The organism is Halovenus carboxidivorans, from assembly GCF_009831575.1.
In the GTDB taxonomy this organism is placed as follows: Archaea; Halobacteriota; Halobacteria; order Halobacteriales; family Haloarculaceae; genus Halovenus; species Halovenus carboxidivorans.
The window spans coordinates 113642-505147 of record NZ_WUUT01000003.1; the positions used below are offsets into that span (position 1 = coordinate 113642).

General features: G+C 65.1%; 390 protein-coding genes, 8 tRNA genes, 3 rRNA genes, 1 other RNA gene and 3 pseudogenes. 207 read left to right on the forward strand and 198 right to left on the reverse strand.

Annotation, left to right across the window (positions count from 1 at the left end; all coding sequences use genetic code 11):
• Positions 1-67: 67 nt before the first annotated feature.
• From GRX03_RS08565 to GRX03_RS08575, 3 genes are all read right to left on the reverse strand, one after another.
• Complete coding sequence (locus GRX03_RS08565) at positions 68-1033, reverse strand: NADPH:quinone reductase (RefSeq protein WP_159763798.1); 966 nt, start codon at positions 1031-1033, stop codon at positions 68-70.
• A gap of 57 nt (positions 1034-1090) precedes the next feature.
• Positions 1091-2239, reverse strand: coding sequence for a sensor histidine kinase (locus GRX03_RS08570; RefSeq protein ID WP_159763799.1), 1149 nt, complete (start codon positions 2237-2239; stop codon positions 1091-1093).
• Between the two features lie 210 nt (positions 2240-2449).
• Positions 2450-3040, reverse strand: a complete 591-nt coding sequence (locus GRX03_RS08575) for an alpha/beta hydrolase (RefSeq protein ID WP_159763800.1) — start codon at positions 3038-3040, stop codon at positions 2450-2452.
• Between the two features lie 56 nt (positions 3041-3096).
• Between GRX03_RS08575 and GRX03_RS08580 the strand changes: the two genes are divergently transcribed.
• Positions 3097-3903 (forward strand): PspA/IM30 family protein, encoded by an 807-nt coding sequence (locus GRX03_RS08580; protein ID WP_159763801.1) that lies wholly within the window; start codon positions 3097-3099, stop codon positions 3901-3903.
• Between the two features lie 65 nt (positions 3904-3968).
• Here the strand turns inward: GRX03_RS08580 and GRX03_RS08585 are convergent, their stop codons facing one another.
• Entirely contained in the window at positions 3969-4700 is a 732-nt protein-coding gene (locus GRX03_RS08585) for a ParA family protein (RefSeq protein ID WP_159763802.1), read from the reverse strand.
• 57 nt (positions 4701-4757) lie between these two features.
• Complete coding sequence (locus GRX03_RS08590; protein WP_159763803.1) at positions 4758-5183, reverse strand: HIT family protein; 426 nt, start codon at positions 5181-5183, stop codon at positions 4758-4760.
• A gap of 112 nt (positions 5184-5295) precedes the next feature.
• Between GRX03_RS08590 and GRX03_RS08595 the strand changes: the two genes are divergently transcribed.
• From GRX03_RS08595 to GRX03_RS08610, 4 genes are read left to right on the forward strand one after another with little or no spacing between them, the layout of a single operon-like run.
• A complete protein-coding gene (locus GRX03_RS08595; protein WP_159763804.1) occupies positions 5296-6045 on the forward strand; it encodes a DUF429 domain-containing protein in 750 nt (249 codons plus the stop codon).
• Between the two features lie 40 nt (positions 6046-6085).
• Positions 6086-6469, forward strand: coding sequence for a fluoride efflux transporter FluC (locus GRX03_RS08600; protein WP_159763805.1), 384 nt, complete (start codon positions 6086-6088; stop codon positions 6467-6469).
• The gene (gene crcB / locus GRX03_RS08605; protein WP_159763806.1) at positions 6466-6825 is read left to right on the forward strand and encodes a fluoride efflux transporter CrcB; all 360 of its coding nucleotides are present in this window, start codon (positions 6466-6468) and stop codon (positions 6823-6825) included. Before GRX03_RS08600 ends, crcB begins: the two co-directional genes overlap by 4 nt.
• 50 nt (positions 6826-6875) lie before the next feature.
• Positions 6876-7571 (forward strand): SDR family NAD(P)-dependent oxidoreductase, encoded by a 696-nt coding sequence (locus GRX03_RS08610; protein WP_159763807.1) that lies wholly within the window; start codon positions 6876-6878, stop codon positions 7569-7571.
• On the opposite strand, the gene GRX03_RS08615 is transcribed toward GRX03_RS08610, so the two are convergent.
• Positions 7568-7978 carry a CoA-binding protein gene (locus GRX03_RS08615; RefSeq protein ID WP_159763808.1) on the reverse strand — a complete coding sequence of 137 codons (411 nt, stop codon included), beginning with the start codon at positions 7976-7978 and terminating at the stop codon, positions 7568-7570. The two genes, GRX03_RS08610 and GRX03_RS08615, sit on opposite strands and share 4 nt — an antisense overlap.
• A gap of 435 nt (positions 7979-8413) precedes the next feature.
• On the opposite strand from GRX03_RS08615, the gene GRX03_RS08620 reads away from it, so the two are divergent.
• The gene (locus GRX03_RS08620) at positions 8414-9934 is read left to right on the forward strand and encodes a phosphoenolpyruvate carboxykinase (ATP) (RefSeq protein ID WP_159763809.1); all 1521 of its coding nucleotides are present in this window, start codon (positions 8414-8416) and stop codon (positions 9932-9934) included.
• Positions 9935-9946: 12 nt separating this feature from the next.
• Here the strand turns inward: GRX03_RS08620 and GRX03_RS08625 are convergent, their stop codons facing one another.
• From GRX03_RS08625 to GRX03_RS08635, 3 genes are read right to left on the reverse strand one after another with little or no spacing between them, the layout of a single operon-like run.
• Positions 9947-10228, reverse strand: coding sequence for a ubiquitin-like small modifier protein 1 (locus GRX03_RS08625; protein ID WP_159763810.1), 282 nt, complete (start codon positions 10226-10228; stop codon positions 9947-9949).
• 44 nt (positions 10229-10272) lie between these two features.
• Positions 10273-12441: a TrkA C-terminal domain-containing protein gene (locus GRX03_RS16750; protein ID WP_159763811.1), complete on the reverse strand. Its 2169-nt coding sequence runs from the start codon at positions 12439-12441 to the stop codon at positions 10273-10275.
• A gap of 46 nt (positions 12442-12487) precedes the next feature.
• Positions 12488-13726, reverse strand: coding sequence for a potassium channel family protein (locus GRX03_RS08635; protein ID WP_159763812.1), 1239 nt, complete (start codon positions 13724-13726; stop codon positions 12488-12490).
• Positions 13727-13963: 237 nt separating this feature from the next.
• Here GRX03_RS08635 and GRX03_RS16545 point away from each other — a divergent pair, with 237 nt between their 5' ends.
• Positions 13964-14140: a hypothetical protein gene (locus tag GRX03_RS16545; RefSeq protein ID WP_201289207.1), complete on the forward strand. Its 177-nt coding sequence runs from the start codon at positions 13964-13966 to the stop codon at positions 14138-14140.
• Here GRX03_RS16545 and uvrA read toward each other — a convergent pair whose 3' ends face one another.
• Positions 14141-17134 (reverse strand): excinuclease ABC subunit UvrA, encoded by a 2994-nt coding sequence (gene uvrA, locus GRX03_RS08640; protein WP_159763813.1) that lies wholly within the window; start codon positions 17132-17134, stop codon positions 14141-14143.
• Positions 17135-17427: 293 nt separating this feature from the next.
• Here uvrA and GRX03_RS08645 point away from each other — a divergent pair, with 293 nt between their 5' ends.
• Entirely contained in the window at positions 17428-18327 is a 900-nt protein-coding gene (locus GRX03_RS08645; RefSeq protein ID WP_159763814.1) for an acyltransferase, read from the forward strand.
• Here GRX03_RS08645 and GRX03_RS08650 read toward each other — a convergent pair.
• Positions 18324-18911: a hypothetical protein gene (locus GRX03_RS08650; RefSeq protein ID WP_159763815.1), complete on the reverse strand. Its 588-nt coding sequence runs from the start codon at positions 18909-18911 to the stop codon at positions 18324-18326. The genes GRX03_RS08645 and GRX03_RS08650 overlap by 4 nt on opposite strands.
• 248 nt (positions 18912-19159) lie before the next feature.
• Here GRX03_RS08650 and GRX03_RS08655 point away from each other — a divergent pair, with 248 nt between their 5' ends.
• The 4 genes from GRX03_RS08655 (at position 19160) to GRX03_RS08670 (ending at position 23224) form a co-directional block, all read left to right on the forward strand.
• Entirely contained in the window at positions 19160-19579 is a 420-nt protein-coding gene (locus tag GRX03_RS08655) for a universal stress protein (RefSeq protein WP_159763816.1), read from the forward strand.
• Between the two features lie 60 nt (positions 19580-19639).
• Positions 19640-21571: a heme-binding protein gene (locus GRX03_RS08660; RefSeq protein WP_159763817.1), complete on the forward strand. Its 1932-nt coding sequence runs from the start codon at positions 19640-19642 to the stop codon at positions 21569-21571.
• 210 nt (positions 21572-21781) lie between these two features.
• Positions 21782-22828 carry a DNA repair and recombination protein RadA gene (radA, locus tag GRX03_RS08665; protein WP_159763818.1) on the forward strand — a complete coding sequence of 349 codons (1047 nt, stop codon included), beginning with the start codon at positions 21782-21784 and terminating at the stop codon, positions 22826-22828.
• A gap of 240 nt (positions 22829-23068) precedes the next feature.
• The gene (locus GRX03_RS08670) at positions 23069-23224 is read left to right on the forward strand and encodes a hypothetical protein (RefSeq protein ID WP_159763819.1); all 156 of its coding nucleotides are present in this window, start codon (positions 23069-23071) and stop codon (positions 23222-23224) included.
• Positions 23225-23230: 6 nt separating this feature from the next.
• On the opposite strand, the gene thrC is transcribed toward GRX03_RS08670, so the two are convergent.
• From thrC to GRX03_RS08685, 3 genes are read right to left on the reverse strand one after another with little or no spacing between them, the layout of a single operon-like run.
• Positions 23231-24490, reverse strand: coding sequence for a threonine synthase (gene thrC / locus GRX03_RS08675; RefSeq protein WP_159763820.1), 1260 nt, complete (start codon positions 24488-24490; stop codon positions 23231-23233).
• A 54-nt stretch (positions 24491-24544) separates the two neighbouring features.
• Entirely contained in the window at positions 24545-24931 is a 387-nt protein-coding gene (locus tag GRX03_RS08680; protein WP_159763821.1) for a helix-turn-helix domain-containing protein, read from the reverse strand.
• Between the two features lie 48 nt (positions 24932-24979).
• Positions 24980-25222, reverse strand: a complete 243-nt coding sequence (locus GRX03_RS08685; protein WP_159763822.1) for a hypothetical protein — start codon at positions 25220-25222, stop codon at positions 24980-24982.
• An 88-nt stretch (positions 25223-25310) separates the two neighbouring features.
• On the opposite strand from GRX03_RS08685, the gene GRX03_RS08690 reads away from it, so the two are divergent.
• Positions 25311-25940: a histidine phosphatase family protein gene (locus GRX03_RS08690; protein ID WP_368278221.1), complete on the forward strand. Its 630-nt coding sequence runs from the start codon at positions 25311-25313 to the stop codon at positions 25938-25940.
• Here the strand turns inward: GRX03_RS08690 and larE are convergent.
• Together larE and GRX03_RS08700 are read right to left on the reverse strand one after the other, a co-directional pair.
• Entirely contained in the window at positions 25937-26791 is an 855-nt protein-coding gene (gene larE / locus GRX03_RS08695; protein WP_159763824.1) for an ATP-dependent sacrificial sulfur transferase LarE, read from the reverse strand. The genes GRX03_RS08690 and larE overlap by 4 nt on opposite strands.
• Before the next feature lie 53 nt (positions 26792-26844).
• The gene (locus GRX03_RS08700) at positions 26845-27444 is read right to left on the reverse strand and encodes an IMP cyclohydrolase (RefSeq protein WP_159763825.1); all 600 of its coding nucleotides are present in this window, start codon (positions 27442-27444) and stop codon (positions 26845-26847) included.
• A 107-nt stretch (positions 27445-27551) separates the two neighbouring features.
• On the opposite strand from GRX03_RS08700, the gene GRX03_RS08705 reads away from it, so the two are divergent.
• A tRNA-Gln gene (locus GRX03_RS08705) sits at positions 27552-27624 on the forward strand.
• Between the two features lie 293 nt (positions 27625-27917).
• On the opposite strand, the gene GRX03_RS08710 is transcribed toward GRX03_RS08705, so the two are convergent.
• Both GRX03_RS08710 and GRX03_RS08715 read right to left on the reverse strand, forming a co-directional pair.
• Entirely contained in the window at positions 27918-28763 is an 846-nt protein-coding gene (locus GRX03_RS08710; RefSeq protein WP_201289208.1) for a mechanosensitive ion channel family protein, read from the reverse strand.
• The gene (locus GRX03_RS08715) at positions 28763-29719 is read right to left on the reverse strand and encodes a hypothetical protein (RefSeq protein WP_159763826.1); all 957 of its coding nucleotides are present in this window, start codon (positions 29717-29719) and stop codon (positions 28763-28765) included. Before GRX03_RS08715 ends, GRX03_RS08710 begins: the two co-directional genes overlap by 1 nt.
• An 80-nt stretch (positions 29720-29799) precedes the next feature.
• On the opposite strand from GRX03_RS08715, the gene GRX03_RS08720 reads away from it, so the two are divergent.
• From GRX03_RS08720 to GRX03_RS08770, 12 genes are all read left to right on the forward strand, one after another.
• Positions 29800-30396 (forward strand): class I SAM-dependent methyltransferase, encoded by a 597-nt coding sequence (locus GRX03_RS08720; protein ID WP_159763827.1) that lies wholly within the window; start codon positions 29800-29802, stop codon positions 30394-30396.
• Positions 30397-30518: 122 nt separating this feature from the next.
• Entirely contained in the window at positions 30519-30695 is a 177-nt protein-coding gene (locus GRX03_RS08725) for a hypothetical protein (RefSeq protein ID WP_159763828.1), read from the forward strand.
• 92 nt (positions 30696-30787) lie between these two features.
• Positions 30788-31097, forward strand: an RNA gene (ffs, locus tag GRX03_RS08730) — signal recognition particle sRNA.
• Between the two features lie 154 nt (positions 31098-31251).
• Complete coding sequence (locus GRX03_RS08735; RefSeq protein WP_159763829.1) at positions 31252-31728, forward strand: ferritin-like domain-containing protein; 477 nt, start codon at positions 31252-31254, stop codon at positions 31726-31728.
• A 76-nt stretch (positions 31729-31804) separates the two neighbouring features.
• Positions 31805-32230, forward strand: coding sequence for a metal-dependent transcriptional regulator (locus tag GRX03_RS08740; protein ID WP_159763830.1), 426 nt, complete (start codon positions 31805-31807; stop codon positions 32228-32230).
• On the forward strand, positions 32230-32355 hold the full coding sequence (locus GRX03_RS16895) for a hypothetical protein (RefSeq protein WP_267902771.1): 126 nt from the start codon (positions 32230-32232) through the stop codon (positions 32353-32355). Before GRX03_RS08740 ends, GRX03_RS16895 begins: the two co-directional genes overlap by 1 nt.
• A gap of 324 nt (positions 32356-32679) precedes the next feature.
• Positions 32680-33915 (forward strand): diaminopimelate decarboxylase, encoded by a 1236-nt coding sequence (lysA, locus tag GRX03_RS08745; RefSeq protein WP_159763831.1) that lies wholly within the window; start codon positions 32680-32682, stop codon positions 33913-33915.
• 42 nt (positions 33916-33957) lie between these two features.
• Entirely contained in the window at positions 33958-34101 is a 144-nt protein-coding gene (locus GRX03_RS08750) for a hypothetical protein (RefSeq protein WP_159763832.1), read from the forward strand.
• A gap of 13 nt (positions 34102-34114) precedes the next feature.
• Positions 34115-35179, forward strand: coding sequence for a M20 family metallopeptidase (locus GRX03_RS08755; protein ID WP_159763833.1), 1065 nt, complete (start codon positions 34115-34117; stop codon positions 35177-35179).
• Between the two features lie 39 nt (positions 35180-35218).
• A complete protein-coding gene (locus GRX03_RS08760; RefSeq protein WP_159763834.1) occupies positions 35219-35578 on the forward strand; it encodes a hypothetical protein in 360 nt (119 codons plus the stop codon).
• A 60-nt stretch (positions 35579-35638) separates the two neighbouring features.
• Positions 35639-37747, forward strand: coding sequence for a methionine--tRNA ligase (gene metG / locus GRX03_RS08765; protein ID WP_159763835.1), 2109 nt, complete (start codon positions 35639-35641; stop codon positions 37745-37747).
• A 39-nt stretch (positions 37748-37786) separates the two neighbouring features.
• Entirely contained in the window at positions 37787-38032 is a 246-nt protein-coding gene (locus GRX03_RS08770; protein ID WP_159763836.1) for a DUF7312 domain-containing protein, read from the forward strand.
• Here GRX03_RS08770 and GRX03_RS08775 read toward each other — a convergent pair.
• Positions 38029-38559 carry a type II toxin-antitoxin system RatA family toxin gene (locus tag GRX03_RS08775; protein ID WP_368278226.1) on the reverse strand — a complete coding sequence of 177 codons (531 nt, stop codon included), beginning with the start codon at positions 38557-38559 and terminating at the stop codon, positions 38029-38031. The genes GRX03_RS08770 and GRX03_RS08775 overlap by 4 nt on opposite strands.
• Positions 38560-38626: 67 nt before the next feature.
• On the opposite strand from GRX03_RS08775, the gene GRX03_RS08780 reads away from it, so the two are divergent.
• From GRX03_RS08780 to GRX03_RS17055, 3 genes are all read left to right on the forward strand, one after another.
• Entirely contained in the window at positions 38627-39358 is a 732-nt protein-coding gene (locus GRX03_RS08780) for an NAD(P)/FAD-dependent oxidoreductase (RefSeq protein WP_159763837.1), read from the forward strand.
• A 75-nt stretch (positions 39359-39433) separates the two neighbouring features.
• Positions 39434-40321 (forward strand): hypothetical protein, encoded by an 888-nt coding sequence (locus GRX03_RS08785; protein ID WP_159763838.1) that lies wholly within the window; start codon positions 39434-39436, stop codon positions 40319-40321.
• A 55-nt stretch (positions 40322-40376) separates the two neighbouring features.
• Positions 40377-40502 carry a PGF-CTERM sorting domain-containing protein gene (locus tag GRX03_RS17055; protein ID WP_159764165.1) on the forward strand — a complete coding sequence of 42 codons (126 nt, stop codon included), beginning with the start codon at positions 40377-40379 and terminating at the stop codon, positions 40500-40502.
• Between the two features lie 116 nt (positions 40503-40618).
• Here the strand turns inward: GRX03_RS17055 and GRX03_RS08795 are convergent, their stop codons facing one another.
• Positions 40619-42808, reverse strand: a complete 2190-nt coding sequence (locus tag GRX03_RS08795) for an elongation factor EF-2 (RefSeq protein WP_159763839.1) — start codon at positions 42806-42808, stop codon at positions 40619-40621.
• Between the two features lie 439 nt (positions 42809-43247).
• On the opposite strand from GRX03_RS08795, the gene GRX03_RS08800 reads away from it, so the two are divergent.
• From GRX03_RS08800 to GRX03_RS08820, 5 genes are all read left to right on the forward strand, one after another.
• Entirely contained in the window at positions 43248-44234 is a 987-nt protein-coding gene (locus GRX03_RS08800; RefSeq protein ID WP_159763840.1) for a spondin domain-containing protein, read from the forward strand.
• 3 nt (positions 44235-44237) lie between these two features.
• Positions 44238-45713, forward strand: coding sequence for a molybdopterin-dependent oxidoreductase (locus tag GRX03_RS08805; protein WP_159763841.1), 1476 nt, complete (start codon positions 44238-44240; stop codon positions 45711-45713).
• Positions 45714-45761: 48 nt separating this feature from the next.
• Entirely contained in the window at positions 45762-46037 is a 276-nt protein-coding gene (locus GRX03_RS08810) for a winged helix-turn-helix domain-containing protein (RefSeq protein ID WP_159763842.1), read from the forward strand.
• Positions 46038-46044: 7 nt separating this feature from the next.
• Complete coding sequence (locus GRX03_RS08815; protein WP_159764166.1) at positions 46045-46338, forward strand: hypothetical protein; 294 nt, start codon at positions 46045-46047, stop codon at positions 46336-46338.
• Positions 46339-46403: 65 nt separating this feature from the next.
• Positions 46404-47171, forward strand: a complete 768-nt coding sequence (locus GRX03_RS08820; protein ID WP_159763843.1) for a DUF5781 family protein — start codon at positions 46404-46406, stop codon at positions 47169-47171.
• Here GRX03_RS08820 and rad50 read toward each other — a convergent pair.
• The 8 genes from rad50 to GRX03_RS08860 form a co-directional block, all read right to left on the reverse strand.
• Entirely contained in the window at positions 47168-49852 is a 2685-nt protein-coding gene (gene rad50 / locus GRX03_RS08825; protein WP_368278229.1) for a DNA double-strand break repair ATPase Rad50, read from the reverse strand. The genes GRX03_RS08820 and rad50 overlap by 4 nt on opposite strands.
• A complete protein-coding gene (gene mre11, locus GRX03_RS08830; protein WP_159763844.1) occupies positions 49849-51093 on the reverse strand; it encodes a DNA double-strand break repair protein Mre11 in 1245 nt (414 codons plus the stop codon). The genes rad50 and mre11 overlap by 4 nt, the downstream gene beginning before the upstream one ends.
• 75 nt (positions 51094-51168) lie before the next feature.
• On the reverse strand, positions 51169-52941 hold the full coding sequence (locus tag GRX03_RS08835; protein WP_159763845.1) for a PAS domain S-box protein: 1773 nt from the start codon (positions 52939-52941) through the stop codon (positions 51169-51171).
• A 141-nt stretch (positions 52942-53082) separates the two neighbouring features.
• Positions 53083-54549, reverse strand: coding sequence for an ATPase domain-containing protein (locus GRX03_RS08840; RefSeq protein ID WP_159763846.1), 1467 nt, complete (start codon positions 54547-54549; stop codon positions 53083-53085).
• Positions 54550-54688: 139 nt separating this feature from the next.
• Positions 54689-56482, reverse strand: a complete 1794-nt coding sequence (locus GRX03_RS08845; RefSeq protein WP_159763847.1) for a PAS domain-containing sensor histidine kinase — start codon at positions 56480-56482, stop codon at positions 54689-54691.
• A 401-nt stretch (positions 56483-56883) separates the two neighbouring features.
• Positions 56884-57945 (reverse strand): glycosyltransferase, encoded by a 1062-nt coding sequence (locus GRX03_RS08850; protein ID WP_159764168.1) that lies wholly within the window; start codon positions 57943-57945, stop codon positions 56884-56886.
• Between the two features lie 8 nt (positions 57946-57953).
• On the reverse strand, positions 57954-58928 hold the full coding sequence (locus GRX03_RS08855) for a glycosyltransferase family 4 protein (RefSeq protein ID WP_159763848.1): 975 nt from the start codon (positions 58926-58928) through the stop codon (positions 57954-57956).
• A 21-nt stretch (positions 58929-58949) separates the two neighbouring features.
• Positions 58950-59807 carry a hypothetical protein gene (locus tag GRX03_RS08860; RefSeq protein ID WP_159763849.1) on the reverse strand — a complete coding sequence of 286 codons (858 nt, stop codon included), beginning with the start codon at positions 59805-59807 and terminating at the stop codon, positions 58950-58952.
• A gap of 364 nt (positions 59808-60171) precedes the next feature.
• On the opposite strand from GRX03_RS08860, the gene GRX03_RS08865 reads away from it, so the two are divergent.
• From GRX03_RS08865 to GRX03_RS08880, 4 genes are all read left to right on the forward strand, one after another.
• Positions 60172-61176 (forward strand): lysylphosphatidylglycerol synthase transmembrane domain-containing protein, encoded by a 1005-nt coding sequence (locus GRX03_RS08865; protein ID WP_159763850.1) that lies wholly within the window; start codon positions 60172-60174, stop codon positions 61174-61176.
• A gap of 135 nt (positions 61177-61311) precedes the next feature.
• Positions 61312-62481 carry an NAD-dependent epimerase/dehydratase family protein gene (locus tag GRX03_RS08870; protein ID WP_159763851.1) on the forward strand — a complete coding sequence of 390 codons (1170 nt, stop codon included), beginning with the start codon at positions 61312-61314 and terminating at the stop codon, positions 62479-62481.
• A 2-nt stretch (positions 62482-62483) separates the two neighbouring features.
• Complete coding sequence (locus GRX03_RS08875; protein ID WP_159763852.1) at positions 62484-63434, forward strand: NAD-dependent epimerase/dehydratase family protein; 951 nt, start codon at positions 62484-62486, stop codon at positions 63432-63434.
• Positions 63431-64417: an NAD-dependent epimerase/dehydratase family protein gene (locus GRX03_RS08880; protein WP_159763853.1), complete on the forward strand. Its 987-nt coding sequence runs from the start codon at positions 63431-63433 to the stop codon at positions 64415-64417. Before GRX03_RS08875 ends, GRX03_RS08880 begins: the two co-directional genes overlap by 4 nt.
• 6 nt (positions 64418-64423) lie before the next feature.
• On the opposite strand, the gene GRX03_RS08885 is transcribed toward GRX03_RS08880, so the two are convergent.
• From GRX03_RS08885 to GRX03_RS08910, 6 genes are all read right to left on the reverse strand, one after another.
• The gene (locus GRX03_RS08885; RefSeq protein ID WP_159763854.1) at positions 64424-65287 is read right to left on the reverse strand and encodes a TrmB family transcriptional regulator; all 864 of its coding nucleotides are present in this window, start codon (positions 65285-65287) and stop codon (positions 64424-64426) included.
• A gap of 31 nt (positions 65288-65318) precedes the next feature.
• Positions 65319-67145: a glycosyltransferase family 39 protein gene (locus GRX03_RS08890; protein WP_159763855.1), complete on the reverse strand. Its 1827-nt coding sequence runs from the start codon at positions 67143-67145 to the stop codon at positions 65319-65321.
• A gap of 108 nt (positions 67146-67253) precedes the next feature.
• Positions 67254-68294 carry a YbhN family protein gene (locus GRX03_RS08895; RefSeq protein WP_368278234.1) on the reverse strand — a complete coding sequence of 347 codons (1041 nt, stop codon included), beginning with the start codon at positions 68292-68294 and terminating at the stop codon, positions 67254-67256.
• Positions 68291-69124, reverse strand: a complete 834-nt coding sequence (locus GRX03_RS08900) for a polysaccharide deacetylase family protein (RefSeq protein WP_159763856.1) — start codon at positions 69122-69124, stop codon at positions 68291-68293. The genes GRX03_RS08895 and GRX03_RS08900 overlap by 4 nt, the downstream gene beginning before the upstream one ends.
• On the reverse strand, positions 69117-69470 hold the full coding sequence (locus tag GRX03_RS08905) for a DUF2304 domain-containing protein (RefSeq protein WP_159763857.1): 354 nt from the start codon (positions 69468-69470) through the stop codon (positions 69117-69119). Before GRX03_RS08905 ends, GRX03_RS08900 begins: the two co-directional genes overlap by 8 nt.
• A gap of 2 nt (positions 69471-69472) precedes the next feature.
• Entirely contained in the window at positions 69473-70147 is a 675-nt protein-coding gene (locus tag GRX03_RS08910) for a glycosyltransferase family 2 protein (protein WP_159763858.1), read from the reverse strand.
• A gap of 180 nt (positions 70148-70327) precedes the next feature.
• Between GRX03_RS08910 and GRX03_RS08915 the strand changes: the two genes are divergently transcribed.
• The gene (locus GRX03_RS08915; RefSeq protein WP_159763859.1) at positions 70328-71872 is read left to right on the forward strand and encodes an alkaline phosphatase family protein; all 1545 of its coding nucleotides are present in this window, start codon (positions 70328-70330) and stop codon (positions 71870-71872) included.
• Here GRX03_RS08915 and GRX03_RS08920 read toward each other — a convergent pair.
• Genes GRX03_RS08920 through GRX03_RS08930 form a run of 3 tightly spaced genes read right to left on the reverse strand, consistent with a single transcriptional unit; the run spans position 71860 to position 74535 of the window.
• Positions 71860-73269, reverse strand: a complete 1410-nt coding sequence (locus tag GRX03_RS08920) for a DolP-mannose mannosyltransferase (protein ID WP_159763860.1) — start codon at positions 73267-73269, stop codon at positions 71860-71862. The genes GRX03_RS08915 and GRX03_RS08920 overlap by 13 nt on opposite strands.
• 56 nt (positions 73270-73325) lie before the next feature.
• On the reverse strand, positions 73326-73775 hold the full coding sequence (locus GRX03_RS08925; protein WP_159763861.1) for a GtrA family protein: 450 nt from the start codon (positions 73773-73775) through the stop codon (positions 73326-73328).
• Complete coding sequence (locus GRX03_RS08930) at positions 73765-74535, reverse strand: glycosyltransferase (protein ID WP_159763862.1); 771 nt, start codon at positions 74533-74535, stop codon at positions 73765-73767. Before GRX03_RS08930 ends, GRX03_RS08925 begins: the two co-directional genes overlap by 11 nt.
• Before the next feature lie 225 nt (positions 74536-74760).
• Here GRX03_RS08930 and GRX03_RS08935 point away from each other — a divergent pair, with 225 nt between their 5' ends.
• The 4 genes from GRX03_RS08935 (at position 74761) to rnhB (ending at position 77169) form a co-directional block, all read left to right on the forward strand.
• A complete protein-coding gene (locus GRX03_RS08935; protein ID WP_368278314.1) occupies positions 74761-75717 on the forward strand; it encodes an alpha/beta hydrolase in 957 nt (318 codons plus the stop codon).
• 57 nt (positions 75718-75774) lie between these two features.
• Positions 75775-75942: a hypothetical protein gene (locus GRX03_RS08940; RefSeq protein WP_159763864.1), complete on the forward strand. Its 168-nt coding sequence runs from the start codon at positions 75775-75777 to the stop codon at positions 75940-75942.
• A 321-nt stretch (positions 75943-76263) separates the two neighbouring features.
• Positions 76264-76482, forward strand: coding sequence for a YgaP family membrane protein (locus GRX03_RS08945; protein ID WP_159763865.1), 219 nt, complete (start codon positions 76264-76266; stop codon positions 76480-76482).
• 54 nt (positions 76483-76536) lie between these two features.
• Positions 76537-77169, forward strand: a complete 633-nt coding sequence (gene rnhB, locus GRX03_RS08950; RefSeq protein ID WP_159763866.1) for a ribonuclease HII — start codon at positions 76537-76539, stop codon at positions 77167-77169.
• A 22-nt stretch (positions 77170-77191) separates the two neighbouring features.
• Here the strand turns inward: rnhB and GRX03_RS08955 are convergent, their stop codons facing one another.
• From GRX03_RS08955 to GRX03_RS08970, 4 genes are all read right to left on the reverse strand, one after another.
• Positions 77192-77944: an IclR family transcriptional regulator gene (locus GRX03_RS08955; RefSeq protein WP_159763867.1), complete on the reverse strand. Its 753-nt coding sequence runs from the start codon at positions 77942-77944 to the stop codon at positions 77192-77194.
• A gap of 434 nt (positions 77945-78378) precedes the next feature.
• Positions 78379-80583, reverse strand: coding sequence for an LUD domain-containing protein (locus tag GRX03_RS08960; RefSeq protein WP_159763868.1), 2205 nt, complete (start codon positions 80581-80583; stop codon positions 78379-78381).
• Positions 80580-81080 carry a LutC/YkgG family protein gene (locus GRX03_RS08965; RefSeq protein ID WP_159763869.1) on the reverse strand — a complete coding sequence of 167 codons (501 nt, stop codon included), beginning with the start codon at positions 81078-81080 and terminating at the stop codon, positions 80580-80582. Before GRX03_RS08965 ends, GRX03_RS08960 begins: the two co-directional genes overlap by 4 nt.
• A gap of 112 nt (positions 81081-81192) precedes the next feature.
• Complete coding sequence (locus GRX03_RS08970; RefSeq protein WP_159763870.1) at positions 81193-81639, reverse strand: universal stress protein; 447 nt, start codon at positions 81637-81639, stop codon at positions 81193-81195.
• Positions 81640-81730: 91 nt separating this feature from the next.
• Between GRX03_RS08970 and GRX03_RS08975 the strand changes: the two genes are divergently transcribed.
• From GRX03_RS08975 to GRX03_RS08990, 4 genes are all read left to right on the forward strand, one after another.
• Positions 81731-81931, forward strand: coding sequence for a VNG_1110C family protein (locus GRX03_RS08975; RefSeq protein WP_159763871.1), 201 nt, complete (start codon positions 81731-81733; stop codon positions 81929-81931).
• Between the two features lie 148 nt (positions 81932-82079).
• Complete coding sequence (locus tag GRX03_RS08980) at positions 82080-82568, forward strand: 50S ribosomal protein L11 (RefSeq protein WP_159763872.1); 489 nt, start codon at positions 82080-82082, stop codon at positions 82566-82568.
• A gap of 83 nt (positions 82569-82651) precedes the next feature.
• On the forward strand, positions 82652-83893 hold the full coding sequence (locus tag GRX03_RS08985) for a carboxylate--amine ligase (RefSeq protein ID WP_159763873.1): 1242 nt from the start codon (positions 82652-82654) through the stop codon (positions 83891-83893).
• A 40-nt stretch (positions 83894-83933) separates the two neighbouring features.
• Entirely contained in the window at positions 83934-85274 is a 1341-nt protein-coding gene (locus GRX03_RS08990) for an LLM class flavin-dependent oxidoreductase (RefSeq protein WP_159763874.1), read from the forward strand.
• Between the two features lie 65 nt (positions 85275-85339).
• Here the strand turns inward: GRX03_RS08990 and GRX03_RS08995 are convergent, their stop codons facing one another.
• Together GRX03_RS08995 and GRX03_RS09000 are read right to left on the reverse strand one after the other, a co-directional pair.
• Positions 85340-86032: a carbonic anhydrase gene (locus tag GRX03_RS08995; protein WP_368278238.1), complete on the reverse strand. Its 693-nt coding sequence runs from the start codon at positions 86030-86032 to the stop codon at positions 85340-85342.
• 229 nt (positions 86033-86261) lie between these two features.
• Positions 86262-86417, reverse strand: coding sequence for a hypothetical protein (locus tag GRX03_RS09000; protein ID WP_159763875.1), 156 nt, complete (start codon positions 86415-86417; stop codon positions 86262-86264).
• Positions 86418-86568: 151 nt separating this feature from the next.
• Here GRX03_RS09000 and GRX03_RS09005 point away from each other — a divergent pair, with 151 nt between their 5' ends.
• Together GRX03_RS09005 and GRX03_RS09010 are read left to right on the forward strand one after the other, a co-directional pair.
• A complete protein-coding gene (locus tag GRX03_RS09005) occupies positions 86569-87852 on the forward strand; it encodes an MFS transporter (protein WP_159763876.1) in 1284 nt (427 codons plus the stop codon).
• Positions 87853-87899: 47 nt separating this feature from the next.
• On the forward strand, positions 87900-88919 hold the full coding sequence (locus GRX03_RS09010) for an NADP-dependent oxidoreductase (RefSeq protein WP_159763877.1): 1020 nt from the start codon (positions 87900-87902) through the stop codon (positions 88917-88919).
• A gap of 3 nt (positions 88920-88922) precedes the next feature.
• Here the strand turns inward: GRX03_RS09010 and GRX03_RS09015 are convergent, their stop codons facing one another.
• The 3 genes from GRX03_RS09015 to GRX03_RS09025 are packed head-to-tail and all read right to left on the reverse strand — an operon-like array spanning position 88923 to position 91355.
• Positions 88923-89903, reverse strand: a complete 981-nt coding sequence (locus tag GRX03_RS09015; protein WP_159763878.1) for a phosphotransferase family protein — start codon at positions 89901-89903, stop codon at positions 88923-88925.
• A complete protein-coding gene (locus GRX03_RS09020) occupies positions 89900-90568 on the reverse strand; it encodes an HAD family hydrolase (protein WP_368278239.1) in 669 nt (222 codons plus the stop codon). The genes GRX03_RS09015 and GRX03_RS09020 overlap by 4 nt, the downstream gene beginning before the upstream one ends.
• Positions 90569-90608: 40 nt before the next feature.
• Complete coding sequence (locus GRX03_RS09025; protein WP_159763879.1) at positions 90609-91355, reverse strand: hypothetical protein; 747 nt, start codon at positions 91353-91355, stop codon at positions 90609-90611.
• Positions 91356-91452: 97 nt separating this feature from the next.
• Between GRX03_RS09025 and GRX03_RS09030 the strand changes: the two genes are divergently transcribed.
• Together GRX03_RS09030 and GRX03_RS09035 are read left to right on the forward strand one after the other, a co-directional pair.
• The gene (locus tag GRX03_RS09030) at positions 91453-93621 is read left to right on the forward strand and encodes an N-6 DNA methylase (protein ID WP_159763880.1); all 2169 of its coding nucleotides are present in this window, start codon (positions 91453-91455) and stop codon (positions 93619-93621) included.
• 45 nt (positions 93622-93666) lie between these two features.
• A complete protein-coding gene (locus GRX03_RS09035) occupies positions 93667-94683 on the forward strand; it encodes an ArsA family ATPase (RefSeq protein WP_159763881.1) in 1017 nt (338 codons plus the stop codon).
• Between the two features lie 8 nt (positions 94684-94691).
• Here GRX03_RS09035 and GRX03_RS09040 read toward each other — a convergent pair whose 3' ends face one another.
• Complete coding sequence (locus GRX03_RS09040) at positions 94692-95696, reverse strand: alcohol dehydrogenase (RefSeq protein ID WP_159764171.1); 1005 nt, start codon at positions 95694-95696, stop codon at positions 94692-94694.
• A gap of 76 nt (positions 95697-95772) precedes the next feature.
• Positions 95773-97038, reverse strand: coding sequence for a TiaS agmantine-binding domain-containing protein (locus GRX03_RS09045; RefSeq protein WP_368278241.1), 1266 nt, complete (start codon positions 97036-97038; stop codon positions 95773-95775).
• A gap of 200 nt (positions 97039-97238) precedes the next feature.
• Here GRX03_RS09045 and GRX03_RS09050 point away from each other — a divergent pair, with 200 nt between their 5' ends.
• The 9 genes from GRX03_RS09050 (at position 97239) to GRX03_RS09090 (ending at position 107632) form a co-directional block, all read left to right on the forward strand.
• The gene (locus GRX03_RS09050) at positions 97239-100262 is read left to right on the forward strand and encodes a GLUG motif-containing protein (RefSeq protein ID WP_159763882.1); all 3024 of its coding nucleotides are present in this window, start codon (positions 97239-97241) and stop codon (positions 100260-100262) included.
• Positions 100263-100338: 76 nt separating this feature from the next.
• A complete protein-coding gene (locus GRX03_RS09055; protein ID WP_159763883.1) occupies positions 100339-101304 on the forward strand; it encodes a transcriptional regulator in 966 nt (321 codons plus the stop codon).
• Between the two features lie 136 nt (positions 101305-101440).
• Positions 101441-101629, forward strand: coding sequence for a hypothetical protein (locus GRX03_RS09060; protein WP_159763884.1), 189 nt, complete (start codon positions 101441-101443; stop codon positions 101627-101629).
• Between the two features lie 86 nt (positions 101630-101715).
• Positions 101716-104097, forward strand: a complete 2382-nt coding sequence (locus GRX03_RS09065) for a DEAD/DEAH box helicase (RefSeq protein WP_368278315.1) — start codon at positions 101716-101718, stop codon at positions 104095-104097.
• Between the two features lie 201 nt (positions 104098-104298).
• Positions 104299-104532 (forward strand): hypothetical protein, encoded by a 234-nt coding sequence (locus tag GRX03_RS09070; protein WP_159763885.1) that lies wholly within the window; start codon positions 104299-104301, stop codon positions 104530-104532.
• Between the two features lie 232 nt (positions 104533-104764).
• The gene (locus GRX03_RS09075; protein ID WP_159763886.1) at positions 104765-105355 is read left to right on the forward strand and encodes a 5' nucleotidase, NT5C type; all 591 of its coding nucleotides are present in this window, start codon (positions 104765-104767) and stop codon (positions 105353-105355) included.
• Positions 105356-105385: 30 nt separating this feature from the next.
• Positions 105386-105901 (forward strand): AAA family ATPase, encoded by a 516-nt coding sequence (locus GRX03_RS09080; RefSeq protein WP_201289209.1) that lies wholly within the window; start codon positions 105386-105388, stop codon positions 105899-105901.
• Positions 105902-106042: 141 nt separating this feature from the next.
• Positions 106043-106444: a hypothetical protein gene (locus GRX03_RS09085; RefSeq protein ID WP_159763888.1), complete on the forward strand. Its 402-nt coding sequence runs from the start codon at positions 106043-106045 to the stop codon at positions 106442-106444.
• Positions 106445-106486: 42 nt separating this feature from the next.
• A complete protein-coding gene (locus GRX03_RS09090; RefSeq protein ID WP_159763889.1) occupies positions 106487-107632 on the forward strand; it encodes an acyl-CoA dehydrogenase family protein in 1146 nt (381 codons plus the stop codon).
• Between the two features lie 4 nt (positions 107633-107636).
• On the opposite strand, the gene GRX03_RS09095 is transcribed toward GRX03_RS09090, so the two are convergent.
• The 3 genes from GRX03_RS09095 to GRX03_RS09105 all read right to left on the reverse strand — a co-directional run bounded on the left by GRX03_RS09095 (position 107637) and on the right by GRX03_RS09105 (position 109956).
• A complete protein-coding gene (locus tag GRX03_RS09095) occupies positions 107637-107993 on the reverse strand; it encodes a DsrE family protein (protein ID WP_159763890.1) in 357 nt (118 codons plus the stop codon).
• 154 nt (positions 107994-108147) lie between these two features.
• A complete protein-coding gene (locus GRX03_RS09100; RefSeq protein ID WP_159764174.1) occupies positions 108148-108453 on the reverse strand; it encodes a putative quinol monooxygenase in 306 nt (101 codons plus the stop codon).
• A gap of 81 nt (positions 108454-108534) precedes the next feature.
• Positions 108535-109956: a dihydrolipoyl dehydrogenase gene (locus GRX03_RS09105; RefSeq protein WP_159763891.1), complete on the reverse strand. Its 1422-nt coding sequence runs from the start codon at positions 109954-109956 to the stop codon at positions 108535-108537.
• Between the two features lie 92 nt (positions 109957-110048).
• Between GRX03_RS09105 and GRX03_RS09110 the strand changes: the two genes are divergently transcribed.
• Positions 110049-111062, forward strand: a complete 1014-nt coding sequence (locus tag GRX03_RS09110; RefSeq protein WP_159763892.1) for an alcohol dehydrogenase catalytic domain-containing protein — start codon at positions 110049-110051, stop codon at positions 111060-111062.
• A 13-nt stretch (positions 111063-111075) separates the two neighbouring features.
• Here the strand turns inward: GRX03_RS09110 and GRX03_RS09115 are convergent, their stop codons facing one another.
• The 4 genes from GRX03_RS09115 to GRX03_RS09130 all read right to left on the reverse strand — a co-directional run bounded on the left by GRX03_RS09115 (position 111076) and on the right by GRX03_RS09130 (position 113499).
• Positions 111076-111558 carry a redoxin domain-containing protein gene (locus GRX03_RS09115; protein WP_159763893.1) on the reverse strand — a complete coding sequence of 161 codons (483 nt, stop codon included), beginning with the start codon at positions 111556-111558 and terminating at the stop codon, positions 111076-111078.
• A gap of 60 nt (positions 111559-111618) precedes the next feature.
• Positions 111619-112203 carry an NAD(P)/FAD-dependent oxidoreductase gene (locus GRX03_RS09120; protein ID WP_159763894.1) on the reverse strand — a complete coding sequence of 195 codons (585 nt, stop codon included), beginning with the start codon at positions 112201-112203 and terminating at the stop codon, positions 111619-111621.
• An 83-nt stretch (positions 112204-112286) separates the two neighbouring features.
• Positions 112287-112754, reverse strand: coding sequence for a cupin domain-containing protein (locus GRX03_RS09125; protein WP_159763895.1), 468 nt, complete (start codon positions 112752-112754; stop codon positions 112287-112289).
• A 61-nt stretch (positions 112755-112815) separates the two neighbouring features.
• A complete protein-coding gene (locus GRX03_RS09130; RefSeq protein WP_159763896.1) occupies positions 112816-113499 on the reverse strand; it encodes a haloacid dehalogenase type II in 684 nt (227 codons plus the stop codon).
• Positions 113500-113621: 122 nt separating this feature from the next.
• Between GRX03_RS09130 and GRX03_RS09135 the strand changes: the two genes are divergently transcribed.
• Both GRX03_RS09135 and GRX03_RS09140 read left to right on the forward strand, forming a co-directional pair.
• On the forward strand, positions 113622-113873 hold the full coding sequence (locus tag GRX03_RS09135; protein ID WP_159763897.1) for a helix-turn-helix domain-containing protein: 252 nt from the start codon (positions 113622-113624) through the stop codon (positions 113871-113873).
• Between the two features lie 55 nt (positions 113874-113928).
• Positions 113929-115353: an FAD-dependent oxidoreductase gene (locus tag GRX03_RS09140; RefSeq protein ID WP_159763898.1), complete on the forward strand. Its 1425-nt coding sequence runs from the start codon at positions 113929-113931 to the stop codon at positions 115351-115353.
• Positions 115354-115365: 12 nt separating this feature from the next.
• On the opposite strand, the gene GRX03_RS09145 is transcribed toward GRX03_RS09140, so the two are convergent.
• Positions 115366-117051 carry an ATP-binding protein gene (locus tag GRX03_RS09145; protein ID WP_159763899.1) on the reverse strand — a complete coding sequence of 562 codons (1686 nt, stop codon included), beginning with the start codon at positions 117049-117051 and terminating at the stop codon, positions 115366-115368.
• Between the two features lie 49 nt (positions 117052-117100).
• Positions 117101-119125 (reverse strand): hypothetical protein, encoded by a 2025-nt coding sequence (locus tag GRX03_RS09150; RefSeq protein WP_159763900.1) that lies wholly within the window; start codon positions 119123-119125, stop codon positions 117101-117103.
• A gap of 395 nt (positions 119126-119520) precedes the next feature.
• Between GRX03_RS09150 and GRX03_RS09155 the strand changes: the two genes are divergently transcribed.
• From GRX03_RS09155 to GRX03_RS09165, 3 genes are read left to right on the forward strand one after another with little or no spacing between them, the layout of a single operon-like run.
• The gene (locus GRX03_RS09155) at positions 119521-119802 is read left to right on the forward strand and encodes an AbrB/MazE/SpoVT family DNA-binding domain-containing protein (protein ID WP_159763901.1); all 282 of its coding nucleotides are present in this window, start codon (positions 119521-119523) and stop codon (positions 119800-119802) included.
• Positions 119799-120200 carry a hypothetical protein gene (locus GRX03_RS09160; RefSeq protein WP_159763902.1) on the forward strand — a complete coding sequence of 134 codons (402 nt, stop codon included), beginning with the start codon at positions 119799-119801 and terminating at the stop codon, positions 120198-120200. Before GRX03_RS09155 ends, GRX03_RS09160 begins: the two co-directional genes overlap by 4 nt.
• 39 nt (positions 120201-120239) lie before the next feature.
• Positions 120240-120962: an endonuclease NucS domain-containing protein gene (locus GRX03_RS09165; protein WP_159763903.1), complete on the forward strand. Its 723-nt coding sequence runs from the start codon at positions 120240-120242 to the stop codon at positions 120960-120962.
• Positions 120963-120978: 16 nt separating this feature from the next.
• Here the strand turns inward: GRX03_RS09165 and GRX03_RS09170 are convergent, their stop codons facing one another.
• Positions 120979-121398 (reverse strand): universal stress protein, encoded by a 420-nt coding sequence (locus GRX03_RS09170; RefSeq protein WP_159763904.1) that lies wholly within the window; start codon positions 121396-121398, stop codon positions 120979-120981.
• 158 nt (positions 121399-121556) lie between these two features.
• Between GRX03_RS09170 and GRX03_RS09175 the strand changes: the two genes are divergently transcribed.
• The gene (locus GRX03_RS09175; protein WP_159763905.1) at positions 121557-121799 is read left to right on the forward strand and encodes a ferredoxin; all 243 of its coding nucleotides are present in this window, start codon (positions 121557-121559) and stop codon (positions 121797-121799) included.
• Here the strand turns inward: GRX03_RS09175 and GRX03_RS09180 are convergent, their stop codons facing one another.
• Positions 121800-122237 (reverse strand): CBS domain-containing protein, encoded by a 438-nt coding sequence (locus tag GRX03_RS09180; RefSeq protein ID WP_159763906.1) that lies wholly within the window; start codon positions 122235-122237, stop codon positions 121800-121802.
• 62 nt (positions 122238-122299) lie between these two features.
• Positions 122300-122680: a universal stress protein gene (locus tag GRX03_RS09185; RefSeq protein ID WP_159763907.1), complete on the reverse strand. Its 381-nt coding sequence runs from the start codon at positions 122678-122680 to the stop codon at positions 122300-122302.
• A gap of 84 nt (positions 122681-122764) precedes the next feature.
• Between GRX03_RS09185 and GRX03_RS09190 the strand changes: the two genes are divergently transcribed.
• A complete protein-coding gene (locus GRX03_RS09190; RefSeq protein ID WP_159763908.1) occupies positions 122765-123247 on the forward strand; it encodes a DUF4385 family protein in 483 nt (160 codons plus the stop codon).
• 1 nt (position 123248) lies between these two features.
• On the opposite strand, the gene GRX03_RS09195 is transcribed toward GRX03_RS09190, so the two are convergent.
• The 4 genes from GRX03_RS09195 to gpmI form a co-directional block, all read right to left on the reverse strand.
• Positions 123249-124151, reverse strand: coding sequence for an ABC transporter permease (locus GRX03_RS09195; RefSeq protein WP_159763909.1), 903 nt, complete (start codon positions 124149-124151; stop codon positions 123249-123251).
• Positions 124148-125077, reverse strand: a complete 930-nt coding sequence (locus GRX03_RS09200; RefSeq protein WP_159763910.1) for an ABC transporter ATP-binding protein — start codon at positions 125075-125077, stop codon at positions 124148-124150. The genes GRX03_RS09195 and GRX03_RS09200 overlap by 4 nt, the downstream gene beginning before the upstream one ends.
• 71 nt (positions 125078-125148) lie before the next feature.
• Positions 125149-125340 (reverse strand): hypothetical protein, encoded by a 192-nt coding sequence (locus GRX03_RS09205; RefSeq protein ID WP_159763911.1) that lies wholly within the window; start codon positions 125338-125340, stop codon positions 125149-125151.
• 65 nt (positions 125341-125405) lie between these two features.
• The gene (gpmI, locus tag GRX03_RS09210; protein WP_159763912.1) at positions 125406-126962 is read right to left on the reverse strand and encodes a 2,3-bisphosphoglycerate-independent phosphoglycerate mutase; all 1557 of its coding nucleotides are present in this window, start codon (positions 126960-126962) and stop codon (positions 125406-125408) included.
• 115 nt (positions 126963-127077) lie between these two features.
• On the opposite strand from gpmI, the gene GRX03_RS09215 reads away from it, so the two are divergent.
• The 6 genes from GRX03_RS09215 (at position 127078) to GRX03_RS09240 (ending at position 133344) form a co-directional block, all read left to right on the forward strand.
• Complete coding sequence (locus GRX03_RS09215) at positions 127078-127473, forward strand: DUF7522 family protein (RefSeq protein ID WP_159763913.1); 396 nt, start codon at positions 127078-127080, stop codon at positions 127471-127473.
• A 151-nt stretch (positions 127474-127624) separates the two neighbouring features.
• Positions 127625-128623 (forward strand): DUF5784 family protein, encoded by a 999-nt coding sequence (locus GRX03_RS09220; RefSeq protein ID WP_368278247.1) that lies wholly within the window; start codon positions 127625-127627, stop codon positions 128621-128623.
• A gap of 50 nt (positions 128624-128673) precedes the next feature.
• On the forward strand, positions 128674-130332 hold the full coding sequence (locus GRX03_RS09225; RefSeq protein WP_159763914.1) for a sensor histidine kinase: 1659 nt from the start codon (positions 128674-128676) through the stop codon (positions 130330-130332).
• An 80-nt stretch (positions 130333-130412) separates the two neighbouring features.
• On the forward strand, positions 130413-131585 hold the full coding sequence (locus GRX03_RS09230; RefSeq protein ID WP_159763915.1) for a thiolase domain-containing protein: 1173 nt from the start codon (positions 130413-130415) through the stop codon (positions 131583-131585).
• Positions 131582-132997: a zinc ribbon domain-containing protein gene (locus GRX03_RS09235; RefSeq protein WP_159763916.1), complete on the forward strand. Its 1416-nt coding sequence runs from the start codon at positions 131582-131584 to the stop codon at positions 132995-132997. Before GRX03_RS09230 ends, GRX03_RS09235 begins: the two co-directional genes overlap by 4 nt.
• A 71-nt stretch (positions 132998-133068) precedes the next feature.
• Positions 133069-133344, forward strand: a complete 276-nt coding sequence (locus GRX03_RS09240; RefSeq protein WP_159763917.1) for an amphi-Trp domain-containing protein — start codon at positions 133069-133071, stop codon at positions 133342-133344.
• On the opposite strand, the gene GRX03_RS09245 is transcribed toward GRX03_RS09240, so the two are convergent.
• Genes GRX03_RS09245 through GRX03_RS09260 form a run of 4 tightly spaced genes read right to left on the reverse strand, consistent with a single transcriptional unit; the run spans position 133329 to position 138566 of the window.
• Positions 133329-134660 carry an oxidoreductase gene (locus GRX03_RS09245; RefSeq protein ID WP_159763918.1) on the reverse strand — a complete coding sequence of 444 codons (1332 nt, stop codon included), beginning with the start codon at positions 134658-134660 and terminating at the stop codon, positions 133329-133331. The two genes, GRX03_RS09240 and GRX03_RS09245, sit on opposite strands and share 16 nt — an antisense overlap.
• A 5-nt stretch (positions 134661-134665) precedes the next feature.
• Positions 134666-135211, reverse strand: coding sequence for a KEOPS complex subunit Cgi121 (gene cgi121 / locus GRX03_RS09250; RefSeq protein ID WP_159763919.1), 546 nt, complete (start codon positions 135209-135211; stop codon positions 134666-134668).
• Entirely contained in the window at positions 135211-137460 is a 2250-nt protein-coding gene (locus tag GRX03_RS09255) for an ATP-dependent DNA helicase (RefSeq protein WP_159763920.1), read from the reverse strand. Before GRX03_RS09255 ends, cgi121 begins: the two co-directional genes overlap by 1 nt.
• A gap of 41 nt (positions 137461-137501) precedes the next feature.
• Positions 137502-138566: an SPFH domain-containing protein gene (locus tag GRX03_RS09260; RefSeq protein ID WP_159763921.1), complete on the reverse strand. Its 1065-nt coding sequence runs from the start codon at positions 138564-138566 to the stop codon at positions 137502-137504.
• Positions 138567-138670: 104 nt separating this feature from the next.
• Between GRX03_RS09260 and pheA the strand changes: the two genes are divergently transcribed.
• Positions 138671-139492: a prephenate dehydratase gene (gene pheA / locus GRX03_RS09265; RefSeq protein ID WP_159763922.1), complete on the forward strand. Its 822-nt coding sequence runs from the start codon at positions 138671-138673 to the stop codon at positions 139490-139492.
• A 7-nt stretch (positions 139493-139499) separates the two neighbouring features.
• On the opposite strand, the gene GRX03_RS09270 is transcribed toward pheA, so the two are convergent.
• Positions 139500-141380 carry a cation:proton antiporter domain-containing protein gene (locus GRX03_RS09270; protein ID WP_368278250.1) on the reverse strand — a complete coding sequence of 627 codons (1881 nt, stop codon included), beginning with the start codon at positions 141378-141380 and terminating at the stop codon, positions 139500-139502.
• A gap of 112 nt (positions 141381-141492) precedes the next feature.
• On the opposite strand from GRX03_RS09270, the gene GRX03_RS09275 reads away from it, so the two are divergent.
• The 3 genes from GRX03_RS09275 (at position 141493) to thsA (ending at position 145971) form a co-directional block, all read left to right on the forward strand.
• Positions 141493-143085: an acyl-CoA carboxylase subunit beta gene (locus GRX03_RS09275; RefSeq protein ID WP_201289210.1), complete on the forward strand. Its 1593-nt coding sequence runs from the start codon at positions 141493-141495 to the stop codon at positions 143083-143085.
• Positions 143086-143168: 83 nt separating this feature from the next.
• A complete protein-coding gene (locus tag GRX03_RS09280; protein ID WP_159763924.1) occupies positions 143169-144152 on the forward strand; it encodes a hypothetical protein in 984 nt (327 codons plus the stop codon).
• 145 nt (positions 144153-144297) lie between these two features.
• Entirely contained in the window at positions 144298-145971 is a 1674-nt protein-coding gene (gene thsA, locus GRX03_RS09285) for a thermosome subunit alpha (protein WP_159763925.1), read from the forward strand.
• A 146-nt stretch (positions 145972-146117) separates the two neighbouring features.
• Here the strand turns inward: thsA and GRX03_RS09290 are convergent, their stop codons facing one another.
• Entirely contained in the window at positions 146118-147620 is a 1503-nt protein-coding gene (locus GRX03_RS09290; RefSeq protein WP_159763926.1) for a hypothetical protein, read from the reverse strand.
• 31 nt (positions 147621-147651) lie between these two features.
• Positions 147652-148107: an HTH-type transcriptional regulator Lrp gene (gene lrp, locus GRX03_RS09295; protein WP_159763927.1), complete on the reverse strand. Its 456-nt coding sequence runs from the start codon at positions 148105-148107 to the stop codon at positions 147652-147654.
• A 125-nt stretch (positions 148108-148232) separates the two neighbouring features.
• On the opposite strand from lrp, the gene glnA (GRX03_RS09300) reads away from it, so the two are divergent.
• Positions 148233-149588, forward strand: a complete 1356-nt coding sequence (gene glnA / locus GRX03_RS09300; RefSeq protein ID WP_159763928.1) for a type I glutamate--ammonia ligase — start codon at positions 148233-148235, stop codon at positions 149586-149588.
• Between the two features lie 115 nt (positions 149589-149703).
• Positions 149704-151059: a type I glutamate--ammonia ligase gene (gene glnA / locus GRX03_RS09305; RefSeq protein ID WP_159763929.1), complete on the forward strand. Its 1356-nt coding sequence runs from the start codon at positions 149704-149706 to the stop codon at positions 151057-151059.
• Positions 151060-151084: 25 nt separating this feature from the next.
• On the opposite strand, the gene GRX03_RS09310 is transcribed toward glnA (GRX03_RS09305), so the two are convergent.
• Complete coding sequence (locus tag GRX03_RS09310; protein ID WP_159763930.1) at positions 151085-152044, reverse strand: hypothetical protein; 960 nt, start codon at positions 152042-152044, stop codon at positions 151085-151087.
• Positions 152045-152102: 58 nt separating this feature from the next.
• The gene (locus GRX03_RS09315; RefSeq protein ID WP_159763931.1) at positions 152103-152903 is read right to left on the reverse strand and encodes a helix-turn-helix transcriptional regulator; all 801 of its coding nucleotides are present in this window, start codon (positions 152901-152903) and stop codon (positions 152103-152105) included.
• A gap of 163 nt (positions 152904-153066) precedes the next feature.
• Here GRX03_RS09315 and GRX03_RS09320 point away from each other — a divergent pair, with 163 nt between their 5' ends.
• The 3 genes from GRX03_RS09320 to GRX03_RS09330 all read left to right on the forward strand — a co-directional run bounded on the left by GRX03_RS09320 (position 153067) and on the right by GRX03_RS09330 (position 154836).
• Positions 153067-154020 carry a WD40/YVTN/BNR-like repeat-containing protein gene (locus GRX03_RS09320; protein WP_159763932.1) on the forward strand — a complete coding sequence of 318 codons (954 nt, stop codon included), beginning with the start codon at positions 153067-153069 and terminating at the stop codon, positions 154018-154020.
• Positions 154021-154102: 82 nt separating this feature from the next.
• Positions 154103-154288: a DUF7554 family protein gene (locus tag GRX03_RS09325; RefSeq protein WP_159763933.1), complete on the forward strand. Its 186-nt coding sequence runs from the start codon at positions 154103-154105 to the stop codon at positions 154286-154288.
• Positions 154289-154326: 38 nt separating this feature from the next.
• Entirely contained in the window at positions 154327-154836 is a 510-nt protein-coding gene (locus GRX03_RS09330) for a 2'-5' RNA ligase family protein (protein ID WP_368278253.1), read from the forward strand.
• On the opposite strand, the gene hisA is transcribed toward GRX03_RS09330, so the two are convergent.
• Genes hisA through srp19 form a run of 3 tightly spaced genes read right to left on the reverse strand, consistent with a single transcriptional unit; the run spans position 154833 to position 156102 of the window.
• Positions 154833-155558 carry a 1-(5-phosphoribosyl)-5-[(5-phosphoribosylamino)methylideneamino]imidazole-4-carboxamide isomerase gene (gene hisA / locus GRX03_RS09335; protein WP_159763934.1) on the reverse strand — a complete coding sequence of 242 codons (726 nt, stop codon included), beginning with the start codon at positions 155556-155558 and terminating at the stop codon, positions 154833-154835. The two genes, GRX03_RS09330 and hisA, sit on opposite strands and share 4 nt — an antisense overlap.
• A 41-nt stretch (positions 155559-155599) precedes the next feature.
• Positions 155600-155800: an H/ACA ribonucleoprotein complex subunit GAR1 gene (locus GRX03_RS09340; RefSeq protein WP_394351728.1), complete on the reverse strand. Its 201-nt coding sequence runs from the start codon at positions 155798-155800 to the stop codon at positions 155600-155602.
• A 23-nt stretch (positions 155801-155823) separates the two neighbouring features.
• Positions 155824-156102: a signal recognition particle subunit SRP19 gene (srp19, locus tag GRX03_RS09345; protein ID WP_159763936.1), complete on the reverse strand. Its 279-nt coding sequence runs from the start codon at positions 156100-156102 to the stop codon at positions 155824-155826.
• A gap of 169 nt (positions 156103-156271) precedes the next feature.
• Here srp19 and GRX03_RS09350 point away from each other — a divergent pair, with 169 nt between their 5' ends.
• On the forward strand, positions 156272-156634 hold the full coding sequence (locus tag GRX03_RS09350) for a hypothetical protein (protein ID WP_159763937.1): 363 nt from the start codon (positions 156272-156274) through the stop codon (positions 156632-156634).
• Positions 156635-156815: 181 nt separating this feature from the next.
• On the forward strand, positions 156816-157181 hold the full coding sequence (locus GRX03_RS09355) for a hypothetical protein (protein ID WP_159763938.1): 366 nt from the start codon (positions 156816-156818) through the stop codon (positions 157179-157181).
• Between the two features lie 59 nt (positions 157182-157240).
• On the opposite strand, the gene GRX03_RS09360 is transcribed toward GRX03_RS09355, so the two are convergent.
• Together GRX03_RS09360 and hisB are read right to left on the reverse strand one after the other, a co-directional pair.
• Positions 157241-157744 (reverse strand): amino acid-binding protein, encoded by a 504-nt coding sequence (locus tag GRX03_RS09360; RefSeq protein WP_159763939.1) that lies wholly within the window; start codon positions 157742-157744, stop codon positions 157241-157243.
• A 98-nt stretch (positions 157745-157842) separates the two neighbouring features.
• Complete coding sequence (hisB, locus tag GRX03_RS09365) at positions 157843-158430, reverse strand: imidazoleglycerol-phosphate dehydratase HisB (RefSeq protein ID WP_159763940.1); 588 nt, start codon at positions 158428-158430, stop codon at positions 157843-157845.
• A 203-nt stretch (positions 158431-158633) separates the two neighbouring features.
• Between hisB and GRX03_RS09370 the strand changes: the two genes are divergently transcribed.
• Both GRX03_RS09370 and GRX03_RS09375 read left to right on the forward strand, forming a co-directional pair.
• On the forward strand, positions 158634-159623 hold the full coding sequence (locus GRX03_RS09370; RefSeq protein WP_159763941.1) for an MBL fold metallo-hydrolase: 990 nt from the start codon (positions 158634-158636) through the stop codon (positions 159621-159623).
• Between the two features lie 44 nt (positions 159624-159667).
• A complete protein-coding gene (locus GRX03_RS09375) occupies positions 159668-160927 on the forward strand; it encodes a DUF7405 family protein (protein ID WP_159763942.1) in 1260 nt (419 codons plus the stop codon).
• A gap of 1 nt (position 160928) precedes the next feature.
• Here GRX03_RS09375 and GRX03_RS09380 read toward each other — a convergent pair whose 3' ends face one another.
• From GRX03_RS09380 to GRX03_RS09390, 3 genes are read right to left on the reverse strand one after another with little or no spacing between them, the layout of a single operon-like run.
• Positions 160929-161966, reverse strand: a complete 1038-nt coding sequence (locus GRX03_RS09380; protein ID WP_159763943.1) for an iron transporter — start codon at positions 161964-161966, stop codon at positions 160929-160931.
• A 56-nt stretch (positions 161967-162022) separates the two neighbouring features.
• Complete coding sequence (locus tag GRX03_RS09385) at positions 162023-162790, reverse strand: ribonuclease H-like domain-containing protein (protein ID WP_368278255.1); 768 nt, start codon at positions 162788-162790, stop codon at positions 162023-162025.
• A gap of 49 nt (positions 162791-162839) precedes the next feature.
• Positions 162840-163712 carry a CheF family chemotaxis protein gene (locus GRX03_RS09390; protein ID WP_159763944.1) on the reverse strand — a complete coding sequence of 291 codons (873 nt, stop codon included), beginning with the start codon at positions 163710-163712 and terminating at the stop codon, positions 162840-162842.
• A 321-nt stretch (positions 163713-164033) separates the two neighbouring features.
• On the opposite strand from GRX03_RS09390, the gene GRX03_RS09395 reads away from it, so the two are divergent.
• The 3 genes from GRX03_RS09395 (at position 164034) to GRX03_RS09405 (ending at position 166322) form a co-directional block, all read left to right on the forward strand.
• Complete coding sequence (locus GRX03_RS09395; RefSeq protein WP_159763945.1) at positions 164034-164981, forward strand: isocitrate lyase/PEP mutase family protein; 948 nt, start codon at positions 164034-164036, stop codon at positions 164979-164981.
• A 69-nt stretch (positions 164982-165050) separates the two neighbouring features.
• On the forward strand, positions 165051-166043 hold the full coding sequence (locus GRX03_RS09400) for a radical SAM protein (RefSeq protein ID WP_159763946.1): 993 nt from the start codon (positions 165051-165053) through the stop codon (positions 166041-166043).
• A 27-nt stretch (positions 166044-166070) separates the two neighbouring features.
• The gene (locus tag GRX03_RS09405) at positions 166071-166322 is read left to right on the forward strand and encodes a hypothetical protein (RefSeq protein ID WP_201289211.1); all 252 of its coding nucleotides are present in this window, start codon (positions 166071-166073) and stop codon (positions 166320-166322) included.
• On the opposite strand, the gene GRX03_RS09410 is transcribed toward GRX03_RS09405, so the two are convergent.
• A complete protein-coding gene (locus GRX03_RS09410) occupies positions 166319-167950 on the reverse strand; it encodes a M48 family metalloprotease (RefSeq protein ID WP_159763948.1) in 1632 nt (543 codons plus the stop codon). The genes GRX03_RS09405 and GRX03_RS09410 overlap by 4 nt on opposite strands.
• A gap of 210 nt (positions 167951-168160) precedes the next feature.
• Entirely contained in the window at positions 168161-169936 is a 1776-nt protein-coding gene (locus GRX03_RS09415) for a site-2 protease family protein (RefSeq protein WP_159763949.1), read from the reverse strand.
• A 98-nt stretch (positions 169937-170034) separates the two neighbouring features.
• On the opposite strand from GRX03_RS09415, the gene GRX03_RS09420 reads away from it, so the two are divergent.
• Complete coding sequence (locus GRX03_RS09420) at positions 170035-170436, forward strand: pyridoxamine 5'-phosphate oxidase family protein (RefSeq protein ID WP_159763950.1); 402 nt, start codon at positions 170035-170037, stop codon at positions 170434-170436.
• A 4-nt stretch (positions 170437-170440) separates the two neighbouring features.
• On the opposite strand, the gene lysS is transcribed toward GRX03_RS09420, so the two are convergent.
• Together lysS and pyrH are read right to left on the reverse strand one after the other, a co-directional pair.
• Positions 170441-172081, reverse strand: coding sequence for a lysine--tRNA ligase (gene lysS, locus GRX03_RS09425; RefSeq protein WP_159763951.1), 1641 nt, complete (start codon positions 172079-172081; stop codon positions 170441-170443).
• Positions 172078-172767 (reverse strand): UMP kinase, encoded by a 690-nt coding sequence (gene pyrH, locus GRX03_RS09430; protein WP_159763952.1) that lies wholly within the window; start codon positions 172765-172767, stop codon positions 172078-172080. Before pyrH ends, lysS begins: the two co-directional genes overlap by 4 nt.
• 335 nt (positions 172768-173102) lie before the next feature.
• On the opposite strand from pyrH, the gene GRX03_RS09435 reads away from it, so the two are divergent.
• Together GRX03_RS09435 and GRX03_RS09440 are read left to right on the forward strand one after the other, a co-directional pair.
• Positions 173103-173345: a DUF7123 family protein gene (locus GRX03_RS09435; RefSeq protein ID WP_159763953.1), complete on the forward strand. Its 243-nt coding sequence runs from the start codon at positions 173103-173105 to the stop codon at positions 173343-173345.
• Between the two features lie 92 nt (positions 173346-173437).
• Positions 173438-174580, forward strand: a complete 1143-nt coding sequence (locus GRX03_RS09440; protein ID WP_159763954.1) for a site-2 protease family protein — start codon at positions 173438-173440, stop codon at positions 174578-174580.
• Positions 174581-174599: 19 nt separating this feature from the next.
• Here the strand turns inward: GRX03_RS09440 and thiL are convergent, their stop codons facing one another.
• Positions 174600-175469, reverse strand: a complete 870-nt coding sequence (gene thiL / locus GRX03_RS09445; RefSeq protein WP_159763955.1) for a thiamine-phosphate kinase — start codon at positions 175467-175469, stop codon at positions 174600-174602.
• A 147-nt stretch (positions 175470-175616) separates the two neighbouring features.
• Between thiL and GRX03_RS09450 the strand changes: the two genes are divergently transcribed.
• Both GRX03_RS09450 and GRX03_RS09455 read left to right on the forward strand, forming a co-directional pair.
• Positions 175617-176681, forward strand: a complete 1065-nt coding sequence (locus GRX03_RS09450) for a sensor histidine kinase (RefSeq protein ID WP_159763956.1) — start codon at positions 175617-175619, stop codon at positions 176679-176681.
• A gap of 65 nt (positions 176682-176746) precedes the next feature.
• Entirely contained in the window at positions 176747-177208 is a 462-nt protein-coding gene (locus GRX03_RS09455) for a 30S ribosomal protein S19e (RefSeq protein WP_159763957.1), read from the forward strand.
• A 59-nt stretch (positions 177209-177267) separates the two neighbouring features.
• Here GRX03_RS09455 and GRX03_RS09460 read toward each other — a convergent pair whose 3' ends face one another.
• The gene (locus GRX03_RS09460; RefSeq protein WP_159763958.1) at positions 177268-177711 is read right to left on the reverse strand and encodes a universal stress protein; all 444 of its coding nucleotides are present in this window, start codon (positions 177709-177711) and stop codon (positions 177268-177270) included.
• A 64-nt stretch (positions 177712-177775) separates the two neighbouring features.
• Positions 177776-178822: a glutamine-hydrolyzing carbamoyl-phosphate synthase small subunit gene (gene carA / locus GRX03_RS09465; RefSeq protein ID WP_159763959.1), complete on the reverse strand. Its 1047-nt coding sequence runs from the start codon at positions 178820-178822 to the stop codon at positions 177776-177778.
• A 102-nt stretch (positions 178823-178924) separates the two neighbouring features.
• Here carA and GRX03_RS09470 point away from each other — a divergent pair, with 102 nt between their 5' ends.
• Positions 178925-179338, forward strand: a complete 414-nt coding sequence (locus GRX03_RS09470; RefSeq protein ID WP_159763960.1) for an Lrp/AsnC family transcriptional regulator — start codon at positions 178925-178927, stop codon at positions 179336-179338.
• Here GRX03_RS09470 and GRX03_RS09475 read toward each other — a convergent pair.
• A complete protein-coding gene (locus tag GRX03_RS09475) occupies positions 179335-179661 on the reverse strand; it encodes a DUF3784 domain-containing protein (RefSeq protein ID WP_159763961.1) in 327 nt (108 codons plus the stop codon). The genes GRX03_RS09470 and GRX03_RS09475 overlap by 4 nt on opposite strands.
• A gap of 63 nt (positions 179662-179724) precedes the next feature.
• The gene (locus GRX03_RS09480; protein WP_159763962.1) at positions 179725-180369 is read right to left on the reverse strand and encodes a type 1 glutamine amidotransferase; all 645 of its coding nucleotides are present in this window, start codon (positions 180367-180369) and stop codon (positions 179725-179727) included.
• A 110-nt stretch (positions 180370-180479) separates the two neighbouring features.
• Here GRX03_RS09480 and GRX03_RS09485 point away from each other — a divergent pair, with 110 nt between their 5' ends.
• Positions 180480-180752, forward strand: a complete 273-nt coding sequence (locus tag GRX03_RS09485) for a thioredoxin family protein (RefSeq protein WP_159763963.1) — start codon at positions 180480-180482, stop codon at positions 180750-180752.
• Between the two features lie 36 nt (positions 180753-180788).
• Here the strand turns inward: GRX03_RS09485 and GRX03_RS09490 are convergent, their stop codons facing one another.
• Positions 180789-181853, reverse strand: a complete 1065-nt coding sequence (locus GRX03_RS09490) for a polyprenyl synthetase family protein (RefSeq protein ID WP_159763964.1) — start codon at positions 181851-181853, stop codon at positions 180789-180791.
• A gap of 232 nt (positions 181854-182085) precedes the next feature.
• Here GRX03_RS09490 and GRX03_RS09495 point away from each other — a divergent pair, with 232 nt between their 5' ends.
• Entirely contained in the window at positions 182086-182634 is a 549-nt protein-coding gene (locus GRX03_RS09495; RefSeq protein WP_159763965.1) for a hypothetical protein, read from the forward strand.
• Between the two features lie 144 nt (positions 182635-182778).
• Here GRX03_RS09495 and GRX03_RS09500 read toward each other — a convergent pair whose 3' ends face one another.
• Genes GRX03_RS09500 through GRX03_RS09510 form a run of 3 tightly spaced genes read right to left on the reverse strand, consistent with a single transcriptional unit; the run spans position 182779 to position 185440 of the window.
• Positions 182779-184179: an FAD-dependent oxidoreductase gene (locus tag GRX03_RS09500; RefSeq protein ID WP_159763966.1), complete on the reverse strand. Its 1401-nt coding sequence runs from the start codon at positions 184177-184179 to the stop codon at positions 182779-182781.
• A 60-nt stretch (positions 184180-184239) separates the two neighbouring features.
• Entirely contained in the window at positions 184240-184818 is a 579-nt protein-coding gene (locus GRX03_RS09505) for a response regulator (protein WP_394351730.1), read from the reverse strand.
• 43 nt (positions 184819-184861) lie between these two features.
• Entirely contained in the window at positions 184862-185440 is a 579-nt protein-coding gene (locus GRX03_RS09510) for a response regulator (RefSeq protein WP_368278260.1), read from the reverse strand.
• 127 nt (positions 185441-185567) lie between these two features.
• Here GRX03_RS09510 and GRX03_RS09515 point away from each other — a divergent pair, with 127 nt between their 5' ends.
• Both GRX03_RS09515 and GRX03_RS09520 read left to right on the forward strand, forming a co-directional pair.
• A complete protein-coding gene (locus GRX03_RS09515) occupies positions 185568-186659 on the forward strand; it encodes a KaiC domain-containing protein (protein ID WP_159763968.1) in 1092 nt (363 codons plus the stop codon).
• Positions 186660-186696: 37 nt separating this feature from the next.
• Entirely contained in the window at positions 186697-187008 is a 312-nt protein-coding gene (locus GRX03_RS09520) for a hypothetical protein (RefSeq protein ID WP_159763969.1), read from the forward strand.
• A gap of 5 nt (positions 187009-187013) precedes the next feature.
• Here the strand turns inward: GRX03_RS09520 and GRX03_RS09525 are convergent, their stop codons facing one another.
• Complete coding sequence (locus tag GRX03_RS09525) at positions 187014-187406, reverse strand: DUF5611 family protein (RefSeq protein WP_159763970.1); 393 nt, start codon at positions 187404-187406, stop codon at positions 187014-187016.
• Positions 187407-187459: 53 nt separating this feature from the next.
• Entirely contained in the window at positions 187460-188200 is a 741-nt protein-coding gene (locus GRX03_RS09530; RefSeq protein ID WP_159763971.1) for a DUF7093 family protein, read from the reverse strand.
• A 116-nt stretch (positions 188201-188316) separates the two neighbouring features.
• Here GRX03_RS09530 and GRX03_RS09535 point away from each other — a divergent pair, with 116 nt between their 5' ends.
• From GRX03_RS09535 to cofG, 6 genes are all read left to right on the forward strand, one after another.
• Positions 188317-189324, forward strand: a complete 1008-nt coding sequence (locus GRX03_RS09535; RefSeq protein ID WP_159763972.1) for a sodium:calcium antiporter — start codon at positions 188317-188319, stop codon at positions 189322-189324.
• 34 nt (positions 189325-189358) lie between these two features.
• The gene (locus GRX03_RS09540; protein WP_159763973.1) at positions 189359-190243 is read left to right on the forward strand and encodes a complex I NDUFA9 subunit family protein; all 885 of its coding nucleotides are present in this window, start codon (positions 189359-189361) and stop codon (positions 190241-190243) included.
• Between the two features lie 153 nt (positions 190244-190396).
• The gene (locus GRX03_RS09545) at positions 190397-191566 is read left to right on the forward strand and encodes a tubulin/FtsZ family protein (protein WP_159763974.1); all 1170 of its coding nucleotides are present in this window, start codon (positions 190397-190399) and stop codon (positions 191564-191566) included.
• A 37-nt stretch (positions 191567-191603) separates the two neighbouring features.
• Positions 191604-192278 carry a hypothetical protein gene (locus GRX03_RS09550; protein WP_159763975.1) on the forward strand — a complete coding sequence of 225 codons (675 nt, stop codon included), beginning with the start codon at positions 191604-191606 and terminating at the stop codon, positions 192276-192278.
• A 3-nt stretch (positions 192279-192281) separates the two neighbouring features.
• Positions 192282-192902 (forward strand): 2-phospho-L-lactate guanylyltransferase, encoded by a 621-nt coding sequence (cofC, locus tag GRX03_RS09555; protein ID WP_159763976.1) that lies wholly within the window; start codon positions 192282-192284, stop codon positions 192900-192902.
• 204 nt (positions 192903-193106) lie between these two features.
• Positions 193107-194234: a 7,8-didemethyl-8-hydroxy-5-deazariboflavin synthase subunit CofG gene (cofG, locus tag GRX03_RS09560; RefSeq protein WP_368278261.1), complete on the forward strand. Its 1128-nt coding sequence runs from the start codon at positions 193107-193109 to the stop codon at positions 194232-194234.
• Here the strand turns inward: cofG and GRX03_RS09565 are convergent.
• Positions 194231-195034 carry an N-acyl homoserine lactonase family protein gene (locus GRX03_RS09565; protein WP_159763977.1) on the reverse strand — a complete coding sequence of 268 codons (804 nt, stop codon included), beginning with the start codon at positions 195032-195034 and terminating at the stop codon, positions 194231-194233. The two genes, cofG and GRX03_RS09565, sit on opposite strands and share 4 nt — an antisense overlap.
• Before the next feature lie 166 nt (positions 195035-195200).
• Between GRX03_RS09565 and GRX03_RS09570 the strand changes: the two genes are divergently transcribed.
• The gene (locus GRX03_RS09570; protein WP_159763978.1) at positions 195201-196865 is read left to right on the forward strand and encodes an acyl-CoA synthetase; all 1665 of its coding nucleotides are present in this window, start codon (positions 195201-195203) and stop codon (positions 196863-196865) included.
• 32 nt (positions 196866-196897) lie between these two features.
• Here GRX03_RS09570 and GRX03_RS09575 read toward each other — a convergent pair whose 3' ends face one another.
• On the reverse strand, positions 196898-197557 hold the full coding sequence (locus GRX03_RS09575) for a helix-turn-helix domain-containing protein (protein ID WP_159763979.1): 660 nt from the start codon (positions 197555-197557) through the stop codon (positions 196898-196900).
• Between the two features lie 191 nt (positions 197558-197748).
• Here GRX03_RS09575 and GRX03_RS09580 point away from each other — a divergent pair.
• Positions 197749-198696: pseudogene (locus tag GRX03_RS09580) on the forward strand (WD40/YVTN/BNR-like repeat-containing protein); the annotation flags it as partial.
• Positions 198697-199318: 622 nt separating this feature from the next.
• Here GRX03_RS09580 and GRX03_RS09585 read toward each other — a convergent pair.
• The 4 genes from GRX03_RS09585 to GRX03_RS09600 form a co-directional block, all read right to left on the reverse strand.
• The gene (locus GRX03_RS09585) at positions 199319-199660 is read right to left on the reverse strand and encodes a hypothetical protein (protein ID WP_159763980.1); all 342 of its coding nucleotides are present in this window, start codon (positions 199658-199660) and stop codon (positions 199319-199321) included.
• A gap of 86 nt (positions 199661-199746) precedes the next feature.
• Positions 199747-201099 (reverse strand): 7,8-didemethyl-8-hydroxy-5-deazariboflavin synthase subunit CofH, encoded by a 1353-nt coding sequence (cofH, locus tag GRX03_RS09590; RefSeq protein ID WP_159763981.1) that lies wholly within the window; start codon positions 201097-201099, stop codon positions 199747-199749.
• A 77-nt stretch (positions 201100-201176) separates the two neighbouring features.
• Positions 201177-202358: a chemotaxis protein CheW gene (locus tag GRX03_RS09595; RefSeq protein ID WP_159763982.1), complete on the reverse strand. Its 1182-nt coding sequence runs from the start codon at positions 202356-202358 to the stop codon at positions 201177-201179.
• On the reverse strand, positions 202355-203248 hold the full coding sequence (locus GRX03_RS09600; RefSeq protein ID WP_159763983.1) for a ParA family protein: 894 nt from the start codon (positions 203246-203248) through the stop codon (positions 202355-202357). The genes GRX03_RS09595 and GRX03_RS09600 overlap by 4 nt, the downstream gene beginning before the upstream one ends.
• A 163-nt stretch (positions 203249-203411) precedes the next feature.
• Here GRX03_RS09600 and GRX03_RS09605 point away from each other — a divergent pair, with 163 nt between their 5' ends.
• Entirely contained in the window at positions 203412-203897 is a 486-nt protein-coding gene (locus GRX03_RS09605) for a FlaD/FlaE family flagellar protein (protein ID WP_159763984.1), read from the forward strand.
• Between the two features lie 19 nt (positions 203898-203916).
• Here GRX03_RS09605 and GRX03_RS09610 read toward each other — a convergent pair whose 3' ends face one another.
• Positions 203917-204720: an ABC transporter ATP-binding protein gene (locus GRX03_RS09610; protein ID WP_159763985.1), complete on the reverse strand. Its 804-nt coding sequence runs from the start codon at positions 204718-204720 to the stop codon at positions 203917-203919.
• On the reverse strand, positions 204720-205787 hold the full coding sequence (locus tag GRX03_RS09615) for an ABC transporter permease (RefSeq protein WP_159763986.1): 1068 nt from the start codon (positions 205785-205787) through the stop codon (positions 204720-204722). The genes GRX03_RS09610 and GRX03_RS09615 overlap by 1 nt, the downstream gene beginning before the upstream one ends.
• A 159-nt stretch (positions 205788-205946) precedes the next feature.
• Here GRX03_RS09615 and GRX03_RS09620 point away from each other — a divergent pair, with 159 nt between their 5' ends.
• The 6 genes from GRX03_RS09620 (at position 205947) to GRX03_RS09645 (ending at position 208713) form a co-directional block, all read left to right on the forward strand.
• Positions 205947-206249, forward strand: a complete 303-nt coding sequence (locus GRX03_RS09620) for a DUF5785 family protein (RefSeq protein ID WP_159763987.1) — start codon at positions 205947-205949, stop codon at positions 206247-206249.
• Positions 206250-206330: 81 nt separating this feature from the next.
• The gene (locus GRX03_RS09625) at positions 206331-206669 is read left to right on the forward strand and encodes a DUF7344 domain-containing protein (RefSeq protein WP_159763988.1); all 339 of its coding nucleotides are present in this window, start codon (positions 206331-206333) and stop codon (positions 206667-206669) included.
• A gap of 134 nt (positions 206670-206803) precedes the next feature.
• Positions 206804-207382: a CBS domain-containing protein gene (locus tag GRX03_RS09630; protein WP_159763989.1), complete on the forward strand. Its 579-nt coding sequence runs from the start codon at positions 206804-206806 to the stop codon at positions 207380-207382.
• Positions 207382-207843, forward strand: a complete 462-nt coding sequence (locus tag GRX03_RS09635; protein WP_159763990.1) for a GNAT family N-acetyltransferase — start codon at positions 207382-207384, stop codon at positions 207841-207843. The genes GRX03_RS09630 and GRX03_RS09635 overlap by 1 nt, the downstream gene beginning before the upstream one ends.
• Before the next feature lie 55 nt (positions 207844-207898).
• Positions 207899-207972: transfer RNA gene (locus GRX03_RS09640), tRNA-Thr, on the forward strand.
• A 105-nt stretch (positions 207973-208077) separates the two neighbouring features.
• The gene (locus GRX03_RS09645; RefSeq protein ID WP_159763991.1) at positions 208078-208713 is read left to right on the forward strand and encodes a hypothetical protein; all 636 of its coding nucleotides are present in this window, start codon (positions 208078-208080) and stop codon (positions 208711-208713) included.
• Between the two features lie 10 nt (positions 208714-208723).
• Here GRX03_RS09645 and GRX03_RS09650 read toward each other — a convergent pair whose 3' ends face one another.
• On the reverse strand, positions 208724-209491 hold the full coding sequence (locus GRX03_RS09650; protein ID WP_159763992.1) for an MBL fold metallo-hydrolase: 768 nt from the start codon (positions 209489-209491) through the stop codon (positions 208724-208726).
• 83 nt (positions 209492-209574) lie between these two features.
• A complete protein-coding gene (locus GRX03_RS09655; RefSeq protein ID WP_159763993.1) occupies positions 209575-210486 on the reverse strand; it encodes a PLP-dependent cysteine synthase family protein in 912 nt (303 codons plus the stop codon).
• Positions 210487-210599: 113 nt separating this feature from the next.
• On the opposite strand from GRX03_RS09655, the gene GRX03_RS09660 reads away from it, so the two are divergent.
• Positions 210600-210974, forward strand: a complete 375-nt coding sequence (locus GRX03_RS09660; protein ID WP_159763994.1) for a thioredoxin domain-containing protein — start codon at positions 210600-210602, stop codon at positions 210972-210974.
• On the opposite strand, the gene GRX03_RS09665 is transcribed toward GRX03_RS09660, so the two are convergent.
• The 16 genes from GRX03_RS09665 to GRX03_RS09740 all read right to left on the reverse strand — a co-directional run bounded on the left by GRX03_RS09665 (position 210975) and on the right by GRX03_RS09740 (position 227629).
• Complete coding sequence (locus GRX03_RS09665) at positions 210975-213092, reverse strand: thioredoxin domain-containing protein (RefSeq protein WP_159763995.1); 2118 nt, start codon at positions 213090-213092, stop codon at positions 210975-210977.
• Positions 213093-213131: 39 nt separating this feature from the next.
• Positions 213132-213806 (reverse strand): helix-turn-helix domain-containing protein, encoded by a 675-nt coding sequence (locus GRX03_RS09670; protein ID WP_159763996.1) that lies wholly within the window; start codon positions 213804-213806, stop codon positions 213132-213134.
• Between the two features lie 375 nt (positions 213807-214181).
• The gene (lpdA, locus tag GRX03_RS09675) at positions 214182-215594 is read right to left on the reverse strand and encodes a dihydrolipoyl dehydrogenase (protein WP_159763997.1); all 1413 of its coding nucleotides are present in this window, start codon (positions 215592-215594) and stop codon (positions 214182-214184) included.
• 36 nt (positions 215595-215630) lie between these two features.
• The gene (locus GRX03_RS09680) at positions 215631-217247 is read right to left on the reverse strand and encodes a dihydrolipoamide acetyltransferase family protein (RefSeq protein WP_159763998.1); all 1617 of its coding nucleotides are present in this window, start codon (positions 217245-217247) and stop codon (positions 215631-215633) included.
• A gap of 3 nt (positions 217248-217250) precedes the next feature.
• The gene (locus GRX03_RS09685; RefSeq protein ID WP_159763999.1) at positions 217251-218246 is read right to left on the reverse strand and encodes an alpha-ketoacid dehydrogenase subunit beta; all 996 of its coding nucleotides are present in this window, start codon (positions 218244-218246) and stop codon (positions 217251-217253) included.
• On the reverse strand, positions 218243-219367 hold the full coding sequence (pdhA, locus tag GRX03_RS09690) for a pyruvate dehydrogenase (acetyl-transferring) E1 component subunit alpha (RefSeq protein WP_368278266.1): 1125 nt from the start codon (positions 219365-219367) through the stop codon (positions 218243-218245). Before pdhA ends, GRX03_RS09685 begins: the two co-directional genes overlap by 4 nt.
• 143 nt (positions 219368-219510) lie before the next feature.
• On the reverse strand, positions 219511-220305 hold the full coding sequence (locus GRX03_RS09695) for a DUF7260 family protein (RefSeq protein WP_159764000.1): 795 nt from the start codon (positions 220303-220305) through the stop codon (positions 219511-219513).
• On the reverse strand, positions 220302-221201 hold the full coding sequence (locus GRX03_RS09700; protein ID WP_159764001.1) for a DUF7551 domain-containing protein: 900 nt from the start codon (positions 221199-221201) through the stop codon (positions 220302-220304). The genes GRX03_RS09695 and GRX03_RS09700 overlap by 4 nt, the downstream gene beginning before the upstream one ends.
• Positions 221198-221437, reverse strand: a complete 240-nt coding sequence (locus tag GRX03_RS09705; RefSeq protein WP_159764002.1) for a hypothetical protein — start codon at positions 221435-221437, stop codon at positions 221198-221200. The genes GRX03_RS09700 and GRX03_RS09705 overlap by 4 nt, the downstream gene beginning before the upstream one ends.
• A gap of 1 nt (position 221438) precedes the next feature.
• Positions 221439-222614 (reverse strand): ABC transporter substrate-binding protein, encoded by a 1176-nt coding sequence (locus GRX03_RS09710; RefSeq protein ID WP_159764003.1) that lies wholly within the window; start codon positions 222612-222614, stop codon positions 221439-221441.
• Between the two features lie 65 nt (positions 222615-222679).
• On the reverse strand, positions 222680-223543 hold the full coding sequence (locus GRX03_RS09715; RefSeq protein ID WP_159764004.1) for an ABC transporter ATP-binding protein: 864 nt from the start codon (positions 223541-223543) through the stop codon (positions 222680-222682).
• On the reverse strand, positions 223543-224928 hold the full coding sequence (locus GRX03_RS09720; protein WP_159764005.1) for a FecCD family ABC transporter permease: 1386 nt from the start codon (positions 224926-224928) through the stop codon (positions 223543-223545). Before GRX03_RS09720 ends, GRX03_RS09715 begins: the two co-directional genes overlap by 1 nt.
• Entirely contained in the window at positions 224925-225872 is a 948-nt protein-coding gene (locus GRX03_RS09725; protein ID WP_159764006.1) for an NAD(P)/FAD-dependent oxidoreductase, read from the reverse strand. Before GRX03_RS09725 ends, GRX03_RS09720 begins: the two co-directional genes overlap by 4 nt.
• Positions 225873-226138: 266 nt before the next feature.
• Complete coding sequence (locus tag GRX03_RS09730; RefSeq protein WP_159764007.1) at positions 226139-226387, reverse strand: hypothetical protein; 249 nt, start codon at positions 226385-226387, stop codon at positions 226139-226141.
• 53 nt (positions 226388-226440) lie between these two features.
• On the reverse strand, positions 226441-227367 hold the full coding sequence (lipA, locus tag GRX03_RS09735) for a lipoyl synthase (protein ID WP_159764008.1): 927 nt from the start codon (positions 227365-227367) through the stop codon (positions 226441-226443).
• 40 nt (positions 227368-227407) lie between these two features.
• The gene (locus GRX03_RS09740) at positions 227408-227629 is read right to left on the reverse strand and encodes a hypothetical protein (protein ID WP_159764009.1); all 222 of its coding nucleotides are present in this window, start codon (positions 227627-227629) and stop codon (positions 227408-227410) included.
• A gap of 60 nt (positions 227630-227689) precedes the next feature.
• Between GRX03_RS09740 and GRX03_RS09745 the strand changes: the two genes are divergently transcribed.
• Positions 227690-228406 (forward strand): hypothetical protein, encoded by a 717-nt coding sequence (locus tag GRX03_RS09745; protein ID WP_159764010.1) that lies wholly within the window; start codon positions 227690-227692, stop codon positions 228404-228406.
• A 67-nt stretch (positions 228407-228473) separates the two neighbouring features.
• Positions 228474-228557: transfer RNA gene (locus GRX03_RS09750), tRNA-Ser, on the forward strand.
• A 173-nt stretch (positions 228558-228730) separates the two neighbouring features.
• Here GRX03_RS09750 and GRX03_RS09755 read toward each other — a convergent pair.
• Positions 228731-229240 (reverse strand): MOSC domain-containing protein, encoded by a 510-nt coding sequence (locus tag GRX03_RS09755; RefSeq protein WP_159764011.1) that lies wholly within the window; start codon positions 229238-229240, stop codon positions 228731-228733.
• A 192-nt stretch (positions 229241-229432) separates the two neighbouring features.
• Here GRX03_RS09755 and GRX03_RS09760 point away from each other — a divergent pair, with 192 nt between their 5' ends.
• Both GRX03_RS09760 and GRX03_RS09765 read left to right on the forward strand, forming a co-directional pair.
• Positions 229433-231703: a methyl-accepting chemotaxis protein gene (locus tag GRX03_RS09760; RefSeq protein WP_159764012.1), complete on the forward strand. Its 2271-nt coding sequence runs from the start codon at positions 229433-229435 to the stop codon at positions 231701-231703.
• 153 nt (positions 231704-231856) lie between these two features.
• The gene (locus GRX03_RS09765) at positions 231857-232828 is read left to right on the forward strand and encodes a quinone oxidoreductase family protein (RefSeq protein ID WP_159764013.1); all 972 of its coding nucleotides are present in this window, start codon (positions 231857-231859) and stop codon (positions 232826-232828) included.
• An 18-nt stretch (positions 232829-232846) separates the two neighbouring features.
• On the opposite strand, the gene GRX03_RS09770 is transcribed toward GRX03_RS09765, so the two are convergent.
• Positions 232847-234037 (reverse strand): twin-arginine translocation signal domain-containing protein, encoded by a 1191-nt coding sequence (locus tag GRX03_RS09770; protein WP_159764014.1) that lies wholly within the window; start codon positions 234035-234037, stop codon positions 232847-232849.
• 28 nt (positions 234038-234065) lie between these two features.
• Positions 234066-234686, reverse strand: a complete 621-nt coding sequence (locus tag GRX03_RS09775) for a hypothetical protein (protein ID WP_159764015.1) — start codon at positions 234684-234686, stop codon at positions 234066-234068.
• 323 nt (positions 234687-235009) lie between these two features.
• Between GRX03_RS09775 and GRX03_RS09780 the strand changes: the two genes are divergently transcribed.
• Positions 235010-236092 carry a molybdopterin-dependent oxidoreductase gene (locus tag GRX03_RS09780; RefSeq protein ID WP_159764016.1) on the forward strand — a complete coding sequence of 361 codons (1083 nt, stop codon included), beginning with the start codon at positions 235010-235012 and terminating at the stop codon, positions 236090-236092.
• On the opposite strand, the gene GRX03_RS09785 is transcribed toward GRX03_RS09780, so the two are convergent.
• On the reverse strand, positions 236089-237315 hold the full coding sequence (locus tag GRX03_RS09785; RefSeq protein ID WP_159764179.1) for a phosphoglycerate kinase: 1227 nt from the start codon (positions 237313-237315) through the stop codon (positions 236089-236091). The genes GRX03_RS09780 and GRX03_RS09785 overlap by 4 nt on opposite strands.
• 145 nt (positions 237316-237460) lie before the next feature.
• Here GRX03_RS09785 and GRX03_RS09790 point away from each other — a divergent pair, with 145 nt between their 5' ends.
• Positions 237461-237886 (forward strand): DUF5790 family protein, encoded by a 426-nt coding sequence (locus GRX03_RS09790; protein WP_159764017.1) that lies wholly within the window; start codon positions 237461-237463, stop codon positions 237884-237886.
• Here the strand turns inward: GRX03_RS09790 and GRX03_RS09795 are convergent.
• Entirely contained in the window at positions 237883-238623 is a 741-nt protein-coding gene (locus GRX03_RS09795; protein ID WP_159764018.1) for a creatininase family protein, read from the reverse strand. The genes GRX03_RS09790 and GRX03_RS09795 overlap by 4 nt on opposite strands.
• Before the next feature lie 210 nt (positions 238624-238833).
• Between GRX03_RS09795 and coxB the strand changes: the two genes are divergently transcribed.
• The 4 genes from coxB to GRX03_RS09815 all read left to right on the forward strand — a co-directional run bounded on the left by coxB (position 238834) and on the right by GRX03_RS09815 (position 243504).
• Positions 238834-239646 carry a cytochrome c oxidase subunit II gene (coxB, locus tag GRX03_RS09800; RefSeq protein ID WP_201289213.1) on the forward strand — a complete coding sequence of 271 codons (813 nt, stop codon included), beginning with the start codon at positions 238834-238836 and terminating at the stop codon, positions 239644-239646.
• Positions 239646-242282, forward strand: a complete 2637-nt coding sequence (locus GRX03_RS09805; RefSeq protein ID WP_159764020.1) for a cbb3-type cytochrome c oxidase subunit I — start codon at positions 239646-239648, stop codon at positions 242280-242282. Before coxB ends, GRX03_RS09805 begins: the two co-directional genes overlap by 1 nt.
• A gap of 11 nt (positions 242283-242293) precedes the next feature.
• A complete protein-coding gene (locus GRX03_RS09810; RefSeq protein ID WP_159764021.1) occupies positions 242294-242560 on the forward strand; it encodes a cytochrome C oxidase subunit IV family protein in 267 nt (88 codons plus the stop codon).
• A 68-nt stretch (positions 242561-242628) separates the two neighbouring features.
• Positions 242629-243504, forward strand: a complete 876-nt coding sequence (locus GRX03_RS09815) for a homoserine kinase (RefSeq protein WP_159764022.1) — start codon at positions 242629-242631, stop codon at positions 243502-243504.
• A 44-nt stretch (positions 243505-243548) separates the two neighbouring features.
• Here GRX03_RS09815 and GRX03_RS09820 read toward each other — a convergent pair whose 3' ends face one another.
• Positions 243549-244820, reverse strand: coding sequence for a mechanosensitive ion channel family protein (locus GRX03_RS09820; RefSeq protein ID WP_159764023.1), 1272 nt, complete (start codon positions 244818-244820; stop codon positions 243549-243551).
• Between the two features lie 46 nt (positions 244821-244866).
• Between GRX03_RS09820 and GRX03_RS09825 the strand changes: the two genes are divergently transcribed.
• On the forward strand, positions 244867-245511 hold the full coding sequence (locus GRX03_RS09825) for a halocyanin domain-containing protein (protein WP_159764024.1): 645 nt from the start codon (positions 244867-244869) through the stop codon (positions 245509-245511).
• 7 nt (positions 245512-245518) lie between these two features.
• On the opposite strand, the gene pdxS is transcribed toward GRX03_RS09825, so the two are convergent.
• The 4 genes from pdxS to coaBC all read right to left on the reverse strand — a co-directional run bounded on the left by pdxS (position 245519) and on the right by coaBC (position 248983).
• Positions 245519-246427, reverse strand: coding sequence for a pyridoxal 5'-phosphate synthase lyase subunit PdxS (gene pdxS, locus GRX03_RS09830; protein ID WP_159764025.1), 909 nt, complete (start codon positions 246425-246427; stop codon positions 245519-245521).
• A 50-nt stretch (positions 246428-246477) separates the two neighbouring features.
• Entirely contained in the window at positions 246478-247047 is a 570-nt protein-coding gene (gene hpt, locus GRX03_RS09835) for a hypoxanthine/guanine phosphoribosyltransferase (protein WP_159764026.1), read from the reverse strand.
• Between the two features lie 179 nt (positions 247048-247226).
• On the reverse strand, positions 247227-247700 hold the full coding sequence (locus tag GRX03_RS09840) for a type IV pilin (protein WP_159764027.1): 474 nt from the start codon (positions 247698-247700) through the stop codon (positions 247227-247229).
• A gap of 125 nt (positions 247701-247825) precedes the next feature.
• Positions 247826-248983 carry a bifunctional phosphopantothenoylcysteine decarboxylase/phosphopantothenate--cysteine ligase CoaBC gene (gene coaBC / locus GRX03_RS09845; RefSeq protein ID WP_159764028.1) on the reverse strand — a complete coding sequence of 386 codons (1158 nt, stop codon included), beginning with the start codon at positions 248981-248983 and terminating at the stop codon, positions 247826-247828.
• Between the two features lie 80 nt (positions 248984-249063).
• Between coaBC and GRX03_RS09850 the strand changes: the two genes are divergently transcribed.
• The gene (locus tag GRX03_RS09850) at positions 249064-249612 is read left to right on the forward strand and encodes a hypothetical protein (RefSeq protein WP_159764029.1); all 549 of its coding nucleotides are present in this window, start codon (positions 249064-249066) and stop codon (positions 249610-249612) included.
• The gene (locus GRX03_RS09855; protein ID WP_159764030.1) at positions 249612-249845 is read left to right on the forward strand and encodes a hypothetical protein; all 234 of its coding nucleotides are present in this window, start codon (positions 249612-249614) and stop codon (positions 249843-249845) included. Before GRX03_RS09850 ends, GRX03_RS09855 begins: the two co-directional genes overlap by 1 nt.
• Positions 249846-249917: 72 nt before the next feature.
• On the opposite strand, the gene GRX03_RS09860 is transcribed toward GRX03_RS09855, so the two are convergent.
• Both GRX03_RS09860 and GRX03_RS09865 read right to left on the reverse strand, forming a co-directional pair.
• The gene (locus tag GRX03_RS09860) at positions 249918-251150 is read right to left on the reverse strand and encodes a mandelate racemase/muconate lactonizing enzyme family protein (RefSeq protein ID WP_159764031.1); all 1233 of its coding nucleotides are present in this window, start codon (positions 251148-251150) and stop codon (positions 249918-249920) included.
• A gap of 51 nt (positions 251151-251201) precedes the next feature.
• Positions 251202-252116: a dihydrodipicolinate synthase family protein gene (locus tag GRX03_RS09865; RefSeq protein WP_159764032.1), complete on the reverse strand. Its 915-nt coding sequence runs from the start codon at positions 252114-252116 to the stop codon at positions 251202-251204.
• Between the two features lie 80 nt (positions 252117-252196).
• Between GRX03_RS09865 and GRX03_RS09870 the strand changes: the two genes are divergently transcribed.
• Positions 252197-253255: a glucose 1-dehydrogenase gene (locus GRX03_RS09870; protein ID WP_159764033.1), complete on the forward strand. Its 1059-nt coding sequence runs from the start codon at positions 252197-252199 to the stop codon at positions 253253-253255.
• Here GRX03_RS09870 and GRX03_RS09875 read toward each other — a convergent pair.
• Together GRX03_RS09875 and GRX03_RS09880 are read right to left on the reverse strand one after the other, a co-directional pair.
• Entirely contained in the window at positions 253252-253689 is a 438-nt protein-coding gene (locus GRX03_RS09875) for a universal stress protein (protein ID WP_159764034.1), read from the reverse strand. The two genes, GRX03_RS09870 and GRX03_RS09875, sit on opposite strands and share 4 nt — an antisense overlap.
• Positions 253690-253732: 43 nt before the next feature.
• Positions 253733-255400, reverse strand: a complete 1668-nt coding sequence (locus tag GRX03_RS09880; RefSeq protein WP_159764035.1) for a tRNA uridine(34) 5-carboxymethylaminomethyl modification radical SAM/GNAT enzyme Elp3 — start codon at positions 255398-255400, stop codon at positions 253733-253735.
• A 115-nt stretch (positions 255401-255515) separates the two neighbouring features.
• Here GRX03_RS09880 and GRX03_RS09885 point away from each other — a divergent pair, with 115 nt between their 5' ends.
• On the forward strand, positions 255516-255746 hold the full coding sequence (locus GRX03_RS09885) for a hypothetical protein (protein WP_159764036.1): 231 nt from the start codon (positions 255516-255518) through the stop codon (positions 255744-255746).
• A gap of 71 nt (positions 255747-255817) precedes the next feature.
• Positions 255818-257158 carry a sulfatase gene (locus GRX03_RS09890; protein ID WP_159764037.1) on the forward strand — a complete coding sequence of 447 codons (1341 nt, stop codon included), beginning with the start codon at positions 255818-255820 and terminating at the stop codon, positions 257156-257158.
• Here GRX03_RS09890 and GRX03_RS09895 read toward each other — a convergent pair.
• Complete coding sequence (locus GRX03_RS09895; RefSeq protein ID WP_159764038.1) at positions 257126-258175, reverse strand: quinone-dependent dihydroorotate dehydrogenase; 1050 nt, start codon at positions 258173-258175, stop codon at positions 257126-257128. The genes GRX03_RS09890 and GRX03_RS09895 overlap by 33 nt on opposite strands.
• Positions 258176-258179: 4 nt before the next feature.
• Positions 258180-258377, reverse strand: a complete 198-nt coding sequence (locus tag GRX03_RS09900) for a hypothetical protein (protein WP_049995293.1) — start codon at positions 258375-258377, stop codon at positions 258180-258182.
• A 233-nt stretch (positions 258378-258610) separates the two neighbouring features.
• On the opposite strand from GRX03_RS09900, the gene GRX03_RS09905 reads away from it, so the two are divergent.
• The 6 genes from GRX03_RS09905 to GRX03_RS09930 all read left to right on the forward strand — a co-directional run bounded on the left by GRX03_RS09905 (position 258611) and on the right by GRX03_RS09930 (position 267161).
• A complete protein-coding gene (locus tag GRX03_RS09905) occupies positions 258611-258922 on the forward strand; it encodes a non-histone chromosomal MC1 family protein (protein WP_159764039.1) in 312 nt (103 codons plus the stop codon).
• A 965-nt stretch (positions 258923-259887) separates the two neighbouring features.
• A 16S ribosomal RNA gene (locus tag GRX03_RS09910) occupies positions 259888-261359 on the forward strand.
• Positions 261360-261485: 126 nt separating this feature from the next.
• Positions 261486-261557, forward strand: a tRNA-Ala gene (locus GRX03_RS09915).
• 190 nt (positions 261558-261747) lie between these two features.
• Positions 261748-264667: ribosomal RNA gene (locus GRX03_RS09920) — 23S ribosomal RNA — on the forward strand.
• Positions 264668-264790: 123 nt separating this feature from the next.
• A 5S ribosomal RNA gene (gene rrf, locus GRX03_RS09925) occupies positions 264791-264912 on the forward strand.
• Together the 16S, 23S and 5S rRNA genes with 1 tRNA gene alongside form the textbook arrangement of a ribosomal RNA operon.
• Before the next feature lie 134 nt (positions 264913-265046).
• Positions 265047-267161 carry a hypothetical protein gene (locus GRX03_RS09930; RefSeq protein WP_159764040.1) on the forward strand — a complete coding sequence of 705 codons (2115 nt, stop codon included), beginning with the start codon at positions 265047-265049 and terminating at the stop codon, positions 267159-267161.
• A gap of 20 nt (positions 267162-267181) precedes the next feature.
• Here GRX03_RS09930 and GRX03_RS17135 read toward each other — a convergent pair whose 3' ends face one another.
• Positions 267182-267316, reverse strand: coding sequence for a DUF7503 family protein (locus GRX03_RS17135; protein ID WP_449271935.1), 135 nt, complete (start codon positions 267314-267316; stop codon positions 267182-267184).
• A 318-nt stretch (positions 267317-267634) separates the two neighbouring features.
• Between GRX03_RS17135 and GRX03_RS09935 the strand changes: the two genes are divergently transcribed.
• Positions 267635-268555 carry a response regulator gene (locus GRX03_RS09935; RefSeq protein ID WP_159764041.1) on the forward strand — a complete coding sequence of 307 codons (921 nt, stop codon included), beginning with the start codon at positions 267635-267637 and terminating at the stop codon, positions 268553-268555.
• A 35-nt stretch (positions 268556-268590) separates the two neighbouring features.
• Here GRX03_RS09935 and GRX03_RS09940 read toward each other — a convergent pair whose 3' ends face one another.
• Positions 268591-268914 (reverse strand): hypothetical protein, encoded by a 324-nt coding sequence (locus tag GRX03_RS09940; protein WP_159764042.1) that lies wholly within the window; start codon positions 268912-268914, stop codon positions 268591-268593.
• Between the two features lie 568 nt (positions 268915-269482).
• Here GRX03_RS09940 and GRX03_RS09945 point away from each other — a divergent pair.
• Positions 269483-269558 (forward strand) — tRNA-Cys (locus tag GRX03_RS09945).
• Positions 269559-269719: 161 nt separating this feature from the next.
• Positions 269720-270553: a phosphatase PAP2 family protein gene (locus tag GRX03_RS09950; RefSeq protein WP_159764043.1), complete on the forward strand. Its 834-nt coding sequence runs from the start codon at positions 269720-269722 to the stop codon at positions 270551-270553.
• Here GRX03_RS09950 and GRX03_RS09955 read toward each other — a convergent pair.
• Both GRX03_RS09955 and GRX03_RS09960 read right to left on the reverse strand, forming a co-directional pair.
• The gene (locus tag GRX03_RS09955; protein WP_159764044.1) at positions 270550-270870 is read right to left on the reverse strand and encodes a hypothetical protein; all 321 of its coding nucleotides are present in this window, start codon (positions 270868-270870) and stop codon (positions 270550-270552) included. The two genes, GRX03_RS09950 and GRX03_RS09955, sit on opposite strands and share 4 nt — an antisense overlap.
• Before the next feature lie 130 nt (positions 270871-271000).
• Positions 271001-271447, reverse strand: a complete 447-nt coding sequence (locus GRX03_RS09960) for a MaoC family dehydratase (protein ID WP_159764045.1) — start codon at positions 271445-271447, stop codon at positions 271001-271003.
• Positions 271448-271557: 110 nt separating this feature from the next.
• Between GRX03_RS09960 and GRX03_RS09965 the strand changes: the two genes are divergently transcribed.
• The 3 genes from GRX03_RS09965 to GRX03_RS09975 all read left to right on the forward strand — a co-directional run bounded on the left by GRX03_RS09965 (position 271558) and on the right by GRX03_RS09975 (position 275503).
• Complete coding sequence (locus GRX03_RS09965; protein WP_159764046.1) at positions 271558-272757, forward strand: acyl-CoA dehydrogenase family protein; 1200 nt, start codon at positions 271558-271560, stop codon at positions 272755-272757.
• 179 nt (positions 272758-272936) lie between these two features.
• Positions 272937-273530 (forward strand): rod-determining factor RdfA, encoded by a 594-nt coding sequence (gene rdfA, locus GRX03_RS09970; protein WP_159764047.1) that lies wholly within the window; start codon positions 272937-272939, stop codon positions 273528-273530.
• Between the two features lie 50 nt (positions 273531-273580).
• Positions 273581-275503, forward strand: coding sequence for an archaea-specific SMC-related protein (locus tag GRX03_RS09975; protein ID WP_159764048.1), 1923 nt, complete (start codon positions 273581-273583; stop codon positions 275501-275503).
• Between the two features lie 228 nt (positions 275504-275731).
• Here the strand turns inward: GRX03_RS09975 and GRX03_RS09980 are convergent, their stop codons facing one another.
• Together GRX03_RS09980 and GRX03_RS09985 are read right to left on the reverse strand one after the other, a co-directional pair.
• Positions 275732-276490, reverse strand: a complete 759-nt coding sequence (locus tag GRX03_RS09980; RefSeq protein WP_159764049.1) for an IclR family transcriptional regulator — start codon at positions 276488-276490, stop codon at positions 275732-275734.
• Positions 276491-276799: 309 nt separating this feature from the next.
• Positions 276800-277963 carry an acyl-CoA dehydrogenase family protein gene (locus GRX03_RS09985; RefSeq protein WP_159764050.1) on the reverse strand — a complete coding sequence of 388 codons (1164 nt, stop codon included), beginning with the start codon at positions 277961-277963 and terminating at the stop codon, positions 276800-276802.
• A 182-nt stretch (positions 277964-278145) separates the two neighbouring features.
• Here GRX03_RS09985 and GRX03_RS09990 point away from each other — a divergent pair, with 182 nt between their 5' ends.
• The 3 genes from GRX03_RS09990 to GRX03_RS10000 all read left to right on the forward strand — a co-directional run bounded on the left by GRX03_RS09990 (position 278146) and on the right by GRX03_RS10000 (position 283095).
• A complete protein-coding gene (locus GRX03_RS09990) occupies positions 278146-279231 on the forward strand; it encodes a TAXI family TRAP transporter solute-binding subunit (RefSeq protein WP_159764051.1) in 1086 nt (361 codons plus the stop codon).
• A gap of 2 nt (positions 279232-279233) precedes the next feature.
• Positions 279234-281471 carry a TRAP transporter permease gene (locus GRX03_RS09995; protein WP_159764052.1) on the forward strand — a complete coding sequence of 746 codons (2238 nt, stop codon included), beginning with the start codon at positions 279234-279236 and terminating at the stop codon, positions 281469-281471.
• Between the two features lie 61 nt (positions 281472-281532).
• On the forward strand, positions 281533-283095 hold the full coding sequence (locus GRX03_RS10000) for a long-chain-fatty-acid--CoA ligase (protein ID WP_159764053.1): 1563 nt from the start codon (positions 281533-281535) through the stop codon (positions 283093-283095).
• Positions 283096-283125: 30 nt separating this feature from the next.
• Here GRX03_RS10000 and GRX03_RS10005 read toward each other — a convergent pair whose 3' ends face one another.
• The 3 genes from GRX03_RS10005 to GRX03_RS10015 form a co-directional block, all read right to left on the reverse strand.
• Entirely contained in the window at positions 283126-284982 is a 1857-nt protein-coding gene (locus GRX03_RS10005; RefSeq protein WP_159764054.1) for a methyl-accepting chemotaxis protein, read from the reverse strand.
• A gap of 74 nt (positions 284983-285056) precedes the next feature.
• The gene (locus GRX03_RS10010; RefSeq protein WP_159764055.1) at positions 285057-286190 is read right to left on the reverse strand and encodes a thiolase family protein; all 1134 of its coding nucleotides are present in this window, start codon (positions 286188-286190) and stop codon (positions 285057-285059) included.
• Between the two features lie 59 nt (positions 286191-286249).
• Positions 286250-287311 carry a BMP family ABC transporter substrate-binding protein gene (locus GRX03_RS10015; protein ID WP_159764056.1) on the reverse strand — a complete coding sequence of 354 codons (1062 nt, stop codon included), beginning with the start codon at positions 287309-287311 and terminating at the stop codon, positions 286250-286252.
• Between the two features lie 277 nt (positions 287312-287588).
• Between GRX03_RS10015 and GRX03_RS10020 the strand changes: the two genes are divergently transcribed.
• Genes GRX03_RS10020 through GRX03_RS10030 form a run of 3 tightly spaced genes read left to right on the forward strand, consistent with a single transcriptional unit; the run spans position 287589 to position 291318 of the window.
• A complete protein-coding gene (locus tag GRX03_RS10020; protein WP_394351731.1) occupies positions 287589-289232 on the forward strand; it encodes an ABC transporter ATP-binding protein in 1644 nt (547 codons plus the stop codon).
• Entirely contained in the window at positions 289232-290326 is a 1095-nt protein-coding gene (locus GRX03_RS10025) for an ABC transporter permease (protein ID WP_159764058.1), read from the forward strand. The genes GRX03_RS10020 and GRX03_RS10025 overlap by 1 nt, the downstream gene beginning before the upstream one ends.
• Positions 290326-291318 (forward strand): ABC transporter permease, encoded by a 993-nt coding sequence (locus GRX03_RS10030; RefSeq protein WP_159764059.1) that lies wholly within the window; start codon positions 290326-290328, stop codon positions 291316-291318. Before GRX03_RS10025 ends, GRX03_RS10030 begins: the two co-directional genes overlap by 1 nt.
• 6 nt (positions 291319-291324) lie before the next feature.
• Here the strand turns inward: GRX03_RS10030 and hpt (GRX03_RS10035) are convergent, their stop codons facing one another.
• Entirely contained in the window at positions 291325-291897 is a 573-nt protein-coding gene (gene hpt, locus GRX03_RS10035; RefSeq protein WP_159764060.1) for a hypoxanthine/guanine phosphoribosyltransferase, read from the reverse strand.
• A 95-nt stretch (positions 291898-291992) separates the two neighbouring features.
• On the opposite strand from hpt (GRX03_RS10035), the gene GRX03_RS10040 reads away from it, so the two are divergent.
• Entirely contained in the window at positions 291993-293327 is a 1335-nt protein-coding gene (locus tag GRX03_RS10040; RefSeq protein ID WP_159764061.1) for a 5'-deoxyadenosine deaminase, read from the forward strand.
• 145 nt (positions 293328-293472) lie between these two features.
• Positions 293473-293913, forward strand: coding sequence for a universal stress protein (locus GRX03_RS10045; RefSeq protein WP_159764062.1), 441 nt, complete (start codon positions 293473-293475; stop codon positions 293911-293913).
• Positions 293914-294046: 133 nt separating this feature from the next.
• On the opposite strand, the gene GRX03_RS10050 is transcribed toward GRX03_RS10045, so the two are convergent.
• Positions 294047-295042 (reverse strand): NAD(P)/FAD-dependent oxidoreductase, encoded by a 996-nt coding sequence (locus tag GRX03_RS10050; RefSeq protein WP_159764063.1) that lies wholly within the window; start codon positions 295040-295042, stop codon positions 294047-294049.
• 152 nt (positions 295043-295194) lie between these two features.
• On the reverse strand, positions 295195-296103 hold the full coding sequence (locus GRX03_RS10055; RefSeq protein ID WP_159764064.1) for a serine/threonine-protein kinase RIO2: 909 nt from the start codon (positions 296101-296103) through the stop codon (positions 295195-295197).
• A gap of 165 nt (positions 296104-296268) precedes the next feature.
• On the opposite strand from GRX03_RS10055, the gene GRX03_RS16550 reads away from it, so the two are divergent.
• Together GRX03_RS16550 and corA are read left to right on the forward strand one after the other, a co-directional pair.
• Positions 296269-296436: a hypothetical protein gene (locus GRX03_RS16550; protein WP_201289214.1), complete on the forward strand. Its 168-nt coding sequence runs from the start codon at positions 296269-296271 to the stop codon at positions 296434-296436.
• Complete coding sequence (gene corA / locus GRX03_RS10060; RefSeq protein ID WP_159764065.1) at positions 296433-297419, forward strand: magnesium/cobalt transporter CorA; 987 nt, start codon at positions 296433-296435, stop codon at positions 297417-297419. Before GRX03_RS16550 ends, corA begins: the two co-directional genes overlap by 4 nt.
• An 82-nt stretch (positions 297420-297501) precedes the next feature.
• On the opposite strand, the gene pan2 is transcribed toward corA, so the two are convergent.
• The gene (gene pan2, locus GRX03_RS10065; protein WP_159764066.1) at positions 297502-298722 is read right to left on the reverse strand and encodes a proteasome-activating nucleotidase Pan2; all 1221 of its coding nucleotides are present in this window, start codon (positions 298720-298722) and stop codon (positions 297502-297504) included.
• A gap of 107 nt (positions 298723-298829) precedes the next feature.
• On the opposite strand from pan2, the gene GRX03_RS10070 reads away from it, so the two are divergent.
• Both GRX03_RS10070 and GRX03_RS10075 read left to right on the forward strand, forming a co-directional pair.
• The gene (locus tag GRX03_RS10070) at positions 298830-299501 is read left to right on the forward strand and encodes a lipoate--protein ligase family protein (protein WP_159764067.1); all 672 of its coding nucleotides are present in this window, start codon (positions 298830-298832) and stop codon (positions 299499-299501) included.
• Positions 299502-299558: 57 nt separating this feature from the next.
• Entirely contained in the window at positions 299559-300845 is a 1287-nt protein-coding gene (locus GRX03_RS10075; RefSeq protein ID WP_159764068.1) for a dihydroorotase, read from the forward strand.
• Positions 300846-300847: 2 nt separating this feature from the next.
• Here the strand turns inward: GRX03_RS10075 and GRX03_RS10080 are convergent, their stop codons facing one another.
• On the reverse strand, positions 300848-301276 hold the full coding sequence (locus GRX03_RS10080; RefSeq protein WP_159764069.1) for a nucleoside 2-deoxyribosyltransferase: 429 nt from the start codon (positions 301274-301276) through the stop codon (positions 300848-300850).
• 90 nt (positions 301277-301366) lie between these two features.
• Here GRX03_RS10080 and GRX03_RS10085 point away from each other — a divergent pair, with 90 nt between their 5' ends.
• From GRX03_RS10085 to GRX03_RS16755, 3 genes are all read left to right on the forward strand, one after another.
• Positions 301367-302101 (forward strand): hypothetical protein, encoded by a 735-nt coding sequence (locus GRX03_RS10085; RefSeq protein WP_159764070.1) that lies wholly within the window; start codon positions 301367-301369, stop codon positions 302099-302101.
• 262 nt (positions 302102-302363) lie between these two features.
• A complete protein-coding gene (locus GRX03_RS10090) occupies positions 302364-302987 on the forward strand; it encodes a PH domain-containing protein (protein ID WP_159764071.1) in 624 nt (207 codons plus the stop codon).
• 412 nt (positions 302988-303399) lie between these two features.
• Positions 303400-303900 carry a type IV pilin gene (locus tag GRX03_RS16755; protein ID WP_233739907.1) on the forward strand — a complete coding sequence of 167 codons (501 nt, stop codon included), beginning with the start codon at positions 303400-303402 and terminating at the stop codon, positions 303898-303900.
• Between the two features lie 137 nt (positions 303901-304037).
• Here the strand turns inward: GRX03_RS16755 and GRX03_RS10100 are convergent.
• The 7 genes from GRX03_RS10100 to pyk all read right to left on the reverse strand — a co-directional run bounded on the left by GRX03_RS10100 (position 304038) and on the right by pyk (position 311113).
• A tRNA-Pro gene (locus tag GRX03_RS10100) sits at positions 304038-304110 on the reverse strand.
• A gap of 54 nt (positions 304111-304164) precedes the next feature.
• On the reverse strand, positions 304165-304746 hold the full coding sequence (gene trmY / locus GRX03_RS10105; RefSeq protein WP_159764072.1) for a tRNA (pseudouridine(54)-N(1))-methyltransferase TrmY: 582 nt from the start codon (positions 304744-304746) through the stop codon (positions 304165-304167).
• A 37-nt stretch (positions 304747-304783) separates the two neighbouring features.
• Positions 304784-305818: a methylmalonyl Co-A mutase-associated GTPase MeaB gene (gene meaB, locus GRX03_RS10110; protein ID WP_159764073.1), complete on the reverse strand. Its 1035-nt coding sequence runs from the start codon at positions 305816-305818 to the stop codon at positions 304784-304786.
• A 10-nt stretch (positions 305819-305828) separates the two neighbouring features.
• Positions 305829-306248, reverse strand: coding sequence for a cobalamin B12-binding domain-containing protein (locus GRX03_RS10115; protein ID WP_159764074.1), 420 nt, complete (start codon positions 306246-306248; stop codon positions 305829-305831).
• Between the two features lie 44 nt (positions 306249-306292).
• Positions 306293-307528 (reverse strand): glycerol-3-phosphate dehydrogenase subunit GlpB, encoded by a 1236-nt coding sequence (gene glpB / locus GRX03_RS10120; protein WP_159764075.1) that lies wholly within the window; start codon positions 307526-307528, stop codon positions 306293-306295.
• Positions 307525-309318, reverse strand: a complete 1794-nt coding sequence (locus tag GRX03_RS10125) for an FAD-dependent oxidoreductase (RefSeq protein ID WP_159764076.1) — start codon at positions 309316-309318, stop codon at positions 307525-307527. Before GRX03_RS10125 ends, glpB begins: the two co-directional genes overlap by 4 nt.
• 49 nt (positions 309319-309367) lie before the next feature.
• On the reverse strand, positions 309368-311113 hold the full coding sequence (gene pyk / locus GRX03_RS10130) for a pyruvate kinase (RefSeq protein ID WP_159764077.1): 1746 nt from the start codon (positions 311111-311113) through the stop codon (positions 309368-309370).
• Positions 311114-311342: 229 nt separating this feature from the next.
• Here pyk and GRX03_RS10135 point away from each other — a divergent pair, with 229 nt between their 5' ends.
• The 4 genes from GRX03_RS10135 to GRX03_RS10150 all read left to right on the forward strand — a co-directional run bounded on the left by GRX03_RS10135 (position 311343) and on the right by GRX03_RS10150 (position 316511).
• Positions 311343-313199, forward strand: a complete 1857-nt coding sequence (locus tag GRX03_RS10135) for a HAMP domain-containing protein (RefSeq protein WP_159764078.1) — start codon at positions 311343-311345, stop codon at positions 313197-313199.
• Between the two features lie 114 nt (positions 313200-313313).
• Positions 313314-313700, forward strand: coding sequence for a winged helix-turn-helix domain-containing protein (locus tag GRX03_RS10140; protein ID WP_159764079.1), 387 nt, complete (start codon positions 313314-313316; stop codon positions 313698-313700).
• A gap of 121 nt (positions 313701-313821) precedes the next feature.
• Positions 313822-314853, forward strand: a complete 1032-nt coding sequence (locus tag GRX03_RS10145; protein WP_159764080.1) for a Brp/Blh family beta-carotene 15,15'-dioxygenase — start codon at positions 313822-313824, stop codon at positions 314851-314853.
• Between the two features lie 125 nt (positions 314854-314978).
• Positions 314979-316511 (forward strand): phytoene desaturase family protein, encoded by a 1533-nt coding sequence (locus GRX03_RS10150; RefSeq protein WP_159764081.1) that lies wholly within the window; start codon positions 314979-314981, stop codon positions 316509-316511.
• Here GRX03_RS10150 and GRX03_RS10155 read toward each other — a convergent pair whose 3' ends face one another.
• The 8 genes from GRX03_RS10155 to GRX03_RS10190 all read right to left on the reverse strand — a co-directional run bounded on the left by GRX03_RS10155 (position 316512) and on the right by GRX03_RS10190 (position 325021).
• A complete protein-coding gene (locus GRX03_RS10155) occupies positions 316512-316709 on the reverse strand; it encodes a hypothetical protein (RefSeq protein ID WP_159764082.1) in 198 nt (65 codons plus the stop codon). It abuts the gene before it with no gap.
• Position 316710: 1 nt separating this feature from the next.
• Positions 316711-317148: an SRPBCC family protein gene (locus GRX03_RS10160; RefSeq protein ID WP_159764083.1), complete on the reverse strand. Its 438-nt coding sequence runs from the start codon at positions 317146-317148 to the stop codon at positions 316711-316713.
• A gap of 34 nt (positions 317149-317182) precedes the next feature.
• Entirely contained in the window at positions 317183-318937 is a 1755-nt protein-coding gene (locus tag GRX03_RS10165) for a MutS-related protein (protein ID WP_159764084.1), read from the reverse strand.
• A gap of 39 nt (positions 318938-318976) precedes the next feature.
• Positions 318977-319495, reverse strand: coding sequence for a DUF7283 family protein (locus GRX03_RS10170; RefSeq protein WP_159764085.1), 519 nt, complete (start codon positions 319493-319495; stop codon positions 318977-318979).
• Positions 319492-323073 (reverse strand): DUF7286 family protein, encoded by a 3582-nt coding sequence (locus GRX03_RS10175; RefSeq protein ID WP_159764086.1) that lies wholly within the window; start codon positions 323071-323073, stop codon positions 319492-319494. Before GRX03_RS10175 ends, GRX03_RS10170 begins: the two co-directional genes overlap by 4 nt.
• Positions 323070-323981 (reverse strand): DUF7284 family protein, encoded by a 912-nt coding sequence (locus GRX03_RS10180; RefSeq protein WP_159764087.1) that lies wholly within the window; start codon positions 323979-323981, stop codon positions 323070-323072. The genes GRX03_RS10175 and GRX03_RS10180 overlap by 4 nt, the downstream gene beginning before the upstream one ends.
• Positions 323978-324454, reverse strand: coding sequence for a DUF7285 family protein (locus tag GRX03_RS10185; protein ID WP_159764088.1), 477 nt, complete (start codon positions 324452-324454; stop codon positions 323978-323980). Before GRX03_RS10185 ends, GRX03_RS10180 begins: the two co-directional genes overlap by 4 nt.
• Before the next feature lie 108 nt (positions 324455-324562).
• The gene (locus GRX03_RS10190) at positions 324563-325021 is read right to left on the reverse strand and encodes a DUF7311 family protein (RefSeq protein ID WP_159764089.1); all 459 of its coding nucleotides are present in this window, start codon (positions 325019-325021) and stop codon (positions 324563-324565) included.
• A gap of 112 nt (positions 325022-325133) precedes the next feature.
• Here GRX03_RS10190 and GRX03_RS10195 point away from each other — a divergent pair, with 112 nt between their 5' ends.
• Positions 325134-325616, forward strand: coding sequence for a hypothetical protein (locus GRX03_RS10195; protein ID WP_159764090.1), 483 nt, complete (start codon positions 325134-325136; stop codon positions 325614-325616).
• Positions 325617-325627: 11 nt separating this feature from the next.
• Here GRX03_RS10195 and GRX03_RS10200 read toward each other — a convergent pair whose 3' ends face one another.
• From GRX03_RS10200 to GRX03_RS10210, 3 genes are all read right to left on the reverse strand, one after another.
• Positions 325628-327301 carry a histidine kinase N-terminal 7TM domain-containing protein gene (locus GRX03_RS10200; protein ID WP_159764091.1) on the reverse strand — a complete coding sequence of 558 codons (1674 nt, stop codon included), beginning with the start codon at positions 327299-327301 and terminating at the stop codon, positions 325628-325630.
• A 66-nt stretch (positions 327302-327367) separates the two neighbouring features.
• A complete protein-coding gene (locus tag GRX03_RS10205) occupies positions 327368-327706 on the reverse strand; it encodes a hypothetical protein (protein WP_159764092.1) in 339 nt (112 codons plus the stop codon).
• Complete coding sequence (locus GRX03_RS10210) at positions 327696-328742, reverse strand: zinc-binding dehydrogenase (RefSeq protein ID WP_159764093.1); 1047 nt, start codon at positions 328740-328742, stop codon at positions 327696-327698. Before GRX03_RS10210 ends, GRX03_RS10205 begins: the two co-directional genes overlap by 11 nt.
• Before the next feature lie 117 nt (positions 328743-328859).
• On the opposite strand from GRX03_RS10210, the gene GRX03_RS10215 reads away from it, so the two are divergent.
• The 5 genes from GRX03_RS10215 (at position 328860) to GRX03_RS10230 (ending at position 331687) form a co-directional block, all read left to right on the forward strand.
• Positions 328860-329486, forward strand: coding sequence for a MogA/MoaB family molybdenum cofactor biosynthesis protein (locus GRX03_RS10215; RefSeq protein WP_159764094.1), 627 nt, complete (start codon positions 328860-328862; stop codon positions 329484-329486).
• Between the two features lie 276 nt (positions 329487-329762).
• Positions 329763-330716, forward strand: coding sequence for a WD40/YVTN/BNR-like repeat-containing protein (locus tag GRX03_RS10220; RefSeq protein WP_159764095.1), 954 nt, complete (start codon positions 329763-329765; stop codon positions 330714-330716).
• Between the two features lie 142 nt (positions 330717-330858).
• Positions 330859-330943, forward strand: a tRNA-Leu gene (locus GRX03_RS10225).
• 203 nt (positions 330944-331146) lie between these two features.
• Entirely contained in the window at positions 331147-331305 is a 159-nt protein-coding gene (locus GRX03_RS16555; protein ID WP_201289215.1) for a DUF7838 family putative zinc beta-ribbon protein, read from the forward strand.
• A 1-nt stretch (position 331306) separates the two neighbouring features.
• Positions 331307-331687 carry a response regulator gene (locus GRX03_RS10230; RefSeq protein WP_159764096.1) on the forward strand — a complete coding sequence of 127 codons (381 nt, stop codon included), beginning with the start codon at positions 331307-331309 and terminating at the stop codon, positions 331685-331687.
• Positions 331688-331700: 13 nt separating this feature from the next.
• Here the strand turns inward: GRX03_RS10230 and gcvPB are convergent, their stop codons facing one another.
• Positions 331701-333137 (reverse strand): aminomethyl-transferring glycine dehydrogenase subunit GcvPB, encoded by a 1437-nt coding sequence (gene gcvPB / locus GRX03_RS10235; protein WP_159764097.1) that lies wholly within the window; start codon positions 333135-333137, stop codon positions 331701-331703.
• Between the two features lie 55 nt (positions 333138-333192).
• Positions 333193-334527, reverse strand: coding sequence for an aminomethyl-transferring glycine dehydrogenase subunit GcvPA (gene gcvPA, locus GRX03_RS10240; protein WP_159764098.1), 1335 nt, complete (start codon positions 334525-334527; stop codon positions 333193-333195).
• A 121-nt stretch (positions 334528-334648) separates the two neighbouring features.
• On the opposite strand from gcvPA, the gene GRX03_RS10245 reads away from it, so the two are divergent.
• A complete protein-coding gene (locus tag GRX03_RS10245; RefSeq protein WP_159764099.1) occupies positions 334649-334846 on the forward strand; it encodes a XapX domain-containing protein in 198 nt (65 codons plus the stop codon).
• A gap of 8 nt (positions 334847-334854) precedes the next feature.
• On the opposite strand, the gene GRX03_RS10250 is transcribed toward GRX03_RS10245, so the two are convergent.
• The 5 genes from GRX03_RS10250 to GRX03_RS10270 all read right to left on the reverse strand — a co-directional run bounded on the left by GRX03_RS10250 (position 334855) and on the right by GRX03_RS10270 (position 338646).
• Positions 334855-335226, reverse strand: coding sequence for a hypothetical protein (locus GRX03_RS10250; protein WP_159764100.1), 372 nt, complete (start codon positions 335224-335226; stop codon positions 334855-334857).
• A gap of 63 nt (positions 335227-335289) precedes the next feature.
• Complete coding sequence (locus GRX03_RS10255) at positions 335290-336126, reverse strand: 2,3,4,5-tetrahydropyridine-2,6-dicarboxylate N-succinyltransferase (protein WP_159764101.1); 837 nt, start codon at positions 336124-336126, stop codon at positions 335290-335292.
• Between the two features lie 151 nt (positions 336127-336277).
• The gene (dapB, locus tag GRX03_RS10260) at positions 336278-337030 is read right to left on the reverse strand and encodes a 4-hydroxy-tetrahydrodipicolinate reductase (RefSeq protein WP_159764102.1); all 753 of its coding nucleotides are present in this window, start codon (positions 337028-337030) and stop codon (positions 336278-336280) included.
• The gene (gene dapA, locus GRX03_RS10265) at positions 337027-337947 is read right to left on the reverse strand and encodes a 4-hydroxy-tetrahydrodipicolinate synthase (protein WP_159764103.1); all 921 of its coding nucleotides are present in this window, start codon (positions 337945-337947) and stop codon (positions 337027-337029) included. Before dapA ends, dapB begins: the two co-directional genes overlap by 4 nt.
• Before the next feature lie 249 nt (positions 337948-338196).
• Positions 338197-338646, reverse strand: a complete 450-nt coding sequence (locus tag GRX03_RS10270) for a DoxX family protein (RefSeq protein WP_159764104.1) — start codon at positions 338644-338646, stop codon at positions 338197-338199.
• Between the two features lie 809 nt (positions 338647-339455).
• Between GRX03_RS10270 and GRX03_RS10275 the strand changes: the two genes are divergently transcribed.
• Positions 339456-340409 (forward strand): ferritin-like domain-containing protein, encoded by a 954-nt coding sequence (locus GRX03_RS10275; protein WP_368278295.1) that lies wholly within the window; start codon positions 339456-339458, stop codon positions 340407-340409.
• A 297-nt stretch (positions 340410-340706) separates the two neighbouring features.
• Here the strand turns inward: GRX03_RS10275 and GRX03_RS10280 are convergent.
• A tRNA-Asp gene (locus GRX03_RS10280) sits at positions 340707-340779 on the reverse strand.
• A gap of 238 nt (positions 340780-341017) precedes the next feature.
• Between GRX03_RS10280 and GRX03_RS10285 the strand changes: the two genes are divergently transcribed.
• From GRX03_RS10285 to GRX03_RS10315, 7 genes are all read left to right on the forward strand, one after another.
• On the forward strand, positions 341018-341245 hold the full coding sequence (locus GRX03_RS10285) for a DNA-directed RNA polymerase subunit H (protein ID WP_159764105.1): 228 nt from the start codon (positions 341018-341020) through the stop codon (positions 341243-341245).
• On the forward strand, positions 341245-342807 hold the full coding sequence (locus GRX03_RS10290) for a DNA-directed RNA polymerase subunit B'' (protein ID WP_159764106.1): 1563 nt from the start codon (positions 341245-341247) through the stop codon (positions 342805-342807). Before GRX03_RS10285 ends, GRX03_RS10290 begins: the two co-directional genes overlap by 1 nt.
• A gap of 1 nt (position 342808) precedes the next feature.
• Positions 342809-344638: a DNA-directed RNA polymerase subunit B gene (gene rpoB, locus GRX03_RS10295; RefSeq protein ID WP_159764107.1), complete on the forward strand. Its 1830-nt coding sequence runs from the start codon at positions 342809-342811 to the stop codon at positions 344636-344638.
• Positions 344639-347548: a DNA-directed RNA polymerase subunit A' gene (locus GRX03_RS10300; protein WP_159764108.1), complete on the forward strand. Its 2910-nt coding sequence runs from the start codon at positions 344639-344641 to the stop codon at positions 347546-347548.
• A gap of 12 nt (positions 347549-347560) precedes the next feature.
• Positions 347561-348760 (forward strand): DNA-directed RNA polymerase subunit A'', encoded by a 1200-nt coding sequence (gene rpoA2, locus GRX03_RS10305; RefSeq protein WP_159764109.1) that lies wholly within the window; start codon positions 347561-347563, stop codon positions 348758-348760.
• Between the two features lies 1 nt (position 348761).
• Positions 348762-349187 carry a NusA-like transcription termination signal-binding factor gene (locus GRX03_RS10310; RefSeq protein ID WP_159764110.1) on the forward strand — a complete coding sequence of 142 codons (426 nt, stop codon included), beginning with the start codon at positions 348762-348764 and terminating at the stop codon, positions 349185-349187.
• A gap of 428 nt (positions 349188-349615) precedes the next feature.
• The gene (locus GRX03_RS10315) at positions 349616-350647 is read left to right on the forward strand and encodes a sensor histidine kinase (RefSeq protein ID WP_159764111.1); all 1032 of its coding nucleotides are present in this window, start codon (positions 349616-349618) and stop codon (positions 350645-350647) included.
• 89 nt (positions 350648-350736) lie between these two features.
• Here GRX03_RS10315 and GRX03_RS10320 read toward each other — a convergent pair whose 3' ends face one another.
• A complete protein-coding gene (locus GRX03_RS10320) occupies positions 350737-351960 on the reverse strand; it encodes a CaiB/BaiF CoA transferase family protein (protein WP_159764112.1) in 1224 nt (407 codons plus the stop codon).
• A gap of 97 nt (positions 351961-352057) precedes the next feature.
• Between GRX03_RS10320 and arsN2 the strand changes: the two genes are divergently transcribed.
• The 5 genes from arsN2 (at position 352058) to GRX03_RS10345 (ending at position 358955) form a co-directional block, all read left to right on the forward strand.
• Entirely contained in the window at positions 352058-352501 is a 444-nt protein-coding gene (gene arsN2 / locus GRX03_RS10325; RefSeq protein ID WP_159764113.1) for an arsenic resistance N-acetyltransferase ArsN2, read from the forward strand.
• 101 nt (positions 352502-352602) lie between these two features.
• Entirely contained in the window at positions 352603-353256 is a 654-nt protein-coding gene (locus GRX03_RS10330) for a lactate utilization protein (RefSeq protein ID WP_159764114.1), read from the forward strand.
• A gap of 108 nt (positions 353257-353364) precedes the next feature.
• Positions 353365-355020: a thiamine pyrophosphate-binding protein gene (locus GRX03_RS10335; protein WP_159764115.1), complete on the forward strand. Its 1656-nt coding sequence runs from the start codon at positions 353365-353367 to the stop codon at positions 355018-355020.
• Positions 355021-355123: 103 nt separating this feature from the next.
• Positions 355124-356551 carry a ribonuclease H-like domain-containing protein gene (locus GRX03_RS10340; protein WP_159764116.1) on the forward strand — a complete coding sequence of 476 codons (1428 nt, stop codon included), beginning with the start codon at positions 355124-355126 and terminating at the stop codon, positions 356549-356551.
• A 1-nt stretch (position 356552) separates the two neighbouring features.
• Positions 356553-358955, forward strand: coding sequence for a DEAD/DEAH box helicase (locus tag GRX03_RS10345; RefSeq protein ID WP_159764117.1), 2403 nt, complete (start codon positions 356553-356555; stop codon positions 358953-358955).
• A gap of 11 nt (positions 358956-358966) precedes the next feature.
• Here GRX03_RS10345 and GRX03_RS10350 read toward each other — a convergent pair whose 3' ends face one another.
• Together GRX03_RS10350 and GRX03_RS10355 are read right to left on the reverse strand one after the other, a co-directional pair.
• Positions 358967-360436: an HPP family protein gene (locus GRX03_RS10350; RefSeq protein WP_159764118.1), complete on the reverse strand. Its 1470-nt coding sequence runs from the start codon at positions 360434-360436 to the stop codon at positions 358967-358969.
• A 91-nt stretch (positions 360437-360527) separates the two neighbouring features.
• Positions 360528-361229 (reverse strand): 5-formyltetrahydrofolate cyclo-ligase, encoded by a 702-nt coding sequence (locus GRX03_RS10355; RefSeq protein WP_159764119.1) that lies wholly within the window; start codon positions 361227-361229, stop codon positions 360528-360530.
• 128 nt (positions 361230-361357) lie between these two features.
• On the opposite strand from GRX03_RS10355, the gene GRX03_RS10360 reads away from it, so the two are divergent.
• Both GRX03_RS10360 and metX read left to right on the forward strand, forming a co-directional pair.
• Positions 361358-362665, forward strand: a complete 1308-nt coding sequence (locus GRX03_RS10360) for an O-acetylhomoserine aminocarboxypropyltransferase/cysteine synthase family protein (protein WP_159764120.1) — start codon at positions 361358-361360, stop codon at positions 362663-362665.
• Complete coding sequence (gene metX / locus GRX03_RS10365; RefSeq protein WP_159764121.1) at positions 362662-363867, forward strand: homoserine O-acetyltransferase MetX; 1206 nt, start codon at positions 362662-362664, stop codon at positions 363865-363867. The genes GRX03_RS10360 and metX overlap by 4 nt, the downstream gene beginning before the upstream one ends.
• Positions 363868-363899: 32 nt before the next feature.
• Here the strand turns inward: metX and GRX03_RS10370 are convergent, their stop codons facing one another.
• A complete protein-coding gene (locus tag GRX03_RS10370) occupies positions 363900-364448 on the reverse strand; it encodes a phosphohydrolase (protein WP_159764122.1) in 549 nt (182 codons plus the stop codon).
• A 43-nt stretch (positions 364449-364491) separates the two neighbouring features.
• Positions 364492-365670, reverse strand: coding sequence for an HD domain-containing protein (locus tag GRX03_RS10375; protein ID WP_159764123.1), 1179 nt, complete (start codon positions 365668-365670; stop codon positions 364492-364494).
• An 88-nt stretch (positions 365671-365758) separates the two neighbouring features.
• Between GRX03_RS10375 and GRX03_RS10380 the strand changes: the two genes are divergently transcribed.
• The 3 genes from GRX03_RS10380 (at position 365759) to GRX03_RS10390 (ending at position 368076) form a co-directional block, all read left to right on the forward strand.
• Complete coding sequence (locus tag GRX03_RS10380) at positions 365759-366250, forward strand: metallophosphoesterase family protein (RefSeq protein ID WP_159764124.1); 492 nt, start codon at positions 365759-365761, stop codon at positions 366248-366250.
• Positions 366251-366317: 67 nt separating this feature from the next.
• Positions 366318-367073, forward strand: a complete 756-nt coding sequence (locus GRX03_RS10385; RefSeq protein WP_159764125.1) for a coenzyme F420-0:L-glutamate ligase — start codon at positions 366318-366320, stop codon at positions 367071-367073.
• Positions 367060-368076 (forward strand): 5,10-methylenetetrahydromethanopterin reductase, encoded by a 1017-nt coding sequence (locus tag GRX03_RS10390; RefSeq protein WP_159764126.1) that lies wholly within the window; start codon positions 367060-367062, stop codon positions 368074-368076. Before GRX03_RS10385 ends, GRX03_RS10390 begins: the two co-directional genes overlap by 14 nt.
• A gap of 14 nt (positions 368077-368090) precedes the next feature.
• On the opposite strand, the gene GRX03_RS10395 is transcribed toward GRX03_RS10390, so the two are convergent.
• Both GRX03_RS10395 and GRX03_RS10400 read right to left on the reverse strand, forming a co-directional pair.
• Positions 368091-368363, reverse strand: coding sequence for a hypothetical protein (locus GRX03_RS10395; RefSeq protein ID WP_159764127.1), 273 nt, complete (start codon positions 368361-368363; stop codon positions 368091-368093).
• 111 nt (positions 368364-368474) lie between these two features.
• Positions 368475-368687 carry a hypothetical protein gene (locus tag GRX03_RS10400; protein WP_159764128.1) on the reverse strand — a complete coding sequence of 71 codons (213 nt, stop codon included), beginning with the start codon at positions 368685-368687 and terminating at the stop codon, positions 368475-368477.
• An 81-nt stretch (positions 368688-368768) separates the two neighbouring features.
• On the opposite strand from GRX03_RS10400, the gene GRX03_RS10405 reads away from it, so the two are divergent.
• From GRX03_RS10405 to GRX03_RS10415, 3 genes are all read left to right on the forward strand, one after another.
• Positions 368769-368996, forward strand: coding sequence for a DUF7573 domain-containing protein (locus GRX03_RS10405; protein WP_159764129.1), 228 nt, complete (start codon positions 368769-368771; stop codon positions 368994-368996).
• Between the two features lie 41 nt (positions 368997-369037).
• Positions 369038-369547: a macro domain-containing protein gene (locus tag GRX03_RS10410; RefSeq protein WP_159764130.1), complete on the forward strand. Its 510-nt coding sequence runs from the start codon at positions 369038-369040 to the stop codon at positions 369545-369547.
• A gap of 68 nt (positions 369548-369615) precedes the next feature.
• Entirely contained in the window at positions 369616-370671 is a 1056-nt protein-coding gene (locus GRX03_RS10415; protein ID WP_159764131.1) for a S66 family peptidase, read from the forward strand.
• Positions 370672-370691: 20 nt separating this feature from the next.
• Here GRX03_RS10415 and GRX03_RS10420 read toward each other — a convergent pair whose 3' ends face one another.
• The gene (locus GRX03_RS10420) at positions 370692-371666 is read right to left on the reverse strand and encodes an aldo/keto reductase (RefSeq protein ID WP_159764132.1); all 975 of its coding nucleotides are present in this window, start codon (positions 371664-371666) and stop codon (positions 370692-370694) included.
• Positions 371667-371728: 62 nt separating this feature from the next.
• Complete coding sequence (locus tag GRX03_RS10425) at positions 371729-372172, reverse strand: molybdopterin-dependent oxidoreductase (protein ID WP_159764133.1); 444 nt, start codon at positions 372170-372172, stop codon at positions 371729-371731.
• A gap of 104 nt (positions 372173-372276) precedes the next feature.
• Here GRX03_RS10425 and GRX03_RS10430 point away from each other — a divergent pair, with 104 nt between their 5' ends.
• A complete protein-coding gene (locus GRX03_RS10430) occupies positions 372277-372876 on the forward strand; it encodes a YigZ family protein (protein WP_368278306.1) in 600 nt (199 codons plus the stop codon).
• A gap of 1 nt (position 372877) precedes the next feature.
• Here the strand turns inward: GRX03_RS10430 and upp are convergent, their stop codons facing one another.
• Entirely contained in the window at positions 372878-373555 is a 678-nt protein-coding gene (gene upp / locus GRX03_RS10435; RefSeq protein WP_159764134.1) for a uracil phosphoribosyltransferase, read from the reverse strand.
• Between the two features lie 146 nt (positions 373556-373701).
• Between upp and GRX03_RS10440 the strand changes: the two genes are divergently transcribed.
• Both GRX03_RS10440 and GRX03_RS10445 read left to right on the forward strand, forming a co-directional pair.
• Positions 373702-374445, forward strand: a complete 744-nt coding sequence (locus GRX03_RS10440; RefSeq protein WP_159764135.1) for an SDR family NAD(P)-dependent oxidoreductase — start codon at positions 373702-373704, stop codon at positions 374443-374445.
• Between the two features lie 69 nt (positions 374446-374514).
• Positions 374515-375108 carry a metal-dependent hydrolase gene (locus GRX03_RS10445; RefSeq protein ID WP_159764136.1) on the forward strand — a complete coding sequence of 198 codons (594 nt, stop codon included), beginning with the start codon at positions 374515-374517 and terminating at the stop codon, positions 375106-375108.
• A 2-nt stretch (positions 375109-375110) separates the two neighbouring features.
• Here GRX03_RS10445 and GRX03_RS10450 read toward each other — a convergent pair whose 3' ends face one another.
• The 3 genes from GRX03_RS10450 to GRX03_RS10460 form a co-directional block, all read right to left on the reverse strand.
• Positions 375111-375701 (reverse strand): DUF7411 family protein, encoded by a 591-nt coding sequence (locus GRX03_RS10450; protein ID WP_159764137.1) that lies wholly within the window; start codon positions 375699-375701, stop codon positions 375111-375113.
• Position 375702: 1 nt separating this feature from the next.
• Complete coding sequence (locus tag GRX03_RS10455; RefSeq protein WP_159764138.1) at positions 375703-376050, reverse strand: DNA-binding protein; 348 nt, start codon at positions 376048-376050, stop codon at positions 375703-375705.
• A gap of 80 nt (positions 376051-376130) precedes the next feature.
• Positions 376131-376859 (reverse strand): hypothetical protein, encoded by a 729-nt coding sequence (locus GRX03_RS10460; protein WP_159764139.1) that lies wholly within the window; start codon positions 376857-376859, stop codon positions 376131-376133.
• Positions 376860-377064: 205 nt separating this feature from the next.
• On the opposite strand from GRX03_RS10460, the gene GRX03_RS10465 reads away from it, so the two are divergent.
• The 4 genes from GRX03_RS10465 (at position 377065) to GRX03_RS10480 (ending at position 379530) form a co-directional block, all read left to right on the forward strand.
• Positions 377065-377703 carry a 50S ribosomal protein L1 gene (locus GRX03_RS10465; protein WP_159764140.1) on the forward strand — a complete coding sequence of 213 codons (639 nt, stop codon included), beginning with the start codon at positions 377065-377067 and terminating at the stop codon, positions 377701-377703.
• Position 377704: 1 nt separating this feature from the next.
• Positions 377705-378748, forward strand: coding sequence for a 50S ribosomal protein L10 (locus GRX03_RS10470; protein ID WP_159764141.1), 1044 nt, complete (start codon positions 377705-377707; stop codon positions 378746-378748).
• Positions 378749-378757: 9 nt separating this feature from the next.
• Positions 378758-379114, forward strand: a complete 357-nt coding sequence (rpl12p, locus tag GRX03_RS10475) for a 50S ribosomal protein P1 (protein ID WP_159764142.1) — start codon at positions 378758-378760, stop codon at positions 379112-379114.
• A gap of 110 nt (positions 379115-379224) precedes the next feature.
• A complete protein-coding gene (locus tag GRX03_RS10480; protein ID WP_159764143.1) occupies positions 379225-379530 on the forward strand; it encodes a hypothetical protein in 306 nt (101 codons plus the stop codon).
• A 26-nt stretch (positions 379531-379556) separates the two neighbouring features.
• On the opposite strand, the gene GRX03_RS10485 is transcribed toward GRX03_RS10480, so the two are convergent.
• Positions 379557-380294: a proteasome assembly chaperone family protein gene (locus GRX03_RS10485; protein WP_159764144.1), complete on the reverse strand. Its 738-nt coding sequence runs from the start codon at positions 380292-380294 to the stop codon at positions 379557-379559.
• A gap of 190 nt (positions 380295-380484) precedes the next feature.
• Between GRX03_RS10485 and GRX03_RS10490 the strand changes: the two genes are divergently transcribed.
• Positions 380485-381660: a glutathione-independent formaldehyde dehydrogenase gene (locus GRX03_RS10490; RefSeq protein WP_159764181.1), complete on the forward strand. Its 1176-nt coding sequence runs from the start codon at positions 380485-380487 to the stop codon at positions 381658-381660.
• A gap of 33 nt (positions 381661-381693) precedes the next feature.
• Positions 381694-382782, forward strand: coding sequence for a CobW family GTP-binding protein (locus GRX03_RS10495; protein WP_159764145.1), 1089 nt, complete (start codon positions 381694-381696; stop codon positions 382780-382782).
• Here the strand turns inward: GRX03_RS10495 and GRX03_RS16560 are convergent.
• Positions 382776-382925 (reverse strand): hypothetical protein, encoded by a 150-nt coding sequence (locus tag GRX03_RS16560; RefSeq protein WP_201289217.1) that lies wholly within the window; start codon positions 382923-382925, stop codon positions 382776-382778. The two genes, GRX03_RS10495 and GRX03_RS16560, sit on opposite strands and share 7 nt — an antisense overlap.
• A gap of 107 nt (positions 382926-383032) precedes the next feature.
• Here GRX03_RS16560 and GRX03_RS16565 point away from each other — a divergent pair, with 107 nt between their 5' ends.
• The 4 genes from GRX03_RS16565 (at position 383033) to GRX03_RS10510 (ending at position 385550) form a co-directional block, all read left to right on the forward strand.
• A complete protein-coding gene (locus GRX03_RS16565; protein ID WP_201289218.1) occupies positions 383033-383188 on the forward strand; it encodes a hypothetical protein in 156 nt (51 codons plus the stop codon).
• A 90-nt stretch (positions 383189-383278) separates the two neighbouring features.
• A complete protein-coding gene (locus GRX03_RS10500) occupies positions 383279-384046 on the forward strand; it encodes a DUF1405 domain-containing protein (protein WP_159764146.1) in 768 nt (255 codons plus the stop codon).
• A gap of 81 nt (positions 384047-384127) precedes the next feature.
• Positions 384128-384796 carry a potassium channel family protein gene (locus tag GRX03_RS10505; RefSeq protein ID WP_159764147.1) on the forward strand — a complete coding sequence of 223 codons (669 nt, stop codon included), beginning with the start codon at positions 384128-384130 and terminating at the stop codon, positions 384794-384796.
• Positions 384797-385082: 286 nt separating this feature from the next.
• Positions 385083-385550, forward strand: coding sequence for a DUF7384 family protein (locus GRX03_RS10510; protein ID WP_159764148.1), 468 nt, complete (start codon positions 385083-385085; stop codon positions 385548-385550).
• Here GRX03_RS10510 and GRX03_RS10515 read toward each other — a convergent pair.
• Positions 385547-386194, reverse strand: a complete 648-nt coding sequence (locus GRX03_RS10515) for a non-canonical purine NTP pyrophosphatase (protein ID WP_159764149.1) — start codon at positions 386192-386194, stop codon at positions 385547-385549. The two genes, GRX03_RS10510 and GRX03_RS10515, sit on opposite strands and share 4 nt — an antisense overlap.
• A gap of 38 nt (positions 386195-386232) precedes the next feature.
• A complete protein-coding gene (locus GRX03_RS10520; protein WP_159764150.1) occupies positions 386233-386517 on the reverse strand; it encodes a DUF5808 domain-containing protein in 285 nt (94 codons plus the stop codon).
• A 293-nt stretch (positions 386518-386810) separates the two neighbouring features.
• On the opposite strand from GRX03_RS10520, the gene GRX03_RS10525 reads away from it, so the two are divergent.
• The 3 genes from GRX03_RS10525 (at position 386811) to truA (ending at position 388873) form a co-directional block, all read left to right on the forward strand.
• Positions 386811-387620, forward strand: a complete 810-nt coding sequence (locus GRX03_RS10525) for a TrmB family transcriptional regulator (RefSeq protein WP_159764151.1) — start codon at positions 386811-386813, stop codon at positions 387618-387620.
• An 83-nt stretch (positions 387621-387703) separates the two neighbouring features.
• The gene (locus GRX03_RS10530) at positions 387704-388045 is read left to right on the forward strand and encodes a cupin domain-containing protein (protein WP_159764152.1); all 342 of its coding nucleotides are present in this window, start codon (positions 387704-387706) and stop codon (positions 388043-388045) included.
• A 15-nt stretch (positions 388046-388060) separates the two neighbouring features.
• Positions 388061-388873 carry a tRNA pseudouridine(38-40) synthase TruA gene (gene truA / locus GRX03_RS10535; RefSeq protein ID WP_368278313.1) on the forward strand — a complete coding sequence of 271 codons (813 nt, stop codon included), beginning with the start codon at positions 388061-388063 and terminating at the stop codon, positions 388871-388873.
• A gap of 18 nt (positions 388874-388891) precedes the next feature.
• Here the strand turns inward: truA and GRX03_RS10540 are convergent, their stop codons facing one another.
• From GRX03_RS10540 to GRX03_RS10550, 3 genes and pseudogenes are all read right to left on the reverse strand, one after another.
• The gene (locus GRX03_RS10540; RefSeq protein ID WP_159764153.1) at positions 388892-389755 is read right to left on the reverse strand and encodes a 2-oxoacid:ferredoxin oxidoreductase subunit beta; all 864 of its coding nucleotides are present in this window, start codon (positions 389753-389755) and stop codon (positions 388892-388894) included.
• A pseudogene (gene sufB, locus GRX03_RS10545) lies at positions 389756-391054 on the reverse strand (Fe-S cluster assembly protein SufB); the annotation flags it as partial.
• A gap of 100 nt (positions 391055-391154) precedes the next feature.
• Positions 391155-391496, reverse strand: a pseudogene (locus tag GRX03_RS10550) (nitrite reductase); the annotation flags it as partial.
• Between the last annotated feature and the right edge of the window lie 10 nt (positions 391497-391506).

The following is a 391506-nucleotide window of genomic DNA, read 5'->3' on the forward strand; positions in this document are numbered from 1 at the left end:
GTTACGACTGCAGTTCAGACTGAACGCTACCGCACCCCACACAGGGTTTGTGAGGAAGTGGCCGTCGTCAGGGAACGATGACGAGTTTCCCGAGGAAACTGTCCTCCATCACCGCTCGCTGCGCCTCGGCGGCCTCGTCGAGGCCGTAGGTTTCGGCTACCTCGACGGTGAGATCCCCGGTATCGAGCAGGTGGGCGACCCCCCGAAGCGGTACTCGAAGGTCGGGCGTGTTGAACATGCTCATCAGTTGGTATCTAACGTCTTTCCCGCGGGCACCGGGACTGTTCGAGAAGCCGGGGTCGGGGCTGTTCTCCCCGATGCCGACGACTCGGGCCCCGGTCGCGGCCACGTCGGCGTCGAACTGGAGGTAGTCGTCCATCCGGTGATCGAGCACGACATCGACGCCGCCGACGGCGGCGTCGATGACCGCCTCGGCCAGATCGTCTCGGCCGTACTCCAGGACCGTCTCTGCGCCGAGATCGGTGAGCCTGTCGTGGTACTCCGGGGCGGCGGTCGTGTGCACGCGAGCGCTGACCGCGTCGGCAATCTGGACGGCAGCGTGGCCGACGCCGCCCGAGCCGCCGTGGATGAGACAGTGCTCGGCCGGATCGAGGTTGGCGTGATCGACCAGCGCTCGCCAGGCGGTCACGGCCGCGACGCCCGCCGCGCCCGCCTCGGTGAGGTCGGCACCGCCGGGGAGCGTAACGACGCGATCCTCCGGAACCGTCGCGTACTCGGCGTAGCTTCCCTGGAACTCCCCGTTGCCGATGCCGGTTCCGAAAACGCGGTCGCCCTCCTCGAACCCCTCGACGAACTCCCCGGTCGCCGCGACGGTGCCGGCGAAATCCACACCGGGCGTGAACGGGAGTCCAACCGGCGTGTACGACCCGTCCCTGAAGTACGTATCGACCGGGTTGACCCCTGCGGCGGCGATTTCGACGATGATCTCGTGACCGCCCGGAGTCGGCCGGTCCACGTCGTCGACAGTCAGTACCCCTGTTCCACCGTGTTCTGAGAGCCGAACGGCGCGCATACTCGATATATACGCGACAGCCATTTAACCGTATCCAGACCAGCGAGGCTGCTCCGCCTACGCTTCCCTCGGCTGTACGGCCGGTGCCCCGTCGCTGATCCCTGAGACAACGAACGTCGTCCCGTCGTCGACCTCGACCCGGCCTTCCCAGCCGTGGCCGGAGACGACCCGCTCGATAATCAACAGCCCCAATCCGAGTCGATTCGGTTCGAGTTCGCCGCCGAACAGCGAGGCCGCGATCTCCTCCGGCAGTCCCGGCCCGTCGTCGGCGACGATGAATCCGTCCTCGGTCCCGCGCACCGTGACGGTCACGTCCTCGCCGCAGTGTTCCTCGACGTTCCGAAACAGGTTCTCGAACAGCTGCTGAAGTCGTGACCGATCCGCCGTGAGCGTTCGGTCAGTCTCCACCACGAGCGTCGCGTTCGCCGGTTCGACTGTCCCCCAGGCCTGCCGGCTGACCGCTCCCAACTCGACCCGTTCCCGCTGGCCGACATCCTCTCCCTCCCGGGCCAGCGACAGCGTCTCAGCGACCAGTTGCTCCATCCGGTCGAGCGAATCGAGCGCAGTCTCCAGATACTCCGATTCCGGCTCCGAAGCCGTCTCGGCGGCCAACTCCACGTAACCGCGCGCCGACGTGAGCGGATTCCGGAGGTCGTGTGCCAACACGCCGGCAAACTCGTCGAGGCGTTCGTTCTGTGCGTCCAGCGTTCGGTGGTGGTGTTCGCGTTCGAGTTCGTAGCCGATCCACCGGCTCAGCAGTCGGACGAACCGCCGTTCGTCCTCTCCGAACGGCTCTTCGCGCGGCTGTTCACCCGAGTAGCAGAGCGTCCCGTAGGTCTCCCCGTCGACGACGATCGGAGCGCCGATGTAACACTGGAGCCCCGTCGCCTCCCGAGCGATATCCGTGCTGTACTCCGACTCTCCGGCGTCGGAGATAGCCAGCGGTTCGTCGTCCTCGACGACGTGACGACACCAGGTCGTCTCCAGGTCGTGGGTGGTGCCGGCCTCGAACTCCCCGCTGGTGATCGTCGAGTCGATGATTTCGTACTCACCGTTTCCCGTGTACGAGAGGACGCCGTACTGCACGTCGAGTCTGTCCCGGCCGACCTCGATTGCCTGTGCAATCTTCTCGTCGAGGGGGATCGACGGATCGGCCCCGAGTTCGTAGAGGTCCCGGAAGTAGTCCGTCGTGTCGGGAGTAGTCATAGGCTACCTTCCGTACCGACAGTGAAAAACCTGCTACTCGTTTCCTGTGTTGAACCCCGTCCGCTCCGTCGCGCCCCAGCTATCGACGCCTCTGAGGTGTTCGTGGAGGCCGTGCCAGGCGACGACGGTCTGCTACTGCGGACCGATTTCTCGGGTATCCTGACGACGAACGGCCGAGGTGCTTCTCCGCGTTTCGGGGCCGTCTGTGACTTACGAGTGCGTCCCCGCGATGAACTCCCCGACCAGTTCGCCGACCCGGCCCTGCTGTGAGACGAAGAAGTGATCCGCCGGCATCGACTCGACCGTCCAGCCCAACTGTTCGGCTCGGTCGACGACCGGCTTCCAGTCCGCGGTGTCGTCGCGCTCGCCGTAGACGATCTGTGCCGGACACGAGACGTCGTCGAGATCGGCGGGGTCGAACCCCGCGACGCTGTCTGCCGCCGGTGCCAGCGCCGAGAGCGCCGCGAGCCCCTCCGCCTCGATGCCTGCCGCGAGGGCGACCGCGCCGCCGAAACTGTAGCCGAAGAGGGCGACGGTCTCGTATCGCTCGTCGGCCCACTCGATCGCGGTGAGCGCGTCGGACCGCTCGCCGCGACCCTCGTCCCAGGCCCCGTAATCGATCCGCAGACAGTCCCACTCCCGATCGCGGAGCGCGTCGCTGACCGCCCGCAACCGGCCGTCGTGTCTGTCCCCGCCGAACTGCGGATGCGGCGGACAGGCGACGACGACGCCGTCGTTGTCGTCGCCGTCGAGTGTCGTCCGGATGTCGCGCGGACCGGGCAATCGGTTGGGATCACGCATGCTGCGTGCTAAACAGATGTAAGAATTTTAAGTTTGGTGCGCTCCTGAGTGTGGGTATGGGAATCCTTTCGCGCACCTCACAGGTAATCAGATCGAAGCTCAACTCCCTGCTGGACCGGGCGGAAGATCCGGGTCAGCAACTCGACTACTCCTACGAACAACTCCAGGACGAACTCCAGAACGTCAAACAGGGGATCGCCGACCTCACCACCCAGAAGAAGCGCCTGGAGATCCAGAAACGCCGCCTCGAAGAGAACGTCGAGAAACACAACGAGCAGGCGCGTGAAGCCGTCGAACAGGACCGCGACGACCTCGCCCGGAAGGCCCTGGAGAAGAAAAAACAGAAGATGCGCCAGATCGACGACCTGGAGCGACAGATTGCCGACCTCGAACAGAAACAGGACAACCTCGTCCAGCAGAAAGACCAACTGCAGCGCCAGATCGAGGAGTTCCGCACTAAAAAGGAGACGATGAAGGCCCGCTACGAGGCCGCGGAGGCGAGCGCCCGGGTCAACGAGGCGATGACCGGGGCCGGCGAGGAGATGGAAGATGTCTCGCGGACGATCGAGCGCGCCCAGCAGAAGACCGAGGACATGGAGGCGCGCGCGGCGGCGCTCGACGAACTCCGCGAGACCGGCGCGCTGGAGAACAAGATCTCGGACAAGAGCGATCTGGACCGCGAACTGGATCAACTGGCGACCGACGGGGCCGTCGACCGCGAACTCGAAACGCTGAAATCCGAAGTGGGCGCGACCGAGGAGACAGACAGCGACGACGCCGTCGAGACGGATCTCGACGCCGAGACCGACGTGTCCGACGAAGAGATCGAATCCGAACTCGAAGATCTCAAAGAAAACGAGTAGCGCCGGGTGACTGGTGCGCGAGCGAGTTCACCTGTTTTTCTGCGGGCTCCAGTTACGCGGGGACACTACTGCAACAGCCCCGAGAAGCGACCGGAGTCGGGCAGTTCGATGTCAGGTTCGACGCCGAGCAGCGCCTCGACCAGCCCCATGATCGCGGGTGTGAACTCGTCGTCGGGCGGGAGGCAGGCCGGGGCCGACCGGGGAGCGGTCTCGGGGGCTTCCGGCACGTGCACGTCGGCATCGAGTACCGCCTCCGTCGACCGGTTCGCGACGACCGCGTCCGACGCGAGGCCGATGTCTGCCAGCCGTTCCCGCGTGAGTGCAACCCCGTCGCGTCCCCGGAGCGTGTCGGGGGCGACGACGCCGATCCGGTCGGCCGCGTTGACTCCGGCAATCGCCTGGTTGCCGCCGATCGGTGGCGTATCGACTAACACCGCGTCGTGGGACAGCGCCGCCGCGGCGAGTTGCTGCTCGAAGCGGTTGGCGGCCCCCGCCGTCTTCGCCCGTGAGAGCCGCTCGAAGGGACACCACGCCGGACAGAGGTTGACGACGCCCGGCAGGTCGAGATCCATCTCGTACAGCGTCTCGTCGAGGTCCGCTTCCTCCGTCAACAGCGCCGTGAGGTCGTCTTCGATACGCTGCTCGGTGTACGCCGCCAACCCCTGCGTCTGGACCGCGGCGTCGAACACGGCGACTGACCGCCCGGTCGCGGCGAGCAGCGCCGCCGATTCGATTGTCAGTCTGGTCGTCCCTGCGCCGCCGGTGGCACCGACGACGGCGGCGATTCGCGTCGACATAGCTGTTGCTGGCTCGCTCCCGTATATAAATATGCGTATCCCTTCGTCCTGACGCCGTCACCGATTCGCGCGGATCTCGGCGGCGATCTCCTCCATCTCGTCGTCGTCGAGGTCGGCGCCGTCGAACAGCCGGTGGATCGGGCCGACGCTGTCGTCGGCGAACCGCGGGATGATGTGCCAGTGGACGTGTGGCACCTCCTGGCCGGCCTCCTCGCCGTTGTTCACCGCGACGGTGCTGGCGTCTGCGCCGACGGCGGCCTCGACTGCGGGCGCCAGTTCGCTGATGACCCCGAACACGTCGCCGGCCTCGTCGGCGGGCATGTCGTTGAGTCGCTCGTAGGGGTGTTTCGGGATCACGAGCGTGTGGCCCGGGGCCAGCGGATTCGCGTCGAGAAACGCGTACGTGGTCTCGTCCTCGTAGACGGTGAAACTCGGAATCTCCCCGTCGACGATCTGCTCGAAGATGGTCTTGTCATCGCTCATATCTGAACGTTACCCGCCTGGCAAATCAATATTACCCACCGTCTCGCCGCGATCCGTTCCAAACGCCTACGCGACGCCTGAGGTTTTTATTCGCAGGCGCGAATCCTGAGACATGGCAGCGATGTTTGTCGGCGTCGACTGGAGCAGTGAGGGGTGGCTCGCGGTCGCGTTCGACGACGAGGGCTACGACCACACCGAGGTGTTCGACGAAATCGGCGAACTCTGGCAGTCATACGAGGAATCCGAACCTCGGATCCTTATCAACATCCCGATCGGACTGATCGAGAGCGGCCGCGCCGAACGGCCCTGTGACGAACTCGCCCGCTCGGTGCTCGGTCCGCGGCGGTCGGCGGTGCTCACGCCGCCGGTCAGAGAGGCCACCCGGAAACGACGGTATCCGGCGGCGAAGCGGGTCAACGAGCGCAAAAGCGGGAGTTCGCTCTCGAAGTCGGCGTTCGCGATCAGCGACAAGATCGCCGCTGTCGACGACCTCCTCCGGAACGTCCCGGAAGCACGAAGCGCCTTCCGGGAGTCACACTCGGAGGTGTGTTTCCGGGCGCTGGCCGGTGAACCGCTGCAGCACTCGAAACGGAAGGCCGGCGGCTACGCGGAGCGGATGCGTATCCTCGCGAGCCACGACCCCGACGCCCCACCGGTCGTCCAGGCCGTCGCGGAGGCGACCGGCGGCGCGGATGTCGCTATCGACGACGTGATCGACGCCGTCGTGCTCGCGTACACCGCGCGGCCGGCGAGCGCACCGCTGCGCTCGCTCCCCCCGGACCCGCCGACCGACGACAAGGGGCTGCCGATGGAGATTGTCTATCGCGCCCCCGACCCGCTGACGACGGAACCGGAGGCGTAATCACTCCGGCCGACATCACTGCAGACGTTCCCGTCTCTCGATGACACAGACACGCACTGCGCGCCTCGAACCGATCCTGCTCGTCGCAATCGGCGGCTTCGCCGGTGCGAACCTCCGGTATCTCGTCGACACGCTCGTCCCCGCGAGCCTGCTCGCTACGGCGACGGTCAACGTCTTCGGTTCGTTCGCGCTCGGTGTCGTCTTCTACGAAGACCGGTTCTCCGGCCGAATCTCGGCCCCAACCCGGCGGATCGTCGCGACCGGATTTCTGTCGTCGTTTACCACCTACAGCACGTTCGTCGTCGGTGCCGTGACAGCCACGCCGGTGATCGGACTCTGTTACGTCGCCGGCAGTTACGCGCTCGGCTTTCTCGGTGTTCTCGTCGGACGAGCACTCGTTCGGCCGGAAGGGGGTGGCCGATGAGGATCCCGCCGGCGCAGTTGGTCGGCGCTGGCGGCGCAATCGGAGCCGTCCTCCGGTATCTCGTCGGGCAGTACGTCCCGAGTGAGCGGTTCCCGTTCGCAACGCTTCTCATCAACGTCGTCGGGTCGTTCGCACTCGGTCTCGTCATGTTCGTCCCCGTCCCCACCGATACTGCCCTCTTCGTCGGGGTCGGTGCCTGTGGCGCCTTCACGACGTACTCGTCGTTTTCGGTCGAAACCGTTCGGCTGTGGGAGTCCGGGAGCCCGATCCGAGCGGGGCTGTACGCGGCCGGCACGTTCCTCTCGTGTGCGCTCGCGGTCGGAGTGGCCTGGGCGCTGGCGGCGGTAATCTGGTGAGCGAGGCGTTCGCCCCGAGAGTTATGGTCGCCGCATCCCCAGCCATAGGCATGACACAGACAGCAGTCATCGCTGGTGTCGGGCCGGGACTCGGAGAATCACTCGCGCGGAAGTTCATCGAGGAGGGCTGTCAGGTCGGGCTGTTCGCCCGTTCGACCGGCTATCTCGCCGAACTCTCGGAGGAACTCGGCGAGCAGGCCGTCGGGGTTCCGACCGACATCACCGACGAGGACCGCGTCGAGGAAGCCTTCGAGGAGGTTCGGGAGAGCTTCGGTTCGGTCGATATTCTGGTCAATCACGCCAGCGGTGCGGCCTGGAAAGGCGCACGCGAGATCTCCCCGGACGAGTTCGAGCAGGCCTGGCGCGTGTCCGCCCGCGGCGCCCTGCTGTGCTCACAGCAAGCGATTGCCGACATGGACGACGGCGGAACGATCATCTTCACCGGCGCGACCTCCGCGGTCAGGGGGCGTGACGGGGCCGTCGGGTTCAGCGCCGCGAAGTTCGCCGTCCGGGGGATGGCGGAGTCGATGGCCAGAGAACTCGGTCCCGACGGAATTCACGTCGCACACGTCGTCATCGACGGCCAGATCGACACGCCGGCGCTTCGCCGGAACGACCCCAACCGCGACGAGAACTCACTGCTCGACCCCGACGAGATCGCCGAATCGTACTGGCATCTCGTCGAACAGGACGAGACCGCCTGGACGCTCGAACTGGATCTACGGCCCTCGGTCGAAGAGTTCTAAGCCATGAGCCGCTGGTGCTCGGGCTTCATACACCGGTCCTGGACGACGCGTTTGCCGGCCTGTTCGGCCCGTTCGACCGCCTCGTCGTCGTGGATCCCCAACTGGAGCCAGATCACGCCCGCGTCCTCGCGGTCGAGCGCGCTGTCGACGATGCCGCTGACCTCCTCGCTCGGCCGGAACACCTCGACGATATCGATCTCGCCGGGGACCTCCTCGAGGGAGTCGTAGGCCTTCTTGCCGAAGATTTCGTCCGCGTACGGATTCACCGGCACGATATCGTAGCCGTGTCGGTCGAGATAGCTCGGGATGTCGTGGGCGTCTTTGCCGGGCGTGCTCGAACACCCGACAACGGCAACGCGGTCGTACTCCAGGATTGAACGGAGTTCGTCGTCGTCGGTGACTGGCATACGTCGGTAACATAGCCGGAGAGTCACAAAGATGTTGTGCCGTGGTGATCCACCACAAACGAGCCGTCGACACCGCCGCCTGTCGTCTAGGCCCCTGTCTTCCGTGTTACCGACTGCTCGTTCAAAAAATAAGAACTCGAATCTGACTCAACATTTGGAATTATCTGATACGATACAGTATTGTGATACTGTTATGTGTCTCATGTTCACGTAGACCGCCACACAGCTGCCGCTGAAAGATATTACACTATTTCCGTAAACGGGGGAATAATTGAAAATGCAAATATTAAATCCCAGATAACCTAATATACGGGCGACGACTGGATCGCGAGCGCGCGCCGAAAACTGTGGGTCAGTATATCCCAATTGTTACAGTATCGCAAGTTGTAGCGATTTCCAATACTTTATGCCCTGGGCAACCGACGTATGAACTACATGAGTCAAAGGGTGGAACGATCCCGTCTCCAGGAGGAGTTCCCGGATCCCGAGGTCGCCGACAACGTCGTGTACAATCCGACATTCGAGCAGTTGCGGGAGTTTGCGAGCCACGACGAGCGGACGACCGAGTACGGAAGTCCCCGGTACGTGAGCGAGCAGAAATCCCGGAGTGCGGACCAGACGAAAAACCTGATCGACGACGAGTTCGTCGACGACGACTGGGAGGCGATCACCGACGCGCTCGATTCGCTCGAGGACCGCGAACTGGTCTGTCTGGACCGACGCGTCGGTAGACACGAACAGACGGCCTTTACCTGCCGGCTGTTCGTCCCCAAGCCGTACGCCCGGATCGCGCTGGCGTGGGGGAAACTTCTCGAACCGGCCGACGGCGAGCCGGATTTCCAGACGCTGCAACTCCCGGAGTGGGACGAACAGGACGGCCGACAGCGCCGCATCCGAGTGCTGCCCGACGAGGGGCTGACGTTCGTTCTGGGCAGTGATTACACGGGTGAGGCCAAGAAGTCGTTCCTGCGGCTGTTCATGCGGCGGGCCAAAGAGCTTGGGGGGCTCGGCATCCACGCCGGCAGCAAACGGGTCACCATCGAAGCCGACGGCGAGCACAAGACCGTCGGACAGGCCTTCCTCGGCCTGAGCGCGACGGGGAAATCGACGCTGACCGGTCACGGCTGTTGGCTCGACGAGCCAGAGGGGGCAGAGATGCTCCAGGACGACGTCTGTGCGCTGCTGCCGGACGGACAGGTCACCGGTAGCGAGGGCAACGGACTGTACATCAAAACCGACGGCCTCGACGCCGAGGAACAGCCAGCCCTGTACGACGCCGCGACTCACGAAGAAGCCGTCTTCGAGAACGTCTGGGTCGACGAGGACGGGACAGTCGATTTCGACAACACCGACCTGACCGCCAACGGACGCGCGGTGATCCGCCGGGAGGATCTCTCCTCGGCCTCGGAGGATATCGACATGACCGAGGGCGTCGACCAGATTTTCTTCATCACTCGGAACCCGATCATGCCGCCGGTGGCCCGACTCGACGACCGACAGGCCGCCGTTGCCTTCATGCTCGGTGAATCGATCCAGACCAGCGCCGGCGACCCCGACGCGGCGGGCGAATCCATCCGCGTCGTCGGGACGAATCCCTTCATCATCGGCCCGGAAGGCGAGGAGGGCAACCGCTTCCGCGAACTGATCGCCGAAAACGACGTCGAGTGTTTCGTCATCAACACCGGCCACGTCGGCCCGGGTAAGGCCGATATCGGCGTCCGCGAGTCGGTAAACATCCTCGTCGGCGCCGCCCGCAACGAGATCGAGTGGCGCGAAGACGACACCTTCGGCTTCGAGGTGCCCGAGGACGTGCCCGGTATCGATGTCGAACCGTTCTATCCCCCGACTCACTACGAGAACTTCGAGGAGGAACTCGACTCGCTCCGCGCGGAGCGTCGCTCCTATCTCGAACAGTTCGAGAGCCTCTCCGAGGATATCATCGACGCCGTCTACTGAGGTCGGCTCTTTTCACCCGCCGGTGACCGGCGGAAACATCGCGAGTTCTTCGACGTCTCCGAGATCCGTCTCCCAGCCCTCTGCCGAGTGGAACGGATCTTCGCCGTCACAGAGCAGGCGGAGGTGGTCCTGCAACGCTCCCTCCTCGTCGAGCACCTGCGATTCGAGTTCCGGATGCGCCGCGAGCAGCGCATCGAAGGCGTCACGAAGCGTCGGTTCCTCGGCGTCGACGCTCACTTCGAGCACGTTGTCGCCGACGGTCTCCGAGAGCGTCGCGAACAGTTTCCATCGCATGGTCGATACTCGCGCGTCCAGCGCAAAGAGAATTACTCGTCGTGTCACTCGTCGAGGCGCATATCCCCGCCGGGACTGTCGGAGACGTCGTCCTCCCAGTCGGCCTCGCCGGACTCGAACTCCTCTTTCAGTTGGGCGAAGGAGGTTCCGCCGCCGCTGCTGTCCTCGTCGTCATCGTCCCCTTCCTCGTCGTCCGCGCTCTCCTCCTCGTCTTTGCCCCCATCGTCGGCATCGGAGTCAGACTCTTCCTCGACATCGGAGAACAGCCCCTCCTCCTCCGACAGATCCAGTTCCGACACGTCCTCGCCTGATTCCTCCTCGAATTCGAGGTCACCGATGTCGTCGGAGATGCTGTCGCCGTCCTCGCCCTGCAGGTCGTCGTCGATGTCGACTCCGCCGAGTCCGCTCTCGCTGTCGTCGTCCTCGAAACTGATTTCGGCCTCGTCGAGACCGACGAGTTCGCCGTCCCCGCCGTCGTCCTCGCGTTCATCGCTCTCGCTGTCGTCGTCCTCGAAACTGATTTCGGCCTCGTCGAGGCCGACGAGTTCGTCGTCCGTCTGCTCGTCTCCGGTCTTGTCGTCGCCGTCCTCGGCGAAGGCAATCTCGATATCGTCCGAGTCGGGCAGGTCATCTTCCTCGTCGGTCGCGTCTGTCTGCGGCTGCTGTTTCTGGGCGTCGTCCTCCCAGTCGGCCTCGCCGGACTCGAACTCCGATTTCAGTTCGTCGAAGGAGGTGCTGTCGCCGTCCGCGGATTCAGATGTCGACCCCTCGGCGGTCTCGGCTGTCGCCTCGGTGGTGTCGCCCGGATCGGTCTCCTCGAAGTTGGCCTTGATTTCCTTGAAGGAGTCCGACCCCGCTTTCCCCGCAATCGGTTCCTCACTCGACTCGTCTGGATCGCTCGCCGTCGGCTCCCGCTCGCTCGTCTCTCCGGGGGCCTGCTCGTCGCTGGCGGGGAGTCCGTCCGCTCCCGTCGGTTCCTCCCGGGCGGTCGCCGTCGGCTCTCCGGTCTGGATCCCTTCCTCGGGCGGGGCCTGGTCGCTGTCGAGCGCTTCGCTGCTGGCAATCGACGGATCGAGCGCCGTCGCGCCCGCCTCGAGTCGCCGGAGTTCGCCCGGCGTCGCGATCACGAACAGCAGATCGCCCGGAGCGAGGCGGTACTCGTCGCCGGGGAACGGCACCGGGTCGCCGTCGTCGGGACGGATCGCCGTGATCGTCAGCGCAATCGCACCGACCGCCATCCCGTGGAGCGGGCTCCCGGCCTCGACTGTCACGGTGCTGAACGTCTCCTCGGCCGCTCGCAACAGCGAGGCGAACTCCCGATCCGGGCGGTCGTTGACTGGCAGCGTCACCAGCCGATACCGTCGCGTGGGGTCGACTCTCGGCGTGTCCGCGGCGTCGATTGCGATTGTCACCACCTCCCCGGCGGTTCCCCGTAGCTCTCCGGTACAGACACGCTCCATCGACTCCGGCTCCCACACCTGGACGATATCGCCCGTGCTGGCCGAGAAGCCGGGGTCGGCCCGAACCGCGACCGCGTTCGTCGCCGGCGGCAGCGTCGCGCCGATTCCCGCCGCACGCGTCCCGACAGCCAGCGACTCGACATCACCGTACTCGTCGAAACTGATGTCGGCGACGCCGATCCCGTAATCAGACCGGAGCTGTTCGGTGAGTCGCTCCTCCAGTTCGTCGACGGTCAGCCCGCGCGGGAACACGAACTGCGAGCCGCCGAGATCCTCCTTGACCCGTCGCGGAACCGGATCGTAGCCGGGCGCGTCCTCGACTGTCGGCGGCAGCGAGACGGTCGTCACCTGCCCGACGGTCTGTGCGAGTTGGCTCACCCCGTCGGCGCTCTCCTGGGTCGGCGACCAGACGAGCACCTCGACGCCGAAGAGATCACCGACCGCGCGGCCGAGCGCCGCGCCGCCGACGGCCAGCCCCAGCGCGCCGATGTCGAACAGCGCCGCCGCCAACTGCGACGGGTCGGTCTCCTCCAGCAGCACTTCGAGCGCCGGAGCGGTCCCGAGATACAGCGCGACGACCGACACGCCGACGGCGACCGCAAGCCACGCGGGGATGCGATCCTCCGCCGTCGAGCGATAGACCAGCGCGGCCACGGCCGCCGGCAGCGTCGCCATCGCACCGATCCCGAGCAACTGCGTCGTGATCGAGGCGGCGCTCTCGACGGTCGAGACCGTCGTCAGTGCGACGCTCACCCGCTCTCACCCCCGACTCTCCCGTCGCAGGTCTCCCGATCCCACATCAGACACCACCCGACTCGAAGGCCGTGAGATTCTCCCGCGTCCCCGCGGCGAACAGTTCGTCGCCGGTCTCCAGTCGCGTCTCGCCGTCCGGCGCGATCAGCCAGCCGTTCTCCTTCCGGACCGCGAGCACGGCCACGTCGTGTTCCTCTCGGAGATCCGTCCGGCCGAGCACCGTCCCAGCGAGGCGGCTCCCCGGACGGACGGCGATGCGCTTGATCTGGTGGCCCGCTCGCCGGAGCATCGAGACGACCTCGTACTCCCGGTCGAGTTCCCGGGACTCGACGACGATTTTCGTCTCCGAGGCCCGCAGCAGGGGCTGTACGTCCGTCCGCGTGACGGCGACGGTCACCTGTCCCTCCCCGCCGTCGGTCGTCGGCGTCCTGACCTGTCGGGGCACCTCCTCGCCGTCCGCGGGGTCGTCGTCCGACCGTGGCTCGATGTCCTGTCGCGGCGTTTGTCCGTCGCCTGACCCCGCCGACCGGGCGCTGATGACCGTTCCGCGGACCTGTGCGCCGGGCGTGATCACCGTCACTTCGTCGCCGCGGGCGATTCCCGTCGGGACGAGCCCGGAGACGGTGACGGCGTGGCGGCCGCCGCCGACCCGTTTTGAGAGCCCCGAGAAAGGCGGTGCGGCGGCGACCTGCGCCCGACCGCGCTCGTCGATGTCGACCTCGGCGGTCGCGAGGTCGTAGGTCGTTTCGAGTCGGTCCGCGACCCGACGCTCTAGCTCGGAGAGGCGGAGATCGGCGGGCAACTCGAACTCGGCGTTTGCGATCTCTGCGCGCAGTTCCTCCGGTAGTGCCGGGTAACCATCTACGTCCGTGACAGCGCCGACGACCCGAATACGGACCTCCGCGCCGTCGTCGATCAACTCCGCTCGGTCGGTCGCGATTCCCTGTCCGGTGAACTCCGTGAGCGAGAGCCGTCGCGGAAACTCCTCGGCCGTCGTGTCTCCCTTGCTGTGGGCGTACAGCGAGGCGGCGACGACGACACCGACCGCGAGCGCGAGTCGGAGCGGGCCGGCGGCGGCGAGCACCGGTTCGTCGACGACGACGAGCACCGCGGCGTTCGCCGCCGCGACGACGAGACCGATTCCGACCGCACCGGCCCGGGGAAGCGATAGTCCCTCCCGATATCGAAAGCCGAAACTGGCCGCCCAGACCCCGAGCGCCGGGCAAACCCCGACGAGGGCACCGAGATAGAGCCCGAGCAGTACGTCGACGGGCAGGGATACCATACATGAACTGCAAACAGGCACGTTGAAATAACTTTCTGCGCTCGTATCAGCGGCTGAAAACAGTTCCGCAGTCGCGGTGTCGACGTTTTCCCGTGGTCCTCGGAGCGCCCAGTCTGTTTCCCTCCGACCGACAGTGCCGAGTCGATACTTCAGATCGACCCGAGATCATCGCTTTCGGGCGAACTGCGTGTACAGCCCCGCGGTAGCTATTTGGACGCCAGGGCCGTAGCCGCGCGTATGGGGCTCAAATACGACCTCACGAACGGCATCATCTCGCTGGTTATCGGCGTCGCGATCACGAAACTGACCGCGGACGAGGAGGAGGGACCGTACGACCTCTCGGAGCTTCTCCTGTCGGTCGCCGTCGCCTCCTTCTTCTCGGGATTTTTCACGAGTTACTTCGTCGGTGAGTGATCAGTCGTCGTCCGCCGCGGTCTGGTCGCCGTCGTCTCCTCCCACCGCGGCGGTTTCGGGCGTCGGCAGTTCGCGGTCCGAGCGCGGTCCGGTCAACTCCACGTCCGGCAGCAGGTCGCGCAGATACCGGCCGGTGTGTGACTCCTCCGTCCGGGCGACCGCTTCCGGCGTCCCCGCGGCGACGACCTGCCCGCCGGCCTCCCCGCCCTCCGGGCCGAGGTCGACGATGTGGTCGGCGTTTTTCACCAGGTCGAGTTCGTGTTCGATCACGACGACGGTGTTCCCCTCGTCGGTCAGGCGGTGGAGCACGTCGATCAGTTTCCGCTCGTCCTCGGGGTGGAGACCGGTCGTCGGTTCGTCCAGCAGGTACAGCGTCTCCCCGGTGTCCTTTTTGCCGAGTTCCTCGGCGAGTTTGACGCGCTGTGCCTCGCCGCCCGAGAGGGTCGTCGACGGCTGGCCGAGACGCATGTAACCGAGGCCGACATCCTTCAGCAGTTTGAGCCGACGGCGCAGTTGGCTGTGGCTCTCGAAGAAGTCGTAGGCCTCGTCGACGCTCATGTCGAGCACGTCCGCGATTGTCTTGCCCTTGAAGGTGACCTCGAGGGTTTCGTCGTTGTACCGCGCGCCGCCACACTCCTCACAGGGGACCGTCACGTCCGAGAGGAAGTTCATATCGATCTTGACCGTCCCCTGGCCGCCGCAGGCCTCGCACCGACCGCCCTTGACGTTGAAGGAGAACCGGCCTTTCTCGTAGCCGCGGCGGTTGGCCACGTCGGTCTGGGCGAACAGTTCGCGGACGTGATCGAAGACGTTCGTGTACGTTGCGGGATTCGAGCGCGGCGTCCGGCCGATGGGTGACTGGTCGATCAGCCGGACGGTCTCGACGTTGTCCAGCCCCTCGATGGCGTCGTGTTCGCCCGGGTCGACGCTCGTGTTGTCGTTCATCTCGCGGGCGAGTCCCTTGTAGAGCACGTCGTGCATCAGCGTCGACTTCCCGGAGCCGGAGACGCCGGTGATCGCGGTGAAACAGCCGACCGGTAGCTCCACGTCGAGGTCCTTGAGGTTGTGCTGGCGCGCGCCGCGGATCGTGATCGTCTCCTCGGAGTCACGCCGCTCGTCCGGCACCGGGATGACCTTCTCGCCGGAGAGATACTCCCCGGTGGCGCTGTCCTCGCAATCGAGCACCTCCTCGTAGCTGCCGTTGACGACGATTTCGCCGCCGCGCTTGCCCGGCCCCGGTCCCATGTCGATGATGTTGTCCGCCCGCCGCATCGTCTCCGTGTCGTGTTCGACCACGAGCAGGGTGTTGCCCAGGTCGCGCAGTTCTTCGAGGGTGTTCAGCAGACGGTCGTTGTCCCGCTGGTGCAGGCCGATCGACGGCTCGTCGAGGACGTACAGCACGCCGACGAGGCCGCTGCCGATCTGCGTGGCGAGGCGGATCCGCTGGCTCTCCCCGCCCGACAGCGTCGACGCCTCCCGATCCAGGGTGAGATACTCCAGCCCGACCTCGGTCATGAAACCGAGCCGCGCCCGGATCTCCTTGAGAATCTCCTCGGCGATCTTCCGGTCGCGGTCGCTCAGGTGCTCCTCCATCCCCTCGAAGTGCTCCAGAGCGTCACCGATGGACATCCGGTTGACCTCGGTGATGGAGGTCCCGTCGACGAGCACGGCCCGGGACTCCGCCTTCAGGCGGGTTCCCTCACACTCGGGGCAGGTGGTGACGGCCATGAACTCCTCGATGTGCTCGCGTGCCCGGTCGCTGTCCGTCTCGACGTGTCGCCGCTCCAGGTTCGGGATGACGCCCTCGAAGCGCTCGGTCTTCTCGCGGGTGCCGTTTTTCGTCGTCCACTCGAAGTGGACGCGGTCGTCGGTGCCGTAGAGGAACTGTCGCTGGATCTCCTCGTCCAGTTCCTCGAAGGGCGTCTCCAGCGAGACGCCGAAGTGCTCGGCGACGTTGTCGAGTTGGCGGGAGTAGTAGGTGCGGTTGTAGCTCCAGGGCTCGAAGACGTGTTTCAGCGGCTTCGAGGGGTCCTGGATCACCAGATCCTCGCTGACCTCCTTGGTCGAGCCGATCCCCTCACACTCCGGACAGGCGCCGTGGGGGCTGTTGAAGGAAAACGAGCGGGTCTCGATCTCGCTGATGTCGATGTGACAGTGGCTACAGGCCAGAGCCTCGGAGAACTCGACGACCCGCCGATCCTCGGCCTCGTCGTCGGCCAGATCGCCGGTCGACCGGGCGCTCGCGCCGCCCACGTCGAGGTCCTCGGGCGGGTCGGGGAAGATCACCTTGAGCACGCCGTCGGCCTCCTCCAGGGCGGTTTCGACGGAGTCGGTGACGCGGGACCGCTCGCCCGCGCCGAGTTTCACGCGGTCGACGACCACGTCGATCGTGTGATCGTAGTTCTTGTCGAGATCCGGCGTCTCGACGGTCAGATCGAACCGTTCGCCGTCGACCTCGACCCGGGTGTAGCCCTCGCTGACGAGGTCGTCGAACAGCTCCTCGAACTCGCCTTTCTGGTCGCGGACGACCGGCGCACAGATCTTCGCTCGCGTCCCCTCGGGCGCGTCGAGCAGGCGTCGAACCATCTGCTGTGCGCTCTGTTCGTCGACCTCGCGGCCGCACTCCGGACAGTGCGGCGTCCCGACCCGAGCGTACAGCAGTCGGAGGTAGTCGTGCAGTTCGGTGACGGTCCCGACCGTCGAGCGGGGGTTGTTCGCGGCGTTTTTTTGGTCGATCGAGATCGCCGGCGACAGCCCCTCGACGTTCTCGACCTGCGGTTTGTCCATCTGCCCCAGGAAGTTCCGGGCGTACGCCGACAGCGACTCGATGTATCGGCGCTGGCCCTCGGCGTAGATCGTCTCGAAGGCCAGCGAGGACTTCCCCGAGCCCGACAGCCCCGTGACGACGGTCAGTTCCTCCCGTGGAATCTCCACGTCAACGTCCTTGAGGTTGTTCTCTGCTGCCCCACGGACCTCGATAGTGTCGCGGCTCATTCGTTACCCAACCCACGGACTGGGCTCCCGAAACGCTGTCGGTTCTCCCGTCTGCCCGGCCTGAACGGCCGTCTGTCCTACTCATCTTGGAAAATATGTCTGCGATTAACTATTTATTCGAAAAAATTGGATGTATATGGGGCAAAAACTTTGAATACCAGTCGGATGGGCGCCACTTGGGCAAACATTTAGTGATATTAGAACAATGGTTCCACAGTGACTCAGTTCACGCGAGCGACGACTGCAGAGCGTGTGACGGGACAATCGAGTACCGCCTCGGTTCCAGCACAGCCATGACGAAACGCCAGGTCGACGTTCCGCCGGCGGTACGAGCGAATATCGAGCGGACGGTCGAAGATATCGACACCCGCCTCGCTGAGGAAGAGACGGCAGTCGTCGTCGGGGAGGTGCTCGCCGATCTGTTCGGCGATTCCGAGGAGTACGGCCGCTACCAGCGGGGAGAGTCCCTGCCGCCGATGACACGGATGCGGGTCGGAAGTTACGATCCCCGAAACGTTCTCATCGAGACCGAGCACTGGGCCGAGCAAGAGCTCTCGAAGCTCCAGGAAAGCAAGTGCCTCCGGTATCTCTGGGCTGGGTTCGACCGATCGCCGCTATCGAACAACATCGCCTTCGCACTTCCGTTCCGCCAGATGCTTGCGGATCATCTCTTTGCCGAGGCTGGTGAGGGGCTTCGGCTGTTCGGTGGGATCAAGATTCAGTGCGGCCACAACGTTAGGATGGGTGACAATGTCGTCGTCCACAACGACGTCTTGCTGGACGACCGCGGCGAACTGACGATCGGCGATCGGGTATCGGTTGCTGACAACGCGCACATTCACACCCACGCTCACGATACGGTCGACCAGACTGAGGTGACGACATACGAGACGATTCTCGAAGACGATGTCCGGTTAGGCTACGGTTCGATGGTCAGTGCCGGCTGTCGGGTTGGCGAGAACGCTATGGTCGGTTCGGGCGCGAAAACACTGGGGGACGTACCAGCACATCACATCGTTGCCGGATCGCCCGCGAAAAGTGTCAAGATCAAGCCGGGTTGGGAGTCGGTCGCGGCGGATCTCGGCCCCCTCGAAGACAATCGGGAGCAGCGCCGTCTCGACCGGGAGTTCCCCGAACCGTTCGAGGAGTTCGACGAGTTCGGCCGTGACCTCTCACCGCCTGGAGCAGGCTAGTTCTCGCCGTTTCCCGATTCTCCGGATCCGGAGTCAATCCGATCTACAGTGTCGCCGCGCCAGGTGTACACGCTGGCTTCGCTATCGCCCGAGATCGGTGACGGATCGTCCGGGCGGCGGTCGTCGATATACGAGACGATGTCGTCGAGTCGACGTTCACTCGTCGCTCGTTCGGCCCAGCAGTGATACCCCTTTGCCGGAGTCCGGAGTTCGAGTCGATTCGAGAAGAAGCCGGTGTGATACGCGACCCACGCGACAGCGTCGTGCGGGATGCTGTAGCTCTCGTCCCCGTCTTCCTGCCCGACGAGACAGACCGTCCGTCGCCCCGTGACCATGATCACCGTCCCTCGGTCCCCGTCCGGGGTGACCGTGTTCGATTTCGTCCCGAGGCCAACCCCTTTCTTCCGGTTCGTTAGCACGTAAGCGGGGCTCTCACTCTCCGCTAGATACGCGATTGGCGGCTCTTCGGACAGGCGCCCGTCGGTGAACTGACGCTCCTCGTCAGCGAGGAGGTCGGTCGTCACCGAGTCGTCCGAGACCATCTGTGCGATGAGGTTGGCACGGGAGATCGTCGAATCAGTCATACCATCTGTATCCGTCACCCCCAGAACTGGGCCGACCCGTCCGGAGGCTCTGTATCTGCCGGAGGATCGGGACGCGGCCGCTTGAACGCTACCCTTATATTATTGCCCACATTACAATGTGTATAATCGCTTCTGTTCGGAAAATAACTACATTTTGGCTATAATCCGGTCTATATGTGGGTGTTTGTTTATCTCCCGTTTCGCATCATACCGTCAGGGCTACCACCACGCCCGACGTGTTGGCGAGTATGTACGACCGGATCCTCGTCGCAGTCGACGGAAGCGACCACGCGAGCAGCGCCGTGACCCACGCGCTCGATCTGGCGGCCCGGCACGACGCCGTGCTACACGCCCTGTACGTCGTCGAGACCCGGACCGCGTACGACAACGCGATCATCGATCCCGAACGGCGCCGCGAGACGCTCCGCGAGGCCGGCGAACGCGAACTCACGGAGGTGCAGGACCGGGCCGAAACCGAGGGTGTCGAGGTCCGAACCGACATCGAGGAAGGGGCCCCTCCCGAGGAGATTCTCGCCTACATCGAGGATCACGATATCGACGCGGTCTGTATGGGCGAGCGCGGGCAGTCCGATTTCAAGACAGTGCTGCTGGGCAGCGCGACGGAGACGGTCATCCACGAGACGGAGGTTCCGGTCGTCGTCGTCTGACCCGTCGCCGTCTCGGGACCAAACGAAACCATTCTTGTCCGCGCGAGCGTACGCGTACGTATGCCTGAAGCGCGCGACCCGCCGCCGACGGACGAAGGCTGGTATGCACTGCACGACTACCGGACGATCGACTGGGACGCGTGGCGTGACGCGACAGAGCGCGAGCGCGAGCGCGCCCTGGCGGAGGTGACCGATCACCTCGACGCCCGTCTCGCCGTCGAGGACGCCGAGGAGGGCGACTCTGCGCTGTACTCGATTCTCGGTCACAAGGCCGACATTCTGCTCTTGCATCTCAGGCCGACCAGCGCACACATCGGCGCGCTCGAACGCCAGTTCGAGCAGACGGAGTTCGCGCGGTTCACCGAACGCGAAACGTCGTTCGTCTCGGTGACCGAAGCGTCGGGCTACTCCGAGGACGCCCGGGACTACTTCGAGGGCGAACTCGACGAGAACTCGGGGCTGTACAACTACATCCAGACTCGACTCAAGCCGACGATTCCCGACGCCACCCACGTCTGTTTCTATCCGATGGACAAGCGCCGCCAACCCGGACAGAACTGGTACGACCTGGACTTCGAGGAGCGGGCCGAGCACATGGAAGCCCACGGCGACATCGGTCGGGACTACGGCGGCAAGGTCGTCCAGATGATTACCGGCGCCATCGCCCTGGACGACTGGGAGTGGGGCGTGACGCTGTGGGGCGACGACCTCGTCGACATGAAGGATCTGCTCTACGAGATGCGTTTCGATCCCTCGACTTCCCAGTTCGCGGAGTTCGGCCCGTTCTACGTCGGCCGGCGGATCGCCCCCGACGACCTCCCCGCGCTGATGGCCGGCGAGGTGGTCACCGCCGACGGCGATATCGAGACGGATCTCGACACCGCGGGACCGATCCACCCGGGGCAGGCGACAGCAGACGCCGGCCACGGTGCGAGCGAGAGTGACTCGGCACGCGCCGGTGACGAACACGCCGCCGACGACGGCGACCACGACGACAGCGGCGCCCCGCCGATGGGCGGCGGCGAGAGCGTCACAGAACAGACCGACGACCTCGCCGGTCGACTCGGGACGCTCGGGATCCAGGCCGGCGAGGAGTACGACGAGGGTGATTTCGGTCTCCTGCTGTACTCTGACGCCGACGCTCAGGAGATCGAATCGGAACTCGGCGGCCTCCGGGAGAACTTCGAGCACTACGACACCCACGTCACCAGCGTCGTCCGGGCACAGAGCGGCCGGTCGGCAATCGTGAGCATCTGGGACAACGAACGGGCGGCCGACACCGCCGAAGGGTTCCTGACCGACCTCCCCGGCGTCGAGGACGGCTATCGCGGCCCGCTCGGTGACAGCGATCCGCAGGACGACGGCGACCACGGCGCTGGTGACGAGTCGCCCCACGCCGGCGGCGACGCCGACAGCATCCGGGACGAACTCGCTGATCTCGACGTGTACGCCGGCCAGCCACACGGCGAGGACATCTACGCGCTCGTGCTCTACTCCGAGGCCCCGCTGTCCGAACTGACCGAGGAGGTCGCGGAGCTGAGCGACGGCTTCGACCGCTACGACACCCACGAGGGCACCGCGGTCTACGACGACCCGGACAGCGACAAGGCGGCGGTGGTCAGTCGCTGGGAGACCGCCGACGCCGCGAACACCGCCAGCGAGTATCTGAGCGATCTGCCCGGAATCGTCGGCTGGGCCGACGAGGGCGAGGGCTTCGAGACGATGGGGATGTTCTACACGGTCAAACCCGACTACCGTGACACCTTCGTCGAGCGGTTCGCGGACGTGGGCGAACTCCTCAACGAGATGGAGGGCCACCGCTCGACGGCCCTTCTGGAGAACGTCGACAACGAGAACGACATGTTCATCGCGAGCCGCTGGGACTCGAAAGACGACGCGATGGAGTTTTTCCGCTCGGAGGAGTTCACCGACACCGTCGACTGGGGTCGAGAGGTACTCGCCGATCAGCCTCGGCACGTGTTCCTGGCCTGATCCCTGCCGGCCGTGGCTCTCCCTTCGCTCGCAGACACGGACGGTTAGCAACGCAGACCGGGTTCGACGTGGCCGCACACGCCCGCGTCTCCCCGTCATCGTGTCTAAAGCTCCGGGTCGTGACAGCTATCACCACGGCACCGTCCGCCAGTTTCACTTTCACTCTGCTGTTAACGGGGCTTTATGTACGAGGGGGCACAACCGACGCGTATGGCAACACAGGAAGATCTCGAAGAACTGCCGGGAGTCGGTCCGGCGACAGCGGAGAAACTCAAAGAGAACGGATTCGACGGATTCCAGGGGATCGCGGTCGCCAGTCCCGGCGAACTCTCGAACACGGCGGATATCGGTGAATCGAGCGCGGCTGACATCATCCAGGCCGCCCGGGAGGCCGCCGACATCGGCGGCTTCGAGAGCGGCGCGACGGTACTGGAGCGGCGCCAACAGATCGGGAAGCTCACCTGGGGGGTCGACGAGGTCGACGAACTGCTCGGCGGCGGTGTCGAGACCCAGTCGATCACCGAGGTCTACGGTGAGTTCGGCTCCGGCAAGTCCCAGGTGACCCACCAGCTCTCGGTCAACGTCCAACTCCCGGCCGAACACGGCGGCCTCGAAGGCAGCGCCATCTTCATGGACAGCGAGGACACGTTCCGCCCCGAGCGGATCGACGACATGGTCCGCGGTCATCCCGACGAGGTCATCGAGGACACGATGGTCCTCCACGGCGTCGCCGAGGAGGACGAAGCAGACGCCGAGGACGAGGATCTGATGGAGGATCTGGTCGAGTCGGTACTCGACAAGATCCACGTCGCGAAAGCGTTCAACTCCAACCACCAGATTCTCCTCGCCGAGAAGGCCCAGGACATCGCCAGCGAGAGCCAGGACGACGAGTTCCCGGTTCGACTGCTCTGTGTCGACTCGCTGACCGCGCACTTCCGAGCGGAGTACGTCGGCCGTGGCGAACTCGCAGAGCGCCAGCAGAAACTGAACAAACACCTCCACGACCTGATGCGCGTCGGCGACCTGAACAACACCGCCGTCGTCGTCACCAATCAAGTCGCGTCCAACCCCGACTCATTTTTCGGGGACCCCACACAGCCCATCGGTGGCAACATCCTCGGCCACACCTCCACGTTCCGTATCTACCTCCGCAAATCGAAGAACAACAAACGGATCGTCCGCCTGGTCGACGCGCCGAACCTCGCAGACGGCGAATCCGTGATGCGGGTCTCCGGCGACGGCCTCGTCGAGGAGTAACTGTCTGACCCGCTACCATTGTCTGACGGGTCGGAGTGAAAGTAAAACACGCGGGAACGAACCACGAGACGGGACTGGAGTTCGATCCGAAACGAGGGGGTTGTTGAACACTCACATCCGTCGCCACAGGTCGCCTTCGGTATCTATCCTCTACCTGAAATTTCGCCACGGCGTCCTGCGGCCGGAGTAACCGCCTTCTCCCTGCCAGCACTTATGAGGCCACTCTGTCAACTGTGCTGTATGACCGACGGCTATCTCGCTCGCCTCAAGCGAGCGCTCCAGAGTGCATTTCTCACCCACGTCCCGGACCACCCCGCCAACGGCGGCAACACCGGTGACAGGGAGTGGCCCGAAAGCGACGAATCAGAGCCTTCGCAGGGAGACAGTTCCGAGTAACGCGGCTCAGTTCGCTTCAAGGTACTCGAGGACGCCCGCGGTCGTGCCGGGGACCGGTTCGGGATCGGCACCGGCCTCGGCGGCCGCTTCGGGGTCTTTCAGCAGGTGGCCGGTGGTGAGACAGACGACCTCCTCGTCGTCGTCGACGACGCCCTCGGCGCGGAGCTTTCGGAGTCCGGCAATCGACGCCGCCGACGCCGGTTCGACGCCGACGCCCTCGCCGGCGAGGTCGCGCTGTGCCTCGGTGATCTTCTCGTCAGAGACCGCCGTTGCGGTCCCGCCCGTCTCGCGGATGCCGGGCAGCGCCTTGGGCGCGTTGACGGGGTTGCCGATTCGGATGGCCGTCGCGCGGGTCTCGACCTCGTCCCAGCGCTGGTGTTCCTCCCAGCCGTGTTCGATTGCCTCGGCCATCGGGGCCGCGCCCGCCGCCTGCACGCCGGTCAACTTCGGCACCTCGCTCTCGTCGATGGCACCGCTTTCGACGAGTTCGCGGAAACACTTGTACAGCGCGGCGGTGTTGCCGGCGTTGCCGACCGGTAGCACGATCCGGTCGGGATAGGAGCCTTCCTCGTCGCGGAACTGCTCCATGATCTCCAGCCCAATCGTCTTCTGGCCCTCCAGCCGGAACGGGTTCAGCGAGTTGAGCAGATACACCTCGCCCCGCATCGCCATGTCCTGAACGATGTCGAGGCAGGTGTCGAAGTTCCCGTCGACTTCGAGGATGCGAGCGCCGTGGAGACTCGCCTGTGCGACTTTCCCCGCGGCGACTTTCCCCGCCGGGAGGAGCACGAGCGTCTCCATCCCGCCCCGTGCGCCGTAGGCGGCGAGTGCGGCGCTGGTGTTACCGGTCGAGGCACAGGCCAGCCGTTCGACGCCGACCTTCTGTGCGACGCGCGTCCCGACGGTCATGCCCCGATCTTTGAAACTCCCCGTTGGGTTCATCCCCTCGTGTTTGACGCGCAGGCGCTCGACTCCGATTTCCGCTTCGAGACCTGGCACGTCGTGTAGCTGTGTCCCGCCCTCCGGCAGACTGACGCCGTCGTCGACCGGCAGCGCGGCCTCGTAGCGCCAGACGTTTCGTTCCCCCTCGAAGTCGTCCCACGTCGGGAGGTCCGCGTACCGGACTTCGAGTAGCCCGTCACAGGAGTCACAGGTGTACCGAACGTCGGAAAACGGCGCGAACGTCTCCGAACACTCGATACAGCTCAGCCAGACGCCATCCTCCGCGCAGGGCGGTTCCTCCGCGGTCAGTTCGAGGTTCGCCATTATACAGGTCTTGTCCCCGTACCTCAAAAGTTGGGCGGTTGAATTGTGGGGGGATTATTCCCGCTCCCCGAACTCGTCGATACGGTTGTGGACGTACTCGGCCCAGGCGTCGAGGGTCTCGTGCATCAGTTCGCGGGCCTCCGGCAGCGGCGTCGGCGAGTACTGGTAGACGTGGCCGCCGCCGTCGAGCAGCCGTCGCTCGCGCGTGGCCAGGCCCTTCTCCCGCAGCGTCGACAGCGAGCGGTTGACGTTGCTCCGGTCCCGGTCGAGTTCGGCCGCCAACTCCTCGACGGTACTGCCCGGAAACTCCAGCAGCGTCTCGTAGGTTTTGGCCTCGTGGCGCTGGATGTTGAACACGCACGCGAGCACCTCGCGGAGATCCGGCTCCTCGTCGAGCATCAACTCACGGAACTTCGCCGGGGACGGTTCGGCATCGACCATACCCCTGGTAACGGCTCCGACCGAATAAAGCCCACAGGTGCCGCCCGCCTACGTCTCGTCCGTGCCGTACCCCTGGTTTCTGAGACAGCTCCGCATCTCCTCCGCGGAGTCGTGTTTGTGCAACCGGGCCGGCGTGTCACAGTAGTACGTCTCGCCGCTGTACCGAAGCGTCACCTCGTGCTCGGAGCCGAGAAACTCCGTCCGCACGACCACCCGTTGCCCGTCTTCGAGCGCCGCCATGATCTCCTCGACGGTCCGTTCGCCGGCCTCGATCACGAGCGGTTCGTCCATAGACGCCCTTCGAGTACCGACCATTTCAGTGGTCCGTTTCCGGCACCGAGTCAGAGGAGTCAAATCGCTCCCGGCCTACCTATCGGCTGTGACGGCCGAGACCGTACTGCTGGTACGCCACGGGGAAACGGACTGGAACCGCGAGGGACGACTTCAGGGCTGGGCGCCGACGCCGCTGAACGAACGGGGACGCGAACAGGCGCGCCGACTCGGTGTCGAACTCGCCGAGACGTACGATATCGACCGTGTCGTCGCCTCCGATAGCCTCAGAACCCGGGAGACCACCGCCGGCATCCGTGACGCCGCTATCGATCCGGAACCGGAGTTCGACTCCGCGTGGCGCGAACGCGGACTCGGCGTCTGGCAGGGCTTCACGTGGGGTGAACTGGAGAGCCGCTTCCCCGCCTTCGAGTACGACAACGGCCTGCTCGCGCTGGAAGAACGGCCGGAGGGCGGCGAGACGCTGGTCGACATGTACGAGCGCGTGCTCGGGGCGTGGACCGATCTCCAGTCGGCGTCGGCCGAGACGACGCTCGTCGTCACCCACGGCGGACCGATTACGGTCGTCCTCGCGCGTCTCAACGACCTCGACATTCCGGCCGCAATCCGGCGCTACAGCATCAACAACTGCGCCGTGACCGAGATCGATCTCGCCCGCGACGAGACCGTACGGGAGAACGAACTGCTCTTCGAGCCCGTTCCGCCGCGAGAGCCCTAATCAGTCGGGTACTCGGCTTCCAGGGGGTCGGGTTCGTCGTCGAGGTCCTCGCCCGCCGGGCTGACGCTTCCGGTCCGGTAGCCGTGTAGATCCAGGGTCACGTGCTCGAAGCCGAGGTCGGTGATGTGATCGCGCGCCGCCCGGACGAAATCCGGATCGAGCGCCACGTCGAGTTCGTCCTCGGAGACCTCGATCCGTGCGAGACCGTCGTGATCGCGCACCCGGAACTGGTCGAACCCCCAGGTCCGCAGGAGCCGTTCGGCCTTCTCGATGCGTGTCAGTCGCGTTTCGGTCACCTCCAGCCCCGTCGGGATCCGCGAGGAGAGACAGGCCATCGACGGCTTGTCGGCGACGGAGAGCCCGTACCGTTCCGCGATCTCTCGGACCTCCTCCTTGGTGATCTCGTGGGCCAGAAGCGGCGAGTACGCGTCGAGTTCGTCGACGGCCTGCAGACCCGGACGGTGCCCCTCACCGGGGTCCGAAGCGTTGGTGCCGTCACAGACCACGTCGATGCCGAGTTCCTCGGCGCGGTCGAACATCGCGCTCAGCCGCATCGTCCGGCAGTGATAGCAGCGCTGTTCGTCGTTGGCGACGAAGGCCTCGCTGTCGAGTTCGCTGAACTCGACGATTTCGTGGCGAATACCGATCTCCTCGGCGACGCGTTTCGCGTCGTCGAGTTCTGCCTCGGGGAGCGTCTCGCTGCGGGCCGTGCAGGCGACGGCATCGCCGCCCAGCGCGTCGTGGGCAATCGCGGCGACGACGCTCGAATCGACTCCGCCGGAGAAGGCGACGAGCACGCCGTCGCGCTCGGCGAGATCCGCTCGGGCGGCGTCGAGTTTCGCTTCGACCATAGCTGCCTTTCTCGTTCACGGCGCAAAAACGCGTCGCACCGCTCTCCGACGGTCTACTCGTTGACAATCGCGGTCTCGAATCCGTCTTCGGTGTACTCGACGCCGGCGGCACAGACCCGGTGCTCGAACTCGTGGTCGTACAGTTCCCGGGCCGCCCCGGCGGCGTCGGTCGCGTCCAGATCGAAGGGGGTCGGGCTGTCCTCCTCGTAGGTCGCGACGAGTGTCGGTTCGGTGACCTCCTCGACGAGCAGCGCGTCCCGTCGAACCGTGCCGACGTACCCCGCCGGCTCCGCGTTCGCGGAGGGGTCGTCAGTCAGCCCGACGATGCCGGCGATGCGGGGCGTGTCGTAGTCATCCTTCTCGAAGTCCAGCGCCAGCAACGGCTCGGCCAGCGCGTCCTTCGCGGGATACCCGAGCGCGAGTTTCTCGGCGATCGGATCGACGTGCGAGCCGTTGCCGATCACCGCGCCGCGGTCGGTCAGTTGCACGCAGTTGTACGAGATGTAGGGGTTGTCGGTCTCCTCGGCCGCCTCGGTGGGACCGACGGTGATGGTCCCGTCGCGGTCGAGTGTCTGCCTGTTCGGGAACGACCGGGAGGAGACGCGGTATGCGCCGACCTCCGGGCCGACGACGACGAATCGTCCGACGTACATACGTCCTTGTGCTGACCGCGCCGGCATGTAGGTATCGGAACCGGCCTGGTGGCCGTCGACCGCTTACGACACGTATAAGTGCGATCATCGATTACGTGCGAGTGCACAGTCCATTGGGGTAGTGGCCAATCCTGAAGCCTTCTGGGGGCTTCGACCCTGGTTCGAATCCAGGATGGACTACTCTTCTCTCGACTCCGACTGTCGGTAGTCGATACTGTCGTCAGTCGACACGCCACAGAGAACGTCGTCGAAAAATCGGTACCGCGTCACAACGGCGAGAACCGGTGTACCTCCCGTGCGTGATTGAGGAGTTCCTCGGTGCTGTCGAAGGTTTCGCCACATGCACACCGATGCGCCGCCGGTTCAGTCGACCGTTGTGTCGACATACACACACCCACGTGCTCCAAATTCATAATAGTTGTTCATGTTTGGTGGTGTGTCACAGATTTTCGGTTTTCCGGTCGAACGCTCGGCTACTCGGGGTCGTACCGGGCCGGCAGTTCGGGCGTCTCGATGTCTCGGCGCTCGAACGCGGCGCGCGCTCGGCGGGTCACGTCGGAGGCAAACGCCAGTTCGTCGCGGTGGTCGCCGACGTAGGCGCGGCCCCGGATCCGCTGGTGGGTGACCTCGTCGGCGACCCGGACCCGGACCGGATGGTCGTCGCTGACGTGGACGTACTGCGAGGTAATTAGTGCCTCCCTGAGCACTGCCATCGCCTCGTCGGTGTCGGCTTCCGAGGCAATCGCAACGTCGACGGTGACGAGCATCTCCGGGTCGCCGGCGTTCGCGTTGACGATACTCGCCTGGAACAGCTGGTCGTTCTGGACGACGACGGTGGAGTCACCGGGTGTCTGGACTGATGTCGAGCGGAGACCGATATCGACGACCTCGCCGTACTGGCCGTCGATCGTGATCTTATCCCCGACCTGGTATGGTCGCTCCGTGATCAGGATCAGGCCGCCGAACACGCCCGAGACGAGGTCCTGGAGGCCGAACCCGATGGCCGCGCCGACGAGCCCCGAGACGGCGAACAGCTGCGCCGCGGTCAGATCGAGGACCGGAATGAGGATGAGATACAGCGCGACCGCGTAGACGATCACCTTGACAATCGGGACGAACATCTTGATCGTGATCCGCCGAGAGGGACTGCGCTCGGCGGCCACCGAGAGTCCGAACGCGAGCAGTTTCGCCCCCACGTAGGCCCCGACCAGGACGACCACCGCCCCGAGCACCGTCGAGGCGTCGACGGTGGCCCCGAGCCCCTCGGGAGTGAGATTCAGCGCCCGACCGGCCCGTACTGCCGTGCTCCCGGCGGTCATCAGAGGATCCGCCTCCGTTCGGTCCGCTCGACTGCCGTCGGAACCCCGACTGGGGTGAGTATCACCGAATCGCCGTCACGGCTCGTGATCCCGGCGCGGTCGAGGCGGCCGAGCAGGCGGCCGTACCGCTCGCCGACGCGGTCGGCGAGGATCTCGCTGTCGCTCCGCTCGCCCGCGAGCAGCAGCCGGAGGAGGAAGTCCCCGGTCTCGTCGAGGTCGACGGCGGGCGTTTCGAGATCACTCGGCGAGACGCCGTCACGGCTCGCCCGGTCGAAGACGGCGAGTGCCACGCCGGGATTGCCCCGCGACAGCGCACAGAGCCGGCTGAAAAACGACTTCGTCGGCTCCGGCGTCGGCCAGATCTGGTCGTTGAGCACGCCGAAATCGAGGCTCGGCACCGAGATCCCTCTCCAGGTGCGGTCGTCCGTCGAGACGATCGAATCCCCGAGGTTGTCCCCTTCGATCTCCGGAACCTCTCGGCGGTCCCGGACGTACGCTTCGAGTTCGTCCGGGCTGAACTGCCGGATAGAAAACGACTCCGCGAACACCTCTCCGACGGATTCGACCTGATCGAGATACGCCCAGGCGCGGTCGTTCCAGCCGGTGACGACCGCGTGGTCGGCGTCGCTGAGCGCGGTGAGCACGTCTCGAAGGAGATCGAAGCCACCGATCCGCCGCGTGTACAACTGCTGACAGTCGTCGACGACCAGCGGCCCGCCCCCGATTTCTGCCCGTATCCGCCCTGGATCCGTCGGGTCGAGGCGGACTCGCTCGGCACCGAGCGCGTCGGCGGCGTGAGACAACAGGGCTCCGCGGCCGGCGTACGGTTCACCCGCCACCGCGATGGTCCGGTCTGCCGCCAGCGCCTCCTCGAACGCCTCGAACTCCGAGAGTAGCCGCTCCGGTGTCGGCGGGGTCGATGGCGGCGGAACGTCTGCTGACGAGTCGACGGCCATACTCCGGCATGCGGCCGCGATCAGATAAACGTTCAGCCCCGTCGGGACCGGGTTTATCCGGATCGAAGCCAACTACACGTATGGATCGATCCGAACTCCGCGAGGCGTGGGACGGCGTCGCCGAGACGTACGCCCGCCGCCGCGATCCCTCTGGCTCCGACGCAGACCTGATCGACGACCTGCTGGCGGAACTGCCAGCCGACCCGGACGTTCTCGACATCGGACCCTGTGACGGCGCACGAACGCTCGCGAACCTCCCCGCCGGAAGCGTCGGCGTCGACATCTCTCGGGATGCGCTGGAGTTGGCACGCGAGACCGTTCCGGAGTCGACGCTCGTCCAGGGAGATATGGCGGTCCTCCCGATTGCTGGAGACTCGATGGACGGGATCACTGCCTACCACGCCGTCTTTCATCTCCCCCGGGAGGAACACCCGACGGTCTACGAGGAGTTCGCCCGCGTCCTCCGTCCGGACGGACGGCTCCTGATGACGCTGCCGAGCGGTCGATTCGAGACGACCCGCCGCGGCTGGATGGGCGGGTCGATGTTCTTCTCGGCCCCGGGTCGACAGCGGACGCTCGATCAACTGCGCTCGGCCGGCTTCACGGACGTGCGAACGGAGACGGCGAACGATCCGCTGGGGAGCAGTACGGAGTTCGTCTTTGCGACCCGGGAGTGAGGCGGCCTGAAGCGTGCTCGGCAATCTCTTCGCCCTTGCCCTCCCGAATGCGCGTCTCGATCCGAGCTGAATCGGTAGGATCGATACAACATATTAAGTCGTCGTTGGCGAACAATACTCGCATGTCGCCAGATGACACGCGACGGCGGGATATCCTTCGGATGTTGATCGCGCTCCCTTTCTTCATGCTCGGGACGGCGGGTAGCGGATCGACGCTGGTGATGCTTCCCGGCATCGTCATCACAATCGTGGTGGCCTCGGCGGAGGCCGGTCGGATTCTGACCGGCGCTCAGTTCTGAGCCACTCGCGCCGTGAGCCGGTCCGCTCGGGCAGTTTCCACGCCGGGACACCCAGCTATCGAAAGGTCCTTATGACAACCCGTGGTAGGTTCAGATGGACTAGGTCGGGCGGTTAGGCCCCGCTCCTCGCCACGTGTGGCCTCAAGTGGGACCGAACGCCGGGGGCGTGCGGTCAGACGGCCGCGGGCCCCGCAAGCCAACGTCGAAGCCTCGTCCTGCGGGGACGGAGGTCCGGATGGCTGTGTCTGCAGGGACACAGGCGTCCGGTTAACCGGTGCCAGTCCGTCAGGCGCGGAAGCGAGCAGCGGAGCACTGGACATCTGTCGCTCGTAGGGTCGCGGGGTGGAGGAGGCACGCGGGACTACCCGCGGTCAGACGCCGCGCAATCCTGGCCGTCCACTTCCACATTCTGAGCGAACCGAAGGCGTCGAGCCGCGGCTCTCTCCCGGACAGGTCGGCTCCGACGCGGTGAATCAGAGAGGGAACCGCTTAAGTCGTCGTGTACCACAACTACGAGTATGCAACGGCGACGTATCCGGCCGCCGGAGGGATCCGTATGAGCCTCCAGTCGCCGGTCGGATCGGATCACCAACTCGCGCGCCTGCTCCAGATAGGGGCCGTCCTCGAGGAGGTCGTCGAGGCCCGGGCGACCAAACACTGCGAGTCCGACGCCATCGACGACGACGTCCGCGGCATGCTCGAGGCGGCCGCCGCCGAGTCCCAGCGCCACCGCGAACGGGTCGACGACCTGATCGACGAACTCGACGCGGACACGATCCCGTTCGACGAGATCCAGCCGCTGGTCGAACAGCAGTACGAGGCCGATCAGGACTTCGACGGCGTGCTCTACGACCAACTCTGTAACGAAGAGACGGCCTACAAGTTCTACGACGATCTGATCCAGGCGGTTGAGCAGTCCGACGCCACCTTCAGTATCGACCGCGACCGTCTGCTCTCCATTCTCCGGGAGATTCGCGCAGAGGAGGAGGCGGGCGTCGAAGAAGTCACCGAACTGATGGAACGAGGGATATGAGCGACCGAGCCACGACAGCCGACGCGCGCGCCTCGGCGGTAGCGGTCCGTCCCACGCAGTCACTCGGGGGTAACCAATGAACACGGCAAACCAGTATCTCAAGGCGATTTACCTTGTCCAGGAGATCGAAAACGGCCCGGCATCGACGGGTTCGATCGCGGAGATGCTCGACGTCAGCCCGGCCAGCGCGAACGAGATGATCGGCAAACTCGAAGACGAGAGTCTCTGCTCGCACGAGAAGTACAAGGGCGTCGAACTCACCGACGAGGGGATCGTGCGAGCGCGGGACGCGCTGCAGAACTACTGCATCATCGAGCGGTTTCTCGTCGAGGTGCTCGAAGTCGAGGACTTCCGCACGGAGGCCCGACAGCTCGAACCGGTCATTGACGAGACGGTCGCAGAGCGCCTCGACACGATCATCGACCGCGCCCCGCAGTGTCCCGACTGTTTCGACGCCGACTCCGACGTCTGTGAGCTTCTCGAATGTGACCCCGCCGACTGATGGTTGATGCTGTCGTCGACGCGGTCGGTCCGTTTCTCATCCCCGTCGTGCTGTTTGGACTCGGCGTGATCGGCTACGCCGTTCTCCTCATCCTGACGCGCTGGGGCATCCTCAGCGAGGACTAACTAAGCGTTCCTTTCAGAACTGAAGGCGCGTAAGCGACAGTATTCGGGCGTCCGAACGCCGCACCGAGGTGCATCCACGTGAACGAGATCGCGCTCGCGGCAGGGTTGGCCGCACCGCTGGTCTTTCCGCTGCCCGCGTATCGTGTGGGTAGCGGGTCGGGCTCGTCGTTCCGACCGACCAGAGCCGCCGGAGATGAACCGACCCAGCCGGACCGTTCCCGGCCGGAGCTCCGACGACTGATCCCGGTCGACGCTGTGGGTCCGGTTCCGGAGGCTGTCCGCGCAATCGAAGGATTCAATCGCCCGAGTACCGACGAACGAACAATGACAGCCTCTTCGCCGCCGATTCGTCGCCTGGCCGACTGGGATCACCGTCGGCTCGAACGGCTGGCCGACGAACACGGCACGCCACTGTACGTCCTCGACCCACAGCGGGTCCGCGAGAACTACCAGCGGTTCGCGTCGGCGTTTCCCGACGCGCACGTGATGTACGCCGCCAAGGCCCACACCGGTCGTGCGGTGCTTTCGACGCTTCTCGACGCCGGTGCGGACATCGAGTGTGCGGCACGAGGGGAACTCGAACGGGCGATTGCGGCCGGAGCGGATCCGAACACGCTGCAGTACACGGCGGTCAACCCTCCACAGGCGGACGTGGAGTACGCCGCCGAGTTGGGCGCTGAGCACCCGGGACTGACGATCACCGCCGGCGCGCGAGACACCTTCAACCGGCTGGAAGCCGCCGGCTACGACGGGCGCGTCGCGATCCGGATCAACCCCGGTATCGGGACCGGTCACCACGAGAAGGTGGCGACCGGCAAGGACGCGAAGTTCGGGATTCCGAAAGCGGAGGTGCCCGAACTGGCCGCCGAGTTGCGCGAGCGGTTCGATCTGGTCGGCCTGCACGCACACGTGGGAAGCGGCGTCCTCCAGGACGACCTCGACGACCACTGCCGAGCCATCGAGACCGTCGCTGACGTCGCCCGGGCGGTCGGCGACCTCGAATTTCTGGATATCGGCGGCGGCTTCGGCGTGCCGTACCGCGAGGAGGACGACCCGCTGGACGTGTCGGTCGTCGGCCGGCGCGTCCGGGAGGCGGTCGGTGACCTCGACGCGCAGTTGGCGCTGGAACCGGGCCGATACGTCGTCGCCGACGCCGAACTCATCCTGACTCGGGTGAACACGATCAAAGAGACCGACGCGGCGACCGTCGTCGGCGTCGACGCCTCGCTGGCGACGCTGATCCGACCGGCGATGTTCGACTCCTATCACCCGATCCGCAACGTCAGCGCCCCCGACCGCGAACCCGAACCCGTCTCCGTCGGGGGGCCGTGCTGTACGAGCGCGGACGTCTTCTGCACTGACCGTCCGATTGCCCGGCCCCGGCGGGAGGATCTGCTCGCCATCGGCAACGCCGGCGCGTACGGCTACGAACTCGCCAACCAGTTCCACTCACAGCCCCGCCCCGCCGAGGTCGCACTCGACGACGACGGCGCTCGGGTCGTCCGCGAGCGCGAGACGCTTGCCGACGTGACCCGGGTCGAGACCGGCTTCGACTCGTAGGAGTTCGTTCGGATTTTTATACCCGGGGGGCCAAGCCCGACTATGAGCCGTCTCCCCGACATCGTCCTGATGCCAGTCGACGACGACAGTGAGTACGTCAAACACGTCTACGCGATCGTCCTCTTCTGGACCGCGCTCGTGATCATCGCGGGCATCGGACTCGCAATGGTCGCACTCCTCACCTGAGAGCCCTTCGGAAATGAGCTTTCGACTCCCGGCGTTTCACGAGCAAGCGGTCTCGACGCCGTCGCACGAGGACGTTACGGCGATGCGTGATCTCCTCGTCGAGACACTCGCATCCGCCGGTGTCGATCCCGAAATCGACGAAGCGGGCAACGTCCTCGCCCACAGAGGGACGGGCGACCAACTCGTTTTGAACACCCACATCGACACCGTTCCGCCGCATGTCCCCTACGAACGCGAGGGTGATCTCGTCCGCGGACGCGGTGCCTGTGACGCCAAGGGACCGCTCGCGGCCTTTGTCGACGCCTTCCTGCACGCGGAGATCGACGGCCGACTCACGCTGGCGGTGACCACCAACGAGGAGACGACACAGACCGGCGGCGCACACCTCGGCGAGACGCTCGACGCGGACGGCTACATCGTCGGTGAGCCGACCGATCTCGACGTGTGTATCGCCGCCCGCGGGCAGTTCGAGGGCGAGGTGCGGATCCGCGGCGAGAGCGGCCACGCCAGCGATCCCGCGAACGGCGAGAACGCGATCCGGACGGCCGCGCCGATCCTCCAGGCGCTCGAGTCCTACGACGAAACCCGCGGACCGGGCGCACACGACCTGCTCGGCCGACCGACGCTGACTCCCTCGGTCATCGAGGGGGGCGAGGCGATCAACCAGATCCCCGGGGAGTGCACGATCCAGTTCGACCGCCGGACGGTCCCCCCCGAGACGGTCGAGGAGTTCTTTGCTGATCTTCGCGAGCATCTCGACGGCTGGCTCACGGACGGGTACGACCTGGAGGTCGGGTTGATTCGGCCCGACATGCCCGCACCCGAGGCCTTCGCGACCGACTCCGACGCGTCGCTGGTCGAGGCGCTGGCGACGGCAAGCGGCGGTCAACGGCGCCCGTTCGGGGCCGCAACCGAGGCCTCGTACTTCGCCGACGACGCGCCCGTCGTCGTCTTCGGCCCCGGCGTGCTCGCCGACGAGGAGGGTCCTGTCGCTCACGCCGACCGCGAGTACGTCCGGCTGTCAGATGTCGAGGCGGCGGCGGAGGCGGTGCGAACCGCCGTCGAGCAGTTGCTCTGACACGGACAGGTTCAGGTGGCTGGCGGCCGTATACCGGCTATGACTGATCTTCGCCAGTTCGTCAAGCAGGTGGCGGTGTTACTGCTGGTCGCGTTCGCTCTCGGTGCGGTCCTGACGCCTCCGAACCCGACGACGCAACTCTCCTTCGCCGCCGGCGCGATTCCGGTCGTGTTCGCAACGGCGTACGTTCTCGCCTCGCGAACCGACGGTGAGCAGTTCCCGCAGTTTCTCGGCGTCTCGGTGGCCGGGACGGTTCTCATCTGGTTCGTCGGCTCTTTCCTCTCGCCGTCCGGCATCGGGATCGGCTCCGGATGGATCGCCCTCGCGGCCGCGTTCGTCGTCGCGTACGCGGTCGTCTATCACGACGAGCGAGCGATCCGCGGCCCGAGTCTGGAGTGAGTCTCGAACGTGCCGTGACAAACCGGCCGGCTTTTTATGCCGCACGTCCCAGAAGAGACCATGAGCCACGACCAACTACCGACGGACCAGCCAGCGGTGGTCACCTGCGGGTTGCCTTACGCCAACGGCAACCTCCACGTGGGCCACCTGCGCAGTTACGTCGCTGGTGACCTGTTCAGTCGGGCGTTGCGGCGTGTCGGCCAACAGACAGCGTTCGTCTGTGGCTCCGATATGCACGGGACGCCCGTCGCGGTCAACGCCGCGGAGGAGGGGGTCGAACCGCGGGAGTTCGCACTCGAGTACCACGAACAGTACGAGAAACGGTTTCCCCAGTTCAACGTCGAGTTCGACAACTACGGCCACACCGACGACGAGACCAACACGGAACTGACCCAGGAGTTCGTCCGCTCGTGGATCGACAACGACCACGTCCACGAGAAGGAGATCCAGGTGGCGTACGATCCCGACGCCGACCAGTGGCTGCCGGACCGGTACGTCGAGGGAACCTGTCCGTACTGCGGGGAGCGAGCGCGAGGCGACGAGTGTGACGAGGGCTGTCAGCGCCACCTCGAACCCGGCGAGGTCGAGGAGCCGACGAGCACGCTCACCGGCAACCCCGCGGAGTACCGCGAACGGGACCACAAGTTCCTCCGTCTCTCGGACTTCCAGGAGTATCTCCAGGGCTTTCTCGACCGTCTCGAAGGCACCGAGCGCGCCCAGAGCCAGCCGCGGGAGTGGATCGAGGGCGAACTCGAAGACCTCTGTATCACCCGCGATATGGACTGGGGGATCGATTATCCCGGAGATGGAGAGGAGGATCTCGTGCTCTACGTCTGGGTCGACGCACCGATCGAGTACGTCTCCTCGACCAAACAGTACACCGAACGCGTCGGTGCCGATACCTTCGACTGGGAGCAGGCCTGGAAGATCGACGGCGAGGAACGCCACGGCACCGAGTGGGACGAGGCGTGGACCGACGACTCCGGTGAGATCATTCACCTGATCGGTCCCGACATTATCCAACATCACTGCGTCTTCTGGCCGGCTATGCTCCGGGGCGCGGGCTACAACGAACCCCGGGCGGTCCTCGCTACGGGCTTTGTCGGCATCGACGGCAAGTCGCTCTCGACCTCGCGGGGCCGGGCCGTCTGGGCCTCGGAGTATCTCGACGAGGGGTTCCACCCGGATCTGTTCCGCTACTACACCGCGACCGGCAGCGGGCTGGAAAACGACGTGGACTTCTCCTGGGATCGGTTCCAGCAGCGGGTCAACGGCGAACTCGTCGGCAACCTCGGCAACTTCTGTTACCGCGGCCTGCTCTTTGCCCACCGCAACTACGACGGCACGCCGGAGGCCGATCCGAGCGAGGCGGTCGTCGAGCGGATCGAGGCCGCAATCGACGAGTTCGAGACCGCAGTCGCCGAGTACGACGTGCGGACGCTCGGCCAGGTCGCCGTCGACCTCGCGGATTTCGGCAACGAGTACATCCAGCAGAACGAGCCGTGGAACCTCGTCGACGACGACCCCGAAGAGGCCGCACAGGTGATCCGCGACTGCGTCCAACTCGCCAAAGCCTGTGCGCTGTTGATGCAGCCAGTCATGCCCGAGAAGGCCGAGAATCTGTGGGCCCAACTTGGCGAGGACGGATCGGTTCACGATCCGGAACTGTCGGCCGCCCTCGAAGAACCGCCCGAACAGTTCGGCGAACCCGAGGAACTGTTCACACAGGTCGAAGACGAGACCATCGAGGCCCTCAACGAGAAGCTTCGCGACCGGGTCGCCGAGTCCGACGACTCCGACGACGACAGCGACGAGTCCGAGGAGGCCGCCGATCTACCCGCGCTCGAAGACGAACGGATTAGCTTCGAGCAGTTTCAGGACATCGACATGCGCGTCGGTGAAATCACCGCGGCCGAACCCATCGACGGCGCCGACGAACTGGTTCGGCTGGAGGTCGACATCGGCGTCGAGACCCGGCAGGTCGTCGCCGGCCTGAAACAACTGCACGATACCGACGACCTCCCCGGTACGCGGGTCGTCCTGCTGGCGAACATGGAGAAAGCCGAACTGTTCGGCTACGAGTCCAACGGGATGGTGCTCGCGGCGGGCGAGCAGGCGGACCTGCTCACCACCCACGAGGACGCACCGCTAGGCACCCGGATTCGGTAGCGAGGCAGACTTTTCCTTCTCGATGTCGTAGGACGGCGTATGGCAGCACCGCCAGGCGAGATCGATGACGACGACAGCGACGACGAGTGGCGATTCTCGGTCGAGGACGTGAGCGCCGAGGAGACGACCGGCGAGAGCGACGGCTCGGGCGGTAACATCGCGGGAACGCTCGACCGGAACCAGCCGCTCGAACCGGGAGAGATCGACCCGGAAAACGCCGTCTTCGTGGTGCTCGGCGTCCTGATCGTCGTCGTCCTGATCGCCGCGGCAATCCTCGGCTTCTAAACGGAGTCCGGCGTCTCGTGGATTTCGAGGGGCACGTCTCGCCGCCGCCCTTCGAGGTCGCGGACGATCCGCCGGACGATCTGTTCGGCCTCGGTACGGATCTTCGGCGTCACCTTCCGGACGACCCAATCGACGGAGGTCAGCGCGGGGAGATCGATCGCTCCAGCACTCGCCGAGTCGGGATCGAACTCGACGTAGAACCTGACGCGGGAGGCGGTCGACTCCTCCTCTGGTGCCGATTCGGGTTCGGGTTCGATCTGCCAGTAACCGCTGGCGTCGAGATCCTTGATCAGTTCCCAGTCGATCCGGTTCGGCGGGTCGATGTCGGTGACCTTCGACCGGGCGGTGTAGCTGAGCTTCCACCACGCGAAGGTCAGATCGTACTCCGTCTCCGGGCGGCCGTCTCCGTATCGGCGGATCTCGTCGAGATACTCCGAGTACTTCGCGTACCGCGGGAAATCGACGAGAAAGTCGTAGATCTCCGGCGGCGGCAAGTACACCAGCGTACTGACTTCGAGACGGTCCACACCCACAGTAAGGGCGTCTGCGGACTAAAATGACCGGGCACATATGGACCCGGTTCGAACGCCGCGTATGAGCACGACCCCAGCCGTAACGATCATCGGTGCCGGCCCCGCGGGCCTGACCGCAGGCATCTACACCGCCCGCGCCGGACTCGATACGACGGTGTTGCAGGGCGGGCAGTCGATCCTGAACCGCAACGCACACCTGGAAAACGTCCCCGGGTTCCCCGCCGGGATCAACGCCCGCCGGTATCTCGAGTTGACTCGCGATCAGGCCCGGCGCAACGACTGCACGATCCGAGAGGGGACCGTCCGGGCGGTGCGACCGACCGAGGACGGGTTTCTGGTCGAGACCGAGGACGACCGCTACCGGAGCGAGTACGTCATCTGCGCCTCGTGGGCGGACACGAGCTATCTCGACGACATCGACGGCATCGGGATCATCAGCCGCGGATCGAAGGCGTACATCGACGTCGAAGACGACGGCGCTACCGGCGTCGACGGACTGTACGCCGCCGGTCGGATCGCCGGCGAACCCCACCAGACCGTCGTCAGCGCCGGTCACGGCGCGAAAGTCGCGCTCTCGGTGATCCACGACTCGGAGGTGCCGTTCTACCACGACTGGGTCGCCCCCGAGGGGTATTTCACCGACCGCGGCCGCGACGTCCCTCCGGGCTGTGAAGAGATCACCGACGAGGAGCGAGCGCGCCGCGAGGAAGAGACGCTCGCCGTCATGCAGGAGTACTTCGCCGACCGCCATCCCGAGGGTCCGACACAGCACCCGAGCGTCCGCGACGAGTAACTCTAATTATCACTGTTGATACTCACGGGGCAAGATTAGCATACGCCGCTGTGTGAATACGAACCATAGGGGAGCATGTCCAGTCGCTCGAACCCGGGACGCCTGTACAATCGACGGGTCACGAGACACATCAAGTCGCTGCTCCCGGAGCGGGTCAGCCCGGGCGACGACTTCACCTTCGGGGGGAAAGCGATCGTCGACCGCGAGAACAACCCCGGCAAACCCGCCGGCGGCACCTGCGAGATCAAGTGCTACGTCGGTGAGGACGGCCAACTCGCCGTGTTGGAGAAGTCCGAACTCGCCTTCCGCGGCGAGGTCGTCTGGGCCTGCTGGAACCGCATCCGGCGGACACACACGGTCGACGCTCCGGATCTCCCGCCGTTTCGGTATCACGTCCAGACCCAGATTCTGGACCGGGGCAACCGCAAGCGCGACGAGACGATCGTCAGTCTCGCGGGCCTCGAAGAGATGCCGGTCTACGGCGGCCGAGAGGCGCAGGCGGCACTGCTTCTGGCGGAGAGTCTCGCCGTCGAGAAGGCTGTCGCGCCCGAACAGCGTTCGGACGTCTGTTGCTCGCTCCACCGGCTCCCGTCGCTTCCGCGGTTGGTCGACAGAGGTGAGATCATCAGGCTCAGTTGGCGGGAACTCGACGAACTGGTCGGGCCGGACGCCGAGATGATCGCCGCCAACGCCAGCGTCGAACGCGTCCCGGACGAGGAACGCGAGGAAGCCGTCGCCAAAGGCGTCAAAATCTTCACCGACGAGGACTCCGATGTCGAGGACGAGCAGTTCACCGAAGGCCGCACCCGCCGTCGGACCGAGACGCCGGACGAACACGAGCGCCGCGAGCGCGACGCCCGCTCGCTCCCGGACGACATGAGTCCCGAGGAGGCCGAGGAGAAACTGATCGAGATGGCCGAGGAAATCTACGAGATGCGGGCCGGTGAGGAAGGCTCCGAGTGAGCGGGCAACCGGGTCCGCGTTCCGCCGATAGCGGTAATCTGGCACGAGCGGCAATCTGCTCGCCGTCGACGGTTCCGACGGCTCGGAGAGCGACGACGGCTCCGGCCCCGGGTTCGGGCCGGCGACGACCGTCGCCGCTCTCGCGGGCGTCGGCTATCTACTCCGACGCCGACAGCACTGAGTTCGGTGTCGGTACTCTGCGAGCGGACCCCGTGACACAGATTGTCGTGCTGTCTGCGAGTCAGCAACTGCTCTGTTACCTCGACAGCGGAGAACGGAAAGATAGAGCCGGCGTCGTTAGAAGTAGTCGATCGACTCGGGCAGTTCGGTCTTCATCCCCTTGCGCTCGCGGATCTCCTTGATCGTCTCCGGCTGGAGGTTGTCGGCCATGACCTGGAAGCCGGCGTTTTCGGTGTTCCAGGAGGCACGACCCTCGGTCGCGGAGCGGATGTCCGAGGAGAAGCCGATCATCTCCTCGACGGGGGCGACGCCCTCGACGACCATCAGATCGCCTTCCTGGTACATGTCGTCGACGCGGCCACGACGGCCCTGGATCTCGCCGGACGCGGCGCCCATGTGGTCGTTGGGCACGTCGATACGAACCTCCTGAATCGGTTCGAGTAGCTTGATCTCGGCGTCGATCAAGGCGTTGTGCAGCGCCTCGCGAACTGCGGGGATGACCTGTGCCGGGCCGCGGTGGATGGCGTCCTCGTGCAGGCGGGCGTCGTGCAGGCGAATCAGCGAGCCCTGGACCGGTTCGGCGGCCAGCGGCCCGTCGTTGAGCGCCTCCTCGAACCCTTCGATCACCAGCTCCATCGTCTCGTTGAGGTGCTGGATCCCCTTCGTGTCGTCGATGATGATGTTCGTGCCGTGGATGTGCTCGACGTTCTGGGAGGTGTCCTTGTCGAGGCCGGCCTCCTGCAGCGCCTCTCGGCGTTCGAGTTCGGGCATGTCCATCGACGCTTTGCCCTGCTTGATCGCCTCGACGATGTCGTCGTCGAGCGGCGTCACCGAGATGTAGAAGCGGTTGTGGCGGTTCGGGGAGATGCCCTCGACCTCGCGGCTCTCGGTCTGTGGCGCCTCGCGGAAGACGACGATCGGTTCACCGGTCGTCACCGGGATACCCTGGTTGCGCTCGATACGCTGGGTGACGACTTCGAGGTGGAGTTCGCCCTGTCCGGAGATCAGGTGCTCGCCGGTGTCTTCGTTGATCTCGATGTCGATGGTCGGGTCCTCCTTGGCGACCTGCTGGAGCGTCTCGATGAGTTTCGGCAGGTCGTCCATGTTCTTCGCCTCGACGGACTTCGTGATGACCGGCTCGGAGATGTGCTCGATGGACTCGAACGGCGTCATCTCGACACTGGAGACCGTCGAACCGGCGATGGCGTCCTGCAGACCGGTCACGGCTGCGACGTTGCCTGCGGGGACCTGTTCGACCTCCTCGCGTTCGCCGCCCATGAAGATCCCGACGCTCTGGAGGCGGTTCTTGCCGACCGTCCCGGAGACGTACAGCTCCTGGCCCTTTTCGAGCGTGCCGGAGAAGACCCGACCCGTCGCGATTTCGCCCGCGTGGGGGTCCATCGAGATGTCGGTGACCATGAAGACGACCTCGCCGTCCTCGTCGACCAGGCGCATGCCCTCCGCGAGATCGGAGTCGGCGTCGCCGCGCCAGATCCGCGGGATACGACGGGGCTGTGCGTCGACGGGGTTCGGGAAGTGCTCACAGACCATGTCGAGCACGACGTCCGACAGCGGCGTTCGCTCGGCCAGTTCCTGCCGTTTGTCGTTTCGTTCGAGTTCGATGATGTCACCGAAGTCCATCCCGGTCCGCTGCATCGACGGCAGCGAGACACCCCACTTGTAGAGCGCGGAGCCGAAGCCGACGGTGCCGTCCTCGACGGAGACGGTCCAGTCGTCGTCGATGTCGTCCATCTCCTCGGTCATCCCGCGGATGAGGTCGTTCACGTCCCGGATGACGGCGGTCATCCGTTCCTGCATCTCCTCGGGGCCCTCCTGGAGTTCCGAGATGAGTCGGTCGACCTTGTTGATGAACAGGGTCGGCTTGACGCCCTCTCGGAGCGCCTGTCGTAGCACCGTCTCGGTCTGCGGCATCGCCCCCTCGACGGCGTCGACGACCACGAGCGCGCCGTCGACGGCACGCATCGCGCGTGTCACGTCGCCGCCGAAGTCCACGTGGCCCGGGGTGTCGATCAGGTTGATGAGGTGGTTAGTGCCCTCGTACTCGTGGGTCATCGAAACGTTCGCCGCGTCGATGGTGATCCCACGTTCCTGTTCGTCCTCCTCGGTGTCCATCGCGAGCTGTTCGCCCGCGGTCTCGTCGGAGATCATCCCCGCCCCCGCGAGCAGGTTATCGGTCAGCGTCGTCTTCCCGTGATCAACGTGTGCCGCAATGGCAATGTTCCGGATATTCTCCGGTGTATTCATCAGCGTCTCGCATTCCTCTACGATTTTCTTTCGTCGGCCCATTATTACAGAGGCATACCGGTAGGAGAGGCAAAAGGATAGTGTTTCGTGGTCGCTGTCAAAGCGAACACGAAGCCCGACACGAGTGTCGGCGTTTCGCAGTCGGGACCAACGGAAGCGACTGCGAGGCTCATCGCGACCGGAGGGAGCGATGGTGTTTCGTGCTCGCGCTGTTTGCGAACTCGAAGCTTGCCACGAGGGGAAGTGACGGCGTTTCGAGTTCGTGATCCGATCGAACTCGAAGCTCGCCCCGAAGTTCGACGCTTGATTCCCGAAGTACCAGGAACATGTCACAGATTTTCCGCCGACGTGGAAAAGTCGAAAAGGCAAGACGGAACCGAGAACTTGAACGGAATTTGGAGAGATGTGCAACCGAATTCGAGCGGAATTTATCCCGTTGTTGAAAAATCGTTTTAGTGGGTTCTCCCGTCGTCACGAGTGCATGAGTTCAGATCCAACCCGGCGGCGGTTCCTGCTCGGCGGCGGGACCGTTGCAGCGCTCGCACTCGCTGGCTGTGTCGGCGACGACACGAACAGCGGCGACAACAGCACCGACAACACAGACGAGACGATGGACAACAGCTCCATGGAAGATGACGACGACTCCATGGAAGATGAGGGCTCCATGGACGACGGGACGATGGAGTCGGTCACGATGACCGTCCGGATCGAGAACGTGGCGCCGACGGACTTCTACCCGTCCGACGCCTCGACGGGCGGTCAGATCTGGATCACCCCGGGCGCGTACGCAGTACACACCGGCACGAATCCGATCTACACCGAGGGAGAGTCCGCGACGATCGGTCTCGAAGCGCTCGCTGAGGCCGGTCCGCCGACGGGTTTCGAGGGCGAACCCGGACTGGTCGACGAATTGACCGAGATGGCTAACATGGGGATGGACAACGAGATGGAGGGAGACGACTCGATGGATGACGATTCCACGGACGATGACTCCATGGACGGTTCGATGGAGGAATCAGCGGTCCTGCACGCGGGAGCGTACACGCCCGAGAATACCGTCGCTGATCCGAACGATCCGATGGGATCGGTGCCGGGTGCGCCCCCGATTGCCCCCGGCGGGGCGTTCGAGTTCGAGATCGAGGCCGAACCGGGACAGCGTCTCTCCTTCGCGTCGATGTTTGTTCCCTCGAACGACCTCTTCTTCTCGCCGTCACCGGAGGGGATCGCCCTCTGGCCAGCAGACGGTGAGCCGGTTGCGGGCGACGTGACCGACGCCATCGGCCTCTACGATGCCGGCACCGAACCGAACGGCGAGCCGGGGTTCGATCCCGACCAGGCGCCGGCACAGAACAGCCCCGACCAGGGCGACGACGAGGGCGGTGTCGTGCGACCGCTGCGTGAGGTTGCTGACGGCTTCGAGTACCCCGCCGTCGAGGACGCAATTCAAGTGACGGTAGCCCCTCAATAACGTATGATCGACCGCCCAGACAGAGAGGAAACACTCACTGCCGCGCTGTCCGCCGTCACGGCGGTTGCCGGTTCGTTCGTCGCGGTCGGCTGGTCGCGCCAGTTCGTCGTCGCGCCGGTCGATCAACAGATCGTCAACCTCACTCCGGGGCCGATCGTCACCTTCATGATCGAAAACGTCGGTGAGGCGGGCCATCTGGTTCACATCGGACTGGCGCTCGGCGCGGTCGTCGGGCTGTTCGGCCTCGTCTCGCTTGCCGGCGTCCGTCTCGGCACGCGCACGGAGCGACCACTCGTCGGCGGCCTCGCCGCTGGGGTCGGTGTCTGGTTGCTCTCTGCCGCGTTGACGCGCGAACCGCTCCTCGCGTTAGCACCCGCGGGACCGATGGCCGTCTTCACTGCGGTCGGCGGCGTTCAGACCGCAGCGGGTTCGGTCGACCGGTCCCGGCGCCGGACGCTCGGTACCCTCGCCGCTGCGCTCGGATTCGCCGGCACGGCAGCCGTCACCGGCCGCCTGCTACACGGCGACGCTCCGCTCGACGCGGCCCCGAACGCCGAGGGCGCGGACGAACGCCTGTCGGAAGCCGAGGCGAACCGACTCGACACCGCCAGCGACGACCTTCCGGGTCTGGTCAGCGACATCGACGGCTTCTACAACGTCGACATCGCGGAGTTCGATCCCGAAGTGACGAGCGAGGAGTGGTCGCTGACGTTCACCGGCGACGTCGGCCGGGAACTGACGGTGGAGTTCGACGACCTGATCGAACGGGACGTCGAGAACCGGTTCGTCACGCTCCGCTGTGTCGGTGAGGACCTCAACGGCAAGAAACTCGACACCGCGGTCTGGACGGGAACGCCGCTCGGTCCGCTGCTCGACGCCGTCGACCCACAGAGTGACTGTGACTGTGCAATGTTGCGCGGCGACGACGGCTACTACGTCCAGTTTCCGACCGACGTGCTCCGGAACGGCTTTCTCGCCTGGGGGATGAACGGCAAGGAACTCCCCCAGAGTCACGGCCACCCGGTCCGGGTGCTGATCCCCGGCCACTGGGGCGAGACGAACGTCAAGTGGCTCACCGAGATCGAACTGCTGAACACGGAGACCGATGGCTACTGGGAGGAGCGCGGCTGGGAGGGAACCGGCGAGGTCAAGACCGTCGCCAAACTCTGGGACGAGGGGATCACCGAACTCGACGACGGCCGGATCGAACTCGCAGGACACGCCTACGCCGGCACGCGTGGGATCAGCCGCGTCGAGGTCTCTACCGACGGCGGCGATTCGTGGGCCGACGCCGACCTCTCGGACCCGCTTCCGGACGGAGATGTCTGGCGACAGTGGCGACACACCTTCGATCCAGACGGGAGCCACGACGTGGTGGTTCGCGCCACCGACGGCAACGGGACCCTCCAGACCGAGGAGGAGACCAGTTCCTCGCCCGACGGTGCGGCCGGGTGGGTCGAACGGACGGTCACCGCGTAGTCGTGTCGAAACGTCTATGCGTACCCCGTTTACACCAATAGACAGTCTATGGAGAAAGCCCTGTGGTATCTCTTCGCCGGCACTCGCGGTGGAGTTAACAGGGTCAGAATCGTTCGGAATCTCCGAGACCGCCCCCGTAACGCGAACGAACTCGCAGAGGAACTGGACGTCGATTACAACACGATCACACACCACCTGGACATGTTAGAGGAACACGATGTCGTCGAACCGAGCGATCACAACTACGGGAAACTGTACTTCCTGACCGACCAGTTCGAGCGACACGCGGAGACGTTCGAGGACATCGCGGAGGAGGTGAACTGACGTGGCCATGGACGCTCCGACGATTGCCGGCATCGCGCTCACCGCCGTCAACAGCGTCTTGCTCGCGTCGCTTGCGGTCGTCTGGTTCCGGAACTACCAGCGGTTCCGCTCGACGATGGTTCTCGGCCTGCTGGCGTTTAGCGTCGTCTGGCTGATCGAGAATCTCGTCGCCATCGCCTTCTTTTTCAGTAGCATGTCGATGCTGTACTCGACGGATCCGCTCGTCGGCCAGGTCGTGCTGGGGATGCGGATCCTGGAACTGATCGCCGTCGGGTTTCTCTCGTACGTGACGCTGAAGTGACTCCGTGTGTCGTGGTCACATCCCCGCAACAGTAATACGGCCCCACGCCATACGTCAGGGCGTCTATGGACGTACAGGTCGAGGGTTCTGGCCCGGTCGAGCCGTTTTTTGCCGCGCGGGATCTCTTCGAGCGCGAGGCGACACTCGACGACCCGGTGACCGTCCGGATCGTCGAGGATCCCGACGAACGGACGCGTGTCAAGCACACCGCCGACGGACACACGCTGACGATCTCACAGCAGGCCGCGACGAGCGCGATGGCCCGCGAACTCGCCTTGCACGAGTTCGCACACATGCACCACCACGAGCGCGGCCACCCCTCACACACGCAGTCGATGGAGGAAGTGATCTTTCTCGCGCTGGCCGGCCGCACTGTCGAGCGACGGAAACTCACACACTGCCGACAGATCGCGAACCACATGAAGGATATCTACGCCGACGACCTCTGGCTGTCGGTCGCGCCGGCGGGCAAACTCGTCGATTTCCTCGAATCCAGCGTCGCGAGCGCGCTCGCGGATCAGCCGTCCGCCCCGGCGTGGGATCGGTTCGGACACGAGGCCGCGAGAACCAGCGCCGCCAGCGACCCCGAGATTACGGCGGTCAACGCCGCCTTCGCGCTGGGGCTGGTCGAGCGACACAACCTCGTCGAACCGGACCACCGGCTGTACGACCTGGCCCACGCCGCCGCCGCGGACGCACCGGAGATCGACTTCGAGCGGTTCAAAGGCTGGTTCCGCTCGCTGTCGGCCGACCCGGACGAGAGCGAGTACCGGAAGACGCTGGTCGACGCGACCCGCGAGTACGCCGGCGGCAACGGTCCCGCCGCGGACTAGATTTCGAGCACCTGCTCGCCGAGTCGCCCGCGTTCGACCGTCGAGCGGTTCGTCGTCGAGTCCTTCGTGACCGTGATCAGTTCGTCCGCCGCGTCGACCAGTTCGTCGTCGTGGCTGACGACCAGGATCTGCTCGACGCCGCGGTCGCGCATCGACTCGATCAGTTCGACGAGTTGGGTGACGTGTCCCGAGTCCAGGAAGACCGTCGGCTCGTCGAGAATCAGCGGTGGCATCGGCGCGGTCCCCTCGATTCCCTCGGCGAGCAGCCGGTAGATCGCACAGCGCAGGCTGAGGTTGAACAGCGCCCGCTCGCCGCCCGAGAGCTGATCGGGATCGAGCGCCTCGCCGTCTTTCTGGTAGATCGTCAGGTGGTACTCGCCGTCGAGTTCGATCCGCGAGTAGGTGTCGTTCTCGTAGACTAACTCGAAGGTCTCGTTGAGCATCCGTTCGAGCGTGTCGACGTTCTTGCGCCGCAGTTGTGCACGGAGCCGGCCGTACATCTCCTCTAGTTCCGCGGCCTCGTCGTGCAACGACTCCAGGCGCTCGACGGTTTCGGCCAGTTCGGCCCGCCGCTCGCGTAGCTCTTCTAACTGGTCGAGTTCGTTCTCGATGCCGCCGAGCTGTTCCTGGCGCTCCGACCGCTCTGTTTCGAGTTCTTCCAGCGCGTCCGTGACCTTCTCGATGTGTTCGGCGGCCCTGTCGCGCTCGCTACGTGCCTTCTCGATCCGGTCGTCGTCGACCTCCTCTCGGAGTTCGTTCCGGCGCTCGCGTTTCTCCGCCAGGCGCTCGCGGCGTTCGTCGTTCAGCGACTCCTTCTGCTCGCGGCGCTCGCGGAGGCGCTCGATCTCCTCACCCAGCGAGTCGATCCGGTCGAGCACGTCCGACAGCTCTTCGAGGCGGTCGCGGTTCTCCGCGAGCGTCGCCTTCTCGCGGTTGTACGACGCGATCTGTTCCTGGTGGTCGGTAGCGCGCTGTTCGGCCTCCTGAGCGGCCGACCGCTTCTGTTCGGCCTCTGTAGCCGCCTCCTCGGCCTGTTCGCGGAGCTGTTCGATTCGGTCGCGCTTCTCCGCGACGGCGTCCTCGCGCTGGTCGAGTAGCTGCCGGAGATTCTCCCGGTTGTTTTCGAGTTCCTCGACGCGCTGTTCGCGCTCGCGGAGTTGTTCGGCCGTCTCCCGTTGTGATTCGAGGGTCTCGATGCGCTCGCTTAGCTCCGTCAACTCACTCTCTAGCTCCTCGACACGCTCGCGGTACTCGTCGATTGTCTCGACGTGCGGCGAGTTCTCGACCGGTTGGCCGCACTCCGGACACTTGCCGGCCTCACGTAGCTGTTCGGCCTCTTCGAGGCGCTCGCGTTCGTTTTCGAGCGTCGCTTCCAGTTCGGCTCGTCTCTCTCGACACTCCCCGAGGTCGTCGCTGACCGACTCGTAGTACGCCTCGGCCTCACCGAACTCGACGGGTTCGTCCGCGAAGGTGTCGCGGAGTCGGTCGATCTCCTCGTCCATCTCCGCAATCTCCGCCCGTGTCGATTCGATCCGTTCCTCGGCCTCCTCCCGCTCCGCGTCGAGGTCCGTGGCCTCCTCGCGGGCCTCTGCGGCGTCGGCCTCCAACTGCTCGGCCTGCTCGCGGAGGGTCTCGGCTTCGCTGTCGGCCTCCTGTTTCTCGACGCTGGCTTCCCGGATCTTCTCGGTGAGGTCGTCGATCTCTTCGGTCACCGCCGCGAGCGCGTCGTCGATGTCGTCGCCGCCGAGGCTCTCGGGATCGGCATCGAGGCCGTCGGCCGCCGCGAGCAACTCGTCGCGGCTCTGCTCGGCCTCCTCTCGGGCCGTTCGCTTCTCGTCGATCCGGTCGGCGAGATCTGCCCGGGTGCGTTCGGTCGACTGGATCTCCTCTCTGAGTTCGCCGATCTCCTCGTCTAGCTCGCTCAGTTCGGCCCGCTTCTCCTCGTACTCCTCGATGATCGATTCGGCCTGTTCCTGTGTCTTCTCCGCTTTCCGCTTCCCGCTCTCGTACTCCTCGATCTTCTCGTCGATCTCCGCCAGCCGCGTTTCGAGTTCGGTCCGCCGCCCGTGGAGGTCTTTGGACTCTTTCTGTTCGATCTGGTCGTCGATCTCCGCGAGCGCGCCCTGTTTGTCGTCCCGAACGCGACCGACGCCGACGCGGGCGTCGCTCGCCCGCTCGCGGTACTCCTCCAGTTTCCCGAGTTGCAGCAGGTCGTCGATCATGTCCTGACGCACCGACGGGGAGGCGTTGATCAGTTTGTTCACCTCCCCCTGCCGGACGTACGCGCAGTTGACGAAGGCGTCGGTGTCCATTCGCAGGAGCCCGGCGATTCGCTCGCGCACGTCGGTCGCCCCTTCGGTCGTCCCCCCCGGCCCCTCCAGCACGCACTCCGCGGTCCGGGCGTCACCGCTGCTGACCCGGATCCGCCGCCGGATGTGATAGCCCTCGCCGCCGTGGGTAAAGTCGAGTTCGACGACGGTCTCCTCGGCGCCGATGGTGACGATCTCGTCGAGGGTCTTGTCGAGGGCCTTCGCCCCGTACAGCGCGAAAAAGCAGGCTTCGAGCAGCGAGGACTTCCCGCTGCCGTTGAGGCCGTGGATAACTGTCACGCCGGGATCGAGCCGTACGTCGGTCTGCTCGTAACACTTGAAGTTCTCCAGTCGAATCCGGTCGAATCTCACAGGTAATCCTCCATTGTCACTTGACCGTCACTTTCGGAATCGCCGCCGCCGTCCGCGGCCCGCTCGTCCATCTCCGCGGTCGCTGTCCCGTTCTGATCGTCGGCGTCTGCTTTCGCCCCCTCGTCGGCGCTGGTGAACGCTTCGGCGTCGGCCTCGGCGACGAACTCCTCGACGCGGCGCTGGACCTCGTCGGCGACGTTGGAGTCGGCGACTTTGCTCGCGCGGATCGTCTCGTCGAGATCCCGGGCGGCAGGACTCAATCCGAGTTCCGAGATCCGCCGCTGGACGGCCTCGTCGGGGTCCGCGAAGGAGACCTCTACGTCGGTCTCCTCGTCGAGTTCGCGCTGGTCGTTGACCCGCGTCGCGAGCGCGCCCTGATCGTCTGCGTACTCCTCGATCCCGGCGGGCATGACCTGTTCGCCCTCGCCCGTGAGCCGAACGATGACGACGGCATCCTCTACCTCGTGTTGGTCGATCCGCTCGCGGACCCGTTCGCTGCCCTCGCCGGGACGGAGTTCGATATCCAGAAAGACGAACTCGCGGGTGTCGAGGCCGCGACGGCGGATGTCGACGGTCTCCTCGAAACTGACGAGGTTGTAGCCGCGGTCCTCGCGCTCGCTCGCACTCGCACGCTCGGTCGACCCGCAGTAGGTGATCCAGGTGTCGTCCGGCAACTGCTTGGTCTTCGCCTCGTGGTCGTCACCGACCAGCATGGCGTCGAACTCGACGGTCGCCTCCCGACTGATCTCGGCGGCGTCCCACTCGCCGTGTTCGAACGGCTCGAAGAGGCCGTGCGAGACCAGAGCGGCGTACTCCGCGTCGTGGGGAGCGAACTCGTAGTCGAGCTCGTCGCGCTTCGAGCGCGGGACGAAATCCAGTCCGTAGAAGGCAGCGTCCCCGACCCGCACTGGCTCGCTGCCGAGCCGCGTCGCCAGCCCCATCGACTCGAACAGATCCAGCCACTGCTGGGAGCGTTTGCCCTCGTGGTTACCGACGACGGCGAGAAACGGAATCCCCGCGCCGTCGAGGTCCCGAAGCACCGAGAGTGCGCCCATGATATCACTCAGTCTGGGTTTGCGGTCGTGAAAGAGATCACCGGCGTGAACGACGGCGTCGACCCCCTCGTCGACCGCGTCCGCAGCCACCTGCTCGAACGCCCGCTGGAAGTCCTCGCGGCGCTCGGGCAGGTGGTACTGCTGATAGCCGAGGTGGGTGTCGCCCGTGTGTAGAACCCGCGTCATACCTGCGCCCTACGGCGGGGCCCGGTAAATGCGTTGCCAGAGCGCACTGAAAGTGAAACGCGTCGGACGCCGACCCTACTGCAACGGGAGTTCGACGGAGACGCTCGTCCCCTGCCCGTCGACTCGGATGTCGATCCCGCCGCCAACGTAGTGGACGAGCCAGTACGCGAGCCACAGACCGAGGCCGGAGCCGTGCTGGAGCGGCCGTTCCGCGCCCTGTTCGAGCGCACGCCGTTCCTGCTCCGGGATCCCGGGGCCGTTATCGCTGATCGTCACGATCCCTTTTTGCTGGTCTGTCGTGAGCGAGATCACCACGCGTGACTCCGGCCCGTCGGAGTGCTCTACGGCGTTTTCGATGAGTTCCTCGAGGGCGGGCCTGACTCTCCCGTCGACGGTAAGATCGGCCTGGGGGGCGATGTCCAGATCGAGTGTCGCGTCCGGATAGGACGACCGGAACTGCCCTGCTGTCTGCTTCAAGAAAGAGCCGAGGTCACAGTCCGTCTGTGGCTCTGCTGCCTCCGTGACAACCTGCCGGACGTGCCGAGCCTTCTCGCTGAGGTCCATCAGGGACTGGACGTGTTCCTGTATCGTCTCGGCCTGTGCACGCGCGGTCTCGTCTTCAAGTTCGGCCGCGAGCATGCTGGCGTTTCCCATGATGACGGTCCCCTTGTTGCGCAGATTGTGACGGAGAACGCGATGAAACACTTCCAGTTGTTGTTCTCTGAGCCGGCGGTCCGTTATCTCGTCTTGGATGCCGACGAAGCCATCGATGTCACCGTCGCTGTCTCTGATCGGGGCGATTGTCTGGAGGGCGACGAACCGCTCGCCGGATTTACGCTCGTTGACGATTTCGGTGTTCCAGACTCTCCCATCGAGTATCGTCTCCCAGAGACGGCTGTACAGCTCCTCGCCGTGCTCGCCGGATTTGAGAATGCGCGGCGTCAACCCGACAGCCTCCTCGGCGGAGTAGCCGGTAATCTCCTCGAAGGCGGGGTTGACGTACTCGATGACTCCTCGTTCGTCCGTGACGATGATCGCGTGGCCAGCCTGCTCGACAGCGTTTTTGAACTGACGGAGTTCGCGTTCGCGCTGCTTGCGCTCGGTCACGTCCTGAAACGACAGCAGCGACGCGGGCTCGCCTTCGTACTCGATGCGGGACGAACGCAGGTCGATGTGCTTTCGCTCTCCGCTCGGTGTCCGAACGGTGAGCTCGTGCTGTGTCGGCGATTCGCCGGACTCCGGCCGGTGCTCGCGACACCGTTCGAGGAGGCTGCTGTCGGCCTCGGAGAGAACCCTCTCAAGCGGCGAGTTACGAAGCGTCTCCGCGCCCCGGTCGAGGATCTCGGTCAATCGCTCGTTGACGAACACGAGTTCCCCCGCTTGGACGACCGCGATTCCGTTGTCGCTCTGCTCGACGAGCGTCTGATACTTCTGGTGTTCGGCTTCGAGCTGTGCCGTCCGTTCGCGCAGATCCGCGATAAGTCTCTCTGTCTGCTCCCGTCGAGCGAGCAGGTTCTCGAGCGTCCGGAACAACGCCCGCTCTCTCACGGGTGCCCGGACGACATCGTCGACGAGTAGCGGGCGATCCCGGTCGGTCATATCCTGTAGATCGACCGACACCGCGGTCTGTTCCCGCCGGACGAGGACGACCGGGCAGAAGATCGGCTCCACCGCTTGTTTGTGCGTTTCGAGCCCCTCCCGATACTCCGGAAAGATTGCCTCGTCGACGATGTATAGATCCGCCGCTCTGAGCTGATCGTCGGTCACCAGTGTGTGTCGCTGTTCGACGATCGATTCCATCGCAGCGCGGTTACCCTCGTCAGCGAACAGGAGCTGGATCGTCGCCATATTACGTGACACCGCCGTTGCCAGTGTTTTCCCCTCGAGTACCGCCATCGTGTGATATCGTGACACCGATACCCCAACCGCGTGTGTTGTGACTGTCTCGGTCCTGCGCCAACACCTGGAGGTCAGCCATGGTTTGTCCGATCACCACGCTCTGTCCGTTCGGTCTGGAACGCCGTCGAGGATACCGTGCATCCCGGTCAGCGGTGCTCCGACCTCTAGGCCGTCGGCTGTGACTCGGAACTGCCGAGGCGTCGTCTCGAAGTCACCGACACGCTTTTTCAACACGCCCACGACGCGTTCGAGTTCACCATCGAGTTCGATGTAGTTCTGAAAGACGATGTTATCGGCAACGTAGCTGACGTTCGTGCTGGTCGCCTGCGGGAGTCCAGTCACCTCGCTTTGCTGGTCGATCACGATCACCGACGTGTCGGTGTTCGTCAGGTGCTGTGTGAGGGCGTGGAGCCGACGACGGAGGTCGACCGTCGAAGCGCTCCCTTTGATCGCGGTTCTGTACCCGGAAACTCCGTCGATGACGACCAGTTCGGGCGACTGCCTCCGGACACGTGTCTGGACCTGTCGGGCGAACTCCTCGGCGGACAGCGTCAGCGGATCGACCTCGTCGACTGTTAGGGTCCCGTCTGCCTGAAGACCGGTGATGTCGATCCCGAACGTCTCTGCCCGGTATCTGAACGTCTCGAACGACTCCTCGAAGAGATATCCTACCGCCCCGTCGCCGCTGGTCGCTGCCGAGTGGAGAAACTCCGTGGCCATCGTCGTCTTTCCGGTGCCGGAGGGTCCGCTGATGATCGTGATCGTCCCGCGTTCGAGCCCCCCGCCGAGCAGCGTATCCAGGTTGTCGACGCCGGAGGGCAACTGTGTCGGCTCGAACGGGCGGGTGGATTGATCTGTCGAGAGCGCCGGATAGACTTCGGCACCGCCCTCACGGATTTCGAGCCCGTGGGTTCCGTCTCGCTGTCCGACACCGCGGTGTTTCGGCACACTGATTCGCCGGCCTGCCTCCTCCTCGTACGCGAGGCTCACCACACCGTCGCTGAGTGATCGCAACTGGGTGTCCATCTGTCCGCTGGGGGTCTTCGTTGCGAGTACCGTCGTCCCGCGGCCTTTGAGAAAGCGCGCAAAGGAGATGATGCGCTTCCGGAACTGGTACTCGTTCGGTTCGACGTACTGAAACTGTGTGACGGGGTCGATGAGGACGCGGTCGGGATCTAGCTCTTCGATTGCGGTCCGTACGTCGGAGATGAGCGTGTCGTCGGCAACGTCCTGTGGGCGGACAACGTCATAGGAGCGTGAGCCGTTGAAAAACTCTGATTCCGGCCCGATGTCGAGAAACGACGCGTCAGAAATATCGATCCCGAGCGCGGCCGCGTTCGCACACAGATCGGCCTTCGACTCCTCGCCGTGGATGAACAGGACCGTCTCGCCGGCGTCGAGACCCGCCTGCAGAAATTCCACGCCGAGGGTCGTCTTCCCGGTTCCAGGTGGACCGATGACGAGATAGAGGCGTCCGTCGATAAACCCACCGTTGAGGAGGGTGTCGAGACCCGACACCCCACTCGAAAGTTGCGTCAGTCGAGGGTTGTCTGTCATCGGCATGGGTTCAGATGAGCAGAGCTATGTATACTGTGTCGGTTCCCACGACGGTGAGAGTCCGTCCGAACGGCGGTCGTCACGGGGTACGAACAGATCGGCGGTCGACTCGGAGGGGGGCCTCTTTCTGAGGAGACACTCACTGGTTCACGGACTGGGATTCACTGCACCGAATCTCGAAACGAGCACCCCCGTCGGCGCCGTCGGTGATCTCGATCGCCCAGTCGTGTGCTTCGACGATTTGACTGACGATCGTCAGGCCGAATCCCGTCCCGTCTTTCGAGGTAGTGAACCCGGAGGTGAGGACATCGTCACGGACAGCAGGCGGAATCCCGGGGCCGTCGTCCTCGACGTAGAACCCGTCGTCGAGCGCACCGACGCGGACGGTCGCGTCGGGGCCAGCGTGTTCACGAGCGTTTCGGAACAGGTTCGCAAACAGCTCCTGCACCCGTGACCGGTCCATCTCGAGCGTCCGGTCGCTGTCGACAGCGAGTGTCATCACCTGCGTATCGACGGTCTCCCACGCCGCCCGGGCGACGGCTTCGAGAGAGGCCTGTTCGGCGTCGAGAACGCTTTTGCCCTGTTTGGCGAGTGCCAGCAGTTCGTCGATCAGCGCCTCCATACGGTCGATCGCCTCCTGCATACGCGCGTGGGCCTGGCTCGGATCGTCGGCAGTACGGGCAACGTCGAGGTTGGCGTCCATGATGTTGAGCGGGTTGCGCAGATCGTGTGCGACCGTCCGCCCGAAGTTCTCTAGGCGGTCGTTCTGGCGACGAAGCTCTCGTTGCTGTTCTTTGAGTTCGGTGATGTCGCGGTTGATCGCGACGAAGCCGGTGATCTCCCCGTCGTCGGTGAGCGGCGCGATGGTCTGATCGATGACGTACTGTCTGCCGTCCTTGCGCTCGTTGACGATTTCGCCCGTCCATACCTCGCCGTCGAGGATCGTCTCCCAGAGGGTCCGGTAAAACTCCCGGTCGTGTTCGCCGGATTTGAGCATCGCTGGCGTGTTGCCGAGTGCCTCCTCCCGGTCGTAGCCGGTCATCTCCTCGAAGGCGGGGTTGACGTATTCGATCGTCGCGTCGACATCGGTCACTAACACGCCGTGACCCGCCTGTTCGACAGCCTTCCGAAACGTCTGTAGATCGCGCTCGCGCTCCTTCCGTTCGGTGATATCCTGGATCGTCCCGACGTGATACTCCTCGCCGTCGATGGTGACGTGTGTCGTGACCGTATCGACCGGAAACGCCTCGCCGGTGTCGAGGCGACGGTTGAGCGTCTCCCGACGGCGGATCTCTCCGTCCTCGAACGAATCCCAGTACTCGTCGAATCTGTTGGCGTCGAGTTCGGGATTGACGAGCGTGATCGAATCCCCTCGCAGGCTCTCGGGGGTTGCCCCGAGCATGCCGGCGTAGGTGGGATTGGTGTACGTGATCGTGCCGTCGCTGTCGTAGGCGGCGATCCCGGTGCCGATCTGTTCGACCGCGCGCTCGAAAAACATCCGCCGACGCTGACGCGTCTTCTGCTCGGTGATCTCCCGGTTGATCGCGACGAAGCCGGTGACCTCGCCGTTTTCGGTGACCGGCGAGATCGTCTGGTCGATGACGTATCGCTCGCCGTTTTTCCGCTCGTTGATGACTTCCCCCTGCCAGACCTCGCCGTCGAGGATCGTCTCCCAGAGTTGGCTGTAAAACTCCTCGTCGTGTTCGCCGGATTTGAGGATCGCGGGCGTCGATCCAACGAGCTCTGCGCGGTCGTACCCCGAGATCTCCTCCATCGTCGGATTGGCGTACGTGATAACGCCGTCGGCGTCGGTCACGAGCATCGCGTGCCCGGCGTTTTCGATCGCCGAGTAGATGTCCGTCGTCGCGACGCTGTCAGCGGTCGTCTGGAGATCCTGTGCGGTCCGGTCGGTCTGGTTCGTGTTTGCTGTCATCTGTATATAACGACATGGTTCGTGTGTCGGCCGAGCAACGGCTCTCGTCTCACTGGCGCTGGCTCGACTGTGATGTGAGTGTCTCCCGTCACGGCTTCGTCGAGTCCGCGCCGCCTCCTTCCAGAACGTGCCACGCCCACCCCGGACCGGTTGCGTATCACCCCCCAACCGGTCTCCGATGTTCGGATACCGTACGCGCCCCCGCCGGGCGACGCTCGGTCCGGGACGGTCGTGGTCTGCATATCCACTCTTACCATAATTCGATACATAAACACGGGGATAGAATCCCTGCACACTGAAAACGGCGAGTGGACTTTTCCGTCCCACTTCAGGTGGCCCTCTGCAGAACGAGCCACGACACGGCCGTCAATGGGACACCGACACCGGTAGTATACCGGCGCTCAGTCCAGTTCCACTTCCTCGACGCGCCCGTCCCGCAACCCCTCGTAGAGCGTTTCGAGCTGGTCGATCGTCCGGTCGACGCTGTACTGCTCGACCGCCCCCCTCGTATCTCGGTCCGTCCGGAGACACTCCTCGACGGCCTGTGTCGCCGCCTCGACGTTGCCGGGTTCGTACCGGCGGCCGTTGTTGACGCCGATGGTCCTGTCGAACGGCGGGGCGTCGGCGGCGACGACCGGCGTGCCGCAGGCGTTGGCTTCGAGGGTCGACAGCCCCAGCGTGTCCGCCGTCGAGGCGGTGATGAACACGTCGATCGAGGAGTAGAAGATCGGGAGTTCCTCCCGGGGGAGAAAGTCCCGGAGGGTGACGTTGTCGGGTTTGTTCGCCCGCAGTGCCTCCCGACGCGGCCCCTCGCCGACGATGACGAACTGGTACTCGGGAAGCTCCCGGGCGACCTCTAACACCTCGGCGAGGTTCTTCTCGCTGCTGAGTCGACCGCTGTAGCCGATTACTGTCTCGTCTTCGTACCACCGCTGTTCGGTCGGCTGGAAGAACTCCATGTTGACGCCGACGGGCAACTGGACGTGATCGACGTCGCGGTTGATCCGGCTCGTCGAGGCCGTCACCACGTCGAATAGCTGCATATACTTGCTCTCGATAGCCGGGTATCGCTTCTGGAGGGCGCTCGCAAGCCGCTCCCAGGGCAGTCCCTGGTGGAAGTACTCCTCGATGGGCGTGTGGTGGGTGTAGACGAGGGGAACGTCGTACTTCTGTGCGTACCGCAGGCCGAGCCAGCCGACCGGCCCGGGGCCGTGGCAGTGGACAAGATCGAGATCCGGAAGCGTCGACGGCCGCCGGTAGGTCGGGGCGCGATACCCCGGATAGAACGGATTGGGCAGCGACGGGACCGGGTGTTCGCCCTCGCCGGGTTCGTAGTCGCCGTCCGGATAGATGATGTCGGTCTCGTGACCGCGTTCGCTGAGCCGGTCACACCACAACTGCAGCGTGTAGGTCACGCCGTCGATTTCCGGGAAGTAGCTGTCCGTGAAGAAGCCGACCCGCATTCCGTCCGTCATCGTCCACACACCTCCTCGTACAGTCGCTCGTACTCCTCGGCGACCGCGTCGAGATGGTACGGCTCGCTTCGCTCCCGTGCGGTCTCCCCGAGACGCGCCCGCTCGTCGGCGTCCCGTAACTGCCGGATCGCGTCGACGAATCCGGCGTCCCCGTCGACTTTGATCGCGTCCTCGCCGTCGGTCAACCACGAGAACGTCTCGATGTCGCGAACGACCGGCGGCTTGCCTGCCGCCATCGCTTCGAGCAGCGCGATGCCCTCGTTTTCCTCGTGGGTCGGGAAGAAGAAGATATCTCCGGCGGCGTAGGCCCCCCGAATGTCGTCGACGAAGCCGGTGAAGGTACAGTTCTGTGGGGAGTCGTCGATCAGCCGCTTCGTCGACCGACCTTTCAGTTCCCTGTCCAGCGGGCCGAACCACGCGAAGTCGATCTCCGGAAGCTTTCGGGCCGTCTCGACGAACGTCTCTAGCCCCTTTCGCTTGATCACGTGACCGACCAGAAAGACCACCGGCGGCGAGAGGTCGTACCGCCGTAGATACTCCTCGCGCAGGTCCTCGAAGCCCGCCAGTTTCTCCGTGTCGACGCCGTTGGTGATGACTCGCGTCGGTGTGTCGGTGTAGCTGTCGATCACTCCCTGGTTGTACTCCGAGGGGCAGACGAGCGCGTCCGCGAGGCCGTATGCGCGTTTCAGATACGGCCGCAGCGGGTACGACAGCGCGTTCGTAAACCGGAAGCTCTCTCCGAAGTCCTCGGCGGTCACGTGGGTGTGTGCGACGACTGGACAGTCCGCGCGACTGGCGTAGTAGACCGACCGCGGCCCCATCACGTTGCAGTGCAACACGTCGGCGTCGAGTACGGGCTCGGTCGTGTACGCGATTCCGCGCTTTTCGAGCATCTTGCGCTGGTGGGCGACGGACTCGCTGATGCCGCCCGTCACGCGGTCCTCGAACTCGAAGTAGTGGCTTACGAACATGGCGAACTGATTACCGGCAGATCACGCAACGCCGTCGACCTCCAGCCACGGCACCTCGATCAGCGGCGGAATGTGGGTCTCGATGTGATGCTCCCAGACGCCCTGTTCACCGAAGGCCTCCCCGTGGTCCGCGGTGACGACGATATCGCCGTCGAGGTCGTCGATCAGGTCGACGATCTCTTCGAGCGCGATCCGGAGGTTCTGCTCGTGGTACTCCATCGCGGTCTGTCGGGTGCCGCCGCGGACGAGTTCGACCGGGTCCATCTCCAGCCACAGGCCGGCCTTCTGCGCGAGCGAACTGCCCTCTAAGGACTGTTCGAGTTTCGGTCGCACGGTGTCGCCGATCTTCGAGACGACGCCCCCGTCGCCGTCGGACTCGGCCTGGCGGTTGATCCCCTCTTTGATCTGGCCGAGTTTGCCGCCCTGGCCGCGGCTGAGATACGGCGCGTGTGGCTGCATGTAATGGAGGACGGTCCGCTCGGCCTCCTCGACTGCGTCCTGGTGGTTCTCGAATCCCTCGGTCATGTTCTCGGGGGGGACGGTCCCCAACTCGTCGTCCCAGCCCTCCCGCCAGATGTCGATGACGTTCGAGATGTGGTCGGTCGCAGTCCAGTCGTAATCGCAACTGGCGCCCCACTTCAGTTCCGAGAGCGGGATGCCGAGGCTGTTGATAAACGGATTTCCGGAGAAGTACGCGATATCGTGGCTCCCGGTGAAAGTGCGGTACGCCCACTCCGGCGTCGAGGAGCCGATACTCTCCCGTCGTTCGAGCGAGCCGTCGAGGTACTCGTCGTACACCGACTCGAACACGTCGTAGCGACACGAGTCGAGGACCAGACAGTAGTCCCACTCGGATTCGAGAAACTGCTGGGATCGCATTCTATTGTTCTACCCAATCAGGCCGGTAATGGTATTTCTAACGGTTCACGCTTGATGGGGGAACAACCGCTGTACCGACCGAATGACGCCGGCTCTGGCCACCTCCGGCCGTTGCGCCTCGTCTCTCGCCCCTCTTGTCACCCGGTCTACAGCACGTCGGAGCGTGACACCGAGATCGCCGGAGCCGCCTGTGAACACTTGCCGCACATCGAGGCCGAGATGCCGGGAGATCTCGAATCCCTGTAGCTGCCCGCTGACAGTCGGGATTCCGGGAGATGACGGATACGTCCACGGGACTTGTTCGGCGACAGAGACGCTGCAAAAAGATCGAACAGTTGAAGACAGTTACAGTGGGAATAGGGGTATGGACCGGCGTCGGGCACTCCTCATCAGCGCGAGCGGCACGGCGGTTATCTTCGCGGTGTTGCTGTTCGTCGTCGGGGGGCGGAAGGTGTTGACCGCTCTCCGGAGTGCCGATCCACAGCTGGTCGGCCTCGTGGTCGTCGCCGGGGCGGGCTGGCTGAGCTGTTGGGGGCTCATGCTCCGGAGTATTCTCGGCACCCTCGGCACTCCGATCACCGTACTCCGTTCGCTGCAGATCTACGTCGCCGTGGCGTTTGCCAACAACGTCACTCCCTTCGGGCAGGCAGGCGGCGAACCGGTCGCCGCGTTTCTCATCTCGAAGGTGACCGACGAGCCCTACGAGACCGGACTCGCCGGGATCAGTGCCGTCGACGTCCTCAACGTCGTCTCGTCGGTGACGCTCATCCTGGTCAGCGTCAGCTACTACGCCACCACGACGACGGTCGCGGAGGCCGTCGAGGACGCCGTGCTCTCGGCGATCGGGATCATCGTCGGCGTCGGTATCGTCCTCGGGGTCGGCTGGCGGTACCGCTGGTCGCTCGTCAGCGCCGCGAGCCGCGTCGCCGCCTTTACCGCCTCTCGCCTCGTCCCCTCGTCCGGCCTCGACCTCCAGATCCAGGACCGCGCCGCCCGATTTTTCAACCACGTGGAGACGATCGCGACCAGCCCCTCACGCCTCGCGCTCGTCCTGGGTCTCTCGCTGGCCGGATGGGTTCTCCAGGGCGTCGCGCTGTTTATCGCCTTTCAGGCGGTCGGCCAGACCGTCCCAGTCGCGGTCGTCCTCTTCGCCGTCCCGCTTGGCAACCTCGCCGGGGCCGCGCCGCTTCCCGGGGGACTCGGCGGGATCGAAGCCGCCTTCGTCGCGATTCTCGTCCCGACGACCGGCATTCCGGCGGCGACGGTCACCGCGGCGGTCCTCATCCACCGCGGCGTGGTCTACTGGCTGCCGGTACTGGTCGGCGGAACGGTCGCGGCCAGATTCGGGATGAGCCTCGGCCGGACCTGACATTCTGATCCGATGGAGCCGACTGCGGCCCGCAGTGACGACGCCTCGTCTGGACGAACGCGACGACCCTGTCAACCGGTCTGGCCGGCGGTCGGACACACAAGAGCTATGTAGTTACTCACGTTTCGAGTAACTATGAGCGTCATCGTAACCGGCGGCGACGGCTATCTCGGCTGGCCGACCGCACTCAGAATCGCCACGCGAACGGACGACCGCGTCGTCCTCGTCGACAACTTCGCCCGGCGGGAGTGGGTCGAGGAGGTCGGCAGCGTCAGCGCGACACCGATTGCGGACATCGACGACCGCCTCGCCGCCGCCGTGGAGGTCCACGGCCTCGACAACCTCTCGTTCGTGGAGGCCGACCTCACCGACCGCGCCGAGGTGGACAAACTGCTCCAGATCCACGAACCGGGGACGATCATCCACACGGCCGCACAGCCGTCCGCCCCCTACTCGCAGATCAACGGCGAACGCGCCAACTACACCCAGCACAACAACCTCCAGGCGACCCGTAACCTCCTGTTCGGCCTGCACGAGAACGACATGACGGAGACGCACTTCGTCGAGACGACCACCACCGGCGTCTACGGCGCACCGGAGTTCCCCATCCCCGAGGGCGGGGCGACGATGGAGAACGACGGCGAGCGCGACGAGGTGCCGTTCCCGGCGATGGCTGGCTCGTGGTACCACCTCACGAAGAGCCACGACGCCGCCAACATGCGCCTGGCCCACCAGCAGTTCGACATCCCGATCAGCGACGTTCGGACCGCCATCGTCTACGGGACCGAGACCGAGGAGACCCGCGCCGACGACCGCCTGAACACCCGTTTTGACTTCGACTACTACTTCGGAACCGTGACCCACCGCTTCTGCGCGCAGGCGGTCGCGGGCTATCCTGTGACAGTCTACGGGAAAGGCGAACAGCGAAAGCCGTTCGTCTCGCTGGAAGACGCCGTCGAAGGGCTCGCACAACTCGCACTCACCGACCCCGACGAGCGGCCCGACGACCACGTCGTTTACAACCAGGTCACGCGCGCGATCAGTATCGTCGAGATTGCGAACACCATCTCCGAGGTCGGTGAAGCGTACGACCTCGACGTGGCGGTCGAACACTTCGAGAACCCCCGCGACGAGGACGAGACGCACAAGATGGAGATCGAAAACGACCGGTACGCGGATCTGATCGGCGGCCAGTCCCAGACCTTCGAGGAGGCTGTCGACGACATCCTCGACACGCTGATCCAGTACGACGACCGAGTGAAAGCACACGAGGACCGCTTCCTGCCCGGTGTCCTCGAAGAGTGACGATGAGCGACCGGACCGTCCTCGTCACCGGCGGGTGTGGATACATCGGCAGCGCGCTCGTCCCGGAGCTCCAGCGGGCCGAGGAGACGGACAACGTCGTCGTCTTCGACTCGCTTGCCGGCGGCTCACCCGCGAACCTCATGGACGCGGATGTCGGCAACGGGTTCGAGTTCAGACAGGGCGACGTTCGGAACTACGGGGAGGTCGAGAGCGCGATGCGAGGCGTCGACGCGGTGATCCATCTCGCCGCGGTCACGGGCGCCGCGAGCACCCACGACCGCCGCGAGGAGACCTTCGCGGTCAACCTCGACGGCACCCGTAACGTCCTGAACGCGGCCGAAAAGCTCGGCGTCGAGACCGTCACCTTCGCCTCCTCGTGTAACAACTACGGCCGCGCGCCCCACGAGAACGTCGACGAGACGACAGATCCCCGGCCGATCAACCCCTACGCCGAGTCGAAACTCGCCGCCGAGGAACTTCTCGCGGAGTTCGACGGCGACGCCACCGCCCTCCGACTCAGCACCAACTACGGCCACGCTCCCGGAATTCGGTTCAACCTCGTCGTGAACACGTTCGTGTTCCGCGCGCTCACCGGCCGACCGCTGACCGTCTACGGCGACGGCTCGAACTGGCGGCCGTTCATCCACGTCTCCGACGCCGCCCGGGCGTTCGCGCGGGCGACGCTGGAACCGGACTCCTGGCCCGAGCTAGTGTACAACGTCGGCGCGAACAGCGAGAACTACCGCATCAGCGACATCGCCGAAATCGTCCACGACGAGGTCGGTACCGGCGTCGACATCACGTATCTCGAAGACGAACACCCCGGGCCGTCCTACCACGTCAACTTCGACCGCGTCGAGGAGACCGGCTACGAACCGGAGTACACGCTCCGGGAGGGGGTCCGCGAACTCGCAACGGCATTCACGAACGACGCGTTCACAGCACACACATGAGCACACCGAACCCATCACCGACAGTCGCCGTCACGGGCGCTGCGGGATACATCGGCAGTCGTGTCGTCAGCCAGATACAGCGAGAACACCCCGACTGGGAGATCATCGCGGTCGATAACTTCTATCTCGGGACGATCCGTGAGATCGGTGACGTGACCGTCCAGCACGTCGACATCCGCAACCGAGAGCGACTCGAAGCGGTGCTCGACGGCGCGGACATCGTCCTGCACCTGGCGGCGATCAGCGGCGTCGACGACTGCGACGAGAAGCCGGATCTCGCCTTCGAGGTCAACGTTCAGGGAACCGAAAACGTCGCCTGGTTCTGCCGGAAGAGCGGTGCCGGACTGGCCTTTCCCTTCAGCATGGCCGTGCTGGGCGATCCGGCGGAGTTCCCGATCACCGTCGACCTCCCCCGCGATCCGATGAACTGGTACGGTCGGACGAAACTCCTCGGCGAGCAGTCGATCAGGACCTACGCCGACGGTTCGTTCCCGGCACACCTCTTTCTCATCTCGAATCTCTACGGCGAACACCGTATCGCCGGCCAGCGGGTGAGCAAGGGGACGGTGATCAACTTCTTCGTCGACCGGGTCTTCTCCGACCAGCCCCTCACCGTGTACGAACCCGGTACGCAGTCCCGCAACTACATCCACGTCACCGATGTCGCAAACGCCTACCTCCGCAGCGCGGAGGAACTGCTCGCACAGCTCGACCGCGACGAGACGGGGGCCCGCGCCTACGAGATTGCCAGCGACGAGGATCCAAGCGTCCAGACTGTCGCAGAACTCGTCCGGCGGATCGCCAGCGAGGAGGCAGATATCGACACCGAGGTGAGTCTCGTCGAGAACCCGCGAAGCGGCGAAACCCTCGTCGACCAGTTCGCCGTCGACACCAGCAGAACCCGGTCGGAACTGGGCTGGGAGCCCGAACACACCGTCGAGGAGACGGTCCGCGAACTCGTCCGCGAGCGCAGCGGGGAGTAGCGGCGCTCACAGCGTCTCGATTGCGTCGGAGCCGACGCTCTCGTACTCCCAGATCAACTCGAAATACCGATTCAGCCCGGCGACGAAGGAGCCGTTCTCGGTCACCGCGGCCTGTCGCAGGTGAAGCGGGATGTCCTTCTCCTCGACGAGGATGATCGCGATACCCGTCTCGTAGTCCATGCTGGGGTCGGCAAGCGTCCCCCGCCAGGGTAGCGGCTTCTCGCTGAACCGGAGGTCGAGCGACGGGAACTCCGCGGCGAGTTCGCCGGCAATCTCGGCCTGGATCTCGCTGTTGTGCTCGGAGAGGTGTTCCGGGTGGACGAAGAGCACGTCGATCTCCACGCCGCGGTCGACCGCCGTTTCCAGTGCGGGACGGACCCGCTCGAAGTACTCGAAGCTCTTGGTCATGATCCGGAGGGTCCGCTCGGCGTCGCGGTAGATCGACCGGGTCTCCGATTCGCTCGGTTTGCCCACGTCGACGACGTGAAACAGCTCCTCGGCCGGGGAGCGGTCCTCGCTCGCTCGCTGGTAGCGGGGCTGGTAGGTCTCCAGAAACGGCTCGCGGAGCTCGTCGAGTTCGGCGCGGAATGACTCGAAGGCCTGCTGGCGGTTCTCGACCGCCCGGTCGAGGATCTCCGCGGGCGGTTTCGGCTGGAACTCCTTGGGGCGGCCGGGGATCACCTCGACGAACCCCCGGTCGGCGAGTTCGTCGAGTACGCCGTAGATCCGGGCGTTGGGAATTCCGGTCGCTTCCGCGAGGTTGGGTGCCGTCGACCGCCCGTGCGTGAGCAGCCCCTTGAGTGCCGTCGTCTCGTACTCACCGAGGTCGAGACGGTCGAACAGTGCGTCGGCATCCGGCTGGTCGTCCATACCTCGCGTGACGGGCCGACGGGAGTTAAAGCTACCACGGCGGGGTGCGGTCGGCGACGCAGCTCCCGCTGTGCTCCAGAATCGCGACGTACTGGTTCACCCTGAGTTCCTGTTCGTCGCCGTACTGGTCGCTGTGCGGGTTGATTCCCAGTGGAACGAGGTCGCGAAGTGACCCCGGTTCGGCCCTGCTCGGGACGAAATTCGGCGGCCGGTCGCCGAACTCCGCGACAATCTCGTAGTTGTACTCGCTGTCCAGCAGCGCGCGGATGTACCGCGCCCGCTCGTCGACGCGGGAGTCGATGTCGTAGCCGCGCTGGTCGTCCGGGATGTCCTGGAGATAGAGTAGTTCCTTGTATCCCACCTGTATGTAGGTCGGACAGGCCTCGACGGCGGGGTCGTCCATCCCTCGCCAGATCGGGTTGATCCGCATGTCGTGCGGGATCGCGTTCTCCAGAAAGCCGTGGTAATAGGTCTCCATCGTGGCGTCCTCGTCGGCGTTCTCCGACAGCCACTCCGTGGCCTCGTCTCGCGGCATCGACGCGTACATGCCGACGCCGACGCCGGCGTACAGCGCCGAACTCACCACCAGCCCGGCGGTGAGAACGCGGCCGACCTGTCGTCGCCGGTCCCGCAGCAGCCACAGCCAGTCGGCGAGCAACACCATCAACACCGGCACGGTCGGGAGCAGGTGATGCACCCGGAAGTCGTGAAACGTCGAGAACAACAGCCAGAAACAGCCCAGCACCGCCACCAGCAACAGTCGCTCGTCGAACTCCGGAGCCGGCGTGCGAAGCGTCTCCGGGGCCAACCGCCGCAGCGTCGCGACGGCCCCGACGACGCCGCCGGCGGTCCCGACGAGCAGCGGCCAGCCGAAGGCGCTGACGTAGGTGCGCAGAAACCACCACCACAGCGGGGCCGTCGGGCCGACGGCAGTCCCGGTTCGCCCCGCACCGCCGCCGATGCGGATCGCCACGAGGTCGATGTGACCGACGAGCGCGGTCGGGAATCCCAGCAGGATCGTCACGGCACCGATGCCGGCGCCTTTCAGCAGAAACCGCGGCTCCCAGAGCACTTCCCGCCAGGTGCCTTCCTCGGTCCGGGCCGACAGCGCGAAGGCGAGCACGAAGAGCAACACCAGCGGCGCGACCGTGAGTTTGAACGCGATCGCCACGCCGCCAGCGACGCTGGCGAGGTAGAACTGCCGGCGGTGTCCGGTCCGGAGGTACCGCAGGAGATACAGCAGCGTGAGCACGAGACACATCGTCGCAGGGATGTCCTCGCCGCCCTCCTTCGCGAGTTTGAGAAAGCCGAAGGTGACGGTCAGAAGCACCGCGGCGACGCGGCCGGTCCAGCGGTTCCGGAGTTCGGTGCCGAGCCGATAGACCAGATAGACGGTCACGGCCGCGAAGAGCACGTTCGTCAGTCGGACAAACAGGAGGCTCCAGGTCCAGACCCACTCCGGCGTCGACGCCCAGACCGGGTAGTGTGCGTAGGTGTCGGCGGGAAAGCCGATTCCGGTGATCGCCTCCACGTTACCGGACAGCACCGCCGCGAGCACGACCGGCAACACGGCGATGGCGTAGACGTAAAACGTCGCCCCGAACGGGGCTCGTCCCCAGGAGACGCCCTCGTGGATCCCGACGGGAGTGGGGTTCGAGAGCACCGAACTGTACGCGACCAGCGGATCGAGAACCCGGTTGTGTTCGTCCCAGGTCGCGAAGTTCGGAATCCGATGCCAGAAGTAGAAGCCGGCGAGCAGGACCACCGCGAGCAGGATGTATTTCAGGTACCGATCGGTCCGCAGATCCGAGAGCAACCGTCTCGTCGCCGCGCTGGCCGCGCCACGCAACCGGCTCATCGGGTACAGGTGACACGAACGGACGAATAAGCATTGTGGTCTCCCGAGGTCGGCCGGATCCGTCACGCCGTCCGGTTTCGGAGTCGACGCCGACCGGCTTTCCGGGACTCACTCCCCGGCGTCCGCGTCGGTCGATAGCTCCGAGAGGTCGAGTTGGAGCGAGGGGTACCAGCCGCCCAGCGCCGGGAGATAGACGCCGAGGAACCTGTCGACGAAAATGACTGGGACGATGACTGCGTTCGGGACGCCCAGCGCGACGAACACGAGCGTCGCCGTCGCCTCGGTCACGCCGATGCCGCCGGGCGTGAGCGGCAGCAGCGTGACGCTGTAGGCCATCACGAGCACGAGCGGTAACAACACTGCCGGTCGGAAGGGAACGCCGAAAGCCTCCAACAGGAGCCAGACCCGGGCGGCCGGTGCGAGCGCGAGCGCGAGCGCCCACCCGGCGGCGTAGCCGAGCCAGACGGCCGGGGAACCGGCGAGCCCCCGGAAGGCGGCCGTCGAGGCCGCGGTGAAATCGACGGCGTCGTCGATCCTCTCGACCACGGTCTCTCCGATTCGGGGCAGCCGACTCAGCGGCCCTTCGAGGGCGGCGATCAGGCGGTCGAGCAGCGTCAGGTTCACGCCCGCCAGCAGCACGACCGCGCCGGCGGCGAGATACAGCCCGGTCGACAGCGCGACTACCAGGAGGATCTCGGTCGACAGCGCGGTCGCGGTGGCGAGCAGTCCGGCCGTCGCGACCAGCCCGTAGACGACGGCGTAGATCCCCGTGTGGACGCCCGACGCGGCGACGGCGTCCGGATAGGAGAGCCCGGTCCTGCTCCGGAGGACGAAGGGGGCGGCGACCCGCCCCGAGAGCCGCGACGGGAGCAGTTGGTTGATGAAGTTGACCATCAGATCAGTGCTCGCCGCGGCCCGGAAAGAGACCGGCTGAAGGCGGTTCAGGACGACGTGCCAGGTGTAAAACCGGCCACAGAGCCCGATCACGCTCACCGCGAGCACGAGCGCGACCGTGAGGGCGTCGAGGTCGCCGAGCAGCGCCGCCACCCGCCCGAACTGGACCTGCGTGAGCAGCCACCCGAGCGCGACCAGTCCGACGCCGTACTGGACGGTGCTGACCAGCACGCTCCGCGGTGACGGTCGGTTCACGCCCGATCCCCGAGTCCGTGCTCGGCGATCACGTTCCGTACCGTCGTGAACTCGAAGGGCTGATCGAGGATGTACTCGACGGCTCGGCGCATCCACGACCCGGTGCGGACGTACACGCGTTTCGGAACGCCGTCGACGGCCGGCAGATCGACCAACTCCCACGGGTGGACGTACAGCACCGGCGCGATTCCTCGCCTGGCGAGGAGCTTCATTCCGGCGACCGTGTACCGCGGGCCGAAAAACCGGAGCCACGTGCCGGTCAACGGCAGCCGCACACCCGGACAGACGCTGGTCGGCACCTCGGTGATCTCCGTCGGCGCGGCCGAATCGACCGCCGTCGCCCGCGACGGCCGGTGGAGGTCGTACTCGCCGCCGTACCAGCCGGGGATGCGACGGCTCGCGACGACGCTCGAATCGTACTCGTACCCCGTCTCGGCGAGCAACTCGAAGTGGTCGTCGGTGATGTCGAACGCCGGCGCGCGGAACCCGGAGACGGTCTCGCCCGTGACCGATTCGAGCGTCTCCCGGGAGTCGGCCAGTTCCGCCCGGCGCTGCTCGGCGCTGAGGTCGGTGAGCAGCCTGTGTGTCTGGGTGTGTGAAGCGATCTCGTGGCCCGCGTCTGCCAGCGCCCTCACCGCCTCTGGATGTCGCTTCGCAACGTCTCCGACCACGAAACAGGTCGCGGTCGCGTCGTTGTTCGCCAGCACGGTCCGCAGAAACTCGCCGGCGCCCAACCCGACCGGTCCGTCGCAGGTGCCGGCCGCGCTACGGTAGGCCGGGGTGTGTTCGAACAGCTCGAAGTCGATCGAGAAGACGGCGCGGTCAGTCATCCATTTCCTCGAGTTCGTTCCGGAGGAGGCTGACCTGCTCGTTGAGCCGCGAGACCTTGTCGTAGAGTCTGCCGATCCGGTTCAGCAGGTAGGTCACGACCACGAACAGCGTCAAATTCGAGATGACGAGAATCGCCCGTGCTTTCAGTTCGAGGCCGAGCAGCGTCGCGACGAACTGGAAGAGGTCCGGATAGATGCCGACGACGATGAGACCCGTCCCCACGATCAGCGACATGGTGAACAGAAAGACCGCTTCCCGGCCCTGTCGAACCAGATAGAGGCCGTTTCCGAGAAAGACGAGTCCGACCAGCACCGCGATGACGTTGACGGTGGTGTACTCGACCATGGTTATCGGAAGGCGAGTACGCGGAGGATCACGTTGAGCATCCGGAAGGGGTAGAGGACGAACGTATCGAGCGTGAACTGTGACTCGCCCTCCTCTCTGGTCGGCATCTCGATGGATACCTCCGTGATCCGCTGGTTCTTCTTGGCGGCCTCCAGGGTCTGCTCGACCGCCCAGTGTTTGTCCGAGCGGTGCAGAATCTCCTCGAGCGCCGAGACGCGGTACACCCTGAATCCGCTCGTCACGTCCGTGATATCGACGCCGCCGAGCACGTTGACGGTCTTCGTGAAGAAGGTGATCCCGAGCTTTCGGACGAGCGAGTACTCCTGGAAGCTCTCGTTGAGATACCGGCTGGCGATGACCATGTCGTTGTCCTCGGCCTCCGCCAGCAGCGCCGGGATATACTCGGGGTCGTGTTGGCCGTCGCCGTCGATCTGTAACACGAAGTCGTAGTCGTGCTGGATGGCGTACTGGTAGCCGGTCCGGACCGCCCCGCCGACGCCGGTGTTGAAGACGTGTTCGACGACGGTGGCTCCGTGTTCCCGGGCAATCGCCGCGGTCCCGTCGCTCGACCCGTCGTCGACGACGACGACCCTGTCGACGTGGTCCCGTGTCTCGGCGATCACCTCACCGATGGTATCGGACTCGTTGTACGCGGGGATGACGGCGACGACTCGCATCGCGTAGGTGTCGTGGGAGCGTGTATTTATTCTTTATTCTTGCAGTCGTCGCCGATCTCTGGGCCGTTTTCTGGACTGTCGGGCCGTCTGGCCCTCTCCGTCCGCCGTTCGGTCGCGACACTGATCGCTGTACTGACCAGAGCGAAACGTACTAGTACGTTGGTCGGTTTCCACAGACCGATGACCAAGACCATCGTCGTGGGACTGGACGGTGCCAGTTGGGACCTGCTGGATCCGTGGCTGGCCGAGGGGGCCCTCCCGAACCTGTCCGCACTCCGGGAGTCGAGTTCCTGGGCCGAGACCGAGAGCTGTCTCCCGCCGGTCACCTTCCCCAACTGGAAGTGTTACTCCTCGGGGAAGAACCCCGGCGGGTTCGGCGTCTACTGGTTCGAGCGGGTCGATCTGGCGGCCGGAGAGATCGAGGTCACCAACGGCAGTGACTTCGAGACTGCCGAACTCTGGGATTATCTCAACGACGACGGCCAGCGCACGGGTGTCGTCAACATGCCGACGATGTATCCGCCCCGGGAGATCGACGGTCCGATCGTCTGCGGCGGTCCCGACGCCGTTGAGGGGGAGTACCGCTCTATCGACGGCGGCTACGCGACTCCGGAGGGGCTCGTCGAGGAACTCGAAGACCGCTTCGATTACCGCGTCCATCCGGAACCGCTTCTCTCCTCCAACGAGGAACGCGGCGAGGAGGTCGACGAGATTCTCGACCTCCTCGACCTCCGGTTCGAGGTCGCATTGACCCTGCTGGAGGAGCGGGATCTCGACTTCGTCCACGTCACGCTCTTTTATCTGAACGTCTTGCAGCATTTCTTCTGGAACGACGAGCCGACCCGACGGGCCTGGACACTGATCGACGAGTGGATCGGGCGACTCGACGACCGCGAGGATCTGAATCTCGTCTTGATGTCCGACCACGGCTGTGGCGCGACGACCACCGAGTTCTACANCAACGAGTGGCTGGTCGAGAACGGCTACCAGCAGCGGGAGACCAGCATCGACAACGTCTTCCAGCGCGCCGGACTCGACCGGGAGAACGTCCTCTCGGTCGCGAAACGGCTCGGCGTGGTCGACCTGCTCGCGGAAGTCGTCCCCGAGCGTATCCAGCAGATGGTCCCCCAGCGGGCGGGGCTGAAACGCGACCGAAAGCTCGAAGCTATCGACCTCTCGGCCACGAAGGCGGTCGCGAGCGCCCAGGGGCCGATCTACCTCAACCCCGCCTTCGACACCGAAGCGGTCCGCGAGGAACTGATCGCCGACCTCCGGGCGGTCGAGGACGAGGACGGCCCGCTGTTCGAGAACGTCTACAAAGGCGAGGAGATCTACAGCGGCCCCTACGCCGACGCCGCGCCGGAGGTCGTCGTCGACCAGCGCGTCGGCGTCCACGTCAACGACGGCGTCGGCGGGGGAGAAGTGACCGCCGCTCCGGACCGCTGGGCGGCCGAGAACACGCTCAACGGCATCTTCGTCGCGAGCGGCCCGGACTTCCGGGACGAGGGCCAACTCGATCAGATCAGCATCCTCGATATGGCACCGACGCTGCTGACCGCCCACGGCTGTCCGATCCCGACCGACATGGAGGGAGAGCCGCTCGATATCGTCGCCGGCGATCCGGAACCCGCGAGCCGCGAACCGATCTCACTGGCCGACGCCGACCGACAGGACGACACCGCGGCGGTCGAGGACCGTCTCAAAAACCTCGGCTACATGGAGTGACCGACCGGGGCGGCCGGGAGCCCCGACCAGGGCGTGACGAGATCACCGAACCACTGCAGCGGCGGCTGATCGTACGGCCACTGTCCGCAGGTCGATTTGTACAGCGTGCCGCCGGTCTCCTGCTCGAAGTACTTCTGTTTGTTTCCGAGCCGGTAGTGACACTGGTCCGGCTGGAGTTTCTCCCAGTAGATGGTCTCCATGGAGGGCCAGCCCTCGGGGTCTGCCGGTAGCGAGTCGTAGGCGGGGACCTCCCGCTGGTCGTACTCGTTTTCGACCGCGCTCTGTAAGGGCGCGTTCGGCCCGTTCAACTCCGCGGTCATATGCCAGCCGCCGCTGGTTACGACGAGGACGAGGACGACCCCCGCGAGCAGCGAGCGCTCGGAGGGGACCGACCTGTGGGCCACGGCCAGCCCGGCACCGAGCGAGAGGAACACGAATGTGATGACGAGATCGATCGCGCCCTGGAATTCGAGAAACATCTGCAACAGGTAGATCGCACCGCCCGCCGCGACCCACCAGTACCTGCGGTAATCCTCCGCGACCCCGAGGCTCCAGCCGTACACCGCAATCGGGACGATCAACACGCCGTAACCGATCTCGATAACGAACTTGAGCAGTCGGCCGACCAGACTGTATCCCTCGACGCCGTAGACCGGCGCGATCACGGCCTCGACGAACAGCGGTACGGTGTGACCCTGGAGCACGAACGGGGCGACAGTGAATACCGCGGCGGCCACTCCGCCGGCGACGGTCCGCAACAGCCCCTCTTTGCCCGTTCGCTGGAGGCCGATTCCGACGACCAGAAACGCGACCGGACCGCCGAGTTGCCAGAAGCCGGCACCCATCGCTCCGACCGCCCCGGCGGAGAACGGCCGGTCGTCGATGGCGAGAATCAACGCACCGACGGCACAGAGGAACGCGAAGTATTTCGGTCTGATCCCGGCGTACGGAAACGAGTAGATCGACGTGAGCACGAACATCGCCAGGCCCGCGACGACGCTCGCGAAGCCGTCGCCCGTCAGTCGGTGCGTGAGCACGCCCAGTAGCGTTACACCGGCCGTGACGGTCCCCACGGCGACGATCACGCTGAGGACGTGCAACACCGCCATGTTGCCGAACGACAGCGCGGCCAGAATCGTCGTCACGAAGTAGATCAGCGGCGGTTTCAGATCCCAGATGTCGACGTAGAGATCCTCGCCGTTGAGAATCGACCAGCCGGCGTGCTGAAACAGTGCGGAGTCGATGTGGATATAAAATGGCGAGCGGGCGAACTGAACGAGCGTCGCCAGCGTGATGATCAGTCCCGATCCGACGAGCAACACCCAAAACCAGTGCGTGTCGATCTGTTCGTAAAACTCCGTCTTACTCTGTGGGATCTGCCCAGCGCTCACTCCCATTCTCTGTCTGTGCTTTCGGGGACCATTATTAAAGGGTTACGTTCGGGGCGTTGACATCAGGCGACCTGCCAGGTGTAGAGGCTCTCGGCGACGTAGTTGAACACCATCCCGATACCGATACCGATGCCGTTCGCGACGACCGGCCAGAAGTCGACGCCGCGGATCAGAAGCTCAAAGTCCGGGATCCGAACCAGCAGAATGAGCACGACGAACCCGACGGTGAGTCCGACCGCTCGGACGAGGTGTGACTTCCCCCACCGGCCGACGACGGCCCGAAACGAGAGCGCCCCGCTGGCAGCGAAGGTCCACCGGTCGTTGATCAGAAACATCGTCGAGATCGAAAGCTCCGCGCCGACGGCCTTGGCAGGGACCGCGCCGACCCCAAACAGCGTCGTCAACACCGCGACGACGACCGTCTCGATGCTCGCCCCGACGACGCCGACCGAGACGAACTTCTTGAACCGGCCGAGATGCAGCAGTGACTCGACCCGCGAGTCACCGCTCATCGTTTTCCGGATGATAGACCGCCGAGGAGGTCGTTTCCTCTCGATCACGGACGCCGGCGTCGCGCTTGCTGACGTTCGAGCGATACCAGATCTTCCCGACTGCGCCCGCGAGTTCGACGGTCGTCCAGAACGGGTGGACCGTCGAATCGGGGCGGTCGTCCCACTCGACGGGCACCTCCGAGATGCCGTATCCGAGCGATCCGGCGACCGACACGAACTCCAGATCCCACGCGAACCCCTCCTCGTGGCAGTGCTCGCGGATCTCCGCCCACGCGTCGGCGCGGACCGCCTTCGCGCCACACTGGTAGTCGTAACAGGCCGTCGTGAGCAGATTCCGCGCCACGAACGCGAAGGCGTCGCCGAGCATCCGCCGACCGATCGTCTGGTGGCTGTGAATCTGTGCGTCCGGGTGCCGGCGGGAGCCGATACTCACTGCCGCCGTCCCCTCCTGGACCCGGTCGACGACGGTCTTCATCGACCGGGCGGGCACCGAACCATCGGCGTCGGCAAAGGCGAGTACGTCCGTCGAGAGCGCGTCGAATCCGTCGGTGATCGCCCGTCCCTTCCCGCGTCGCCGCTGGCTGGCGTTGACCTCGTCGGCGACGGAACTGATCTGTGCGACCGTCGAATCAGCAGGGGCGTCGATTTCGACGCGCACGGTCGCAGGCGAGAGCAGATCCCGAACGTCCTCGATGTACGCCGTCAAAAGCTCCACGTCGGGGCGATATGCCGGAATAACGAATCCAAGCGACCCACTCATGGTACAGTGAACCGCTCGTCCGACTGATTCGCACACAGGCGATACATAGCTGTGACTGGCGGAATGAGTCCCTCAGTGTTAGTTTTGTCGTCTGGCGGTTCTCGCCGGGAGTCCCCGTCGACGCCACAATTTCGGAGTCGAGAACCGACCGACGCGACGACGGCCATCTCTACCGCTGCACGGAGATTTATACCACGGACGGATGTATGAGAGACGATGACAGCGATCACTGCCGAACGCAGCCCCGAACCGGATCCGCAGGTCGAGCAGTTCCTCCAGTTGTACGACTCGATGGACGTGCCGGAGTTGCACGAACTCTCGCCGCCGGAGGCCCGGGAGGTCCAGGAACAGCTCTCGCAGGCCGACCCCGACATCGACCTCCCGACGGTCGAAGACCGGACTATCGACGGGCCGGACGGTGAAATTCCGATCCGGCTGTACGATCCCCGGACGGAGGAGACGGAGACGCCGCTGATCCTCTTCTATCACGGCGGCGGGTTCGTCGTCGGCAGCCTGGACACCCACGACGGCCCGTGCCGGAAACTCGCCGCAGAGACGGGCTACCCCGTCGTCAGCGTGGACTATCGCCTCGCCCCGGAGCATCCGTTCCCGGCCGGGCTGAACGACTGCTACGCGGCACTCGAGTGGGCCAGCGAGACCGACGAACTGGGGATCGACTCCGGGCAGATCGTCGTCGCCGGCGACAGTGCCGGGGGGAACTTCGCCGCCGCCGTCTCCCTGCTCTCCCGGGACCGCGACGGTCCGGAAATCGCCGCGCAGGTGCTCGTCTATCCCGTCACCGGCGACGCCGCGGAGACCGACTCCTACGACCAGAACGGCGAGGGGTATTTCCTGACCACCGAGACCATGGAGTGGTTCCACGACCAGTATCTCGACGACCCGATCGACGAGGGCAACATCTACGTCGCGCCCCGCCTGGCGGCCGATCTCTCCGATCTGCCGCCCGCGACGGTCGTCACGGCGGGGTACGACCCGCTCCGGGACGACGGCGCGCTGTACGCCGAGCGACTGCGCGACGCCGGCGTCGAGGTCAGCCATCACAACTTCGGCGGGATGATCCACGGCTTTTTCAACATGATCGCCGATCCGGTAGACATCGACGCTGCACACGAGGCATACGACGCCGTCGTCGCTGACCTCGACGGGATGCTCGACGACTGACCTCCCGGAGGTGCATATTTATCCCAGTAGTCCTAACCGAGTGGTAGTCGCTGTCAGATGTCGCTCATTCCACCACAGACCGAAGAGATCGAACGGGCACTCGAACAGGGGAACCGTCGGCTGCTGCACTGTCTGAACTGCGGCGGCCAGATCGTCGCTATCCGCCACGGCGGGTCCTGTCTCCGGTGTAGCTCCGAGGCAGTCATCGTCGAGCGGTACGACTGACCGGCTCGCACCCCGCACGTACTCTGCCTCGTTCCGACATGCTCGCGTTGCTGTCTCGCACGCAGTCGTGGCGGCCGTATTTATCGGAGCCGTTCGCATAGACGAATGGGTGGTCTCCGATTCCGTTCATCTCGCCACAGACCGACGCGATCCGGGCGGCGCTCGAACGGCCCGACCGCACGCTGTTGCACTGTCTCAACTGCGGCGGGCAGGTAGTTGCAACCGACCACGACGACGGCTGTCGCATCTGTGGTTCTCGCGCGGTCGTGATCGAGCAGACCGACTGAAAGCTACAAGTTCGTTGCACGCTAACAGTCTGGTATGCCAACCGAACGAAACGTCGGCGGCACAGATCGGATCGTTCGCGCAGTACTCGCGGCCGTCTGTACGGTCCTGGCTGTCTCGGCGCTACGGGCGGGACGGCGCTCGCTCGGGACGGTCGCGGCGCTGGCGGCAGTCGGACTCGGCTTTAATACCGTCACCTGTTTCTGCGGGCTGAACAAGGCGCTGGGGATCGACACCACCGGCGACGGCGAGTGACCCGCCGTCCGGCGAGATCACAAGAAAATTACCACCACGTCTCCCACTCGCGGTATGGAGTTCGGTGTCGACGAGGCCGGCAAGGGTCCGGTTCTCGGTTCGATGTTCGTCGCCGCGGTTCGGGCCGACCCCGACCGACTGCCGGCGGATGTCGGTGACTCGAAGGGGATCGACGCCCAGCGACGCCAGGAACTCGCAGCGTCGATCCGCGAGGTTGCGACCGCCGAAGTCGTCGAAATCCCCGTCGAACGGATCGACGATCCCGACACCGACATGAACTCGCTGACGGTCGCCGGTCACGGCGAGGCGCTGGCGGGCGTCGTCGAAGAGGGTCTCTCCGGCTACGCCGATGCCGGCGACACGAACGCCGTCCGCTTCGAGCGCCGCGTCGCCGGCGAACTGGAGTGCTCGGTCGATTTGCGTGCCGAGCACGGTGCCGACGAGCAGTACCCGATCGTCGGTGCGGCGAGCATCCTCGCCAAGGTCGCCAGGGAGCGCCACGTCGACCAGTTGGCGGCGGAGTACGGCGCCGTCGGCAGCGGCTATCCGAGCGACCCGACCACCCGGGAGTTTCTGGAGTCGTTCGTCCGCGAACACGGCGAACTGCCCGACTGCGCCCGGGCGTGTTGGCAGACCAGCCAGGACGTGCTCCAGGCGCTGGATCAGGCCTCGCTGTCGGATTTCTGAGTGCGTTTCCTCATTGCGAACGCTACCCCTTGAGGTTCAGTTCGATGACGTTGCCGGCCTGATCGAGGTAGGTCCTGAGTTGCTGTTCGGTCTCGCCGGTCATCACCCGACTGGCGGGGCCGGTGACGCTGATCGCGGCCGGTCGGGGGCCGGGAACCGACAGCGGACGGGCCAGACAGGCCATCCCCTCAACGGACTCCTCGCGGTCGTACGCGATCCCCTCGCGGCGGATCTGCTCGATCTCGTCGAAGAGCCGTCCGCTGTCGGTGATCGTGTGGTCGGTGGCCGCCGGGAGACCGTGGGTGTCGATGATCTCCTCGATTCGCTCGTCCGGTAGCGTCGAGAGAATCGCCTTTCCGATCCCGGTCGCGTGGAGGTAGACCCGCCGGCCGGTCTGCGTGTTGATGTCGACCGCTTTCGGGCCTTCTGCGGTGTAGACGTAGACCCCCTTGCCGCCCTCCTCGAACATCAGATTCGCGAGCTCGCCGGAGTCTTCGGCTAGCTGTCTGACCTCCGGATAGGCGGTGTCGTAGACGCCGTCGTATCGCTGTGCGTAGCCGCCGAACTCGAGCGCGCGCAGTCCGATCCGGTAGCGGTCGTCGGTCTCGACGACCAGCCCGTTGGATTCGAGCGTGTTCAGATGTTTGAAGATCGTACTCTTCGCGACGGAGAGATGGCCCGCGAGTTCGGTGATTCCGGCCTCCCCGTCGAGTTCGACGATAGCCTCCAGGATCCGTATCGACGTTTCGGTCGCGCGGACCCGATCGTCCGACATGCCTGCCCGTACGCCACCGCCGGTGATAAGCGTGTCCGGAGACCCGGAGTTCACGATGAGGAAACGACGCGTCTGACCGGCGTCGCCGCGCGAAGTCGCGGTCGCCTCTAATACGGGTAATTCAGGCCTTCTACCGTGTTATCGCAGCGATCAGGCTCCCGAAACACGCTTCGGGCCCGTTTCGCGTGAGAAAACATAGAAAATACGACATACATTTAGGTGTCCGGGGCCTAGCGAGGAGTGATGACAGAACAGAAGTCCCCGTCCACGGACGCACGAATCGCCCTCAAAGACACGCCGAACAGCTCGGATCTCGACGAAGCGACGAGTCCGGTTGAGTACCTGATCGAGAAGCTCCTGTAGTCTGAAATACAGTTATTATTTTTTATACGTTCGACGAGCACACCCGGTAGTCGCTTCGCCGCGACCGGGCGTTACCGCGGATCGAGCAGTTCGACCGGGTGCGGCACCGGCCGGTCGTAGAGGAGATCGAGTTGGGTCTGACAGGAGGTGCCGCTGGCGGCGATGCGCTCGCCGCTGACCTCGCCGAGGTCGTCCCGGAGATGCTCCCCGACCGCCCGTGCCACGTCGGCGTACTCCTCCTTGTAGCCGAAACTGCCGGCCATCCCGCAGCACTCGACGTCCGAGGTCCGGACGTCGTAGCCGGCGCGGTCGAGCAGTTCCTCGGTGTACGCCGCCAGTTCGAGCGTGCGCTGCTGGCAGTGGCTGTGATACGCCACGGAGACGCCCTCGGCGGTCGACAGCGCGTCGACCTCGCGGCCGTTCTCCAGCAGTCCGTAGACGAACTCACAGATCTCGTAGCTGTGCCCGGCGAGTCGGTCGGCGGACTGCTCGGGGAGTAGTTTCTCGTAATCGTCGCGGAACATCGCCGCGTCGCTCGGTTCGATGACCACGACGTCCCGACCCCGGTCGATGTGGGTGACGAGCGTGCCGTAGACGAATTCGGCCTGGCTGCGAGCGGTCTCGATCATCCCCTGCGAGAGCGGTGCTCGACCGCTCTCCGCGACCGCCGGGATGTGGACTCGCACGTCGAGGGCCTCGAGCACGCGCACGGCCGCCTTCCCGCGCTCGGGATCGAAGTAGTCGGTGTATAGATCCGGGTAGAGGACCACGTCGCGGTCGGGGTCGACGACCTGTGGTCCCCGGTTCATGTACCACTCCCTGAGCGTCTCGTCTGCCAGGTCCGGGAGAGTCCGGTCGGTGTCCACGCCGAACACCGAGGCGAGCAGTCGCTTCCCGGGGCCGGAGTTTTTGACGGCGTTGGCCAACCTGGGCGTCTTGCTGCCGATCTTTGCGAGCGTCTCGACGTTGCCGAACAGCCACTTCTGGCGGTCCAGTCCTCCCGTCTCTTCGTCGGGGTGTAGCCCCTCGACCAGATACTCGAAGTCGTCGGCGTCGACCTCGCGGTTCAGCCGGTTGCGGACGACGGTGTTTATCCACGGGATGTCGATATCGACCGGACACTTCGGCTCGCAGCGCGAACAGCCCGTACAGAGGTCGTTCATCTCGCTGGCGCTCTCGATGCCGTGGACACCGGCCTCCCAACCGGTGCCGATCCCCCCGGTGTAGGTCTCTCCGCCGAAGCCGTGGCCGCCGACCGCCTGGAAGTTCGAGCAGGCGTTCGAGCAGGCCCCACACCGGATGCAGTACAGCGTCTCCCGCAGTTGCTCGTCCTCGCGCATCCCCATCCGACCGTTGTCAAGCAGGATGAGGTGAAAGTCCCGGTCGTCGCTGTCCCGGAACTCGTCGGCCTCGAAATCCGGCACTGGCGTGTCGACCCGCGGGGTCAGAAGCGAGACGTAGGAGGTGATGTCCTGGCCCGTTCCGGTCCGGGCGATCAGTTCCGTGAACGGCTGGAGGTCGACCAGCGAAGGGACGAGTTTCTCCACGCCCGCGACGGCGATGTGCGTGTCCGGGGTCACCGCGGTCTTGCGGGCGTTGCCCTCGTTGGTGACGAGCATGAGCGTCCCCGTCTCGGCGACGACGAAGTTCGCTCCCGTCATCCCCACGTCGGCCTCTCTGATCCGTTCGCCGACCTTCTGGCGGGCGAACTCGGTTAGCTCCTGTGGGTTCTCGCTCAGCGCGTCCTCGCCGGTGAGACCGAACTCCCGGTTGAACAGTTCGGCGATCTCTCCGGGGGACTTGTGCATCGCCGGTCCGATCAGGTGCGAGGGTTTCTCGTCGGCGAGTTGGATGACGTACTCCCCGAGATCGGTCTCGATGACATCGTACCCCGCGGATTCGAGGTGTTCGTTGACCTCGATCTCCTCGGTGGTCATCGACTTGCTTTTGGCCAGGGTCTGGGCGTCCTGTTCGGCCATGATCTCCTCGACGATCCGGTTGGCGTCGGCGGCGGTCTGGGCGACGTGGACCTCGCCGCCGTTCGCCTCGACGGCCTCGTCGACCTCTCCGATCAGCGCCGGTAGCTCCTCGATGGCCTGCTCTTTGATCTCGCGGGCCGCCCCGCGTAGCTCCTCGTAGCTGTCGAACCGTTCGAGCGCGTAGTCCGAAAGTTGGTTGACCGTTCGGGTGTTCTGGCCGACGGCGTCCCCCTCCGTCTCGATCAACCGACGAAACTCCGAGGCCGTCCCCTCGCGGTCGCCGCGTTTCGAGCTCATCGGTCCTCCAGCACGAGAATGTGGACCTCGTGCGGCCCGTGCACGCCCTCGATCAGCGTCCCCATGTCGGCGGTGGCGCTCGGTCCCGTCGCCAGCACCTGACTGTCGGCTCCCCCGGCGAACTCCTCGCTGAGGCGCTCGTAGGCCGCCTTCATGTCGGGTTCGATCGCACTCGCCGCCAGCACGGCGACGTGTCGTGGCGTGTAGAGGCTGACGAGTTCGCTCCCCGCGCCGTCGCTCGGCAGCGTCACGGTCCCGTACTCCCCGATTCCGACCCGTGCCGGCGTGACACCCGTCTCGGCCGACTGTAGCTCCTCGGGCGAAAACTCGGTCTCGACGGGGCTCTCGTCGAGCGACACGCCCTCGAACGGCAGTGGTGTCCCGACGGCGGGCTTCTCGATAGCCGATTCCAGCGTCTCGGCGAACTCCTCGGCCGTCGTCTCGTGGACGGTCGCCGTCCCCGCGGCCGATTCCCGAAACGTCTCTTCGGAACTCATGTTCTGCGATAACTACTCCCAGCCCCCTAACCTTTTCCCGGCGCTCGATTCGGCCCGTCGCTCGCCCGGGTCGACGTTCCCACGCGACCGACGCGGCCCGGTGTCAGATCGGTCACTCTTCGCCGCTCCGCTCTCTGGCGACGGTGACGGGCACTGGTGACCGTCGAACGACGGTCTCTGCGACGCTGCCGAGCAGGATCCGGGAGACGCCCTGCCGACCGTGGCTCCCCATGACGATGTGGTCGATATCGTTCTCCCCGGCGACCTCGACGATCGTGGCCGCGGGCTTGCCCGTCTCGATGAGATGCTCGATGTCGAGCCCGTGTGACTCCACGACCGAGTCGAGATCTTCGAACCGCTCCTCGGCGCGTCTGCGCTGGTTTTCGTACCAGTCTTCGGGGATGTTCGGCACGGAGGTTTCGGCGCTGAAGCTCGCCTCGGCCGGGTCGATGACGTGTAAAAACAGGATCGTTCCCGAATCGAACAGCTCGACGGCGAGTTCGCAGGCGGTTCGGGCGTGATCAGAGCGGTCGACCGGTAGGAGGATCCGAGTGCTCATACGGGAAGTCTCGCTGCCGCTCAGTTGAACATTTCGGGCGGCCCGGCACGCTTTCGACACACTAATACGAGGATAGTCAGTAGTACGCACAATGACAGAAGTAGCTCGTCTGCGTGACAGCACGCAGATACTGCTGCCACAGGGCTCGCTGTCGGGGATCGAGGGGGAACTGGAGGAGCGGTTCACGGTGACCGTCCGTGCCGAGGACGGCCAAGTACGGATCATCGGCAGTCCCGTCGAGATCAAAAGCGTCAGCGATTACCTCGCGCGCAACGGCGTTACCGTCGCGTAGTGTCGCCGGCTGTAGACTCCCGAGAGATTCGCCGTTGGGGGGCGGCGAACCCTTCGATTTCGCACAGCCGGCGCCACGAGCTCTGGGGGGAGTTCACACCGCGGCGAGAAAAAGGAATTCTTAAACCCACGCCGACGGAGTTTCGTGTATGGCTGATACGATTGAGGTACTCGTCCCCGGGGGACAGGTCGATCCCGGACCGCCGCTCGGCCCGGAACTCGGCCCGACGCCCGTGGACGTGCAGGCTGTCGTACAGGAGATCAACGACCAGACGGAGGCCTTCGACGGCACCGAGGTCCCCGTCACCGTCGAGTACGAGGAGGACGGCTCCTTCGAGATCGAGGTCGGTGTCCCGCCGACGGCCGAACTGATCAAAGACGAGGCCGGCTTCGAGACCGGCAGCGGCGAACCCCACGAGGAGTTCGTCGCGGATCTCTCCGTCGACCAGATCAAACAGATCGCCGAGCAGAAACACCCGGACCTGCTCTCGTACGATCTCAAAAACGCCGCCAAGGAGGTCGTGGGTACCTGCGTCTCCCTGGGTGTCACCATCGAGGGCAACGACCCCCGCGAGTTCAAACAGCGCATCGACGAGGGCGAGTACGACGACCAGTTCGCGGACGAAGCCGCGGCGTAAACTTCCGGGTTCTCCGCGTTCGCTTCGAGTGACCAGCGCCGCGACCCGGATGATTTTCGGGTCCCGATCCAGTAGGGTGGGTAATGACAGCCTTCCGTACCCACGACGAGTTAGTCGACGCCGTGAGCGAGGCGACCTTCGACCGGCCGCCCGCCGTCGTCGCTAACGCACACATCACCGGCCTCGGAGTCGCGCGGGCACTCGCCGCTCACGACGTGCCCGTGATCGCCGTCGACCGCAGCGGTGATGGGGCCGCACCGCCCTCCGCCGCCGTCGCGTTCGCGGGCGAAGTGACCTATCCACTGGACGACCAGGCAGGGTTCCGCGAGGATGTCGAGGCCCTTGCCGCGGCCGCGGGAACCGATCTCGTCGCCTTCGGCTGTATGGACGAGTGGGTCCACGCCTTCGCCGACACCGACCCCGAGGGCGTTCGACTCCCCTTCGCCGACCGGGAGATCATCGACGACGTGCTCGACAAGTCCTCGCTGTACCGTCTCGCCGAGCGACTCGACGTGCCCTATCCGGAGACGGTGTTTCTCGACGACGGTACCGTCGAGGAGCGTGTCGACCGGGCGACGGACCGACTCGGACTGCCGCTGGTCGTCAAGCCGGCGTTCAAGCGGGAGTTCGAGGAGGCGGTCGGGACGAACGTCCTCGAAGTCGAGACGGCCGAGGAGTTGCGCGACATCCTGACCCGCGCCCGGGCGGCGGGCATCGAGGTGATGGCCCAGCGCAAAATCGACTCGGTGCGCGGCCAGGATCACTCCCTGGCGTCGTACGTCGGCCCCGACGGTGATGTGCTCTCGCTGGTCGGGAACGCCCGCGTGCGGAACCCGCTCGATTTCGGCACCTCCTGTCTCGTCGAGCGCGCCGAGAAGCCGGTGATCGAACAGCGCGCGCTCGACGTGCTCCGGGAGACCGACTACTACGGAATCAGCGAGGCCGAGTTCGTCTACTGTCCGGACCGGGAGGAGTATCTCCTGCTGGATATCAACACCCGGCCCTGGAAGTGGATCGGTCTGCCGGTGGCCGCGGGGGCGAACCTGCCGATGGCCGCCTACGCCAGCGTGACCGAGGCGACCTACGAGAGTCCGGGACTCACGGACACCCGGTGGGTCTACCTCCCGGATTACGTCGAACTGCTCGCGACCAACAGCGGCGTCCGTGATCGGCTCACGCCGACCGATTGGCGGGCAATTCTCTCGGGCGATATCCAGAGCTACGCCGACCTCACGACGGGCGTGTACCGCCCCTCCGATCCGGACCCGGCCTACCAGGTGCTCCAGTCGACGCTCGGCGTGACCGACTACTACTGTTCCTGCTGATTCCGGTCCGTATTTCCTCGTGGAATCCCGGAGAAGTGATATGGCCGATCACCTCCACCTCAATCTCTTCACGATGAATTCGGTCGAACACGTCACCGTCGGCTCCTGGCGGTATCCGGGAGACCAGTCCCACCGGTACCGCGACCGGGAGTACTGGACGGAGGTCGCCCGAACCGCCGAACGCGGCGGCTTCGATGCGATCTTTTTCGCCGACGTGCGGGGCATCTACGACGTGTACGACGACGACCGCGATCCGGCGGTCGAGCGGGCGGTCCAGACGCCGTCGAACGATCCCGCCTATCTCGTTCCGGCGATGGCCGAGGTGACCGACGACCTCGGATTCGCGGTCACGAAATCGACCTCCTACAACCATCCCTACCAACTCGCCCGCGAGTTCTCGACGCTCGATCACCTGACCGACGGCCGTATCGCGTTCAATATCGTCACTTCCTACCTGGAATCGGCTGCGACGAATCTCGGCCTGGACGGGCGGATCGACCACGACGAACGGTACGACCGCGCCGACGAGTTCATGGAGGTCTGCTACGCCCTCTGGGAGGACTCCTGGGAGGACGACGCCGTCCGGCGGGACCGCGCGGCCGGCCAGTTCACCGATCCGGAGAAGGTCCACGAGATCGACCACGAGGGGCAGTACTTCGACGTGCCCGGGCCACACGGGTGTGAGCCCTCGCCCCAGCGGACACCCGTGCTCTACCAGGCCGGCTCCTCGGACCGCGGTCGGGAGTTCGCCGCCCGCCACGCCGAGGCGGTCTTCGTCAGTCAGCCCAACGAGGACGCCGTTCGTGAGTACATGGCCGACCTCGAATCGCGAGCCGAAAACCACGGCAGAGACCCGGACAGTATCGTCTTCTTCCCCGGACTGGTGCCGATTGTCGGTGAGACGGAGGAGTTGGCACAGGCGAAATACGAGAGCTATCTCGACGCCATCGACGTGGAGGGCGTGCTCGCCCTGCTGTCCGGGTTCGTCGACATGGATCTCTCCGAACTCGACCCGGACCAGCGCCTCGAACACATCGAGACCGAGGCCATCCAGGGGGTCATCAACGCCTTCACGACGAACGACGACCGCGAGTGGACGGTCAGGGAAGTCGCCGAGTTCGCCGGACTCGGCACCACCTCGCCCGTCGTCGTCGGAACGCCCGAGGAGGTCGCCGACGAGTTCGAGTACTGGTACCGCGAGGTCGGCGTCGACGGCATCAACGTCAAGGAGGTGATCCGACCGGACACGCTGACGGACTTCGTCGATCTGGTCGTGCCGGAACTGCGCGACCGGGGCGTCCTCGCGGACCTCTCGGGCGAGACGCTCCGCGAGCGAACGACCGGCAGACGCGGTTTGCCGGAGGGCCACCCGGGCCGGTAAGAACCTTCGAGCAACGGAGCCGTCCAGACCCGTCGGGCACTCTCGACGGTTAGTTCGCGTGCGAGTCAGAGGAGCCGTCTGACGTGTGAGCGGTACTCCTCCGGGACCAGCCCTTCGAGGGCGGTCGTGTCCGTCTCGCCGTCGACGTTGACCAGATACGCCCGACCGGGCACGTCGCCGTAGACGCCCTGGAAGTCGTAGACGAAGCCGAACACCGAGATGTCGTCGGGGACGTCCTCGCTCTCTTCGAGAAACCGGATCTGCCAGTCGACGTTGTACTCGACCAACTGATCGACGAGGCCGACGTCCCGGTCCACGTCGATCCGGTCGTCGTCCAGCCCGCTCTCGATGACCGGCGCGAGCAGGTCGACCCACTTGGTGACGCCGCTCGGCGTCCCGCCGCTGGGGCCGGACCGAACGACATCGAGCGCGGCGGAGATCGCTCCGCAACCGGTGTGGCCGACGACGAGCATCACGTCGGTCCCCGCGTAGGTCACCGGATAGAGCACGCTCCCGTCGACGACCTGTTCGCCGCCGTGGCGGTCCCAGACCTGATTGCCGATGGTGCTCGGCGTGAACAGCCAGCCGGGCTCCTGCACGTCCCACATCGCCTCCTGGGAGACCCGCGAGTCCGAACAACAGACCGAGACCGCCGCCGGCTCCTGGCTGGTCTCGACGCCCTCGAAGAACGCGGCCGGCATCGAGTCAGTGTGGCTGGCGTTGCGTTCGAGCAGTTCCGCGAGCGTGGTCTCTGGCACACGGTGACGTTCCGCACAGGTGCAGTAAGTTCTATCGGAGGTGTTCGGGAACTGCTGTTCGTCGGCTACTGCCGTCCAGACCTGATACACTCTCGTCGGGATCCGAACGGGGTTCTATCGTGCTGATTGCCTGCAATTCTATCTGCTCTTAGCGCCGTGTCCATATTCTAAAACGACTATAAACGCGGTCGTTTCGTGGCCAGCGACCGAGCGACGACTGGGAGAGCCGTTACGGCTCGTGGCCCATCGTCACGTCACCGAGGCCGCTGTGACACTCCGCACACCGGTATCGCCGCACGAGTCCGTCCGCGAGTTCTTCGACCGAATCGCCCCCGCAGTCACAACTGTTGATCTGCGAGGGTGCCTGAGTTCTCGTCCACTCCATACCACCAACCCGACCCCGAGCCACTAAACAGTGTTGTGTGTATCGTTGACACCATTTCCACTGGAAGCCCGCGCGCCGCGGAATCTATCATTGATAATAATTATACTTGGGGATAGAAACCTTTTCAGCCCGACCCCGAGGAGTAAGCGCCATGAGCTACTGGTCGTCGGCGACGTCGCGGCGTTGGCTGCTGTGGGGGCTGCTCGCGGCCTCGTATCTCCTGGTCAACACGTATCGGCTGTCGACGGCGGTCGTCGCCGAGCAGTTGATGGACGCCTTCGCGATTGCTGGGGCGCAGTTGGGAACGCTACACGCCAGTTTCTTCCTGATCTACGCGGTGATGCAGATCCCGACGGGGGTGCTCGTCGACTCCGTAGGGCCGCGCCGGACGGCCGCAGTCGGCGGACTCGGAACGAACGTCGGCGCGGTCGTGTTCGCGCTCGCGCCGACGTATCCGGTGGCGTTCGCGGGCCGGTTCCTGATCGGACTCAGCGGCAGCGTGATCTTCGTCTCGATGCTGCGGTTCTGTGCGAACTGGTACACTGCGGAGGAGTTCGGCACGATGAACGGCGTGAGCTTCGCCGTCGCGGGGATGGGCGGCATCGTCGCGACGACGCCGTTCGCGCTGCTGGTCGGCGCGGCGGGCTGGCGGTCGTCGGTGATCCTCCTCGCGTCGGCCGGGTTCGGCTTCGCGGTACTCGTCTACCTGTTCGTCCGGGACTCGCCCGAGCGAGCGGGTCTCGACCCCATCGAAGGCGTCCCCGAACCGCCGCGTCCCTCCGGGGCCGAGAGCTGGGCCTTTCTGAAGCAGGTGGTCCGCGACCGCCTGACCTGGGCCGTCTTCGTGATCCTCTTCTGTGCCGGCGGAGTGAACCTCACGCTCTTCGGGCTGTGGGGGATTCCGTACATCCGGCAGGTCTACGGGACGACCGTCACCACGGCCTCGCTGTTCACGCTTCTGGGTGGCATCGGCGCGGTCGTCGGCCCGCCGTTTTTCGGCTGGCTCTCGGATCAAACCGGACTGCGAACCGAAATCGTCGTCGCCGGCGGCGTCCTCTACACGACCGTCCTCACGATCATCGCCGTCTTCGGTGACCCGCCGCTGGCGGTCGTCGGCGTCGCCTTCTTTCTGACGGGTGGGTTGCTCGGTGCGTTCGTGCTCACCTATCCGCTGATCAAGGAGCGCAACCCGGACCGCGCGAGCGGCATCGCGCTCGGGACGATCAACGGTGCTTCCTTCCTCGGTGCGGCCGTCTTCCCGTCGGCGATGGGGCTCATTCTGGACTCGTACTGGACGGGCGAACTCTCCGGCGGCGCCCGCGTCTACACGACGACGGGCTACCGGGTGGCGTTCGGACTGGCCGCCGTCGCCGCGCTGCTCGCGCTGTGTTGTGCCCTATGGCTCCACCGCCACGACGACGGGGCCGTCGCGTGAACGAGGGGGATCCAAACTGACTTGCCAGTGCCGAGTGAATGCGGGGTATGGCAGAGACACACCACGTCTACAAGCTCGCGAAGCGACCGACGGGAACGCCGACCGAAGAGGCCTTCGACTACGTCGAGGAGGAGATTCCCGAACCGGGGCCGGGCGAGGCGCTCGTCCGGACGATCTACATGTCCGTCGACCCGTACATGCGCGACCGGATGCGGGCCGGCGAATCCTACGCCGAACCGTGGGATGTCGGCGAGCCGCTGAAGTGTGCGGTCGTCGGCGAGGTCGTCGAGAGCAACGGTGCGGGCTACGAGGCCGGCGATGTCGTCACCGGCGAGATGCACTGGGCGGAGTACGCGACCGCTCCCGCGTCCGCTCTCACCCAGATCGACCCGGACCGCGGCCCGCTGTCGGCGTATCTCGGCGTGCTCGGTATGCCCGGTAACACGGCCTACTTCGGCGTCAACGAGGTCGCCAAGCCGCGGGCCGGCGAGACCTTCGTCGTCACCGGCGCGGCCGGCGCAGTCGGCTCGGTTGCGGGACAGATCGCGAAGCTCAACGGCGCGCGAGTGATCGGCTTCGCCGGCTCCGACCGGAAGGTGGAGTTCCTCGAAGACGACCTCGGCTTCGACGTTGGAATCAACTACAAGAAGGTCGACGACTACGGCGCAGCGCTCGCGGAGGCGGCCCCGGACGGCGTCGACTCGTATTTCGACAACGTCGGCGGTCCGATCACCGACGCCGTCTTCAACCAGCTCAACGTCGACGCCCGCGTCGCCGTCTGCGGTCAGATCTCGCTGTACAACGCGACGGAGGTGCCGACGGGGCCGCGAAAACTGCTCACCCTCATCCAGAGCCGCGCGACCGTCGAGGGCTTTCTGGTCAGCGACTTCAGCGAACGCTTCGACCAGTCGGCCCGCCAGCTCGGCCAGTGGGTCGCCGACGGCACGATCCAGTACCGCGAGACGGTCACCGAGGGGCTGGAGAACGCACCCGAGGCCTTCCTCGGCCTGTTCGAGGGCGACAACATCGGCAAACAGCTCGTCCAGGTCAACGAGTACGAGGGCTGACGCTCACAGCGCCCGCCGGAGCGACTCACGGTGGAACTGCACTGCCGCCTCCCGGTCGACCGGCGGATATCCCGGATTCGTGACGACCCCTCGGGAGTCGACCGCCGTGCTCGCGATGGCCGCGACGCGGTGTGCGGACTCGACCGCCGGCGGCGCTCGAACGGATTCGTAGCCGCGACGAAAGGCCGACCGAAGCGTCTCGGCGCGCTCGCGGGAGACGTACCAGTCGGCGACGAGATACTCGGCTTTTGCGTAGGACAGCGCCGGAGCGGCGGCCAGCGGCCCCTCCCAGTCGACGATTGCGGCCAGCTCCCCGTCGTCGACGAGCGCGTTGCCCGGTCGGAAGTCCCACGGGAACAGCCGCGGCGTCGACGAGTCGGCGGGCGAACCCGCCACGACGGACCGAAGCTCCGGTTTCAGCCCGTCGAACTCAGACGGCAGCCGTCCGATAGCGGCCTCGCCGTAGGTCGTGAGGTACCGCCCGCCGTCTCCGGGCGGTGTCGACCCGTTGGTCGCGAGTTCGAGTCCGCCGGCGACGACCTCCCGCTCGGCTGAATCCACTCGAAGCGTTCCGTCCGCGGCCGAGACGGGCCCCCAGCCGTCGAACTCGAAGGCCTCGTGAACCTCCGCGAGCGAGCGACCGAACCGCTCGACGATCCGTCGCCGGTCGCCGGACGCGAGTTCGGTGAACTCCTCGTGGAGGTCCGCCCCCGAGATTAGCGGCGTCACGAGCCAGCCGTCGCCGCTGTGCAGTGGCCGCGGGACGGGTACGTCGGTCCGCTCGGCGAGCGCGTCGAGCAGTCGACCCTCCGTCCGGATCGCGGCGTGATCGGCGGATCGCTGCACGACGACTGGGTCTGCGTCGACGAATCGGACGACCGTCGTCTGCTTGCGGTTGCCGCGGTCGAGCCGTTCCGTCTCCGTCACCGTCGCTCCTGGTCGAACCGTGTCGAGAATCCCGTCCAGCTCAGGTGTGTCGATCATTCGTCGAGAACCTCGTCGAGTTCTGTTAGCGAGTCGATGACATACTCCGGATGGTAGTCGCCGGCGTCATCGTCTCCGCGCAGCCACGCGACCGCCAGCCCGGCGTTCTGTGCGCCGGCGACGTCGTACCCGAGTGAATCGCCGACGTACAGCGCCTTCTCCGCAGGGACGCCGAGCGCGGACAACATCGCGTCGAACGGCTCTCTGTGGGGTTTCCGTCGCGAGAGGTCGCCCGCGTAGACGATTTCGTCGACGCGGTCGTGCAGGCCGAGCGCCCGGATCTTCGGCTCCTGGCGGCGCCGTGGCCCGTTCGTGAGCACGCCCACCCGGCCGACTGCTCGCGCCCGGTCGAGCGCGCGCTCCGCTCCCGGCAGAAACTCCACCTGGGAGTGATCGATCGTTTCGGCGAGGGCCTCTGCCAGCGCGATCGGGTCGATATCGGTCTGGCCGTACTTGGCGGCCAGCCGGGCGAATCCGGCGCCGAAGTAGCTGACTGAATCGTCCGGGTCCGGCGGGCCGTCCAGCGCCGCCCACAGCTCTTCCGGTCGGCCGAAGGGTTCGACACCGACACGCTCGAACGCTCGGTCGTACAGCGCTCCCGTATCGTGGCTGTTCCGACAGAGCGTGTTATCGAGATCAAAGACGACGGCGTCGAACCGAGACACGGGTAGACGTTGGCCGGAAGGCCCAAATCGGTTGCGGCTGTCACTCCTCGTTCGAGCCGCGCAGCATCTCCCAGAGCGCGACCAGCCCCTCCTCGCGGCTCGCACCCTTCGAGATCATCACCCCATCGAAGGTCTCTATCGTCTCGGTCGGCGGCGGAGCGAGATGATCCATGTGGTAGATGAGCCGTGTCAGCCAGCCGAGCACCGCCGTCTGTCCGACGAAGACGGCGGCGGTGACGAGCGTCCCCGGCGCGACGATGCCGACGACGAGGCCGACCCCGATGTAGGCGAAGGCGACGATCACGAGCAGCACCGTCACCGTCGCGAGGATGTCGTTGACGGCGGTCATCCGGGCGTTGTACTCGATCCACTGGGCGTAGCTGCGGAGCAGTTGCTCCCTGAAATCTCGGGTGTGCTCGCCGTACTCGGCGGCGATTGCCCGCTCGATGTCCTGGGCATCGAGGCCGCCGCGGAGGTTCGAGGAGGTGTACGTGATGCCGGCGAGCGCGGTCGAGAGGAGCAACAGTCCCACCCCGACGAGGATGAACACGTTCAGGAACGGTTCGATGGTGATCGCCGTCTGGACGAAGATCGATCCGCCGGTGACGACCAGCCCGAACAGCAACAGGTTCGCTTTCAGAATCTCGATCGCCTTGGCGTCGATCTCACGGAGGCGCTGGACCTGGTACTCGAAGGTGCGCTGTAACTCCTCGCGCGCCAACTCGAAGGTGTCCTGGCTGATTCCGGCCGGCGATGTCGAGGTCTCCGCCGGTTCGCCGTCGTCCATAGCCCCCGATTCAGGCAGTCGGGGCCTAAAACTGACGGTCCCACCGGGGGGCGACCCGACAGCTACATTCCGGCGGAACCGTACGAACCAGTTGCGAATGACGACCGGGATCGACATCGCGACCCTCGACCGCCGGAGCGAGCGATACCGGCGGTTCGTCGACCGCGCCCGCGACCTGCTCGGGACGGACCGGAGGTTTCAGCGCGCCCACGCTCAGTGGCTTCGCTCGCTCGAAGCGAGCCACGGACGGATCTTCGAGGAGGTCTCCGGCGCGGCACCCGAGCGGGAGCTGTTCGTCGAGTCGCTGTATTTCGATTTTACCGTCAGCGGGCTTCTCGAACGTCTCGAAAGCACCCTCGGGGTGACCGTCACCACTCCCGACTCGGGGGGCCGTTCGGTCGCGCTCGAACCGCTCCACGAACGGATCGTCGCCAGTAGCGGCCTCGATCCGGTCGGCGACTCGATCACGGACTCGGCGCTCCGTGCCATCGATGTCGGGACTCTCCGAACGCTGTACGAGCGGATCGTCTCTCGGGAGACGCGGCTGGCGCTCGGGGAGTACTACACCCCGCGCGGCGTCGCCGAACTCGCGGTCGACTCGCTTCAGATCGACGATCCGGCCTCGGCCACGATGCTCGATCCCGGGTGTGGCTCCGGCGTCTTTCTGTCGGTCTGTATCGACCGGAAACTCGCCGCGCTGGCCGACCGGCCGCCGGCCGAAACAGTCGAGACTGTCACCTCCTCGGTCTTCGGGATCGATCTGAACCCGGTCGCGGTCAAGACGAGCACGCTCGCGTACCTCATCGCGCTGTGTCCGGTCCTCGACGCGGAGGCCGTCGAGACCGTCGCGCCGCCGGTGTTCCACGCGGACGCGCTCGGGCTGACGGGGACATCGGCCGTCCCGGCGGAGCTTTTCGCCGGGGTCGACTACCTCCTCGGAAACCCGCCGTGGATCACGTGGGATCGACTGAGCGAGCGCGTCAAAACTCGTCTCCGCGAGCGATACGTCGACGAACTCGGGCTGTTGCCCCACGGCGGGGCGGCCGCCCGACTCGGCCACAGCAACGACGACATCTCGATCCCGTTCGTCTGGATCTGTCTCGACCGGTATCTCCGCGCGGGCGGGGCGGTGAGCGTCGTGTTGAAACGCGATCTGCTGACGGGTCCGGCCGGAGCGATTCTCCGGAAACTCCAGGTCGGTGATCGCTCGCTCTCGATGAGTCACGTCCACGATTTCGCCGGCCTCGCCCCCTTCGGCAGCCAGGTCGGGGCCGACGCCGCCCTCTACACGATGTGGGCAGACACCGACCCGTCGTTTCCGGCGGAACTGACGGCGTGGACGGGTGAGTCCGTCGATTTCTCGACGCGGGCGGCGCTCGCGGAGACCGCCGACCGGACCGAAACTACCGTCGCGCCGCTCGACCCGGACGACCCCACCTCCGCGTGGATCCGGGCGGACGCCGAACGCGGGGCGCTCGGTCCCTGCGCCCACGAGATCCGCCACGGAACCAAAGACGACGCCGAGGCGGTCTTCTCGGTCGACAGGGATCTCCTCGACCGGATCGAGCCCGATCTGGTCTACCCTTACATCAAGTCCCGCCACGTCGTGAAATACGGCCTGTTCGGTCACGAACTCCGGTTAGTTCCCGTCAAGAAGGCGAACCAGGACAACGAGGCAGAACTGCGCGAGCGGTATCCGGAGACGTATCGCTACCTCGCCGACCGCCGCGAGCAACTGACAGACCGGGCCTCATCTTGGCTCGACGACGGCCCCTTTTACAACGTCTTCGGCGTCGGCGAGTACACCTGGTCCCCCTACAAGGTCGTCTGGTGTCGACTGGGGTTCAACCCACACTTCGCGGTCGTCTCGACGGTCGAGGACCCCGACCTGGGCGAGAAACTGGTCGTTCCCGGCGACCACTACATGTTCATCGGGGCCGACGACGAGCAGGAGGCACACGCCCTCTGTGCGCTGTTGAACTCGGCGGTCTATCAGAAATCGCTGCGAGATATCGCCAGCGCGGGCAAATCGAGCCTCTCGAAGGCCGTCGTCTCCGAACTCGCGCTCCCGCGGTTCGAGGATCTGCCACACGGGGACCGACTCGCGGAGCTGTCGATGCAGGCACACGACATCGTTCCGGGGTACACGGACCGGAGCAAGCGGGCGTACAACCAGCTCACCATCGAGGAACTCCAGCCCGTTCAGGCCGAAATCGATCGACTCGTCGAGGAGAGCGTCGCCCGCGGCGGCGCGGTCGAGCGCTGAGTCGGGACCGACGGGTACACAATCCGTCGGGATCTACGGCCGCGTATGAACGTGGATGTCGAGCCGGTCGAGGACGTGCCAGTCGAGGAAGACGCCGTCCCGACCGGTATCGATGCCCCGGAGTACGTCCTCTACGGGGGGAAAGGCGGGGTCGGCAAGACGACGATGGCAGCCGCCACCGCGCTCGCGAGCGCACGCGGCGAGACGCCGACGCTCGTGGTCTCGACCGACCCGGCACACTCGCTGTCGGACACGCTCGACGCCGCCGTCCCGGACGAACCGACACGGATCCGGGATGACATCCCCCTGTTCGCCGCCGAAATCGATCCCGAGGCCGCCCTCGCGGAAAGCCCCTTCGGCGGGGAGTCGAACCCGCTGGCCGGGATGATGGGCGATGGCCCCGATCCGCTCGGCGGGTCGATGCCCGGTTCGGACGAGGCAGCGGCGATCCGGCTGCTGCTCGAGTATCTCGACGATCCGCGCTTCGACCGCGTCGTCGTCGATACCGCTCCGACGGGGCACACTCTCCGGCTGCTCGAACTGCCCGAGATGCTCGATTCGATGGTCGGGAAGATGCTCGCGCTTCGCGAGCGGATGAGCGGTATGCTCGGTGGACTGTTCGGTGACGACGACCAGGAAGCACAGGCGGGTGTCGACGACCTCCGGGAGTTCTCCGAGCGCATCGAACGGCTCCGCGACCTGCTCCGGGATCCGGCCCGGACGGACTTTCGAGTGGTAATGGTGCCCGAGGAACTGAGCGTCCGGGAGTCCGAACGGCTACTCGACCGCCTCGACGGCTTCGGTATCCCGGTCGGAACGATCGTCGTCAACCGCGTGATGCAGGACCCGACGGAGGTGGCCGATATCGATCCGGACTGGGTCGTCGCTCCCAACCACACCGACTGTTCGTTCTGTGCCCGCCGCTGGGAGGTCCAGCAGGAGGCGCTAGCTCGCTCCCAGGAGCTGTTTCGCGGACACACCGTCCGCCGCGTGCCGCTTCTCGCCGAAGAAGTGCAGGGAGAGCGTCTGTTACGCGTCGTCGCGGCCTGTCTCTCTGAGTGAAGCGACCGTCACGGCTCCAAGACGACCCGGAACCGCGCCTCGTTTTCGAGCATCCGTTCGTAGGCAGTCTCGACCTCGGTGAGCGGGTATGTCTCGATTTCCGGGGTGATGTCCCGGAGCGAACTGAACTCCAGGGTGTCCTGTGAGTCCCGGGCGTGGCCGGATGCCCACCCTTCGACCCCGCCGCGGGTCCCGACCAGTGTCTGTCCGTCGACGGCGATCGGTTCGCCGGGTACCCCGACGACGACGACGCGCCCGTCGATACCGAGTCCTCCGAGGACGGACTCGATCGCATCACTTGCGGGTGCCGTGGCGAGCACCACGTCCGCGCCGCCGAGTTCCTGGAGCCGTTCGGCGGGGTCCGTCTCGGTGGTGTCCACGAAGTGATCCGCGCCCAACTCCTTCGCTAGCTCGGCCTTGTCGGGACTTCTCGAGAGCGCGACGGTCTCGAAGCCGGCGGCGTGGGCGTACTGGATGCCGAGATGACCCAGCCCGCCGACCCCCTGCACCGCGACGAGGTCGCCCGGGTCGGCGTGGCTGTTTCGGAGCGCGTTGTAGGTGGTGACGCCGGCACACAGAAGCGGGGCGGCGTCGGCGGCGTCGAGCGCGTCCGGCACTGCAGCGGCGGCCTCGGCGGGGACGGTCGCGTACTCGGCGTAGCCGCCGTCGTACGTGAGCCCCGTCACGTCGCCGTTCTCACACTGGAGGAAGTTCCCTCGTCGACACGGTTCACAGGTGAAACAGTGGCCGCCGTGCCAGCCGACGCCGACGCGGTCGCCCGCCTCCCAGGTCGACACCCCCTCGCCGACGGCGTCGACCCGGCCGGTGATCTCGTGGCCCGGCACCCGGGGGTAGGAGACGCCGGGGTAGGTTCCCTCCTTCACGTACGCGTCGCTGCGACAGATTCCACAGGCCTCGACCGCGATGCGAACCTCGCCCGGATCGGGCTCCGGGATCTCTCGGTCGACGACCTGGAACTCGCCACCCGCTTCCTCGACCACGACTGCTTGCATCGTTTCGGACATGTTGAACGTATTCGTCCTCCAGCGAAATAATCCACACGCACGCCCTCCGTCCGCCACCGAACGATCATCGCTCGGGGTGTGTCGGGGCGTCGAAGCCGCCACGAATCAGTGGTTTAGCGATGTGGCGGCGAGCGACCGGCGGCACCTCGTACCAGCCCTCCTCGATGTCGCGGTCGAGCGGCCGTTCGACCTTCCCCGGTGCGGCCGTCGAACAGTCCCGGCAGCGATAGCCCGCGTCCGCGCCGGCCGACTCCATCGACCGCCCGCACTCCGGACAGTCCGGCGTCGCCGGCTCGGTCTCGACACGCTCGCGCAGCGCGAACTTCTCCAGTTTGAGCGTCCCGTCTGCAACCTCGCCGCAGGCGGTGATCCGATCTCCCGGGTACAGCGCCCGGACGCGGTTGCGAAACCGTTTCGTCGGCTCGAACGCCGCCGCTGAGATCCGGTCACCGCCGTCGGTAAGCGTCAGGAAGACGTGACCCCCCTCTCTCGTCTCCGGGCCGTCGGCGACCGTCGCAGTGACGCGGTACGCGCGGCCATCGCGGAGTTGGCCGACCGTCCCGCGCTGGAGGTGTGCGTCGGTCCCCTGATTCGTGACGAACACCTGCCGCGACGCGACGGGTTCGCTGTCGATCCGCTCGGCGGTTTCCCTGACCGCTGTAGGGTCGTCGCCGCGGATCCCGTGGAGGATCGGGCAGGGGGTTCGCGGGACGCAGACGGCCGTCTCTTCCTCGCGGTCGACGGTGTCCCAGACCGTCGGATAGCCCGCGTCGGCCGCCGCGACGACCGACTCGTACGCGACCGAGCGCTCGCTGCCCCACCGCTCGCGCTCGCGGTAGCTGATACACTCGTAGGTCCACCCCTCGAAGGCCGCCCACGCACCGACGGCCGCCAACGCGCCGATCCGGCCCCGACCGATCCCCCGCGTCACCGAGCGGTAGCCGGCCTCGTCGATCAGTCGCCGGGCCGTCTCGATGTCGTGATGGCTCCGGACGGCCTCGCGAGCGAACTCGGCCACGGCCCTGGGGACCGCTTCCGGATCGCAGTCGCCAACGACTGCCCCGGGATTGGTCGCGTCGTCGTCGGTCGCGGCGCGGTCGAGCAGGTCGTCGACGATTTCGAGCGCGTCCGCCGCTGGGAGGTCACAGTGGACGGCGACGGCGGCGTTCCCGCGGGTCTTGTGCTCGACGGCGGGGTTCAGCCGAACCAGAAGCGTCCGCTGGACGGCCCCGCCGGCGGCCTCGATTCGGTCGCCGAGGCGCGCCCCGAGATAGGTCGTACACATCCCCAGCGTCCGGGAGTCGGTGTCGTCGATGCCGATGACCGTCACGGCCGGGGATAGCTCCGGCGACCTGAAACGGGTTTCGGAGCCGATCACCCGCCTGGTCCGCCGGCGGAAGATTCAGCCCGGCGGCCGTTTGGTTTATATATCATTCCGTGAGAATAATTCCGTATGTATTTGCCCTCCACTCGGTCACGACGACGCGCAGACCGACCGTTGGCCGTCCCCTCCGGCGGTCGGTGACTCCTATGGCCGAACAGACAGCGCCGCGCTCGTCGGCGGTCTCGACCGGTCGGCGGCAGTTTCTCCGCGCAGCGACGGCCACCGGCCTCGCGTCCGTCGCCGGGGTCGGTGCCGCACAGGACGGGCCGACCGAGATCACGGACTGGCACGACCTCGACGCGGTCCGCGACGCCCCGGATCGGGAGTACGTCCTCGGCGCCGACCTCGGCCCGGAGACGGCCGGCTACGACGAACACGTTCGCAACCGATCAGGCGGCTGGAACCCGATCGGTGAAGAGGGCGAGGAGTTCGCCGGCACGCTCGACGGCACCGGCTACGAGATCCGCGGGCTGACGGTCGACCGGCCCGATACCGAGTACGTCGGGCTGTTCGGGGGTCTCTCCGGCACCCTCCGGAACGTCACGCTCGTCGACGTCGCGGTCACCGGCGGCGATCACGTCGGCGGGCTGGTCGGGGACAACGACGGCCAGGTCCGCGCCCCGACGGTCGACGGCGAGGTGACCGGAGCGGAGATGGTCGGCGGCGTCGCCGGGGAGAATCCGGGGCTCGTCACGGAAGCGACGTCGACTGCGGCCGTCACGGGCGAGAAATACGTCGGCGGCGTAGTCGGGTACGTCGGCGGTGACGTCCGCCAGTCGACGGCCAGCGGGGCCGTCACCGGGGGCGAGGACGTCGGCGGGCTGGTCGGCTACAACTCCATCTCCGGCCTCGCCGACCGCGGCGGCGATATCGTCGGCTCGACGGCGAGCAACGACGTCTCCGGCAACCGCCACGTCGGCGGGCTGGTCGGCCGAAATAGCGGTCTGGGAGTGGTTCGGGGATCGACGGCGACTGGCACTGTGTCCGGTGACCGCGGCCTCGGCGGCCTCGTAGGGGTGAACGACGGGGAGATCCAGAACAGTTTCTACGACATCGAGACGGTCCAGATCAACGGTGAGTCCGCGCTCACAGTCGGGGGGCTGTTCCCCGATCAGTACGAGCAGTGGCAGGCGACCGACGGCGAGCTATCGCCCGAGGAGTACGACTCCCTGACGGTCGACGGAAACGTGATCGAACTCGCCGACGCGCAGGGAGTCCGCGACGCGCTCGCGTTCGTCCACGACTCGGCGTTCGGCTGGCGGTTGACCGCCGACATCGATCTCACCGGTGAGGACGCCGGGCTGTATTTCCCGTTCGTCGCTGGCCTGTTCGACGGCAACGGCCACACGATCACACTCGATGTCGACCTGCCGGCGGTGAGCCGCGTCGGCGCAATTGGGGCGAGTCTCGACGAGATCGTCGACCTCTCAGTCGAGGGGTCGGTCACCGGTGCCGACCGGGTCGGCGGCCTCGTCGGACTGAATCAGTCCCGGGAAGTCGCCGACGTGACGACCGACGTGGACGTGACCGGCGTAGCGGCCGTCGGCGGGCTCGCCGGGGAGAACGCCGACCGCGAGGACTTCACCCGAGACGAGGACGAGCGGGGTCGCATCCTCGATTCGACGGCGAGCGGAACGGTCGAGGGCGACGAGCAGGTTGGCGGACTCGTCGGCGAGAACAGTGGAAGCGTCGTCACCTCCACGGCTGAGGTGGCGGTGACCGGCGGGCAGTCGGTCGGCGGTCTCGCCGGAACGAACTCCGGCGGGATCGAGGGGTCAACCGCCACCGGATCCGTCACCGGCGACGGCGGCATCGCCGGTCTCGTCGGTGGCTCTCCCGGAGACATCTCGAATAGTCACTACAATATCGAGGAGCTATCGCTCAACGGCGAGACCGCCCTCACGGCCGGTGGACTGTTCGCCGAGCAGTACGAGGACTGGGAGGCAAACGACAGGGAACTCGACCTCGAAGCGTACGACTCGTTGACCGTCTCCGACGATCGCGTCGAGATCGCCGACGAACGGGGCGTGCGGGACGCACTGGGCTTCATCGACGACAGGCAGTTCGACTGGCGGCTGACCGACGACATCGATCTCACCGGCGAGGCTGCCGGGCTGTACCTTCCGTATCTCGTCGGCGAGTTCGACGGCGACGGCCACACGATCAGGCTCGATGTCGACCTGCCGGCGGCGAGCCAGGTCGGTGCCATCGGATACGCCGAGGAGACCGTCGAGGGTCTCACGGTCGAGGGGTCGGTCACTGGGGCGAACGAGGTCGGCGGCCTCGTCGGCTACATGCCCGAGGGCAGTATTCTGGATTCGACGGTCGACTGCGACGTGACCGGAGAGGAGTTGGTCGGCGGCGTCGTCGGCCGTATCGGCAGCAGCCACGTCGAACGGTCGACCGCGAGCGGGGACGTGACCGGCGAGACATACGTCGGCGGCGTGGTCGGCCGGAACGGATCCGGGAAGATCCGCGCCCTGACCGTCGACGGGGCAGTAACTGCCTCGGAAGAGGTCGGCGGGATCGTCGGTCTCAACGGCGGGAGGATCCTGCGCTCGACCCTCTCGGGGCGCGTCTCCGGCGAACGGACCGTCGGCGGCGTCGCTGGCATCCACTACAGGGGAGCTATCGAGAACTCTCGGGTCCTCGGAAGCGTAAGTGGCGGGACGCGCGTCGGAGGTCTGGCCGGCACGTTCGGGACCGGACGAATCGTCACCTCGCTCGTCTCTGGTCCAATCGACGGCGAGGAGGCGGTCGGCGCGCTCGTCGGATACAACGACCGGGGATTCAACCACTTCTCGGGGACGGTGACGGACTCGTACTGGGACGCCGAAACGACCGGCCAGCAGAGCGCCCTCGGCGACGGCGTCGAGATCACCGGTACCGTTCGCGGCCTCTCGACCGACCAGATGCAGGGGGAAGACGCCGCCGAGCATATGTCGGCGCTGGATTTCGAGGGGATCTGGGCGACGACGACCGATCCGGCGGGCTATCCGACTCCGAACCAGAGGGAATCACGGGACCAGTCCGACCCGGCTGATTCGACGGACGAATCCGGGCCGGGATTCGGCCTCACCGGGGTCGTCGGGGGTCTCGGCGGCGTCGTCTACCTCCTCTCGCGTCGGGGCAACGATACCGGCTCGAACGGGGGAAGACCCGGCCAGTGAGAGCCAACCGCCGGAGTTAGTGGCGATGTTTGCCACAACTCATATAAGGGGTGGCTAATTACCTTCGGGTAGTACTATGTCCCGGTCAGCACTGGTCGGAAACGTCACAGCGATGCTCGAAGACGCTGGCTTCCTCGTCAGCGACCGCTGTGCGATCCGACCGAAGAGCTTCGATGTCGCGGCACGCCGGGGCGAAGACGTGTTGCTGGTGAAGATTCTCGGCAATATCGACGCCTTCGACGCCCGGACCGGCGCGGAGATGCGCCGGCTGGGCACCTATCTCAACGCGACGCCGATCGTGATCGGTCTGCGGACCCGCGACGAGGAACTCGATCCCGGCGTCGTCTACTTCCGTAACGGCGTTCCGGTGCTCTCCCCGGATACGGCGATGGATCTGTTCGTCGAGGAAGTTCCGCCGCTGATCTACGCCGCGCCCGGCGGCCTCTACGTCAACATCGACAGCGAAGTGCTGCAAGACGCCCGCCAGGAACGCGACTGGTCGCTCGGCCGACTCGCGAAGGAACTCGGCGTCTCCCGCCGGACCGTCTCGAAGTACGAGGACGGGATGGACGCGAGCGTCGAGGTCGCGGCCGAACTCGAAGAGCTGTTCGACGCGCCGCTGACTTCGCCGGTGTCGGTGCTCGAAGACGGCGGCGAGTCGGTCCGTGAGCCGGAGGATCCGCCGGAGGGACCGGACGTCGACAAGGAAGACGAGCCGATCGTGACGGTGCTCACCCGCGTGGGCTACGAGGTTCACCCGACCGACCGCGCCCCGTTCAAGACCGTCAGCGAGGACGAGGGCGAGCAACAGCAGATGCTCACCGGTCACTCCGAGTTCACCAAGACCGCACAGAAGCGCGCGAAGATCATGTCCTCGGTCAGCCGCGTGACCCGGACGCACTCGGTGTACGTCGTCGACCGCGCCCGCACGGAGGCGGTCGACGGTACGGCGATCATCGAGCAAGACGAGATGGAGCAGATCGAAGACCGGTCGGAACTGCGCAATCTGATCGCGGATCGGATCGAAGAAGAGCCGGCCTGACGGTGTGAAATCGGTTTCACAAAATGATTATTTTCATCCTCTCCACATTTCCCTCTGTGTTCACTGATTACCAGTACCCCTGGGCCCCACAGCACCGCACGGACGAACGCAGTGGATCGAACGCGGGGGACCGGCGATGACTGCCCGACACACTGACAGCCGCCTCCTGCGGGCCGTCGGCGCTGGCGTGTTCGCCGTCGCCGTCGTCGGCGGCGTGGCGTTCGGCTGGGATTTCAGCGGGTCGACCGGCACGATACCGGCCGCCATCGCGGTCGCTGCTGCGGCAGTTGCGACCGCCGTCGGCTATCTGAGTCGGTCCGGCTGACGCTGTCGCCGTGCTGGGACAGAAACGCCTATTGTCGCTGGTCCCCGTCTCCCGATGTGACACGCAGTGCCGACGCCGAGACGGAAATTCCCGTCTCGGATGTCCTGCCGTCGTTTACCGAGGCGTTCCCCTTCGAGCGGTTCAACCGGATGCAGTCGGAGACGCTGCCGGCGCTTCTGGACACCGACGAGAACGTCGTCGTCAGCGCCCCCACCGCGAGCGGGAAGACCGCCGTCGCGGAGGTGGCCATCTGCCGGACGCTCGATGCCGGCGGGACCGCACTGTTTCTCGCTCCCCTCCGGGCGCTCACCAACGAGAAAGAACGCGAGTGGGAGCGCTTCGAGGACCTCGGCTACTCGGTGTACGTCGTCACGGGCGAACGCGACCTGAATCCTCGCAAGGCCGAGCGCGCGGACGTGCTCGTGATGACCCCGGAGAAGGCCGACTCCGCGACCCGGAAACACGACTCCCGCCGGTACTCCTTCGTGACCGACATCGACTGCTGTATCATCGACGAGGTGCATCTGCTCGACTCCGAGCAGCGCGGGAGCGTCCTCGAGGTGACCATCTCCCGCCTTCGACGGCTCTGTGATCCCCGCGTCGTCGCGCTGTCGGCGACGATGCCCAACGTCGAGGACGTCGCGGCGTGGCTCGACGCCCCCGAGGAGTGTACCTTCTCCTTCGGCGAGGAGTACCGCCCCGTCCCGCTGGAGGCGGACGTGACCACCTACACGCACGGCGAGAACGCCTTCGCCGACAAGTACCGGCGCCTGTACCGCGCGCTGGACCGGGCGGAGCCGCACATCCGCGAGGACGGGCAGGCGCTCGTGTTCGTCGCCTCCCGCCAGGACACCGTCCAGGCCGCGAAGAAGGCCCGGGACGAACTCGTCGAGCGGGACATCCCGATGGGGGCTCGCGGCGACTACGACTTCCACACCGACGCCGAACAGTTGAGCGACGACACGCTCCGGCAGTCCGTCCTCGACGGCGTCGGCTTTCACCACGCCGGCCTCGCCCGCGAGGACAAGACCCTCGTCGAGCAGTGGTTCCGCGAGGGGAAGATTCAACTGCTCTTTTCGACCTCGACGCTGGCGTGGGGGGTCAACCTCCCGGCGCGGTGTGTCGTGATCCGCGATACGAAACACCACGACCCCCTGAAGGGGGAAGTGGAGATGAGCCCGCTTGATGTCCTGCAGATGCTCGGCCGGGCGGGGCGGCCGGGCTACGACGACAAGGGCTACGCCTGGGTGGTCTGTGACGGCGACTCGGTGCGCCGGTACCGCGAGTTGCTCTCGGAGGGCAAACGCATCGAGTCGCGGCTGGCGGACCGGACCGGTTCGGACGAACAGGTCGACGGCGAACCGCCGGCCAGCGATCTGGCGGTCCACCTCAACGCCGAAATCGCACTCGGGACTGTCCAGGATATCGACGACGCGATGGACTGGCTGGAAACCACCTTCTACTACGTCCGGGCGAAACGCGGCTCGGAGTACGTCGCCGGCGACGAGCTTCGAAACCGGGTCAGCGAGACCCTGGAGTGGCTCGTCGACCGCGGATTCGTCGAGATGGACGGCCTCTCGGTCGAGCCCACGGCACTCGGGCGGCTCACCTCGAAGTTCTACCTCGAACTCTCGACTGCGCGGCATTTCGCCACCCTCGCGGACCGGACCGATCTCACCGAACTGGAGGTGCTGACCGCCGTCGCGACGGCCGGCGAGTTCGATAGCGTCAGCGCCCGCTCGGACGAAGAAGGTGCCGTCGAGGCGGTGCTCGGCGACCGGGCGACGAGTCTCGACCCCGGGAGCCGGAAGGTGCTCGCGATCCTGAAGTCGGCGATGGACGGCACTACGCCGGCCGCGCTGCGCAGCGACGCCTGGGTGATCAGACAGAACGCCCTGCGGCTGCTCGCCTCGCTCCGGGCTATCGTCGACCGGTTCGGGACGGCAACACAGGCGAATCTCGTCTGCCGGATCGAAGCCCGGGTCGAGACCGGTGTCAGCGACGACGCGGTCGGCCTGACCGCAATCGACGGCGTGGGATCGACCCGAGCGGGAACTCTCGCCGCCGCCGGCTACGACTCTCCGGCCGCCGTCGCGGCGGCGACTCCCCCGGAACTGTCCGCCGCTGGCCTCTCCGGTGGCGTCGCCGAACAGATCGTCGACAGCGCCGCTGATCTCCCTGCCATCGCCGTCGACTGGGGGGAGTTCCCCGAGTCGATCCCACGCGGCGAGCGCGACCTGCGGGAGGTCACCGTCCGCTCGACGGCCGGCAGCGCCCGCGCGACGGTCACGGTCCGGGTCAACGGCGTCGAGATGACGGAAAAGAGCACCTACCTCGGCGAGGCCACTCTCCCCGTCGGCGTCTTCGGCGGCGACACCGACGAACTCGACTTCGAGATCCGCGTCGTCTTCCCCGAACTGCCGATCCGACCGATCACCCGCTCGCGGACGGTCCGCGTCCGACGGTAGTCCCTCACCGGCCCGATCGCTGAAACGGCCTCAGAAATCGAAGTAAAAATTCTGACGCTCTCTCGTGGCGTCTTAAAACGAATTGGATCGTCTGAACGGCGATAATTTATGTTGGAGCGGCTGAAAATGAGGTGAAATCTCTCTAGCCGTCTCCCCTTTATATTGGGGGATAGTCCGTATAGAGGAGTACAGAGAGGACCCATGTCAAGTGCATTCCCCTCCGACTCGACCGCAGGCGCGGACCGCGGCATCAGTCTCCGAACCGCAGTCAAATACCCCCTCCGAGCGCTCGGATTCTGGGCCGCAGTCGTCCTCCCGTTCGTACTGCTCTGGCTGATCGTCTCCGGCATCGCCCAGCAGTCGCCCACCATCCTGACCGGAGTCGTCAGCGCGAACGTCGCCGCCCTCGTGCTCGGCAGAGAGTACAAGCGCTGACCCGCGCCGGCGGCCGGGTGGGTCCTCTCTGCCACCCCTGTGGTTCCCGTTGACGCCCCCTCTACTCCGTTTTCGGACAACACGCGTGCGCTCCGACACGGTCTCACTCTCGTAACCGACCGGTATCACCCGGCCACTCGCCCCGTGCTGTACGGCTGGAAACCCGGTACTGCGGGCGGCCCAACCCATTGGAGATGGATGTCCATTTACCCACGCAGCTCCAACCTCTGGTATGAGCGAGACGGCGGACGAGCGGCTGTTGGTCGATGTCGACGGGACGCTCTGTCGAAATATGCCGCGGCTCTGTGAGTATCTCGAACTCGAGTACGGGCTCGACGTAACGCCAGCGGAGATCACCGACTGGAGCTACCAGTTCGAGTCGGTGGGGCTGGGCATCAGCGAGGTAATCACGGAACTGTTCGAGCGCCGCCCCGAGTGGTTTCTCGCCGACCTCGATCCGGTCTCGGGGAGCGAGGCGGCGCTGGAGACGCTGTCGGACGCCGGCTACGAGATCTGGATCGTCACCCACCGGCCATCTGACACGCACGATCTCACCCGGGAGTGGCTGGCCGAACAGGGGATGACCTACGATCACTACGTCTCCGACGTGCCGGAGAGCAAAGCCGAGGTGTCCGGGGACGTCCTGATCGACGACTACCACGGCAACGTGACCGACGCGGTCCGGGCGGGGATGACCGGACTGGCGTTCGACCGCCCGTACACCGAGCGGATCGATCACGACCGCGCGTACCGCGTTCAGACGTGGGAAGACGTACTCGACCTGTTAGTTTTCGATACCGAAGTGCCGGGCGAAGCCGGATGACATATGTGCCCGCACGCGAGAACTGGGAGTGTGAGCGGACCACTGCTGATCGTCTACTGCGGGCTTCCGGGCGTCGGGAAATCGACCGTCTCGGCGTACACCGCCGACCAGCTCTCGGCCGTTCGACTCCGGAGCGACGAGGTGCGCTACGATCTCTTCGACGAACCGGAGTACACGGCCGAGGAGATGCGCCGAACGTACGACGAACTGCTCGACCGCGCCCGCCAGCGCCTGGCGGCGGGCGAGGACGTGGTCGTCGACGGGACGTTCAAGGAGGCGGACAAGCGCGAGCAGGCCGCCGCTATCGCTGCCGAGACCGATGCGACGGTCTACTTCGTTCGCGTCACCTGTCCGCCGGACACCGTCCGGGAACGACTCGAAGCGCGGACTGACGACGCGAGCGACGCCGACCTCTCGGTCTACCAGAAACACCGCGAACAGTTCGAGGCCATCGACCGCGAGCACGTCGTCATCGACAACGGCGGTTCGCTCCCGACGACGCGCAGTCGAGTCGACCGGAAACTGTTGGGGACGATTCGGGAGTAACGCCCGACTTCCCCCGTTAGAAGCCATCTAACTCACGAGATATCCGACCTCGGCGGGCACCCCGGGTCGCGCTCGTACGCCGACTGCCCCCCTGAGTGCCGCCGAGAGACATTTATCGCCGCTGTGAGAACAACCATGTGTATGATTCGCACACTCCTGATCCTGTTCGGCCTGGTCGAAATCGTCGCCCCGAAACCGATCATCGAGGCCTGCGAGCGGATCGGTCTCGAAAACCCCGACCACGCCCAACTCCGCCCCCGGGCCGCCCTGCTAGCCAGACTCGAAGGCGCACTGTTCGTCTGGGTGCTCGTACGCGGTCGCGACCAGTCACCGCTGACGAGTCGACTCCTCGGCGCGACCGGCGCGTTAGCGGTGGTGTATCCGACGCCGCTGATCCGGTTCAGCCAGTCCTTCGCCTACGAGAACTCGAGCGACCTCGAACTCCGTCCGTGGGTGCGCCCGGCCGCGCGGTTGCTCGGGGCGCTGTATCTCGCCGTCGTCGCGCTCTCGGGTGCGTCGACAGACGAGAGCGGACCCGCGTGAACGGGCATCACGCTTTTTCGGGTCCGTCCCGTCCCGAATCGTATGAGCAGCCAGTTCAGTCTGACAGACGAACAGCAGTTGATCCGCGAGACGGTCCGGGAGTTCGGGGACAACGAGATTCGGCCGGTCGCCGCGGAGTACGAAGCCGAACAGCGGTACCCGACCGACCTGCTCTCGGCCGCGGGTGATCTCGACCTGGTCGCGCCGAACGTTCCCGAGGAGTACGGCGGTGCGGGGATGGGCCACCTCTCGGAACTGATCGTCACCGAGGAGTTGTGGCGCGCCGACCCCGGTATCGGAGGCTCGATCGCCGCCGCCCGCTTCGGCACCGAGATGCTGCTGGAGTACGGTGACGAGTGGATGTGCGAACAGTGGCTCCCGAAGATCACCGCCGGCGAGACGCCCATCGCCACCGGGATCAGCGAGGCGGCCCACGGCTCGAACGTCGCGGGGATGGAAACCCGGGCTGAACGGGATGGCGACGAGTACGTCATCAACGGCGACAAGATGTGGATCACCAACGGCACCGTCGCCGACGTGGCGATCATCATGGCGAAGACGACGCCGGAGGCCGGCCACGAGGGGATCACCGCCTTCCTGACGCCGACCGACGTCGACGGCTACGACGCCACCCGGATCACGAACAAACTCGGCATCCACGCTCAGGACACCGCCGAAATCGTCATCGACGACCTGCGAGTCCCCGCCGAGAACGTCGTCGGCGAGGTCGATCAGGGATTTTACCAGTTGATGGAGTTTTTCGCGCCCGCCCGTGCGGACGTAGCCGCCCAGTCGACCGGCGTCGCACAGGCCGCCCTCGACGCGGCCGTCGAGTACGCCCGCGAGCGCGAGCAGGGCGGTCAACCGATCGCGGAGTACCAGGCCATCCAGCACAAACTCGCGGAGATGGCGACCGCCGTGGAGGCGGCGCGGTCGATGACCTACCGGGCGGCCGCGGCGCTGGAATCCGACGATCCCTCCCGCGTGACTCGCTTCGCCAGCATGGCGAAGCTATTCGCGAGCGAACACGCCGTCGACGTGACCGACGAGGCGTTACAGGTCTTCGGCGGGGCGGGCTACGTCTCCGACCATCCGGTCGAACGGTTCTACCGCGACGCCCGCATCACGAAGATCTACGACGGCACCAGCGAGATTCAGAAAAACATCATCGCCGGCGAACTGCTGTGACCCCTCAGAATGTGATGATCTCGTAGTCGTCGTCGACCAGCGATCGGATGCTCGGGTGACCGTCGTGGTCGTCGAGAGTGACGACGCCGGCGTCGGCGACGGCGTCCTCGACGCCGAACGCTCCAGCACAGTAGTCACAGGCGGCCGCCTGATCCTGTACCGTCGCGTAGAGGTCGTGATAGTCGTGCTCCTCGTCTTCGAGTTCGGGGATCCACTGCGTCCCCGCGCCGTCGAAGATGAGTTCGACCTCGTCGCCGTCGGTTTCGGCGAACTCCCGCGCCGTTTCGAGACCGTTGACGACTCGACCCATGTTCTCGTGTCCGTCCGTGCCTGCCAGAATGACGACTGCTGCGTTTGCCATTGCGCCCGATCATACGGCACCCGTATATAACTCGGTTGGGTGGGCTGGCGTCTTCGATGCGTTCGCGACGAACGCTTATTACCGGTGGCTCATCGACACGGTTGAACACGTCGGTTCGTGCCGAGACGTCTCTGGGAAAGAACAGAACCCGGACTTACAGTTCGAGTTCCTCCGCGTTCTCCACGTCGTACCGCATCACTTCGGGTTCGCCGGCGAGTACGTCGGGGAGCATCCGCTCGAACTCGGCGAAGTGGTCGGTCTGGGTGTGCGCGCCGAGGGCTTGCTCGTCCTCGTAGCGCTCGGTGAAGCGGATCACGTTGGGGTCGTCGATGTCGGTGGAGGCGACGTACTCGATGACGCCGTCCTCCTGGCGGGTCTTCGCTTCGAGTTCCTCGATGTGTTCGATCACACGGTCTCGCTCGTCCGGGTCGATCGGAAATGTCGCGTGGACTACGATCATTACGCTCTCTTCGAGTGGTGCCTCCGCCATATAACTACGGCCGACGTGTGTGCCCTCCGGTCAGCCGGCGAGTCCGGCCGGTCAGTGCGAGTGGCCGCCGCGGCTGAACTGTCCCGAGAAGCCCCGCTGGACGACCTCCGACAGAGCGGGGTGGATGTGTACGGACTCGCGAATATCCTGTACTGTACCGGATCCGGCCGTCATCGCCACGACGACCTCCTGGATCAGCGTCGAGGCGTCGGGGCCGATGATGTGACAGCCCAGAATCTCGCCGTCGAGGTCGATGATCGCCTTCAGGAAACCGTCGGCGTGCATCGCGTCTCCGCGGGCGGTCTGGTCGAACTCGTAGGTTCGGGTGGCGTACTCGCGGCCCGCTTCCCGCAGTTCGGCTTCGGTCGCGCCGACGCCGGCGACTTCTGGTGAGGCGAACACAGCCCACGGCATCACGCTGTACTCCACCGGCGTCAGATCGTCGCGGAACAGATTGCGAACGACGGTCTGGGCCTCGTGGTTGGCGTTGTGTTTCAGCAGATACTCCCCGACGATATCGCCCAGCGCCCACACGCCCTCCGCGGTCGTCCGCAGATACTCGTCAGTCTCGATGAAGCCGCGGTCGTCGGTCTCGACGCCGGTCGCGTCGAGATTCAGCGTGTCGGAGTTCGGGCGACGCCCCGCCGCGACGAGCAGTTCGTCGCCGGTCACGCTGACGCCCTCGTCGTCGACAGTTCCAGCGTCGTCGCCGTACTCGTAGGGCTTGGCCTCGACGGTGATTTCGTCGCCGTCCTGCGAGACGGCCGTGGCGGCGTGGCCGGTGTGGACGGTGTACCGGTCGGCGTATCGCTCCGTAACGGCCTCGGCGACCTCCTCGTCGGCATCGGGAAGCAGATTCGGCCGCCGGCCGATGATCGTCACCTCGCTGCCGAAGGTGCCGAAGAAGTGGCCGAGTTCGGCGGCGATGTAGCCGCCGCCGACGATGACGAGACGCTCCGGCGGTGATTCTAGCTGGAGCGCTTCGGTGCTCGTGAGATAGTCGGTGTCCTCGATACCCTCGATGTCGGGAATCGTCGGCCGCGTACCCGCGGCGATGAGTACGGTCTCGGCCCGCATTCGTGCGCCGTCGTCTTCCCCGCCGGAAATCTCGACCGTTCGCTCGTCGATGAACCGGGCCTCGCCGTCGTAGAGGTCGTGATCCGGCGACGAGGACAGCCCCCGTCGGATCGAGTCAGAATCCGCCGAGACCTCCTCGTTGACCTCCCGGACGATCCGCGAAAAGTCCACGTCGGTCACTTCGGCGTCGATGTGATACTCCTCGGCGCGTTCGATCGTTTCGAGCACGTCGGCGTGATACAACAGGTGTTTCGAGGGGATACAGCCGCGGTTCAGGCAGGTGCCGCCGAGCGGCCCCTTCTCGACGACGGCGACCGACTGCCCCTGGTTCACCGCCGCGTTCGCCACGTCCAGCCCCGATCCCGAGCCGATCACGAGAAAGTCGTACTCGTCCATGGGGTGAACTCCGGCGGCGACGCTGAAGAAAGTCCGGCCCGGCCGTTGGGGGCACCCGTACGGTTTAACCGACAGACGCCGGAACTGTGTGTATGCGCGCTGCAGCCTTCACCGAACTGATCGGTCCGGACGGCGTCTCGATCATCGACCAACCGACACCCGAACCCGAGCGCGGAGAGGCGGTCGTCGACGTCCGCGCGTGTGCGATCAACCACCACGACCTCTGGATTCTCGACGGCGACTCAGCGATGGTCGACGGCGACAACCTCCCGTTCGTCAGCGGCCTCGATGTCGCCGGCGAGGTCCGGGCGGTCGGCGGGGACGTACGGGGCGTCGAACCGGGCGATCGGGTGCTCCTGTGCCCGAACGAGACCTGCGGGAGCTGTCGGTTCTGCCGGGAGGGGCCGGAGAACCTCTGTGAGTCCTTCTCGCTGTTCCACGGCGGCCTCGCCGAGTCCGCGGCGGTCAGCGCCGACCGACTGCTTCAGTTACCCGAATCGGTCGAGTTCACGACCGCCGCTGCGGTTCCGACCGCCTACATGACCGCCTACCACATGCTCCGCCGGGCGGAGGTGGGCCCGACGGATCTGGTCTTCGTTCCCGGCGCGACCGGCGGCGTCGGCGTCGCCTGCGTCCAGCTCGCGGACGTGCTCGGCGCCGAGACGGTCGGCACCTCCTCCTCGGCGAGCAAGCTCTCGACCGTCGAATCGCTGGGGCTCGACCACGCGATCGAGGGGACAGATCCCGAACAGATCCGCCCCGCGGTCGAGGAGATCGGGAAGCCAGACGCCGTGATGAACCACCTCGGCGGCGAGTACACCGATCTCGGACTCTCCGTACTGCGTCGCGGCGGCCGGATGGCCGTCTGTGGTCGCACTGCCGGTGGTCGATCCGAGTTCGATGTCGCGGGACTGTTCCTCGGCCACAAGCGGATCATCGGCAGTACGATGGGGACCCAGGACGACCTCAGACGGCTCGTCGATCTCGTCGCGTCGGGCGATCTCGACCCGGAGATCGACGAGACGTACCCGCTCGAAGAGACTGCGGAGGCGTTCAGGGCGATGAAAAACCGAGATAGCGTCGGGAAGCTAGTCGTGACGCCGTAGCGACGGACGCCTCTCAGGTCGCGGCGTCTGCGGCGTCGAGAACCTCGTCGTAATCGGGCTCGGTCGTCGTGTCGTCTCGAACCCACGAGTAGGTCACCTCGCCGTCGCTGCCGACGACGAAGACGGCACGCTTGGAGAACTCTCGAAGGCCGTACTCCTCCCAGTCCATCGACACGCCGAACGCGTCGATTATCTCCCGGTTCGCGTCGCTCACCAGCGCGTAGTCGAGACCGAGTTGATCCCGAAAGGCGCTCAGCGCGAACGGCGAGTCGACGCTGACGCCGTAGATTGTCGCGCCGGCGTCCTCGAACTCGGAGAGGCGCGTCTGGAACGCGTCCATCTCGTGCGAACACGTCGGCGTGAACGCCCCCGGAAAGAACGCGAGCACCAGCGGCCCGTCCGATAATCGCTCCGACAGCGCGAACGTGCCGACTTCGTCGTCGCCGTATGCGAGCGGTGCGGTGAACTCCGGGGCCGTCTCTCCTGCTGTGATCATACCCCGGTATTGCGCGGGTGACGGCAAAAGAATTTAGCAGGGTCGGCCGACGCTACCGCGTTACTCCTCGGTGAGCGAACCGAACAGTTCCTCGGCGTCTGCCGGCACGTCGAAGTCGTGGTAGTGTTCGCCTTTCTCCTCGCTGAGGATGTTGAGCGCGGCGGCGGCGCCGTCGCCGGCGGAGATGACCGCCTGCCACTCCTCGGCGCGGACCATCGCACCCGTCGCGTACGCGCCCTCGACGGAGGTCTCCATCGACACGTCGACGTCGACGGTCTCCTCGTCGGTGAACTCACAGCCGAGTTCCTCCGCGAGGTCGCGGTTGGCCCCGGTCGCGAGGACGACGTAATCGGCCTCGTGGTCGCCCTCCTCGGTCGTGACGGTGAAGCCGTCTCCGTTCGATTCGACGCCGGTCACTTCGGTTCCCTGTTCGCGCTCGACGCCGAAGTCGTCGACCTGATCGCGCAGCGTCTCGATGTACACGGAACCGTCGACCGAGCCGATTCCGGGGTAGTTGAACAGGTGTGCCTTGTGCATCCACGTGCCGTCCGTGTCGAAGACGGTCGTTTCGAGGCCGTTCTTTGCGGTGAACAGTGCAGCGCTGAGGCCGGCGGGACCACCGCCGACGATTACAACAGAACTCATACTCGAACGTTGGAGCGAGTCCGTGATAAATACCGGAGTAACACCCGTGAAACTTCCTGACGGATGCGGCGGGGACCTGCCGGTCACTCGAAGTACCCGGTCTCCGTCCCACACGCCAGACATCTCGTGATCTTCCCCTCCCGATCCGCCGCTAACTCGACGGTCGTCGGCGTTCGGTCGCCACACTCCGGACACTCCCGCAGAATCTCGACGTCACCGCCGTCCTGCGGCGCACCGACCGCCAGCAACACGGCACGCTCCGATCCGGTGTTGACCCCGCGCTGGTACTCTCCCGGACCGAACCGGATCGCCTCGCCGCCTTCGAGCACGACCTCCCCCGCTTCCGTCTCGAAGGTCATCTCCCCCTGTTGCAGATAGAAGACTTCCTCCTGGCGCTCGTGTTTGTGATAACCGTACGCAGGGCTGTCCCCGGGCGCGAGTTCGTAGTAGTTCAACGCGAGATCACTCGCGCCGAGCGCCTTCGTCAGCGGCCGCTGGTCGGTCGAAACGTCGATCCGCCGGTCGATCTCGTCGATCCGGACCTTCTCCATACCGGCCCATCGACCGACCGACCGATGAATCTACCGGCCGGCCGTGCTCCGGACCGGTCCGCTACACGCCTAACTCCTCGGCGACGTCGTGAATCGAGTCGACGACCAGCGAGGGATCGCCCGCGAACGGCTCCCACGGGCGGGATTTCCGGTTGAGCCAGACGCCCTGCATCCCGGCGTGTTCCGCCCCCACTACGTCGAAGAAGCCGGCGGTCACGTGTGCCACCTCTTCGATCGGCGTGCCGGTCCGGGCCGCGCCGTGGCGGTATATCTCGGCGGCGGGTTTGAACGTCTCGACCTCGTCGGCGCTGATCGTGTCGGTGAGCAGATCACCGATGTCGGCGTGATCGACCATCGAGGCCAGCATCTCCGGGTTCCCGTTCGAGATCACGTAGCAGTCGTATCCCCCCTCGACGAGCCGCGAGATGCCCTCACGAACGTCGTCGAAGACATCGAGTTCGTGATAGACCGCGAGGATCTCGTCGCGCTCCTCGGTGGTGATGTCCACCCCGTAGGCGTCGAGCGCGTACTGCAACGCGTCGCGGTTCATCTCGTAAAACGGCTGGTAGGCGTCGACCTGGTTGGCGATGAAGGTGTACGCCAGCGAGCGCGAGCGCCAGAGCCGCGAGACGGGTTCGGGGTCAGGCACCCGCTCGGCCAGCGCCGTCTCCGCGGCGTCGACATCGACCAGTGTGCTGTACGAGTCGAACGTGACGGTGCTCACGCGATCTGCGTCGAATCCCATGCGCTCGTTACACTGCCGATCCTGTTAAACGTCGCCCCCGCGCTCGGTACACCTCGATGGCTCTGTGACTGGCCAGCACATCACCGGGAAAGCTTCTTGTGTGATCCGACACAGTAAGACGTATGACATCCCAGTCGCATCCCGACGACGCGACTGACTCCCTCTCGGAGATGCCGCCCAGTGCGAAACTCGTCGTCAAAACGCTGGAACACGAGGGCGAACTAACCCAGCCGCAACTGGCCGAGCAGACGCTGCTCGCCGGCCGCACGGTCCGCTCCGCGCTGTCGACGCTCGAAGACGCCGACCTCGTCACCTCCCGGGGTTCGGTCGTCGACGCGCGCAAGACGCTGTACTCACTCACAGGGGAGGACTGATCCGGTAACCAGCCGCTCACCAACACTTACTACCGGTGGGGGCAGAGAACGACGTATGAGCGACCCGTTTGTCGTCGTCGGCGGCGACGCCGCCGGACTCAGCGCGGCCAGCAAGTGCAAACGCGAGGACCCAGACCGCGATGTCATCGTCTACGAAAAAAGCGAGTGGATCTCATACGCCCACTGCGGTATGCCCTACTACGTCAAGGGGGAGGTGGACTCTATCGGTGACCTGCTCTCGTTGTCGCCCGCGGAGGTCCGCGAGCGCGGCGTCGACCTCCACCGCAACCACGAGGTTGTCGAGGTCGATCCGGAGCGACAGACGGTCTCGGTGGAGGGCGCCGACGGCACGTTCGAGCAACCGTACGACGACCTCCTGATCGCCACGGGAGCGCGCGCGGTGACAGAACCCATCGACGGCACCGATCTCGACGACGTGTTCACGATGCATCACATGCACTCGGCGGCGGCGCTGCGGGCGCTTCTGACACCTCCCGAGGAGGCCGACGACGCGATGTTCGACGCGGGCTACGTCGACCTCAGCGAGCTGTCCGAGTACGTCGAGCGCGACCCGCCGGAGACGGTCGCCGTCGTCGGCGGTGGCTACGTGGGGGTCGAGATGGCCGAGGCCTTCCGCGGCCGCGACCTCGACACGCATCTCTACCAGCGCTCGGATCGGCCCGCCCCGCCCTTCGGCGAGGCGGTCGGTGACGAGATCACCGCGTATCTGGACGACGCGGGCGTCGACCTCCACCTGAACACCGAGGTCGAAGCGCTCGCGGGCGACGGCAGCGTCGAGCGGGTCGTCGCCGACGACGGGGCCGTCGAGGTCGATCTGGTCGTGGTCGGAATCGGCATCCGCCCGAACGCCGAACTCGTGGCGGAAACCGGCGTCGAACTCGGGGGCTCCGGCGCGATTGTCACCGACGAGTACGGCCGGACGGCGGTCGAGGGGATCTACGCCGCCGGTGACTGCGCGGAGAACCGCCACACGGTCACCGGCGAGAACGACTGGGTTCCGCTCGGTCTGACGGCGAACCGGGCGGGCCGCGCCATCGGACAGACGGTTGCGGGCGAGCCCGCGCCGGTGGGTGAGATCGCCGGAACGGCCGTGTTGAAAGCCTTCGACCTGGAATGCGGACGTACCGGTATCATCGACCACGACCGCGCGGAGGCGGCGGGCTTCGATCCCGTCTCGGAGACGATCACCGCCGGTTCGCGGTCGGGCTATTACCCCGGCAACGCCGAGACGACAGTGACGCTGACCGCCGACCGCGAGAGCGGCCGTCTGCTCGGCGGGACCATCGCCGGGGAGGACCGCGCGGCGATCCGGATCGACACCCTGGCGACGGCGCTGCACGAGGCCACTACCGTCGAGGAACTGGAGCGGTTCGACCTCGCGTACGCCCCGCCGTTCAGCCCGGTCTGGGACCCGATCCTCGTGGCGGCGAAAGTGCTCGACGGCACGCTCTCCGCGTGACCGCAGGTGCGTTCAGACCTCGTCGTCTCTCCGCTCCGGCCGCGGCAGCCAGACGCGGACGAATCCACCGTCCCAGTCGCCGTCGAACCGCAACTCGCCGTCCGATTTCGTCACTGCCCAGTACGCGAGCCAGAGACCGATCCCGCTCCCGTGTTCGAGGGAGGTTTCCTCGCTCTCTTCGAGTACGTCGCGCTCGTGGGGCGGGATGCCGGGGCCGTTGTCCCGGATCTCGACCAGCACGCGGTCGTCGACCGCGATACTGACCCACACCGCCGGGCTGTCGCTGGTGTTGTGCTCGAAGGCGTTCTCGACGAGGCTCTCGATCCCGAACTCCACGCCGGAGACCGCGCTCACCACCGCCCGGTCCGGGAACGAGGTGTGGACGGTGTGTTCGGGATACTCCGCCTGATACTCCGCGACGATATCCCGCACCCGCGGAACGAGATCGATCTCGTTCGGTCCCTCCGCGGCGTTGTCCATGATGGTCTCCAGCCGACGGGCCTTCTTCCCGTGGTCGACGAGTCCCTGGGACTTCTCGATGATCTTCGCCGAGGCACGCTCGATCTGCTGTGGGTCCGCTTCCGGGAGGATCTCGGCGTACCCCTGAATGACGTTCATGTCGTTCTGGAGGTTGTGCCTGAGCACGCGGTTCAGTACGCTCAGCCGCCGCTCGCGCTCCCTGATCTCCCGCTCGCGTTCTCTGAGCTGTCGTTCGCGTTCGGCCAGGCTGTCGGCCATCTCGTTGAAGCCGTCGCCGATCTGTCGCCACTCCGTGGCGGCGGTCAGTTCGAGCGTGTGCTCGAAGTTCCCGTCGGTCAACTCCCCGAACCCGTCGAGCAACCGCCTGGTCTGTCGCAGGTTCGTCCGGTACTCGTAGACGCCGAGTCCGAGCACCGAGACGATGACGACGAACAGGCTGCCGAACTGGATGGTCTGCAGGAGGGTCAGCCGGTCGAGGAGGTCGCTACGGTCGCGCTCGATTTCGACGATCCAGCCGCTCTCTTCGGAGCGTGCGCGGCTGGTGAGACTGCGCTGGAACTCCGTGGTGGGACCGGCCATGACAACCTCGCCGCTCTCGGTCGGTTGGATCACCCTGGCGGACTGGTCGGTCGTGTTCAGCGGTGCGAGCGCGCTGAACAGTTGTGCCTCCGTCTCGACGGCGGGATCGTAGACGGTGATCGCGGCCGCCAGCACCCCTGCCTGTGTCCCGTTCTGGACGACCCGAGCAGCCATGACGAGCGTGACCCGGCCGTCCGATTCGACCTCCGGGTCCGCGATGTGGCTCCCCTCGGCCAGGCTCGTCTGGAAGTACGGCTCGTCGGACTCGTCGGTTCCGACGATATCTCCGCGGGATAGCTCGCTCTGCTGGCTGATCCCCCTGATATCTCTGATCGTCCCGTTCGCATCGATAAACAGGGCGGTATCGAACGCGGTGTCGTCGATGACTGACTGGAGATACGGGCCGGAATCGGCGGTGAGATTCGCGGGCGGGACGGAGCTTCTGCTGACCAGCCGGTCCAGTTCACGGTTCAGCGACTCGTCGATCTGGTCGGCCGCCAGTTCCGCCGTCTCGTCGACATCGCGCTGCTCGCGGCTCTCGGTCTGTTGCTGGAAGAGTTCCGTCCCGCCGACGACCGTGACACCGAGGATCAGTGACACGCCGACGAGCACCAGCAGATATCGTGTCAGCAGGCGCATGTCCGAAGATCACGCTCGGCGCTCGTCGCGCCCGTCTTTCCTTCGGCGCTCATGACCGTCGCCGTGCCGCGAGCGCGGTCACGAGGACGGCGGTCACGCCGGCGAGGACGCCGAATCCGGGACCGAGCCCGTCACTGCTCGCCGTGCCGTCCCCTCCGTCGGTCCCGTTCGTCTCCGTGTCCTCTGTCTCGGCGCTCCCTCCGTCGGTGCCGCCCTCGCCGTCTGTCCCGGAGTCGCCGTCGGTCGCGGACCCGTCGCCGGGGTCGGTCTCGGTCCCGCCGGCCTCGGTCACCTCGATTTCGGTGATCCGCTGGTCGTTGACCTGCACCTCGTAGGTGCCGGGCTGGTCGAACGACCGCTCGAAGTCGAACAGCGCCTCGCCGCCTTTGGCGATGACGGACTCTTTGCTGTCGACGACCTCGCCGTTGAGCAGTAGATCCGCCACGTACGTTCCCTCGGTTCCGCCGGTGTTCTCGACGAACACGTTGATAGTGACCGTCTCCTCGACCGTCGCGACGTCGACGTTGACGTTCGAGTCGGTGATCTCGAACTCGGGGCGGGCCGCCGCCGCGGTCCACTCCGAGGCGTGATCGGCGATGGCTCGAACCTGAATCGTCTCCTCCGTCCTGTCGATCACTTCGGTCCGCTGTGGCCGCCAGCGATCCTGTGACTCGTTGAACCGATACATCGTGACGTTGCCCGGGTCCGTGTCTAACTCCTCCAGGCGGCTCCTGTTGATTCGGGTGGTGATCTCGACCCGTTCGGTCTCGTCGGGGCTGAGGTTCGTCTCGACGCTGATGTTTCCGAGTTGTGCGGCGTTCGGCGTGAAGCCAGCGTCGGTCTCCGGCGTGTCCTCGAGCGACTGGTTGCTCGTCTCGATATCGACCGTCACGTCGGTGTTCTCTGCCGGCGTGATGCCGAACTCCTCCGTCTCGAACTCGTCGTCCTCATCGGTATCGGTGTCGTCCGGGACCGCGATGTTGATCGACTCGTTTGCCCGTGCATCCTGCACCGACGCGTCGACCCGGGTGCGGTTCTCCTCGACGGTCACCTCCGCCTCGACTCTGCCGCTGGCGACCGGAACTGTCTCTCTCACCGACGGGTTCTCACCGACGAGCAGCAGCGTCGTCGTCCGAACGCCCGGCCGCTCGGGCGCGAACGTGACCGTCAGCTCTCGCTGTTCGCCGGGAGCGAGTTCGATCGGTAGCTCCGCCCCGACGCGTAACTCCCCGGGCCACTGGCGCAGTTCGGCCCGCCGCAACCGGAGCGGTTCGCCGCCCTCGTTCGCTATCGTTACGGTCCGGGTTGCCGTCTCCCCTTCGGTGATGCTCTCGAACTCGACGGATTCGGGCGTGACGGACAGCTCCGCCGGCTCGGTCTCCTCCTCGCTCTCGTTGCTCCCCGGCGTCTCGATATTGAACGGCGCTCTGATGCTGTTTTCGCCGGGTTCGGTCGCCGGGAGGCCGAGTCGCTCGTCGATCACCTCCGTCCCGGTCTCGTTGACAGTGAACGTGTCGTCGGCGACGACCGCTCGCCCGCCGTCTTCGGTGAGATCCGTCTCGCTGCGCTCGCTTTCGGCGACGAGCCTGAACCGGAACTGATCGCCGGTCAACCCGACCGAGACGAGCAGTTCCCCTTCGAGGGTGAACCTGTCGTTTTCGGGGTCGTACTCACCTTCGAGGCCGTTCGGTGCCGTTATTTCGGCGCCGATGCTCCCGCCGACACCGCTGAAGTCGACATCGGTCGATTCCCAGGTGCCGTCGCTGGCCTCGCCCTCGATGACGATATCGCCCGGTTCGATGTCGATTGTCTGGCCGTCGTCGCCGCCGATCCGAAGCTCTCCGCTTCCGCTCGTCGCGTTGAACTCGGTTGTCCCGTCCTGCTGCGCGGCGGTAGCCTGCGTAGCCTCTGCCGTCGCTACCGGAACCGTTGCCAGCAGACCGACGACGAGCACCGCCGCTGCCGCCGCCCACCAGAACCGCCCCAGGTCGCTCGTGCGCTTTCCCGCTGCCCCGGCGACGCGGCCGTCGTCGCCGGGCACTGGCTGGCCGCTTGTTTGCCGTGTGCTCCCCATTATCCGTGTCTCTGTACTATTTTTGTGCCAACACTTAGTTACTTCGTCGACTTTCCCAAGATATACTGATCGTCTACATTCGGCGCTACCCCCGTTCCGGTCTGAGAGTGGCCACCGGGCTATGCTCCGCCGGCCTCGCCTCCCGCACGGATCTACACAACGTGCTGTAGCGGCCGCCGAGGTTTATTACAGATCCCGCGACCAGCCACCCTGTGTCCGAAACCGCTCACATCGCCACTGGCCGCTCTACGACCGTCTTCGAGGGATCGAGAGCGCAGAAGCGCCACGGCGACATGGTCGTCCCCGTCAAGCCCGACAGCACTAGCTAACTACTAGTGGGTCGGATCTAGACGCCCGGAGCAAATACTTAGGTACTACCACGTGTAGTACTACATATGAGCACGGAGAACGATGTCGACGGGGAGACGACTCGTATCACGCGGAAAGGACAGGTCACCATTCCGAAGAAGTTGCGTGAGGAGTTCGGTCTCGAGGAAGGGGACGAACTGCTTTGGCAAAAAACTGAGGAGGGTATCAAGGTCAGGAAGACGACTCGTTCGGCCGGGCGCGGGATGCTCGTCGACGATGACGTCTCGGCGGAGAAACGAGAAGAGATGGCCGAGGAGATGGAGGCGGAAATACGTTCGAACAGGGAGACGGAGTGGACGCCCGAATGACGCGGTACACTGTCGACGGCGTGGCGATGGCTCGCTATCTCGTCGACCGACTGCCGCCAGCCGCAGACGATGTCTTCCGACGGGCCGAAAAGGGAGTGGATGTGATCGAAGCGCCGACTGTGACTGTGAGCGAGGCGATCTGGACGGCAGTCAACAAGGGAGCGATTGCGGATGTCGAAGTCGACACGACACCGAACGCGGTACTGCGAGGACTCGTAAACGACGGGCCGGTACAGATTGCGCCGACTGACGAACACGATTTGGCAGTCTACGGGAGTCTCATCGACCACCACACGCTCCACGACGCGCTGGTTATTGCGAACCACCGCGTGCGGGGAACGGAAGCAATTGTCACGAGTGACGAAGGATTCGCTGCTGAGGAAACGATCTGGAAATAGAGCTAACCATTTATATCCAATCACGGAACCACACCCCCCATGCCCGAACAGGCCCACGTCATCGCTGGCCGCTGTACGACTATCTTCGAGGGAACGCGCGAACAGGAGCAACACGGCGATGTGCTCGTGCTCGTCAAGCCCGACAACACCGTCTTGGTCCACGACGCCGACGGCTACCAACCGGTCGCGTGGCTCACCAGACCCGATTCTGTCACCGTGACGGGCGACACCGTCGCCGCTCGTGACGGCGACCAGTCGCTCACCGTTACCGTCCACGACGCCCACAGTCACGGCCAACACGACGTGGGCGACGCGGGCCTGCCGGTCGGTCACTGTCCCGACTGCGACGACACACTGCTCCGGTCCGACGGTACCATCTCCTGTCTCGACTGCGAATCCGCCTACCCGATCCCTCGGGATGCCACCGTCCTCGACGAGCAGTGTACCGACTGCGGTCTCCCACAGGTCCAGGTACAACGCGGCTGTTCGCTGGTCTGCTGTCCCGACTGCGATTCGCTGACCGACCGTGTTCGCCGGGCGTTCGACCGCCGGTGGGACTGCCCGGATTGTGAGGGGTCGCTGCGCGTGCTCTACCGCGGCGGGATACTGCTCGGATGCGATCGCTATCCCGACTGCGAGGTCGTGTACTCGTTCCCGACCGGGACACACGACGGGACCTGCGACTGCGGACTCCCCGCGTTCGAGACGCCGACCGGTCGCCGCTGTCTCGACAGCGACTGCCGCGCCGGGGCTACAGACTGACTCCCACGACAGGATCTCAGTCCCGATCCCGGACCGTGAACACGGGCACGTCTGCCGTCCGGACGACCTTCTCCGTGACGCTCCCGAGGAGATACCGGTCGATCCCGCTTCGCCCTCGCGTCCCCATGACGATCATATCCGTCTCGTCGGCGTACTCCAGGATCCTCTTGTGCGGATCTCCCTCCTCGACGTGTGTCTCGGTCACGACGGCGGCGTCGCTGGCCGCCGACTCGATCTCCTCGACCACCGCTCGCCCGCTCTCTCGGAGATCGTCGACCGAGCGCGAACCCGTCGCCCCCAGGTCCTGATAGTTCGTGTTCGCGACAAACAGCACGTGTAACGTCGAATCGAAGGCCTCGGCCTGATTTATGGCGTGCTCGAAGGCGGACTCGGCGGCCTCGCTCCCGTCGGTCGGAAACAGGATGTCGTCGTACATAGGGATCTGGATCCGCCACGGACACTAAAATCTGTCCACTATTACAGAATTTACGGAAACAATTGTATTGGTGTGAGTGGAATAGTTGTGTAATCGGACGGTATGGGTGTCACGGCGGTATCCACCACCTCTATGCCCGTCGGCCGCAAACTTCGGGTATGCGAATCGAATTCGACCGCGACACCTGCATCGGGATGTTCCAGTGCACCGCGGAGTGGGAGGCGTTCGAGCGCGACGAGGACGACGGCAAGGCGGACTTGGCAGACAGCGAGGAGGCGAGCGAGGATCTCTTCGTCCGAGAGGTGCCCGATGGTGAGGAACTGGACGCGAAATTCGCCGCCCGGAGCTGTCCGGTCGACGCGATCGCCGTCTACGACGACGACGGCGAGCAGATCGTCTGATTACTCGAACTCGCCTTCGCGCACGTCGCGCTCGGGCCGGGAAGCCATCGTGATCCGGTTGCGCGGGAAGAAATGCGCGAGGTCGGTCGTCGTCACGATGCCGACCGGCTCGCCGTCTTCGGTCACCGGGAGCTTCTTGACGGCGTTGTGGCCCATCCGCTCGCCGGCGACGTAGACGGGTTCGTTCGGCCGGACCGTCACCACGGGATCCGTCATGATCTCCTCGACGGCCGTCGAGTCGAGGTCGAGTCCCTCACTGACTGCTCCGACGACGTCGGTCTCCGTAACGATCCCCTCGATAATCTCGTCGCCGACGACCAGCGAACCGATGCTCTTCTCCCGAAGCACCTGTGCGGCCTCGGTGATCGTCGTGTCGCTGGTGACTGTCGCGACGGGTGAACTCATGATCTCCTCGACCGGAGTCTCTTTCTCCGACATAGCTGACCTTTCGGCGCGATCCATCTTTAATTCCGGTGCCCCTCCTCGACCCCGGCCCGAGATCAGACCCGGACCACGACCACCGGGCGGTCGGCCGCGGCGAGCAGCTCCCGGACGGTCGATCCGGGCGGGTCGCCGGCGGTCTCGGGATCGCCGCGGTTGGCGCCGACGACGATCTCGTCGACATCGTACTCCTCGGCGGCGTCTCTGAGGACAGCGCTAACAGAGGTGCCGTCCCCGTTCTGCTCTATGATTTCGACGGTTGGCTCGACGAGTCGCGTCCGCGCGACGTTTCCGGCGTCGCCCGCGTCCCGTTCGGAGACCGGTCCCTCCGGTACCGCGCAGATGAGGACGGTATCACCGGTGTCGAGGCGCGGGCCGAGATAATCGCAGGCCGCCGCCGTCGTGTGTACCGAGTCCGTCCCGACGAGGACTGTCGTCATAGCTCGGGATCAGGCGGCCGCGACAATATAGCTGCGGTCCGCACCGGCGTAACGTCGATGAACGCGCGGTCCTGACACCCGACGATGAGCGATCCCGTCCGCGGCGACGTGCCCGAGGTCGAAGACGGCCCGGAGTACGACCTGAACTTCCGGGCGAACCCCGAGCGATACCGCTACACCAGCGACGAGCGCGGCGCGTTCAAGATCGAACCGTACAAGAGTGAACTGTTCCCCGAGTGGACGATCAGCGACCTCGACAGCGCGAACTCCGGCGCGGAGGCGATCTACGACCGCTACTGCGAGTACCGCGAGGCCGAGGATTTCGTCGGGATGGACATGGCCCGGAAGTATCTCCAGATGGGCTGGACCCGAGCGATGCGGTACGCGAAGTATCCGGGCGGACGGAAGTACGAAGACGACGACGGCGACCGCGTCGAACGCGACCCCCAGCGGTGGTACGACGAGGAGAAACGCGAGATCGCGCTCATCTACAAGGAGTATCTCGACAGCGTCCGCGAGGACGACGCCTACGGGCGGGCGAAAACTCACCTGCGCCGCGAGGAGTGAGTCAGTCGACGATGCCGTATCCGCGCCGGAACAGCCAGACGTCGAGCGCGATCACGAACGCCGTGAAGCCGCTCAGCACCGCAAGCGCCATCGTCGGCCCCACGTCGGAGTACCCGAGGAAGCCGTACCGAACGCCGTTGACCATGTAGACCATCGGGTTCGTCAGCGAGAGCGCCCGATAGATCGTCGGCAACACGTCGAGCGAGTAGAAGACCCCGCCGAAGAAGACCAGCGGCCGGACGATGAACTGGTTCATCACCGTCAGGTAGTCGAAATCCCGCGCCCACAGGCCGCCGATGATGCCGAGGCCGGCAAACAGCGTCGAGATGACGAGCATGAAGGCGACGAGATACAGCGGCTCCGCGATCGCAATCGAGCGGTCAGTCACCGTCACGAAGACCAGTCCGATCGCCGCGATGATCGACCCGACCAGCACGCCCCGGATCGCGGAGGCGATGACGTAGGCCGCGACGAACATCCAGTTCGACAGCGGCGAGATGATGACCGTCTCGATGTACTCGTTCCAGCGGCCGTGAAAGATCGAAAACGAGGCGTTCTCGAAGGCGTTCGAGATCGTACCGAGCACGATCAGCCCCGGCAGCAGGAAGACGATGTAATCGAAGCCGGCGATCTGATCGATCCGGCCCCCGAGGATGACGCCGAACACCGCGAAGTACAGCACGTTCGTGATCATCGGCGGGAGGAAGGTGTTTCGCGGGCGACGGATAAAGCGGAGCACTTCCCGGCGGAGCAGGGCCCGGAACCCGGTCAGCCCCCCCGCTCGATCGCCGGTCTCGGCGGCCGTCGTCGCCTCGGTCCCGAGCAGTTCGATCCCGTCAGCCCGGCCGGTCCCGCCGTCTGTCCGCGTCGAATCGCCAGCACTGTCCGTCTCGTGGTCGCTCATGCCTGTCCCTCCGCGGTCCGTGTCATGTCGACGAAGACCTCTTCGAGCGATGCCCGACGGATGTCGAGATCCGTCACCGTGTACCCCTCCGCTTCCAGTTCTCGAAGCACGTCCGGAACGAGCCCGCTGCCACCGCGTGCGGTCACCAGCAGGCGGTCGCCGTCCATGCGTGCGGAGACGACCCCGTCCCGGTCGATCTGTGGCGCGGTCGCCGGCGGATCGCCGAGTCCGATATCCAGCGTGTCGGTGCCGCGCTGGGTGAGTTCGTCCGGCGTCGCCACCTCGACTTTCCGCCCCTGGTCGAGAATCGCGACCCGGTCACAGAGCCGTTCGGCCTCCTCGATGTAGTGGGTCGTGAGCAGGATGGTCGTCCCGGCGGCGTTCATCTTCTCGATGATCTCCCAGAGGTCGTGCCGGAGTTGCACGTCGACTCCGGCTGTCGGCTCGTCGAGGATGAGCAGTTCCGGCCCGGAGACCAGCGCACGGGCGAGCATGAACCGGCGTTTCATCCCGCCGGATAGCTGGTGGAACCGAGCGTCGGCCTTGTCGGCGATGTCGACCATCTCAAGCGCCTCGCGAGCCCGCTCCCGTGCGGTCGCGCGGTCGAAGCCGTGATAGCCGGCCTTGTGTTCGAGCACCTCCTGAATCGGGAAAAAGCGGTCGACGTTGTACTCCTGTGGCGCCAGCCCGATCCGGTCCCGGACCTCGCGGTAGTCCTCGACCACGTCGTAGCCGAACACAGATGCTTCGCCGCCGCTCGCGCGGACCAGCCCGACCAGCACGTTGATGAAGGTGGTCTTGCCAGCGCCGTTCGGCCCGAGCAGACCGAAGAACTCGCCTTCCTCGACCGACAGCGAGAGGCCATCCAGCGCCTGCACGTCGCCGTACGACTTCTCTAATCCCCGTACGTCGATGGCCGCAGTCATTACCCGAAAGGAGACGGTTCGTGCGGTTAAGGGCGTTGCACTGGGCCGAAAATGGTCGGTCGTGCGAACGGTTACTCGGCGTCGCCGGTCAGAATCTCGACGTCGCCCTCGCGCTCGTCGTTCAGGAACTCGGGGTCACCCCCGCGAGACTGGATATCGACGGCCGCGCCCACCGCACTCGCGTACGCATCGTCGATTGTCTCGGCGGCGTCACTGTCGTCGAGATCCAACAGCTCCCGGGCAATCGCGTCCTTCGTTTCCATCTGTGAGTGACACAGGGGCTGCATGGTCTCTCGTTCGGCTTCCAGACCCCTATTGGTTGCGCCGCTCACTCCAGCAGGGTCTCCCCGGTCATCTCCGCGGGTTTCTCGACGCCGAGCAGGCGAAGGATCGTCGGCGCGAGGTCGGCGAGGGTGCCGTCGCCCCGGATCTGCTCGCCGCCGTCGGTGCCGTCTGGGGCCCGGTAGAACACGGGGACGGGGTTGGTGGTGTGTGCGGTGTGGGGTTCCTCCGCCGTGCCCATCTCGTCGGCGTTGCCGTGGTCGGCCGTGACGAGGGCGTGAGCGCCCGCCTCGGAGACGGCGTCGAGCAACCGCGAGAGATTCGCGTCGACGGCCTCAACCGCGGCGACGGCGGCCTCGAAGTCGCCGGTGTGGCCGACCATATCCGGGTTAGCGTAGTTGAGCACGACCACGTCCGGGTCCTCGGTCTCGATGTACGAGACGGCCTGATCGGTCACCGCCTCGGCGCTCATCTCCGGTTGTTGATCGTACGTAGCCACGTCGGGGCTGGGAACGATCTCCCGGAGTTCGCCGTCGAACTCGACCTCCCGGCCGCCGTTGAGGAAGTAGGTGACGTGGGGGTACTTCTCGGTTTCCGCGATCCGGAGTTGTGTGAGACCGTGCTCGGCAAGCACCGCGCCGAGGGTGTTCTCGGGGCGGGTCGGCGGGAAAGCGACGGGGAGATCGAACGTCTCGTCGTACTGGGTCATCGTCACCAGTTCGATCTCCGGCGGCGTCGTCTCGAAGGGCCACTCGGGGTCGATATCGGCGAGCATCCGCGTCAACTGCCGCGCGCGGTCCGACCGGAAGTTGACGAAGACGGCGGCGTCGCCGTCACTCAGCGCCGGGCCGCCGTCGATCAGCGTCGGTTCGATGAACTCGTCTGTCGTTTCGCGGTCGTACGACTCGGTCGCCGCGGCGGGCGCGGACGCGGCGCTGTACTCGGCCTCCCGAGAGACGATAGCGTCGTAGGCCCGCTTCGTGCGCTCCCAGTTCTCGTCGCGATCCATCGCGTAGTACCGCCCGGAGACGGTGGCGACGTGGCCGGTCCCCTGTTCTGCGGCGTGTGCCTCGAGCGTTTCGAGATAGCCCTTCCCGGATTTCGGGGCGGTATCGCGGCCGTCGGTGAACGCGTGGGTGACGGCCTCGACCCCCCGGTCGGCGGCGAGTTCGATCAGCGCGTGGAGGTGTGACTGGTAGGAGTGGACGCCGCCGTCGCTGACGAGTCCGAGCAGGTGGAGCCGACCGCCGGACTGCTCGACGTGATCGAGCGCGCCGGCAATCGCGTCGTTGTCGTCCAGCGGCGGGTCCGCGGGCTCGTCGAACGCGGTCTCCTCGCCGCGCCAGCGGTCGATTGCGTCGGTGATCCGGGCCGACTCCTGGACGAGCACCCGGCCCGCGCCGATGTTGAGGTGGCCGACCTCGCTGTTGCCCATCTGTCCCTCGGGGAGACCGACCCGACGGCCGGAGGTTTCGAGCGTTCCGCTCGCGGCCCGCTCGCCCAGTCGGTCGACGGTCGGCGTCTCCGCCGCGGCGACGGCGTCGCGGGCCTGCTCGTCCGGGTTCAGCCCCCAGCCGTCGAGAATCACGAGTCCAACCTTCATACAGGTCGCTCGGGACGGCCGCCTACGACGTTTTCGGAACGCGTCCGTCCCGTTCGCGGGGCTGCCTGTCGGACTGAACACCGGAGTTATGTACTCGCGGTGAGTGGACTCGCATATGTCATCGCAACTGCTCTCCGAGGACTTCGCAGAGAACATCGTCACGACCGCACGGACGGCGACGGGCGATAGCCTCCGCTCTGTGACCTACTTCACCCGCTCGGATTTCGATCAGTTGTATCTGCGCGATGATCTCGAACAGGACGCCGATCTGAACACCTTCGTCGGCCACGAGTGGCGCGGCTACCGCGAGACCCAGAACGCCTACCAGGAATCCGAACTCGGCCAGTGCAAGTTCACCGTCCGTTCCTTCGAGAACGGCTACCTGCTCAGAGTCGCCGAGGACCGCCGGGGCGTCTTGATAACCACCGACGGTCTCTCGATGCAGAGCTACGAGGAGATTGCGGAGGCACTGAAACGGATGCTGCAGGACGCCGACGACGAAGAGGCGTAACCGCACTCCCCGACCGGCGTTTTGGCGCTTCTGAAGGCAGACCTGCGTCGACGTTCGCGTACTCGGTTCGTCCCGCCCGCACGCGCTGACTCCTTCGACCGTTCCACCCAGATGCCAAGAGGTTTACTGACACTCTCCGTAGGAGTAGATAGTGGCACAGCCCCTCCGATTCCGGTACTCGCCTCACGCCTGGAGCGACTCGCAGGTCCGTTCCGAGATCCTGCAGCCGCTCCGCTCGAACATCGGCGCGCGGTCGGTCTCGCCGCGGTTCGACATCAACGGGCCGTGGGAGACATATCGCTTCGAGATGGACAACGGCGACCTCGCGCTGTTCGCGACCGACGAGGAGGCGTACTGGATGGGTAACACCGAGACGCCGCAATCGCTGTGGCGGACTGACAAGATCGACTGGGAGGCCGCTCCCTATCCGGTCGCGCGGTGGGCACAGCGCGAACTGCTGGATACGCTGCACGAGCGGGACCCGTGGCTCGAATCCTACCCGTATCTCTCCTGGTTTTTCCTCCCGGTTTTCATGTCGAAAGACGGGCGCGGGTCGACCCAGGGGTTCTTCCGAAAGCACGCCGCCGGGTTTCCCGAGACGGGATGGCGAGAGGCGCTGGCGTTTTTCGAGGAGTTTCTCTCGACGGGCGTCCTCGACGAGTACCGCTATCTGATGGCGGGCAAACTCGGCACCAGCCCGGAGGTCGATCACACTCGGATGGCCGCGGCGATGGCCGAGTTCATCGCCGCGAAACTGCTGACGGAGGCGGGCTACGAGATCACCCCCGAGATCGAGGTGACGACCGGGCACTCGCTGGATTTCCGGGCGACGGACGAGACGACGAACGTGCTCGTCGAGGTGACCCGACCGGTCAGCCCCGAGGACCGGCAGGCGGCGGCCGTCGCGGCGGTCCGCGAGACGGCCGCGACGAAAACCAGCGGCCAACTCGCGGAACACGGCGGCGGCGCCGTCCTGTTCGTCGACTGCTCGAACTTCCGTCGGGTACAGTGGGAACGCGTCCGAGAGGAACAACCCTCTGTCGGCCACCGCCCGGCGGTCGTCTACCGTGCCCGCCCCTCCGGACACGTCGAGGGATACGCCGAGGGGCGGCTTCCGCTCGAACTCGACGACGCGATGGAGTTCCGCTGAGAGAGAGCGAGCGAAACCATCTTGGGCTCGCTGTCGCATTCGTATGACAGATGGTCTCCGCGATAGCCGCGTTGCTCTGGGTGATGATCGCCAGCGGCGGGGCGCTCTGTGCGCTCGGCTACGCCAGCGTCCGGTGGTGGGACGAACCGGGATCGACCCTGTTTGGCCTGTACGTCGGCCTGTGGGGTGCGCTGCCGATCATCGACAGCGGGGCCAACGCGCTGTTCGGCGTGGCGGGCCTCTCGGGGCTGCTGTGGGTCGTGACGGTCGTCCCGTGGTTCCTGTTCACCCTGCAGTACACGGGCCGGCAGTTCGGCCGGCGTAGCTGGGCGGCCCTGCTCGTCCCCGCGGTCGGGATCGGGCCGTGGCTCTGGTCGCTATCGGTCGCGTCGCCTGTCCCGGCCTTCGAGGCCGTCGGCATCCTCGTCTTCGTCTACTACGCCGCGGTGGCGACCGTCGGCGCGTTGCTCGTGCTCCAGGCGGCCAACAGGTACGGACATCTCTCGCTGTCACAGGGGGCGCTGCTGGCCCTGGTCGGCGTGATCCCGACCGTGACGATGAACACCTTCGGCGTCCTGGCCCGGCAGTTCGGCGACGCGGTCCTCTTTTCGATCTACGCCGGCGGCCTGCTCAGTAGCTGTCTCGCCGCGGGACTCGCGCTGTTCTGGGACGACGTCTTCGACTCGACGCCGGCGGCGGGGACGGTCGGCGAGCGGGCGGTCATCCGCGAGACTGACGACCTCGTCCTCATCACCGACGACGAGGGCGACCTGGTCGTCCACAACGAGGCCGCAGCGTCGGTCCTGCCGGCGATCGACGCGGCGGCGGTCGGACGCCCCGTCGAGAACGCACTCGGTATCGCCGTCGAGGAACTGGCGGCGGCCGAGACCGTCGAACTGCAGACGACAGCGGGCCGTCGCCAGTTCGACCCGCAGGTGACGGGCCTGACCGACCAGCACGACCGCCGGATCGGATCGATGCTCAGCCTGCGCGATATCACCGACCGGGAGATCCGCCGCCAGCGACTCGCGGTCCTGAACCGCATCGTCCGCCACAACCTCCGCAACCAGGCGAGTGTCATCAAGGCGAACACCGAGGCAGTCGCGGACGAACTGACCGAGGACCGACTCCTCGACCGACTCGACACCGCGGCCGACTCCGTGGACTCGCTGACCGCGCTCAGCCGCAAGGCCAAGACGGTCGAGGCGGTGCTCAGCGAGGGCGGCGAGACGACGGCCGTCGAACTCCGGGCGCTGCTCGCGGACATCGTCGCCGACAGCGCCCGGCGGTGGCCGGAGGCGACGGTCACCGTCGAGGAGTGTCCGGAGGGGGTCGTCGAGACCGACCGCCGGGCGCTGGAGTTCGTGCTCGCGAATCTCGTCGAGAACGCCGTCGAACACGCCGATACCGACTCCCCGACCGTCGAGTTGCGCGCCGAGATCGACCCCGAAGCGTCGTATCCGGTCGAGATCACTGTCGCTGACGACGGTCCCGGGATTCCCGATCAAGAGGTCGATGTCCTCGAAGCGGGGACGGAAACACAGCTCAAACACGGGACCGGGATCGGTCTCTGGGTGACGAACTGGACGGTCAGGGAACTCGGCGGCGAACTCTCCTTTCCCCGGCGTGGACCGGACGGGAGTACGGTCGCGGTTCGGTTGCCGGACCGGCCGACTTCGACGACGGCGCAGGCGGGTTCGGAGGCGTGATTCGCGGTCCGGCGACCACCTAAAAAACCGCCGTAAGCGCAGTCCGCGGAATTATGTACCGGCTCGAACAAAGCCCGGGTATGCGAGACGTATATCTCGTCGGGGCAGGACAGACCCCGTTCGGCTCGTTCCCCGAACGGAGCTACCGCGACCTGTTCGCGGAAGCGTACCAGAACGCACGGGAGAGCGTCGACAGCCCGCCGGACCCGGAGGAGATCGACGAGGCAGTCGTCGGTTCGCTGGGCGTCGGCGGCCGGCAACTCGGCCTGTCGGGACCGGCAGTCACCGAACACGTCGGCCTGCACAACGTCACCTGCTCGCGGATCGAAAACGCCTGTGCGGCGGGCGGGTTCGCCGTTCGACAGGCGATTCAGGCGGTCAAAAGCGGCATGGCCGATGTCGTCCTCGCGGGCGGCTACGAGGTGATGACCGACATGTCCAGCGACGCGACGAAGTACTGGCTCGGCGTCAGCGGGGAAACCGAGTGGGAACGACTCACCGGCACCACCTTCGCGGGCGTGTACGCACAGATGGCCAGCGCCTACCTCGACCAGTACGAGGCGACGACGGAGGATCTCTCCCGCGTCGCGGTGAAAAACCACGGCAACGGCGCGAAGAACCCGAAGGCCCACCTCGGGTTCTCCTGCTCGCTCGAGGACGCGGTCAACGCGCCCGACGTGGCCGCGCCGCTGAACCTCTATCACTGCTGTCCGACCTCCGACGGCGCGGCGGCGGCGCTGTTCGTCAGCGAGGATGTCGTCGACCAGTACAGCGACGAACGAATCCGCGTCGCCGGCTCCGGCGGCGCGAGCGACCACGTCGGCCTCGCCGAGCGGGACAGCTACACCTCGCTGTCGGCGACGAAAGCCGCCGCCGAGTCCGCCTACGAGGGGGCGGCGGTCGGTCCCGACGACCTGGATTTCGCCGAGGTACACGACTGTTTCGCAATCGCCGAGCTGGTCGCCTACGAGGATCTCGGCTTCTGTGAGGAGGGGCAGGCCCACACGCTGCTCCGGGAGGGGCGAACCGACCCGGACGGCGATCTGCCGGTCAACACCTCCGGCGGACTGAAATCGAAGGGCCATCCCATCGGCGCGACCGGGACCGGCCAGGTCGTCGAGGTGTTCGACCAACTCACCGGCAACGCCGGCGAGCGACAACTGGACGATCCGACGCTCGGGTTGACCCACAACGTCGGCGGGAGCGGCGGGGCGACAGCGATCCACATCTTCGAGCAGGAGGTGGCGCGATGACGGGCATCGACCAGATCGGGACCTACGTCCCGCGGTACGCGCTGGCCGCCGAGGCCGTCGAGGAGGCCTGGGGACAGTTCCACGGCGCGGGGATCGAACACACGGCCGTCCCCGGCGGCGACGAGGACACGCTGACGATGGCCTACGAGGCCGCGACGAACGCCATCGAGGCTGGCGACCTCGACCACACCGCGTTCGAGAGCCTGCTCGTTGCGACGACGACCCCGCCGCTGGAGGAGGAACCGATGGGCGCTCGGCTCCGGAGCACGCTCGGTCTCGACGACTCGATCCGGACGCGACAGCTCACCGGGAGCACGCGTGCGGGTGTCGAGGCGCTCGTGACCGCCGCGGAACGGTCCGGGCCGACCCTGGTCGTCGCCAGCGACAGCCCCCGCGGTGCGCCCGACAGCGACCTCGAACAGGCCGGCGGGGCGGGTGCGGTCGCTCTCGTCGTCACCGACGACGGCACCGCCGAGATGACCGACCACGCGGCCCGCGTCGACGCCGTTCCGGGGACGCGGTTCCGGCCCGCCGGATCGGACGAGAGCGACGGCCTCGGAATCGCGACCTACGACCGAAACGCCTACACCTCGGCGGTCGGCGGCGTCGCTGCCGATCTCGATACCGATCCCAGTGAGTTCGCGGCCGTCGCGTTGCAGGCCCCGAACGGCAAACTCCCGTACCGGGCGGCCGGCGCTCTCGGCGTCGAGACGGAGACCATCGCGGCGGGAACCAACGTCTCCGAGATCGGTGACACCGGCGCTGCGAGTCCGCTGTTCGGGCTGGCGACGGCACAGTCGGCGGCCTCGACGCTCGTCGTCGGGTACGGCTCCGGTGACGCCGCTGCCGTCGCAATCGAGGGGTCGATCCCGGTTGCGACGAATCCACACGACGGGATCGTTCCCGAGGACCGACGCTCGCTGAACTACGGCGAGTACCTCCGAATGCGCGGGGAGATCACGACGGGCGAACCCGAGGGGGGCGGTGCATACGTCAGCGTCCCGAGCTGGAAACGCACCATGCCCCAGCGCCACCGACTCGTCGCCGGCCGGTGCACAGAGTGTGGCACGCTCGCCTTCCCGCCGGAGGGTGCCTGTACCGACTGCGGGACTTTCGAGTCCTACGAGTCGGTCGAACTGCCGGGGACGGGGACGGTCGAGGCGGCGACGGAGATCGGTGCCGGCGGCGCGCCCCCGGAGTTCGTCGAACAGCAGGCCAAAAGCGGTGCCTACACCAGCGCCGTCGTCGCGCTTGACGGTCCCGACGGGGGATCGGTCTCGATTCCGGCACAGGTCCTCGGCGACGGGGAGACGACCGTCGGCGACCGCGTGACCGCGACGATTCGGCGGATCTACACCCAAGAGGACGTGATCCGCTACGGCTTCAAGATGCGACCGCTGGCGGAGGACTGACCGCTCGGGTCGTTCCGGCTCGCTGGTCGCTTTTCGAACTGATTTTGTCCGCCAGCACCGTACCAGCGGGTATGGCAGAATCAACCGAACTCGAAACCGAGACGGAGCACACGCCCGAAGAGGCCGCGGAGCTGTTCCGCGATCTCGCCGACGAGATCGAATCCGGTGAAGACATCACCGTCACCGGGAACAACGCCGAGATCACCGTTCCCGGAACCGTCGAGAAGATCGACTCCGAACTCGAAGTCGAACACGAGATCCGCGGCGAGTACGACCAGGTGATGCTCGAACTCGAACTCGACTGGACGATCATTCCCGACGAAGACGACGATCACTCCGAGGAGTAAGCGCCCTCCCGTTCGAGCCGCGCCCGCCGGCGGACGATCCGCGGCGTGTGACAGCGGCCCGGTTCGCCGGTCGCCTGCGGGACTGTACAGTTGTTACAGCTCTCACAGAGTGCTCGCTTCCCCGCCAACAGTCGCGCGGGCAGGCGTGGTTCGGCGTAGAATGGCCGCCCGAGACCGACGAGGTCGGCGGCTGGCTCCGGACCACCCAACACTGCCTCGCAGTGCTCGCGCTCGCGGAGCCCACCCTCACAGAGCACCGGCACGTCGACTCGCTCCCGCACCCGCCGACAGAGGTCGGCGTTCCAGCCCGGTTCGGCCGGAAACTGTCGGGCCTGCAGGCGGTTGAGAAGCGAGACCGCCCGCGCCCGCAGTCGACTCCCGAAGACGGCGGCGTACTCCGACCGGAGTTCCTCGGCGGCCCACGCCCGGTCCGGGTAGGCTCCGCGGATGAGGCTCATATCCCAGTAGACCGAACACTCGACGGGGACGAGCGCGTCGTAGCCGGCCTCTGCGAGTCGCTCGGCAATCGTCACCGCGTCGTCGCGGTCGAGTCGGGTCCGGACGAACGGCGGGGCCGCCGTCTCGGCCGGGACTTTCGTCACGAGCGGAATCGCCCCGGCGTGTTCGCGGACCGCGTCCCGGACCGCGAGCAGGAAGCGAACGCCGTCGGCGAACTCGTCGTCGCGGTCGTTGTAGTACGGGGAGAGAAACTGCTGGATGATTCCCATGTTCGCCCCCGAGAGGTGGATCCCGTCGTACCCCGCGTCGGCGGCGTAGCCCGCCGCACGGCCGAACGCCTCCGCGAGGTCGTACACCTCCGCCGTCGAGAGCACGTCCGGGTCGAGGTCGATCAGCCCCGCCCGGTCCGCGGCCCGGAGTTGTACCGGCGGCTCCGAGACGGCGAGTTGGCCCTCCTCGGGGTTCCGTGTCCGGTACTCGCTGTGCCAGAGGCTCATACTCCGCAGTCCCCCGTGGGCCAACTGGATGAAGATCCGCGAGCCGTGGTCGTGAATCCGGTCGGTCAGCGCCGAGAGCCGGTCGACGAACGCGGGGTCGTGGACCCGCGTCATGTTCGGTGCGGCACAGCCACCGCTTTCGGTGACGATACTCGCGCCCTGGAATATCAGCCCCGCACCCGACTCGGCGGCCGGTTCGAGTTCGTCGATGTACGTCTCGACGGCGTCCGGCCCGTTGCCGGCGCATTCGAGCAACGGGGCGCGATACAGCCGGTTTCGCAGTTCGACACCGCCGATCTCGATTGGCTCCGTCAGCGTCGCGTCCGCTGGATCGGTGGCACGTTTCTCCCTCCCTGTCATGGCGATCACCGCTCGACGACGAGTAGTGTGACGCGTTCGCGTATCAGGTCGCTGATCGTCCCGTCGGTCGCGGCCAGTTCCCGCTCGGTGACGTCGAAATACGAGCGCAACTGCTCGTCAGCGGCCGAACCGAGCGTCACTCCCGGTTCGAGTTCGCCCCGAAGCGCCTCGGCAGCGGCCCGCTCGGCGTCGGTTTCGGGGCGATCGTCGCTCCCGGTCGCGTCGCCGCGCCACTCGTGGCTGTCGAGGTCGACGACGACTGCCGCGAGTGGGCAGTCGCCGGCCGAGACGCCCATCTCCAGCGCCCGGTTGATCTGGCGACGACCCGCCGCGTACAGCAGGATTTCGACGCCGGGATCGTCCGCAATCGTCTCGCCGCGTTCGATGGCCCGGGCCGCGTGATCGACGGCCCGGCGGAGGTGGGCGGCGTCGGCGACGTAGCGGGCGTCGAACCCCTGTACGACGACGCCGTGCTCGTCACCGATCTCACCGATTCGTTCGACGAACTCCTCGACGGCCTCGATGTTTGCGTGGCCTTCGACGATCTGCATCAGAAATCACCCAGATTCGCCTGGTCGTCCGAGTCCGCGCTCCCGTCGCCGCCGTCGGTCGTCGTGACCTCTGCGGAGCCGACATCGGGGTCCGGTTCGACTCCGTCCATCGACGGATCGCGGTGGCCAGCGTTTTCGAGGATGTTTTCGGCGGTTTTCTCCCGACCGCGCAGCGCGGCCAGCACCGTCGACTTGTCGGCCTCCCGCAACGCCGCTCGGTCCTCGATCCCGGCGTCGTAGAGCCGCCGTGCTCGCTTGCGGCCGACGCCGCGAACGCCCGCCAGATCGACCAACTCGGCGCGGACGCCGTGTTCGACCCGAAGGCGGGCCTCGCGGATCTCCCCGCCGAGGCCGAGTCCGAGTTCGCTCGACAGCGACTCTGCCGCGCCGAGCAGCCACTGTGCGGTGTCGACTTTCCCGCGGATGTCTCCCGGTCCGATGCCGTACCGCTCGGTGATCTCGGACTCGTCGAGTTCGCTCGCCCAGTCCTCCAGCAGGCGGGCGGTCTTCAGCGCCGACAGCCAGTCCTCGAACTCGTCGTTGAACTCCGAGGGAGCCCGCCCGAGCAGTTCGCTCTCGCGCTCGTGAGCGAGCATCGTGTACTCCTCCTCGTCGCCCGACCGGAGGTAGAGTTCGTACATATCCGGCGTCCGGCAGACCAGGTGGTAGAGTCCGAGCGGCGTCGGATCGCCGTCTTCGAGACCGTCGATGATCTCCGCGGCGCTCATCGGGTCGAGATAGAGCCGCGAGACGGTGTGGCCGAGATTCGTCGCCGCCAGGCCGTCCCCGTCGCGCTCGAGGAAGTCGTTGACCTCCAGGTACGCGATCACGTCGTCGACGACCTGTTCGAGGCGGGCGCGGTCGGCCGTCTGTGCGGCGTACAGCGTTCCGTCGAGAAAGTCGAGCAGCCCCTCGCGCGAGCGGGCGAACCCGGAGGCCACGGTCGCGAGAATGTGCGTCCGGAGGGCGGGTTCGGCGGCGAGTTTCGACCGGACCGGCTCGGGGTCGGCCCAGACGTACCGCTCGAACAATTCGTCGAGTTCGTCGTGCCCCGAGGCCAGCAGCACGGCCTCGCCGTAGGGATCCCGGCCCGGCCTGCCCGCTCGGCCCATCATCTGGTGGACCTCCAGCACGGACAGCGGCTGCATCCCGCCCGCCGTGCCGTCGTATCGCCGCCAGTCCCGGACGACGACCCGCCGCGAAGGGGTGTTGACACCGGCCGCCAGCGTCGGCGTCGCCGAGACGACCTTGACGAGGCGGTCGCGGAAGGCGTCCTCGACGAGCGTGCGGTGATCCCGGGAGAGGCCGGCGTGGTGGAAAGCCGCTCCCTTCTCGACGGCCTCGGCCAGATCCTCGCTCGTGTCGGTATCGCTCACGCCGCGGATCTCCTCCGCAATCTCGGCCAGTTCGGCTCGCTCCTCGTCGGTCAGCGCGTCGTCGGTCGTCGTCGCGAGCCGACGAGCCGAGGCCTCGGCGTTTCGCCGCGAGTTGACGAACACGAGCGTCGACCCGTCGTCTTCCAGCGTGTCCCGCACGATTGCGGCGGTCTGTTCCTCGCTGTTTCGCACGGGCAACCGCTGTTGGCTCCCGTCTTCGAGATGTAACGCCTCGCCGTAGTGGACGCCTTTCTTGAGTTCGATCGGCCGCCACTCCGAGTCGACCAGTTCGGCGTCGAGCCAGCCGGCGAGTTCGTCGGCGTTGCCGATGGTCGCGGACAGCGCGACCGTCTGGAGGTCGGGGTTCAGCGACCGGAGTTTGGCCAGCGTCACTTCGAGCGTGGGGCCGCGCTCGCCGTCGTCGACCAGATGCACCTCGTCGGTGACGACACAGGAGAGGTCGTCGAGCCACTTGGCGTCGTTGCGAACGAGCGAGTCGACCTTCTCGCTGGTGGCGACGATGATATCCTTCCCCGACAGCCAGCCCCCGTCGGACTCGTAGTTACCGGTCGTGACGCCGACGTCGAGACCGTACTGCTCGAACTCGGCGAACTCCTCGTGTTTCTCGCTCGCGAGCGCGCGCAAGGGAACGATGTACAGCGCCGTCCCGCCGCGGTCGACCGCGGCGGCCATCGCCAGCGTCGCGATCAGCGTCTTCCCGCTCGCAGTCGGAATCGAGGCGACGAGATTCTCGCCCTCGGTGACACCGGCGTCGACGGCCTCGGCCTGCGGAGGGTACAGCGACTCGATCCCGTCGGCTTCGAGGTGGTCGCGGAGCCAGGACGGGATCGACGGAATCTCCGAAGTATCCATTACCGGTATCTGGGGCGTGCTCGGCTTTTAAGCTTCGCGTCTCAGTTCATCTCGTCGTCGAAGGTCCCCTCCTTGACCTCCTTGGCCGCCCGCTCCATCTCTTCGAGGTCCACGTCGGCTTCCTTGTCGATCTCGCCCAGAATCTCCTCGATGTCGTCCAGTCCGAGCAGCGTCCGGGTCTCCTCGTCGAAGTCGCCGCTGTCGAGGACGTGGCCGTTCTCCTTGGCGTCACTGCCCTGGAGGTGTCTGCCGTAACGGCCGACCATCGAGGTGAGTTCCTGCGGGAGGACGAACTTCGTCGACTCTCCCTTGCCGATCTCTTCGAGCGCCTCCATCCCGCGTTCGATGACGGCGCGTTCGCCCATCGACTCGGCCGATTTCGCCCGCAGGACCGTCGAGATGGCGTCCCCCTGAGCTTCGAGGATCTGGCTCTGTTTCTCACCCTGGGCGCGGATGATGTTCGACTGCTTGTCACCCTGGGCTGCCTCGATGGAACTGCGGCGTTCGCCCTGCGCTTCGAGAATCATCGCGCGGCGGCGACGTTCCGCGGAGGTCTGCTGTTCCATCGCCTTCTGCACTTCGGGGCTCGGGTTGACCTCGCGGACCTCGACGCTCTCGACCCGAACGCCCCACTCGTCGGTCGGCGCGTCCAGTTCCCGGCGGATGCGGTTGTTGATCTCCGACCGCTTCGAGAGCGTGTCGTCCAGTTCCATGTCCCCCAGCACCGCCCGTAGCGTGGTCTGGGCGAGATTCGAGACGGCCCGGCGGTAGTCGTCGACTTCGAGAAACGCTCGTTCGGCGTCCATCACACGGATGTAGACGACGGCGTCGGCGGTCACCGGGGAGTTGTCCCGCGTGATCGCTTCCTGCTGGGGCACGTCCATCGTCTCCGTCCGCATGTCGAAAGTGTAGGTATCGGAGATGAACGGGACGACGAGGTTGATCCCGGGGTCGAGCAGGCGGCGGTACTTCCCGAAGACGGTGAGCGCCTTCTTCTCGTAGGCGTTGACGATCACGACGGACTTGTAGGCCGTGATCACGGCGAACACGAGCAGTATGCCGGCCAACAGCAGGACCGACGGGCCGGTCTGCAGGGGAATACTCATACCATTGATTTGTCGCGGAAACGTAAATAGGGGGTGTTTACTCGGATCGTGATACGACCCCGGGGACCACCGTGTTTTTATCCGTCTGTCCAGTACCGGCGGGTATGAGTACGCAGGCGCTCACGCTGGGGCCGGCCGGGACCTACTCGCACCGAGCGGCCCGGGCCGTCGCTGACGACGAGGAGATCACCTTCACCGAGTCGGTGACGACGATCATCGAATCGGTCGCCGACGGCGAGTACGGCCGCGGGGTCGTCCCCGTCGAGAACTCCATCGAGGGGTCGGTCACGGAATCGCTCGACGCGCTGGCCGACCACGACGTAGCGGTCGTCCGAGAGGTTATCACCCCCATCAGACACGCGCTCATCGCGCAGGGGGAGGAGTTCTCGACGGTCGCGAGCCACGCGCAGGCGCTCGCGCAGTGTCGCTCATACCTCGAAGAGCAGTATCCCGAGGTCGAACTCGAAGCCGTCGCCAGCACCGCCCGCGGCGTCCAGCGCGCACACGACGACCCGGCCGTCGCGGCAATCGGCCACCCCGCCAACGCCGAGGAGGACGACTCCCTTGTCGTTCTCGCCGAGGACATTCAGGACCGCAGTTCGAACGCGACCCGGTTTCTGGTCGTCGCCCCCGAGACGGAGCGTACCGAAGCCGGAAGCAAGACCTCGTTTATCGTCTACCCGAACGTCGACTACCCGGGGCTGTTGCTCGAACTGCTCGAACCGTTCGCGGACCGGGACATCAACCTGACGCGAGTCGAGTCCCGACCCAGCGGCGAGCGCCTCGGTGATTACGTCTTCCACATCGACATCGCCGCGGGGCTGTACGAACAGCGGACGAAAGACGCGCTGGCGGTCATCGAAGAGATCGCAGCGGACGGCTGGGTCCGTCGGCTCGGCTCCTACGACAGCGAGACTGTCGTCTGAGGCGCCGTCAGTTCGGATCGACCAGTTTCATCCCGTCTCGAACCGTGTCGTGTCGACCCATCAGGGTGATGTGATCGCCCTCCTCGATGACGGTATCCGCAGTCGGGACCTGTCCCGACTCGCGGCCGTCCTTGCTGAGGAGCGCGATCAGACAGCCGTCCGGCAACATCGGACCGACCTCCCGAACCTTCTTGTCGAAAAACTGCTCGTTCGTGACTTCGATCTCCTGGATGTCACCGGTCTTGCCGACGTTGGTCATCCAGTGAGCGATTGCGGGGCGCTCGATCTCGTTGTCGATTGCCCACGCGGCGGCCATCGCGGAGGAGATCGTATTCACGCCCAGTTCCTCGAACGCCTCGACGTTCTCCGAGTTGTTCGCCCGGGCGATGACGTTGCCGACGCTGAACTTCGATTTCGCGAGCTGTGAGACCAGCAGATTCGCGTCGTCGTCGCCGGTCGCGGCGACGACAATCTTCGCGTTATCCGCCCCGGCCTCACGTAACGTCTCCGTGTCGGTGCCGTCACCGATGACGGTGGCGTAGCCGGCGTTTCTGAGCAGTTCGATGGTCGGTTCGTCCTCTTCGATGATGACGACGTTCTCCCCACGGTCTTCGAGGCGTTCGGCGAGCGCACGGCCCACCTGTCCGCCTCCGACGATGATGACTCTCATTGGTATCACGTTCAGGTATTGTGCGATGTAACGCGCCAGTCCGCCCTCGACGATAGCGGTGGCGAAGATGACCAGAAAGACGGTCCCGAGCAGCAGGTCAGCCTGGTGTGCCAGCGCGGGGTTGCCGAGTTCTTCCGCGGCCGTCCGGAGTTCGATTGCGAACAGCGTCGCGACCGACGCCGGAATGATCCCCCGCGGCCCGACTGCGCTGATAAACAACTTCTCCGGCAGCGTGAACCGATCACCGACCGTCGAGACGAAGACGAGCAACGGCCGGATGACGAGGGCAACGGCGAGTACGACGCCGATCCCGCCGAGTCCGACCTCCAGAATCGCCTCGGGCGGCAACTGCGCGGCGAGGGCGATAAACACGAAGGATAACACGAGCAGCGTGATGTCGCCCTTGAAGTCGGTGATCTCCGACTTGTACGGCACGTCGAGGTTGCCGAGGATGATGCCGGCGGTGGCAGCGGCGGCGACGCCGGCCTCGCTGGCGAGCTGGTTCGCCCCCGCGAAGGAGACGAGCGCACCGGCGAGGACGAGCAACCGCGCGTTTCGCGGTGCGGCCCCCGGCGAGAGATCGACGTACCGTAGCAGGTAATAGAGGACCGCAGCGACGACTGCCCCGACGAGCAGCCCCTCGCCGAGACGGAGCGCGAACCCCTGGACGATCCCCTCGCCGGAAGCGGTGGGATTCGCGACCTCGAAAATGACGACCGCGGTGATCGCGGCGGTCACGTCGTTGACGATTCCCTCGGTTTCGAGCACCGCGGCGACCCGATCCCGGACCGGTACGACGTCGAGAATCGGCGTGACGACCGTCGGGCCGGTCGCGACCAGCAGCGCGCCGACGACGAACGACAACTCCCAGGGGAGGCCAACGAAAAACCGGACAGCCACGGCCGTCCCGACGAACGCGATTGCCGCGCCGATCGTCACGAGTCGAAGCGCCGCCCCCGGGGCCTCGCGGATGCGGTCGAACTCCAGGTGGAACGCGCCCTCGAAGACGATGATCGCGACGGCGATCCCGACGATTGCCGGCAGCGCCGTTCCGAAACTGTCGTTCGTTACCAGCCCGAGTCCCGGCCGTCCGATCACGACGCCGACGAACAGGAAAAAGATGATACTCGGGACCTGGAGGCGCGCGGCGACGAGTTGCGCGAGCACCCCAAGCGCGATGATACCGGCGACCAACGGGATGAGAATGTCTCCTGCCACACTTGATCGGTCGTGCAATCTACCAATCGACGCGTTAGGATAAAAAAGGGTTGATAATCGCCTTTCCAAGAGGACCCGTAGCTTCTTGGGACCGTTCGACCTTGACGGTGGTATGACACACCGCGAGGACCGCGACCTCGAGGAGTTGATCGAGCAGATGCGCGAAGCGAAGCGTGCGGTCGAGGACGAGGGCCGCCCCGAAGCGGTCCAGAGCCAACACAGCCACGGCAAACTGACCGCGCGTGAACGCGTCGACTACCTCTACGACGACGGTACGTTCGACGAAATCGGCCAACTCGCCGCTCCGGCCCCCACGACGCCGGAGACACAGAACTGGGAGCGCGAGGACGCCCCCGCGGACGGCGTCGTCACCGGCATCGGCGAGGTCGACGGCCGACCGGTCGCGACGATTGCCACCGACTTCACGGTCAAGGGCGGGTCGATCGGACACACCGGCGGCCGAAAGATGAACCGCGTGACGGATCTCGCCCTGGAACGCGGCATCCCGCTGGTGATGTTGCACGACGGCGGCGGCCACCGGATCCAGGAGGGACTCGACGCCCGCCCGTTCGCCCGCGGCGACAACGGTTTCGCGAACAGACAGGAGACGATGTCCGGGTGGATTCCGATGGTCTCGGCGATGATGGGCCCCGGATTCGCCGCGGCGACGAACTTCGCCGCGCTCTGTGATTTCGTCCCGATGGTCGAAGGCACGTCCACGATGGGCGTCGCCGGGCCGAAACTCGTCGAGGCCGCCCTCGGCGTCGATATGACCAAACAGGAACTCGGCGGCGCACAGTTCCAGGCCGCGGAGACCGGGATGGCTGATCTCGTCTGTCCCGACGACGAGGCCTGTCTCGACGCGATCACTGAGTATCTCTCCTATCTTCCGCGCAACGCCAGCCACGACCCGCCGCGAGTCGACGACTGGGAGGCCCCCTCCGAGGAGCAGGTCGCGGAGATGCAGGAGGTCATGCCCGCCGACCCGACGAAGGGGTACGACATCTACACGATCATCGAGGGACTCGTCGATCAGGACTCCTTTTTCGAGAAGAAACCGGAGTACGCCAGAAATCTCGTCACGGGATTTGCCCGTCTCCGCGGTCGCCCCGTCGGCATCGTCGCGAACAATCCGCGGATGAAAGCCGGAACCATCGACACGGCGGCCTCGGACAAGGGCAGTCACTTCCTGAGCATCTGTGACGCCTTCGGCGTTCCTATCATCAGCCTCGCCGACGTGCCGGGTATCCTGCCGGGGCCGGACTCCGAACGGGAGGGCATCGCTCGCCACTCCGCGAAGATTCCCTTCGAGTTGAACCGTGCGACGGTGCCGAAACTGAGCGTCGTCCTGCGGCGGGGATACGGCTTCGGATACGTGGCCATGGGTGCTGGCCGGTCGACGGACACGGATCTGACCGTCGTCTGGCCGGTCGCGGAGATTGCCGCGATGGGGATCGAAGGGGCGGTTGATATCGCCTACGGCGACCAGATCGAGGCCGCAGACGACCCCGAGGCCGCCCGAGCGGAGATGATCGACGAGTTCACCGAACGGACGAACGCCGTTCGGGCCGCCGAACACATCGGCATCGACGGCGTCGTCGAACCGGGCGAGACCCGGGCGCTGCTCTGTCGCACCCTCGACCGCGCGGAGCAGACCGGTGAGGAGGACTGGCCGCCGAAGAAACACTCGATCAACCCGATCTGATCGCGCTTGCTGCCGGATTGTTACATATGAAATTAATAAACTTTATTTAATGTCGTCGTGGACTCACTTCTGTTCGCAAAAACATGTCAGGGAACGATCGTAGACAGGGCCGCGGAGGCGGACAGCAACCATCACAAGGTGGACAACGACGGGGCGATCAACAGGGCGGCCAGCGCGGCGGTCAACAGGGCGGACGCGGCCAGCGTGGGAACCGCCAGCAGGGCCGCGGCCAGCGCGGCCAGCCGCCACAGGGCAGCCCGCCGCCGCAGGGCGGTGGTGGCGGAAGCGGGTCCAGCGGCGGAGGCGTTGATACAGACGGGGTCAAGGATATTCTCGTATGGGGCATCGCCGCTTTCACCATCGCCGGACTCGTTCTCGGACTGGTGCCGTTCCTGTTCGGATTTGCCGGGAACGCGAACGATACGACCCAGTCCGTCAGTGCGAACTCGACGCTCGCACAGGAGCGGGCACAGGAGGAAGCGGTCGCGAATCAGATCGTCTCGGATAGTCTCTCGGACGATAACTCCAGTGCCGCTGCGGCCTACGAGCAGATGCGCTCGCAGAACAACGTCGTCGCCAGCGTGATCGCACTCGCTCCGTATCTCGCAATCCTGTTCGCGGTCGTGATCGCGCTGGTGACCGGAGTCAGAAGTTCCGCAGACGAGAGGACACTCGCCGCCGGCGTCGCCGTCGCGACGGTGGTCGGCCTCGTCCTGTTCGTCGTCCTGAGTACGGCGATTGCAGGGTTCCAGTACAACAGCATGTCCCAGGACGACTGGCGCAACCAGTACAATACCGATCCGGCAGACTGGGGTCCGTATCCCGCCAGCGACTTTCCCGATGACGCACAACAGCAGTATATCGACGAATACCAAAACCAGTACAACGGACAGCCGGAGCGTGGACTCACACAGGCAGCGAGCGTTCCGTCGGTGGATACGATCAGAGGGCTGAGCATCAACTACACCACGGTCGGTATCAACGCCCTGCTGTTCGGCATCGTCTCCGCGCTCGGTGGTGGCGGCATCGCTGTCGCCAGTAACCGGTTCTCGACGACCATCGAGTAGCGCGGCCGCATCTTAAAAACCGCTGGCTCCGAACTTGATAGACAATAACACGGCTCTCCCAGCGAGGTAGAGCGGTCGTCGCTGCGCGACACCAAAGGTTTTATATAGAATCACATTCAATCATCGATTGATTATGGCTCAGCAGATGGGTAACCAGCCGCTTATTGTACTTTCGGAGGAAAGCCAGCGTACGTCCGGAAAGGACGCTCAGTCGATGAATATCACGGCCGGGAAGGCCGTCGCGGAGTCCGTCCGGACGACACTCGGTCCGAAGGGGATGGACAAGATGCTCGTCGATTCCGGGGGAAGCGTCGTCGTCACGAACGACGGCGTCACAATCCTCGACGAGATGGACATCGAGCACCCGGCGGCCAACATGGTCGTCGAGGTCGCTCAGACCCAGGAAGACGAGGTCGGCGACGGCACGACGACGGCCGTCGTCATCGCGGGTGAACTCCTCTCGAAGGCAGAGGAACTGCTCGATCAGGACATCCACGCGACGATTCTGGCGCAGGGATACCGCCAGGCCGCCGAGCACGCCAAGGAGGCCCTCGAAGAGGCCGCGACCGACGTCGACGAGGACGACACCGAGGCCCTCGAGAGCGTCGCCCGGACGGCGATGACCGGCAAGGGCGCAGAGAGCGCCAAGGACCACCTCGCCGAACTCATCGTCCGCGCGGCCCAGAGCGTGGCCGACGAGGAGGGCGTCGACGCCGACAACGTCAAAATCGAGACGGTCGTCGGCGGCTCCATCGACGAGTCCGAACTCGTCGAGGGCGTCATCATCGACAAGTCCCGCGTCCACGACAACATGCCCCAGATCAAGGAGGACGCCAACGTCGCCCTCCTCGATACGGCCATCGAGGTCCCCGAGACCGAACTCGACGCCGAGGTCAACGTCTCCGACCCCGAACAGCTCCAGGAGTTCCTCGACCAGGAAGAGGAACAGCTCAAGGAGTACGTCGACGCCATCGCCGACGCCGGCGCAGACGTCGTCTTCGCCCAGAAGGGCATCGACGACATGGCACAGCACTACCTCGCGGAGGAAGGCATCCTCGCCGTCCGCCGGGCCAAGAAGTCCGACATCGCCGCGCTCTCCCGTGCGACGGGCGCGTCCACGGTCTCGAACATCGAGGACATCTCCGCCGAAGACCTCGGTCAGGCCGGCTCCGTGACCGAACAGGAACTCGCCGGCGACGAGAAGATCTTCGTCGAAGAGGTCGACGACGCCCGTGCAGTCACGCTCATCCTCCGCGGCGGCACCGAGCACGTCGTCGACGAGGTCGAGCGCGCAATCGAGGACGCGCTCGGCGTCGTCGCCGCGACCATCGAGGACGGCAAGGTCCTCGTCGGTGGCGGTGCGCCCGAGACCGCGCTCTCGCTGGGACTCCGTGACTTCGCCGACTCCGTCGGCGGCCGCGAACAGCTCGCCATCGAAGCCTTCGCTGACGCCATCGAAGTCATCCCGCGCACGCTCGCGGAGAACGCCGGGATGGACCCCATCGACTCGCTGGTCGAACTCCGAAGCCAGCACGACGGCGGCAACAGCACGGTCGGACTCGACGCCGAGGCCGGCGAGGTCGCCGACGTCGAAGGTCAGGCCGTCGAGCCGCTCCGTGTCAAGACCCAGGCCGTCGAAAGCGCCACCGAGGCTGCCGTGATGCTGCTGCGCATCGACGACGTGATCGCCGCTGGCGACCTGAAGGGTGGCCAGGGCGACGATGACGACGAAGACGACGCGCCCGGCGGCCCAGGCGGTGGCATGGGCGGCGGCATGGGCGGCATGGGCGGTATGGGCGGCATGGGCGGCGCTATGTGAAATCGGTAGAAACCGACGTTTCGCCCGCCGAGTCCGCCCCGTCCGCTCGGCACCCATCGCAGCCAGTTCGTTCAGCATAGACCCCGTCGCCGCGCGTAACCGGCGACGAGCACAGCGTTTTCCTCCCGAACCCCCGTCGCCGCCACTTACAGCTCTGTGTCGCAGAGCCGGCGGATCTCCCGATAGAGCGCCGTCGCGTTCTCGTAGCGGAACAACTTCTGTCTGGCCGTCGCTTTGGCGATGATCTCGTCGACCTGTTCCGGGAGGTTGGGGGTCAGCTCTGTCGGCGGTGTCGGCCCCGTCGAGCGGATCTGCTCACGAACCGCCTCGGGCTCGCCCTCGTACGGCGGTTGGCCGGTCAGCGCCCGGTACAGCACCGCTCCCAGCTGATACACGTCAGTCGCTCCGTCGATACTCCCCTGGTCGTCGAACTGTTCCGGGGCGGCGTATCGGACGTCGAGCACCCGACCGATATCGGCCCACCGCCGGTAGACGGAGACGAGACCGATCATATCGAGCATCGGATCCGCCGCTCCGTCGAAGGTGTCCGGGGGGTAGCCGACCGCGTGCGGGTCGATCCCCCCGTGGACGATACCGTGCTGGTGGACGGCCACGAGCGCACGGCTCAGCGTCCGCGCGAGTTCGAGTCCGTCACGGCGAGGGAGTTGCGACCGCGTCGAGAGCGTCTCTTCGACGACATCGACGGCCGCCCAGGGACGGGGGGAGTCCCCCCAGTCGACGACGGCCACCACGTCCTCGGTATCGACTCTCTCCCACGCCCGGAGCCGGTCCGTGAGTAGCTGTCTGAACTCCGGTTCGTCGATCTGGTAAAACAGCAGCAGCGTCAGGCCGTACTCCTCCGCGCCGATCCGCCCTCTCGTCCGAATCGCCTTGCCGAAGCGGTGGCTCCGGACCCGCGACAGCACTTCGAGGTCGTCGAAGCGGCTTGCGGCTTCGATCACCTGGAAGACCCGGGAGTTCGCGATCCGTTCGAGCCGTCGGTGGCGGCGTCTGACCGACCGCGGCCGGGACTGTTCGCGGGCGGCCGCGAGTTCGACCTCCTCCTGGCTGGCTGACTCGCCTTCCTCACCGGGCATCTCCTGGATGAACCGCGTCCACACGTCGCTGTCCAGCGGGTCGCGGTTCTCCTCTTCGAGTTCGACCAGCCGCATCACCGCGCTCACGAAGGAGTACTCGGCCTCCGGACCCTCCGGCACGTCGGTATCGACCGCCGAAAGCTCCCAGGGATCGGCGTGTTCGATCAGGCCGTAAATGCGGCGGGCGTCGCTGTACCCCGTCTCCGTCATGAGCGCACCGCGGATCTCTCGGCCGTGCTCGCCCCGGAGCGTCGCCAGCGTGCGGACGACCGGCTCCGCCTCGGGATCACCGACGACCATCTCGACGAGGCGACCGATGATATGTGACACCTTGCTCGGCTGGTTCCGCGCGACGAGACAGAGCGCGATGCCACACTTCTCGGCCATCTCGGCGTCGGAGCTGTCGAGTCCGGCACAGAGCGAGCTAACGAGGGGATGTGTCCGCTCGCGCGGCGGCGGGAGGTCAGTGTCGGTGGTGCCGTCACCGGCTGGGGACTCCCGTCCGCGGTCGGGAGCGTCTCGCTGGTCGGAGCGCTCCCGTTCGCTGGTCATACTGGTGGTTCGGAACCCACCCTAAAAACCTTCACTCGACTTCGAGCTCGAACTGCTCGTGTTCCTTCTCGGGGTTGAGCACGACGCTCGTGTTCGACTCCTTGATCTCGGGGTCGGTCAGCAACTCCTTGATCGTCTCGTTCATGTCGTCGGTGTCGTGGAACTTCCCGATGGCGATGATGTCGTGATCGCCCGTCGTCTCGTAGACGCTGACCATCTGCCGGTGGCTCGCCAGTGTCTCTGTCACGTCGACGAGAGAACTCCCCTCGACCTTGAGCTGGAGGATGGCTGTCACGTCGTAGCCCAGCGCGTCGTAATCGATCTTCGGGGTGTACCCCTGAATGATCCCACCTTCTTCGAGGTCGGAGAGGTGGTTCGAGACGGTCGTCACCGAGACATCCAGATCCTCGGCCAGACTCCGCAGACTCGCCCGGCCGTCACCCAGAAGTGCATTCACCAACTTTCGGTCCAGATTTTCATACGTCATCAACTCCAACAACGATGTCCACCCATTATAATTTTACGAATATGCAATTTATCTCGGAGAAGGCAAGGATTGCGCAATCTATCGGGACTTTAGTGTATGCGGCCCCCCGTTAGGGATGTCGAAAGATGACAAGCGAAAACCTATCTCCAGAAGCGGAAGACGTGCTCGACGAGATCGACGAACAGGACGTAGATTTCCTGCGTCTCCAGTTTAGCGACATCCTGGGAACGCCAAAAAACGTCTCGATTCCGGCCGAACAGGCCGAGAAGGCCTTCGAGGAGGGCATCTACTTCGATGGCTCCTCGATCAACGGCTTCGTCCGGATCCAGGAGTCGGACATGCGTCTGGAACCGGACCCGAGCACCTTCGCCGTGCTCCCGTGGCGCAACAGCGAGAAGGTCACGAGCGCCCGGCTGATCTGTGATGTCATCGACACCTCGACCGGCGAACCGTTCCCGGGCGACCCGCGCCGTGTCCTGAAAAACGCCGTCCAGCGCGCCCACGACATGGGTTACACCGTCAACGCCGGTCCGGAGCCCGAATTCTTCCTCTTCGAGGAGGACGAGAACGGCAGTGCCACGACGACGACACACGACTCCGGCGGCTACTTCGACCTCGCGCCGAAGGACCTCGCTCAGGACGTGCGTGGCGACATCATCTACGGCCTGCAGGAGATGGACTTCGAGGTCGAAGCCAGCCACCACGAGGTCGCGGAAGGCCAGCACGAGATCGACTTCAAGTACGACGACGCCCTCACCACGGCGGATAACATCGTCACGTTCCGGTCGGTCGTGCGAGCGATTGCGGCGGAACACGACCTGCACGCGACGTTCATGCCGAAGCCGATTCCGCGGATCAACGGCTCGGGGATGCACACTCACCTCTCGCTGTTCACCGAGGGCGGCGACAACGCCTTCCACGACGAGGACGACGAGTTCAACCTCAGCGACACCGCGAAACAGTTCCTCGCGGGCGTCCTCGAACACGCGCCGGCACTCGCCGCTGTGACGAATCCGACGGTCAACAGCTACAAGCGACTGGTGCCGGGTTACGAGGCCCCGGTCTACGTCGCCTGGTCGGATGTCAACCGCTCGGCGCTGATCCGGAAACCGGCCGCCCGCGTGCCGGCGGCGTCCCGTATCGAGGCTCGGTTCCCGGATCCGTCCTGCAACCCGTACCTCGCACTCGCCGCGCTCATCCACGCGGGACTGGACGGTATCGAGAACGACCTCGACTGTCCGGACCCGGTCCGAGAGAACATCTACGAGTTCGACGAGGAGAAACGCGAGGAGTACGGTATCGAGACGCTGCCGTCGAACCTCGGCGAAGCCGTCGACGCGCTGGAGAACGACGAAGTCATCATGGGCGCGCTGGGCGAACACGTCTCCGAGAAGTTCGTCGAAGCAAAAAGCCAGGAGTTCGAGGAGTACCTCGTCGAAGTGTCGGAGTGGGAGATCGACCGCTACCTCGAGAAGTTCTGACTCCCGGGCGACCGCGCCAGCGATTCGCCGTTTCTCGTTTTCTTCGCGCCGGTAGCGCAGCGGCTGGATCTCACCGGATTTATTACGACCGGCCGGAGAGTGCAGATGTCTGCCAATGACAGGTAACTCCCTCTCCCCACAGGCGGAGAACGTCCTCGACGAAATCGAGGAGCGAGGTGTCGACTTCCTGCGTCTCCAGTTTACCGACATTCTGGGGACGCCGAAAAACGTCTCGATTCCAGCCGAACAGGCCGAGAAGGCCTTCGAGGAGGGCATCTACTTCGATGGCTCCTCGATCAACGGCTTCGTCCGGATCCAGGAGTCGGACATGCGTCTGGAACCGGACCCGAGCACCTTCGCCGTGCTCCCGTGGCGCAACAGCGAGAAGGTCACGAGCGCCCGGCTGATCTGCGATGTTCACGACACGACCACGGGTGAGCCGTTCACCGGCGATCCGCGGCTGGTTCTGCAGGACGCTATCGACCGCGCCAGCGAGATGGGCTACACCGTCAACGTCGCTCCCGAACCGGAGTTTTTCCTCTTCGAGGAGGACGAGAACGGCAACGCGACGACGACGACACACGACTCCGGCGGCTACTTCGACCTCGCGCCGAAGGACCTCGCTCAGGACGTGCGTGGCGACATCATCTACGGCCTGCAGGAGATGGGCTTCGAGGTCGAAGCCAGCCACCACGAGGTCGCGGAAGGCCAGCACGAGATCAACTTCACGTACGACGATGCGCTCTCGACGGCCGACAACGTCGTCACGTTCCGGTCAGTGGTCCGCGCCATCGCGGCGGAACACGACCTGCACGCGACGTTCATGCCGAAGCCGATTCCGCGGATCAACGGCTCGGGGATGCACACCCACATCTCGCTGTTCACCGACGACGGCGACAACGCCTTCCACGACGGCTCCGACGAGTTCGACCTCAGCGACACCGCGAAACAGTTCCTCGCGGGCGTCCTCGAACACGCCCCCGCGCTGGCTGCCGTGACGAATCCGACGGTCAACAGCTACAAGCGACTGGTGCCGGGCTACGAGGCCCCGGTCTACGTCGCCTGGTCGGATGTCAACCGCTCGGCGCTGATCCGGAAACCGGCCGCCCGCGTGCCGGCGGCGTCCCGTATCGAGGCTCGGTTCCCGGATCCGTCCTGTAACCCGTATCTTGGTTTCGCCGCGCTCATCCACGCGGGACTGGACGGTATCGAGAACGACCTCGACTGTCCGGACCCGGTCCGAGAGAACATCTACGAGTTCGACGAGGAGAAACGCGAGGAGTACGGTATCGAGACGCTGCCGTCGAACCTCGGCGAAGCCGTCGACGCGCTGGAAGCGGACGAGGTCGTGATGGACGCGCTGGGCGATCACATCTCCGAGAAGTTCGTCGAGGCGAAACGCCAGGAGTTCGAGGAGTACCTCGTCGAAGTGTCGGAGTGGGAGATCGACCGCTACCTCGAGAAGTTCTAAGCCGGTCGAACGAGCACCCTCCCGCTCAGATCCGGCCGCGGTTGTCCAGATAGATCTCTCGCATCTCTTGCATTCCGGTGACGTACGCGTCGATGTCCACGCTTTCGATCACGACATCCCGGTCGGTCAGTTGGTCGTACAGCCGTTGCCACTCCTCGAGAAGCGCTGTCTCGATGCCGTGGTCGCGGAGCCGATCGGCCAGTTCCTCGTCGGGAACGTCGGGGTCGGTGACCTCCTCGTAGGAGAGAATCCCCTCGGAGAGTCCCCTGACGAGCACGCCCGAAGTCAGATCACCCTCCACGAGTTCCCGTTCCCACGTCGCGGCCCAGTTCGAGATGCGGGCGAGGCGCTGACAGCGCCAGATCACGTCCCGGAGCGGACGAAGGTCGTCGATGTCGAACGCCGGGGAGTACATGAGGTCGAGATCGGCGTAGCTGAACTGGGCCATGTTGTGTTGGCCGTAGTGCTCTGCTCCGCGCTCCGTTGCCAGTGCCGGCATCTCATTGACCAACATCCCGTGGTGCATCGCGTTGATGACCTGCTGCCGGTCGAACGCGAAGGCCGAGCGAAACTCCGCGTACCGGGGGGCGGCACGGACGCGCTCGTCGACGTGTTCCCAGACGGTCGCAGTGAAATCGAGATACGTCGAGTCGATCTCGGGCCGCCCGTACGTCGGCTCCGTTCCGATCATCGACAGTTTCCGGGCCTCCATGAACGTGGCTCTGTCCTCGTACAGATCCGCGAGATCGTCGAGCAGCGTGTAGTAGATCGTCAACAGCAGTTTCTGCTCTCTGACGGTCTCTCCGTGTCGGTCGGGGACCGACGAGAGACGGTATCTCGGAAACACGGCGTAGAGCCACCGCCAGAGATACGCCGGCCGCTGACCGATCTGCTCGTCGTACGTGTCGAGCAGTTCCGTGACGGCATCTGGAAGGGCCGTCTCGCTGATCTCCGACGGGGAGGGGATCGAGTCGAATCCAGTCATACCCGGGGATAGACCTAACGTATCATTTCACACGCGGGATCTTTACTCTACTGTCCAATTACAACAGCTGAGATTCGGGGAGCGGCTCAGCCCGATCGGCAACGGCGTCGAATCGCTGTCTGCCCCACGACAGGGCGTCGCTGTCGGTCGAAATGACGGAGCCAACGAGCGCGCCGTCGTCGTGGACAGTAACCCCGACAGTTTCGGTCTCGCCGCCGGTAATCAGATACAGCATATACGGCAGTGAGGACTCTGCGACGCGCAGATCGAACGACTCGTTGGTGAGCAGACCCTCGACGGCGTCGGTCACGCTCGCGAGCGAAGACAGCGATTGACTCGCCTCCGGGCCGACGACCAGGGTCATCTCGGCGTCACGGTCGGCAATCTGCTCGTGAACGAGGTTGATGTAGTTCGATTTGACGACCGGGGAGAACACCCGGACCCGGTCGGCGGAGGAAAGCGCTTCGACCGCGCCGGCGATCGCCTGTTCCGGGACGTGTGGATCCGCGACGTGGACCGATCCCGTCTCGAACATGAGCGGGTCGATGTGTGCCCCGGGCGGGAGACAGTCCAAGATGGGTGCCGCTGCCGCCAGTGCGTCCGTCCGATCGACGTGTCGCTGGTAGCTTTCGGTAACCAGTCTCCCCTGTGTCGTAACACGGTAGCGTCCGTCCCGCCGTTCGACGAATCCCGTCGTCTCGAGGCTGTCGATTGCGCGGTCGACGGTCGACCGCGACACGTCGACGTGGTCGACGAGTTCGGCTTTCGTCATCGGTTCACTCCGGAGCGTACCGAGCAGGTCGGATCGTTTGCGCACCTGCTCGCGGAGCGCAGGTCCGTCGATCTCCTCACGCTGCATTCTACATACTGATACGGTCAGCAGACAATTATATTTCAGCATCTGAAACGGCTGTCACCCCCTGCAGATCTGTGCACGCTCTGGCTTGGGACCACCCTCCGTTTCAATCTGCGATAACTGAGGTAATGTATCCGTCACCCGTAGATGTGCGTAGGTGTCCACGATGTCTGAAGACAAGAAACTGAGCAGACGTACCGCACTCAAATCGATCGGTGGGGCCGCAGTCGCAGGCGTCTCACTCTCGCTGGCCAGCGGCACAGCACTTGCGGCTGGCTGGGAGTCGGTCGAAACGCCGATCGACCAGGATGTAAACGACGTCGAATACGCTGCAACAGGTGCATATGCAGCCGCCGATGGCGGCATCATCCTCGAACGGACGACCGAGGGGTGGCAGACGGTCCTGGACGGGGGACCGACCGGCAACGGCAACAGCCTCAACGGCGCGGCCGTCACCGACGACGGCGACCGCTTCTGGGTCGTCGGCAACAGCGGCGCGATCGGTGAGTACGACGTGCAGACCGGTTCGCTCAACGACTACTCCGCCCCGAACGACGTGACCAACAACTTCAACGCCGTCGCGGTGACGGGCCAGGCCGGTGAAGCGAACGTCTACATCGCCGGGGACTCCGGAAAGATCTACTACAGTTTCGACAACGGCGAGACCTTCGATCAGGTCACGCCCGGTTCCGGATCGGAGATCAACGGGATCGACTTCTTCGACGACCGCTCCGGCCACGCTATCGACGGGAACCAGGTCGTCTTCGAGACCGACGACGGCTCGACGTACGACCCAATCGGCCTCCAGGACGCCAACGTCAACCTCTACGGCGTCGACTCCGACGCCTTCGACAATCTGTGGGTCTCCGGCGGCGGCGGCATGATCTTCAACTACGACGGCAAAGGGTGGACGCCCACAGACACGGGCGACGCCGACCTGGTCGATGTCGAGGTCGAGAGCGGCCGCGGACTCACCGTCGGCGGCGGCGGTGTCGTCTTCGGCTACGACGGCACCGAGTGGACCCAGCAGCAGACCCCGACCGGCGCGAACCTCGCGGCGGTGGTGCTGGGCGCTACCGACATCGCTGTCGGTGCCAGCGGCGTCATCCTCGAAAAGTAAGACGGGCTGTCCTGTTCGCTTCTGCCACTTCGTGGCGCGGGAGGCCAGAAGGGATTTCTTACTGGCCCGAGAACGCCGGGTCATGCGCGCAAGCATCGAGGTTGAAACCCTCCTGAAGATCATTCTCGCGTTAGTACTCGTCTGGCTCGTTCTCGAGATCATCGGGGAAGTCGTCGGACTGCTCGGGTTCTTCCTGGGGCCGCTGTCGAACGTGTTCGGGCTGATTATCGTCGTCGTCATCGTCCTCTGGTGGTTCGATTACATCTGATCGACGGGCTTTTCTTTGTAATCGCCGTGGGTTAGGGCGTGTATAGCCTGAACGTGCCGGTTCCGACCGAGGTCGCGACCGCCGCCCGGGAGGTCGCACGCCGACTCCCACAGGCCCGGGTCCGCAACCGCGGTGAACACACCCTCGGTGTCAAACGGCTCGCGAGCGACCCGGACGCGCCGTACAACCGGATCGAGGCCCGGACTCGGGAACTGCTGCGCGGCCAGCCGGCCTTCGAGGTCCGCATCGAGGAGATCGATCTCTTCTCCGACCCGCCGGTCGGCTCCGCGCCGGTCGTCCACTTCGTCGTCGAGTCGCCGGGACTCGTGGCTCTGCACGAACGGCTCGCGGAGGTCTTCGATCCCGTCGACGACCAGATCGAAGGCGACGGCTACAGCCCACACGTCACCATCGCCCGCGGCGGTTCCAGAGAGATGGCAGAACGGGTCACTGGCGAGATCGAGCCGATCGAGTGGTCCGTCTCGGAACTGATCTTCTGGGACGCGACGCACAACCAGCAGATCAGCACTGTCTCTCTTCCCGCTTAGGCGTCAGCGATGGCCTGCTGTGCTTCGTCGAGCGTGAACTCGCCTTCGTAGAGTGCGCTCCCGACGACGACGGCACTTGCTCCCGCATCTCGCAGGGCGAGCACGTCCTGAACCGTCGCCACGCCTCCGCTTGCGATGACCGGGATGTCGACTGCCTCGGCGAGTCTGGCGACCGGCTCTGTCCGGACGCCGGCCAGTTGTCCCTCGACGTCGACGTTCGTGAACAGAATCGCACCCGCACCGAGTTCCTCGTAGCGCTGTGCGGCCTCGACCGGATCGAGTCCGGTGCCTTCCTGCCAGCCCGAGACGACGACCTCCCCGTCCTTGGCGTCGAGGCTTACGGTGACCGCTCCGGGATGGCTCTCGCTGATCGTCTCGACGATGTCGGGGTTCTCCACGGCGGCGGTGCCGAGGATCACCCGGTCGATCCCCTGATCGAGAAGTTCGCGGGCGTCCACGGCGGTCCGGATTCCGCCGCCGAGTTGGAGGTCCACGTCACAGGCCTCGACGATCGCCTCGATGGCGTCGGCGTTCTTCCGTTCGCCCTCGAAGGCGCCGTCGAGATCGACGAGATGGAGGGTCTCTGCGCCGGCTTCGACCCACTCCGTCGCCGCCTCGACGGGATCGCCGTAGGTCGTTTCGGTTCCGCGCTCGCCCCCGACGAGTTGGACGACCTGTCCGTCCTGCATGTCGACGGCCGGGATCACCTCGAAGTCGTTCATACCGGCAGGTGGCGACAGAGCGTCGAAAGCGTGTCGATTAGTCACGTCCGCGCGTACAGCGGCGACCCGATCAACAGCGCGGGGCGGTCGTGGTCGGCAAGGACGGCCAGATACGGCCGTTCGACGGGGCCGAAGACGCTGACGACCGTCCCGACGCCGTCGAGGTTCTCGTCGACGATCTCCGTCCCGAGGTCGGGATAGCTCTCGTCGGGACTCCGGACGATCAGTTTTCCCTGCGCCATACGGACCGCCTCGCCGATGCGCTTCATGCTCGGATCGCGTCGAGATAGGCCGCGGTGGCCTGAAGCAGGTCGCTTTTGGTCGCGTCGTCGGCTCCCTTGACGAGCACGCGACCCCGGGGTTCGTACTCGCGGGGATAGGTCTTCGAGCGTTCGATCACGGCGTCGTAGCCGACCTGCTGGACGGCCTGTGCGATCTCGTCGACAGTTGGCTCCTCGACCGCGAGATCTAAGGAGACGCGTCGCCCTTCTTCCCGTGAGAGGTCGGCGTCGAGATAGGCGGGCCAGATGACGTTTTCGACCATACAGAGGGATGCGGGGCGGCGGTACAAACCTCTTTTTGACTAGCGAGGTCCGAACGCACGTGAGGGCCTCGAAGGGGTGAGCGAGGAGGGACGACTGGGCGGCGTCCCCCGAACGCATTCCGGATTTCGCAGACGACACTCCCAAATCCCGGCCGGTCGAAGCCGACGTATGGACGACCCCGACGACGGACGAGACGCGCTTCCCGACCCCGAAGAGGATCCGCCGGATCGAACGCCGACGGTCTCCTGTTCGCGCTGTGACCGGGAGTGGGATCTCGATTACGAACTCGAAGAGCTACACGCCGGCAACAACGCCGTCGAACAGTTCGCAATGGACCACTACCGCCACACCGGCCACTACCCCGACGACGTGACGCCGTGGCAGGTCGACTGCCGGGAGTGCCCGAACGGCGAGCAGTTCCTCGGTGAGCGACCGGCGCGGCGGTTCGCCAGGACACACGCCCGTCACACCCGCCACACAGTCGAGCTGACTCCGCCCGAGAGCGAGACGGAGACGATACAGACGGAGTGAGGGGGTGGGACGGCTCGTGTCCGGGTCTTCGAGTGCAGTGTCTCACTTCTCCGCCGGATAATCCACGACAGAAGGTGATTGGCGAGCCGTACCGTCGCCAGATCACTGTCGACGTTGCCGCGGAAGGCGTAGCGTGCATACAGATCGACTAATTTTTCAACGGAGCCGAAAATATGTCGGCATGTCGAAAACTTCCGACGCAATTCAGCATTTCGACGGAGTCACGCCCCGTGTCGTTGCCAACCTGAGCAACACCTCCTTCGACATCGAGTACGTTCGAGACGACGTAGAAGGCGAGTACTCGGACGACGAATTCGACGAAGCGTACCAACTCATAATGGCGAACCACGTCACGGGAGAGGATTTCAAAGAACTAATCGGAGAAGGAGAGTTCAACGCGCAGACGTTGTTTTTCGACGATATTATCGCGTTTTTCTTTCCCTCGGATCGGTACGAAGGAATCTTCGCGTCCTTCGACTACGACGAAAGCTTCCCCGTCAGCGAGTTCGTGGAGTACGTCTCCGGGAGTCGAACGGACGACCAGTAGTTGATTCGCACTGTTGCTGTTCGTTTGATCGCGGTCTCGTAGTGTCACACATCGGCCAGTCAGGCGAGTTCGATCCGCTCGACGAACGGTAGCGATCGAATGTCGTTGATCAACGTCCCCGAGATCGGATCGTCGGTGATGACGTACAGTTTCGGTTCGTCGGTGAACTCCGGATCTTCGGTCATCACCTGCCGGATCGACACGTCGTGGCCCGCGATGGCCGTCGTCACCTCCGCGACGATTCCGGACTCCTCGGCGTCTCTGACGGTGACCGTACAGACCGCCAGATCGAGCACCGGCGCGAGATCCATCAGACTCGGGACCGCAGAGATGTTCTGAAAGATCGGGCGGAGTTCCTCGTCCGCGAGAATCGCGTCGGTCGTCGAGTCGACGACCCGCCGGTCGACGCCGATCTCGCGGGCGATTCCCGTGTTCGGGATCTCGATCCCCCCGGAGACGACGCGCCCGTCGTCGTTGACGGAAAACCCCCGCTCTAACAGCAGGCGAATGACCTCCTGCTGGCTCGGCGAGTCGGAGAACTTCTGCATGATCTCCTCGAACATATCCGGACGGTATCGCCGCAGCGTTATATGCGTTGGGCATAGTTGCCCACTACTGCCCGGATCTGTTCATTCCTGTACAGTATCCACGGTCGAACCGCTCAGAGTTCGCCTTTGGTGCTCGGGGTGTCGGCCCGGCGGTCGTCGATCCGGGTCGCGTCGTCGAGTGCCCGCGCGAGCGCCTTGAACAGCGCCTCGATCTCGTGGTGTGCGTTCTCGCCGGTGACGGAGGCGTGAAGCGTCAGATCGGCGTTCATCGCGAGCGAGCGCAGGAAGTGTCGGGCCATGTGGCTGGTCATCCCCCCGACTGAGTCCTGGCTGAACTCGCCGTCGAACTCGAAGTGCGGGCGGCCGCTGATATCGAGGACGATCCGCCCGCGGGACTCGTCCATCGGCACCGTCCGGTCGGCGAACCGGGAGATGCCGCGTTTGTCACCCAGTGCCTCCTCGAACGCGGCGCCGAGAGTGATCGCCACGTCCTCGACGGTGTGGTGGTCGTCGATCTCCAGATCTCCGTCGCAGTCGACAGTCAGATCGAACAGGCCGTGTGTGCTGAACGAATCGAGCATGTGATCGAAAAACCCGATGCCCGTCTCGACTGTCGAGTCGCCGTCGCCGTCGAGATCGAGGGTCACGTCGATGTCGGTCTCGGCGGTCTCGCGGGTGACTGCGGCGGTGCGCTCGCTCATACCCCAACTGAGCGGGGCCTGGTATTTGGCGATTGTGCCTCCCTGCTGAGTTTCTTTACCGATACAGGACTCGGTAGGCCGACCGGGGGCTTTCCGGTTCTCCGAGTCTGCGGTCGAGGAATCACGGATACCAGCGACCGTCCCGGGTCGACACGAAACACCGCTGTCGAAGTCTCTTTTTATCAGCCCCGCGGAGGGGTGGTATGGAACGGATCGAGCTGTCCAACGCGGCGTTCGAGGGAGACAACAACGCCTACCTGTTCGACGACGGGCCGGAGACGGCGCTGATCGACACGGGCGACTGGCTGGAGGGGTCGGAGGGGCAACTCCGCCAGGAACTGGCCGACCGGGGGATCGACTTTTCGGATATCGACCGCGTCTTTCTGACCCACTGGCACGGCGACCACATCGGGCTCGCGAGCGCCATCCAGGCGGAGGGGGACGCGACAGTCCACGTCCACAGCGCGGACGCGCCGCTGGTTGCCGGCGACGCCGACGCGTGGGCGGAGATGCACGACCTGCAGGAGCGGTACTTCGACGAGTGGGCCATCCCCGAGGACGGACAGGAGGTGCTGTTCGGCCTGATGGACGGGTCCGCGTACACCGAGAACCCACCGACCGTGACGCCGATCGAAGGCGGAGACACGTTCACGATCAACGGCATCGAGATCGAAGCGGTTCACGCCCCCGGCCACGCGGCCGGTCTGTGCATGTACGAGGCCGAGATCGACGGCAGCAGCGAGGTCTTCACCGGCGACGCCTTGCTCCCGCAGTACACCCCGAACGTCGGCGGCGCGGACGTTCGCGTCGAACGCCCGCTGGCGAAGTATCTCGATACCCTCGGCCGCATCGCCGAGGCGGAGTATGACCGGGCGTGGCCGGGTCACCGCGATCCGATCGACGATCCGACCGCCCGGGCCGAGCATATCATCCACCACCACGAGGAGCGCTCCTGGCGGGTCCTCGACGCGCTCCGCCGACTCGGGCCGTGCAGCGTCTGGACGGTGAGCGCGGATCTGTTCGGCGACCTCGAACACATCCACATCCTCCACGGACCCGGCGAGTCCTACGCCCATCTCGAACATCTCGAACGCGACGGCGTGGTCGAACGCGAGGGCGACGAGTATCGCCTCGCCGAGGGCGTCGAGGCCGACCTCGACGCCCTCGATGAGCAGCGCTGGCCGCTGGTCTGAGCGGTCCGGAACGGTAAACTGGCTGCCGCCCCAATACGGTTGTAATGAGTCCCTCAGAGTCCGTCTCCCGCCGCGAGTACTTCAAACGGCTCGTCGCTGTCGGCGGGACTGCGGCGCTTGCGGCCTGTCTCGACGCCCAGAGCGAAGCGCCGGACGGCGACACGGTTTCAGTTCCGACGGGCGACCCGAGCGAGCGTCCCCAGCGCCAGCACGCGTGGAACGCGGTCCTCGACACCGACGACGCCGGCAACCACCGACTGCCGAACCACCACGTCCTGCTGGCGTTCGATCTAGCCGGTGAGCCGACGGCCGAGGACGCAGCGACGGTCGAATCCGCCTTCCGGTCGCTCGAATCCGCCTACGGCTACGACACGAACGGACTGCTCTTTACTGTCGGCTACGGCCCCTCCTACTTCCGGACGGTCGGCGCGGAGGCACCGATCCCGGAGCCGACTGCGCTCACGAGCATCGAGGACCCCGTCTTCGATCAGTTCGACGGGCTGATCCACCTCGCGAGTGACCAGCCGGATGTCGTGCTCGAAGCCGAATCGGCGCTGTTCGGCGAGATCGACAGGCCCAACGGTGTCGAGATGGCGGCGACACTGGCGGGAATCGTCGAGCGGACCGAGCCGCGTCGGACCGGTTTTCTCGGTTCCGGACTCCCGAGCGAACGAGCCGACGAGGTCGGGGGCGTCCCCGACGAGATGCCAGCGGACACGCCGGCGTTTATGGGATTCGAGTCGGGGTTTCGGTCAAGCCAGGCGCCCGAAGACCGGGTGACGATTCAGTCGGGACCGTACGCCGGCGGGACGACCACCCACGTCGAGACCCTGGATATGCAGCTCCGGGCGTGGTTCACCCAGGAGGACCACTGGCTGCGCGTGGCCAAGACCTTCAGTCCGGGACACGCCGAAGCGGGATCGGTCGGTGAGACCGGCGAGAAACTGGGGAGCGCGACGGGAGCCGCGGCAGCCGCCGAGGAGACCGAAACGGACGCACAGACAGAGGGGATCGTCGGTCACGCACAGAAGGCCGCCCGCGCCCGGGACGACGACGGGACGGCACCGCTGTTGCGGCGGGACTTCAACACGACCGACCGGGACGTCCCCGGTCTGCACTTCCTGGCTCACCAGCGTTCGATCGACGAGTACGCCCGCGTCCGCCGCGCGATGGCCGGGGAGGACATCGACGGGGTCGGCCAACGGGTCAACAACGGGCTGTTGCAGTACATCTTCGTCGCTCGGCGCGGGAACTTCCTCGTCCCGCCGCGATCCGAGCGGGCCTTGCCGGCTGTCACCGCCTGAGTCAGGCGGTGATCGTCACGTCGGGCATCTCCAGAAACGCGGTCTCGTAGCCGGTGTGACGGGCGGTCTGTGGCGGTGCATCGATACTGATCGTGATCGTGTCGCCGGGTTCGACCTCGTCGACCGGACGCCGGTAGTGGTACTTCCGGGTGGGATCGATCGCCGGCGTCAGCGACCCCTCCGAGACCGTCTGGCCGTCCCGTTCGTGAGTGGCCGACAGCGACATCAGCGGTAGCACGAAGCCGTTGAACGGCGTCCGCGGGGAGACGACGAGCGAGGAGCCCTCGGAGTAGACCAGAAAGACCGCATCGCCGCTGGTCGCTCGTCCGAGCAGGCGACCGGGCATCTCGTTCGGACCCGGCGCGAACGACAGCGGGTGGGCCGACATCTGCATCGGCTGGACGGCGGCGTGGGCGCCGCGCTGTTCGGAACGACTCTCGCTCGTGATGCCGTGGTTTCGCTTGGATAGCTCGAAGTCGAACTCGAAGCTCACCGACTCAGCCCCCTCGAAGCTCCCTTCGAGGCCGCCTCGCTGCCGCAGCGACGGGCTGCCAATATCGACCGTGATCGTGTACTCGCCCCACTCCTCGAGGTTGAAGTTATCGCCGAAGTGAAAGCCCATCTGCTGGCTGAGCATCGGCCACATCGCCTTCTGAATCGGGGTCGTCCCTTCCTTGTCGAGGGTGACCCCGAGTCCGGACGCAATCGGAAAGACCGTCTCTGTCTCCGTGTCCCACACCGAGGCCATGACGTGGATGGCGTCGTCTCGGTCCGTGAGATCGACGCGGTTCCGGCGGTCGCCGGCGACCGTCCAGAACTGCGTCGGAAACGTGTAGGAGACGCCCACCGTGAGCGAACCGGTTTCGGCGAAGCCAATCATCTGCATCCCGACCTGATGACCGGTGTGATAGACCTCACCGTCTCGCTGCCACGGCGGTCCGGCCTCTACGTCCGGCGCTTCGGACCCGAGGGATAGACAGCCGGCCATCGAGACGAGGCCAGCGGCAGCGCCACTCTTCAGAAACGTTCGCCGCCTCATTATCTAGCTGTAGGGGAAACCGCTGTTAACCGTTTTGATCGGGGTTCCAGCGCCGGTCAGTCCGACCCGGCGAGCGGCGCCTCCTCCGGGACGACCTCGCTGTCCAGTCGGTCGACGACCGATTCGAGGACGGGCACCATGTTCTCGGTGTCTTCCTGGTTGTACTCGATGAGTCGGTCGAGTGCGCCGTCGACGCCGCGTTCGTGTTCGTGCCAGAGCCGGACCGCCTCCCGGCCGTCGACGTCCGGAAGCTCTCGCCCGATCCCGAGTTCGCGTTCGATCTCGCTCAGCCCACCGGAGAGGCCGACCTTCCGACACGTCGGCATCAGGTCGATATGGGGCAGGTCGAGGTCGATATCGAAGGCGTGTTCGAGAAACGGGATATCGAAGCGAGCGCCGTTGAACGTCACGACCAGCCCGGCGTCCTCGAAGGCGCCGAGCAGGTCCTCCCGCGTCAGATCGTCGCCCCGGACCAGCGTCCGGGTCTGCCCGTCCCGATGGAGAGACACGGTGGTGACCACGCTGGAACGCTTGTCTAGTCCTGTCGTCTCGATATCAAAAAAGCAGGCCTGGTCGCGGAAACTCTCGTAGAGTCGCCACCGCGCTCCCGTTGGGAACGACCGCTCGAAGTACGACACGTCGCCTCTCTCGAGCGCCCGCTGTCCCCCTTCGATGAACGACTCGATCCGCTCCGCGCGGGTCGGGCCGACCCCCTCGCAGTCGTGATCGAACTCCGTCCAGTGGGTCACCCCCTGTCGCCAGAGCCGACGCTCGATGGTCTCGCCGATCCCCTCCGCACCGAGAAAACTGTTCTCGACTCGCACAGGTCTACTGTGTGAGCCCTCGAATTAACCGTTTCGATCAACGGTGGGGTCAGGCGTTGACGCGTTCGAGATACTGCGTGACGACGATCTGTCCCGTCGACGTGAGCACTGGCGCGTGCTCGCCGGACTCCACCAGCCCCTTTTCGTGGAGGGCGTGCAACCGTTTCTGAACCTCCTCCGGTGGGATCCCGAGCACGCTCGCAAGCGCGATATCCCTGTCTCCCGTCGAGTAGAGCGCGGTCAGCAGTTCGGTCTCGCCCTCGGACAGCGAGAGGTCGCGGAGTGTAGCCATCTGCTCGTCGTACTCCCGGCGGAGATACCGCCCGAGAATCGACAGGAGCCGATTCGATTCGGTGGCTGTGACGGTCGTGATGGTGTCGCCGGTTCGGACGTGATCGACGACCGCCACCGGTCGTTCCCGGCCGTCGACCGTCCTGTGCTCGCGGCTGAAATCGATCACGCCGTCGAGCGCGACGACGACCGGTCCCTCGCCCGTCTCGAAGGTGAGCCGCTCCCGTTCGACGGCGAGGACGGCGCTCCGAAAGTCGGTCCCGAGGACGCGCCCGCCGAGCTTGGCCGGGTGTTTCACCGTGGCGCGGCTCCCGTTGAGAATCGCCTTGAACAGGATCGTCGTGAACTTTCGGACGGTCTGTTCATCCGTGGCGATCAGCGCGACCTCCCGCCGTCCGTCCCGCTCGAACGCGACCGTGACGGGCGTTCCGGGGAGTGGCTCGAACAGGTTCGGAACGGACCCAGCTCGAACGTCGAACACCGACGACAGGGGGACCACGAGCTGCTCGTCGGCCGTCGCCGCCAGGGCGAGTTTGTCGTCTCGAAGGACGAGCCGCCCCTTCGTCGGCGTCTCGATGGCGTCGGCTTCGACGGTGAACTGTGCCGTGAAGTCTGCGAGGACCGACGACATGCGCTGATAGTGGCGTATCGGGGAGGATCTTCTTTAGCCTTACTCCACGACGAAAAGAGCCGCTGGCTCTCACTGCGGACCCCTCGTCGGGAGGCCGTGCGACGAGTCGATCCCGAAACAGAGTTGACCACACGTCGAGTAGGTGTGAGCGTATCAGCCGGCCGATCACGACAGCAGTCGTAACGGACCGACCCCTCGGCACCGGCCGCCGATATCGCCGCGAGGACCACCTACCGCAACGCTCCCGACGATGATCAGAACCACAGCGACCACGATAGGCACCGACAGCGAACACTGCCCGACGAGCGCCGGGGGCCGAGCATGACGGCCGCTGGCGCTCGGCTCAGACGCCGCCTCGACGGCGACGACCTGCTGGTCTGTCCCGGCGTCCACGACCCGATGACGGGTGCCGTCGCCGACGCGGTCGGCTTCGACGCCGTTTACATGACCGGCTACGGCACCTCGCTGTCCACGACCGGCTACCCCGACGCCGGCCTGATCACGATGCCGGAGATGATCGACAACGCCGCGAACATCCAGGAGCGGATCGACGCCCCGCTGATTGCCGACGCGGACAACGGCTACGGCAACGCCACCAACGTCGTCCGCACGGTCCGGGAGTACGTCAAAGCCGGCGTCGGCGCGATCCACATCGAAGACCAGACGTTTCCCAAACGCTGCGGCCACACCAGAGGGCGGCAGGTGATCGACCGCGAGGAGGCCGTCGGCAAGGTCGCTGCGGCCGCGGACGTGCGCGACGACCGCGGCGAGGATCTCGTCCTGATCGCCCGGACTGACGCTCGCGGGACCGCTGACGGCTCGCTCGAGGAGGCGATTGTCCGCGCCAACGACTTCCTCGACGCGGGCGCAGACGTGGCGTTCGTCGAGGGACCGACCGACGAGGCGGAACTCGGGACGGTCGGCCGGGAGGTCGACGGCCCGCTGGTCTACAATTTCGTCGGCGGGATTGGCAGTTCGCCGTACGTCGACCTCGCCGACCTCCGGGAGTGGGGCTTCGATCTGGTCATCTTCCCGCTCGCGGCCACCCTGTCGACTATCGCCAACGTCTACGCGGACATGGCGGCTTTCGCCGAGGATCCCGTGGGCGCGATGCGGGCCATCGACGAGACGTTCGCCGACCAGCCGGTCGGCAGTCTGCACGAGTTCTCGGGCTTCCCCGAGGTGATCGAGTGGGAGCGCCGGTATCTCCCCGACGACGAACGGGGGAAATACGAGGGCTCGCTGGGCGACGAGGTCGACGGGGCGTAACCCGTCGGTGAGGCCGTGACGACCGCGGTTCGCATCCCTTTTACAGATCGGTGCGTTAGGTACTGATCAATGATTTCGAAGGGCTGTGAACAGTGCGCCGAGGGCGGCAAGATGGTGCTCTTTGTCTACGGCTACTGTGACCAGCGCGACTGTTTCTACTGCCCGCTCGGCGAGAACCGGAAAAACGTCACCGACGTCTACGCCAACGAACGCGAAGTGACCTGCGATCAGGACATCATCGACGAGGCGAAACGGATGGACGCGATGGGATCGTCGATCACCGGCGGCGAACCTCAGGAGGTGCTCGAGCGCACCTGCCGGTACATCGAACTGCTGAAAGAGGAGTTCGGCGAGGATCACCACATCCACCTCTACACCGGGATCACCGGCGGCCGGGAGAACATGCGTCGACTCGCGGAAGCGGGACTCGACGAGATTCGGTTCCACCCGCCCTTCGAGCAGTGGGGTGACCTCCACGGCACCGAGTGGGAAGACATCCTCTACATCGCCCGTGAGGAGGGACTCACTCCGGCCTTCGAGATTCCGGGGATTCGCGCCGAAGAGGAGTTTCTCGACTTCCTCGAGGAGGGTGCCGCGGACTTCTGTAACATCAACGAGTTCGAGATGAGCCAGGGGAACTTCCGGCGGATGCAGGAGGAAGGCTACGAACTCAAGGAGGGCCACATGAGCGCAGTCGAGGGCAGCCACGAGATTCTGGAGACCATGGGCGACCACGAGAAAGTCTACTTCTGCACCTCCGTGTTCAAAGACGCCGCCCAGCACCGCAACCGGCTCAAACGGATGGCACAGAACATCCGCCGGCCGTTCGACGAGGTGACCGAGGACGGGACCTTGGTCTACGGCAAGACCTGGGCGTCCAGCGACCGACTCGACGAACTCGGCGTGCCGGCGGAGTACTACGCCACCAAGACCGATCACGTCGAACTCGCGTGGTGGCTCCTCGAAGAGATGATCGAGGAAGGCGACCTCGAAGAGGGCGAGATTGTCGAGCAGTATCCGACGGTCGAGGGGACCGTCGTCGAACGAACACCGCTCGCATAGATGTACCTCTCACACCCTGTCCGGCGAATGCGAGAAGATCCGATCGACGGCGAAGCGGTGGTGTTGATCGTGACTGCCGAGGACGAGACGCAGCGCGAAGACCTCGAAACGGCCATCGAATCCGTCGGGGGGACGGTTACCGACCGCCTGCAGTTCGGCGCGCTGCGGGTCGAGATCGCGCAGCACCGCATCGACGACCTCTGCGAACTCGGCGGAATCGAATCGATCGAAACGGAACACGCCGTCGGCGTGGGCGGCGATGCGGGCGAAGACGTTTAGATCGGGTAGAAGAGGACGACGATCCCGAGCCCGACCGCCACCAACAGTCCGCCGCCGATCAGCCCGCTGTAGTTGATGTAGCTTTTGATCGTATCGTCAGCGGCGTGTAATCGCCGCATACCGGCCCACGGGCTCCGGCCACGGAGATACCAGCCCTCGATGTCGACGCGTTCCCCGATGAGTTCGGGAACGTTCCGGACGGAGAACAGAAGGTTTCCGAGAAACGGAAGCCAGCTCTCGTATTTCAGGTACATCAGCCCCGTCTCGTCTTTGAACATCAGGTCCGGTGAGAACCGGTAGCCGGCCTGTCCCCGGCCGATGAGTTCGCCGGACAGTCGCGCACGCCTGCCTCGGACCGGCGAGGCGTACGGGTCCGCGAGCAGTTCGAGCACCGTCGTCTCCTCGGGGTCGCCGCCCGGAAACTTGTAGCGGGTGCGGAAGATGATCGCTCCGCCGACGGCGACGAGCCAGCCGCCGACCAGCAGGGAAACGGAGAAACTGCCGCCGGCGATAGCGAACGCGATGTAGCCGAGTGGATAACCGACCGCTACCAGCGTCGGCAGCGAGAGCACGGCCACGTCACGGGCGAACCCGCGGTACATCCGGCCGCGGTCGACCGGGAACCGGCGGAGAATATCGTCGAAATCGAAGCGACTCGCGCCCTCCATCTCCGAGAGCGTGCGAACTCGCTTGCCGGTCAGGGGATGTGTCGAGGTGAGTTCGAGTAGCTTCGCCCACGGATTCTTCAGATCGAACAGAAAAGACCGGAGCAGCAGGTCCGGGTCGCCGCTCTCCTGTGCGTTGTGATACATCATCCCGTCGTTTTTGCTCGCTCGGACGTTCATGATTCCGATATTGCGAGTGGCCTTCGAGAGTTCGGGGTTGTCCTCACTCATGACGATGCCGTAGGCAATCTTCACGAGCGCGCCGGAGAGTGCGTCGGGATGGGTGTACTCCGCGCCGAAGCGGTCGGCGGCGTACTCCCGGACGCGGCTCAGATAGAGGACTGCGTACTCCCCGACGAACCAGAAGAGGTAGGCCAACGCGCCGACGACGTAGAGCGCGCTCGCCGCCCGGCTCTTCGAGGATCCTCCGGCCGCGCCGTATCGCCAGGCGTGGACTGCGATCAGATACAGCAACTGGACAATCGTGTGAGCGACAGTCATGATGATGAAATCCCGGCTGGTGATGTGTCCGAGCTCGTGGGCGACCACGCTGGCGGTCTCCTCGTCGTCGAGAAACTCGAAACAGCCCTCCGTCAGGACGATCCGGGCGTTGTACCGGCCGGAGCCGTAGGTGAAGGCGTTGGGGTTTCGGTCGTCGATGTAGCCGAGTTTCGGCGTCTCGTAGCCGTACTCCTCCGTCACGTCCCCGATCGCCGCGGCCGAGGCCGGCGACCGCTCGCGGAGTTCGTCGAGGCTGATCCACTCCAGGCCGTACAACCACCGGTACAACAGGTCGTTGAACCACGGTCCGACGAACAGCACGAGCGCGTTGATCAGGACGACGGCGAGAACGGCGACTCCGAGGCTGACGGTCCCGAGTGCGATCATCAGTCCCAGAATAATTGCCAGCAGAAACCCCGACAGGAGACCCAGGGTCAGGATGGTCGCAATTCCTCGTCGCATACTGCCCTCTCTCCGGGCTGGTAAGTAAGCGTTTGGAGAGCCCGTGGCTACGCGCGATACCTGAAGGGGAAAGAGCGTGTGACGAGAAGAGGGGGTCTCCCTCTATCAGCACTGACGACTGCGAGGGATATATAATCGATCCGGCCGGAGTGAAAGTGAAAGTGCCGGACGGCGCGGACTCTCGGTGCGGCACAGAAGCGCCGGTCGTCCTCAGACGAGCAGTGCCGGCCCGAAGACCATCACGAGGACGGCGAAGACCATTCCGATGGTCACGATGCTGGTAAACAGCGTCACGATCAGCCGCCGGTTCGGGACGGGGAGCCGCGAGACCACAGACTCCGAACTCGTCCGGAGGATGTGGCCGCCGTCGAGCGGAAACGCCGGGATGCAGTTGAACAGCGCGAGGTTGAAGTTGACCCACCACGTCCAGAACAGCAGATTGATCGCCGTGAAGACGAGTCCGCCGAGCGCGGAGAGCGGCCCCTCGATCACGAAGAAGGCGGTCATCTCCCCGTTGAAGCCGGCGAAGTTGTAGCTGACGCTCGGGTCCAGAAGCGTCGCGAACGGCAACACGAGCAGGTTCGCGAAGTAGACGAGAACCGACGTTACCGTGGGGAACGCGGCGGCGTTGCTCCCGTCGAGAAACGAGAGGAACTGCTCGGCGGGGTACGGATCAGCGCCGAAATCGTCGAAGACGAAGCCGCTGTAGCCCTTCGCCAGGACTGTCTCCGGCACACCGAAACTCCCGTCGCCGTCGACTGTCGCGTTGACGACGCGGCGCTCACCGCCGACGTACGCCTCGACTCTGAGCTCTGTCCCGGGCTCACGGCTGTCGAGGACTGATTCGTACGCCGAGGCGTTTGCGGTCCGAGTGCCGTCGATCCGAGTGATCGTAACCGACGTTCCGTCGGTCGGTAGACCGGCCTCGGCCAGCGCGCTTCCCGCGGTCACCTCGGCGATGTACGCCCCAACCGGGATCGTCGCGTTGCCACGGGTGGTTTCGAGGGTGGCGACGGCTCTGTTCTCCACGACCGCGGCGAAACCCGGTTCGGTGTTGACCGTCGTCCCGTTGACTGCCGTCACCTGGGTCAGCGGGTCGACATCGACGATATCGTCCGCGACGCCCTCGGCGTGTTCGAGGATCAGCAACCGCCGGTTGACCGTCACTGAATCGGCGTTCCGGCGGTCGACTTCGACCGTCGCGGCCGCGTTCCGGTCGAGTTCGGCCTCCAGTTCCGAGGCGTTTTCGACCGGCGTCCCGTCGATTTCCGTGATCACGTCTCCGTGTTCGATACCCGCCGCTGCGGCCCCGGAGCCGTCGATTGCGGTCCCGACCGGCGCTCCGGGGACGACGGCCACGGAGGCGGCCAGTGGGACGAGCAACAGCGCCGAGATCGCGCAGATGGCGAAGTTGTTGGTGATCCCGGCGGCGAACATTCGCGTCTGTGCGCCCCGGTCGGCCGCCTGCTGGTCGTCGGCGTCCGGTTCGACGAAGGCGCCGACAGGGATGATCGTGAACAGCGCGACGCCCATCGATTCGATTTCGATGTCTTCGACCCGGCAGAGCAGGCCGTGGCCGCCCTCGTGGACGACGAGGCCGACCAGCAGGCCGAAGACGATTGCCGGTGCGGCAGACAGCGGCAGGAAGTCGTTCACGCCGGGGATCACGAGCGCGTTCTCGGGGCTGTCGAGCGTGCCCGCGCCGTCCGGTTGTGCGAACACCGCCGGCACCGAGAGGACGACCGCGAGGCCGGCGATAGCCATCACCACCAGGGCGATACCGACGCCGAGATTCCCCCAGGCCCGCCAGAACCGCTTGCGCTGTGCGATCCTGTTGAGGGCCGCCCGACCCCGTTTCGTGTGAATCGTCGTCAGCGGGCCGGTCACGCTCACCGCACTGGGGAGATAGCCGCGCGCGCTCAGCCCCATCGCAACTGCGGTGTAGAGAATGATACCGAGGAGGACCCACGTCAACAGGCCAAACATTATCTGGAGTATGGGCGGGTCCAGCAAAGAGCGTTTGGTTCGGTCGGTTCGAGCCCGCAGTCCCGGAGTATTAATTACCCGGCGACCGCATGGCCTGTATGGCTGAGATTCCGGCCGACTTCCACGATCTTTTCGAGAAGGCAACGTTCGCACACGTCACGACGATGTTCCCGAACGGGCTCCCCCACACGAGCCCCGTCTGGATCGGCTACGACGAGGCCGACGACCGCCTGTTGGTCAACACCGAACGCCACCGCCAGAAGGCCAAAAACGTCGAGCGAAACCCCGCAGTCTCCGTGAGCATGCTCGATCCCGACAACCCGTATCGGTTCCTCTCGGTCAGCGGCGAAGTCGAGGAGATCACCACGGAGGGCGCCCGCGAGCACATCGACGAACTCTCACAGCGGTACTTCGGCGAGCCCTACCCCGAAGAGATCGTCAGCGAGCGGATCATCCTCCGGATCCGACCGGAGCGGACCTTCTCGGCGGATCCGGAGTGAGCCGCTACCGCTCGCGACGGAGGCGGTCGACGACGAACTCCTGGTCCAGCCGTGCGAGAAACGGCCCGAGTTTCGGCCCCTCGTCGTCGTCGAAGAAGAGCCGATAGCCCGCGCCGAAAAACTCCCCGACCGGTACGTCGTACTCCTCCGCGAGGTCGAAAATCTCCGCCTGGATCTCCTCGCCGTCGTGTCCCTCGGCGACGAACTCGGCCAGATCGTCCAGCGCCGCCGCCGTCGGGTCGTCGAACTCCGCCTCGGGCATCTCCGCCCGCTTGAGTTCGTAATCGAAGGCGTTCTCGGTGATCCGCGCCCACTCACGGGCACGTCTGACCCGCGACAGCGCCTCCTCGATGGCCCACTCCGGCGCGTCGTCGGGGATGTGTCCCTCCCGCCGGGCAATCTCCTCGCGCAGTTCCGGGTCGTCGGTCATCCCGAGCACGGCGGCGAAGGTGTACGGGATCCGGACCCGCTCCTCTCGAACCTCGTCGACGAGCAGCGGGTAAAGCCGTTCGGCCAGTTCGCGCTCGCTGTCCTCGGCCGCTACCTCGTCGAAGTACACCGCCTCGAGTCGGTCGAACTCGTCGACGAGTTGGTCGATCCGTTCGATGCTGAAATCCCGCTGTTTGAGCGGCTCCTTCCCGAAGAAGTACCGGAACACCTCGGGTTCGAGGATGTCCAGCACCTCCCCGACGGTGACGATGTTCCCCTCCGAGGAGGACAGCGCCTCGCCTTCGAGCGTGAACCACTCGTAGACCATCCCGACCGGCGGTTCCACGTCCACGACGTTGCGAGCGATGTCGACCCCGCTCGGCCAGGAGCCCTCGGCGTGGTCTTTCCCGAAGGGCTCGAAATCCACGCCCAGAACCTTCCACTGTGCGGGCCACTCGAAGCGCCAGGGGAGTTTGCCGTCCCGCAGATCGGTCGTCCCCTCGTGACCGCACCCGTCGATGGTGTCCCCGCCCGCCTCGGCGTCCGTACAGCGATAGGAGACCGTCCCGGCGTCGAGGTCGACGTCGGTGATGGTCTCGGTCAGTTGGCCGCAGTCGCTACAGCGGGCAAAGAAGGGCACGTAGTCGTCGTCGACCTTGTTCTGGTACTCCGCGAGCGTCGCGCGGGCCTGCTCGCGGTGTTCGAGGACGCGTCGCGTCACGTCCTCGAACTGCCCGGACTCGTACAGTTCGGTGTTCGAGACGAACTCGACATCGACGCCGAGTTTCTCGGTTTCGCGCCGGAGCAGTTCGGTGAAGTGTGCGCCGTAGGAGTCACAGCAACCGAACGGGTCGGGCACGTCGGTGTAGGGTTTGCCGAGGTTGCGTCCGAGCGCGCCGGCGTCGACCTCACCGAGTCCGACGAGATTGCCGTCGAGGTCGGCGAGTCGTCGCGGAATCGCCCGGAGGCGGTCGCGGTCGTCGGAGGTGAACACCTGCCGGACCTCGTGACCGCGCTCGCGGAGCAGTTCGGCCACGATATAACAGCGGAGAATCTCGTTCGCGTGGCCGATGTGTGGCACTCCCGAGGGGGAGACGCCGCCTTTGATGACGATTGGGTCGCCGTCGCTGTGCTGTTCGACCGCGTCGGCGACAGCATCGGCCCAGAAGGCGTGGTCGGTGTCGAGCACCGCGTACGGGTCGGTACGCTCGGTCATCGTTCGTCCTCCGGAACCACGTCCGTCCCGTCGTGTGTTCCGTCGACGGCCCGAGCGAGCGCCGTCGGGTCGGTTCCGTCCAGCACGACAGCCCGGAGCCCGGACCGCTCCAGCAGTTTCGTCGCCAGCAGATCGACCGGCGCGTTGCTTCCGGCGGCGAGTTCGATCCCCGAAACGATGTCGACCAGTTCCGAGGCCGTCAGCGAGTCGAGTTTCGTCGCGTCCGGGTCCTCGTCGGGATCGGCGTCGTAGACGCCAGGGACGCTCGTCGCGTAGATCAACAGGTCCGCGTCGGTGTACTCGGCGAGTGCGGTCCCGACGGCGTCGGTCGTATGGCCCGGGGTAGTCCCGCCCATGACCGGAATATCTCCGTGCCGCAGCGCCTCACGGGCCCGTTCGTGCGTCTCGACCGGCGTCGGAACTGCTCGGTCCTCGAGCGCGGCGATCAGCAACCGCGCGTTGAGCCGTGTGACAGCGATCCCTAACTGGTCCAGTTCCATCTCGTTCGCTCCCAACTCTCGGGCGGCGCCGATATACGTCCGGGCGGTCGGACCGCCGCCGACGACGACACCGACGGTGTGGCCCGCGTCTTCGAGTTCCCGAAGCACCCGGCCGTACTCGGCGACGCGGTCTGACTCGACACTCGGCGCGAGCACGCTCCCGCCGACTGAAACGATCACTTTCATTGCCTCGCCGTAACCGCGATTCGGTCTTAAGGGTTGTCAAGGCCGGCGCTGAGGCGGTGTCGTCCCGGGCGCCCGAGACTGCGGAGACGCGACCTACCGGTTACTTTTGCTGCAATACTGTTCCCAGGCGGCAATTATTCGCCAACAGTCTGGCCGAAACAATTCCCTTCTGGAAGTCGGTTGAGACTACCTCAAATCTCCGTTTAAACGATATAGAGGGCAGAGAAGATGTCGTAAAAAGTCCGTTTTACGCTGATTCAACCTGAATGCGGCCAAACCGACACGAAGCTTCCTTTCTTTATATACTCCTGTACTGCTTTGGTGCGGGTGTAGACATGAGCACGACACAGTCCTCCGACGATACGCGGTCGAAAGAGGAACGGCTCCGATCGTATCTCAAGGGGAAAGCCCAGGACGGGGAGATGTATTTCAAGAGCAAGTTTATCGCGGACGAGGTCGGGCTCTCTCCCAAGGAGATCGGTGCGCTGATGGTCAAGCTCAAAGACAGCGCCACCGATCTGGAGATCGAGAAGTGGTCGTACACGAGTGCGACCACCTGGCGTATCGAACCGGCGTAGCGTGTCGTGTCTGGTCCCCGCGACACCGGCCGCCCGACGGTGTTCTCACTCGGCCGTGGTCTTTATTGAGCAACGACGCCTAACGTATAGCGATGCCCCCTAGCGACGAGACTCCTCCCTCGGCCGAGGAGTTTGCGTCCGTTTTCGACGCGTACGAAGTTCGGAGAGAAGGCGAGCGGGTGCTATACGTCGGCGAGTCGGCGATCCCAATCCAGCAACTCGAACGGGAGCTGTGGCCGTTGTTTCGGGAACGCGGCTACGAACTCTCCGTCCAGCGCGGCTATCAACGGACCGACGGGATTCCGATCTCCCGGGGCGAGTACGTCCTCGTCGCCGAGCCGAACTCGATGGAACTGGACGGTATCCCGCGGACGAACCTGCTGTTGTTCGTCGCGACCATCTTTTCGACGACGTTCGCGGGCGCGTACTTCTGGTATCAGGTGCCGCTGTTCGAGAAGCCCTGGCTCGCGGTGAAGGCCTGGCCGTTCGTCGTCGCCATTCTGGGCGTGCTCGGGGTTCACGAGCTCGGCCACTACGTCATGAGCCGGTATCACAACGTTCAGGCGTCGCTTCCGTATTTCATCCCCTTACCGACGTACATCGGGTCGATGGGCGCGGTCATCAAGATGGAGGGGAAGATCCCCGACCGGAAGGCGCTGTTCGACATCGGGGCGGCGGGGCCGCTCGCGGGACTCGCCGCGACGGTCGTCGTCACGGCGATTGGACTCCAACTCGATCCGATCCCGGCCCAGGAGGCCGCGGTCGCACAGGCCGAGACCGGCGTCCGGTTCAACCATCCGCCGCTGTTGGAGCTGATCGCCCTCGCCACCGGAGCGACCGAACAGCTCGAAGCGAACACGATCCACCCGGTCGTCTTCGGCGGCTGGGTCGGTATGCTCGTCACCCTGCTCAACATGCTCCCGGTCGGACAGCTCGACGGCGGACACATCCTCCGGGCGATGGTCGGCAAACAACAGGAGCGGATCGCAGCCGTCGTCCCCGCGGTGCTGTTCGGACTGGCGGCGTACCTGCTGGTGGTCGCCGACGGGATCGATTCCGTCGGCATCTGGACGATGTGGGGGCTGTTCGCGGTCGGCCTCGCCTACGCCGGTCCGGCCGATCCGATCGACGACAGCGAACTCGGCTGGAAACGAACGGTGCTGGGCGTGCTCACGTTCGTCCTCGCCGCGCTCTGTTTCACCCCGATCCCGGTCGAAATCGTCGAACTCGCCTAACGCCGTCGATCCAACCGACCTACCCGTGGGTGTATCCGCGGTCGGGAAGCGGTTCGCCGTCGAGCGTAACTCCCGACTCGACGACCCGTCCGATCTTTGTCAGCCCGACCGAAAGCTCTTCGCGGAGCCGTTCGAGCGCCTCCTCCGGCACCGTACAGACCAACTCGAAATCCTCGCCGAAAAACGCCCCCATCTCCCGACGCTGTTCGGCGGTGTCGGCAATCTCCTCGACGGTCGTATCGACCGGCAGGGGTGACTCGATTGCGAACCCGCAGTCGCTGGCTTCGGCGAGTTGGTGCAGCGAGCGTGCCAGCCCGTCGCTCGAGTCCATCATCGCTCCGGCGCGGCCGGCGAGCGTCCGGCCGGCCTCCACGCGCGGGGTAAACCGGAACAGCTCGTTCGCACGCTCAGTCTCGCCGCGCTCGAACAACTCCAGGGCCGCGGCGCTTCGACCCAGCGTGCCGGTTACACAGACGGCTTCACCGGGTGTTGCCCCGGATCGAAAGACGGGTCGATCCGCGCGCCCGACGACCGTCGACGTGACCGTCAACTCCTCGTGGTCGTCGAGGTCGCCGCCGACGTATTCCCCGCCCACCTCGGTACAGACTGCTTTCGCGCCGCGCACGAACGCCTCGATCTCCCCCCAGTCGAGGCTCGTCTCGGCGTAGGCCGCGACCGCGGCGACCGGGTCTGCGCCCATCGCGGCGATATCCGAAAGCGACGCGGCGACGGCCCGCCACCCGGCCGTGTACTGCGTCGTCCCCGCCGGAAAGTCCGTCGACCGGTGGAGCATGTCAGTCGTCACGGCGAGTCCGTCGACGACCGCCGCGTCGTCGCCCGCCTCAGGTACCGTTCCGGCAAGCGCCCGAAGTGCCTCGCGCTCGTCCATACTGTCGGTACGAAACCGGAGGTCAAAACGACTCCGCAACCGGCACATTTCAACTGAATTATTTGTTAGGATCTTCGTAACAACATTGCAGTCGCTTGCGGTGTTTTTAAGTTTCCAGCACGTGGTACGGAAGAATGTGTAATTGGGATGAGCGAAGAGCAGGGGTCAGCAGAGACAGGGGATGTCGAATCCCGGTCCGGAGATTACTCCCATCTCGTCGAAGAGGCCGAAGACGGACTGTACATGCTCGACAGCGAGGGCCGATTCGAGCTGTTGAACAGCGCCTTCGCGGAGCTTACGGGGTACGACCGCGAGGAGCTGATCGGGGAGGATCCGCGTCTCGTCCTCGCGGACGGGGAAGTCGAGCGGTTCAACAGACAGATCAGATCGGCGATTGCCTCCGAGGAGACCTCGGGATCGATGCTCACGACCGTCGTCACCAAGACCAGCCAGCGCAAACCGGTCGAGATCAGATTTAGCCTGCTCCCGACCGACGACGGCGAGTACAACGGTCTCACGGGGGTCGCGCGCGACGTTCGCGCCAGGCGCCACCGCGAGCAGAAACTGGACGTGTTGAGTCGCGTGCTCCGACACAACGTCCGCAACCGTCTCAACCTGATCTTCGGGCACGCGGCGACGCTGAAAGACGCCGACGATCAGCACTACCGCCGGGCGGCCGAGAAGATCGAGGCCGCCGCCGAGGAACTCATGGAACTGAGCGAGAAAGCCAGGACCGCACAGACGGAGGTCGGATTCAACCCCTCCGAGCACAACCAGACCGACGTTACCGAACTGATCGAACACCTGGCGGTTCAGCTCCGCAGAGAGTACCCCCAGGTCAACCTCAAACTGGATCTCCCGCCGGAACTGATCGTCAACGTCCCGAAGTCTTACCGCATCGCGGTCAACGAACTCGTCGAGAACGCCATCGAACACAACCCCGATCCCGAACCGGTCGTCCGGATCCGGATCGAACGGACCGAGGCGACCGTTCGGACCGTCGTCGAAGACGAGTGTCCGCCGATTCCCGACAGCGACAGGCGGGCGATCAACGAGGGCAAAGAGACGCCGCTGATGCACTCGCTGGGTATCGGCCTCTGGCTCGCAAACTGGGTTGCCGACACCGTCGGGGGCGAACTCGAACTCGACCGCCGCGAGGACGACAGCGGCAACACCGCCGTGATCGTCCTGCCGCACAAAAACCGGCTGTGAACCGATCACAGGGGCGCTGTCGGGCTTCACAACTGTTATATGACGCCGACAGGAAGAACGTGCCAATGACAACAGTCTACGACGTGCCTGCCGAGGAACTCATCGAGGCACTCACGGAAACGCTCGCGGAGGAAGACGCAGTCGAAGAGCCGGAGTGGCTCGCGTACACGAAATCCGGCGCGGACCGCGAACTCCCGCCGGAACAGGACCAGTTCTGGACCCGTCGCGCGGCGAGTCTGCTCCGGAAAGTCGCCGTCGACGGCCCCGTCGGCGTCGGTTCGCTCCAGACGGAGTACGGCGGCAGCAAGCAGGGCTCGAACCGCTACCGGGTCCGACCGAAACACAGCGCCGACGGCTCGGGTAACGTGATCCGAACCGCCCTCCAGCAGCTCGAAGCGGCCGGCTACGTCGAGACCGCCGAAGGCGAAGGGCGCAAGGTCACCCCCGACGGGCAGGCACTGCTCGACGATGTCGCCGAGGACGTGCTGGCCGACCTCGACGACCCCGCGCTCGAACGGTACGCCTGAACACTCGGTGCACTGGCCGTAGCTTCGACAGTCCGCGTCTCTGGTTTTCCTGTCGACGCTCAGGACTCCTCGCCGACGTTGACGGTTAGCACCGGCGCCGAGGTCGAGCGGACGACTTCCTCGGTGACGCTGCCGAGCATCTCCCGCGCGCTACCGGTCCGGCCTTCCGTCGCCATCACGACCAGATCGATCTCCTGCTCGTCGATGTAGGCTCTGATCTCCGCCTCGGGAACCCCCCGTCTGACCGCCGTCTCGATGTCGCTCAGGCCCGCGTTTCGCGCCTGCCTGCGGACATCCTCGACGGCCTGGCGACCGGCTTCGTCGAGCCGATCCAGGATGTCCCCCAGTTCGTCCCCTTCGAGGGTGTCAGCCATCTCGGGGGTCTGGAGGACGTAGATGGTGTGAATCCGTGCGTCGAACTTCGACGCGAGCGCTACGGCGTGGTCGAGTGCCTGCTCGACGCCCGCAGAACCGTCTGTCGGGACGAGAATCTCGTCGTACATACGTGGTTCATTCACACCGGAGGAAGAAAGCGCTGTGGCCGGCTCCCGGTCGTCCGGGAACGCCCTACTCCTCGGCCAGTTCGATCACGTCGTCGAAAAACGACAGCGAGTCGTGCGGCCCGGGGTTCGCTTCCGGGTGGTACTGGCGGGTGATGATCCCCAGGTCCTCGTTGTCCAGCCCCTCGGGGGTGTCGTCGTTGACGTTTCGCTGCGTGACTTCCAGTTTGTCGCCGGGATCAGCGACGGTGTAGCCGTGGTTCTGCGTGGTCATGACCACCTGGTCGGTCCGGAGGTCACGGACCGGCTGGTTGACGCCGCGGTGGCCGAACTCCATCTTTTCGGTCCGGCCGCCCAGGGCGTTGGCGACGACCTGCTGGCCGAGACAGATCCCCGCGAGGGGGAGTTCGCCGACGAACTCCTCGACGATTTCGCCGGCCTGCTCGAAGTTCTCCGGGTCGCCCGGTCCGTTCGAGATGAACAGCACGTCGGGATCGACGGCCTCGACCTCCGCCTCGGTGGCGTCGTAGGGCAACTGGTGGACGACGGCGTCGCGTTCGATCAGCGACTCGATGATCGAGCCTTTCGCACCGCAGTCGACCAGCGCAACGTCCGGCCCCGATCCACCCTCGTTGTGGACCGTCGCGTCCCGGACGGAGACCTGCGAGCCGATGTCGGTGTGCTCGGACATGTGTTTGCACTGGTGCAGCTGTTCGATCGCGTCCTCCTCGGTCGCGTCCGGGCCGGCCGCGATGCCGCATTTCATCGCTCCCTCGTCGCGGATCTCGGTGACGATCTCGCGGGTGTCGAGGTGGTCGACGCCGGGGACCTCCTCCTCCTGCAGCCACTCGGCGACGTCGTCGGTCATCTCCCGAGCAAGCACCCCTCGCGGGTGGATACGGTCGGACTCGAACCGCTCCTCTCGGACGCCGTAGTTGCCGATCAGGGGATAGGAGAACGTCAGTAGCTGTTCCTCGTAACTCGGGTCGGTCAGGCTCTCCTCGTAGCCGGTGTAGGCGGTCGTGAATACCAGTTCGCCACGCGTCGTACCCGGCGAGCGCGAACGGGCCTCGATCACGCGTTCGCCCTCGATTGCGACGTACGCATCAGTCATTACGAGATGCGTACGAAACTCCGGCTGATAAGCGTTGCTTTCGAAGGTGAATTACGAAATTCGTAGCGTTGAAGTACGGGCGCGCCGAACCGACAGATCTCGATGGACGACCTCGACCGCGAGATCCTGAACATCCTCCGTCGTGACGCCCGTACCCCGTACACGGAGATCGCCGATCAGGTCGGCACCTCCGAGGGGACGATCCGAAACCGCGTCGAGCGGATGGTCGAGTCGGGGGTCATCGACCGCTTTACCGTCTCGACGCGGACCGGCAACGTCAAGGCGATGATCGAGATCACCGTCGACGTCGACGTCAACACCGGTGGGCTGACCGAGGAGTTCGCGGAGTGGAAACGCGTCGACTTCGTCTGGCAGGTCTCCGGCGAGGAGGATATCGTGCTCGTCGTCGACGCCGCGGACACGGACGACCTCAACGAACTGATCTCGCGGGCCCGCGAACGCGAGGAGGTCATGGGGACCAAGACCAGACTCATTCTCGACGAGTGGCTCGGCTAAGCGCGGTCGCCGCCCTCGGAGCCCCAGGTGTTGAGCCGGTAGATTAGCTGTCCCGTCGCGAAGAGCACGCCGACCGCGAGCACCAATCCGGTCCAGTCCGGTAGCCGATATCTGGTGAGCGCGGCACCGTAGCCGGCGGTTACGACCCCGATCCCGAACATGAATAACCCGACGAGTCGCCCGGCGACGCGGTCCGGGATCTCCGACTCGTCGTAGCCCGCGATCAGAAACGTCCAGTTGAACACCGCCATACAAACCCCGAGAACGACACAGAGTCCGCCGATGTACACTGCTCCGTGCAGATCGAGCAGCAACTCTTCCATACCGGCCATTTTCGGCACAGTCCTATTCCTGTTGTGGTCCGTCTCCGGACGGGAAATCTCGACCTACTCGACGCCCGCCCGGGACTCGAAGTTCCGGAAGAGCCGGTCCGCGGTTACCTCCGCCCAGGAAAAGCCGTTCATCTCCCAGCCGAACCTGCGTAGCGACTCCGTCTGTTCGGCGCTGATCTCCGGGTGGAACTGGACGGTCCAGACCGGCCGCTCGCGGTGGGCCGTCCCGAAAACCTCCGCGTGCTCGGCCGAGGCGATCCGTTCCAGTCCGTCGCCGGACTCCGTCACCCGGTCACCGTGCAGTGCCGGAACGACGGGGTCGACACCCTCGAACAGTGGCTGGTCGGCCAACTCGGCTTCGACCAGCCCCGCGGTCATCGTCCCCGACCGGACGCCGCCGCCGAGGGCGACGTTGACGATCTGGTGGCCGAAACAGACCCCCAGGGTCGGCACGCCCTCCGCGACGAGGCGGCGAATCAGTTCGATCTCCTCGTCGATCCACGGGTGCTGATCGCGCTCGTAGACGCCGGCTGTACTGCCCGTGAGCACGACTGCGTCGGCGTCGTCGGGATCGAACCGCTCGCCCGCCGGGAAGTCCACGGTTCGAGCGCCCGGAAACTCCTCGGCCAGCGCGTCACAGTGAAACGTCGCGTCGTCGTCGACCTCGTTCAGCACGACGTACACCGACTGCGGTGACATACACGGACCGAGGGGACGACCGGAGAAAAGCCTGTCTCGGGGGTCGTGCAGCGTCCGGACACACGACAAAAACCCTTATCAGAATCGGCAGGCTACCTACTGACGAAGCCATGAGCGTTACACTGAAAGATTTCTACGCCGACTGGTGTGGGCCGTGCAAGACGCAGGATCCGATCGTAGAAGACCTCGAAGAGGACCTGGGCGACCGCCTCTCCGTCGAAAAGATCGACGTCGACGAGAACCAGGACGTCGCCAACGAGTACCAGGTCCGTTCGATCCCGACGATCGTCATCGAGGACGAGGACGGCTCCGTCATCGAGAAGTTCATCGGCGTCACCCAGCGCGAGGAACTCGAAGCGGCGATCGAACAGGCCGAAGCCTAATCTCGTTCTCTCAGCCGTCTTTTCTCGGTCCGTCAGTCACTCCTGTCGCTCGATGACGAACTTCGTGAACTCGCGGAGGTGTTGCTCCGACTCCGACTCCAGATCGAGGTCGTCGAGGTGACTCCGGGCGCTCGCGGAGAGTTCACGCGCGCGGGTATCGGCGTACTCGATTGCGCCGACACTCTGCATGATCTCGATTGCCTCCATGATCTCCTCGTCGGTGTTGTCCTCGGCCCAGAGGATCTCCTCGAGTCGGGCAACGTCCTCCGCGGGGGCCTCCTGGGCGGTGTAAATCGCCATCAGCGTCTTCTTGCCCTCGCGGATGTCGTTGCCGAACTCCTTGCCGAACTCCCCGGCCTGATCCAGCGTGTTCTGGATGTCGAGGATGTCGTCGCCGATCTGGAAGGCGATGGATAGCTCCTCGGCGTAGCGCGCCAGTTGCTGTTCGACCTCCTCCGGCTGGTCGGTGACGATGGCCGCCAACCGGGCGACGATCCGGGCGAGACAGCCCGTCTTGCAGGCGCACATCTCGTAGTACTGCTGTTCGTCGACCGTGATCTCCTTCTCGTTGTGCCAGCAGATGTCCATCCCCTGACCGAGGTGTGTCCGGTTCAGTTCGTGGGTGAGCATCTCGTAGATGGCCAACCGCTGGCTGTCGCTGAGATCACCGCGGTACTTCTCGATTACCTTCAACGGAATGAAATACATCGCGTTGCCGGCGTTCAGCGCGATGTCGGTGCCGTGTTCGTGATGCAGCGCCGGTCCGCCGCGGCGCATCTGCGCCTCGTCTTCCACGTCGTCGACGATGATCGTTCCGTTGTGGAGAATTTCGGGGATACAGGCGTACGGCAGGTACTCCTCGGGGTCGTCACCGAGGGCGTCAACGATCATCAAGAAGAGAATCGCCCGCCAGCGCTTGCCCCCGCGGTCCAGAAGCAGCCAGATCGGATCCGCGAGCGCCTCCTGAATCGCCTCAGGTTGGTACTTGTAGGTCGGCTCGCCGAAGAAGTCGGTCAGATAGGCGTCGTCGATCCGTCGTGGCAGTAGCTCCTCGATTGCGTCGTCAATCACCGGCCGCCACTCGGCGAGGACTTCCCGCATGTACGAACCCTCGCAAGCAGTGACCAAAAAACCACTCATACCGATGTACAGACGATTCCTGGGCTGGGAGGCTTCCCGATGTGGCGACGCCGACCACTCACTCCGCTGGATAGCACTCGACCCGCCCGGGGAGTGAGTTATACCTCTATATGGCAGTAGCTGGTATTGAATGGTATTCAACGCAATGCTTATGTACTCAGAGGTTCTCTGTAGCTGTAGAGGTCGAACAACAATGATAGATTACACCAGCCCGATCCAGACGACTTTCGAACTGCAGCGCCGCTCGCTCGAACAGAGCCAGCAGGCTCTCGAACAGAGCGTCGACATCGGCCAGCAGATCAGCGAGTCGTTGCTCGCCGGTCTCGACAGCCAGGAGCAGTTCCAGCGCCGACTCGTCGAACTCAACCGCGACACCGTTGCCAGCGCCCTCGACGCCATCGAGAGCCTTCCGGGCGCCGACGTGGCAGTCGACGACCTGCGCGAGAACATCGACGACGGCTACGAACGGCTTCTCGACGGCCACGAGGAGGCCTTCGACAACATCTCGGCGGAACTCGAAGACGGCACCGATTCCTACGACGACCTGACTGCGGAACTCCTCGAAACCGTCGAGGAACAGCTCGACCTGCTCGTCGAGGCCCACGAGGAACTCGAAGCCCAGTCGGTCGAGGCAGTCGACGAACTCGCCGGTCAGGTCGAAGAGCTCCAGGACCAGGCCGAGGACGTGCAGGCACAGATCGAGCAGGTCTCCGAGGACGCCGCACGGGCCGTCGAAGCCTGATCCCTCCCGCCCCACTCACAACACGCTCCCTGAACGGATCCCTCTGCGCTCCCCCCAAACCGGCTCCCCGCTGACACCCTCTTTCTGAACGGTCCGGACCCGCCGGCTCGATTCTCTGTCCGCCGACGATCGCTCGCTTCGTGGCTACGACAGTGCCGCGGCGGCCTCGCGAAACAGCCCGTCGAGAATCTCCGGTGTCGTCGGATGATACGCCCGGTCGGGGACCTCTCGAACGTCCACCCCGAGTTCGACGATCACCTGTAGTGTCTTCGCCATCGCGTCGGCGTGGAAGTGCAGCCCCTGATAGCCGAGCACGGTGCCGTCCTCGGCGTCGACGACGAGTTTCGCGAGTCCGGCGGCCACGTCTTTCGCCTCGAACACGCCGTCGTCGCTTGCCTGTCTCGTCGCCGTCACGATATCGTGGCCCGCCGCTCTGGCGGTCTCCTCGTTGTGTCCGACACGGGCGAACGGGTAGACGCCGAGTCCGGAGAAGATGACGTGGTGGTGGGTGTTCTCGTACGGCGTCAGCGCCTCCCCGGCGGCGTGTGCGAGAATGTTCTCTGCGGCCTGGAAGCCCTGCTCCTTTGCGACGTGGAGAATCGGCTCTTTCCCGTTTGCGTCTCCGACGACGAAAACGCTCTCACTGTCGCGGGCCTGCATCGTGTCCGCCACCCACTCCCCGTCCCGCTCGATAGGGGTCTGTTCGAGCCCGAGACGGCCCACGGTCGGCCGACGACCGGTGAAACAGAACAGCTGCTCGGCCTCGACGGTCCGTCGGTCGCCGGATTCGTCTTCGAGCGTGAGCCGAACACCGCCGTCGTCTGTCGGTTCGAGCCGTCTCTCGTAGACGTTCGTCGGGATGGTCACGTCGAACTCCTCGCGGTAGAGGTCGAGTGCGGCGTCCCCGAACTCCGGGTCTGCCTCGTCGATAGGGCGGTCGTCGTGTTCGACGACCGTGAGCTCCATCCCCGCGGCCTCGGAGAGGTACGGTACCATCTCCATCCCGACGTAGCCAAAGCCCATCACGATGCCGGTGTCCGGGAACTCCGTCGCGTCGAGCACGTCGCCGCTGGTCGTGAACTCGACGGTCTCGATGCCCGGCGTGTCGGGAATGTTGACGCTCGACCCTGTCGCCACGACGACGTAATCGGGGTCGTAGGTCTCGCCGCCGGCCTCGATTCTCGTCTCGTCGACGAACCGCGCCGTCTCACGGACGAAGGTCACGTCCTCGCGGTCGGCCAACTCGTGAACGGAATCGCGGCGGTGTTCGGCCCACCCGAGCGTGTGATCGTCCTTTCGCTCGACGACCCGCTGGAGATCGACCGCCGGGGCCTCCCCGACCAGTCGCTCGTCGTGTCGGGCCTGATACCGGTGTGCGCCGGCGGAGAGCACCTCTTTCGAGGGCATACAGCCCGACAGGATACAGAGTCCGCCTCCGGGGTCGCCGTCGTCGAACAACAGCAGTTCGGCCTCCCCGGCCAGTTGCTCCGCGACGGCGGAGCCCGCACTTCCGTACGCACCGATGATCGCCACCTGAATGCTCATAGTACGAGGATGCGAGCCGCTGGCATAATCCTGTCGGGCGTCGAGGCGGGCGGCGAGCGATCAGGACTCCCGTTCGATGTCCCGGTAGGTGGCGACCAGTTCGTCGAAGTCCTCGACCCGTTCGCGGAGTCGCGGGGCGAGTTCGTTGGCCCGCTGTTTCGCTCGTTCGTACTCCTCGCTCTCGGCGAGTTCCGCGCGCGTGAGTTCGGTCTCCAGCACGTCGATTTTCGAGATCAGCGAGAGGAAGGTGTCGAGTTCGCTTTTCTCGTCCGGCCCGGTGTCGAGGTGTTTTTCCAGCGTGTTCTGCAGCGTCTCGTTGAAAATCGGCTTGCAGAGGTAGTCGTCGAAGTCCATCTCCAGGATGTTGAGGTCGGGGTCGACGGCGGTCGCCATAATCACTGGACAGTCGTAGCCCCGCTCGCGCAGCGCCGCGAGCACGTCGTCGCCGTGCATGTCGGGCATCCGTCGGTCGAGTAACACCGCATCGACGCTGTCGTCGATCAGTTCGAGCGCCTCCTTCCCGCCGGTCGCAATCCGCGTCTCGTAGTTCGCTTCGAGTCGGAGAGCGTACGTCTCTGCGACATCTTCCTCGTCGTCGACGACCAACACGAGCGGCTCGGACCGGGCGGGGCTGCTCACATCGTTCATCTACCGGTGTCGCGCAAGAAAGCGTTACGTCTGTTCACTGACCCGGATGGCGACCGATGCTCTGGAAGGCCTCATCGAGGGAGTCGAACTCGTCGAGTAGCTCGTCGAGGTTCTCACGGAGCGTCTCGGCCCGCTCGTTGAGCCGTTCGAGTTCGTCGCTCTGTTCGCGCTCCTGTGGTGGTAGCTCCGACTCCAGCAGGGCGAGTTTCGATGTCACCTCGAAATACTCCGAGAGCTGTTCGTCGTACCGCTGGATCTGGAGCTGTTGTTCGATCGCCGCGACGAGATCCTCCTTCTCGACCGGCTTGCAGAGGTAGTCGTCGAAGGGCATCTCGACGATGTCCAGTCCGGGGTCGACCGCGGTGAGCATGATGACACGGCAGTCGTACCCTTTCTCCCGGATCTGTTCGAGAACTTCGTCGCCGGAGATGTCCGGCATACGGCGGTCGAGCAGTACGATGTCGACGTCGATATCGATCGTTTCGAGCGCGTCCTCACCGCCGTAGGCGACACGAGTGTCGTACTCGTTGCGGAGACGTAGCGCATACACGTCCGCGACCTCCTCTTCGTCGTCGATTACGAGGACGGTCGCGGTGTCGCTACCCGATGGCACATGTGGTGTTCGGTAGTCCCGGGGTAATAAGTCTGTGTTATCCACAGTCGCCGCCCCCGGACGGGCAAAATTAATCAGTTGCCAGCGTAACTATCCGGTATGATCGGGCGCGGCCCGGGGACAGAGCATGAGTGAGGACGACGACTGGTTCGAGCAGGCGCTCTCCGAGGACGACGCCGAGGAGGACCAGTCCGATGACCCCTGGGACGACTCGGCCGACTCCGAGGAGGAGTCGCCCTGGGACGACGACAGCGAGAGCTCCTGGGGGGACGGCGAGGCCGCGGTCGGTGACACGACCGGGACCGACGGAGCCGCCCCCTTCGAGTCAAACGACACCGAGAGCGGGCCGTTCGAGGACGACGGCTTCGGCGGTGAGGGACCCTTCGAGGACGACACCGGCTTCGGTGCAGACGAGGGTGCCTCGTTCGGCGGCGGTGGTGACGAGAGTCTCTTCGACGACGAGGGGTTCGGTGGTCTCGGCGGTGGCGGCGACAGCGAGTTCGAGGAGGAGGATTTCGAGTCGGAAATCCCTCGGATCGACCTCGGAATCGAAGGGCTGGACAACATGATCCAGGGCGGTGTTCCGGAGCGGCACCTGATCGTGACTATCGGCAGCGCCGGGACCGGAAAGACGACTTTCGGCCTGCAGTTTCTCCATCACGGCCTCCAGAACGGCGAGGATGCCGTGTTCATCACGCTCGAACAGAGCCACGAGGCCATCATCGCGACGGCGAACGAGTTCGGCTGGGACTTCGAGAGCTTCGAGTCGGAGGATCGACTCGCGATTGTCGACCTCGACCCGGTCGAGATGGCCAACAGCCTCGACAACATCCAGGCCGAACTCCCGCAGTTGATCCGGGACTTCGACGCCGACCGACTCGTCCTCGACTCGGTGTCGTTGCTGGAGATGATGTACGACAACCAGGCCAAACGCCGGACCGAGGTCTTCGATTTCACCCGCTCGCTGAAGAAGGCCGGAGTGACGACCTTCCTCACGAGCGAGGCCAGCGAGTCGAACCCCTACGCCTCCCGCCACGGCATCATCGAGTATCTGACTGACGCTGTCTTCGTCCTGCAGTACGTCCGCGGGGAGACACAGGAGACCCGCCTGGCCGTCGAGATACAGAAGATCCGGAACGCGAACCACTCGCGCGAAAAAAAGCCCTACGAGATGACCGAACACGGGCTGTCGGTCTACCAGCAGGCGAACATCTTCTAACCGGGAGATCCATACCGGTCCGACCGCTATCACGCGTATGGAGGTTCGCGCCTACGTGTACGACTCGTCTGCGCCGGCCGAGCACGTCGAGGCTGTCCTCGACCGGTTGGAGGACCGCCCGGAGGAGATCAACTACGTCGACATCGACGCGGCAGAGACGCGAGCGGACGGCCGCCGGGAGGCGATGCTCACCGTGAAAAACGCGGTCGGAATCGGCACACCACCGGACGAACTGTACGGGCCGGACGGTCGGCCGGATCTGACCGTCGGCGCGTTGATTACAGAGGAACCGACCGGGCGCCGCTCGCTTCACGTCGGCACAGAGGCGCTCGACGCGCTGGATACGTGACCAGTTCAGGCAACGTCGTCGGGGACTTCGTCGTCTTCGACCGACCGCTTCATCGAGTCCCGCCGCGCCTTGGCGTCGCGGCCGGTCGACTCTTCGAGGAAGTCGTTTTTGAGCGCCACCGCCTCCTCGGCGGCCTCGACGTGGCCCTCCGCGATGACCTCCTCTGCCGGTCGTTCCTCGATATCTAGTGCGAGCTTGTCCTTCTTGGAGCTGTACTCGACGGTTCCGGCGGTCACCTTCGAGAAGACGGGATTGTCCGGATCCTCGACGACGTAGAGTTCGCTGTCCTTGTAGGTCTCAGTGTCCGTGATTGGTCCGAAAAACTCCTCGATTTTGGCCTCCATATCCTCGACGCGCTCCTCGAGGTACTCGCCCCGCCGCATCTTGTACTCACGCATGGTCGACCTTTGCGAGGGATCAGTTTTACCTCTTTCGTGCTCGGGGCAGCGAGTCACTCGGTGACGTGTTCGAGCGCCCCGCGGTGACACTCCGGACAGAAGTCCCCGCGACGAAGCGAGGACTCCGCCACCGAGGTGGTGAACTCACACTCCGGGCAGCGAAACTCGCCCTCGGGCACGGTGACTGCACCGCCGGCCGACTCGGTACCGTCGTCGTCGGTCCCGAGGTCGATCTCGGTCTCCGGTTCCCACTCGTCGTCTCCCCCTTCGGGCTCCTCGGGCCACTCCCCCGGCTGTCGGTCGGCCTGCGCCTGCTCGTCGTCCTCCTCGAGGATCACCCCGTCGTCGGCGTCGGGATCGGTCTCCTCGCCCGCCTCGACGACCTCGGCGGCCCCCACCGTCTCCGCCTCGGTCTCCTCGACGATCTCCGCCCCGGTGTCCTGTACCGGTTCTTCGACCGTCTCCGTCCCGGCCGACTCGGGCGTTTCGACCGCCTCGGACTCCTCGTCCGACTCGGTCTCGGGTTGGGGTTCCGGCTCCCCGACGCTTTTGCTCAGGTCGGTCTCCGGGGACTCGTCTGTCTCCTCGGTATCGAGGTCCTCGGCGACGATGTCGGCGGCGGTCTCGAGGGTCGTCACCTCCTTGTTCTCGGAGACCACCCGGGTCTCCCCGCAGCGCTGGCAGGTCTCCGTCTCCCGGATCGTCGTGACCACCTCGCTCCCGTCCTCCTCGCGCTCGCGCTCAATCTCGGAGTCGCCGTACGCGTGCCCGAAGACAGAACACTTGAAACTCATTGCGATGTATATCCCACCGTCCACACCATAAGCGTACTGCTTGGGTCAGCCGCGGCGACCGAAAAGAGCCGGACATCGGCCGCTTTTTATACGGTGGCCGGACAAGCCCCGAGTGAATGTTCGAGCTAGCACTGTCAGTCGCGATCATCGTCGTTACCACGGGAACGCTCTGGATCGGCAGCGGCTGGCTCGAAGACGCGAGCGCCCGCCTCGCTACCTACTACCGTCTCCCCCCGGTCGTCCAGGGCGGACTCATCGCCGCGGCCGGGTCGAGTTTCCCCGAACTGGCCAGCGTCATCTTCGCTGCCCTCGCTGGCTCGTTCGGACTCGGTGTCGGTGCGATTGTCGGCTCGGCCATCTTCAACATCCTGGTCATTCCCGCCCTCGCCGTGCTCGTTCCCGGCCGTGATATGGAATCTACCCGAACGCTGGTCCACAAGGAGACGCTGTTCTATCTGCTCTCGGTCGTCGTTCTCTTTCTCGTCTTCGCGCTGGCGCTGATCTACAACCCCGCAGAGGGAACGCTGTCGGGTGAACTCACCCGGCCGCTGGCTGTCGTCCCGCTCGCCGTCTACGGGCTGTATCTGTTCTTGCAGTGGCAGGACACCGTCGATTACTCGGAACCGCCGTCGACTGACAGCATCAACCCCTACAGGCAGTGGGGCTGGCTGATCGCCGGCCTGCTCGTCATCCTCGTCTCGGTCGAACAACTCGTCGACGCGGTGATCCACCTCGGCGAGGCCGCGGACACGCCCGACTTCCTGTGGGGGGCAGTCATCGTCGCGGCGGCGACGAGCCTCCCGGACGCGCTGGTCAGTATCCAGGCCGCCGACAAGGAGGACGATGTCGCCAGTATCGCCAACGTCGTCGGCTCGAACATCTTCGACCTGCTCGTGGTCATTCCCGCCGGAATTCTCCTTCTCGGCGCCGAGCCGATCAACTTCGGTATCGCGGCCCCGATGATGGGCTGTCTGGCCGCGGCGACGGTGTTGCTGTTCGTGCTGTTGCGCACCGAGTTACTTCTCACCAGCCGCGAGGCGTACGTGTTGCTGGGAGCGTACGTCCTGTTCGTCTCTTTCGTCTTCGCTGAAGCGGTCGCGCTGACCAGTGTTCTCCCGAACTGATAGCTTTATTCGACGCGGGGCCTAACGGTGACGTATGAACGTAGTCCTTGTCGGCGGGAGCGGTTTCATCGGGACGTATCTCTGCGAGGAGCTTCTGGATCGGGGTCACGACGTGACGGTGCTGTCCCGGAGTCCGGGCGGCGACGTTCCCGCCGGAGCCGAGACGGCGATGGGCGACGTGACCGCCTACGACTCCATCGAGTCGGCGTTCGAGGGGCAGGATGTCGTCTACAACCTCGTGGCACTCTCGCCGCTGTTCGAGCCGAAAGGCGGCAACGAGATGCACGACCGACTTCACCGCCGCGGAACCGAGAACTGCCTCCGAGCGGCCGAGGAGCACGGCGTCGAGCGGTTCGTCCAACTGAGTGCGCTCGGGGCCGACCCGGAGGGACCGACCCACTACATCCGCGCCAAGGGTCGGGCCGAGGGACACGTTCGGGACTCGGATCTCGACTGGACGATCTTCCGGCCCTCGGTCGTCTTCGGCGACGGGGGCGAGTTTCTCTCCTTCACGCGAAAGCTCACGCCGCCGGGGGTCGCCCCGCTGCCCGGCGGTGGGAAGACGCGGTTCCAGCCGATTTACGTCGAGGACCTCGTGGACATGCTGGCTGACAGCATCGAAAGTGAGACCCACGTCGGCGAGACCTACGAGATCGGCGGGCCGGAACAACTCGAACTCGCCACCGTCGCCAGACTCGTCCGAGCGGCCCGTGGCCAATCAGTCAAAATCGTGTCAGTTCCGATGTCACTGGCCGAGGTCGGACTGCGTGTCGCGGGCGCGATTCCGGGCTTTCCGATGGGGCCGGACCAGTACCGCTCGTTGCAGTTCGACAACACGACTTCGGAGAACGATATCTCGGCGTTCGGCCTGGAAACAGACGATTTAACGACGCTCTCGTCGTATCTCGGGGTCGAGTAGACCGAGGGGGCAGTCGGCGGACGACCCCGCGGAACGGGGCCGTTCGTTTCAGCCGGCCACAAGGTTGATATTCGTCCGTCCTGGGTTCGCAGGATCGATATCTCGGGGAAAACACTTATGTGTACGATGGTATAGATTCGCCTAAAGACAGACATGAAATTAGCGATGATCGGCTTCGGACAGGCGGGTGGGAAAATCGTCGACAAATTCATCGAGTACGACGAGCGGACGGGCAGCGGAATCGTCCGCTCGGCCATCGCGGTCAACACCGCGAAAGCCGACTTGATGGGGCTGGAGCACGTCCCCGAGGACAACAGGGTCCTGATCGGGCAGGCACGGGTCAAAGGCCACGGCGTGGGGGCGGACAACGAACTCGGCGCGGAGATCGCCGAAGAGGATATCGACGAGGTGCAGGGAGCCATCGACAACATCCCCGTCCACGAGATCGACGCCTTCCTGGTCGTCGCCGGACTCGGCGGCGGAACCGGCTCTGGCGGGTCCCCGGTGCTGGCGAAACACCTCAAACGGATCTACACCGAACCGGTCTACGGCCTGGGCATCCTGCCGGGAAGCGACGAAGGGGGCATCTACACGCTCAACGCCGCCCGATCCTTCCAGACGTTCGTCCGCGAGGTCGACAACCTTCTGGTCTTCGACAACGACGCCTGGCGGAAGACCGGCGAATCCGTCGAGGGCGGGTACGAACAGATCAACGACGAGATCGTCCGCCGGTTCGGCGTCCTGTTCGGAGCCGGTGAGATCGACGCCGGCGACAACGTCGCCGAGAGCGTCGTCGACTCCTCGGAGATCATCAACACCCTCTCGGGTGGCGGCGTCTCGACGGTCGGCTACGACGCCGAAAGCGTCGAGACGAGCAGTTCGGGCGGACTGCTCTCCCGGTTCAAGGGCGACGACGACAACATCGAATCCGCGAACACGACGAACCGAATCACCTCTCTCGTCCGGAAGGCGGCGCTCGGCCGACTCACGCTGCCCTGTGAGATCGAAGGGGCCGAGCGCGCGCTGCTGGTCGTCTCCGGACCGCCGAAACACCTCAACAGAAAGGGCATCGAACGCGGTCGGAAGTGGCTCGAAGAGCAGACCGGCAGTATGGAGGTCCGCGGCGGCGACTACCCGATCAACGAACCGAACGTCGCCGCGGCCGTCCTCCTGTCGGGCGTGCACAACGTCCCCCGGATCAAGGAACTCCAGCAGATCGCAATCGAGGCACAGGAGAACATCGACGAAATCCAGGAAGAGAGCGAAGAGAATTTAGAGACCCTTGTCGAAGATGATGAAGATGAACTGGACCCACTCTTCTAAGATCATCGTTGTAGCGGTATTGCTTGCCACGTCACTCATGGCGAGTGGAACAGCGGCGGCCTTCGAGTTCGACGACAGCGGCGTCAGCGACGAGATGCAGGTCGGCCAGCAGGAAACTGCTACCGTCGTCATTCAGGAGCCGTTCGCCGAACGGGATGTCGGCTGGACGCTCGTCGTCGACTCCGAGTTCGAGGACGCCGGAATCACGATCACGACCACCACGGTCGACGGAACGACCAACCAGGTCTCCGGTGAGGGGCGCGCCCAGATGACCCTCGACAACGAGGGGATCAGAGAGGTCGAAATCGAGGTGAGCGGGACGGTCCCCGAGATCCAGCAGTACAGCTACGAGAGTCCCGAGCAGGAGAACTTCACGGCCCTTCGGATCAACGACAGCAGCGGAGTCATCGAGACCTGGAGTGTCCACCGCTACACCGAACAGAGCCGCGAAGCCCGCAACCGCCTCGACGAGGCCCTCGAGTACACCAGCCAGGACAGCCAGGACTTCCAGTCGGCGGTGACGCTGTACAACAGCGGTGAGTTCGAGCAGGCCACGGCCGAAGCCGACTCGATCATCGACAGCGGCGAGAGCAGCGAGCAGACCCAGACGCTGCTGTTCGCCGGCGTCGGTGTCGTCGTTTTGCTCGTACTCGCTGGCGGTGGCTACTACCTCTACCAGCAGCGCTCACAGAACACGAACAAACTCCAGTAGGCGATGGACGTTTTCGTTCCGTTCGATCCGCGCGATCCAAACTCCCGTCTTTCGTCCGTCTTATCGGCCGATCAGCGCCGCGCGTTCGCGGCCGCGATGCTCACCGACGTGCTCGATGCGATCCGAGCCACGGGCCGAGAGCCGACGATCCTGAGCACCGCGGATCTGGACCGCTCCTGTGCCGTCGTCGTCGACGACCGACCGCTCACCGAGGCCGTCAACGGCGTTCTCGACGCGACGACGCCAGCGGCGGTCGTGATGGCTGATCTCCCGCTCGTCACACCGGAGGCGGTCGACCGGCTGCTCGACGCCGACGCGGCGGTGACGCTCGCACCGGGGCTCGGCGGCGGCACGAACGCGCTCTGTGCGCGGCACCCGGGGTTTCGGGTGGATTACCACGACGGCTCCTACCGGAAACACCTCGCCTCGGCCGAGGAGTGCGGGGCGAGCGTCCACACGCTCGACTCGTTTCGTCTCGCGGTCGATGTCGACGAGCGTGCGGACCTCGCAGAAGTACTGCTCCACGGCGAGGGAGAAGCGGCGGCGTGGCTCCGGGACGCGGGCTTCGAGATCGAGATAACCGACGGACGCTGCACCGTCTCCACGGCCGCTGGGGGCCGCTGACGGGCGTCTGACGCGGCAAGAAAGCTTTTGACCCGAGAGTGCGTACGTCCGCGTGCACGGGCCGACCCGTGCATGGGTACGTGTCTCGCGCCGCGCACCCGCAACCGTGCCAGGCTCCACCGCTCTTGGTACTGTCGGCCGGCCCCACTCCCATGGCCGGCCGTTTTCGTGACTCCTTTGAGCGTCTGGCTCGGATAGAGTCGTGTGAGTGTCGACGTTACCGACATCCCCGCCGGAGCAATCGACGAACTGGTAGCCGTCCGGCCGCCGGATGTCGACTCCGCAGATCACCTCTCGTTCGCCCGGAACGTCTTCGTCCCGCTGACGACCGCCTGCCGATACACCTGTACGTACTGCACCTACTTCGACCCGCCCGGTGAGGCGTCGCTGCTTTCCCCCGAGGAGATCCGCGACATCGTCCGCGAGGGGGCCGACGCGGGCTGTACGGAGGCGCTGTTCACCTTCGGTGACGACCCCGACGACCGATACACACAGATCTACGAGCAACTCGCCGAGTACGGCCACGAGACCATCCACAGCTACCTCCGCGAGGCCTGTGAAATCGCCCTGGCGGAGGGACTGCTCCCGCACGCCAACCCCGGCGACCAGACGCGTGAGGAGATGGCCGCAGTCGCGGATCTCAACGCCAGTATGGGCGTGATGCTCGAAACCACCGCCGACGTGGCCGCCCACAGCGGCCCCCGCGTCAAGACCCCCGAGCAGCGGATCCAGACCATCGAGACGGCCGGCGAACTCGGCGTCCCGTTCACGACGGGCATCCTGGTCGGCATCGGCGAGGACTGGCGGGACCGTGCCGAGAGCCTGCTCGTCATTCGGGAGCTACACGAACGCTACGGTCACATCCAGGAGGTCATCGTCCAACCGGTCGTCGAGAACGAACGCTGGCACGGCGGCGAACCCGACCTGGAGACGCTCCGCCGGACGGTCGCGATGGCACGGACGGCCCTTCCGGGGGAGGTCTCCCTCCAGGTGCCGCCGAACCTCGCGCCCGCCGGCGAGGTCGTCGACTGCGGAATCGACGACCTCGGCGGTGTCTCGCCGGTCACCGACGACCACATCAACCCCGACTACGCCTGGCCGGCGCTCGATCACCTGGAGACCATCGCCGAGGAGGCGGGCGTCCCGCTGTCCGAGCGCCTGCCGGTCTACGAACGGTATCTTCCCGAGGCCCTCCGTGGTGAGTCCTTCACAGCGACGCCCGCAGAGGCACCGATCCGCGGCGGCGAGTGGATCTCCCAGCGCATCCGCGAGGAACTCACCGCCGACAGCGAGGCGGGGCGTCGGTACCGTGCCGTGATCGACGGCTACTAGGGCAGGCCGTCTTCGAGTCGGGCGGCGTCCTCGCCGTCGTGGCCGACGTACATCTCCGCGTCGTGTTTCCGCTCGAGGTCCTTCAGGAACGCCAGACTGTCCAGCCAGTGCTGTCGGCTCCAGAGCAACCCGGCTCCCAGCGGCTGTTCGTCGTGGTAGTTGGCCCGGGCGTAGGCCTGATCGCCGGTGAAGATCACCGTCCCGTAGCCGTCGATGTCGATTTTCGTCCCCATCAGTCCGGGCGTGTGTCCGGGGAGGTGCAGAAACTCCACGTCCTCGAAGTACGTCGCCCGGTCGCGGCTGACAATCTCCCAGTTCAGGTCGTGATCGAAATCGTCGGCGACGTAGGCAGTGCTCCCCTGGTCGGTCTTCGCGCTGAAGTAGGCGTACTTGAGTTCCCGTTCGTGGACGAACACCGGCACGTCCGTCCCCGCGAACTGATAGAGGCTCCCGGCGTGATCCAGGTGGAGGTGTGTCTGGAAGACGTAATCGACGTCGTCGATCCCGTAGCCGGCGTCGTCGAGTGCGGTGTCGAGGTCGCGCTCGTCGGCGTCGCTGTGTTCGAAGGCCGCGTACAGCTCCGCCGGCCAGTGGCCGTCGCCCGCTTCCGGGTGCGAACCGGTGTCCCAGAGAATCGTCCCCTCGGGGTGGTCGATGACGAGATTGTAGACCGGTCCCTCGACCATCATCGTCTCCGGATCGGGGTCCGCCGCCGATCCCATGTTGAACCCCTCCAAGAGGTGGTTTACGTCCGTCCGAATCGTCCCGCGGTCGACCAGCGAGATGGTTGCTTCGACCATGCGCGACGTTCGCAAGGCGCTGACATATAGTTTGGTCTGCCGGACCCCCGCTCGGACACCCGGTTTTTTGCCGCCCCCACGAATAGTACCACCGGAGATCGTGCCATGAACTCACAACACACGGCCGTCTGTCGTAGGGGAACAGACGCAGCGAGGGGGGACCAGCATGCGCGGTGACCGACTCGACGCCTACCACTTCTACGAGCACTCCTACGAGAGCTACGACGCCCTCCGGGACGATTTCGAGTGGGAGGTCCCGGAGCAGTTCAACATGGCGTGGTACGTCTGTGACCGCTGGGCCGACGACAAGGGCCGCGTCGCCGTCTTCGGCGAACACGAGTCGGGAGCGCGTGAGACCTACACCTTCTGGCAGCTCCAGAACGCCACCAACCGCCTCGCCAACTACCTCAGCGACCACGGCGTCGAGGCGGGCGACCGGGTGGGCGTCAACCTGCCACAGCGTGTCGAGACCGTCATCGCCCACGTCGCCTGCTGGAAACTCGGAGCCGTCTCGGTTCCGCTGTCGACGCTGTTCGGGCCCGACGCCATCGAGTACCGACTCGAGGACTCCGACGCCGTCGCCGGCATCGTCGACGAATCCAACGTCGAGGACTTCCGGGAGGGGACCGAGGAGCTTTCGCTGAACACGACGCTGACCGTCGGTGATGTCGCGACGCGGGACGGTGAGGCGGATCTCTGGGCGGCACTCGAGGGCTACTCTCGGGAGTTCGAGATGGCCGAGACCGACAGCGAGGACGACGCGATCATCATCTACACCTCGGGGACGACCGGCGACCCCAAGGGGGTCCGTCACGCCCATCGGATGTTGCTCGGTCACCTGCCGCTTTTCATCACGACCTTCGGTAACATGGAGATGCACGACGACGACGTGTTCTGGACGCCGGCGGAGTGGGCGTGGGTCGCCTCGCTGTTCGACGTGCTCTTTCCCGGCCTGTACTACGGCAAACCGGTCGTCGCCTACAACGGCGGCCAGTTCGACCCCGAGACGGCCTTTCGGATCATCGAGGAGTACGGCGTCTCGAACTTCTTCGGTCCGCCGACCGCGCTGCGGATGATGATGCGGGCCGACCCCGACTACCGCCTCGACACGATCCGCACCATCTCCGGCGGCGGCGAGTCGCTGGGCCAGGATATCGTCGAGTGGGCCGAGGAGACCTTCGACGGCGCGGTGGTCCACGAAGGCTACGGGCAGACCGAAGCCAACATGCTCGTCGGCGACTGTACGGCGCTTCTGGAGTTCCGCGAAGGGACGATGGGTCGGGCCGGCCCCGGCCACGAGATCGCGATTGTCGATCCGGACACCGCCGAGGCGACTGTCGAACCGGGCGAGGTCGGCGAGATTGCGGTCCGGTACGAGGGGAATCCGGTCTGTTTCAAGGAGTACTGGAACAAGCCGGAGCGAACCAGCCGGAAGGTTCAGAACGGCTGGCTGCTCACCGAGGACCTCGGCCGGATGGACGAGGACGGCTACGTCGCCTTCGAGAGCCGGAAAGACGACGTGATCATCAGTGCTGGCTACCGGATCGGCCCCGTCGAAATCGAGGAGTCGATGGCCGATCACGACGCCGTCGCCGACGTTGCCGTGATCGGCGTCCCGGACGACGAACGCGGCGAGGTGCCGAAGGCCTTTGTCGTCTCGAACGCGTCCGATCCGGACGACAGCCTCCGAAAGTCGCTACGCCAGCACGTCCGGGACCGACTCGCGCAGTACGAGTACCCCCGCGAAATCGAGTTCGTCGACGAACTGCCGAAAACGTCGACCGGCAAAGTCCGCCGGGCCTCGCTGCGGGAACGGGAGGGATTGCAGTAAGCGGAGTCGAACGCCCGCCCGTTGCTCTGCGTTCAGTCCGACTCCGTCACGAAAATCTGCGGCCCCAGTTTCGCCCGGACGGCCCGGAGATGTTCCGACAGCGTGGCCTGTGAGATATCGAGTTCCGCGGCGAGAGCCGCCGCGGACGCCCCGTCGCAGTCGTAGTAGCCGCGCTCGACTGCGAGCCGAGCGACCTCCTGCTGTCGCGCAGTGAGTACGTCGAGGTCGATGAGTACGGGCTGTGAACTCCCCGCGATGTCGTCCGAACTCAGCGCCTCGACAGAGGCCGACAGCCCCACCGCCTCGAACTGCTGGACGCACTCCTGTACCGCCTCGGTGCCGGGAGCCGCGACCAGCAACTGAAGCCACTTCTCGTCCCAGGTGAGCGCGTACGGCCGGACCGGGAGGTGCTCGAACCCCTCCGCCAGACAGCGGCTCCCGTCACACAACCGACCGATCGGGTCTGCATCTGTCTCCGACGGCAACCGGCAGACGACGAACTGCTCCCCCGCGGCAACCGCCTCGACTGTCGGGTCGTCTGACACCGCCGTTTCACTCTCTTCGATGACTACCTGTGGCGGTGTCTCTCCGCCCGCGGGGACGAACGTCTGAACACTGTACTCCGTAACGACATCGCGGAGGGGACACTCGCGGCGCGGCGAAACCGAGAGCTGTGCGTGGGTTCCTGTCATAGTTGGAGGGCTACCATTCCGGTTGGAATGTTACCGAGAGTCGCCCCGGTCGGAGAATAAGCCTTCTGGCCGCGCTACCTCCAAATTGGCGGGTATGAGCGCTTATACTCCATCGCTGAGACGGGCGCGGAAAAACCGTAAAATTACTAGACAGAGACACTATGCCCGGTGCGTCGAATCAATATATTGTAATGTATGGGGAGGAAACATACCCACTGACACGGCGAACAGTACTGCAGACGACCGGCGCGGCCGCCGTCGGTGTGGTCGGCTTCTCGGGACTCGCCGCGGCGTCCGACTGGACCGTGGCCGACACCCCGACCGGTGACACCCTCCACGATGTCACGTACACGTCGGCGGGAGCGTACGCCGTCGGCGGCAGCGGCATCGGCATCGAGCGGACGGCGAACGGCTGGGTAACCGCGTTCAGTGGCGGGCCGACCGGCAACGGAAACAACCTCTATGGAAGTGATGTCACCGACGACGGCGACGTACTCTGGTTCGTCGGCGCGTCGGGCGCTATCGGTGCCTACGATGTCTCGACCGGAACTGTCCGGGATTACTCGGCCCCGAACGACGTGACGAACAACTTCAACGATGTCGCCGTGACCGGGCCGGCCGGTGACGCGAACGTGTACGTCGCCGGCGACTCCGGCAAGGTCTACTACAGTTTCGACAACGGCGAGACCTTCGACTCCGTCACCCCCGGAAGCGGGTCGAGCATCAACGCAATCGATTTCTACGACACCCGCTCCGGCCACCTCGTCGACGGCAACCAGAGCGCCTTCGCGACCGACGACGGCACCACCTGGGCCAAGATCGGAGTCGAGGACGCCGACGGGAACCTCTACGGTGTCGACAGCGACGCCGCCGACGACGTCTCGGTCGCGACCGGCGTCGGGACTGTCTCCCGGTACGACGGTGCGGGCTGGACGCCGGAGCCTGTCGGAAACCTCGAACTCCGGGACGTCGAGATCGACGGCACGGCCGGACTGACCGGCGGAGACTCCGGGCGGGTGTTCGAGCGCGACGCCGACGGCTGGACGGAGTTGAGTACACCTGTCGAGGAGAATCTGAAGGCAGTCGTCCGGGGCGACCCCGACATCGCTGTCGGCGCGGCCGGTACCGTCATCGAGCGGACCGGCGGCGCTGGCGGCGGTGAGGACGACGGGGGCGGCGGCAATACCGGCACGGTCGACCGGCTGAGCCGCACTTCCACCCAGACCGCCGAATCGACGAGTCTCACCTTCGAGGTGGCGAACGACACCGACGGGACGGTGGTGGTCGACGGCTTCGCCGTCGAGACCGACGTTTCCGTCGATGCGCTCAGCCGAGAGAGTCCGGAGGTGCAGTTGGCGGCCGATACCGACGGCGAGGCCGCGAGCGGGGAGGGGTTCCCGGTCGACGGCCAGACCCGCCCCCTCGACTCCGCCGCGTCGTACGACCCGGGGACCAGCGGCAGCGCGGATTTCGGCGCGTACGACAGCGGCAACGTCAAACTGACCGTCGAGCCCGCCGACACCCGACCCGAGTCGGACTACCTCACCGTGACCCTCCGGTTCGCGGACGAAACCGCCCAGCGGTTCCACTTCGCCGTAACCAACGTCAACTCGTGATCGACGGTCAGTGGGTCCGCCCGCTGAACGGTCCGCGTAAATCTACGTTGGTTCCGTCGAAATCGAGTTCGTCGACGAACTGCCGAAGACGCCGACCGGGGCGGTCCGGCGAGCGTCCCTGCGAGAGCGGGAAGAATCGCAGTAGTTACCAGTCGAGGCGGCCCTCGGAGACCCGACTGTAGAGAACCGATACGACGACGGCACCGACCAGCGCTCCGCCGACGCCACGGACCACCCCGCTGAACCCGACCAGCTGGCAGCCGACCAACGCGACGAACGCGTTCGCGATCCGGAGCCACTCGCTGCCGTCCGTCGCGAGATACACCGTCCCGGAGAGGGTTACTCCGATGCCCAGGCCGACGATGATGAAGTGGACCCCGAGCGAATCTGCGACGACGAGTCCGGTTATCACGAGCGCCAGACCAGCCAGTACGACCCTCGAAACAGACCCGTCACTCCCGACCACGTTTCGATGATCTGTGTGCATACTTCCGTGACCGGGACGAGCACGGAAAAAACGCCGGTGACTGTTTCCGTCCGTGAGAGCCGGCTGGGGGACCGCTTGAACCTCTGTCAGTCGACCAGCGGCGTCCCGTCCGCCCGCGGCCCGAGTTCCGGTCCGAACGGCGGGTCGTCGGGATCGATCCGGCGGCGCTGGCGGTAGTCGGTCGACCGCTCGACGGGGATGCGCCCGATTGCGCTGATCATCTCGACGTACTCCTCGAAGGAGCGCCGTTCGCCGAAGGAGCCACCAGCGCGTTTGGTGATCTCCTCGGAGAGAATCGTCCCCATGAAGTCGTCAGCGCCACAGGAGAGCATCTTCAGCCCCTGCTCGTCGCCGTATTTCACCCACGAGGACTGGACGTGGTCGACGTTGTCGAGATAGAGCCGCGAGACGGCGATCATCAGTTCGTCCTCGTCGGTCGTCGCGCCGCCGTCGATCATCCCCCGCTCGTGCAGAGGCGTGTTCGCGTGGACGAACGACAGCGGGACGAACTCGGTGATCGCGCCGGTCTCGTCCTGTAACTGGCGAATCTTATCGAGGTGTCTGACGCGGTGGGCCTCGTTCTCGACGTGGCCGTACATGATCGTCGCGGTCGTGTCCAGACCGACGGCGGCGGCGGCCTCCATCGCCTCCATCCACTCGCCGCTGTCGATTTTCCCCGGACAGATCACGTCCCGGACCTCGTCGACGAGAATCTCCGCGGCCGTGCCGGGAACGCTGTCGAGGCCGGCCTCCCCTAGCCGTTCGTAGACCTCCTCGTACCCCCAGTCAGCGCCGCGCTGGGCGTGGTACGCCTCCTCGGGGGTCATCGAGTGGATGTGGACGCCGTCGACGCTCATCGCCTCGATCTGCTCGCAATACGTCCCAGGATCCGTCTCGTATCGCTCCGGGGACTTGTAGTTCAGGTCGCCGCGCTCGCTGGCTTCGAGCATCTCGCGGTGTTCCTCGTCCAGCGCGAACGCGGGGTGAAGCCCGCTCACCGACGTGACCTCGTAGATGCCGGTGTCGAGCGCCTGTTCGACGATTTCGCGGGACTCCTCGGGGGTCTTGGTGAAACCAGCGTGGTCGGTGTCGTTCTCCGCGAGAAACTGATCGGAGCGGTCCTTGAAGTTACAGAACAGACAACCGGTGTTACAGGCCGTCGTGACGTTGTTGTTGAGATTGGCGACGAAGGTGACCTCCTCGCCGACGACCTCGGCGCGGCGGCGGTCGGCGGCTTCGAGGACGAGTTCCTTCCGCCTGGGATCGATTCCCGGGCTGTCGGTCCCGGTCGTCAGGAGTTCGATCCCGTCGTCGACCGATAACCGCTTCCCGTCCCGTGCCTTCGCCAGTGCGTTCTCGAAGGACTGGTCGGTCTCCGGCCGGTGATCGAACTCGAAGCGATCACGCGGCACGTTGCTCGGGCGGGAAGCGTCTGCCATTGTCTCTAAGGGGACTCCGTAGCGATAAAAACGGCGTGGTCCGGGTCGGTGTTGCCGCACTCGGTGACGGCCGATTTCTACGTTTCGCCCTCTTCCAGCGCGAGTTCCGGACTGGTCCAGATGACGAACTGGTCGTCGTCCTCGCGGTCGATGACGCCGTTGATGTGGTCTTCTTCGACCGGCGGGTCGTTGACCTCGCTTTCGGTGATCGGCGAGACCTGCCGCACGTCGTCGACGACCCAGCCGATGTGTCCCTGGTCCTCGAACGCCTCGGAGTCGAAGACCACGATCAGTTCGTCCGCCTCGGTGTTGTCCTTGCCCAGCGTGACCTTCGGATTGAGAATCGTCGTGATCTGGCCGCGGAGGTCGACGACGCCCTGGACGTACTCCGGCGTGTTCGGCACCCGGGTGATCGTCTCCTCCTTGACAATCTCCTCGATGTACTCGATGTCGAGACAGTAGTGTTCGTCGTCGAGGCGGAACTCGAGTACGCGGGTCTCCTCTTCTGTCGTCTCGGTCTCGCCCTCGGCTGCCGGTGCGGTCGCGACGGCTTCGCCGTCGCCAACCTCCGGCCCGGCGGTCTCGACATCGCTTCCGGCCTCGCCCTCTTCGAGGGCCGCTTCGAGCGTGTCGGTGTCCGGGAGTGGTGCTGTCACGCCCTCGTCGTCGCTCGGTTCCGCTGACGATTCTGACTCCGTTCCCTCCGTGGGTTGGTCTGTGCTGGTCATTTCGGTCTCTGGCTCGTTGTCTGGTTTCTCGGCCGGTTCCGCTGTCTGTTCGTCCTCGCCGGAGACGGCCTCCGAGACGAGGTCGGCAACCTCTGCCTCCGCGTCGCTCTCGCTCGTCTGCTCGGCGGTCTCCTGCTCGTCGTCGACGGTTGGCTCCTCGTCAACGCCCGCGTTGTCGAGTTCTTCCTCTCCGGCCGTCTCCTCTGCGCCTGCTTCTCCGTCGCTTTCGGCCCCTTCAGCGTCTGCCTCCCCCTCGCTTTCGGCCTCCTCCGCGGCCGATTCGACGAGATCCTCCATCGTCTGCATTTCCGGCTGTTCGTCGTCCGTCGTCTCCTCTCCGGCCTCGTCGGCGTTCCCCGGGGCTGTTTCTGAATCTGCGTCCGCGTCGGCAGTCTCCGTCGACTCTTCGGCCCCGGCGTCGGCCTCCGACGGCTCCCCGCCGTCTGTCGACTCGTCGCTGTCTCCGTCCCGACTCCCCTCTCGCATCTCTCGGATCCGCTTCGCGCGGTCCATGCGGTCGTTGTCAGTCATGCTGTTACCTCCGTGTAGCCGAACTGCTCGTCGAACTCCGCCGCGATGTCGAGGAAGACCTCCTCCATATCGACGGACTGTTCGTAGGCGAAAATCGAGGTCCCAGCCGAAAACGCCCGCTGGAGGGCGACCCGTTTGCGCACCTCCCAGACGGGGTGGCCGGCGAAGACCTCGTTGAGCCAGTCGACCATCATCAGGTCCTCGTTGGTCTGTTCGACCCGGTTGGCGACGACGCCGACGGTGTTGACCGTGATTCCGGCGAGATCCTCCAGCGCCGCGATCTGGTCGATCAACAGTTCGATGGCTCGCTCGGAGGTCGCCTCGGTCAGCGCCGGGACGACGACGTTCTGTGTCGCGAAGATGCTCGTCTCGGTCAGCCGACCGTAAAACGGCGGCGAGTCGACGATGATGTAGTCGTACGCGGTTTCGAGTTCGTCGAACGCCTCGTCCAGCGCCCCGAGCGCGTGCGGCGTGTTGATACCCTCCGGCTCGACGTTGATCGCCAGCGAAGACAACGCCTCGACGCCCGCTCGGTTGTCGCCCAGTTGGGCGATCAGGTGTGCAATCGTCAACTCCTGTTCGGCGTGCAAGAGATCCAGATTCGACGGGAGCACGTCCATCTCCTCGTGTTCGACGATCAGGTCGTTGATGAGGTGGCGACTCTCGTGGTCGGTCAACACGTCGAACAGCGAGGGTGGCTCGCGGTCGTACGCCTCGACCAGTCCGAGTCCCTCGGTGGCGTTGCCCTGCGGGTCGACATCGACGAACAGCACGTCCCGACCGCGCTCGTTGAGCGCGCCGGCGATGTTGATCGCAATCGTCGTCTTGCCAGTCCCGCCTTTGGCGTTGGTCACACAGACCCGGGCCGCGCCAGTATCCTCGCCTGTCATCTGCTCGTACTCGGTGGGATGTGGTCGGCGCTAATAAAAATACGTCTCCCATTATCACGAAGGACAACACGAGGGCAGTCGGATATCGCTCCGTAGCGGTCGTCAGACGCCCGTCTAACGCGACGCCAACATTTATGAGACAGTAGCGGAAACCTACTGTCACATGAGCATGAATCCGAGCGATTACGACCTCGACGAGCTCCGGAAGATGGCAGAGGAGCGTGACGGCAATCCAGCCGGTGATAACGGCAGCGGCGACGACCTCGGGCTGGGATCGATGCGCGGCGAGAGCAGTAGTTCGAGCAGCCCCGACTCCTTCCGCGCGGGGCTGTACCGCGAACTGCTCCCTCTGGAGGCCGGCGGCGACGCCGAGAAGCCGTATCTCGAAGCCCTGCCGGAGGACAACAACGGCGAACGCCTCATCTTCGAGTGGCTCGAATTCCTGCTGTTGCACGCCGGCCACCAGGGCACCCGTGAAGCGCTCTCGTACTACGAATCCGTCGGCTGGATCACCGAGACGTGTGAATCACAGCTCAAAGACTACATGCTCGGTCTCGACGAGCAGGCTGCGAGCGACCCGACGGATCTCGACGTCGACGACCACCTGCTCAGCCTCGTCTACATCGCCAAACTCGCCTCGATGAACTGAGTCGTAATCGCTCGGGTGCTCAGTCGAGACTATCGGATTCGATTCCTTCTCGTTCGAGAATCTCTTCGACGTACTCCGCTTGCAGAGACTGATCGTCCGGCAGAGTCATCTCCTCGCGTCTGCGGTCGAACGCAATCTCCCCCTGATGCATCACGGTCACCCGGTCGAGCGATCCCTCGAACTCCGTCACGCGGTGTGTCGAGACGAACACCGTGTTGCCCTGCTCGACGTACCACTCCAGGAACTCGAGCAGCCGAGCCGTCGATACGTCGTCCAGCGCGCCGAGCGGTTCGTCGAGGAGCATGATGTCCGGTTTTTTGATGAACGCGAGTGCGAGATCCAGTTTCCGTCCGAATCCGCCGGAGAGATCCCCAGCCGTCCGGTCTAACGCGCGGTTCAGCCGCAGTTCCTCGACGACAGTTCGGTTCCACTCCCAGTCGGTCGCCCCGACGATCCCCGCGAACACGGAGATGTTCTGCCGGACGGTCAGGCTCGGGTAGAAGTTCGGCGTCTGGAATCCGCAACCGACGACGATATCGGGCACCCGGATCTCGCCCGCCGTCGGCTGTGTCAGCCCCAAAACGAGTCGCATGAGCGTCGACTTCCCCGAGCCGTTCGGCCCGAGCAGGCAGTGATACTGGCCGCCGCCGATCCGCAGGGAGAGATCATCGACCGCCAGTACCGAGCCGTACTCTCGCGTGACGCCGTCGAGTTCGATGTACTGTTCGGTCCCGTCATCCACGGGCTGTCCGGTCGGTGACGCCCCCGCACCGTCCCCGCGGGATCCCTCGGGGTCCGGACCGTCTGTCGAGTCGTCGTCCATTAGCTCGTCCTCCGATAGTAGATAATCGATCCTTCGAGTGCGACCACGGCGGCTATCAGACAGCCGATCAGCATCGCCAGCCAGTCAGCGAAGGTCCCGAGGCTGGCTCCCTTGAGCATCGTGCTCCGGGCGATGATGCCGGCGTAGTAGGTCGGTAACAGCTGTGCGACGGTCGTCCGCAGCGACGAGAAAAAGCCAAGCGGGAACGCGAGCGCCGACAGCGCGACCACGCCGAGCATCGCGGTGACGTTGACGAACAGTCCCACTCCCGAGAACCGCGAGAGGATCATCACCGTCGAACTGACCGTCGAAACGAGCAAAAAGACGAGCAGCAGTGTCAGTATCGCTCCCGGGGCGAGCGCCGCAACGTCGTAGCCGTAGTACAGCGCCGCTGCCTGAAAGACGACGATTGGGACGACAGTTAGCCCCGTAAAGAAGAGCAGTTTCGCGGCGACGACCGACTCCAGGGAGGCCTCGACCCGCAGTCGATCCAGCACCGCGGCCTCGGTTTTCAGGTTGTACGGGACGTAGGTGAACGCGAAGAAGATCACGAGCGTCATCAGGAAGGTCGGGAACAGATACTCCGGCAGCGTCTTCTCCGCGCCGACGACCTCCCGCTCGGCGGTCACCTCCGCGTCGAAGATGCGGTCCATCTCCGTTTCGAGCACGTCCCCGATGATCTCCGAGGGGGAGAGAAACGGGACGATTGCGCCGTCGACGACGAGTCGAAACTGGGCGTCGGCGCTCGGATCGTTCAGATCCGGCGGCACCTCGATGACGGCGTACACCGACTCCCGTTCGAGCATCGCCCGGCCCTGCTGGACGCTGTCGACTCGTTTCGGGTCCGTGAACGTCGCAATCGTCCCCTCGACGATGTCGAGGTTCGTCTCGTTGACCTCCTCGTCGGCGGGTGCAACGGCGACGGGAACGTCCCGTGGTAACACGTCCTGAAAGACGACGCTCGTGCCCGCGAAAAAGCCCGGCAACAACAACAGCAGAAAGACGAGCACCAGGAGGTTCCGCAGACTCCAGTGAAACTCCTTTTCCAGCAGTGATTGCAACGACATTCAGCATCCACTCCACCGGGTAGCCGTCGGCCGACTTCCTGGCGACGACTCGACCATTGTGGGATATAGCTCCCACCAGCACAATGAAACTTGCCATGGGGCGTATGCGCCTCGGCCACAGAGAGAAACGCTTTTGCGTGAATCGACAAAGCATCAGGTATGGATTGGCCTCACGACCCCGATGGCGAGGAAGGGAGCGAAGGACGACGTAAGTACGGCCACGCCGTCCTCGCGAAGAAAGTCGACGAAGACGAAGACTTCCCCTTCACCGCGGGGGAGTACGTCGAACAGTACGGCGACCACCCCGTCCGCGTGGATTACGAGCGCGTCGTCAGTGTCGAAGAGATTTTCGAGAACATCGACGACGACGAGGAGTTCGAGGATTTCCCCGAGTTCCACCGCGCCGTCGGCGAGGCGATGCGCGAGGCCGACTACTGGCCGTACCGTCTCGAACACGCCTGACTCCCTGTTCTCTCCGGGCCGACCTACTCGCTGGTGTGTGACCGCGTAACATACTTGTGGACGAAACGTGTAGCCCGATTGATGAGCAGCCCCGACCAACGCCCCCGGACGGAGGTTCCGGACGGCATCAAGACCGACCTGCTCGCGTCTGAACGGCGGTGTCACATCCTGCGCGTGCTGGCCGCCAGCGGCGGTGAAGCGTCGGTGACCGACATCGCAGTCCGGACACGCGCTCGGGAGACGAGCCAGTCAGCCGACCAAATTCCCCCCGACGCCGTCGACTCGGTCCGCTACGAAATATACGAGCGTCACCTCCCGAAACTCACGGTGACGGGCATCGTCGAGTACGATTCCACGCTGGATACGGTTCGGCTGACCGACTCCGATGCGTGCCGCGAGACGACGCACATGCTGGAGTAACGGCCTCCGTGTCCCGGGACGATACCAGTGTCAGCGCAGACGTACCCGAACCGCTTCAATTCAACCTGTACGGGCACTACCGGCAAAAATCTACTGGAGATAGCTTTTTGCCTGGGTGTGGTAAATATCCACACATGGACTCGGAGCTAACAGTGCGAGAGATCATGGACAGGGAGTACGTCGGCGTCACGGAGTCGGACTCGCTGGTCGAGACGGTCGAACTCCTCCTGGAGGAGGACAAGGAGACGGCGGTGGTCCTGCACGGCAGTGAACACGTCGGGGTCGTCACCGAGCGGGACATCCTGTCGGCGCTGGTCGACGGCCCGGACCCGACAGAGGCAACCGTCGGGGAGGTGATGTCGGATCACGTCCCGACCGTCAAACCGGAGGCGACGGTGTCGGCGGCGGCCGATCGACTCTCGACGCAGCCCGCCCGTCGGCTCTTGGTCACCAACGGCGCGGAGCCGGAGGGCGTGGTCACCGAGGAGGACCTGCTCGCGGGCCGGAGCTACCGGATCGACTCGGAGACGACGACGGCGGCGACCGGCGAAGTCATCGCCGAGGAGACAATCGGCGGCGCGAGTACCGAGACGACCCCGCCAGCCGAGGATCGGTTCGAGGATCAGGGGATCTGTGAGGTCTGCGGGACGCTGACCCGAGACCTCGCCTCGTTCAACGGGCAGTTGCTCTGTACCGACTGTCGCGAAATGTGATGGTCGATATCCGCGACGCCGACACCGACGACGCCGACGCAGTTGTCGAGATGTGGCTCGCGCTGGCGGAGGGCCAGCGCCAGTACGGCTCTCACATCCCCGCCGAACCCAACCGCACGCAGATCCGCGAATCCGTCCTCCGACACATCACCGCCGAACACCTTCTCATCGCCCAGGGTGACCGCTGTCGTGGATTCGTCATGTTCACCGTCGAACAGGGTTCCTTCGAGCAGGATGTCGACCGGGGGATCATCGAGAACCTCTACGTCCGCCCGGAGTGTCGCGGCGAGGGAACCGGCTCCGAGTTGCTCGCCGCCGCGGAGCGACGGCTCGAAGACCGCGGTGTCGATACGGTCGCGCTCAACGTGATGGCGGACAACGACGCCGCCCGGAAGTTCTACCGGCGACACGGCTACGCCCCACACAGACTCGAAGTCGAGAAGTCAGTCGAGCAGTCCTGATCGGGCCGCTGGAAAACGATACACACTCAAAGGATGACCCACAAAATGGGGATGCGCCAGGGGAGCTTGGGCGGTTCAAGCACCCGACTTGTAATCGGGAGTTCGGGGGTTCAAATCCCTCCCCTGGCTTTTTTACTGCGGCGAGGACGACCAGCCACCGGCTCGTGAGTATCCGAGTGTATCTATCCGTAGCTGGTAAATACGGCTATTGTTTCCTGTTAACGTCTCTCATATATGCCGGGTGCCGCCGCCGGGGTGTTCGTCATCGCTTTCGGACTCCTCGTCGCCCCGAGTGGGCTGTACTTCGTGCGGATCTGTTACGCCGTCGCCGGTCTCCTCGGCTTCTATATCGGCGTCCGGGCCGCAGCGACCGCTCCGCCGATCGACGCGGTACGGGAGATCCCGTTCGGCACGGAACTCGTCTACGGGCTGTCGACTGGGCTGTTCAGTGTCGCGCTGCTGGTCGTCCTGTTCGCCATCGCTGGCGTACTGCTCCCCATCTCGTACGGCCTGCACCTCGGCGCTCGACTGTTCTCCAACCCGCTGCTGGTGTACCTGGTCACCGTGGTCGTCGGCCTGGTCGGGTTCACGCTGTTTTTCCTCGGCATCTGGGTCGTAAGCGCCGCCGTCGGCGGCGTGTTGGTCGCCGTCGGCGTCCAGTTCGTCTTCCCGGTCGCGGGTGAGACGGCCGCGCCGTACGGGGCGGTTGCGGAGTGGTTGCGCTCGGTCGGGGTTCCGGCGATCGTCCCCGAGATTGTCGTCGGGATCGGCGCTATCGGTCGGTCTGGAATCCTCTTCGGCATCGCCGGGAGCGTCGCTGTCGCTGGTATCGCGGGCCACCTGTTCGTTCTCCAGCAGGTCGTCGAGTGAACGGGTCCGCTCAGTCGTCGATAGCCGAGATGTCGAGAGAGAGTCCGTCCCGGGCGAACCGTACTTCTCCGTCGTAGACCGCTTTGATCGAGTCGAGCATCTCCTCGTGTCGACCCTCCGTATGCGGGTAGAGGTGGGTCAGATAGACGCGGCCGATCTCGGCGTCGGCGTCCGCGAGTGCTCGGCCGAGCGTCGTCGGCGTCGGGTGATTCGAAACGTCCACCTCGTCGGGAAACGAACAGTCGTGGATCAGCACCGCCGCGCCGTCTCCGAACTCGATCAACTCCTCGAAGGCTTCGCTGTCGCCGCTGAAGACGACCGGGGGACCGTCCCCCCGCTCGAAGCGGTAGGCCAGACACTCCATCGAGTGCCGCGTCTCCATCGCCGTGATCTCGAAGCCGGCGATCTCGTACGGCCCGCCACCGGGGGTGAGTTCTTCGATCCGTAGGTCGAGTCGATCCTGCATGTACTCGTGGGTGTCGAGCGTCCCCTCGATCAACTCCTCGGTCCCTCCGGGGCCGTAGATCGTCAGCGACTCCTCGCCAGCGAGCCAGCGTGCCTTCATCAACACCGGGATGTCCGAGACGTGATCGAGGTGGTGGTGGGTCAAAAGCAGCGTGTCCGCGCCTTCGTATCCGACCTCCGTCCTCGCGAGTCCGTGGAGGACGCCGCTCCCACAGTCGACGAGCAGCGGCTGCTCGCCCTCGAACAGCAGTCCCGTCTGGAACCGCTCGCCCGTCGGCATCGCGCTTCCGGTCCCGAGAAAACGTACCTGCATACCCCTCGGTTCGAGGGGATCGGTGAAAACAGTCGGTGGTCTTGGTCACGACAACCGAATCCCAGACCCTCGTCAGCGTCCGGTCAGTCTTCGTCCTCGAACATCCCGGTGGTCATGTACCGTTCGCCGGAGTCCCAGTAGACCGTCAACACGAGCGGATCTTCGGTCTGTCCGCGGAGTCGTCGAGCGACGCGTTTGGCCGCGACGTTCGAGGCCCCAGAGGACTGGCCGACGAAGATGCCCTCCGAGCGGGCGAGACGGCGACACTCCCGCTCGGCGGTCTCGATATCGACGGTCTCGACGCCGTCGAGTAGATCCTGATCGAGGTTGTCGCTGACGAACCCGGGACCCATCCCCTGGAAGTCGTCGTCGCCGGGTTCCTCGCCGGAGAGGACGGCGTTTTCCTCGGGTTCGACCGCGACGACCTCCATCTCGGGGAACTCCTCGCGGAGGCGGCGGCCGATGCCCGAGATTGTCCCGCCGGTTCCGACCCCGGCAACCAGCGCATCGGGCTCGCGGCCGTCGAGTTGGTCGAGAATCTCCGGGCCGGTCGTCCGGTAGTGTGCCTCGGGGTTCGCGCCGTTCTCGAACTGGTACATCTGGACGTGGCCGTCCCGGTCGGTCAGTTCGTCGGCGCGGTCGCGGGCGTCGCTGATCGATCCCTCGACGAGTTCGAGGTCCGCGCCGTATGCGCGCATGATCTGGCGGCGCTCCTCGGACTGCGAGGCCGGCATCACCAGCACGACGTCATAGCCCTTCGCCGCGCCGACCATCGCCAGTCCGATGCCGGTGTTGCCGCTCGTTGGTTCGACGATGGTGTCGCCGGGTTCGAGATCGCCCGCCCGCTCCGCCGCCTCGACCATCGACAGCGCCGGCCGGTCCTTCGCCGACCCGCCGGGATTGAACGACTCGATTTTCGCCGCGACCGTGGTCCCATCGGGGCTGTCGACCTCGACTAACGGGCTCCCGATGGTCGCCAGAATGCTTTCGTCCATGCTCGGCCCTACACGCTCGGCCCTTGTAACTCCCGCCGGCACCGGCAGGCGGTGCCCGGATCTCGGCTCCCTGGGGCGCATACTATAAGTTACCGGCTATCAAACGGCTACTAATGCCTCTGGAGACCCTAGAACCCAATCCAGCGTGGGTCGCCGACGCCTACGCCGATACGATCGACGAACTCGAAGCGCACAACGAGGAGATCACCTACAAGATCTGGTGCGGCGACTGGTGTAAAGACTGCCGGGCAACGTTGCCGGATTTCGGCGCCGCGCTCGAGGAGGCAAACGTGCCGAGCAGCCGGGTCATCGAGCACCCCCTCGACGAGGACAAGCAGGGCGAGGGCGTCGAGGAGTACGGAATCGAACGTATTCCCACGGTCGTCGCCGAGCGCGACGGCGAGGAGATTGCCCGCTTCGTCGAGGACGAAGGCCTCCCTATTGCGGTCTATTTCGCTGAACGGTTCCGCGAACAGCTGTCGGACTGATTACAACATCCGCTGACCCCACCGCAGTGCGCGGGCGAGTTCGTTCCGCGGCGGCGAGCAGGTCCGCGCTCGGCAGGCGTAGACGGTCGGTTCATCGTCTTTCTGGTCCCGATCCGCCCAGATCGGTGGCGCGCCGTCGAGCCCGAGTCGCTCCAGCCACGACTGCAGCCCCTCCTCGTCGGCGGGTCGCCAGGCGAGGATGCCGTCCGGCAGGTACCACTCCCGCAGTTCCGTCCGGTACTCTTCGGGGATCTCGTCGGCGACTAGGGCCAACTCCAGCGAGCCCTCGATGACCGTATCGGCCGCCAGCGTCAGCGACGCGTGTTGTAGCGGGTCTGACTCGATGCGGCTCCCCTGCCGGTCGACGACCGTCTCGGCGATCTCCGCGAACGAGCCGTCGGTCTGGAAGTGCGAGAGCTGTTCGAGCAGTTCCGCCGCGACGCCCATGCTCGACGGCGTCGACTGGTCGGTCGGCTCCTGCGGCCGGGCGATGAGCGATTCGCCGTCCTGCGGCGTGAAATACAGCGTCTCCTCCTCGTCGTCCCAGAACTCCCGTTCGATCGCTCGGGCGAGATCAACTGCGAAGGCGAGATACTCGACCTCACCGGTCGCCTGGTAGAGGTCGAACGCTCCCCGGCCCAGGAAGGCGTAGTCTTCGAGATAGCCGTCGATCTTGACGACGCCGTCCTTGTACCGCCGCGAGAGCCGCTTCTCGTCCTCGTCCCACAGGTGCGTCTCGAGGAACTCGACCGCCTCCGCCGCCGGGTCGGCGTAGGACTCCTCGAGGACGATCGCCGCCTCGGCGAACGCCGAAATCGCGAGCCCGTTCCAGCCAGCGAGGATCTTCTCGTCACGCGGCGGCCGCGGCTGCTCGGCCCTGGCGGTGAAGACCTGCTCGTGTCCGCGTTCGAGCGCCTCCTCGATCTCGTCGACATCCGCGTCGTGACGGGTCGCGAGCGTCTCCGGCGACGCGGTTCGGGTGAGGACGGTCCTGCCCTCGAAGTTGCCGCCCTCGGTGATCCCGTATCGCTCGCAGAACAGTTCGGCATCGAACTCGTCGTCGACGACCTCCTCGACCTCCTGAGGCGTCCAGACGTAGAATGCACCCTCCTCACGCTCGCCCGACTCGCCTTCGCTCTGTGCGTCGAGCGTGCTGAAGAAGGCCCCCTCGTCGTGGGTCATCTCCCGCTGGATGAACTCCAGTGTCTCCTCGACGACCTCGGCGTAGCGCTCGTTCTCCGTGACCTGGTAGCCGGCCAGATACGCCCGCGGCAGTTCGGCGTTGTCGTACAGCATCTTCTCGAAGTGCGGGACCGTCCAGTCGCGGTCGGTGGCGTAACGGTGGAAGCCGCCGCCGACGTGGTCGTACATTCCGCCGTCGGCCATCGCGTCCAGCGTCTCGGTTGCGACCTCACGGTAGACCTCGCGGTCGGTCTCCTCGTAGGCGCGGAGCAGGAGATGCAGCCGACCGGTCTGTGGGAACTTCGGTCCCGACCCCCAGCCGCCGTACTCCCGGTCGGCCCCCCGGACGGCGGCCTGTGCCGCCGTCGAGAGCACGTTCTCCTCGGGCGTCCCGGCCCCGCCGGGGGTCCCTTCGAGTTCGTCGACCGCGAGGTCGGCCCACTTCTCGGCCCGGGATTCGATCTCCTCGCGGCCCTCCTCGCTGTTCCAGGCGTCGCTGATCTGCCCCAGGATGTCGAGAAAACCCGGCGTTCTCCGCTTCTGCTCTTTCGGGAAGTAGGTCCCGACCTGGAAGGGCTTCTGGTCGGGCGTGAGCCAGACCGACAGCGGCCAGCCGCCGCGGCCGGTGACCCGCTGGCAGATCGTCTGGTAGATGCTGTCGACATCTGGTCGTTCCTCGCGGTCGACCTTGATCGGGACGAACTCCTCGTTGAGCAGTTCGGCGACCTCCTCGTCCTCGAAGCTCTCCTCGGCCATCACGTGACACCAGTGACAGGCGGCGTAGCCGACCGACAGAAAGATCGGCTTGTCCTGCTCTCTAGCGGCTTCGAGGGCCTGCTCGTCCCACGGCTGCCAGTTGACTGGGTTGTCGGCGTGATCCTGTAGATACGGACTCTCCTCCTCGTCGAGGCGGTTCCGGCTCACTGGGGCTGTCATACCTGATGGTTGTCGCCCGGGAAGGTAAAGCGGCCGGTCCTACAGATCCTCGTCGGCGTCGGGAACCACCGCCGAGACGAGCGCGGACTCCACCCGACGGAGATGCTGGCCGACGACGCTTTTCGAGCACCCGAGTTTGTCGGCGATCTCCTGGTGGGTGGCCTCCCGCGGGATCTGGTAGTACCCCTCCTCGACGGCCGCCTGGAGCACTTCCTGCTGGCGGTCGGTCAGTTCCCGGAACAACTGCTGAGAGCCGGGATCGTGTCGATGGACGTGGTTGATGTGCACGTCGGCGACCTCGCGGGTCTGTTCGATCCGGTCGCGGAGTTCGTTGCGCGGCCCCGTCTCGACCATCTCGATGGTCGAGGGATCCTGACTGACGTAGTCGATCGGAAACTCGACCGAGACGCCGAAGGATCGGTGAACGTCCAACAACTGTTCGAGGCCCTCGTCGGGGTACATCCACAGCTGTGCGACCAGCGGGTCGCTGTCCTCCGTGATCGAATACTCGATGATCTTCTCCGGCGCGGCATCGAGACACTCCCGCAACGTGTCCGCGTCGCCGTCAATCTCGTAGACCATCACGACCGAACCGTCCTCGACGAACTCCATCGAACGGATCGATTCGAGATAGATGCCGGCGTCCCAGAGCACCGTTTCGCCCCTGTCGAAATACCCCTGTTCTGGCGTGATTCGGTATGATACTTCCCACATGGTTCGTATCCCGGTGTCGGTGGATCTCACCGTTCGGTGACTGTTCTGCAAACCGTGCACCCGGTATCAGTTTTACATTGTTGTCCATTATAAAGATGCGGCTATTACAACGAGAACGTATTGGTGAGTTACAGACGGTGTGTTAGCTGTTCCATGGTTTCGAACCGGACAGGGGGTGATTCGACTGGACGACGGTGAGCACTCAGACATCGTATCCGGTGTCTGTCCGTCACCGACGGTGCACTTTCTCCACCCGTGACCGGCACCGACCATCCCCCCATCACTGCCGGTCACATCTTCGTGCGGTTTTCGCACGTCCCGGCGAATCGATTCTGACGCCTCGTGGTCCCCCGTGTCCTCGAAACCTGTCCGCGCTCAGTAGTGGACACTCTCTCCGCGCGCGCCCTTGGCGGCTTCGTGGACGGCCTCCGAGAGCGTCGGGTGCACGTGGATTGTCGCGGCCACGTCCTCCAGCGTCGCGCCGAGTTCGATCGCGAGACCGAGTTCGGCGATCAGTTCGGAGGCCTCGGGCGCGACAATCTGCGCGCCGAGCAGGAACTCGGTCTCCGCGTCGGCGACGACCTTGACGAAGCCGTCGCGGTCGTTCAGCGTCAGCGCGCGCCCCGAGGCGCGTAGCGGCATCTTTCCGACGGCGGGGTCGAACCCCGCCTGCTCGGCCTCGGCTTCAGTCATCCCGACGCTCCCGATTTCGGGATCGGTGAAGACGGCCGCGGGAATCGCCTGATAATCGAGTGCCGCCGGCTCGCCGGCGATCACCTCCGCCGCGACCTCGCCCTCCCTGAACGCCTTGTGTGCCAGCATCGGTTCGCCGGCCACGTCACCGACGGCGAAGATGTGCTCTTTGTTCGTCCGTGCGCGGTCGTCGGTGTCGATCCGGCCGTCTACGGTCTCGACTCCCGCGGCGTCGAGATTCAGCGTGTCCGTCACGGGCCGGCGGCCGACGGCGACCAGACACTTCTCGCAGTCGAAGGCGCCGTCCTCGCCGTCCTCGGCGTCGGTGTGGACGGTGATGCCGTCCTCGTGTTCCGCCCAGTCGGCCGCGGCGTGGCCGAACTCGAAATCGACGCCCAGCGACTCCGCCCGCTCGCGGACGACCTCCGTCACCTCCTCACCGTACGCGGGCAGACACTCCTCCAGTTGCTCGACGATTGTCACGTCACAGCCGAGTTTCTGGAAGACGGTGGCCAACTCCATACCGATGTAACCGCCGCCGACGACGACCATCTCCTCCGGCACGTTCTCAAGCGCCAGCGCGTCCCGCGAGGAGAGGACGTACTCGCCGTCGAACTCGAAGTTCGGAATCTGGATCGGTCGACTGCCGGTCGCGACGACGGCGTGCTCGAACTCGATGGACTCCGCGCCCTGGCCCTCGCCTTCCTGGACGATCCGGGCGCTGTTCTCGCCGGCAAACTCCGCGCGGCCCTCGATCAGCGTCGCGCCGGCCCGCTCACAGAGCGATTCGACGCCCTTCGTGAGCCGGGTCACGAGCCGATCCTTCCAGGAGACCATCCCCTGCATGTCGACCGCGGGGTCGGCGTAGACGCCCATCCGCTCGGCGCTGTCGGCCTCGTGGGCGACGTCCGTCGCCGAGATGAACGCCTTCGACGGGATACAGCCGTAGTTGAGGCAGGTGCCGCCGTAGCTGTCCATCTCGACCAGCGTCACGTCTAAATCGAGCTGTCCGGCCCGGATCGCGGCCACGTAGCCGCCGGGACCGCCGCCGATTACCAGTACGTCGGTGCCAGTGGTCACGTCTCCTACTACCATGTCTCTGTCTCCGTGTGTTCGGTGTCGTCGGTCATCTTACTCTAACAGCAAAAGCGTCGGGTTTTCGAGATACTCGATTACGGTGTTGGTGAACTGTGCGGCCTCCGCGCCGTCGATCACGCGGTGGTCGATCGACAGCGACAGCGGGAGCGTCTCGCGTGCGACGACCTCGCCGTTTTCCGCGACCGGACGCTGCTCGATAGCACCCAGACCGAGGATTCCCGTCTCCGGGTGGTTGATGATCGGCGTGGCGTACTCGCCGCCGATGGCCCCGAAGTTCGTCACGGTGAACGTGCCGCCGCGCATCTCCGCGGGGGCAATCTCGCGGTTACGTGCCTTCTCGGCCAGTTCGTTCACCTCCGAGGCCAGATCGAGCAGCCCCTTCTGGTCGACGTTCTCGACGACGGGCACCATCAGCCCCGCGTCCGTCGCGACGGCGATGCCGACGTTGTAGTACTCCTTATAGAGGATCTCCTCGGCCTCCTCGTCGAGTTCCGTGTTCATGATCGGGTACTCCTTCAGCCCCGCGACCAGTGCCTTCAGAACGAAGGGCATGTAGGTGAGGCTGATCCCCCGATCCTCGGCCCGGGGTTTCAGTTCCGCGCGGGCCTCGACGAGGTCGTCGACCGTCGCCGTGTCGTGGTGGGTCGCGTGGGGAATCGTCTGCGACGAGGTCTGCATCTGGGTGCCGATCGTCCGGCGAATCCCGCGGTACGGCTCCGTCGAGACCGGCCTGTCGCCGGTCCCCGCGGCGGTCGACTCCGCGGTCACCTCGCTCTCGGCTGTCGTCTCCGCCGGCCGACCCTCGGCAGACGCCTCCGCCGACTCGACCGACGCCCCGACCTCGGCGCTCTCCCGTGCCTCGACGTACCGCTCGATATCTTCCGGTTCGACGAAGGCTTCGCCGTCCCGTTCCTTCTCGGTCGGCACCTCGTCGATGTCGACCTCGTGTTCGCGAGCGACCTTCCGCGTCGCCGGGACAGCCAGTGTCCGCTCCCGATCCGCCGCGTCGGCGGATGCGCTCTCTCCGTTCGTCCGGCGACCGGTCGCAGACCTGCGCTCGGTGTCGCTCCGTCGTTTCACCGCGGACTTGCGCTGTCCGTCGCCGCTGCTCGTACGCTCTCGCCCCGTCGTCTCTTCGCCGTCGGATCGCTCCGTCGTCCCCTCGTCGTCGCCCTCGGCGGCCGCGCGCACGTCGGCTTCTGTGATCCGTCCGCTCGGTCCCGAGCCGTCGACCGCGGTGATCTCGACGCCGAGTTCGCGGGCCAACCGCCGGACGTTCGGCGGCGCGAACACCCGACCGTCGGCGACCGACGGCTCTTCCGAACCCGCCGCCTCCGTCGCCGTCTCGCCGCCCGATCCCGCTTCCGGTTCCCCGCTCGCGTCCGCCGTCCCCTCGGCGTCGTCCGTCCCGCCGTCCACGTCGATGGTCACGACGACGCTCCTGACCGGGACGACATCGCCTTCCTCGGCGTGTAGCTCCTGGATCGTCCCGGCGACCGGGGAGGGGAGATCGACGACGGCCTTGTCGGTCTCGATCTCCGCGAGCACCTCGTCCTCGTCGACGTGATCGCCCACCGAGACGTGCCAGGCGACGATCTCGCCCTCCGCGACCCCCTCGCCGACATCGGGGAGTTCGTACTCGAAGGCCATGTCTCAGAACTCCACCGTCTCCCTGATGCCGTCTTTGATTCGCGCCGGCTCCGGCATATAGTAGTCCTCGACGGAGTACAGCGGGAAGGGCACGTCGAAGCCGGTGACGCGGCTGATCGGTGCCTCCTGGTAGAGGAGCACGTCCTCCTGGATCGTCGCGATGATCTCTCCCGCCAGCCCGCCGGTCTTCGGTGCCTCGTGGACGACGACGCCCCTGCCGGTCTTCGTGAACGACTCCTTGATCGCCTCCTCGTCCAGCGGCGAGAGCGTCCGGAGGTCGATCACCTCGCAGTCGATTCCCTCCTCCGCGAGGTCTTCCGCGGCCTCCATCGTCGGACGGGTCATCGCACCCCAGGTGTAGACGGAGACGTCCGACCCTTCCCGGCGGACGGCGGCCTCGCCGAGTTCGACGGTGTAGCTCTCCTCGGGCACGTCCTCGCGGAACGCCCGGTAGATGAGCTTCGGTTCGAGGAAGATCACCGGATCGGGATCCCGGATCGCCGCCGTCAACAGCCCCTTGGTGTCGTAGGGGGTCGAGGGGACGACGACCTTCAGCCCGGGCTGGTGGACGAAAAACGCCTCCGTCGACTCCGAGTGGTGCTCCGGCGCGCGGATCCCGCCGCCGTAGGGCGCTCGGACCACCATCGGACACGAGAACCGCCCGTTCGAGCGCGTCCGCAGGCGGGCGGCGTGGCTGACGATCTGGTCGAAGGCGGGGTAGATGAACCCCATGAACTGGATCTCCGGGACGGGCCGCATCCCGTAGGCGGCCATCCCGACCGCCGTCCCGACGATTCCCGACTCCGCCAGCGGCGTGTCGACCACCCGATCGGGAAACTCCTCGATCAGTCCCTGCGTGGCGCGGAAAACGCCGCCGTTCTCGCCGACGTCCTCCCCCATGACGATCACGTCGTCGTCCCGCTCCATTTCGACGTACAGTGCGTCTCGGACCGCCTGTACCAGGGTCAAACTCTGTGTCTGGCTCTGCTGTTGGCTCATTGCTGTAGTGCCTCCTCGCCGTGTCTGTTCCGGAGTCTGTCGAGATACGCGCGCTGTTCTTCGAGTCGCCGTGGCATGTCCGCGTAGACGTGCTCGAACATCGACTCGGGGTCCGGCCGTTCGGCCTCCTCGGCCCGGTCGATCGCCTCGGCGACCTCCGTCTCGATTGCCGATTCGATCTCCGAGATCCGATCGTCGTCGAGCAGTCCGCGGTCACGGAGGAACCGCTCCATCCGCGGAATCGGGTCCTTCTCGCGCCACCGCTCGACCTCCGCCTCGTCGCGGTAGACGGAGGGGTCGTCGGCTGTCGTGTGCGCGCCGAACCGGTACTGGACGGCTTCGATCATCGTCGGCCGCGTCGCCCGACCGATCTCCTCGTCGGCCTCGCCCGGATTCTTGGCCTTCGACAGGGCCTCTTCGGTGACCTTGTAGACAGCCAGCGGGTCCATGCCGTCGACCTGCACCCCCTCGAAGCCGTAGGCGTGGGCCTTCTGTGCCAGCGTCGCGCTCGCGGACTGCCGCTCGCGCGGGACCGAAATCGCCCACTGGTTGTTGTTGCAGAAGAACACCGCCGGCACGTCGAAGACGCCGGCGAAGTTCATGCCCTCGTGGAAATCCCCCTCTGAGGTCGCCCCGTCCCCGAAGTAACAGAGGAAGGCCCGGTCCTCGTCGCGGATCTTTCCGGCCCACGCGGCCCCGGTCGCGTGCGGTACCTGCGTCGCGATCGGGACCGCGCCCGTGAACATGTTGACATCCGAGGGCGGTGCCTTGTGATCCTCGCTGCCCATCCAGTACAGCAGGATCTGATCGAGCGGCCAGCCCCGCGCGTAGCCGACGGCGTGTTCGCGGTAACTCGGGAACACCCAGTCGCTCTCGTCGAGGGCGAGGGCGCTGCCGACCTGCGCGGCCTCCTGGCCCGACATCGGCGGATAGGTCCCCATCCGACCCTGCCGTTGCAGGCTCACGGCTCGCTTGTCGAAGTGTCTGCCCAACTTCATGATGCGGTACATCTCGATCAGTGTCTCGTCGTCGACATCCGGCACCGTCTCCCCCTCTCTGACGGTCCCGTCGGTGTCGAGGATCTGTACCCGGTCGTCCGGATCACGCTGTAAGACGCTCACGAGAAAATCCACCTCACGAGTAGCATAACTGAGTGTTCTGGTGCCTGTGGCTTATTGTTTTCGCGGATGCGACCCGAAATTACCCGCCTTCTTCCGTGCTTGTCCGATTCGGAGTTCCCCCTGTCGGGCCGAAATCAGCGTCCTCAGACCCGCCGCACCAGATGGTCTCGGACCGCGCGCTGACACTCCCGACAGGTCTCTTCGAGGCGGCCGGCCGTCGACAACACCGGATACTCGACGGGGAAGTCCTCGTACAGTTGCGGAATGATGTGCTCGTGGCGAACCCCGGTTTCGACGGCCTTGCTGGTCGTCTCCCGCAGGAACGCCTGTCTGTCCGCGGCGAGACGGTCACACTGCTCGCGGTACTCCGCCAGTCGTTCGTGACGCCGCTGGAGGGTCTCGAAGTCCAGTTCCGACAGCGGTGTCCGGTCGGCCTCGGTGATCCAGTCGGTGATCTCCTCGACTGTCTCGGCGGCCTCGTCCAGTCTCGCCGCCTCGCTGTCCAGCGTCCGTCGCATGACCTCGATCTCTGTGGTTCGGCTCTCGGCCTCCGAGAGGATCGCTCGCTTGAGTCCGGGCGACAGCGGGGTGTTCGCCCCCGGAGCCAGCGCCGCGGCGACCGACTCGGTCAACTCCGCGCTGATCGTCTCCAGAAGCGGTTCGGACTCCCCCTCCGCGACGCTGTGCGGCCGGATCGTCTCCGCGAACGCCTCTCGAACCTCTGCGCACCCCTCGGTCGTCGAGTTGCCGCTGCGGACCTGCGTCGCCGCTGTCACCCCCTGTGCCCCCGTCATTACCTCCGCGCTCGCGGTCGTCGAGTCCGGTGAGATCCCCTCGACGCGTTCGATGAACTGCTCGACACCGGATGCCTTCTGTGCGAGCGCGTCCTGTTCGGCTGTCACTCTCTGCTGTGCGTCGTCGATGTGTGTCGTAATCATGGCTGAATCGGTGCGCTTGCGAGTCCGTCTGTGATCCCGTCCTCCCCGAACACGAAGGTCACCTCCCATCCGTCGTCGGTCGGTTCGACCTGCGTCTCCGTCGGCGCTCGGTCGAGGCCCCGACCGAAGCAGTCGACGATGACCGGCAGCACCGGCAGCCGCTCCCCTCGCGGCGAGAGCGCGTATCCCGACAGTTCGACGACGATCCGTCTGGTCCGGTTCTCGGCGCTGACCGCCCACGGCGACCGGCTCACGTCCTCGACCAGCCCGCAGGTCCGCAGGTCGGCACAGGCGGCGGCGACGGGCTGATCGGCGACCGCCTGCGTGTCGAGTTCGCTCGCCGCCCGCGCGAGTATCGCCGCCTGTTTCGTCGGCGACAGGTGCTGGGCGAGTTCCTCCGCCGTGCTTTCGAGCAGACAGAGACACAGGTCGTCCGGATCGGAGACACTCTCCGCAAGCTCGAAGTAACAGTCCATGACGGCGCCTTCGAGTTCCCGATAGCCGCTTTTCGACAGCGCCTCGAAGACCGCACCGGCGATCCGGTGGCAGAACTCGATCAGTCGCTGGTCGGTGCCGGACGCCGCTCCGGTGACGACTGGTTCCGTGGCCGTCCAGCCGCTTTGCTCCGTACAGCGGTGGTCGCGGTCCGACCGGCCCTGCTCCTGACAGACGATGATATCGTAGTACGGGAGGTCGTCGTCGTACTGCCGGAGATGCTGGCGGTATCTGGCCGTCGCGCGTGCGGCCGCTCGCGCGGTCGCTCGGCTCTCGAAGCGCAGCCCCGTAGACGGCACCGGACGGTCGCCGTAGCGCGCGCAGACGAGGTAGTACTCGCCCCCCTCGCTCGCGAGCGCCTCGATGTACTCGCGCACGTCTTCGAGCGTTGCTCTGCTCATCGTCTGACCGTCATCGGCTCTCGGGCGCTGATGAACGACTCTGTGCTCTTCTCCGATGCGAAAGCGATCCCCTCCGCGGTCTCCGGCCGTCGCCACGCGGGCAGTTCCGGGATGTCGTACGCCGAGGGCTCCCGAGTCGCCGCGATGGCCCACCGCCGGGCGTGCATCGTCGACCCCGGCCGCTCCGACGGCTGGTCGCGATCTGACGTCTCGCTGTCCGACCGCCGTTCGCGCATCTCAGATCTCCCCCGCGACAATCTCTGCGACTCGATCACGGTCGAACAGCCGCTCCCCTTCCGGCATCTCCGGGTACGGTTCGCCGTGCGTGTAGCCCGGCCACTCCCCGAACTGCTCGGGATAGAGCTGTTTGGCCGTCATTTCGAGCTGGAAGAGGTTCATCAGCGGGCCCTGAACCGGGTGGGCGGAGGGGTAGACGCGGCCGTTCTCGACGGCGGACAACTCGCTCGCGACCGGGTGCTCCGCGAGTTGCTCGGTGATCGAGCCGACGTCGTAGTAGGAGGCGATCCCGTACTGGTGGAGGATCACGTCGGGATCGATCTCCAGCATCGTCTCGTAGTCGTAGGAGCTCTCGTAGGTCACGTCGTCGCCCGCGAAGGCGTCTTCGGCGCCGAGCGGCCGGACGTGTGCGTTGCTGAACCCCGGCGTGTCGATCCGGGACGGATAGAAGGTATCGTTCATGAAGATGACCGCGCCGACCGTCGGCCGTTCGCTCTCCGGCGGGCGTTCGGATTCGATCTGCCGGACCATCTCCTGGCGGATCGACGCCAACTCCTCGTAGCGATCACTGGCCCGGAACACCGTCGCGACTCGCTCCGCAATCTCCCAGAGCGTGTAGTACTCGTACGCCTGCCGACAGCCGTCCGGCGGCTCGCTATGAGATCTGCTGTATACGTTGCCGAACCAGGGGGCGATGTTCTCGCGGATCTCCGTGATGTCCGACTCGTCCCAGCCGTCGAACGAGCGAACCAGACACGGATCGACGAGGTGGAGATCGGAGTCGAGCTCGTAGAACAGCTCCTCGTCGACGGAGATGTTTCCGGAGCCGGTGTTGAGTTGGGTGAGGTCGTCCTGCTCGAAGGATACGCCGTCCAACCGGTCGTAGTACGCCGAGAGCGTGTTTCCGCCCGAAGCGGCGTCGAATCCGAGCGAGTTGACGGCGTCGCCGTGGCCGTACGCCACCGCCATGTCGGCGTACAGCAGGCTGTACACCATCACGTCGCTCGGCACCTCCTCGAACGACAGTTCGCCGACGGGTACCATCGACACCGAGTACTCGCCCTCCCCGGCGGTCGAGTCCCCGCTCTCGCTGACCGTACAGCCGGCGAGGACGCCGCCGGCCGCGATCATTCCGCTGTACTTCAACGCCTCTCTCCGCGTCGCATGCTCTGTCATCTCTCGTTGTTTTAGGCTACCCTAAAAAACTAATAACCGTTTCGGTCTTTAGGTCGACCAAAAAGTCAGTCCGTCGGTAGCTCGACGCCGCCCGGACGGTCGGCCTGCGGCGGATCGGCCTCGTCGTGGCGCGGTCTGAGCGGTTCGATACGGGGGCCGCGCTCGGTCCGCTCGACGCGGGCGTCGACCTCGAAGACGTTCGCGAGTAACTCCTCGGTAATCACCGCCTGTGGCTCTCCGCTGGCCCGGATCTCGCCGTCTTTGAGCGCGACGATCCGGTCGGCGATCCGGGCCGCCTGCTGGATGTCGTGCAACACGACGACGATAGTCACCTCGCTTTCCGACCGGAGGGTCTCGATGATCTCCATCACTTCGAGCTGGTGATGCAGGTCCAGAAACGTCGTCGGCTCGTCCAACAGCAACACGTCGGTGTCCTGTGCGAGCACCATCGCGATCCAGGCGAGCTGTCGCTGCCCGCCGCTGAGACTGCCGAGTTCCCGGTCGCGCAGGTGCCCACAGCCTGCCAGTTCGATGGCCCGGTCGACGTGCTCCCGATCCGTCTCGGTGATCGTCTCGAAGAACCCGCGGTGTGGATATCGCCCGTGATAGACGAGCTGTTCGACGGTGATCCCGTCCGGTGACGTGCTCTCCTGTGAGAGCAGTCCCAGGCGCTTGGCCAGCGCCTTCGACCCCATCTCGCTGACCGCTTCGCCGTCGACCAGCACCGTCCCCTCGTCGGGCGAGAGCTGATCTGCTAACCCCTTCAGGAGCGTACTCTTTCCGGAGCCGTTCGGCCCGACCAGCGCCGTCACCGCACCGGGTTCGGCGGTGACCGTCTCGCCGTCGATCACCGGCTCGTCCGCGTAGCTCAGGACGAGGTCTTCGCCTGTCAGTTCGCTCGCCGTCCGCTCGCGTGTCTCCTCTGTCATCAGATCTCACCGATGTTCTCCTGTCTGCGCATCAGATAGAGGAAGTACGGCCCCCCGATCAGTCCCGTGACGATTCCGACGGGAACCTGCACGCCGCTGCCGGTTAGCAGGCCCATCCCCAGCCGCGCTCCCACGTCCGCGACGACCATCAGCGCCGGTCCGACGAACAGACAGCCGACTATCAACTTCTTGTAATCGGTTCCGACGAGGCTGCGGACGAGATGCGGGACGATCAGCCCGACGAAACTGACGATACCGGCCACGGCGATGCTCGCCGCCGCCGCCAGCACCGCGACGCTGGCTAACCCGAACCTGACCCGCTCGACGGACACCCCGAGCGACCGCGCCGTCTGCTCGCCGAGCAGGAGGACGTTCAACTGCCGCGCGCCGGCCATGGCCAATCCCATGGCGAGAATCGACCACGGCAGGACGATCCGCACCTGCTCCCAGTCCGCGCCGGTCAGCGAGCCGTTGGTCCAGGCGACCGCCGACTGGACGACTCCGACGTTGTCCGCGAAAAAGAACAGCGAGGTCTGTAGGCTGGTGAAAATCGTGCTGACGATCACGCCCGCGAGCACCAGCCGAACCGGCGAGGTACCGTTCTTCCACGCGATGGCGTAGACGATCAGAAACGCCGTAATTCCGCCGACCGCCGCCAGCAGCGGCAACAGCGCCGACACCGAGACGACCACGCTGATCGACGCGAACGCCAGCGGGCCGGTCCCGACCACGGCCAGCAGCCCGAAACCGAGTACGGCCGCCGCCGTCAGCCCCGCGGCGCCGACCACCGCGGACCTGGTAGCCGACCTGACGGCGTACAGCCAACTCGCCGGGATACCGACGACCGCGGCGACGGTGAGCGCGGCCGTGAGTACGCCGCCCGCGGACAGCGACAGCGCCGGAACGAGCAGCGGCAGTCCGAGCGACACTCCCGAGAGGACAACGAGCGTCAGCAGAATCGCCAGCCCGGCACCCGAGGAGACACCGAGAATGAACGGGCTGGCGAGTTCGTTGCGCGTCACCGCCTGGAAGATGGCTCCGGAGACCGCGAGATTCATGCCAACGAACACCGCGACGATCACCCGCGGCAGCCGGATGTTCCAGATCACCAGACTCTCCGTGCTCACCTCGGGCATCTCGGTCCCGAACAGGAACGACTGCCAGGCCGCGGGATCGAACAGCACCTCCCGATTGAACATCGCGTACCACGCCTCGACGTAACTCATCGAGTACGACCCGTGGCTGATCTGGACCATCCCGCCGACGAAGACGACGACGACGCTCGCACCCGCCACCGAAAGCAGGGCCGGGTCGAACAGCCAGCCGAACCGGCTTCTCGGCCCCGAACTCACCGTCTGCCCGCCCGTCGAGGACTCGTTGCTCATGATTCACCCGCGGCGTTTTCGCCCGTGACCCCGAGATACTCCCGAATCCGTTCGTCGTCGATTGCTTCGAGCACTCGCTGCTCTCCGAGGGCGGAGACGAGCGCCCCGAGGCCGGTCTCTGCTCGCGCGGTGATCTCCTCTCGTCCGATGTACGACGCCCGCGCTCGTTCGACCACGGACGCGCGGACCTGCTCGTAGCGCTCGCTATCCGGGTCGACCGGCGCTTCCGCTCCGTAGCGGTCGTCGAACCACTCGATCCACCGCCGTCGGTCCCGCCACTCCGCGTCGAGCTCGGCGTCCCGGCGCACCCAGTCGGGCCGTCCGGCGACGCACTCCCAGTAGCCGTCGGCGCGTTCGGCGTCGGCGATCACCCGGTGAGCGACCCGAGCGCCGCGTCCGGCGGCCATGATCGCCTGGGTGTCCGCCGCCGCCGACGGCGAGGCGACGTACAACCCCTCGACTGGCGTTCGACCGTCCTCGTCGGCGTACTCTCTGTCGAAGCGCTCGTACTCCTCCTCGCCGTACCGCTTCGTCTCGAAAAGCGCCTCCTCGTCGTCCAGTCCGCGGAGATACCCGGCGTCGTACCGCGTCGCCGCGACGACCCGCCGGGCCGTGACGGGTGCTCTCTCCTGTGGCGTCACGACGAACCCGCCCCCGTCGCCCCGCTCGACGCGTTCGACGAGATCCGGGGTGATCTCACAGCCTGCGGTCCGAGCGTGGTCGTGAATCTGCTCGTAGAAGGACTCGATATCGATGCCGGCCGGAAACCCGAGATAGTTTTCGAGGTGGGCACACTGTCGCAGCGAAGAGCGCCCGCGGTCGAAGATCACGGTATCCAGCCCCGCACGTGCGGTGAAGAGGCCAGCGGAACAGCCCGCTGGCCCCCCGCCGACGACGAGTACCTCGCAGTCGTAGTCCGTCCCCTCGGATGCTCGCCCGCTCATAGCTGACTACTGTGACTCCCGAATACACGCGATCTGGCGGTCCGAACTGTCCCTGGTCCGCGTGCTCGCCGGTGGGACTGCTTGTCCATGTTTTTCGGTCCACCTAAACAATTAAGTCTGTTTCGGATTTTAGGAGCGCCTAAAATACCGGCGTGAACGACAGTTCTGACCGGCCGCACGAACTCCGGTCAGCGCGGGGATACTGCGCGGAGAAGCGTCGTCGGCGTTAATTCTGTTCCCAGTCGACGCCTCCGCCCTCTGCGGGGTTACGCCAACTCCGCCTGCACGTCGATCCAGGCACTGACCAGTTTATCGCGGCCGACCCGGTACGCCAGCGCGAGGACGACGACGCCGAGGGCACCGATCCACAGCGCCATCGCCGTCTCGCCGCTGTTCAGAAACCGGTAGCTTCGGTACTCGAACAGCGTCCCGAGGCCCGCGAGCACCGTCGTCGCGACGCCGTACAGGACCATCATGCTCAGTTCGACGAGCGCCTCGAAGAGACCGTCTCGCATAGTCGATGCGAACCCGCCGATTATTATAACCTTTTTGTTAGGTGGGCGGCCGACTACTCCCGGCTACGCACTCGCTGTCTGGCGGTCTCCTCGTCCTCGCCGCGGAGAACCGACTCGACGAACAGCTCTCCCGCGCGGTAGGACGACCGAACCATCGGCCCGCTGGCACAGTACAGAAAGTCCAACTCCTCCTCGGCGATTCGCCGGTAGGTGTCGAAGGCGTCGGGGTGGACGAACTCGCTGACCTCCAGGTGCGACCGCGAGGGCTGGAGATACTGGCCGAAGGTGACGATATCGACGCCGACGCTTCGCAGGTCCCGCATCGTCTGGTACACCTCGTGGTGGTACTCCCCGACGCCGAGCATCAGGCTGGTCTTCGTGTAGGCGTCGCTCTCCCTGGCGGCCTGTTCGAGCACCGACAGCGACTGCTCGTAACCCGCCCGTCGGTCCCGAACCGGCCACTGCAGTCGCTCGACGGTCTCGACGTTGTGTGCGATCACGTCCGGTTCGGCGTCGATGATCTTCCCGACCAGTTCCTCCTCGCCGCTGAAGTCGGGGATGAGACACTCGACGAGAATGTCCGAGTCCCGCCGCTTGATCTCGCGGATCGTCCGGGCGAAATGGCCCGCTCCCTGGTCGGGCAGGTCGTCCCGGTCGACGGAGGTCAACACGACGTAATCCAGCCCGATTTCGGTCACCGCCGAGGCGACGTTTTCGGGTTCGTCCTCATCGAGCGGTTCCATCCCGCCGGTCTCGACGTCACAGAAGTTACAGCCCCGCGAACACCGGTCGCCCATCAGCATGAACGTCGCGGTTCCCGCGCCGTCGGATCCGGACCAGCACTCGCCCATGTTCGGGCAGGAGGCCTCCTCACAGACCGTGTGCAGGTCGTGATCGCGGAGAATGCCCTTGATCTCGGTGAATCGCTCACCCGACGGTGGCCGCATCTTCAGCCACTCGGGTTTGCGTGAACGACTCATTGGCTAACTCTACGGCGCTGTCGACAAAAATGTGCGGCTCTCACCAGTACGGCGTCCGCGTCCAGAACCGCCAAGGCCGACCGACCGCGATGAAAGCGACGATCGCGCCGACGAACACGAGCAGCGTCACGATCGCCGGCGCGGAGAACTCGGTCGAGCCGATGAACAACTGATTGTTCGTCACCAGACTGGCCAGGATACCGCCGAGACCGACGGCGATCAACAGCACCGCCGCGCCGCCGAGTGCCCGCATCTTGCTCATGTCCGATACTGTGGATGGGGGATACAAAAGGACAAGGGAATCCGGCGGCTACCCCAGCACATGACGACTGTCGTCGTGCTCGCCGACCCGCCCGTGCCAGCGTGTGTCCCGTCACTGCTCCCCGACAGCCACTCCGCCGAGCGGGAGGTCGCCCTGTACCGCGCGATGCTCGCCGACGTCTGCGCGACGATCCAACACGGCGAGGCAGAACTGCTGGTCAACTACCCCGATCCCGAAACGGTTCCCGACGGTGTCGACCCCGAGACGGCGATCCGGGACCTCCTCGACGCCGAACTGACCGACCCCGACGCCGTCCGCTACGAGGTGCAGGCCGGCTCCGACGAAGCCAGCAAGATTGGCAACGCGCTGACGCACCTGCTCGAATCCGAGGAGCGACCGACCGTCGCCTTCGCCCGTCCGACCGCGCTCTTTCTGCGCCGCGAACACATCGGCGCGACGGCGATGCAACTGCGGACCAGCGACGTCGTCGTCGGTCCGTCGACCGAGGGCCGCGTCTCCTTTGCGGCGTTCGCGGAGTCGATCGATTTCGCGGACTGCCTCGCCACGCCGGCCGTCGAGACGCTCGTCGAACGCGCCGACGCGGCCGGTCTCGACGCTTCGTTCCTCCCGGTGACGCCGCTGTGGCAACGGCCCGACGACCGCCAGACAGCCGTCTCCCTGCTCCGCGCTCGCCTGCGCGCCGGGGCGCTGGTCCCGGACCGGACGGCCGAACTGATCGCCGACTGGGATCTGCCCGCCGGCCCGGACGACGGCTGAACCGCCACTCACCGGGCAGCCGACACAACGGAAGGAATTTTACCGAGGGCGATATACCCCGGAATGAGGTGGGGTGGCAGAGCGGCCTATTGCGCCTGCCTTGAGAGCAGGTGTCCGAGAGGACTCCTGGGTTCAAATCCCAGCCCCACCGCTTGTGAGTGAGCGGACGCGAACGAACAGCGGTAAGGCCGGTATTTGGAGTAGACGAGTCACAGCCCGCGCAGCCGAGCGAAGCGAGGCGAGCAGGACTGCCTCGGCGTGGTTCAGATCCCAGCCCCACCGTCGCACGCGGCTTTTCGTCTGACCGTCGGATATCCGCGACGGCTACCTTCCGACCCGATCCCGAATGTTCGCCACCAGCGACTCGAAGTTGTTCATATCCTCGACCTCCTCGATTTCGTCGCCGACGCCGAACGATCCCGGCTCGTCGACCCGGGCACAGATTCCGCCCTTCCCGTTCGCCAGCGCCCGCAACAGCCCGTCCTGGCCGGTAACTCGCTCCAGATACCGACAGGGCGGCCGCGCTCGTGTCCCCTCAAGGCGCGCGTCACCGAGCGTGAAGCGGTGGTTCAACAGATCGTGTACGTCGCCGCCGCGGACGACGACGTTTCGTCGGTGTTGACCGTCCAGCACGTCCAGTTCGGAGCGTTCACTGATCGCCGCCAGCGCCTCGGCCTGGACGAACGTGATCTGACAGACGTCGTACGGCGAGTAGTGGCCCCGTCCCGTGCAGTACCGATCACCGGCCAACCCGCCGTCGACGGCCCGGATCGAGTCGTGGGACTGCATCGGCTCACCGGCGCCGTCCGCGGTGTAGATCGCTTCGACACGCATACCCGCTGTACGCGCTGCTCGCTGATGTGGGTTGGCACGTCCGGCCCTCGATGTGGGTCGGTGGCTGCTCGCTGGGTCCGTACGTATCGGTATATACCGCTCAGAGCGCCCGGATACGGCTATTATAAGCCTTCATTATCGGAGGCGAAAGTTGCAGAGCCAACGATGATCCCTGGTCGTGATTTTGGGTTCATGGACAGCTATCGACTACGATTTGCACTTGCACTCTCGGTGATCTTTCTGATAACGCTCGGTGGCGGCGCGGCGATCTACCTGACAGTCGACGACCAACTCACTACGGAGACAGAACAGCGACTCGTCTCGACGGCCGAGGACAAGTCCCATCAGACGGCGGTCTGGTTCGAGCGGACGGACCAACTGCTCCGGTCTTCGGTCCGCTCGTCGGCGATCAGCCGGAACGAGACCGCGTTTCGCATCTGGGACCAACTGACGAGAGTCTCAAACCGAAAGGCGATTTCGAGCACGCATCTCGTCGATCTGAACACCGGTGAGTCTGTCGTCACGGCCGGAGAAACCTCCGGAGAGGGGACCAACGGAACACTGCCACGGGATGCCCAGTCTCGAATCAGCGGTCTGACCGCCCCGGACGGCGCCGAGGTCCGCTACTCGGAGCCACTGGTTCTCGACGGCCAACCGGCGATGCTCGCCGTCCGGGAGACCCCGGGGCCCGACGAGCGCGCGCTGGTCGCCGTCATCCAGCTCCGGCGGCTCTCGAACCAACTGTTCAGTTCGGCCTACGAGGAGACGGCGACGACCGTAAGCGTCGTCAACGCCAGCGGGATCACGGTCCTATCGAGTGACACCGAGGAGATTCTCCAGCGCGACCAAACGTGGGACAAGGATGGCTACAGCGGGGCTGGGTTCGAGGCGAACGCGGGCGGCGGCGAGTTCGCGGTCGGTCACGCAGGCTTCGAGAGCCGCGACTGGGTCGTGACGAACCGCGTGCCCACCGCACAGGCGTTTTCCTTGCGGAGTGCCGTCCGGACCCGGCTCGCGGTCCTGTTCGCGGTGTTGCTGGTCGGGTTGGCCGGGTTCGGCCTCACGGTCGGTCGGACGACGATTCGATCCGTCCGCTCGCTCGCGGCCAGCGCCCAGCAACTCAGCGGCGGGGACCTGGAGACCGAAATCGAGAGCGACCGCTCGGACGAGTTCGGGACGGTGTTCGAGTCACTCGAACAACTCCGACGCTCGCTCAAATCCAAGATCGAGGCCGTCGAGAACGAACGCGACCGGGCACAGGAGGCCAAGACGACCGCCGAAGAAGCCCAACGTGAGGCCGAACGCGAGCGCGAGCGCATCGAGACGATGCACGACCGTCTGGCCGAGAACGCCCGGTCCTACAGCGCCGTCATGGCCAGTGCCGCCGAGGGTGATCTCACCCAGCGGATGGACCCCGACAGCCAGAACCCGGCGATGGCCGAGATAGCCGAGTCGTTCAACGAGATGATGACGGATCTCGAAGCGACGTTCGGCGAGATCCAGCGGTTCGCGGACGCCGTCGACGCGTCGAGTGCGGAGGCGGCGTCCGGAGCCGAGGAGATCCGCCTGACCAGCGAGACCGTGGGTTCGTCGATCCAGCGGATCGCGACGCAGGCGGACGACCAGCGTGACTCACTCGAAACGCTCTCGACGGAGATGAGCCACCACGCCGACGCGACGAGCGAGGCCGCCGCCACCGCCGAGACGGTTGCGGAACTCTCGGCGGACGCCGCAACGACCGCCGAAAACGGGGAACGAACCGCGCGGCAGTCGACGACGGAGATGGAACAGGTCCAGGACTCCATGGCGGCCGCCGTCGAGAACGTCCAGCGACTCGCCGACCGGATGGACGAGATCGACGAGATCGTCGCGCTGATCCGGGAGATCGCGAGCGAGACGAACATGCTCGCGCTGAACGCCAACATCGAGGCGGCCCGCCCCGACGCCGACGGCGACGGGTTCGCGGTCGTCGCCGACGAGGTCAAACAACTGGCCGAGAAGACTCACTCCTCGGCGACGGACGTCGCGGAGTTGATCGAGGAGGTCCAGCAGACGACCGACGAGACCGTCGCGGAGATCAGGACCGCGGACGACCGCGTCGAGCGGACAACCGCGGCCGTCGACGAGACTGTCGAGGCGTTTGCGAGCGTCCTCGAAGCGATCGAGCGGACCGACGACAGAGTCCGGGAGATCGACGATCTCATGGCCTCGCAGGCGTCTCGAAGCGAGGAGATCGACGAGATCGTCGCACGGATCGAACAGCAGAGCCGATCGACAGCCAGCGACGCAGACGAGGTCTCGGCCGCCGCTCAGGAGCAGACTGCCGCGGTCTCGCAGGTCGACGCCAGTATCGACACGCTCCGGTCCCGTGCGGAACGACTCCAGCAGACGCTCGAAACCTTCGAAACCAGGGCCGAACCGGATCCCTCACCCCAGTCGGCGCCCCCGCTGTCCCCCGACTGACCTCGCCCGTGGCCGCGCCCGGGCCGCCCCCATCCCCCGGTCCGTATATCGTACACGGCTTTTAAAAATGTGGCCAAACAACACCGACACAATTAGCCTGCCTGCGGTTACATCGTATGGTTTTATTTCTCCGGGCTTGTGACACCGTGGTGTATGAGAGCAGTTCAGGTCACGGAGTTCGGTGATAGAGACGTGCTCGAAGTCAACGAGGTCGAGACGCCGGAGCCCGGCGAGGGCGAGGTCCGGATCGAGGTCAAGGCGGCGGGTATCAACTTCGCGGACATCATGCAGCGACGGGGCCACTACCAGGGCGGTCCGGAGCCGCCGTACACCCCCGGACTCGAAGTCGCGGGCGTCGTCGACGCGGTCGGTGAGGGCGTCGGCCGCGAGGTCGGTGACGAGGTCGTGACGATGGTCGACGGCGCTGGCGGCTACGCCGAGTACGCAATCGCCGACGCGATGGGGCTGTTCGACATTCCGGAGGGATTGAGCTTCGAGGCTGCCGCCGGATTCCCGGTGCAGTATCTCACCGCGCAGAACTGTCTCCACGAGTGGGGTGGGCTCGAAGCGGGTGAGTCGGTGCTCATTCACGCCGCTGCCGGCGGCGTCGGAACCGCCGCCGTCCAGATCGCTCGGGAGGCCGGCGCGGAGATCTTCGGCACGGCCTCGACCCAGGAGAAACTCGACAAGGCGGCCGCCCTCGGCGCCGATTACACGATCAACTACGAGGAGGAGGACTTCGTCGAGGTCGTCAGGGAGAACACCGACTACGGCGTCGATCTCGTCCTCGACGGCGTCGGCGGAGAGACGACACAGCGCTCGCTCGACGCGCTCAAGGAGTTCGGCCGGATGGTCGTCTACGGAGCGGCCAGCGGCACCCCCGGGCGGCCCTCGACCGACGACATCCTCTTCGGCAACCAGAAAGTGATCGGCTACCACCTGGGCCGCGGCCTCCAGCGCAAGCCGATGAAGGTGCTCGCGTCGGTCGACGACCTATCGCAGATGCTCGCAGAGGGGAAACTCGAAGTCCAGTTCGACCGCGCGTTCGATCTCGAAGACGTCGCCGACGCTCACGAGTACGTCGAGAGTCGCCAGTCGATGGGAAAAGTCGTCATCACGCCCTGACAGCCGCTTTTCGCGGGCTCACTCGGCGTCGCCGTCGAGGCGTCGTGAGAGGAGATAGCCCGCACCGCCGATGGTCGACAGCGCGGTCGCCACCCCGAAGCCCGGACCGGAGCCGTCGGAACTCTCCGAACCGTCGGTGTCGTTCGATGCCGAGTTATTCCCGTCCATTCCATCGCTGTCGGTGCTGTTTTCGCTGTCAGAGCCATCCTCGCCGTCGGAGCCGTCCTGACTGCTGTTCGGATCGAAGCCGACAGCGCCTCTGTCGTAGCTGGCGGTGACCCGGACGGTCCGCCCGTCTCGGGTGATCTCCGAGCGGAGTTCGTCGGTCACCATCTGGCTAATCCGGTCCGTGTCGATGCTCCCCTCGTCGGGGTAGCGGATGACGGTCGTCCCGTCGAACTCCGTCGCGTCGAGGTCGTATCTGAGCGTTCCGATGTAGCCCGACGCCCCCTCGATCGGTGAGTGATCGAGTTGCTCGGTGTATGCCCCGGTGTTGAGCGTCCCGTCGCTGGAGTGTCGGAGTATCACCTGCCCGGTGTGATCGACCGCCGTGAGGAGGTCCCGTAGCTGTGTCGAACTCTCGTATCGCGGTGAGCGGCTGCCGTCGCCGGTGTTTCTGATCGCCACGACCTGCTCGGTGCTCTGGGTGTCCCCTTGAAGCAGATAGCCGTCTCCCCAGGCGATCACGGCGGTGTTCGGATACTCGTAGACGCCGTCGTACTGCGTCTCGGTCGCGTCGCTGTCCTCGACGGCCTGTGCGATTGCGTCGGTGTCGAACGACCCGGTGTACACCGAGGTACGCCCGATGAGCGTGTGCCGCTCCGCCGGAACACCGGTGGGCTCGGCGTTCGTCGGATCACTCATAGAGGCGAGCGGGCCGAGCACCGGCTCTGCGAGACTCGTCACCCCAAGCGCCTGCCAGAGATTGAGCATGCTGGCCGTGTACACGAACGGTTCGAACTGCAGCGGCGGGTTCGTACTCGCGCTCACTTCGCCGAACTGTTCGACCTGTTCCGTGACGGTGTACGTCCCGATATCTATCTCCCCCGCGTTGTTCAACACGCTGTCCCCGTCCGGAATCCACTCCGCGTAGCCGGGAATCTCTCCTGTCTGTTGTGCGGCGCCGCGCTGCTGAGCGAGACCAGCCCCCATCACGCCGACTGCGACGGCGGACGAACGGAGAAACTGGCGACGGCTCTGATCGTTCATCTTCCCAGTCCATACCCCGTCACCGGTTTTAATCACTTCGGTATTTCGAGGATCCGAACAGTCCGGCGAGATACCAGCCGAGAACGCCTAATACCGTCCAGAGCAACGAAAGCACGAACACCACCTCGGTGCCGAATGCCCGGCCGACGACCGCCGGACCGACGAACGCCGCACCGATCATTACGCTATCGATCCCGGGCTGGCGCCAGCCATCTGCTCGCAACCGGCTGTAGGCCGCCGTTACAACTCCCGCGAGCGCCCCGCCCGCGAGACTCAACTGCACCGGCCAGCCGACGCCGGCGAGGCTGATCGTGACTGTCACCGCGCCGGCGACCCAGAGCAATCCCCCGACAGCCACTCCCCGTTCGGCTTGAGCACGGCCTCGGCCCGCGGCAAGCCAGCCGAGATACCAGAGCCACCCGCCGGTCGTCCCGAGGACGAAGCCGAGCCGAGAGAGGGGGTCCGTCCGGACGATTGCTACCTGCCCGACGACGCCGACGGCACCGAGCAGACAGAAGGCCACGACTGTCCCGCGTTGCCGGTATCGCCACGCGACCAGTGCCGCCGCGACAGTCACGACGCTCGCGGCGACCAGTACCACGACGAATCCCGGCCCGGGACGACTCGTCGACGCGAGACCCGCGATCATACGCGCCGTTTCGTCTGTAGCTCCCTCAAGCTACGGTCCCTCGGCGGGAGCGAACCGTTCGTTCGGTGAACTACGACAGACGATGGCCTCGCCCCGGTTGTCCCACCCGTGCTCGGGCCGTCCGCCCCGGCACCGGTGAAGTAGGCGACGGAGAGGACGGCGAGCCCCCCTGAGACGGACTCCAGTCCACCCTACTCATAACTGATCTGACTCGCCTCTCCGGTACGTTTCTTATTGCTCGGGATTTTCACTGTCTCGCTCCTTTCGCTCCGCTCAGGATGGGCCACGGAACTGTTAATCCGTGGGATACCTTACAGAAACCAATGAGCGGGTCCACGCCGCGTCGTCTGCTGGCCGCGCTCCGGCCGCCGCCGCGTGCGGTCGACTGGTCGATCTTCGCCGCGGTCGTCCTCGCGGCCGGTTCCGGCGTGCTCTCCTTTCTCGGCGTTCGGCCGGCGTGGGTGCCGGTCTTCTGGTTTCACCGGGCCGTCGGACTCGCGCTGACCGTCCTGCTCGGGTTCAAACTCGCCCGCGTCCGGTATCGCCTCACCGACCGCCGCCAGTGGCGGCCCTCGACGGCGCTGTCGGTGGTGACGGCGCTGACTGCCATCGCCACCATCGCGACGGGGGTTCTCTGGGTGTTCGGTTTCGTTCCGGAGATTCCGTACTTCCAGTTCCTGTCGGTCCACGTCGGGCTCGGGCTGCTGTTGGTCGTGCTGATGGTGGCACACCAGCGAACCCGGTTCCGGCCACCCAGACGTGTCGACTTCCAGCGGCGGCGAACGACTATGCAGTACTCCGTCCTGTTGATTGCGGGCGCACTCTCCTACCGCGGCCAGCAGGCTCTCAACGCCGCGTTCGACACGCCCGGCGACGAACGCCGGCTCACCGGGTCACGGCGACGAGACGGCGACGGCAACGCCAGTTTTCCGGTTACCTCCTGGGTCGCTGACAGTCCGGACCCGGTCGATATCGACGCCTATCGCCTCTCGGTCGAGGGTGCCGTCGACGCGTCCGTCTCGCTGTCGTACGACCAACTCGACCCGACCAGTTCCGCAGAGGTGTTGCTGGACTGTACGAGCGGCTGGTACACCGAACAGGAGTGGGAGGGGGTCGCCGTCGGTGATCTGCTCGATCTGGTCGATCCCGACGACGCGGCGACACACGTCCGGTTCGTCTCGGTCACGGGCTACCGCTGGAGTCTCCCCATCGAGGAGGCCCGGGAGGCGATGCTCGCGACACACGTCGGCGGAGAACGGCTCAGCCACGGCCACGGTCGTCCGCTGCGACTCGTCGCGCCCGGCCGTCGCGGGTTCCAGTGGGTGAAGTGGGTCGAGCGCGTCGAGGTGCGAAAACGGGGCGATCCGGCGCAGTGGCTCGCGACGTTGATCAGCGGCTTCGACTAGTGTGTCGCCTCGACACTGCCTTTGAGCACTTCGACGCCCGGCAGGGATCTGCCGGTCAGCGCGTTGATGTACGCGCCCCCGGCGATAGAGACGTGTGAGAAATCGGCCTCGTCCATGCCGTACATCTCGATGGCACGGGAGGTGTCGCCGCCGCCGACGACCGAGAAGCAGTCACTTCGACCGATGGCCTCCAGAACGCGGGCGGTGCCGTTGCTGAACCGCTCGTCCTCGAACATCCCGAGCGCGCCCTTGACGAAGACAGCCTCCGAGTGGGCCGCGATGTCGGAAAACTGCTCGACCGTGTCGCTGCCGACGTCCAGGTAGTCGTGGTCTTTGTTCTTGACATCCGCGACGGTCACCTCGCTGCGCTCGTCGTTCTCGTCGGCGAAGGCGAGATCGGAGGGGTAGACGAGTTCGCTGGGGTGGCTCTCGATCAACTCTCGGATCCGGTCCTTGTTGGCACGCCACTGGCTCTCGTAGAGATCTGACTCGTCGATATCCCGGCCCACGTCGTAGCCGACGGCCCGCAGGAACAGTTCGCCGACGATCCCCCCGAGCAGGAAGTTGTCGACCCGGTCCTGCAGGGAGGTCATCACGTCGATGACGTCGGTCGCTTTCTTCCCCCCGGCGACCATCGTCACCTCGCCGTCGAACTCGCGGTTGGCGATTGCGCTGTTGGCCTCGTACTCGGAGACCATCACCCGGCCGGCGTAGGCTTCCATCTCCAGCGGTAGTCCGACAATCGAGGCGTGTTTGCGGTGTGCCGTCGAGTACGCGTCTCCGACGTAGGCGTCGAACTCCGGAGCCAGCGTCTGGACGAGGTCGCTTTTGGCGTGTTCCTCCGGTTCCCGTTCCGGCAGTTCGTCGTCTGTCATCCGCACGTTTTCGAGCATGATCGCCTCACCGGCCTCGAGGTCGTCGATTGCGGTCAGTGCCGTCTCTCCGTAGGTGTCGGGGACGTACTCGATCTCCCGACCGACGTGTTCCGAGAGAATCTCCGCGTGCTGTTCGAGCGTGACGAACGTGTCCCGACCGGGACGGCCCTGGTGCGCCAGCAGCGCGACACGGTGGCCGTCGTCCAGCAGTTCCCGCACCGTCCGGGCGTGTCTCGAAAACCGTCGGTTGTCCTCCACGACGCCGACCGACACGGGCGAGTTCAGATCCAGGCGTGCGAGCACGGTCTGGCCATCGGCGAGGTCGTCCAGTGTCCGGTAGCTCATCATTTGTGTAGTCGGCAACCTCCTACTAGTACTCCGCGATGTTTCCCGCGAAAATCTACGGATCTAGTACTCGAAAGCGAGTAAACGCGGCGATTTCACTTTCACTTTCAGGCGTCTTTTTAATGCCGACCGGCGAGAACTAGTCAGTATGTCACAATCAACGCTGGACGACGAGGAGCTATTCACCGAGGCGGCCTCCGAGATGCGCGACGACGTCGAGGAGTCGCTCGCCGCGGCGCGGGCGGAACTGCCCGACGCGGCAGATATCTGGGACGTCGAGGCCGACAACACTCTCGGGGTGTTGAACAGCCTGCGCACGGCGCTGGAGTTGGGGGAAGCCAAGGATAACCTTCGGGACGCGAAGAAGTGGTACACGATGGGGACTGAAGCCGACGCGTTCGACGATGCGGAGGATCTCGCGGAGGAGATTGCGGCCGTCGAGGACCTGCTGGCGGACATCGAGACTGCGAGCGAACAGGTCGGGGAACTCGCGAGCACGATCCCGCAGCTCAAATCCGCCCTCGAAGAGACCGAGGCAGACCCCGAGGCCGACGCCGAGGCCGCCGAGGCCTAATCCGGCCGCTCCCGTCGTGCGACGGTGTCGAGCAACGCGGCGAGCGACTCGGCCGCGGCGTCGAGCAGTGCCGCTCCGAGTTCTGCGGATCCCTCGCGGGGATCACCGACGACGCCGCTCTCGCTGAACTCGCTGCTGTCGTACGCGAGGTTCACCCCCGACTGCCAGTCACCCCACCGCTCGGCGGCCCCGGCGGCGGCCCGGTCGTACTCCGCCGGTCTGACGTGTTCGCCGCCGAGATGTTCGAGCACGCTCGTCTCGACCGGTCCCCCGTGGCCCATCTCGATCGCCTCCCCGGAGATGTCGGCGGCGTCGACGGCGTCGAACCAGGTGAACGGGACCGCGTAGCCCTCTCCCGACCGGCTGATCGTTCCGCAGAGTTCCCGTAGCGCCGCGACGTTGCCGCCGTGACCGTTGACGAGAACGATCCGGTCCCAGCCGTGAGCGAGCAGGCTCTCGCAGGTTTCCCGGACGTACGCACGAAACGTGTCCTCGCTGACCCAGAGCGTCCCGGCGAACTCCCTGTGTTCGGCGGCAATCCCGACCGGAATCGTCGGGCCCAGCACGGGGTCCCGGTCGCTCTCTTCGATGCCCGCGCGCGCGACCGCACCCGCGGTGAACACGTCAGTGCCCAGCACCGCGTGCGGGCCGTGCTGTTCCGTGCTCCCGACCGGTAACACCGCGAGCGACGTTCCTGCCGCGTCCGCCTCGGGCCAGGTCGAGTTCACCAGCTCCATACACCTACCTCCACACGAGTCCGTTTATATGTGCTGTCTCCTCACGGCCCGGCACCCGAACAAGATCGGTTCTCCGAAGCGGCAAATTCGCCAGCAACCGGTAATATAGCCCGTGGTATTGCGGCCTTCCGAAATGCATAAGACACGATAACCGTAATGACCGGTAGAATGCTGGGTACCGGATTAACAGGTTCGTCCATCCTCCGACACATGCCGGTCGCCCAGGCCGGGCAAAGCCAGGCAGATGTTTTCGGGCAGCTCTACCTGGTTTTTCTCGTCCTTGGGACAATCGTCGGGACGGTCGTCATCTCGTACACGGTATACAACGCGTACAAATACCGGACGACCGTCGGCGACGCAGACGGTCGGTACGATGTCGACGAGGAGGAACTCGCGGAGACGGACGACTACGATGTCGCGCGCCCTCGCCAGGGAGAGATCCCCACAGGGCAAGGTAAAGGCGGCGGAAAGAAACTGTTCATGTCCTTCGGGATCAGCGCCTTCCTCGTCCTGGGGCTGATTATTTACTCGTACACGATGTTGCTGTACGTCGAGGACACGGGCCAAGGCCAAGGCAACGCCATCGAGGTCGATGTCGAAGGCTACCAGTTCGGCTGGGACTACACCTACTTCGAGGACGAGGTCAGCAACGACTCACAGGTCCTCGCGAGCAGCGATTACAACGCGACGAAGTTACATCCGGAGGCTGACTCAGACGCGTTAGTGGTGCCCAAGGGGACCACCGTCCGGCTAGATGTCACCTCTCGTGACGTCTGGCACAACTACGGGATCCCCGAGTTCCGGGCGAAAACTGACGCAATCCCCGGCGAAACGACCCACACCTGGTTCAAAGCGGAGAAGACGGGGCTGTACCAGGCCAACTGCTACGAGCTGTGTGGCCAGGGTCACTCGAACATGAACGGCGATGTCCTCGTCGTCGAAAAACAGCGGTTCATCGACTGGTACACCTCACAGGAGAACACGGATGCATCACAGATCGAATTCATGGAGGTGAGTAGCTAATGAGCGAACACCTACCACCGAAATCCTCGGTCAAACGCTGGCTCGTAACGACTAATCACAAAGACATCGGGATCCTGTACATCATCACGTCGCTGTTCTTCCTGATCTTCGGGGGGATCCTGGCGTTCATGATCCGGGTTCAGATGTGGAACTCGGGGACAGTGATCCTCAGCGAACTCGGATACAACCAGGTCGTGACCGCACACGGCTTACTGATGGTGTTCTGGTTCCTCTCGCCGTTCGCGTTCGGACTCGCGAACTATCTCGTCCCGCTGCAGATCGGGGCTGACGACCTGGCGTTCCCGCGGATCAACGCGATGAGCTACTGGCTGTACCTGTTCTCCGGGGTCATCCTGGGGATCAGTTTCTTCCAGGGCTCGACGCTGCCGACGGGCTGGACGCTGTACGCGCCGCTGAACCTCCCGGCGTTTATCCCCTCGGTCGCGGAACTAGGTGCCTTCTCCGGCATCCTCGCACTGGCGGTGTTCGTCGCCTCCGTCACGCTGGGATCGGTCAATTTCCTGACGACGATGTACCGGATGCGCGCCGACGGACTGCGCATGCGGGACGTGCCGCTGTTCAGCATCTCCATCCTCCTGACGGTCTGGATGATGCTGTTCGCGTTCACCGCGCTGCTGGCGGCGATTCTCCTGCTTAGCTTCGATCACATCTTCGCCGGATCGGCCGGCAGCGGCTTCTTCGGAAGCTCCGAGGGTGGCTCGCTGCTCTGGACGCACCTGTTCTGGTTCTTCGGTCACCCCGAAGTGTACATCGTCTTCTTCCCCGCGCTCGGCGCGATGGCCGAGATTGTGCAGACGTTCTCCGGGCGACGGCTCGTCGGCCGGAAGTGGTTCATCATCGCGATGGCGCTGGTGGCGATCCAGAGCTTCATCGTCTGGATGCACCACATGTTCCTCACCAGCATCAACCTCCCAATCAAGACGGTGATGATGGTGACGACCATCGGTATCTCGCTGCCCTTCGACCTGATGATCTTCGCGCTGATCTATACGATGATCAAAGGGCGGGTCCGATGGAAGACGCCGTTCCTGTTCGTGCTCGGCGCCATCCTGCTGTTCATCCTCGGTGGGATCACCGGCGTGTTCCTCGGTGCGATCGTGCTCGACTACTCGTTCCGTGGCACGTACTGGGTCGTCGCACACTTCCACTACGTGATGGCTTCGGGCGCAGTCGCCCTGATCGGCGGCATCTACTACTGGTACCCGAAGATCACCGGGAAGATGTACAACGAGTTCCTCGGGAAGGTCCACTTCGCAGCGGCCTTCGTCGGCTTCAACCTGCTGTACTTCCCGATGTTCGTCGTCTGGGAGACGCCGCGACGCTGGTTCCACTACGAGGCCGGCTTCACTATCTGGCATCAGGCCGCCTCCGTGGGCGCGTTCGTCTTCGGGGCGTCGTTCCTGATCATGTTCTACAACCTCGTGGCGAGTCTCTACAGCGACCGCGTGGTCGACGAGAGTCCGTGGGCCTACACCGGTTCCGCGGAGTGGTCGGTCTCCTCGCCACCGCCGGAGGGTAACTTCCCCGGCAAACCGAGCTTCGCGACGGGCAAGCTCAACTTCCTCGACGGTGCGGCAACCGACGGCGGCGAAGCCGACGCCAAGACCGACGGCGGCGTCGCGACCGCTGCCGACGCGATCGAACAGGAAGCGGATCACACGAGTTGGTGGCCGGTAATCCTCTGTACGACCGGCTTGATCACCGCAGTCGGTATCTCCGGTCTGGAGGAGTCGTACTTCATCTGGCCGTTCGTCTTCGCGATTCCGTTCTACATCGCCTTCGTCGGTCTGCGCGGCGCGAGCAAGGACGGCTTCGGCGTCGTCCACGGGCTGTATCTCCTGCTCGCCGGACCGCTGCTGGCGGCGTTCCTGCTCCTGTTCAACCTGCACCACGGCATCGAGGCCGGCTTCGGACAGGCGAACACCTACTTCTGGGTGACGCTCGTCGGGATCATCTCCGGCGTCGGTGCCCTGGTCGGGATGGGCTTTGAGTCCTTCTTCGCACCGGAGCCCGAACTGGCCGAGCAGTGGCCCTTCGAGGGCGTCGACAACACGAAACTCGGCATGTGGGTGTTCCTGAGTTCCGACATCGTGCTGTTCGGTGCCTTCATCGGCTCGTACATCTTCATGCGCCTGCGCGCCGGCTGGCAGGACTGGTGGCACATCGCCCACGAGAACGGACTGGCCGAACACGCCGTCCTGCCCGGGCTGATCAACACCTACATCCTGCTCGCGAGCAGTTTCACCGTCGTCCTCGCGCTCGCGTACGCAAAGCGCGGCGACAAACTGAAGACCCTCGCGTTCCTCTCCGCGACGTTCGTCGGGGGCTGTCTGTTCCTGGTGAACAAGGGCATCGAGTGGGTCGAGTACTACTTCCACTTCGGCTGGGTCTTCGACTCCGGCCCCGCCTCTGTGACGTACTACCTGACGACCGGTCTGCACGCGGTCCACGTCGTGATCGGGATGCTCATCCTGCTGTTCCTGATCGCACGTGCCTCCCGCGGTGCCTACTGGAGCGAGGGAGAGACCGCCCACACTGTCGAGTACTTCGGCCTGTACTGGCACTTCGTCGACATCGTGTGGCTGTTCCTCTTCCCGCTGTTCTACATCCTCTGAGGTGATCACACATGGCTAACATCAAACTCTACACGATCATATTCGTCGCGCTGGGCGCGATCAGTACAACGCAGTTCGTCGTCGAGTCGGTCCTGCCGGAGGGACTGTACTGGTTCGGCCTCGTGGCCATCCTCGCGCTCTCGACGATGAAGGCCTTCGCCGTCGCCGGCTGGTACATGCACCTGCGGGAGGAGCCCCGCTCGATCACGTACCTCGCGATGGCGGGCGTGTTCTGTGTGCTCGCACTGACCGCTGGCGCGGGCTACTCGGTCGTCTGACCGGCTGGTGTCCCCGGGCCGCGGTGTAGTCTCGTTACCTTTTTCCGCTCACTGAAGCAACGAAGCGTATGGTTACAGTCCGGGCTCCAGCGACGAGTGCGAACCTGGGAAGCGGCTTCGACGTGTTCGGCGTTGCGCTCTCACGCCCGGCCGATGTCGTCCGTGTTACGAAAGCCTCCGAGACGACAATCGAAGTGAGCGGCGCAGGTAGTGATTTCATACCGGAGGATCCGGACAAAAACACCGTCGGTGCCGTCGCAGAGGCCCTGGATGCCCCGGCACACATCGAGATCGACAAGGGAATCCGCCCGGCGTCGGGGCTCGGTTCGTCTGCGGCCAGCGCCGCCGCCGCGGCCGTCGGACTGAACGAACTGTACGACCGCGGCTACTCCCGGGAAGAACTCGTTCCCATCGCGGCGGAAGGGGAGGCGGTCGTCTCCGGCGAGGCACACGACGACAACGTCGCCCCGGCGATCATGGGCGGGTTCACAATCGCCACCGGCGACGGCGTCCGGAAGGTCGACGCGGAGATTCCACTGGTCGCCTGTCTCCCGGAAATCGTCGTCTCGACACGGGACGCCCGGCGAGTCGTTCCCGACGGCACGTCAGTCTCGAACCTCGTCGAGACCGTCGGCAACGCGGCGACGCTGACGACGGGCATGCACCGTGACGATCCCGAACTGGTCGGTGCCGGGATGCACGACTCCGTCGTGACCCCCGCTCGCGCGAAACTGATCGACGGCTACGACCGCGTCCGGGCGGCGGCGTTCGATGCCGGGGCGACCGGCGTCACGATCAGCGGTGCCGGCCCGGCAGTGATCGCCGCCTGTCCCGAGCAGGCACAGCGTGCGGTCGGGACGGCGATGCTCGATGCCTTCGAGAACGCCGGCACGCAGGCCCGCGTTTACCAGACGAAAATCGGACGCGGCGCGCGCATCCGTTAGTCCTCGGCGGAGCTGTCTCCACTTTCACCTTCCCGCCGCCGTGTTCAGTCTTCGGCCTGTGAGCCGACCTCGGGTCGCGGGCCTGCGGGTTCGGTGTCGGAAACGCCCTCGGCGGCCCTGTCAGAGAGTTCCCGCTGCGGGAACGGGATCTTGATCCCCTCCTCGGCGAATCGCTCCTTGACCCGGTGGATCACCTCTCGGGTGGCCCGCCACTTCCGCGGGGGCGTCGGTCTGTTGATCCAGAAGCGCAGTTCCAGCACGACCGCGGAGTCGCCGAACCGCGTCGGAACGACCGCCGGCGGCGGTGAGTCCGCGATGGACTCGACAGAGTTGATCGCTTCGAGGGCGACCTCCTCGGCGTGGTCCGGGTCGGCGTCGTAATCGATCCCGACTTCGACTCTGAGCCGGAGATGGCCCTGCTCGCTCCGGTTGATGACGGCGTGGTTGCTGACGATGTCGTTCGGGATGACGATCGACTCGCCGTCGAAGTTCCGCATCCGCGTGTTCATGATCGTGATCTCGGTGACGATTCCCTCGTTCTCACCGACTTCGACCCAGTCTCCGATGGTGAACGGCCGGGAGAACATCAACACGAACCCGGCGACCATCGAGCCGAGCGTCTGCCTAGCGGCCATGCCGACGACGATACCCAGAAAGCCGGCGCCGACGAGCAGTCCGGAGAGATTGAGCCCCCACAGCGTGAGCACCGCGGCGACCGCGAAGACGAACACCGCGAGATTCCCCACCCGCGTGACGATCTCCTGCTGGTGGTCGGTGATCCGGTTGGCGTCCTCGCTGAGATCCCGGATCGTCTCCTCGAACAGATCCGAGACGATATATGCGAACAGGAAGATGAGTCCGGTGATGAACAGTTGACCGAAAAGCGGCAGGGAGACGAAGACGTAGCCCAGCGCGCTGACCGCCAGATCGACCTGTCCCCAGACGATCAACAGTGCGATCACTGCGCCGCCGAAGATGCTGATCTGAAACAGTCGCAAGAACAGGCCGCTGATCGTCCTGGGGATATACTCGCCAATCAGATCGACCGCGTTCGCCGTCCGCCCCTCCGGAAACCGCTTTCGGGCCCGCCGTCCCACTCTACGGACGACACGTGGGGCGATCAACACGATCAGCACCGTGAGCACGAAAATACCCGCACTAACTGCGAGCCGTCCTTCCGTCGTCACCAGTTCCTCGACAAACTGTCTGAACTCGTCGAGCCGCTGTTGTCCGACGACCTCCGCCCGGGCGCCCATACCTGCGTTGATGTCGTCGACGAACTTCACCGTTACCCACGCTGACCGGCGGTCTGTCACGAAAACAGCCGGATTTATACTGCTCAAACTGTGAGTACCAAGTATAATGGACCAGGATACCACGGGCGAACTGACGCGACGATCACTGCTGAAGCGGGGTGCCGGCGCCGCGACTGCAGGTGCGGTCGGAGCCGCCGCCAGTAGTACCGCCAGCGCACAGAGCGACCTCTACGGCGGCTATCTCTCTGAAACTGATAATTTCGAGGGCCAAACTGCCGACGCGACGGGGATGGACGAGGTAACCGTCACCGTCGGCGCCGGAACGAGTGGACTACTCTTCGACCCACCGGCGCTACTGATCGAGCCAGGGACGACTGTCAATTTCGAGTGGACCGGCAACGGCGGCGCACACAACGTCTATCACGACACCGCCGTCGCAGACGCCGAGGAGTCGCTGTTCGACAGCGGTGAGCCAGTCAACGACTCGGGCGTGCTGTACGAGTTCACCTTCGAGAGCTCGAATACCGGCACGTTCCCCTACGCGTGTAGCCCACACCGCGGGCTCGGGATGCGCGGTGTCATCGTCGTCGGTGAGGAGAACGTCCAGGGTGACACCACGCCGTTCGGAGCGGCCGAGGAGACGCTCAACTCCGTCGCCATCTTCGGTGGAGCCGCCGTCTTCGGAACGACCGCGCTGGTCGGTCTCTCGGCCTATCGAGAGATGTTCGGCGACGACGAGCAAGAACACTAACGCGTCGTTAGACGCCGCGATCCTGGAGTTTCTCTTCTTCGGGCAGGTCGACGTTCGCGTCGCCTTTCATTCCTTCTCCGATGTCGGAGGCGATCTCTGCGAGACGTTCCGGATCGTCCCAGTTGTTGACTGCCTCGACGATAGCCCGCCCCATCTCGCGGGGGTTCTCCGCGCCGAAGATGCCCGAGCCAACGAAGATACCGTCACAGCCGTGCTGCATCATCAGCGAGGCGTCTGCCGGCGTCGCGATTCCACCGGCGGCGAAGTTGACGACCGGTAGTCGGCCCCGGTCCGCGGCGTCGTGGACCAGATCCGCGGGGGCCTCGTGTTCGCGGGCCCAGCGCTCGCGCTCTTCGTGGGTCATGCCTTCGAGCTTCCTGATCGCGCTTTTGATGTTGCGCTGGTGGTGGACCGCCTGGTTCACGTCACCAGTGCCGGCTTCGCCCTTCGTCCGGATCATCGCCGCGCCCTCGTCGATGCGACGCAGGGCTTCACCGAGGTTGCGCGCCCCGCAGACGAACGGCGCGGTGAACTCCCGCTTGTCGATGTGATAGCGGTCGTCCGCCGGGGTGAGCACTTCGGACTCGTCGATCATATCCACACCGAGGGCCTGCAGAATCTGCGCTTCGGCCGTGTGGCCGATTCTGGCCTTGCCCATCACCGGAATCGAGACTTCCTCGATAATCTCCTGAACGTCGACCGGGTCCGGCATCCGGGCCACGCCACCGCGCTTGCGAATATCCGCGGGCACCGCTTCCAGCGCCATGACGGCGACAGCCCCGACGTCCTCCGCGATCCGGGCCTGTTCTTTGTTGACGACGTCCATGATGACGCCGCCTTTCTGCATCTTCGCAAAGCCGCGTTTGACCAGTTCGGTCCCGCGCTCTAACTCCTCGAGATCGGTCGCGTCACTCATGTTTCAACGTAGGTTTCCAGTCACTTAACGGGTGCTATCAGGGCGAATCCTCACCCGTCGCCGTCCTCGTCGACGATCACGACCTCCGAGCCGTCCATCTCGACGTTAATCAGCGTCTTCGGCTCGTAGCCCGTTCCGTCGAGTTCGTTTTCCCCGCCGACTTTCTTGATCACCGCGACGGTGTCGACCAGTTCCGCGCCGATGTCCTCCAGGGCGGTCAACAGCGCCTTCAGCGTCCCGCCGGTCGAGAGCACGTCGTCGAGGACCACCACGCGGTCGCCCTCGCGGATGTCGTTGATGAACATCTCGCTGTCGGCGTAGCCGGTCGATTTCGCGATCGAGACCTCGTCTTCGAGTCCGTACGACCGCTTTCGGACGACGACCAGCGGAATGTCGGTCATCAGCGAGACGGCAGTCGAGATGTGGATGCCCATCGCCTCGGGCGCGACGATTTTGTCGACCTTGTCCAGGTCGGCCTTCCGGATGATGCCGATTACGATTTCGCGGAGCAACTCCGGCCGGAGCATCGGAACGCCATCGCTGATCGGGTGAACGAAGTAGTGATACCCCTCTTTCTCGACGACCGGAGCCGACTTGAGCGACTCTCTGAGCCTGTCCATACGTACGCTACTCACAGCGATACGAAAACGTTGCTGTCTCTGTCGCTCGTCTCTCCCATCGTAGTTTCTTCACTGTCGACCGAAGCGTTGCGGTTCTTATCTAGCCTCAGCAGGGGCTCGGAATTGAGCTACAAACAGAAGACGGGGGTGCTTAGGTATCGAGAATGGAGTTGCCGACGTTACTGATCTGGGACGTTGTAATTCGACAGGGTTGCCGAATCACCTTCGCTCTCCCAGATGATGCTGATTCGCTCGTCACGGGAAATCTGTGTGTCTGCGGTAAGTGAAGCAGTATCCCTTCCGACAACCTTGGCGCTGTCACCAGCTGATATCTCCTCCCCGAGGTCATTGTAACTATCGTTGAGGTTCTCAAAGCCAATCGAGCTACTGACTCCTGGTCCCCCCAGTGAGAGTGTACTCGTCTCAATCGCCGGACCCGACGTGTGAGTGATGGTCACATTTCTGCTTCCGGAGCTGTTGTCGTACTCGAAGTCGAAGTTCGCGTTCGGTGCCGTGTCGCTGACCTGCTCGCCCAGTCCGAGGACGAACGTCGCGATGACAGCCGCCAGGATGACCGTGATCGCGACCATCAGGATCACGCCGATCACCGGGCTGACCGCGTCGTCGTCCGTTAGGAGTTGTTTTATTCTCATGGTTGAATTGACATGTACGCAGCGTGATTATCTGCGCTTGCCCCAATTTTCTCCCGTGCAACAATAAAAGTGATGCGGCCACATTTCAACCGATGAGAACCAATAACGCGTCCTTTAGAGGGTTGCTACTCCTGTAGTTCGCGCCCGAGTCGGTCGGCGACCGCCGCACCGAGGCCGGTTTTCGAGCCCTCGAACCACTCGATATCGTCGTCGACCAGGGCCGCCCGAGTCTCAGCACTGCCCATCACGTCGGCTGCGTTGCCGACGACGAAGGCAAGATCAGCGCGGTCGCGGATCTGCCGGGCCTGCTCGACGACGTTCTCGTCCTCGTCGTCGGTTTCGGCCTTGAATCCGACAATCGGCAACTCCGGGCGCTCCTCGCGGACGCTATCGATGAGTTTGGGCGTGGGCGTGAGGTCGAGGCTCAGATCGGCCTGCCCGGAGCGGATCTTCTGGTCCGTCGTTTCGACCGTGTAATCCGAGATTGCCGCCGCCGACACCAGGGCGTCGGCCGTCTCGGCGTGACCGAGAACGGCGTCGAGCATCTCCGCCGCGCTCTCGACCTGTTCGACGGTCGCCCACGGCAGGTCCTCGCCGTCGTGGACGAGCACGACGTCCGCTCCGCGGGCGTAACACGCGCGGGCGACCGCGCGCCCGGTCTTGCCCGAAGCGCGGTTCGACAGCGTCCGAATCGGATCGATGGATTCCGTCGTCGCGCCGCTGGTGACGATCACTGTCCGGTCCGCCAGCGTCTGTTCGGTCGTCGCCCGCGCCACCTCGGTGACGATGGCCGACTCGGTCGCGATCTTCGCCTTCCCCTCCTCGATCCGCGGGTCGACGAAGTCGACACCCCACGATTCCAGCGTATCCAGCGCGTCCAGCACACCCGGGTGGTCGTACATCGGTTCGTGCATCGCCGGCACGACGAGGATGGGGGTCCCCGCGCCGAAGGCTGTCGTCGCGCAGGTCGTCACCGGCGTGTCGTCGACGGCGTGGGCCATCTTCCCGACGGTGTTGGCCGTGGCGGGAGCGATCACCAGCACGTCCGCCCAGCCGTCGTTGCCGCAGAGGTCGACGTGTTCGACTCGTCCCGTGATCTCGGTCACGACATCGTTTTCCGTGGCGTATTCGAGCGACCAGGGGTGGATGATCCCCTCGGCGGCGGGGGTCATCACCGCCCGGACCGTCGCGCCCTGTCGACGCAGTTCGTGGGCCAGTTCGACGGTTTTGACGGCCGCAATCGACCCCGAGACGCCGAGGGCCACCCGGACACCGGAGAGCATACCCACACTCGGGAGCCGCTGTACATAAGTCTCTGCGGTTTTCCGGAGAGTATAATCCGCTCGACGCCCAACGTCGAGACATGAAGGTGCGTGACTGGGAGGACATTCTGAGTGACGTCGTCGAAAGCGACGCGGAGCCGAGCGGCTGGCGCGCCATCGGCGGCGACCGCCGCAACGGCATCGGCGAGGATCTGTACATCGGCCATCCAGCCGTCGGTGCCTACCAGCTCAAAACCTACGCGAAAAACTCCTTCCAGGTCGAGGGTGTCGGCGCACAGATCGCCCGCTCGCTGGACGACGAACTGGAACCGCTCTTTCCCGACGAGGAGAGCAGCGGGCTGTTCGGCGTCCAGCAACCCTTCGAGGACGAGGAGGCCGCCAAGGAACGAGCCAAGGAACTCGAAACTGTCGTCGAGACACACGCCGACGCACCGACGACGCCGCAGGCTCTGTTCGAGGACATCATGGGCGCGCTCGATAGCCCCGCCTACGGGCCGATGGAGTTCGACCAGACCGACCGCCCGGACTCGATGGACGATCTGACCGATACCTTCGAGGAGGCCGAGGAGTTGCTCGACAAGGAGTTCGAGGACGTGATTGATGAGGGCGTCGAGCGTGGGTTCCACTGATGGAACGGCCCGACCCAGACACAGAACGGGACCGCACGCTCTCGCGGCTCCGGATCGGCTTCGTCGTGCTGATCGGGATCTCCGCGGGCCTGATCGCAAGCTACGCACAGGGCTCGCCGGCACAGATCCTGATCGCGGTCGGCGGCGGGACCGCGGTCGGCATCGGTCTCGTCTGGCTCGCTTTTCCCGAAGCCAGCAAGGAGTCTCCCGAGCAGATGGTCCGGCGGCGCTGACCGCCCACGCCCGGACGGTCTAACTACGTTCGGCCGACCGATTCGAGGTGACACTTTATCGACTGAATCCAGTTAGACCGGATCGACCAACTCCTCACCGTCGACCATGTGCTCGGCAACGGCGTCGAGATCCAGCGTCACGCCGAGTCCCGGCCGCTCCGGGACGGTGATCGATCCGTCTTCGATGACCGACTCCTCGACCAGATCCGCCCACCAGTCGAGTTCGTAGCTGTGATACTCCACGGCCAGCGCGTTCGGAACCGCAGCGCCGACGTGGGCGCTTGCGACCGTCCCGACGGGCGAGGAGACGTTGTGCATCGCGACCGGAACGTAGTACTGATTCGCCAGGTCGGCAATCTTCCGCGTCTCGCGCATCCCCCCGACCTTCGGCACGTCTGGGGCGAGGATGTCGACGGCTTCTGACTCGATCAGCCGTCGGTGCTCGCTCAGCCGATAGCGGTTCTCGCCGGCCGCAATCGGCGTCGTCGTCGACCGGGTGACCGTCTCCTGTACGTCGAGGTTCTCCGGCGGAACGGGATCTTCGAGCCACCAGACGTCGTACTCCTCCACGGCGCCGGCGAGGCGTTCGGCGGAGTTTCCGGCAAACGACCAGTGGCAGTCGAAGGCGACGTCGGCCCGGTCTCTCACCTGCTCGGTCACCCGCTCGACAATCTCTGTTTTGTGTCGGATCTCCCCGGGGCGGAGATGCCGGTTCGCTCTGTCTTTCTCCTGACCAGAGGACACGTCGAGATCGAATTTCAGGGCGTCGTAGCCCAACTCCTCGACGACACGCTCGGCCTCCACGGCACAGGCGTCGGGGTCGGCCTCGGCTTCGGTGTGACAGTCACAGTAGGCCCGCACCTCGTCGCGGTACTTCCCCCCAAGTAGCTGGTAGGCCGGCACGTCGAGCAGTTTTCCAGCCAGGTCGTGCAACGCGATTTCGATGCCCGAAATCGCCGTGACCGTCACGCCCTCGATAGAGCCCTCGCCGGACATCTTCTGGATCAGATGCTCGTACAGCCGGTCGATATCGAGGGGGTTCTCCCCGAGTACGAACGGTTTCATCCGCTCGATTAACTCGGGTACGCCCGCCCCCCAGTACGCCTCGCCGGTTCCCGCGACGCCGGCGTCGGTGTAGACCCGGACGAGTGTCCACGGGAAGTTCCCGTCGACCATCGTCGTCTGTACGTCCGTGATCTCGATATCTCGCGGCCCGCGATCCGCCGTTACACCCATCGTCTCCGCGGAGAGGTCCCGCATCGTATACTCCGCGTTCGGATCGCGAAGCTCCGTGTATTCGGTCATACCTTCCTTTCACCCGCCACCACCATAGCCTTCTTGCCGGACGGGACCCCGTTAGAGCAGGCCGAGATCCCGAAGGTCCGCTTCGAGTTCCCTCCGCTCGCCATCGCCCATCGTTCGCAACGGCTCGCGCAGGCCGCCGACATCGAACGGGAGGTCGCGCAACTGGAGGGCTGTCTTGACACCGGCCATGTACGGGCCGCGTTTCAGGGCGTTTCGGACCCCGAACACTTCCGACTGGAGTTCGCCGGCCCGCTCTTCCTCGCCGGCGTCGTAGGCCGCGTAGAGGTCGACGACGAGTTCGGGGAAGACGTTCGCGACGGCGCTGACCAGCCCCGCACAGCCGAGGTCGAGACCCGCGTGCAACAGCGAATCCGAGCCGGCCATGTAGGTCAGTTCGGGGCGGCGGTCGATAGCTTCGGCAAGCCAGGGCACGTCCTTCGAGGAGTCTTTCAACCCGGCGACGCCGTCGATTGCGGCGATCCGTTCGACGGCCGACAGCGAGAGTTCGTTGCCGGTCTTGCTCGGGATGTGATAGACGTACACCGGCACGTCGACCGCCCCCGCGAGCCGTCGGTAGTGTTCGACTGCGCCGTCTTCGTCGACCGGGTAGTAGTACGGCGTCACCGCGACGACGCCGTCGGCCCCGACGGACTCGGCGTGTCTGGCGTGTGCGACGGTCGTCCGGGTGGCGGGTGCCCCGACGCCGGCGATCACGGGTACGTCGACACTCTCCGCGACGGCCTCGACCACCCGCCGGCGCTCGTCGTCGCTCAACAGCGCGAACTCGCCGTTCGTCCCGAGTGGGAACACCGCCGCCGCGCCCGCCTCTGTGACGAACTCGGCGTGAGCGACGGTCGCCTCGGGGTCGACCGCCCCCGACTCGTCGAACGCAGTGACAGTCGGCGGCACGACGCCGGCGATTCCAAGCGGATCCTGTCTGCCCGGCGCGGGTGCGTGTTCGGTCATACGATCGGTTTCAGCCGCCGAACGCAAAGTGGTACCGACCGTCCAGTACATACTTCCACGCAGCCTTCGTATAGCGTGTCATGTACGCGATCGGCGTGAAGCGGGACACCTCGGGACCGCAACTGCTGGAGATTCCGCGCCCAGAGCCGGCCCCGGGTGAGGCGCTGGTCCGGACGCTACGGGTGGGTGTGGACGGCACCGACCACGAGGTGCTGGACGGGACACACGGAGGCTTCCCGGCGGAGGAGGAGCATCTGGTGCTCGGCCACGAGGCCGTCGGCGTCGTCGAGGAGCCCAACGACACCGAGTTCAACCGCGGCGACGTGGTCGTCCCGACGGTCCGGCGCCCCCCCGCCGGTGGCAACGAGTACTTCGAGCGCGGGGAGGCGGACATGGCCCCGCCGGAGGCGACGCTGGAGCGGGGCATCGACGGTGCCCATGGCTTCATGAGCGAGTATTTCACCAGCCCCGCGGAGTATCTCATCGACGTGCCCGACCGCCTGGCCGAGTACGGCTTTCTGACCGAGCCGGTCAGTATCTCCGAGAAGGCGCTCGAACTCGCCCGACAGTCACGGGCGGGCTTTTCGTGGGTGCCCGAGACCGCGCTCGTTCTCGGCAACGGCTCGCTCGGACTACTCACGGTCGCGATGCTGGTCGAGGAGATGGAGACGTACTGTCTCGGTCGGCGCGACCGGTCCGACCCGACCGTCGACGTGCTCGACATGCTCGGTGCGACGTACGTCGACGGTCGGGAGACGCCGGTTTCCGAGATTCCGAACCGTTACGAGGCCCCGGATCTGGTCTACGAGGCGACCGGGTACGCGGAACACGCGCTAACCGGCGTCCAAGCCCTCGCTCCGAACGGCGTCGCGGCGCTGCTCGGCCTCCCGGGTCCCGACGAGCGGTCGGTCGACCTCGGGGCCTACCACAAGGATCTGGTCATGCACAACAAGGCCGTCGTCGGGAGCGTCAACTCTGGCCCACGGCACTTCCGGGCGGCCGCGGAAACCCTCGACGGTCTCGACGCGACGTTTCTGGATGCGCTCGTCACGACCCTCGCGGACTACCGCGAGTTCGAGTCGGCGTTTGCGACCGACGCCTCGACCATCAAAGCCGCCGTCCAGTTCCACGAGTTCTAACCTTTGACGAGCGTTACCGGACAGGGTGCGTCGACCATGAGTTCCTGTGCGGTCGACCCGAAAACGACCTTCCCGCTCGGTGACCGCCTGCTTCCCCCGACGAGAACGAGATCCGCACTCAGGTTCTCGGTCAGGCTGACTACCCCGTGTGTAGCGTCACTCAGACAGCCGTGTATCCGGTAGGAGAGTCCGGCTTCGTTGACGGCTCGTTCGAGCGGTTCGAGCGCACCGCTCTCCTGTGCGACCTGCGTCGGCGTCGGCTCCGGTCGGTCGAGCCCTGCCTCGGCGTCGTCGTAGGCAGTCTCGGAGAAGACCCGAACCAGTTCGACGGTCGCGGCCGCCGGTCCGGCGATGTCGACCGCGGTCGTCGCCAGCGCATCGAGCCGGTCTGTGTCCCCCTCGTCGACGGCCACGAGGACCGTTTCCAGACCCATACAGAGGAGGTCGCGGACGACGCAGTTGAACCTATCGGCCGTCTCAGAGCCGTTTGCTGACGTACGGCCCGTCCTGCCTGTAGCCGAGTTTCTCGCGGTAGTACTCTCGGACGCCGATCCCGCTGAGGACGGCTAGTTTCCCGTAGCCCGCGTTCGCGGCGATGTCCTCGGCTTTCCGGAGCAACTGCTTGCCGTAGCCCTGGTGTTGGTGTTCCTCGACCAGACCGTCCCCGTCGGCGATATCACCGACACCGACCTGGCTGCCGTAGACGTGCAGTTCCCGGACGACCGCCGCGTTGTCGAGTTCCCGCCGCACCGGATCGTTCGGGAACCGGAGCCGACAGAAGCCGACGAGTAGATCCTTCTCGAAGTCCTCGACGCTGATGAAGTACTCCGTCCCGCCGCCGGCCTCGTACTCCAGTACGTCCATCTCGACTGATTCCGGCTGTTCGTCGTTGTGTCCGACCTCTCGACAGCGGATACACTCACACTCCCAGCCGTGCTCGTCCATGCGCTCCCAGGCTAGCTGTCGGAGGTTGGACTTCCAGACGCCGCCCTCGATGAAGTCGGCGGGGATGTCCCGCTGGACGCGCTGGAGTCGCGTGTACCGCGGGATCATGTTCATAATCTCGGCGACGAGTTCGGCGGCTTCCTCGTTCGAGAGCGGCTCGAAGTCGTCGTTGTGCCACCAGTCGTACACCGCCGTCCCCTCGACGACCAGCGTCGGGTAGATCTTCAGGAAGTCGGGTTTGTACTCCGCCCGCTGGAAGATCCGCCGGAAATCCTCCAGACACATCTCCTTGGACATGCCGGGCTGGCCGGGCATCATGTGAAAGCCCACTTTGAACCCGGAGTCCCGGAGCCGGCGGTTCGCGTCGATGGAGTCCTGGACGCCGTGGCCGCGGTGCATCTCCCGGTTGATCCGCTCGTAGGTCGTCTGGACGCCGACCTCCACTTTCGTCCCGCCGAGATCCAGCATCCGGTCGATCTGCTCGGGATCACACCAGTCCGGTTTCGTCTCGAAGGTCGTGGCGACGTTGCGGATCGAGCCGGTCTCGTTCTCCGCGATCACGTCCTCCAGGTACGAAAACTCGTACTCGTCGGGATCCTGTGCGAAACTCTCCGTCTGTGACGGATTCGGCTCCTTCTCCGGGTCGAAGTCGTTCATCGCCTCCAGGGCGCGCTTGACGAACCACTCCTGGTAGTCGTGGCTCCGGGCGGTCATCGTTCCGCCCATCAGAATGAGTTCGACCTTGTCGATGGGGTGGCCGATCTCACGCAGTTGTTCGAGCCGCAGCCAGACCTGCCCGTAGGGGTCGTAGTCGTTTTGCTCCCCGCGCGCGGCCGCGGGCTCGTGGCCGGTGTAGCTCTGTGCGCTGGAAAACTCCGAGTCCGGCCCGCCCGGACAGTACAGACACTTTCCGTGTGGACACCGCTCCGGGGAGGTCATGATCGCGACCGGCGAGACCCCGGAGGCCGTCCGGACGGGTTTGCGCTGGAGGACGGCTTCGAGTTCGTCTCGTTTCTCCGCCGGCGCGAAATCCAGGAGATCGGAGTGTCGGGGGACTTTCGGCGCGGAATACTTTCCACAGACTTCCTTCTTGGCAGATTCGAGATCGTCGCGTTCAATCTCCCCCGCGAGGATCCGGTCGACTAGCTCCGCGCAGACCTGCTCGAACGCTTCCGTCTCCTCGGCGGTCTCCGTACTCATCGGCTAGTACTGGCCGATACGGGCGAATAACCGTTTCGCTTGCCCGTCTTTGCCTCTCTCACCGGCGGAACCGACCGCCACCTTTTACATTCCTGCTTATGAATGGCCGGATGCAATGGGACTACTCGATTCAGTTGGCGCGCTCGCAGCCAGTATCATCGCGGCAATTATCTTCCTCGTATTCGCCATCCTGAGCATGTTCGTCACCGTCTTTATCGTCGACGCTGCAGCGAGCATCGCCGGTCTCAACCCGAGTGATGGCTTTGTCGTTCTCGGTGCGGCGATTATCGCCGGTGCGGCAATCGCGGCCGGCGGATCCGGGCTGGCGCTTACCGACCAGCCGTAACGTCGTTACCGTCCCGCCGTCTCCGAGATCAGACAGTGGCTTTTTACCGTTCGTCTGTGCAATTGTCAGTGATGAATTCTCCGAACGTCGTCTTCGTTCTTCTCGATACGGTCCGCGCCGACAGAGTCTCGGCGCTCGGATACGACCGGAAGACGACACCGAACTTCGACGCTTTCGCGGACGAGGAGACCCTGTACACCGACGCCGTCGCCCAGGCCCCGTGGTCCGTCCCCTCTCACGCCTCGCTGTTCACCGGCACGTACCCCGCGGAACACGGCGCGACGATTGCCAGCCCGGTGCTCACCGGTGAACCGACACTCGCGGAACTGCTCTCCGACGCGGGGTACGACACCTACGCTGTCTCGCCAAACGAGTACGTCCGACCCGCTACCGGGTTCGCACGCGGGTTCGACAGCTACGAGACACTCTCGCTGACGGAGCCGTCGGTCGTCGCGGACCTGCTCGCCCGGCCGGTCAACTGGTTTACGAGCACCGCCTGGGTCCGCCGGCCGGTCGAGTGGGCGTTCAACAGGCTCCAGAGCACCGGAAGCGTGACGACCGACCCGGCCCCTCCCGCGGAGGACGGACTCCTCGACGCCGTTGCCAACCGGATCGAACGCGCCGACGATCCCTTCTTTCTGTTCGTCAACCTCTTCGACGCCCATCTGCCCCGCTCGCCCGCTCCGGAGTTCGCTCGACAGTTCGTCGACGACGACCTCGCCGACGTTCCGATCGTCGAACGCGAACGAACGCACACGCTTGGCGGACACACGATGGACGAGCGCGGACTCAGGAAGTTCCGTCAGTTGTACGACGCCGACGTTAGAACGACCGACGAACGGTTCGGCCGACTCGTCGGGATTCTCCGGCAATCCGGCGTCTTCGAGGACTCTCTGGTGGTCGCCGTCTCCGACCACGGCGAACAGCTCGGGGAGTACGGGCTGGTCGGCCACCAGTTCAGCGTCTTCGACGGGGCCGTTTCGGTCCCGCTCGCGATTCGGTTCCCCGATGGGGGTCCCGACCGCGTGGACGACCAGGTGGAGATTCGCCGCCTCTTTCATACGGTTCTCGACGAGGCCGGCGCCCGCTCCTACCCGGAACAGTCGCTCCGCAGCGGTCCCGGCGACGAACTCGCCCGCGGGGCGTACCACTCGCCGATGCTGGATATCGAGGCGCTTTTGCGCACCGGCACGGTTCGGTACGACCGCGACCTGCTCGGTGAGCCGCTCTCGTTCGTCCGGGACGGCGACACCAAGGTGGTCTCTTTCGACGGGACGGAGTGGCTGTTCGAGACGCCCGAGCGCGGACAGCCGCCGATCACGAAAGCCGACCCTCCGGGGCTATCCGAACGACTCCCGATCACCGACGAACAGGCGACCCTAGAGGTCAGCTCCAACGGCCGCCTCGACTGATTCGAACCCGTCGCGGTCGAGCAACTCGAGCAGACCGCGGTTGATCTTGCGGGCGAGCGAGGGCCCCTCGTAGACTAACCCGGTGTACAACTGGACCACGCGTGCGCCCGCGCGGATCTTCTGGTATGCGTCCTCCGCGGAAGAAATACCACCGACTCCGACCACCGGCACGTCTACACGCTGTGCGACGTATCGAACCATCTCGGTCGACCGGGCTTTGATCGGTTCGCCGGAGAGTCCGCCGCCCTCGACGCGGGCGGGCGAGCGCAGAGACGCCGGCCGGTCGGTCGTCGTGTTCGTCGCGACGACGCCGTCGAGGTCGAACTCCTCGACGATGCTCAAGGCGTCGTCGACCGCCGGTTCGGGCAGGTCCGGCGAGAGTTTCACGAGCAGCGGGGCTGCACCCGCCGTCTGGAGTGTCTCGATGATCGCCGCCATCGAGTCGCGGTTCTGCAGTTCCGCGAATCCCTGTGAGTTCGGACAGGAGATGTTGACCACGAAGAAATCCCCGCCGGAGGCGACCTGTTCGTAGGTCTCCCGGTAGTCCCCTGGCGCGTCTTCGGGGTCTACGTCCTCGCTTTTGGCGATGTTGACACCGACCGGAAAGTCGGTATCGAGGCGGTCGAGACGCTCGCCGATCACCGCCGCTCCGTCGTTGTTCAACCCCATCCGGTTGATGAGGCCGCGGTCCTCGGGGAGTCGGAACATCCGCGGCCGGGGATTACCTGTCTGTGGGCTGGCCGTCACGCCACCGACCTCGACGAACCCGAATCCGAGCGAACCGAGCGCCGGAGCGATTTCCGCGTTCTTATCGAACCCGGCAGCGACCCCGACGGGGTTGGGGAACTGCTGGCCGAACACCGTCGTCTGGAGTCGTTCGCTCTCCACCCTGTACCGGTCTCGGACGACCGATCGCAGAGGTGTCTGCTGGTACATCTCCAGAGACCGATGGACCAGTCCGTGTGCCGTCTCGGGTGGGAGCCGAAAAAAGAGCGGTTTGGCGATGTCGTAGATCATCGAGTCAGAACTCGTGTTCGACGTCCTCGGGGTCGGCTTTCTGGATGATGATCTTGTTGTCTCGCACCCTGACGAACACCTCGTCCCCGATCTCCATCCCGGCTACGGCAAGTTCGTCTTCGTGGAGATTGATGTGCACGTTGTGGTACTCACCGTCCTCGTCTTTCGCGCCACTTGGGCTGAGCTTCTTCTTTCGAACCATCGCGGCTTTCTAGTCCGTGTTCACTGGAGCATCTACTTAAGTTTACCGCGCGCGCCTGTCTCACTCCTGCGCGCGAGTGCCAGGGCCGCCTGCACCCGTCCAGCGACCGGCCGAATCGTCGTCAACCGCTCCTCGTGGCCGCCCGTGTTTATAAAAGAATCCGTAGATGGCGGTTGATTAGGGGGTATATTTATTATCGACCGTGTGCTGGCTTCACATGGAGCGGTGAACTCATGGCACGTGACAACGACAAGCGCAACTTCGCGCTCAGAGAGGAGAACGGCGAAGAAGACAGCGTCTTTTCGGGGGGGACACCGAGACAGGCAGCCCTGAAAGCCGCCCGGCGTCTCGATCCGGCCCCGTCCGAGGAGGAGGCAGAGACCGAAGAGCTCCGGCTTCGGGAAAAAGGCACCCACAAAGTCCACATCTACGAGGGGTGGGCGTGGGAGGAAGAAGCCCCGGACGACAAACCGGACTGGATGCCCGGCGAAATCACCAAGGGGAACGTCGAAAAGCAGGGCGTCGAACACCTCGACGAGATCTGACCTCGACGGTAGCTCTTCCTCACCCGGGGTATCTGACAGTCGGTCAGTGCCACCTGTAGCCGCTGAACCCAAATAGCTCGGCCCCGAGAACAGGGATGCGCGGCTCTCATCCACCTCGACCACACGCACGTGCGCGGGATGAGAGGTCGGCCTCCGGCCGCGCAACAGTTTCTCTGCGCTCGCCGTCACAGCCATAACCTCCGTTTCATTTCGAGGTATGTCACCCCCAATCAGTCGTGAGTTGTTCCCGTGAGATCGCCTGCCGATGAGCGATTCCTTCGACGGCCTTAAGTTGTCCCTGCCCATCGAAACGAATGCAATCGCGGCGCGGGACGACGCCCGCCGAACCGCGACGGCACTCGGTGTTCTCCACCTGGGTGTCGGAAGTACGTGCCACCCGAACCCGGCCCGACGCGGCCGGTTCGATGCCCTTAAGTATAAGTGGGCACTCGGATGGAATGCAAACGCAAAACCACCCGATGTGGATCGGATCAGGCGAGATCCGATCCGATGCCCTTAAGTGTAAACGGGCACTCGGTTGGAATGCACACGCGGTGCGGGAACGCTCCCGTCGAACCGCGGCGACATCCGGATGCGATCCATCTGGATGTCGGCTGCACGCCCATCCGAGTCTGATTGGGTCGGACGAGACCTGATCCGATGCCCTTAAGTGTAAACGGGCGTTCGGATGGTATGCAAGCGCGGTTCGGTCGGGGTCGAACTCCCGACCGCACCGGACCAGAAACTAAGGCCGACTCGAAGGGTTTATGACCCTACGTGGCATACGTTCTGGTCCGAAGGAAATGAGGATTCCACCCCTGCGGTCCGCCGCTAAGATGGGATCTGATGTTAGCCCTGGTAGTTCGGTGACACCCGATCGATAGGATATGGGTGTGCCGAGCTTTTCGATAGCAACACACATCATTGTGTGTTTCCCGCCTTCCCGCCTCCCTTCCGGGAGGCACATTCCGGTTGATCCTGCCGGAGGCCATTGCTATCGGAGTCCGACTTAGCCATGCTAGTCGTACGAGTTCATACTCGTGGCATATAGCTCAGTAACACGTGGCCAAACTACCCTATGGACAGAGATACTCTCGGGAAACTGAGGCTAATCTCTGATACAACTTCCATGCTGGAACTGCAGGAAGTTGGAAATGCTCCGGCGCCATAGGATGTGGCTGCGGCCGATTAGGTAGACGGTGGGGTAACGGCCCACCGTGCCAGTAATCGGTACGGGTGATGAGAGTCAGAGCCCGGAGACGGTATCTGAGACAAGATACCGGGCCCTACGGGGCGCAGCAGGCGCGAAACCTTTACACTGCACGACAGTGCGATAGGGGGACTCCGAGTGCGAGGGCATATAGTCCTCGCTTTTCTGTACCGTAAGGTGGTACAGGAACAAGTGCTGGGCAAGACCGGTGCCAGCCGCCGCGGTAATACCGGCAGCACGAGTGATGGCCGATATTATTGGGCCTAAAGCGTTCGTAGCCGGCCGGACAAGTTCGTTGGGAAATCCACGCGCTCAACGCGTGGGCGTCCAGCGAAAACTGTTCGGCTTGGGGCCGGAAGACTCGAGGGGTACGTCCGGGGTAGGAGTGAAATCCCGTAATCCTGGACGGACCGCCGGTGGCGAAAGCGCCTCGAGAGGACGGACCCGACGGTGAGGGACGAAAGCCAGGGTCTCGAACCGGATTAGATACCCGGGTAGTCCTGGCCGTAAACGATGTCCGCTAGGTGTGGCGCAGGCTACGAGCCTGCGCTGTGCCGTAGGGAAGCCGTGAAGCGGACCGCCTGGGAAGTACGTCTGCAAGGATGAAACTTAAAGGAATTGGCGGGGGAGCACTACAACCGGAGGAGCCTGCGGTTTAATTGGACTCAACGCCGGACATCTCACCGGCACCGACAGTGTGCAGTGAAGGTCAGGTTGATGACCTTACTGGAGCCACTGAGAGGAGGTGCATGGCCGCCGTCAGCTCGTACCGTGAGGCGTCCTGTTAAGTCAGGCAACGAGCGAGACCCGCACTTCTAGTTGCCAGCAACACCATTGGTGGTTGGGTACACTAGAAGGACTGCCGCTGCCAAAGCGGAGGAAGGAACGGGCAACGGTAGGTCAGTATGCCCCGAATGTGCCGGGCAACACGCGGGCTACAATGGCCGTGACAATGGGATGCTATCCCGAGAGGGAACGCTAATCCCCTAAACGCGGTCGTAGTTCGGATTGAGGACTGAAACTCGTCCTCATGAAGCTGGATTCGGTAGTAGTCGCGTGTCACTAGCGCGCGGCGAATACGTCCCTGCTCCTTGCACACACCGCCCGTCAAAGCACCCGAGTGAGGTCCGGATGAGGCCATCATGCGATGGTCGAATCTGGGCTTCGCAAGGGGGCTTAAGTCGTAACAAGGTAGCCGTAGGGGAATCTGCGGCTGGATCACCTCCTACTGACCGGGACCGAGGCGTAGTCCTCGGCCCACCACGTGGACCCTCTGTGGTCCAAGGAGGCATTCGGCACACGCACCCGATCGATCGGGCACCGAAGAACTACCAGGGCTAACGAACGGCGGACGGGCCCATAGCTCAGCGGCAGAGCGCCGCCTTTGCAAGGCGGAGGCCCTGGGTTCAAATCCCAGTGGGTCCATGTCCCGTACCCGAACGAAGTCGTGTCCCTTAAGTGGGACAGGGCACTCAATCCGGGTACGGAAAACCGATGCACCATCCCGGGCAACCGCGGATGGGAAGGGTCGATGCACGCCCCCCGCACAGGGGTGTGTATATGACACCGTGTGTACGTGCGATCCAGGCGTCCACTGGACTCGTTCATCGAGTCACTACAGTGGCTGCTATGCCGCCTGGTGAATGGCTCGGCTCGGAAGCCGACGAAGGACGTGCCAAGCTGCGAAAAGCCTGAGGGAGCCGCACGGAGGCTAAGAACTCAGGGTTTCCGAATGGGAATCCCCACCGCAATTGCTTCGCGCAATGGGGAACGCCGGGAACTGAAACATCTCAGTACCGGCAGGAAGAGAAAACGCAATGTGATGTCGTTAGTAACTGCGGGTGAACGCGACACAGCTCAAACTGAAGGTCTCACGACCGATGTGGTGTATGGGCTGACGATCATCACTCGAACACCGTCACGAAGTCCCCTGGAACGGGGCGCGAAACAGGGTGACAGCCCCGTACTGACGGCAAGTACAGTGTGAGTTAGTTCCGGAGTAGCAAGGGTTGGAAATCCCTTGTGAATATGGCAGGCATCGACTGCTAAAGCTAAACACTCTCCGAGACCGATAGCGAACAAGTAGCGTGAGCGAACGCTGCAAAGTACCCTCCAACGGGAGGTGAAATAGGGCCTGAAATCAGGTGGCGATGGAGCGACAGGGCATACAAGGTCCTGTGAAAAACGACACAGCCGCGAGGCTGCAGTAGGAATCACAGGAAGCCGATGTTCTGTCGTACGTTTTGAAAAACGGACCAGGGAGTGTGCTTGTTTGGCGAGCCTAACCCGATTATCGGGGAAGGCACAGGGAAACCAACATGGCCGCAGGGCTTTGCCCCAGGGCCGCCGTGTTCAAGTGCGGGGAGTCAAACGGGCACGACCCGAATCCGGACGATCTATGCGTGGGTAAGGTGAAGCATGGCGAAAGTCATGTGGAGGCCTGTTAGAGTTGGTGTCCTACAATACCCTCTCGTAACCTACGTATAGGGGTGAAAGGCCCATCGAGTCCGGCAACAGCTGGTTCCGACCGAAACATGTCGAAGCATGACCTCCGCCGAGGTAGTCTGTGAGGTAGAGTGACTGATTGCCGTGTCCGCCCTCGAGAGAGGTCGGCGCGGCTGTCAAACTCCGAACTCACGGACGCTTTTGACGCGGGGAGTCCGGTGCGCGGGGTAAGCCTGTGTACCATAAGGGAGACAACCCAGCGCCGGGTTAAGGTCCCAAAGTGTGGATTAAGTGCGATCGAAGGTTGTCTCGAGCCCTAAACAGCCGGGAGGTGAGCTTAGAAGCAGCTACCCTCTAAGAAAAGCGTAACAGCTTACCGGCCGAGGTTCGAGGCGCCCAAAATGATCGGGGCTCAAATCCACCACCGATACCTGGCCACACCCGTCACAGGGTGGTTGCGTAGGTCGGCGCTCCGCGTGGGTGGAAGTACGGGCGAGAGCTCGTATGGACCGCGTGGTGACGCAAATCCTGGTTGTAGTAGCAGCGAAAGTCGGGTTAGAATCCTGACGGCCGAAAGGGCAAGGGTTCCTCAGCACTGTTCGTCAACTGAGGGTTAGCCGGTCCTAAGTGGCATCGTAACTCGCGTGTCACAAAAGGGAAACTGGTTAATATTCCAGTGCCACAGTGCAGTGAAAGCCGACGCTCTGGGGTCGACCGAACCGGGCCATCGCCCGGTCGAACTGTCCAAATCCGTGGAAGCCGTAATGGCACGAAGCGGACGAACGGCAGGATAGCGAAAGTCGGTTCAACCTAGAGCCCGTGAAAAGGCGAGCACTGTGTCCGTACCGAGATCCGACACAGGTGCCCATGGCGGCGAAAGCCAAGGCCTGTCGGGAACAACCGACGTTAGGGAATTCGGCAAGTTAGTCCCGTACCTTCGGAAGAAGGGATGCCTGCTCGGGAAACGAGCAGGTCTCAGTGACTCGGACGCTCCGACTGTCTAATAACAACATAGGTGACCGCAAATCCGCAAGGACTCGTACGGTCACTGAATCCTGCCCAGTGCGGGTATCTGAACACCTAGTACAATAGGACGAAGGACCCGTCAACGGCGGGGGTAACTATGACCCTCTTAAGGTAGCGTAGTACCTTGCCGCTTCAGTAGCGGCTTGCATGAATGGATTAACGAGAGCGTCACTGTCCCAACGTTGGGCCCGGTGAACCATACGTTCCAGTGCGGAGTCTGGAGACCCCCAAGGGGAAGCGAAGACCCTATGGAGCTTTACTGCAGGCTGTCGCTGAGACGTGGTCGCTGATGTGCAGTGTAGGTAGGAGCCGTTACCGAGGCCCATGCGCTAGCATGGCGCCCAGGCACCCATGAAACACTACCCGTCAGTGACTGCGACTCTCACTCCGGGAGGAGGACACCGGTAGCCGGGCAGTTTGACTGGGGCGGTACGCGCTTGAAAAGATATCGAGCGCGCCCCAAGGCCACCTCAGGCGAGTCGGAAACTCGCCGGAGAGCGCAAGAGCAAAAGGTGGCTTGACAGTGTTCTTCCCAACGAGGAACGCTGACGCGAAAGCGTGGTCTAGCGAACTGATGCGCCCGCTTGATGCGGGCCATGAATGACAGAAAAGCTACCCTAGGGATAACAGAGTCGTCACTCGCAAGAGCACATATCGACCGAGTGGCTTGCTACCTCGATGTCGGTTCCCTCCATCCTGCCCGTGCAGAAGCGGGCAAGGGTGAGGTTGTTCGCCTATTAAAGGAGGTCGTGAGCTGGGTTTAGACCGTCGTGAGACAGGTCGGCTGCTATCTATTGGGGGTGTTTGGTGCCTGACGGGAACGACCGTATAGTACGAGAGGAACTACGGTTGGTGGCCACTGGTGTACCAGTCATTCGAGAGAGTGTTGCTGGGAAGCTACGCCACACGGGGTAACGGCTGAACGCATCTAAGCCGGAAACCCACCTGGAAAAGAGGCACCGCTGAGATCACTCGTCTAAGACGAGATCGATAGACTCGGGGTGTACGCGTCGAGGCAACGAGACGTTCAGCCCACGAGTACTAACAGATCGAAGCCACCATTCATACCGCGCATGACTCGTTGAACGAGTCCAGGCGCTATCTGGATCGCACGTACAGACGGATTGCACGACCGCTCGGCCATACCGGCTACTGGAAAGGTGCGGTTCGACACCGCAAGTCGGCGTTAAGGCGGCCATAGCGGCGGGGTTACACCCGTACCCATCCCGAACACGGAAGTTAAGCCCGCCAGCGTTCCGGTGAGTACTGGAGTACGAGAGTCTCTGGGAAACTCGGTTCGCCGCCTCCACTCATACTTCGGTTCCACATTCTGGAACCACCTCACAACCCTCGACCAGTAACAACGCTGGTCGGGGGTCTTTTGCGTATGTACGGTAGCTTTTTAGTAGCACATACCCTCTGTACGCACAGTTGACTACGAGAATGGCAGACGCCGGAGGGATCCTCGCGTTCGATACGCTGACCGATCGCCCGGGAATTGAGATTATCGACCGGCTCGAACAGCTCCGGTACCAGTTACAGACACCGACAGAGGTCACCCCCGAGCCGGTGCCTTCCGACTCGTTTTTCTTCCCGGTCGGGATGGGCGTCAGTATCGAGACCGATGCAGTTACGCTCCCGAATCCGGCGAGTGTTATCGTCCGCGATCCGGATGGGGATATGGTTGCAGAGATTGAGCACCTCGACAGCCAGCGGCTGCCCGAAGGGTCGTACATTCTCGATCTGAGCACCCAAATCAAGACCTACATGGAGGTGACGGGTCCGGTAGAGATCACTGCGGAGATCATGTCGATTCAGTTCGAGTTCACCGAGCAGACGACCGTCAATATCGGGTTCCGATCCCGTCACACCCGGCCGGCAGCGACGATCGAAACGACCGGGAAGCCGCGTGACCTGATGCGAGCGGTCAGTGCGTTTGGGTCGGCACTCAAATCGACGAGTCCGGAACGATCCTTTCCGACACTCCGTGGGCATCCCCCGCGACTCGAACTCGGGCACACGCTGGAGGTTCCTTCGCAACTCAACCCGCCGGAGACCGGGATCGAAATCGCAATTCCGCCTGAACGCCAGTATGTGTACCCGGTCGTCTCGCTGGCGTACTACTTGGGTGCGCGTGTAGTTCCGGCGGGACAGCCACAGATTCGGACTGACGAGGGGTTCGTCTGGCGTCTCGACCCTACAGCGTTCGAGTCGCAGGCCGAGCGGATACTGAAACAGGTCTTCCTGTTGGACTGTCTTGTCCGAACCGAAGGATTCTATAACGTCTCACTGCACGAGCGGCAATCACTCGAGAGTGAACTAGATCTCGACTGGGAGGCGCTGTACCACCAGTCGATCGGGCGACGGTTAGAGTCGTATCTGGAGGTGCCGTTTGACCCGATCTCGGAGTTTGTTCCGACCTGGCCTCTCGTCGCCCACGCTGCACCGAGTCCCGAAACCGCGGAGCAGTTACCGTTCGTCGTCGACGACCTCGCCATCGTCCGGACGACAGACAACCCGACGACGGTGGAGCCGACAATCGGCACTGGTCAAACGACCGAGTCCGCACGCTCGAATGCTCTGCGGCGGTCGAGCGCGGTGCCGTCGACGTATCGATCACACGACACCGAAGACGCTCCGACCGACCAACCGTACATACAGTTCGAGCCGACCGACTCGCTCGAACAGGGGTGGATCGGGGATGGGGTTCCAATCGGAGCCAACAAACTGCTAGTCGAGGCCTTCGAGAACCGACTGGATCGTGAAGCGGGGACCGGTGACATCTCGATCACGATCGTTCTGAACGATACCCGGATGGACCAAGAGCGGGACCTCGTCGATGCTGCCTACGGCGACAGATCCGATCTGCCATTCGACGTATCCGTCCACCGGGACCTCTCTGTCGAGCAACTCCGGACGACTCTCCGGGAGGAGTGTGATTTCCTCCATTACATCGGTCATGCGGAGCAGGATGGGTTCGAGTGTCCCGACGGAAAACTCGACGCGGGGACGCTCGACCGAACAGGCGTCGATGCGTTTCTTCTCAACGCCTGCAGCTCCTATCACCAGGGGATCAAACTGATCGAGGCGGGGGCAATCGGCGGGATCGTGACGCTGGCGGATATCATCAGCAACGAGGCCGTCTCCATCGGTGAACTGATCGCGAAGCTTCTGAACACCGGCTTCCCGCTGGGGGCGGCGCTTTCGATCGCCAGCGAAGAGAGCATTCTCGGAGGGCAGTACACCGTCGTCGGAGATGGTGGCTTAACGGTGACGCAGCCGTCGAGTCGGACACCGAATCTCGTCCAAATTCAGTCTGATAATCAGGCTTACGCTATCGATATTTCTCTCTTCCCTGCTGATTCCTCTGGCTTCGGCACAATATATGCACCGTTGATTGAGTCTCTCGATAGCCTGTATTTTCTTGCCTCTGGGAATACCGGAGAAATTCAGGTATCAAAACAGGAACTATGTGAATTCCTCGATCTGGAGGATGTTCCTGTTCGAATCGATGGTGAATTTACTTGGAGCTCAACGGTATCTGCCGAGGATTTATAATGCGATATGAGGTCGTAAAACTATATACCGCTAATTGATTTCCCGTTACCTGCAACAGCAGGCCCGACCTGGGCCATCAGCATGGTCATTCCGAACAGTGCAGCCAGCAGTCGTGGGTGTTCCTTGAGGAACTCCGCCGCGGTTGAGTCTGACATGATACACTGCTGATTTTGCTCGATTGTGTATTAAATTTATCTTATAATTCGATATAGTTTTTAGTTTTATTGAAGCGGTATATTCGCGATATTTATACGTAATCATTCTGACTGCTCGAAGCCCTGACCGAAATTCCCGAAACAACGTCTGTACGGGCAGATTCTCGGCCCCTCCGGAGCCAGCGATTTTGTACAGGTCTCGTGGCGGGGGAATAATTATAATTTTGGGCCTATATTGTCCCAGTACGTCGCTATGAGCGGGAGTATACCACGTCGTCGCGTCGCGATCCGGTCTAGTTGTATCACAGGTGGTTACAGATGAACCAGAAGAACGACTCAGCAGCATCGAGTACGCTGTCCCGGTCGACGCTGCGCGGGTGTCGTCGCGTGACCCGCGAGCAACCACCACTGCTTCGCAACAGCACGTCAAACCCCTTCGAGGAGAAAAACTTCGACGTCCCGATTCCGGTCTCCGCAACGGAGGAACCGACAGACGTACAAATTCTCCACGTTGACGACGACCCGCAGGTCCTCGAATTGACCCGCGAGTTTCTCGAACGAACCGACGACCAGTTCTCCGTGATCGGTGAGACGTCCGCTGTCGAGGGACTCAACAGACTCCAGGAAGAGGAGGTCGATTGTATCATCAGCGACTACGATATGCCCAACACGGACGGCCTCGAATTTCTCGCTATCGTCCGCGAGCAGTATCCGGATCTTCCCTTTATTCTCTACACGGCGAAAGGCAGCGAGGAAGTGGCCAGCGAGGCAATCTCCGCAGGCGTGACCGAGTACATGCAGAAGGAGGCGAGTACCGAGCAGTACGAAATCCTGGCCAACCGAGTTCGGAACGCCGTCGAGCGCTACCGATCCCAACAGCAGTTCTGGAACGCGCTCTCGTGGTATCACCGACTCGTTGAGCAGGACATTGCCGGCGTATTCATCCTTCAGGACGGGGAGTTCGTCTACGTCAACGAGCAACTGGCGAACATCCTGGGGTACATGCGTTCGGAACTGCTCGGCGAACCCCCGCACAGTATCGCGAGCACGCCGTCGGACGAGGAGGTTCTCTCGGATCTGATGGATGCCGTCGACGACCGGAACTACACGTTCAACCGCACGTTCACCGGAGAGCGTGCCGACGGCACCGAAGTCCCGGTCGAGGTCCACGGCGGCTCGATCCACTACGGCGGAGAACCGGCCTGTGTCGGAATTCTCTGGCGGACGGCTGACTCCTGAGACCGCCCGCGTCGAGACAGCGCCATCCCTCCAGGTCACTCGTCGATGGGGGCAACTCTCTCGACTCGCTCCGTCCCGGGTGCAGTGTCGAGTGCCGATTCGACCGTCTCGGCCGCCGACACAGCTCTCATCTCGACCGTTAGTTCGAGTCCGACCGCTGTCGCCGCAAGTGCCGGTTCGAGACCGCACACGCCGTCGATACTGACCGTGTTGATGCGGTCCACCGATTCGAGCCGTCTGGTCGCGTCGCTGGCGAGGTCTGCCCCGCCGTCGCGCGGGACACGAACCGTGACTCGGGCTGTCCATCGCCTCGCAGTCGTGCCCGACATCGCCGTGTCGGGGTGGTTCTGTGCTGTCATCCGCGAGACGCGAGGAGCGAGTCGAACGCTCAGTACTCGGTCCACACCGCTCGCGCCGTTATCGCCGATACTGCTCGGGAACTGCGCTGTCTCGCCTCTGGACTCGTTCAGTCGTCACCGTGCTCTGGAAGACTCTGTGCTGAGTTATTTCCATCATGAGGGCCAGCGCCGGAGACGAACCGGATGCACGCGTCGCTGGCCGGGATCCTCTCTGAAGGCACACGCAGTACTCCCGAGAAACTGCGCGATCCGATCAGAACACGCCCGCATTCACCACCCCGGACGGGGAGTCCGTCCGGGTGACGGTTATTCGGGCATCAGGCCGGCCGATAGCCGGCATCGAGACCGTTTGCCCCGATGACCAGACATCCCGGGAGAAGTGCGAACCCACCGGTACTCGCCTCGGCCGGTGAGTCTGGGGACAGGATGGTGGTCATCGGTTCTACCTCAGATCTAACTCGAACTGACGATGGGATTGATATTAAATGTACCCGGAGTGTGGGTGACATACCCACGGCTGGACGGTATCCGACGGGCTTAAGCGAATTCAACGGTGATTTGTGAACGCGCCAGGGTGGCAGAGTCTGGCCGAACGCGTCCGCCTGCAGAGCGGATCATCGCCGGTTCAAATCCGGCCCCTGGCTTCTCCGCGCTCTACCGACAGTCGCGGAATAGATGCACGAATAACTGGATAGGTTCCCATATCGGTATATAGGTTCGCTTTCCGTCCATTTGTTTCTCTACGTGAAACCAATAATAAAGAATAATATCATACTGCTCCATAGACAGGTACGAATCAACGAATATGTCATTCCTATCAGTCTCGGTCCTCATCGGAGCCGTCGTAATCGTTGGACTCGTCGCGACCTGCGCGATTTGTCTGACAATGGAACAGATCCAGCAGACAGCCACCGATCTCACCGACCGGTTGTCCGAACTCGCGCCGTATCTCCTTCTCGCGGGCGTGTTCTTTCTGATTCGGCGGTTCACACAGGGGCCGAGCCAGCGGCTCTCCCGGGAGATCGGTATTCCGATCACCGACGAAATCTTCCAGATCGAGGGGCTGTTCGTCGCGCACCTACAGAATCTCGCACCGGAGCTACTCATCCCGGTCTTTTCGGGGTTCTACATGTTCGGGTTCGCGTTCCTACTGGTCGCGCCGATTGCCCTCTATCTGCTCACGCCTGCGCTCCGGCCGCTGAAAGAACTTCTCGTCGCGTACATCCTCAACTACGCGGCCGGAGCGTTCCTCTATACGGTTTTCGTCGCTGTCGGTCCCCGCAATCACCTCGCGAAGGTCGACGGACTGATGTATCAGTTCTATCCTCAGACGTCCGACGTGACCAGCGTCGTCTCGGAGAACACGGACGTGTTCCCGTCACTTCACACCTCCCTGTCGGTCATCGTCTTGCTGTTTGCGTGGCAGACGCGTGATCTCCAGCCCCGGTGGCTGCGCATCGCGACGGTGATTACGACCGGTATCGTACTCGCGACGATGATCCTCGGGATCCACTGGGCGACCGACGTCGTCGCAGGGATCGCACTGGCCGTCGGCTGCGTCTACTTCGCTCGATACATCGTCGGGATTGCGGAGAACCGCCTCGGCAGCTACCAGTCTCAGGACGCAGAGGTCGCCTAACAGGGATACAGCAGGAGCCGATAGAACTGGCTCGTCGCGAAGACGAACATCCTGTAACAGAGGTTCGCGACCAGCATCCCCGAGAGCACGACGCTGAGGACGGGGCTGGTCGCCATCACTGCCGGTGTCTCGACGACCATCTGTACCGGGTGTTCGATGAACTCTTCGACGAGCGGGTGGTCCTCGGGGTCGTTCGTCATGAGCCAGTACTCGAAATACTGGCCGGCAACGTACAGAGAGGTACTGAACCCGATGGCTCCGAACCACGACAACGTACTGTAGGTCCGCAGCGCGGACGGAGCCCCAGACGTATCCATGTGGCTGTGGTTGTACTTCACTGACCCGTCGTATGAGCTTTGTGTCTGGCGTTTTTGATCGCCGCCTCTCGGGGTGTCAACACGTGAGTTGGCCGAGCGGCGCGTGCCGCCTTGTGCTCGATTTCCCGCACTACTCCGACGCTTTCCGGTCGACGATTCCGAGCCCGATCCAACTGATAACGGCTTCACCGTTCTGGTTGTAGGCAGTCAGTTTGGAGTCGACGTAACCGATCTGTGGGTTGTCCTCGTCGGGGTACTTGTCGACGATTTCCACCTCGGCGGTGAGCGTATCGCCCGGTCGAACCGGTTTGATCCACCGCAGTTCGTCCACGCCCCGGGCGCCCTGCGACGCCTCGTCGATCATGTGATCGACGTACATCCGCATGCAGACCGCGGCGGTGTGCCACCCGCTCGCAGCGAGTCCACCGAACATCGTATCCTTGGCAGCCTCCTCGTCGGTGTGAAACGGCTGGGGGTCGTACTTCTCGGCGAACTCGATAATCTCCTCTTTCGTGATCGTTCGCTCGCCGAACTCCCACGTGTCGCCAACCTCGTACTCCTCGAAGTATCGTGGCATGACTACTTCACCGCGCGCGCCGGATAATAAAACTGCGGACTCGTCGGTGAACGACGCCCGAACATCTGGACACTGTGATCTTTATATTGCTGGCGGCCCGCGAAGTATGTATGACGGTGTCACAGGACACACCATCATTCGGGGGAGGGGAGACAGAGCGACTGATCCGGGAGACCGCCCGCGAGGTTGCCGACGGGTACGACGACGCCTACTGGCGGGCGGTGACGGGGCCGGATAAACGCGACCCGGCCGAGTTCTGGCAGGAGTGTGCCGACGCTGGCTTTCTCGGGACGACGATCCCACAGGAGTACGGGGGCGAAGGGCTGGGAATCACCGAACTCTCCGCAATCGTCGAGGAACTCACCCGACACGGTTGTTTCGGCTCGGAGATGCTCTTCGTCGTCAACGTCGTCTTCGGCGCGGTCACGCTCGCGGAACACGGCTCCGAGGAGCAGAAACGCGAGTACCTCCCGGCGCTGGCAGACGGCGACCTGAAGTTCTGTATGGCGCTGACCGAACCGAACGCCGGACACAACGCCCCGAACATGGACACCTACGCCGAGGAGACCGACGCCGGCTACGAGATTACGGGCAGCAAACAGTGGATCAGCGGAGCCGACCGGGCCGACCGGATGTTACTCGTCGCTCGAACGACGCCACTCGCGGATGTCGAGAAACGCACCTCCGGGATCACGCTCTTTCTCGCTGACCCCGGAGACGACGCCATCGAACTCCGGGAACTCGATACCGGCATCCCGACGCCGGAACGACAGTTCGAGCTATCACTCGACGGCTACGAGGCCGACGAAGAAGATATAATTGGGACGAAAGATATGGGTTTGTATCAGCTGTTCGATACAGTCAACCCGGAGCGGATCGTCGGTGCCGCCGGAGCGGTCGGGACGGGGTATGCCGCCCTGGAACGCGCCGCCGACTACGCTCGTGAACGCGAGGTGTTCGGCCAGCCTATCGGGGCACATCAGGCCATCCAACACCCGATTGCCGACTCGTACTCGAAACTGGAAGCAGCGAACATGCTCGTTCGAAAGTCCGCCTGGATGATGGACGCCGACGAGAACCGAAAGACGGTCGCGGAACTGTCGAATATGGCGAAGCTCCGGGCTTCTGAGGCCGCACACGAGGCGACGGACGTCGCACTCCAGGTCCACGGCGGGAACGGTTTCAGTAAGGAGTACGGCGTCATCGAGATGTGGAAGGGCACGCGCCTCAGTCGGGTCGCTCCCGGGTCGACCGAGATGATGCGCAACCACATCGCCGAGCATACTCTCGACCTGCCGCGATCGTACTAACTCCCGAACCTATATCTTTCTTGTTAATGATGGAATTTTTATAAACGCTGGCTTTATCGACGACTCCCGCGTCGGATTTCCGCCCGAGCCGGCACCGTCGTACTCTCTCGACTTGTTTTACAAACGTACGGCTGTAACGAACCGGGGCACTTTTGAACACCTCGGCCCGACGTAATCGCATGGACGAGAGCGGTTGCACCTGCAAGGTCGGCCGTGTCGCGGCCGATCGGAATCTCGCAGTCGACGGCGAACTCGTCGAGCGCTGGACCGGAGAGGACCGCCAGAGCACGCGCGACCTCGCGGAGTGGTTCAACAAGCGGGTGCTTCGAGCGGCGCTGACGGAGGCCGGCGTTCCGACGAAAGACGGGGATATCCGGGCGTACCACCGGCTGCTGACCGACGACGACGTGACGAGCGGCGACCGGATCGAGGCGCGCCGAGAGCTACAGCGCGAGGGAGTCGATACCGATACGCTCGACGAGCAGTTCGTCTCACACCAGACGGTCTACACGCATCTAACCGACTGTCTGGACGCCTCTCTGTCGACGCCGACGAACGAGGAACGGATCGACGACGCGACCACGACCGTCGGGAGACTCCAGAGCAGAACGGAGGCCGTGACTAGCGATACCATCGAGCGCCTTGCGGAACACGGTGCCCTCGATATCGGCGCTGCGGAAGTGTTCGTCACGGTTCAGGTTGCCTGTCAGGAGTGCAACCGTCAGTACGCCGTCCGGGAGTTACTCGACCGCGGGGGCTGTCACTGTCAGTGATGGGTGAGCGAAAGGGCTATCAGGTCGGTAGCCAACCGTGAGGTAACGGGATGTCTCCGAACGCCGACCAGAAACAGTCGCTGCTCCCCGAGCGTGTCGACCTCTCCGTCTCGAACATCGGCGGCATCGACGACACCACTGTGACACTCTCCGCGGGCGTGACAGTCCTGTCGGGCCGAAACGCGACCAACCGAACGTCGCTGCTCCAGGGGCTGATGGCCGCGCTCGGCAGCGAACAGGCGACGCTCAAAGCCGACGAGACCACCGGGCGGGCGACACTCGAAGCGGACGAGACCTACACGGCCGCTCTCGAACGACGGCAGAACACGGTCCGGTACGGCGGCGAGCCGTTCCTCGATGACCCGGAACTTGCGGACCTGTTCGCGTTTTTACTCGAATCGAACGAGGCCAGACGCGCGGTCGCCCGCGGTGCCGACCTCCGGGAGTTGATCATGCGCCCGGTCGATACCGCCGCGATCAACGACGAGATCACCCGTCTCGAATCCGAGAAACGCGACCTCGACGACCGCCTCTCCGAACTCGAGACGCTCGAACGACGGCTCCCGGATCTCGAACAGACCAGACACCGACTCGAAGAGGAGGCCGAGGAGCTTCGGACCGAGTTAGCGGAGCTTCGAGACCGACTCGATACGGCCGAATTCGACCCCGCCGAGGGTGAGGACCGCGAAGCCAGGCTGCGCGAGAAGCTCGATGCGGTCCAGGACGCTCGCTCGGAACTCGAACGGGTCCGCGACCGGATCGAAACGGAGCGAGAGAGTATCGAGGCACTCCGCGAGGAGCGGAAGTCGCTCCGGGAGCAACTCGACGAACTCACGGCCGATACCGAGACGGATCTCAGCCAACTGTCTGCCGAGATCGACCGCCTCAGGTCACAGAAATCCGATCTCGACGACGAGATCGCGCAACTCCGCCAGACGATCCAGTTCAACCAGCGCCGTCTCGACGGGAGCGATCCGGTGTTCTCCGACGCCGGCGACCTGACACGGCAGCTGTTATCGGAGGGTGGGGAAGTGACCTGCTGGACCTGTGGGTCGACGGTCCACTCCGATCGGATCGAACAGACTGTCGATCAACTCCGGGAGCTCCGACAGGCCAAGGTGGCCGAACGGAGCGATATCGAAGCAGATCTCGAAGAGTTGCGGGCACGCAAGGAGCGCATCGAGTCGGACCGCCGCGAGCGCAGCGAACTCACGGACCGACTCGACGCCGTCGAAGCGGAGATCGACCGCCGCGAGGATCGGAAAGCCGATCTCGAAACGCGGCGCACAGAGCTGTCCGACCGGCTGGAGACGCTGGAAACCGCCGTGGACCGACTCGATCCCGCCGACCACGAATACCTCGCAGACGTGCAGAAACGCGTGAGCGAACTCTCCGTCGAACTCGAAGAGACCGAACGGCAACTGGCCGACACCGAGACCGAGATCGACCGGATTCAGCGTCGGATCGACGACCGCGAGCGCCTCCGCGAGCGACGCGAAGAGGTTGCCGACCGGCTGACGGAGCTGCGAACCCGAATCGACCGCCTCGAAGCCGAGGCAGTCGAGCAGTTCAACACGCATATGGCGACGCTCCTGGAGCTGCTCGGCTACGAGAACATCGAGCGGATCTGGATCAAACGCCTCGACCCGGAGGAACAGCCACGGCCGAGTTTCGAGCTTCGGATCGTCCGGACGACCGAGGACGGAACGGCGTACCAGGACTCGATCGACCACCTCAGCGAGAGCGAGCGCGAGGTGACCGGTCTGGTCTTCGCGCTCGCCGGCTATCTCGTCCACGACCTCCACGAGTCGGTGCCGGTCATGGTGCTCGATTCGCTGGAAGCGATCGACTCCGAGCGCATCGCGACGCTGGTCGAATACTTCCGGGAGTTCGTCCAGTATCTCGTCGTCGCACTGCTCGAAGAAGATGCACAGGCGCTTGCCGACGACCACGATGTCGTCTCCGAGATCTGATTTTACAGCAGTACCACCGTAAAATCAGTCCGCTCCCGTGACCGCCGGCCCACGGTGTCGACGACAGCGACCGTTCCGCAGAGTGAAATACCACTCGTGAAAACCGGACAATTCTCGTTCGATTCGGCTCGACGCTCCCAGCGGACGAATCGGATACGCCTGAGAATTACGTCACCGGTCGGCGATTCCCGGCCGACGGGTGCGGCCGCCGTCGTTTCACTATTCGGACTACCCGTAGGCGAGTGTCACCTTGATCTCTCCGGCCTTGTCCCAGAGGCGGTCGATCAGATCGTCGTAGAGATACTCGTCAGTAAATCGGCTGGTCGGTCCGAACAGTCCGAGCGAACCCAGCAGTTCGTCCTCCGGCGTGTACACCGGCACCGCGACGCCGAACAGTCCGTCCATGTACTCCTCGTCGTTGAGCGCGTACCCCTGCTCGCGGACCTCGGCGAGTTCCTCCCGGAGAGCCCCCTGGCCCGTAATCGTGTTCTTTGCGTGCTGGCCCAGCTCTTTTCGCTCTACGAAACGCTCGAGGCGGTCGTCGTCGAACTCCGCGAGGATGACTTTCCCGGAAGCGAGCGCGTGCAGCGGCCGGCGTTCCCCGACCATCGTGTTCGAGGGGCTTCCGTACCGGTAGAGATAGACGCCCTCGAAGTTCTCTTCGACGAGAAACATCGCCCGCTCGTCGGTCTCCCGGCCGAGGTCGAACACCTTCCGCTGTGCGACCGTATACCCCGGTTCCCGGTTCCGCGTCTGCTCGGCAATTTCGAGCAGCCCCATCCCGATGTAGTACTCGCCGTCGCGTTCGATGACGTATCCCAACTCCTGGAGGGTCTTCAGGTGCCGGTAAACCGTACTCTTGGTCAACTCCGTCCGACGAGTAATCTCCGCAATCGAAAGCCCCTCCGACTCCCGGAGGGTTTCGAGAATCGCGAAGGTCTTCCTCGTCGTCGCGACCCCCACGTCCTCGCCGTTTTGCGGTCCCATACTCTTCCTCTCGCTACGGGCCCGTAAGAATATTTCGGAGAATGAAACGCGCTCTGCGGGATACGGGACAGCGGTCTCCCTCAGTTGGCGAACTGTTTCCCCGTTCTGCGAAGAGTATTCTGCTGTACGAAACAACTGTCCCGAAGATCACGCCGCGGCGAGGATCTCTCCACCCACTACAATCGTGTCCAGCACCGACGAGGTGATCGTCGCCGCGTTTCGCCGCCCGGAGCACGACTCGGCCGGTCCCTCTTTCGACTCAGGGGTTCGGGTCCGCGGTCAGTCCGTGCGGAGAAAAAGTGAGTCGGTTCAGACGTACGCCTGGAAGCCGGTCAGTTCCTCGCCGAGGATGAGCGTGTGGATGTCGTGGGTGCCCTCGTAGGTGTACACCGTTTCGAGGTTCTGCATGTGCCGCATCGGCGAGTAGTCGGTCGTGATCCCGTTGCCCCCGAGCATCTCACGGGCGATCCGGGACTGGTTGCGGGCCATCCGGACGTTGTTCCGTTTGGCCATCGAGACGTGTGCCGGCGTCATCCGGCCGTCCTCCTTGAGTTCGGCCAGCCGGTAGGCCAGAAGTTGTGCCAGGCTGATCTGGGTGGCCATCTCCGCGAGTTTGTCCTGTTGCATCTGGAACTTCGCGATGGGCTGGTCGAACTGCTCGCGGTCGGTCGCGTACTCCCGTGCGACCTCGAAGCAGTCTCGCGCCGCGCCGACTGCGCCCCACGCGATTCCGTAGCGGGCCTGGGTGAGACAGGACAGCGGCCCTTTCATGCCGGAGACGCCGGGGAGGACGTTCTCCTCGGGCACCTCGACGTTGTTGAGGCTGATCTCGCCGGTGATCGACGCCCGCAGCGAGAGTTTGTCGTCGATCTTGTTGGTCGTCACGCCGTCGCGGTCGGTCTCGACGAGGAACCCGCGGACCGGGTTGTTCTCCGCGGAGGTATCCCGCGCCCAGACGACCGCAACGTCCGCAATCGGGGAGTTCGTGATCCAGGTCTTCGAGCCGTTGAGGACGTAGCCCTGCTCGGAGCGTTCCGCTCGGGTCTCCATCGCGGACGGGTTCGAGCCGTGTTCCGGCTCGGTCAGCCCGAAACAGCCGACGGCCTCGCCCTCACCGAGTTTCGGCAGCCACTCCTCTTTCTGTTCCTCGCTGCCGTAGGCGTGGATGGGGTACATCACCAGTGCACCCTGGACCGACGCCATCGAGCGCAGCCCCGAGTCACACGCCTCCAGTTCCTGCATCAGGATGCCGTAGGCCGTCTCCGAGACGTTCGGTGAGCCGTATCCTTCGAGATTCGGCGCGTAAAAACCCAGCTCACCCATCTTCGGGATGACTTCCTTCGGGAAGGTGCCCTCCTCGTAGTGTTGGCCGATGTCCGGTTTGACGTGCTCTTCGACGAACTCCCGGGCGGTGTCCCGGATCATTCGCTCCTCTTGGTCGAGATCCTCCTCGAGCTGAACGAAATCCAGCATAGTAGATCATTAGCGTGCAGATACAAATATGCTCGTCTTTTCCCGGGGCCGAGCGCCCCCAGTATTTGCCGTTGTTTACTCTCGCTGGGCAAACTGTACCACCGTAATCCGGACCGGGCTGTGTCGTTTACTCCGTTCACCGTATCGATACAGTTATATACATCGCCTATCTTCTCTCGCGTATGGCAGACAAGCCTAGTCACACGATTAGTCGACAGACTCGCCGGACTGTTCTGGCAGCAATGGGGGGCGGTGCGACGGCTGCACTGGCCGGTTGTATCGGCGGCGACGACGGCGGCGTCGGACAGGAGACACTCGAATCGGTGCAGAACGTCGATACCATCCGGATGAAAACGTCCCAGCGCGGGACGACGGCACACACGGCGCTTACCGCGCTCGCCTCGGTACTGAACGACGAACTGGAGGGTCTCAGCGTCGAGGCCCAGACCAGCGACGGCACCGAGGAGAACCTCGGTGACATCGCCAACGGCGACATCGAGATGGGCTTTCTCCAGAACTGGACGGCTCGACAGTTCCGCGAGGGGGTCGGGGACTTCGGAGAGTTCGAGATGCAGCTCTCCCAGCTGTTCCACTACTACGACCTCCCGTGGTTTTTCATCACGAGCAACTTCGATCTGGAGACGCTGTCGGACATCGGCAGCGGCAATACGATTTCGCCGACGCCCTCGGGGTCGGGAACCGCTCCGGGGCTGGAATACGCTCTCCAGGAGCCGACCGGCGGGAACTACGAACGCATTAGCGTCGGATTCACCTCCCAGGGCGGTGCGATGAACGAGGGCCGACTCGACGTGGGTGTCGGGACGCTGCTCAACTCGGTCATCACGCCCGGCTGGCTTCAGGAGGCGATCAACTCGGTCGATCAGTTCCGCGTCCTCGACGTGCAGGACTCGACCGCGAGCGCGTGGGAAGACGACGACAAGATCCTGAGCCAGACCATCGACATGACCCAACTCGAAGGCTCGGACAAGGAGAACGTCGACGTGCCGAACGAGGTCGCGGCACCGACGTTCTCGTACAACTTCGTCTCGCGTGCGGAACTCGACCCCGACGCCGTGACGAACTTCCTGGAGACGATGTGGGAGGCCCGGGACGCGCTCGCCGAGGAGTTCGGCATCTTCAACTTCCACCGCAACGCCGAGTTCTGGGTCAAAAACCCCTACGAGGGCATCCCCTTCCACCCCTCGGCCGCCGAGTTCTACCGAGAGCGCGGCGTCTGGAACGACGACTGGGAAGTCGCTGACGTCTAACGATGTCTATCCGCTCCCGCAGGTGGCCGGCGCGGCTCGTCTGGACGTTCGATAGGGCCACCGCCGTCCTGGCGGCAGTGTTCACGTTGTTCACCCTCTACTACGCGTTTTACAACCTCACGAACCTCTCGCTGTTCGGCATCAGTTTCGTGGGCGTCGTCCCGGACCCGCTGCAGTTCCCCGAGCGAGCGAAGTACGTCATCATCTTCGTCGGGGTCGGTCTCGCCGTCTACTACTTCGATTACGCGCGGACGCGACTGACCGAGCGATACGGACTGCGTGATAGCGAGGAGACCGCGAGCGACGAGGAGTCCGACGACGACGAGGAGACGTCTCTGCTCGAGGACCTCGGGGTCGATCTCTCCGTCGACACGAGCGCGCTCGATCCGGTTCGCTCGGCGTACGCCCGGATTGATCCGTACCTCGCGATTGTCCTCGGCCTCGCTGCGGTGTTCGCGGCGTATCACGTCTTCACTTCGTTCGGTCGTCTGACCACGTCCGCGAACCTCCTCGGGTACAGATCGATCGATCACACGATCGGGCTGCTGTTGATCATCCTCGTCACCGACGCGACCCGCCGGGCGTTCGGCTGGATCATCGCCTCGGTCGGCATTCTCGCGCTCGTGTACATGCACCAGGCGGTCGGTCCCGCGCTGCCGGGGCTGCTCGGCCACTCCGGTGACAACTGGCTCGGAATCATCGAGGAGGTCGCGCTCGGGGTCTACTCCGGGGTCTTCGACGCGACAATCGTCGGTATCGGGTCGACGTGGGTCGCAGTGTTCATCATGTTCGCCGGCATCGCCAAGGCCTTCGGCCTGCTCGAGTTCGTCCGTGAGGTCGGGACCGAACTCGGCGGGACGCTCCGGACCGGCGTCGTCCAGATCGCCGTGATTTCGAGCATGGTGATGGGATCGATCACCGGTAGCGCGGCCGCCAACGCCGCGACGACGGGGAGCTTCACCATCCCGATGATCAAAGACCAGGGGATCCGTGACGACTACGCCGCGGCCATCGAGGGCGTCGCCTCCGCCGGCGGACAGATGCTCCCGCCCGTGATGGGCGTCGCTGCTTTCCTGATGGCAGATATCGTCTCGGATACCACCTATCTCGGCGTCGTTCAGGCGGGGACGATTCCCGCCGCGCTGTTTTACCTGAGCGTCTTCGTCGGGATCCACTTCACCATCCTCAAACACGGCTGGACGACCAGCGACCTCTCCTCGTTCGACTGGTCGGTGCTGAAGAAGGGGGCGTCGTTCGCCCCGCCGCTCGCGGTCCTGTTGTACACGCTGGTCTTCGCGGGCTACACGCCGATGACCGCGGGGCTGTACACCATCGTCGCGCTGTTCGTCACGATGATCGCCCGCAACCTCTTCCAGCGAGCGTACAACGCCTCCTCGACCGACGGGGAGAACCGCTACGAGGTCGGCTCGATCGCCAGACAGACCGCGAAGGGACTCGAACAGGGCGGCACGGAGATGGCCCCGCTCGTTGGCGTCCTCTCGGCGATGGGGATGATTATCCAACTGCTGAACAAGAGCGGCCTGACCGGCCGGCTCGGCACCGAGATCATCGGCTTCGCCGACGTGACTCTCTTCGGCTTTACCGGCGGACTCGCGCTCGTGCTGGTGCTGGCGATGATCACGAGCATCATCTTCGGGCTCGGCATGCCGACGCCCGCCGCGTACATCCTGGTGGCCTTCCTGGTCGCCGACGCGGTTACCGAACTCGGCACGCCCGAACTCACGACGCATATGTTCGTGTTCTACTTCGCCATGCTCTCGGCGATCACGCCGCCGGTTGCGATCTCGGTGGCGGTCGGCTCACGGATCGCCGACTCGGACTTCCTGACCTCCTGCAAGCAGGCGCTCCGACTCGGCGCACCCGGCTTCGTCATCCCCTTCAGTTTCGTCGCGAACAACACGCTGATCCAGTGGTCGGCCGGCTCTCCGGGCGCGTACTTCCTCGACGGCACGCCCTTCGCGTTCGTGTTCGTCCTCGCCGGGACGGTCGGGCTGATCGTCGCGACGGTCGGCTTCGACGGAGCGACCAACCTCTCGGCTCCGGTCCGACTGCTGTACCTCGCGATCGGCGCGGTTGCGATGTTCGGGTCGCTGGCACCCGAGCCGTTCGGCTACCTGCTACAGATAGTCGCCGCGGTCACGGTCGCCGGCCTGCTCCTGCGGGCGCGGTACGTCGTCGGCTACGACATCGACACGGCCGAACCGACGGCCTCTGATTGAATTTCCGCTGGAAACTCCGAGACGCAATTCTTTTGCCGGCTTACGACGACCACACGACCGTATGACGAATCTGGTAACAGACGTGGGCGAAACCGTCGAGTCCAACCCCGACTCGACGGCAATCGCCTACGACGGCGAGGAACTCACCTACGACCAGTTCTGGACACGCGCGGGCCAGTTCGCGAAGCAGCTACACGACAGCGGCATCGAGGAGGGCGACCGGGTCGGTATCTACCTCCCGAACCTCCCGCAGTTCGTGACCGCGTTCTACGGGACGCTCCGGGCCGGCGGCGTCGTCGTCCCGATGAACCCACAGTACAAGGCTCGCGAGATCAGCCACCTGCTCGCAGACAGCGGCGCCGAAGCCGTCGTCTCGCTGGCTGACAACGTGCCGGAAGTCCTCGATGTCCTCGAGGAGACGGATGTCCACGAGGTCGTCAGCGTCGGTGCCGACGTCGAGGGCGCGACGGAGTTCGACGACTTCCTCGCCGAGGATACCATCGACATCGTCGACCGGGCGGACGACGACATCGCCGTCCAGCCGTACACCTCCGGGACGACGGGCACGCCGAAAGGCGTCCTCCTCACCCACCACAACCTCGGTTGGACGACCCGGACGAACTCCGGCGTCGTGCCCGGGGAGATCCAGCCCGACGACAAACTGCTCGGTGTGTTGCCGCTGTTCCACATCTACGGCATGAGCGTCGTGATGAACGGCGCGATGTACGCCGGCGCGACCTACTACCCGATCCCCGAGTGGGACGCGCCGATGGTCATGGACCTCATCGAGAGCGAACGGATCTCGATCATGTTCGGCGTCCCGGCGATGTTCAACGACATGATCAACCAGCCCGACGCCGACGAGTACTCCTTCGACTCGCTGCGGTTCGTCAACTCCGGCGGCTCCAGCCTGCCCATCGAGGTGCTCGAACGGTTCGAGGACCTCTACGACGTCCAACTCAACGAGGGCTACGGCCTGACCGAGACCTCCCCGGTCACCCACGCCAACACGCCCGAGGCCCGCCGGAAGGGGTCGATCGGACAGCCACTCGACGGCGTCGACGCGAAGGTCGTCGGCCCGAACTTCGAGACGATGCCCCGCGTCGAGAAAGGCCCCGTCGACGAGGAGGAGACTGACCTCGACGAGATCACGGGCGAACTGGTCGTCTCCGGACCGAACGTGATGAAAGGCTACGCGGGCCTGCCCGAAGCCAACGAGAAGGCCTTCACCGAGGAGGACGGGAAGACGTGGTTCCACACAGGCGACGTCTGTTACTGGGACGAGGACGACTTCTTCTTCGTGGTCGACCGGGAGAAACACATGATCGTCACCGGCGGCTACAACGTCTACCCGCGAGAGGTCGAGGAACTCCTCTTCGAGCACCCGGACATCGCAGACGCCGCTGTCGTGGGCATCCCGGACGACCGACGCGGTGAGATCCCCGTCGCCTACGTCGTCCCGACGCCCGACGCCGAGGCGACGCCCGAGGAGATCAAACAGTACTGTCTCGACAACCTCGCGGAGTACAAACACCCCCGCGAAGTCGAGTTCGTCGAGGAACTGCCCCGCACGACGACGGGCAAGGTCCAGAAGTTCAAGATCCGCGAAGAGGACGAGAACTGAGCAGCGGTCCGCTCTTTCGACAGCCCCGATTTACCGTAACTCGTCGACGCTGTCGCTGAGATCCGACGCGACCTGGCGCTGATTCTCGGCGGCCCGGACGACATCGTCGGTCGTCTCGGCGACGTCGTCGGCCCGGTTCTGGACCTGTTCGACGGTCGCGGCGACCTCCTCGATCCGGGCGGCCTGATCGTCGTTGGCTTCAGCGACCTCCGTGATCCCCGTGACCGCGTCGTCGACCTCTCGGGCGATTGCCTGCAGGGAGTCGAGCACCTCGTTGATCTCGGTGGCGGCGGCGTCGACGTGTTCGTGGGACTGCTCGGCCCCTTCGACCGTTCGTTCGGCGTAGGCTTCGATCTCCTCGACCCGGGCGGCGATGTCGTCGGCGTGCTGTTGGGTCTCCGTCGCCAGTGTCTTCACCTCGTCGGCGACGACCGCGAAGCCGTCGCCGCCCTTGTCCGCTCGGGCGGCCTCGATGTTCGCGTTGAGCGCGAGCATATTCGTCTGCTCGGCGATGTCGCCGATGATCTCGACGACCTCGCTGATCTCGCCCATCTTCTCGCTGAGTTGCTCGACCGTCTCGACTAACTCGCCGGTCGCCTCCCGCACTTCGGTGGTCGCCGTCCTGGCGTCTTCGCTGGCGTCGACACCCTCCTCGGTCGTCTCCTTTGCTCGCTGTGCGGCCTCGGTCACCTCGCTCGCGTTCGCGGCCACCTCTTCCATCGTCGCGGAGATGTTCTCGATCTCTCGTGCGATCTGATCGAGCGAACTGTTCTGCTCGTCGACCTTGTCGTCGATCTGGCCGGCCGCGTCCGTCAGTTGCCCGATCGACCGCCCCAGTTCGCTCGTCTCCGCGGTGACCTGCTGGATCAACTCCTCGAAGGAAGTCGCCATCGTGTTCACGTCGTCGACGAGGCCGACCAACTCCGAATCGATGTGGCCGTTGTCCTCGTACTCGACGCGCGCGCCGAGGTTGCCGTCACCGATAGCGTCGAGCGTCGCGCTCACTTCCTCGATCAGTTCGACCATCTCCCGTTCGCGTGCGACCTCCTCCGAGCGGTCCTCGATCAACTCGAAGACGGCTTTCAGTTCGCCGTCGTCGTCGAACATCGGGACGGCGACGAACTCGATGTGCGTCTCGATGCCGTCTTTGTTCTTCGAGACACTCGTATCCCGGTAGACCGGGAAATCGACCAGCGGGTTCTCCTCGTCGGTCCGCTCGACGTCCCAGTGCTCGTGGGCGTCGCGGGGGTTCTCGGCGACCTTGTCCGCGAGCGTGTTCGCCCGCGACTTGTCGGAGTACGTCGCCACCGCAATCGTCTCCCGGCAGTCCTTCCCGAGGAACTCGGAGTGGTCGTCGTCTAGCCCCATCAGCCGCCCGGTGTAGGCGATGACGCTGTGATCGGCCCCGATCAGGATACACGACGACGGGAAGGCTTTGACCACCTCGTCGACCGAGACGGCCGTTCCGTCGAAGGAGTCCAGACCGCGCTGTAGCGTCGCCATCGTGTGTTCGATGTCCGATTTCGCCCGTTCGCGGGCCTCCGCGACCGAGGCGCCGGCTTCGAGCTCGTCGAAGGCGCGGTCGACCGCTGCCTCCACCGCGAGCTCGTACGAGCGGGCGTACGTGCCGGCATCGACCCCGGCGGCGGCCTGCTCGCGAGCGGTCGCCGCGACTTCCTCCGGGCTCTCCTCGCCCCGCAGGGTGCGGGATAGCTGGCTGCGATGGTCGGACAGCAGTTCCCCGTCGACACCGTCGTCGTATCGCTCCTCGAGAGCCGACCGTGGCACCCGCTCGACGACTGCCCCGCCGTCAGGCTCCGGCTTGAGATCCCCACTCGAAGACACCGAGTCGTCTCCACCGAGGAGTCGCTGCACTAGATCGAACATTGTAATATCTGAGTGACTTTCCTCAACCAGTATTAATTCCACGACTCCGCTATCAGTAATGAGATTTGCGGCCGTTATTTGACGGCGAACTCGATGGCCGCGCCCTGGCCGTAGCCGACACACATCGTCGACAGGCCGAGACCGCCGCCCCGGCGCTGAAGTTCGTGGATCAGCGTGACGGGCAGGCGCGCGCCGGAGGCACCCAGCGGGTGGCCGATTGCGATTGCGCCGCCGTTGACGTTGAACACGTCGTCGTCGAAGCCGAGTTCGTCCTGGCAGTACAGCGTCTGGCTCGCGAAGGCCTCGTTCAGTTCCACCAGGTCGTACTCGTCGGCGTCGCGGCCGTTCTCCTCCCAGATGCCCCGCACCGCCGGCACCGGGCCGATCCCCATGATCGTCGGATCGACGCCCGCGACGTTGTGGCCCTCGACGGTCGCCATGATCTCCAGTCCCTCGCGCTCGGCGAACTCCCGGGAGGTGAGCAGCAGACCCGCGGCGCCGTCGGAGATCTGCGAGGCGTTCGCGGCGGTCACCGTCCCGTCCTCCTCGAAGGCGGGCGGGAGGTCGCTGATCCCCTCCGCGGTCGTCCCCGGACGCAAGCCTTCGTCCTCCTCGACGACGCCGTCGTCGGTCTCGATCGGGACGATTTCCTCGTCGAACTTGCCCTCCTCGGTCGCCGCGCAGGCGCGCTGCTGGCTCCGTGCGCCGTACTCGTCCTGGCGCTCTCTGGAGATGTCGAACTTCTGGGCGACCTTCTCGGCGGTCTGGCCCATCGCCAGTCCGTCCACGTCGTATCGCTCTGCGATGCCGTCGTACGATCCGATCCCCTTTCGGCGCTCGTTGCGGGACATGTTCTCGACGCCGCCGGCGACGATCACGTCACGCGTGCCCGCACGGATCTGGTCGGCACCGCTGATGATCGCCTCGGCGGAGGAGGCACAGAGGCGGTCGATCGTCGTCCCCGGGACCGACTCTTCGAGGGCGAGCAGCGCGATCACGCGGGCGATGTTGTTGCTCTGCTCGTTGACCTGCTTCGCACAGCCCCACCGCACGTCGTCGACCGTCTCCGGGTCGATTCCCGTCTCCTGGATCAACTCCTCGACGACCGGCACCGATAGCTCCTCGCTGCCGGTCTCGGCGAAGACGCCGCCCTGCTTTCCCTGCGGTGTTCTGGCTGCGCTAACGACGACTGGCTGTCGCTCACTCATACCCGCCGATACATCCGCGCCCGGGTTAACCGTCCCGGTTTTTCATGCCTGGCCGCCAGTTAGGGGACTTCGCCCTCGACGCCCTCGACGTAGCTGTTCATCTCCTGGAAGAGGAACTCGTCGCTCTCGCCCTCGAACTTCGAGCCTGCCCACACGTCGAGCGAGCCGTCGACAATCTCCTCTCTGGTCGACCCGACTTCGTCTCTGACTTCCTGCGGGACCTCCGGTCCCCAGTCGTCGATGTCACAGACGCCGGACTCGATGCCCTTCCAGTAGGCGTCGGCCTCCCACTCGCCGTTTCGCACGTCTTCCAGGGTCGGGCCGTAGAACGCCTCCCAGTGCCAGATCGGGGAGGTGAGGTAGTTGTCTCCGGCCTGCTCCTGCATGGGGGCGTCGTAGCCCGTCGCCCAGATGCCGGCGTCGGCCGCCTCCGTCAGCGCCGCCGCCGAGTCCTGGTGTTGGGCCATCACGTCGACGTTCTCGTCCAGCAGCGCGCTCGCGGCCTCGCTCTCGGCCGGCGGGTCGAACCAACTGTTGGTCCACCGGACCTTGGTCGTCACCGAGTCGTTGACCGAGGCGGCCCCGAGCGTGTAGGCGTTGATTCCCCGGATGACCTCCGGGATGGGGTACGCCGCGACGTATCCCAGTTGGTTCGTCTCCGTCAGCATCCCCGCCGCCTGGCCGGCCAGATACCGCGCCTGGTAGATCCGGCCCATGTACCGACCCATGTTTTCGAGCGTCAGGTAGCCGGTGTTGTGCTCGAAGTACACCTCGGGGTACTCCTTTGCGACGGTCTCCATCGGGTCCTGATAGCCGAAGGTACAGCCGAAGATGATATCGGCACCGCTGTCGGCGTACTGCCGGAACACCTGCTGGGACTCCTCCGGCGCCACCGCTTCCGTGAACTCCGTGCTCAGCCAATCGTACTCCTCCTCGACGGCCTTTCGGCCCTCGTTGTGTGCCCACGACCAGCCCTGGTCGCCGACCTCGGAGTTGTAGACCCACGCCGCGCTGACCTCGGCGTCGCTCGACCCGATGCTCTCGCTGCAGCCCGCTACGGCCAGCGGAGTTGCCGCCCCGATACCCTTGAGTACGCTCCGTCTGGAGATGTGTTCCGTCATGGTTTCCGAGTGTTCTGATACGTTCGGCAGTGTTTCACGAATCGTTGCCGATCTATTCGATACTTCTGCCAACTGCTTATAAATCTGCGCATACGCGGGAACATCGACGAACGTTCTTGCAGGAGACCCGTCTCGCCCGAGCGGCGCCACTGGGAGGGCGCGCGCTCTGTCGAACCGGAGCCAGAACCGCCGTCGACAGCAGTGGAAAAGGTTTTACTCGGTGATTATTGATACTACGCTGTGAGAAGGCACAATGGCTGAGCCTGTCTTTTTGGAGATGGCCGGTATCCGGAAAGAGTTCCCCGGCGTGGTCGCGAACGACCGCGTCGACCTCCGAGTCGAACGCGGCGAGATTCACGGCTTGCTCGGCGAGAACGGGGCGGGCAAGAGCACGCTGATGAAGATTCTCTACGGGTTGTACACCCCCGACGAGGGCGAGATCTATCTCGACGGCGACCGTCTCGATCTGGACTCCCCACAGGACGCGATCGACGCCGGCATCGGTATGGTCCACCAGCACTTTCAGTTGATTCCCCGGTTGACCGTGGCCGAAAACGTCGTCCTCGGTGAGCGAGAACCGGCGACGCCGTTCCGGCCCGACGCGGAGAGTCCGATCCCCGAGGCCGTTCGCTCGAACAGGGTCGTGCAATCTGTCGCCGAACGGTTTTCGCTCGGTCTCGACGCCCCGACACGACGGATTCAGCGACTCGCGGACCGGTACGGCTTCGACCTCGACGCCGGCGCGAAGATCTCGGAGCTAGACGTGGGCCAGCGCCAGCGCGTCGAGATTCTCAAGGCGCTCTATCGCGATGTCGACCTCCTCATTCTCGACGAACCGACCGCCGTGCTGACCCCGACCGAGGCCGAACGGCTGTTCGACTCGCTGGACCGACTCACCGACGAGGGACTCTCGATTATCTTCATCACGCACAAACTCGACGAGGTCGAGTCGATCGTCGACCGTGTGACGATTCTCCGAGAGGGGAAAAACGCCGGGACAGCCGTCGTCTCCGAGGTGACCCAGGCGGATCTCGCGGAGATGATGGTCGGGCGGGAGGTGCTGTTTCAGATCGAGAAGGAAGGCGTCGACCTCGGCGAACCGGTTCTTCAGCTCCAGAACGTCCACGCGGACGACGACCGGGGCATCGAGGCGTTGTCCGGCGTCGACCTCACCGTTCGGGCCGGCGAAGTGGTCGGCATCGCCGGCGTCAGCGGCAACGGCCAGAACGAACTCGCGGAGGTCGCGGCCGGCATCCGGCAGCCGACGACCGGGAGCGTCCGCGTCGACGGGACGGATCTCACCGGGGCCGCCCCCCGCCAGTTCGTCGACAGCGGCGTCTCCTTCGTCCCCGAGGATCGCCTCGAGTACGGCTGTGCGGCGGACCTGTCGGTCATGCACAACGCGACGCTGAAGGAGTTCAGAGACCAGCGGTTCGACGGTCCTCTCGGCCTCGATTACGACGAACTCGAAGCCTACGCGGAGACGCTCGTCGAGGAGTTCGACGTGCGCGGCGTCGAGGACGTGACGGAGACAAAGGCCGGTGATCTCTCCGGCGGGAACCTCCAGAAACTGATTCTCGCCCGCGAACTCGACCGGAACCCGGCTCTGCTCGTCGCAAACCAGCCGACCCGCGGTGTCGATGTCGGCGCGATCGAGTTCATCCGGGAAGCGCTGCTCGATCAGCGCATGAACGGCACGGGAATCGTTCTGTTCTCCGAGGATCTCGACGAGATCACGGATCTGAGCGACCGCATTCTCGTCATCTACGAAGGGGAGTTCGTCTACGAGACGACCCCCGAGGAGGCCGACCGCGACCGTATCGGACTCGAAATGACCGGCGGCGGTCGGGCCGGGGGCGACCAGCGGCCGTCGGACCGACACGCGGATGTCACGGCCGCCGCGTCGGAGGGTGAGCGGTGATGAACGTCGAAGTCGACCTGACTGCCCGCGAGAGCACGCCGCGCTGGCTCGCGTACGGCGCTCCGGTGTTCACGGTTCTCGCGGCGCTGGCGGTGAGTGCGCTCGTTTTGCTCGTCGTCGATGTCAGTCCCGTCGACGCGTACTCGATGATGTTCTACCAGACGATCACGACCCAGATCGGGGCGGCACAGACGCTGATCACGACTGTCCCGCTCGTCCTCGCCGGCCTCGCGGTCTACCTGCCGCTGAAGGCCGGCCTGTTCAACATCGGCGCCGAGGGCCAACTGGTCATCGGGGCGCTGGCCGGAACGTGGGTCGGGCTGAACGTCTCCCTGCCGGGCTACGCGCTCGTTCCGCTCATGTTCGTCGTTGCGGGGCTCGCAGGCGGTTTCCTGGCGGCGATTCCGGCCTGGCTCCGCGCGAGATACGACGTCAACGAGATCATCACGTCGCTACTGCTCTCGTTCGTGGCGCTCGAAATTCTCAGCTACGTCGTCCGGGGACCGATGCGGGGCAGTTCCGGAAACTTCCCACAGACGGCTCAACTCCCCGCGGCCGCGAGGATTCCGGAGCTGTTCATGCGCGTCCACGTGGGACTGTTCGTCGCGTTGCTCGTCGTCGCGGCGGTCTCGCTGTTGATGCGCCGATCCCGGCTCGGCTTCGAGATCACGTTCATGGGATCGAACGACGCGGCCGCGGTCCAGGCCGGCATGAGCCGGATCAAGGTGTATCTGCTCGTGTTCGTCCTCGGCGGTGCCTTCGCCGGGATGGGCGGGATCAGCGAGATTGCCGGCGTCCAGGGGCGACTCCGGGCCGGCTTCGAGCCGGGCTACGGATTCACCGCGATTCCGATCGCGCTTCTGGGTCGTAACAGCGCGGTTCAGGTGTTGCTCGCGAGCCTGTTTTTCGCCCTGCTGTTCACCGGCGGGACGAACATGGAGATTTTCCTCGGCATCCCGGCGGCGCTGGTCGAGGTGATCCAGGCGCTGATTATCCTCTTTCTGATCACCGGAGAGTTCTTCAAACGCTACCGCATCGACGTCTCCGTCGAGCGGGGCTCAGTCACGCCCGACACGGCGGGAGGTGACGCCTGATGGCCGGCTTTCTCGCCGGACTGCTCGATGCCACGGTGGCCGCTGCGACGGTGTTCATCCTCGCCGGTCTCGGCGAACTGATCAGCGAGCGCGCCGGCGTCCTCAACCTCGGTGTCGAGGGGATGATGCTCGGCGGCGCGCTCGGCGGGTTCGCCGTCACCGTCGTGACCAACAGCCCATGGATCGGCCTGGCCGCGGGGGTGCTCGTCGGGATGGCGCTCGCGCTGATTCACGCCTTCCTCTGCATCACGCTGAAGGCGAACCAGGTTATCAGCGGTGTCATGCTGACGCTTCTGGGCACCGGGCTCACGACCTTCTACGGCTCGGACTGGGTCGGAGAGCGGATCGACGGCTTCGCCGAGGTACCCGTTCCGCTCGTCGGGCAGTACCTCGTCGAGATCCCCGTCCTCGGCGAGGCACTGTTTCGGAACACCCCGACTGACTACCTGGCGCTGGCGCTCGTCCCCCTCACCTGGTATCTCCTCAACCGGACGAACCTCGGGCTGGAGCTGATCTCCGTCGGCGAGGATCCCGAGATGGCGGACACGATGGGCGTTTCGGTGTTCAAACTCCGGTATCTGGCCGTGGTCTTCGGCGGCGGGTTCGCGGGCGCTGCCGGCGCTCACCTCTCGCTCGCGCTCGTCGGCAACTGGTCGAACGGGATGACTGCCGGGCAGGGCTGGATTGCCGTCGCGTTAGTCATCTTCGCGCAGTGGAGAGCCACCCGAATCCTCCTCGGCGCGTACCTGTTCGGGATGCTCAGCGCCCTCGAACTCCGCTCGCAGGGGTTGTCGGTCTCACTCGGCCCGGACGCCCCGCTCGCCGGCGTGCTCAATCCGATCATCGAGTTTCTGCTGAACACCCAGATCATGTCGACGTACCCGTATCTGGCGACGATCCTGGTGCTCTCGTACGCTGTGATCCGGAGCAACAGCGACCGGTTGGCCGTTCCCTCCGCACTGCTCGAACCCTACAGCCGGGAGACGGACTGAGCGCCGTTACTCCGACTCGTCCGCGACGGACCGATGGATCGTCACCTCGCCGTCGCTGACGCTGATGTCGACGAGACTGGTCGCCTCGTACTCGATGTCCTCGAAGGCTGACTCGCCGCCGACTTTCCGCATCACGACGACGATATCGACGATCTCGCAGCCGATTTCGTCGAGAGTTTCACAGATTGCCGCCAGCGTCCCGCCCGTCGAGAGGATGTCGTCGAGGATCACGATCCGGTCGTCCTCGTCCACGTCGTTGACGTACATCTCGGAGTCGGAGTAGCCCGTCTCCTTGAACAGTCGACGCTCGCCCTCGAGGCCGTAGGGTCGCTTGCGGATCACGACGAGGGGAACGTCAGTCTGCAGTGAGACGGCGGCCCCGAGGTGGATCCCCATCGCTTCGGGGACGACAATCTTGTCGACGCCGGTATCGATCCGGCGGATCATCTCGACGACGACCTCGCGCAACAGCGCCGGATCGAGCATCGGCACGCCGTTGGTGATCGGGTGGACGAGATACTCGTAACCGTCCTTGTCGATAATCGGGGCCGTGTGCAACGAGTCGAGCAGTCGGTCCATATCCCGCGTACTCGCCAGCGGGGTGAAAATCGTTTCTGTTGGCAGACTCCCGTTATCAACAGATTTATTCGGCCCGTTCAAGAAATACGCTCGGAATGAAACTCAGTGGAACCGTCATCGTAGACGCATCCACGGTCATCGAAGACGGGAGCGTGGTCGTCGACGACGACCGAATCGCGGCGGTCGGCGACCGGGCAGAGATCGCCGACCGGTATCCGGACCACCGGGAGGTGACCGCCGACATCGTCGCTCCGGGGATGGTCGGCGGCCACATCCACTCCGTGCAGAGCCTCGGGCGGGGGATTTCGGACGACCGGGAACTGCTCGATTGGCTGTTCGATTACATCCTGCCGATGGAGGCGACGCTCACCGCCGACGAGATGGCAGTCGCGGCCAAACTCGGCTATCTCGAACTGATCGAGAGCGGAACCACGACGGTCATCGATCACCTCTCGGTCGCTCACGCTGACCGCGCCTTCGAGGCCGCCGGCGAGATGGGGATTCGCGGTCTCCTCGGGAAGGTGTTGATGGATCGACGCTCGCCGGAGGGACTGCTCGAAGACACCGAGGAGGCCCTCGCGGAGTCGGAGCGACTGATCCGCGAGTACCACGGCAGTTTCGACGACCGTATCCGCTACGCCGTGACCCCGCGGTTCGCCGTCTCCTGTACCGAGGACTGTCTCCGCGGCTGTCGAGATCTCGCGGACGAGTACGACGGCGTCCGGATCCACACGCACGCCAGCGAGAACCGAAGCGAGATCGAAACCGTCGAGGCGGATACCGGGATGCGAAATATCCGCTGGTTGGACGAGGTCGGACTGACCGGCGAGGATGTCGTCCTCGCTCACTGCGTCTGGACCGACGAGGACGAACGGGAGCTCCTCGCGGAGACAGGGACACACGTCACCCACTGCCCGTCCTCGAACATGAAACTCGCCAGCGGCGTCGCTCCGGTCGTCGACTACCTCGACCGGGGGATCAACGTCGCCCTGGGCAACGACGGACCGCCCTGTAACAACACGCTCGACCCGTTCACGGAGATGAAACAGGCGAGCACGCTCCAGAAAGTCGACCAACTCGATCCGACCGCGACCCCCGCGGAGGCCGTCTTCGAGATGGCGACGGTCAACGGCGCCCGCGCGGCCGGTTTCGACCGCCTCGGCAAACTCAAGGAGGGCTGGCGCGCCGATATCGTGGGCCTCTCGACGGAGACGACCCGGGCGACGCCGCTTTACGATCCGCTCTCCCATCTCGTCTTCGCGGCCCGCAGCGACGACGTGACGTTCACGATGGTCGACGGCAACGTGCTCGTCGAGGACGGCGAGGTCACCGTCGCAGACGCGGAGTCGATCCGGAGCCAGGCCAGAGAGATCGCCGCGTCGCTGGATCTCGACGAGGCCCGGAAGAACGCACGGGAACTGAAGCCCTGAGGACCAGTCCGTCGCTCCGCAGACGGCCGCCGCAGGTGCCTCCCCGCCGTTCGATCTTCCGACGATCTCTCCCTGTGGCCCCACGATTTCCTACCTCCCGATAATCCCCGCGGCGTTGATTAGTCGCCCTCCCCTCGTCTCAGGTATGGCAACTGATACGTACACCGTGTTACTCCCGGTCGACAGAGAGATGAACCGGGCCGAACGCGCCGCCGAGGCCGTGGCCGACCTGCCGGGCGACCCCGCCGAGGTGACCGCCGTCGTCCTCCACGTGATCGAACCGTTCGAGGGCACCGACGAGGGTGGGATGGTCAGGACTGAGGACCTCTACGAGAGCGGTGAGTTCCCCGACAGCGTCGTGGCCGCGACCGACGCCCTCGAAGACGCCGGTGTCACCGTCGAACGCCGGCAGATCGAGGGTGATCCCGCCGAAACGATCCTGTCGGTCGCCCGCGACCTCGACGCCGACAACATCGTCATGAGCGGGCGGCCGCGTAGCCCGGCCGGGAAAGTGCTGTTCGGCAGTACGATCCAGTCTGTCCTTCTCAACGCCGAGCGACCGGTCACGACCGTGCTCGTCGAGTAGCACATGCCCTCGACGCCCGGCCTCCGTGAGTCACGCCCTGTCCGCATTCTATATTGCGACATGTGGTTTATGGAGCGTGCGTCGAACGACCACCCTTAGTCGGTCGGCGTCCCGAAAAGTAGCAGGAAACGGTTCAGTCGTCGTCCGCAGCGGCCGCCGTCGTCGTCTCGCCGTCGAGTTCGTCCAGCGACTTGGGGAACTCCCGCAGTTCCATGTGCAGCGAGATGCCGGCTTTCGCGCCCTTGCCCATCGCAATCGGGATCTGGTTGTTGCCGGGCGTGATGTCTCCGACCGCGTAGACGCCCTCGACGCTGGTCTTGCCGTCCTCGTCGACCGCGACCGTTCCGTCGTCGTTGAGTTCACAGCCCAACTCCTCGGCGAGACCGTTGTTGTAATCCGAGCCGTACATCGCGAATCCGCCCTTGTACTCCCGGACGGTTCCGTCCTCGAACTCGAAGCCGCCGAGCCAGCCGTCGTCCTCCTTGAACATGCTCTCGATTTCGGTCTCGATCACGTCGACCGGGTGGGCTTCGACTAAGGCGTCGGTCTCGTCGCTCCACTGCGGCTGTTCGCCGCGGAGCAGCAGGTCCACGTCGTCGGTGAAGTTCAGCATGATCATCGCGACGTGAGCGGCGCCCTCGTCGTGGCCCATCACGTACACCGACTCGTCGCGGAACATGTACGCATCACAGTGCAGACAGTAGTGCAGCCCTCGCCCCGTCCGCGGGAGCGGCGGGTCCGCACGCTCGTCGCTGAAGCCCGTCGAGAGGACGACCGCCTGGGTCCGGAACTGCTCACCGCCCGCCGTCTCGACGACGAACCGGGTGTTCGGGTCGTCGCTGGGCTGGATATCGGTGACGAAATCCTGGTAGAGGTCAGTTCCGTAGTACTCGAGTTGGTCTTTGGCGGTCTGGAGGAATTCGTTGCCCGAGGTCTCCTCCGGCACTCCGATCACGTTGTGCGTGTCGACCATCATCGCCGCGCGACCACCGCCGCGGTCGATTAGGGCGGTGTCGTGGTTCAGTCGTGTCGTGTACAGCGCCGTCGTCAGTCCGCCGGGGCCGCCCCCGACGACGACGACTTCGTACTCGGCCGGTGCGTCTTGCTCGTCTGCCGTCTCCGAACTCATTGGCTACTACTGCATTAGGGCTCAGGCCTTATGACTCCTGCAACTGCTGTGCACGAGCAGTGCACGTACGTCCCCCCTACCTGCCGGTTTGGTATCGTCGAATGCGGTTTATTCGGCGGGTCGTGAACACTCACTCGCGGGGTACTGTACCGCTAGTCTAAGAACTCATCGATCCGTGCGAACTCGTCGCTGACGACTGCCTCGACGACACCGTCGATGTCCGCTTCGCCCACCTGAGTCGGGTATTTCCGCTGGAAGTAGCCGAGGGTGTTCTCGACGTCGCGCCGCAGTAGCTCCCGGGCGTTCTCGTGGTCGGTCGGGACGGCCTGGGGCCAGTCGAAGACCGTTACGCCGTCTTCGGCGATGAAGATATTGTACTCGCTCATGTCGGCGTGGACGTAGCCCTCGCGGTAGGCGGCGGTCATCTCCTCGAAAATGAGGTCGATCACCGGCACCACCTGTTCGTCCTCCAACTTCGACCGGGCGAGTTCGACGCCGTCGATGCGCTCCATGATGATCGCGTGGCGGCTGTGATCGATGGGCTGTGGCACCGAGACGGTGGGGTACAGCGCCTCCAGGGTCTCGTACTCCCGCTCGGCGGCCTTCCGGGCGGTGTACATCCAGGAAACGTGCTCGTGGTCGGCCGTGTACTCCCGTTCCTTGTTGACCTCGCGGAACTCGGTGTATCCCTCGCGGTGGAACTTCAACGCCAGCGGCTTGTACGAGCGCACCTCGTACACGTCGCTCTCCTTGCCGACGCCGAGCGGTGCGCCGACGCCCTCGATCGTCTCGCGTTCGGCGAAGGTATGCAACGCGAGCGCGTCGTAGCCCTCGAAGGTGAGCCGAAAGCCCTCGTACTGGATCGTCTTTCGCTCGATCAGATCCCGGCGTTCACACCGATCTAGTCGGTAATCGACCTCCTCGTCGGTGAGGCGGGCGTACTCCGGAAGCTTGGGGCGGGCGACCCACTCGGAGAAGCGCATCCCCTGTTCGAGACCCGAGAGCAGATAGAAATCCTCGTCTTCGAGGTCCGCCATCTCGCTTGCCACGTTTTCGACCATTATCGGGCCGTAGTCGCCGGATTCCTAAAAGGCCAGCGCGTCCGAACGTCGAGGCCGGTAAATCCTATGTTGATATATCGAATACGTCTAGCTCTATCCTGTCGGCTACACGGACATAGCCGTGCAGGCGGGTCTTTATTGTCTGCCGCGGTCAGTAGCCGAGGTATGGAACCGCAACGACTGGCCGGGCTGGCGCTGGTCGTCGCTGGCGTCTCCGGATACGTGGTCGGCGTCTACGTCAGCTATCCGGGCCGCTCGTTCTCGATTACCGCCGTCATGCTCGGTGTCGCGCTCGCTGCGACGGCCTCCTCACCGACGGAGGGGCCGACATGAGCTTCAGCGCCGTCGTCTACACCGCCGAGGGGGCCGACCGCTACGACGACGTTCGGGCCGCAATCGACGCTCCGGGAGAGACCTGGATTCACGCCGAAGACGTCGACCCCAGCGACCTGGACCGGTTCGGTGAGCGCTTCGGTGTCCACCAGCTCGCGGTCGAGGACGTGTTCGACGGGCAGACCCGGCCGAAGTCCGAGCCCTACGAGACCCACACCTTCGTGTTGATGAAAACCGCGGAGCTAACCCAGCAGTCCGGCGTCGCGTTCACCAAGGAGGTCCGTGCCAATCCCGTCGGGCTGTTCATCGGTGACGACTGGCTGCTCACGCTGTCGACGTCCGAACTCGACACCTTCGACCCGACCGCGGAGCAGTGGACCCGGCGATCCGACCGGATCGCCGAGCGCGGCACCGACTTCCTGGCGTACCAGCTCATCGACGCCATCGTCGACGACTACTTCGCCGTTCTCGACGAGATCGAGGACGACATCGAGGCGGTCGAGGATCGGGTGCTCGCCGATCCGGACCCGACAATCCTCGAATCGCTGAACGAGATTCGTCGGGACCTGCTGGCCTTCCGGAAGATCGCCTGGCCGGCCCGCGATGCGGTCTCTGCGCTCTCGCGCGGCGACATTCCGCACGTCGCCGATCAAAACGAGAAGTACTTCCGGGACGTGTACGATCACCTCGTCCAGGTCGTCGACCTGATCGAAACGTACCGCGACCTCTCCAGTGGCTCCCGCGATATCTATCTCGACGCGGTCTCACAGTCGACGAACGAGGTGATGAAGACGCTGACTGTCGTCGCGACGATCTTCATTCCGTTGACCTTCGTCGCCGGAGTCTACGGGATGAACTTCGACGGGACGCCGTTTTCGATGCCCGAACTCACCTGGACGTTCGGCTACCCGGCGGTCATGATCGGAATGGGACTGCTCGCGGGCACGATGCTCGTCCACTTCCGCCGACAGGGATGGCTCTGAACGGCACGCAGTGAGCGTCCGCCGACCGGCGGACACGGAGCGCGGTCGCCGCTGCTCGGAGAACAGTCGGTGTCGGCTACGGCTACGCGAACGCGATCGGGGTTCCGGCCGTGTCGTCGTCTTCCTCGACCTTTTCGAGTGCGTTCTCGAAGTCTTCGCGGCGGATCTCCGTCCGTTCGTCCCGGATCGCGAACATCCCGGCCTCGGTCGCCAGCGACGCGAGCTCCGCACCGGAGAAGCCTTCGGTTTCGGAGGCCAGTTCCGCGAGATCCACGTCGTCCGCGAGGTTCATCCCCTCGGTGTGGATCTCGAGAATCCGCTCGCGGCCGTCCCAGTTCGGCTTGGGCACCTCGATGAGGCGGTCGAACCGGCCGGGGCGGAGAATCGCGCGGTCGAGCATGTCGAAGCGGTTGGTCGCCGCGATGATACGGATCTCGCCGCGGTCGTCGAAGCCGTCCATCTCCGAGAGCAGTTGCATCATCGTTCGCTGGACCTCGGCGTCACCGGAGGTCTTCGACTCGGTTCGTTTCGAGGCGATGGCGTCGATCTCGTCGATGAAGATGACCGCGGGTTCGTTCTCGCTGGCCAACTCGAACAGATCCCGCACGAGTCGGGCACCCTCACCGATGAACTTCTGGACCAGTTCCGAGCCGGCCATCTTGATGAAGGTGGCGTCGGTCTCGTTGGCGACGGCCTTGGCGAGCATCGTCTTCCCGGTGCCCGGCGGGCCGTGCAACAGCACGCCCGACGGCGGTTCGATACCGACCGTCCGGAACTGTTCGGCGTTGATCAGCGGCTGTTCGACGGCTTCGCGGACCTCCTGAATCTGCTCGTCGAGCCCACCGATGTCGTCGTAGGTCACGTCGGGACTCCCGTCGACCTGCATCGCCTGCGCACGGGCGTCGGTCTCGGGTTCGAGCACCGACTGCACGGCGAAGGAGTCGTTGATCGCCACTCGGTCGCCCGCTTCGAGTTCCTCTCGGATCCCCGGAGAGACCTCTGTCAACACCTCTTGGTTGTTGCCGTGCTGTTTGACGACGACGCCGTCGTCGAGCAACTCCTCGGCGGTCGCGATGTACAGTGAGGAGGACTTCAGCGTGTCGTTCTCCCGTTCGAGTCGGTCGACTTTCTCCGTCAGATTCTCCCGACGTGTCTTCGCCCGTTCGAGTTGGGTGTCGAGCTGTTCGTGTACTTCCAGTACGTCTTCGAGGTGGCTCCGGAGCGCTTCGAGCCGTTCGTCCGGCGACATATCCGGGTCGAGATCCAGGCGCGGGCGCTCAGGAAGTGACGGACTGCGAGACATTTGGATACCTGACCTTAGAAGCCGGTAAATATAGGTTCTTCGGCACCGGGAAGATCGGCCACCCGCGCCCCACCGGGATTTTTGTCACTCGTCGACAATATGAGGGTATGCACGTCCTTCGCGGTCGGGCAGACACGCCCGAGCGCGACCGCGCGCGCTCGCGAGAACTGCTCGATCTGGCGACGGAGCGAGACAGCCCACACCTCCGGGTCTGGCAGCCACCCCGACACGTCGCCTTCGGCCGCCGGGATCGCTCACGGCCCGGCTACGACCGTGCCCGAAACCGGCTCCGAGACCGGAACATCCCGGTGATCGAGCGTAGCACCGGCGGTCACGCCGTCCTGTTCACCGGAAACACGGTTTCGGTCGTGCTTGCGACGCCCATCGAGGAGGCACGCTCGGGTATCACCGACCGTTACGAGCGAGCCACCGACCGACTTCGAGAGGCGTTGTGCGATCTCGGAGTCGACGCGGAACCGGGCGAACCCGACGGGGCATTCTGTCCGGGGACGCACTCGCTGTCGGCCGAGGGCAAGATCGTCGGACTCGCACAACGGATCCGCCAAGACGTGGCCGTCGTCGCCGGCATCGTCGTCCTCGAGGATCACGAGGAAATCGCGGAGGTTCTCGGCCCGGTCTACGACGACCTGGAGATACCGTTTGCCGCCGACGCGACGGGCAGTATCGCCCGCGCTGGCGGCGTGACCGATGCCGAGGCGGTTACGACGGCGATAGAAACGGCGTTCACCGACGGCGACGCGACAGTCGAGCGGGTCTGACGGCGGTCGCTTCGACAGTCCGGGAGACTTAGGAGGTCGCGCGCGTACACGACTGGTATGCTCATCGAAGACGCGACCCTCGCCGATGGCCGGCGGCGCGATGTCCGGGTCAGCGGCGAGCGAATCGATACCGTTGCGGCGGCGGGGAGCCTCGATGCGGGGGCGGACGAACGGGTGCTCGGTGCCACGGGGAAGCGACTACTGCCCGGAATGATCGACACACACGTCCACTTCCGACAGCCGGGTTTTGGACACAAGGAGACGTGGACGACCGGGAGCAAAAGCGCCGCTGCCGGCGGCGTCACGACCGTCGTCGATCAGCCGAACACCAATCCGCCGACGGTGACCGGGGCGGCGTACGACGAAAAGGTCGACTACGCCGCGGAATCGCTGGTCGATTACGGGATCAACGGCGGCGTCACCCCCGACTGGAATCCGGCGGAACTGTTCGAGCGGCCCCTGTTCGCGCTCGGCGAGGTGTTTCTCGCTGACTCGACCGGTGACATGGGTATCGACGGCCAACTGTTCGCGGAGGCCCTCGACCGCGCGACTGAGTCCGACACGACCGTGACGGTCCACGCCGAGGACGCGACGCTGTTCAACGAGAGCGCACGGGACCGGACGGACGCCGACGCCTGGAGTGCCTACCGGACTGCACGGGCGGAGGAGGAGGCCGTTCGACGGGCCTGCTCGCTCGCTACCGACCGAGACGCTCGCATCCACATCGCACACACCAGCACCCCGGAGGGCATCGATATCGCCGCGGAGGCGGGAATGACCTGCGAGGTCACTCCACATCATCTCTTTCTCTCACGCAACGATCTGGACGAACTCGGAACCCACGGCCGCATGAATCCGCCGTTGCGCCGCGAACGCCGCCGCCAGCGCGTCTACGAGCGTGTTGCAGACGGGACAGTCGATATGATCGCGACCGATCACGCGCCGCACACGGCCGCCGAGAAGGACACCGATATCTGGTCGGCACCCAGCGGCGTCCCGGGCGTCGAGACGGTGCTCCCGCTGCTTCTGGTCGAGGCTGCCGAGGGCCGTCTTAGCTTCGGGCGGGTGCGGGATCTGACGGCGGCTACCCCGGCGGACGTGTTCGACCTGCCGGATCGCGGGGCCGTCGAAGAGGGGAATTACGCCGATCTGGTGCTGGTCGATCCCGACGAGACCGAGCAGATCCGCGCCGGGGACCTCCACACCAACTGCGACTGGACGCCGTTCGAGGGGTGGGACGCTATCTTCCCCGAATGGACGATGCTCCGCGGCCAGATGGCCTACGAGCGAGCGTCTGACTCGTTCGGCCCCGCTCGCGGCGAGAACGTCCGCTCTCTGGCCTGAGTTCACGCACTCTCGGCGGCTTCGAGAAACTCCGCCAGCGTCTCCGACAACTCGGTCGGTTGGTCGTACTCTGTCACCTCGATATCGTCGCAGCCGCGGATCATCGCCGAGAGGTCGTGTTCGGCCTCGGGTCGGTAGAGGCAGTGGATCGGCGTCCCGAGTTCGACCGCCCGACCGAGTTCGTAGCCGACGCCGAGGCTCGGGGTCGATACCTCCGCGACGACCGCATCCGCCTGTCGGAGCCACGCCAAGTCCTGCTCGTGGATGTCGTGGTCGGTCATCCCGGCCTGTGTCTCTTCCTCCTGTACGGTCTCCGTGCCGACATGTTCGGTCAGCACGGTCCCGTACTCGTTCAGCAGTTCGATCAACTCGGCATATAGCTCCACGTCGGACTGTCCCCCGCGGATGGATCCGGCGAAGTAGATGTCCATGCCGGAACCTGTGGCGGACGCAGAAAAACGGTTCTGAAAGCCGGACGCTCCGGCGGCGGAGTTATACCGCTCCGGGGCTACGTACTGGTGATGACTCACCCTTCGCTGGATCAGATCGTGCGGGACCTCCGCAGCCGCGGGTTCACTGTCGACGGTGACGAACGGTCGATCGTCGCCCGCGACGGCCCGACTACGCTTGCCGGTGTCGACGCTCCGCTCGAAGCCGTTCGCCTGTCCAGAAACGATCCGCTGGCCGTTATTTCAGCGGTTGCGACGACCGCCCACGAGGGTCGCGTCCCAGTTCTGGTCGTCGACGAACACGACCGTGATGGCGTTCGTGAACTGCTGTCCTCGCCGTTTGCCATCGCCGGCCGCACCGACGGTCTGCGGCAGTTCTACACCGTCGAGGATCGGATTCAACTGACCGACGATACCTTCGCCTGCGTCGACACCGATGGAGCGTTCTCGTGGGCGGAGGTGGCCGACAGTGCGAGTCCCGAGTCACCACAACTTCACCTCCGTGTCGGGGGGCAGACGGTTGCGGTCCTCGATTCCGTCGAGGGATTAGCCTGTCCCGGCCCGTCGCCCGCCGCGTTCCGGCACCGCTACGCCCGCGGAGAGGACGGACGATTCCGCGTCTACGAGGGTGAGAGCGCAGTCGGTAGCTACTCCGGGGTCACGGATATGCGCACCCACGGTGTCCGGCCCGTCCCGCTTCCGCTCGTTCCGGAACACCACGTTCGCACCAACGGCCACCTCGCCCGTGCTGTCCTGCTCGCAGTCCCAGACGCCGACGGCGTCCGGTACGAACCCGCGCGGACGTAGCCGAATCGGTCCCGCCTGATCCGCGGAGATCAGTCTTCCTCACCGGACGATACCGTCACAGCGGCACTGTCTCGTCGCGTCCTGATGCGTAGCGTAGCCACGGCCAGCGACCGGAGGAAAGACACTCCCGGCCTGGTCTCCATACACACATTCAGCACGCGCCAGTCGTGTATATAATATTATTATTTCATATCAGGGTACAATCAAAATAATACAAAAATACTAATACACCTCCTCAGAATAATCCCATCGGGTGACTCATATGTCACAGAATGATGACAACACGCGGACAGGAAGACAGGGTCAGAACGCGAACCAGCGAAGTCGACAGGGACCGCGACAGCAGCAACAGCAGGGGCAGCGACAGCGGCGACAGTCCCAGCCCCCGACCGCGGACGCACAGCCCCAGCAGCCACAGTCCGCTTCGGTGCCGCTGCTCGACGGCGAGTCAATCCTGATCGACGCTCGCCCGGCGTGGTCGGCGTACGCGTACTACTTCGTGCTCGCCGCGGTCCTGTTTCTCGGCGGCCTCGCTGCCGGCAACCAGGCGACAGTCCTCGGCATCATCGCGGCGCTGGCCATCGTCGGGTACGTCTGGTACAAGCGGCGGGGAATTAGATACGTCGTGACCGACCGGCGGATGATGGTCGTCACGGGCCACTCCTCGAAGATGACCAACGAGGCGTGGATGGTCGACATCAAGAACCTCAAAACCGGGGCGTCGTTCCTCGAACGGGTGCTCGGCCACGGTCACATCAGCGTCGATTCGGACATCACCTCCGCCGGGTTCGGGCGGTTCAGTGGGATGACCTTCGGCGGCATCGACAACCACGAGCAGATCGCTCAGATCATCCGCGAACGACAGAACAGCGCGAAGATGGACTGACGACGGGGCCGACAGCACCACTGGCGGTTCGTAGCTTCTCGTCGAACGAGGTGGCCACCCCGCCGACGTAGCCTCGTCTACCGACCACTTTCGTTTCTGACGATCCACTCTCGACCAGTTACCGCGGCCCACCTGCTATCTGTTGTGTCGCTGCAACGTGGGGTCGTCCACCCGAGATCTCGTCGAGCCCCGGCGCGATATTATCGAATTTGATTCTGCAACGATCGCGCCGAGCCTCGGATCTCGTTCCTGTTTGTATTTCTGAATACTTCCGAAAAACGCAATACAGCGGGGCTATTTTCTGAGCGTGAAATCACTGTTTCGGGTGTGAAAGGCGTTCCCGCCCGATAATCAAATTTCAAAATTGTTAATCGAACATGGGGGTTTATACTCACCTCTCTCATGGGATCGGATGGAAATGCAGCGCATCAAAGACATGCTACAGAACGACGACAGCGCAGTGAGCCCAGTGATCGGTGTGATCCTGATGGTCGCGATTACGGTGATTCTCGCGGCCGTGATCGCATCGTTCGTACTCGGGCTCGGGGACCAGGGGGAACCGGCACCGCAACCGACGATTGACTCAAGCGTGGACACTGGAAATATCACGTTAGACGTAACGGGGGGTGATGCGTTCAGTGCATCTGATTCTACCATCGAGGGAGAGATTGACGGGAATCCATTCAGCGTTGATCTGGACTCGGCCCCAGTTGACGAACTCTCTGCCGGAGATACTATTGTCGTTAACTCGACTGCACCGACGGCGTCCGCCACTCAGGCAGTCTATGTGAACGGCCAGCAGGTGGATACCATCTCTGTCGGGGCGGACCCAGCAACGACCGAGTGGGAAGTCCAGATTATCTGGAACCCGTCCGATCAGGACTCCCAGATTATCTACGAAGACTCCTCGTAACCGGGGATTCCACTTTTCCGATTTTATTAGCGCGGTCAGTGGCAACGCTCCGGTGACACCGCCTGACGACTGAGCGACACCGCGAGTTCAGTTCCCGTTACAGACCTGTCGCTCTGGAGTGCTGATGGTGGGAAAAGTGGGCCGGCCCAGATTCGAACTGAGGTTACGGCCACCCGAAGGCCGAAGGATACCAAGCTACCCCACCGGCCCGCATGTGTGACGTGTCGGTCGGACAGTTTAACGGTTGCGAAACGACTGAACCGCTCACCCGTCGGTGTCGAGCCAGTTGTGCGTGACGGCGATGGCGTGGTCGGCGTGAATCGCCTTCGGTCCGAGACAGATCTCCCCTGCCGCGTACTCCGCGATGGTCTCAGCGTCGTCGTCGTGGAACTCCTGGTGATTCGAGAGGACGAAGGCCGGCGACTCCGGTGGGGATCGCTCGGATTTCGGCGTGCCGTCGGGATGAAGCCGATATATTTCGCTCTGTTCGCTCACCGTTGCGAGCGTCGCGTCGAGGTCCATCCGAACGAGGGAGACTCCCGAGGAGACCTCGACCGGGATCTGGCCGATCGCTTCCTCCCGTTCGGCCAGCGCCGAGCGGATCAGCGCGGCCGTCGAGCGTTCGTCCGGGTGCAGGCCGCGCAGGTTCTCCCCCTCGAACCGGACCGTGAACTCGTCGCCGAGGACGAGGTGCGTCTGGACGCTCTCGCGGAGTCCGTGCGAGAGCAGCAACGAAGCAGTCACACAGCGGGCGAGCAGGTCCATCCGTCCCGCCGCGGGCAGGTCGTCGAGCGCGAACTCGTCCGTAGTGGGCGCGTTCCGTCCCACGACGATGAACTGGCGCATACCGAAGACTCGCCGTCGGCACGCTTAGACACGTCGGTTAGTCGCCGTCCGAGTCGCGCAGACACTCCGCGAGTGGCTCGACAATCTCGTCGGAGACGCTGTAGGGGTCGGTCTCGCGGTCGAGCACCCGCTGGACGAACTGATCGAGCCCACCCCGGGACTCCAACTCCTCGGTGAGTAACTCGTTTACGTCTTCGCGGATCAGCGTCCGGATCTCCTCGGCGTAGCGCTGACGGCTCTGGACCTCCCGCTCGCCGGACTCGTCGAGGTACGCGCGGTGGTCCGCGAGCGTATCGAGCAACTCGTCGACTCCCTCGCCGCGTTCTGCGACGGTCTCGACAATCTCCGGCTCCCAGCCTGCTCGGTCGATCTCCCCCTCGACGGAGACGTCCATCTCGGTCGCGCCGTGGTGACCGACGGTCCCGGGCACGCGGCCGTCCCGGTAATCGAGCATCTCCCGAAGCTCCTGAACGGTCCGGTCCGACCCCTCCAGATCGGCCTTGTTGACGACGAAGATGTCCCCGATTTCGAGAATCCCCGCCTTGAGCATCTGTACGTCGTCGCCGCTGCCCGGCGGGACGAGCACGAGCACCGTCTCGGCGGTTTTGACGATGTCGATCTCGTTCTGCCCGGCCCCGACGGTCTCGATGAGGATCTTGTCCTTGCCGAAGGCATCGAGCGCCTTGACCGCATCCGTCGTCGCCGTCGACAGGCCGCCGAGCGTGCCGCGGGCGGACATCGACCGGAAGAACACGTCCATGTCGCCGATGTTCGAGGCCATCCGAATCCGGTCGCCCAGCACGGCGCCGCCGGTAAACGGCGAGGACGGATCGATCGCGATGACACCGACGGTCAACCCCTGGTCGCGGTAGGTCGCTGCCAGTTTGTCGACCAGCGTCGACTTGCCCGATCCGGGCGAGCCGGTGAGACCGATCACGTCGGCGTTGCCCGTGTGTTCGTGAAGTTGTTTGACGAGATCACGGTACCCCGGCTCTCTGTTCTCGATTTTCGTGATCACGCGTGCGAGTGCGCGATGCTCTCCGTCGAGTAGCGCCTGAATCAACTCGCTCATACCCACCCGATCACTCACGTTCCGGTGCGTTCTCCCGGACGTACTCGATCATCTCGTCCATCGACGCGCCGGGACCGAACACCCGGGCGACGCCGAGTTCGAGTAGCTCCGTCTCGTCTTCGTCCGGAATGATCCCCCCGACGAGCACGAGCGTATCCTCGAAGGCGCCGTACTCCTCCAGCCCCTCGATAATCTCCGGTACGAGCGTGTCGTGGGCGCCCGAGAGAATCGAAATGCCGAGCACGTCGACATCCTCTTGGACCGTTGCCTGTACAATCTCCTCCGGTGCACGGTGGAGCCCCGAGTAGATCACCTCGAATCCGGCGTCGCGGAACGCCCGCGAGATGACGTGTGCGCCGCGGTCGTGGCCGTCGAGTCCGACCTTGGCGACGAGACACCGGATCTGCCGCTGTTCCTGATCGACACCCATGCTCTAGCATACCCGCGGTTTCTGTTTCACTGTTTCGGTAATACTCACGACCGCTCGCTGGCTCGCCGGCCGGCCTCGTAGCCGGTCGCGAGTCCGACCCCACCTGCGGCGTGATCGGCGACCACGTTCGGCCCGGCGAGAACACGTCCGGCCGCGTAGAGGTTCTCCGCGACCGCTGACTCGTCGGACGTGACCGGTCGCAGCCGATCATCCGTCGGCACGCCGGCCCGCACGGCCGGGTGGTCACCGAGGAACCGTTCGTCGACCAGTCCCCGGTCAGGCAGCGTTACGGGACAGTCGAAGACCGGCTCCCGGAGGTCCTCCGGTCCGCCGACGAGACCGCCCGACTCCGCACCGCCCGTCGCGAGCACGTAACTGTCCGCCTCGTAGCTCTCTCGTCCGGTCGACACTCGTTCGATCCGCCCCTCGGTCCGTTCGACCTCTGTGATCCGGCCCGCTGAATCGAGTTCGCCACCCCGGGATTCGAGAGTTTCGGCAAGCAGCGACTCCAGCCGACGGCCCGGGAGGCTCGGCGGACCGAGCGACACCTCGAACACGGAGACGCGTAGTTTCTCGGCAATCGTCTCCGTAATCGCGGCCGTCTCGGACTCGCCGAGTGCTGCCGGGAGTCCGATTCGTGGTTCGACATCGACCACCGGTTCGAGCGCGTCGACGAGTCGCTCGCGGGCGGGTTGTCCGTCGCTAATCTCGTTTTCGTCGAGCAGTCGTGCCATCTCCGCCGGTGAGTCTGCCGACAAGGGTGTATCGATCATCTGTCCGGTGACATCGAGCGGCGTCCGTTCGTCGAGGCGTTCAGCCGCCAGTTCGGCGTCGAAGTCCGGGAACCCCTCGAAGCCGACCAGCCGCATCGACGGCGGCCCGCTCACCACGCCGTTGCTCACGCTCCGCGGATACCGCAGCGCCGGTGCCACCTCGCCGACTGCGGTCGGAAACAGCGCGTTCGTCTCCGTCCCGGAGCCGACGTATCGCTCGCCGGCCACGTCGTCGAACAGCGCGAGCGCATCTCGAACCGTGTCGAGGCCCAGCCGGCTGTACGGATGTGACTCCGGGAGCCGGTCGACCGCGGAGAGCGGATTCGCAACCGGCTCCGTCCCCCCTGGCTCGAACCCGAGCACGTCGAGCAGTCCCGTCTCCGTCGCGAACCGATCAGCCGGGAGTCGGAGGAGCCGAACCGACGCGCCGGGGTCGGCATCGAGGGCACTCAGCGCCGCGCTGTACCCCTCGATGCCGCCGCCGACGACGAGTACGTCCTCGCTCATTGGCCCACCGCCTCCGAACACTTCGCCCGCCCGTCTGTGCCCCGCGGCACGCCGTCGATGACCGGCAGGACCGAGTCCTCGCCGCGGTATCGCTGGTCGGCGCGGCTTCGCTCGGGTATCGTGAACCCGCTTTCGTCGAAGGAGTCGGTGTCGACCTCTTCCTGTCGCTCGTCGTCGCGGCCGAGCAGACGCGCGTGAAACTCGTAATCGTCGAGCGCCGCGGCGAGTTGGTCGTCAGCCAGCGTCTCGCGCCGCCCCCGCCAGCGCCGCTGCAGCAGCGTTTCGAGCGACTCGTCGACGGTCTCGTGGTCGTGATCGGGGTATAGCTCGGCCGCGATCCGGTGTCCGCAGCGACCGCCCTGACACTCGCCCATCGTCGCGCCGGTCTGCGTCCGGACGTTCGCGAGTTCGGGCTCGGGCTCGCTCGCGTCGATGGCCGACCGGACCGCTTCGCGGCCTACCGACCGCGCCTCACAGAGGACCGGACCGGAGTCGCCCGACCGAATCGAAGTGTCGGGCAGGCTCAGATCGGCGGTGAGGCAGGACCGACCGATCCCGAACTCCCGGCAGACCCGGTTGACTGCCTGTTCTGCGACGAAACGGTGTGTCGTGACGCTCCCGCCGATGACGCTCAACAGCCCCCACCGGTCGTCGTATTTCTCGTGGTCGACCAGCGTCGCGTCGTGGCCGTACGGGGAGGCGCTCGAACTGGCGTGTTGGGTCCAGACGCCCGTATACGACCGCAACACTGCCGCCTCGCTGGCCGCCGGCAGGACCGCCTCCACCGCGGCGAGTGCCTCCTCCAGTTCGGTTGGCTCCGGAATCGGTCCGACGACCGTGTTCCCCTGATACGGGGCGGCCGTGATCGGATAGCCGTCGTCGCTCCGCCGAGTGACCGCCGAGTCGGTCAGTTCGCCGCTCAACACGACCATCCGACCGCGGCTCCGGGACAGCGGGAGTTTGATCCCCGCGAGACCGGCGATCTGGTCGGCCCACGCACCGGCCGCGTTGACGACGTAGTCGGCTTCGATCTCCTCGCGCTCGCCCGTATCCGGCGTGTCGTCCTCGGTCGCGCCGGGAAACGACCGCTGGACCGTTCCCGGCATCCCCGGCGTATCCTCCTCATCGTCGTCCTCGGCGTCGATTGGCTCCTCCTCTTCCTCGTCGACTTCTGGCTCCCGTGTCTCCTCTGGTACGTCCTCGCTGGGCGATGTCGGTGCCCGCACTCCACCGGGACTCTGGTCGAACTCCACCTCCGCGCCGACGATGTCGGTGCCGTCGGTGAGCAACTCGACGACCGACGCCCCGGTCTTGATCTCGGCGCCGTAGTTCTCCGCGCTCGTCGCGTTCGCACGCGTCAGCGCGAAGGGATCGACGACCCCGTCGGGGACGCGAACGCCCCGGTCGATCCCGTCGGCGACGCCGATTTCGTCGAGGTCGCTACGGCCGAGCGCCGAGGCGGGGATCGAACGCTGTTCGCAGGCGTCGACGAACGCGTCGAACTCTCCCTTTTCTGCCGGGAGCACGACCCCCTCGGTGTCTTCGATACAGTGGCCGGCAATCTCCCGGAGAGTCCTGTTCTCCGTGAGACAGCGCATCGCGGCGGTCGGGTTCTCCTCGACGAACCGAGCGCCGCTGTAGAGTAGCCCGTGGATGCTCCCGGTCGTCCCCGCCGCGAGCGTTCCCTGTTCGACCAGCGTTACCTCCAGTCCGCGGAGCGCACAGTCACGGGCGATGGCCGTTCCGAGTACTCCGCCGCCGATGACTAGTACGTGTGGCGTGTACGCCATTCAGTTGCACGCACCTGCGGGGGCCGCGTACTTATACTACCTGATCCGTCTAACCGTCCGTCTCCAGCGGGTCCGCGTAGACGACTCCGCGCTCGCCGTCGAGTGTCACTTCCCGACCTTCCCGCACGTCGTCGGGCACGCGTGCGTGGCTGATCATCGGAACCCCGAGTTCGCGCGCCACGACCGCCGCGTAGCCGGTCATCCCCTCGTGGGCGTCGATGATCCCCGCGATTTTCGAGAGGTCGCCCCGGAACTCCTGGTCGAACTCCTCGGGGACGGCGATGATCGCACCGTCTGGAACTTCGGCCAGGTCACCGTCGTCGACTCGGGACAGCGGTCCCGTCGCGAAGCCCGCGATGACGGACCGACCCGAGAGCAGTCGCTCGGACGCGACGTGCACCTTGAGCATATCCGCGGTGTCGTAGCCGCCGTGGTCGGTCATCATTCCCGAGAGCACGACCACGGTGTCGCCGCTCTCGGCGCTACCGGCGTCGAGCGCCGTCTGCACGGCGTTGCGGATCACCGCGTCGGAACTGTCCTCCTCGTAGGTGGCGTGTCGGGGGATGATCCCCCAGGTGAGCGTGAGTTGTCGACGAACGCGGTCGTCCGGCGTCGAGGCGACGATTGGGATGTTCGGCCGGTACTTCGCCGCCTTCCGTGCCGTGTAGCCGGATTCGCTGGCCGCGACGACCGCGCTCGCACCCACGTCCCGGGCGAGAAACCGGGCCGACCGAGCCAGCGCGTCGGTTCGGGTGTCCCCCGCCGGCGGCACCCGCTGTTCGAGCGTCTCGGCGTACTCTTCACTTTCCTCGACGTCACCGATGATTCGGGCCATCGTCTCGACCACCTCGGCCGGGTGATCCCCGATAGCCGTCTCCCCCGAGAGCATCACGGCGTCGGTCCCGTCCAGCACGGCGTTTGCTACGTCGGAGGCCTCTGCTCGCGTCGGACGGTGTTCGCTGATCATCGAGTCGAGCATCTCCGTCGCCGTGATGACCGGCACGCCGGCGCCCCGGCACTTTCTGATGATGCGCTTCTGGATGATCGGCACGTCCTCCAGCGGGCACTCGACACCCAGGTCGCCGCGGGCGACCATGATCCCGTCCGCCGCGTCGATGATCTCGTCGATGTTCTCGACGGCGTCGGCGCGTTCGATCTTGGCGACGATGGGGATGTCGGCGTCGCGCTCGTCGAGTTCGGAACCGATCTCGTAGACATCTGCGGCGGACCGGACGAAGCTCCCGGCGACGAAGTCGACGTTCGTCTCCGCCGCGATATCGAGTTCCCGGCGGTCCTGTTCGGTGACCGCCGGCAGGCCGAGATCCACCCCCGGAACGTTGACTCCGGTTCGGGAGCCGAGTTCCCCACCGGATTCCAGTCGCGCGCGTACGCCCGAACCGCCCTCGGTCACCGTGGCCGTGATCCGGCCGTCGTCCAGCAGGATCTTGTCCCCGGCTTCGACGGCGTCGACACCCGCAGAGAGCCCGATCTGCTCTGTCGTCGTCTCGGCACCCTCGACGAACCGCACGACAGCCCCCGCAGAGAGCGTTATCGGTTCGTTCATCTCCGCAGTCCGGATCTCCGGCCCCGGCAGATCGAGCAACGTCCCGATCGGTGTCGCCGTCGTCTCGTCCACCGATCTGACCCGCCGGATCAACTCCCGCCTGTCCGCCGGGGTGCCGTGGCTGGCGTTGAACCGCGCGACCGACATCCCGGCCTCGACCAGTGACGTGATGGACTCCCGATCGTCTGACGCCGGCCCGAGCGTACAGACGATCTTGGCCCGGCGAGTCATGGGTTCCCCCGCGTGTGCGGTGTCGTTCTCATACTCCTACACTCACGGGTCGAGGTAATCAAAGTTGTCTGCGTGAAAAAATGATGACCGTTTCTCCCAGCCCACGACCACACCCCGGAGTTCCGGCCGCAAGTTCCCGGCTGTCGGCGGGATAGTGATCAATAATTAATGTATAGTTGCCGAGCAGTTTGGTGTGGATTTATACTGTGTGCTGGAATATGGGGGTGTAATGTCGGAAGAACAGGAGGATAGCGGAATCGGGCACCGGTTGCGCAGCAGGTATATGTACAAGATCGCTGCTGCGGTGATCGTCGTCGCGCTCGTCCTTACGGGGTTAGGGTGGTGGACGTTTACCGGCGTGCAGGCGAGTGTCTCCGACGACGCGGAATCGTCGATGCTGAGGGCGTCGGAGCGTGAGGCCGCTGGTATTCAACAGTTCGCCGGCGAGCGAAGCAACATCACACAGCGGATCGCAAACGAGGAAGGGATCGGCAGTATGTCCGATCAACAGATCAACGCCACGCTCGCGGACGAACTCCGCCGGGCACCGAGCGACGTGGTCGCACTCCACTACTACAACATCGAACAGCAGACCGTCGAGATCAGCACCAACCCCCTCGCGGAGGGGGTCGAAGTGAGCGCCGAGCAGTTCCCGTGGGTCGAGGCCGCTCGCCAGGCCACCGCTGGCGAGGTGCGTTCGCTCGAACCTAACAGCGGGACGGTCGCGTTCAAGGACGGCAACGAGAAACAACTCGGCTTCGTCGCTCCGGTCGAGAACCGTGAATCCCACGCCATCGTCCTCGTCGTCGACCTCGAGGCCCGGAGTTCGCTTCTCACCTCGCCGGTCGAGGGCGGCAAGATCCACGTCGTCTCCTACGCCGCGGACGGTCAGATCGTCCTCGCGGAGGACCTCACGACCATCCTCGATCAGCATCCGCTCGTCGGGGAACTGGACTATCTCACGACCGGCGACGTGCAGGCCCAGACCGACCAGGTGACCGCACAGACCGATCTCTTCGAGGACGAGAACCTGGTGGTCGCGTCGGCTGAGGTGCCGGGCGACAAGCGGTGGCTCGTGACGACGACCGCCGAACGCTCGACGGTTTTCGACACGGTCAGCGAGGTGTCTCGGAGCCTGCTTATCCTCATCGTCGTCTCGCTTCTGGGGCTGGTCGTCCTCGGGGCGGCGATCATCCGCGACATCAACCGGTCGCTGAACCAGATCACCGTCTACGCCGAAGAGATCGAAGACGGCAATCTCGGCGTCGACATCGAACAGTCCCGCGTCGACGAGTTCGGCCAACTCTCGGTGCTGTTCTCCCGGATTCGGGACAGTCTCGAAGGGCAGATCAGAGAGGCTGAACAGGCCCAAAAAGAGGCGGAAGTCGCCCGAGCAGAGGCCGAGGAACTGGCCCGACACCTCCAGGAGAAAGCCGAGGAGTACTCCGAGGTGATGCAGCAGGTCGCGGCCGGCGATATGACCCAGCGGATGCAGCAGGACGGCGAGGAGGAGTCGATGGATCAGATCGCCGCGCAGTTCAACGAGATGATCGAGGAACTGGAGAAGACGACCGGCCAACTCAAAAGCTACGTCGACGAGGTCGAAGCGGCCGGTGCCGAGGTCGAACAGAGTTCCCGGACGGTCCGGGAGGCGAGCGAGCAGGTCGCGGAGTCGATCCAGAAGATCTCCGACGACGCTTACGACCAGAAGGACCGCCTCGACGAACTCCGCCGGTCGATGGAGGAGACCGTCGAGCGGATCGAGGACATCGCCGCGGAACACGACAACGTCTCCGTCGACGACGCGCTCGCGCAGATCCGCGAGGTGGCCGAGGAACTCGACGAGATCGCCGAACTCAGCCAGGAGACGATGGCCGAGTCACAGGAGGTCGCCGGCGCGGCCGAGGAGCAGGCGGCCGAACTGAACACGGTCTCCGATCGGGCGAACGACTTACAGCGGTACGCCCAACCGCTCCGTGACATCCTCGAACGGTTCGAGACCGAGGAAGAACACGAGTTCGTCTTCTCCGTGGGTCCGACTGGCGGCGCCGCCAGCCCGGAAGAAGGTCCCGGCGACGACGCCTGATCCTCGGGGGATCTTCCGGTACGACCGGCACCCCGGTACTTAAATTACCCCCGATATCAGTGGTAGGAACTGGTTGGGATGTACCTAATATGTACAGATATGAACCACCCATCGATGACTGGTCCGCACGGCGGTCCGGGCGGCGAACGGTCGCAACTGACCGAGGAAGCCGAGATCGAGTCCCTGCTCGGCACGCTCGAAGATTCCGACTGCCGTGCGATCATCGAGGCGACGACGAGCGAGGCGCTGTCGGCCAGCGAACTCTCCGACCGCTGTGATCTCCCGCTGTCGACGACCTACCGGAAACTCGACCAACTCACCGAAGTCGGCGTCCTCGACGAACGGGTTCGGCTCTCCCGTTCCGGCCAGCACACGAGCGAGTACACGCTCCAGATCGAGTCGATACAGCTCTCCGTCGACCCCGAATCGGGCGTCGTCCTGCAGATCTCCGACGACCAGCCCCTCCAGTCCGACGGTTCGCTGGTGGCCGGCGCCGACTGAACGACCTCCGTTTTCCCGCCGACCCTCCCGTCCGTAACGCTTCGCTTTCGCCTCTCGTTTCACTTCAATCCCCTCCGTGTTGTGGGTGCTTCCTTAGGACCGTTCCAGCCAACATACAGGTATGAGTACGACCGTCTCCGTCTCCCGCGAGCGGATGCGCTGGCAGCCGGAAACCCTCGCAATCACCGCCGCCCGGCTCTCACTGCTGGTTCTCACGGTCGGGTTCGCCGCCGCGGCGGTCCTCGGCTTCTCGGTTCCGATGCGAACGCAGATGATCGTCTATCTCGTGGGAATGGTCGCGCTCAACCTCCCCCACGGGGGCTACGAGCACTTCACCAACCTCCGCCACCGGGGACTCCCGTTCGGCGCGCGGTACGTAGGTATCTACCTCCTCGCCGTCGCTGGCTTCGTCGCACTGTTTTTTCTCGCGCCCGTCTCGGCTCTCGGGATCGCGTTTGCGACGGCCGTCGCGAAGGGCGGTCACGGCGACCTCCACGTCATGGACGCTGTCGTCGGCAGCGACCACCTCAAGTACCGTCCCCAGCGCGCGCTCGCGGCGCTCGTCAGGGGCGGAGCGGTGATGATCCTCCCGCTGTTCCTGTGGCGAGATGTCTACATCGGGTTCTCGCAGTTGATGGTCAGCATGTTCGATCCCGGCGCGATGGGAGCGGTCGCGACCCGCATCGAGACCGGCGCACCCGTCCTGCTCGGCGGGTACGCCGTCGCGCTGGTCGCCCATCTGCTCGGGGGCTTCCTGACCGGGGGGTTCTCCCGCGACTGGCTCCGGGATGTCGGTGAGACGGGTCTGCTCGTCGCCTACTTCACCGTCGTCCCGGTCGTCATCTCGATCGGGCTGTACTTCCCGCTGTGGTACTCGATGCGCCAGTCCGGGCGGTCGGCGGTCGCACACCGCGCCGAACCCGACGACGGCCTCTCGACGGGCGCGATCTGGGCCGTCTTCGTCGCCGGCGCGTTCATGACCGGGACGGTGGCGGCCGCGCTGTATCTCGTCGCCCCGAACCCGCTCGGGGTCGGCAACCTCCTCGGCGGACTGGTCGCGTTCTACACGATTTTCATCTGCGTGGTCGCGATGCCTCACGTCGTCGTCGGACAGTGGCTGGACCGGGACCGCGGGATCTGGTACGTCCCCTGAACGGCTCGGATCGACATTTTCCTCCGTCTACGGCCGACAACTGATCCGGAGCACCGGGTTCGGCCCTTCAATCCCCCCGCTATCCGGGTCTGCGGTTCTCACCCATACAGTCCTACAGCTAGACGATGAGCGACCCAGCACTCTCCGGAGAATCGGTCGGTATCGTCGGGGCGGGAATCGGCGGACTGGCGGCCGCGGCGCACCTCGCCGACGCGGGTGCAGACGTGACGATCTACGAAAAACAGCCACAGGTCGGCGGCGTCGCCGGGGTCATCGAGGAAGACGGCTTCCGGTTCGACACCGGACCGTCGTGGTATCTGATGCCCGGGCTGTTCGAGCGCTTTTTCGAGCAGTTCGGATACCAGCCCGAGGAGCTCTACGACCTCGTTCGGCTCGACCCCCATTACCGGATCTTCTGGACCGACGGCGACAGCGTCGATATCCCGGCCAACACCGACCGAGCCGTCGAACTGTTCGAGTCCTACGAGGACGGCGCCGGCGAGGCCTTCGAGGCGTATCTCGAGGAATCTGCCGAGACCTACGAGATCGGGATGGAGCGGTTCGTGGTCCCGAACCGGAGTCGATTCCGCGACTATCTCTCGGCAGATGTCGCCAAATCCGCCCGGGGACTCTCCCTGCTCGGGACGATGGACGACCACGTCGCGGAGTACTTCGACAATCCGAAACTCCGCCAGATCGTCCAGTACACGCTGGTCTTCCTCGGCGGCGCTCCGCACAATACCCCCGCGCTGTACAACCTGATGAGCCACGTCGATTTCGAACTCGGCGTCTACTACCCACAGGGCGGGATGTACGCCGTCGTCGAGGCGATGGAGTCCGTCTGTGAGGAACTGGGCGTCGAGATCAACACGTCGACGCGAGTGATGGGGCTCGAACCCGTCGAGAGCGGGGTCGCAGTCGCCCACGACGGGGACACCCGGGCTCACGACCGCGTGGTCTGTAACGCACCGATCGCCCACGCCGAGCGCAAACTCCTGCCGGATCACGCCGTCGACCGCGACCCGGAGTACTGGGAGCACAGAACGTACGCGCCGTCGGCGTACATGTGTTATCTCGGCGTCGACGGCCCGCTGGAGAGCCTCGAACACCACACGCTCGTCCTCCCGACCGACTGGGACGACCACTTCCACTCGATCTTCGAGGCCCCCGGCTGGCCGGACGACCCCGCCTACTACGTCAACGTCCCCTCTCGTACGGATCCGACGGCCGCCCCCGAGGGCAAGGAGACGGTGGTCGTACTCGTCCCGATTGCGCCCGACCTCGACGACGACGAGGCCGCCCGCGAACGCATGCGGGCGGACGTACTGGACTCACTCGCCGAGCACGCCGGCGTGGACCTCCGCGGGCGCATCGAGTTCGAGCGCGAGATGTGCGTCTCCGACTACCGCGAGCAGTTCAACAAACCCCAGGGGACCGCGCTGGGGCTGGCTCACACGCTGTTTCAGACGGGACCGATGCGACCCTCCCACCGAGCGCCCGGCGTCGACCGCCTCTACTACGTCGGCGGCGACGCGAACCCCGGAATCGGCGTCCCGATGTGCTTGCTCAGCGGCGAGCACGTGACGGAGACGATCATCGAAGATGCGACCGGATCGGGGTTCGTCGACTCCGTTCTGCCCGAACAGCTCCGACCCTGATCACCGTTTCTCTCTGCGGGCGGCAACCCAGACGACCGCGGGTGCGACGACCAGCCAGAACGCGCCGACGAGCAGAAACAGCGGGTTCTCCGTCGCCGCTGCCGTCCCGACGGCTCCGATACCGACCACGAGCCCACCGGCGACGAGGAGTTGATAGAAGCCGTCTAACCCGGCAAACCAGCGGATGTATCGCTCCATCTCAGTCCTCGGATTCGAGTTCCCGCTTGAGGTTGTCGAGTGTCTTTCGCAACTGGCGTCTGTTGTATCGCTTGACGACGGGTTCGGCCGCCGCCGAGAGCACGCGGCCGGGGATGTCGTACTCCGCGCTGTAGGTCACTCTCGTCCTGCCGTCGAGGTCCTCGAACCGGAGGTCGATCTCCCCGGTGAGTCGGCCCCGCATCTCGAAGCGCATCCGCTCGTTTTCCTCGTGGATCTGTTCGACCAGTTCCCCGTCGATGCCGACACCGGCCATCTCGTAGGTGTGTTCGAGTCGCTTGCCGCCGTTGTCGAGCGGTTCGACGTTCCGGATATCGGTGATCCCGGGCGTGATCGTGGCGTGATTGTGCGGGTCGTCGAGATACGCGAAGACCTCGCTCACGGGCCGGTCGATCTCGATGGACTCGCTGACTGCTGTCATCACCCCCGTTTCGGGGCGGACGGACAAAAAGCGGTCACTCCATCCACTTCGCGTCGACGAGTGTCCGCTGGACGGCCTGCTCACCGACCGACTCGGCGAGTGTCTCGTAGCCGGCCCGCTCCCCGCGGTCGCTGGCGTCGGCCACCAGCCGTGAGACGATGAACTCAGGTGTCGACCGCCCGACGGTCTCGAACCGCGGCTGGTAGTCGACCTCGAGGTCGAGGTCCGGAGTCAGACCTTCCGCGAAGATTCCGTCCGTCCGGGCCTCCGCGGGAAGCGGTTCGAGGTCGTCGGCCAGGTGGGTGACGAACACGCCGAGTGCTTCCTTCTCGACGGTCAGCGTGACGAGTCCGTGCAGCAGGTCGGCGGCGCTTCCCGGTTCGGTGATCGCCTCGAACTCGTCGACCAGCATGAGCGTCCGCCCCGAGTCGGTCAACGGCGGGACCACCGAGCGAAGCGTCGACTCCAGTACACCGGCGTTGAAACTCGCGTGGCGACGGTGGAAGACGATCCGCTCGACGACGTGGATCTCCGCGCTGTCGGCGGGTACGGGCAACCCCATCTGCGCCAACAACTGCACCTGACAGAGCGTCTCCAGCAGCGTCGTCTTCCCGCCGCTGTTCGCACCCGTCAGGACCGTCACCCGGTCTCCGCTCGGCGGGGCGGTCGCACCGGGAACTGACAGCGAGTGTTCACCGACGGCGTAGGTGATCGGTTGGACTGTCTCGCCGGCGTCTTCGAGGAAGATGTTCCGGGCGTCGACGACGCCCGCCACCGGGCCGTCCCGGAACGTCGGCTCGGTTAGCTCGAACTCGGCCGCGAACCGCGCCAACGAGACCGACAGCGCGATCTCCTCGACGGCAGATACGGCCCGGTCGATATCGTCCCGGGCCCGTTCGAGCATCCCGTTCAGCTCCCTTCGAACCTCCTGTTCGCGCTCGTCGGCACCTCCCCTGAGGTCGTCCGCGAGGCTTCTGAGCGTCTCGCCGACGAACGCCCGCGCGTCGGCGGCCTCCTGGGGCATCGCCTCCCGGACCTTCGTCACGTCGAGCCCGCTCTCCTGTGCGATTTCCCGCGCGAGCGACTCCTGCAACTGGTCGGTTCCGCGGGCTCCCGACTGTACCTCTTCGAGCACCGTCTCCGGAGCCGCGCGCAGGTCCTCGACCGCACCGAGTTGGGTTCGCAGGCGGTCGAGCCGCTCGTCGGCGCCCTCGGTCACGCCGCCGTCGCCGTCCAGTCCGGTAAGTGCCGTGACCGCATCCTCCAGCGCGTCCGCCGAGAGGTCCCCCAGCGGCTCGAACACGCCGGAGTCGAGGCCCGCGTCCCGCAGCGACTGTGCGGCTTCGACGGCGCCGCGCTCGCTGTTTTCGGCGCCGTCGTACCGCTCGAAGGCCCCGACGACGGTGGATCGCTCGTCTTCGGAGAGTGACTGCCAGCTCTCCCGTGCCTGCTGTACGTCGTCAAGCCGGTCGGCCATCGCCGCCCGTTCGGACAGCGGGGTCAGGATCCGGATCCGATCGGCCGCGCCTTCGGTGACGGCGTACTCGCTCATGATGTCGAGTAGCTGCTTGTAGACCTGCCGGGCGTCGCGGGTCGCCAGCACGTCGAGCGCCGCGCCGCCGTGGGCGTGGCGGAGAATGCGCGTCGCCCGACCGCGAGGTAACCCGGCGTCGGTCAGCGCGCGCACGTCGCCGGCTTCGATCGCCTCAACTGCCGCTTCGGCCCCCAGACTCTCGACGAGCAGGTCACGGGTCTTCGGCCCGATTCCCCAGTACTCCTCCAGTCGCATCGACTGAGCAAGGCAGTGCCAGCGTCTTTTTCCTGTCGGTCACGTCCCGACGAGGACGACCTGCTCGCCCGCGATCTGAACCGACCGGATCAGCACCCGCCCGTTCGTTTCCTGCCACTCGACTCCCCGGCGGTCGGCGTCGGTCCTGAGGTCGTCGAACGCGGCTCTCAGGTCCCGCTCCGTCTCGAACGCCGCGCGGCGCTCGATAACCTCCTCCGGATGCGCCCCCGCGAGCAGTGCCTCGCCGGCATCGCGGACCGGGCCGTCGGCCGCATCGACCGGCGTCATCGTCCCGAAGGCGATGCTCGCCTGGGTTGTTCCGCCGTCGTTTCGGAACGCGAGCTGTTTCGTCCCGATCCGGGCCTGGTCGGCGTCGACCTCGTGGCTGACGCTGGTCCCGCGCTCGCTCGCCGCAACACGGTCGACCGTGTTGGCAGCGCCGCTCGCGTCCGGTGGCGGTTCAGCCGGGAGGCCGGCCACGACTCCGGCGACGGCGACGCTCACCAGTACGACACCGACCCAGGTGTACCACGAGTCCGCCGGGGCTTCGACGGTCATCGTCCCCTCCTAGAGCCGGTGGTGGCCGTCCCGCTATCACTGAACTCCCCGTCACAGTGGATCGCCTCCTCAGAAACGTCCCCGACGACGGGCCAGGTCGGGGAACACTCCGGGTCTCTGTCGTCCCGGTCACCGACACCGATCCCGCCCGGCGGGACGACGACGATCAACACCGATTTACCGGAAACCGAGATCGGTTCCACCGAACCGAGCCGTCGGTTCTTCCCGGCAACCTCCCGCTTGACGGTCCGATCCTCCCTGACGTACGTCGTCCCCGTCGCCGTCGCTGGCGTTCCCACGTTTGCCGACACCTCGAATCGCGCGTACTCCGCTTCGACATCGATATTCCACGCGTTGACGGTCGCGAACCAGTGGCCCGGGACCGGGAGTACCGGCATCCCGGCGGGAACACGAACTGGCGTCCTCGTCCCCGCGACCCAGTTGTCGTAGTTCCCGATGTCGAAGGAGTTGTTGTTCACGGCGGCGTCGAATCGCTTCGCGACGATCTCTTTCGAGACCGACTCCAGGGTCTGTCTGATCTCCGTGTCGAGTTTCTCGACCGTCTTCGTGTCCGACAGCGTCACGGCGTGTTCTGCGGCGGCGTCTCGGACGACCTGCTGTGCGGAGGAGTTTACGATTGCCCGCCACTGCTGGTAGTCCAACCCCGTCGCGGCGTTTGGCCGGGAGTCCTCTCCGACCGCTGCTGCGACCCGCCGGACGATTGCCGGCTTGATCTCACCGCTCGCGATGGCGTCGGCGGTCTCTACAGTTCCGCCGTACCCGTCCACTGCTGCGGTGACCGCCGTCTGAATCTCCTCACTGGCCCTGTCTCCCTCCGTGTCTGCCTCCATCTCACACGTCTCTCGGGTGCAGTCTCTCGGCACGACGACACAGGAGTCGCTCTCGCAGTCGTCCGCTGATCGCACGAGTTCGGTATCGCTGTCCGCGGCCGTAACGTCCTCCGGGTACAGGTGGAAGGTCATCTGTGCCCCGACAGCCTCGCTGTACTCCTGTATGGAGGACCGGACCGCTGACGACAGCTCCCCGTTGAGCCGCGACAGTTTCTTCGGGTTCCCGTGGTCGGGATCGGCGTTCGCCGCGTCTGTCGCTTTGTCGCCGGCGACGAGGGCTTCGCTCGCCGTCTGGAACGTCAGTTCCGCGTCTGGGTTGCTCACCCCGAGAACGTTTCCGATCTTCCCCAGCAGGCCGTTCACGACGGAATCGTACGGCAGTTTGAGATAGTTCTTGTTTCTCGCCGCCATCGGTGCGAACTGCTCGCCGCTGTCGACGGCCGGAACCGTCTCGCTTGTGACGTTCTCGGTGACGAGATACGTCGGTGATCCGGATACCTCGTAGGTGACGTTCTCGGTCAGCGACGACGATTCGAGTGGAACCGGCTCGGGCGGCGTCGCCGTGACGCCCTCCTGGAGATACCGGATCGCGTTGGCGATTCCCATGTCTGGGAGTTGGTTGTCGATTTCGTCCATCGCCGACCCGTGTGCGGACTCGATCCGTCCGAGATAGCGTTCGAGAGCGGCGAAGTAGGCGTACCGCGCCTCGTAGACCGCTTTCTGTCCGATGCTCTCGAACGGCTCTGTTCGGTGGAGATACCGCTCCTTCCGTTCCTGGACTTTCTCCTCGAGTTCTCCGTACGGCCCGGTTTCGCTCCCGTCGTGGACGAGTTCCTTTCGCTTGAAGGTGTGTGTGATGTTACTCACCTGTTGCCGGATCTGTCTGAGGTCGGCGAGGACAGTTGCTACGAGGACCTTGCGTGAGGAATGGGGCACGTCGACTGTCTCCCGTCTGTTGAACTCGAGATCCGCCTCCGACTCGGCGTTCGACCACTTCGACGCGAGCGTCGACTCGACGTGCTCCTCGACGGTGGCTCGGGTTCGGTCACCGCGTCGCTCCCCGTGGCCCCGTCCGGCTGTCCGTGTTGTCCCCTTCGGCAGATCGAACACGCCCTCGATTGCCCGAGGGCCGGGATCGCCGTAGTTCTCGAACCTTCCGCCGTCAGCACCCAGCGGTACCGTTCGATCTGTTCCCGCCCGCGCGATTCCCGGTCCTGAATCGTAGACGTACCTCTCGGTAACCGGAACATCCTCGCCGTTGTACTCGTCGACTCTGGCCCTCGGGTGTAGTTCGCCCTCCTCGACCGTGATCTCGAACGCGATCCGCTCGGTCCCGCTCGCCGTCGTCACCACCGTCTTCTGTCCGTCGGTCGTCTCCCGCAGGTGTCGTTTCGTCTCCTCGTGTTCGATCTCGACGACCCCCTCGACGGCGCGATACTCCTCGTCGGATTCTGGTTCGGTGATCCGTTCGACGGTGACATCGACACCCTGCGGTTCCGTTTCGACGACGTAGCTGTTGATCGTCTTCGGCGGGGCGTCGTGGCGGAACACCGGCTCCCGCACCGTCTCGGTGTGCAGATCCGTCTCGACGGTCACCTCGTAGATTCGGTCGATCACCCCCTGGATAGAGGTCGACCCGGATCCCGAGGCGAGATCTCGAATCGGGAGGAGGCTCGTCCCGTTGACTCCGATCGTGTGTGTTGTATCCATTCCGGGCGCCTCTCCGAGCAGATCCATCACGCCCGGGGAGTCCGGAACGTCGCCGGTCGCCTGGTTGCCGAACAGCCACTTGCTCGCACTGCAGAGTGTCCCCGACAGATTTGTTCCCTTGTCTGCGTGGTCGTTGTACAGTCCCTCGGCGTCGTGCATAGCCATGCACAGCCACCCTCGCCGGATCGCGTTGTTCAGCTCTGGATCGGCCGCGCCGAAAACGTCTTTCTGTGTTCGGTAGATGGCGTCGTTCGCCGCCGGGACAATATGCCGGTTCGAGATCACTTCCGTCACCGGTAAGCCGCTGTACTGTGCGTAACCGCGCGCCCAGCCGAGTGCGTAGATCCTGGCGTTGAATCGCTGTGTGAACCCCGGTTCGGTGAGATCGGCGTCGAGGCGCTGCTGGTAGGTCTGTGTCCGGTCGTGAAGCTCGTACAGCGGTGAGGCCACGGCGACAGTGACCGTCTCTGTCTCCGTTTCGATTTCTCTCCCGTCGCTGGTGGCGACGGTCTCGACGCCCGAGATCTCGGCTTCGATCACTCCCGACTCGACTCCGTCAGTCTCGGACCCGGGTCTGAGCGTCACACGGTCGACCGCGTCCGCAAAGTCCTCGCTGTCTTCGATCTCGGGCAATGTGACATCCGTCTGCACCTCACCGACGGTCTGTCCGGCGTCGTCGAGTCGCCGCTGGGCTTCGAGATAGAACAGCGCTTTCAGATATCTGTCGAACGTATCACCCTCGGCCAACACCTCCCCGTACGGCGTCTCCGCCGGATCAGTCACCGGCCGCGTGGCGGCCTGTTCGGTGGCGGCCGTCAGCGCGGTGGTCAGCGCCGTTTCCGTCGCAGATTCGGTCTGTTCGAGTGCGCGGTCGGCCTCCCGCGGGGGCGTTGGCTCCGGTTGGGTCTCGACCTGGAGGACGACGGTGCCGCTGAGCAACAGCAACGCGAGTCCGATCAGCGCGAACGGGACCCGAGCGCGGCGGTCAGTCACCAGTGCGGCGACACGCCCGCTCATGGCTCCCACGTCCGAACTGTGATCGTAACCGTCCCGACCGTGAGCGAGCGAGCGGCGGCCCGTGGAGTCTCGAATCGCTGGCGGAGTTCCGGTTTCATCTCGGCCGCCAGCGCCGCGGCCAACTGCTCGTTTGCGTCGGCTGGTTCCGCGTCGGCCTGTTCGATCTCGTCACGAATGGCCTCGGTGGTGCTGTCTTCGAGCAGCTCTGACAGCCGCTCGTACCGGTATCGGGTGAGTACCGACGACGACCGATCCGCTTCGAGGGCGTGTTTCGACTCGACAGCGGGGAGATACCCCTCGATCGTCGCTCGGGCGATCAGGTCCGCGACTGCGCCGTAGCCGCCCCCGTCGTCGACGGCTTCGAGTGCCTCCGCACGGACGGGGTCGAATCCGCTGGAGACCGTCAGTTCGCTGGTTCGGATATCCCTGTCCGGCGGCGGGTCGGCACCCACCGTGGCAGTCCCGCCGACGACAGCCTCCGGGTACGGCTCCCAGTGGGCGGCGACGCTCGTCTCGAACTGTGTCCCGGCGAGGTGATTTCGTAACTGGTTGTCGACGGCATCTCGGTACTGTCGACCGGTAGCAGTCACCCGTTCGGAACGGATCGTTAGATTCGCGACCGCCGCGGCGGCGACGTGTGCGGCCACGGTACCGTGGCTGATCCGCTGGCTCCGCAGGTCTTCGTCGAGTTCCTCGGCGGCTCTGGCTTCCTCCAGGACCGGCTCGACCGAGTACGAGACGTTGAACGTCGACGTGGCCAGGACGGCCGCAGTCCGGTCGGCGTCGAACTGCTGTGGCTCCGGTTGTTCCGGGAACGTCACTGTCGAGAGCACCAGCACGGCAATTCCGAGAAACGACAGCGCGAGCGCCACGTCCACGACCGTATTGATCGCCCGGTCCCGGGTCATCGCCACACCTCGACTGTGAACGTCCCGGGTCGTTTGTCACCGGGGCCGACCCGAACTGTCACCGTCCGACGCACCGTTTCGGCGTCGTCCGGGACCGCTTTCGTCGTCGGCTCTCCGGACGCACCGAATATCGCCCGTCCGGCGCGCTTCGTGGTTCCGCTGGCGTCGATGTACGTGACTGTGACTGCGACGTTGTACCCTTCGGGAAGCGTCTCCGGGGGCACGTCGTTCCGAACCGGTGTCTCGGCGTCGAACGTGCCGTCTTCGCTCACTTCCTCCCAGAGCGCGTCTGCCGTCGGTTCACCGGGCGAGCGCTCTGTTCCTGTCGTCCCGATGATGTCGGTCACCAGGACGACGTATGTGCTGATGACGAGACAGACCAGCGAGACGGCGACGAGTGCGGCCAGCGGCTCGCTCTGTCCCCGCCGTCTCTGCCGGCTCCATCTGGTACGATCGCTCCGTGACGGTGCCATGTGTCGCGGGCTCTGGTCCGACTTTCGTACTTAATTGTACGGCCGCCGGCCGATCGAGTCCCCCACCTCCCCGGCCACCGCGTGCTGGAGACCGTGGCCTTCTGCCGGCTAATCGACCGTGTCGACGACTACAATCGGATCGCCGGATTCTCTGGCGACGAGTCGCAACACGAGTGTCTGTTCTCCGCGCCAGCGTGTCAGGTCGACGGGGCCGCCGTCCGCGTGACGGATCGGTACGTCGAGGGTGCGCTCCCGGGTCGGGCCGCCTCGAACTCGGTAGACGACCCGCGTCGCCTCCGCCCCTGTGATCCGCTCGAACCTGATCTGCTCCGGTTCGGCCCGGATCGGTCGTTGATCGTGCACCTCGACAGTCACGATCCGTTGCGGTGCCGGTCCGGCGGGCGGCACTGTCTCCTCGTCGTACAGTTCAGACGCGGCGGATTCGACCGTCTGAATCTCCGCCCGCACGGCCTGCTCGCCTCTGGTGGTCGCCACCTGATCGACGGCAGTGGCGGTCATCCCGAGCACCGTCGCCGCGAGCGCGAACGCGAGCACGTATCTGATCACGACAGCTCCCCTCCGGCTGACATTGCCCGCTCTGGTTCCGTGCTGGTACTTGAACCTCCGGCCGCCCGGAGCGCTCCGTACATTCAAGTACCGGAACGGGGCCACTTCGGGTGTGCCGAGTGGATTCAGGTCCGACGAACGAGCGGTGGAAGGGATGCCGATCAGGCTTCTGGTCGCCGTCACCGTCGGCGTGGCAGCGTTCGGACTGCTGGTGCCGATGGCAGACCAAGTTGAGCAGGCCGACCGCACCGAACTCACGGTCGAACCGGAGCCTCGACAGGTCACCGTCGAACCCGGCGATACCGCGACAGTTCGCCTCGACGTCGCTACGAGCGACGGTCAGCCTGTTCGGGCAGCGACGCTGGTCGTCACGGGTCGTTCGGTCTCCGTGGAGAACGGCCCACTAATCTTCGAGACGGGCGCAAATAGCACCGTCTCCTTCGATATTGGAGCGAGTCCGACCGCCGACGTTCGACTCTCGTTTCGCCCTCAACAGAGCCACGGGACTGTCCAGCTACGGATCGTCCCGCCGTCGAACTCCGAGTACGTGGACGACCTCTCGAACCCGGATCTCACCGTCCGCCGGACCGGCTGACAGCCCCGCACTCACTCGGTTTCCCGGGGGAGCCGTACCCGGACAGTACAGCCCTCGTCGTTCCGGAAGGAGACGGTCCCGCCGGCGGCCTCGACCACCCAGTTGACGAACCACAGCCCGACGCCGCTCGAGTGCCGCAGGGCGGTCTCTTCTCCGGAGCGGATCGTCTCGAACTCCTGTGGTTCGATTCCGGGGCCGTTGTCGCTGACCTCGATCACGGCGTGGCTCTCGGTCGTCTCGTCGTCGACCCGGAGTTCGACCCGGGGGTTCGGGCTGTCGTTGTGTTCGATCCCGTTGCTGAGCAGTTCCTCGAAGGCGGCGACGACGGCGTTCCCACCGGAGACGACGAGCGACTCCGGGAGATCGAGATCGACGGTGCCGCCCTCGAAGTCGAGGTTGCCGGCTTCGTCCTCGCCGCGCAGTTCGGCCGCGATGTCGATCCGCTTGCGCTGATCGGTATCGAGCATCCTCGAGAGGCGCCCGAGTTTGTTCGAGCGGGCGACGATTCCGTCGACGGCTGCGATGGCGTCGTCGAGGTGGTCGTGGGCGTCCTGGCTCTCGATGGTCGTCCCCGCGAGCTCGATCTTTCCCCGAACGAGGTTCAACTCGTTGCGGATGTTGTGCCGGAGGAGGCGGTTGAGCACGTCGAGACGCTGTTCGCGCTGGCGACGCTCGGTGATATCACGGAGACTCAACACGTGCCCGGAGACCGCCCCGTAGCCCCTCGTCAGCGCCGACACGCGAACGTCGTAGTATCGTCGCTTCCCGTCGCGTTCGAGATCGATCTGCGCTTGTCCCTGCTCGTCGAGTAACGCACCGAGTGTGGGTGCGAGTGCCGAGATGTCTCGGCCGAGACCCTCCTCGACGGTCGTTCCGAGCAGCCGTTCGCCGGCGGGATTCGCGTCCACGAGCCGCCCGTCGTCGCTCAGAATGAGCACCGCGTCTTCGAGTTCAGTCAGCGCGGCCTCGCGGCCGAGTTCCCGAGTTGCCGGCGCGACGCCTTCAAGTTCCGCCTCGAAGACGGCCACGGCCAAGACGAGCGCGGCGAGGACGTAGCCGACACCGCTGGGGTCGATTCCCGGCGGCACCAGCCCGAAACTGTACAGCGCGTTTAGGGTCAGCGGGACCGTCACCCCGACGAGCAGCACCGTCCCCTGCCACCGGTACAGCTGATTCGAGCGCAGCACCATCCGCACTAACACGGCCGCTCCGACGGCGAGCAGAAGATACGAGTAGACCTGGTGTCCCCAGAACGCGAGGCCGAACGCCGCGTCGAGCGCCTCGAAAGTTCCGTAGGAGACGCGTTCGACGCCGCTCCAGACGAGCCGGTGGTCGCCGTTCGTCCAGACGAGCCACCCGAAAGCCGCGGGTTCGACCAGCAGCGCCGGAAAGAGCCGGGCCGGGACTCTGCGGTCGTTGCCGGTGTATTCGAGTACGAAAACGAGCCAGGCCGGTGGAAGCACCGCAGACACCGTGAGCGCGACCCCCATCCAGAGCTCCATCGTTTCGATCCCCGCCTGTGCGATCTTGAGTCCCTCGACGACGGTCCAGAGGCTCGCCGCTGTCGCGAAGGCCGCGAGCGGCTTCGCTCCGGCCCGGGCCCGGTATGCGACCGCGACGGCAGCGATACAGAGGCCGACGACGGCAGCGAGAAATACCAGCGGGAAGTACAACGAGTCGATCATCGGGGGCGCTCGCCACTTTGTCGGTTCGGCGTATAAGTGTACACGTCTGCGTCCGGTCGGCTGTACTCACTCCCCCGCCTGTGTCCGCACGGCGGCCCAGACAGCGATGATCCCGAGGGTGATCGCCGGAACCATCGGCAACGCGAGATACGCCTGCCGCCGGGTGAGGCCCAGCGAGGCGAGCAGCGACTGCGCCTGTGGAATAAACAGGATCAGCACCGGGATGACGAAAAAACAGATCAGCACTGCACCGACCAGCAGCCAGCCTCGCCAGTCCATCTCCTCGGCCGGTTCGACCGATTTCGGCCGGCCGGTCTGCTGGCTTCCGCGTGGCTCGGAGGAACCGGACGACTCCGCCCGCCCGTCGGATGACTCTTCAGTTCCCTGTTCGGGATCAGCTGTCATACACGCTGTCTGGCTTTACGACCACCTTCCCAAAGCCTTCACGCTCCTCGATGATCTCGTGTGCGCGGCTCGTCTCGCTCATCGGCAGCACTTCCCGGATCCGGGGTTCGAGTTCGCCCTCCCAGACCAGATCGAGCACCTCGTTCGCCTCGCTCGGGGTCGCCATCGTCGAGCCGATGATCTCGAGTTGGTTCCAGAAGATGCGGTTGATATCCGTCTCGGGGCGGCCGCCGGTCGTCGCCCCGCAGGTGACCAGTCGACCACCCTTGGTGAGGCTTTTCAGCGAGTTCTGCCACGTCTGGGCGCCGATGTGATCGACGACCATGTCGACGCCGCGACCGCCAGTCATCTCTCTGATCTCGTCCGCGAAGTCGTCTTCCTCGTAGTTGATGGTGTGGTCGGCACCGACCTCGCGGGCGTACTCCAGTTTCTCCTCGCTGCTGGCCGTCGCGTAGACCTCCGCGCCGGTGTAGTCGGCGATCTGGACCGCGGCGTGGCCGACCCCACCGCTGGCACCCAGCACGAGTACGTCCTCGCCGGCCTGCAGTTCACCGCGCTCGATGAGCATCCGCCAGGCCGTCTGGAAGACCAGCGGCGAGGCGGCGGCGGTCACCCAGTCGACGCCCTCCGGCACCTCGACCAGGTTCGATTCCGGCAGGGCGGCGTACTCGGCGTGGACGCCGCGGACGTGTTCGCCGATGATGTGGAACCCGGGCGACAGCGTCTCGTCGCCGTCGTGGTCGAACTCGTAACCGTCGCTCGGCACGCCGGCGAGCAGCGCCACTCTGTCTCCCTCCTCGAAGCGTGTCACTCCCGGCCCCGTTTCGGCGACGATGCCGGCGCAGTCACTGCCCGGGATGTGGGGCATATCCAGATCCAGCCCCGGCATCCCTTTGCGGGTCCAGATGTCGAGGTGGTTCAGCGCGCCGGCCTTGACCTCGACGAGAACCTCTCCTCGGCCGGGTTCTGGATCCTCGAACTCCCCGTACTCGATTACCTCCCGATCACCGTGCTCGCTGAACTGGACAGCCTTCATATCCGGGTACACGTGGAGTGTCCCCAAAATGGTACTGGTCGACCACTCTGATATTGGCAGTATGATATCTCTGGTTCCGCCGTGGGACTTTTTTGTCGGCCGGGTGTCGACACATATATGGTCGATTTTCAGTCCCGTGAACCCCGGACCCGGACCGAGGACGAGGACTCCGACTCGGAGTCCGCAGACGCCGACGGCGAGACGGCAGAGGAGGAGACCGAGCAGGCGGCCTCAGAGGCGCAACCGGACGAACAGGTCGCATATGCCGTCGTCACCGTGACTGACGACCGCTCGCTCGGGGAGGACACTCAGGGGGACACAGTCGTCGAAGTGATCGAACAGTCGGGCGCGACGGTCGTGACCCGTGATCTCATTCAGCCGTCCTACGACGGGATCCAGAACACGCTCGCGACACTCGCCGAGCGCCGGGACGTCGATATCGTCGTGACAATCGGCGGAACAGGGGTCGAACCCGACGACGTGACCGTCGACGCGCTCGACCGGCTCTTCGAGAAACGGCTGCCCGGATTCGGCGAACTGTTCCGCCGACTCGCCTACGACCAGCACGGCACCGGCGTTGTGGGGACTCGTACCACGGCGGGCGTGATCGACGGTGCCCCGGTGTTCGCGGTTCCCGGTACCATCGACGGTGCGGTCCTCGCCACCGAAGAGATCATCATTCCGGAGGCGCCGGCGCTCGCCGAGGATGCCTCGATGCAGTCGTCCGACACGGCCGTTCGCTAATCCAGATTGGGTTTATATTCTACAATTAAACGGGAGAATAAAATATACAAACGGTCTTTTTACGCTGTTTAATGGATCGAATTGGGCCTCGATCAAATTGCGCGACTGTTTGCGATAATTTATCCGCCGTTCGACCCCCTCTCACGACAAATATCCGAATAGTCGGGATTTCCCGGCTGAGACGGTTTGTACGGTCGGATAAACGCTTTTAATCGTCTGAAGACAGCCGAACGGAATTCCCCTACTAAGTGGGTATAGCCCCCAGCACCAACTGCGATGTTCGAGCACGAATCCGCTACGCGACGCACAGTACTCAAGGGAGCAGGCGCGGCCGCTGCCGCGACGCTCGTCCCGATGGGGGTCTCAGCCGCCGAGTCGGAGTGGACTGCGGTCGAGTCCCCGACCGGAAACACGCTTCACGATGTCGCGGACACGGCCGCGGGAGCGTACGCGGTCGGTGGTGGTGGCGTCGCGCTGCGCCGCACTGCGACCGGCTGGGAGAAGGTCTTCGACGGCGGGCCGACCGGCAACGGAAACAACCTCTACGGCGCAGACGTGACCGACGACGGCAAGCGACTGTGGGTCGTCGGCTCCAGCGGCGCGATCGGCGAGTACGACGTGGAGACGGGCGTGCTGGTCGACCGCTCCGCGCCGAACGACGTGACGAACAACTTCAACGACGTCTCGGTCACGGGTGAGGCCGGCAGCGCGAACGTCTACATCGCGGGCGACTCCGGAAAGATCTACTCCAGTTTCGAGAACGGCGTCGAAGGCTCGTGGGACGCGACCACTCCCGGCTCCGGATCTGCCATCCAGGCGATCGACTTCTTCGGGCCGCGAAGCGGTCACGCTATCGACGGCAACCAGTCCGTCTTCGTCACCGACGACGGCGGCACGTACGACAAGATCGGCATCGCGGACGCCGACGTGAGTCTGTACGGTCTGGACTCCGACGCCTTCGACGACATCTGGATCGCAGGCGGCAACGGTACCGTCTTCGAGTACGTCGATACGCAGTGGGTCTCCGCGAGCACGAACGACACCCAACTGCAGGACATCGTCGTCTCCAACGGCTCTGGCATCACCGTCGGCGGCGGTGGCGGGGTCTACGTCTACGACGGCGAGAGCTGGGAACCCAGCGCGACGCCGGTCGGGGACAACCTCAAGGCTGTCATCCAGGGCTCGGTCGACATCGCCGTCGGTGCCGGCGGGACGATTCTCGAACGGTAACCGCCCTCCAGAGCTGCCGCCCTCCCGCTGACACCTCCCGGCCCTCCGGCCTGTTCCCTATCTACCGAGGTCCGGCTCGTTTCGACTTTCCGGACGAGCAATCCGTAACCGCTTTTCGGCTCCCCGACAGAGAGACGGATGCGCGAGGGTGGCTGAGCTAGGCCAAAGGCGGCGGGCTTAAGACCCGCTCCCGTAGGGGTTCCTGGGTTCGAATCCCAGCCCTCGCACTCCTTGAGAGAGTTCGCACTCGACCGCCACATCTCTGGTTCCGACCCCGCCAAGAATCAACTCTGCAAACCAGAGAGTGCGCCAGCAAACCCGATATCGGTCGGTACGGCCCCAGCATTACCAGTCTCGGTTTAGCGTGCTCGCTGTTGTTCAATCCGTGAAAACCGAACACGATATATTCCAGAAGACGCAATATCGAAGCATGGAGTTAGAACGGGACTGTCCAGAATGTGGGGCATCGGAGTTCTACCGGGCTGCAAGCACGGAGATGCACCTCGGTGAGAAAGTCAAGTGGCACTGCACAGAGTGCGACTACGGGTTCGTTCAGATCAACGACACAGTCGACAGCGCAACCGCCTAAGATGGCCGCCGAGATCGACGTGCTCGTTGTCGACGAAGACGACGATATGCTCGAACTGACGGAGACCTTTCTGGAACGCGAGAGCGACGCGATCAGCGTGACGACCGAGAAACACCCGCCGACTGCCGCCGAGCGACTCGAAGACGGCGAGTTCGACTGCGTGGTCAGCGACCTGCGCATGCCCGAGATGGACGGGATCGAACTCTGTCAGGCGGTCAGAGAGAAGCGGCCGGAGCTGCCGTTTTTCCTCTTTACCGCCGCCAGTCCCTCGGACATCGAGTCACAGGAGGGCAGCGACCAACTGAGCGGGACCGTCCAGAAGGGGACCGGAACGGACCACTACACCGACCTCGCGAACCGGATCGAAGCGGCCAGCGAGTGAGCGTCGGGGTCGCTCACTCCGAGTTCTCAAGCGCCTGCCAACTGAGCTGGGGTGAACGCGCGGCGCTCACCTGATCGATCCGCCGGGCGCTGGTCCGCTCCGGCGCGGCCTCGATCGTCTCCCGATCCTCGTCGGCCACGGCGTCGAACGCGGCGGCGAGTTGATCGAGCGTCCGCTTGTTTTCGATCTCTGTCGGCTCCGTCATCAGCGCCTCGTCGACGATTTCGGGCCATTTCGTCGTCGGCGGGTGGACGCCGTAATCGAGCATCCGTTTTGCCACGTCTGCGGCGTCCTGATCGCCGGCGCTCGCGACGAACTCGTGGTGGAACGGGCCGAACGGCACTTCGTAGTCGATCTGTTCGGCCAGGTAGTTGGCGTTCAACACGGCCTTCGCGCTCGCATCGCGCAGCCCCTCGTCACCGAGGCGGGCGATGTACGCACAGGTCTTGATCAGCACGAGCCAGTTGCCCTGGAAGCCGTGCACTTTGCCGATGGAGCGCTCGGGCTCGAACAGTTCGTAGCCGCCACCTCGCTTTCGGACGTGTGGCTCCGGCAGGAAGTCCGTTAGCTCTTCGACGACGCCGACTGGGCCGGCGCCGGGTCCGCCGCCGCCGTGGGGCGTGGCGAAGGTCTTGTGCACGTTGTAGTGCATGATGTCAAAGCCCATGTCTCCCGGCCGCGCCCGGCCGAGCAGGGCGTTCAGGTTCGCGCCGTCGTAGTACAGCAGTCCGCCGGCATCGTGCACCATCTCCGCAATCTCCTCGATATCGCGCTCGAACAGTCCGAGGGTGTTCGGGTTCGTCAGCATCAGCAGTGCGGTCTCGTCGCTGATCGCCTCTTCGAGGGCGTCGAGATCGACGCGCCCGTCCTCGCCGCTGGGTAGTTCGACGACATCGAAGCCGGCGAGCGCCGCGCTGGCGAAGTTCGTCCCGTGTGCGCTGTCCGGGACGATGATCTCCGAGCGGTCGTCGCCGTTGTGCTCGTGGTAGGCCTTGGCGATCAGCACGCCGGTGTACTCGCCGGCCGCGCCCGCCGGCGGCTGGAGAGTTACGTCGTCCATGCCACCGATCTCCGCCAGGTACTCCGCGGTCCGACCGAGCAGTGCGAGCGTTCCCTGAACGGTCTCCTCGGGTCGGTCCGGGTGGACGGCGGCACTGGGATGGGCCGCCAGATCCTCCGTGAACTTCGGATTGTATTTCATCGTACAGGACCCGAGCGGGAACGGCCCGCTCTCGACCCCGTAGTTCATCTGCGAGAGCCGGGTGTAGTGGCGGGCGAGCTCCGGCTCGGAGAGGTCCGGAAGCTCCAGTGAGTCCCGCGTGAGGTCGTCCGGCAGCGGCGTCTCGATGTCGACCTCGCGGCTGTTTTTCTCCGAGAGCAACGGCTCGTAGCCGTCCTCGTCGCTCCACCGGGCCTGGTCGTACCGGATCTCCGGCGAGTCGTCGCTCATGCGACCACCCCCGGATCGACGGTCCGGCGCCGTTGCGTTCGCTCACCGCGTCCGCTCATGCAACCACCTCCGTCACCGCCTCGACCAGTCCGTCGATCTGTTCGACGTTCGTATCCGTGACACAGCACTGTATGAGGTGATCGTCGACCGCGTGCACCGCGTACCCCTCCTCGGTCAGTTCCGAGGCGATTGCGGGGGCGGGCTGGTCGGTCCGGGCGAGGAACTCCCGGAAGTGATGGCGGTCGTGGACCGGCGCGGAGATGCCCGTGACGTCGTCGAGTCCGTCGGCCAACCGATCCGCTCCGGTGATACAGGTCCGAGCCAGGTCGATCAGTCCTTCCGGGCCGAGATACGCGGCGTGGATCGCCGTCCGCAGGGCGACCCAGGCCTGGTTCGTGCAGATGTTGCTCGTCGCCCGCTCGCGGCGAATGTGCTGTTCGCGGGTCTGCAGCGTCAGGGTGAACGCCCGCCGGCCGGTGCTGTCCTCGCTCGCACCGACGAGACGGCCCGGCACCTGCCGGAGGAACTCCTTCCGCGTCGCGAACATCCCGAGACCCATGCCGTAGCTGGTTCCCATCCCGAGCGTCGCCGCGTCACCGATCACCACGTCGGCGCCGGCGGCGGCCGGTTCTTCGAGCACCGACAGCGCGACGGGATCGGAGCCGAGCGCGAACAGCGCCTCGTGTTCGTCGGCAATCGCCCCGAGGTCGTCCAGCGACTCCTCGATCACGCCCCGGACGGTCGGACTCTCGGCGTACAGCAGGAGCAGGTCGTCGTCGACGAGGTCGCGGATCGCCTCGACGTCGGCGACGCCGTCGTCCATCGGGTAGCTCTCGACGGCCAGGTCGGCGCCGTCGGCGTAGTTTTCGAGCACGCCGCGGGTGCCGTCCGGGAGGTGTCCGGGGACGAGCACGCGGTCGCCGGTCGTCGCCCGGACTCGCGAGGCGAGCGTCGCCGTCTCGCCGAGCGCCGTCGCGGCGTCGTACAGCGAGCAGTTCGCCACCTCCAGTCCGGTCAACTCGACGAGCATCGACTGGTACTCGAACAGCGCCTGCAGAAAGCCCTGTGCGATCTCGGGCTGGTACTGCGTGTACGAACTCAGAAACTCCTGGCGGTCGGAGAGGTGATCGACCAGCGAGGGGACGTAGTGGTCGTAGTGGCCGCGGCCGAGAAACTCCGTCAGGTCGTCGTTCCGACCCAGAATCGCTCCGAGTTCCTGCCGGACCGCCTGTTCGCTCCGCGGTTCGATTCCCAACTCGCCGTCGAACCGAACCGGCTCAGGGATATCGAAGAGGTCGGCCTCCGTCGCGACGCCGACCGCGTCGAGCATCTGTTCCGTTTCGGTGGGGGTGTGTGGTGCGTAGGGACTACCGGTATCGTGTCCGCCCATCGTACCTGTACTTGGGCTGGACGTATGGAATGGTTTCGGTTCGTTGCCTCGAGCCAGTCCCCCGACGCCGATCGGAGTCGGAGTCCCGTGACTTATTATCGCGACCGGCATCCTGGTACGCATGGTCTCACAGGTCGCTCTCGCCCTGCTGACTGGACTGTTCGCCGGTGCCCTGTTCGGCCTCGTTCAGACGCCGATTCCGGCACCGCCGAATCTTCCCGGAATCCTCGGTATCGTCGGCATCTTCCTCGGCTACCGCGCCGTCGAGTATCTCGACATCCAGATCGACGTGCTCGGCGCGCTCTCGGGGCTGTTCTGAGTGGGCTCTCACTCCCCGGTGCCACCTGCCCCCTCTCGGTAGCCCCGCACGAACGCCGACCCGACGAGCGCGCCGATCGCGACGGCGACGATTCCCCAGATCCCGAGTAGCTCGCGGCCGCTCGCGAGCGGTGAGAGCGTGATCGCGATCGCGAGGAAAAAGAGAATGACGGGAATCAGTCGGACCCGAAGCGTCGAGAGTCCGTCACCGCTCGTCGTGGCCAGCGCTAACTGCGGGAGCGCGTACCAGAAGCCGCCGAGATAGATGAACGCGAGCAGTCCGGTCCAGCCGCCGAGCAGACCAGCGGACTCGATACCGACGGCCAGCGCAGTTCCGACCCCGCCCGAAACCAGGACGACAATCGTCTCACGGGAGACCATGCTCCGTCTCTCGGCTCTCGGCAGTAAAACAGTTCCTCTCGATGGTCGCCGGTTACCAGCGGCTTACTCCCGCAGTGCGTCCTCACGCTCGGTTCCTTCGAGGGTCTCCTCTTCGATGTGCGTGGCGACGACCGCGGGCTTGTACGCGCCGCCGTCGAACAGGTCGTGGTCACCGACGGAGGATTCGACGTAGCGGATGAACGCTCGCCGTTCCGGGGGCAGTTCGCCGTAGCGGATTTCCCCCTCGACGAGGTCGTAAACCGGAATCCGAGGGGTCAACAGCGTGTTCTCCCCGACGACGCTGTTCTCGCCGACGATGAACCCGGAGGTCACCCGGCAGCCGGCGCCCAGCGAGACGCCGTCCTCGATGATGACCGGCGCGTCCTCGACGGGTTCGAGGACGCCGCCGATCAGCGTGTTCGCGCCGAGTTTCACGTCGTCACCGATCTGCGCGCAGGAGCCGACCGTATCGCAGGAGTCGACGAGCGTGCCGTCCCCGACGCGGGCGCCGATGTTGACGAAGGATGGGCTCATCATGATCACGTCCGAGCCGATGTTCGCCCCCCGGCGAACGACCGTCCCGTTCGGCGTGTTTCGGGAACCGCGGTCGCCGTACTCGTCGGAGTCCGCAAGCGGCAACACGTCGTTGTAGGTCACGTCGCCGTACTCGTACTTCGAAATCTGACGGAGCCCGAAGTTGAGGAGAACGCCCTGTTTGACCCACTCGTTGACCTCCCACTCGCCGCCGGATTTCTCCGCCGCACGGATCTCGTCGTCTTCGAGCGCGTCGAGAAAGTCACCGAGGACGGTCAGGTCCTCCATGCTCGTCTCCGCGTCGATTTCGTCGTTTTGGTACTGACTCCAGAGGTCTTCGATCTCCGATTGGAGGCTCATACTCATACCTCGGCGCGTCCGGACTTGGCGGTAACGGTCTGCTCCGGCCCGGCGGTTCCGGATCGCCTCGCGGCGCGAGACTATTCGATGATCGGAGCTACGCACTCGGCGCGCTCGGCGGCGTCAGTTACGTACCCAAGCGGCGAGGAGCGAGCGCTCAGGCGTCGATCACGTCGCCGAACTCGTAGCGGCCGGGTCCCTGATCGACCAGCCAGACCGCCGCATCGAGTGCGCCGGCCGCGAACACGCCGCGGTCCTCCGCGCGGTGTGACAGCGAGAGCACTTCGTCGTTGCCGGCGAGGATGATCTCGTGTTCGCCGCGGATGTCTCCGGCCCGGCGGACGAGCATGCCGACCTCGTCGTCCTCGCGGGGCTGGATTCCCTCGCGTCCGGGGACGGTGTCGAACTCCCGGTACTCGCTGATCTCTTCGAGAATCGTCTTCGCCGTGCCGCTCGGCGCGTCGCGTTTGCCGTTGTGATGGGTCTCCATCACCTCGACGTCGTACTCTTCGAGCGCGCCGAGCGCCGGCCCGAGCGTCCGCAGCAGGGCGTGGATCCCGCGTGCGAAGTTCGTCGCCTTCAACACCGGGACGGCGTTGCTCGTCTCGTCGAGTACTGCGCTCCCGGCGTCGTCGAAGCCCGTCGTTCCGACGACGAGCGCGACGCCGGCCTCGGCACACGCCTCGGCGACGTTGATCGTTCCCTCGGGGACGGCGAAATCGATCACCGCGTCCGGAGCGTGTTCCGCAATCGCTTCGGCGGCCTCGCCCGGTTCGTAGACCGGCACGTCGAGGTCGGCTTCGCTCGGGGCGATCCCGAAGGTCACGGACACGTCAGCGCGCTCGCTCGCACGCTCGCGGATCGCTTCGCCCATCCGGCCCGTGATGCCGTTGATTCCGACCGTCGTCATGCGTCGTAGCGCTCGAAAGAGGTTTCGTACTCCGCGAGCAGCGATTCGAGCCGATCACGGTTCTCGGGCGTGATCTCGGTCAGCGGCGACCGGAGGTTTCCGGCGCCGTACCCGCGGATCTCCATCGCGGCCTTGACCGGGATCGGGTTGGTCTCCCAGAACATCCCGCGGAACAGCGGCCCGAGGTCGTGATTCCGCTCGCGCGCGTGCTCGAAGTCGCCATCGAGCGCCGACCAGACGAGGTCGCTCATCCGCTCGGGTTCGATGTTCGCGGCGACGCTGATACAGCCGGTGCCGCCGACCGAGAGGATCGGCAGCGTCTCGCCGTCGTTGCCCGAGAGCACGTCGAACTCCTCGTCACGTGTCTTCTCGACGATTTCGCTGACCTGATTGAGGTCGCCGCCGGCCGCTTTGAACCCCCGGATGTTCTCGTGGGTCGCGAGTTCTGCGACGGTCTCCGGTTCGATGTTTCGGCCCGTCCGCGAGGGGACGTTGTAGACGATCTGTGGGAGATCAACCGCGTCGGCGATTGTCTCGTAGTGTGTGATCAGTCCGCGCTGTTCGGGTTTGTTGTAGTACGGCGAGATCAAAAGCAGCGCGTCGGCGCCGGCCTCCGCGGCCCGCTGTGAGAGGTCGAGAGCCTCGTCGGTGTTGTTCGAGCCACTTCCCCCGATGACCGGGACATCGACCGCGTCGACGACGGCCTCGATCACTTCGATGTGTTCGTCGTGCGAAACTGTCGCGGACTCGCCGGTCGACCCCATCGGAACGAGGCCGTCGACACCGGCTGATTCGAGCCGTTGGGCGTCCTCGCGGAGTGTCTCGTAGTCGATGCTTCCGTCGTCGTTGAACGGGGTACACATCGCCGGGTAGACGCCGGCGAAGGTGTCCGCGCTCGGTGGCAGATCGCGTGTCATAGCTGGTGTGGGTGGTCGTCGCTGATACTGACTGTTGGTCGTGAACTGTCCTGTACTCGTCGGTTCACGGTCGAGCGATGACCCGGGACGGAGTCGCCACCTCCGCCGCGAGTCGGGTCATCGCTTACGCTTCGAGAAACCCACCACACCAGCCGCTCGGCGGCCGCGCGCGCCGATTGCGGTCGTGGTGTGTCGCATGTACGATACTGGTCGGATCAGGAATATATGCGTTTTGGTCCCGCGCGGGGTTCAGAACAGTCCGATATTGACCGCGTAGGGCCACTCGAGGAGGCCGAGAACGACGAAGGAGAGCGCGCCGCCGGCCAGTCCGATGTTCTTCAGGAACTGTGTCATCTCCGTCTGCTGGTCCTCTTCGTCGACGGCCCAGAAGTCGTGCATCGTCACCGCGGCGATCAGCAGGAATCCGGCCAGCGCGGCCCCCGCGAGGACAGGCGCTACGCCGAGTACGATGCCAAGCCCGCCACCGACGAGCACGAGTCCCGAGACGATCACCGAGAGCTTCGGCGCCGGGAGGCCCTTGAACGAGGCGTACTGCGCCATCTGGTCGACCTGCATGAAGTGATTCAGTCCCATGAACGCGAGCACTGCACCGAACAGCACGCGTGTCACGAGAAACAGTTCGTCTCCGCCTGCCTGCTCAGCTAGCTGTAACGGAACGAGATCGATTTGCGGTATCATTTTGCAACTTACTATAACCGCGATACCGATATATACGTTTGCTATCACAAACTTCAGTACGTGACACGGATGATACCGTGCTCGTTGCACAGTTCCGGGCACAGCGCTCGCGAACGTATCTGCCCAGTCATACGATGGATAGTCCTCTTCCGAGTACTCGGGTGACCGGGGGTTAGAAATGTCCTAACTCCCGGGTAAGCCCGGATTCATCGACGACGCCGAGCCCTCGAACAGCGAACGAATCCCTCTCAAAAGCGTGGTTGCTGTCGGGTCACACCGCTCGCTGTCGTCTCGCGGCGGTCCTCTCCGAGAGCACTCCGGTCTAACCCGATGTCGACGAGCCCGCCGAGCACGGTGTCGAGTGGGGCGAACCCCCGACGCGCGGGCGACCGACGAACACACGCAAGTCCGTCGCTCCCGGGGACTCCTCGACGCTCTCGGTCCACGGGGTCACGCCGCAGTTCGCGGGTCCGAGATGCGCGCGAGGCGGAGGGGACCGACGGACTCCCCCGACGGTCGGGAGAGGTCGTCGCAGTCGTCGGAATCTCACATCTCGACTCGCTTGGGGACCGTCTCCGTGAGAGCGGCCAGTCTCACCGTTGACTGCTTTGATTCACGCGAATGAATCGGACGCCGTCGTTTCCGGTTCCCGATCATTACCCGAAACAACGACACGTTACCGCACGACGGGACCGACCTCGCTCGGCGGCGTCTCTGACCCCGCGAACTGGTAGGTAACGTCACCGAACTGAGGCGGGCTGGCGCTGTGCCGATACATAACAAAATGAGATCCGTCCGGTGGAGTGAACGTGGTTCAAAACGACAGCGACGACCGAGACCAGACGAATCGTACACCCAACAACACACGCCGACAGTTCGTCGCCGGAACGGCCGGTGCGCTCGGCGGACTCGCGGCCGGCGCTGGATTTGTCGCTCCGACGCTCGCACAGGAGGGGGACGACGGAACGGGTCAGGACGGGGAGGACGGCCAGGGCGGAGACCAGCCGATCCAAAACGAGTTCGAGGACGACGTTGCCATCCTGAACTACGCCCTGACCCTCGAGTACCTCGAGGCGGCCTTCTACCAGCGAGGGCTCCAGAACCTCGCAGAGGAAGACTTCTGTAACTGTGGGGTCCTCGGCGAGGACAGCGCCCTCGGCCAGCGCGTCTATCAGGAACTGCAGACAGTTCGGGACCACGAACAGGCCCACGTGGAGACGCTCAGCCAGACGATCGAGTCGCTGGACGGAGAGGTGACAGAATCGCCGTCGTTCGACTTCGGCGTCCGCGTCGAATACGCGGATGTCTTCCTCGCGACGGCCGCGCAGTTCGAGGATATCGGCGTCTCGGCGTACGCGGGTGCCGCTCCGTTCATCCAGAACGCCGACCTCGTTCCGCCCGCGCTCGGCATCCACAGCGTCGAAGCCCGCCACGCCTCGTTCCTGCGGACGGTCACGGGGCGCTCGGGCTTTCCCAACGTGGTCGACGAAGCCCGCTCCCGTTCCGAGGTGCTGTCACTGGCCGGCGAGTTCATCTCTGAAGAGAGTGGCACACCGTACGAACCGATGGACGGGGGCGAGAACGGTGGCGACATGCCCACCGATCCCGGCACCGGAAACGAGACGGATCCCGGTACTGGCAACGAAACGGATCCCGGCACCGGAAACGAGACGGAGCCGGAACCCGGTACTGGTAACGAGACGGAGCCGGAACCCGGTACTGGTAACGAGACGGAGCCCGGCACCGGAAACGAAACCGGATAACACGCCGCCAGCCCTGCGTTCTTTTTTGCGATACGTCCAGCCAACCGCAGAGGGCGGGAACCGTACGTCGATACGGCCGTTCCCAGCGAGTCACATCTGAGCGGACCGATCGGTCAAGTCGACGAGTCCTCGCTCGGACTTCACGCCGACGGTCTCTTCTCTGTGCGGACCTGGGTTTTTCTCTCGATGAGCACACGCCGTGGAGTAGTGGGGTTCCGATCTCGCTTCGTCGTACGACGGTTTCAGTCGTCGTTCCGACACGCAAAGCGGTCGCTCACCGGGTTGAATTTCAGGAAGCGCCCGAGGCGGGATTTGAACCCGCGTCACGACCGTGACAGGGTCGTATGATGGGCCACTACACCACCCGGGCTTGCTCGCATTACTCCGTATCCCGGTTATGGTATTAAGGCTTTCCAAACGCGACCGGTGCGCGGACCGGGTATTTATATACTCCCCTGTTGTACTGTGAACTGCGAACACGGTTCATCACCCCGACCTCGTTGGCGGGTCCGGTAGCGTGTGCCAGCCTATTCAAAAAGAGTTATATATGCTCCGACTATAGTGGGCTGTAGTATCTCGAATAGCTTCTTAGCCGATAAGCCACACTCATGGTAGATGTAAGCAACCACACACTCGTACCGGACCACACCCTCCTCGACGACGGCGAACTCGAGGAGGTTCTCGAGGAGTACAACATCGAAAAGACAGACCTGCCGAAGATCAAACGTACAGACCCGGCACTGCCGAAGGAGGCAGACACCGGCGACGTGGTCAAGATCACACGGGACTCACGAACCACGGACCAGGCCGTGGTCTATCGACTGGTGGTGGAATAATGAATATCGAGGACAAACGCAACATTTCACGGGAGTATTTTTCACGAGAACGGCTCGCAGAACACCACTTCCGGTCGTTTAACGCCTTTCTCGACCGGGGGATGCAGGAGGTCGTCGACGAGAAGGCGACCATCGAGACGGACATCGGCGACAAGGAGGGCGAAGAGCCGGTGTACGTCGAACTCGGGGACGTTCGGATCGTTACCCCGCGCGTCCGGGAGGCAGACGGCAGCGAGGAGTTGCTCTACCCGCAGGAGGCGCGGCTGCGCAACATCACCTACTCCGCGCCGGTGTTCATGGAGATGGCCGTCATCAAGGGCGGCGACGAAGAGGAGGAGGTCGTCGTCGACCAGACCGAGACGAAGATCGGTCGGATGCCGATCATGGTCGGCTCGAACAAGTGCAACATCGCCGATTTCACCCGCGAGGAGCTGATCGACATCGGCGAGGACCCCGCCGACCCCGGCGGCTACTTCATCGTCAACGGCTCCGAACGCGTGCTGATGACCAGCGAGGACCTCGCGCCGAACAAGATCCTCGCCGAGACCGACACCAAGTACGGCGACACCATCGAAGTCGCGAAGACGTTCAGCCAGCGCCGGGGCTACCGCGCGCTGGTGCTCTGTGAGCGGACGCGGGACGGGCTGCTCGAAGTCTCGTTCCCGTCGGTCTCGGGCAGCGTCAACTTCGTGACGCTCGTGCGCGCGCTCGGCCTCGAATCCGACGAGGAGATCGTCCACCGCGTCAGCGACGACCCCGAGATTGTGAAGTTCATGCTGGAGAACCTGGAGGCCGCAGACGTGCAGACGACCGAGGAAGCCATCGAGTCCCTCGGGAAACGCGTCGCCTCCGGACAGGGCAAAAACTACCAGCTCAAGCGCGCGAACTACGTCATCGACCGGTATCTCCTCCCGCACCTCCACGAAGAGGGCGTCGACGAGGAGGACGTCCGGATCAACAAGGCGTACTATCTCTGCCGGATGGCCGAGGCCTGTTTCGAGCTCGCACTCGGCCGCCGAGAGCCGGACGACAAGGACCACTACGCCAACAAGCGCCTGAAAGTCTCCGGCGACCTGATGCGAGACCTGTTCCGGACGGCGCTGAACAAGCTCGCACGGGACGTGAAATACCAGCTCGAACGGGCGAACATGCGAAACCGACAGCTCTCGGTCTCGACGGTCGTTCGCTCGGACGTGCTGACCGAACGGCTGGAGCACCCGATCGCGACGGGCAACTGGGTCGGCGGCCGCTCGGGCGTGAGCCAACTGGTCGACCGGACGGACTACATGGGCGTTCTCTCCCACCTGCGGCGGCTTCGCTCGCCGCTTTCCCGCTCGCAGCCACACTTCGAGGCACGGGACCTGCACGCGACCCAGTGGGGTCGGATCTGTCCGTCCGAGACGCCGGAGGGGCCGAACTGTGGGCTCGTGAAGAACTTCGCGCAGGCGATGGAGCTGTCACAGAACGTCGAGGACGAACAGGAGCTAAAACAGGAACTCGCACAGATGGGAGTCGAGGGCATCCCAGGCATCGAAAGCGTCGAACAGCCCGCGGACGACTAACATGAGCCAGCAACAACGAGAAGCCAAAGTCTACGTCAACGGATCGCTGGTGGGGACACACCCCCAGCCAAAGCAACTCGCGGAGCAGATCCGCCAGGCCCGCCGCCGCGGCGATATCAGCCAGATGGTCAACGTCTCGGTCGACGAGAGCACCGACGAGGTCATCGTCAACGCCGACGCCGGCCGCGCCCGCCGACCGCTTCTGGTCGTCGAGGACGGTGAACCGCTGATCTCCGACGAGGAGATCGAAGCCTTGGAGGCCGGGAACATCGAGTTCCAGGATCTGGTCGACCGCGGTCTGGTCGACTTCATCGACGCCGAGGAGGAGGGAGATATCCTCGTCGCCGTCGACGAGGAGGAGTTGACCGAGAAGCACACCCACCTCGAAATCGACCCACAGCTGATGTTCGGGATCGGTGCGGGGATGATCCCCTACCCCGAGCACAACGCCAGCCCCCGAATTACGATGGGATCGGGGATGATCAAGCAGTCGCTGGGGCTGCCGTCGGCGAACTACCGGATCCGCCCGGACACGCGCCAGCACCTGCTGCACTACCCACAGCTGTCGATGGTCAAGACACAGACCACAGAACAGATCGGATACGACGACCGCCCCGCGGCGCAGAACTTCGTCGTGGCCGTGATGAGCTACGAGGGGTTCAACATCGAGGACGCCCTCGTCATGAACCAGGGATCGGTCGAGCGCGCGCTCGCCCGCTCGCACTTCTTCCGGACCTACGAGGGCGAGGAGCGGCGCTACCCCGGCGGTCAGGAGGACCGCTTCGAGATTCCCGACGAGGAGGTTCGGGGCGCGCGCGGCGAGGAAGCGTACACCCACCTCGACGAGGACGGCCTCGTCAACCCCGAGACGGAGGTCGACGAGAACGCCGTCCTGCTCGGGAAGACCTCCCCGCCCCGGTTCCTCGAAGAGCCGGACGACATGGGCGGGCTCTCCCCGCAGAAGCGCCGAGAGACCAGCGTCACGATGCGCTCCGGCGAGTCCGGGGTCGTCGACACGGTGACGCTGATGGAAAACGAGGACGGCTCGAAGCTCTCGAAGGTGTCCGTCCGAGACGAGCGGATCCCGGAACTGGGCGACAAGTTCGCCAGCCGACACGGGCAGAAGGGTGTCGTCGGCCACATCGCTCCGCAGGAGGACATGCCCTTCACAGAGCAGGGCGTCGTTCCGGACCTGATTCTCAACCCGCACGCGCTGCCGTCCCGGATGACCGTCGGTCACATCCTGGAGATGATCGGCGGCAAGGTCGGTTCGCTGGAAGGCCGCCGCGTCGACGGGACCGCATTCACCGGCGAGGACGAGGAAGATCTCCGTGGCTCGCTGGAGGAGCACGGTTTCAAATCCAGCGGGAAGGAGATCATGTACTCCGGTATCACCGGCGAGAAGATCGAGGCCGAGATCTTCGTCGGGACGATCTTCTACCAGAAACTGTACCACATGGTCTCGAACAAGATCCACGCGCGCTCGCGTGGCCCGGTGCAGGTGCTGACCCGCCAGCCCACGGAGGGTCGTGCCCGCGAGGGCGGCCTGCGTATCGGGGAGATGGAGCGGGACGTGTTCATCGGCCACGGCGCGGCGATGACGCTCAAGGAACGGCTGCTCGACGAGTCCGACCGCGAGTGGATCAACGTCTGCGGCGAGTGTGGGATGGCGGCCGTCGAGAACGTCGAACAGCGCCGCGTCTACTGTCCGAACTGCGACGAGGAGACCAACGTCCACGAGGTGGAGATGTCCTACGCGTTCAAGCTCCTGCTCGACGAGATGAAAGCACTCGGAATCGCACCGCGGATCGAACTGGAGGAGGCAGTATAAATGAGTCAGCAAGCACCACAGGAGATCGGTCAGCTCAGTTTCGGGCTGATGGACCCCGAGGAGTACCGCGAGATGAGTGCCACCAAGATCATCACGGCCGACACGTACGACGACGACGGCTTCCCCATCGACATGGGGCTGATGGACCCGCGGCTGGGCGTGATCGATCCGGGCCTCGAATGCAAGACCTGCGGCAAACACTCCGGGTCGTGTAACGGCCACTTCGGTCACATCGAACTGGCCGCGCCGGTCATCCACGTCGGTTTCGCCAAACTCATCCGGCGACTGCTCCGTGGCACCTGTCGCGAGTGTGCGCGGCTCTGTCTCACCGAAGACGAGAAACGCGAGTTCTCAGAGAACCTCGACCGGACGCGCGCGCTGGGACAGGACCTCAACGACGTGACGAAGGCCGCGATCCGTCAGGCCCGGAAGAAAGACCGGTGTCCGCACTGCGGCGAACCGCAGTACGACATCCAGCACGAGAAGCCGACGACCTACTACGAGGTCCAGCAGGTGCTGTCCTCGGAGTACTCCGACCGCATCGCCGCCGCGATGGAACCGGACGAGGACTCCGAACGGGTGACGCCGACGGAACTGGCCGAGGAGACGGATATCGATCCCGGCCGGATCCAGGAGATTCTCTCCGGGGACTTCCGACCCCGCGAAGAGGACCGGAAAGCGATCGAGTCCGCGCTGGACGTCGATCTGACCGAGGAGGACATGAACAAACTGATGCCTTCGGACATCCGGGACTGGTTCGAGGCCATTCCGGACGAGGACATCGAGGTGCTCGGGATCAACTCCGACCGGTCGCGGCCGGAGTGGATGATCCTCACCGTCCTCCCGGTGCCGCCGGTGACGGCGCGGCCGTCGATCACGCTGGATAACGGCCAGCGCAGCGAGGACGACCTGACCCACAAACTGGTCGACATCATCCGGATCAATCAGCGGTTCATGGAGAACCGCGAGGCCGGTGCGCCCCAGTTGATTATCGAAGACCTCTGGGAACTGCTGCAGTACCACGTCACCACGTTCATGGACAACGAGATCTCGGGGACGCCGCCCGCACGACACCGCTCGGGTCGGCCGCTGAAGACCCTCTCCCAGCGCCTGAAAGGCAAGGAGGGGCGGTTCCGCGGCTCGCTGTCCGGGAAACGCGTCAACTTCTCCGCTCGAACGGTCATCTCGCCGGACCCCACCCTCAGCCTCAACGAGGTCGGCGTTCCCGACCGGGTCGCGAAGGAGATGACACAGACGATGAACGTCAACGAGCGGAACCTGGAGGAGGCACGCCGCTACGTCAGCAACGGGCCGGAGTCCCACCCGGGCGCGAACTACGTCCGGCGTGAGGACGGCCGTCGGCTCAAGGTGACCGAGAAGAACTGCGAGGAACTCGCGGAGAAGGTCGAGCCGGGCTGGGAGGTCTCTCGCCATCTCATCGACGGCGACATCGTGATCTTCAACCGCCAGCCGTCGCTGCACCGGATGTCGATCATGGCCCACGAGGTCGTCGTGATGCCGTACAAGACGTTCCGACTCAACACCGTCGTCTGCCCGCCGTACAACGCGGACTTCGACGGCGACGAGATGAACATGCACGCCCTCCAGAACGAGGAGGCCCGCGCGGAGGCCCGCGTGTTGATGCGCGTACAAGAGCAGATGCTCAGCCCGCGGTTCGGTGAGAACATCCTCGGTGCGATCCAGGATCACGTCACCGCGACCTACCTGCTCACCAACCAGAACCCACACTTCAACGAGACGCAGGCGCTGGATCTGCTCCGGGCGACTCGCATCGACGAACTGCCCGAACCCGACGGCGTCGAGGACGGCGAGGAGTACTGGACCGGTCGGACGGTCTTCTCCGAACTCCTGCCGGACTCGCTGGATCTGGAGTTCACCTCCTCGGCCGGCGATACCGTCGTCATCGAGGACGGCGAACTCATCGAGGGTACCATCGACGAGGACGCGGTCGGTGCCTTCGGCGGCGAAGTCGTCGACACCATCGCCAAGCAGTACTCCCGGACCCGGGGCCGGATCTTCATCAACGAGGTCTCCTCGGTCGCGGTCCGGACGATCATGCACTTCGGGTTCTCGATCAGTATCGACGACGAGTCGATCCCACCGGAGGCACAGGCACAGGTCGACGAGGCGATCGAGGAAGCCAACGAGCGCGTCGAGGAACTGATCGAGACCTACGAGCGCGGCGAACTCGAATCGCTCCCGGGCCGAACGATCGACGAGACCCTGGAGATGAAGATCATGCAGACGCTCGGGCAGGCCCGTGACAGCGCGGGCGACATCGCCGAGGACCACTTCGACGACGACAACCCCGCCGTTGTGATGGCCGAGTCCGGGGCGCGTGGGTCGATGCTGAACCTCACCCAGATGGCCGGCTGTGTCGGCCAGCAGGCGGTCCGTGGCGAGCGGATCAACCGCGGCTACGAGAACCGGACGCTCAGCCACTTCGAGGAGAACGACCTCTCGGCGGACGCCCACGGCTTCGTGGAGCACTCCTACCGCGAGGGGCTCAACCCCAAGGAGTTCTTCTTCCACGCGATGGGCGGCCGCGAGGGGCTGGTCGACACCGCGGTCCGAACGTCGAAGTCGGGCTATCTCCAGCGCCGGCTGATCAACGCGCTCTCTGAGCTCGAAACGCAGTACGACGGGACCGTCCGAGACACCTCGGATACCATCGTTCAGTTCGAGTTCGGTGAGGACGGCACCTCGCCGGTCGAGGTCTCCAGTTCCGAGGAGGAGGACGCGGTCGATGTCGACCAGATCGCGGACCGCGTGCTCGAAAGCGAGTTCCAAGACGAGCGAGAGAAAGAACAGTTCCTCGGGGAGACCCGCGAGCCGACGAACCTCTCCGAGCACGCCGACGACTGGTGGCTCGCACAGAGTGACGACTGACCAGGTGATACAATGACAGAGTACGACGTATCCAACGATATCGAGGCGATAGTCGAGGACGCAGACCTCCCGCGGCGGCTCAAAGACGAGGTCTACGAGACCCTCGCAGACCGCGACGTAACGACCGAGCAGGCCGACGAAATCGTCCAGGCGACGGTCGCGGAGTACTACAACTCCCGGGTCGACCCGCTGGACCCGGTCGGGACCGTCTCCGCACAGTCCATCGGGGAGCCGGGGACGCAGATGACGATGAACACCTTCCACTACGCGGGGGTCGCGGAGATCGACGTGACGCAGGGACTGCCGCGGCTGATCGAACTCGTCGACGCCCGGAAGGAGCCGGACACGCCGATGATGACGGTCTATCTCGAAGACGAGTTCGCGCAGAACCGCGAGCGCGCACACGAGGTCGTCTGGAAGATCGAGGCGACGAAGATCCTCCAGTTGGGCGACGTTTCGACGAACGTCGCGGACATGCTCGTCCAGGTCGCCCTGAACGAGGACACGCTCCGCGAGCGGTGGCCGACCGTCGAGGATCCCGTCGAGGTGGCCGAGGAGATCGCAGCGACCATCGAGTCCAAACTCGGCGTCGAGACCCGCCAGCGCGGGCTCGTCATCGAGTTCGGTCCCGAGCAGCCCTCGTACCGGGATCTGCTCCAACTCGTTGAGGAACTGCGCGAAATCGTCTTCAAGGGGATCGAGGAGATCTCACGAGTGGTGATCCGCAAGGAGGAGACCGACCAGGGCGAGGAGTTCATCCTCTACACCGAGGGATCGGCCTTCGGCGACGTGCTCGACATCGAGGGCGTCGACGCCTCCAGGACGACGTGTAACAACATCCACGAGATCCACCGCAACCTCGGAATCGAGGCCGCCCGCGAGGCGATCATCGAGGAGACGATGAACACCCTCGAAGAGCAGGGGCTTGACGACGTGAACATCCGTCACCTGATGCTGGTCGCCGACATCATGACCAACGAGGGGACCATCGAATCCATCGGTCGGCACGGCATCTCGGGGTCGAAAGACTCCGTGCTCGCCCGGGCGGCGTTCGAGGTGACGGTCAGTCACCTGCTCGACGCCGCGATCCACGGCGAGATCGACGAACTCGACGGCGTGACCGAGAACGTCATCGTCGGCAAGCCGATCAAGCTCGGCACCGGCGACGTGAACCTGCGGATGACAAGCGGCAGCGGCGAACAGGCCGACTAGGATGACGATCACACTCTCGGACGAAGCGCGCCAGCTCGCCGGCCTCTTCGAGACCGAAACCGAGGCCACGGTCAAAGACTGCCTCCTCGACGAGGAGTTCGACCGGGTGATCTTCCTTATCAAGACCGGGGAGATGGGCAAGGCCATCGGTGCCGGCGGCGAGCACGTCTCCCGCGTCGAGCAGCGCATCGGCAAATCGATCAAGCTCGTCGAAGACGCCCCGACCGCGGAGGATTTCGTCGCGAACACGCTAGCTCCCGCGGCCGTCTACAACGTCACGATCAGCGAAAACGACGACCGTCTCGCCTACGTCGAGGTGGCCGAAGAGGACCGCGGCGCCGCCATCGGCGCCGACGGCCGCAACATCGACGCGGCCCGCCGACTCGCGGAGCGACACTACGACATCGACGATATCGAGTTAACGTAGGCTCAGATCGTCCTCTGAGCCGGCCACGGTCTTATTCGTTCGGCACCGAATAGTCGGTACGTCACCCGCTGACCGGCAGCCGGAGACTCCCACGTGGGCCGCGGTTCTGCTGGCCGTCCTCGTCGGCGTCACCTTCGCCTTCGGGATCGTGGTTCCCCAGAGCATCGCCGAACCGATCGCGTGCTGGCTCAGTATCGGGCGAGTCGTCCTGAGCCTGTTCGTCGTCTACCTGTTCTACCGGTTCGCCGTCGCCGTCGAGAAAATCGCCGACGAGATGCGACCGTCTCGGAACTTGAGTGTGCGGTCCTGGGTTCTGTTCGATCGGTTCCTATCACGGGCAAACCTAGCAGATGTTTTTAATAAGTACGTAACCAGTATCTGTACTAGACGGGCGGCCCGTGGCGCGGTACATACCGAACGTGCAAACGATGGTTGCCGATCACACCCCAGAGCCAGCGTACCGAGCACTACTCGACACAGCGACAGATCCGTTGTGGGTCGCCTCCGGCGACGGGGAGTTCGTCGTCGTGAACGAAGCCGTCTCCGAACTCACGGGGTACGAGAGCGCGGAACTCCGGGGTAACTCACTGACAGTGGTGTTCGGGGAGGGAAACGAACAGTGGCGACACCACCACCAGTTTCTCCGTGATCGCGGGCCGCCGGAGACCGCGGGGTGGGTCGATAAGATCACCACAAAACGCGGCGTGACGATTCCAGTCGAGGTCCACTGTCGCGCGCTCGCGGTCGAGGCCGGGACGCTCGTACTCGGTCGCATGCAGGATCGTCGGGGAGCCAGACAGCAACAGCAGAAACTTTCAATTCTCAACCGCGTGCTCCGGCACAACATCCGCAACGAAATGAACATCATCCTCGGCAAGGCGTCACTGCTGCAGGAGATCGACGACGAAGGCTACCGGACCGCGGCCGAGAAAATCGAACACCGGAGCAACAGAATCATCGACATCAGCGACAAGGTGCGCCGGGCGCAGGAGCATCTCACGGTCCCCGACGACGAAGAGTGTGCGCTCGATCTCGTCGACGAGACCGAACAGGCGGTCCGCGCGCTCTCGATTGCACGGCCGGCGTCCACGATCCGGACTTCTCTGCCATCGAGTGCACTCGCTCTCGCGCCCCCCTCAGTCGACATCGCCCTGCGGGAACTGATAGAGAATGCGATCGTCCACGCCGAGGCGACCGACCCGGTCGTCGAAGTCGACATGGAAACCGGCGACCAACGCGTGTCCGTCCACGTCAGAGATCACTGTCCACCGATCCCGGAGGGCGTCACGGAGACGATCCGTCACGGTTCGGAACATCCACTCCGTCACAACGACGGGATCGGTCTGTGGATCGCAAAGTGGATCGCCAACTCCGTCGGAGGGGAACTCTCGTTTTGCCGCCGCTCCGACGACAGTGGCAACGACGTGGTTCTCTCGTTCGACGCTCTCGATCGGGTGTGACTCCGATCGCTCGCTGACGAACCCCGCCGTGCGCCCTTCTCTTCCGAAGTCGTCGAGTCCGCGGCTCCTACGGAGGGTCGCGACCCCGATTACCGAACAGATCCCGATTCGCGCAGTGTCTCGATATCCTCCTGTGAGTAGCCGAACTCCCGGAGAATCTCCGTCGTCTGTTCGCCCAGCAACGGCGGGTGCGCGTCGAAGGCCGTCGTCCCGTTCTGGAAGTTCATCGGGCTGTCCGGCATCTCCACCTCGCCCACGGTCGGGTGGTCGATCGTCCGCCGCATGTTTCTGGCCTCGATCTGCGGATGCGAGAACACGTCGGCCATGTCGTTGACCGCCCGGGCGGGTACGTCGTGGTCCTGGAGTTGCTCGACAATCTCTGCGGTCGTGTAGCTCTCTATCTCCTCGGTCAGGATGGCTTCGAGTTCCTCGCGGTTGTCGACCCGCTGTTCGTTGGTCGCGAAGCGGTCGTCGTCGATCAACTCCTCGCGGCCGAGCGCCCGACAGAACCGCGGCCAGATGTTCTCCGACGCGCAGGCGACGACCACGTAGTCGTCTTTCGTCGGGAACGCCTGGTACGGGACGATCGTCGGGTGGCGACTGCCCATCCGTCCCGGCGGGTCACCGGTGCCGAAGTAATAGGAGGCCATGTAGGTCTGCCAGGCGACGACGCTGTCGAAGAGACTGATGTCGATCTTGTCGCCGCCGCTGTCGGCGAACTCCCGTCGGAAGAGGCGGGCGAGAATCGCCTGCGTCGCGTACATCCCCGCCGCGATGTCGACGATAGCGATCCCGACCCTGGCCGGTTCGCGGCCGCTCTCGCCGGTGATCGACATCAGCCCGCCCTCGGCCTGCATGATGAGATCGTATGCCGGTCGGTGTCTGTACGGCCCCGTCTCGCCGTAGCCCGTGATGTGACAGTAGACGAGATCCGGATTCTCCTCGCGCAGATCGTCGTACCCGAGCCCCCAGTCGTCCATCTGCCCGACGCGGAAGTTCTCGACGAGCACGTCCGCCTCGCTCGCGAGGTCGCGAAACACCTCTCGCCCCTCTTCGCTGGCGAGATTCAGCGAGACCGAGCGTTTGTTCCGATTGATGCTCAGGTAGTACGCCGATTCCTCGGAAGCGCCGTAGGTCGGCGGTTTCCAGCCCCGGGTCTGGTCGCCGCCGTCGGGTCGCTCGACTTTAATCACGTCCGCCCCCAGATCGCCCAACTGCATCGTACAGAACGGTCCCGAGAGTACCCGCGACGCGTCGAGAACCGTGAGCCCCGAAAGCGGCGCGACATCCTCACTCTGCTCGTTGCCGGTCATGGCTACCCAATCGGGTGGCTGGTACTAGTCGGTTGTCCCTCGTTCCGGGTGTGTGGTAGCTCGAACAGCTATTACGCTGGCGGGAGTACGTCGATCCATGGCTTCGGAGAGGCCCACGCTCCAGCGCGCGACCCCTGCCGATCACCCGTATGTCGTCTCGCTTCTCAGGGACAACGACCTGCCGGCCGAGGATGTCCCCGGGGCGCTCGATACGCTGTACGTCGCCTACGACGGAGACGAGCGCGTCGGCGTCGGCGGATTCGAGCGCCACGGCAGTGCCGGACTGCTCCGCTCGCTCGCGGTCGAGGAGTCGGCCCGTGACGCGGGAGTCGGAACGGCGCTGTGCACCCGACTGGAAGCGACGGCCCGAGAACGGGGAATCGACGCGCTGTACCTGCTCACGACGACGGCCGCCGAGTTCTTCCTCGCTCGCGGGTACACCCGGATCGGCCGCTCCGACGCCCCCGACCCGATCCGAGAGACACGGGAGTTCGAGGATCTCTGTCCGGCGACGGCGGCCTGTCTGCGGCGATCTCTGTGATCGTCGGATCGGTGAGTAACACTCGTCTCACCACCTGACACCGGTGTCCGCGAGCACTTATGCGGCTTCTCCACTTAGGTCTCGGTGTAGATTACTTCAGCATGTCAGAAAAAGCAACATACGCAGCCGAGACTACGATCGAGGAGTCGTTGGACGACGTTCCGGACGAGGAGACGATCGAGGAGACGGTCGAAAACCTCGAAGACAACGGCTTTAACGTCGTCGTCGTCGACTCGGGCGAGGAGGCGCTCGCGGAGATCAAGTCAGCGATCCCCGCCGGCGCGTCGGTGATGAACGGCCACTCGACGACGCTCGAAGAGATCGGTTTCGCGGAGTATCTGAGCGAGGGCGACCACGAGTGGGAGAGCCTCGCCGACGAGATCTGGAGCATCGACGACGACGCCGAGCGACAGGCCGCCCGCCGCGAGTCCCAGACCGCCGAGTACTTCCTCGGTGGCATCAACGCTATCTCCGCGACCGGCGAACTCGTCGCGGCCGACCGCTCGGGTAGCCGGATCGGTGCCTACCCCTTCGCCGCCGAGAACGTCCTCATCGTCAGCGGCGTGAACAAGATCGTCCCGACGCTCGAAGACGCGCTCGACCGTCTCGAATCCGTCGCCTACCCCCTCGAAAACGAGCGCGCACAGGAGGCCTACGGCGTCGAATCCGAAATCGCGAAACAGCTCATCTTCCGACAGGAACTCGAAGAGGACCGGACGACGGTCCTGCTGATCCGCGACAACTTCGGCTACTGATCCCAGTTCCAACGGCACTGTTGGCATCACCGCCGTTGGCGTCGACAACGCCGTCGCAGTTTCTCTCTTTTGGGTGCACTTTTTGATCGTCTCCCCCGAAACGGCCGTATGCGCGTCAGCCGCGGGGTCGTCGAACGACTCGCCGCCAGTGGGATCGACACCGTCTTCGGGATTCCGGGCAAGCAGACACTTCCGTTGAACGAGGCAATCGACCGGCGCGAGGACCTCCGCTTCGTCGGTGCCCGCCACGAGACGGCGGTCTCTCACGCCGCGTGGGGCTACGCCGAGACCAGCGGCCGCCCCGCCGCGACGCTGGTCGTTCCCGGCCCGGGAGATATGAACGCCCTGAACGGCCTCAAAAACGCGTACAACGACTGCACGCCGCTCGTGCATCTCGCCGTCGAGACCGAACCCGACGTCCGCGGCGGCGACGGCATCCACGAGACGCCTCCCGAAGTCTACGACCCGGTCGTCAAATCGAACACGGTAATCGAGCGGCCCTCGGCGGTCGCCGTCGAACTCCAGCGGGCTATCGACACCGCGCTCCGCCCGCCGACCGGTCCCGTCAGGGTCGGCATCCCGAAGAACTTCCTCACCGAGGATCGTCCGCTCGCAACAGCCTCACGGACCGACGACGCCTCCTCGACTCCCGTCCCGCAGGCGGATATCGAAGACGCGGCGACCTGTCTCGCGGGCGCGAACCGCCCGGCGATACTTGTCGGGGGCGGCGTCAGGACCGCGGAGGCGGACTCGGAACTCCTCGCGGTCGCCGACCGACTCGACGCGCCCGTCGTCACGACTTACAAGGGCAAAGGCGTGATTCCGGACTCGAACGACCGCGTCGCCGGCACGCTCTCCGGGAGCGCGCCCCCGGAACTCCTCGACTGCCTGGCGAGCAGCGACGCGTTGCTGGCAGTCGGCACCGACTTCGACGCCGTGGCGACCCGAGGTTGGTCCGTCGAGACGCCCGACGAAATTGTCCACATCACGCTTTCGCCCGGTGACCTCGGGACCGGATACGATCTCAGCGTGGGTATCGTCGCCGACGCCGCAGACGCCCTCGACGCGCTCGATGAGGTGCTCGAATCGCACGCCGTCGGTGACGGCGGGGGTCGCGAGCGAGCGACCGCCGTCCGGGAGGCGATGGACGACCGGGTCGAATCGCTGCTGGCGGAGACGACACCGCTGAGTTCGGTCCGGGCGTTGCGGGCCGTCCGCGAGGCCGTCCCCGAGGAGACGGTCGTCTCCGTCGACGCCGGCGGCTTTCGGGTCTGGGCGCTGAACACCTTCGACGCGAGCGGGCCGCGCCGGTACGTCAACCCCGGTTCGTGGGCGACGATGGGAACCGGTCTCCCCGCGGCGCTCGGCGCACAGATCGCCAACCCGGACCGCGACGTGCTCGCACTCGCCGGTGACGGCGGCTTGCTGATGTCGATTCACGAACTGCACACCGCCGCCAGCGAGGGCATTCCGGTGACTGTCGTCGTGTTCAGAAACGACGATTACGCGATCATCACCGAGGAGGCGGGTCGCTCGTTCGGAATTCAGGACGGCTACGATTGGTCGGAGACGCCGCTGGATTTCGTGACGATTGCCGCGGGGATGGGTGTCGAGGCGACACGTGCAGAGACGCCAGCAGAGATCGATACGGCACTCTCGGCGGCGCTGGACAGCGACGAACCCCGGTTGGTCGAGGTTCCGACCGACCCCGACGAACCACAGGCGAGCGAGTGGCTCTCCCCCGACGACGAGTCCCCGGAGTGACCGGCCGATCCGACCTCGACACAGTTGGCTCCGTCAGTAGGGGCGCGGTGTCGTCCGGCGGAGACAGGCTGATATATGCCCGGACACTACCACCGCCATCCACATGTCCGGTCAGATCGGACTGACTGTCTACTCGGCCGATGCGGTCTCCCGGATGACGACCGCACAGCTCCGGGATTCGCTTTCGTACTTCTCACCCGATGTCGTCGCGGTCGCCCGGCCCCAACACGAACGACAACTCCGACAGGCGCTCTCGTCGGAGACGCCGACCGTCGTCACCGAGCGGACTCAGCGGACGGTACAGCGACTCTACAGCTCTGCGTCGGTCGATCTCGTTCGAGTTGCCGGCGTCGACTCATTAGGAGAACTCGTGGCTCTCGAAGGCGATGGGGTCTCGGTGTCGGGCGAGACCTACGTGCTCTCGGATCTGCTCAGCGTCGATCTCGATCTGGTCAACCTCGAAACCCGTCTCGACGGACGCGAGGCGTACGAAGCGGCCGTTCCGGACGACCTCTCCGGGAGCTACACCCACCTCACGACCGAGGCGAACCCGGGCTACCGCAACGACTGGGGGTCGCTCGCGGTCCAGGGAGCCATGCCCGGTGCGAACGAACGACAGGGACAGACCGCTCCCGGCATCGCCCACCTCCGGTTGCGGGCCGACGGCGTCGTCTGTACCCGCACCCGCTCGCCCGAGCAGTTCGGCCTGCGCGCGCTGGAGCAGGTCGGGGAGACCCGTGCGCAGACGTTGCGAGAGGCCGGCTTTCGCTCGCGGGAGGCCGTCGCAGCGGCCGATCTCACCGACCTTCGGGAACTGACGGGGTTCGGCCGCGAGACGGCCCGGACCGTCATCGAAAGCGCGACTGCGACGGTCGAGGGCACCGTCCGACGGTACGGCGACGAGGGCTTCCCCGGGGCCGATCCCGTGTTCATCGATATCGAGACCGACGGACTCAACCCGACGATGATCTGGCTGATCGGGGCGCTGGACGCCAGCACCGACGAGTACCGGTCGTTTCTCGCGCGGGAGGAACCCGCCGCGGCGCTTGAAGCCTTTCTCTCCTGGCTCCAGCACACCGTCGGCAGCCGGCCCGTCGTCGCCTACAACGGTCGCTCGTTCGATTTCCCGGTTATCGAGGAACAACTCGCCGAACACTGTCCCCAGTATCTCGACGTGTGGGACGACATCTGGACCTTCGATCCGTACTACTGGGCGACGACGAGAGACCAGGCGCTGTTGCCCGGCCGGACGAACAAACTGGGTGACGTCGCGGCCGCGCTGGGCTGGGACGACGCCGGGACGGGGCTGACGGGTGCGGCCGTCGCCCGTCTGTTTCAGCGCTGGCAGGCCAATCCCTGCGAAGCGACCGAACTCGACTGGGAGCGTCACGAACGGTACTGCGAAGACGACGTGCGTGCGCTCGCGTACGTCTACGACGCGCTGGCGGAGGCGAGTCGGACTCACCGTGCGGGCACTGACACCTCCGCGACGGGGAGCGACACCACCCAGGGACAACTGAGTGATTTCTGAGATGAGCGAGTACACCCCGACCACCGACGAGGTGCTGGACCCCGGGACGCTCCGGGAGAGCTATCCCGACTACGAGGGGCAACTGCAACACACCCAGACGCTGCCCGCCCGCGAGGCCGACCACGTCCCGGCGAGCAGCGTCCTCCCGGCGCGGTTGGCCGACGCCCTCGGCGCCGACCTGTACTCCCACCAGGGGGAGGCGCTGGAACTGCTGACAGACGGGGACGACGTCACCGTCGCCACGTCGACGGCCTCCGGCAAGACCTGGATCTACACGCTGTACTTCGCGCTGTTGAAACAGCGCAACCCGGACGCCCGCGGCATCTTCCTCTACCCGACGAAGGCGCTGAGCGCCGACCAGGAGGCGGCGATCAACGACCTCTTCGAGCGGTTGGGCGTCGACGCGACGGCGGAGACTTACGACGGCGACACCCCGAGCGACCGCCGACCGCTGATCCGCGACCGGGCGGATGTCGTCATCTCGAACTTCGCGGGAATCAACGTCTATCTGAACAGCCACGCGAAGTGGCGGTCGCTGTTCCGGGACTGCGAACTGCTCGTCCTCGACGAGAGCCACACCTACACCGGCATTCACGGGATGCACGTCGCGTGGACGCTGCGCCGGCTCAGACGACTGCTCGATTACTACGGCGCCGACCCGCAGGTGGTCTGCTCGACGGCCACCATCGGCAACCCCGCCGACCACTCGCGACAGATCACGGGGAGCGAGTCCGCCGTCGTCGACGAGGACGGCAGCCCGCGGGGCCGCAGAGAGATCGCCTTCTGGCAGCCACGCGTCACCGACGAGGAGGCCGGCGCCCTCACCGACGACGGCCTCCTGCCAGCGATGCGGCAGGGAGCCAACGGCGAGACAGCCGAACTCGCCGCGCACCTCGGCCTCCACGGCGTGCAGACGCTGGCGTTTACGCGGTCCCGACAGGGAACCGAGATCGCGGCCAAACAGGCGGTCAACGCCGCCCGTGAGCATCCCGACGGCGGCTATCTCGATGTCGACCCCTACCACGCCGGGCTGAGCAAGGAGAAACGCCGATCGATCGAGTACGCGCTCAAACAGGGCGACACCGACATCGTCTTCACGACCAACGCCCTCGAACTCGGCATCGACATCGGCTCGGTCGACGCGACGGTGCTGTCGGGCTATCCGGGAACGCGACAGTCCTTCTGGCAGCAGGTCGGCCGGGCGGGTCGCGGTACCTCGACGGCGCTCTCGGCGCTGGTTCCCCGCGGGGACGCAATCGATCAGTACATCCTCGACAACCCGGAGTACCTGCTCGCTGACGACGTCGAGGACGCGGTCGTCGACCTGGACAACGACGCCGTCTACGCCCGACACGTGCTCTGTGCCAGCGCGGAGCGACCGCTGACGCGGGCCGACGCGGAGTGGTTCGGCCCCGAGGACCGACTCCGACGCGCCGTCGAGATGTGGCGTGATGCCGGCCAGATGACCGGCGACCTGGATCGCGGGGCGCAGTACGACGGCCCGCCGCGCCCGCAGGCCGACATTTCGATGTACGCGAGCACGGACGAGCAGTACAGCGTCAGGTGTACGAACGGCGACATCGACATGGAGCCGCTCGGCCGCGACCGGGTGTACCGGGAGTACCACCCCGGCGCGCTGACGCTGTACGACGGCCAGCAGTACGAGGTCCAGGAGGTCGTCGAGGACGTGCCCCGGCCGTACGTCGAACTCCGGGCGGTCTCGACGCGGGAGTACACGCGCACGCTGAGCGACAAGCAGATCCGGGATATCGAGAGCCAGCGGCGGATCGACCTCGGCGGCGGGTTCGTCCTCCACGCCGGAATGGGGACCGTCGACGTGCACTACCACTCCTTCAAACGGATCGATATCGACACCGGCCAGCCCGTCGGTCCCCCGCAGGCGACCGGGTTAGAACCGCTCTCGCTGCGCACGCAACTCACCTGGATCCGACTCCCCGAACGCCTCCTCGACCGCGTTCTCGGAGAGATCCCCGACGACTCGATGCTCGATCCCCCGGAGGAGAGTCCGCTGGGCGACCAGGAGTGGACGCTGGCGGGAGGGCTGCACGGCGCAGAGCACGGGATGATCAAACTCGCACCGCTCACGCTACGTCTCGACAACTCCGACATGGGTGGACTGAGTACGCTCGCCCACCCCGAGACCCACTCGCCGGTCTGGTTCATCCACGACGCCGTCGAGGGCGGAGTCGGGTTCGCTCACAGCATCTACGACAACTTCGAGGCGGTCGCCGCGAAGACCCGCGAGCGGGTCGACTCCTGTGACTGCGGCCGCGACGAGGGCTGTCCGGCCTGTCTGATGAGTTCGCAGTGTGGCAACGAGAACGAACCGCTGCACCGGCCGGCCACCACCGCGATCCTGGACGCGGTGCTCGACCGGCTGTAACGCCGCGGTCGTCAGTTCCGGTCGACGATTGCCACGTCGACGTCCAGTTCGTCGACCCGCTGGAACGTCGGCGGGGTGAGCAGCCGCGAGGCGAGACTGCGGTCCCGGCTGGCGCCCATGATGACCAGATCGTACTCCGGGGCGTTCCGTTCGAGGAAGGTATCGACCTCCATCTCGACGACTCTCGTCTCGATCGGGGCGGAAAACGGTTCGACGAGATCCGCCAGCATCGACTCCGCCTGTCGGTGTTCGCGTTCGCTACAGGAGCCGAGACAGGTCGCGACGCTGACGAAGCCGGTCGTGCCCGCCAGCCGCGTCGCGAACTCGACCATCCCGTGGGCAACGTCGCTGGTGCCCCGGACGGGGACGAGAATCCGGTTCCACTCTGTCAGGTCTCCGTCGGTTCGATGGGTGAGCACGTCGGTGTCGCCCCGGAACAGCGTCCGGACGAACGGTGAGAGCCGCTCGTCTTCGACCTCGTACGGCGTCGCGATCAGATCGCAGTTGACCCGCCGAGCGGCCCGCAGCGCGGTCTGTCCGGACTCCGGCCCGCCGGTCGCGACGACGACCTCGCAGGGGACTCCCGTTGCCGTCTCGATTTCGTGCGCCTGGCGTTCGAGGCGGTCGACGGAGTTCGCGACAGCCTCGTTGTCGGGCGGTTCGTCGAGCACGTCGGGGCTGTCGGTCGCCTCGGGGCGGTGCGTGCCGTCGCGCTGTTCGAGCAAGTCGCGCTCGGCCTCTGCGATCCACTCCTCGGCGACGAGATCCAGCAGGACGACCTTTCCGGCGCGGTGTGCCGCGGCGAGGCGGGCGGCGAGCATCGCCGTGCACTCCGCGTGGGGACCGCGCATCGGGACGAGGATGTGATCGTCGCCCCGGGAGGCTTCGTAGAGAAACTGATCGCGTCGCTCGTAGACCACTTCCCGCCAGACGGCGAATCCACCGGCGACGATGGCGCTGGAGGCGGCGACGCTCAGGACGTATATCTCGGGCCGTTCGACCTGCGCCTGGACGAACAGCGTCAGCAGCGCGGTCGAAAACGCCGCCGGCTCCTCGGTGTCGAGGAGCCAGGTCGTGATCCCCGTCAAGAATACGGCGAGCGACGCCGCGACGGGATTTACGCTGTTGGCCGCGGGCTGGTAGATCAGCGTCGAGGCGGCGACGACGGCGACCCAGCCACAGACCGCCCCGAGGGTCAGCCCGCCGACGAACCGCGAAATCGAGGCGTACCGCCCCTCGGGATCGGCAAAGAGGGTGAACGCCCCGGCGGCAAGCGGGGGATACAACAGAAAGGAGAGGCCAGGGACGGTGTTCGACAGCGCGGTCACGAAGCCGATAAGCAGCGGAACGAGCAGCAGAATCGAGAGGTGGACGAAGTTCTGCGTCGACTCGACCCACCGGCGCAGGTCCCGCCACCGGTACCGGACGGTCCGGCGGATCCGGACGGCGACCGACTGCACGCTGTCGCGAGGGCCGTTCATACCAGCGATTTGCGTGGAACCGTGTTAAGCCACTCGCCCGGCGTGGCCGACGCGTCGGGCGATCCAGCTACCGCGCCGTCAGGTCGTCCGCTCACCGAAGCCGATCCAGAACCGGAATCTCCTCGATTCGCTCCTCGCTCAGGTCGTCCCAGATGATCGCCTCGGGTTTCGGTCGGGCCGTCTCGACGGCCCGGACCTGCTCGGGCGTGACGATCAGATCCATCGGAACGTCGTGCGCGCCGGTTGGAATCTCCTCGTCGACGACCTGCAGTTCGTGGACGCTCGTCGCAGTCGTCGTCGAGTCGTCGACCAGTCCGAACTCCCGCAGGAGCGCGAACTCCAGATCGCTGTAGCCCTCGCCCTTTCCGACCCGCACGCCGTCCGGAGTGACGGCGACGCTGCCGGAGACGATCAGATCGATCGGCGGCATCTCGTCGGGACCGACCTGTACGCCCGCCTCCGAGGAGCCACCGACCGTCGTCGCCTGGTCGATGTCGTCGACTTCGGCCGGGTCGAGCCTGAGAAAGCAGCGCCCGTCGCGCAGCCGCGGCACGGCCATGTAGACGGTCTTTCCCTGTCTGAGCGCCGCGCGCCGGACCGGTAACTGCGGCGAATCGGGATTGGCCTTGATCGCGTCGGCCGCCTGCCACGCGTCGCGTTCGACCAGTCGGTCGGCGGCCTCCGCCGCGCCCGCGAAGTTGGGGATTCGACCGTGTGGCGGATACGGAAACCGCGCCGCCCCGCTCGCTTCGAGTTCGTCCCAGATCCGCTCGCGTACCTCCTGTTTGTCCATGTGTCCCCCTCGTGGTTCCTCCCAGTAGTAACCCGGTCTCTGGAACCGACACGCCACCGACTCTCACTGTCCGCGAGTTTTGCCGTAACTCGTGGTTATAGATACTTGGGGATATATGAGTCACGTACATGACTAAACGATCAGAGCAACCGCTGGGGTTCGGTACTCGCTGTGTCCACGCCGGGCAGCGAGAGCCGGACCCGGCGACAGGGGCGCGCGCCCCGCCGATCTACCAGACGACTTCTTACGTGTTCGACGACGCGGACAACGCCGCGAAGCGATACGCGCTCGAAGCGGACGGTAACGTCTACTCCCGGTTCGACAACCCCACCGTCTCGATGCTGGAGCAGCGACTCGCCAGCCTGGAGGGCGCTACCGCGGCCGTCGCCACCGGCTCCGGTATGGCCGCGCTCGACGCCGCCACGTCTGTTCTCGCCGCCGCCGGAGATAACGTCGTCACGGCATCGTCTATCTACGGCGGCACCCACTCCTACTACTCGAACACCGCGACCCGTCGCGGCATCGAACCCCGGTTCGTCGATACGCTCGACCCGGACGCGTACGCGGACGCCATCGACGAGCACACCGCGTACGTCCACTTCGAGACCATCGGCAACCCCTCGCTGGTGACGCCGGATTTCGAGGCTATCGCGGAAGTCGCTCACGACCACGGCGTCCCGGTCTTCGTCGACAACACCTTCGGGACGCCCGCTCTGTGTCGCCCGCTGGAACACGGCGCGGATCTGGTCTGGGAATCGACGACGAAGTGGATCCACGGCTCCGGGACCACCGTCGGCGGCGTCCTCGTCGAGGACGGCGGGTTCCCGTGGACGGAGTACCCGGATCGCTTCCCGGAAATCGGCGGCGAGAACCCCGCGTTCGACGGGACGGTCTTCGCGGAGGAGTTTCCGGACAGCCCGGTGACGACCGCGGCCCGCCAGCGCGCGGTCCGAAGCACCGGCAACGGACAGAAGCCCTTCGACGCGTGGGTGACGATGCAGGGCGCGGAGACGCTCTCGCTCCGGATGGAGCGACACTGCGAGAACGCCATGGCCGTCTCGGAGTTCCTCGACGACCACCCGGACGTGGCCTGGGTGGAGTACCCGGGTCTGGAGGACCACGAAACGCACGACAACGCCGCCGAGTATCTCGACGGCGGGTTCGGCGGCATGGTCACCTTCGGCCTGGAGGGCGGCTACGACTCGGCGGTGACGCTGTGTGAGGAGACCGACCTCGCGCAGTTTCTCGCCAACATCGGTGACGCCAAGACGCTGATCATCCACCCGGCGAGCACGACCCACGCCCAACTCAGCGAGGCGGAACAGCGCGCCTCCGGCGTCACGCCCGACTTGCTCCGGCTCTCGGTCGGTATCGAGGACGTAGCGGATATCATCGCCGACCTCGATCAGGCAATCGAGCGCGCGGAGTCAGCATGAACGTCGAACACGACACTCTCTCGCTGGGGAAGTTCGAGTTCGAGTGCGGCGAAACGATTCCGGATCTCGAACTCGCCTACGAGACCTACGGCGAGTTCACCGGCGAGAACGCGGTGTTAGTCTGTCACGCCCTGACCGGCAGCGCACACGTCGCGGGACACAGCCGCGCGTCCGGGACGGCCGGCCAGGCCCGCGCGTGGTGGGACGACATCGTCGGCCCGGGCAAGGCCATCGACACGACCGAGTACTACGTCATCTGCGCGAACGTGCCGGGGTCGTGTTACGGTTCGACCGGCCCGCCGTCGACGAACCCCGAGACCGGTGAGCCCTACGGCACCGACTTCCCGGCCGTGACAGTCACCGACTGGACGGAGGCACAGCGCCGCCTGCTCGACGAACTCGGCGTCCCGCACCTCCACGCCGTCGTCGGCGGCAGCGTCGGCGGCATGAACGTCCTCGAATGGGCGAAACGCCACCCGGATCACGTCGAGCGGATCGTTCCCATCGCCGCCGCTGCCCGCCTCGATCCGCAGTGTCTCGCTCTGGACGCGATTGCCCGGCGCGCGATCACGACCGACGACAACTGGAACGGCGGGGACTACTACGACGACGACCCGCCCTCGGACGGGCTGGCTATCGCCCGCCAGATCGGTCACGTGATGTATCTCTCGAAGTCCTCGATGGACCGCAAGTTCGGCCGTCGGGCCGCCGGTCGGGACGCGGTCCGGACGTTCCCGACGGACCCGGCGGCGGGCTTTTTCCCGTACCGAGACGTGGAGTCGTATCTCGACTACCAGGCCGAACAGTTCGTCGAGCGATTCGACGCGAACTCCTATCTCTATCTGACCCGGGCGATGGACAACTACGACCTCTCGCAGGGGTTCGAGGACGACGTGGACGCGCTGGCGGCGTTCGAGGGCGAGGCCCTCGTCATCTCGTTCACCGAAGACTGGCATTTCACCGTCCAGCAGGCGGAGGCGTTGGCCGACGCGATGCGAGAGGCCTCGCTCGACGTCGCACATCACGTCATCGAATCGGACCACGGCCACGACGCCTTCCTCGTCGAACCGGACAACGTCGGGCCCCCGGTGGCGGATTTCCTCGACGAGGGGCTCTCCGGGAGCGCGATCACGGATACCGACGAGGAGTTCGAGCCAGAAGACGAGTTCGCGCCCGTGCACACGAGTCTGTTCTCGCAGTGATAGTCTCTAAGTCGGCGCTCTCACGGTGACGATCACTCCATGTCAGCGCGCAGCTGTTCGGCCCGGTCGAGAAACTGCTCCCGGACCCGTTCGGGCGAACAGGCGGAGAGTTCGTAGGGGAGATCCGGAACCGACGGCGGCTCGAACTCCGCGAGCAGTGTGTCCGCCTCGTAGTGAAAGAGTCGGTCGTCGGCGTCCATCACCACCTCCCACTCCGACTCCGTCGGCGGATCGACGCCGAGCCGGTCCCAGACGGCCGCCAGAATCCGCTGTTCGATGCGCTCGAAGGTCTCGATCTCCCGTTTGACCGGGCGCGGCACGTCGGAGATATACGCCTCTGCGGCGTCGTGAAAGAGCCCGTACAGCTGTATCGTCGGTCCGTGCTCCGATAGCTCCTCGCTGACGTAGATCGAGTGCGTCCCGACGGAGTAGTAGAACTGACACTGCCCGGCGTAGCGGCAGGTGTTCGCAAGCCCGTTCGCGATATCCGGCAGTTCGATCCGCTCCGGATCGGGGTCGAGGGGGTGGAACTCCCCACCCGTGTAGGTTCCGATCGGATCACCGCGGCGCTGCTCGCTCATATTTCGACATATTGCGGCGGATTGAAAGCTCTGTCCGCTCCGGCTACCTGTTCCCAGTCCCGGGCTTCAGGCCGAGCACGGCAGTCGCCGCCTCCCCGACCGCCGACGCGTGTTCCTCAGGACAGTAGACCCCGAGTCGCCAGCGGGCACGCTCGGTCGCTCGCAGGCCGCTGACCAGTTCGGACGCGTCCTCTAGCTGCTGGACGACGCCGTCGACGACGACGTTCGTCCCCGACTCTTTCAGCCCCGGTCGGTCGGGGATGTCGACGATCACCTCGGTCGGATCGACCCCAGCGTGGTCGGCAATCTCCCGCTCGGCCGTCCGTTCCTCCTCGTGCCCCGCGTCCATCGTCCCGCGCGGCACGTCTCCGGGCTCCGCCCAGACCGCCCGCTTGTACAGTTGGCGGCGCTCGATCCGCCGGCCCAGTTCCGGCACCTCCGCCGACAGTTCGACCAGCAGTTCGTGGTCGGGCATCCGCCGGAACTGCTCGATGCCCGTTTCGGTCCGGTCGAGATACCGCTCGCAGGCGCGTTCGAGCATCGCTCCGGCGATCCGCGAGACGTGGTGACGGTAGACGACGCCGTTCATCAGCGAGCGCGCGACCAGAAGCGACTCGGCTGTCGCGACGTTTCCCTCCCCGAGAACGAGCCGTCCGCCTTCCAGCCGAAGCGCCCGGACGAGCCGACCGTGATCGATCGTCCCGTACGGGACGCCCGTGTGGTGGGCGTCGCGGATGAGGTAGTCCATCCGGTCGACATCGAGTTCGCCGGAGACCAGTTCGCCGATGCCGTCCTCGCCCGCCACCAGCGCCGCCACCCGCACCGGATCGAGGTCGTGTGATTCGAGAGTCTGGCAGAGTTCCCGCTCGGGGTCGGTGAGCAGCCACGCGATGTCGTCGTGGTCCTTCCCGGTTCGACGCTCGATCAGCTCCTCGGTCTGGTGGCCGTACGGACCGTGACCGACGTCGTGGACGAGCGCCGCCGCTCGGACGAGCGCCGCCGTCTCCTCGTCGACATCGAGGTGCGAAAGCGCGGTCCTCGCGAGATGATAGACCCCGAGGCTGTGCTCGAACCGCGTGTGGTTGGCCGAGGGATAGACGAGCCGCACCGTCGAGAGCTGTTTGACGTGTCGCAGCCGCTGCATCGCCGGCGTGTCGATCAACTCCGAGGCGACCGGCCCCAGCGTGATGTAATCGTGAATGCTGTCCTTGATCGGATTCATGGGTTCACTGCGGCGGCTGTCCCCAACGGGGTTTCGGATCGCCGCGGTGACGCCCCAGTTTCTTGTCGCTCGTGACCAACGTCTACACATGGAGATCGCAATCGTCAGCGACACCCACATCCCCTCGCGTGAACAGACCATTCCCGAGCAGTTCCGCGAGCGCATCGCGGACGCCGATCACGTGATCCACGCCGGCGATTTCGACTCGAAAGGGGCGCTCGCGGAGATCCAGGATCTCGCCCCGGCGCTCACTGCCGTCGCCGGCAACATGGATCCACAGATCGGACTCCCGGAGGTCGCGACGGTCGAACTCGGCGGCGTCGAGTTCGTCGTCACCCACGGCACCGGCTCGCCCAGGGGGTACGAGCGCCGCGTCGCGAACGCGGTCCGGAAACACGCGGACAGCGAGCAGGCGGTCGGGGTCGCCGGCCACACCCACGAGCTGTTGGATACGACTCACGACGGGATTCGCCTGCTCAACCCGGGCAGTCTCACGGGTGCGCGGCCGGCCAGCGAGGCGACGATGCTGGCTGCCGCCGCCGAGGACGGCTCGCTGTCCGTGACGGTACGGGAGGCGTAAGATCACAGACGCCGTCCAGATTCGCCAGTTCCGGGCTCCTTTTCACGCGGTACGCCCGAATAGCCGTATGAACGTCTTCGCCGTCGAGGGGTTACCCGAGATCGAACCCGGCGACGACATCGCGTCGCTGATCGCCGAGCGGGTCGATCTCACCCCGACCGATATCGTCTGCGTTGCCAGCACCATCGTCTCGAAAGCAGAGGGTCGGCAGGCGGATCTCTCGGAGTTCGAACCCGGCGAGCAGGCCGAGCGCATCGCCGAGCAGGTCGGCGACCTCGCGGACGAGGAGAAAGATCCCCGCTTCGCACAGGCGGTCATCGAGGAGAGCGAGGAACTGCTCATGGAGTTTCCGATCATGCTCGCGGTCACGACGTTCGGCCACATCACGATCAACGCCGGGATCGACCGCTCGAACGTTCCCGACGCCGATCTGTTGCTTCTCCCGGAGGATCCGACCGCGAGCGCACAGCGCCTCCACGAGGCACTCGGGGTCCCGGTCATCGTCACCGACACGTCCGGGCGGCCGTTCCGTCACGGCCAGCGCGGCGTCGCAATCGGCTGGGCGGGGATGCCCGCCGCACGGGACTGGCGGGGCACGTACGACCGCGACGGTAAAGAACTCGAAGCGACCGTCCAGGCCGTGGTCGACGAACTCGCGGCGGCCGCCAACCTCGTCACCGGCGAGGGCGCAGGCGGCAAGCCGGTGGCGGTCGTCCGGGACTGGGAGTTCGGTGAGTTCGACGGCAGCGACGACCTGTTCCGCGACGAAGACGAAGACCTGATCCGGCCGGCACTCAAGGAGTACTCCCATGCTGGGGATTGAACTCACGCCGGAGCACCCGGTCGCGCGGGTCGGCGGCCTCGCGGCGAGCGCCGAAGACGCCGGCTTCGATACGGTCTTTGTCAGCCACCACTACAACAACCGCGACGAGTTCGTCGCGCTGGCAGATATCGCCCGCCGCACCGACAGCGTCCGCCTCGGCCCCGGGATCACCAATCCCTACGAGAGCCATCCGGTGACACTGGCCTCCCGGGCGGCGACTATCGACGAGTACGCCGACGGTCGGGGCGTCTACGGGATCGGCCCCGGCGACCGGTCGACGCTCGGGAATCTCGGCTACGATCACGACGACGCGCTCCGTCGGGTGCTGGAGACGATGCAGGTGAGCCGACGGCTCTGGGACGGCGACCGCGTCGACCACGACGGCACCTTCGAGGCCGCCGACGCGGGCCTGAACTACGAGGCGCGCCGCCTCCCGATCTACGTCGGCGCGCAGGGGCCACACATGACCCGGATGGCCGCGAAACACGCCGACGGCGTGCTCTACAACGGTGCCCATCCCCGCGACATCGAGTGGGCGGGTGATCGGGTCCGGGAGGGTCTCGCTGAGCGCCCCGACGACAGCGTGGTGTCCAACTCCCCCTCTCACCAGACCGGGATCGACGGCGAGTTCGATTTCGCGGCGTACGCCAGCGTCAGCCTCGCCACGACGGAGGAGGCCGCCCGGGAGGCCGCCCGGCCGCCGGTCGCCTTCATCGCCAGCGGCGCGCCGGCACCGGTGCTGGATCGACACGGCCTCGACGAGGACCTCACAGCGGAGATCGGTGCGGCCATCGCCGCCGGCGAGTTCGAGTCGGCTTTCGGACTCGTCACTGAGGAGATGATCGACGCGTTCTGTCTCGCGGGCACGCCCGAGAGCACCCGCGACCAGTTCGAGGCGATTCTCTCGGAGGCGGACAGCCTGGTGATGGGGTCGCCGCTCGGGCCGGATCTCGACGAGGCAATCGAGCTAATGGGCGAGTTGGCGACCGGTCTCGACCTCTGACCGGCGATCCGGTCTCAGCCGCCCTCACCGCTTTGCTCTGCTTCGAGTTCCTCGAGTCGGTCCTGTAACTCCTCGACGGCCTGCTCGTCGACCGTCCCCCAGTACGCGACGATGACGAGCGTCAGGACGAAGACGATTCCCCAGCCGAGCGTCGCGTACTCGTCCGGGACGTACAGCCCGAAGATGCCGTCGATGACGCCTTCGAGCGAAAAGACGATAATTACCGGCCCGACGACCTCACGCGGCAGAAAGTGATTCAGATACGCCTTGAAAACACTCGTATCCATACCCCGATACTCTCCGTCGACCGACAAAGTACTGTCCCCGTTTCGCGCGCAGTGGCCCGGTCCTCTCTACCTGATACTCCCCGAGCGATCCCCGGGTCCTGCGAGACCACCTCAGTTCTCGGGGTGTTCGGCGCCGAACGACTCCGGCAGGAAGAGACTGAGAATCGCGCCGGTGGCGAGATAGCCGAAGTAGGCGGTCGGTGCGATCACGAAAATCGCCCCGAAGAGCACGAGCAGCGCCTCGGCCGGCCCCTGTGCGGCCACGTCGGCGAACTCCCCGGGCATGTCGATGATGCTTTCGAGCAGTCGGGATGGTAGGCTCATACCTGAGTGTTAGCCGGGGTGTACTTGTGTGTGTCCCTCTCGACCGACGGGCTGAGATAGCTCCGGTCCGTAGGGCGACCGATGACCGACCGTTCGCTCGACGAGTTCGTCCCCGGATCGGACCAGGAGGCCGACGACGAACCCGCAGATGCGGCTACGGAGCAGTCCGTCGACACGACACCCGATCCGACGACTGCGACCGCCACCGTCTCGCCGGGGGGCGCGTCCTGTGAGGACTGCGGTGAGACGGTCACGCGCCGCTGGCGGGACGACGGTGCCTACGTCTGCGGGGACTGCAAGGAGTGGTGACCCGATCAACGCTTTTTGAGGATGCCTGCCAACGAGTACACATGAACTTCGAGGTAATCCAGGGCGACATCGCGCAACAATCGGCGGACGTGCTGGTCAACGCCGCGGGGACGAGTCTCCAGATGGGCTCCGGCGTCGCAGGGGCCCTGCGCCGCGCCGCCGGCCAACAGATCAACGAGGAGGCGGTCTCGAAGGGACCGATCGATCTCGGGGAGGTCGCCGTCACCGACGCCTACGCGCTCGACGCCGAGTACGTCGTCCACGCCGCCGCGATGCCCCATTACGGCGACGGGAAGGCGACCGCCGAGAGCATCGCTGACGCGACCCGCAACACGCTGGAGACGGCCGAGGAACTCGGCGCCGAGTCGCTGGTCATCCCCGCTCTGGGATGCGGCGTCGCGGGCTTCGCTCTCGACGAGGGCGCGCGGATCATCGCCGAACAGATCGACGCACACGAGCCGTCTTCGCTGTCGGACGTTCGGTTCATCGGCTACTCCGACGAGGAGTACGAGACGATCGAGCGCGCCGCCGACAGCGTCCGCGGCGAGTGACTGACCGCTGTCTCGACGCGTGAGACTCCGACCGAAGGATTTTGTCGCAGACAGGTACACGTAGTTACATGCAGTCGTTCGTCACGCCGCCGCCGCTGGAACCGGGCGATCAGGTGGCCGTCGTCGCGCCGTCGAGCGGCGGTGCCCGGGAGGCACCGCACGTCTTCGAACTCGGCCTGCGACGGCTCCGTGAGGTGTTCGAGTTGGAGCCAGTCGTCTACCCGACCGCCCGCCAGGGCAACGAGTTTCTCTCGGCGAACCCCCGGGCCAGGGCCGCCGATATCCACGCCGCCTGCCGTGACCCCGACATCGGCGCCATCGTCGCCACAATCGGCGGCAGCGACCAGCTACGGGTGCTCGAACACCTCGACTCCGACGTGTTGCGGGCGCATCCGACCCGCTTCTACGGGATGAGCGACAACACCAACCTCGAACTGTTCCTCTGGCGGGCCGGCGTCGTCTCGTACAACGGCGCGCAACTGATGAACGAACTCGCGATTCCGGGCGAACTCCCCGAGTACACCGAGCGGTACTGCCGGCGAGCCTTCTTCGAGGACTCGCTGGGCGTGCTCGACCCGGCACGGGAGTGGACCGACGAACCCTCGACGTGGTGGACCGACCCCGCCGAGATGGGGGCGCCGCCGACGTACGACCAGAACCCCGGCCGGGAGTGGGCCGGCGGCGACGAGGCCGTCTCGGGGCGACTGTGGGGCGGCAACCGCGCAGTCGTCGAGTGGCAACTGGCGACCGACCGGTATCTCCCGGATCCGGACCGTCTCGACGGTGCGGTACTGTGTCTGGAGACGGCCGAATCGATTCCGGAACCCGAGGAGGTCGGTGGGACGCTGATGTGTCTGGGCGAGCGCGGCCTGCTCGAGCGGTTCGACGGCGTCGTCGTCGGCCGCGCCCCGACGCGGAGTTTCCTCACCGAACCCCCGCGCGACCGCCGGGAGGCGTATCGGGAGCGACTGCGGGCGACAATCGTCGAGCAAATCGACCGGTACAACCCCGACGCCCCGGTCGTCCTCGGCGTCGACTGGGGACACACGACGCCGATTGCACCGCTGCCGCTGGGCGGAACAGTCCATCTCGACCCCGAACAGGGGACGATCCGCTGTGAGTAGTCGTCGTCGTCGGCCGGCGCTTATTCGTGGCCGCTGACCGACACCGGCTCGTAGGGCTCTTCGAGCCACTCGATGTCGCTGTCCGACAGCGAGATATCGAGCGCCTCGACGGCCTCCTCTAGGTGTTCGATACTCGTCGTGCCGACGATTGGCGCGTCCACCACGTCCTTGTGCAGCACCCACGACAGCGCAATCTGGGCCATCGAGGCGTCTTTCTCCTCGGCTATCTCCTGGACGCGCTCGTTGATCTCCTGGCCGTTGCCCTCGAAGTAGGGGTGTTCCTTGGCGTAGTCGTCGGACTGCCCCCGGGTCGTCGCGTCGAACTCCTCGTGCGGTCGGGCGAGATAGCCACGTGCCAGCGGACTCCACGGGATGACCCCGATGTTGTTCTTCTCACAGTAGGGGAGCATCTCCCGCTCCTCCTCGCGATAGAGCAGGTTGTAGTGGTTCTGCATCGTCCGGAACTGATCGAGTCCCTGCCGCTCGGCGGTGTGTTGTGCCTCCGCGAACTGGTGGGTCCACATCGAACTCGCGCCGAGATACCGGACCTTCTCGCGGCGCACCGCGTCGTCTAACGCCTGCATCGTCACGTCGATGGGCGTGTCGTAGTCCCAGCGGTGGATCTGGTAGAGGTCGATGGTGTCCATCCCGAGCCGCTCGCGGCTGGCGTCTAACTCCTGTTCGATGGCCTTCCGCGAGAGACCGCCAGAGTTGGGGTCCTCGTCGTCCATCTGGAAGAAACACTTCGTCGCGACGACCATCTCGTCGCGTCTGCCTTCGAGGGCATTCCCCAGGATGCGTTCGGACTCACCGACCGAGTACATGTTGGCGGTGTCGAAGAAGTTGATGCCGAGGTCGATCGCCCGGTCGATGATCGGGTGGCTGTCCTCCTCGTCGAGCACCCACTCGCGCCACTCCGGGGTTCCGAAGCTCATGCAACCGAGACAGATGCGACTGACTTCCAGTCCCGTATCGCCCAGTGTCGTGTACTCCATATCCCCGCTGTCGAACGGGACCGCTGAAAACCTTCCGGGCGCTCACCCGTCGCTCTGAACTCCTACGCTGAGGGCTCTCCCTCGCTCTCGCCCGTCGTCTCCAACTCCGAGGGGTGCTCGTCGCTGTCGAGGTGGATCCCCTCGATTCGCTGCACGCCCTTCACGCTGTGTGTCGAGTCGATCGCCGGGCCGACCAGCCGCGTCGCCACGTCGCCCCCGACCGGTTCGCCGTTGCACTCGTAGGCAAGAAGGCAGTCGAAGGCGTCGCGGATCTCGACGCACATCCGGTATCCCCCCGCGCCGTGGACCAGCAGGTGAGTCGTCTCCTCGGGCATCTCCGCGGCGAACACGAGTTCGTCGACGGGGACACCTCGCCACTGCTCACCGATCGTCCGCCCGCTGTGACACTGTAACGGGATCCGGCGCTGTTCGACCGGAAACTCCTCGCACTCGTCGAGCGTCGCGGGAAGCGTGAGTTCCTCCGTTCCGATGATCGTCGGCGCCACGGGAGTAGTTCGTCTGGGCGACACTTGATAGCTGTCGCCGTTCCCAGCCAGTGAGAGCCGGCGCCGTCGAAAGCGACAAGCCGGCAAGCACCGAATCTGCGAGCGTGAACGAGTCGTACCGGACCGTCGCCGGCCGCGAGCGAGCGCGTTTCGAGATCAGCGGCTCCGAGTTCATCGGTCACGTCGCGCCCGTCGAGACCGTCGAGGCCGCCGAACAGTTCGTCGACGCGATCAGCACGGAGTACGCGGACGCGACCCACAACGTCCCGGCCTATCGGGTTCGGGCGGAGCCGTTGCGGGAGTGGGCCAGCGACGACGGCGAACCCAGCGGCAGTGCCGGCGACCCCGCGCTGAACGTCCTCGAACAGGAGGAACTGGAGAACGTCGCCGCGGTCGTCACCCGATACTACGGCGGGACGAAACTCGGCGTCGGCGGACTCGCACGCGCGTACTCGCGAGGTGTCAAAGAGGCAATCGAGGAGACGGAGATCATCGAGGAGCGCCCGCACGAGCGCTTTTCCATCACCGTCGAATACGACGACTCCGGCAGCGTCCGCGGGATCCTCGAAAGCGAAGGCGTCGAGTTCGAGGCCAGCTACGAGGCCGATGTCGAGTTCGCGGTCAGAGTCCCGAAACCGGACGGGAGCGAACTGAGAGACCGTATTCGGAGCGCAACCAGCGGCCGCGCGACCTTTTCGGAGTGACTTACTCCGTTCTGAACGCCCGGTCGCCCGCGTCCCCGAGTCCGGGAACGATGAACCCCTCGTCGTTGAGGTGGTCGTCGACCGCGACGGTCACCAGTTCCGCCTCGTCGAACTCCTCGTCGATCCGTTCGAGACCGGTCGGTGCGCTGACCGCAGAGAGGACGAGCAACTGCTCCGGGTCGGCCTCGCCGCCGAGCAGGTGGCCGAGCACCGCCGAGAGGGTGCTCCCGGTCGCGAGCATCGGGTCGGCGACGATCACGGTGTCCTCGGGGCGGATCTCCGGCAGTTTGACGTACTCGACGGAGATGGGGAACGAGCCGTCCTCGTCCATGCCGGCGCTCTCGTCGCGGCTGGCCGAGATGACGCCCTGTCGGGCCGCCGGAAACGCCTTCAGGAGCCCCTCGACGAACGGCGTCGCCGCCCGGAGGACGTTGACGATCACGACGTCGTCCAGCCCCTGGATCTCCGGACCGGTCGTCTCCGTCAGCGGCGTCTGGACCGGCACCTCCTCGGTCTCGAGCCAGGTGTCGATGATCTCGTATCCGCAGATCCGGCCGAGTCGGACCAGCCCCTTCCGGAACGCGATCTGTTCGGTTTCGACGCTACGCAGCTCCGTGAGCGTGTGCTGTGCGAGCGCGTGTGTGATCACGGCGGCGTGCTCGCGGTGTTCGACGGACATACCTGTCTGTGGGCCTGGCGGCCCTATGACTGTGGTGTTCTCCGTCCGTGTCGGCTCGGGGCCGATCGGCTCCGACAGCCTCGCCGGGAACGGGTCCGGACTGCCGGTTGTCCCGGATTCAAACCGGCTCGGGCCGAAGACGACACATGATCGAGCCCGATTTGTCCGGACAGACCGCGCTCGTGACCGGGAGCGCGAAAGGCGTCGGCCGCGAGTTCCTGCTCGCGCTGGCGGACTGCGGCGCGGACGTGGCCGTCCACTACCGATCCAGCGCCGAGGAGGCCGAGGCGGTTCGCGAGACGATCGAGGCCCGCGACGACGCTGGCGCGGTGACGACGGTCCAGGCCGACGTGACCGAACCCGAGGCGGTCGACCGGCTGTTCGACGAGGTGGAGGCCGCTCTCGGGACCGTCGACGTGCTCGTCAACAACGTCGGCGCGTTCGCGCCTCGCCACTGGGAGGAGTTAGACCACGAGACCTGGGAGACGGTCATCGAGACGAACCTCTACGGGACGTATCTCTGCTCGAAACGCGCCCTCCCGGGGATGCGCGAACAGGAGTACGGCCGGATCGTCAACGTCGGCTACGCCTCCAGCGAGAAGGGGCTGGTCAGCCCGAAGAACTTCCCGTATTTCGTGGCGAAATCCGGCGTGTTGATGTTCACGCGGATGCTCGCCGCCGACACGCAGACCGACGGGATCACCGTCAACGCCGTCTCGCCGTACACCGTCGAGAACTCCGCGGAGTTCCCCGACGAACTCCCCCGGGGTCGGCCCGCCCGGTTCGAGGACATGAACCAGGCGCTTCTGTTTTTCCTCGATCCGGACAGCGGGTACATCAGCGGCCAGAACGTCGAGGTCAGCGGCGGCTGGCTCCCGGAGTCGGTCTGACCGGATCCGGCCCGAGTCGGGCGGATCGAACCCCGAGACCTATGGTCACCGAGCAAGAAGACCGCACGTATGCCGAACTATCCGACACACGCACGGTGGGGCCGAATTGGTGCGGCGGCGATGGGTTCCGCCGTCGCCGCGGCGGTGTATTTCCTCTTCCTCTCGGCGGCTCTCGCCTTCGCGGCCGGACTCGGGGCCGCTGCGGCGACGTTCGTCGGCTCGATCTATCCCGACATCGACCACCACACCTCCAAGCCCCGGCAGAAGGCCGTTCGGTGGTTTCAGGGGCTGGTGGTGCTCGGTATCGCCTCGCTGGCCGGGCTGAGTTGGCCACAACTCGTCGACGGGATCGAGACCGCGAGCACGACCGCCGGCCTCGACCTTCCCGTCCCGCCGGAGGTCGTCGGGGCCGTGTCGGTCGTGCTCGTCGCCGCCGTCGCGACCAGCCTCGTCGATCCGGTGATCGGACTCGTCACGAACCGACACCGCGGCTGGACGCACAGCGTCCCGATCAACGCCGTGTTGATGGCGCTGTTGCTCGGCGGCCTCTGGCTGCTGCTCGGCGGACTGAGCTTCGAGCGCCGCGTGACCGCGCTGGTCGTCACTGGCACCTTCTACGTCGGGACGCTCATCCACCTCGGACTCGACGGCGAGATTCCGTAGCGCTACCGCCGCCCGACGACCCGCGACTGCGTGTGCTCGGGAAAGATCTCCGCGACCGTCCCCCCGCCGTGTTCCTCGGCGATCACCGCCCGCAACTCAGATTCGTAATCGCCTTTTTCGATCTCCTCGCTCGGTCCCGTCTCGACGACCAGGTGTTCCTCGGCAAGTTGGTCGATTGCCCCTCGACCGATGCCGGCCAGCGGCGCGAGATGGTCGACGCCGTACCGGTCTTCGATGCTCTGTGCGAGCGACCGGGGCACCGTCGGCACGCGGTCGTCGCGGCGGGTGCCGTCAGCGATCCCGTCGAAATCGAGCGCGGCGGCCCGTTCGAGGGCGTGTTCGTGGACGCGTTGGATCCCGTTGCGCGGGTAGCCGTCGTCGACCATCTCCGCGACTGCCTCCCGGGCAACGTCGGGATCGAGATCGACGCGCCGGGCCTCGAACCCGGCGGCTTCGGCGGCGGCTATCGCGTGCTCGTAGTCGTCTGTGATTCCGAACGAACAGCAGAGCAATGTGAGATCGCAGCGGCCGTCCAACAACAGCGCAGCGAGCGTGGAGTCTTTCCCCCCACTCGACAGCAGGCCGACCTCCATCTCACCGGCGTTTGATGTCGAAGCTCTTCGAGTCGGGGGTCAGCTCCTTCAGTAGCTGTTTCATCTTCTCCTCGTCGATCTGGCCCTGAATGCGGCCGCTCTGGGCCAGCGCGATGATCTGCTGTTCGACCTTCTCCCCGACATCCGGCTTGGACATCTTGACGGTGTTCAGTCGCTTGCGCGCGCCGTCAGTGAGATGCTGGCGGAGAATCGCTTTCTTCTGGGCCTCGGCCTCCTGTCGCTGGGCCTCCATCGCTTCTTCCTGGCCCTCTCCCTGCTGTTCCTGCAGCTGTTTTCGCTTCTGTTCGCGAATCCGTTCGAGTTCTTCGTCACTTGGCTCGCCGCTCATACAGTACCATTGTCGAGTACGAGGCAAAATCATTACGGAAGGCGGGCCCTGGAACCGCGCGCAGCGACCTGCTGGCCCGATCAGACGAGGCGGTCGGCGTTCTCTCTGGCGATCAGGTACAGCGGCACGGCCAGGACGTTCAGCCCCGGGACCGCGGCCATCACAGCCCAGTTGCGCGGCCCGCCGGTCCAGTTGGTCGTCGTCCGTAGATACAGCGCGTCGACGTACAGCGACACCGGAAGCAGGAGAAAGGTCGCGACGAGCCAGCCGGCGACGAAGGGCCTCGTTCCGATGAACGCCGCCCCCGGGGCGAAGACTCCGACCAGCCCGATCACTGCCGACGGTGCCAGCCCCGCGAAGATCCCGAGGACGGCCTTCGGGGTGCCTCGCGGGCGGTCGTCGGGGACGACGGGGACGTAGTACCCCTCCGAGATCGTCAGCAGTAGCTCCCTGCCGACGAGCGTCTCGGGGTCGTCGTCCGCCCCGATCACCCCGAGCAGCCGGCTGAGCCGGTCGTCGGGACCTCGGTCCGCCGGCTCAAAGTAACAGACGAACACCGGTTCGTCGGTGCCCTCGACCGTCAACTCGACGGCCAGTGCCTGGGCTGTCTCGATGGCGACCGGATACCCTGTCGGGACTTCAGAGGCGGAGATGCGTTCGATTTCGCGGACGACCGCCGTGAACTGCTCGCCCTCGTCTTCCCCGTCGGTATCCGGCGGACGAGCGATCGGCTCCGGAGTGTCCCGGGGCTCTGTCTCCGGATCCTCGGCCTCCGGCGGGGCTGATTCTGTCCCGTCCTTGCCTGTCACACTTCTCTCTCGGCGCGCGGCCGTCAAAACGATGCTGTTTGACGAGCGCGTCCCCGTCGACTCGACGGCCCGACAGCGCCGTTGGCCTCCGCTGCGCGGCGGTTCGACGGTTTTAAGTGTCGCATCGGCTTCTTCCCAATCGAGACAGGCTTTCGCCTGTTTCACTGACCCGTAGAAGCCATCTGGCGTACTACGGAGGTGAACAATGGCAGATCAGGAAATAGAGGAGGCAGTCTCTCGCGCGCTTGACGAGTCACCGCCTCGGAACTTCACCGAGACGGTCGACATCGCAGTCAATCTGCGCGACATTGACCTCAACGATCCATCGAACCGAGTCGACGAGAGCGTCGTCCTGCCGGAAGGCACAGGACAGGAAACCAGTATTGTCGTGTTCGCGGAGGGCGAGACCGCCGTCCGCGCCGAGGAGGTCGCCGAAGACGTCCTCGATGCCGACGAACTGGCAGACCTGGGCGACGATGACGACGCGGCGAAAGACCTCGCCGAAGACACCGACTTCTTCCTCGCGGAGGAGCGGCTCATGCAGGATATCGGGCGCTATCTGGGGACCGTTCTCGGTCCGCGGGGGAAGATGCCCGAACCTGTCAGCCCCGACGACGACATCGTCGAGGTAATCGAGCGGATGAAAAACTCCGTTCAGATCCGCAGCGGCGACCGGCGGACCTTCCACACGCGCGTCGGCGCGGAGGACATGTCCGCCGAGGAGATCGCGGACAACATCGACGTGATCATCCGCCGCCTGGAGGCGAGCCTCGAGAAGGGTCCGCTCAACATCGATTCGGTCTACGTCAAGACGACGATGGGCCCAGCCACGGAGGTGGTCTGAGATGAGCACACAGGAACGCAAAACCGAGACGATTCCGGAGTGGAAACAGCAGGAAGTCGACGAGATTGGCGACTTCCTCGACCGCTACGACAGTGTCGGCGTCGTCGACATCACGGGCATTCCGAGCCGCCAGCTCCAGGACATGCGTCGTGATCTCCACGGCAGCGCCGAACTCCGCGTCTCGCGGAACACGCTGCTCGCCCGCTCGCTCGAAGAGGCCGGCTCCGGCCGCGAGGAGCTGACCGAGTTCGTGAGCGGACAGGTCGGACTGATCGGGACCAACGAGAACCCGTTCAGTCTCTTCCAGCAGCTGGAAGCCTCGAAGACCTCGGCGCCGATCAACGCCGGCGAGGTCGCCCCCAACGACATCGTCATTCCGGAGGGCGACACGGGGATCGACCCCGGTCCGTTCGTCGGTGAACTCCAGAGTATCGGTGCGAACGCCCGAATCGAGGAGGGATCGATTCAGGTGCTCGAGGATTCGACCGTCCTCGAAGCGGGCGAGGAGGTCTCCGCGGACCTCTCGAACGTGCTCTCGGAACTCGGGATCGAACCCAAAGAGGTCGGTCTCGACCTGCGCGCCGTCTACGCCGACGGCGTCCTGTTCGAGCCCGAGGATCTGGAACTCGACGTCGAGCAGTACCGCGCGGACATCTCCGCCGCGGCTGGTCGCGCCCAGAACCTCGCGCTCAACGCCGAGATCGCAACGAGCGACACGGCTCCGTCGCTTCTGGCCAAAGCCAGCGGCGAAGCCAAGAACCTCGCCCTGTACGCGGGGATCGAAAACGAGGAAGTCATGCCCGATCTGATCAGCAAGGCAGACGGGCAGGTCCGCGCGCTCGCCGCGCAGATCGACGACGAGGAGGCCCTGCCGGAGGAACTGCAGGACCTCGACGAGCCGGCAGCCGATGCACAGACTGACGACCAACCTGACGACTCCGAAGACGCCGACGAGGAAGACGCCGACGCCGAGGAGGCCGAGGCGGACGACGAGGAAGACGACGACGGCGACGATGTCGGCGACGCACTCGGAGACATGTTCTAACACACAACAATGGAATACGTATACGCAGCACTCATCCTGAACGAATCGGGCGAAGAGATCAACGAAGAAAACCTCACCAGCGTCCTCGAATCCGCTGGCGTCGACGTCGAGCAGTCCCGTGTCAAGGCGCTCGTCGCCGCACTGGAGGACGTCGACATCGAGGAAGCCGTCGAGGAAGCCACCGCAGTGCCCGCCGCAGGCGGCGCGGGTGGCGCAGGCGGCGCAGCCCCGGCCGACACCGGTGGCGAAGAGGAAGCGGCCGACGACGGCGACGACGACGAAGCAGAAGAAGCGGCCGACGAGGGCGGCGACGACGACGAAGACGACGGCGACGCAGGCGAAGGACTCGGCGAACTCTTCGGCTAATCCGCTCGTCTCTTTTCACCGTTCGTGGCGACGTTCTCGACAGCTACGGCTATCGGCCCCACCGTGCAGCAACCAAGCAGACTATACCGGCATCGGCCGTATACTGACATATGACAGAACACGAAGAGCAGACTCCTGTCGAGGCAGAGGCGAACCCGAAGAAACTCTCCGCGGTCGGCGGCTTCGTCGGGACCGTCCTCGGTTCGCGGCTGAGTCGTGGCGGCGCTATCATCGGCGGGGTCGTCGGCGGAACGCTCGGCTACCTGGCGGGCGCAGTCGGCCGGTCGCCGCCGGGCACCGCCGGAACCGACCCCGATCCAGTGGCGATCGACGTCGCTGACACGGACGAGGACTCGGCCGACGACGCCCCGTCGGAGGCGGACGACGGGGACGAACCGACGGCAGACGAAAAGTAAGCGATTCTGGCGGCCGGCGTTTTCAGCTACTGATACATCCCGAGCGGCCTGGCCTGGGAACTCTCCTGTTGGTTGGCCTCCTGCATGCGCTGTGCGAGTTTCTCGCGGGCCTCGGCAATCTCCTCGGCCTGATCGACCAGTTTCTCGGTCTCGATTTCGGTCGACAGGAACGGCTCGATCCCGTCGACGAGCAGGACCCGGGCCGCTTCGGGGTCGGGAAACTGCGCGTTGGCCTCGACGACCAGTCCGATCGCCTCCAGCTCCTGTTCGCTGGCCTCGGCAAGTAACGCGCCGGTCGGCCCGCTGATCATGCCGCTCTCGGAGGGTGCGTCGACGCCGTGTTCGGCCAGTCGGTCCTGCGCCGCGCCGACACCGACGCCGTACATCTCCGGCACGTCCTCCTTCTCCGACGGCAACCCGCTCAGATAGACCGGCAGTACGCCCTGTTCCGCCAGCCAGCCGGTTACGCAGGTCGCAAACTCCGGGGCTGACTCCGGCGAAACCGGGACGTCGCTTTGCAGGACGAGCAGATCCTGGTCCTCGTCGGCGTAAATGCGGACCGGTGGACGGACCGCCCGGTCGCCCTCCTCGTAGGTCGCCGCTCGCGGAAGCCCGTCGCAGTGACAGGAGGCGTAGTGGTCCATCTCGAACGTCTCGACGAGGTGATTCGCCGCAATCTTTCCGACGAGGCCGACGCCCGGCAACCCTTCTACGAGGATCGGCGAGTCGAGATCGAGATCAACGTGTTCCGTGATGTGTGCCATACTCGAACCCACGCGTCGGGCCAACTTAAGATTCGGTGACGGCGGAGCCGTTGGTCGACTCTCTCGACACTGATATCCGTTAACAAGGGTGTGTGGGGAGATAACAGGACCAACTAATACCGACACCCGTGTTAGCAGGTGCATTTATACATTGTTCCTCCGTAACAAATTGTGGTGGTAACACATGACAATGAAGGCCGTGGTCTACAAGGGGCCACGCGAGGTTGCGGTGGAGGAAGTACCAGAACCGGAGATCGAACACCCGAACGACATCGTCATCGACATCACGACGACGTGCATCTGCGGGTCGGACCTCCACATGTACGAGGGCCGGACCGCCGCCGAGGAGGGGCTGGTGTTCGGTCACGAGAACATGGGGATCGTCTCGGAGGTCGGAGACGCCGTCTCGACGCTCGAAGAGGGGGATCGAGTCGTCCTGCCGTTCAACGTCTCCTGTGGCTTCTGCCAGAACTGTGAGAACGGCTACACCGGCTTCTGTACGAACGTCAATCCCGGCTTCGCCGGCGGCGCGTACGGCTACGTCGCGATGGGCCCGTATCAGGGGGGACAGGCCGAGAAACTCCGGGTCCCGTACGCCGATCACAACGCGCTGAAACTGCCGCCGGGCGACGAACACGAGGACTCGTTCTCGCTGCTCGCCGATATCTTCCCGACGGGCTGGCACGGGACTCGCCTGGCGAACCTCCGGCCCGGCGAGTCGATTGTCGTCTTCGGGGCCGGGCCGGTCGGACTGATGTCCGCTTACAGCGCCAAGCTACAGGGGGCCTCCGAGATCTACGTCGTCGACCGGGTTCCGAGCCGACTCGAACTCGCCGAGGACCACTGTGACGCGACGCCGATCAACTTCGACGAGGGCGACCCCGTCGAACAGGTGATCGACGAACACGGCGGCGAAGTCGACAAGGGCGTCGACGCCGTGGGCTATCAGGCCCTCGATCCCGAGGAGACCGACAAGGGCGACGACTACGCCTACGATCCCGCCAAGGAGAACCCCGCGGTCGTCATCAACAGCCTGATCCGGGCGGTCCGGCCGACGGGCGAACTCGGCATCCCTGGGCTGTACGTCCCGGAAGATCCCGGCGCGCCCGACGACATGGCCGCGCAGGGACGGCTCGGAATCGACTTCGGGAAACTCTTCGAGAAGGGCCAGGCGCTCGGCACCGGCCAGTGTAACGTCAAATCGTACAACCGCGAGCTACGGGACATGATCATCGAGGGACGGGCCGACCCGAGTTGGGTCGTCTCTCACCGCGTCAGCCTCGACGAGGCACCCGAGATGTACGAGCGCTTCGACAACCGCGAGGACGAAGACGAGGCGATCACGAAGGTGCTGCTCGAGCCCTGATCTCCTCCGGCCGGACTCACGACTCACATATTTATGACCAACACACCATCCGAACAGGTTCCAGTAACGGTTATCACCGGCCCGCTCGGGGCCGGCAAGACGACGCTCGTCAACAGACTGCTCTCGAACCCCGGGGGCCGGCGGCTCGCGGTCATCGTCAACGACATGGGCGAGGTGAACATCGACGCCGAGTTGATCGAATCGGAAGCCGACGACGACGGGATCGTCGACCTCTCGAACGGCTGTATCTGCTGTCGGCTACAGGGCGATCTCCTCGAACAGTCCCGACGGCTCGCGACCGAACGCGAGTTCGACTACCTCGTCGTCGAGGCGTCGGGCATCTCCGAACCGCTGCCGATCGCCCGCACGCTCACCACCGGAACCGACGACGACCCGCCCGAGGCGTACACGCTCGATGCGGTGGTCTCCGTCGTCGACGCCTACGGGTTCTGGAAGGCCTTCGACCCGGAGGAATCGCTCCCCGAGGCCGCGCCCGATCCCGAACGCCCGCTGACCGACGTGCTCGTCGATCAGGTCGAGTTCTGTAACGTTCTCCTGCTGAACAAGTGCGACATGGTTCCCGACGACGCTCTCGAAGAGATCGAGGCGACGATCAGGGAACTCCAACCCGAGGCCGCGCTCTACCGGACGACCTACAGCGATGTCGACCCGGACGACGTGCTCGGGACCGGACTGTTCGACCTCGACCGGGCGAAACGTGCCCCGGGCTGGAAACAACACCTCGCGGGGGACGGACACGACCACGAGTCCGCCGCGGCGGCCCACGGCGTCGACTCCTTCGTCTACCGCGCGGACCGACCCTTCGAGTCCCGGGCCTTCGACGAGTGGCTCGACGACTGGGACGGTGATATCGTCCGCGCGAAGGGGTTTTGCTGGGTGGACACGCGACCGGAACAGGTGCTCGGCATGAGCCAGGCGGGTCCGTCGGTACAGGCCGGCCCCATCGGCGAGTGGGGCGAGGACGCGCCGATGACGAAACTCGTCTTCATCGGCCGGGAGTTCGACGAACGACGGATTCGCAGCGAACTCGACGACTGTCTCGCACCGGCCGACTGGGAGGCGGGGAGTCCGGACGCTGATCCGTTTCCCCGCGGTCAGTAGACCTCTTCGCTCAGTTCGTCCCAGGACTCGTGAAAGCCGTACTCGGCCTCCGTCGTCGCCGCCATCGCCTGCTGGTAGACCTCGTCGTACTCTACCAGCCGTTCCCAGCCGTCGTCGAAGCCGTAGTTACAGTACTGACACATACCCACGCCTTCGACCAGAGCCTGCTTAGCGGTTTCGGCGAGCCGGTTCGTTCGATCCGTGGCCCGTCGCAGCAACCTTTTTATGTGATCCTCACTGAACGGAGCCAATGGTCACGTACCGAAGCGGGAGTCACGTCCGGAGCGCGACGGATCTCGTCGAACGGGAGTGTGAACACTGCGACTGGGCGGCCGTCGCGGACGGGTATCCCGCGCTGGTCGAACAGTACCAGCAACATCTCCGTGCCGACCACCCGAGAGCCTGACTCCGATCCTGACCTGCCCTCACCGCGTCGGCCCCCACTTCGGCGCCGAGTCCCAACACAGTTTTCATCGGCCGGCCGGATACTCCGGTAATGAGTGCTGGTGTCGGGAACCGTATCGACGGGTTCGTCGCGACCTACTTCGACCGAGAGATTCCGGACCCGGAGGGGCTGCCGCGGTACGTCGCGCCGCTGCCGGAGTGGCTCGAAAACCTCGGGCTCCGGCTGGCGTGGCCGATTGCGCTCGTCAACCTCCTCGGGACGCTCTTTGGGTTCTGGTACTACGCGGGACAGCCGCTCGACTTCGCAGCGCCGCTAATCGAGGGCCAACTCGGTGCCGCCCCGGCGGCGGCGTATCCGCTCATCCCCGACTCGCCGGTCGCCACGATGTTCATCGGCCTGTCGTTGATCGCCTGGCGGCTCGACCTCGACGCCGGTCCCCTCCACACGCTCGCGTTTTTCGGCTGCATCAAACTCGGTCTCTGGACGCCGTACGTCCAGTTGGTGCTCAACGGTTCGCAGGGCATCGTTCCGTGGCTCTACTGGTTTCTGATCCTCAGCCACCTGGCGATGAGCGTCGAGGCGTTTCTGATCCACCGCTACGCCCGGTTCTCGGTCGGGTCGGTCGCCGTCGCCCTCGCGTGGTACGGTTTCAACGACGTGGTCGATTACTTCTGGCCGCTGCTCTCCGGCCCACATCACACCTGGCTCCGGGCTGAGCCAATCGTGGCCGGTGGATTCGACCACTCCGTGCCGGCGCATGATTTCGCCGCGGCCTGGGCAGTCGTGCTGACGTTCCTCGCGACGTTTCTGGCGCTTGCGACCCGGGTCGAGAAGTTGAAATTCGACGGCCGAGGGTAACCACACGCGGCCAGTGCGGGCTGTGATCCGACAGCTCTCCCGTGGGGTAGTATTTTCACGGAGGATGGTAAATGTGAACACATGAAATTCGTCATCGTCGGTTTCGGACGGGTGGGGATGCGTACGGCTCAGAACCTGCGAGCGGAGGGCCACGATGTCGTCGTCGTCGAACAGGACCCCGACCGCGTCGAGCGCGCCCGGACTGACGGGTTCAAAGTCATCCAGGGCGACGGCTCGACGGAGACGACGCTCGAACGGGCGAACCTGGACGAGACGGATGCCCTCGGCGGCCTCACCGGCGACCTCAACACGAATTTCCTCGCGTGTGTGATCGGCGACGCGCACGGCTGTCGGACCGTCCTGCGGGTCAACGAGGACTTCAGCGACGAACTCTACGAGAAGTACGCCGACAGCGTCGACGAGATCATCTACCCCGAACGGCTCGGCGCGGTCGGTGCGAAGACGGCGCTGCTCGGCGGCGACTTCGACGTGATCGCGGATCTGACCGAGGAACTGGCAATCGCGAGCGTCGAGATTCCCGAGGGGGCGCCGGTGGTCGGCAAACGCGTCGTAGAGGTCGACCTCCCGGGTGAGACACGCATCTACGCCCACGGCCGCGGAGACGAACCGATGTCGATCCCGCTGCCCCGGACGCGCATCGAGGCCGGAGACTCTCTCGCCATCCTGGCCGATCCGGACGCCCTTGCCGACGTTCGGGCTGCGCTCCGTGGCGGGGCTGTCGCTGAATGAGCCGAAAACGGGGGCGCGTGACGAAACACACCCGAAAGGCGCCGTGGAAGGATGGGAGCTGTGGGCACAAGATGTCTGGACACGCGCCCATCTGAACGCAGAGTGCTGACCATCATAAAGGGCCGTCAGACACGTGTCTGACCGGACCGCGAGCTTTTCCACGTCGCCGGACCTACCCGACGTATGACCGAACGACCGGACTGGACAGACCTCTTCGAGCGCGCCGCCGGCTACGAGGTGACGACCGAACAGATCAGCCAGGCGTTGGCGGCCAGACGGAGCCGCGATGACTGAGAGCGATCCGACGCGGATCGTCGCCGACGCGGACGTGCTGGCGGCAGATCTGTTGGTCGGCGGAGCGGCCCGTGACGCGCTCGATCACGTCCGCCGCCACGACTGGCTCTCCCTAGTCGCGAGTGATGCGCTTCTCGCGGACGCGACGGCGATCATCGCCGACCTCGCCGACGCCGCTCTCGCCGAGGACTGGCGCGACCGGATCGAGATAGAACGTGTGGCCGTCGACCACCCGGAGGGAGATCATCCCGGCGTGGCGTCGGCGTATCACGGCGAGGCCGCACACCTGTTGACCCTCGACGACGGGCTGTCGAGCGCGGCGGCCAACCGGTCGCTGCAGCCGCACATGGCACTCAGCGTTCGTTCACCCGATGCCTTCGCCCGACTGTTCGACCCAGCGAGTCTCTACGAGAGCGTCTACGAGGAGGCTTACCCGGGTCCGGACCGCGAGCCTCGTTAGCGCTCCGTCGTCTCGTACCACTCGGCGAACTTCGCGAGTGCCCGACCGCGGTGGCTGATCGCGTTTTTCTCTTCGGTGCTCATCTCCGCGTAGGTCTGTCCGTCGTACTCGAAGATCGGATCGAAGCCGAAACCGCCGTTACCCCGCGGTGCGACGATCTTCCCGCGTGCCGCGCCGGTGAACAGCCGAACGGGCAATCCCTCCCCGTCGACTTGTTCGTCTGTCGTCGCCCCGCCGCGGCGGTCGGCGGCGGTGTCCTGTCCTCGCCGTTCGGTATCGACCGGTTCGGGTGTCGCCTCGAAGCCCTCGCCGTCGCAGTAGGCGATCACCGCCCGGAAGGCCCCGCTGTGATCCGATTCTCTCTTCGTGAGTTCCCAGACCCGCTCGATGCCGAGTTTGTCCTCGACGTACGAGGAGTACGGACCCGGAAAGCCGTCGAGGGCGTCGATGGTCAGGCCGGAGTCGTCGACGATCACGGGTTCGCCGGCGTGTCGGTACGCCGCGCGCGCGCCATGGGCAGCGACGGTCGCGAGATCGGGGGCCTGTCGCTCCGGATAATCGAAATCGAGCTGTTCGACCGGTTCGTCCAGATACTCACGGGCCTCGGCGACCTTGCCGGGATTCGTCGTCACGAAGTTGATCATACCACCCGTCCGGGTTGGACGGACAAAATAGCCGCTATTTAATCGACGACGACCTCGACGGGTTCGTCTTCGTCACCCTCCTCGAGGACCTCGTCGTTCTCTTCGGAACCGGACCGCTCCTGATAGAGGAGCGCACCGACGACAGCGAGGACGATCCAGGAGCGCCAGTTCGCCAGGTTGAGCGTGTACCCGATGCCGAACTCCTTCTTGACGAGCATCTCCTCGCCGGGCTGCCAGTACGAGGAGAGCAGTCCCCTCAGACTCGGCTTCTCGAAGTTGTACGGAATCCCGAACAGTTCGCCCGAAGCGGGTTGGTCTGCCATATTTCTCCGTACACTCGCCTTCGTTAAGATGGTTTCCCTCCAGAGAAAGGTGGCTCCCGGCCTACAGTGGTTGGGACAATGTATTCCGGGAGCCACCTGACGGTACGATATGTCGGTTCATAATCTTTGTGATTGTAGTAATAACAAAATCCCACGCGTCCGACAGCCGTCGGTTTCAGTCCTGAGGGCGTATTTTACTCGAGATTCGAGCGTATATTAACTGTGGCGTCGGTTCTTACTCAGATTTAATAAGGATGGGTCGTAAAAATAGCTTCAGGCCGAGTGGTTGGGACATGTCAGAGCAAACTCCGCAAAATCGGGCCATCGAGGAGCTGGAACAGTTCGGGCTCCGAGAGTACGAAGCCAAGTGTTTCGTGTCGTTGACCAAGATCACCTCCGGGACCGCCCGGGAGGTGAGCGAGCACATCGACGTTCCGCGAACCCGGGTGTACGAGGCGGTTCGCTCGCTCGAATCGGACGGACTGGTCGAGATACAGCACTCTTCACCACAGCGGTTTCGGGCGATTCCGATCTCCGAGGCGCTACAGGTTCTCGAACGCGAGTACGAGGATCGGCTCGACCGCCTCGAACAGTCTCTTCGGCAGCTCGAACGACAATCCGACTCCGGGCACACGGACACCGATCCCGAGATCTGGTCGCTGACCGGCAGCGAGACGATCACGACCCGCGCGAAGCGACTGATCGACGGCGCGGAGTCGGAAGTGCTGGTGCTGTTCGGCGACGAACACGCCGTCTCCGACGCTCTCAACGAGCGGCTCATCCTGGCGGCCGACCGCGGCGTCGATGTCGTCGTCGGCGCGAGTTCCGAGACGCTCCGGTCGACGCTCTCCGAATCAGTCTCGGAACCGTTCGTCTTCGACTCGGAGTTCGAGTGGCTGAGCGGCCCGCACAACGGCCTCTCGTTCGGGCGACTCCTGCTAGTCGACGACGAGGGACTGCTCGCGAGCACGCTCGTCCGCGGCGGCGATAGCGTCCGCGAGCGTGCAGTCTGTGGCAACGGCTCCGCGAACGCCCTCGTATTCATTCTCCGACGGCTTCTCTCACAGCAACTCGGGCCTAAACCGACAGTCTGCGACGACTGAGCGCCGGGTTCTGCTCGAATCCTTCGACCCCCGGAGTCACAGCGACCGCATGAACTACCTATCTCCACGCCGTGTGTCGGGGTATGGAGTCGATGTCACCTGCCGACGGAGAGACCGTCGAAGCCGTCGACGGCGTCTATCTCACGCAACTCGTCTCGGGCGAGCGAACGAGCGTTCAGCACTTCCACATCGAATCGGGCGCGACCGTCCCGGAGCACAGCCACGAGCACGAACAGACCGGCTACGTCGCAAACGGCACGTTCACCTTCCTGATCGACGGCGAGGAGCACGTCATCAACCCCGGCGAGTCGTTCGTGATCCCGCCGAACGTCCCACACGCCGCGGAGAACCGCTCCGAGATGCCGGTCAACGGGATCGATGTCTTCAGCCCGCCCCGAGAGGAACCGCCGTGGCTCTCCGAATGACTCTCAGCTGAGTCGATGAGCATGCGCGCCTTCCGGGTCGCCTACGACGGCCGACCGTACCACGGCTTCCAGCGCCAGCCGGACGTTCCGACCGTGGAGGGGCGTCTCCTCGCGGCGCTTCGCGCGCTCGACGTCCTCGACGCCGACGAGGAGACGCCGCCGGGATACGCGGCCGCCGGCCGTACTGATGCCGGCGTCTCTGCCGTCGCCCAAACGGTGGCGTTCGAGGCTCCGGAGTGGCTTTCGCCGGCCACGCTGACCAGCGAACTCCCCGCGTCCGTTCGCGCGTGGGCGAGCGCCGACGCTCCCGCGGAATTCCACGCGACTCACCACGCGCGCAGTCGTGAGTACACGTACTACCTCCACGCTCCAGATGCGGATCTCTCCCGCACCCGGGCCGCTCTCGACCGCCTGGCGGGTTCCCAGGACTTTCACAACCTCACGCCCGACGAGACCGGGACGAAGCGTGACCTCTCGGCGGCGGTCTCTCGGGACGGGCCGTTGCTCGTGCTGTCCTTCCGCGCCGGTGGATTCGCCCGCCAACTCGTCCGTCGACTCGTTTCCGTCGTCGCCGAAGTCGCACGAGGCGAATCGTCTCTCGACCGGATCGACCGCGTGCTCTCACCGGAGCCACTGTCCGGCCCGGAGGGGGTGCCACCAGCGCCGGCGTATCCGTTGGTGCTGGCCGGTGTCGAGTATCCCGACCTCCCTTTCGAGTCGGATCCCGACGCCGTCCCCGCGGCCCGCGAGCTGTTCGATGCACAGCGCACAGAGTACACTGTCCGGGCTCGGGTCGCTGAGACCATCGCGGAGAATATCGATCACTGACTGCAAAAGCGGCGCCGCTCAGTAGAACTCGCGGACGAGGTCCGTGGCCCCGTCGGGCGCGCCGTCGGGGACGGTGTTCATGGGTTCGTCGATGCCTTCCTGCTGCTCGAAAGGAACGCTGTCCTCGTTCTGGTAGATGACGCCCTGGTACTCCTTGTCGCCGCTGAGAATGACCTCTTTGGCCTCTTCGCGACTGGTCGGATCGTAATCCTCCTCCTTGAGGTCGACCAGTGCGTCCCGGAAGTAGTCGTAGGTGTCGACGTCGTTGAAGGTGACACACGGCGAGTAGACGTTGACGTAGCCGAAGCCGTCGTGTTCGACCGCTTTCCGGACGATTTCGGCGTGACGCTTGGAGTCGGAGCTAAAGGACTGGGCGATGAACGTCGCGCCCGAGGCGAACGCCAGTGCCAGCGGATTGACCGGCGGCATGTTGGTGCCGTCCGGCGAGGTCGAGGTCTCGAAGTCCTCCCGTGACGTGGGCGATGCTTGGCCCTTGGTGAGCCCGTAGATGCGGTTGTCCATGACGACGTAGGTCATGTCGACGTTGCGGCGGACAGCGTGGACGAAGTGGCCGGCACCGATGGAGTAACCGTCGCCGTCGCCGCCGGCGACCATCACTTCCAACTCGGGGTTGGCCATTTTGACGCCGATGCCGACGGGGAGGGCGCGGCCGTGGACGCCGTGCAGCGCGTAGCTGTGCATGTAAGTGCCGATCTTGCCGGAACAGCCGATGCCGGCGACGACGAAGGTGTCGTCGGGGCTGTTGCCGGTCTCGGCGAGGGCTTTCATCATGCCGTTCATGGTGCCGAAGTCGCCGCAGCCCGGACACCAGGTCGGCTGCTTGTCCGATTTGAAGTCGACGAAACGTACCTCAGAGCTCATCTATCCGAGACTGCCCTCCATTTCGAGTTCGATCAGTCGGTTGAGTTCGACGGCGTATTCGATGGGCAGTTCCTCGGTGATCGGTTCGATGAAGCCGGCGACGATCATCTGCTTGGCGTCGTCGTCGTCGAGGCCGCGGCTCTGCAGGTAGAACACGTCTTCGTCACCGATCTTGCCGACGGTCGCCTCGTGGGCCACGTCGACGTCGCTCTCTTGGATCTCCATGTACGGCATGGTGTCCGACGTGGAGGTGTTGTCGAACATCAGCGCGTCACACTCGACTGCGGTCGAGGAGCCTTCGGCGCCGTCGGCGATGTGGACGAGTCCGCGGTAGTTGGTGCGGCCGCCGTCCTTGCTGATGGACTTGGATTCGATGGTCGAGGAGGTGTTCGGCGCGTTGTGGTAGACCTTCGCGCCGGTGTCGATGTCCTGCCCCTCGCCGGCGAAGGCGATAGTGATGTGGTTGTCCGTCGCACCCGGCCCCTTGAGGACCGTCGACGGGTACAGCATCGTCGCCTTCGAGCCCATCGAGCCGGAGACCCACTCCATCGTGGCGTCGGCCTCTGCAATCGCTCGCTTGGTGTTGAGGTTGTAGGTGTTTTTCGACCAGTTCTGGACCGTCGAGTACTGGACGTGCGCGCCCTCCCGGACGAACACCTCCACGCCGCCGGAGTGCAGATTGAACTCGGAGTACTTGGGAGCGGAACAGCCCTCGATGTAGTGCACCTCGGAGTTCTCCTCGGCGATGATCAGCGTGTGCTCGAACTGCCCCATGCCGTCGGAGTTCATCCGGAAGTACGCCTGCACTGGCATGTCGACGGTGGTATCCTCCGGCACGTAGACAAAGCTCCCACCGGACCAGATCGCACCGTGCAGCGCCGCGAACTTGTTGTCGCTCGGCGGCACCGCCTTGGTCATGAAGTGTTCTCTGACCAGTTCCGGGTGCTCTTGGACGGCCTGGTCCATGTCACAGAAGATGACGCCTTTGTCCTCCCAGCGCTCCTGCATGTTCTGGTAGACGATCTCGGATTCGTACTGCGCGCCGACGCCGGACAGCGCGTTTTTCTCGGCTTCGGGAATGCCGAGTTTGTCGAAGGTGTCCTGGATCTCCTCGGGCAGGTCCTCCCAGTCGTCGACGCCGCCGCGGGTCTCGATGTCCGGGCGGATGTACGGGACGATCTCGTCGATCTCGACCTCGCTGAGGTCGGGTGCGCCCGGCCAGTCGTCGGGCATCGGCATCTGCTTGAACTGCTTTAGGGCGCGCAGACGCCGTTCGAGCATCCACTCGGGCTCGTCTTCCGGGGCCGTAGACGGCGTGGAGGTCGATGTTGTGCGGCATCGAGTTCGACTCGTCGTTGGTGAGGGTGATCCGGACGGTATCACCGCGACGGACCCGGATCATCGGGCCGGGAACCCGGCCGTCGAAGGTCATGTAGTCGAAGGTGACCCCGGGTTCGATCTCGGCGGTCTGTTCGAGGGTGGTCATCTCGACCTCGTGGTGGCGCGGCTCCGACCAGTCGACGGGGTCGGGGAGGTCGGTGGGATCGGCGGCGATGCGGTCGGTGTCGACGGACTTTGCCGGTGCCGGTCCGTCGGGTTGCTGGGTGGCTTGCATTGGCTCGTTGGGTTCGGATTCAGTGTCGACGGCGGAATCGAGACAGCCCGCGAGTGCGAGCGCACTCGTTCCCCCGGCGGCCGCTGCGAACTTCCGTCGCGTCGTGGTGGCGTTTTCGGTTTGCATTGTCGTTCAC

Excerpts from the sequence above, each read along its gene's own strand:
- GRX03_RS08565 (WP_159763798.1), bottom strand. The coding sequence starts at position 1,033 with ATGCGCGCCGTTCGGCTCTCAGAACACGGTGGAACAGGGGTACTGACT.
- GRX03_RS08570 (WP_159763799.1), bottom strand. The coding sequence starts at position 2,239 with ATGACTACTCCCGACACGACGGACTACTTCCGGGACCTCTACGAACTC.
- GRX03_RS08575 (WP_159763800.1), bottom strand. The coding sequence starts at position 3,040 with ATGCGTGATCCCAACCGATTGCCCGGTCCGCGCGACATCCGGACGACA.
- GRX03_RS08580 (WP_159763801.1), top strand. The coding sequence starts at position 3,097 with ATGGGAATCCTTTCGCGCACCTCACAGGTAATCAGATCGAAGCTCAAC.
- GRX03_RS08585 (WP_159763802.1), bottom strand. The coding sequence starts at position 4,700 with ATGTCGACGCGAATCGCCGCCGTCGTCGGTGCCACCGGCGGCGCAGGG.
- GRX03_RS08590 (WP_159763803.1), bottom strand. The coding sequence starts at position 5,183 with ATGAGCGATGACAAGACCATCTTCGAGCAGATCGTCGACGGGGAGATT.
- GRX03_RS08595 (WP_159763804.1), top strand. The coding sequence starts at position 5,296 with ATGGCAGCGATGTTTGTCGGCGTCGACTGGAGCAGTGAGGGGTGGCTC.
- GRX03_RS08600 (WP_159763805.1), top strand. The coding sequence starts at position 6,086 with ATGACACAGACACGCACTGCGCGCCTCGAACCGATCCTGCTCGTCGCA.
- crcB (WP_159763806.1), top strand. The coding sequence starts at position 6,466 with ATGAGGATCCCGCCGGCGCAGTTGGTCGGCGCTGGCGGCGCAATCGGA.
- GRX03_RS08610 (WP_159763807.1), top strand. The coding sequence starts at position 6,876 with ATGACACAGACAGCAGTCATCGCTGGTGTCGGGCCGGGACTCGGAGAA.
- GRX03_RS08615 (WP_159763808.1), bottom strand. The coding sequence starts at position 7,978 with ATGCCAGTCACCGACGACGACGAACTCCGTTCAATCCTGGAGTACGAC.
- GRX03_RS08620 (WP_159763809.1), top strand. The coding sequence starts at position 8,414 with ATGAGTCAAAGGGTGGAACGATCCCGTCTCCAGGAGGAGTTCCCGGAT.
- GRX03_RS08625 (WP_159763810.1), bottom strand. The coding sequence starts at position 10,228 with ATGCGATGGAAACTGTTCGCGACGCTCTCGGAGACCGTCGGCGACAAC.
- GRX03_RS08635 (WP_159763812.1), bottom strand. The coding sequence starts at position 13,726 with ATGGTATCCCTGCCCGTCGACGTACTGCTCGGGCTCTATCTCGGTGCC.
- GRX03_RS16545 (WP_201289207.1), top strand. The coding sequence starts at position 13,964 with ATGGGGCTCAAATACGACCTCACGAACGGCATCATCTCGCTGGTTATC.
- uvrA (WP_159763813.1), bottom strand. The coding sequence starts at position 17,134 with ATGAGCCGCGACACTATCGAGGTCCGTGGGGCAGCAGAGAACAACCTC.
- GRX03_RS08645 (WP_159763814.1), top strand. The coding sequence starts at position 17,428 with ATGACGAAACGCCAGGTCGACGTTCCGCCGGCGGTACGAGCGAATATC.
- GRX03_RS08650 (WP_159763815.1), bottom strand. The coding sequence starts at position 18,911 with ATGACTGATTCGACGATCTCCCGTGCCAACCTCATCGCACAGATGGTC.
- GRX03_RS08655 (WP_159763816.1), top strand. The coding sequence starts at position 19,160 with ATGTACGACCGGATCCTCGTCGCAGTCGACGGAAGCGACCACGCGAGC.
- GRX03_RS08660 (WP_159763817.1), top strand. The coding sequence starts at position 19,640 with ATGCCTGAAGCGCGCGACCCGCCGCCGACGGACGAAGGCTGGTATGCA.
- radA (WP_159763818.1), top strand. The coding sequence starts at position 21,782 with ATGGCAACACAGGAAGATCTCGAAGAACTGCCGGGAGTCGGTCCGGCG.
- GRX03_RS08670 (WP_159763819.1), top strand. The coding sequence starts at position 23,069 with ATGACCGACGGCTATCTCGCTCGCCTCAAGCGAGCGCTCCAGAGTGCA.
- thrC (WP_159763820.1), bottom strand. The coding sequence starts at position 24,490 with ATGGCGAACCTCGAACTGACCGCGGAGGAACCGCCCTGCGCGGAGGAT.
- GRX03_RS08680 (WP_159763821.1), bottom strand. The coding sequence starts at position 24,931 with ATGGTCGATGCCGAACCGTCCCCGGCGAAGTTCCGTGAGTTGATGCTC.
- GRX03_RS08685 (WP_159763822.1), bottom strand. The coding sequence starts at position 25,222 with ATGGACGAACCGCTCGTGATCGAGGCCGGCGAACGGACCGTCGAGGAG.
- larE (WP_159763824.1), bottom strand. The coding sequence starts at position 26,791 with ATGGTCGAAGCGAAACTCGACGCCGCCCGAGCGGATCTCGCCGAGCGC.
- GRX03_RS08700 (WP_159763825.1), bottom strand. The coding sequence starts at position 27,444 with ATGTACGTCGGACGATTCGTCGTCGTCGGCCCGGAGGTCGGCGCATAC.
- GRX03_RS08710 (WP_201289208.1), bottom strand. The coding sequence starts at position 28,763 with ATGACCGCCGGGAGCACGGCAGTACGGGCCGGTCGGGCGCTGAATCTC.
- GRX03_RS08715 (WP_159763826.1), bottom strand. The coding sequence starts at position 29,719 with ATGGCCGTCGACTCGTCAGCAGACGTTCCGCCGCCATCGACCCCGCCG.
- GRX03_RS08720 (WP_159763827.1), top strand. The coding sequence starts at position 29,800 with ATGGATCGATCCGAACTCCGCGAGGCGTGGGACGGCGTCGCCGAGACG.
- GRX03_RS08725 (WP_159763828.1), top strand. The coding sequence starts at position 30,519 with ATGTCGCCAGATGACACGCGACGGCGGGATATCCTTCGGATGTTGATC.
- GRX03_RS08735 (WP_159763829.1), top strand. The coding sequence starts at position 31,252 with ATGAGCCTCCAGTCGCCGGTCGGATCGGATCACCAACTCGCGCGCCTG.
- GRX03_RS08740 (WP_159763830.1), top strand. The coding sequence starts at position 31,805 with ATGAACACGGCAAACCAGTATCTCAAGGCGATTTACCTTGTCCAGGAG.
- GRX03_RS16895 (WP_267902771.1), top strand. The coding sequence starts at position 32,230 with ATGGTTGATGCTGTCGTCGACGCGGTCGGTCCGTTTCTCATCCCCGTC.
- lysA (WP_159763831.1), top strand. The coding sequence starts at position 32,680 with ATGACAGCCTCTTCGCCGCCGATTCGTCGCCTGGCCGACTGGGATCAC.
- GRX03_RS08750 (WP_159763832.1), top strand. The coding sequence starts at position 33,958 with ATGAGCCGTCTCCCCGACATCGTCCTGATGCCAGTCGACGACGACAGT.
- GRX03_RS08755 (WP_159763833.1), top strand. The coding sequence starts at position 34,115 with ATGAGCTTTCGACTCCCGGCGTTTCACGAGCAAGCGGTCTCGACGCCG.
- GRX03_RS08760 (WP_159763834.1), top strand. The coding sequence starts at position 35,219 with ATGACTGATCTTCGCCAGTTCGTCAAGCAGGTGGCGGTGTTACTGCTG.
- metG (WP_159763835.1), top strand. The coding sequence starts at position 35,639 with ATGAGCCACGACCAACTACCGACGGACCAGCCAGCGGTGGTCACCTGC.
- GRX03_RS08770 (WP_159763836.1), top strand. The coding sequence starts at position 37,787 with ATGGCAGCACCGCCAGGCGAGATCGATGACGACGACAGCGACGACGAG.
- GRX03_RS08780 (WP_159763837.1), top strand. The coding sequence starts at position 38,627 with ATGAGCACGACCCCAGCCGTAACGATCATCGGTGCCGGCCCCGCGGGC.
- GRX03_RS08785 (WP_159763838.1), top strand. The coding sequence starts at position 39,434 with ATGTCCAGTCGCTCGAACCCGGGACGCCTGTACAATCGACGGGTCACG.
- GRX03_RS08795 (WP_159763839.1), bottom strand. The coding sequence starts at position 42,808 with ATGGGCCGACGAAAGAAAATCGTAGAGGAATGCGAGACGCTGATGAAT.
- GRX03_RS08800 (WP_159763840.1), top strand. The coding sequence starts at position 43,248 with ATGAGTTCAGATCCAACCCGGCGGCGGTTCCTGCTCGGCGGCGGGACC.
- GRX03_RS08805 (WP_159763841.1), top strand. The coding sequence starts at position 44,238 with ATGATCGACCGCCCAGACAGAGAGGAAACACTCACTGCCGCGCTGTCC.
- GRX03_RS08810 (WP_159763842.1), top strand. The coding sequence starts at position 45,762 with ATGGAGAAAGCCCTGTGGTATCTCTTCGCCGGCACTCGCGGTGGAGTT.
- GRX03_RS08815 (WP_159764166.1), top strand. The coding sequence starts at position 46,045 with ATGGACGCTCCGACGATTGCCGGCATCGCGCTCACCGCCGTCAACAGC.
- GRX03_RS08820 (WP_159763843.1), top strand. The coding sequence starts at position 46,404 with ATGGACGTACAGGTCGAGGGTTCTGGCCCGGTCGAGCCGTTTTTTGCC.
- mre11 (WP_159763844.1), bottom strand. The coding sequence starts at position 51,093 with ATGACGCGGGTTCTACACACGGGCGACACCCACCTCGGCTATCAGCAG.
- GRX03_RS08835 (WP_159763845.1), bottom strand. The coding sequence starts at position 52,941 with ATGGCGACGATCCAGCTCCTGTTCGCTGACGAGGGTAACCGCGCTGCG.
- GRX03_RS08840 (WP_159763846.1), bottom strand. The coding sequence starts at position 54,549 with ATGACAGACAACCCTCGACTGACGCAACTTTCGAGTGGGGTGTCGGGT.
- GRX03_RS08845 (WP_159763847.1), bottom strand. The coding sequence starts at position 56,482 with ATGACAGCAAACACGAACCAGACCGACCGGACCGCACAGGATCTCCAG.
- GRX03_RS08850 (WP_159764168.1), bottom strand. The coding sequence starts at position 57,945 with ATGCGGGTCGGCTTCTTCACGGACAGCTACTTCCCGGAAATCGACGGC.
- GRX03_RS08855 (WP_159763848.1), bottom strand. The coding sequence starts at position 58,928 with ATGTTCGTAAGCCACTACTTCGAGTTCGAGGACCGCGTGACGGGCGGC.
- GRX03_RS08860 (WP_159763849.1), bottom strand. The coding sequence starts at position 59,807 with ATGCGATCCCAGCAGTTTCTCGAATCCGAGTGGGACTACTGTCTGGTC.
- GRX03_RS08865 (WP_159763850.1), top strand. The coding sequence starts at position 60,172 with ATGGACCGGCGTCGGGCACTCCTCATCAGCGCGAGCGGCACGGCGGTT.
- GRX03_RS08870 (WP_159763851.1), top strand. The coding sequence starts at position 61,312 with ATGAGCGTCATCGTAACCGGCGGCGACGGCTATCTCGGCTGGCCGACC.
- GRX03_RS08875 (WP_159763852.1), top strand. The coding sequence starts at position 62,484 with ATGAGCGACCGGACCGTCCTCGTCACCGGCGGGTGTGGATACATCGGC.
- GRX03_RS08880 (WP_159763853.1), top strand. The coding sequence starts at position 63,431 with ATGAGCACACCGAACCCATCACCGACAGTCGCCGTCACGGGCGCTGCG.
- GRX03_RS08885 (WP_159763854.1), bottom strand. The coding sequence starts at position 65,287 with ATGGACGACCAGCCGGATGCCGACGCACTGTTCGACCGTCTCGACCTC.
- GRX03_RS08890 (WP_159763855.1), bottom strand. The coding sequence starts at position 67,145 with ATGAGCCGGTTGCGTGGCGCGGCCAGCGCGGCGACGAGACGGTTGCTC.
- GRX03_RS08900 (WP_159763856.1), bottom strand. The coding sequence starts at position 69,124 with ATGACTGACCGCGCCGTCTTCTCGATCGACTTCGAGCTGTTCGAACAC.
- GRX03_RS08905 (WP_159763857.1), bottom strand. The coding sequence starts at position 69,470 with ATGGTCGAGTACACCACCGTCAACGTCATCGCGGTGCTGGTCGGACTC.
- GRX03_RS08910 (WP_159763858.1), bottom strand. The coding sequence starts at position 70,147 with ATGCGAGTCGTCGCCGTCATCCCCGCGTACAACGAGTCCGATACCATC.
- GRX03_RS08920 (WP_159763860.1), bottom strand. The coding sequence starts at position 73,269 with ATGGGAGTGAGCGCTGGGCAGATCCCACAGAGTAAGACGGAGTTTTAC.
- GRX03_RS08925 (WP_159763861.1), bottom strand. The coding sequence starts at position 73,775 with ATGAGCGGTGACTCGCGGGTCGAGTCACTGCTGCATCTCGGCCGGTTC.
- GRX03_RS08930 (WP_159763862.1), bottom strand. The coding sequence starts at position 74,535 with ATGAGTGGGTCGCTTGGATTCGTTATTCCGGCATATCGCCCCGACGTG.
- GRX03_RS08940 (WP_159763864.1), top strand. The coding sequence starts at position 75,775 with ATGTCGCTCATTCCACCACAGACCGAAGAGATCGAACGGGCACTCGAA.
- GRX03_RS08945 (WP_159763865.1), top strand. The coding sequence starts at position 76,264 with ATGCCAACCGAACGAAACGTCGGCGGCACAGATCGGATCGTTCGCGCA.
- rnhB (WP_159763866.1), top strand. The coding sequence starts at position 76,537 with ATGGAGTTCGGTGTCGACGAGGCCGGCAAGGGTCCGGTTCTCGGTTCG.
- GRX03_RS08955 (WP_159763867.1), bottom strand. The coding sequence starts at position 77,944 with ATGTCGGACGATCGGGTCCGCGCGACCGAAACGTCGATACGGATCCTG.
- GRX03_RS08960 (WP_159763868.1), bottom strand. The coding sequence starts at position 80,583 with ATGAGCTCGAAACGCGGCGACCGCGAGGGGACGGCCTCGGAGTTTCGT.
- GRX03_RS08965 (WP_159763869.1), bottom strand. The coding sequence starts at position 81,080 with ATGAGTTCCGAAGAGACGTTTCGGGAATCGGCCGCGGGGACGGCGACC.
- GRX03_RS08970 (WP_159763870.1), bottom strand. The coding sequence starts at position 81,639 with ATGAGCACTCGGATCCTCCTACCGGTCGACCGCTCTGATCACGCCCGA.
- GRX03_RS08975 (WP_159763871.1), top strand. The coding sequence starts at position 81,731 with ATGACAGAAGTAGCTCGTCTGCGTGACAGCACGCAGATACTGCTGCCA.
- GRX03_RS08980 (WP_159763872.1), top strand. The coding sequence starts at position 82,080 with ATGGCTGATACGATTGAGGTACTCGTCCCCGGGGGACAGGTCGATCCC.
- GRX03_RS08985 (WP_159763873.1), top strand. The coding sequence starts at position 82,652 with ATGACAGCCTTCCGTACCCACGACGAGTTAGTCGACGCCGTGAGCGAG.
- GRX03_RS08990 (WP_159763874.1), top strand. The coding sequence starts at position 83,934 with ATGGCCGATCACCTCCACCTCAATCTCTTCACGATGAATTCGGTCGAA.
- GRX03_RS09000 (WP_159763875.1), bottom strand. The coding sequence starts at position 86,417 with ATGGAGTGGACGAGAACTCAGGCACCCTCGCAGATCAACAGTTGTGAC.
- GRX03_RS09005 (WP_159763876.1), top strand. The coding sequence starts at position 86,569 with ATGAGCTACTGGTCGTCGGCGACGTCGCGGCGTTGGCTGCTGTGGGGG.
- GRX03_RS09010 (WP_159763877.1), top strand. The coding sequence starts at position 87,900 with ATGGCAGAGACACACCACGTCTACAAGCTCGCGAAGCGACCGACGGGA.
- GRX03_RS09015 (WP_159763878.1), bottom strand. The coding sequence starts at position 89,903 with ATGATCGACACACCTGAGCTGGACGGGATTCTCGACACGGTTCGACCA.
- GRX03_RS09025 (WP_159763879.1), bottom strand. The coding sequence starts at position 91,355 with ATGGACGACGGCGAACCGGCGGAGACCTCGACATCGCCGGCCGGAATC.
- GRX03_RS09030 (WP_159763880.1), top strand. The coding sequence starts at position 91,453 with ATGACGACCGGGATCGACATCGCGACCCTCGACCGCCGGAGCGAGCGA.
- GRX03_RS09035 (WP_159763881.1), top strand. The coding sequence starts at position 93,667 with ATGAACGTGGATGTCGAGCCGGTCGAGGACGTGCCAGTCGAGGAAGAC.
- GRX03_RS09040 (WP_159764171.1), bottom strand. The coding sequence starts at position 95,696 with ATGCAAGCAGTCGTGGTCGAGGAAGCGGGTGGCGAGTTCCAGGTCGTC.
- GRX03_RS09050 (WP_159763882.1), top strand. The coding sequence starts at position 97,239 with ATGGCCGAACAGACAGCGCCGCGCTCGTCGGCGGTCTCGACCGGTCGG.
- GRX03_RS09055 (WP_159763883.1), top strand. The coding sequence starts at position 100,339 with ATGTCCCGGTCAGCACTGGTCGGAAACGTCACAGCGATGCTCGAAGAC.
- GRX03_RS09060 (WP_159763884.1), top strand. The coding sequence starts at position 101,441 with ATGACTGCCCGACACACTGACAGCCGCCTCCTGCGGGCCGTCGGCGCT.
- GRX03_RS09070 (WP_159763885.1), top strand. The coding sequence starts at position 104,299 with ATGTCAAGTGCATTCCCCTCCGACTCGACCGCAGGCGCGGACCGCGGC.
- GRX03_RS09075 (WP_159763886.1), top strand. The coding sequence starts at position 104,765 with ATGAGCGAGACGGCGGACGAGCGGCTGTTGGTCGATGTCGACGGGACG.
- GRX03_RS09085 (WP_159763888.1), top strand. The coding sequence starts at position 106,043 with ATGATTCGCACACTCCTGATCCTGTTCGGCCTGGTCGAAATCGTCGCC.
- GRX03_RS09090 (WP_159763889.1), top strand. The coding sequence starts at position 106,487 with ATGAGCAGCCAGTTCAGTCTGACAGACGAACAGCAGTTGATCCGCGAG.
- GRX03_RS09095 (WP_159763890.1), bottom strand. The coding sequence starts at position 107,993 with ATGGCAAACGCAGCAGTCGTCATTCTGGCAGGCACGGACGGACACGAG.
- GRX03_RS09100 (WP_159764174.1), bottom strand. The coding sequence starts at position 108,453 with ATGATCGTAGTCCACGCGACATTTCCGATCGACCCGGACGAGCGAGAC.
- GRX03_RS09105 (WP_159763891.1), bottom strand. The coding sequence starts at position 109,956 with ATGGACGAGTACGACTTTCTCGTGATCGGCTCGGGATCGGGGCTGGAC.
- GRX03_RS09110 (WP_159763892.1), top strand. The coding sequence starts at position 110,049 with ATGCGCGCTGCAGCCTTCACCGAACTGATCGGTCCGGACGGCGTCTCG.
- GRX03_RS09115 (WP_159763893.1), bottom strand. The coding sequence starts at position 111,558 with ATGATCACAGCAGGAGAGACGGCCCCGGAGTTCACCGCACCGCTCGCA.
- GRX03_RS09120 (WP_159763894.1), bottom strand. The coding sequence starts at position 112,203 with ATGAGTTCTGTTGTAATCGTCGGCGGTGGTCCCGCCGGCCTCAGCGCT.
- GRX03_RS09125 (WP_159763895.1), bottom strand. The coding sequence starts at position 112,754 with ATGGAGAAGGTCCGGATCGACGAGATCGACCGGCGGATCGACGTTTCG.
- GRX03_RS09130 (WP_159763896.1), bottom strand. The coding sequence starts at position 113,499 with ATGGGATTCGACGCAGATCGCGTGAGCACCGTCACGTTCGACTCGTAC.
- GRX03_RS09135 (WP_159763897.1), top strand. The coding sequence starts at position 113,622 with ATGACATCCCAGTCGCATCCCGACGACGCGACTGACTCCCTCTCGGAG.
- GRX03_RS09140 (WP_159763898.1), top strand. The coding sequence starts at position 113,929 with ATGAGCGACCCGTTTGTCGTCGTCGGCGGCGACGCCGCCGGACTCAGC.
- GRX03_RS09145 (WP_159763899.1), bottom strand. The coding sequence starts at position 117,051 with ATGCGCCTGCTGACACGATATCTGCTGGTGCTCGTCGGCGTGTCACTG.
- GRX03_RS09150 (WP_159763900.1), bottom strand. The coding sequence starts at position 119,125 with ATGGGGAGCACACGGCAAACAAGCGGCCAGCCAGTGCCCGGCGACGAC.
- GRX03_RS09155 (WP_159763901.1), top strand. The coding sequence starts at position 119,521 with ATGAGCACGGAGAACGATGTCGACGGGGAGACGACTCGTATCACGCGG.
- GRX03_RS09160 (WP_159763902.1), top strand. The coding sequence starts at position 119,799 with ATGACGCGGTACACTGTCGACGGCGTGGCGATGGCTCGCTATCTCGTC.
- GRX03_RS09165 (WP_159763903.1), top strand. The coding sequence starts at position 120,240 with ATGCCCGAACAGGCCCACGTCATCGCTGGCCGCTGTACGACTATCTTC.
- GRX03_RS09170 (WP_159763904.1), bottom strand. The coding sequence starts at position 121,398 with ATGTACGACGACATCCTGTTTCCGACCGACGGGAGCGAGGCCGCCGAG.
- GRX03_RS09175 (WP_159763905.1), top strand. The coding sequence starts at position 121,557 with ATGCGAATCGAATTCGACCGCGACACCTGCATCGGGATGTTCCAGTGC.
- GRX03_RS09180 (WP_159763906.1), bottom strand. The coding sequence starts at position 122,237 with ATGTCGGAGAAAGAGACTCCGGTCGAGGAGATCATGAGTTCACCCGTC.
- GRX03_RS09185 (WP_159763907.1), bottom strand. The coding sequence starts at position 122,680 with ATGACGACAGTCCTCGTCGGGACGGACTCGGTACACACGACGGCGGCG.
- GRX03_RS09190 (WP_159763908.1), top strand. The coding sequence starts at position 122,765 with ATGAGCGATCCCGTCCGCGGCGACGTGCCCGAGGTCGAAGACGGCCCG.
- GRX03_RS09195 (WP_159763909.1), bottom strand. The coding sequence starts at position 124,151 with ATGAGCGACCACGAGACGGACAGTGCTGGCGATTCGACGCGGACAGAC.
- GRX03_RS09200 (WP_159763910.1), bottom strand. The coding sequence starts at position 125,077 with ATGACTGCGGCCATCGACGTACGGGGATTAGAGAAGTCGTACGGCGAC.
- GRX03_RS09205 (WP_159763911.1), bottom strand. The coding sequence starts at position 125,340 with ATGGAAACGAAGGACGCGATTGCCCGGGAGCTGTTGGATCTCGACGAC.
- gpmI (WP_159763912.1), bottom strand. The coding sequence starts at position 126,962 with ATGAAGGTTGGACTCGTGATTCTCGACGGCTGGGGGCTGAACCCGGAC.
- GRX03_RS09215 (WP_159763913.1), top strand. The coding sequence starts at position 127,078 with ATGTCATCGCAACTGCTCTCCGAGGACTTCGCAGAGAACATCGTCACG.
- GRX03_RS09225 (WP_159763914.1), top strand. The coding sequence starts at position 128,674 with ATGGTCTCCGCGATAGCCGCGTTGCTCTGGGTGATGATCGCCAGCGGC.
- GRX03_RS09230 (WP_159763915.1), top strand. The coding sequence starts at position 130,413 with ATGCGAGACGTATATCTCGTCGGGGCAGGACAGACCCCGTTCGGCTCG.
- GRX03_RS09235 (WP_159763916.1), top strand. The coding sequence starts at position 131,582 with ATGACGGGCATCGACCAGATCGGGACCTACGTCCCGCGGTACGCGCTG.
- GRX03_RS09240 (WP_159763917.1), top strand. The coding sequence starts at position 133,069 with ATGGCAGAATCAACCGAACTCGAAACCGAGACGGAGCACACGCCCGAA.
- GRX03_RS09245 (WP_159763918.1), bottom strand. The coding sequence starts at position 134,660 with ATGACAGGGAGGGAGAAACGTGCCACCGATCCAGCGGACGCGACGCTG.
- cgi121 (WP_159763919.1), bottom strand. The coding sequence starts at position 135,211 with ATGCAGATCGTCGAAGGCCACGCAAACATCGAGGCCGTCGAGGAGTTC.
- GRX03_RS09255 (WP_159763920.1), bottom strand. The coding sequence starts at position 137,460 with ATGGATACTTCGGAGATTCCGTCGATCCCGTCCTGGCTCCGCGACCAC.
- GRX03_RS09260 (WP_159763921.1), bottom strand. The coding sequence starts at position 138,566 with ATGAGTATTCCCCTGCAGACCGGCCCGTCGGTCCTGCTGTTGGCCGGC.
- pheA (WP_159763922.1), top strand. The coding sequence starts at position 138,671 with ATGAGTACGCAGGCGCTCACGCTGGGGCCGGCCGGGACCTACTCGCAC.
- GRX03_RS09275 (WP_201289210.1), top strand. The coding sequence starts at position 141,493 with ATGACACACCGCGAGGACCGCGACCTCGAGGAGTTGATCGAGCAGATG.
- GRX03_RS09280 (WP_159763924.1), top strand. The coding sequence starts at position 143,169 with ATGTCAGGGAACGATCGTAGACAGGGCCGCGGAGGCGGACAGCAACCA.
- thsA (WP_159763925.1), top strand. The coding sequence starts at position 144,298 with ATGGGTAACCAGCCGCTTATTGTACTTTCGGAGGAAAGCCAGCGTACG.
- GRX03_RS09290 (WP_159763926.1), bottom strand. The coding sequence starts at position 147,620 with ATGACCAGCGAACGGGAGCGCTCCGACCAGCGAGACGCTCCCGACCGC.
- lrp (WP_159763927.1), bottom strand. The coding sequence starts at position 148,107 with ATGACGTATGAAAATCTGGACCGAAAGTTGGTGAATGCACTTCTGGGT.
- glnA (WP_159763928.1), top strand. The coding sequence starts at position 148,233 with ATGACAAGCGAAAACCTATCTCCAGAAGCGGAAGACGTGCTCGACGAG.
- glnA (WP_159763929.1), top strand. The coding sequence starts at position 149,704 with ATGACAGGTAACTCCCTCTCCCCACAGGCGGAGAACGTCCTCGACGAA.
- GRX03_RS09310 (WP_159763930.1), bottom strand. The coding sequence starts at position 152,044 with ATGACTGGATTCGACTCGATCCCCTCCCCGTCGGAGATCAGCGAGACG.
- GRX03_RS09315 (WP_159763931.1), bottom strand. The coding sequence starts at position 152,903 with ATGCAGCGTGAGGAGATCGACGGACCTGCGCTCCGCGAGCAGGTGCGC.
- GRX03_RS09320 (WP_159763932.1), top strand. The coding sequence starts at position 153,067 with ATGTCTGAAGACAAGAAACTGAGCAGACGTACCGCACTCAAATCGATC.
- GRX03_RS09325 (WP_159763933.1), top strand. The coding sequence starts at position 154,103 with ATGCGCGCAAGCATCGAGGTTGAAACCCTCCTGAAGATCATTCTCGCG.
- hisA (WP_159763934.1), bottom strand. The coding sequence starts at position 155,558 with ATGAACGACTTCGAGGTGATCCCGGCCGTCGACATGCAGGACGGACAG.
- GRX03_RS09340 (WP_394351728.1), bottom strand. The coding sequence starts at position 155,800 with ATGGCGCAGGGAAAACTGATCGTCCGGAGTCCCGACGAGAGCTATCCC.
- srp19 (WP_159763936.1), bottom strand. The coding sequence starts at position 156,102 with ATGGTCGAAAACGTCATCTGGCCCGCCTATCTCGACGCCGACCTCTCA.
- GRX03_RS09350 (WP_159763937.1), top strand. The coding sequence starts at position 156,272 with ATGGACGACCCCGACGACGGACGAGACGCGCTTCCCGACCCCGAAGAG.
- GRX03_RS09355 (WP_159763938.1), top strand. The coding sequence starts at position 156,816 with ATGTCGAAAACTTCCGACGCAATTCAGCATTTCGACGGAGTCACGCCC.
- GRX03_RS09360 (WP_159763939.1), bottom strand. The coding sequence starts at position 157,744 with ATGTTCGAGGAGATCATGCAGAAGTTCTCCGACTCGCCGAGCCAGCAG.
- hisB (WP_159763940.1), bottom strand. The coding sequence starts at position 158,430 with ATGAGCGAGCGCACCGCCGCAGTCACCCGCGAGACCGCCGAGACCGAC.
- GRX03_RS09370 (WP_159763941.1), top strand. The coding sequence starts at position 158,634 with ATGGAACGGATCGAGCTGTCCAACGCGGCGTTCGAGGGAGACAACAAC.
- GRX03_RS09375 (WP_159763942.1), top strand. The coding sequence starts at position 159,668 with ATGAGTCCCTCAGAGTCCGTCTCCCGCCGCGAGTACTTCAAACGGCTC.
- GRX03_RS09380 (WP_159763943.1), bottom strand. The coding sequence starts at position 161,966 with ATGAGGCGGCGAACGTTTCTGAAGAGTGGCGCTGCCGCTGGCCTCGTC.
- GRX03_RS09390 (WP_159763944.1), bottom strand. The coding sequence starts at position 163,712 with ATGTCGTCGGTCCTCGCAGACTTCACGGCACAGTTCACCGTCGAAGCC.
- GRX03_RS09395 (WP_159763945.1), top strand. The coding sequence starts at position 164,034 with ATGACGGCCGCTGGCGCTCGGCTCAGACGCCGCCTCGACGGCGACGAC.
- GRX03_RS09400 (WP_159763946.1), top strand. The coding sequence starts at position 165,051 with ATGATTTCGAAGGGCTGTGAACAGTGCGCCGAGGGCGGCAAGATGGTG.
- GRX03_RS09405 (WP_201289211.1), top strand. The coding sequence starts at position 166,071 with ATGCGAGAAGATCCGATCGACGGCGAAGCGGTGGTGTTGATCGTGACT.
- GRX03_RS09410 (WP_159763948.1), bottom strand. The coding sequence starts at position 167,950 with ATGCGACGAGGAATTGCGACCATCCTGACCCTGGGTCTCCTGTCGGGG.
- GRX03_RS09415 (WP_159763949.1), bottom strand. The coding sequence starts at position 169,936 with ATGTTTGGCCTGTTGACGTGGGTCCTCCTCGGTATCATTCTCTACACC.
- GRX03_RS09420 (WP_159763950.1), top strand. The coding sequence starts at position 170,035 with ATGGCTGAGATTCCGGCCGACTTCCACGATCTTTTCGAGAAGGCAACG.
- lysS (WP_159763951.1), bottom strand. The coding sequence starts at position 172,081 with ATGACCGAGCGTACCGACCCGTACGCGGTGCTCGACACCGACCACGCC.
- pyrH (WP_159763952.1), bottom strand. The coding sequence starts at position 172,767 with ATGAAAGTGATCGTTTCAGTCGGCGGGAGCGTGCTCGCGCCGAGTGTC.
- GRX03_RS09435 (WP_159763953.1), top strand. The coding sequence starts at position 173,103 with ATGAGCACGACACAGTCCTCCGACGATACGCGGTCGAAAGAGGAACGG.
- GRX03_RS09440 (WP_159763954.1), top strand. The coding sequence starts at position 173,438 with ATGCCCCCTAGCGACGAGACTCCTCCCTCGGCCGAGGAGTTTGCGTCC.
- thiL (WP_159763955.1), bottom strand. The coding sequence starts at position 175,469 with ATGGACGAGCGCGAGGCACTTCGGGCGCTTGCCGGAACGGTACCTGAG.
- GRX03_RS09450 (WP_159763956.1), top strand. The coding sequence starts at position 175,617 with ATGAGCGAAGAGCAGGGGTCAGCAGAGACAGGGGATGTCGAATCCCGG.
- GRX03_RS09455 (WP_159763957.1), top strand. The coding sequence starts at position 176,747 with ATGACAACAGTCTACGACGTGCCTGCCGAGGAACTCATCGAGGCACTC.
- GRX03_RS09460 (WP_159763958.1), bottom strand. The coding sequence starts at position 177,711 with ATGTACGACGAGATTCTCGTCCCGACAGACGGTTCTGCGGGCGTCGAG.
- carA (WP_159763959.1), bottom strand. The coding sequence starts at position 178,822 with ATGACTGATGCGTACGTCGCAATCGAGGGCGAACGCGTGATCGAGGCC.
- GRX03_RS09470 (WP_159763960.1), top strand. The coding sequence starts at position 178,925 with ATGGACGACCTCGACCGCGAGATCCTGAACATCCTCCGTCGTGACGCC.
- GRX03_RS09475 (WP_159763961.1), bottom strand. The coding sequence starts at position 179,661 with ATGGAAGAGTTGCTGCTCGATCTGCACGGAGCAGTGTACATCGGCGGA.
- GRX03_RS09480 (WP_159763962.1), bottom strand. The coding sequence starts at position 180,369 with ATGTCACCGCAGTCGGTGTACGTCGTGCTGAACGAGGTCGACGACGAC.
- GRX03_RS09485 (WP_159763963.1), top strand. The coding sequence starts at position 180,480 with ATGAGCGTTACACTGAAAGATTTCTACGCCGACTGGTGTGGGCCGTGC.
- GRX03_RS09490 (WP_159763964.1), bottom strand. The coding sequence starts at position 181,853 with ATGCGGGAAGTCCTCGCCGAGTGGCGGCCGGTGATTGACGACGCAATC.
- GRX03_RS09495 (WP_159763965.1), top strand. The coding sequence starts at position 182,086 with ATGATAGATTACACCAGCCCGATCCAGACGACTTTCGAACTGCAGCGC.
- GRX03_RS09500 (WP_159763966.1), bottom strand. The coding sequence starts at position 184,179 with ATGAGCATTCAGGTGGCGATCATCGGTGCGTACGGAAGTGCGGGCTCC.
- GRX03_RS09515 (WP_159763968.1), top strand. The coding sequence starts at position 185,568 with ATGAGTGAGGACGACGACTGGTTCGAGCAGGCGCTCTCCGAGGACGAC.
- GRX03_RS09520 (WP_159763969.1), top strand. The coding sequence starts at position 186,697 with ATGGAGGTTCGCGCCTACGTGTACGACTCGTCTGCGCCGGCCGAGCAC.
- GRX03_RS09525 (WP_159763970.1), bottom strand. The coding sequence starts at position 187,406 with ATGCGTGAGTACAAGATGCGGCGGGGCGAGTACCTCGAGGAGCGCGTC.
- GRX03_RS09530 (WP_159763971.1), bottom strand. The coding sequence starts at position 188,200 with ATGAGTTTCAAGTGTTCTGTCTTCGGGCACGCGTACGGCGACTCCGAG.
- GRX03_RS09535 (WP_159763972.1), top strand. The coding sequence starts at position 188,317 with ATGTTCGAGCTAGCACTGTCAGTCGCGATCATCGTCGTTACCACGGGA.
- GRX03_RS09540 (WP_159763973.1), top strand. The coding sequence starts at position 189,359 with ATGAACGTAGTCCTTGTCGGCGGGAGCGGTTTCATCGGGACGTATCTC.
- GRX03_RS09545 (WP_159763974.1), top strand. The coding sequence starts at position 190,397 with ATGAAATTAGCGATGATCGGCTTCGGACAGGCGGGTGGGAAAATCGTC.
- GRX03_RS09550 (WP_159763975.1), top strand. The coding sequence starts at position 191,604 with ATGGCGAGTGGAACAGCGGCGGCCTTCGAGTTCGACGACAGCGGCGTC.
- cofC (WP_159763976.1), top strand. The coding sequence starts at position 192,282 with ATGGACGTTTTCGTTCCGTTCGATCCGCGCGATCCAAACTCCCGTCTT.
- GRX03_RS09565 (WP_159763977.1), bottom strand. The coding sequence starts at position 195,034 with ATGGTCGAAGCAACCATCTCGCTGGTCGACCGCGGGACGATTCGGACG.
- GRX03_RS09570 (WP_159763978.1), top strand. The coding sequence starts at position 195,201 with ATGCGCGGTGACCGACTCGACGCCTACCACTTCTACGAGCACTCCTAC.
- GRX03_RS09575 (WP_159763979.1), bottom strand. The coding sequence starts at position 197,557 with ATGACAGGAACCCACGCACAGCTCTCGGTTTCGCCGCGCCGCGAGTGT.
- GRX03_RS09585 (WP_159763980.1), bottom strand. The coding sequence starts at position 199,660 with ATGCACACAGATCATCGAAACGTGGTCGGGAGTGACGGGTCTGTTTCG.
- cofH (WP_159763981.1), bottom strand. The coding sequence starts at position 201,099 with ATGGCAGACGCTTCCCGCCCGAGCAACGTGCCGCGTGATCGCTTCGAG.
- GRX03_RS09595 (WP_159763982.1), bottom strand. The coding sequence starts at position 202,358 with ATGACTGACAACGACCGCATGGACCGCGCGAAGCGGATCCGAGAGATG.
- GRX03_RS09600 (WP_159763983.1), bottom strand. The coding sequence starts at position 203,248 with ATGACAGGCGAGGATACTGGCGCGGCCCGGGTCTGTGTGACCAACGCC.
- GRX03_RS09605 (WP_159763984.1), top strand. The coding sequence starts at position 203,412 with ATGAGCATGAATCCGAGCGATTACGACCTCGACGAGCTCCGGAAGATG.
- GRX03_RS09610 (WP_159763985.1), bottom strand. The coding sequence starts at position 204,720 with ATGGACGACGACTCGACAGACGGTCCGGACCCCGAGGGATCCCGCGGG.
- GRX03_RS09615 (WP_159763986.1), bottom strand. The coding sequence starts at position 205,787 with ATGTCGTTGCAATCACTGCTGGAAAAGGAGTTTCACTGGAGTCTGCGG.
- GRX03_RS09620 (WP_159763987.1), top strand. The coding sequence starts at position 205,947 with ATGGATTGGCCTCACGACCCCGATGGCGAGGAAGGGAGCGAAGGACGA.
- GRX03_RS09625 (WP_159763988.1), top strand. The coding sequence starts at position 206,331 with ATGAGCAGCCCCGACCAACGCCCCCGGACGGAGGTTCCGGACGGCATC.
- GRX03_RS09630 (WP_159763989.1), top strand. The coding sequence starts at position 206,804 with ATGGACTCGGAGCTAACAGTGCGAGAGATCATGGACAGGGAGTACGTC.
- GRX03_RS09635 (WP_159763990.1), top strand. The coding sequence starts at position 207,382 with ATGGTCGATATCCGCGACGCCGACACCGACGACGCCGACGCAGTTGTC.
- GRX03_RS09645 (WP_159763991.1), top strand. The coding sequence starts at position 208,078 with ATGCCGGGTGCCGCCGCCGGGGTGTTCGTCATCGCTTTCGGACTCCTC.
- GRX03_RS09650 (WP_159763992.1), bottom strand. The coding sequence starts at position 209,491 with ATGCAGGTACGTTTTCTCGGGACCGGAAGCGCGATGCCGACGGGCGAG.
- GRX03_RS09655 (WP_159763993.1), bottom strand. The coding sequence starts at position 210,486 with ATGGACGAAAGCATTCTGGCGACCATCGGGAGCCCGTTAGTCGAGGTC.
- GRX03_RS09660 (WP_159763994.1), top strand. The coding sequence starts at position 210,600 with ATGCCTCTGGAGACCCTAGAACCCAATCCAGCGTGGGTCGCCGACGCC.
- GRX03_RS09665 (WP_159763995.1), bottom strand. The coding sequence starts at position 213,092 with ATGACAGCCCCAGTGAGCCGGAACCGCCTCGACGAGGAGGAGAGTCCG.
- GRX03_RS09670 (WP_159763996.1), bottom strand. The coding sequence starts at position 213,806 with ATGTGGGAAGTATCATACCGAATCACGCCAGAACAGGGGTATTTCGAC.
- lpdA (WP_159763997.1), bottom strand. The coding sequence starts at position 215,594 with ATGGTAGTAGGAGACGTGACCACTGGCACCGACGTACTGGTAATCGGC.
- GRX03_RS09680 (WP_159763998.1), bottom strand. The coding sequence starts at position 217,247 with ATGGCCTTCGAGTACGAACTCCCCGATGTCGGCGAGGGGGTCGCGGAG.
- GRX03_RS09685 (WP_159763999.1), bottom strand. The coding sequence starts at position 218,246 with ATGAGCCAACAGCAGAGCCAGACACAGAGTTTGACCCTGGTACAGGCG.
- GRX03_RS09695 (WP_159764000.1), bottom strand. The coding sequence starts at position 220,305 with ATGATTACGACACACATCGACGACGCACAGCAGAGAGTGACAGCCGAA.
- GRX03_RS09700 (WP_159764001.1), bottom strand. The coding sequence starts at position 221,201 with ATGAGCAGAGCAACGCTCGAAGACGTGCGCGAGTACATCGAGGCGCTC.
- GRX03_RS09705 (WP_159764002.1), bottom strand. The coding sequence starts at position 221,437 with ATGCGCGAACGGCGGTCGGACAGCGAGACGTCAGATCGCGACCAGCCG.
- GRX03_RS09710 (WP_159764003.1), bottom strand. The coding sequence starts at position 222,614 with ATGACAGAGCATGCGACGCGGAGAGAGGCGTTGAAGTACAGCGGAATG.
- GRX03_RS09715 (WP_159764004.1), bottom strand. The coding sequence starts at position 223,543 with ATGACAGAGGAGACACGCGAGCGGACGGCGAGCGAACTGACAGGCGAA.
- GRX03_RS09720 (WP_159764005.1), bottom strand. The coding sequence starts at position 224,928 with ATGAGCAACGAGTCCTCGACGGGCGGGCAGACGGTGAGTTCGGGGCCG.
- GRX03_RS09725 (WP_159764006.1), bottom strand. The coding sequence starts at position 225,872 with ATGAGCGGGCGAGCATCCGAGGGGACGGACTACGACTGCGAGGTACTC.
- GRX03_RS09730 (WP_159764007.1), bottom strand. The coding sequence starts at position 226,387 with ATGCGAGACGGTCTCTTCGAGGCGCTCGTCGAACTGAGCATGATGGTC.
- lipA (WP_159764008.1), bottom strand. The coding sequence starts at position 227,367 with ATGAGTCGTTCACGCAAACCCGAGTGGCTGAAGATGCGGCCACCGTCG.
- GRX03_RS09740 (WP_159764009.1), bottom strand. The coding sequence starts at position 227,629 with ATGAGCAAGATGCGGGCACTCGGCGGCGCGGCGGTGCTGTTGATCGCC.
- GRX03_RS09745 (WP_159764010.1), top strand. The coding sequence starts at position 227,690 with ATGACGACTGTCGTCGTGCTCGCCGACCCGCCCGTGCCAGCGTGTGTC.
- GRX03_RS09755 (WP_159764011.1), bottom strand. The coding sequence starts at position 229,240 with ATGCGTGTCGAAGCGATCTACACCGCGGACGGCGCCGGTGAGCCGATG.
- GRX03_RS09760 (WP_159764012.1), top strand. The coding sequence starts at position 229,433 with ATGGACAGCTATCGACTACGATTTGCACTTGCACTCTCGGTGATCTTT.
- GRX03_RS09765 (WP_159764013.1), top strand. The coding sequence starts at position 231,857 with ATGAGAGCAGTTCAGGTCACGGAGTTCGGTGATAGAGACGTGCTCGAA.
- GRX03_RS09770 (WP_159764014.1), bottom strand. The coding sequence starts at position 234,037 with ATGAACGATCAGAGCCGTCGCCAGTTTCTCCGTTCGTCCGCCGTCGCA.
- GRX03_RS09775 (WP_159764015.1), bottom strand. The coding sequence starts at position 234,686 with ATGATCGCGGGTCTCGCGTCGACGAGTCGTCCCGGGCCGGGATTCGTC.
- GRX03_RS09780 (WP_159764016.1), top strand. The coding sequence starts at position 235,010 with ATGAGCGGGTCCACGCCGCGTCGTCTGCTGGCCGCGCTCCGGCCGCCG.
- GRX03_RS09785 (WP_159764179.1), bottom strand. The coding sequence starts at position 237,315 with ATGATGAGCTACCGGACACTGGACGACCTCGCCGATGGCCAGACCGTG.
- GRX03_RS09790 (WP_159764017.1), top strand. The coding sequence starts at position 237,461 with ATGTCACAATCAACGCTGGACGACGAGGAGCTATTCACCGAGGCGGCC.
- GRX03_RS09795 (WP_159764018.1), bottom strand. The coding sequence starts at position 238,623 with ATGGAGCTGGTGAACTCGACCTGGCCCGAGGCGGACGCGGCAGGAACG.
- coxB (WP_201289213.1), top strand. The coding sequence starts at position 238,834 with ATGCCGGTCGCCCAGGCCGGGCAAAGCCAGGCAGATGTTTTCGGGCAG.
- GRX03_RS09805 (WP_159764020.1), top strand. The coding sequence starts at position 239,646 with ATGAGCGAACACCTACCACCGAAATCCTCGGTCAAACGCTGGCTCGTA.
- GRX03_RS09810 (WP_159764021.1), top strand. The coding sequence starts at position 242,294 with ATGGCTAACATCAAACTCTACACGATCATATTCGTCGCGCTGGGCGCG.
- GRX03_RS09815 (WP_159764022.1), top strand. The coding sequence starts at position 242,629 with ATGGTTACAGTCCGGGCTCCAGCGACGAGTGCGAACCTGGGAAGCGGC.
- GRX03_RS09825 (WP_159764024.1), top strand. The coding sequence starts at position 244,867 with ATGGACCAGGATACCACGGGCGAACTGACGCGACGATCACTGCTGAAG.
- pdxS (WP_159764025.1), bottom strand. The coding sequence starts at position 246,427 with ATGAGTGACGCGACCGATCTCGAGGAGTTAGAGCGCGGGACCGAACTG.
- hpt (WP_159764026.1), bottom strand. The coding sequence starts at position 247,047 with ATGGACAGGCTCAGAGAGTCGCTCAAGTCGGCTCCGGTCGTCGAGAAA.
- GRX03_RS09840 (WP_159764027.1), bottom strand. The coding sequence starts at position 247,700 with ATGAGAATAAAACAACTCCTAACGGACGACGACGCGGTCAGCCCGGTG.
- coaBC (WP_159764028.1), bottom strand. The coding sequence starts at position 248,983 with ATGCTCTCCGGTGTCCGGGTGGCCCTCGGCGTCTCGGGGTCGATTGCG.
- GRX03_RS09850 (WP_159764029.1), top strand. The coding sequence starts at position 249,064 with ATGAAGGTGCGTGACTGGGAGGACATTCTGAGTGACGTCGTCGAAAGC.
- GRX03_RS09855 (WP_159764030.1), top strand. The coding sequence starts at position 249,612 with ATGGAACGGCCCGACCCAGACACAGAACGGGACCGCACGCTCTCGCGG.
- GRX03_RS09860 (WP_159764031.1), bottom strand. The coding sequence starts at position 251,150 with ATGACCGAATACACGGAGCTTCGCGATCCGAACGCGGAGTATACGATG.
- GRX03_RS09865 (WP_159764032.1), bottom strand. The coding sequence starts at position 252,116 with ATGACCGAACACGCACCCGCGCCGGGCAGACAGGATCCGCTTGGAATC.
- GRX03_RS09870 (WP_159764033.1), top strand. The coding sequence starts at position 252,197 with ATGTACGCGATCGGCGTGAAGCGGGACACCTCGGGACCGCAACTGCTG.
- GRX03_RS09875 (WP_159764034.1), bottom strand. The coding sequence starts at position 253,689 with ATGGGTCTGGAAACGGTCCTCGTGGCCGTCGACGAGGGGGACACAGAC.
- GRX03_RS09880 (WP_159764035.1), bottom strand. The coding sequence starts at position 255,400 with ATGAGTACGGAGACCGCCGAGGAGACGGAAGCGTTCGAGCAGGTCTGC.
- GRX03_RS09885 (WP_159764036.1), top strand. The coding sequence starts at position 255,516 with ATGGGACTACTCGATTCAGTTGGCGCGCTCGCAGCCAGTATCATCGCG.
- GRX03_RS09890 (WP_159764037.1), top strand. The coding sequence starts at position 255,818 with ATGAATTCTCCGAACGTCGTCTTCGTTCTTCTCGATACGGTCCGCGCC.
- GRX03_RS09895 (WP_159764038.1), bottom strand. The coding sequence starts at position 258,175 with ATGATCTACGACATCGCCAAACCGCTCTTTTTTCGGCTCCCACCCGAG.
- GRX03_RS09900 (WP_049995293.1), bottom strand. The coding sequence starts at position 258,377 with ATGGTTCGAAAGAAGAAGCTCAGCCCAAGTGGCGCGAAAGACGAGGAC.
- GRX03_RS09905 (WP_159764039.1), top strand. The coding sequence starts at position 258,611 with ATGGCACGTGACAACGACAAGCGCAACTTCGCGCTCAGAGAGGAGAAC.
- GRX03_RS09930 (WP_159764040.1), top strand. The coding sequence starts at position 265,047 with ATGGCAGACGCCGGAGGGATCCTCGCGTTCGATACGCTGACCGATCGC.
- GRX03_RS17135 (WP_449271935.1), bottom strand. The coding sequence starts at position 267,316 with ATGTCAGACTCAACCGCGGCGGAGTTCCTCAAGGAACACCCACGACTG.
- GRX03_RS09935 (WP_159764041.1), top strand. The coding sequence starts at position 267,635 with ATGAACCAGAAGAACGACTCAGCAGCATCGAGTACGCTGTCCCGGTCG.
- GRX03_RS09940 (WP_159764042.1), bottom strand. The coding sequence starts at position 268,914 with ATGACAGCACAGAACCACCCCGACACGGCGATGTCGGGCACGACTGCG.
- GRX03_RS09950 (WP_159764043.1), top strand. The coding sequence starts at position 269,720 with ATGTCATTCCTATCAGTCTCGGTCCTCATCGGAGCCGTCGTAATCGTT.
- GRX03_RS09955 (WP_159764044.1), bottom strand. The coding sequence starts at position 270,870 with ATGGATACGTCTGGGGCTCCGTCCGCGCTGCGGACCTACAGTACGTTG.
- GRX03_RS09960 (WP_159764045.1), bottom strand. The coding sequence starts at position 271,447 with ATGCCACGATACTTCGAGGAGTACGAGGTTGGCGACACGTGGGAGTTC.
- GRX03_RS09965 (WP_159764046.1), top strand. The coding sequence starts at position 271,558 with ATGACGGTGTCACAGGACACACCATCATTCGGGGGAGGGGAGACAGAG.
- rdfA (WP_159764047.1), top strand. The coding sequence starts at position 272,937 with ATGGACGAGAGCGGTTGCACCTGCAAGGTCGGCCGTGTCGCGGCCGAT.
- GRX03_RS09975 (WP_159764048.1), top strand. The coding sequence starts at position 273,581 with ATGTCTCCGAACGCCGACCAGAAACAGTCGCTGCTCCCCGAGCGTGTC.
- GRX03_RS09980 (WP_159764049.1), bottom strand. The coding sequence starts at position 276,490 with ATGGGACCGCAAAACGGCGAGGACGTGGGGGTCGCGACGACGAGGAAG.
- GRX03_RS09985 (WP_159764050.1), bottom strand. The coding sequence starts at position 277,963 with ATGCTGGATTTCGTTCAGCTCGAGGAGGATCTCGACCAAGAGGAGCGA.
- GRX03_RS09990 (WP_159764051.1), top strand. The coding sequence starts at position 278,146 with ATGGCAGACAAGCCTAGTCACACGATTAGTCGACAGACTCGCCGGACT.
- GRX03_RS09995 (WP_159764052.1), top strand. The coding sequence starts at position 279,234 with ATGTCTATCCGCTCCCGCAGGTGGCCGGCGCGGCTCGTCTGGACGTTC.
- GRX03_RS10000 (WP_159764053.1), top strand. The coding sequence starts at position 281,533 with ATGACGAATCTGGTAACAGACGTGGGCGAAACCGTCGAGTCCAACCCC.
- GRX03_RS10005 (WP_159764054.1), bottom strand. The coding sequence starts at position 284,982 with ATGTTCGATCTAGTGCAGCGACTCCTCGGTGGAGACGACTCGGTGTCT.
- GRX03_RS10010 (WP_159764055.1), bottom strand. The coding sequence starts at position 286,190 with ATGAGTGAGCGACAGCCAGTCGTCGTTAGCGCAGCCAGAACACCGCAG.
- GRX03_RS10015 (WP_159764056.1), bottom strand. The coding sequence starts at position 287,311 with ATGACGGAACACATCTCCAGACGGAGCGTACTCAAGGGTATCGGGGCG.
- GRX03_RS10020 (WP_394351731.1), top strand. The coding sequence starts at position 287,589 with ATGGCCGGTATCCGGAAAGAGTTCCCCGGCGTGGTCGCGAACGACCGC.
- GRX03_RS10025 (WP_159764058.1), top strand. The coding sequence starts at position 289,232 with ATGAACGTCGAAGTCGACCTGACTGCCCGCGAGAGCACGCCGCGCTGG.
- GRX03_RS10030 (WP_159764059.1), top strand. The coding sequence starts at position 290,326 with ATGGCCGGCTTTCTCGCCGGACTGCTCGATGCCACGGTGGCCGCTGCG.
- hpt (WP_159764060.1), bottom strand. The coding sequence starts at position 291,897 with ATGGACCGACTGCTCGACTCGTTGCACACGGCCCCGATTATCGACAAG.
- GRX03_RS10040 (WP_159764061.1), top strand. The coding sequence starts at position 291,993 with ATGAAACTCAGTGGAACCGTCATCGTAGACGCATCCACGGTCATCGAA.
- GRX03_RS10045 (WP_159764062.1), top strand. The coding sequence starts at position 293,473 with ATGGCAACTGATACGTACACCGTGTTACTCCCGGTCGACAGAGAGATG.
- GRX03_RS10050 (WP_159764063.1), bottom strand. The coding sequence starts at position 295,042 with ATGAGTTCGGAGACGGCAGACGAGCAAGACGCACCGGCCGAGTACGAA.
- GRX03_RS10055 (WP_159764064.1), bottom strand. The coding sequence starts at position 296,103 with ATGGTCGAAAACGTGGCAAGCGAGATGGCGGACCTCGAAGACGAGGAT.
- GRX03_RS16550 (WP_201289214.1), top strand. The coding sequence starts at position 296,269 with ATGGAACCGCAACGACTGGCCGGGCTGGCGCTGGTCGTCGCTGGCGTC.
- corA (WP_159764065.1), top strand. The coding sequence starts at position 296,433 with ATGAGCTTCAGCGCCGTCGTCTACACCGCCGAGGGGGCCGACCGCTAC.
- pan2 (WP_159764066.1), bottom strand. The coding sequence starts at position 298,722 with ATGTCTCGCAGTCCGTCACTTCCTGAGCGCCCGCGCCTGGATCTCGAC.
- GRX03_RS10070 (WP_159764067.1), top strand. The coding sequence starts at position 298,830 with ATGCACGTCCTTCGCGGTCGGGCAGACACGCCCGAGCGCGACCGCGCG.
- GRX03_RS10075 (WP_159764068.1), top strand. The coding sequence starts at position 299,559 with ATGCTCATCGAAGACGCGACCCTCGCCGATGGCCGGCGGCGCGATGTC.
- GRX03_RS10080 (WP_159764069.1), bottom strand. The coding sequence starts at position 301,276 with ATGGACATCTACTTCGCCGGATCCATCCGCGGGGGACAGTCCGACGTG.
- GRX03_RS10085 (WP_159764070.1), top strand. The coding sequence starts at position 301,367 with ATGACTCACCCTTCGCTGGATCAGATCGTGCGGGACCTCCGCAGCCGC.
- GRX03_RS10090 (WP_159764071.1), top strand. The coding sequence starts at position 302,364 with ATGTCACAGAATGATGACAACACGCGGACAGGAAGACAGGGTCAGAAC.
- GRX03_RS16755 (WP_233739907.1), top strand. The coding sequence starts at position 303,400 with ATGGAAATGCAGCGCATCAAAGACATGCTACAGAACGACGACAGCGCA.
- trmY (WP_159764072.1), bottom strand. The coding sequence starts at position 304,746 with ATGCGCCAGTTCATCGTCGTGGGACGGAACGCGCCCACTACGGACGAG.
- meaB (WP_159764073.1), bottom strand. The coding sequence starts at position 305,818 with ATGAGCGAGTTGATTCAGGCGCTACTCGACGGAGAGCATCGCGCACTC.
- GRX03_RS10115 (WP_159764074.1), bottom strand. The coding sequence starts at position 306,248 with ATGGGTGTCGATCAGGAACAGCGGCAGATCCGGTGTCTCGTCGCCAAG.
- glpB (WP_159764075.1), bottom strand. The coding sequence starts at position 307,528 with ATGAGCGAGGACGTACTCGTCGTCGGCGGCGGCATCGAGGGGTACAGC.
- GRX03_RS10125 (WP_159764076.1), bottom strand. The coding sequence starts at position 309,318 with ATGGCGTACACGCCACACGTACTAGTCATCGGCGGCGGAGTACTCGGA.
- pyk (WP_159764077.1), bottom strand. The coding sequence starts at position 311,113 with ATGACTCGCCGGGCCAAGATCGTCTGTACGCTCGGGCCGGCGTCAGAC.
- GRX03_RS10135 (WP_159764078.1), top strand. The coding sequence starts at position 311,343 with ATGTCGGAAGAACAGGAGGATAGCGGAATCGGGCACCGGTTGCGCAGC.
- GRX03_RS10140 (WP_159764079.1), top strand. The coding sequence starts at position 313,314 with ATGACTGGTCCGCACGGCGGTCCGGGCGGCGAACGGTCGCAACTGACC.
- GRX03_RS10145 (WP_159764080.1), top strand. The coding sequence starts at position 313,822 with ATGAGTACGACCGTCTCCGTCTCCCGCGAGCGGATGCGCTGGCAGCCG.
- GRX03_RS10150 (WP_159764081.1), top strand. The coding sequence starts at position 314,979 with ATGAGCGACCCAGCACTCTCCGGAGAATCGGTCGGTATCGTCGGGGCG.
- GRX03_RS10155 (WP_159764082.1), bottom strand. The coding sequence starts at position 316,709 with ATGGAGCGATACATCCGCTGGTTTGCCGGGTTAGACGGCTTCTATCAA.
- GRX03_RS10160 (WP_159764083.1), bottom strand. The coding sequence starts at position 317,148 with ATGACAGCAGTCAGCGAGTCCATCGAGATCGACCGGCCCGTGAGCGAG.
- GRX03_RS10165 (WP_159764084.1), bottom strand. The coding sequence starts at position 318,937 with ATGCGACTGGAGGAGTACTGGGGAATCGGGCCGAAGACCCGTGACCTG.
- GRX03_RS10170 (WP_159764085.1), bottom strand. The coding sequence starts at position 319,495 with ATGACCGTCGAAGCCCCGGCGGACTCGTGGTACACCTGGGTCGGTGTC.
- GRX03_RS10175 (WP_159764086.1), bottom strand. The coding sequence starts at position 323,073 with ATGAGCGGGCGTGTCGCCGCACTGGTGACTGACCGCCGCGCTCGGGTC.
- GRX03_RS10180 (WP_159764087.1), bottom strand. The coding sequence starts at position 323,981 with ATGACCCGGGACCGGGCGATCAATACGGTCGTGGACGTGGCGCTCGCG.
- GRX03_RS10185 (WP_159764088.1), bottom strand. The coding sequence starts at position 324,454 with ATGGCACCGTCACGGAGCGATCGTACCAGATGGAGCCGGCAGAGACGG.
- GRX03_RS10200 (WP_159764091.1), bottom strand. The coding sequence starts at position 327,301 with ATGATCGACTCGTTGTACTTCCCGCTGGTATTTCTCGCTGCCGTCGTC.
- GRX03_RS10205 (WP_159764092.1), bottom strand. The coding sequence starts at position 327,706 with ATGACAGCTGATCCCGAACAGGGAACTGAAGAGTCATCCGACGGGCGG.
- GRX03_RS10210 (WP_159764093.1), bottom strand. The coding sequence starts at position 328,742 with ATGAAGGCTGTCCAGTTCAGCGAGCACGGTGATCGGGAGGTAATCGAG.
- GRX03_RS10215 (WP_159764094.1), top strand. The coding sequence starts at position 328,860 with ATGGTCGATTTTCAGTCCCGTGAACCCCGGACCCGGACCGAGGACGAG.
- GRX03_RS10220 (WP_159764095.1), top strand. The coding sequence starts at position 329,763 with ATGTTCGAGCACGAATCCGCTACGCGACGCACAGTACTCAAGGGAGCA.
- GRX03_RS16555 (WP_201289215.1), top strand. The coding sequence starts at position 331,147 with ATGGAGTTAGAACGGGACTGTCCAGAATGTGGGGCATCGGAGTTCTAC.
- GRX03_RS10230 (WP_159764096.1), top strand. The coding sequence starts at position 331,307 with ATGGCCGCCGAGATCGACGTGCTCGTTGTCGACGAAGACGACGATATG.
- gcvPB (WP_159764097.1), bottom strand. The coding sequence starts at position 333,137 with ATGAGCGACGACTCGCCGGAGATCCGGTACGACCAGGCCCGGTGGAGC.
- gcvPA (WP_159764098.1), bottom strand. The coding sequence starts at position 334,527 with ATGGGCGGACACGATACCGGTAGTCCCTACGCACCACACACCCCCACC.
- GRX03_RS10245 (WP_159764099.1), top strand. The coding sequence starts at position 334,649 with ATGGTCTCACAGGTCGCTCTCGCCCTGCTGACTGGACTGTTCGCCGGT.
- GRX03_RS10250 (WP_159764100.1), bottom strand. The coding sequence starts at position 335,226 with ATGGTCTCCCGTGAGACGATTGTCGTCCTGGTTTCGGGCGGGGTCGGA.
- GRX03_RS10255 (WP_159764101.1), bottom strand. The coding sequence starts at position 336,126 with ATGAGTATGAGCCTCCAATCGGAGATCGAAGACCTCTGGAGTCAGTAC.
- dapB (WP_159764102.1), bottom strand. The coding sequence starts at position 337,030 with ATGACGACGGTCGGAATCAACGGCATCACGGGCCGGATGGGCGAAGCG.
- dapA (WP_159764103.1), bottom strand. The coding sequence starts at position 337,947 with ATGACACGCGATCTGCCACCGAGCGCGGACACCTTCGCCGGCGTCTAC.
- GRX03_RS10270 (WP_159764104.1), bottom strand. The coding sequence starts at position 338,646 with ATGATACCGCAAATCGATCTCGTTCCGTTACAGCTAGCTGAGCAGGCA.
- GRX03_RS10285 (WP_159764105.1), top strand. The coding sequence starts at position 341,018 with ATGGTAGATGTAAGCAACCACACACTCGTACCGGACCACACCCTCCTC.
- GRX03_RS10290 (WP_159764106.1), top strand. The coding sequence starts at position 341,245 with ATGAATATCGAGGACAAACGCAACATTTCACGGGAGTATTTTTCACGA.
- rpoB (WP_159764107.1), top strand. The coding sequence starts at position 342,809 with ATGAGCCAGCAACAACGAGAAGCCAAAGTCTACGTCAACGGATCGCTG.
- GRX03_RS10300 (WP_159764108.1), top strand. The coding sequence starts at position 344,639 with ATGAGTCAGCAAGCACCACAGGAGATCGGTCAGCTCAGTTTCGGGCTG.
- rpoA2 (WP_159764109.1), top strand. The coding sequence starts at position 347,561 with ATGACAGAGTACGACGTATCCAACGATATCGAGGCGATAGTCGAGGAC.
- GRX03_RS10310 (WP_159764110.1), top strand. The coding sequence starts at position 348,762 with ATGACGATCACACTCTCGGACGAAGCGCGCCAGCTCGCCGGCCTCTTC.
- GRX03_RS10315 (WP_159764111.1), top strand. The coding sequence starts at position 349,616 with ATGGTTGCCGATCACACCCCAGAGCCAGCGTACCGAGCACTACTCGAC.
- GRX03_RS10320 (WP_159764112.1), bottom strand. The coding sequence starts at position 351,960 with ATGACCGGCAACGAGCAGAGTGAGGATGTCGCGCCGCTTTCGGGGCTC.
- arsN2 (WP_159764113.1), top strand. The coding sequence starts at position 352,058 with ATGGCTTCGGAGAGGCCCACGCTCCAGCGCGCGACCCCTGCCGATCAC.
- GRX03_RS10330 (WP_159764114.1), top strand. The coding sequence starts at position 352,603 with ATGTCAGAAAAAGCAACATACGCAGCCGAGACTACGATCGAGGAGTCG.
- GRX03_RS10335 (WP_159764115.1), top strand. The coding sequence starts at position 353,365 with ATGCGCGTCAGCCGCGGGGTCGTCGAACGACTCGCCGCCAGTGGGATC.
- GRX03_RS10340 (WP_159764116.1), top strand. The coding sequence starts at position 355,124 with ATGTCCGGTCAGATCGGACTGACTGTCTACTCGGCCGATGCGGTCTCC.
- GRX03_RS10345 (WP_159764117.1), top strand. The coding sequence starts at position 356,553 with ATGAGCGAGTACACCCCGACCACCGACGAGGTGCTGGACCCCGGGACG.
- GRX03_RS10350 (WP_159764118.1), bottom strand. The coding sequence starts at position 360,436 with ATGAACGGCCCTCGCGACAGCGTGCAGTCGGTCGCCGTCCGGATCCGC.
- GRX03_RS10355 (WP_159764119.1), bottom strand. The coding sequence starts at position 361,229 with ATGGACAAACAGGAGGTACGCGAGCGGATCTGGGACGAACTCGAAGCG.
- GRX03_RS10360 (WP_159764120.1), top strand. The coding sequence starts at position 361,358 with ATGACTAAACGATCAGAGCAACCGCTGGGGTTCGGTACTCGCTGTGTC.
- metX (WP_159764121.1), top strand. The coding sequence starts at position 362,662 with ATGAACGTCGAACACGACACTCTCTCGCTGGGGAAGTTCGAGTTCGAG.
- GRX03_RS10370 (WP_159764122.1), bottom strand. The coding sequence starts at position 364,448 with ATGAGCGAGCAGCGCCGCGGTGATCCGATCGGAACCTACACGGGTGGG.
- GRX03_RS10375 (WP_159764123.1), bottom strand. The coding sequence starts at position 365,670 with ATGAATCCGATCAAGGACAGCATTCACGATTACATCACGCTGGGGCCG.
- GRX03_RS10380 (WP_159764124.1), top strand. The coding sequence starts at position 365,759 with ATGGAGATCGCAATCGTCAGCGACACCCACATCCCCTCGCGTGAACAG.
- GRX03_RS10385 (WP_159764125.1), top strand. The coding sequence starts at position 366,318 with ATGAACGTCTTCGCCGTCGAGGGGTTACCCGAGATCGAACCCGGCGAC.
- GRX03_RS10390 (WP_159764126.1), top strand. The coding sequence starts at position 367,060 with ATGCTGGGGATTGAACTCACGCCGGAGCACCCGGTCGCGCGGGTCGGC.
- GRX03_RS10395 (WP_159764127.1), bottom strand. The coding sequence starts at position 368,363 with ATGGATACGAGTGTTTTCAAGGCGTATCTGAATCACTTTCTGCCGCGT.
- GRX03_RS10400 (WP_159764128.1), bottom strand. The coding sequence starts at position 368,687 with ATGAGCCTACCATCCCGACTGCTCGAAAGCATCATCGACATGCCCGGG.
- GRX03_RS10405 (WP_159764129.1), top strand. The coding sequence starts at position 368,769 with ATGACCGACCGTTCGCTCGACGAGTTCGTCCCCGGATCGGACCAGGAG.
- GRX03_RS10410 (WP_159764130.1), top strand. The coding sequence starts at position 369,038 with ATGAACTTCGAGGTAATCCAGGGCGACATCGCGCAACAATCGGCGGAC.
- GRX03_RS10415 (WP_159764131.1), top strand. The coding sequence starts at position 369,616 with ATGCAGTCGTTCGTCACGCCGCCGCCGCTGGAACCGGGCGATCAGGTG.
- GRX03_RS10420 (WP_159764132.1), bottom strand. The coding sequence starts at position 371,666 with ATGGAGTACACGACACTGGGCGATACGGGACTGGAAGTCAGTCGCATC.
- upp (WP_159764134.1), bottom strand. The coding sequence starts at position 373,555 with ATGTCCGTCGAACACCGCGAGCACGCCGCCGTGATCACACACGCGCTC.
- GRX03_RS10440 (WP_159764135.1), top strand. The coding sequence starts at position 373,702 with ATGATCGAGCCCGATTTGTCCGGACAGACCGCGCTCGTGACCGGGAGC.
- GRX03_RS10445 (WP_159764136.1), top strand. The coding sequence starts at position 374,515 with ATGCCGAACTATCCGACACACGCACGGTGGGGCCGAATTGGTGCGGCG.
- GRX03_RS10450 (WP_159764137.1), bottom strand. The coding sequence starts at position 375,701 with ATGGAGGTCGGCCTGCTGTCGAGTGGGGGGAAAGACTCCACGCTCGCT.
- GRX03_RS10455 (WP_159764138.1), bottom strand. The coding sequence starts at position 376,050 with ATGAGCGGCGAGCCAAGTGACGAAGAACTCGAACGGATTCGCGAACAG.
- GRX03_RS10465 (WP_159764140.1), top strand. The coding sequence starts at position 377,065 with ATGGCAGATCAGGAAATAGAGGAGGCAGTCTCTCGCGCGCTTGACGAG.
- GRX03_RS10470 (WP_159764141.1), top strand. The coding sequence starts at position 377,705 with ATGAGCACACAGGAACGCAAAACCGAGACGATTCCGGAGTGGAAACAG.
- rpl12p (WP_159764142.1), top strand. The coding sequence starts at position 378,758 with ATGGAATACGTATACGCAGCACTCATCCTGAACGAATCGGGCGAAGAG.
- GRX03_RS10480 (WP_159764143.1), top strand. The coding sequence starts at position 379,225 with ATGACAGAACACGAAGAGCAGACTCCTGTCGAGGCAGAGGCGAACCCG.
- GRX03_RS10485 (WP_159764144.1), bottom strand. The coding sequence starts at position 380,294 with ATGGCACACATCACGGAACACGTTGATCTCGATCTCGACTCGCCGATC.
- GRX03_RS10490 (WP_159764181.1), top strand. The coding sequence starts at position 380,485 with ATGAAGGCCGTGGTCTACAAGGGGCCACGCGAGGTTGCGGTGGAGGAA.
- GRX03_RS10495 (WP_159764145.1), top strand. The coding sequence starts at position 381,694 with ATGACCAACACACCATCCGAACAGGTTCCAGTAACGGTTATCACCGGC.
- GRX03_RS16560 (WP_201289217.1), bottom strand. The coding sequence starts at position 382,925 with ATGTGTCAGTACTGTAACTACGGCTTCGACGACGGCTGGGAACGGCTG.
- GRX03_RS16565 (WP_201289218.1), top strand. The coding sequence starts at position 383,033 with ATGGTCACGTACCGAAGCGGGAGTCACGTCCGGAGCGCGACGGATCTC.
- GRX03_RS10500 (WP_159764146.1), top strand. The coding sequence starts at position 383,279 with ATGAGTGCTGGTGTCGGGAACCGTATCGACGGGTTCGTCGCGACCTAC.
- GRX03_RS10505 (WP_159764147.1), top strand. The coding sequence starts at position 384,128 with ATGAAATTCGTCATCGTCGGTTTCGGACGGGTGGGGATGCGTACGGCT.
- GRX03_RS10510 (WP_159764148.1), top strand. The coding sequence starts at position 385,083 with ATGACTGAGAGCGATCCGACGCGGATCGTCGCCGACGCGGACGTGCTG.
- GRX03_RS10515 (WP_159764149.1), bottom strand. The coding sequence starts at position 386,194 with ATGATCAACTTCGTGACGACGAATCCCGGCAAGGTCGCCGAGGCCCGT.
- GRX03_RS10520 (WP_159764150.1), bottom strand. The coding sequence starts at position 386,517 with ATGGCAGACCAACCCGCTTCGGGCGAACTGTTCGGGATTCCGTACAAC.
- GRX03_RS10525 (WP_159764151.1), top strand. The coding sequence starts at position 386,811 with ATGTCAGAGCAAACTCCGCAAAATCGGGCCATCGAGGAGCTGGAACAG.
- GRX03_RS10530 (WP_159764152.1), top strand. The coding sequence starts at position 387,704 with ATGGAGTCGATGTCACCTGCCGACGGAGAGACCGTCGAAGCCGTCGAC.
- truA (WP_368278313.1), top strand. The coding sequence starts at position 388,061 with ATGAGCATGCGCGCCTTCCGGGTCGCCTACGACGGCCGACCGTACCAC.
- GRX03_RS10540 (WP_159764153.1), bottom strand. The coding sequence starts at position 389,755 with ATGAGCTCTGAGGTACGTTTCGTCGACTTCAAATCGGACAAGCAGCCG.